379 protein-coding genes, 11 tRNA genes, 3 rRNA genes, 1 other RNA gene, 8 pseudogenes, 1 CRISPR repeat array and 1 riboswitch (2 of these 404 running past the window's edge) are annotated in these 461,373 nt (G+C 38.2%); of the genes and pseudogenes, 161 read left to right on the top strand and 241 right to left on the bottom strand.

What is annotated here, in order from left to right; genetic code table 11:
* From OVA16_RS13660 to OVA16_RS20135, 3 genes are all read left to right on the top strand, one after another.
* Positions 1 to 17: the 3' end of a penicillin-binding protein 1A gene (locus OVA16_RS13660; protein WP_267760290.1), read on the top strand. The gene continues 2,443 nt to the left of window position 1, outside the view; 17 of the gene's 2,460 nt are visible here — the last part of the coding sequence; its start codon lies off the left edge, out of view; its stop codon occupies positions 15 to 17.
* A 50-nt stretch (positions 18 to 67) separates the two neighbouring features.
* On the top strand, positions 68 to 2,632 hold the full coding sequence (locus tag OVA16_RS13655; RefSeq protein WP_324288402.1) for a basic secretory protein-like protein: 2,565 nt from the start codon (positions 68 to 70) through the stop codon (positions 2,630 to 2,632).
* Positions 2,633 to 2,733: 101 nt separating this feature from the next.
* Complete coding sequence (locus tag OVA16_RS20135; protein WP_324288401.1) at positions 2,734 to 3,234, top strand: BamA/TamA family outer membrane protein; 501 nt, start codon at positions 2,734 to 2,736, stop codon at positions 3,232 to 3,234.
* Positions 3,235 to 3,308: 74 nt separating this feature from the next.
* Here the strand turns inward: OVA16_RS20135 and OVA16_RS13650 are convergent, their stop codons facing one another.
* Complete coding sequence (locus OVA16_RS13650; protein WP_267760289.1) at positions 3,309 to 3,653, bottom strand: GIY-YIG nuclease family protein; 345 nt, start codon at positions 3,651 to 3,653, stop codon at positions 3,309 to 3,311.
* Between the two features lie 133 nt (positions 3,654 to 3,786).
* On the opposite strand from OVA16_RS13650, the gene OVA16_RS13645 reads away from it, so the two are divergent.
* Positions 3,787 to 4,563, top strand: coding sequence for an XRE family transcriptional regulator (locus OVA16_RS13645; RefSeq protein WP_267760287.1), 777 nt, complete (start codon positions 3,787 to 3,789; stop codon positions 4,561 to 4,563).
* Positions 4,564 to 4,837: 274 nt separating this feature from the next.
* Entirely contained in the window at positions 4,838 to 5,266 is a 429-nt protein-coding gene (locus tag OVA16_RS13640) for a hypothetical protein (RefSeq protein WP_267760285.1), read from the top strand.
* Between the two features lie 203 nt (positions 5,267 to 5,469).
* Here OVA16_RS13640 and OVA16_RS13635 read toward each other — a convergent pair whose 3' ends face one another.
* The 11 genes from OVA16_RS13635 to OVA16_RS13590 form a co-directional block, all read right to left on the bottom strand.
* Positions 5,470 to 6,153, bottom strand: coding sequence for a GDSL-type esterase/lipase family protein (locus OVA16_RS13635; RefSeq protein WP_267760282.1), 684 nt, complete (start codon positions 6,151 to 6,153; stop codon positions 5,470 to 5,472).
* 9 nt (positions 6,154 to 6,162) lie between these two features.
* Positions 6,163 to 7,524, bottom strand: coding sequence for a glycerol-3-phosphate transporter (gene glpT / locus OVA16_RS13630; RefSeq protein WP_267760280.1), 1,362 nt, complete (start codon positions 7,522 to 7,524; stop codon positions 6,163 to 6,165).
* A 166-nt stretch (positions 7,525 to 7,690) separates the two neighbouring features.
* The gene (locus tag OVA16_RS13625; RefSeq protein WP_267760278.1) at positions 7,691 to 8,593 is read right to left on the bottom strand and encodes a glycerophosphodiester phosphodiesterase family protein; all 903 of its coding nucleotides are present in this window, start codon (positions 8,591 to 8,593) and stop codon (positions 7,691 to 7,693) included.
* A gap of 107 nt (positions 8,594 to 8,700) precedes the next feature.
* Positions 8,701 to 10,116, bottom strand: coding sequence for a calcineurin-like phosphoesterase family protein (locus OVA16_RS13620; RefSeq protein WP_267760275.1), 1,416 nt, complete (start codon positions 10,114 to 10,116; stop codon positions 8,701 to 8,703).
* 84 nt (positions 10,117 to 10,200) lie between these two features.
* Complete coding sequence (locus tag OVA16_RS13615) at positions 10,201 to 11,775, bottom strand: hypothetical protein (RefSeq protein ID WP_267760273.1); 1,575 nt, start codon at positions 11,773 to 11,775, stop codon at positions 10,201 to 10,203.
* Between the two features lie 29 nt (positions 11,776 to 11,804).
* Entirely contained in the window at positions 11,805 to 12,608 is an 804-nt protein-coding gene (locus tag OVA16_RS13610) for a hypothetical protein (protein WP_267760270.1), read from the bottom strand.
* A 75-nt stretch (positions 12,609 to 12,683) separates the two neighbouring features.
* Positions 12,684 to 14,243 carry a DUF5689 domain-containing protein gene (locus tag OVA16_RS13605; RefSeq protein ID WP_267760268.1) on the bottom strand — a complete coding sequence of 520 codons (1,560 nt, stop codon included), beginning with the start codon at positions 14,241 to 14,243 and terminating at the stop codon, positions 12,684 to 12,686.
* A gap of 31 nt (positions 14,244 to 14,274) precedes the next feature.
* On the bottom strand, positions 14,275 to 14,463 hold the full coding sequence (locus OVA16_RS20130) for a hypothetical protein (protein ID WP_324288398.1): 189 nt from the start codon (positions 14,461 to 14,463) through the stop codon (positions 14,275 to 14,277).
* On the bottom strand, positions 14,460 to 15,911 hold the full coding sequence (locus OVA16_RS13600; RefSeq protein ID WP_420712323.1) for a SusD/RagB family nutrient-binding outer membrane lipoprotein: 1,452 nt from the start codon (positions 15,909 to 15,911) through the stop codon (positions 14,460 to 14,462). The genes OVA16_RS20130 and OVA16_RS13600 overlap by 4 nt, the downstream gene beginning before the upstream one ends.
* A gap of 10 nt (positions 15,912 to 15,921) precedes the next feature.
* A complete protein-coding gene (locus OVA16_RS13595; protein WP_267760265.1) occupies positions 15,922 to 19,251 on the bottom strand; it encodes a SusC/RagA family TonB-linked outer membrane protein in 3,330 nt (1,109 codons plus the stop codon).
* A 372-nt stretch (positions 19,252 to 19,623) separates the two neighbouring features.
* Positions 19,624 to 20,385 carry a DeoR/GlpR family DNA-binding transcription regulator gene (locus OVA16_RS13590; protein ID WP_267765401.1) on the bottom strand — a complete coding sequence of 254 codons (762 nt, stop codon included), beginning with the start codon at positions 20,383 to 20,385 and terminating at the stop codon, positions 19,624 to 19,626.
* Between the two features lie 151 nt (positions 20,386 to 20,536).
* Here OVA16_RS13590 and OVA16_RS13585 point away from each other — a divergent pair, with 151 nt between their 5' ends.
* From OVA16_RS13585 to OVA16_RS13575, 3 genes are all read left to right on the top strand, one after another.
* Entirely contained in the window at positions 20,537 to 22,129 is a 1,593-nt protein-coding gene (locus OVA16_RS13585) for a glycerol-3-phosphate dehydrogenase/oxidase (RefSeq protein WP_267760263.1), read from the top strand.
* Positions 22,130 to 22,152: 23 nt separating this feature from the next.
* Positions 22,153 to 23,640: a glycerol kinase GlpK gene (glpK, locus tag OVA16_RS13580; protein ID WP_267760261.1), complete on the top strand. Its 1,488-nt coding sequence runs from the start codon at positions 22,153 to 22,155 to the stop codon at positions 23,638 to 23,640.
* A 145-nt stretch (positions 23,641 to 23,785) separates the two neighbouring features.
* Entirely contained in the window at positions 23,786 to 24,517 is a 732-nt protein-coding gene (locus OVA16_RS13575; RefSeq protein WP_267760258.1) for an MIP/aquaporin family protein, read from the top strand.
* A gap of 23 nt (positions 24,518 to 24,540) precedes the next feature.
* On the opposite strand, the gene OVA16_RS13570 is transcribed toward OVA16_RS13575, so the two are convergent.
* The 3 genes from OVA16_RS13570 to OVA16_RS13560 are packed head-to-tail and all read right to left on the bottom strand — an operon-like array spanning position 24,541 to position 26,824.
* Positions 24,541 to 25,413 carry a CPBP family intramembrane glutamic endopeptidase gene (locus OVA16_RS13570; protein WP_267760255.1) on the bottom strand — a complete coding sequence of 291 codons (873 nt, stop codon included), beginning with the start codon at positions 25,411 to 25,413 and terminating at the stop codon, positions 24,541 to 24,543.
* Positions 25,410 to 25,850 carry an NUDIX domain-containing protein gene (locus OVA16_RS13565; RefSeq protein ID WP_267760252.1) on the bottom strand — a complete coding sequence of 147 codons (441 nt, stop codon included), beginning with the start codon at positions 25,848 to 25,850 and terminating at the stop codon, positions 25,410 to 25,412. The genes OVA16_RS13570 and OVA16_RS13565 overlap by 4 nt, the downstream gene beginning before the upstream one ends.
* A complete protein-coding gene (locus OVA16_RS13560; RefSeq protein ID WP_267760250.1) occupies positions 25,847 to 26,824 on the bottom strand; it encodes a cation diffusion facilitator family transporter in 978 nt (325 codons plus the stop codon). Before OVA16_RS13560 ends, OVA16_RS13565 begins: the two co-directional genes overlap by 4 nt.
* Before the next feature lie 430 nt (positions 26,825 to 27,254).
* On the opposite strand from OVA16_RS13560, the gene OVA16_RS13555 reads away from it, so the two are divergent.
* Positions 27,255 to 28,451: a pyridoxal phosphate-dependent aminotransferase gene (locus OVA16_RS13555; protein WP_267760247.1), complete on the top strand. Its 1,197-nt coding sequence runs from the start codon at positions 27,255 to 27,257 to the stop codon at positions 28,449 to 28,451.
* Between the two features lie 78 nt (positions 28,452 to 28,529).
* On the opposite strand, the gene OVA16_RS13550 is transcribed toward OVA16_RS13555, so the two are convergent.
* Positions 28,530 to 29,774: an ABC transporter permease gene (locus tag OVA16_RS13550; RefSeq protein ID WP_267765399.1), complete on the bottom strand. Its 1,245-nt coding sequence runs from the start codon at positions 29,772 to 29,774 to the stop codon at positions 28,530 to 28,532.
* 297 nt (positions 29,775 to 30,071) lie between these two features.
* Between OVA16_RS13550 and queA the strand changes: the two genes are divergently transcribed.
* Positions 30,072 to 31,121 (top strand): tRNA preQ1(34) S-adenosylmethionine ribosyltransferase-isomerase QueA, encoded by a 1,050-nt coding sequence (gene queA, locus OVA16_RS13545; RefSeq protein WP_267760243.1) that lies wholly within the window; start codon positions 30,072 to 30,074, stop codon positions 31,119 to 31,121.
* A 79-nt stretch (positions 31,122 to 31,200) separates the two neighbouring features.
* On the top strand, positions 31,201 to 31,890 hold the full coding sequence (locus OVA16_RS13540) for a 2-C-methyl-D-erythritol 4-phosphate cytidylyltransferase (RefSeq protein WP_267760240.1): 690 nt from the start codon (positions 31,201 to 31,203) through the stop codon (positions 31,888 to 31,890).
* On the opposite strand, the gene OVA16_RS13535 is transcribed toward OVA16_RS13540, so the two are convergent.
* The 3 genes from OVA16_RS13535 to gltB form a co-directional block, all read right to left on the bottom strand.
* Positions 31,887 to 33,134 carry an erythromycin esterase family protein gene (locus OVA16_RS13535; RefSeq protein ID WP_267760238.1) on the bottom strand — a complete coding sequence of 416 codons (1,248 nt, stop codon included), beginning with the start codon at positions 33,132 to 33,134 and terminating at the stop codon, positions 31,887 to 31,889. The two genes, OVA16_RS13540 and OVA16_RS13535, sit on opposite strands and share 4 nt — an antisense overlap.
* Before the next feature lie 630 nt (positions 33,135 to 33,764).
* Complete coding sequence (locus OVA16_RS13530) at positions 33,765 to 35,234, bottom strand: glutamate synthase subunit beta (RefSeq protein WP_267760235.1); 1,470 nt, start codon at positions 35,232 to 35,234, stop codon at positions 33,765 to 33,767.
* A gap of 1 nt (position 35,235) precedes the next feature.
* The gene (gene gltB, locus OVA16_RS13525) at positions 35,236 to 39,744 is read right to left on the bottom strand and encodes a glutamate synthase large subunit (RefSeq protein WP_267760233.1); all 4,509 of its coding nucleotides are present in this window, start codon (positions 39,742 to 39,744) and stop codon (positions 35,236 to 35,238) included.
* Between the two features lie 334 nt (positions 39,745 to 40,078).
* Here gltB and ffs point away from each other — a divergent pair.
* An RNA gene (gene ffs, locus OVA16_RS13520) (signal recognition particle sRNA small type) lies at positions 40,079 to 40,178 on the top strand.
* 101 nt (positions 40,179 to 40,279) lie between these two features.
* On the top strand, positions 40,280 to 40,939 hold the full coding sequence (gene fsa, locus OVA16_RS13515) for a fructose-6-phosphate aldolase (RefSeq protein ID WP_267760231.1): 660 nt from the start codon (positions 40,280 to 40,282) through the stop codon (positions 40,937 to 40,939).
* A 139-nt stretch (positions 40,940 to 41,078) separates the two neighbouring features.
* Here the strand turns inward: fsa and OVA16_RS13510 are convergent, their stop codons facing one another.
* The 9 genes from OVA16_RS13510 to OVA16_RS13470 all read right to left on the bottom strand — a co-directional run bounded on the left by OVA16_RS13510 (position 41,079) and on the right by OVA16_RS13470 (position 53,540).
* Positions 41,079 to 41,270: a cold-shock protein gene (locus OVA16_RS13510; protein WP_267760229.1), complete on the bottom strand. Its 192-nt coding sequence runs from the start codon at positions 41,268 to 41,270 to the stop codon at positions 41,079 to 41,081.
* Positions 41,271 to 41,617: 347 nt separating this feature from the next.
* Entirely contained in the window at positions 41,618 to 42,529 is a 912-nt protein-coding gene (locus tag OVA16_RS13505) for a ribonuclease Z (protein WP_267760227.1), read from the bottom strand.
* 9 nt (positions 42,530 to 42,538) lie between these two features.
* Positions 42,539 to 42,925 carry an STAS domain-containing protein gene (locus tag OVA16_RS13500; RefSeq protein ID WP_267760225.1) on the bottom strand — a complete coding sequence of 129 codons (387 nt, stop codon included), beginning with the start codon at positions 42,923 to 42,925 and terminating at the stop codon, positions 42,539 to 42,541.
* Between the two features lie 132 nt (positions 42,926 to 43,057).
* On the bottom strand, positions 43,058 to 44,008 hold the full coding sequence (locus tag OVA16_RS13495; RefSeq protein ID WP_267760223.1) for a phosphoribosylaminoimidazolesuccinocarboxamide synthase: 951 nt from the start codon (positions 44,006 to 44,008) through the stop codon (positions 43,058 to 43,060).
* Between the two features lie 471 nt (positions 44,009 to 44,479).
* Positions 44,480 to 46,357 (bottom strand): DUF1998 domain-containing protein, encoded by a 1,878-nt coding sequence (gene drmB, locus OVA16_RS13490; RefSeq protein ID WP_267760221.1) that lies wholly within the window; start codon positions 46,355 to 46,357, stop codon positions 44,480 to 44,482.
* Between the two features lie 5 nt (positions 46,358 to 46,362).
* Positions 46,363 to 49,983, bottom strand: a complete 3,621-nt coding sequence (locus OVA16_RS13485; protein WP_267760219.1) for a helicase-related protein — start codon at positions 49,981 to 49,983, stop codon at positions 46,363 to 46,365.
* The gene (locus OVA16_RS13480) at positions 49,980 to 51,455 is read right to left on the bottom strand and encodes a hypothetical protein (protein WP_267760217.1); all 1,476 of its coding nucleotides are present in this window, start codon (positions 51,453 to 51,455) and stop codon (positions 49,980 to 49,982) included. The genes OVA16_RS13485 and OVA16_RS13480 overlap by 4 nt, the downstream gene beginning before the upstream one ends.
* Positions 51,452 to 52,351: a hypothetical protein gene (locus OVA16_RS13475; protein WP_267760215.1), complete on the bottom strand. Its 900-nt coding sequence runs from the start codon at positions 52,349 to 52,351 to the stop codon at positions 51,452 to 51,454. The genes OVA16_RS13480 and OVA16_RS13475 overlap by 4 nt, the downstream gene beginning before the upstream one ends.
* A gap of 223 nt (positions 52,352 to 52,574) precedes the next feature.
* Positions 52,575 to 53,540 (bottom strand): PhoH family protein, encoded by a 966-nt coding sequence (locus OVA16_RS13470; protein WP_267760213.1) that lies wholly within the window; start codon positions 53,538 to 53,540, stop codon positions 52,575 to 52,577.
* 104 nt (positions 53,541 to 53,644) lie between these two features.
* Between OVA16_RS13470 and OVA16_RS13465 the strand changes: the two genes are divergently transcribed.
* From OVA16_RS13465 to OVA16_RS13455, 3 genes are all read left to right on the top strand, one after another.
* Positions 53,645 to 54,424 carry an SAM hydrolase/SAM-dependent halogenase family protein gene (locus tag OVA16_RS13465; RefSeq protein WP_267760211.1) on the top strand — a complete coding sequence of 260 codons (780 nt, stop codon included), beginning with the start codon at positions 53,645 to 53,647 and terminating at the stop codon, positions 54,422 to 54,424.
* A gap of 117 nt (positions 54,425 to 54,541) precedes the next feature.
* Positions 54,542 to 55,087 (top strand): hypothetical protein, encoded by a 546-nt coding sequence (locus OVA16_RS13460; RefSeq protein WP_267760209.1) that lies wholly within the window; start codon positions 54,542 to 54,544, stop codon positions 55,085 to 55,087.
* A 1-nt stretch (position 55,088) separates the two neighbouring features.
* The gene (locus OVA16_RS13455; RefSeq protein ID WP_267760207.1) at positions 55,089 to 55,235 is read left to right on the top strand and encodes a hypothetical protein; all 147 of its coding nucleotides are present in this window, start codon (positions 55,089 to 55,091) and stop codon (positions 55,233 to 55,235) included.
* Between the two features lie 107 nt (positions 55,236 to 55,342).
* Here the strand turns inward: OVA16_RS13455 and OVA16_RS13450 are convergent, their stop codons facing one another.
* The 4 genes from OVA16_RS13450 to OVA16_RS13435 form a co-directional block, all read right to left on the bottom strand.
* Complete coding sequence (locus OVA16_RS13450; protein WP_267760205.1) at positions 55,343 to 56,026, bottom strand: SIR2 family NAD-dependent protein deacylase; 684 nt, start codon at positions 56,024 to 56,026, stop codon at positions 55,343 to 55,345.
* A gap of 18 nt (positions 56,027 to 56,044) precedes the next feature.
* Positions 56,045 to 56,980, bottom strand: a complete 936-nt coding sequence (locus OVA16_RS13445; protein ID WP_267760203.1) for an ABC transporter substrate-binding protein — start codon at positions 56,978 to 56,980, stop codon at positions 56,045 to 56,047.
* An 84-nt stretch (positions 56,981 to 57,064) separates the two neighbouring features.
* Positions 57,065 to 57,658, bottom strand: a complete 594-nt coding sequence (locus OVA16_RS13440) for a DUF6580 family putative transport protein (protein ID WP_267760201.1) — start codon at positions 57,656 to 57,658, stop codon at positions 57,065 to 57,067.
* 109 nt (positions 57,659 to 57,767) lie between these two features.
* Positions 57,768 to 59,636, bottom strand: coding sequence for a TonB-dependent receptor plug domain-containing protein (locus tag OVA16_RS13435; RefSeq protein WP_267760199.1), 1,869 nt, complete (start codon positions 59,634 to 59,636; stop codon positions 57,768 to 57,770).
* 98 nt (positions 59,637 to 59,734) lie between these two features.
* Positions 59,735 to 59,926, bottom strand: a riboswitch (cobalamin riboswitch).
* Positions 59,927 to 60,194: 268 nt separating this feature from the next.
* On the opposite strand from OVA16_RS13435, the gene OVA16_RS13430 reads away from it, so the two are divergent.
* Positions 60,195 to 61,445 (top strand): serine hydrolase, encoded by a 1,251-nt coding sequence (locus tag OVA16_RS13430; protein WP_267760197.1) that lies wholly within the window; start codon positions 60,195 to 60,197, stop codon positions 61,443 to 61,445.
* Between the two features lie 125 nt (positions 61,446 to 61,570).
* Here the strand turns inward: OVA16_RS13430 and OVA16_RS13425 are convergent, their stop codons facing one another.
* On the bottom strand, positions 61,571 to 61,936 hold the full coding sequence (locus OVA16_RS13425) for a hypothetical protein (protein WP_267760195.1): 366 nt from the start codon (positions 61,934 to 61,936) through the stop codon (positions 61,571 to 61,573).
* 316 nt (positions 61,937 to 62,252) lie between these two features.
* On the opposite strand from OVA16_RS13425, the gene OVA16_RS13420 reads away from it, so the two are divergent.
* Positions 62,253 to 64,271 carry a sensor histidine kinase gene (locus OVA16_RS13420; protein ID WP_267760193.1) on the top strand — a complete coding sequence of 673 codons (2,019 nt, stop codon included), beginning with the start codon at positions 62,253 to 62,255 and terminating at the stop codon, positions 64,269 to 64,271.
* A gap of 92 nt (positions 64,272 to 64,363) precedes the next feature.
* On the opposite strand, the gene OVA16_RS13415 is transcribed toward OVA16_RS13420, so the two are convergent.
* From OVA16_RS13415 to OVA16_RS13255, 33 genes are all read right to left on the bottom strand, one after another.
* Positions 64,364 to 65,680, bottom strand: coding sequence for a sialate O-acetylesterase (locus tag OVA16_RS13415; RefSeq protein WP_267760191.1), 1,317 nt, complete (start codon positions 65,678 to 65,680; stop codon positions 64,364 to 64,366).
* A 94-nt stretch (positions 65,681 to 65,774) separates the two neighbouring features.
* On the bottom strand, positions 65,775 to 67,304 hold the full coding sequence (locus OVA16_RS13410) for a sodium:solute symporter family transporter (protein ID WP_267765397.1): 1,530 nt from the start codon (positions 67,302 to 67,304) through the stop codon (positions 65,775 to 65,777).
* Between the two features lie 261 nt (positions 67,305 to 67,565).
* Complete coding sequence (locus OVA16_RS13405; protein ID WP_267760189.1) at positions 67,566 to 69,746, bottom strand: FAD-dependent oxidoreductase; 2,181 nt, start codon at positions 69,744 to 69,746, stop codon at positions 67,566 to 67,568.
* Positions 69,747 to 69,877: 131 nt separating this feature from the next.
* Positions 69,878 to 70,795, bottom strand: a complete 918-nt coding sequence (locus tag OVA16_RS13400; RefSeq protein WP_420712322.1) for a LacI family DNA-binding transcriptional regulator — start codon at positions 70,793 to 70,795, stop codon at positions 69,878 to 69,880.
* Positions 70,770 to 70,916: a LacI family DNA-binding transcriptional regulator gene (locus tag OVA16_RS13395; protein ID WP_267760187.1), complete on the bottom strand. Its 147-nt coding sequence runs from the start codon at positions 70,914 to 70,916 to the stop codon at positions 70,770 to 70,772. Before OVA16_RS13395 ends, OVA16_RS13400 begins: the two co-directional genes overlap by 26 nt.
* A gap of 198 nt (positions 70,917 to 71,114) precedes the next feature.
* Positions 71,115 to 72,854: a RagB/SusD family nutrient uptake outer membrane protein gene (locus tag OVA16_RS13390; RefSeq protein ID WP_267760185.1), complete on the bottom strand. Its 1,740-nt coding sequence runs from the start codon at positions 72,852 to 72,854 to the stop codon at positions 71,115 to 71,117.
* 8 nt (positions 72,855 to 72,862) lie between these two features.
* Positions 72,863 to 75,478: a SusC/RagA family TonB-linked outer membrane protein gene (locus OVA16_RS13385; RefSeq protein WP_267760183.1), complete on the bottom strand. Its 2,616-nt coding sequence runs from the start codon at positions 75,476 to 75,478 to the stop codon at positions 72,863 to 72,865.
* The gene (locus OVA16_RS13380) at positions 75,475 to 75,978 is read right to left on the bottom strand and encodes a carboxypeptidase-like regulatory domain-containing protein (protein ID WP_267760181.1); all 504 of its coding nucleotides are present in this window, start codon (positions 75,976 to 75,978) and stop codon (positions 75,475 to 75,477) included. Before OVA16_RS13380 ends, OVA16_RS13385 begins: the two co-directional genes overlap by 4 nt.
* Positions 75,979 to 76,056: 78 nt before the next feature.
* Positions 76,057 to 76,221 (bottom strand): RagB/SusD family nutrient uptake outer membrane protein, encoded by a 165-nt coding sequence (locus OVA16_RS13375; RefSeq protein WP_267760179.1) that lies wholly within the window; start codon positions 76,219 to 76,221, stop codon positions 76,057 to 76,059.
* Between the two features lies 1 nt (position 76,222).
* Entirely contained in the window at positions 76,223 to 77,734 is a 1,512-nt protein-coding gene (locus OVA16_RS13370) for a RagB/SusD family nutrient uptake outer membrane protein (protein ID WP_267760177.1), read from the bottom strand.
* Positions 77,735 to 77,744: 10 nt separating this feature from the next.
* Positions 77,745 to 78,290: a hypothetical protein gene (locus OVA16_RS13365; RefSeq protein WP_267760175.1), complete on the bottom strand. Its 546-nt coding sequence runs from the start codon at positions 78,288 to 78,290 to the stop codon at positions 77,745 to 77,747.
* Between the two features lie 73 nt (positions 78,291 to 78,363).
* The gene (locus tag OVA16_RS13360) at positions 78,364 to 80,577 is read right to left on the bottom strand and encodes a SusC/RagA family TonB-linked outer membrane protein (protein WP_267760173.1); all 2,214 of its coding nucleotides are present in this window, start codon (positions 80,575 to 80,577) and stop codon (positions 78,364 to 78,366) included.
* Between the two features lie 485 nt (positions 80,578 to 81,062).
* Positions 81,063 to 82,625 (bottom strand): DUF4832 domain-containing protein, encoded by a 1,563-nt coding sequence (locus OVA16_RS13355; protein WP_267760171.1) that lies wholly within the window; start codon positions 82,623 to 82,625, stop codon positions 81,063 to 81,065.
* Positions 82,626 to 82,753: 128 nt separating this feature from the next.
* Positions 82,754 to 83,977 carry a SusE domain-containing protein gene (locus tag OVA16_RS13350; protein ID WP_267760170.1) on the bottom strand — a complete coding sequence of 408 codons (1,224 nt, stop codon included), beginning with the start codon at positions 83,975 to 83,977 and terminating at the stop codon, positions 82,754 to 82,756.
* A 66-nt stretch (positions 83,978 to 84,043) separates the two neighbouring features.
* Positions 84,044 to 85,690 (bottom strand): RagB/SusD family nutrient uptake outer membrane protein, encoded by a 1,647-nt coding sequence (locus OVA16_RS13345; RefSeq protein ID WP_267760167.1) that lies wholly within the window; start codon positions 85,688 to 85,690, stop codon positions 84,044 to 84,046.
* Positions 85,691 to 85,707: 17 nt separating this feature from the next.
* Positions 85,708 to 88,707: a SusC/RagA family TonB-linked outer membrane protein gene (locus OVA16_RS13340; RefSeq protein WP_267760165.1), complete on the bottom strand. Its 3,000-nt coding sequence runs from the start codon at positions 88,705 to 88,707 to the stop codon at positions 85,708 to 85,710.
* A 212-nt stretch (positions 88,708 to 88,919) separates the two neighbouring features.
* Complete coding sequence (locus OVA16_RS13335; protein WP_267760163.1) at positions 88,920 to 89,075, bottom strand: hypothetical protein; 156 nt, start codon at positions 89,073 to 89,075, stop codon at positions 88,920 to 88,922.
* Between the two features lie 157 nt (positions 89,076 to 89,232).
* Complete coding sequence (locus OVA16_RS13330; RefSeq protein ID WP_267760161.1) at positions 89,233 to 90,447, bottom strand: glycosyl hydrolase family 28 protein; 1,215 nt, start codon at positions 90,445 to 90,447, stop codon at positions 89,233 to 89,235.
* A 70-nt stretch (positions 90,448 to 90,517) separates the two neighbouring features.
* Positions 90,518 to 91,708, bottom strand: a complete 1,191-nt coding sequence (locus OVA16_RS13325) for a glycoside hydrolase family 88 protein (protein WP_267760159.1) — start codon at positions 91,706 to 91,708, stop codon at positions 90,518 to 90,520.
* Positions 91,709 to 92,388: 680 nt separating this feature from the next.
* Positions 92,389 to 95,481 carry a hybrid sensor histidine kinase/response regulator transcription factor gene (locus tag OVA16_RS13320; RefSeq protein ID WP_267760157.1) on the bottom strand — a complete coding sequence of 1,031 codons (3,093 nt, stop codon included), beginning with the start codon at positions 95,479 to 95,481 and terminating at the stop codon, positions 92,389 to 92,391.
* Positions 95,468 to 96,451 carry a two-component regulator propeller domain-containing protein gene (locus OVA16_RS13315; protein ID WP_267760155.1) on the bottom strand — a complete coding sequence of 328 codons (984 nt, stop codon included), beginning with the start codon at positions 96,449 to 96,451 and terminating at the stop codon, positions 95,468 to 95,470. The genes OVA16_RS13320 and OVA16_RS13315 overlap by 14 nt, the downstream gene beginning before the upstream one ends.
* 168 nt (positions 96,452 to 96,619) lie before the next feature.
* Positions 96,620 to 98,818: a glycoside hydrolase family 3 N-terminal domain-containing protein gene (locus OVA16_RS13310; RefSeq protein ID WP_267760153.1), complete on the bottom strand. Its 2,199-nt coding sequence runs from the start codon at positions 98,816 to 98,818 to the stop codon at positions 96,620 to 96,622.
* A gap of 2 nt (positions 98,819 to 98,820) precedes the next feature.
* Complete coding sequence (locus OVA16_RS13305) at positions 98,821 to 99,264, bottom strand: hypothetical protein (protein WP_267760151.1); 444 nt, start codon at positions 99,262 to 99,264, stop codon at positions 98,821 to 98,823.
* Positions 99,161 to 99,589: a hypothetical protein gene (locus OVA16_RS13300; protein ID WP_267760149.1), complete on the bottom strand. Its 429-nt coding sequence runs from the start codon at positions 99,587 to 99,589 to the stop codon at positions 99,161 to 99,163. The genes OVA16_RS13305 and OVA16_RS13300 overlap by 104 nt, the downstream gene beginning before the upstream one ends.
* Before the next feature lie 12 nt (positions 99,590 to 99,601).
* Complete coding sequence (locus OVA16_RS13295; RefSeq protein WP_267760147.1) at positions 99,602 to 100,222, bottom strand: hypothetical protein; 621 nt, start codon at positions 100,220 to 100,222, stop codon at positions 99,602 to 99,604.
* A gap of 2 nt (positions 100,223 to 100,224) precedes the next feature.
* The gene (locus tag OVA16_RS13290; RefSeq protein WP_267760145.1) at positions 100,225 to 102,330 is read right to left on the bottom strand and encodes a sugar-binding domain-containing protein; all 2,106 of its coding nucleotides are present in this window, start codon (positions 102,328 to 102,330) and stop codon (positions 100,225 to 100,227) included.
* Between the two features lie 139 nt (positions 102,331 to 102,469).
* On the bottom strand, positions 102,470 to 104,254 hold the full coding sequence (locus OVA16_RS13285; RefSeq protein WP_267760143.1) for a glycoside hydrolase family 2 protein: 1,785 nt from the start codon (positions 104,252 to 104,254) through the stop codon (positions 102,470 to 102,472).
* Positions 104,255 to 104,260: 6 nt separating this feature from the next.
* Positions 104,261 to 105,667: a glycoside hydrolase family 97 protein gene (locus OVA16_RS13280; RefSeq protein WP_267760141.1), complete on the bottom strand. Its 1,407-nt coding sequence runs from the start codon at positions 105,665 to 105,667 to the stop codon at positions 104,261 to 104,263.
* Positions 105,664 to 106,248: a glycoside hydrolase family 97 N-terminal domain-containing protein gene (locus OVA16_RS13275; protein ID WP_267760139.1), complete on the bottom strand. Its 585-nt coding sequence runs from the start codon at positions 106,246 to 106,248 to the stop codon at positions 105,664 to 105,666. The genes OVA16_RS13280 and OVA16_RS13275 overlap by 4 nt, the downstream gene beginning before the upstream one ends.
* Before the next feature lie 11 nt (positions 106,249 to 106,259).
* Positions 106,260 to 108,314, bottom strand: a complete 2,055-nt coding sequence (locus OVA16_RS13270) for an alpha-galactosidase (protein WP_267760138.1) — start codon at positions 108,312 to 108,314, stop codon at positions 106,260 to 106,262.
* Between the two features lie 12 nt (positions 108,315 to 108,326).
* Positions 108,327 to 109,433 carry a DUF4832 domain-containing protein gene (locus OVA16_RS13265; RefSeq protein ID WP_267760136.1) on the bottom strand — a complete coding sequence of 369 codons (1,107 nt, stop codon included), beginning with the start codon at positions 109,431 to 109,433 and terminating at the stop codon, positions 108,327 to 108,329.
* Complete coding sequence (locus OVA16_RS13260) at positions 109,315 to 109,878, bottom strand: hypothetical protein (protein ID WP_267760134.1); 564 nt, start codon at positions 109,876 to 109,878, stop codon at positions 109,315 to 109,317. Before OVA16_RS13260 ends, OVA16_RS13265 begins: the two co-directional genes overlap by 119 nt.
* Positions 109,879 to 110,237: 359 nt before the next feature.
* Positions 110,238 to 110,531 (bottom strand): NrtR DNA-binding winged helix domain-containing protein, encoded by a 294-nt coding sequence (locus OVA16_RS13255; RefSeq protein ID WP_267760132.1) that lies wholly within the window; start codon positions 110,529 to 110,531, stop codon positions 110,238 to 110,240.
* Positions 110,532 to 110,706: 175 nt separating this feature from the next.
* Here OVA16_RS13255 and OVA16_RS13250 point away from each other — a divergent pair, with 175 nt between their 5' ends.
* From OVA16_RS13250 to OVA16_RS13230, 6 genes are all read left to right on the top strand, one after another.
* Positions 110,707 to 111,750 (top strand): ligase-associated DNA damage response exonuclease, encoded by a 1,044-nt coding sequence (locus OVA16_RS13250; RefSeq protein WP_267760130.1) that lies wholly within the window; start codon positions 110,707 to 110,709, stop codon positions 111,748 to 111,750.
* The gene (locus tag OVA16_RS20120) at positions 111,747 to 112,136 is read left to right on the top strand and encodes a hypothetical protein (RefSeq protein WP_324288394.1); all 390 of its coding nucleotides are present in this window, start codon (positions 111,747 to 111,749) and stop codon (positions 112,134 to 112,136) included. Before OVA16_RS13250 ends, OVA16_RS20120 begins: the two co-directional genes overlap by 4 nt.
* Entirely contained in the window at positions 112,112 to 113,338 is a 1,227-nt protein-coding gene (locus tag OVA16_RS13245; RefSeq protein WP_324288610.1) for an ATP-dependent DNA ligase, read from the top strand. The genes OVA16_RS20120 and OVA16_RS13245 overlap by 25 nt, the downstream gene beginning before the upstream one ends.
* 101 nt (positions 113,339 to 113,439) lie before the next feature.
* Positions 113,440 to 115,890 carry a ligase-associated DNA damage response DEXH box helicase gene (locus tag OVA16_RS13240; RefSeq protein WP_267760128.1) on the top strand — a complete coding sequence of 817 codons (2,451 nt, stop codon included), beginning with the start codon at positions 113,440 to 113,442 and terminating at the stop codon, positions 115,888 to 115,890.
* Between the two features lie 204 nt (positions 115,891 to 116,094).
* Positions 116,095 to 116,538, top strand: coding sequence for a metallophosphoesterase (locus OVA16_RS13235; protein ID WP_267760126.1), 444 nt, complete (start codon positions 116,095 to 116,097; stop codon positions 116,536 to 116,538).
* A 231-nt stretch (positions 116,539 to 116,769) separates the two neighbouring features.
* Positions 116,770 to 117,399: a hypothetical protein gene (locus OVA16_RS13230; RefSeq protein ID WP_267760124.1), complete on the top strand. Its 630-nt coding sequence runs from the start codon at positions 116,770 to 116,772 to the stop codon at positions 117,397 to 117,399.
* Between the two features lie 220 nt (positions 117,400 to 117,619).
* Here OVA16_RS13230 and OVA16_RS13225 read toward each other — a convergent pair.
* Positions 117,620 to 117,692: transfer RNA gene (locus OVA16_RS13225), tRNA-Lys, on the bottom strand.
* A 952-nt stretch (positions 117,693 to 118,644) separates the two neighbouring features.
* On the opposite strand from OVA16_RS13225, the gene OVA16_RS13220 reads away from it, so the two are divergent.
* A protein-coding gene (locus OVA16_RS13220) for an IS3 family transposase (RefSeq protein WP_267759787.1) occupies positions 118,645 to 119,723 on the top strand; the annotation gives its coding sequence in 2 pieces (ribosomal slippage) (positions 118,645 to 118,906 and positions 118,906 to 119,723; 1,080 coding nt in all).
* Here OVA16_RS13220 and OVA16_RS13215 read toward each other — a convergent pair.
* Positions 119,660 to 120,052: a Na+/H+ antiporter NhaA gene (locus OVA16_RS13215; protein WP_267760122.1), complete on the bottom strand. Its 393-nt coding sequence runs from the start codon at positions 120,050 to 120,052 to the stop codon at positions 119,660 to 119,662. The genes OVA16_RS13220 and OVA16_RS13215 overlap by 64 nt on opposite strands.
* A gap of 71 nt (positions 120,053 to 120,123) precedes the next feature.
* Complete coding sequence (locus tag OVA16_RS13210) at positions 120,124 to 120,975, bottom strand: ion transporter (RefSeq protein WP_267760120.1); 852 nt, start codon at positions 120,973 to 120,975, stop codon at positions 120,124 to 120,126.
* 199 nt (positions 120,976 to 121,174) lie between these two features.
* On the opposite strand from OVA16_RS13210, the gene OVA16_RS13205 reads away from it, so the two are divergent.
* The 8 genes and pseudogenes from OVA16_RS13205 (at position 121,175) to OVA16_RS13175 (ending at position 131,727) form a co-directional block, all read left to right on the top strand.
* On the top strand, positions 121,175 to 122,521 hold the full coding sequence (locus OVA16_RS13205) for a sigma-54-dependent transcriptional regulator (protein ID WP_267760118.1): 1,347 nt from the start codon (positions 121,175 to 121,177) through the stop codon (positions 122,519 to 122,521).
* Positions 122,522 to 122,930: 409 nt separating this feature from the next.
* Positions 122,931 to 123,008: a potassium-transporting ATPase subunit F gene (locus OVA16_RS20285; RefSeq protein ID WP_420712349.1), complete on the top strand. Its 78-nt coding sequence runs from the start codon at positions 122,931 to 122,933 to the stop codon at positions 123,006 to 123,008.
* Positions 123,009 to 123,209: 201 nt separating this feature from the next.
* On the top strand, positions 123,210 to 124,910 hold the full coding sequence (gene kdpA / locus OVA16_RS13200) for a potassium-transporting ATPase subunit KdpA (RefSeq protein WP_267760116.1): 1,701 nt from the start codon (positions 123,210 to 123,212) through the stop codon (positions 124,908 to 124,910).
* A 12-nt stretch (positions 124,911 to 124,922) separates the two neighbouring features.
* A pseudogene (gene kdpB, locus OVA16_RS13195) lies at positions 124,923 to 126,949 on the top strand (potassium-transporting ATPase subunit KdpB).
* 75 nt (positions 126,950 to 127,024) lie between these two features.
* The gene (locus tag OVA16_RS13190; protein ID WP_267760114.1) at positions 127,025 to 127,585 is read left to right on the top strand and encodes a K(+)-transporting ATPase subunit C; all 561 of its coding nucleotides are present in this window, start codon (positions 127,025 to 127,027) and stop codon (positions 127,583 to 127,585) included.
* 85 nt (positions 127,586 to 127,670) lie between these two features.
* Positions 127,671 to 128,750, top strand: coding sequence for a porin (locus tag OVA16_RS13185; protein WP_267760112.1), 1,080 nt, complete (start codon positions 127,671 to 127,673; stop codon positions 128,748 to 128,750).
* Between the two features lie 131 nt (positions 128,751 to 128,881).
* Positions 128,882 to 130,006, top strand: a complete 1,125-nt coding sequence (locus tag OVA16_RS13180; RefSeq protein ID WP_267760109.1) for a sensor protein KdpD — start codon at positions 128,882 to 128,884, stop codon at positions 130,004 to 130,006.
* On the top strand, positions 130,006 to 131,727 hold the full coding sequence (locus OVA16_RS13175; protein WP_267760107.1) for an ATP-binding protein: 1,722 nt from the start codon (positions 130,006 to 130,008) through the stop codon (positions 131,725 to 131,727). The genes OVA16_RS13180 and OVA16_RS13175 overlap by 1 nt, the downstream gene beginning before the upstream one ends.
* Before the next feature lie 159 nt (positions 131,728 to 131,886).
* Here the strand turns inward: OVA16_RS13175 and istB are convergent, their stop codons facing one another.
* The 7 genes from istB to OVA16_RS13140 form a co-directional block, all read right to left on the bottom strand.
* The gene (istB, locus tag OVA16_RS13170; RefSeq protein WP_267760105.1) at positions 131,887 to 132,648 is read right to left on the bottom strand and encodes an IS21-like element helper ATPase IstB; all 762 of its coding nucleotides are present in this window, start codon (positions 132,646 to 132,648) and stop codon (positions 131,887 to 131,889) included.
* A 23-nt stretch (positions 132,649 to 132,671) separates the two neighbouring features.
* On the bottom strand, positions 132,672 to 133,595 hold the full coding sequence (locus OVA16_RS13165; RefSeq protein WP_267760103.1) for a Mu transposase domain-containing protein: 924 nt from the start codon (positions 133,593 to 133,595) through the stop codon (positions 132,672 to 132,674).
* Positions 133,543 to 134,250: a hypothetical protein gene (locus OVA16_RS13160; RefSeq protein WP_267760101.1), complete on the bottom strand. Its 708-nt coding sequence runs from the start codon at positions 134,248 to 134,250 to the stop codon at positions 133,543 to 133,545. Before OVA16_RS13160 ends, OVA16_RS13165 begins: the two co-directional genes overlap by 53 nt.
* A 505-nt stretch (positions 134,251 to 134,755) precedes the next feature.
* Positions 134,756 to 134,828, bottom strand: a tRNA-Lys gene (locus tag OVA16_RS13155).
* A gap of 231 nt (positions 134,829 to 135,059) precedes the next feature.
* The gene (gene pelA, locus OVA16_RS13150) at positions 135,060 to 136,091 is read right to left on the bottom strand and encodes a pectate lyase (protein WP_267760098.1); all 1,032 of its coding nucleotides are present in this window, start codon (positions 136,089 to 136,091) and stop codon (positions 135,060 to 135,062) included.
* Positions 136,092 to 136,214: 123 nt separating this feature from the next.
* The gene (locus OVA16_RS13145) at positions 136,215 to 138,149 is read right to left on the bottom strand and encodes a glycoside hydrolase family 88/105 protein (protein ID WP_267760096.1); all 1,935 of its coding nucleotides are present in this window, start codon (positions 138,147 to 138,149) and stop codon (positions 136,215 to 136,217) included.
* A 3-nt stretch (positions 138,150 to 138,152) separates the two neighbouring features.
* Positions 138,153 to 139,826, bottom strand: coding sequence for a glycoside hydrolase family 28 protein (locus tag OVA16_RS13140; protein WP_267760094.1), 1,674 nt, complete (start codon positions 139,824 to 139,826; stop codon positions 138,153 to 138,155).
* A gap of 363 nt (positions 139,827 to 140,189) precedes the next feature.
* On the opposite strand from OVA16_RS13140, the gene OVA16_RS13135 reads away from it, so the two are divergent.
* Entirely contained in the window at positions 140,190 to 141,317 is a 1,128-nt protein-coding gene (locus tag OVA16_RS13135; RefSeq protein ID WP_267760091.1) for a serine hydrolase domain-containing protein, read from the top strand.
* Here OVA16_RS13135 and OVA16_RS13130 read toward each other — a convergent pair.
* Entirely contained in the window at positions 141,314 to 141,988 is a 675-nt protein-coding gene (locus OVA16_RS13130; RefSeq protein WP_267760089.1) for a response regulator transcription factor, read from the bottom strand. The genes OVA16_RS13135 and OVA16_RS13130 overlap by 4 nt on opposite strands.
* Positions 141,989 to 142,219: 231 nt before the next feature.
* Between OVA16_RS13130 and OVA16_RS13125 the strand changes: the two genes are divergently transcribed.
* From OVA16_RS13125 to OVA16_RS13115, 3 genes are read left to right on the top strand one after another with little or no spacing between them, the layout of a single operon-like run.
* On the top strand, positions 142,220 to 142,645 hold the full coding sequence (locus OVA16_RS13125) for a tetratricopeptide repeat protein (RefSeq protein ID WP_267760087.1): 426 nt from the start codon (positions 142,220 to 142,222) through the stop codon (positions 142,643 to 142,645).
* Between the two features lie 35 nt (positions 142,646 to 142,680).
* Entirely contained in the window at positions 142,681 to 143,460 is a 780-nt protein-coding gene (locus OVA16_RS13120; protein ID WP_267760085.1) for a YaiO family outer membrane beta-barrel protein, read from the top strand.
* A gap of 3 nt (positions 143,461 to 143,463) precedes the next feature.
* Positions 143,464 to 144,633, top strand: coding sequence for a hypothetical protein (locus OVA16_RS13115; protein ID WP_267760083.1), 1,170 nt, complete (start codon positions 143,464 to 143,466; stop codon positions 144,631 to 144,633).
* A gap of 58 nt (positions 144,634 to 144,691) precedes the next feature.
* On the opposite strand, the gene OVA16_RS13110 is transcribed toward OVA16_RS13115, so the two are convergent.
* The 6 genes from OVA16_RS13110 to OVA16_RS13085 form a co-directional block, all read right to left on the bottom strand.
* Positions 144,692 to 145,402, bottom strand: coding sequence for a hypothetical protein (locus OVA16_RS13110; protein ID WP_267760081.1), 711 nt, complete (start codon positions 145,400 to 145,402; stop codon positions 144,692 to 144,694).
* On the bottom strand, positions 145,402 to 146,853 hold the full coding sequence (locus OVA16_RS13105; RefSeq protein ID WP_267760079.1) for a glycosyltransferase family 2 protein: 1,452 nt from the start codon (positions 146,851 to 146,853) through the stop codon (positions 145,402 to 145,404). Before OVA16_RS13105 ends, OVA16_RS13110 begins: the two co-directional genes overlap by 1 nt.
* A 2-nt stretch (positions 146,854 to 146,855) precedes the next feature.
* Positions 146,856 to 147,998: a HEAT repeat domain-containing protein gene (locus OVA16_RS13100; protein WP_267760077.1), complete on the bottom strand. Its 1,143-nt coding sequence runs from the start codon at positions 147,996 to 147,998 to the stop codon at positions 146,856 to 146,858.
* 14 nt (positions 147,999 to 148,012) lie between these two features.
* Positions 148,013 to 148,390, bottom strand: coding sequence for a response regulator transcription factor (locus tag OVA16_RS13095; RefSeq protein ID WP_267760075.1), 378 nt, complete (start codon positions 148,388 to 148,390; stop codon positions 148,013 to 148,015).
* A gap of 399 nt (positions 148,391 to 148,789) precedes the next feature.
* Positions 148,790 to 149,812, bottom strand: a complete 1,023-nt coding sequence (locus tag OVA16_RS13090; RefSeq protein WP_267760073.1) for a WD40/YVTN/BNR-like repeat-containing protein — start codon at positions 149,810 to 149,812, stop codon at positions 148,790 to 148,792.
* Complete coding sequence (locus tag OVA16_RS13085; protein WP_267760071.1) at positions 149,812 to 150,246, bottom strand: DUF2147 domain-containing protein; 435 nt, start codon at positions 150,244 to 150,246, stop codon at positions 149,812 to 149,814. Before OVA16_RS13085 ends, OVA16_RS13090 begins: the two co-directional genes overlap by 1 nt.
* A 363-nt stretch (positions 150,247 to 150,609) precedes the next feature.
* Between OVA16_RS13085 and OVA16_RS13080 the strand changes: the two genes are divergently transcribed.
* Positions 150,610 to 151,704 carry an FAD-binding domain-containing protein gene (locus OVA16_RS13080; RefSeq protein ID WP_267760068.1) on the top strand — a complete coding sequence of 365 codons (1,095 nt, stop codon included), beginning with the start codon at positions 150,610 to 150,612 and terminating at the stop codon, positions 151,702 to 151,704.
* Positions 151,705 to 152,028: 324 nt separating this feature from the next.
* On the opposite strand, the gene OVA16_RS13075 is transcribed toward OVA16_RS13080, so the two are convergent.
* From OVA16_RS13075 to OVA16_RS13020, 12 genes and pseudogenes are all read right to left on the bottom strand, one after another.
* Positions 152,029 to 152,490 carry a VOC family protein gene (locus OVA16_RS13075; RefSeq protein ID WP_267760066.1) on the bottom strand — a complete coding sequence of 154 codons (462 nt, stop codon included), beginning with the start codon at positions 152,488 to 152,490 and terminating at the stop codon, positions 152,029 to 152,031.
* Between the two features lie 150 nt (positions 152,491 to 152,640).
* Positions 152,641 to 153,171 carry a DUF3347 domain-containing protein gene (locus OVA16_RS13070; RefSeq protein ID WP_267760064.1) on the bottom strand — a complete coding sequence of 177 codons (531 nt, stop codon included), beginning with the start codon at positions 153,169 to 153,171 and terminating at the stop codon, positions 152,641 to 152,643.
* 115 nt (positions 153,172 to 153,286) lie between these two features.
* A complete protein-coding gene (locus OVA16_RS13065; protein ID WP_267760062.1) occupies positions 153,287 to 154,501 on the bottom strand; it encodes an efflux RND transporter periplasmic adaptor subunit in 1,215 nt (404 codons plus the stop codon).
* A 41-nt stretch (positions 154,502 to 154,542) separates the two neighbouring features.
* Positions 154,543 to 155,697, bottom strand: coding sequence for an efflux RND transporter periplasmic adaptor subunit (locus OVA16_RS13060; protein ID WP_267760060.1), 1,155 nt, complete (start codon positions 155,695 to 155,697; stop codon positions 154,543 to 154,545).
* 156 nt (positions 155,698 to 155,853) lie between these two features.
* Positions 155,854 to 156,627 (bottom strand): hypothetical protein, encoded by a 774-nt coding sequence (locus tag OVA16_RS13055; RefSeq protein WP_267760058.1) that lies wholly within the window; start codon positions 156,625 to 156,627, stop codon positions 155,854 to 155,856.
* A gap of 35 nt (positions 156,628 to 156,662) precedes the next feature.
* The gene (locus tag OVA16_RS13050) at positions 156,663 to 157,112 is read right to left on the bottom strand and encodes a TolC family protein (protein WP_267760056.1); all 450 of its coding nucleotides are present in this window, start codon (positions 157,110 to 157,112) and stop codon (positions 156,663 to 156,665) included.
* Positions 157,113 to 157,236: 124 nt separating this feature from the next.
* A pseudogene (locus OVA16_RS13045) lies at positions 157,237 to 159,175 on the bottom strand (efflux RND transporter permease subunit).
* Between the two features lie 156 nt (positions 159,176 to 159,331).
* Positions 159,332 to 160,621 carry an efflux RND transporter permease subunit gene (locus tag OVA16_RS13040; RefSeq protein ID WP_267760054.1) on the bottom strand — a complete coding sequence of 430 codons (1,290 nt, stop codon included), beginning with the start codon at positions 160,619 to 160,621 and terminating at the stop codon, positions 159,332 to 159,334.
* A 134-nt stretch (positions 160,622 to 160,755) separates the two neighbouring features.
* A complete protein-coding gene (locus tag OVA16_RS13035) occupies positions 160,756 to 161,106 on the bottom strand; it encodes a heavy-metal-associated domain-containing protein (protein WP_267760051.1) in 351 nt (116 codons plus the stop codon).
* Between the two features lie 234 nt (positions 161,107 to 161,340).
* The gene (locus OVA16_RS13030) at positions 161,341 to 161,739 is read right to left on the bottom strand and encodes an HYC_CC_PP family protein (RefSeq protein WP_267760050.1); all 399 of its coding nucleotides are present in this window, start codon (positions 161,737 to 161,739) and stop codon (positions 161,341 to 161,343) included.
* 204 nt (positions 161,740 to 161,943) lie between these two features.
* Positions 161,944 to 162,591, bottom strand: coding sequence for an NAD(P)-dependent oxidoreductase (locus OVA16_RS13025; RefSeq protein ID WP_267760048.1), 648 nt, complete (start codon positions 162,589 to 162,591; stop codon positions 161,944 to 161,946).
* 131 nt (positions 162,592 to 162,722) lie between these two features.
* The gene (locus OVA16_RS13020) at positions 162,723 to 163,130 is read right to left on the bottom strand and encodes an Rrf2 family transcriptional regulator (protein ID WP_267760046.1); all 408 of its coding nucleotides are present in this window, start codon (positions 163,128 to 163,130) and stop codon (positions 162,723 to 162,725) included.
* 147 nt (positions 163,131 to 163,277) lie between these two features.
* Between OVA16_RS13020 and OVA16_RS13015 the strand changes: the two genes are divergently transcribed.
* Positions 163,278 to 166,364, top strand: a complete 3,087-nt coding sequence (locus OVA16_RS13015) for an AsmA family protein (protein ID WP_267760043.1) — start codon at positions 163,278 to 163,280, stop codon at positions 166,362 to 166,364.
* 162 nt (positions 166,365 to 166,526) lie between these two features.
* Here the strand turns inward: OVA16_RS13015 and OVA16_RS13010 are convergent, their stop codons facing one another.
* Complete coding sequence (locus OVA16_RS13010; RefSeq protein WP_267760041.1) at positions 166,527 to 168,686, bottom strand: outer membrane beta-barrel family protein; 2,160 nt, start codon at positions 168,684 to 168,686, stop codon at positions 166,527 to 166,529.
* Between the two features lie 108 nt (positions 168,687 to 168,794).
* On the opposite strand from OVA16_RS13010, the gene OVA16_RS13005 reads away from it, so the two are divergent.
* The 6 genes from OVA16_RS13005 (at position 168,795) to OVA16_RS12980 (ending at position 176,177) form a co-directional block, all read left to right on the top strand.
* Entirely contained in the window at positions 168,795 to 170,099 is a 1,305-nt protein-coding gene (locus OVA16_RS13005; protein ID WP_267760039.1) for a sensor histidine kinase, read from the top strand.
* Positions 170,092 to 170,772 carry a response regulator transcription factor gene (locus tag OVA16_RS13000; RefSeq protein WP_267760037.1) on the top strand — a complete coding sequence of 227 codons (681 nt, stop codon included), beginning with the start codon at positions 170,092 to 170,094 and terminating at the stop codon, positions 170,770 to 170,772. The genes OVA16_RS13005 and OVA16_RS13000 overlap by 8 nt, the downstream gene beginning before the upstream one ends.
* Before the next feature lie 333 nt (positions 170,773 to 171,105).
* Positions 171,106 to 173,013: an ABC-F family ATP-binding cassette domain-containing protein gene (locus tag OVA16_RS12995; RefSeq protein ID WP_267760035.1), complete on the top strand. Its 1,908-nt coding sequence runs from the start codon at positions 171,106 to 171,108 to the stop codon at positions 173,011 to 173,013.
* 139 nt (positions 173,014 to 173,152) lie between these two features.
* Complete coding sequence (locus OVA16_RS12990; protein WP_267760033.1) at positions 173,153 to 174,127, top strand: Gfo/Idh/MocA family protein; 975 nt, start codon at positions 173,153 to 173,155, stop codon at positions 174,125 to 174,127.
* A 261-nt stretch (positions 174,128 to 174,388) separates the two neighbouring features.
* Positions 174,389 to 175,645, top strand: coding sequence for a DUF5103 domain-containing protein (locus tag OVA16_RS12985; protein WP_267760031.1), 1,257 nt, complete (start codon positions 174,389 to 174,391; stop codon positions 175,643 to 175,645).
* Between the two features lie 7 nt (positions 175,646 to 175,652).
* The gene (locus tag OVA16_RS12980; protein WP_267760029.1) at positions 175,653 to 176,177 is read left to right on the top strand and encodes a YfiT family bacillithiol transferase; all 525 of its coding nucleotides are present in this window, start codon (positions 175,653 to 175,655) and stop codon (positions 176,175 to 176,177) included.
* Here OVA16_RS12980 and OVA16_RS12975 read toward each other — a convergent pair.
* From OVA16_RS12975 to OVA16_RS12960, 4 genes are read right to left on the bottom strand one after another with little or no spacing between them, the layout of a single operon-like run.
* The gene (locus OVA16_RS12975; protein ID WP_267760027.1) at positions 176,174 to 177,016 is read right to left on the bottom strand and encodes a hypothetical protein; all 843 of its coding nucleotides are present in this window, start codon (positions 177,014 to 177,016) and stop codon (positions 176,174 to 176,176) included. The genes OVA16_RS12980 and OVA16_RS12975 overlap by 4 nt on opposite strands.
* Before the next feature lie 59 nt (positions 177,017 to 177,075).
* On the bottom strand, positions 177,076 to 177,855 hold the full coding sequence (locus tag OVA16_RS12970; RefSeq protein ID WP_267760025.1) for a hypothetical protein: 780 nt from the start codon (positions 177,853 to 177,855) through the stop codon (positions 177,076 to 177,078).
* Positions 177,856 to 177,857: 2 nt separating this feature from the next.
* Complete coding sequence (locus OVA16_RS12965; protein WP_267760023.1) at positions 177,858 to 178,838, bottom strand: phosphodiester glycosidase family protein; 981 nt, start codon at positions 178,836 to 178,838, stop codon at positions 177,858 to 177,860.
* Positions 178,839 to 178,840: 2 nt separating this feature from the next.
* Complete coding sequence (locus tag OVA16_RS12960; protein ID WP_267760021.1) at positions 178,841 to 179,383, bottom strand: hypothetical protein; 543 nt, start codon at positions 179,381 to 179,383, stop codon at positions 178,841 to 178,843.
* Between the two features lie 262 nt (positions 179,384 to 179,645).
* Here OVA16_RS12960 and OVA16_RS12955 point away from each other — a divergent pair, with 262 nt between their 5' ends.
* Together OVA16_RS12955 and OVA16_RS12950 are read left to right on the top strand one after the other, a co-directional pair.
* Positions 179,646 to 180,176: an acyl-CoA thioesterase gene (locus OVA16_RS12955; RefSeq protein WP_267765394.1), complete on the top strand. Its 531-nt coding sequence runs from the start codon at positions 179,646 to 179,648 to the stop codon at positions 180,174 to 180,176.
* Between the two features lie 11 nt (positions 180,177 to 180,187).
* Positions 180,188 to 181,381 (top strand): sodium:proton antiporter, encoded by a 1,194-nt coding sequence (locus OVA16_RS12950; protein WP_267760019.1) that lies wholly within the window; start codon positions 180,188 to 180,190, stop codon positions 181,379 to 181,381.
* On the opposite strand, the gene OVA16_RS12945 is transcribed toward OVA16_RS12950, so the two are convergent.
* The 19 genes and pseudogenes from OVA16_RS12945 to OVA16_RS12855 all read right to left on the bottom strand — a co-directional run bounded on the left by OVA16_RS12945 (position 181,378) and on the right by OVA16_RS12855 (position 204,438).
* Positions 181,378 to 181,902 carry a hypothetical protein gene (locus OVA16_RS12945; protein ID WP_267760018.1) on the bottom strand — a complete coding sequence of 175 codons (525 nt, stop codon included), beginning with the start codon at positions 181,900 to 181,902 and terminating at the stop codon, positions 181,378 to 181,380. The genes OVA16_RS12950 and OVA16_RS12945 overlap by 4 nt on opposite strands.
* A gap of 61 nt (positions 181,903 to 181,963) precedes the next feature.
* On the bottom strand, positions 181,964 to 182,368 hold the full coding sequence (locus OVA16_RS12940) for an EVE domain-containing protein (protein WP_267760016.1): 405 nt from the start codon (positions 182,366 to 182,368) through the stop codon (positions 181,964 to 181,966).
* Between the two features lie 303 nt (positions 182,369 to 182,671).
* Positions 182,672 to 184,063: a T9SS type A sorting domain-containing protein gene (locus OVA16_RS12935; protein ID WP_267760014.1), complete on the bottom strand. Its 1,392-nt coding sequence runs from the start codon at positions 184,061 to 184,063 to the stop codon at positions 182,672 to 182,674.
* 201 nt (positions 184,064 to 184,264) lie between these two features.
* The gene (locus OVA16_RS12930; RefSeq protein ID WP_267760011.1) at positions 184,265 to 185,182 is read right to left on the bottom strand and encodes a Gfo/Idh/MocA family protein; all 918 of its coding nucleotides are present in this window, start codon (positions 185,180 to 185,182) and stop codon (positions 184,265 to 184,267) included.
* Positions 185,183 to 185,186: 4 nt separating this feature from the next.
* On the bottom strand, positions 185,187 to 187,724 hold the full coding sequence (locus OVA16_RS12925) for a beta-N-acetylhexosaminidase (protein ID WP_267760009.1): 2,538 nt from the start codon (positions 187,722 to 187,724) through the stop codon (positions 185,187 to 185,189).
* A gap of 11 nt (positions 187,725 to 187,735) precedes the next feature.
* Positions 187,736 to 189,685: a hypothetical protein gene (locus OVA16_RS12920; RefSeq protein WP_267760007.1), complete on the bottom strand. Its 1,950-nt coding sequence runs from the start codon at positions 189,683 to 189,685 to the stop codon at positions 187,736 to 187,738.
* A 21-nt stretch (positions 189,686 to 189,706) separates the two neighbouring features.
* The gene (locus tag OVA16_RS12915; protein WP_267760005.1) at positions 189,707 to 190,750 is read right to left on the bottom strand and encodes a dihydrodipicolinate synthase family protein; all 1,044 of its coding nucleotides are present in this window, start codon (positions 190,748 to 190,750) and stop codon (positions 189,707 to 189,709) included.
* The gene (locus tag OVA16_RS12910) at positions 190,750 to 191,766 is read right to left on the bottom strand and encodes an NAD-dependent epimerase/dehydratase family protein (RefSeq protein ID WP_267760003.1); all 1,017 of its coding nucleotides are present in this window, start codon (positions 191,764 to 191,766) and stop codon (positions 190,750 to 190,752) included. Before OVA16_RS12910 ends, OVA16_RS12915 begins: the two co-directional genes overlap by 1 nt.
* 25 nt (positions 191,767 to 191,791) lie before the next feature.
* On the bottom strand, positions 191,792 to 192,568 hold the full coding sequence (locus OVA16_RS12905; RefSeq protein WP_267760001.1) for an NRAMP family divalent metal transporter: 777 nt from the start codon (positions 192,566 to 192,568) through the stop codon (positions 191,792 to 191,794).
* Positions 192,562 to 193,116, bottom strand: a complete 555-nt coding sequence (locus OVA16_RS20280) for a divalent metal cation transporter (protein ID WP_420712348.1) — start codon at positions 193,114 to 193,116, stop codon at positions 192,562 to 192,564. Before OVA16_RS20280 ends, OVA16_RS12905 begins: the two co-directional genes overlap by 7 nt.
* Positions 193,108 to 194,492, bottom strand: a pseudogene (locus OVA16_RS12895) (PQQ-dependent sugar dehydrogenase); the annotation flags it as partial. The pseudogene OVA16_RS12895 and the gene OVA16_RS20280, both read right to left, overlap by 9 nt.
* A gap of 2 nt (positions 194,493 to 194,494) precedes the next feature.
* Entirely contained in the window at positions 194,495 to 195,190 is a 696-nt protein-coding gene (locus tag OVA16_RS12890) for a BNR-4 repeat-containing protein (protein WP_267759998.1), read from the bottom strand.
* Complete coding sequence (locus OVA16_RS12885) at positions 195,159 to 195,956, bottom strand: hypothetical protein (RefSeq protein WP_267759996.1); 798 nt, start codon at positions 195,954 to 195,956, stop codon at positions 195,159 to 195,161. The genes OVA16_RS12890 and OVA16_RS12885 overlap by 32 nt, the downstream gene beginning before the upstream one ends.
* A gap of 97 nt (positions 195,957 to 196,053) precedes the next feature.
* A complete protein-coding gene (locus tag OVA16_RS12880; protein ID WP_267759994.1) occupies positions 196,054 to 197,523 on the bottom strand; it encodes a RagB/SusD family nutrient uptake outer membrane protein in 1,470 nt (489 codons plus the stop codon).
* A gap of 73 nt (positions 197,524 to 197,596) precedes the next feature.
* On the bottom strand, positions 197,597 to 200,161 hold the full coding sequence (locus tag OVA16_RS12875) for a SusC/RagA family TonB-linked outer membrane protein (protein ID WP_267759992.1): 2,565 nt from the start codon (positions 200,159 to 200,161) through the stop codon (positions 197,597 to 197,599).
* Positions 200,106 to 201,032 (bottom strand): STN domain-containing protein, encoded by a 927-nt coding sequence (locus OVA16_RS12870; RefSeq protein WP_267759990.1) that lies wholly within the window; start codon positions 201,030 to 201,032, stop codon positions 200,106 to 200,108. Before OVA16_RS12870 ends, OVA16_RS12875 begins: the two co-directional genes overlap by 56 nt.
* A 249-nt stretch (positions 201,033 to 201,281) precedes the next feature.
* Positions 201,282 to 202,445: a FecR family protein gene (locus OVA16_RS12865; protein ID WP_267759988.1), complete on the bottom strand. Its 1,164-nt coding sequence runs from the start codon at positions 202,443 to 202,445 to the stop codon at positions 201,282 to 201,284.
* A gap of 82 nt (positions 202,446 to 202,527) precedes the next feature.
* The gene (locus OVA16_RS12860; protein ID WP_267759985.1) at positions 202,528 to 203,109 is read right to left on the bottom strand and encodes an RNA polymerase sigma factor; all 582 of its coding nucleotides are present in this window, start codon (positions 203,107 to 203,109) and stop codon (positions 202,528 to 202,530) included.
* 81 nt (positions 203,110 to 203,190) lie between these two features.
* Entirely contained in the window at positions 203,191 to 204,438 is a 1,248-nt protein-coding gene (locus OVA16_RS12855; RefSeq protein WP_267759983.1) for a glycoside hydrolase family 88 protein, read from the bottom strand.
* A gap of 198 nt (positions 204,439 to 204,636) precedes the next feature.
* On the opposite strand from OVA16_RS12855, the gene OVA16_RS12850 reads away from it, so the two are divergent.
* Complete coding sequence (locus OVA16_RS12850; protein ID WP_267759981.1) at positions 204,637 to 205,515, top strand: EamA family transporter; 879 nt, start codon at positions 204,637 to 204,639, stop codon at positions 205,513 to 205,515.
* Positions 205,516 to 205,582: 67 nt separating this feature from the next.
* On the opposite strand, the gene OVA16_RS12845 is transcribed toward OVA16_RS12850, so the two are convergent.
* On the bottom strand, positions 205,583 to 205,933 hold the full coding sequence (locus OVA16_RS12845; protein ID WP_138730805.1) for a 4Fe-4S dicluster domain-containing protein: 351 nt from the start codon (positions 205,931 to 205,933) through the stop codon (positions 205,583 to 205,585).
* A 79-nt stretch (positions 205,934 to 206,012) separates the two neighbouring features.
* Here OVA16_RS12845 and OVA16_RS12840 point away from each other — a divergent pair, with 79 nt between their 5' ends.
* The 6 genes and pseudogenes from OVA16_RS12840 to OVA16_RS12815 all read left to right on the top strand — a co-directional run bounded on the left by OVA16_RS12840 (position 206,013) and on the right by OVA16_RS12815 (position 210,955).
* Entirely contained in the window at positions 206,013 to 207,035 is a 1,023-nt protein-coding gene (locus OVA16_RS12840; RefSeq protein WP_267759977.1) for an acyl-CoA reductase, read from the top strand.
* Between the two features lie 273 nt (positions 207,036 to 207,308).
* The gene (locus tag OVA16_RS12835; RefSeq protein WP_097131051.1) at positions 207,309 to 207,512 is read left to right on the top strand and encodes a fructose-6-phosphate aldolase; all 204 of its coding nucleotides are present in this window, start codon (positions 207,309 to 207,311) and stop codon (positions 207,510 to 207,512) included.
* A 1-nt stretch (position 207,513) separates the two neighbouring features.
* Positions 207,514 to 208,196: pseudogene (locus tag OVA16_RS12830) on the top strand (cell division ATP-binding protein FtsE).
* 172 nt (positions 208,197 to 208,368) lie between these two features.
* Positions 208,369 to 208,971 carry a nucleotide exchange factor GrpE gene (locus OVA16_RS12825; RefSeq protein ID WP_267759973.1) on the top strand — a complete coding sequence of 201 codons (603 nt, stop codon included), beginning with the start codon at positions 208,369 to 208,371 and terminating at the stop codon, positions 208,969 to 208,971.
* An 83-nt stretch (positions 208,972 to 209,054) separates the two neighbouring features.
* Positions 209,055 to 210,221, top strand: coding sequence for a molecular chaperone DnaJ (gene dnaJ / locus OVA16_RS12820; RefSeq protein WP_267759971.1), 1,167 nt, complete (start codon positions 209,055 to 209,057; stop codon positions 210,219 to 210,221).
* A 239-nt stretch (positions 210,222 to 210,460) separates the two neighbouring features.
* A complete protein-coding gene (locus OVA16_RS12815) occupies positions 210,461 to 210,955 on the top strand; it encodes a hypothetical protein (protein WP_267759969.1) in 495 nt (164 codons plus the stop codon).
* Here OVA16_RS12815 and OVA16_RS12810 read toward each other — a convergent pair.
* The gene (locus OVA16_RS12810) at positions 210,952 to 211,542 is read right to left on the bottom strand and encodes a DUF502 domain-containing protein (protein ID WP_267759967.1); all 591 of its coding nucleotides are present in this window, start codon (positions 211,540 to 211,542) and stop codon (positions 210,952 to 210,954) included. The two genes, OVA16_RS12815 and OVA16_RS12810, sit on opposite strands and share 4 nt — an antisense overlap.
* 97 nt (positions 211,543 to 211,639) lie before the next feature.
* Positions 211,640 to 214,114, bottom strand: a complete 2,475-nt coding sequence (locus OVA16_RS12805; RefSeq protein ID WP_267759964.1) for a bifunctional UDP-N-acetylmuramoyl-tripeptide:D-alanyl-D-alanine ligase/alanine racemase — start codon at positions 214,112 to 214,114, stop codon at positions 211,640 to 211,642.
* Between the two features lie 141 nt (positions 214,115 to 214,255).
* Between OVA16_RS12805 and OVA16_RS12800 the strand changes: the two genes are divergently transcribed.
* The 8 genes from OVA16_RS12800 (at position 214,256) to OVA16_RS12765 (ending at position 216,683) form a co-directional block, all read left to right on the top strand.
* Positions 214,256 to 214,735 carry a regulatory protein RecX gene (locus OVA16_RS12800; RefSeq protein WP_267759962.1) on the top strand — a complete coding sequence of 160 codons (480 nt, stop codon included), beginning with the start codon at positions 214,256 to 214,258 and terminating at the stop codon, positions 214,733 to 214,735.
* A 318-nt stretch (positions 214,736 to 215,053) separates the two neighbouring features.
* Positions 215,054 to 215,126 (top strand) — tRNA-Gly (locus OVA16_RS12795).
* A 51-nt stretch (positions 215,127 to 215,177) separates the two neighbouring features.
* Positions 215,178 to 215,262 (top strand) — tRNA-Leu (locus OVA16_RS12790).
* 108 nt (positions 215,263 to 215,370) lie between these two features.
* Positions 215,371 to 215,443, top strand: a tRNA-Gly gene (locus OVA16_RS12785).
* A gap of 128 nt (positions 215,444 to 215,571) precedes the next feature.
* A tRNA-Leu gene (locus OVA16_RS12780) sits at positions 215,572 to 215,656 on the top strand.
* A gap of 52 nt (positions 215,657 to 215,708) precedes the next feature.
* Entirely contained in the window at positions 215,709 to 215,939 is a 231-nt protein-coding gene (locus tag OVA16_RS12775; RefSeq protein WP_267759960.1) for a GIY-YIG nuclease family protein, read from the top strand.
* 132 nt (positions 215,940 to 216,071) lie between these two features.
* Positions 216,072 to 216,302 carry a GIY-YIG nuclease family protein gene (locus tag OVA16_RS12770; RefSeq protein WP_267759960.1) on the top strand — a complete coding sequence of 77 codons (231 nt, stop codon included), beginning with the start codon at positions 216,072 to 216,074 and terminating at the stop codon, positions 216,300 to 216,302.
* Between the two features lie 132 nt (positions 216,303 to 216,434).
* Positions 216,435 to 216,683 carry a GIY-YIG nuclease family protein gene (locus tag OVA16_RS12765; RefSeq protein WP_267759958.1) on the top strand — a complete coding sequence of 83 codons (249 nt, stop codon included), beginning with the start codon at positions 216,435 to 216,437 and terminating at the stop codon, positions 216,681 to 216,683.
* A 1,017-nt stretch (positions 216,684 to 217,700) separates the two neighbouring features.
* Here OVA16_RS12765 and OVA16_RS12760 read toward each other — a convergent pair.
* The 7 genes from OVA16_RS12760 to OVA16_RS12730 are packed head-to-tail and all read right to left on the bottom strand — an operon-like array spanning position 217,701 to position 225,840.
* On the bottom strand, positions 217,701 to 218,555 hold the full coding sequence (locus tag OVA16_RS12760; RefSeq protein ID WP_267759956.1) for a fumarylacetoacetate hydrolase family protein: 855 nt from the start codon (positions 218,553 to 218,555) through the stop codon (positions 217,701 to 217,703).
* A gap of 48 nt (positions 218,556 to 218,603) precedes the next feature.
* On the bottom strand, positions 218,604 to 219,575 hold the full coding sequence (locus OVA16_RS12755) for a Gfo/Idh/MocA family protein (protein WP_267759954.1): 972 nt from the start codon (positions 219,573 to 219,575) through the stop codon (positions 218,604 to 218,606).
* 2 nt (positions 219,576 to 219,577) lie between these two features.
* Positions 219,578 to 221,143 carry an SLC5 family protein gene (locus OVA16_RS12750; protein WP_267759952.1) on the bottom strand — a complete coding sequence of 522 codons (1,566 nt, stop codon included), beginning with the start codon at positions 221,141 to 221,143 and terminating at the stop codon, positions 219,578 to 219,580.
* 28 nt (positions 221,144 to 221,171) lie between these two features.
* Positions 221,172 to 222,539, bottom strand: a complete 1,368-nt coding sequence (locus OVA16_RS12745; RefSeq protein ID WP_267759950.1) for a hypothetical protein — start codon at positions 222,537 to 222,539, stop codon at positions 221,172 to 221,174.
* 15 nt (positions 222,540 to 222,554) lie between these two features.
* The gene (locus tag OVA16_RS12740; protein WP_267759947.1) at positions 222,555 to 223,322 is read right to left on the bottom strand and encodes an SDR family NAD(P)-dependent oxidoreductase; all 768 of its coding nucleotides are present in this window, start codon (positions 223,320 to 223,322) and stop codon (positions 222,555 to 222,557) included.
* 9 nt (positions 223,323 to 223,331) lie between these two features.
* Positions 223,332 to 224,510 (bottom strand): galactonate dehydratase, encoded by a 1,179-nt coding sequence (gene dgoD, locus OVA16_RS12735; protein ID WP_267759945.1) that lies wholly within the window; start codon positions 224,508 to 224,510, stop codon positions 223,332 to 223,334.
* A gap of 7 nt (positions 224,511 to 224,517) precedes the next feature.
* Positions 224,518 to 225,840, bottom strand: coding sequence for an aspartate aminotransferase family protein (locus tag OVA16_RS12730; protein WP_267759943.1), 1,323 nt, complete (start codon positions 225,838 to 225,840; stop codon positions 224,518 to 224,520).
* Positions 225,841 to 225,978: 138 nt separating this feature from the next.
* On the opposite strand from OVA16_RS12730, the gene OVA16_RS12725 reads away from it, so the two are divergent.
* On the top strand, positions 225,979 to 226,776 hold the full coding sequence (locus tag OVA16_RS12725; RefSeq protein WP_267759941.1) for an SMP-30/gluconolactonase/LRE family protein: 798 nt from the start codon (positions 225,979 to 225,981) through the stop codon (positions 226,774 to 226,776).
* A 17-nt stretch (positions 226,777 to 226,793) separates the two neighbouring features.
* On the opposite strand, the gene OVA16_RS12720 is transcribed toward OVA16_RS12725, so the two are convergent.
* The 9 genes from OVA16_RS12720 to OVA16_RS12680 form a co-directional block, all read right to left on the bottom strand.
* Positions 226,794 to 227,432, bottom strand: coding sequence for a GntR family transcriptional regulator (locus tag OVA16_RS12720; RefSeq protein WP_267759939.1), 639 nt, complete (start codon positions 227,430 to 227,432; stop codon positions 226,794 to 226,796).
* Positions 227,433 to 227,489: 57 nt separating this feature from the next.
* Positions 227,490 to 228,317, bottom strand: a complete 828-nt coding sequence (locus OVA16_RS12715; protein WP_267759937.1) for a hypothetical protein — start codon at positions 228,315 to 228,317, stop codon at positions 227,490 to 227,492.
* Complete coding sequence (locus OVA16_RS12710) at positions 228,314 to 230,233, bottom strand: hypothetical protein (protein ID WP_267759935.1); 1,920 nt, start codon at positions 230,231 to 230,233, stop codon at positions 228,314 to 228,316. The genes OVA16_RS12715 and OVA16_RS12710 overlap by 4 nt, the downstream gene beginning before the upstream one ends.
* 2 nt (positions 230,234 to 230,235) lie before the next feature.
* Positions 230,236 to 230,775: a DUF4466 family protein gene (locus tag OVA16_RS12705; RefSeq protein ID WP_267759933.1), complete on the bottom strand. Its 540-nt coding sequence runs from the start codon at positions 230,773 to 230,775 to the stop codon at positions 230,236 to 230,238.
* A complete protein-coding gene (locus tag OVA16_RS12700) occupies positions 230,768 to 231,232 on the bottom strand; it encodes a DUF4466 family protein (RefSeq protein ID WP_267759931.1) in 465 nt (154 codons plus the stop codon). The genes OVA16_RS12705 and OVA16_RS12700 overlap by 8 nt, the downstream gene beginning before the upstream one ends.
* Before the next feature lie 95 nt (positions 231,233 to 231,327).
* Positions 231,328 to 231,726: a hypothetical protein gene (locus tag OVA16_RS12695; RefSeq protein ID WP_267759929.1), complete on the bottom strand. Its 399-nt coding sequence runs from the start codon at positions 231,724 to 231,726 to the stop codon at positions 231,328 to 231,330.
* Positions 231,727 to 231,743: 17 nt separating this feature from the next.
* Positions 231,744 to 233,573, bottom strand: coding sequence for a RagB/SusD family nutrient uptake outer membrane protein (locus OVA16_RS12690; RefSeq protein ID WP_267759927.1), 1,830 nt, complete (start codon positions 233,571 to 233,573; stop codon positions 231,744 to 231,746).
* 11 nt (positions 233,574 to 233,584) lie between these two features.
* A complete protein-coding gene (locus OVA16_RS12685; RefSeq protein ID WP_267759925.1) occupies positions 233,585 to 233,773 on the bottom strand; it encodes a hypothetical protein in 189 nt (62 codons plus the stop codon).
* Positions 233,757 to 236,732: a SusC/RagA family TonB-linked outer membrane protein gene (locus tag OVA16_RS12680; protein ID WP_267759923.1), complete on the bottom strand. Its 2,976-nt coding sequence runs from the start codon at positions 236,730 to 236,732 to the stop codon at positions 233,757 to 233,759. The genes OVA16_RS12685 and OVA16_RS12680 overlap by 17 nt, the downstream gene beginning before the upstream one ends.
* Before the next feature lie 264 nt (positions 236,733 to 236,996).
* Here OVA16_RS12680 and OVA16_RS12675 point away from each other — a divergent pair, with 264 nt between their 5' ends.
* From OVA16_RS12675 to OVA16_RS12650, 6 genes are read left to right on the top strand one after another with little or no spacing between them, the layout of a single operon-like run.
* On the top strand, positions 236,997 to 238,238 hold the full coding sequence (locus OVA16_RS12675) for a PQQ-dependent sugar dehydrogenase (RefSeq protein WP_267759921.1): 1,242 nt from the start codon (positions 236,997 to 236,999) through the stop codon (positions 238,236 to 238,238).
* 19 nt (positions 238,239 to 238,257) lie between these two features.
* Entirely contained in the window at positions 238,258 to 238,500 is a 243-nt protein-coding gene (locus tag OVA16_RS12670; protein WP_267765391.1) for a c-type cytochrome, read from the top strand.
* Positions 238,501 to 238,503: 3 nt separating this feature from the next.
* Positions 238,504 to 239,742, top strand: coding sequence for an Nramp family divalent metal transporter (locus OVA16_RS12665; protein WP_267759919.1), 1,239 nt, complete (start codon positions 238,504 to 238,506; stop codon positions 239,740 to 239,742).
* Positions 239,739 to 240,758: an NAD-dependent epimerase/dehydratase family protein gene (locus OVA16_RS12660; RefSeq protein WP_267759917.1), complete on the top strand. Its 1,020-nt coding sequence runs from the start codon at positions 239,739 to 239,741 to the stop codon at positions 240,756 to 240,758. The genes OVA16_RS12665 and OVA16_RS12660 overlap by 4 nt, the downstream gene beginning before the upstream one ends.
* Positions 240,758 to 241,822, top strand: coding sequence for a dihydrodipicolinate synthase family protein (locus OVA16_RS12655; RefSeq protein WP_267759915.1), 1,065 nt, complete (start codon positions 240,758 to 240,760; stop codon positions 241,820 to 241,822). The genes OVA16_RS12660 and OVA16_RS12655 overlap by 1 nt, the downstream gene beginning before the upstream one ends.
* 42 nt (positions 241,823 to 241,864) lie before the next feature.
* Positions 241,865 to 243,253, top strand: a complete 1,389-nt coding sequence (locus OVA16_RS12650) for a Gfo/Idh/MocA family protein (protein WP_267759913.1) — start codon at positions 241,865 to 241,867, stop codon at positions 243,251 to 243,253.
* 90 nt (positions 243,254 to 243,343) lie between these two features.
* Here the strand turns inward: OVA16_RS12650 and OVA16_RS12645 are convergent, their stop codons facing one another.
* From OVA16_RS12645 to OVA16_RS12605, 8 genes and pseudogenes are all read right to left on the bottom strand, one after another.
* Positions 243,344 to 244,075: a DUF1266 domain-containing protein gene (locus tag OVA16_RS12645; protein ID WP_267759910.1), complete on the bottom strand. Its 732-nt coding sequence runs from the start codon at positions 244,073 to 244,075 to the stop codon at positions 243,344 to 243,346.
* Positions 244,076 to 244,155: 80 nt separating this feature from the next.
* Positions 244,156 to 245,220, bottom strand: a complete 1,065-nt coding sequence (locus OVA16_RS12640) for an ankyrin repeat domain-containing protein (RefSeq protein WP_267759908.1) — start codon at positions 245,218 to 245,220, stop codon at positions 244,156 to 244,158.
* Between the two features lie 69 nt (positions 245,221 to 245,289).
* A pseudogene (locus OVA16_RS20115) lies at positions 245,290 to 245,907 on the bottom strand (ankyrin repeat domain-containing protein); the annotation flags it as partial.
* Positions 245,908 to 245,922: 15 nt separating this feature from the next.
* A complete protein-coding gene (locus OVA16_RS12625; protein ID WP_267759906.1) occupies positions 245,923 to 246,261 on the bottom strand; it encodes an ankyrin repeat domain-containing protein in 339 nt (112 codons plus the stop codon).
* A 37-nt stretch (positions 246,262 to 246,298) separates the two neighbouring features.
* Positions 246,299 to 247,882 carry an ankyrin repeat domain-containing protein gene (locus OVA16_RS12620; protein ID WP_267759880.1) on the bottom strand — a complete coding sequence of 528 codons (1,584 nt, stop codon included), beginning with the start codon at positions 247,880 to 247,882 and terminating at the stop codon, positions 246,299 to 246,301.
* Between the two features lie 9 nt (positions 247,883 to 247,891).
* Complete coding sequence (locus OVA16_RS12615; protein WP_267759879.1) at positions 247,892 to 248,407, bottom strand: hypothetical protein; 516 nt, start codon at positions 248,405 to 248,407, stop codon at positions 247,892 to 247,894.
* Between the two features lie 15 nt (positions 248,408 to 248,422).
* Positions 248,423 to 249,214 (bottom strand): hypothetical protein, encoded by a 792-nt coding sequence (locus OVA16_RS12610; protein ID WP_267759877.1) that lies wholly within the window; start codon positions 249,212 to 249,214, stop codon positions 248,423 to 248,425.
* Positions 249,215 to 249,480: 266 nt separating this feature from the next.
* Entirely contained in the window at positions 249,481 to 250,461 is a 981-nt protein-coding gene (locus OVA16_RS12605; RefSeq protein ID WP_267759875.1) for an acyl-ACP desaturase, read from the bottom strand.
* Positions 250,462 to 250,718: 257 nt separating this feature from the next.
* On the opposite strand from OVA16_RS12605, the gene OVA16_RS12600 reads away from it, so the two are divergent.
* A protein-coding gene (locus OVA16_RS12600) for an IS3 family transposase (RefSeq protein ID WP_267759787.1) occupies positions 250,719 to 251,797 on the top strand; the annotation gives its coding sequence in 2 pieces (ribosomal slippage) (positions 250,719 to 250,980 and positions 250,980 to 251,797; 1,080 coding nt in all).
* A gap of 473 nt (positions 251,798 to 252,270) precedes the next feature.
* On the opposite strand, the gene rrf is transcribed toward OVA16_RS12600, so the two are convergent.
* From rrf to OVA16_RS12575, 5 genes are all read right to left on the bottom strand, one after another.
* Positions 252,271 to 252,382, bottom strand: a 5S ribosomal RNA gene (gene rrf, locus OVA16_RS12595).
* A gap of 80 nt (positions 252,383 to 252,462) precedes the next feature.
* Positions 252,463 to 255,334, bottom strand: a 23S ribosomal RNA gene (locus tag OVA16_RS12590).
* 231 nt (positions 255,335 to 255,565) lie between these two features.
* Positions 255,566 to 255,642: transfer RNA gene (locus OVA16_RS12585), tRNA-Ala, on the bottom strand.
* A gap of 14 nt (positions 255,643 to 255,656) precedes the next feature.
* Positions 255,657 to 255,731 (bottom strand) — tRNA-Ile (locus OVA16_RS12580).
* Between the two features lie 232 nt (positions 255,732 to 255,963).
* Positions 255,964 to 257,483: ribosomal RNA gene (locus OVA16_RS12575) — 16S ribosomal RNA — on the bottom strand.
* The 16S, 23S and 5S rRNA genes sit together here with 2 tRNA genes alongside, the layout of an rRNA operon.
* 1,714 nt (positions 257,484 to 259,197) lie before the next feature.
* Here OVA16_RS12575 and OVA16_RS12570 point away from each other — a divergent pair.
* Positions 259,198 to 259,758, top strand: a complete 561-nt coding sequence (locus tag OVA16_RS12570) for a hypothetical protein (RefSeq protein ID WP_267759873.1) — start codon at positions 259,198 to 259,200, stop codon at positions 259,756 to 259,758.
* Between the two features lie 757 nt (positions 259,759 to 260,515).
* Here OVA16_RS12570 and OVA16_RS12565 read toward each other — a convergent pair.
* The 5 genes from OVA16_RS12565 to OVA16_RS12545 form a co-directional block, all read right to left on the bottom strand.
* Positions 260,516 to 261,055, bottom strand: coding sequence for a sacsin N-terminal ATP-binding-like domain-containing protein (locus OVA16_RS12565; protein WP_267759871.1), 540 nt, complete (start codon positions 261,053 to 261,055; stop codon positions 260,516 to 260,518).
* A gap of 1,164 nt (positions 261,056 to 262,219) precedes the next feature.
* Positions 262,220 to 263,023 (bottom strand): carboxypeptidase-like regulatory domain-containing protein, encoded by an 804-nt coding sequence (locus tag OVA16_RS12560; protein ID WP_267759869.1) that lies wholly within the window; start codon positions 263,021 to 263,023, stop codon positions 262,220 to 262,222.
* Positions 263,024 to 263,556: 533 nt separating this feature from the next.
* The gene (locus OVA16_RS12555; protein ID WP_267759867.1) at positions 263,557 to 264,591 is read right to left on the bottom strand and encodes a PorP/SprF family type IX secretion system membrane protein; all 1,035 of its coding nucleotides are present in this window, start codon (positions 264,589 to 264,591) and stop codon (positions 263,557 to 263,559) included.
* Positions 264,591 to 271,466, bottom strand: coding sequence for a PKD domain-containing protein (locus OVA16_RS12550; protein WP_267759865.1), 6,876 nt, complete (start codon positions 271,464 to 271,466; stop codon positions 264,591 to 264,593). Before OVA16_RS12550 ends, OVA16_RS12555 begins: the two co-directional genes overlap by 1 nt.
* On the bottom strand, positions 271,430 to 272,968 hold the full coding sequence (locus tag OVA16_RS12545) for a PKD domain-containing protein (RefSeq protein WP_267759863.1): 1,539 nt from the start codon (positions 272,966 to 272,968) through the stop codon (positions 271,430 to 271,432). Before OVA16_RS12545 ends, OVA16_RS12550 begins: the two co-directional genes overlap by 37 nt.
* Positions 272,969 to 273,585: 617 nt before the next feature.
* Here OVA16_RS12545 and pyrR point away from each other — a divergent pair.
* The 9 genes from pyrR (at position 273,586) to OVA16_RS12500 (ending at position 284,189) form a co-directional block, all read left to right on the top strand.
* Positions 273,586 to 274,146, top strand: coding sequence for a bifunctional pyr operon transcriptional regulator/uracil phosphoribosyltransferase PyrR (gene pyrR, locus OVA16_RS12540; RefSeq protein WP_267759861.1), 561 nt, complete (start codon positions 273,586 to 273,588; stop codon positions 274,144 to 274,146).
* A gap of 79 nt (positions 274,147 to 274,225) precedes the next feature.
* Positions 274,226 to 275,158: an aspartate carbamoyltransferase catalytic subunit gene (locus OVA16_RS12535; protein ID WP_267759859.1), complete on the top strand. Its 933-nt coding sequence runs from the start codon at positions 274,226 to 274,228 to the stop codon at positions 275,156 to 275,158.
* A 5-nt stretch (positions 275,159 to 275,163) separates the two neighbouring features.
* Positions 275,164 to 275,475, top strand: coding sequence for a hypothetical protein (locus OVA16_RS12530; RefSeq protein ID WP_267759857.1), 312 nt, complete (start codon positions 275,164 to 275,166; stop codon positions 275,473 to 275,475).
* Positions 275,476 to 275,984: 509 nt separating this feature from the next.
* Positions 275,985 to 279,002, top strand: a complete 3,018-nt coding sequence (locus OVA16_RS12525; protein ID WP_267759855.1) for a tetratricopeptide repeat protein — start codon at positions 275,985 to 275,987, stop codon at positions 279,000 to 279,002.
* A gap of 10 nt (positions 279,003 to 279,012) precedes the next feature.
* On the top strand, positions 279,013 to 280,719 hold the full coding sequence (locus tag OVA16_RS12520) for a TonB-dependent receptor (protein WP_267759853.1): 1,707 nt from the start codon (positions 279,013 to 279,015) through the stop codon (positions 280,717 to 280,719).
* Between the two features lie 28 nt (positions 280,720 to 280,747).
* Positions 280,748 to 282,253 carry an SPOR domain-containing protein gene (locus OVA16_RS12515; protein WP_267759851.1) on the top strand — a complete coding sequence of 502 codons (1,506 nt, stop codon included), beginning with the start codon at positions 280,748 to 280,750 and terminating at the stop codon, positions 282,251 to 282,253.
* 6 nt (positions 282,254 to 282,259) lie between these two features.
* Entirely contained in the window at positions 282,260 to 282,970 is a 711-nt protein-coding gene (locus OVA16_RS12510) for a MotA/TolQ/ExbB proton channel family protein (RefSeq protein ID WP_267759849.1), read from the top strand.
* Entirely contained in the window at positions 282,970 to 283,371 is a 402-nt protein-coding gene (locus tag OVA16_RS12505; RefSeq protein WP_267759847.1) for an ExbD/TolR family protein, read from the top strand. The genes OVA16_RS12510 and OVA16_RS12505 overlap by 1 nt, the downstream gene beginning before the upstream one ends.
* A gap of 2 nt (positions 283,372 to 283,373) precedes the next feature.
* Positions 283,374 to 284,189, top strand: a complete 816-nt coding sequence (locus tag OVA16_RS12500; RefSeq protein WP_267759845.1) for an energy transducer TonB — start codon at positions 283,374 to 283,376, stop codon at positions 284,187 to 284,189.
* Positions 284,190 to 284,225: 36 nt separating this feature from the next.
* Here the strand turns inward: OVA16_RS12500 and OVA16_RS12495 are convergent, their stop codons facing one another.
* Positions 284,226 to 284,882 carry a DUF2927 domain-containing protein gene (locus OVA16_RS12495; protein WP_267759842.1) on the bottom strand — a complete coding sequence of 219 codons (657 nt, stop codon included), beginning with the start codon at positions 284,880 to 284,882 and terminating at the stop codon, positions 284,226 to 284,228.
* A gap of 301 nt (positions 284,883 to 285,183) precedes the next feature.
* Here OVA16_RS12495 and OVA16_RS12490 point away from each other — a divergent pair, with 301 nt between their 5' ends.
* The 3 genes and pseudogenes from OVA16_RS12490 (at position 285,184) to OVA16_RS12480 (ending at position 291,818) form a co-directional block, all read left to right on the top strand.
* Positions 285,184 to 286,470: a bifunctional folylpolyglutamate synthase/dihydrofolate synthase gene (locus tag OVA16_RS12490; protein WP_267759840.1), complete on the top strand. Its 1,287-nt coding sequence runs from the start codon at positions 285,184 to 285,186 to the stop codon at positions 286,468 to 286,470.
* A gap of 70 nt (positions 286,471 to 286,540) precedes the next feature.
* On the top strand, positions 286,541 to 288,205 hold the full coding sequence (gene pafA, locus OVA16_RS12485; RefSeq protein WP_267759838.1) for an alkaline phosphatase PafA: 1,665 nt from the start codon (positions 286,541 to 286,543) through the stop codon (positions 288,203 to 288,205).
* Positions 288,206 to 288,426: 221 nt separating this feature from the next.
* A pseudogene (locus OVA16_RS12480) lies at positions 288,427 to 291,818 on the top strand (methylmalonyl-CoA mutase family protein).
* 985 nt (positions 291,819 to 292,803) lie between these two features.
* Here OVA16_RS12480 and OVA16_RS12470 read toward each other — a convergent pair.
* The 10 genes from OVA16_RS12470 to OVA16_RS20275 all read right to left on the bottom strand — a co-directional run bounded on the left by OVA16_RS12470 (position 292,804) and on the right by OVA16_RS20275 (position 300,322).
* Entirely contained in the window at positions 292,804 to 293,382 is a 579-nt protein-coding gene (locus OVA16_RS12470) for a hypothetical protein (protein ID WP_267759833.1), read from the bottom strand.
* A 23-nt stretch (positions 293,383 to 293,405) separates the two neighbouring features.
* Positions 293,406 to 294,704 carry an OmpA family protein gene (locus OVA16_RS12465; RefSeq protein ID WP_324288386.1) on the bottom strand — a complete coding sequence of 433 codons (1,299 nt, stop codon included), beginning with the start codon at positions 294,702 to 294,704 and terminating at the stop codon, positions 293,406 to 293,408.
* Between the two features lie 176 nt (positions 294,705 to 294,880).
* Positions 294,881 to 295,711, bottom strand: coding sequence for a universal stress protein (locus tag OVA16_RS12460; RefSeq protein WP_267759829.1), 831 nt, complete (start codon positions 295,709 to 295,711; stop codon positions 294,881 to 294,883).
* Positions 295,712 to 295,845: 134 nt separating this feature from the next.
* Entirely contained in the window at positions 295,846 to 297,456 is a 1,611-nt protein-coding gene (locus tag OVA16_RS12455; protein ID WP_267759827.1) for a L,D-transpeptidase family protein, read from the bottom strand.
* Between the two features lie 11 nt (positions 297,457 to 297,467).
* Positions 297,468 to 297,929 (bottom strand): hypothetical protein, encoded by a 462-nt coding sequence (locus OVA16_RS12450; protein ID WP_267759825.1) that lies wholly within the window; start codon positions 297,927 to 297,929, stop codon positions 297,468 to 297,470.
* 60 nt (positions 297,930 to 297,989) lie between these two features.
* Positions 297,990 to 298,319 carry a chaperone modulator CbpM gene (locus OVA16_RS12445; RefSeq protein WP_267759823.1) on the bottom strand — a complete coding sequence of 110 codons (330 nt, stop codon included), beginning with the start codon at positions 298,317 to 298,319 and terminating at the stop codon, positions 297,990 to 297,992.
* Positions 298,309 to 299,196 carry a J domain-containing protein gene (locus tag OVA16_RS12440; protein WP_267759821.1) on the bottom strand — a complete coding sequence of 296 codons (888 nt, stop codon included), beginning with the start codon at positions 299,194 to 299,196 and terminating at the stop codon, positions 298,309 to 298,311. The genes OVA16_RS12445 and OVA16_RS12440 overlap by 11 nt, the downstream gene beginning before the upstream one ends.
* Before the next feature lie 22 nt (positions 299,197 to 299,218).
* On the bottom strand, positions 299,219 to 299,842 hold the full coding sequence (locus tag OVA16_RS12435) for an SDR family NAD(P)-dependent oxidoreductase (protein ID WP_267759819.1): 624 nt from the start codon (positions 299,840 to 299,842) through the stop codon (positions 299,219 to 299,221).
* The gene (locus OVA16_RS12430) at positions 299,787 to 299,960 is read right to left on the bottom strand and encodes an SDR family NAD(P)-dependent oxidoreductase (protein WP_267759816.1); all 174 of its coding nucleotides are present in this window, start codon (positions 299,958 to 299,960) and stop codon (positions 299,787 to 299,789) included. Before OVA16_RS12430 ends, OVA16_RS12435 begins: the two co-directional genes overlap by 56 nt.
* Before the next feature lie 101 nt (positions 299,961 to 300,061).
* Positions 300,062 to 300,322 carry a DUF1275 family protein gene (locus tag OVA16_RS20275; RefSeq protein ID WP_420712347.1) on the bottom strand — a complete coding sequence of 87 codons (261 nt, stop codon included), beginning with the start codon at positions 300,320 to 300,322 and terminating at the stop codon, positions 300,062 to 300,064.
* Between the two features lie 60 nt (positions 300,323 to 300,382).
* Here OVA16_RS20275 and OVA16_RS12425 point away from each other — a divergent pair.
* Positions 300,383 to 301,461 (top strand): IS3 family transposase gene (locus OVA16_RS12425; RefSeq protein ID WP_267759787.1). Its coding sequence is split into 2 segments (ribosomal slippage): positions 300,383 to 300,644 and positions 300,644 to 301,461, totalling 1,080 coding nucleotides; the frame shifts between segments, so codons are not numbered across the junction.
* Positions 301,462 to 301,516: 55 nt separating this feature from the next.
* Here OVA16_RS12425 and OVA16_RS12420 read toward each other — a convergent pair.
* From OVA16_RS12420 to OVA16_RS12365, 14 genes and pseudogenes are all read right to left on the bottom strand, one after another.
* Positions 301,517 to 301,951, bottom strand: a complete 435-nt coding sequence (locus OVA16_RS12420) for a YoaK family protein (protein WP_267759813.1) — start codon at positions 301,949 to 301,951, stop codon at positions 301,517 to 301,519.
* Positions 301,929 to 303,434: a L,D-transpeptidase family protein gene (locus tag OVA16_RS12415; RefSeq protein WP_267759810.1), complete on the bottom strand. Its 1,506-nt coding sequence runs from the start codon at positions 303,432 to 303,434 to the stop codon at positions 301,929 to 301,931. The genes OVA16_RS12420 and OVA16_RS12415 overlap by 23 nt, the downstream gene beginning before the upstream one ends.
* Before the next feature lie 172 nt (positions 303,435 to 303,606).
* Positions 303,607 to 304,434: a universal stress protein gene (locus tag OVA16_RS12410; RefSeq protein ID WP_267759808.1), complete on the bottom strand. Its 828-nt coding sequence runs from the start codon at positions 304,432 to 304,434 to the stop codon at positions 303,607 to 303,609.
* A 71-nt stretch (positions 304,435 to 304,505) separates the two neighbouring features.
* Complete coding sequence (locus OVA16_RS12405) at positions 304,506 to 306,737, bottom strand: cation-translocating P-type ATPase (RefSeq protein ID WP_267759806.1); 2,232 nt, start codon at positions 306,735 to 306,737, stop codon at positions 304,506 to 304,508.
* Positions 306,700 to 307,023: a cation-transporting P-type ATPase gene (locus tag OVA16_RS12400; RefSeq protein WP_267759804.1), complete on the bottom strand. Its 324-nt coding sequence runs from the start codon at positions 307,021 to 307,023 to the stop codon at positions 306,700 to 306,702. The genes OVA16_RS12405 and OVA16_RS12400 overlap by 38 nt, the downstream gene beginning before the upstream one ends.
* Before the next feature lie 8 nt (positions 307,024 to 307,031).
* A complete protein-coding gene (locus OVA16_RS12395) occupies positions 307,032 to 307,697 on the bottom strand; it encodes a BON domain-containing protein (protein WP_267759802.1) in 666 nt (221 codons plus the stop codon).
* A 201-nt stretch (positions 307,698 to 307,898) separates the two neighbouring features.
* Positions 307,899 to 308,168, bottom strand: a complete 270-nt coding sequence (locus OVA16_RS12390; RefSeq protein WP_267759800.1) for a hypothetical protein — start codon at positions 308,166 to 308,168, stop codon at positions 307,899 to 307,901.
* Positions 308,169 to 308,251: 83 nt separating this feature from the next.
* The gene (locus OVA16_RS12385; protein WP_267759798.1) at positions 308,252 to 308,941 is read right to left on the bottom strand and encodes a universal stress protein; all 690 of its coding nucleotides are present in this window, start codon (positions 308,939 to 308,941) and stop codon (positions 308,252 to 308,254) included.
* Positions 308,859 to 309,179, bottom strand: a complete 321-nt coding sequence (locus OVA16_RS20270) for a universal stress protein (RefSeq protein ID WP_420712321.1) — start codon at positions 309,177 to 309,179, stop codon at positions 308,859 to 308,861. The genes OVA16_RS12385 and OVA16_RS20270 overlap by 83 nt, the downstream gene beginning before the upstream one ends.
* A 90-nt stretch (positions 309,180 to 309,269) precedes the next feature.
* Positions 309,270 to 309,878: pseudogene (locus OVA16_RS12380) on the bottom strand (hypothetical protein).
* Positions 309,879 to 310,094: 216 nt separating this feature from the next.
* Entirely contained in the window at positions 310,095 to 310,238 is a 144-nt protein-coding gene (locus OVA16_RS20265; RefSeq protein WP_420712320.1) for a cation-transporting P-type ATPase, read from the bottom strand.
* Positions 310,239 to 310,258: 20 nt separating this feature from the next.
* The gene (locus OVA16_RS12375; protein WP_267759796.1) at positions 310,259 to 311,455 is read right to left on the bottom strand and encodes an acetate/propionate family kinase; all 1,197 of its coding nucleotides are present in this window, start codon (positions 311,453 to 311,455) and stop codon (positions 310,259 to 310,261) included.
* 230 nt (positions 311,456 to 311,685) lie between these two features.
* A complete protein-coding gene (locus tag OVA16_RS12370; RefSeq protein ID WP_267759794.1) occupies positions 311,686 to 312,522 on the bottom strand; it encodes an NAD(P)H-hydrate dehydratase in 837 nt (278 codons plus the stop codon).
* A gap of 50 nt (positions 312,523 to 312,572) precedes the next feature.
* Positions 312,573 to 313,061: a YceI family protein gene (locus OVA16_RS12365; RefSeq protein ID WP_267759792.1), complete on the bottom strand. Its 489-nt coding sequence runs from the start codon at positions 313,059 to 313,061 to the stop codon at positions 312,573 to 312,575.
* Between the two features lie 527 nt (positions 313,062 to 313,588).
* Between OVA16_RS12365 and OVA16_RS12360 the strand changes: the two genes are divergently transcribed.
* A complete protein-coding gene (locus OVA16_RS12360; RefSeq protein WP_267759790.1) occupies positions 313,589 to 314,173 on the top strand; it encodes a helix-turn-helix domain-containing protein in 585 nt (194 codons plus the stop codon).
* Positions 314,174 to 314,580: 407 nt separating this feature from the next.
* A protein-coding gene (locus OVA16_RS12355; protein ID WP_267759787.1) for an IS3 family transposase occupies positions 314,581 to 315,659 on the top strand; the annotation gives its coding sequence in 2 pieces (ribosomal slippage) (positions 314,581 to 314,842 and positions 314,842 to 315,659; 1,080 coding nt in all).
* A gap of 347 nt (positions 315,660 to 316,006) precedes the next feature.
* On the opposite strand, the gene OVA16_RS12350 is transcribed toward OVA16_RS12355, so the two are convergent.
* A complete protein-coding gene (locus tag OVA16_RS12350; protein WP_267759785.1) occupies positions 316,007 to 316,678 on the bottom strand; it encodes a BON domain-containing protein in 672 nt (223 codons plus the stop codon).
* A gap of 218 nt (positions 316,679 to 316,896) precedes the next feature.
* Here OVA16_RS12350 and OVA16_RS12345 point away from each other — a divergent pair, with 218 nt between their 5' ends.
* From OVA16_RS12345 to OVA16_RS12325, 6 genes are all read left to right on the top strand, one after another.
* Positions 316,897 to 317,250, top strand: coding sequence for a hypothetical protein (locus tag OVA16_RS12345; protein WP_267759783.1), 354 nt, complete (start codon positions 316,897 to 316,899; stop codon positions 317,248 to 317,250).
* A 280-nt stretch (positions 317,251 to 317,530) separates the two neighbouring features.
* Positions 317,531 to 319,978 (top strand): phosphoketolase, encoded by a 2,448-nt coding sequence (locus OVA16_RS12340; protein WP_267759781.1) that lies wholly within the window; start codon positions 317,531 to 317,533, stop codon positions 319,976 to 319,978.
* Positions 319,960 to 320,088, top strand: a complete 129-nt coding sequence (locus tag OVA16_RS12335) for a hypothetical protein (protein WP_267759779.1) — start codon at positions 319,960 to 319,962, stop codon at positions 320,086 to 320,088. The genes OVA16_RS12340 and OVA16_RS12335 overlap by 19 nt, the downstream gene beginning before the upstream one ends.
* 194 nt (positions 320,089 to 320,282) lie before the next feature.
* Positions 320,283 to 321,470 (top strand): PAS domain-containing sensor histidine kinase, encoded by a 1,188-nt coding sequence (locus tag OVA16_RS12330; RefSeq protein ID WP_267759777.1) that lies wholly within the window; start codon positions 320,283 to 320,285, stop codon positions 321,468 to 321,470.
* A complete protein-coding gene (locus OVA16_RS20110; RefSeq protein WP_324288385.1) occupies positions 321,467 to 321,883 on the top strand; it encodes a response regulator in 417 nt (138 codons plus the stop codon). Before OVA16_RS12330 ends, OVA16_RS20110 begins: the two co-directional genes overlap by 4 nt.
* Entirely contained in the window at positions 321,835 to 322,518 is a 684-nt protein-coding gene (locus OVA16_RS12325; protein ID WP_324288384.1) for a Crp/Fnr family transcriptional regulator, read from the top strand. Before OVA16_RS20110 ends, OVA16_RS12325 begins: the two co-directional genes overlap by 49 nt.
* A gap of 104 nt (positions 322,519 to 322,622) precedes the next feature.
* On the opposite strand, the gene OVA16_RS12320 is transcribed toward OVA16_RS12325, so the two are convergent.
* The 6 genes from OVA16_RS12320 to OVA16_RS12295 all read right to left on the bottom strand — a co-directional run bounded on the left by OVA16_RS12320 (position 322,623) and on the right by OVA16_RS12295 (position 327,895).
* Entirely contained in the window at positions 322,623 to 323,927 is a 1,305-nt protein-coding gene (locus OVA16_RS12320; RefSeq protein WP_267759775.1) for a site-specific integrase, read from the bottom strand.
* A 168-nt stretch (positions 323,928 to 324,095) separates the two neighbouring features.
* Positions 324,096 to 325,049: a transposase gene (locus OVA16_RS12315; RefSeq protein WP_267758925.1), complete on the bottom strand. Its 954-nt coding sequence runs from the start codon at positions 325,047 to 325,049 to the stop codon at positions 324,096 to 324,098.
* Between the two features lie 29 nt (positions 325,050 to 325,078).
* Complete coding sequence (locus OVA16_RS12310) at positions 325,079 to 325,420, bottom strand: hypothetical protein (RefSeq protein ID WP_267758921.1); 342 nt, start codon at positions 325,418 to 325,420, stop codon at positions 325,079 to 325,081.
* A 216-nt stretch (positions 325,421 to 325,636) separates the two neighbouring features.
* Positions 325,637 to 325,710 (bottom strand) — tRNA-Pro (locus tag OVA16_RS12305).
* A gap of 24 nt (positions 325,711 to 325,734) precedes the next feature.
* A tRNA-Ser gene (locus OVA16_RS12300) sits at positions 325,735 to 325,821 on the bottom strand.
* Positions 325,822 to 325,888: 67 nt separating this feature from the next.
* Positions 325,889 to 327,895 carry an HDIG domain-containing metalloprotein gene (locus tag OVA16_RS12295; protein WP_324288383.1) on the bottom strand — a complete coding sequence of 669 codons (2,007 nt, stop codon included), beginning with the start codon at positions 327,893 to 327,895 and terminating at the stop codon, positions 325,889 to 325,891.
* A gap of 209 nt (positions 327,896 to 328,104) precedes the next feature.
* Between OVA16_RS12295 and OVA16_RS12290 the strand changes: the two genes are divergently transcribed.
* From OVA16_RS12290 to OVA16_RS12270, 5 genes are all read left to right on the top strand, one after another.
* Complete coding sequence (locus OVA16_RS12290; RefSeq protein ID WP_267759773.1) at positions 328,105 to 328,962, top strand: SPFH domain-containing protein; 858 nt, start codon at positions 328,105 to 328,107, stop codon at positions 328,960 to 328,962.
* A gap of 41 nt (positions 328,963 to 329,003) precedes the next feature.
* A complete protein-coding gene (locus tag OVA16_RS12285) occupies positions 329,004 to 329,186 on the top strand; it encodes an Arc family DNA binding domain-containing protein (RefSeq protein WP_267759771.1) in 183 nt (60 codons plus the stop codon).
* 136 nt (positions 329,187 to 329,322) lie between these two features.
* Complete coding sequence (locus OVA16_RS12280) at positions 329,323 to 330,501, top strand: acetyl-CoA C-acyltransferase (protein WP_267759769.1); 1,179 nt, start codon at positions 329,323 to 329,325, stop codon at positions 330,499 to 330,501.
* A gap of 119 nt (positions 330,502 to 330,620) precedes the next feature.
* On the top strand, positions 330,621 to 331,442 hold the full coding sequence (locus tag OVA16_RS12275) for a hypothetical protein (protein ID WP_267759767.1): 822 nt from the start codon (positions 330,621 to 330,623) through the stop codon (positions 331,440 to 331,442).
* A gap of 81 nt (positions 331,443 to 331,523) precedes the next feature.
* Positions 331,524 to 333,740 carry an oligopeptide:H+ symporter gene (locus OVA16_RS12270; RefSeq protein ID WP_267759765.1) on the top strand — a complete coding sequence of 739 codons (2,217 nt, stop codon included), beginning with the start codon at positions 331,524 to 331,526 and terminating at the stop codon, positions 333,738 to 333,740.
* 166 nt (positions 333,741 to 333,906) lie between these two features.
* On the opposite strand, the gene fabF is transcribed toward OVA16_RS12270, so the two are convergent.
* The gene (fabF, locus tag OVA16_RS12265) at positions 333,907 to 335,148 is read right to left on the bottom strand and encodes a beta-ketoacyl-ACP synthase II (RefSeq protein ID WP_267759763.1); all 1,242 of its coding nucleotides are present in this window, start codon (positions 335,146 to 335,148) and stop codon (positions 333,907 to 333,909) included.
* 463 nt (positions 335,149 to 335,611) lie between these two features.
* On the opposite strand from fabF, the gene OVA16_RS12260 reads away from it, so the two are divergent.
* Entirely contained in the window at positions 335,612 to 339,154 is a 3,543-nt protein-coding gene (locus OVA16_RS12260; protein WP_267759760.1) for a gliding motility-associated C-terminal domain-containing protein, read from the top strand.
* On the opposite strand, the gene OVA16_RS12255 is transcribed toward OVA16_RS12260, so the two are convergent.
* Positions 339,151 to 340,164 carry a type IX secretion system membrane protein PorP/SprF gene (locus OVA16_RS12255; protein WP_267759758.1) on the bottom strand — a complete coding sequence of 338 codons (1,014 nt, stop codon included), beginning with the start codon at positions 340,162 to 340,164 and terminating at the stop codon, positions 339,151 to 339,153. The genes OVA16_RS12260 and OVA16_RS12255 overlap by 4 nt on opposite strands.
* A 371-nt stretch (positions 340,165 to 340,535) precedes the next feature.
* On the opposite strand from OVA16_RS12255, the gene mgtE reads away from it, so the two are divergent.
* Both mgtE and OVA16_RS12245 read left to right on the top strand, forming a co-directional pair.
* Positions 340,536 to 341,909, top strand: a complete 1,374-nt coding sequence (gene mgtE / locus OVA16_RS12250; RefSeq protein ID WP_267759756.1) for a magnesium transporter — start codon at positions 340,536 to 340,538, stop codon at positions 341,907 to 341,909.
* 137 nt (positions 341,910 to 342,046) lie between these two features.
* Positions 342,047 to 342,877, top strand: coding sequence for a S1 RNA-binding domain-containing protein (locus OVA16_RS12245; RefSeq protein ID WP_267759753.1), 831 nt, complete (start codon positions 342,047 to 342,049; stop codon positions 342,875 to 342,877).
* Between the two features lie 407 nt (positions 342,878 to 343,284).
* Here the strand turns inward: OVA16_RS12245 and OVA16_RS12240 are convergent, their stop codons facing one another.
* The 6 genes from OVA16_RS12240 to OVA16_RS12215 all read right to left on the bottom strand — a co-directional run bounded on the left by OVA16_RS12240 (position 343,285) and on the right by OVA16_RS12215 (position 347,170).
* Positions 343,285 to 344,451, bottom strand: a complete 1,167-nt coding sequence (locus OVA16_RS12240; protein ID WP_267759751.1) for a trans-sulfuration enzyme family protein — start codon at positions 344,449 to 344,451, stop codon at positions 343,285 to 343,287.
* A gap of 78 nt (positions 344,452 to 344,529) precedes the next feature.
* Positions 344,530 to 344,949 (bottom strand): OsmC family protein, encoded by a 420-nt coding sequence (locus OVA16_RS12235; RefSeq protein ID WP_267759749.1) that lies wholly within the window; start codon positions 344,947 to 344,949, stop codon positions 344,530 to 344,532.
* Between the two features lie 65 nt (positions 344,950 to 345,014).
* The gene (ispE, locus tag OVA16_RS12230; RefSeq protein ID WP_267759747.1) at positions 345,015 to 345,818 is read right to left on the bottom strand and encodes a 4-(cytidine 5'-diphospho)-2-C-methyl-D-erythritol kinase; all 804 of its coding nucleotides are present in this window, start codon (positions 345,816 to 345,818) and stop codon (positions 345,015 to 345,017) included.
* A 102-nt stretch (positions 345,819 to 345,920) separates the two neighbouring features.
* Entirely contained in the window at positions 345,921 to 346,259 is a 339-nt protein-coding gene (locus OVA16_RS12225) for a DUF86 domain-containing protein (RefSeq protein WP_267759745.1), read from the bottom strand.
* A complete protein-coding gene (locus OVA16_RS12220; protein ID WP_267759743.1) occupies positions 346,249 to 346,554 on the bottom strand; it encodes a nucleotidyltransferase family protein in 306 nt (101 codons plus the stop codon). The genes OVA16_RS12225 and OVA16_RS12220 overlap by 11 nt, the downstream gene beginning before the upstream one ends.
* A 25-nt stretch (positions 346,555 to 346,579) precedes the next feature.
* Positions 346,580 to 347,170: a DUF1287 domain-containing protein gene (locus OVA16_RS12215; protein ID WP_267759741.1), complete on the bottom strand. Its 591-nt coding sequence runs from the start codon at positions 347,168 to 347,170 to the stop codon at positions 346,580 to 346,582.
* Between the two features lie 158 nt (positions 347,171 to 347,328).
* On the opposite strand from OVA16_RS12215, the gene OVA16_RS12210 reads away from it, so the two are divergent.
* The 9 genes and pseudogenes from OVA16_RS12210 (at position 347,329) to OVA16_RS12175 (ending at position 355,838) form a co-directional block, all read left to right on the top strand.
* Positions 347,329 to 348,123, top strand: coding sequence for a thymidylate synthase (locus tag OVA16_RS12210; RefSeq protein ID WP_267759739.1), 795 nt, complete (start codon positions 347,329 to 347,331; stop codon positions 348,121 to 348,123).
* Between the two features lie 66 nt (positions 348,124 to 348,189).
* A complete protein-coding gene (locus OVA16_RS12205; RefSeq protein ID WP_267759737.1) occupies positions 348,190 to 348,453 on the top strand; it encodes a four helix bundle protein in 264 nt (87 codons plus the stop codon).
* Positions 348,454 to 348,605: 152 nt separating this feature from the next.
* Positions 348,606 to 349,094 carry a dihydrofolate reductase gene (locus OVA16_RS12200; protein ID WP_267759735.1) on the top strand — a complete coding sequence of 163 codons (489 nt, stop codon included), beginning with the start codon at positions 348,606 to 348,608 and terminating at the stop codon, positions 349,092 to 349,094.
* A gap of 119 nt (positions 349,095 to 349,213) precedes the next feature.
* Positions 349,214 to 349,579 (top strand): hypothetical protein, encoded by a 366-nt coding sequence (locus OVA16_RS12195; RefSeq protein WP_267759733.1) that lies wholly within the window; start codon positions 349,214 to 349,216, stop codon positions 349,577 to 349,579.
* Between the two features lie 183 nt (positions 349,580 to 349,762).
* Positions 349,763 to 352,318 (top strand): protein translocase subunit SecDF, encoded by a 2,556-nt coding sequence (gene secDF, locus OVA16_RS12190; protein WP_324288380.1) that lies wholly within the window; start codon positions 349,763 to 349,765, stop codon positions 352,316 to 352,318.
* Between the two features lie 8 nt (positions 352,319 to 352,326).
* Positions 352,327 to 352,701, top strand: a complete 375-nt coding sequence (locus OVA16_RS20105) for a hypothetical protein (RefSeq protein WP_324288379.1) — start codon at positions 352,327 to 352,329, stop codon at positions 352,699 to 352,701.
* A gap of 560 nt (positions 352,702 to 353,261) precedes the next feature.
* Positions 353,262 to 354,558: pseudogene (locus OVA16_RS12185) on the top strand (NAD(P)/FAD-dependent oxidoreductase).
* On the top strand, positions 354,539 to 354,988 hold the full coding sequence (locus tag OVA16_RS12180) for a methylglyoxal synthase (protein ID WP_267759731.1): 450 nt from the start codon (positions 354,539 to 354,541) through the stop codon (positions 354,986 to 354,988). Before OVA16_RS12185 ends, OVA16_RS12180 begins: the two are co-directional and overlap by 20 nt.
* Positions 354,960 to 355,838: a hydroxymethylglutaryl-CoA lyase gene (locus tag OVA16_RS12175; RefSeq protein WP_267759729.1), complete on the top strand. Its 879-nt coding sequence runs from the start codon at positions 354,960 to 354,962 to the stop codon at positions 355,836 to 355,838. Before OVA16_RS12180 ends, OVA16_RS12175 begins: the two co-directional genes overlap by 29 nt.
* 116 nt (positions 355,839 to 355,954) lie before the next feature.
* Here the strand turns inward: OVA16_RS12175 and OVA16_RS12170 are convergent, their stop codons facing one another.
* Positions 355,955 to 356,695, bottom strand: a complete 741-nt coding sequence (locus OVA16_RS12170; RefSeq protein ID WP_267759727.1) for a hypothetical protein — start codon at positions 356,693 to 356,695, stop codon at positions 355,955 to 355,957.
* Between the two features lie 368 nt (positions 356,696 to 357,063).
* Here OVA16_RS12170 and OVA16_RS12165 point away from each other — a divergent pair, with 368 nt between their 5' ends.
* The 9 genes from OVA16_RS12165 (at position 357,064) to OVA16_RS12125 (ending at position 365,601) form a co-directional block, all read left to right on the top strand.
* Positions 357,064 to 357,258, top strand: coding sequence for a hypothetical protein (locus OVA16_RS12165; RefSeq protein ID WP_267759725.1), 195 nt, complete (start codon positions 357,064 to 357,066; stop codon positions 357,256 to 357,258).
* 106 nt (positions 357,259 to 357,364) lie between these two features.
* Positions 357,365 to 359,026: a tetratricopeptide repeat-containing sensor histidine kinase gene (locus OVA16_RS12160; protein WP_267759723.1), complete on the top strand. Its 1,662-nt coding sequence runs from the start codon at positions 357,365 to 357,367 to the stop codon at positions 359,024 to 359,026.
* 11 nt (positions 359,027 to 359,037) lie between these two features.
* Positions 359,038 to 359,706, top strand: a complete 669-nt coding sequence (locus OVA16_RS12155) for a response regulator (protein ID WP_267759721.1) — start codon at positions 359,038 to 359,040, stop codon at positions 359,704 to 359,706.
* A 181-nt stretch (positions 359,707 to 359,887) separates the two neighbouring features.
* Positions 359,888 to 360,955 carry a type I restriction endonuclease gene (locus OVA16_RS12150; RefSeq protein ID WP_267759719.1) on the top strand — a complete coding sequence of 356 codons (1,068 nt, stop codon included), beginning with the start codon at positions 359,888 to 359,890 and terminating at the stop codon, positions 360,953 to 360,955.
* 210 nt (positions 360,956 to 361,165) lie between these two features.
* A complete protein-coding gene (locus OVA16_RS12145) occupies positions 361,166 to 361,483 on the top strand; it encodes a hypothetical protein (RefSeq protein ID WP_267759717.1) in 318 nt (105 codons plus the stop codon).
* A complete protein-coding gene (locus OVA16_RS12140; RefSeq protein ID WP_267759715.1) occupies positions 361,480 to 361,887 on the top strand; it encodes an OmpA family protein in 408 nt (135 codons plus the stop codon). Before OVA16_RS12145 ends, OVA16_RS12140 begins: the two co-directional genes overlap by 4 nt.
* Positions 361,887 to 363,416: a hypothetical protein gene (locus OVA16_RS12135; protein WP_267759713.1), complete on the top strand. Its 1,530-nt coding sequence runs from the start codon at positions 361,887 to 361,889 to the stop codon at positions 363,414 to 363,416. Before OVA16_RS12140 ends, OVA16_RS12135 begins: the two co-directional genes overlap by 1 nt.
* A gap of 93 nt (positions 363,417 to 363,509) precedes the next feature.
* The gene (locus tag OVA16_RS12130) at positions 363,510 to 364,844 is read left to right on the top strand and encodes an EH signature domain-containing protein (RefSeq protein ID WP_267759711.1); all 1,335 of its coding nucleotides are present in this window, start codon (positions 363,510 to 363,512) and stop codon (positions 364,842 to 364,844) included.
* Positions 364,837 to 365,601: a hypothetical protein gene (locus tag OVA16_RS12125; protein ID WP_267759709.1), complete on the top strand. Its 765-nt coding sequence runs from the start codon at positions 364,837 to 364,839 to the stop codon at positions 365,599 to 365,601. The genes OVA16_RS12130 and OVA16_RS12125 overlap by 8 nt, the downstream gene beginning before the upstream one ends.
* 59 nt (positions 365,602 to 365,660) lie before the next feature.
* On the opposite strand, the gene OVA16_RS12120 is transcribed toward OVA16_RS12125, so the two are convergent.
* Positions 365,661 to 368,711 (bottom strand): DEAD/DEAH box helicase, encoded by a 3,051-nt coding sequence (locus OVA16_RS12120; protein ID WP_267759707.1) that lies wholly within the window; start codon positions 368,709 to 368,711, stop codon positions 365,661 to 365,663.
* A 230-nt stretch (positions 368,712 to 368,941) separates the two neighbouring features.
* On the opposite strand from OVA16_RS12120, the gene OVA16_RS12115 reads away from it, so the two are divergent.
* On the top strand, positions 368,942 to 369,928 hold the full coding sequence (locus tag OVA16_RS12115) for a hypothetical protein (RefSeq protein WP_267759705.1): 987 nt from the start codon (positions 368,942 to 368,944) through the stop codon (positions 369,926 to 369,928).
* An 11-nt stretch (positions 369,929 to 369,939) separates the two neighbouring features.
* Here OVA16_RS12115 and OVA16_RS12110 read toward each other — a convergent pair whose 3' ends face one another.
* A complete protein-coding gene (locus tag OVA16_RS12110) occupies positions 369,940 to 370,245 on the bottom strand; it encodes a hypothetical protein (RefSeq protein WP_267759703.1) in 306 nt (101 codons plus the stop codon).
* A gap of 57 nt (positions 370,246 to 370,302) precedes the next feature.
* Positions 370,303 to 370,959, bottom strand: coding sequence for a hypothetical protein (locus OVA16_RS12105; RefSeq protein ID WP_267759701.1), 657 nt, complete (start codon positions 370,957 to 370,959; stop codon positions 370,303 to 370,305).
* A gap of 107 nt (positions 370,960 to 371,066) precedes the next feature.
* Here OVA16_RS12105 and OVA16_RS12100 point away from each other — a divergent pair, with 107 nt between their 5' ends.
* Positions 371,067 to 371,303 carry a helix-turn-helix domain-containing protein gene (locus OVA16_RS12100; protein WP_267759700.1) on the top strand — a complete coding sequence of 79 codons (237 nt, stop codon included), beginning with the start codon at positions 371,067 to 371,069 and terminating at the stop codon, positions 371,301 to 371,303.
* Positions 371,304 to 371,455: 152 nt separating this feature from the next.
* Here OVA16_RS12100 and OVA16_RS12095 read toward each other — a convergent pair whose 3' ends face one another.
* On the bottom strand, positions 371,456 to 372,373 hold the full coding sequence (locus OVA16_RS12095; RefSeq protein WP_267759698.1) for a phage/plasmid replication domain-containing protein: 918 nt from the start codon (positions 372,371 to 372,373) through the stop codon (positions 371,456 to 371,458).
* Between the two features lie 4 nt (positions 372,374 to 372,377).
* Positions 372,378 to 372,659 carry a helix-turn-helix transcriptional regulator gene (locus tag OVA16_RS12090; protein WP_267759696.1) on the bottom strand — a complete coding sequence of 94 codons (282 nt, stop codon included), beginning with the start codon at positions 372,657 to 372,659 and terminating at the stop codon, positions 372,378 to 372,380.
* 468 nt (positions 372,660 to 373,127) lie between these two features.
* Between OVA16_RS12090 and OVA16_RS12085 the strand changes: the two genes are divergently transcribed.
* Positions 373,128 to 374,861: a reverse transcriptase domain-containing protein gene (locus tag OVA16_RS12085; protein WP_267759694.1), complete on the top strand. Its 1,734-nt coding sequence runs from the start codon at positions 373,128 to 373,130 to the stop codon at positions 374,859 to 374,861.
* A 21-nt stretch (positions 374,862 to 374,882) separates the two neighbouring features.
* Here the strand turns inward: OVA16_RS12085 and OVA16_RS12080 are convergent, their stop codons facing one another.
* Genes OVA16_RS12080 through OVA16_RS12070 form a run of 3 tightly spaced genes read right to left on the bottom strand, consistent with a single transcriptional unit; the run spans position 374,883 to position 375,983 of the window.
* The gene (locus OVA16_RS12080; RefSeq protein ID WP_267765385.1) at positions 374,883 to 375,137 is read right to left on the bottom strand and encodes a tyrosine-type recombinase/integrase; all 255 of its coding nucleotides are present in this window, start codon (positions 375,135 to 375,137) and stop codon (positions 374,883 to 374,885) included.
* Positions 375,138 to 375,172: 35 nt separating this feature from the next.
* A complete protein-coding gene (locus OVA16_RS12075) occupies positions 375,173 to 375,709 on the bottom strand; it encodes a phage integrase SAM-like domain-containing protein (protein ID WP_267765383.1) in 537 nt (178 codons plus the stop codon).
* A 13-nt stretch (positions 375,710 to 375,722) separates the two neighbouring features.
* A complete protein-coding gene (locus OVA16_RS12070; protein ID WP_267759692.1) occupies positions 375,723 to 375,983 on the bottom strand; it encodes an Arm DNA-binding domain-containing protein in 261 nt (86 codons plus the stop codon).
* 813 nt (positions 375,984 to 376,796) lie between these two features.
* Here OVA16_RS12070 and OVA16_RS12065 point away from each other — a divergent pair.
* From OVA16_RS12065 to OVA16_RS12045, 5 genes are all read left to right on the top strand, one after another.
* Positions 376,797 to 378,779, top strand: a complete 1,983-nt coding sequence (locus OVA16_RS12065; RefSeq protein WP_267759690.1) for an SNF2-related protein — start codon at positions 376,797 to 376,799, stop codon at positions 378,777 to 378,779.
* 13 nt (positions 378,780 to 378,792) lie between these two features.
* Positions 378,793 to 379,068, top strand: coding sequence for a DUF6804 family protein (locus tag OVA16_RS12060; protein ID WP_324288608.1), 276 nt, complete (start codon positions 378,793 to 378,795; stop codon positions 379,066 to 379,068).
* 28 nt (positions 379,069 to 379,096) lie between these two features.
* Positions 379,097 to 380,101, top strand: coding sequence for a PDDEXK nuclease domain-containing protein (locus OVA16_RS12055; protein ID WP_267759686.1), 1,005 nt, complete (start codon positions 379,097 to 379,099; stop codon positions 380,099 to 380,101).
* A gap of 494 nt (positions 380,102 to 380,595) precedes the next feature.
* Entirely contained in the window at positions 380,596 to 380,796 is a 201-nt protein-coding gene (locus OVA16_RS12050; RefSeq protein ID WP_267759684.1) for a hypothetical protein, read from the top strand.
* A complete protein-coding gene (locus OVA16_RS12045) occupies positions 380,784 to 381,284 on the top strand; it encodes a thermonuclease family protein (protein WP_267759682.1) in 501 nt (166 codons plus the stop codon). The genes OVA16_RS12050 and OVA16_RS12045 overlap by 13 nt, the downstream gene beginning before the upstream one ends.
* A gap of 55 nt (positions 381,285 to 381,339) precedes the next feature.
* On the opposite strand, the gene OVA16_RS12040 is transcribed toward OVA16_RS12045, so the two are convergent.
* Positions 381,340 to 381,894: a Crp/Fnr family transcriptional regulator gene (locus OVA16_RS12040; protein ID WP_267759680.1), complete on the bottom strand. Its 555-nt coding sequence runs from the start codon at positions 381,892 to 381,894 to the stop codon at positions 381,340 to 381,342.
* A gap of 87 nt (positions 381,895 to 381,981) precedes the next feature.
* On the opposite strand from OVA16_RS12040, the gene OVA16_RS12035 reads away from it, so the two are divergent.
* From OVA16_RS12035 to OVA16_RS12025, 3 genes are all read left to right on the top strand, one after another.
* Positions 381,982 to 382,668, top strand: coding sequence for an HAD family hydrolase (locus tag OVA16_RS12035; RefSeq protein WP_267759678.1), 687 nt, complete (start codon positions 381,982 to 381,984; stop codon positions 382,666 to 382,668).
* A 262-nt stretch (positions 382,669 to 382,930) separates the two neighbouring features.
* Positions 382,931 to 383,554, top strand: coding sequence for a CatA-like O-acetyltransferase (locus OVA16_RS12030; RefSeq protein ID WP_267759676.1), 624 nt, complete (start codon positions 382,931 to 382,933; stop codon positions 383,552 to 383,554).
* 85 nt (positions 383,555 to 383,639) lie between these two features.
* The gene (locus OVA16_RS12025; RefSeq protein ID WP_267759674.1) at positions 383,640 to 384,560 is read left to right on the top strand and encodes an NAD(P)/FAD-dependent oxidoreductase; all 921 of its coding nucleotides are present in this window, start codon (positions 383,640 to 383,642) and stop codon (positions 384,558 to 384,560) included.
* Between the two features lie 170 nt (positions 384,561 to 384,730).
* Here OVA16_RS12025 and OVA16_RS12020 read toward each other — a convergent pair whose 3' ends face one another.
* Together OVA16_RS12020 and fbaA are read right to left on the bottom strand one after the other, a co-directional pair.
* Positions 384,731 to 385,213, bottom strand: a complete 483-nt coding sequence (locus OVA16_RS12020; RefSeq protein WP_267759672.1) for a low affinity iron permease family protein — start codon at positions 385,211 to 385,213, stop codon at positions 384,731 to 384,733.
* 213 nt (positions 385,214 to 385,426) lie between these two features.
* Positions 385,427 to 386,506, bottom strand: coding sequence for a class II fructose-bisphosphate aldolase (gene fbaA / locus OVA16_RS12015; protein WP_267759670.1), 1,080 nt, complete (start codon positions 386,504 to 386,506; stop codon positions 385,427 to 385,429).
* A 529-nt stretch (positions 386,507 to 387,035) separates the two neighbouring features.
* Here fbaA and accD point away from each other — a divergent pair.
* A complete protein-coding gene (gene accD / locus OVA16_RS12010; RefSeq protein ID WP_267759667.1) occupies positions 387,036 to 387,881 on the top strand; it encodes an acetyl-CoA carboxylase, carboxyltransferase subunit beta in 846 nt (281 codons plus the stop codon).
* A gap of 372 nt (positions 387,882 to 388,253) precedes the next feature.
* The gene (locus OVA16_RS12005) at positions 388,254 to 389,330 is read left to right on the top strand and encodes an acyltransferase (protein WP_267759666.1); all 1,077 of its coding nucleotides are present in this window, start codon (positions 388,254 to 388,256) and stop codon (positions 389,328 to 389,330) included.
* Positions 389,331 to 389,422: 92 nt separating this feature from the next.
* Here OVA16_RS12005 and OVA16_RS12000 read toward each other — a convergent pair whose 3' ends face one another.
* Together OVA16_RS12000 and holA are read right to left on the bottom strand one after the other, a co-directional pair.
* On the bottom strand, positions 389,423 to 391,981 hold the full coding sequence (locus OVA16_RS12000; protein WP_267759664.1) for a zinc-dependent metalloprotease: 2,559 nt from the start codon (positions 391,979 to 391,981) through the stop codon (positions 389,423 to 389,425).
* Positions 391,982 to 392,395: 414 nt separating this feature from the next.
* Positions 392,396 to 393,415 (bottom strand): DNA polymerase III subunit delta, encoded by a 1,020-nt coding sequence (holA, locus tag OVA16_RS11995; RefSeq protein ID WP_267759661.1) that lies wholly within the window; start codon positions 393,413 to 393,415, stop codon positions 392,396 to 392,398.
* Between the two features lie 117 nt (positions 393,416 to 393,532).
* Here holA and OVA16_RS11990 point away from each other — a divergent pair, with 117 nt between their 5' ends.
* On the top strand, positions 393,533 to 393,991 hold the full coding sequence (locus OVA16_RS11990) for a type I restriction enzyme HsdR N-terminal domain-containing protein (protein ID WP_267759659.1): 459 nt from the start codon (positions 393,533 to 393,535) through the stop codon (positions 393,989 to 393,991).
* 8 nt (positions 393,992 to 393,999) lie between these two features.
* Here the strand turns inward: OVA16_RS11990 and OVA16_RS11985 are convergent, their stop codons facing one another.
* Both OVA16_RS11985 and folK read right to left on the bottom strand, forming a co-directional pair.
* Complete coding sequence (locus OVA16_RS11985; RefSeq protein ID WP_267759657.1) at positions 394,000 to 394,377, bottom strand: Hpt domain-containing protein; 378 nt, start codon at positions 394,375 to 394,377, stop codon at positions 394,000 to 394,002.
* Positions 394,378 to 394,389: 12 nt separating this feature from the next.
* Positions 394,390 to 394,881 carry a 2-amino-4-hydroxy-6-hydroxymethyldihydropteridine diphosphokinase gene (folK, locus tag OVA16_RS11980; protein WP_267759655.1) on the bottom strand — a complete coding sequence of 164 codons (492 nt, stop codon included), beginning with the start codon at positions 394,879 to 394,881 and terminating at the stop codon, positions 394,390 to 394,392.
* Positions 394,882 to 394,989: 108 nt separating this feature from the next.
* On the opposite strand from folK, the gene sppA reads away from it, so the two are divergent.
* From sppA to OVA16_RS11965, 3 genes are all read left to right on the top strand, one after another.
* Positions 394,990 to 396,756, top strand: a complete 1,767-nt coding sequence (gene sppA, locus OVA16_RS11975) for a signal peptide peptidase SppA (RefSeq protein ID WP_267759653.1) — start codon at positions 394,990 to 394,992, stop codon at positions 396,754 to 396,756.
* A gap of 95 nt (positions 396,757 to 396,851) precedes the next feature.
* Positions 396,852 to 398,528: a DNA polymerase/3'-5' exonuclease PolX gene (locus tag OVA16_RS11970; RefSeq protein ID WP_267759651.1), complete on the top strand. Its 1,677-nt coding sequence runs from the start codon at positions 396,852 to 396,854 to the stop codon at positions 398,526 to 398,528.
* A gap of 3 nt (positions 398,529 to 398,531) precedes the next feature.
* Complete coding sequence (locus OVA16_RS11965; RefSeq protein WP_267759649.1) at positions 398,532 to 399,029, top strand: SixA phosphatase family protein; 498 nt, start codon at positions 398,532 to 398,534, stop codon at positions 399,027 to 399,029.
* 85 nt (positions 399,030 to 399,114) lie between these two features.
* On the opposite strand, the gene OVA16_RS11960 is transcribed toward OVA16_RS11965, so the two are convergent.
* From OVA16_RS11960 to OVA16_RS11920, 9 genes are all read right to left on the bottom strand, one after another.
* Positions 399,115 to 399,978, bottom strand: coding sequence for an AMP nucleosidase (locus tag OVA16_RS11960; RefSeq protein WP_267759647.1), 864 nt, complete (start codon positions 399,976 to 399,978; stop codon positions 399,115 to 399,117).
* Positions 399,979 to 400,113: 135 nt separating this feature from the next.
* A complete protein-coding gene (gene clpX, locus OVA16_RS11955) occupies positions 400,114 to 401,352 on the bottom strand; it encodes an ATP-dependent Clp protease ATP-binding subunit ClpX (RefSeq protein ID WP_267759646.1) in 1,239 nt (412 codons plus the stop codon).
* Between the two features lie 87 nt (positions 401,353 to 401,439).
* Positions 401,440 to 402,126 carry an ATP-dependent Clp endopeptidase proteolytic subunit ClpP gene (clpP, locus tag OVA16_RS11950; RefSeq protein WP_138731253.1) on the bottom strand — a complete coding sequence of 229 codons (687 nt, stop codon included), beginning with the start codon at positions 402,124 to 402,126 and terminating at the stop codon, positions 401,440 to 401,442.
* A gap of 63 nt (positions 402,127 to 402,189) precedes the next feature.
* On the bottom strand, positions 402,190 to 402,549 hold the full coding sequence (locus tag OVA16_RS11945) for a four helix bundle protein (protein WP_267759638.1): 360 nt from the start codon (positions 402,547 to 402,549) through the stop codon (positions 402,190 to 402,192).
* 85 nt (positions 402,550 to 402,634) lie between these two features.
* Positions 402,635 to 403,981 carry a trigger factor gene (gene tig, locus OVA16_RS11940; RefSeq protein ID WP_267759636.1) on the bottom strand — a complete coding sequence of 449 codons (1,347 nt, stop codon included), beginning with the start codon at positions 403,979 to 403,981 and terminating at the stop codon, positions 402,635 to 402,637.
* 160 nt (positions 403,982 to 404,141) lie between these two features.
* Positions 404,142 to 404,223, bottom strand: a tRNA-Leu gene (locus tag OVA16_RS11935).
* 124 nt (positions 404,224 to 404,347) lie between these two features.
* Positions 404,348 to 404,725, bottom strand: a complete 378-nt coding sequence (locus OVA16_RS11930) for a hypothetical protein (RefSeq protein ID WP_267759634.1) — start codon at positions 404,723 to 404,725, stop codon at positions 404,348 to 404,350.
* Positions 404,710 to 405,219 carry a hypothetical protein gene (locus OVA16_RS11925; RefSeq protein ID WP_267759632.1) on the bottom strand — a complete coding sequence of 170 codons (510 nt, stop codon included), beginning with the start codon at positions 405,217 to 405,219 and terminating at the stop codon, positions 404,710 to 404,712. Before OVA16_RS11925 ends, OVA16_RS11930 begins: the two co-directional genes overlap by 16 nt.
* A 91-nt stretch (positions 405,220 to 405,310) precedes the next feature.
* Positions 405,311 to 406,087 (bottom strand): helical backbone metal receptor, encoded by a 777-nt coding sequence (locus OVA16_RS11920; RefSeq protein ID WP_267759630.1) that lies wholly within the window; start codon positions 406,085 to 406,087, stop codon positions 405,311 to 405,313.
* Positions 406,088 to 406,272: 185 nt separating this feature from the next.
* Here OVA16_RS11920 and OVA16_RS20100 point away from each other — a divergent pair, with 185 nt between their 5' ends.
* Together OVA16_RS20100 and otsB are read left to right on the top strand one after the other, a co-directional pair.
* A complete protein-coding gene (locus tag OVA16_RS20100) occupies positions 406,273 to 407,580 on the top strand; it encodes an alpha,alpha-trehalose-phosphate synthase (UDP-forming) (RefSeq protein WP_324288376.1) in 1,308 nt (435 codons plus the stop codon).
* Positions 407,571 to 408,461 carry a trehalose-phosphatase gene (gene otsB / locus OVA16_RS20095; RefSeq protein ID WP_324288374.1) on the top strand — a complete coding sequence of 297 codons (891 nt, stop codon included), beginning with the start codon at positions 407,571 to 407,573 and terminating at the stop codon, positions 408,459 to 408,461. Before OVA16_RS20100 ends, otsB begins: the two co-directional genes overlap by 10 nt.
* A 160-nt stretch (positions 408,462 to 408,621) precedes the next feature.
* Here the strand turns inward: otsB and OVA16_RS11910 are convergent, their stop codons facing one another.
* Entirely contained in the window at positions 408,622 to 410,406 is a 1,785-nt protein-coding gene (locus OVA16_RS11910) for a glycoside hydrolase family 15 protein (protein ID WP_267759628.1), read from the bottom strand.
* Positions 410,407 to 410,631: 225 nt separating this feature from the next.
* Here OVA16_RS11910 and OVA16_RS11905 point away from each other — a divergent pair, with 225 nt between their 5' ends.
* A complete protein-coding gene (locus tag OVA16_RS11905) occupies positions 410,632 to 411,264 on the top strand; it encodes a hypothetical protein (RefSeq protein WP_267759626.1) in 633 nt (210 codons plus the stop codon).
* A gap of 297 nt (positions 411,265 to 411,561) precedes the next feature.
* On the opposite strand, the gene OVA16_RS11900 is transcribed toward OVA16_RS11905, so the two are convergent.
* From OVA16_RS11900 to guaB, 7 genes are all read right to left on the bottom strand, one after another.
* Positions 411,562 to 412,833, bottom strand: a complete 1,272-nt coding sequence (locus OVA16_RS11900) for a glucose-1-phosphate adenylyltransferase (RefSeq protein ID WP_267759624.1) — start codon at positions 412,831 to 412,833, stop codon at positions 411,562 to 411,564.
* Between the two features lie 15 nt (positions 412,834 to 412,848).
* Complete coding sequence (locus tag OVA16_RS11895; RefSeq protein ID WP_324288607.1) at positions 412,849 to 413,772, bottom strand: glycogen synthase; 924 nt, start codon at positions 413,770 to 413,772, stop codon at positions 412,849 to 412,851.
* Positions 413,765 to 414,253: a glycogen/starch synthase gene (locus OVA16_RS20090; protein WP_324288370.1), complete on the bottom strand. Its 489-nt coding sequence runs from the start codon at positions 414,251 to 414,253 to the stop codon at positions 413,765 to 413,767. The genes OVA16_RS11895 and OVA16_RS20090 overlap by 8 nt, the downstream gene beginning before the upstream one ends.
* A 407-nt stretch (positions 414,254 to 414,660) precedes the next feature.
* On the bottom strand, positions 414,661 to 415,458 hold the full coding sequence (gene cobA, locus OVA16_RS11890; protein WP_267759622.1) for a uroporphyrinogen-III C-methyltransferase: 798 nt from the start codon (positions 415,456 to 415,458) through the stop codon (positions 414,661 to 414,663).
* 516 nt (positions 415,459 to 415,974) lie between these two features.
* A complete protein-coding gene (locus tag OVA16_RS11885; protein WP_267759620.1) occupies positions 415,975 to 416,568 on the bottom strand; it encodes a TIGR00730 family Rossman fold protein in 594 nt (197 codons plus the stop codon).
* A gap of 447 nt (positions 416,569 to 417,015) precedes the next feature.
* On the bottom strand, positions 417,016 to 419,631 hold the full coding sequence (locus OVA16_RS11880) for a TonB-dependent receptor (protein ID WP_267759617.1): 2,616 nt from the start codon (positions 419,629 to 419,631) through the stop codon (positions 417,016 to 417,018).
* Between the two features lie 530 nt (positions 419,632 to 420,161).
* Positions 420,162 to 421,634 (bottom strand): IMP dehydrogenase, encoded by a 1,473-nt coding sequence (gene guaB / locus OVA16_RS11875; RefSeq protein ID WP_267759615.1) that lies wholly within the window; start codon positions 421,632 to 421,634, stop codon positions 420,162 to 420,164.
* Positions 421,635 to 421,988: 354 nt separating this feature from the next.
* Here guaB and OVA16_RS11870 point away from each other — a divergent pair, with 354 nt between their 5' ends.
* From OVA16_RS11870 to OVA16_RS11845, 6 genes are all read left to right on the top strand, one after another.
* Entirely contained in the window at positions 421,989 to 422,378 is a 390-nt protein-coding gene (locus tag OVA16_RS11870) for a hypothetical protein (RefSeq protein WP_267759613.1), read from the top strand.
* A 109-nt stretch (positions 422,379 to 422,487) separates the two neighbouring features.
* Complete coding sequence (locus tag OVA16_RS11865) at positions 422,488 to 424,317, top strand: PQQ-binding-like beta-propeller repeat protein (RefSeq protein WP_267759611.1); 1,830 nt, start codon at positions 422,488 to 422,490, stop codon at positions 424,315 to 424,317.
* Between the two features lie 752 nt (positions 424,318 to 425,069).
* Positions 425,070 to 426,194, top strand: coding sequence for a hypothetical protein (locus tag OVA16_RS11860; RefSeq protein ID WP_267759609.1), 1,125 nt, complete (start codon positions 425,070 to 425,072; stop codon positions 426,192 to 426,194).
* 3 nt (positions 426,195 to 426,197) lie between these two features.
* The gene (locus OVA16_RS11855) at positions 426,198 to 426,752 is read left to right on the top strand and encodes an outer membrane beta-barrel protein (protein WP_267759607.1); all 555 of its coding nucleotides are present in this window, start codon (positions 426,198 to 426,200) and stop codon (positions 426,750 to 426,752) included.
* Positions 426,671 to 427,300, top strand: coding sequence for a hypothetical protein (locus OVA16_RS11850; RefSeq protein ID WP_267759605.1), 630 nt, complete (start codon positions 426,671 to 426,673; stop codon positions 427,298 to 427,300). Before OVA16_RS11855 ends, OVA16_RS11850 begins: the two co-directional genes overlap by 82 nt.
* Positions 427,301 to 427,326: 26 nt before the next feature.
* The gene (locus OVA16_RS11845; protein ID WP_267759603.1) at positions 427,327 to 428,148 is read left to right on the top strand and encodes an OmpA family protein; all 822 of its coding nucleotides are present in this window, start codon (positions 427,327 to 427,329) and stop codon (positions 428,146 to 428,148) included.
* Between the two features lie 363 nt (positions 428,149 to 428,511).
* Here OVA16_RS11845 and OVA16_RS11840 read toward each other — a convergent pair whose 3' ends face one another.
* Positions 428,512 to 429,786, bottom strand: coding sequence for a M16 family metallopeptidase (locus OVA16_RS11840; protein ID WP_267759601.1), 1,275 nt, complete (start codon positions 429,784 to 429,786; stop codon positions 428,512 to 428,514).
* Positions 429,779 to 431,017, bottom strand: coding sequence for a M16 family metallopeptidase (locus OVA16_RS11835; RefSeq protein ID WP_267759599.1), 1,239 nt, complete (start codon positions 431,015 to 431,017; stop codon positions 429,779 to 429,781). Before OVA16_RS11835 ends, OVA16_RS11840 begins: the two co-directional genes overlap by 8 nt.
* A 473-nt stretch (positions 431,018 to 431,490) precedes the next feature.
* Here OVA16_RS11835 and mqnC point away from each other — a divergent pair, with 473 nt between their 5' ends.
* Together mqnC and OVA16_RS11825 are read left to right on the top strand one after the other, a co-directional pair.
* The gene (mqnC, locus tag OVA16_RS11830) at positions 431,491 to 432,615 is read left to right on the top strand and encodes a cyclic dehypoxanthinyl futalosine synthase (protein ID WP_267759598.1); all 1,125 of its coding nucleotides are present in this window, start codon (positions 431,491 to 431,493) and stop codon (positions 432,613 to 432,615) included.
* A 72-nt stretch (positions 432,616 to 432,687) separates the two neighbouring features.
* Positions 432,688 to 433,191: a hypothetical protein gene (locus OVA16_RS11825; RefSeq protein WP_267759597.1), complete on the top strand. Its 504-nt coding sequence runs from the start codon at positions 432,688 to 432,690 to the stop codon at positions 433,189 to 433,191.
* Between the two features lie 93 nt (positions 433,192 to 433,284).
* Here OVA16_RS11825 and OVA16_RS11820 read toward each other — a convergent pair whose 3' ends face one another.
* Both OVA16_RS11820 and OVA16_RS11815 read right to left on the bottom strand, forming a co-directional pair.
* Entirely contained in the window at positions 433,285 to 434,148 is an 864-nt protein-coding gene (locus OVA16_RS11820) for a ferritin-like domain-containing protein (protein ID WP_267759595.1), read from the bottom strand.
* A 19-nt stretch (positions 434,149 to 434,167) separates the two neighbouring features.
* Positions 434,168 to 434,887 (bottom strand): ferritin-like domain-containing protein, encoded by a 720-nt coding sequence (locus OVA16_RS11815; RefSeq protein WP_267759593.1) that lies wholly within the window; start codon positions 434,885 to 434,887, stop codon positions 434,168 to 434,170.
* Positions 434,888 to 435,020: 133 nt separating this feature from the next.
* Here OVA16_RS11815 and OVA16_RS11810 point away from each other — a divergent pair, with 133 nt between their 5' ends.
* The 4 genes from OVA16_RS11810 (at position 435,021) to OVA16_RS11795 (ending at position 440,552) form a co-directional block, all read left to right on the top strand.
* A complete protein-coding gene (locus OVA16_RS11810; protein WP_267759591.1) occupies positions 435,021 to 435,818 on the top strand; it encodes a LytR/AlgR family response regulator transcription factor in 798 nt (265 codons plus the stop codon).
* 23 nt (positions 435,819 to 435,841) lie between these two features.
* The gene (locus OVA16_RS11805; RefSeq protein WP_267759589.1) at positions 435,842 to 438,730 is read left to right on the top strand and encodes a sensor histidine kinase; all 2,889 of its coding nucleotides are present in this window, start codon (positions 435,842 to 435,844) and stop codon (positions 438,728 to 438,730) included.
* Between the two features lie 427 nt (positions 438,731 to 439,157).
* A complete protein-coding gene (locus tag OVA16_RS11800) occupies positions 439,158 to 439,352 on the top strand; it encodes a hypothetical protein (RefSeq protein WP_138730990.1) in 195 nt (64 codons plus the stop codon).
* Between the two features lie 81 nt (positions 439,353 to 439,433).
* Entirely contained in the window at positions 439,434 to 440,552 is a 1,119-nt protein-coding gene (locus tag OVA16_RS11795; RefSeq protein WP_267759587.1) for a GNAT family N-acetyltransferase, read from the top strand.
* A gap of 98 nt (positions 440,553 to 440,650) precedes the next feature.
* Here OVA16_RS11795 and OVA16_RS11790 read toward each other — a convergent pair whose 3' ends face one another.
* The 6 genes from OVA16_RS11790 to OVA16_RS11765 form a co-directional block, all read right to left on the bottom strand.
* The gene (locus tag OVA16_RS11790) at positions 440,651 to 441,004 is read right to left on the bottom strand and encodes a helix-turn-helix domain-containing protein (RefSeq protein WP_267759585.1); all 354 of its coding nucleotides are present in this window, start codon (positions 441,002 to 441,004) and stop codon (positions 440,651 to 440,653) included.
* A 1-nt stretch (position 441,005) separates the two neighbouring features.
* Positions 441,006 to 442,361 carry a UDP-N-acetylmuramate--L-alanine ligase gene (locus OVA16_RS11785; protein WP_267759583.1) on the bottom strand — a complete coding sequence of 452 codons (1,356 nt, stop codon included), beginning with the start codon at positions 442,359 to 442,361 and terminating at the stop codon, positions 441,006 to 441,008.
* 81 nt (positions 442,362 to 442,442) lie between these two features.
* Positions 442,443 to 443,276 (bottom strand): 50S ribosomal protein L11 methyltransferase, encoded by an 834-nt coding sequence (gene prmA, locus OVA16_RS11780; protein WP_267759581.1) that lies wholly within the window; start codon positions 443,274 to 443,276, stop codon positions 442,443 to 442,445.
* Between the two features lie 116 nt (positions 443,277 to 443,392).
* Positions 443,393 to 444,154, bottom strand: a complete 762-nt coding sequence (gene tpiA / locus OVA16_RS11775; protein WP_267759578.1) for a triose-phosphate isomerase — start codon at positions 444,152 to 444,154, stop codon at positions 443,393 to 443,395.
* Positions 444,155 to 444,237: 83 nt separating this feature from the next.
* A complete protein-coding gene (locus OVA16_RS11770; protein ID WP_267759576.1) occupies positions 444,238 to 445,407 on the bottom strand; it encodes a putative sugar nucleotidyl transferase in 1,170 nt (389 codons plus the stop codon).
* Positions 445,408 to 445,478: 71 nt separating this feature from the next.
* Complete coding sequence (locus tag OVA16_RS11765) at positions 445,479 to 445,727, bottom strand: type B 50S ribosomal protein L31 (protein ID WP_138721706.1); 249 nt, start codon at positions 445,725 to 445,727, stop codon at positions 445,479 to 445,481.
* Between the two features lie 378 nt (positions 445,728 to 446,105).
* On the opposite strand from OVA16_RS11765, the gene cas9 reads away from it, so the two are divergent.
* The 4 genes from cas9 (at position 446,106) to OVA16_RS11745 (ending at position 454,171) form a co-directional block, all read left to right on the top strand.
* Entirely contained in the window at positions 446,106 to 450,437 is a 4,332-nt protein-coding gene (gene cas9 / locus OVA16_RS11760; protein WP_267759571.1) for a type II CRISPR RNA-guided endonuclease Cas9, read from the top strand.
* Positions 450,438 to 450,440: 3 nt separating this feature from the next.
* Positions 450,441 to 451,454: a type II CRISPR-associated endonuclease Cas1 gene (gene cas1 / locus OVA16_RS11755; protein WP_267759569.1), complete on the top strand. Its 1,014-nt coding sequence runs from the start codon at positions 450,441 to 450,443 to the stop codon at positions 451,452 to 451,454.
* A gap of 21 nt (positions 451,455 to 451,475) precedes the next feature.
* Complete coding sequence (cas2, locus tag OVA16_RS11750; RefSeq protein ID WP_267759567.1) at positions 451,476 to 451,805, top strand: CRISPR-associated endonuclease Cas2; 330 nt, start codon at positions 451,476 to 451,478, stop codon at positions 451,803 to 451,805.
* 113 nt (positions 451,806 to 451,918) lie between these two features.
* A CRISPR array of direct repeats spans positions 451,919 to 452,724; the repeat unit is 46 nt; unit sequence GTTGTTGTAAATATCAGTAGTTCAAAGAATGAAAGCAAATCACAAC.
* 199 nt (positions 452,725 to 452,923) lie between these two features.
* Entirely contained in the window at positions 452,924 to 454,171 is a 1,248-nt protein-coding gene (locus OVA16_RS11745; RefSeq protein ID WP_267759565.1) for a cation:proton antiporter, read from the top strand.
* Between the two features lie 147 nt (positions 454,172 to 454,318).
* Here the strand turns inward: OVA16_RS11745 and OVA16_RS11740 are convergent, their stop codons facing one another.
* Positions 454,319 to 454,606 (bottom strand): hypothetical protein, encoded by a 288-nt coding sequence (locus OVA16_RS11740; protein WP_267759563.1) that lies wholly within the window; start codon positions 454,604 to 454,606, stop codon positions 454,319 to 454,321.
* Positions 454,603 to 455,004: a methylmalonyl-CoA epimerase gene (mce, locus tag OVA16_RS11735; RefSeq protein ID WP_267759561.1), complete on the bottom strand. Its 402-nt coding sequence runs from the start codon at positions 455,002 to 455,004 to the stop codon at positions 454,603 to 454,605. The genes OVA16_RS11740 and mce overlap by 4 nt, the downstream gene beginning before the upstream one ends.
* Positions 455,005 to 455,281: 277 nt before the next feature.
* Between mce and OVA16_RS11730 the strand changes: the two genes are divergently transcribed.
* The 7 genes from OVA16_RS11730 to OVA16_RS11700 all read left to right on the top strand — a co-directional run.
* The gene (locus OVA16_RS11730) at positions 455,282 to 456,493 is read left to right on the top strand and encodes an IscS subfamily cysteine desulfurase (protein WP_138730983.1); all 1,212 of its coding nucleotides are present in this window, start codon (positions 455,282 to 455,284) and stop codon (positions 456,491 to 456,493) included.
* Between the two features lie 123 nt (positions 456,494 to 456,616).
* Positions 456,617 to 457,030 (top strand): Fe-S cluster assembly scaffold IscU, encoded by a 414-nt coding sequence (gene iscU, locus OVA16_RS11725; protein WP_267759558.1) that lies wholly within the window; start codon positions 456,617 to 456,619, stop codon positions 457,028 to 457,030.
* 86 nt (positions 457,031 to 457,116) lie between these two features.
* Positions 457,117 to 457,443, top strand: coding sequence for a HesB/IscA family protein (locus OVA16_RS11720; protein ID WP_138730981.1), 327 nt, complete (start codon positions 457,117 to 457,119; stop codon positions 457,441 to 457,443).
* 199 nt (positions 457,444 to 457,642) lie between these two features.
* Positions 457,643 to 459,553, top strand: a complete 1,911-nt coding sequence (locus tag OVA16_RS11715) for an AMP-dependent synthetase/ligase (RefSeq protein ID WP_267759552.1) — start codon at positions 457,643 to 457,645, stop codon at positions 459,551 to 459,553.
* Between the two features lie 89 nt (positions 459,554 to 459,642).
* Positions 459,643 to 460,326 carry a YbjQ family protein gene (locus OVA16_RS11710; protein WP_267759550.1) on the top strand — a complete coding sequence of 228 codons (684 nt, stop codon included), beginning with the start codon at positions 459,643 to 459,645 and terminating at the stop codon, positions 460,324 to 460,326.
* 259 nt (positions 460,327 to 460,585) lie between these two features.
* Positions 460,586 to 460,753: a hypothetical protein gene (locus OVA16_RS11705; protein ID WP_267759548.1), complete on the top strand. Its 168-nt coding sequence runs from the start codon at positions 460,586 to 460,588 to the stop codon at positions 460,751 to 460,753.
* A gap of 242 nt (positions 460,754 to 460,995) precedes the next feature.
* Positions 460,996 to 461,373, top strand: partial view of a cryptochrome/photolyase family protein gene (locus tag OVA16_RS11700; RefSeq protein ID WP_267759546.1) — the 5' portion only. 1,101 nt of this gene lie beyond the right edge of the window; only the first 378 of its 1,479 coding nucleotides appear in the window; the start codon lies at positions 460,996 to 460,998; its stop codon lies beyond the right edge, outside the window.

The raw sequence follows: 461,373 nt of genomic DNA, 5'->3' as shown, positions 1-461,373 counted from the left end.
ACGAGAACAATAATTAGTTAAACCTAACCAACTCTCGATAAGATATAGCCTTCAAAATTATTCGTATATGAACAATTTTCTAAAAAAAGCCACTTTAGTTTTATCAATTGCACTGCTAGGTGTTACGGCATCAAAAGCGCAATATTTCGGACAAAACAAGGTTCGATATAAAAACGAAAAATTCAAAGTGATGGAAACCCCTCATTTTGACATTTATTACTATCTAAAAAACGATAAGGTAGTTAAGAAATTTGCGCAAGATGCCGAAACTTGGTACAAAATGCACCAAGAAATTTTTAGAGATACTTTCTTTAAAAAGAACCCAATTATTTTGTACAACAACCATCCAGATTTTCAGCAAACCACAGCTTTGCAGGGCGAAATTGGTGTAGGAACTGGCGGTGTTACCGAAGCTTTTAAAAACAGGGTTATTATGCCCGTAATGGAACTAGGTAGCCAAACCAGACACGTTTTAGGTCACGAGTTAGTGCATGCTTTCCAATATCATATTTTATTAGAGAAAGATTCTATCCCATTAGAAAGCATTGGACAAACCCCATTATGGATGATTGAAGGTATGGCCGAATACCTTTCTGTAGGCAAAAAAGACGCCTTTACCTCAATGTGGATGCGTGATGCTTTGTTAAACCGAGACATTCCATCTTTAAAAGATTTAACTAACTCTAACAAATATTTCCCTTACCGTTATGGCCAAGCTTTTTGGACTTTTGTAGGCTCGCTTTATGGAGATACCACCATAGTACCGCTATTTAAAGCCACCGCAAAGTTTGGATACGAAAACGGCATCAGATACACCTTGGGTTACGACGACCGAGCTTTATCTGGCTTATGGAAAAATGCCATTGAACAGCACTACAGACCTATGTTAAAAGCTGATAGTTCGCAAATTAAAATCTCTGGCACTAAAATTATCGACAATAAAAATGCTGGCAACATGAACGTTGCTCCAGCTATTAGCCCTGATGGCAAATATTTATCTTTCTTATCAGAAAAAGATTTATTTGGTATAGACCTCTTTTTGGCAGATGCTAAAACCGGCAAAATCATTAAAAAACTGAGTAGCCAAGTTTCCAGTAGCCACATCGATGATTTTAACTTCTTAGAATCGGCAGGTGCTTGGTCGCCAGATAGCAAAAAATTTGCCTTTAGTATTTTTAGCAAAGGCCGAAATAAACTACTGGTAATTGATATTGCCAACGGAAAAACCTTGCTAAACGCTAGCATGGATAAGGTAGAACAGTTTGGTAACCTAACCTGGTCGCCAAATGGTAAAGACATTGCTTTTTCAGGCATGGTAGAAGGCCAAAGTGATATTTTCTCTTACAACTTCGACACCAAACAGGTTACTCAAATTACCGATGATGAATATTCTGACTATGCACCAAGCTACTCTCCAGATGGCAAAAAAATTGTATTCTCTTCTGATAGAGCCGCCGTACAATCGGGAAATTTGGCAGCAGTAAATCCAATAAACCTAACCATTTACGATATAGAAACTAAACGTTTAAGCAATGTTCCTGTTTTTGCCGGAGCCAACAACCTTAATGCACAGTTTTCTGGAGACAGCAAACGTATCTTTTTCTTATCAAACAGAGATGGTTTCAGAAACCTTTACGAGTACAATTTAGAAAACAAAAACCTAAAGCAGCTTACAGATTATTTCACGGGTATCAGCGGTATTACAGAATTTTCTCCTGCCATTACCGTATCCAGAAATGACGATATCATTTACAGCTATTATCGTTACCAACGCTATACGCTTTACAACTCGCCTTACAGCAATTTCAAAGCGAAAGACGTTAATGCCAACGATGTTAATTTTGATGCAGCTATTTTACCTCCCAAAGAAAACATGGGCGTAAATGTGGTTAATTCTAATTTAGGCAACTTCAATAGATTTGAACGCACTCACTTAGACTCGTTGAGGAACATCCCATATCGCCCTAAATTCCGCTTAGATTATTTAGCCAACAGCGGCGGTGTTGGTGTAAGTACCAGCCGTTTTGGCACAGGTATGCAAGGTGGCGTAATGGGTATGTTTAGCGATATTGTTGGCCAAAACCAAATTGTAGCCAACTTAGCTATTAATGGCGAAATACAAGATTTCGGCGGTATGGCAGCCTACATTAACCAAGCCAGCCGTATCAATTGGGGAGGTGCGGTTTCTCACATCCCATATATCACAGGTTTTTTAAGTAGAGATATTGTTGATCAAGAGGGCACAGAATATCTTGTAGACAGAACCAATATCTTAAGAACTTTTGAAGATCAAGTGCAACTTTTTGCAGCCTATCCATTTAACAAAGCGCACCGTTTCGAATTGGGTGGTGCAGTTTCGAGATACAGCTATAGCGTAACGCGTTTCAACAACTATTATCAGCTTGATGCCAATGGCAACATACTTGGTTTTTCTGGATCAGACAGAGAAAGAGTAAAAGCAGAAGAAATTGAAAGCTCATTAGGCACACCACTTAGGCCGTTCAACATCTTCCAAACCAATGCCTATTTCGTTGGCGACAACTCAATTTTTGGCGTAACCGCACCGTTAGATGGCTTTAGATACCGTATAGGTACAGAGCGCTATTTCGGAGATTTTAATTTACCGCCGTAGCCATTGATGCCAGAAAATATTTCAGAATAAAACCGGTAACCATTGCGGTACGCTCATACAATTACCTACGTATAGGCAGAGATGGAGAAAATCTTTTCCCTTTGTTTGCTGGCTACAATTACTTAATAAGAGGATACGAGCCTAATTCATTCTATAACAATCAAAATGCTACCGAAGGAGCGTTCGACATCAACCAACTGTCAGGAAGCAAGTTAGCAGTGTTTAACTTTGAAGTGAGATTGCCGTTTACTGGACCTAAGAAATTAGCGCAAATACCTTCCAACTTTCTATTTACCGACTTAAACTTGTTTTTCGATGCTGGCGTAGCTTGGACAGAAGACACCAAGGTTGCATTTAAAGGTCAACCAAGCTATACTAATGTACCCTTATTAGATGCTAACGGGCAACCAACGTTTGCACAAGACGGCACTCCATTAACTTACAAGATCACAAATGAACGCGTACCTGCCCTAAGTGCTGGTATCTCTGTTAGGGTAAACTTGTTTGGAGCAATGATTTTAGAACCTTACTACGCATTCCCTTTTACTCGTAAAGATGTTAAAGGTGGTGTGTTTGGGCTTACATTTGCTCCGGGCTGGTAGTTAAAAAGTATAAAGCAAAAAGTAACAAAAGGAGCACTAAGCAATTTAGCGCTCCTTTTGTTTTATACACCAATTTACATAGCTGCAAATGGCAATAACGACTGATTGTTGATTTGATGGATATGCATATTTTCAAAATCCAACCCAATAGTTAGATCAATCCAATCTGGGTTACAAGCTCTAACCAATCTTTCTTTTTGCGCCCTAGTAAACCTACTTACTGTCTTAAACCTACTCAAAGCTTGCGCTTCTGTTCTAAATTCTTCGAAATAAACCAAACGGGTTAATTGCTGCGCACTATCAAAAAATAGATTTGGCATTTTCTTGTAGAAATCTAATGTCTTCATTAAGTCGGCACTCATGCCAACATGTAAAGCAGTGCGGTTTCTGTCGGTAACGATATAAACTATTTTTTTCATGGCTACAACATTTAAAAGTTAAAAACTAATTATATTAGATATTATTTGGCAGTACAAATTATAATTACTAATTTTATTGGCACAATAATACTAACAATTTTAGTAAAAACAAATTTATTTTAAATTATTTTGTATGTCTAACATTTCAAGCAACCTTAAATATTTAAGAAAGAAAAAAGGATTAACACAGCAACAATTTGCTGATAACATGGAAATTAAGCGATCTTTAATTGGCGCTTACGAAGAAGACAGAGCAGAACCCAAATACGATTTACTAAAAAAAATAGCAGAATATTTCGAATTAACGATTGATGAATTTATCAACGAAAAAATAAATGACGCTTGGAAACCTAAGCCCAAAAGCCAGGGATCTAATTTAAGGGTATTAAGTATTTCGGTTGATAAGGACGATAATGAAAATATAGAACTGGTTCCTGTTAAAGCTAGTGCAGGTTATTTAAACGGTTTTTCTGATCCACAGTACATTCAAGACCTACCAAAATTCCAGCTACCTATCCCCTCTTTAAAGCAAGGCACGTATAGAGCTTTCGAGATTAAAGGCGACTCGATGTTACCTATCCAATCTGGTAGTATTATTATAGGCGAATACCTAGATAACTGGAACGATGTTAAAGTTGGCGATACCTATGTAATTATTAGCAAAAACGAAGGTGTGGTTTACAAGCGTGCCGGCAATAAATTTAAAGAAGACAAAGAATTAAAATTAATCTCGGACAATAAAATTTACGATCCATACTCGGTGCCTGCAGATGATATTTTAGAAATATGGAAAGCGAAAGCATATCTTTCTACTGCTTTGCCAGAGCCAACACCAGAGCCAACCATAGAAACGCTATCTACCATGATGGCGCAAATGCAAAAATCAATTTCTCAGCTAAATAAGAATTAATTTTTTGGCCACAGACTTTCAGCCACAGATACACAGATTTAAAATGATAACTTATTATCTCAATTAAGTATTATCTGTGTATCTGTGGCTACTTAAAACTATTAACATTTTTTAACAGAGTTGATTTTAAACCTCTAAGAAATCGTTCGGTCTCAATAACAAATAACAATGAAACTTAAAACCATTGAGACATGAGCATATCATGATTTAAAAAATTTCAATATACCAGAAATCATGATAAACTCATTACCACTAAAAAACAAATGTTAAAAAGATGAGAAAATTATTATTTACAGTAGCTTTTGCCGTACTAGGTTTTACAGCAAGCTATGCACAAAAACCTGCGAGAACAGAAAGAGTTAAAATGAGCGCCGAAGAAAGAGCTGAAAAAGTAGCTACCGCAATGGAAGCTAAATTAAGCTTGACCGCAGACCAAAAGGCAAAAATTAAACAAATTGAGCTTGATAGAATAAAAGAGCACGATGGTTTGCGTCAGAAAGACGAAGCCAAAATGAAAGCTAAATTGGAAGAAAGAAAGGCGGCGATGAAAGCGCATCAAGATAAAATTGATGCTGTATTAACTGCAGAGCAAAAAACAAAATTGGCTGCTTCGAGAGAAGAAATGAAAGCTAAAATGAGAGAGAGGGTAAAAGACAGAAAAGGTAGACCTCATAAAGCTCCGAAAACCGAAGAAGGTAAATAACCAACATACATTTAAGTAAAGTCATTTCAACTGAAGCCCAGCTGAAGGAAGAAAGCTAATAAACAGCTTAAAATTACTGAATTCCTCCTAAAGTCTTTAGAAATGACTTAACTTTAAAAGAAAGACTTACGAAGTTTTTAAAACTTCGTAAGTCTAATTATAACAAACGGCTGAACAAAAAAGGCAAAGCTAGTTGAAACAAACTATTTCAAATACCCACCTTTTTCCAACACCTCTTTCCAAACCTCATATCCAGCAGGAATTAAATGCAAACCATCTTTGGTTAGTTCTGCTCTAAGTTTTTTGTCGCCATCTAAGAAATGAGGGTACAAATCTATAACCGTTACCTTCTTGGCTGTAAACTTTCTAATTTCATCGTTTAGATAAAGAATATGTTCGTCTTTACCGTAATGATTTTTAAACTTTTCGAACGAAGCGTTTACCGGCAACAAAGTATAGAAGTAAATTTGTGTTTTTTTAGAGCCCTTTCTAATTCGCTCTATCATGGTCTTGTAGTTTCTTAGAATTAAACTATCAGGAATATTTCTAGAGATATCATTGATACCGATTAAGATGAAAACTTTTGCCGGCTTTCTATCTATCACTTCTTGCAAACGCTCTAATACCCCAAAAGTGATATCGCCAGAAATCCCTCTGTTTTTAGCTTTAGGTAAATTAAGCAACTTGCCCCAATCTGTACCAGCGGTAATGCTGTTACCCAAGAAGATATAATCTTTTTTATTAATTGGCTCGGCATTAAACTTAGCCACCAATTCTTTATACTTACCCGGACGGTAAGTGCTATCATAAGGTTTAGTTTGTGCGTTTACCTGTATAAAACAAGCAAAAATCAATATCAATAACAGGCTATTTATTATTGTCTTCATATTTAATTTTTAGTGAGAAAGTGGTGTTAAATTACTCAAATTTTTCTTTTCTCTATTCCATGTAAATGAGGTAAAAAAGATAGCCAGCAAGCAAGATATAATAATTACAATAAAGCTTGCATCCCAGCCTTGCTTATCTACCAGCCTACCCAATGCAGCATTTGCTAAGAGATCGCCAATAAAATACCCAAACAGCCCAGTTAAGCCAGCGGCCGTTCCAGCGGCTTTTTTAGGTACTAAATCTATAGCCTGTACGCCAATTAGCATTACTGGGCCATAAATAAAGAAACCAATTGCCCAAAGCGCAACACTTTGCACAAAGGCATTTCCTCCCGGATTTTTCCAGTACAACAGCACCGAAATTAAAGTCATAGCCATATAGATAATGGTTACTGGTGCTCTGCGACCTTTAAAGAATTTATCGCTCATTAAACCACAAAGTAAAGTACCTGGTATAGCAGCCAATTCGTAACCACCAGAGGCAAATGCAGCTTGAGTTTTATCGAAACCACTTACCTCTTGTAGAAAAGTTGGTGCCCAGTTGATAATTCCGTTTCTTACGAGATATACGAACGCGTTAGCTATGGCGATATACCACAACAAGCGGTTATTTAATACATATTGCAAGAAAATTTCCTTTGCAGAAAATTCTTGTTCTTGAGTTTTAGCATCGTAGCTTTTAGGATAATCGTTATTGTAAACTTCTATAGGCGGCAAACCTACCGATTGGGGCGTATCTCTAACCAAAGCAAATGCCACTATAGCAAACAATATAGCCACCAACCCCGGAAAATACAACATAGCTTGGTAACCAGCAAACAACTCAAAACCTAAAACGGTTAATGGGCCGACTAAAAAACCGCCAATGTTATGTGCTAAATTCCAAATAGACATTGCTCTACCTCTTTCTCTAACCGAAAACCAATGGGCCACTACTCTGCCACACGGCGGCCAACCCATACCCTGAAACCATCCGTTGATAAACAACAAAGCAAACATCACGGCAATAGATGATGTTGCAAACGGAACAAAGCCCATAAAAATCATGGTAAATGCAGACAACACCAAACCTATAGAAAGAAAATATCTTGCATTGCTCCTATCAGAAATATTGCCCATTAAAAACTTGCTAAAACCATAAGCTATAGAAAGTGCCGAAGCAGCTAAGCCTAACTCGCCTTTGCTAAACCCTAATTTTTGCAATTCGGGAACGGCAAAAGAGAAATTTTTACGAACAAAGTAGTAAGCCGCGTAACCTACAAAAATGCCTATAAAAACTTTGATCCTTTCTTTACTATAGATAGATTTTACGGTGCTTTCGGGCAATAAAGGTTTGTGCGGTGCTGGTTTTGGAAATAGGTTAAATCCCATATTGGTTGGTTAGTTGTATTTTTTGGTTAATTGATTAACTGTTTAATTGGTTAATCGAGGTGTTACGAACTTTAATTAACAGTCCCTCTCCCTTCGGGCATCTCTCCCCAAAAGAGAGAAAAAACTTTTAGCAAAGTTGGCACTGAATAATTATAGTTGAATAGTTTTATAATAAATTTGTATAATCGGTAATGATACCATCTACACCCAAAGCTTTTAACGATGCAATTTCTTTGGCGGTGTTCACTGTCCACGGAATTACTTTTACGCCATCTGCGTGAGCCTTTTTGATAAAAACAGCATCTACCATTTTATAAGCAGGGCTGATGATAAACGGCTTATAACCCAAATCGGCTATGTTTTCTTCATAAGATTTCTTATTGCTTACTAAAAAAGAGGTTTTAATATGCGGATATTCTTTATTGATGATTTGAATTGTGCGTTTATCAAAAGATTGGATTACTACATATTGCTCTATCTTTTTATTCTTAATCACATCTATTAACAATTTCACAAACACATCTGGTGTAGGGTTGGTTACTCCATCGCCTTTGGCACTACATTTAGTTTCGATATTATAGAAATATTGCTTTTTACCGTTTGTTTTAATTTGGTTTTGTACGGTATCAATTAAATCTGCCAATAGTGGAATGTAGGTTTTTACTTTACGTTGCTGTGGAAAATCTTTGTTAGGTTTTGTGCCAATATCAAAAGTTTTTAACTGCTCATAGTCCATTTTGAACACATTGTATTTTTTGGCATCCGAAACGGGAATTTCTTCGCCAGTTGGCGTAAGCATAAACCCCGGACTAAGGTAATCATCGTGAGTAACTACCACTTTACCATCTTTTGTAATGTGCGTATCCATCTCCAAAGTAGTTACCGCTGGGTAAGACATGGCATCTTTCATGGCCAAAATGGTGTTCTCGGGCACTAATCCCCTACCGCCACGATGCGCTTCGGCACTAAATTTTGGAAATTCTACTTCATTTAATTTTGTATTTTTATTAACCGAGCAAGCGCTTATTCCAAAAAGCAAAATCCCTAACGGGTAAATTAATTTATTCATTATTGATAAATGAGAATACTTATAAAATTAGCCACAGATGCACAAATATTTTAAAGTTGATTAAACTTATTTTCAATTGCCATTTATGTATCTGTGGCTACTGTTCATTAAGAGAGTTTTTTCTCTGCTGTAAATTGCTCGCCAAAACGATCGGTAGCTACCACTTTTACCACCTTAACCGATGAACTGCAATGTACCATAAATAAATGTTCGGTACGGGTAGGCTCGGCAAATGCACGGGGCTGAGGTAGTTTATCGCCCTTGTACAAACGTACCGCTTCAGGATCAAAACCTTTCATTTTTTCCATTTCGGTTAACTTACCATCTAAAAAACATTCTACTTTCCACTTGGGGTCATAGTTCCAAACGTTGGCAATGATACGGTTATTCCCAGTAAGTTTTTCTATATCTAAACTCACTTGGTGCTTCCTGTCTAAGCCCGTACCTTTGTAATACCATTTTAATTGCGTCCCTGTTACTTCGTAAACGCCGTAACCACGAGGTGCGCCATCGCTACAAATTGGGCCAGTCCACCAAGCGCCACAAACTGCACCGTGGTTATGTTCGAACACGCCTTCCTTAATTACATTAACATTATAATGTGTATGGCCAGACATTACATGTACGTTAGTAAAACTTCGTAAAAGGTCGTAAAAGGCCGTATTATTTTTTACCCCATTATGAATAGGAATGTGTGCATTAATAATTACCAAATTATCTTTTGGCACATGTTGTAAATCTTTTTCCATCCACGCCAATTGCTCTTCGCTAATGTAACCATCGTACTTTCTGTCTTCGCCCAAATACCTTACATCATCTAGCACAATATAATGCGCTTTGCCACGGTTAAAAGAATAATAAGTTGGCCCGTAATATTTTTTAAAAGTTCGGTCTGATGTTTCGTCTCCACCCTGGCGATAATCCATATCGTGGTTACCCAAACATTGGAAAAACGGAATTCCCATCAGTTCTACGGCTTTGTTGTAGTCATCGAATAATGGCAGTGCATCCCAAACTAAATCGCCCACACCAATACCGTGTACCAAAGCTTTCGAACCTAAATCTTTCAATAAGCGTTTTACATCTGGTACCGATGTTTCCATCATTTGCGCTACATCTTGCTTATTCTTCACTTGTGGATCTGCCCAAATGATAAAGTGATGTTTATTGTCGTCCTGCTTTAACTTCTTTAAGGTAAAATCAATTTCATTACGTGCACCTAAAGTTTGATACTGTCTGTTTACGCTGCCAAAATCTGTTTTAAAATCGTAGCCAGATGGGGTACTTAAAAACAAAAACTCAGATTTTTCATTTAGCGTAATGGAGTAACGACCATTGGAATCTGTCTTTACTACAGCAAATCCATCAGAAAGCACAGCGTTGGCAATTGGATTTTTACCGTCGCTAACTTTTCCTGTAATTGCTCCTCCATTTGTTAAACTATTGAAGGCATTGGATTTTAGGCTAACTACCATTCCGGTAGCCAACAATCCAAATCTTTCTAAAAATATTCTACGGTTCATTTTTGTGTTTAGTGTGATTTTTTTTGATGTTTAATAAAAAAGCAAGAGGCTTCATCTTAACCTCTTGCTTTTAAATATGATATATTAAAACTTAATCGAAGCCGTTGCTCCCGCTTGCGAAACATTTAAAATATGTATCGAGTTACCTAAATTAGCCGGAATACTGATTTTATTTAAACCTGCAGTTACTGTTTGCTCTACGGTGGCTATTTTTGCACCCGAAATACTGTAAACATTGAACAAAGCCTTACCATTTGCCAAAGCATTATAGGTTACCGCCACTAATGTTCTATTAGCAGAAGCCGAAGCTGTTAAATTATCATTACTTAAACCGACTTTTGCGCTAACTACGCCAGACAACTCATACGTACCATCAAAATCCACTTGTTTTAGCTGGTAGTAGTTTACACCAGCAACTGGGCTTGCATCTACATAACTGTAGTTTTTAGTGGTTGATGAATTACCATTACCTTGAACCTGTCCAATTTTGGCAAAACTCTTACCATCAGCAGAACGCGTAACTTCAAAATGTGAGTTGTTTTGCTCTGATGCTGTAGACCAAGCTAGGCTAACCGTACCTTGTTTGTTCGCTTTAGCCGTAAAAGAGGCGAGTTTTACTGGAAGAGGACTAATTAATGTGGTAACTGGAATAGAAGTTCCGTTATAACCAGCAACATTTCCTTCAATCATTGCTAGTGTGGCGAAGCTAGTACGCTCTACAACGGTGCCAAAAGCTGAAGGAGGAACTAATTGAACGTAATTACCAACTCTAGGTGTTACCCAGGTTTTGTCATCAGTATTAAAAACGCCACCTAGCTTTAAGAAACTTCCAACATTTTCAACCGATTGACCAGAGTACACATATTGATTATTAGGATCGCCCATATAACCTGCAGTATAGCGGTCTGTATTTGGCATTCTATAACAATTATTTGGTGCATTCGCTGGAAAATACACGTTATCTCTATCATGTGTTAATGGATTAACGCCTGCTAAAACGTTGCTATTCGAATAGCCAACAAAAATAGCATCAACTGGCACCGAATTAACTGTAATAGCTACATTTGGCAATCCAGATACAAGATTACCTTCGAATACAGCGATACCAAAAGGGCGAGCAGAACTACCTTTAACGATATTTGGCATAAGCCCCGTTGTAGTCATACCGATACCGTCATCTCCAATTGGGCTGCTATTAGTGCCAACACTGTAGGCTATTGTTCTAATCCACTTAGAAGAAGTGATATCCAACACAGGATAATATGTAGTTCCGCCATCTACAAGAAATCCACCGGCAGCCTTTTCAGGACCACCAACATAAAAAAACTCGCCTTTATTTACTGTGCCTGATGTTAAATTAAATTTGAACGTTCTATCTACCCCCGTCTCTGCCCATCCGTTATTAGGCGCACCATTCGTGGTGCCTGAATTAGTACAACGTACCACACAGTGTGGCGTTTGAGAGAAATCTATATTCTCTGTCGCCATTAACTGTATATACTCATATCCGCCTTTATGCGTGTAATTACCTGCTACAACTCCAACCGCTGGTGCATCACCTCCCTGCGGATCAAACATTACGCCAGTAATAATAATTTTTTGTGCTTCAGCCGAAAAAAGTATCGCAGCCAAAGAGAGTGTAAGTAAAAGTTTTTTCATAATCGTTAACTTTAAAATCTTTCAATATATTATTGCAATTGAGTTCCGTTCTCGATATCGGCCAATTGCGACTTTTCTGTAAGCAACAACCAATTTTTAGTTCTAGCTTTTGTCCACTTTTTAGCAGCAACATCATAAGTTCCACCTAATTTGGTAAAATACGGACTAGTGTCTTCTTCTTCAGTATTTGCAATAGCTGCTTTATTTTTACCGTTTCCACGGAAATAAAGACTTTGCTTAGTGCTATAAAAATCGTTATCACAAATAAGGTAACCTTGGCCCTCGCTCCATAAATTACCCCCGCTAGTGCCTTGAAAAAAAATTACATCTACAGGCACAGTAGTTGCAGCAACATCCTTTGTGGCAAATACCGCAATGCCCACTGCCCTACCCGAATTAGGAAATAAACCTCCTGTAGCATTACCAAAGCCATCGCCATTTTCGTCAGAATAGTTTTTACTTACAATCCATTTAGCCGAAGAAATATCTGTAGATTTTGCGCCATTAATGTTCTTCTTTCCGCCTACATAAAAATAATCGCCTTTTTTAACCGAACCACTGGTCATATTAAATTTATAAGTTCTGTCTCCACCAGTTGCCCAGCCTTGAGGTGCAGGTTCGCCAGGATTAGGCGTTGTAGTTGTAGAATTCTTGCAAACTACTAATGCAAAGTTCTTTTGTGCAAAATCAATATCCTCTGTAGCAAGTAATTGAATATATTCTTGGTTCTTATCAGAGCCACTTGGATTGGCAATATAGCCAGAAATAACAATTTGCGATTGGGCATAGCTGGCGCTTAACGCAAGCAAAAATGCGAGTGCAGTTTTTTTCATGATTTAGATTTAGTGATTTAGATTGTTTAAGCCCCACCTACTAATTGTACGGTGGGGCTAGTTTATCATTGTTGACTAATTAATTAATTTGGTAACATCAGATTTGGTTGGATCTGGACCTCTACCCTCAATTTCTTCTAAAGCTTTAGGTGTAAGCACATATTTACCCGTACGCACAGAGCCGGTCCATCTTTTAGCTGAAGCATCATACGTACCACCTAAGTACACAAAACTAGTAGCATTTGGATTGCCTGCAACCGCTCTGGCTGTATTGGTGCCTTGCCTGTAAAATGGCTGGAAAGTTGTGCCGTTATAACGTTTATAAAAATCGTTGTCGCAAATAGAATAGCCAACGCCATTTCCAAAAATATCACCACCAGTACCTGCGTAAAAAACAACGTCTGAAGGAATTGACATTAAATTAATATCCGTTGTAGGAAAAACGGCAATACCGCCTGGATTTCCAGTATTAGCTAATAAATTTGAGGTTCTTGTTCCTATACCATCGTCGCCATCTACACTACTGTACAATTTACTTACCACCCAGTTGGCATTACTTATGTCTGTAGATCCCGATCCGTTAATTACTTTGTTACCCCCTACATAAAAGAATGTTCCTTTTGCAACTGTACCTCGCAAAATATTTATTTTATAGGTTCTTAAATCACCAGTATTCCATCCTTGCGTTGGAAAACCGGATGGGGTATTTGCTCCTGCATTATTAGTTGTAATTAAACAGAATGGTTTTTGCCTAAAATCTAGATCTTGCGTAGCCATCAACTGAACGTATTCATAATTGGCATCTGTACCTGTTGGATCTGCAAAAAAACCAGTAATAATAACAGGATTTGGACCGAGAGGGATGCTTGCATCAACCGTTAAGCTAGTTGGCATAAAATCAGCTTTGAGTCTTGGCCTAATCTGTTGTTCGCCATTAGCTGCCGGTATAACTATACCCTGAATATTTGCAGAATAAGGCAGCAATTCATTTTTAAAGGTAGCGCTACTGCTCACGTTCATATTCATCTCTCCAGAGCCTTCATTAAAAGTCTTAACGCCTTCAATGGTTTCTACGCCAATGTTTGGTTCGAAATTACAGTTATAGATGATAGAAAGTGTACTCTCATGTCTTTCTGCATTAGCCACTAAGTTAGTTTTTGAAACCCTAGTTACCCTTAAAGGTACGTTGGAAGCCTTTTTCTCTACATTGGCAGCTGTTAACCCAGTTATTTGTAAAATACCGTTCACTCGTGTTAATACTCCTCCATCAATTTTAATGTGTACCGAGTCGCCAGGCAAAAAACTTGCTGCTGCAGCACCAATATTTATGGCAATACCTCTAAGCGAATCGATACCACCACCCATATTTTTAGCATTTTGTACAAATAGTAATCCCTGCGGCAAATTACCTCCAGAATGATCCGAAATCACTTGCCCTTTGATGAACTCGGCTTGTCGTGTGGTTTGAATATTTAGTGAAACATCACTTCCACGATAAATCCTTCTCAAATCTAAATTTTCAATAAAGGCACTAGGTGTACCTCTCACAATATTTACCTTATCGTCTCTCTTGCATGCAGCTAAAGCTATACCAAGCATTACTGTAGCTACAATATATTTTTTAAGATTTTTCATAATATCTCTTTATTTTCTATACCAACAAAAACTAAGGCCTTTGCCACCAAACCAATGTATTAATATCATCTGCACCTTGCGCTGCAACCACATTTTTATAATTAGTTGGATTGGTTGATTGCGTAATGATAGGATAAAACAATCTTGCTGGCATCCTACCACCATTTACTAAACCTGCACCTTTAGGCAGTTGAGGGTGCCACGGTACGTCTATATTCAAACCATTGCTGAAAATCTGTTAGAAACAAAGCATAGTAACTTTTGCAAATGTATCTTCTCCATTTTACTATCACTACCATAAGTTTGATTATCCAAAGGCAAGGCATCATTCCATGCTAAATTATTAGAATTAATGTACGTTAAAAAACTTGCTTGATTAATGCCAGTCCAATAATTTGGTCTCCAGTAATTAACCGCATCCATAATACCTTTATGGTAAAAATCACCAGCATTACCGTTAATCCAACCTTTAGCTGCTGCTTCGGCTTTGATGAAGTTTAATTCTGCTACCGTCATGATAATACCTGTATAAGCATCTCTTTGTAGGTTATAAGATTTCTTTCTCGCTGCTGTACCGGTTCCGTCTACATCTTGATCAGAATTAAAATGCGCTAGAATTTCTGTAATTGCGCCCGGCGGGTAACCACTTGGTATACCTTCTACGCCATCTATGCTCCAACGAGAGGTATAGCTAGGTGCTCCCATATTAATTACGCAAGGATGCCCCCAATTCATCAATCTTCCCAAAAAGAAGTCAGCTATACCAATTAATCTAAAATCGTTTGGACGAACACTGGTCATAAAAGGAGAAGAGTAAAGAGCGCCTGCAGTATTGGCTCCTGTCCATAAAATCCTGCCATTATCGCCATTAGGATTTGTAGCACTGGCATCATTATTTTCCATAATCGGATAATTTGCCGGATTTACATCTATGATTTCCTTCATTTTAGCAATTACATTCGTAGCTACTTCCGTCTTACCAGCAATACGCAACAACAGTCTCAAATACAAAGAATTACCCAATTTACGCCATTTAGCGATGTCGCCCTTATACACTGGGTCACTATCTACTGCAATAGGTGTTCCAGCTTTAAGCAACTCGTTGGCTTCTTCAAGTTTTTTAAACAAATCTAAATAAATGTCTTTTTGCCTATCAAACGCTGGCTGAATGTACTTTTGACTATCTGCCGCGGGCAGTAAACTTAATCTCCCTTTGTTAGCCTCACTGTAAGGCACATCACCATACGTATCTGTTAATAATTGATAAATCCAAGCTTGCACAATAAGCGAAATTCCTTGGTAAGAAGTATTAAGATACTCTGGTGTACGTGCAGCGTTGTAAACATCTACAATATCGGTAAGATTTACATACCAGTTGTTCCAAGTATTATCTGCCTGCGTACGTCTTATATCATATCTAAAAACTCTTCCTTCAGAATCTCCAACATTAACGGTAACCTGCATTAGTTCATTACTAAAGTTTCGATTACGTAGCATATTTGTTGACATTAAATTCACTAAAGATGGAGCTAGCAAACGTTCTGGAGCTACTACAGTTTCGCCTAAGGGATCTTTATTTACTTCGGTAAAGTCTTTAGTACAAGAGAAAGTAGACAGCCCAAAAGCAGCTAAAAGTATATATGTTATATTTTTTATATTCTTTTTCATGGTTGTTAAATTAAATACCCACAACTAAACGTAAACCAAAATTTCTTGTAGACGGTAATTGTCCAACCTCAAAACCTTGCTGTATATCAGAACCTGCCAACGTACCAAACTCTGGATCAAACGCTGGCCATGGCGACCAAATATATAGGTTACGTCCATATGCACTAAGAGTCATTTTACTGAAACCTATTCTTTGTAAAAACTTCTTGTTGAATGTGTAAGTTATGTTTGCCTCTCTAAACTTCACATAATCTGTACTGTAGATACTGCCTTCTGCTTGGTTGTAACCAATTGTTTCGTAATAATTTTGTACGTTGGTTGCTATCACATCATTTTTGCGGTAGGTACCTAGGTAATTGCCGCTAGCGTCTCTATTCTCTACTACACCTTCTCCTAAAATACCATTATATCTGCCTGGCAAAGTTAATGTAGATTTACCAAAACGCACTAACTGAGCAATAGTCATAGAGTGCCCAACGGCTCCCAACTGCGCATCAAACAATACATTAGTACTAAATTGCTTGTACTTAAATCCAGTACCAAAGCTATACCTAAACAATGGTATAGTATTTCCTAGATACCTTACATTGTCATCAACTCTAGGAGCACCACTTACATCGTCAAAAACAATTTGACCATCTGGAGAGCGCAAGAAACCGTTCCCATATAAATCACCCATACTACCGCCTACAGTTGCCACCACCTGTCCTCCAGCTGCAAAACCTCCAGTACGCAATACCACAGCACTATCCGCTAACTCTTTAATTTTATTTCTGTTTGCTGAAAATGTACCATTTACGGTCCAAGTGAAATCCTTTGTTTTTACAGGCGTTCCATTTAAGGCAATTTCTATACCTTTATTATCTACCCTACCTACATTAAATACGGCTACGTTATAGCCAGAAGCACGATCTATAATACGATTAAGTATTTGATTCCGAGTATTTCCGGCGTAAACTGCAACATCAAAATTTAAGCGGCTTTTAAACATTTTTAAATCTAAACCTAACTCTACAGTTGTAGTAATTAGTGGTTTTAGGTTTGGATTTGGCAATACGGTTGGATTAGTCATTACATTACCAGGATAAATGTTATTACCTGCAATTTGGTAATAATAATCAGTACGGTAAGGTGTGGTACTACCACTTCCTACCTGAGCCCAAGAGGCCCTAAATTTAGCTAAGTTTACAGCTTTAGGAAGCTTCCAATAATCTGATGCTATAAATGATAAGCTTGCAGATGGATAGAAAAACCCAGCGTTATCGGTTCTGAAAACAGTAGCCAATGTACTGTTCCAATCTTGACGAGCAGTTAAATCTAAATATAGATAGTTTTTGTAAGCAAGCGACGTTGTTGCGTAAAAACTATTAATACGGTAACGAGACGTATCGGGAATATACACTAAAGGATTTAAGTTATTATCTAAGCGATAAACTGTAGGTGTTGTAACATCTGGTTCGCGTTTTAAACCATCAGCACGAACCTCTAACCTATTATACTCGTTACGCATTTGGCTACCACCAAAAGTGGCAGAAAGGTTAAAGTCTTTTGTTATTTTCTTCTCGTATTTAAGCATGAAATCTGCGTTGATTTCGTACGAACGAATGTTATTTACTCGATATGCACCTTGAGCCCAACCCGTACCATTTGCTCCATACGGTCGCATTGTTTCGCGATTATCTTTGTTCAAATCTCCAGAAGCTCGAACCATCAAACTAAATTCTTTGTTAAATTTATAAACGGCTTGAATATTCCCTAAAAATCCGTTACGGCGCTGAGCATTGATATATTGTTCTGAAATAGCATAAGGTCCTTCTGGGAAAGAAGTAGTCAGATCTGTAAATTCCAGATTTTCTCTTCCATTCCTCCAGTAATCTCTGTACCAATCTGTATTGATATTTGGCTGCGCAAAAGCAAACCAATACATAATTGATTGGTTACCAAATCCGGTGGTAGGAAGGTTATCTGCATGCCTGTTACTATATTGAGCCTTGATATTAATATTGAGTTTCTTAGTAATGTTTTTGTTCGCGTTAAATGTCACACTGGTACGCTCCAGCCCCGTATTAGGTACAATCCAATCGTTTTTACCATGACTAGCGGACAAACGCATACCTATACCTTTATAGGTTCCGTCTAAAGTTACTGCATTAGATTGCTCAAAACCTGTAGTAAAAAATGCGTCTATCGGATCTTCGTAAGCTACCCAAGGTGTTAATGTGGTACCCCTTGTTTTAGTTACGGGGTCGTACTGATAAAACTCTAAACCTACACCAAGTGGTGGACCGTAGGCGTGACTTACCGCACCAGTACCCCATTGATAAAAATTGGCACCATTAGCTCCCTGACCAAACTCAAATTGCCTGTCTGGCTTTCTGTTTACCTGCTCAAAAACAGTATTAGATGTTACTGTGATACCAATCGTTTTTCTATTTTTTGTGGCCGATTTGGTAGTGATAACTACAGCGCCGTTAGCACCACGCTGACCGTATAACGCCGAAGCAGCCGGCCCTTTAAGCACAGTAACACTTTCAATGTCTTCTGAATTTAAATCGGCTAAACCACTACCAAAGTCTACTGGCATAATATCTCCGCCAGTACCGTAAGCACCGCCATAGGTGGCAGCAGTCCTTCTAGAACTGCTTGATGCAACCACACCATCAATCACAATTAAGGCTTCGTTGTCACCCGTTAGGTTATTTTCGCCTCTTAAAATAATTTTATTAGATGCTGCTGGACCGCTATTTCGTACCAAATTTAAACCCGCAACCTTACCCGAAAGCGCATCCGTCCAGTTACTTGCAATTGCATTTGTAATCTGCGAACTGTCTACCGTGGTTGTAGCATACCCTAGCGCTCTCTCCTCTCTCTTAATACCTAAAGCAGTAACCACTACCGTGTTTAGCTCATTAGTAGAAGATTTCAATCTAACTGTAACGCCGGTTTGTGCGTTAGCAAAAGTCCTAGTAGCAGCGCTGTAGCCAATCATAGTAAAACTAACTGTTGTTCCTTTAGCAACGTTGATGCTAAAGTCGCCCTTACCATCTGTTAGCCCTAATACTCTTTTGGAGTTGTCAGTTATACTAACACCAGGAACACCGGTATTATCGCTTTCGTCAAGCACTGTACCTTTTACAGTAATGTTCTGAGAAGTTTGGGCCACAGCACCCTGTAAAAGTAAAAATTGAAAAAGCATAGCGAAAAACAGCTTCACGCCACCTAAATCCTTAAACGATAGCCTCTTCAAAATACCAAATACAGAAAGCTGCGACTTCGGGATGCTTTCGCACTCCGCGGCATGTAGGTGCATGCTAGCCTTTTGAGTAGTTGTTTTGTCCATAATTAATTTATATCGAGTTATTTACTAGTTTCTAATTATAATTTTTCCCGAATGCCACAAAACTAAGCCGAACGTGTTAACTCTATATTAACTCGATATTAACCTATCTGAAACAATTCGCAATTACAATTTATTTGTTTTAGCTTATTAAATATTTCACAATAATAATATAAAAACAATTTGAAACTAAATATAATTTTCAAATAATCAAAATAAATGAAAATATATTTCCACACATGCTTTAAAACTCATTTAAAGATACCCAACCAAATAACAGCAAAAAATTAAAAAACAACTAGAAACAATACGAAAACAAAAAACACAAAAAAAAGCGCAATCAAATTGCGCTTGTAAATTTTAAAGAAGAATTAATTACACTATAGTAACAGTTATGCCTAAACCTTCTAAATGATTAATCATTTGTTGCGAAATGCCTTTATCCGTAATAATATGATCAACATCTTCAAAACCACAAATCTTACCAAAGCCCCTCTTACCAAACTTGGTAGAGTCGGCAAGCACCACAACTTTTTGCGAAACTTTAATCATTTGTCTATTCAAATGCGCTTCCATTGCATTGGTGGTAGTAAACCCATGCTCTAAGTCTATCCCATCAACCCCTAAAAACAAAGTATTAAAATAGAAATCTTGCAAAATCTGCTCTGCATAAGCCCCCATTACAGATGACGAGCTTTTTCTCAGCAAACCTCCCAATTGTATCACTTCTACTTCCGGACTGCGCAAAAACTCTATAGATATATTAAGCGATGAAGTTACCACGGTTAAATTTAACCCGCTAGGAATGTTTTTTACAAAATAAAGCAAAGTGGTACCAGAAGCTACAACTATAGAATCATTCTCTTTCAACAACTTAGCACCAGCAGCACCAATCTTATTCTTTTCATTAGATTGCATCTTCTCTTTCTCGTTCACAGGCCTATCTACAGTATAGGGATTGTTAAGCGTAGCACCACCATGGGTCCTGAAAAGCAAGTTCTTATCTTCTAAAAGCTTTAAATCTTTACGAATGGTAACCGAAGAAACCTTGAGCTCTTTACAAAGCTCTACTACATTAATGTACTGGTCTTGATGTATACGATTAAGTATAAATTGATGCCTCTCGGCAAGGGTCATGCTCATAAGCGCTTATATTTAATCGCAAGTTAATAATTAATATAAATAGCACCTACATATTTACGTAAGAAAAATATTTTCGTCAAAGTATTTATTATTTCGATTTTGATTACTTATAATTGCTTATTGTTTCGTTTTATTACAATTTATTATGCAAAGAATACATAACCATCATTTAACTAACCAATCTGCCTGGGACGTTATCATTATTGGAGGAGGAGCAACTGGACTTGGAACAGCGCTAGACTCTGCCAGCAGAGGTCTAAAAACCTTATTGATTGAACAGGCAGACTTTGCAAAGGGAACATCGAGCAGAAGCACGAAGTTGGTGCACGGCGGCGTAAGATATTTGGCGCAAGGCGATATTGCACTAGTTAAACATGCGCTTAAAGAAAGAGGGTTGATGCAAAAAAACGCAGCCCACTTGGTACATAAAGAAGAATTCCTTATTCCTTGTTACGATTGGTTTTCTGTAGCAAAATATCTTATTGGTTTAAAACTATACGATTGGCTAGCGGGTCGTTTCAGTTTTGGAACTTCAAAATATTTTTCTAAAAGCGAAACCCTACGTTTAATGCCAGGCATCAAAGACAAAGGACTTAAAGGCTCAATAAGATATTTCGATGGCAGATTTGATGATGCTAGGTTAGCCATTAACATTGCGCAAACAGCAAAAGAACAAGGTGCTACTTTAATTAACTACATGAAAGTAACAGGTTTAATTAAAGATGCTGACCAAATTAAAGGTGTAGTAGCTACCGACGTAATTACAAACGAAACTTTCGAATTGAAAGCGAAAGTGGTAATTAACGCCACCGGAGTGTTTGTGGATGAAATTTTACAGATGAACGACTCGAAAGCTAGAAAAACAGTTAGGCCTAGTCAAGGGGTTCATATTGTTTTGAAAAAGGAATTTTTGAATAGCGATTCTGCGTTGATGATCCCTCAAACTTCAGACGGCAGGGTTCTTTTTGCCGTACAATGGCACAACCACTTGTTGGTTGGCACTACAGACACGCCTTTAGACGAGCACAGCTTAGAGCCTAGAGCGCTGAAACAAGAAACTGATTTCATTTTAAATACCGCTGCAAATTATTTCAAAACGAAACCTACTGAAAAAGACATCCTAAGCGTGTTCTCTGGTCTACGTCCTTTAGCTGCACCAACAGATAGCAACTCGAACAGCACAAAAGAAATCAGTAGAGACCACAAACTAATGGTTTCAGCAAAGGGCTTAATTACCATTACGGGCGGCAAATGGACAACCTATAGACGTATGGCAGAAGAAACTGTAAACTTAGCCATTAAAGAAGCAAAATTAAGCCCCATTGTTTGTAAAACAGAACAACTCGCGATCCATGGGTGCGTAAATGAGGCAGAGGAAAACCATTTAAGCATTTACGGTGCTGATAAAAAACATATCGAAACCTTAATTAAACAGCAACCAGAATTGGCACAAAGGCTACACAAAGATTTTCCTTATAGCTATGCCGAGGTAGTTTGGAGCACAAGAAACGAAATGGCCGAAACGGTTGAAGATATATTGAGCAGACGCCTAAGGATATTAATTATTGATGCCAAAGCGGCTATAGAAATGGCTCCTATTGTAGCATCTATTATGGCCAAAGAAATTGGAGCTAACAAACAATGGGAAGATGAGCAAACAAATTCTTTTATTAAATTAGCAGAAGGTTATACTTATCAAACTAAAAACAAAAGGGAAGAACCTGTTTTAGTAGGATAACTTTTTCAACCAAATATAATTTTATGAGCAAGTATATTTTATCTCTAGACCAAGGGACCACAAGTTCGCGGGCCATTATTTTTAACCACAATGGCGAGATCATTGCCATCGCTCAAAAAGAATTTACGCAGATTTATCCGCAAGCGGGATGGGTAGAGCACAATCCAAACGAGATTTGGTCTACCCAATTGGCCGTTGCCACCGAAGTAATTGCAAAAGCTGGCTTAAAAGCACAGGATATCAATGCAATTGGCATAACCAATCAGCGAGAAACCACCATTGTTTGGGATAAAAACACTGGAAAACCCATTTACAACGCCATTGTTTGGCAAGACAGGAGAACGTCTGGATATTGCAACAGCATCAAGCAAAAAGGCCACTCGAAGCTAATCCAAGAAAAAACTGGATTAATTATCGATTCGTATTTTTCAGCTACCAAAGTAAGATGGATATTAGAAAATGTTGAAGGTGCTAGACAAAAAGCCGAAAACGGAGACTTAGCCTTTGGCACAGTAGACAGCTGGTTAATCTGGAATTTAACAGGCGGGAAAGTACACGTTACCGATGTAAGCAACGCTTCCAGAACCATGATCTACAACATTCACTCTTTATCATGGGATAACGAACTACTTCAATTATTTGATATTCCAAAATCAATGTTGCCAGAGGTAAAATCTTCTAGCGAAGTTTATGGCACCACAGCAGGCAACATTTTGGCAGCACAACTACCTATCGCGGGCATTGCCGGAGATCAGCAATCGGCCTTGTTTGGCCAAATGTGTACACAGCCCGGAATGGTAAAAAACACTTACGGTACAGGCTGTTTTATGCTGATGAATATCGGCAAAACACCAAAAATATCGACCAATAATTTATTAACTACTGTAGCCTGGAAAATTAACGGAGAGGTTAATTATGCCTTGGAGGGAAGTATTTTTATTGCCGGAGCTATTGTGCAATGGCTACGCGATGAACTGGGGTTAATCCAGAAATCTGCCGATGTAGAACAACTGGCGCTACAGGTAAAAGATACGCAAGGTGTATATGTTGTTCCGGCTTTTGCTGGTCTTGGCGCACCCTATTGGAACCAAGAAGCCCGGGGCACCATTACGGGAATTACTAGAGGAACCAACAAATCGCACATTGCAAGGGCTGCGCTCGAAAGCATTGCCTACCAAACCATGGATGTGCTAAATGCCATGCAAGCTGATGCTGGCACTCCAATTAAAGAATTACGAGTAGACGGCGGAGTTACCGCAAATAATTTACTGATGCAGTTTCAAGCTGATTTATTGAACTGCAAAGTAATTAGACCCGAAGTTACCGAAGTTACTGCTATTGGCGCTGCTTATTTGGCAGGCTTGGCCACAGGCTTTTGGAAAGATATTGACGAAATAAAATCGCAATGGCAAATTGACAAAACCTTTACTGCGCAAAGCGATGTAGACAATACCGAAAGAATTAGAGGTTGGCAAAAAGCAATTAAAGCTGCTATAGCAAATACTGATTAGGTTTTTAGCGACTAGGTTTTAAGGATCAGACATCAGTGGTAAGCTTAAACGTTAAAAAGCCAAACAGCCAGCTACAAAAATAATCTTTAATAACTTCACATAACAATTAACCAAACAACAGTTTAAACGATTAACCTACTACCCTATGCATCCTTACATCGCAGAATTTATTGGCACCGCTATTTTAATCCTTTTAGGAAACGGTGTGGTAGCCAATGTGGTACTAAAAGACACTAAAGGAAACAGCAGTGGCTGGATAGTAATTACCACGGCTTGGGCTTTGGCAGTTTTTGTTGCGGTAATTGTGGCTGGCCCACATAGCGGCGCTCACTTGAATCCGGCGGTAACTTTAGCACTCGCCATTACTAAGACTTTTGATTGGGCAAAAGTACCCTACTATATGCTAGCACAAATTGGCGGTGCCATGTTAGGCTCTTTGCTGGTTTGGCTATTTTATAAAGATCATTTCGATGCTACTGATGACAAGGGACTAAAAGCTGCTCCTTTCGCCACAGGCCCAGCTATTGCGAATAAAAAATCTAATTTATTTTCTGAAGTAGTTGGCACTTTCGTGCTCATTTTTGTCATTTTTTACATTACTGGCGGAGAAATGGGAGCAGAAAAAACACCTATCGGATTGGGTTCGGTTGGTGCCTTACCAGTAGCATTTTTAGTTTGGGTAATAGGTTTAAGCTTGGGAGGAACCACAGGCTATGCCATTAATCCAGCAAGAGATTTAGGACCTAGAATTATTCACAGCATCATCCCCATGAAGGGCAAAGCAGACAGCAATTGGGGCTACGCTTGGGTACCAATTGTAGGGCCAATTATTGGTGCTTTGCTAGCTGCTTTACTACATTTATTTCTGAAAGGCTAAACCAACGTTTAAACAAAAACATCCTATTCTGTTTCATTATCTTCTTGGATACTTGGCCCCGAAAAACCGAAGCCTCTACTGTAAAACAACCAAGAAATACTGCCTATCAAAAACACCGTACAAACAACAGAGCCTTCTATCCCGAACTCGCCGCCAGAGAAATAATCTAGTCCTTTAGGTACTGCTTTTACAAAACCAGACATTTTGTTGCCACTTAGGTTATATCCCAAAACTACCGCCTGCGTAAAATTCCAAGCAAAATGAACACCTACTGCCCAAGCTATGTTACGCTTCTGCAAAGTATAAAGTGCAAACAACATACCAGCCAAGGTAATATTTAAAGCACCTAAAACTGTAATACCTGGATTTGCAAAATGCGCAAAGGCAAACAACAATCCATTTACTAAAATAGCAAACCAGAGGGGATAACGCTCTGCCAGCGCAAACAAAGGGTAACTTCTAAACAAGAACTCCTCAAAAACTGAGATCATTAAAAAGTAAAGGAAATACAGACAAACCATATCGCCAGAAATGTTGGCTTTCTCAAAAACTACATTTCCATTGACGTAAAGCAATAAAGCGCAAAGCAACATCAGCACCAAACCTAATGCAACACCCTTAAAAAACTCGGGCAAAGCACTTGCTCTTTTAATAAAAACCTGATAGAAGTCTAAATCTGGGAACACCTTAAACACCATTAGCAGCGCTCCCAAAACAATGGTTACTAAACTAAACTGCGCTATAATATCACTTACAATTGGTGTTGATATACTAGGCAAAAAATTAAACTGCAATACCAAACCAAACGGGATAGTACAGAGCAAAAGGAAAAACATAAATAGCCAAATCTTTAAAACAGGCACTAAATAATATCCTAATTTGCTATCCTCAATCATTTTTTAAACTCATCTTTTAACAACCTTACGGTAATTTTATCAGTTCTAAAAGTTACGTCGTCTTCTGTTAGTTCTGTAATCTTCTTCCATCTAAAACACTGGCTCGTTCCTTCATCAAAATCAAAAACCTTGCATTTAAAATTAAGCTGCAAAGGCTTAACTGGTTTAACCAAATAATAAATACTCAGCACCTGGCTGTCATTAAAAGAAGATTTTTCGTAAAAATCTGTGGTGTAAAAATGCCTAAGCACCTCAATCTCCGCATTACATTCTTCTATAAATTCTCTTTTTAATGCATCAATCAAACCTTCGCCAAACTCTACACCACCACCAGGAAATTTGGTAAAATATCTTTCTACAGCAAACTCATCGCTAAGTAAAACCTCGCTATCTTCATTTATCAACAAACCGTAAACTCTCACGTTAAAATAACTCATCTTTCAAAATGCTTCTGGTTTTTTGTCACGTTCTCCATGTTCCAATTAATTTCTCCCTTAAAAGCTTCGGTTCTAACAGCACAGTTCTCCATTTTACAGTAGTAGCAACAAGCTGGCAAACAAGGATCTGCATGAATAAACAGCTCTGTTTGTCGACTAACGGATTGGTTAATCAATTTATCAATACTCGAAATTTCATGATGAACTTTGTTTAAATCAAAATAATAAGGCAAGGTAACGTGGCAATCAATATGCAAGTCGGCACCGTACTGCTGCGCCCTTAGGTTGTGTATATCTATCCAACTTTGTTGTCGGTTTTGCTGTAAAATAGCAACCACTTCTTCAACCAGTTCTAAATTACTTTCATCCATTAAACCACCAACCGATGTACGCGTAAGCTTGTAACCGTTATAAAGGATGTACAATCCTAAAATAATCGAGATCAAACTATCTAGCCATAAAACTTGGGTGAGCTGAATGATGATAATTCCAATGACTAAGCCTGCACTGCTAATAGCATCAGTAAGCAAGTGCTTTCCATCGGCTTCTAAGGTTAAAGATTTATTTGCCTTACCAGTTCTAATCAAATACCAACCAACAATGAGATTAACAATGCCTGTTGCCCCAATAATTAAAGCACCATCATACAAATCTGAAACGGTATTACCATAAAAAAGGCTGTAAATAGATTTACCTAAAATAAAGACTCCAGCAACCCCAATAAGTACCCCCTCTACAAAGGCAGAAAAAAACTCTACTTTACCGTGCCCATACGGATGATTTTCGTCTTTTGGTAAGGTAGACAAATAAATGCTGTAGAACGCAAATCCGCTGGCTAGCACATTTACAATACTCTCTGCAGCATCGGTTAAAATAGCGTTAGAGTTGGTAATAAAATAGGCTACAAATTTAGCTAGCATCAATACAACACTGGTGCAAAGCGATAGCAATATGGCTCTTTTGTTAGATATCAAATCTTATGTTTTGATTGGCAAATTTACGCTTTTTAGTTTTGAAAAACTGATCGAGATTGGATAAATGCGAGAATCTCAGTACCATCAACATTCTAACTTTTCAACTTTATAACCTGAGTTCGATTATTAACCTATGGATTATTAACTTTCAAAACTGATGCTGAACTAAATTCAGCATGACGAACCGCCAATTTTCCGTCGCCCCTAACCACGCAGTAGCTGCGAAGCAAATTTATTTCAGGATCGGCGAACTCAATAAGTTTAAATAATACTGCAAAATAAACAAATAATAATCGAACTCAGGCCTGTAACTAACCATTATCAAAATACTAAAAAAAATAACGAAACCTTAAACAAATGCTATTAAAAAACATCTTTTATTAGGGCTTTATAAATAAGGTTTTTATATTTGCTACTTCACAGAAATATCATGAGCATTTTATCAGACAGAATAAATAACCTATCAGAATCAGCTACGCTAAAAATGACCAAATTAGGTCGCGAGTTAGCTGCAAAAGGCGTAAATGTAATTAGTTTAAGCGTTGGAGAACCAGATTTTAATACGCCAGTGCATGTTAAGGAAGCTGCAAAAAAAGCATTAGACGATAACTTTACCCGTTACTCGCCAGTACCTGGATATCCAGATTTGCGCCAAGCCATAGTGAACAAGCTTAAAACAGAAAACAACCTTGATTACGACATTTCGCAAATTGTGGTTTCTACAGGTGCAAAGCAGTCACTTTCTAATGTGATCCTTACTTTAATTAACCCAGGCGATGAAGTAATTATCCCTACTCCTTATTGGGTTTCATATTCTGAAATGGTAACGCTTGCCGAAGGTAAATCTGTTTTCATCGATGCATCTATAGAAAGCGATTTTAAAATTACCCCAGCGCAATTAGAAGCTGCAATTACTCCAAAAAGTAAATTGTTCATGTTCTCTTCGCCAAATAACCCAACGGGTACGGTTTATAGCAAAGATGAGTTGGCTGCTTTAGCTAAGGTATTCGAAAAACATCCTAACATTTTCATCCTTTCTGATGAGATTTACGAGCATATCAACTTTGTTGACCAACATGAATCTATTGCCCAGTTTGAAAGCATTAAAGACCGTGTAATCATCGTAAACGGCTTCTCAAAAGCATTTGCAATGACCGGATGGCGTTTAGGTTACATCGCTGCTAGTAAAGAAATTGCTGCTGCCAATGATAAATTGCAAGGCCAAACCACCTCAGGAACTTGTTCTATTGCGCAACGTGCAGGTATTGTGGCTTACGAGCAAGGTTTAGATACGGTTAACGAAATGAAAAAAGCTTTCGCTCGTCGCCGTCAATTGGTTTACGATTTATTGAAAGATATTCCAGGTGTTAAAACCAATCTTCCAGAAGGCGCATTTTATTTCTTCCCAGAAATCAGTTCGTTCTTCGGCAAAAAAGATGCTGATGGCAATGTAATTAAAGGTTCTGGCGACTTAGCACTTTACCTTTTAAATGTTGGCCATGTGGCCACTGTAGGTGGCGATAGTTTCGGTAACGATAACTACATCCGTTTGTCTTACGCAGCATCAGACGAAAGTTTGGTAGAAGCTTTAAGAAGAATTAAAGAAGCGTTAGGCAAATTGAGCTAGTAGTAACGTTAAGATAAATGGAAAGCGTCCGGACTTTACGTTAGGACGCTTTTTTTGTGCCTTTTTTTAACCAAAGTTTTAACTTCTAATCGCCTCTACCGGATCTAATTTTGAAGCTGAATACGCTGGCCAAAAACCAGAAACGATACCAATACCTACCGATACACCTATACCTAATACAATGTTAGAAAGGTACAAGGCCGCTTTAAAATCGGTAAAATTGGAGACAGCCAGCACGCCCAAATACACCAAGAAAAGGCCACACAAACCACCCATTAAACATAAAACAACCGCCTCAAAAATAAACTGCAACAAAACAAAATAGCTTTTAGCTCCTAATGATTTTTGAATACCTATGATGTTAGTACGCTCCCTTACCGAAACAAACATGATGTTGGCAATACCAAATCCACCAACCAGAATAGAGAAACCACCAATAATCCATCCGCCAATATTAATGGCCGAGAACATGGTATCTAACTGATTAGAAAGCATAGTAGTTTTATTTAAAGAAAAATCATCTTCTTGACCAGGTTTAACACGCCTAATGGCACGCATTTGTCCTTGCAACTCACTTTCTACTTCTTCAAAACTGATATTTTCTTTACCTCTAACTGTAATTTGAGGATTGTAGCGTTCACTATTGATATCAAAAATGCCCTTTGCTAAAGCCATAGGAATTAACACATTTTTATCTTGCGACATCCCCAACATATCCTCACCCTCTTTTTTAAACACTCCTACCACGGTTACCCTACGCCCCATTACTTTAATTTGCTTACCTATAGGATCATCTGTTCCAAAAAGCCCTTCGGCAATTTCGGCTCCCAAAATACAAACAGGAGCTCCAGATTTTCCTTCACTTTCCGTAAAATACCTACCATTTTCAAACTCAAGGTTCCAAGTTTGGTCGTACTCTTGGGTAGCTGCATTAATATTAGCACCTTCTACCGAGCTACTTCTATATTTAATGGTTCTATTGCCGCTAGAAACCTCAAAACATACCCCTTGTGCACTTTCCATACGCTCTTTTAAGCTAAGGTAATCTCTAAAAGAAGGTTCAGGGCGATTTACATACTTCCACCAAGGGTAATTATCTCCAAATAGCCACGGCCATTTCTGCACAAACAGCGTATTAGAGCCTAGTTTATCCACACTTGATTGGATTTGGTTACGCATGGTATCAACCGCAGTAAAAACAGCAATAATGATAAAAATACCAATGGTAATACCCAACAAGGATAAAGAAGTACGCAATTTATTTTGTCTAAGAGCATCCCAGGCAAACCTAAAACTCTCTCCTATAAGTCTAAAAACTAGCAGCATATTGTTTAGACCAAATGTAGTTAAAAAGGTTACAGCTATTTAAGTTAAATTAAAAAGAATAAAGTAAAAAGTTGGCTACAGCTGTTTATCGATGGTTAGTTACACCTCGGCGAGTAATAAAATCACGACACAGTAAAGCGAGTGATTTTTAATTGCAAAAAAGAAAAATATTAATTAGTAAATTTGCGCCCTAATTTAGGTATCGAAAGCAGCTTTACTTCAAAAGTTATCCCTGTAGGAAGACTTAAAAAATTGAATAAACTTGCCCAGAGCCATAACAATTAATAATTACACATGAAATTATCTCAATTCAAGTTCAATTTACCCGACTCACTTTTAGCTAACGACCCTGCCGAAGAGAGAGACGAAGCACGTTTAATGGTATTACACAAAGATACCGGTAAAATTGAGCATAAAATCTTTAAAGATGTTTTAGGCTATTTTGACGATAAAGATGTAATGATTCTTAACAACACTAAGGTTTTCCCTGCTCGTTTATACGGCAACAAAGAAAAAACTGGTGCTACTATAGAAGTATTTTTATTACGCGAATTGAATAAAGAATTACGTTTATGGGATGTTTTAGTAGACCCAGCTCGTAAAATACGCGTAGGAAATAAATTATATTTTGGAGACGATGATTTATTAGTAGCCGAAGTGGTAGACAACACTACTTCTCGTGGCCGTACCATCCGTTTCTTATTTGATGGAACTGATGAGGAGTTTAGGAGAAACGTTGAAATTTTAGGCGAAACCCCACTTCCTAAATACATAAAACGTAAAGCTACCGAGAAAGACAAAGAACGTTACCAAACTATTTTCGCTAAACACGAAGGCGCTGTTGCAGCTCCAACTGCTGGTTTGCACTTTAGCAGAGAGTTGATGAAACGTTTAGAATTGAAAGGTATCGACTTTGCAGAAGTTACTTTACACGTAGGTTTGGGTACTTTCCGTCAGGTTGAAGTTGAAGATTTAACTAAGCACAAAATGGACTCAGAACAGTTCATTATTGAGCAAAAAGATGCGGATATCGTTAACAAAGCTTTGGAAGAAAAGAGAAGAATTTGTGCCGTAGGCACTACATCTATGCGTGCTATCGAGTCTGCAGTTTCTGCCAACAAAACCTTAAAGGCAGCAAACGACTGGACTAGTAAGTTCATCTTCCCTCCTTACGATTTTAGCATTGCAAACTCAATGATTACCAATTTCCACACTTCAGAATCTACTTTATTGATGATGGTAAGTGCTTTTGGTGGTTACGAAAACGTAATGAATGCTTACGAAGTTGCTGTAAAAGAGAAATATCGTTTCTACAGCTACGGCGATGCGATGTTGATTATATAGGTACAGCGTAATGAGTATTGCGTATTGTGTTTAATTCCAAATCTCAATACGCAATACTAACTACACAATACTAACAAATATGAAATTCTACGCAATAATTGTAGCTGGTGGCGCTGGTAAAAGAATGCAAACAGCAGTAGCCAAACAGTTTTTATTGCTTAACGAAAAGCCTGTAATGATGCATACATTACAGGCTTTTTATGTTTCAGAAGTTAAGCCGGAAATTATTTTGGTCTTAGCTAAAGCAGATCACGATTACTGGAAAGAGCTTTGTGTGAAGTATAATTTTACTATTCCGCACACCTTAGTTGAAGGCGGTACCGAACGTTTCCACTCGGTTAGAAACGGGCTGATGACTATTAAGGAAGATGGCATTGTAGCTATTCACGATGCCGTTAGGCCAGTAGTTACCGCAAGCCTAATTACACAAACCTTTAAAACCGCATTAGAAATTGGGAATGCCATTCCCTGCGTTAAACCAAGCGATTCGGTTAGAGAGATACAAAGTGATGGTGGAAGCAAAATAATCAATAGAGATAAACTAGTACTCATACAAACGCCGCAAACCTTCGATTTGGGGCAGTTACGAATTGCCTATCAACAGTCTTTTTCTACTCAGTTTACCGATGATGCGTCTGTAGTAGAAGCTGCTGGTTTTCCAATTAATTTAGTAGAAGGCAACAGAAACAACATCAAAGTTACTTATCCAGAAGATTTGGAGTTGGCAAGTTTTTTATTGAAGAACAACATTCCTGGGGAGTTATTCTAATTCTTTATTTTTTCGCAAGGATACATATCTCGGATATAAAAAACACCATTAAACACATTATTCCATGAGGCAAAATTACTACTATGGGCAATCCCTTTCATATTAAAAGGTGTCGAAAAATTAGAATTTATTAAATTATAAGATTTAAAATCGACAAAACCATATTTCAAATCTTGCGCTAACCATGTTTCAAAAGCATTATTTGGCGGTTTCTGAACATTAAACTTTTTATTTAGGCTTAATCTACCGGCAGTTCCATCCCTAGAAACAAAACCTAAAACGTAAGTATTTTCCCGAGCAGCTAGATCTTTAGTAAAAAAACTCCCCATTGATTTTTTGACATTAGAATTTCCTCCTATCAACTCGCTGTTTTTTGCAATATGCGCACTATGTGCCCAAACAATTATCTTTCTATTAGGATATTTTTGATAAGCTAACCATTTTAAATTTTCGGACATTTGCTTATCTCTTATTTCCATAAAATCGCTCTTTTTAGTCAAAAAAAAGAGCCCACTCTTGAAATCTTCTTTAATACTTTTCAGTAATAGCAAATCATAGCTACTAACATTTTTTGCAGATAAATAGCCTATCACTGTATTCATTTGATCAATAAATGCGTGGTATTTCGTAGTATCCTTACTTATCTTCGAAGAATCCAAAAATTTTATAAACGATGCATATTCTTTAGTTTTAAAAAAAGGCATTTCCGATTTCATCATCAAAGTATCTACAAAGATTTTTAGATTCGTTTTACTGTACCTACCATGGTTCTGGCTATCAAATCCTGCAATATCTATTGGGGAATTAGTTTTTAAAGTCTTAGCGATGTAATTATAAAACAGCTCATCACATTGGGCGCAGCTTGTCCAGACCGAAAAAATATTTCTTTTCAAAAATTCTTCTACCTTATCTTTCCTTTTTTCTAGGTCATCCCAACCTTTTGTTAAAGCATAAAAATCACTTTCAAAAGCCAACACATCAAAGCCCTTTTTTTCATGAAGATATTTGATTAGCCGCGTTTTTGCTAAAAACGTAGGTCCATCTCCATGATCTTGCTCTCCAAGCATTACAATTCTAGAATCTCCGATTACATTGCCAATAACAGCCAAGTCAGTAAAGTCTAACGAATCTGGTTCAATATTTTTGATGCTTTTTATATTTTCTTGCACATATTTTTTAATCGCTTTTTGAGCAAAAGACTGCAGACTTAAACAAAAAAGTATTAAGAGGGATAATTTTTTCATAGCATTTATTTATAATCTTAAAGCTACGCAACCAAATCTTTATCCATCAAAACTTAACAGAATTTAACTTAGTCATTCATTTCATAGAAAGAAAATACATTTTAAGACTTACGAAGTTTAACTTTTATCCATTATTGTTTTTCAATGGTAAAGTTGAGGAGCTTCGCCGTTTAAAAACTTCGTAAGTCTATTAGCAACTGCCGTCATCTCGACCGTAGCGGAGAGATCTTTTAACTTTACATAATCAATTACCACATCCAAAGATTTCTCCTATCGTCGAAAGGACGGCAATGTAATTAACGTGAATTATGGTTTTTTTTAACTGTTTATCAATGAGTTAAATATTTATTCTGAAAATGTGATTTAAAAAAATAGACCTAAAAGCTGATGCTGAAATAAATTCAGCATGACGAACCGCCCATACCGTCACCCTGAATTTATTTCAGGGTCGGTTAGCAAAGATTAAGACCCATAACTCACGTTAATTATCATAATGGATAAAAAAACATGGATCATGACCTTTTTAAGATTCCAGAATAAATCTGGAATGAAGACAAGGTGCAGAACAAAAAAAGGCCCAAACGAAAAATCGTCTGGACCTTGGTTGTAAAAGTATAAAAACAAAAGTTCTTAAGCGTAAGCTACGGCATCTTTAGAAGGTAATTTACTGAAACCCATTAAATGCTCATCTACTTTACGAGCAGTTTCTCTGCCTTCTGAGATAGCCCAAACCACTAATGATTGACCTCTACGCATATCGCCAGCGGCAAAAATCTTAGGAATGTTAGTTTGATACTCGCCCTCTACGGCTTTAACGTTTCCTCTTTCATCTAACTCTACACCTAATTTTTCTATTAAGCCTTCTTTTTGAGGATGTAAAAAGCCCATTGCCAAAAGCACCAATTCACAAGGATATTCTTTTTCAGTACCTGGAACCTCTTTAAAACCAAGCGGTCTTCCTGTAGCTGCATCAATATCCCATTCTACATCAACCACTTTTAAGGCTTTTAGATTGCCATTTTCATCTTTAATAAACTCTTTGGTATTTACCGACCAAGCACGTTGCGCACCTTCTTCGTGAGAAGTAGTAATTTTCAATAGCATTGGATAACTTGGCCAAGGCATATTTTCGGTACGCATTTGTGGCGGCATTGGCATAATTTCGAACTGTGTAACAGATTTTGCACCATGACGATTAGATGTGCCAATACAATCTGAACCAGTATCGCCACCACCAATTACAATTACGTTTTTACCAGTAGCCAGAATCTCCTCAGCTTCTACCTTACGACCACCCACACGTTTGTTCTGTTGTTTCAAAAAATCCATTGCAAAATGCACCCCTTTTGCATCTCTTCCTGGCAAGTTTAAATCTCGAGGTATAGTTGAACCACCTGCTAACACAATCGCTTGGAAATCGCGTAATAATGTACTGATTTCTACATTCTCGCCAACATTAGCATTGTATTGGAAAGTAATGCCTTCTTCCTCCATTAACTTGATCCTTCTTTCTACCACATCTTTCTGCAGTTTAAAATCAGGAATACCGTAACGAAGTAATCCACCAGCTACGTCATCACGTTCGTAAACTACCACTTCGTGACCAGCTTTGTTCAATTGTGCAGCAGCTGCTAATCCCGCAGGACCAGAACCAACTACCGCAACTTTTTTGCCTGTTCTAATTAATGGTTCGTTTGCTTTGATGTAACCTTTTTCAAAAGCGATTTCGATAATATGTTTTTCAATTTCCTCAATAGAAACTGGAGATTTGTTGATTCCCAATACACAAGCACTTTCGCAAGGTGCCGGACAAATCCTACCTGTAAACTCAGGAAAATTGTTTGTACTTAATAAAATCTCGGCAGCTTGTAACCACTTGCCTTGATAAACTGCATCGTTAAATTCTGGGATCACGTTTCCTAACGGACAACCAGATTGGCAAAATGGTACACCGCAGTCCATGCAACGACCAGACTGTCTATTCAACTCATCAGATGGCAATAGCGATACAAACTCATTGTAGTGATTTAAACGCTCTTGCGGTGCTTGTTTTGAAGGCGAAACTCTTTCGTATTCAAAAAATCCTGTCACTTTTCCCATCTTAGTTAATTTTTACTTGTTGACGTTGTAATAAAACTGCTTTGTATTCTTTAGGGAAAACTTTCACGAAATGTCTAGCTTGATTTTCCCAGTCGCTAAGGATAAATTCTGCTACCTTACTGCTGGTTAACCTTAAGTGGTTTTTCAACAACGTAGTAATTCTTTCCTCGTCCTCTTGTTGCAGCGGGTCTAAATCCACCATCTCCAAGTTGCATTTGTTAGCGAAAGTTTTGCTCGTGTCGTAAATCCAAGCAATACCGCCGCTCATACCTGCGGCAAAGTTGCTTCCGGTGTCGCCTAAAATTAGCACCTCACCGCCTGTCATGTACTCACAACCGTGATCGCCCACACCTTCTACTACTGCTGTAGCGCCAGAGTTGCGAACTGCGAAACGTTCGCCCGCTTTACCACGAGCATACAACTCTCCAGAGGTTGCGCCGTAAAGTGCTACGTTACCAATAATGATGTTTTGCTCTGGTACGTAGTTGATATTTCCGAAAGGATAAACCACCACTTTAGCACCAGATAAGCCTTTACCTACGTAGTCGTTACCTTCGCCTTCTAAAGTAAGTGTTAAGCCTTTAGTAGCAAAAGCGCCAAAACTTTGACCAGCAGAGCCGAAGCATTTAAAGTTGATGGTATCGTGTGGTAAACCAGCACTTTTGTGAACTTTAGAAATTTCGTTCGATAACATGGTACCGATAGAACGATCTGTATTTTTCACATCAAAGTTGGCAAATACTGGCTCGTTGTTTAAAATAGCTGGCTGTGCCGCCGCAATTAACTGATGATCCAATACCTTATCTAAGCCATGATCTTGTTCCTCAGTATTGTACAAAGGTTGTCCATTTGCAGGTTCTTTGTACAATATTGGCGTTAAATCTACGTGTTTCAATTTCCAATCTGCTTCTGCAAATTCTCTTACTTTTAACAAATCAGATTGACCCACCATTTCGTTAACAGTTCTGAAACCTAATTCGGCCATTAATTCTCGAACTTCTTGTGCCAAGAATTGGAATAAGTTTACTACGTGATCTGCATCGCCAGTAAATAGTTTTCTCAAGTTAGGATCTTGCGTTGCTACACCAACTGGACAGGTATTTAAGTGACACTTACGCATCATGATACAACCTGCAGTTACCAGTGCAGCTGTTGCTACACCCCATTCTTCGGCACCTAATAAAGTAGCAATCACAATATCTCTACCGGTTTTCAACTGCCCGTCAGTTTGTAGCACTACCCTACTTCTCAAACGGTTTTTAACCAAAGTTTGGTGCGCCTCTGCTAAACCCAATTCCCAAGGTAAGCCAGCATGTTGCACCGAAGTTAAAGGAGAAGCTCCTGTGCCACCATCGTAACCAGAAACTAAAACCACATCAGCGTGAGCTTTAGCCACACCTGCAGCAATGGTACCTACCCCTGCTTTAGAAACCAACTTTACGTTAATTCTAGCGGCACGGTTGGCATTTTTCAAATCGTAGATCAGCTGTGCTAAATCTTCGATAGAATAAATATCATGGTGCGGAGGTGGAGAAATTAAACCTACACCTGGCGTAGCGTGACGAACTTTTGCAATCCAGTCATCCACTTTGTGACCAGGTAATTGACCACCCTCTCCAGGTTTTGCACCTTGAGCCATTTTAATCTGTAACTCATCGGCATTGGTTAAATAGTAACTGGTTACACCAAAACGAGCCGAAGCAATTTGCTTAATAGCCGAACGCATCGAGTCGCCATTTTCTAAATTTTGGTAACGAATTTCATCCTCTCCACCCTCGCCAGTATTACTTTTACCGCCAATTCTATTCATCGCGATAGCTAAAGTAGAGTGCGCCTCATGAGAAATTGAGCCGAAAGACATCGCTCCTGTAGCGAATCTTTTGAAGATATTCTCAATTGGCTCTACCTCATCAATGCTGATAGACGGACGAGTATAATTGAACTCGAACAAACCTCTAATGGTGTAAGCCTGTGTAGTTTGCTCGTTAATTAACTTCGAGTACTTTTTAAACGTAGCAAAATCGTTTCTACGAGTTGCATTTTGCAATAAGTGGATGGTTTCTGGATTGAACAAGTGTTTTTCGCCACGTCTTCTCCATTTGTACGTACCACCAGCAGTTAAAATATGCTCGGTTTGTGTATGCTTTCCAAAAATACGGTTGTGCTTAATCAAGGCTTCTTGCGCAATTTCATCTAAACCTAAACCTCCGATACGAGAAACCGCACCTGTGAAATAAGTTGAAACCACTTGTTGATTTAAACCTAAAATCTCGAAAATCTGCGCTCCGTGATAAGATTGTAAAGTAGAAATTCCCATTTTAGAGAAAATCTTTAGCAAGCCATCTTTTACAGATTTGATATAGTTATAATTTAACTGATCTTGCGTTAAACCGCTTTCTTTTTGGAAAGTATTGATGGTTTCTAAAGCCAAATACGGGTTTACCGCCGTAGCACCAAAACCAATTAGGGTAGCAAAATGATGTACTTCCCAAACGTCTCCAGCCTCTACCACAATACCTACCGCACCTCTGTAACCTTTTCTAATTAAGTGGTGATGAACCGCCGAAACCGCTAATAATGAAGGAATTGCAGCATGGGTAGAGTCCAATGCCCTATCGCTCAAAATAATCACTTGGAAACCATCTTCCACAGCATCCACTGCGTAACGGCACAAACGATCTAAAGCTTTTTGCAATGATCCCGCTTTTCCATCGGCCCTAAAATACATTTGTAGGGTTTTAGATTGGAACAAGCCTGTATCAATACTTCTTAATTTTTCTAATTCTTGGTTGGTTAATATTGGATGTTTGATACCCACACAGTGACACTGCATTTGGTTTTCTTCCAATAAGTTACCATTGTTACCCATAAAACCAGCCAAACTCATTACCACTCGCTCTCTAATTGGATCGATTGGTGGGTTGGTTACTTGGGCAAACAACTGTTTGAAATAAGAAGACAAGTGCTGAGGCTGTTTAGAAAGCACCGCTAAAGGTGTATCTGTACCCATCGAACCGATGGCCTCTTTCCCTTCCATCGCCATTGGTTTGATCAATAGATCGATATCTTCTCTGGTATAGCCAAATACCTGCTGGTAATTGAAAATAGATTCTTCTGAAAGATTGGTAAACATTACCCTTGGTTCAGGCAATTCTTCCAATTTAATTTGATATTGGTTAATCCAATCTGCATACGGACGACGGCCGCAAACTTGTTGCTTAATCTCATCATCGCTAATGATACGCCCCTGTTCCATGTCCACTACAAACATTTTTCCAGGAGTTAACCTACCTTTTTCGATTACAGTGCCTTGGTCAATCTCAACCGCTCCCGATTCAGATGCCATAATCACTCTATCATCACTGGTAAGTGCGTAACGCGAAGGACGCAAGCCATTTCTATCCAGGGTAGCGCCAATTAAGTTACCATCCGTAAAGGCGATAGCTGCTGGCCCATCCCAAGGCTCCATTAACGAAGCGTGGAATTGATAGAAAGCACTCTTGATCGGATCCATATCCTTGTTTCCGTCCCATGCTTCTGGTATTAACATCATTAAAACATGCGGCAACGAACGGCCAGCATGCAATAGTAATTCTACTACATTATCTAAACATCCCGAATCCGACTGTGTTTCGTCGATCACTGGCAAAATCATGTTCAACTCCTCCGGAGTAAAATATGGTGATGCAAATGATTTCACACTAGAACGAAACCAGTTCAAATTACCTTGTAAAGTGTTGATTTCTCCATTATGGGCAATATGCCTAAATGGTTGTGCCAAACGCCAAGACGGGAAAGTGTTGGTTGCAAAACGTGAGTGTACCAAACCGAAGGCCGAAACCATACGCTTATCGCTAAGCTCGGTATAATAGGTACGTACTTGTAAAGAAGTTAGCTGGCCTTTGTACACAATGGTTCGCGACGAGAACGACGCTATGTAAAAATCTTGCTTACTATCCTTTACAGAATTGTAAATAGTTTTGGTTACGTAAGTTTTAAGCACAAAAAGCTTACGTTCAAAATCGGCACCAGCGGCAATGTGGTACGGGCGAGAAACAAAAACCTGTTCAATTTCTGGCTCTACAGACAAGGCCATATTGCCAATATCGGTAGTATCCACCTGAACTTTTCTAAATCCAAGCACCTCGAAACCCAGCTTTTCTGCTGTGCGATAAATAATTTCACGACATTCTTCTCTAGCCCTAATTTCTTTAGGCATAAAAAGCATACCCACGCCATAGTCGCCATATTGCGGCAAGCTAAAACCTGTGCGTAAACATTCGTCAAATAAAAATTCGTGGGGAACCTGTATCATGATACCAGCACCATCTCCGGTATTAGGCTCAGCACCACATGCGCCACGGTGATCCAAATTCTCCAAAATGGTCAGCGCATCTGTAATGTTCTGATGTGATTTTCTCCCTTTCACGTGGGCAACAAAACCTATACCGCAAGCGTCATGCTCAAAACTGTTGCGATACAGCCCCTGTTGTTCATTTAAATTTTCCATTTATTAGTTGGTTGTAGTTAGTGTGTAGCGAACACTAAGATACAAAAAAATATTTGTAAATTATATATTTCATAAAAATTTTATCAAAAAACAATATTATATGTAAAAAAAAGGTTTCAAATTATCAATATAGCAAAAGATAACGATACCAATTAAAATATTATCAAAGTATAAAATCTTAAACATTAGGTTTAAATGATTTAAACAAAGATTTTAAATTAAAAGATAAACATCACAAAAAACATAAAATACTGATAGTAAACGCCTTAAAAAAACATTAAATTTTAATGTAAATTATGTTTTGTAAAATACCGGGTTTTACTACCTTTGTGCAGGGCAAGTCTTCTACGATCAGCTCCTTTTGAACTCCCCCAGGTTGGGAACAAAGCAAGGGTAGAAGGTTGTAGCGATGCGATAGAAGTTGCTTGCCCTTTTTTTACCCCTTATACCCCCTCCGATACTATCGGAGTAAACTCTGAAAGGGGAATATAAATCATCAGGGTTTTGTTCTAAAAACCTTATATTAAAAATAACCATGAAATTTTTTATCGACACTGCTAATCTGGATCAGATTAAAGAAGCACAAGATTTAGGCGTTTTAGACGGCGTAACCACCAACCCAAGCTTAATGGCTAAAGAAGGTATTACTGGCGACGAAAATGTAATTAATCATTATAAAGCAATTTGCGACATCGTAGATGACAATGTAAGTGCAGAAGTAATTGCTACAGATTACGAAGGAATTATAAAAGAAGGCGAGGCTTTAGCGGCGCTTAACCCTAAAATTGTGGTTAAGGTACCTATGATTAAGGAAGGTTTAAAAGCTATTAAATATTTTAGTAGCAAAGGAATTAGAACCAACTGTACATTGATTTTCTCTCCTGCTCAGGCATTATTGGCCGCAAAAGCTGGTGCTACTTACGTATCTCCGTTTTTAGGCAGGTTAGATGACATCTCTACTGACGGCTTAACTCTAATTGAAGACATCCGTTTAATTTTTGACAACTACGGCTACGAAACTCAAATTTTAGCAGCTTCTATTCGCGGGCCGTTACACATTGTGGCTTGTGCTAAAATTGGCGCTGACGTAATTACAGCTCCACTTTCGGCAATTACCGGCTTATTGAAACACCCACTAACAGATACTGGCTTAGCTACTTTCTTGGCAGACCATGCTAAAGCAGCAGGAAAATAAATTTCTAAAATAGAATTGAATTGCAAAAGCCCTTAATTTTAACAAATTAAGGGCTTTTCCTATAAATAATCAATTTATTAGCGCAAAAAAAACATCCGCCAATTGTTGACGGATGCTCTCAATTTATGAAGGAAATATCTTAGCTTACCTTAACATTAACTGCATTTAGGCCTTTTTTGCCTTGCTCTACATCATAGCTTACCGAATCATTCTCACGAATTTCATCAATTAAACCTGATACGTGTACAAAAATCTCAGCATCGCCATTAGATGGTACGATAAATCCGAAACCTTTTGTTACGTTGAAAAATTTTACTGTTCCTTGTTGCATTGTACTTAATTTTAATAAAGAACAAACATAAATATAAATTATTGAAAATCAGCTTATTTTAAAAAATAAATAAATTTAAACTGTAATAAGATAAATTTATTTTCTAAAAAACAAGGAGTTAAATTATGAAAAACTAAGCTTAAACCTGTTTAAACGCATAAAAGCAGAGTTAGAGCCTGTTTAAAATTTATCTAATAATTTTTTTATGCTTCTTTTTGGCTGCAACCTCGTTATGTTTTTTTGAGGTAGAAACCCAGCTATCTCTTCAAAAACAAGCCTTGTTTCGCTCAGAAATAAGCGATAAACATTTTCATGAAATAAATTTAAACAGGCTCTTAATAAACATACTATATTTCAAAGGTTTTTCCTTCTATAGCGAGTTGAGTGTTTTCGAAACCGTTTTTAGCTTCGTCTAATAAAGCCTCTAAAGTTTTATATCTGGAAGAAAAATGGCCAATCAATAATTTCTTAACGCCTACTTTTTTGGCAATTTCTGCTGCTTGCTGCGCAGTGGTATGATGCGTTTCGTTGGCCCTATCTAGCATTTCGTGCAAAAAGGTAGCTTCGTGATACAAAGTATCTGCTTTTTCAATTTGCCCAAAATAACTTTCGTCGTACATGGTATCAGAACAGTAGCAATACACCTTGGGCACAGCAGAGTCGGTAGTGTAATCTAAATAATTAATGTGTCTACCATCGGGCAAATCTATATCCAGACCGCGTTTAAGCATCGGATAATACGTTACAGGAACCGCATCTTGCTCTAATTTCTCTACAACGAGCTTCCTTAAGCGTTTCTTTTCAGTAAATTTAAAACCCGTACACGGAATGCGATGGTTCAATACAATGGTTTCCACAGAAACATCATTATTTTTAAATATAACTTCAGATTTAGTGGCATCAATTGGATGGAAATCAATTTCGTAACGCAAACGCGTATCCGAATGCAGAAATTGTAAATCTATAATTTCTTTAAGTGCAGGTGGTGCAAAAAGCTGTAAAGGTTTGGTGCGCCCGTTTAAATGTAAACTCGAAAGCAGGCCTACCAAGCCAAAAAAATGATCGCCATGCAAATGACTGATGAAAATGTAATCTATCTTAGCAGCCTTAAACCCGTACTTAATTAGTTGCTGCTGAGTACCCTCGCCACAATCAATTAAGTAATGGCGCTCGTTACAGTTAAGTAATTGCGCCGTTGGATTTCTGTTATAAACTGGTGTTGCAGATGCGCTACCGAGTATCGTTACTTCAAATTTCATTCAGTATAATTATCCTTTGTCTACTCCACCGCGAAGTTCTTTTTCAATCTCTTCCATAAAAATCAAATCTGTAGCTTCGTCTAGTTTATTAACAAACGTAACAGATTGATGAAGGTTTGACATTTGGATAATTTGGGCAATACTTTTATTAACGCAACATACTATAAAAATACCATCAGCGGCTTTACATAGCCTATCTCCAGCCAGTAACGCACTCAAATCTTGTGCATCATTACACTCTTTAACTGCCGATAAATCTAATACGATATTACGGTAACCTTCTGTATTTAAGAGTACAAACTCTGATTTTAGTGCTGGCGCATTATCATTAGTGAATTTCGGCTCTTCTAATTTCAACACTACATATTTCTCGTGCTTATCTACACTAAATTTCATATTTTTCTGTTTTTTGGTTAACTGATGTCTATTGTTGAATTGTTTTATTGTTAAATTGTTGCATTGAAAATTGCCTATTAAAGAGTTGCCAACATTCAACTGCCTACATCTAACTGAAAACTGTCAACTGTTTTACTGCAACAATTGCTCTACAGCAGCCTTGGTATTTTCCTCTATCCTACTTAAAATATTTTCTGAAGGATTTTTAATAAATTTCTCTCCAGTAATTTGCTCGTAAAGCTCAATATAACGATCTGAAATGGATTCTACAATTTCTTCGGTCATTATTGGCACTACTTGCCCGTCTTTACCTTGAAAACCATTCTCGATTAACCACTTACGTACAAACTCTTTAGACAACTGTTTTTGAGGTTCATTTGAAGCTTGTCTTTCTGCATAACCTTCTGCATAAAAATAGCGTGACGAATCTGGCGTATGAATTTCATCGATCAGATAAATATCATCTCCCACTTTACCAAATTCATATTTTGTATCTACTAAAATTAAACCTCGCTCTGCGGCTATTTCGGTTCCACGTTGGTACAAAGCACGAGTATAAGCCTCCAGTTTCTCATAATCGGCCAAAGACACTATACCTTTTGCTAAAATATCTTCTCTAGAAATATCCTCATCATGGCCTACTGCTGCTTTTGTAGTTGGCGTAATAATTGGCTCAGGTAATTTATCGTTTTCTTTTAATCCCTCTGGCAAGGCAACCCCACAAACTTGGCGTTTACCCAAAGCATATTCGCGAGCAGCGTGGCCAGCTAAATATCCTCTAATTACCATCTCTACTTTAAAAGGTTCGCAGATGCGACCAATGGTTACCATTTCATCGGGCGTAGCCAAAACCCAATTAGGTACAATATCTTTTGTTGCCGATAAAAACTTAGCTGCAATTTGGTTTAATACTTGTCCTTTGTACGGGATGGCCTCTGGTAACACCACATCAAATGCCGAAATTCTATCGGTTACTACCATTGCCATTAACTGGTTATCAATAGTATACACATCGCGTACTTTACCTTTATAAAAACTACTTTGTTTTGGGAAAGTAAATTGGGTTTCTTTTACTGCTTTCATGAGGGGATAAAAATAATAAAAAGATATGAGTATTGAGATATGAGATGTGAGACTTAGGTTAAGCCTTGAGCCAATTTTTTAGAACTGTGCAAAGGAAACTAGCTTAGAAAAAAATCCGAAGACATACAAATTATTTCTTCGGATTTTAAATTACTTAGGTCGGTAAGTTTATTACTAATACCTGACCACTAATACCTGACCACTGATACCGTTTTGCCGCTTGGCGCAGTGGCGGATTTCGGATCACGAAACTGTCAGCCCAGCACAAAATTTGATGCGAGGTAGAATGTTCAATTAACCACTGAACCCTCCATTGAGCCAAAGGGCTGTTAGCGATTCGCCCTTCTAGCCTGTATGTTGTTTGTCCGCTCATTTGGTCTGTCGTGATGCGTTGGCCAGTGGCTCTTTTGCATTTTTTGATTGGCTTTGCCAGTTGGCAAAAATGCAAATGTACCACCAATGCGTTGGCATTTATTCTATTAATGATTTGAAATAACCATAGTCATTACTTATAACCAATTTCCTGTCAAGATATAAATTTGAAAGCTCGCAAGTTATTTCTGGTGTCAATGTACAGGAATGGCAAGCGGCTAAATTGAGTTGTCCAACGCCTTGTCCCTCGGATTCAAAACAAATTGGGTCGGAAGAACAATCAGTTGCTCTGAAAATTGCACTATTGATAATGTTATTCAGGTTTTCTAAATCGTTGCACAAATTTGAAAGTCCTCCTAAATAACCGTCTGTTCCATCAAAAGCGGAAATTAAAAAACCGTGCATTGTTTCACTTACAAATAATCTTTCAGATAGGGAAGATGCAGGATAGCCGCATACGTATTCTAATTCACGCATAAGCAAATGTGAAAGCGTATGAAGTAAAACTTTTCTTGGTGTTAAGGATTTTGCAATAATTTGGTACGATTTCCAATCTGCATTTTCTGCATTTGATTTTATCTTTTCAGTTCGTTCAATTATTTCTTGTTGTTGCTCCCATTGTTTTAATTTCTGTTCATCTAAAACAAATAAAATTCCTTCGCCATAACTTTCTAATGCAGGTAAAGTTTTTGTGTCAAAATTGTTTTTAGAAACGGATTGCCTTTGAACTGTGTATTCATAATCAGTTGAATTTTGCAAAATTGAATCTACATCAATCGGTTCGTTTCGGGTAAACGAAGTTTGAACGGTTGTTCGTTTTAGTTTATCAATTTTAACTAATTTGGAAAAACCGTTTATTTGTTCGCTACAATCAACTATACGTAACTTAATTTGCTTGTTGTCGGGTTGCTCTTTTTCTAAAAAGTATTTGTATTCGGTTTCTCTATAAATATTATCAGGAATGTATTTGATGTCACCTGTTTCCAAATACTGTTCAATAAGATCCTTGTCAATTTTTTTCTGAATACTTACTAATTGAACAATTTGTTCGGTTGTGAATTGACTGCTTTCAACCATATTATCAATATCAATTCTGATTTCCGTAGAAAGCGGATTTTGCATTTCGGGAATGTACAAACTACCTAATGAATTGGCATAATAAACACTATTGCTTGTTTTGAGTTTTACGTTTGTTTTAGCATTACATATTTCTTCGTGAAACTTGCCGTTATCGGGTTTTAACCAATACTTTTTACCTAGACAAGTTTGTTCAAAATTGAAAATACCTTTCAAGTTTGCTTTTTTCTTGCAGTTTTTACATTCAACCCAAATACCCGAAAGTTCCGTGTTCTCACGGCTTATTTTGTAAATCAAGTCTTGACTTTCACAACATTTTTTTGAAAAGTCTAATTGAGGACCGCTTGATTTTTCATTTGTGTTTTCGTTTTCTTCATCGTTTTGTTGGCTTCTGTCTGTCGGCAAACGATTATTCCAAAACTCCCAAGGCAAATCGTGAATATGCCCGTTACTGCAAGTCATCACAAAACGAATTTGCTCCAAATTATTTTCTTTGCAATCTTTATTACTGCATTTTGGCGGATTGAAAAAATCGATCTTTTTTCCCGAAGCCGTCCAACGTCTTTTCCATTCACTATAATTTGCAAATCGGTTGCAACGTGTACAGTAGAACCATTTCGGAAAATAACTCGCTTTTGGTCTTACGTTATGTAAAAACGAATCCCTGTCAGTTGGAATTGCAACCAAATGTTTCAAATTCGGAAAACGATTTTTTAATCGCTGTAATAAACGGTCGTCTTTTATGATGTAATGAGCCAACTTTTCGTTTAAATCGCCATAACCCCATTCATCAAAGGTTTCTATGATTATAGAATTATCGGTTGTTTCAATCAATGAACCTACACCGCCATAATTTGAAATATGTTTGCTTCTTCCGTGTTTTATTTTGTCGTTTGGCATATGTTCTAATACTGTTTGATTAAAATTTCAGCACTTGGCTCTACGCTTCGCATTGATTGCATTGCAGTTAGTGTCTCATCATCATTTTTCTTTTCCTGCATCGGTACAATCAAGGATTCTTTTGGGTGGTCTTTCCAAAAGTATTTCAACTCTTTTTGTGCTTCAATTTTGTATTTCCAATCTCTCAAAATGTCGTCTAGCTTTTCAGTAATCAATTGAATGTCATTTTGAGCGAATTGATGGTTTTGAAAAAGGGTAATTAAATTATTTCGCAATTCGTTTTTGACATTATCGTCAATCAAAGCATTTGCAGTTTCATTTGCTGTATATTTTGTTGTGTGTCTGAAATATGCAAGCACAAGCGTAAACAACATTTTATCCAAAGCATTTTCCGCAAATGGAGTTACGCTTAACGGTTCAACTTGCTTGTAAAAAGTTTTGTGGAATTGAACAAAATCTTCGTAGTACGATAAATCACGGCTATTGAAAGGGTCGTAAAGTGTGATGACCAATCCTTCGTTTTTCCTTGCTACACGACTACTTGCTTGGATGTACTCAGCTGTGTTTGGTGGCATTCCGTTCATTACCATTACGGCCAATCTACCAACATCAAGACCAACGCTTATCATATTGGTTGCCAAAACTAAATCGTAAGCCTTATGTTCTTTGATGTTTCCGTCAAATTCTCTTTCTAACAAGTCCAAATTCTTTTTGATTTTCTCATTCGGAATACGGCTTGTCAATTCAATGTTTCGGTAAGAAAGTTTGTTGTAATTGTTTGCTGAAATAAAATCATCGTTCAAATATCGAACTTGTAATTGCTTGATTATTGGTTTTAATTCAGAGTTGATTTTATTTGAAAAACGTCCGATTTCTTTCAAACTTTTGAAGTAGGAAAGTATCGTCCAAAAACTATCAGCTTCTTTTTTGTCTGTTGCGTTTTTCCAAATTTCTAATCTTGCAAAAAGCAATGAAGCCAAAAGTTGCAAGTTGGTTACAACGGTTGTTTTTCCTGTCGGCAAAAGCCCGATGTATTTACGTTTGCTTTCTTCAATAACTTTTGAGAAAAAAGTATCGTCTGCATTGGTTGCGTATTGTGGAAATACTCTGGCTTCTCGTCCGTACAAACCTTGAATTTGTTTGTCCACATTTTTTACGGTTGCAGTTGAAGCAATGATTTTGGGATTGTCGCAAAGTTTCAATAATGCATTTTCAAACAAGCCAACTAAACTTCCCAAAGTTCCATTCAATAAGTGCAACTCGTCTTGAATAATCAATTCGGGTTTTCTGTTTGTTCCGTTATTGAAAAATGATGTTGCATTGCCATTCCACGCAAGCTGTGCAAATTTATCTACTGTTGCAAAAAGAATGGTTGGTGGTTTGTTGTAAATATCTTCATCAATCAGTACAACAGGTAAACCTCCTTTGGTTTCTGAAAAATAACAGGCTTCATTCAAACAATAACTTTGCAAAGTTGTTTTTCCAACTCTGTGTCCGATTTGTAAAACTTTGTCGTCTTGTTTTAGTTTGGAAATGATTTTTGTATTGCACCATTGGCAATTTGATAGCTGAAAAGGATTTACAACGAAGTTGTCGCCTTTGTTTAGTTTTTCTTGTGCCTTTTTTAGTTTCGTTTCTGCATCTCGTCCATTATCCTTTTTTAGTTTATTGGGGATAGTTTGACCTCCAACCCAAAAACCGATTGAAACGGGCTTATCTCCTAAATCTTTGTAATGGGTTCGGATAAATTCACAAGCCAAAATCATTTTTGATGCCCGTTCAAACTGTTGTGCAGAAAGCAAACGTAATGTGTAACGAATGATAATATTTACTCCGTCATAACTGTCGGAATAATGTATTCTTCGCCAAAAAATCAAGAAAGCCGAAACTGCTAAATATGCCTCTGTTTTACCACCACCTGTCGGGAAATACAGTAAATCAATCAATTCTTTTTCTGTGCAATTTTCATCTACAAACGAAGCCAAACATTGCAGAATAAAAGCCAACTGAAACGGTCGCCATTCGGGTATTCTGCTTGACGGAAAATCTAAATCTTTGTAATCAGCAAAGTTGTGTTGCAACGCTTCGTTTCGTTCCCATACTTCAAAACCTTCTTTTTTCTTACTAAAATGTTGTGCGGTTTGGAACATTTGCAAATAAATTGCTGTGTTCGCCAACTGAAATGCACGCAAAGCGTTTTCGCTTTCTGAAAGTAATTTTATTCCATTGCTAATTCGATTGTAAATCTGCTCACATTTTACAATATTTTTCAAACCTAAATCATTTCCGTTTGCCGATTTTCGTTCTTCTTCAATCCAATTTTTATACGCTTTGGCTACTTGATTTAAGTTTGAAATAATGCTTGTTTTATCGGAATTATAAACAGAAAGTTTTTTGATGTTCAGTATATCGCCTTTGATTTTATCGGTTTCTGAACTTTGACTTTTTACATCGTATTCAGGCAAAAATGTTGATTGTATCCATTGCGGTGTATTGGGCGATTGTGCATTTTCCCAAGTACAAGCTGTATTGTGTCCAATGCCAAAAGCCAATTTGTCACGATACAGATAATCCAACATTCTATCTTCATCGGTTTTGTAAAGATGTGATTTGTAGTCTCGGAACGGTAATAATTTTTCGCTTTCAATTCTAATTTCCGTTTGAAAACAAGCTAACTGATTTACCTTTTCTTTTGAAAGCGAAAATTTATCTTTTGCAATCAATGATTTGTTTTCAATAACCGCTTTGATGTAATATTTATCTGCATAATTGGTATAAAGTTTTAAATGAAAGACAAGATTTTCTTTTATCTCTTTACTCCAATTTTCAGTATTTACGTTTGCTTGTTCCGATAACTTTAATTCAATATGCTGATTTTCGGCAGAAAGAATATCTGCAATGTTTATTTCAAATTCAATTTCGTTGTCGTTGCGTTTGTATTTATCCTTGAAAAATAGCTTTGAAATAGTTTTGTATAAAGCGTGGTCATAAGAAGTTGCTTTGGCAAATGCTCTTAAACCGTCTTGAAACGCTTGATATTCTACTGTTGTTTTTCCGTCTTTGGTACGTTGTAATTTTTTGGTTTGTGAAAGTGTTTTCTTTTCTTCATCATAACTCACAACGCCATTCAAACCGTGTTCGCTCAATAAACTTATACCCTCTCCGCTATAAGGAACTTTAATTTCTTCGGGCTTTGCTTTGGTATAATTCCCGAAACGAACAATCGCTTTAAATTTTTTGCAAGTATTTTCAACTGCAAACGTAATTCCAAAATGAGAAGGAAAAAATGTGTTTGATGTATATTTGGGTTGCGTATCGGTTTTATCTGTTTCGTCCTCGTCTTCTTCAAAAACTTCTTTCGGTTTGTTTAATTCTTCAACAGCATCAGAATTTAAATCGGTTATATCGTCCGCATCTTCATCTTTCATTTGGTCTTCGCCATTATCACCTGCATTTGGTTGTAACTGTTTTGGAAACAAAATGCCCGAAAAATAGCGTTGCAAAGGTTTTCCCTCAATGATTTCATCGCTAAAATCTTCCTTGCATTGAAAAACATCAGAACCTGCACCGATAATTTCTTTTCTGACACGCTCAATAACTATATCTCTATTTTCTTTTACGCTCATAATTCAATTTGTTCTAAAATATTTTCTTCTAATGCTTCAACATTATCGCTAATAATTTCTTTACTGATAACGGTGTGTTTTGGCATATTTTCATTAACGAAAGATTGTAAAGTGATTGCTGTTAAGTTTCTTTTTTGAAGTATTTCGCCAACTTTTTGTTCTTTCAAAAACAAACGTAATTCTTGTTTCAAACCACGACCAAGTACAATCATTGTACTATTGTAAGTGGTTTTTGATTTGAGAATTGGTTTTAAAATGGTGTCAATTTCGCTATCTGATTTGTCTTGATAATACAATTTGAAAATCGCTCTCAAATCATTTTTGTACATCGGGAATTTTCGAAAACCTTTGCCATAAGATGCCAACGTATTTGGCAAAACTTTCAATCCCTTTTCTTTCAGTTTTTGGTAAAGTGCATCATCGCCTAATTTATTCCGCAATTCGTTTATGAGTTGTTTCCAAAAATTGGCGTGTTCTTCTACTTTTCCGAAAATATCGGGTTCAGTTTCAACGGCAACTTGATACAAGTTTTCCGCTAATTGTTCTTTTGGGTAAATTCTGATTTTATCGCCAATTTTTATTTTGTAAGACTTCATCAAATCGCCTTTGTAAGTAAAAACGGTGTCGCTACTTTCCAAAAACAATTCTGTAATGTCTGATTTTACTTTGTAAATTAGTTTATCTTCAATGTCATTCAGTAATAAATCACTTTCATTTTTGTAGCCGTCATAAGTTCTGTTGCTCATTTCGTCCAATCGGGAAACAATACCATTTATCGTAGAACTTATGTCTGTGACATTATCTCGCATTTCCTTGTATTCAATTCCACAAATAGCCAAACGGTCTTCTGATTTTATTTCCGCTTCAATTAGTTTTTTTCTCCGGTCGAGAAATTTATGATACAAGTTTTTTTCCTGCTTGTAAACAACCAATCTGACTTCATTATTTAGGTTGTAGAGATAATCAAAATCTTTTTGTCCGTTGAACGAATGAAAAACCAAAATTTGGTTTTGTATGTTCGCTTTTTTTAAGGCAGAAAAAGAGATGGTTTCTACTTTTCTATTTCTGATGTTTTTGGTTGCAAAGTCTAAATCATTGTTGTCAAAAACAGCAATAATTTTTTTGTCCGTTTCAATTTTCAAAAAATCAAATAAGGCTTTTTGTTTCGGTAAGTTTTCTTTGAGATAATTAAGAATTGTATGCAATTCAGCTTTGGGGTCATTATCGTTCAAATATTCAAGCGAATAGCCACCTGCATTTTCCAAAGCATTTTCCAATTCTCTATTTATGCCAACTCGTTCAATTAGGTTTTCTATCGTTTCTTGTTGAATTGCATTTAATGCAATTCTCAAAATGCTTCCGTAAGATTTTAACTCAATGCCAAATTTTGAATTTACATATACAACTTTCTCGTCAAGTTTATTGATGAGTTCGTCTATTTCATTGCTTGGTATGTTTCTGAAGTTAATCATAAGGCGTTTACGATCTCAATTTCTTCTTTAAACCAATTCCAACAAGGGATTGATTGGCTTTTTATGAGTTTAGATAATTCACTATTGGAAACGATTATAAGGTTAAAACCAAATCGGCTTTGGTCTGAAATCATTTGTTCAATTTTTTCAGCTTCGGTGTCAAAAACAACAATGGTTTTAACCTTTTCATTTCTAGAAAGAATGGTTGAATAACAAACTTCGTATTTGGGTGTAAAGTAAGCTAAGCAATCCTGCAACGCAGGAATTGAGCGTGTTTCAGTAGCGTTGTTTTCTTCTCGTGGATTTGGCAAATAAGCACAAGGAATTTTGTTTTTGTCAGGCAAGCCGTTCCAAAGTGGTTTCTTGGCAATAAAAACAGTTTTCTTTTCAAAATTCGTTGGTGTAAATTCTAGTTTCAAATCACCATTTAATTTTGCGAAAAAATCCGTGTATCCTTTTAATGTATTTTGCCTTGTACCTTGTTCTATCGGAATAAACTTTTTAACTAAGTCGTCATATTTCAAACTTAATTGAGCTTTGTTTTTGGTGTGTTCAAGTAAGAATGTATCGTTAATAATATTTTTTATTATGTAGTCATGTCTTTTGCCGTCTGCATATTTTCTTTTGTCTCTCAATTTATTTCCTTTTACCAATGTCGGTAAGTCATAATGATTTCGATAAATATCATTTGCGAATTCAAGAAATAGTATTTTGCCTACCTCAAAGACTGTTTGTTTGGAACTTTGAAAGTTGAAATGTATAGGTTTGTTTTGGCTGTAATGTTCTAAAATTAGTTTCGTTGTCAGACACGAAGCATTATCATTAAAAACACCAAGAGTATTGGTGCTTTCAAGATTCTCCCAAAGTTTTTGATAATACTCTTTATTTAAAATCATAGTTGGTTAGTAGTTGTGCGGTTGGAGCAAAAGCAAATGTGATACAAAGCATGGGCTTTGTGCGGTGGGTTGCAGCTCTTTTGATTTTGCCGAAGCGTTGGGTTGTTGTCTGTCATTTTGTTCTGTCGTTGAATGTTTGCACTGTCGTTTTGATAGGGGCGACCACTAACACCTGACCACTAACACCTGACCACTAATACCTGACCACTGATACCTAGCCCCTTTACTGAATATCTCCGTAAGCTTTTAAGATTTGTTTCACTAACTTATGACGCACTACGTCTTCGCCAGTTAGGTAAATGATATCGATACCTTTAATATCGCCCAAAATACGAAGTGCGTTATGCAAACCAGACTGTGCCTTTTTTGGCAAATCAATCTGGGTAACATCGCTGGTTACAATGAATTTTGCTGTTGGCCCCATGCGTGTCAAGAACATCTTCAATTGCAAATCGGTAGAGTTTTGTGCTTCATCTAAAATCACAAAACAATTATCTAAGGTACGGCCACGCATAAATGCCAATGGAGCCACTTCGATAGTTCTATTTTCTAGGTAAAGTTTTAACTTATCTGGTGGTATCATATCCTCCAAAGCATCATACAAAGGCCTTAAATAAGGATCCACTTTTTCTTTTAAATCTCCCGGCAAGAAACCTAAACTTTCTCCAGCTTCTACCGCTGGCCGGGTTAGTATGATACGCTTAATCTCTTTGTTCTTTAACGCCCTAACGGCCAATGCTACGGCGGTATAGGTTTTTCCGGTTCCAGCTGGCCCAATGGCAAACAATACATCGTTTTTATTGATGCTATCAACCATTTTACGTTGGTTAGCCGTTCGGGCTTTAATCATTAAGCCGTGGTTGCCGTACACAATTACTTCGCCACTACCCACAGGTGCACTTGCTTGGCTTTCTTCAGATGGGGCTGAACCTGTTTTTTTTGATCCCAAAATGGCATCAACATCATTATGGGTTAAGGTACCAAATTTATCCAAATGAGCCACCAATGTGTTTATTTTTTGTTCAAAGCTCTTTAGCTCAGCTTCGTCGCCTAAAGCCTTAACCTCGTTACCTCTCGCTACAATTTTAAGCTTCGGGAAAGCGGCCTTAATTTGCTCGTAGTGCTCGTTGTTAGCGCCCCAAAATTGAATTTGGTCGCTAGTCTCTATAATTAGTTTTATTTCGTTCAAAATATTGTTTTTTTAGTACTACGCCCTGTGTAATTCGATTTTAATTTGAATATTTGTAGGCTATTTGCCTATACGCAAGAATAAGCATAAATATTTAATTTTTAATGGCGATTATAACATTAACGACAGATTTGGGCTCGAAGGATTTCTATCAGGCTGCTTTAAAGGGCAGTATCCTGAGTATTCTACCAAATGTGAACATTGTTGATGTAACCCACGAAGTACCCGCCTTTAATATTTCTTATGCAGCCTTTGTATTAAAGAACGCTTATACGTACTTTCCAAAAAACACAGTACACCTTATAGGCATAGATTCAGTTTTTAACGAAAACACTAAATATGTAGCGTTACGCTATAAAGACCACTACTTTGTTGGGGCAGATAATGGCATTTTTTCACTACTTTTTGATGATAGTCCAGACGAATTAGTAGAACTGAACATTATGCAAGATTTAAAGTTCTTGCATTTCCCTTTGGTTGATATTTTGGTAAAAGCTGCCGTGCATTTGGCCAAGGGAGGTAAGCTGAAAGAAATTGGCATACCTGCCGACGATATTGAGCAAAGAATGCTGTTACACCCCGTTATAGAAAGAGATATTATTAGAGGTAGCGTAATTTTTATAGATACTTTTAGCAATGTGATTACCAATATCACTAAAGATTTGTTTACCAAAGTACAACGCAACAGAGATTTTAGCTTGTATTTTAGAAAGAGCGAAACCATTACGCAATTGAGTTGGCATTACAACGAAGTGCCAGAAGGCGAAAAACTTTGTTTGTTTGGCATTAGTAACCATTTAGAGATTGCCATTAATAAAGGCAAAGCAAGCGGTTTATTAGGCTTACATTTGAACGACATTGTGAGGGTAGAGTTTCATCCGTAAAGCCCCAGCCAACCCTCCCCAGAGGAAAGGGCTATCAAAATCTATAAAAAAAGTTTCACTCATTTGTGGCAACTTTACAGGCACAAAATTTGTTGTATCGTTATCAAACATATAACAATGATTAGAATAGCCATTTTATTTAGCCTCTTAACAGGAAGTTTAATTAACGCAACTTTTGCACAAGATACGGTAGCTTACAACCTACAACGCAATAAAATCAATAGCATGTTGGCCGAAAGAAGTGCTCGTTTTGGCCAATACGAAGAAAGTTTAAATGCCAGGACAGGTATTTTCGGTTTCCAAACTAAGCGTGACATTAAAAACTCGAATGAAATTTTAAGACAAGTGGTTTTGCATGACAACAATATCTTTACTGAGCTTAAAGTGCTATTGGACTATAAAGATTTGCAGTTTCAGCAAGTAAAATCTAATGTAGACCATAGCCAAATGCGCATAGATAGCTACAAGAAAACCATTAGAGATTTGCAGGTTAAAAACGATGAATTACTGAACTACAACCAGAAAACTGACAAAAGCGCAGATTACCTACAACTTTTCTTGGCCTTATTTGTTATCTCTACCGCAGTTTGCATTTTTATCATTTACCGAAAAAACAAGATAATTAAATCTAAGGAGCCACAAAGTGGGATAAAAGTTTTGTAGCATGAAGACAGCATTTTTTAAGGTACTCGTAAAATTAAACAAAATAGTGATGCCTTCTTTACATAAAAAAGATCCGATGCAATTGAGCAATTTTCAGAAAGCAATTCTGGGTTTTAGGTATTGGGCTTTAACTAATTCGATGAAGTAAATTAGAATTCTGTTTATAGCGCTGTTATTTGTTTTACGACTTGCGCCAGGCCGGCGTAAAATATTGTGTCTTCATCTGATTTTCTGAAAAATCATAACAAGGTTGGTTTAAACTAAGCTAGTAAACAATTCTTTCATTCCTTCGGTAGCACTTTTTTCTATTTTAACCACATTACTTAAACCAGCCACTGGTGGTATTTTAGGGTCGATGATATACTTTGGCGTAGCATGAGGAACATAATCAATTAATCCCGCAGCGGGATAAACAGCTAAAGAAGTTCCAATCAAAATGAAGCAATCTGCTTGTGCACAAATTACTGCAGCTTTCTCAATCATGGGTACAGCTTCGCCAAACCAAACTACGTGCGGCCGCAATTGAGAACCTAGTTCGCACAACTCTCCCATCTTAATTTCATCCCCCTTGATGGGGTAAACTAAAGCAGCACGTTTAGACGATTGCGCCAAAGTAATAACACCATGTAAGTGAATTACATTAGTAGAACCTGCTCGCTCATGCAAATCGTCTATGTTTTGGGTTACAATGGCTACATCAAATTGATTTTCTAATTGAGCTAAAGCGAAATGAGCCTCGTTAGGTTGTGCCGTTAACACCTGCTTACGGCGTTCGTTGTAAAAACGCTGCACCAACTCCGGATTTCGATGCCAAGCTTCGGGCGTGGCTACATCCATTACATTGTAACCTTCCCACAAACCATCGGCATCTCTAAAGGTTTTCAAGCCGCTCTCTGCACTAATACCTGCGCCAGTGAGTACCACTAGTTTCTTTTTCATAGCAAATAAATGTAGTAATTAAACCCCAACAAGCGATTGCTCAAAGAGGTTGAAAAACCGCTGTTGCAACGCTTGGTTAGGTTTAAAAATTTCTGGATGAAACATACACGACAAGGCTTGTATACCTTGCACCAAAGTACCTACACTAGGCTGAGTGAACATATCGAAATCTGCTACGAAAACCTGTTTATTTCTTACTGCCAACAACTGTTTCCATTCTGGCTTTTCGGTAAGTAGAAAAAGTTCTTCTAAGGTTCGTTCTTTACTGAAACCACAGGGGGCAATTACAAGTATCTCGGGATCGTATTTTACGATTTTCTGCCAATCGGTTACAATGCTATCTCCTGCCGGATTAGATAACATATCTACGCCACCGGCCTGTGCGATTTGGAAAGGTATCCAATGGCCACAATTGTAAATGGGTTCGATCCATTCCATCAGCATCACTCGTTTTAAAGGTGCGCCATGTACGCGTAGCTGTTGTAAAATATCATCTATAATTGCCTTTTGTGATGCCAGATAATTCAATGCTTTTGTCTCCTCGCCAAGTACTTTCCCAATCGTATAAGCTGCATCAAAAACATCGTTTAGGTTATTGGGAGATAGTGGTACCAATTGTGGTTGCTTACTCAGTTTGGCTACCGCAGCAGAGGTACATTCGGTATCTATGTTGCAAACTTCACAAATATCTTGGGTAAAAATAATATCTGCTTCAATTTGCTCTAAAAGTTCTTGTTCTACCCAATACAAACTCTTGCCTTGGCGTTTATACGACGAAAAAATTTGATCTATCTCTGCACTACTGTAATTTTTACCTTCGAAAATACAGCGTACAATTTTTGGTAATGAATGCGCTACCGTTGGACACTCGAAAGTGATGCCGTGCAAGTAACTTTCTAAACCCATTTCGTACATCATTTGTGTAGCAGCAGGCAAAAAAGAGACAACTTTCATTGGTTTTTATTTTTAAATTCAAAAAAAAAGGTCTGCATATTTTGCAAACCTATATGTATGTTAACCCATTTGCGAGCGTAAAAATTACGCAGACAACATTTCTTTACGTTGAAGCGCAGGATATTTCACTTTTAAAAGCTGAAAACTTCCAAACATTACCCCTCCATAAATTACCGTACCGGCTAAAAACCTCAATTCAAACGGGATAGCTAACACCAAACAGTTCCAATAACCGCCAATATCTTGCGTAAATGAAGGATTGCCGTACCATACGCCAATGTCGGAAACTAACCAATGTACCACTGTAACTGCAATGGCGGCAATAGTTCCGTTAGCTAAAGTGATGTTTTTTAGCAAGTACTTTCCTACTAATACCATTAAAATAATAGCTGCATAAGTCCAATACCAGCCATCGTACAAAAAGCCATCGCTGTAACTTTTATAAATAGTGTTGGCAAACAAAATATCTGTAATTAAAAGACTTAAAACTGGAAATGAAAATGCTTTTACATTACTAGAAAAATAGGCTCCTCCAAATAGCGCTACCGCACCTACCGATGAGAAATTAGCAAAGCTAAGTGCCTCCGTATTGAAAACAATTAACACACGCATCAGCATAATTGCCAAAATAACAACCATTAAAACTAAAGTGCGTGGATTAAATTTGATATGTGACATAATTATTTTTTTGGTAAATATAAGAAACACTTTAAAATTCTCTAAATTTATACAACCACCTAGACCAAACTCTTTAAAAAACAACGATCTAAGTGGTTGCAAAGCAATTTTAATATATGTTAAACCTTACACCAGCATTAACATTAAAACCTTGGCTATTGTAACCATAGATCTCGTTATATTTCTCGTTTAAAATATTTTGGGTATCTACAAATAGTTTTACCCTCGATTTAGCTAAGCTATATTCTGCATAGGCATTTAACAATTTGTACGAAGGCAAGTTAACTACCGCAGCCGGATAGCTGTTAAAATCGCCATCGGTACGGCTACCAACAAAGCGGTAATTTAAACTTACAAATAAATCTTTAGTAGCTTGTAAACCAGCTGTAGCACCATAAGTATGCTTAGGGCGACGGAAAAGATAATCTGCCACTGCGTTATCTACGAAATTATACTCATCACCTTCGGTATAGCTATAAAAACCATTTAAGCTAAAAGCACCCAACTTAACTGCTGGCTCAATTTCGAAACCTTTAGTTTTTTGACTGATTTGATTTTCATAGCCTTGTGGATAGTTGTAGATAATGGCACCAGTTAAATTACGTTTGTAAGCTGCACCGCGTAACTTGTATTTTCCATCTGCAAAGTTAAACTCTACTCCGGCTTCGTAATTTTCAGATTTCTCTGGCTTTAAATTTAAGTTAGCACCAAAAGTACCAAACAGCATAGTTAAGGTAGGAATTTTAAATCCGGTAGAGATATTTCCGAACAATTTTACTTGCTTTACCAAATTGATACTTGGCGTAATGGTGTAAGTCCAATTTTCTCCGTATTGCTCGTGTTTATTGTAACGGCCACCAACCTCTAAATTAAATATACTTAAATCATGTAAAAACAATGAACCGTAGCCTGCAAGAATATTGGTTTTTGGACTTCCTGCGGCGCTTGGCAACTTCATATCGCGATGGTCTACGCCTAACAAAAGATCAAGCTTTTTACCTAATTGTTGATTATAGTAAACATCCAAGAAATTTACTTGACCTTCTAACAATGCTGGATAAGCAGAATGTACATCGTTACTGGTTTTTTGATGACTGTAATTTAAAGTTACCTTGCCTTTACCCAGCAAATAAACAGCATTTGTACCTACAGCAATGTTTTTCAAAATAGAATAATTTGCGGCATCGGTAAAGGGACCATCATCGTAATTATAGGTTCCTGTATTGTACCTTACAAACGGATTGATTGAAAAATTATCGTTGAACTTAAAACCAAATTTTGCATTTACGCCATCTGTTTTCAAGCCATCTTTATCAAACGCAGTGGTGTTACCTACCGGATTTACAGCTTCAGAAATACCATCGCTTTTTACGTGCGTATAACTGATGTTGTAATCGAAATTACTCACATTCCCTTGTAAGCCAATGGTTCCTTTGTAAGTTTCGTAACTTCCGGCGCTAGCCACACCATAAACATTTAAGGGCTGCTTAGCACCTTTTTTAGTGATGATGTTGATGACGCCACCAACGGCATCAGAACCGTAAATGGTAGATTGCCCGCCACGTAAAATCTCGATACGCTCAATCTGGTCGATAGGCAGTAAACGCAAATCGAAAGCACCACCATTGCCCGAAGGATCGTTTTGCACAATGCCATCAATTAACACGATGGCATAAGCACTGCCAGCACCTCTAAAAAACACCGATTTGTTGGCTGCGTAATTACTGGTTGCGCCAGTTACGGTAATTCCCGCTTGTTCTGCAAGCAATTGTGGCAAAGTTTTGCCAAGGCTTTTGTCTAACACTTCTGGACCAAGAATAGTGGCTACCTTACCAGTTTGCGATTGTTTTTGATTGTTTTTTGTAGATGTAATGACCACATCTTTTAGCGTAGTTACGCTGTCTGTAGGCTTTGTTTGTGCCAAAACCACCGATTGTGCAAACCCTAGGCCTGCAAGCAATGCAATTTTTTTCTTCATGCTGTTTTTGTGACTTTTAGATCACAGCCAACAGTTTTACCAGGAAATGGTACGTAAATAAGTGTACATCATTCCAAGCTTCAATCCCCGAAAGCTATGAATATTATTATGCTAAAGGCAGGTCTTCTGACTTACTCCCCGTTTACCGCCTTCCCTCCTAAAATTTAGAAAGTGGCTTAGAATGGCAAACAGTTATAGAGCTTACAGCTGCGGGACAGTTACGGATTTACACCGTATTCCCTTTTAATTCCGAAGCGTTACCTACGGAAACCAAAAGCGGGGCAAAGATAGGTAATTTTGGTTAATTGTTTAACTGTTTTTTGGTTAATTGTTAACTCGTTCGTTTGTTCAATTGCTCATTGGTTCATTTGTTCAATTGCTCATTGGTTCATTTGTTAATGTATGGTGTCAATACTCAGGTATAAGTAGTTAGCTTAATCGTTCATTTGATTATTGGATATTGATTATTGGTCATTAATTATTGGTCATTGATTATTGGTATTTTGATTATTGATTATTGGACATTGATTATTCTTCATCGGTTCCTATCTTTACCCAATGCGAAAAGTTATTACCTGTTTTTTATTACTAATTAGTACCATTGCTATGGCTCAAGAAACCGACACTACATTTTTAAAAAAGCTGTTAGAAAGCAGGCCCGAATTATTTTCTGGCGTACTTAATCATCCCAATAAAAATGAAGTGCAAGTAATGTACACCCAAGTAAACCGAGATCAGAACAATAAACCGAGCTTCAAAACCTTTAGTTACCGCATTAACCCACAACGCTATTTCTATCCTGCAAGCACGGTAAAATTGGCTGCCGTAATTTTCGCTTTAGAGAAAGTTAACGAATTAAAAATCCCAGGCTTAACGGCCTACAGCACCATGATTACCGATACAGCCTTTAAAGGGCAAACTGCGGTAAATGAAGATAAAAGTGCAGCAAACGGCAAACCTACCTTAGCGCATTACATTAAAAAATGCTTACTCCTAACTAGCGATAATGATGCATACAATCGCTTGTTCGAGTTTGTGGGCAGAGCAGAGATGAACGCCAAACTGAAAAAATACGGCCTTACTGAAAGCAGGATCTTAAATCGTTTGGCCATAGGCGATGGCGGCGAAAGTGAAAAGAACACCAATCCTATCCGGTTTTATAACGGCAAAGAGCTGGTTTACAGCCAAGCTGCGCAATACGATCCGAAAAACTATCCCTTGCAATTAACCAACCTTATTGTTGGCATAGGTTATATAGATAGCAAGGAACAGTTAGTAAATAAACCTTATAGTTTTGAAAACAAAAATGTGTTTACCATTAAAGACCAACAATCTTTAATGAAACGTTTAATGATGCCCGAAGCTTATATTGCCAATGAACGCTTTAATCTTAAACCTAAGGATTATAAGCTCATTTACACTTACATGAGTAAGCTGCCTACAGAAAGCGATTATCCAAAATACGATGAAAAAGAGTTTTGGCCAACCTACGCCAAAATGCTTTTCTATGGAAGAGAGAAAAATGCAATTATAGACCCCAACATACGTATCTTTAACAAATATGGCGATAGCTATGGCTTCATTATCGATAACGCTTATATCGTAGATTTTAAGAATAAGGTAGAGTTTTTTCTAACTGCTGTAGTACAAAGTAATGAAGATGGCATTTATAACGATGGCAAATATGAGTACGAAACGGTTTGCTATCCTTTTATGAAGAATTTAGGCCAAATGATTTACGAATACGAGTTACAACGTAAAAAAATGCCCAAACCTAATTTGAACAGGTATATAATGAATTACCAATAAAGTTAAATTAATTAATTAACGAAGTCACAAATTCAATAAACAGCTAGCTTTTACCTTGAACAAATTGAACTATTGCTAAAAATTTATCGGCAACAAATCAAAAAAATAACTGCAAAACCATTGCTTTAAGGAGCAATGGTTTCAATTTTATCCCGCTCATCATCTCCCTCGTTATTTTCCGTACTTTTTTCGCTTGCTATATTTTCGTCATTGTCTGTTTCTTCTTGTTCATTTTTAGCTTGTGACATGTACTCTTCAGTTTCTGTTGATTTTACATTAACTTCTTCCATTTCATCTTTTGCTTCTTCGCTATCGCTCGCACTACCAACCTTTTCTTCGGCATTTTCATCAGCCACAGGAGCTTTTGGTAAAGATTGATGTGTATCAGGCGTAACGGTTTCTATGGTTAACTGTACCTCTTCCGTTGGTTCGGGATGCTTACTTTCAGACATTTTTGTGTCGTTATGGTAGTTTTGCTTATTTTCTTCCATGGTTATCGAATTTTAAGTATTTATACAATAGCATAAACACCAAAATTGTTTTCACAGGTTTAAAATTAGCTGATCTAAACGTTTTAACTTTAAGACAAGGAAATTTATGATCCTAAAAAAATTAATCGAATGAAAAACATCCCTCCTTACAACGACTAGAAAGAAATTAAAATCAAACTATTTTTAATTAATTACTTCTTATTAAAATTCATTTTAATCTACAAAAACCTAACAATTAGCTCAAAAATGGCAATTTACAGATCATTTTTATTAAATTTGGCAGGAAGCCAACTTGAGTGCTAATTGGCAGAATGTAATGAAACAAAGAACCAAATTTAACTTTCAGCATAGCCATACCATCTCATTTGTCATTACAATAAGCTTGTTTTTCTGTAGTTTCGTTAAAGCACAACATATCAATTCTTTCAGCCTCAACAACCTTGGTAATCAACTTATTTATTTAGAAGACAAAACTGCCAATTTAACCATAGAAAAGGTACAAAAATTGGATGATCAGGTTTTTGAAAAAGGTAAAAAGCAAATTCTGAATTTTGGGAACACTTCGTCGGCTTGGTGGGTAAAGATCAATTACGTTTCTAAACAGCAACAACCGTTAAATTTATTGATAGATGCGCCCAATATAGAGCAAATTACAGTTTACACTACAGATACCAACGGGAGACGTGTAGAAATACATACTGGAAGCCTTGCTAAACGCCATCCGGATGTAATTATCAGCAGTAGTTTCAATATCAAGCTACCTATTGCTAAGGCCAACGAACAGCGAACTATCTACCTAAGGCTAAAATCAAACAATATTTTATTAGCCCCTGTAAAATTGGCAACCAATGAAGATATATTGAATAGACCTTCTATACGAGGCGGACTAGAATACATTTACATTGGATTATTAATTGGACTGCTATTATTTAACCTTTTTCTATTTCTAAGCACCAAAGACATTACCTATCTCTATTATGTATTATATGTGTTTTTTCTTTCGGGATACATATTACTGTATTTGAGAGGCTACGCTTTTATGTTTGGCGATACCTTTAGGATCTTTTTAAATAGCTACCCTCACATGTTTATGGGGCTTTCACTTGTTTCGCTACTAACCTTTAGTTACAGGTTTTTACATTTAAAACAAAAGGCACCAAAATCTAAGAAGCTATTTTATTTTATGGGCAGTTTTGGCTTGCTCTTATTTTTTTCAAGCATTTTTGGGTTTAAGGCTATCTCGTCTACAATAACGCAACAATTATCGTTTATAACTGTGTTAATGGTTTGGTCTGCTGGCGTAGTTGCCTATCGTAGAGGACATAAACCTGCAAAATACTTTATTATAGCGTGGTCGCTCATTTTGTTGTCTACCATTATAGTTACTTTTAGTTTAGGAGGCATAATGGTACAAAATGATTTTACGATACAACTTGTGCCAGTAAGCGTAATTATCGAACTTTTGTTGCTGTCTTTTGCATTGGGAGATAGGTACAAAGTGATTATACAAGCCGAAAAAAAACTACGCGACGAGAATTTGCTACTTGTTAAAACACAAAACCAAAGGCTAGAAGAAAGTGTAAATGAGCGTACAATACAGCTTAGCAACACTATCATCGAACTAGAAGAATCTAATGCAGTAAGAAATAAGCTTTTCTCTATTATTGCCCACGACCTAAAAAGCCCGCTCAGTAGCCTAACAAATATACTATCCTTATACAACATGCAGGCATTAAGTACAGAAGAGTTAAGGATGCTGCTTGCTGAGAACAAAAAAACAATCGAATCAATCAACAATACGCTGAACAACCTTTTACACTGGGCAAAGGGACAAATGGATGGTACGGTAACAGAGCCTACCTACTTCAGCTTAACTAAAATGTTAGAAGAACAGCTTTTATTATATGCACCCTTAATTAAGAAGAAAAACATTGAGGTAATATTGGATATGATAGATCAAAGCGAGGTAATTGCAGATCAAAACCAAATTAACCTAGTTATTCGTAACCTTATTGATAATGCAATTAAGTTTACACCAATTGGCGGCAAAATCAAATTTGAAATTAAAGCGGCAAACGAGGGAACAAAATTTACCATAGAAAATGAACTTCAAGATGCCCACGCCGTAGTTATGGCTAATATGCAAGGCGGAAAAATTGCAAATTCTACATACGGTACCGCAAATGAGCGTGGTGTAGGGCTTGGATTATTATTATGCCACGAGTACATAAGCAATAACAATAGCGTACTAGAAACACATTTAGCAGGCAATAAAATAAGTTTTTCTTTTAAATTAAATGCTGCCAACTACAACATACAAACTCCTTTAGTTTAATTTGGTTTCAATGCTTTTCAATTCTCTACTAAGCGCTAAATCAAAACTTTTTATACATCACAAAAATTGTATTGCTCAGCCCAATTTTAACTTTATTTTCTTGTCCAATCATCAGTTCTAAAAGACGAAACAGGCAAGCCCTCTACACTATATAATTCGCCAATAGCCCAATCTTTAAAGGCATACCTTATGGCGATTGGATTTTGGACTTGATCGCTATGAACGTAAACCACATCATTAACTAATTTAGCAGTTGCTGGATAAAATTTCTGGTCTGCCGCAGCTACTTCAAATTGTGTAATTGGCTTGCCATAAGTAGTTAATCCTAGTGGAATATGATTAAAATAAACTTGAACTGTGTCATTTTTTACCACCATTTTTTTGTAAGTAGGGCTTGCCACTGGAAAACCCTTTTTATGGTAGGTATTGGCCAAAGCTAAATAAGCCAACCTTTTACTTGGCAGGGTTTTGTTTGCCGGATGAATATTGTGCTGCTCGCCTGCATCAATAATCACAGCCACGCCAGCATTGGCCAAAGTATCTGGCAGCTTTAACTGTGCCTCCATTAGTAAAGGAACTTTATAGGCCTCACGGGCTGCATATTTCATTGGAGCTAATTGCACCAAATAAAAAGGCCATTCTCCGATTTCCCATTTCGCCCTCCAAGAGCTTACCATAGCATGTTGCAGCGCTAGATAGTCGCTATAATTATGACGATTTTGCTCGCCTTGATACCAAATTACACCAGCCATGCTGTAGCCAATTAAAGGAGAAATCATCCCATTAAACAGACTTCCTGGTGTTTGATGAACCGCCTTAGAAATTGCAGTATTGCTAGACAAACGATCTTTTAATACATCGCCAACCAACTGCCGGTCCATCCACGCTTCAATTGGCGAACCACCCCAAGTAGACTGGATTATACCTACGGGTACGTCTAATTGTTTACGCAGATAACTTGCAAACTGATAACCCACCGCACTAAATGGCGCAACCGAACCGGCATCGGCAAGTTGCCAATTGCCCTTTACATTTGTCTCTGGTGTAGCGGCATATTTTCGCTCTACCTTAAATAAACGCAGCATCGGATCTGGCGAAGCCATCAAAATATCTAAGGAATTGGTAATGGGCAAATTATTGTAGCCTTTAACGGGCATATCCATGTTTGATTGACCCGAACAAAGCCAAACTTCTCCCAACAACACATCATTAAGTACGATTTTATTTAGTTGGCTTACGCTGATGGTAAACGGCCCACCTGCATTGGCTGTTTTAACTATTACAGTCCAATTTCCTTTATCGTCTGGCTTGACCGTATAAGTTTGCTTATCCCACGAAGTTTGAACCTTTACCACTTTTTTGCCAGTTGCAGTGCCCCATATCTTCGCATTGCTGTTTTGTTGTAGCACTAAGTGGTCTGAAAAAAAGCTGGCATTACCACCTGAGCACTTAGCATCTTGCAAAATCCGAAACAGGCAATACCTAAAGCTAATAATATTTTTTTCATGCTATCTTTCTTTTGATGGTAACCATACCGATAGCTGCAGCGGCAACAAAAATTAGTGCACCCACTGCGGCAATAATATTCGAAAAGCTAGGTGCTACTAAGCCTAAATAAACAATTCCGGCACCAACTACCGCCATAGATATAGCGATTACACGAATACCAAATACGTTTTGCTTTTCTGCTGCCTGCTGTTCTTCTGGGTCAAACACGTTAACTTCTTTGCTTAGTGCTAAAGCATTTTTCATTTCAATAGCCCTACTAGACACCAATCCTGTAGAGATGTATCGCAGTTCGAAAATCAACAAGATCAACATCGGTATTCCCATACCGAGAACGGTTTCCATGGTTCTGGTCAGCTTTAAGTCTATCAAATCTGGTGCAATAACTTTAAAAAACAAGTTAATGATTAAAGATGCAACTGTGGCGGTAACCACTGAAAATCCAGTTTGTCGTTTCGAAAAAAGTGTCAAGATGATTGGCGCAAAAAGTGCACCGCCAGCAATTGAAGCAGTACTTAAAACCACTTCTACAATTCCGCCCGCACTTGGGATCCACATGGCTACTAAAATGGTAAGTACGCCAAAAAGTAGCGTGAAAAATCGGGCCATCCAGATCACATTCTTTTCAGAAGCCTTGGGATTGAGTAAGTTCTTGTAAATATCCTGTGCAAAAACCGTAGCCGCCATATTAATGGTTGTATTCGCCTTACTTGAAGTTGCAGAAACCATTCCGGCCAATACCAAGCCAATCAATCCCCCTGGCATCACTTTTTGGATCAACATCATGTAAGCATCTTCCGTCTGTAGTCCTTCCAAATTGGGATTAATTACACGATAGATCATGGGCGGCAACATCCAAACAACCGGACTAACGAAATACAAAATGGTAAAGATACCTGCAACTTTTTTTGATTCCTTTGGCTTGGCCACACTGGTATAACGTTGTACGTACGACCAGTTTCCGCCAATATAAAAAGTTTGATAAACAATAAAGGCTAACATAAAACCAAGCGTATAATCTTCGTTAAATGGCTCAAAGAAATGCGTTGGTGCCTTTTGAACTAGGTTTTGAAAGCCGCCAATTTCTGCAAATGAAATTGGAATAACGATTAGTACCGCTGCAGATAGAATAACAAATTGAACCACATCGGTCACTAAAACCGCCCATAGTCCTCCTGCGGCTGTGTAAAGTACAATGATCATCCCGATGATTAAGATACAGGTGTTGACCGGTAAATCTGTGGCTACATGTACCATTTTACCCACCGGATAAAGTACGGCAGCAGTAGTAAATAAGCTTAGCAACAAAGTCATGTAGGTATAAAACTGCTGTTCTTTACCACCAAAACGCTTCCCAATATACTCGGCAGCGGTAGCTACGCCAGTTTTTTTCCATCTTGCAGCAATGAATAAAGTAACAATGAAACCGCTGATAGCCATTGTCAACTGTATCGTGTTGGAAACCAACCCAAACTTGTAGGCAATTGAACCCCAAACGACGAAGGTTCCGGCAGAGAAATAACTGATGAAGAGTGAAAGTCCGTTGATCCACCAAGGTGTTGCGCCACCTGCTTCAAAAAAGCCTGACCATTCTTGCTACCCACCCTGGTAAAAGTTAAGCCAATGGCAAATATTAAGAGGGCAAAAACGCCCATTACTATAAAATCTAACTGTACCATGGCTATAGCTTAATTTCGGAATAACAACGTACCGCAAATATAGCTGCTGGCACCAATTCAGAAGGATGTTCTACTTCAATAATTAGCTTTTTTGTGTAAATTGGTTCATCTAGGATGATACGCTGGTGGGTTTGAAAATTATCATCCTTCTCAAACACCATCTTACCCGATTGATTCTAATCACATATTTTCTGATACAAAAAGGCATTACGGTTTCTGGATGCCCCATGAGTACAGACTCCATCGGATGGTCGAAATCTGCATCAAACCACAAATCTATTTGTTTAATTGTCTTCGCTTCATCCCATTCGAAAGTTAAGGTTGGGGAAGCATCTGCCGGATCTGAAACCCAGGCATTCGGCTGAATAACGGGTCTATCAATTCCATTAATTAGGTTTGATTTATCGAAAACTGGTTGAGGTTTAGCCAAGGAAATCGCTAGATTTTGCCCCTGCGGTCTACGTTGTGGACACCAGAATTCGAACTCATCTACACCTGCATCTGCCGGAGGCGTTTGCTTCCCAAAATTGGAAACTGCTTTATTTATTGAGTTGAATACCGACAAAATTCCGGTAACACGTTTTTCTGTAAAACCGAGTTGGATAGCCTCATTTGCTTCAAAAACTACAAAAACATAACTTTTTTCTGGTAAATTCACGCTAAAATCAAGGTTGATATTTTGTTCACCCGCTTGAATTTCAATTTCCCTACTGGCTAAATTTAGATCTGGTGTAAAACCTTCTGCCCTTTCACTAATTCTTAACGATGCCTTAAAGGTAGTCGGTTTGATTGCATTTACTGCAACATTAAATACCGGCAACTCTCCTTTAAGCATGGGAAAAAGCTGTGCAGAAGCTGTTGTTAAGCTTTTCCACAGATCAATGCGATCAAAACCTTTGAAATTTAGGGTACTCGAAACGGAGATCTCGCTTTGCGGAATTAAATCTAAAACGTCATTGATCTTTACGCCTGGGATATATTGACCATTTAAGGAGAGTTTTTGCTGTAGCTGTTGGATATGTCCGTTAGCAAGCACTTCCCTTGGCTGCAAACTTTCGTTTTTACAAAGAACCGCAGCCATGCCTATCGATTGACCTATGTAAGCACAGGTTGCCATTACACGGGTGGCACCGAAAGCCACATGGCTCACACTGATGATACGGCCAGCGATGAATAAATTACTAATATTCTTGCTGTACAAAGTACGATATGGAATCTCGAAAATCCCTTTTCCATGCCATTGGTTGCAGCCAGGACGCTCACTATACACCCCATCTGCTGGGTGCAAATCTATCGACCAGCCACCAAAAGCAACCGCATCCTCGTGATGACGTTGTTCAACCAAATCTTTCTGCGTTAAGATATAATCGCCTTCAAAGCGCCTACTCTCTCGCTTGCCAGGGATTGTACCCACCCATTCTAATGTTAAATTTTCAGCTTCTGGAAATTCTCCAGAATTTTTGATATGGTTCCAAATGCCGTAAACCACTTTCCAAAGTTCCCATTTAATCTTCTCCGTATCATGAACGGTGTCTAATCTCCCACCGTATTCTACCCACCAAAGTTTACAACCAAATTCATTAGCGTTAAATTGCTTAAAGCGAGGTATTTCAGTAATATCACTTAAAGCAAAGTTCGGCTGTGTGAATTTTACTGGGCGACCAGTATCTTTACTGTAGAAATAAAGCGAGTGTCCTAACAATTCGCCATATTCGGCAGTTGGCGCCATGCCTTCATCAAACTCCTCTTTACTTTCGGCGCCCATTCTAAAAGCGGCACCAGCCAAAAAACCTACAATACCATCGCCTGTGGCATCGCAAAACAAGGGCGCTTCCAGCCGATACAAAGTGGAATTTTGGCTGCAAAAAGCAGTGATCGATTTGATTTGATCCGCTTCTTTATCCACCTCAAAAACAGCCGTGTTTAAAAGCAATTGAATATTTTTTTCTTGAGTTACTTTATCCAACAAGATCATATCCAAAATCAATGGATTTCCCTCCGGATTTTTGTAAGTATTTTCAACTAAAATTTCATCAATCACACCGCCTTCCCTTGCCCATCGATTGTTATTTCCCATGTGCGATGTCGCACCCAAGATCCACAGCCTCACCTCACTTGAGGAATTACCACCCAAAACGGGTCTATCTTGTACCAAAAATACTTTTATACCTTGTCTGGCAGCTGTAATTGCAGCACACACACCCGAAAGTCCGCCGCCTGCAACCACTAAATCTGCCGTTAAATTGATTTTATTTAAATCTCGTTTCGCCGAAGCCTGCTCTTTTTTCATTAAAGTTTATGGCAATAGTTATCAGCTCGAAGATATTTTTTATTATTTAGAGATAAGTGCTTGGGAAAACTGAAAAAACAATGGGAACGCTCCCGAAATTTGGGAACGTTCCCTATTAAAACAGGAAGAAATTATTCCTCCTGCGCTTGCTTTACCGTGGAATTACGAACAATCAACTCGGTATCAAGGGTGCGAATTAAGGGCTTCCACTCCGAGCTGTCTTTATCCATTAAGCCGAGCAATAGCTCCATGGCGGTTTTACCGATTTCTTTTACTGGCTGAGCCACAGTGGTTAAGCTCGGTTCTATAAAGTTCGAACCGTAATTATCGCTAAAACCCACTACTGCGATATCTTCGGGAATGCGTTTGCCAGCTTGCTTAATCACTTGGATGGCCTCAATTGCTGTGGGATCATTTACGGCGAATATCGCATCTGGCGGATTGGTCATTCCCAACAAATGCTTCATGTACATTTTAACCTTAGTCAGGTTCAAATCGTACTCTATAATTAGCTCTTCATCTATGGGGATGTTATTTTTGATGAGCGCATCGCGATAACCACTCATGCGCTTACGGCTTACCACCAGTTGGGCAGGGCCTGCTAAATGTGCAATTCTGCGTTTGCCGATGGAAATGAGGTGTTCAACGGCTTGGAAAGCGGCATCGTAATCATTTACCACTACTTTAGGCACCATCATTTCTTCGCATACCCGGTTAAAGAACACCACCGGGATTTTCCGTCTGATAAAGGCCTTCCAATGATCATAATTTAGTGTTTCCTTAGTTAAGGATACCATTACACCATCTACCCTATTGGCCAGCATTACCTTTGAATTGGCTACTTCAGTTTCATAACTTTCGTTGCATTGCGACACGATGACGCTATACCCCTGCCTAGCTGCTTCTTCTTGGGCACCAACCACCACCTGCGGAAAAAAAGAAGTGAAAAAATCTGGCAGCACAATGCCAATGGTTTTAGTTTTATTGGTAATTAAACTAATAGACAACATGTTACGCTGGTAATCAAGTTTTTCGGCAAGCTCTAGCATATACTTTTGCCCTAGTTTCGGGCTTTACATTGGGGTGGCCTGTAAGTGCCCTAGATACCGTAGATTTTGACATGTTCAGCTCATTGGCAATATCTACAATGGTTACTTGATTACTCTTCATACGTTTGGTTGGCGGTAAACCTACAAATAACGAAATTTGAGTGGAATTTGCAATGGAAATCGTTAAAATTAAAGCTTAGTTGAGGTATTTAATCGCAACTTATTTGCCCAATGACCAGATTTCTACAGCTCTACTTTTCAAAAAGCAAAAGGCAGCGCTTTTGCGCTGCCCTTGCACCTTTTATAACTAAACCAAATCTTAGTATTCTGGATTTTGCTCCATTAAAGGCATTTTTTGAATTTCCGACAAAGGAATAGGTAGCAAATACATCGCATCCCTAAAATTCAACGGGCGTGGTGCTCTAGAAATTGTGTGTACAAAACTATTGGTACCTGTGCGTGTAATGATGTCGATACTATTAAAACCTTTGAGTACTGTAGAGGCAATTTTCCATCTTCTGATATCATTGAAACGGTGGTCTTCGAAAGCCAATTCTATACGGCGCTCATTTTGAATAAGTGGGCGCAACTCATCAGTAGTAATATTTGCTTTAATGCCATACCTACCATCTGCACCTGGCAATATTCCGGCACGCTCCCTAAGTATTACCAATTTCTCTACAGCCTTTTCTGGTTGCCCAGTTTCATTAATCGCTTCCGCATAGTTCAATAAAATTTCGGCGTAACGAATTAACGGCCAAGCTCTTTCAGTAGTAGCTGCTAATGCATTTGAAATGTTCTCATCGCACATTTTTCTACTGAAATAACCTGTGAAATTATTACTTGGCGTATAAGCATCTGCAGTGGTATTGGCAATGGTAGAACCCGTATTGGTGTAAGTGTAAACAATGGTTTTTACCGCACTGTTATTGATGTAAGACAGTCCGTTATGAATAATAGAATAAGTGAAGCGAGGATCTCTGTTTACGTAAGGATCATTGGGGTTATAGGTAGCGCTTTCGGCAATCGTTTTTCCATCCCTCATGGGAAAAGCCTCTACCAAACTTTGAGTAGGTTTCATGATAGAGGCTCCAGTACGTGTAGGTGGCAGGTAGTAAGCTTCAAATTCTTTCTGAGCCGGGCGGTTATATTGGAAGATATATTCGCTGTTTATCCGTTTTAAAAACACCTCGTAAAAACCATTCCCAGGTCTTGTGGTGTTATCTACGTGCAAACTATAAAGCCCTAAACCAATCACTGCTTCTGCTGCATCGGCAGCTTGTTGCCATCTGCTTACGCTAAAAGTTGGATAGCCAACTACAGCGCTTTTGCTAATACCGCCACCGTTAAAAAGTGGACTAGCAGCATACAACAACACCCTAGATTTTAAGGCTAGGCAAGCGCCTCTGGTAGCCCTACCAAAGTCGATATCTTTGTAAGTAACATTTGCTAAATCAGCCGCTGCTGCATCTAATTCTGACACCATATAACTGACACACTCGGCATAAGTACCTCTTGGTATGTTAATGATATCGTTGATGCCAAAAACCTTATCGCCAATTAAGGGTACCCCGCCAAAGGCGATGACCATGTGGTGGTAATAAAACGCCCGTAAAAACCTAGCTTCGGCACGCATTCTTCTTTTGGTTGATTCGTGGAAAGGTGCGCCACCAATTTTCTCTAGCAAAAGGTTAACCCTACGGATGTTTTTGTAAGGCGTGTTCCAGAAATCTTTATCGGTAGCAAAACCGGTTAACACATTTGATGGGCCAATGGTTCCTTGTGCATAAGCATTGCCCCACACCGAAAGGTTGTTGTTTCCTTCGGCATTATCGGTTGCCAATTCGGTATTTCCAGAGCCTCCTGCAGAGTTAAAACGCGATGGGCCAAAAGTATAACCAGCATCTACATAAATTCTATTCAAGAAATTTGTTGTTTGAACGCTATCTGTAAATACCGCCTCTTCGGTTAATCCTGTAGTTTTATCTTCTAAACCTCCAGTTTTTTTGCAAGCAAAAAACACCAATGGAAGCAATGTTGTAATTAATATCTTTTTCATGGTACAGATTAAAAGGTAACGTTTAAACCCATGTTCATTATTCTTGTTGGTGGATAAGGCAAATCGCCAGCAGACTCCAATATCTCTGGATCTAAATTGTATAGCCTATCTAGTTTGGTAAAGGTTAGTAAATTGTAGCCATTGGTGTATAAACGCAAACCTTTTACACCTAGTTTAGATAACAGTTTAGGACCTGCGGTATAGCTTAGTTCTGCAGTTTTAAGGCGCACATAATCGCCAGGAATGGCCCAAAAATCTGAGTAAAAATCTCTTGGACTTTGACTTAAAGCGGTAGTGTACAACTGCGGATATTTTGCATTGTTGCCTAACTCTGGGGTCCAATGTTTTTGGTGTATAGGCAATTGATTACTAGCATTGTGGTGAATTACCGCACCTTGTGCACTAGCTACAAAATTTAAAGCCGCTTGGAATAAAACCGTTAGCCTAAAGTTTTTATAACCAGCCCCCAGCGTAACACCTGCTATTGTATTTGGCAAATTGGTATTACCGAAAAACGACCTATCGTTGGCGTCTATCGCACCGTCGCCATTCAAATCCATGTATTTAAGATCGCCTGGTCGGCCGCCAATAGTTGGTTTTGGAACTGCTGGATTAGCAATGTCTGCCGCAGTGTAAAATTCGCCTGTCCATTTGTACTTTAATACCGAGCCAATAGGCATTCCGGTTTCCCTTTGGTAAGGATATAACGTAACAGCCTCATCTCTAAAAGTAATTTTATTTTTAGCTAATGAATAGGTTCCTTGTATAGAGTAATTCCAATTTTTAGAGATATCGTCTCTAAAACTAATTTCTGCTTCGAAACCACGGTTGTTTGTTCTACCAATGTTTACCAGTGGCAAATTTTGTCCGAATACGGCAGAAATGGTTCCGCGATTGGTAATGATGTCGTATCTATTGTTATTGAAATAATCTAATTTAGCAGATAGCTTATTTTTAAAGAAAGCCATATCTAAACCTATATCTAACTTTTTATCTTTTTCCCAAGTTACCTCATCATTGGCTAAAGTGCCCTCGGTTACCGTTCCGAAACCATTATTGGTGGCCAAACCAAACAAACCACTTCCCGATCCTGTTGCCCAATTTTGAAGGTATGCGTATACGCCTCCTGTATTATCTGCTCCAACCAAGCCATAAGATCCTCTTAGTTTAAATTGGTCGATGAAATTCAGGTTATCCTTAACAAAGCTTTCTTCGGCAAGGTTCCAACCTACAGATACCGCTGGAAAAAAACCTAATTTTTTACCTTTTGCAAAACGATCTGAACCATTATATGCACCACTAAATTCTATTAAATACTTCTGCTTATAATCATAACCAAACCTAGCTGTAATACCGCTAAATATCTCTGGAATAAAGTTATACAAACCTCCATTACTCGAGTTTTGATACCTCTTGTCACTTGTATTATATAAAACCAAACCAGAAACATTGTGGCTTCCAAAACTTCTGTTATAATTTAACATGGCTTGCATGGTAAGCGCACTTGCTGTACTACCAGGACTGTAACTTAAGCCGGGCGTACTAATTCTAAAGATATTGTCACGCTGACCAAAGCTGTACGAATCAGTTACCGGGTCATATACGTAAGAAATAAAACCAGTTCCGGTTACTGGCCTAGAAAGAGAGCGACTGTAAAAATATAGATTACGGTAAGCCAATACACCTTTTAGCGAAAGTCCCGGAGTGATAAAATCTAGTTTTTGGTTAGCTGAGGTAGATAGGTTGATGTTATTATTGAAATATCGGTAATAACCATTGTACATTAAACGGCCAACAATGTTGTTGTTATTTCTTCCAGATGCGGTTCTTTGCCAAACGCTATACCCTAAAGTTCCGTTTGGATTATAAACCGGATAGTTAAACGGCGCTGTTTCGCCCAAACGACCCAAATCGCTAAAAATAGTATTATTGGCCGTAGCGTTATTGGAGTTTGTTTCATCCACATTTCCGAACAAATCAAATTTTACATCGAGTGTTTTAGTTACTTTCAAATCGATGTTAGAACGATAGTTGTATCTTTTATAGTAAAATCTGCTGTTTAAATCGGCACTAAAATCTTTAAGTTGGCCACCTTGGTCTAAGTAACCAATAGAAACAAAATACTTTGCTTTTTCTGTACCACCATTTACGTTAAAATTAGCTTTAGCCTGTGGTGCGAATTGTTTTAATAAGATATCAGACCAATCGTTATTTGGATGTCCGTAAGGGTCTTCGCCTGTTCTGTACAATTCTAAGTCGGCATCAGAAAAGGTACGTACAAAACTCGGGTTTGGGTTTAAGTTGTTGGTATTCACTTGCGCCTCGTTAATTAATGAAGCGGCTTCGTAAGAGCCCAAAGCTTTTGGGGTTCTGGTAAGCTGACTTAACCCATACTCAAACAATGCGGTAATTCGTGGCTTGCCAACTTTTCCACGAGTTGTAGTTACCAAAATCACCCCATTTGCGCCTTTAATACCATAAATAGAGGTTGTTGCGGCATCTTTCAAAATACTTACCGACTCTACCTCATTTGCACTCAATTGAGAGAACTGATCGTAAGTGAACTCAATATCGTCTACCAAAATTAAAGGGTTATTGCTCGAACCTGATACGTAAGAACTCACCCCCGAATGTAAAACCGAGCTCCATCGGCACCTGGCTGGCCACTAGTTTGTTGCGAAGCAAAACCAGTGATACGTCCGGCTAATGTATTCTGCAAACTAGGCGATGGACTTTGTCTAATTTCATCTCCACCAATGCTCGCTACAGCACCCGTTAACGTTTTTTTCTTCTGTGTGCCATAGCCTACTACCACTACATCATCTAAAGTTGTTTTATCTTCTTGTAGCGATACTGTGATATTTGTTTTTCCATCGATATTAATTTCTTTGCTAGTGTAGCCAATCAATCGTACCACAAGAACATTACTGTTCACATTGAGCGTAAATTTCCCTTCTTGATTAGTGGTGGTACCGTTAGATGGATTTCCTTTCTCGACCACTGTTGCCCCAGGCACCCCCCCCGATTGATCGCTTACCACACCACTAATCTGCCTTTTCTGTGCGTTGGCTTTTATGCTCAACAGTAGCATACAAATGCAGCATAGATATGTTATTTTTTTCATCATATAATCTTTATTGAACAGCCGCCTTTGCTAGGTCGGCCTTATCATCGATATTTTAATAAAATGCCTGATTTTTTTTTAGTAATAACCTTCGTTTTGAACCAACTTGTTATTTCTAATTATTTCTGAATAAGGAATGGGCATGTGATAATATTTAGGCTGAAATATCATCGTGTTCACATTCTTGAGTACATACAATGGATCATTTTGAGTAATGGTTAACCCTTGTAAGGTAGTTGCCAATTCAGCTCATTTTCCATCTGCGCAAATCCCAGAAACGATGCTCCTCGAAACTCAATTCAATACGTCTTTCATTTTTGATTAACTCTCTAAGGTCATCTTGAAGTATACCTACAGGAACGCCATATCTGTTACCAGCCCCTGCGGTAATACCTGCTCTGGCACGCACCAAATTCATTTGTCTTACGGCATCTTCTACCCTTCCAACCTCATTCAATGCTTCTGCATAGCTTAACAACACATCCGCAAAGCGGAAATATGGGAAGTTATGACTTTGGTTAGCATAGGTGGTGGAGTTAGAAAAATCGCCCATGAACTTTCTCAAATAATAAGAAGTTTTGGTTTGTGTTTTAAAAGCCTGATTGGGTTTATCCAAACCGCCTTCGTAAGTTTGCACTGCCCTGCCCAACCATTGCACGCCATTGTAAAAAAGAATGGCTTTTAACCTTGGATCGCGGCCTTCGTATTGCGAAGCAGCCGTTGTAGTACCTGTATAAGGTGTACCATTGGCATTGCTAAAGGCATTCACAAAATTTTGGGTTGGGCTGTTTCTGCCATTGCTGGTAGTTGGCGCGACATAACCCACGGGTGCGTTTGCATTCTCAATTACCGTAGAATTTGACGATTGCTTAGACCAAATGATATCGGTATTGATTTTAGTGGTAAACACAGCTGTGTAGGCGGCTGTTCCGGTTGCGGTTGGTAATTTATAGTAGCCTTTCGCAATTAATGCTTCGGCAGCGGTAATTACCCGTTGCCATCTGCTTGGATCATTGATAGGGTAACCTGTTAATGCTTTTAATTGTGCATTGGTTTCGAAACCGCCACCGTTAAACAACGGGCTGGCCGCATAAAGGTACAATCTACATTTTAAAGCCATTGCGGCTTCAGATGGTATTCTGCCAAATTCTGTAGCGGCAACAGCAGATCCGTTGGGCAAATCTGGCGTAACAGCATCGCATTCTGCAGCAATGTAATCTACACATTCTGCGAAAGTATTACGAGGCAAGTTCAAATCACTGTTTAAATCAAATACCTGATCGCCAACCAGTGGTATGCCTCCATAACGTTTCAACAACTCGAAGTAGGCAAAAGCACGTAGAAAACGAGCTTCGGCCACTTGTCTCTTTTTAGTTGCATCAGGAATAGGAACTACGCCAATATTCTTCAGAAAAACATTGCTTCTTCTGATGATGGTGTAACTGTTTGCCCAGTTGTTATCTGGATAGTTGGTAGCGTTAAGCTGTCCATTGGTAAACAACATGATATTGGAACGCTCTGAAGAAGGCACGGCATCATCTGTAGCCGCATCTAAAAAATCGCCTTCAATACGGTTAAATCCGCTGGGCAAGAATGAATAAATGCCCAGTAAATAAGCAGTAGATTGTACACCCATTTGATCTGTAGGATCAAACACATCTGTTTCTAGCACCCTTTCTTCTGGTTCGTTTTCGAACTTTCTGCAAGATTGGGCTAGCACCGATACGATGATTAAAAAATAAAGTACTCTTTTCATATCTGTAATGCTATAATTGAATATTTAAACCGAAAGAAAACACACGCTCAATGGGGTAAGTTCCATTGAAGTTTTCTGGATCGGCACCGTTAAAAGTTTTTGAACTTAAAGTCCACAGGTTTAATCCATTTGCGAATAGGCGAGTAGATTTTATACCAATTTTTTGAGTAAGCTTAGCTGGAAGCGTGTAGCCTAATTCTACATTTCTCAACTTTAGGAAATCGCCATTTCTTAACCAAAAAGATGAGCCTACAAAATTATTTGGCGCACCGTTTCTTGGCCCAGAGTTCGTGGTTAAGCGTGGATATTGAGCCGTGGCAGCTGTTGATGGTGTCCATCGGTCTAAATGGTTTTGATAAGCTTGCGCCGTACCACCTTGAAACTCCCAGTAGCTATTTCCCGATAGGTAAACTTCTTGATTAATTACGCCCTGCATTAAAGCGCTAACATCAAAGCCGCCAACATTAAAACCTAACCTGGCACCTAAAAATAAACTCGGCTTTTGCGAACCGATGGTGGTTTGGTCATATTGGTTAATGATGCCATCGCCGTTCAAATCCCTGTATTTAATATCTCCAGGTTGTGGCGTGTATCCTTCTATAGTAGGGTAACCTGTAATTTCCTGCTGGCTACGGAACAGTCCTTCCGCGATGTAACCGTAGCTTTGCCCTACTCGGATGGCCTGTACGCTGCATCCAGCTATACCTTTGATTGGCTTCTGCGCTATAAATGAGTTTACTGTTCTGTAAACTAGCGTTCAATCTTGCAAAATAGCCCCAGCCTTTCTTACGTTCGGTCCAACTTAACTGGGTTTCCCAGCCATAGTAGTCTTGCTTTCCGATGTTTTCGCTAGGGTAAGAAATGCCCAATAGCGAGCTATTCATCCCTCTTACGATACTCAAATCGGCGTAATTGTTTTTATAATATTCTACATTTAAACCTAGCCTATCGTTTAGGAAACTGGCATCAACACCTATATTCAACATCTTTGCATATTCCCAGGTAACAGCAGGGTTAGCCAAATACGACTCGCCAACGGTGGTTGCACCACCAGCGCTGCTCCCAAAAATGGCACCAGGCGAAGCATTGTACACTTGCTGATAAGTATAGTAAGCACCATTGTCTCTGCCAACTTTACCATAAGAAGCATATAGTTTTAACTCACTAAGCCAACTGTTTGCTTTTAAAAAATCTTCTTGATGGATGTTCCAACCTAAGCCTAAAGCTGGGAAAAAGCCATATTTAAAACCTCCATTATCGGGATATCGATTGGCACCACTTTGCGAAAACGATACCTCGGCTAGATATTTTTTATTGTAATTGTACGATACGTGACCAGAAATACCCTGGATGGTGTAAGGCAAATTAGATCCATTAATTAAATTATCTCTGTTGGCCAACACCACCGCATCAACACCATGTAAGCCAAAATCACGTTGGTAGCCAAAAGATATTTCCTGAAAATCGGATCTGTTTTGGAAAGCTATGTTATTGCCATTGGCCTGATCGGTATTGTTATTATATTGACGATAAACAGGTGCATCAGTACCAAATCCACCGATTTGCTCAAATACCGCAAAAGATTTATTCCTGATGTAGTTTTCTGCCAAATTACTGAAAAAAGATGCTCTAGCTTTTGCCCATAAGCCTTTGGTTAAATCGTCTAAATTATATTTTAAGTAAAAATCTGATAAAACGGTTCTGGTATTGGTTGATGAATACCCCGCACTAACGCTTTGGGCAACAATGTTATTTTGAAATTGCGATGAGCCGCCGTAAGTGCCGTTGGCATTAAAAATAGGATAAGCGCTATTTGGTGTTGCTTTTAGGGAGTTAAAAATACTCTCGGTTCCAGAGTTGCCCGGACTGTTATCGGTCAAAATCCGTCCCTGAACGTAAAGACCTGCACTCAATTTATCCGTTAAATTAACATCTACATTAGAGCGAATAAAATAGCCCAGAAAATTAGCATTGGTAGAATATTTTGTATTGATATCGTCTCTCGTTTTTAAGAGACCATCTTGCCTAAAATGTTCTAAATTGACAAAAAAGCGTACAAACTCGTTGCCTCCACTGGTATTTAAGTTGTATCTGGCTACCGCAGCCGATTTCCTTAATACTTCATCAGCCCAGTTTACATTAGGGTAACGCAAAGGATCGCTACCGGTTTGGTAAGCGTTGATGGCTGTTTGGCTAAAACCGTTATTGGCAACCGAAAGGCCATCGTTAGCTAATGCCTCATTATATAAAGTTGCATAATTAAAGGCATCTAGTGGTTTAGAAATTAAATTTTGGATAGGCTGCTGAATACCAAACTGACTAGTAAAGCTTATTTTTTGGCCACTTGAAATTCCTTTTTTTGTGACAATAGAGATTGCCCCGCTTGCTCCTCTTACACCCAGCATGGCTAAAGAAACTGCATCTTTTAGTACCGTAACCGATTCAATTTCCTCCATTCCAATTTCTGAAACAGAACGCGGAATACCATCTATAAAAATAAGCGGGCTTTGGCCACGCAACCTTAGTGAGTATCCTTCGTTAAAAGGTTGCCCGCTATTTTGACTGGTGGTTAAACCGGCTAATCTTCCGGCTAAGGCAATGGGGTAAGAGGCCACCAAGGTGCTGCTAAGTTCGTTACCATTGATAGTTGCCGAAGAACCCGTAGAGAGGCTATTGGGCGTATTGAAATAGATAAGTTTTTTAAATTTCTTATCTACAAGCTGCAAGGTATCTTGCTTTTTACTGGACGTATCTGAAACTCGCTGGGCGAATACCATTGGCGCTTGATAAAACAGCAATGTACAACACGCAAATACCCTCAGCGGTTTAATAAAAACTGACATGAAAAGTTTATTTAGGTTAAGAAAAATGGTTAATCATATCGGCAAAAGAGCGCTAGCTAGTTAATGCCGCAAAATGCTAATTAACTTAAAATCTAGGAATTGAATGAAGTGTAGATTTGTTGTTCATAATAATTTGGTTAGGGTAATAATTTTGTTCGATTACACTCAAATATATCTAGGTTTTAACACCTTACCTTTAGAAGTTCTATCTATTTTTCATGGAAACGTTCCCAAAAATTGGGAACGTTTCCATGAAATAAATAAAAAACATATTATCAATTAGTTATCAATTAGTCAACAACTAATTATGGCGAATATTTTGGCTAAAATCAGGTTAAAAAACACACTATTCCCAACAATTTTTTCTTTATAAAATAGAAAAAATAAATATTACTGCTAAAGCATCAAACTACTTAAAAGCGAAAAAAGCTTCTTGTATACCAAACGGCAACGAGAAGCTTTTAAGAGTACATTAATTTAATTACTTATTGCACTTGCAAATTCATCAACTTTAACCAGCCTTCGGTAGTAATGTCTCCATTTACAGATAGCCTAATGCCAGGTTTATTATCGTTGGTTGTATCTACTATTGCTACCGCCCAAGTGTAGGCTCCGGAAGGTACATCTACGTTAGTTTTTAACTCGTACTTTGTTGGACTGTTTTTAAGCCAATTAGAAGGTTCGCTAGCTTTATCTACTATCACTTTTTTTACAGCTCCATTGGCATCTAATAGTGCAAATGCCACTTTATACTTAAAATTCCATTGTGGTATGTTATTAGGGAAATAACCCCAGCCCATGTTTCTCCAGCGATGAGTAATCACTGTTTCGGTACCACTATTTACCTTTTCTGGCAAGTAAACCTGATCTGGATATAAACGATAACCACCTTCAGAAGTAAAACGCTGCACTAATGTAAAAGCTTTGGTAAACCAACTTTCGGTATCGCCAACACGAAAATCCATCATATTAACAGCAGCTTCCAATGAGGCATCAAATTCTCCTTTTCTCACATCTTCTGGATGGCCTTCTCTGTACTTACCGCTAGGATCTGTCCAGTAACGATGCGTACCGCTGGTAATCCAACCACCCTCCATTAAAATGGGGCGTTTAAAATTCCAAGTTTTTGCAAAAGCCTTTTCCCAACTTTGGTAATAATCTGTCATTCCAAAGGCATCTTGTCTTAAACTGTAGCCCTTATTAATTAGCATGGTCAACAACCTATCGGAGTTTGGATTTGCTGCGCCCCAACTTACTGGATCGCCCACTACCCTATGATAGTTGATGACCAAAGGGATTTTTGTGAAGTTTTGAACATAAACATCAGAAATCCAATCCATCACTTCTTCTTTCATCACTTCTGTGCTCTGCCCTGTTGGTGCCGCAGGATCCTGATAAATTACATTATGAGCCTCGCCCCATTTCCCTAAACCATAAGCATCAATAAAAGAAGTTTTATTAGGATCATTAAAATCTTTTGCTAACTCTTCGATAAATTTAGCATAGTATTGTCTAAAAATAGGATCTTGTGGAAGCGGGGTTCTACGATCTGGAAACCTAGGATCTTCGGTAATGTATTTCGCACCAGCATCAAACACAAACTGAGGGGTATTTAAACCTTGATCACGTCCATCAACTACAATTCTGAAGGCAATTGGCAAACCTCTATCTTGTACTCCCTTTATCATTTTATAAATTGCAGAGTTAGGATCTCTCCAAGCGTACACACCGTTAGATGGATTAAAATTAGCCCATTTGGTACGGATGTAACAGGCCGATGCATAATCTATTGCCTTTACTTTTTTGCCTAAATCTGGCACATAATACTCCGTATCCCAATAAGTAGGCGATGCTGTTCCAGAACCATACATTACCCAACCATTTAACGGATTACGGAATACCGTACTTCTATTGTAATTAGGCTTTACAAGCGTTCCCTGAGCTTGCATATCGCCATCGTTGGTGTTTTTTTTACAAGCAAAAACTAGTAAGCAAAACGCCATGGTTAGCGCTTTTAGTCCGTTGATTTTATAATTCATCTTTTTCATTTGATGTAATCTATATTTAGTGGTAATGAAGCCATCAGATTTATTTATCCCACTGTGTGGTTAAAAAATCATGATGGTTTCATTTGATGTCATCTTAAATTATTTGATACACTGATCTTATTTGCTGCTTAGCGCTTCTCAGCAAGAATGGTGTTGTTTCTTAAATCGAATATCAGCACGTTGGTTGTAGCAGGAATGGTATAGTAAGAATTACGCTGCGCACTTGTAGAACCTCCCGATAGTGTTGCCACAGTACCCAAAGTGAGTGCAAGTTCTTGAGCCGTTCCGGTTGCACTTAATGGAGCGCTAAAAGCATAAGCTAGGTTTTTACTGTTATCGCTACCACCGTAAACAATAAATTTAGCTTTGCCTACCCTGCCACCTGTGTAAACCAAAATCTGTGGATCGGCCAAACTTACTTGGCAGTTCATTTTTATTGGAGTGCCCCAGCTGTTAATAGCTCCGTGCATCCATAGTTCTGTTACGGTAGTGGTTTGTGGCACGGCGCCATCTCCGTTCCAGTTTACTACTTTTGGGCTTAGCGCCATAGCTGGCGAATAAATAGTAGCTGTAGCTTTTTGCATGTTTACCACTACGCGGTACTCGCCGGCAGTCTCAATTTTCCAAGCAAATACATTTTCCCTAATTTTAATGGCTACAGGAGTACCATCTTGCAAGGCTGTAGTCGCATCAGAAGAAACCACATAATTAGTAGCACCATTATATTCTATCGGGATTTCTAAATTACCAGGTTGCAAGTTTAATACGTAAGCATATTGGTTTAAATTCTCTAATGTTTTAGGCATTTCAATTCTGTTGATGCCCGTAATTGCCGAGCCACCCAAGAATACCTTATCGGCATCGAAAACTACGGTTTTGATAGGCGTTACATTTACCCTAATGGTTCGTACTTCTGGCGCTTCGAAAGTTGCACCACCTTCCCATTCGGCTACTACTCTAAACTCTAAAGTAAACGACTTATTGGCTGCAATACCCCATTTTTCGTTTGCCCAATTTTGTAATTGCTCTGATGTAAAACTTTTGCTGTATACGCCATCGTCTTCATAAGCCATAATGGCGGTAGATGAACCAAAGTTGTTGCCTACCACGTCTAGTCTAGTGGTATAGGTTACCATGTGATCATCAGACTGAGGCCTTGCAGGTGCCCAAGTAAAAGTTACAATATCTTTAGCAAGGTTATTCTCATCTAACACGATGTCGGCCGATGAAACTTTAAGTTCCATTTTTTCTTGAACCTTTGGAATGTCTTTAATTTCTTTTTTACAGGCCGAAAGGGCGAGCAAAAAGCAAAAAGACAATAAGGTTTTATATAAATATTTTGTTGTTTTCATGATGTCGTTATATCAAAATCATTATTCTATTTTTAAACTCTAGATCTTTGTCGAAATATTTTTCGCCTATTGATATCCCGGATTTTGAGGGAATGGAGCACCTGTATTGGCATCTCTAATAGCTTGTGGAATTGGCCACAACGCATGATTTTCTGTCACTTTGCCCGCAATTGCTGGGTTGTATTGTTTAACCCTATCCACATATTTTTTGGTACGCACCAACGTAAACCTTCTACTTTCTTCTCCTACCAATTCTCTAATGCGCTCATCTAAAAGGAAATCCATATTCATATCGGCTGCGCTCACATCGCCAGCACCAGCTCTTCTACGTACTTCATTTACGGCGTCGGCAGCTTTTCCAGGATTGTTTTGGCCCAAATAAGCCTCGGCCAGTAGCAAATAAGTTTCGGCCAAACGAAATTTCATACGGTCTTTGTAACTGCCAGTTAAACTCAAGTTCTCTGCACGGCCGTAAAAGAATTTGGTAATTGCCGGAAACAATGTTTTAGTAGTGAACCAAGTTTGTTCGGTAATTGGTGCTCTTTTGCCAAACAAAGCTGCATCTGCTGCATTGTTATAGTACCAATCTCTTTTAATGTTATAATTTGAGTTACGGATATCTGTACTGGTAAATATACCAGGTACATTGCCAGTGGCATTGGTACGGTTTGTACCTGTCCACCATTTCATTGGCACCAATTGTGCTAAACCTCTACCGCCTAAAGTATCTGCCAAAACAAAACCACTAATAGAAGAGTAATTAGGTATCCAAGCTCTACGTGTCCAATCGTCTGAATTGGTACCACCACCCACTACGTTAAACTGAAATTGCAATACCCAAATACTTTCTCTGTTGGCTGCTGTTCTGTTTTGGTTGTTTTCTAAAAATAAGTCGCTAAAAACATCGCCTGGTTTATCTTTATTTACGCCAAATCTGGTTTTCATCAGTTCGTAATAACCACTGTTAATTACTGCCAAAGCAGCTTGTTCTGCGGCAGGATAATCGCCTTGCAATAAATAAATTTCGCTAAGCAAATGACTGGCAGCCCATTTAGTAAGTTTACCTTGTTTAAAGCCCGACTGATCTGGGTTGGTTGGCAGGTGATCTACAGCAAACTTTAAATCATCCACCATGTGCCCTATTACTTCGGCTTTTGGTGTGCGTGTAAAGTCAAGTTGGAAATCGTACAAAATGGTTTCTGTGTAAGGCACATCGCCATATAAATACACCAATGTACGGTACGCATAAGCCCTGAAAAAACGAGCCTCAGCTTGAAAACGAACTTTATCCGTTGGCGAATCCCAGTTGGTATTCTGCTCTGAGTATACCAGCATTAAATTGGCCGAAGAGATTAAGCTATACGCCCAATTCCAATAGGTACCTACGAAACGCTCTGTTGGGGTAAGCGTAAGGTTGGCAAAAGCCATTAGAGAGGCATCGCTATTAATTACATCGGCAATATCTGTTGCTGCCTGCAATGCTTCGTAAGGAGCGGCTCCGTTGTGGATATAAGCACCGCCTTCTCCGTAAGTATTGTATTCTGAGCGAGTTAAAGCATAAAGACCAGCACTACCTACTTCGAAACCATAAATGCTGGTGTAGGTATTGGTGGGTGCTAATTCTGTTTTTAAATCTTCTTCTAAAAACTTTTTACAGCCGCCTAATGAGATGATTACGATAAGCGCTAAACTTGCATTAATAATATTTTTCATTTTCGTATTGTATTAAATTAGAAGTTTACATTTAGGCCAAACATATAAGAACGTGCGGTTGGATATGATGCCATCCAAGTGTTATCGTAGTTAAGTACTTGTCTGATATTGGAGAAAGTGTGGAGGTTGTTCACGCTTGCATTAACATCGATACCGCTTAGTCCTATTTTTTTAGCAATGCTTTGCGGAACACGATATCCAAAAGTTATATTTTTAACTTGTACGTAATTCACTTTTTTGTAATAACCATGTCCCTGAGTGTTCAGATAACCGGGAGATACGATGGTGGCATTAGGATTTTCTGGTGTCCAATAATTGGCGCCGTGTACATAATTGGTAATTCCGAAAGTCCAAGCACCCATGTTGGCCATGTGATCATCTCGCCATACGCCAAAAACGCCGGTTAACAAGGCTGATGCATAAAAGTTTTTATAACTTAATCTATTGGCAAAAGAAGCGGTATAGCGTGGATTTCTAGAACCGATAACTGTTCTATCAGCTGTGGTAATTACTCCATCGCCATTTACATCTTGCAATTTAGCTGCACCAGCGGCAGCACCAGGTTGCATACTGTAATTTTCGCCAGTTTGCCAAATACCAATCATGTTATAGTCGAAAACCACTCTCAAAGGCTTTCCGATATACCAGTTGTTACCAATATCATCTTTTCCATCCCCTCTTAGTTCTACAATTTTATCTCGGTTTAGTGAAAAAATAGCTGTTGAGTTCCATTTGAAATCTTTACTTTGAATATTAACTGTATTTAAAGTAAATTCTATCCCTTTGTTTCTGGTAGCACCAATGTTATCATAAACTCTGCTATAACCGTTCATGATGGGTACCGTGCGGATCATCAATAAATCTTTTGTATTGGCTATGTACGCATCTATGGTACCGCCTATCCTATTTTTAAAAAATTGGAAATCTATACCCAAATTGGCGGAGTACGTGGTTTCCCATTTAAGATTTGGGTTACCCACACCATCGCTAGCCAAATATGCTGTGTTTACGGGCTGTCCGTTATCGCCCCAAATGTACTTCACGTTAGAGTACAAACGATCTAACGATCGGTAAGGAGGTATTGCTTGGTTTCCATTAGCCCCGTAAGACACACGTAATTTCAAAAGATCTACCCAATTTGCGTTGTTCTTCAAGAAACTTTCTTCTCCAATATTCCAAGCAACAGCACCTCCAGGAAAAAATGCGTACTTATTATTTCTTGCAAAATTAGAAGCCCCATCAGTACGACCCGTTATGGTAAGTAAATACTTGCCTTTATAACTGTAATTTAAACGGCCCATATAAGAAAGCATCGCTGTTTCAGATAGTCCCGAATTATTTACCACATTTCTAGCTGCAGTATTCATCATAAAATATTCGGTATCATCAGTCACAAAACCTTCGCCACTTTGTGATGAAGTGATACTTTGAGTTTGTTGTATACTGAATAAGCCAGTGGCATCAATGCGATGATCGCCAAATGTCCTATCGTATTTTAAGAGGTTTTCCCATGTATAATCGTAATAATGCGAATTGCTAATAGCTGCCCTGCCTCCTGCTAGTCCAGCTTGTTCCCTTCCATCAAAAGTGTTACGGCCATAATAGGTACCATTAAAACCGCTTCTGTAGTTATATCCAAAATTTGATCTAGCAGACAAACCTTTAACTGGAAGCAGTACATCTGCATACGCGGAAAGGAAAAAGTTTCTATTTATCCTATCTTGTACGGCATTAACGTTACGCATAGGATTGGCAATCAACGAATACTCCATGGGTTCTGGCACATAATTGCCAGCGGCATCTTTATAGCTACCATAAGGACTTTGTTTAATGGCATGCTCTATATTTGGTGTAACGCCGCCATCACTTCGTTGCGTAAACTGCATACCCACACCAATAGTTAACCACTTGTTAAAAGTTTGATCTAGATTAGCGGTCATATTTAAACGAGACAAACGTGAATTATACACTACCCCGTCTTGATCTAAAGCCGCCAAAGAAGCCATATATTTGGTGCTTTCTGTACCTCCAGACACGCTCAATTGATGATCCATGGTAACTGCACGTCTAAAAATATAATCTTGCCAATCATGGGTAATGTTATTGGCATAGTTACCACGTTCCGTTACGCTGATGATATCTCCAGCAATTGGATCTAACAAAGAACCTGTATAGCCTTGTCTTAACCTGCCAATATCTTGCTGAAAACGGATATACTCGTTAGGCCCCATTACCTCTATCTGTTGCATTGGCTCTGCTAAACCAAGTTGGCCGCGGTAAGACACACTAGCTTTTCCCAATTGCCCTCGTTTTGTTTGTATCAAAATTACACCATTAGAACCTCTAGAACCGTAAATAGCTACCGCAGAAGCATCTTTCAATACAGTTAGGTTTTCTATATTATTTGGATCAAGATCTACTAATGAGCCACTGTAAGGAATTCCATCCAAAACAATCAAGGGATTATTTTGAGCAGACAGTGAGTTTTCTCCACGAATAAGTAATGATTGATCGGCCCCTGGTGCTGCGCTCCCAGAAGTAATGGTAAAACCCGCCACCTGGCCTACCAAACGATCCATTAAATTTGGTGTAGAAACCATACTTAATTGCTCTTTGCCAACTACGGCCAAACCTCCAGTTAAATCTTTCTTTTTTGCGGTACCGTAACCTATTACAACTACTTGGTTAAGCACTTTGTCGCCACTCATTTTTACGTTGATTACTCCCGATGGATTGACCTTGAATTCTTGCGGATCGAAACCAATGTAGGAGAATACGAGGGTTGCATTTCCAGGAACTTCTATCGTATAATTTCCTTCGGTATCGGTAGAAGTACCCTTGGGCGTTCCTTTAACAAGTACCGAAACGCCAACTAGCACCTCTCCTTTTTCATCGGTAACTTTTCCTTTAACTTTAACCGGATCTGTGCTTTGTGAATAGCCGTAATTTGTTGCTAGTAGCATGATGGCTAAAATCATCAACCAGCTTTTAAGCTTAATGTGTAATGCTCTTATCATTTATATTTATTTTGGTTAGGATTTAAAACTTTAACATTTGATTTCTTCACTTTATATGAAGAAATTTGGTTCACGTGATTTACCTTATAGGCCTTGTAATTGGTTCATTGAAATTTTTACTACTGCGAATATTTAGAACTGGTTGCAACTTTACAGCTCCTTTAACAGCTTATCGTATTTTGATCTTGAAAAACTGAAACTCTTGCAATACCCTACGCATAGTTTCTACCAAGCTCGTTAAATAGATGATTGGGTAAGTTGTAGGTTTTAATGAATAAGTAACTGGTGTTTGGATTTTTTTTGGCTATCGCCTTTGAGCAGCCCGTTTGGTTACAAATAGCAACAGCTATTAACTGATTAGTTTTCATACTCGGTTTGGTTGTTATAATGGTTAAGACAAAACTATCCGCATCAACTATTCAGAGGGTTCACTTTTGTACGAAAATGGTTTGGTTTTGTACAAACGGAAGGTTTTCTGCTATTTTTTGCTCAAACAACCATAAAAAAGCCTTTTTTACTTCCTATTTAGGGTTTAACATTTTTTACGTGATCTACCACTACACTCTCACTTTGCTCAATATCAATTGGAGCGCCTTGGCCAGTATAGAAAATATCTCTAAAACTAGCGTTCGCTATTCCTTTAACTTTTACCTGAAAATTACTTACCAAGTTTCTTACAAATAAACCGTTGATGTTTTGCGCATACTCCGCTTCTAAACCTTTTTTAGATAAGGGGCTGATGATCATGTTTTCGATAAAAACGTTGCTTATTCTTAGTTTACCTACGGGCATAATACGAATGGCACGATGCGAAAGAGAATAGAAATCTTGCCAATTTTGAAGATAGATGTTAGCGATATTATCCTTTTCGCCAGCATAAATGGAACCACTTACGACATTCACATTTTCCTTACCTGCTTCTACCCCTGTATCAGTTAAACCGATATTGATAAAATCATCGCCACTTTTACCTTTAATGTTAGCAATGATGATGTTTTTGCAGCCAAAACGTACGCCCATTCCATCTTGGTTAAGGATTTGTTTTTCTACTCCGGCAACATTAACCGCTTGTCGTACATCGAAAGTAATATCTTTAACCACACCATTGGTACTGCGCTCCATTACCAAACCATGGCCATGGTAATCTTTCAAAGTAATTCCACTAACCTGAAAGCCATCCACATAGGCGAAAATGATGGCATGGTTGCGCCAGCCACCTTTTTGGTTTTCGTTGGGTTTGCCGGCATCGGTACCAAAAGATTGGCCAAAACCATCTGGATTTAAAGACAAGGTTTTGTTATGATCTCCCGTAGAACGAGGATTATTGGCTCCTTCTAACAACACATTACCAATACCAATTACCTTAATGTTTTTTAGCGGAGCGATATTTTTAATTCCTAAACCTGCATTAGCAGAACGGATGAAATTATCCCTGCATTTATCTGATAGTTTGATTTTGCAGTTATTCAGTTCCAGTTCAAAATCTGCAGGCAGCAAAATTGCTTGATCGATTAACCAAACATTGGTTTTGGTAATGGCATCATATCTTGGGATGACTACTTTTCCTGTAGTTATCTTCGCATCGTTAATGGCTTTTTGTATACGTTCTGATTGCGTACCAGTTTTATAGTTATTTGGACTGAGGTAAGTTTCATTTGGTTTTTGGGCAACAACTGTTAATGCAGCTATAATTTGTAGAAATAAGCAAATGGTAAATAAAACTTTTCTAGGAATATACATTACTGTTTTTTTTGAGGATAATACTATTTTAAAGCAAGAATACTTGTTTTTACTATTATTTTTTATGTTTTTATAACCTTTTCTTTAATCTTGTTAAGGCTTCCAAATAATAATAATCGGCATAGGTTAAAGGCGCATCAATTTCTGATTTGAAAGGATAGGCACCTGTGCTATGTTTCAAGATGAAATCTCCATTTTCGCCACGTTTAGCGGTATATTCATCAGATGCTAAAGTTCTAATTTGAATATCAACTACTTGCATATATTTACGCTTTAATTTGGCATCTACAAAATCGCTTAATTCAATTAAAGCCGACGCCATTACCGTTGCCGCCGAAGCATCTCGAGTGGTATTTGGTATTTGTGGCGCATTGTAATCCCAGTAAGGAATAAAATCTTTTGGCATATTTGGGTGGTTGATTAAAAAATTGGCAATGTTCTTTGCTTGTTCCAGATAGCGTTCATCTTTAGTTTCGCGGTACAGATAGGTATAACCATACAAGCCCCAGGATTGTCCGCGGCTCCATGCAGAATCGTCAGCTGCACCTTGATGGGTCTGCTTTTTATGTGGCAAACCAGTTTTTTTATCGTAAGAGACTACGTGATAAGAACTAAAATCTGGTCTGAAATGATGGATCATCGATTTGTTGGCATGTGAAATTGCGATTTTTTTAAACCTCTCATCTTTAGAATATTTAGCAGCCCAAAGCAGCAATTCTAAATTCATGAGGTTATCTATAATTACCGGATATTGCCAAACTTTTGTATTATGATCCCACGAACGGATTAAACCTACGTTCGTATCAAAACGAGTAGCTAATGATTTTGCTCCAGTTAACAGCACTTCTTTGTAACGTTCTTCGCCTGTAATACGTAAGCCATTACCAAAACTGCAATATAACATAAAGCCTACATCATGGTTATCGGTGGTGTACTTTTCTCGCTCTACCCTATCGGTAAAAAGTTTGGCATATTTAAGCACTTCGGTATTTTTATTGTTTTGGTACAAGTACCAAAGTGAGCCTGGAAAAAAACCGCTGCACCACCATCGTGAATCCGATGAGGTATCTTTACCGTTTTCAAATGATTTTGGAAATCTTCCAGGTTGATCTTCATATTTTTTCGCCATTAAAAGGCTTTGCTGCTCGGCATTTTGAAACGCTTTATCAATTACTTGCTTTAAAGATTGTGCCTTAACTTGCCCCACAATAATTAATGTGATAAGTAATAGCAACGAAATTTGTGTTCCTTTTTTGTTCATTAGTTTAAGTTTGAATATTTGGTACCAATTGAGATTTGGCATCTTCAAAACTACCACAAACACTTACGATGAAGGGTTCAATTTTGTACAGAAATGGTTCTCTTTTGTACTTTAGGATGGAAATTTGAGCATCTTTGGGGCTTTTAGAAGTTTTTAGCACTACCAAGAACGTCATCCCAGATTTAGTCTGGGATCTTAACGCTGTAGAACCAATTTAAGATCTTAACAAAAAACCTTTTTGCGCTTTAAGATCCCCGCCTTCGCGGGGATGACGACGTGGGAATGACCGAGCGAATTTGACAATGCCATTGCCAAGAAATACTACTTCTTACCTGCTTTACATTTAAACTACCTATCATGGAATTTATAATTTCATTTATTTTTCGGACCTCAGATCCGACGATAGTGCTTCGGAATTGCAAATTCCGAAGAGCGAAAGTTCTTTGTACAGAAATGGTTCGCTTCTGTACTTTAGGATGTAAATTTAAGCATCTTTGGGGCCTTAAGAAATTTTTAGCACTACCAAGAACGTCATCCCAGATTTAGTCTGGGATCTTAACGCTGTAGAACCAATTTAAGATCTTCAAAAAAACTTTTTAGCGCTTTAAGATCCTCGCCTTCGCGGGGATGACGATGTAGGAATGACCAAGCGACTTTGACAATGCCATTGCCAAGAAATACTACTTCTTACCTGCTTTCTTTTTAAACTCAGAAGGACTTAATTCGAACTGTTTTTTAAAGCAAACACTAAAGTATTTAGCGTTATTAAAACCTGTTTCATAGGCCACTTCGGCAACCGTTAAATCAGATTTTTCTAACAAATAAGCACTTCTTTTTAAGCGGATATTCAAGATAAATTCCTTGATAGACATCCCCACAATGTCGTGAATTTTTTGATACAAGATGGTTCTGCCTACATTCATATCAGACACAAAATCTTCTACCGAGTAATTGGCATTGGCAATATTTTCTTCAATTACCTTCATCGCTTTCCTCAGTAGTTCTTCGTCCATAGAGGTAACCGTTACATTAGATGGGTCTACTTGTATGCGCTTGCTGTATTTCTCTTTCAGTTCTTGCTGATTTTTGAGAATGGTTTCCGCCTGCTGCATTAGGTAATCAACATCAAAAGGTTTATCTATAAATACACTGGCACCATACTCCAAAGCTTTAATTTTGTTTTGGTTATCATCGCCATTTCCAGAAATCATGATGATGGGAATATGACTAGTTTTAAAATTTTGCCTCAAGCTTTTGCATACATCCAAACCAGTTCGGTTAGGCATTACTAAATCGGTAATAATTAGTTGAGGATAAATTTTTTCTGCTTTTATCAACCCTTCGGCACCATCACTTGCGGTATACACATTATATTTTTCTGCCAGTCGCTGCTCTAAATAAGCACGTAGTTGCGGATCATCCTCCATCAACAACACGCTATCGGTCTTCTTAGCACTAGCATTATTATTTTCTGGTGCCTCCGTATCTTGCATCATGATATCGTCAATCTCAGAAATGGTATAATCGTACACATTAGATTGCATATCTCCAGAGCCAGCCTGTTTCATCAGCGGTAGCATAATGGTAAACGAGATTTTATCGGTTTTGTTTACCATCCAAATCTTACCATTTAACACTTCAACAAGCTCTTTAACAATTGCCAATCCCAAACCAGAGCTTTCTTCGAACGTGGGCCGTTGCGACGATAAACGATTAAACGAAGTGAAAAGCGTTGCAATCTGTTCTTCAGAAAATCCATCGCCACTATTTAAAACTTCTATAGAAACATACTCGGCTTCTTGCTCGTCTATTCTATCTGTTAATCTTTCCTTTTCTTGGTTGGTAGAACTGTAAATACGTACACCAACATAACCTTTGTTTGGGGTATATTTCAGTGCATTTGAAAACAAATTGGTTAGTATTTTTTCAATCACATCGTAATCAAAAGCAACGTATAAATTATCTTTATGAGCAGCAATATTGGTTTCTATTTGCTTTTTGTTGGCGTAAAGTTCAAATAGTCCAAAAAGATCTCTTACAAAGTTGATAAAATCTCCATTTTGAGGATTAAGTGTAATTTTTTGGCTTTCAATTTCTCTAAAACGCAGCAACTGGCTAATCATACGTTGTATTCTGGACACATTTTTCTCGATTAGGCCCATGTAGCCAATAGCACTATCATTAGCTACCAAAGTTTCTTTTAATTGTTTTAAAGGCTGTATGACCAAGGTTAAAGGTGTTTTTAAATCATGAGAAATATTGGTAAAGAAATCTGTACGGGCTTGGCTCAGCTCACGCATATTTTTCTCTTTGAGGGCTTGTAGGGCTAATCTTTCTTTAAAAACTTTCTTATTGGTGTAGTACCTAATGATAAAAAACAATAAAGCAAGCGATACCGCAAAATAAAAGCAATATGCCCACCACGACAGAAAAAATGGTGGATCTACATGAATATACAGTCTAGAAATTTCATCTCCCCACAAACCATCGTTGTTAGATGCCTTGATTTCGAAAGTGTAATCGCCGCTAGGGAGATTGAGAAACTGCACTGATTTTTGATTGGCATGGCTAATTTGCCACTTTTCGCCCAGTCCTTTCATACGGTAGGCAAACTGGTTTTTTTCTGCTGATAGATAGCTATTTGCAGAAAACCTAATTTCTACATTTGACTGGCTGTTAGCAAGCTGTATGCGATTTTCTTTTTGGTTAGAAACACTAGATATGTCTTTAGCTAAAAGCGATGGATTTGAATTAGCCGTTACTTGAATATTATTTACAAAAAAACCGGTAAAAAATACTTTAGGCTTTTGAGGATTTTTGTTGAGTTGGGCTGGATTAAAAAGCATGAATCCATTGGTGCCGCCAAATAGCATTTCGCCTTTGGCTGTTTTATAAGCAGAGCGGATATAGAAAGAGCCACAGCTGTTTTCTTGGTAAAACCTTGCTTTTTCGAACTTCTTGGTACGGCTATCGTAAAAATAAAGTCCGTCGCTGGTACTTAACCAAATGTTTTTAGATCCTTCATCTTCGAGTATGCCGAATACCATTTTTGCGGCAAAACCACTGGTGGCACTGTAGTTTACATAACTACCATCTTTTTTTAACACATTAATGCCCTTGCCCAAAGTGCCAAGCCATAAATCTCCGTTAGATGCGATAAGAAAACTACACAAATAATTTGCAGAATAAGATGGATCTTTAATAAGGTAGTGTTTAATTACCTTTAAAGTATTGGGCTGCACCACATAATAACCCTGGTGGGTAACCAAACACAAATTATTTTGGTTATCAAAATATAGGGCTTCTACCTCTAAGTTAATTGGCTTACCGTTGTTGCCTGTTACTCTTACCAGTTCAATAGCACTGTTGGCTTTTTTTCTGTAGAAAAATGTCTTATCAGGATCGCTCATCCACCAGGTGCCTTGCTGGTCTAGCACATAATCATACACGGTTAATGGTTGTTTACTTTCTGGCGATATAAAATCTAAGCTACGGAATGCACTTGCATTCATATCGTAATAAGCAACACCACCACTGTAAGCCGAAACCGATAAACGTTTGTTTCCTTGATCGAACTTTAACCGCTTAATCATGTTTGAGTTAGGCGAATTGTTTTTAGATTTCAGAAAATGCTTAAAAGTGTCGCTTTGCCGGTTCCAGTAGTTTAGGCCTCCACCTTCGGTACCAATCCATATATTGCCCAAATGGTCTTCTTGGAAACTACTGATAATTGGATGGTTTAACCCTCCAGGACTGGGATTAAAATAACGCACCTGCAGAATCGTAAAGTGAACAGTAAGCAATTTTACCACCATAAGTTCCTATCCACACACCTTGGTCTGGATCGGGAGAAATGGTCCAAATGGAATTGTTGGGAAGTGAAAAGGCGTCATTCAAATTCATGCGAAGAAAACTGCTAGTTTCCTTAACCGGATCGTAAAAGAATAAACCAGCCTGCGTAGCTACCCAAATAATGCCAGTTTGGTCTATGTAAATTTTCTTAGATAACATGGTTTGGTTGCCAGCTACCACCACCGGAATTCGTTTCATCAAATTTCCCGCGGCATCTGTAACATGTATACCACCCCTGTGTGTAAGAAAATAGTAAGCTCCACCGAACACCAAACCATCGTTAATGGCATTGGTTGTTGCGCCAAAATTAGCGAATGGTAGCAAACGGCGACTGTTCATTTGCACCTTAAAAAGAGCAGCCTCTTGGGTTACAAACACATTTCCGTTTAAGCTAACGATGTTATTGTAAGATTGATTTTTGGGCAACCTAAATCCTTCGACTTGCTGGGTTTTTGGGTCGTAACTTTTTAAGCTATCGCCAGAGAACATGTAAAGCTTACCATCATTATGCAAGCAAAGTGAACGGATGATGCCATCAACCACTACTTCGAACGAAAATTTTTGGTAATTAAATTTTAGCAGTCCATGGCCAGAGCTCAAAAACAAATTCCCTGTTTTATCTATAACAATAGAGCCATAGCCCCATTTTCCTTTAGGTTTAATAGCAAAAACAACATCATCTAGCTGATAAAAACTGTTGCCATCGTACATGAAAAGCGCATCTGGCCCAGTGTACCACATTCTTCCCAAACTGTCTTTTGCAATACTTTGTATGCCGCCGTAGTAGGAAGTTTCGGGCATAATATGAAAGCGATATTTCGAAATATCAATGGCATAAACACTTTGAAAAAGTAGTGTAATCAAACAAGCAACTAGAACGTATTTTTTCATCTATTCACAAAAGCTGTTCATCATTAAAAACTGTTTAAATTTCACTTACTAAAAGCGTCGGTGTCATGTTGAGCTTGTCGAAACATTCTTCAACAAGTTGTCTTCGGGAAGCTCAGACTGACAGGCAAAGTACAGGCAAAATTTAAACAAATTCTCATTCGTAGAGCGTTAATCTACGATTTCTATTTTAATTTTTTTGTTTTTAACGATGATGTTATACTCGCCGCTTTCCAAAAAACGCTTACCATTGCCATCCACAAAACTTAAATCTCGCTGTAAATCAACCTCAAACTTGTAAGTTTTGGTTTCGCCTTTTTTCAACAGTTGTTTTTCAAAATATTTAAGTTCTTTAATAGGACGAGAAATAGTAGATACTGGATCTTGAATAAACCAATGAACGGTTTCCACCCCGTCTCTATCGCCGGTATTTTTCACTGGAATTTCTAGCATCAATTTTTCGCCTCTTTTTAGTTGAGTGGAAGAAACTTTTAAATCGCCATATTCGAAAGTAGTATAGCTTAAACCGTGGGCAAACTCATATAAAGGTGTACTTTGGATATCCTGATATTTACCTTGGTGCGGACGAGCACTTTGGCGGTAGTTGTAATAAATAGGAATTTGTCCGGTAGAGTAAGGAAAAGTCATGGCTAATTTACCCGATGGATTTACGCGACCAGATAACACACCTGATAATGGTTTACCGCCTGGCGTTCCGGGTTGCCACATCGTTAAAATGGCATCGCTAATGGGTTCTAATCTGTTTAACTCTAAAGGGCGACCGCTAGACAATACCAAAATGATAGGCTTACCCAATTTCTTCAACTCGATAGCCAATTCTTCCTGTATTTGTGGTAAAGCGATGGTAGAACGCGATGCATTTTCGCCACTCCAGTTTTTCTTCTCCCCTAAACACAGTACAATCACATCAGATTTTGCTGCTAAAACCTTCGCTTCTTCAAAACCCTTTTTATCCTGACCATCAAAATCGGCACCTAGAGCGTAAGACACTTCGGCTTTGCCTTTATATTCCGCTTGTAAAGCATCGTGAATAGTAATGATATCATCTGCTTTACCTTGCGCCGACCAAGAACCCAATAAATTCCATTGACTTTTTGCCATTGGGCCAATTACTGCAATTTTTTTAGCTGAGGTTAAGGGCAATGCTTTATCCTTATTCTTCAACAGAACTATGGTTTCTTCGGCCAATTGTTCTGCAATTTTCATGCTTTCTGGGCGATAGAAACGCTGTTTTTCTGTAGTAGTTGGCGTGTAAGGTTTGTCAAACAACCCTAACTTAAATTTCACTCTCAACACACGTCTTACCGCATCATTCAATAATTCTTCAGAAACCTTACCTTCTTTAACCAGTTCGCCTAGGTGGCTATCATAGCTTCTGTTCATCATGTCCATTTCTACACCAGCCGTAAAAGCTTTTAAGGCCGCTTCTTTTTTGTTGGCAGCTACACCTTGCGGACGAAGTTGTTCAATTGAACCCCAATCTGAAACCACAAAGCCATCGTGTTTCCAACGATTTTTCAATACTTCTGTTAAGGTATAATGGTTTGCCGAGCCTGGCGTTCCGCTGATATCGTTGAATGAGCTCATCAAAGTTACCGCACCTGCCTTCACGCCTGCTTCATAAGGCGGCATGTAGGTATCCCAAAGGGTTTGGTTAGAAATTTCTGAGTACACATAATCACGGCCAGCTTCTGATGCACCGTAGCCGATGTAATGTTTCAAACAAGCAGCTACATTTTTGTCGCTCGAAAGGTCTGTTCCTTGGTAACCTTTAACTGAAGCTACCGTAAAAATGGCATTGGTGTAGGTATCTTCGCCATAACCTTCAGCCACGCGTCCCCAACGACCATCTCTTGCCACATCGATCATTGGCGAGAAAGTCCAGTCTACACCCGACATTCTCGCTTCCTGTGCTGCCACGCCACAAGCTTTTTCTACCAAAACAGGGTTCCAAGAGCAAGCTTGCCCCAAAGAAATTGGATAAATGGTACGGAAACCATGGATCACATCGTAACCGAAAATAATAGGAATGCCCAAACGGCTTTGTTCCATCGCTTTTTTCTGCACTTGATTTCTCAAATCAGCATCGCTACCAAAATAAATTAAAGAGCCAATTTCTGCCGGAATACCCTTTACCGGATCGGCCATGTTATTGGCATTGTCATTTCTACCCAGCGTATATTGGTTCAGTTGCATTACCTTTTCTTCCAAAGTCATGCGAGCCAGCAAATCGTCTATTCGCTTTTCGATAGGCTGTTTGGCATCCTTATAAACTGGTTTTTCTTCTTTATAACTTGAAAATAACGTGGCAGAAGTAAGTGCCAGCGCTAAAATTATCTTCTTTATCATTTCTATTTAAAAACAGGTGTTTGTGATAATTTCATTGTTTTTTGTTGGTTGTTTTTGAGTTCGAAAACTACAATCTCGTTGTCTCCCTGCATTAAATTTTCTGCTGGAATTAAAATAGAGCGTTGCTTTTCTTCCTCCCAATAAGACCCCACATACTTTTGATTGATCCATACTTCGCCCATACCCCATCCAGAGATATCTAGGTAAGTCTTTATCGCCTCATCAAGTTTAAAAGTCCCTTTGTAGAAACCTGGCGTTGCTGCTTCCGTACGATTTTCAAATTTCAGATCTTTGATGGAATATTTTTTGATATTCAAGGGGATCATTTTCCAATTCGAAATCTCATTTCCATCTAAAGTGACTTCGCCAAATAAACCTTTCGAGTTGTCTGTAATTTCTGGACCGTAAGTAATTCTGCCTATGTTTTCCACATAAATTTGTAGCAAGTACTTTACCAGGCGTTGTTTTAATAGCGATTTTTTTATTGCTATCGGTTACCCTCCCTTGAAATTTTTCATCTACATAAACCGCAGCATAATCGCGAACATTTTCCAACTCCAAATCTTCACTTTCCGCTTGCGTGGTAATTTCAGTCTGATAAAGCACATAACCAAAATCCACGTTTAAATCGTTCATTGGCAGCAGCCCATCAGCTTCTACAGCCTTTTGATACACTTGCGCTAAAGCTGCTTTTTGGTTGAATACGATTTCCTGCGCCATCAAAGTCTGACCGGCCAACATCGTTACTCCTAATGCAATTCTTCTCCACATCACTTTCCTTTCTTATTTATTTAAAAACGATTGGATAAAAGTCTCTTCCACTTGAACTTGCGGCGAGAATTTACCGCTCTTTACATAATTATCTATACTGTACAACAACTGCTGCGTAGCCGGACGTTTGTCTAGATCTGTCTTCGTATCTACCGCCAAGACCAATAATTTCCCGCCATTCACTTTAGCTTCAAAACCAATACCCAATTTTTGGTTATTATCATAGCTATCAATCACTTGAATAAATGGACGAAGTTTTTCTGGCGTGTTTTGCATTTCGATTACCTTGGCATTATTCAAGATATCCCACCATTGCCAATCGGTGTGATACGACGTTGTGAAATCTTTGAACATAGGCTGATCATTGTGAACCAAATTACCAATTGTCATCGGCGCCCAAGCAAACATAATTGGGTTCCAAAAATGATTATGGAACATTGATTTGCGCCCCTTTACATCTGCTGGCGCAGGATAAAGCACTACAGATTTACCTAGTGCCAACTGTTTTTTAGCGGCATCATCGTAAACATGGGTATAAAGCACTTCGGCAGTAGATTTCATTAGGTTTTCGTGTGCCAGATAAACCCAGATATCCCAGCTGTTTTTAATAGCATCGTCAACAGAAAAATGCACCGTCAGCTTTTGTGAAATGCTTTAATCCCTTTTAACGGTATCGAAAATTCGCCAACTGGCGATACATTGTCGTTAGCAATGGTTTGGCTTTTCAAATTTCCTTTTTGCAGCACTTTACCGCTTTCATCAGTGATCCACCATTTTAATTTGGCATTTTTAATGGCAGCATTGCTGAAATTGTATACTTCGGCTTTGCCAACAAAAGTTTCTGAATTGAAGAAGCTGCTCTTTTCGTAGCGTAACAAGGCAACTGTAGGCGCACAAAATTCTCTAAACTTCTCTGGGGTAACCAAGCCTTTGCTATCCCAGAATGGATCTAAAATACCCACAGGTGCGTAACCTTGCCCGGGAAAATCGTTGATTGACAATAATTGGAAACCAGCAGATTTAGATGAACGCAACAATGCTTCAATTACCGCTTTGTACTCTAAAACCGTTAAAGCTCCCGAAGCTTTGAAGAAATCATTGGCTTGATCTAACATGCCGTTTTTTTGTAGCATATCTCTGAAAACTTCAAAATTTCGAGCTTCTACTGGGCTATTGGCATATTTCTTAATTTCTTCAAAATTTGGGTACACACAACGTTGCCCCGATTCATGAGAAATTACTGGCACATCTACGTCAGACTCAGCATTTCTATCCCAATCGGTATTTGGTAAACCTTCATAAACTTTTACAGGCCCCTTGTTGGTTTGCTGCGAAACATAATATTGATCTGATTTTACACGAGTACGAGCGGTAGAACCACTAAATAAATGACGAGAGTCTAATTTGATAGCATCGGAAGTTAGTTCTTCAATAAAATCAAAATTTCCAGTGATTTCGTTTCCGTTGCAATACAAAACAAACGATGGATGATTGCCATATTCCTTCAAAATAGCTCTCATTTCCCTGCGGAAAAAGTTGTAGCGGTCTTCATCAGGTTCAGCATCTTTACCCCACATCGGCATTTCCACTTCGAAGTAAATCCCGTGTTTATCCGCCATGCGGAAAGCTGCTTTTGGCGGACACCAAGAATGGAAGCGCAAGTGGTTCATGCCATAATCTTTCATGAGCAACATAATTCGTTCCCAAGAAGCATCATCAACTGGTACATGTCCAGTTTTTGGAAAAACCGCATTCTCCACATTTCCACGTAGATGAATTGGGCGATTGTTCAACATCACGTGGTTTTTGCCCTGTTTTACTTCTCTTAAACCAAAGGTGGTCGCTTTTTCATGTTGATAGTTGGTTTTTCCATCAGAGGTATTTAGCTGTGCCGTAATTTGATAAACATTTGGATTAAACTCATCCCATAATTTGGCATTTTTACCCATTGGGATATTGGCTTCTACAAAAGTTACCGAGTCTTTGCTCACTACAGCAACTTCGTTTTTAAGGTTGTAATTTTTGCCGTTAATGGTGAAAGAAGCCTTGCCTGTAAATTGCTTTTTAGTTTCATTATTGACCTGCAAACGTACCTTTATAGCGTTATTAGCAATGTTTGGATAGACCTGAAGATCTTCCACATATACTGGATCAATCGCCATCAATTTCATTTCTCCCAAAATACCGTTCCAATTGATCTGGGTAAATTCGGTGTGAGCGTGGTTCCATTTATGGGTTTTATACTGAAATCTGTTATCGATACAAACCGTAATGCGATGTGTTTTACCCGGTTTCACGAAATTGGTTAAATCGTGATTGTGCGGCACACTGATGTAATCAATCGCACTCACTTCTTTGGTATCTACATAAATTGAACTTAGCCAGTGCGTACGCTCAAAATACATGAAAATCTTTTTGCCTTTCCAAGCTGGCGGAATTTCGATATCGCGTTGGTACCAAGCTGGCCCCATGTATTCGTATTTCCTAGTTAAACGATCGATGTATTGGTAAGGCACTTTGTAGCCAATTTTATAATCGTCGGTAATGCCCGGAAGCTGAATTTCTTCCTGTAATACGTGGTTATAACGAGGAGAAAGAGATCCCCTTCGAAAATCCATTACATCTGTTTGAAATTTCCATTTGCCAGATAAATCTACGGATACGGTCTGTGCCTTTAATGCATAAGCTTGCATCAAAAACAGCATCAAAAGTAGGCGTATTAGGTTTTTATATAGGTTCATTTTTGGGTTTTGTGTTAATTATTATATCATTTTATTCTCGTCATTGCGAGGAGGAACGACGAAGCAATCTTACAAGTGTCGCTAAACATTTAGTTTTAAGATTGCTTCGTTCCTCGCAATGACGAACTGCTTTATTTACTTATTTACTATCGTAATATTCCTTCATTAAATACCACGCTTTCTTTCTGTACCCTTGGTCAGAAACCAAACCTTTACGGTTCCAATCTTCTTGGTTGGTTGGATGAAAACGGAACGGCGAACGGAAATCGAACAGCACCCAAGGCGATGTGCCGCGTAGATTCGGGATATGCTTAAACATCTCTAGGTTCTCTTTGTACAAAGTCGCTTGGTAATCTTCGCTCCATGAACTCACTACATCGGCTTCGCCGGTTTTACCATAAAGTGCTTCGCCACCAAACTCAGAAACAATCAAAGGCTGGCCTTTAGCCACATCCCATATTGCTTTATCTGGCGTAACCGGCCAAGGATGATACCAGCCCATGTATTTATTGATTGCAACCACATCCAACTCTTTGATGAATGGATCATCCATTACAAAAACTTGTCTTTCTTTGTTAAAGCGAACTAAATCAAAGGCTGCTGTAATCAATCTGGTGGTATCTATAGATTTGGTAATATCAATTAGCGATTTGATGAAGGCATTACGAGGTGCTGATGGTTGCGTTTCGTTAGCTACGCCCCAGAAAGTTAAGGCCACACGATTTTTATCACGCATAATCATTTCACGCATCATTTTACCTGCTTTTTCTTTGGTGGCCTCGTTTTTAAAGTCGATACCTTGCCAAATTGGAATTTCTTCCCATAACAGGAAACCCATTTTTTCAGCCAGCCTAACGATGTATTCGTTCTGCGGATAATGCGCCAAACGGATCATGTTACAACCTAAAGCTTTGGCTTCTGATAACAGCATTACCGCATCTGCTTCAGAAAAAGCACGACCTTTACGTTGTGGAATTTCTTCGTGGAAGGAGATTGATTTTAAGAAAATAGGTTTATCATTCAGATAGATATCCTCTCCTTTTACCCAAACATTACGGAAACCAATTTGCTCTTCCACTCGGTCATTTTCGCTAGAAACCCTTACCTTGTATAAGGTTGGCGAAGTTGGCGACCAACGTTTGATTTTCTTCGAAGCAAATGAAGTTTTCGCTTCGCCATTGGCATCTGTTTTTAGCGTTTGCTTTAACTGTAATTCAGGAATTTCGATGGTTACCGATTGACTAACTTTTTCTGAAAGTTTAATGCTAGCATTGATTTGAGTTGCTTTGGTTTTGTCCAACTGGATGAAATAATCTTCAATGAACACTTTTGGCGTACTTACCAAAAATACATCACGGGTAATCCCACCGTAGTTCCACCAATCGAAAGCCATGGCTGGGATCGCATCCACCTGACGAGTATTATTCACTTCAACCGATAAAAAGTTATCCTTTTCTTTTACAGCATCGGTTACCTCAACCTGAAACGGGGTAAAACCACCTTCATGCTGTGCAATTTCTTTACCGTTTAGATAAATTCTGCAACGATAACTCACTGCTGCGAAATACAAAAATTTGCGCTTGCTATCATCTTTCGCTACATCAAAACCACGAGCATACCAAATGGTGCCTTCATAGTATTTCAACTCGGGCATTTGGCTATTCCAATCTGATGGAACATTTAAACGAAGTCCGTTATCGAAAGAATACTCGTAAAAATCGATTTTGGTTTCTGGTTTCTTATTCAGGAATATTTTGTTTTTTCTACCCTGATCGTACAAATCAATAATGGCATCCCATTTTCCATTTAACGATTGCACATTTCTGCCATACACATTGGTCATGGTTTGTTGTGCGATAGATTTAGAAAAAATCAGAATAAAAACCAGGGATAATGCTAAATAAAGGGTTCTAGGCTTCATCATTTTGTGTTATTTCTTATAGATTTTCATTGCCACACCACCGCCTTTAGCCATAGCAATGCTCATTTTACGGTCGGCAGGAATAGTGATGGTTTCTTTTTTATAATCTGAGGCGATGCGATTGGCATTGGCACCATCTCTGTACAGCTCTGCAACATAATTGCCTTCTCCCAGAAAAGATAAATCCAATTCTAATTGACGGGCATCCCAGTTGGTCATTGCGCCTACATACCAATGGTCTGCTTTTTTACGGGCAATGGCGATGTATTTGCCAATCTCGCCTTCTAAGGCGATAGTCTGATCCCAAACGGTTGGAATTGCCGAAATAAAATCGGTACATTCTTGTTCTTTTTCGTAATTGGTTGGGCTATCGCAAAGCATGTTCAGCGGCGACTCGAAAATAACATACTGCGCTAACTGACGACAACGTGTACCTTGGCTCATCGGTTCATCATTGATACCGCGATGGGTTCTTTTGGTGGCGTTGCGCATGGCACCCTGCGTATAATCAATCGGCCCAGCCACCATGCGGATGTAAGGAAAAGTTACATCGTAAGTGACCTGATCTAACTCTGGGCCAGTCCATTTCATTTGCTCTAAGCCATGTACAGCTTCGAAATTGATCACATTTGGATAAGTTCTGTTGATACCTGTTGGCTTGTAAGTACCGTGGAAATCCAACATCAATTTGTATTTAGCCGCTATTGCTGCCGCTCGGTAATGGAAATCTACCATTTGCTGGTCATCGCGATCCATGAAATCAATCTTGAAACCCTTTACGCCCATTTCCGAATAATGCTTACACACTTTCTCTAAATCTCTTTCGAAAGCATAGTAACCAGCCCATAAAATGATACCTACATTTTTAGCTTTGGCATGCGCAATCAGTTTCTTCAAATCAATTTCTGGTACTACTTGGAACAAATCTGCTTTTTTGTTTACTGCCCATCCTTCATCTAAAATCACGTATTCGATCTTGTTTTTAGATGCAAAATCGATGTAAGCTTGATAGGTTTCGGTATTGATACCCGCTTCAAAATCTACATTTGAAATGCCCCAGTGGTTCCACCATTCCCAAGCTACTTTGCCCGGTTTAACCCAAGAAGCATCGGCTATTCTTGATGGTGCGGCCAATTTGTAGACCATGTCATTATCTGCCAATTGCTTATCGTTAGTAGATACAATTACAATACGCCAAGGGAATTGAGCTTTGGCTTTACTTTTGGCTAAATAAGGCTGACGAGCAGTAACCAATTGTTGCAATTCGTTGTGACCACCTTGTTGAGTTGCCGTTGGGTAAGGCGCAAAATTAGATTGCAAAGAAGTAGAGCCATTGGTATTAGTCAGGTACATTCCTGGATAACTTTCCAAATCAGCTTCTGCTAAGCAAACCTTTTTACCATGATCTAAACTCACGACCAAAGGTAGAAAGCCAATTTATCGGCACTAATTTTACTCAATGGCGTATAAGTATATTCGTTCTCAAATGAATTGAAATACTGACTTTCGATATCCTTAAATTTTCCTTTTACATAAGGTACGTAAGCGTTGAAATCTTTCGTGAAATTGAAAACAGCTTCCTCATTTTTTATGGTAATTGCTTTATCGCTGGTAGATACAAATCGGTAAGCGATACCTTCGTTATAAGCTCTAAAAATGAGGTTGAAGCTCTCTTTGAAGCTCAAAACAAGCTCATTGTAATGGTCATCAATTTGGTTTCTTTTATAAAACAGCGCATTAATCTGTTGATGATGGGTGTTCGTTTTTGCGTTTTTCAATTGAGAGTTTTTGCCCCAAACAGTGCCATTATCTAGGCTCATGTTCAAGACAGAAGGTTTTAAAATCGTATCTCCCTGATGGGTAATTACATAATTAATCTTATCGCTCAAAGAAATAGCAGCTACCAATTTCCCATCGGGGGATTTTAACTGGTACTTTTTTTGTCCCCAAGAGCTGATGGTAAGGGCTAGTAAAAATGTGGTTAGGATAATTCTCATATTTTTTGGTCTCATTTGTTGATTTCGTAGCGATACATCACGAAGTCGTTTATTTTTGGAAGCGCAACTTCGATAGTTCCGTTTTTAGCAATGGTGGTATTGATCTTCTTTCCGTTTCCTAATACTGGTGTGCATTTCACTTTAGTTCCAGCAGGCAACCAAGTTTTCACAGCTCCAACTGCTTCGTTAGTATTCTCTCTGTAAAAAATGAAGTAACCTCGGTTTCCGTTCAGCGATTGAAAGCCAGTCCACGACCTACCAGAAGGTTCATCGCCAATAGGCAAAATGGTTCCCAAATGGAAATCGTGTTGTATTTTTCGGTAAGCTTTAATTAAATCTTTAACCTTTAATGCTTCGCCAGGCAACCCCGTGCCTTCAAACCAAGCTAAAGGCTGCGCAGCCATGGTAGTCGCAAATAAATACTCAAAAGAATGGTTGTTTGGCGCAAAAATGTCGTTACCGTATTTCTCTGCATTTCTCCATTTATTTAAGAACTCGATCTGTAATTTCTCGGCAGGAACGTATTTAGACAGCTGCCATAAGTTCCTCAACGTCCAATACGGGTAGTAATTCTGCCAATCGGTATATCGGTTCTCCAAGAAGATATTTCCATATTCATTGAAAGTGTAATAACCTGCTCTCCTACCCGCTGTAGCATCTAAATTGAAAACCACTTCGTTATTGGTTTGTTCCAAAACACCATCAAACAACTTACGTAAATTAATTTCCGATTGCTTGGTTGGAATGGCTAAACCATCGATTTTAAAAGTGCGGATGCCATATTCTTTGTATAAAGCAACCAAAGCATTCACATCTTTTTGCCAGTCGGCATAATCATTTTGTACACTCGGATTAAACCACAGACAAACTTCTACGCCTAAATCTTTCCCTCTTTTTACAATAGGATGCAAACCGTTTGGATACTTTGCCGGATCTGGTTTCCAGTAATCTGGATTATCCCAAATGTTTTTGAAAGATCCTTTAGCAACCGCCGAATTAGGGCTTTTGCCGATTTGCCAGCCATCATCTATCTGAAAGTGCGACACACCCAATTCTGCCGCTTTTTCCACTTCCAACAAACTGAATTTTTCGTTTACTTTGGCATCCTGACTTCTGTCGCCCCAGGTGTTCATCATTACCATTTCATCACGTTGTGGCAATAATTTGCGAACGTTTTTTTGATAGTTACGCAAGGCGGATAACTGCTCTAATTCGCCGCCGCTGTAAACACCAATTACGCTACTATAAGCTTTTGTCCATTCATTATTTTTGATGTCTTTAGCGGTTAATCCCAAGCCACTCATAGTAAAATGACCAAAATCGGTGGTAAAATCATATCCCTGATAAGCCAACTGAACGCTAGAAGTTGGTGCTTCCTTTAAAAAGAAAAAGCCTTTATTGTTCTCATTGTTATGCGCTACCAATAAGTTACCTCTGTAATTGGTTTTACGATAAGGAATGATATTTCTTTCTTGGACCAGGTTGTTGTTCCAATCCGTTACATCAAAAAACTCTACAATTTTAGTTTGCCAATGAAAACCATCTAACTTAATTTGATCTAGAATAGCCGACATTTGCTGAGACTTCATATCCTCTGCAAACTCGATATTTTTTCTATCCACAGCGTTAATCGCCTTACCATCTAAAGCTAAATCATTACTGCCTTTTAAATAGATATCGCAAGCAATTACAGGACTATCTTCATAAATTCTATAAACCTTCTTAACGGTTAATGTGCCCAACAAAACATTTACTTCTACAGCCAAATAATTGGGAGGAATAGCCGTTTCTTTAACTTCCTTCGAAGCATACGTTCCATTTGAAGCTGCATCTTTAGTTAGCTGAAAGTCGGGAGTTTTTAACCTGTTCAACCAAGTTTGCTGAGATGCTTTATCAGTTAAACTATAGGTAATCAGGTTACCGTTATTCCAAAGAAACTTCCTTTCTATCAACTTGTTGCCCACCACTAGAGTGTCTTTTTCCAATCGACTGTAATAGCCGTTTTGTGCATTTGCAGCATAAAATGACACCAAAAAAATAAGCAATAGCGAAAATCTCTTCATCATTCTATGTTCAAGTTATTGTATTTTCAATTCCGTTAGCTTTACCCATCCGCTTTGCGTTACTTCGCTTTCTACAGCTAGTTTTATAGCTGGTTGGTTTTCTTTGGTTGTATCTACAATGGCTACGGCCCAGGTATATTTTCCTTTTGGAAGTGCTACGGTAACTTCTAAATTATTGGCTATAGCATTACCTTTTAACCATTTGGAAGGTTCTGCTTGTTGATCTACAAAAACCTGTTTTACCTTATTTTGCTCATCTAGTAAGGCAAAAGCGACTTTGTATTTGTAATTCCATTGTGGAATGTTGTTTGGAAAATATCCCCAGCCCATGTTTTTCCAGGAGTGTTGGATGTTAACTGCACTTTTTGCCTGCAACTGCTTAGGAAGCTTGATTTCATCAGGATATAAACGATAGCCACCTTCTGCATTAAATCCCTGTACCAAAGCAAATTCCTTAAACCAAGATTCGGTATCTCCTACCCTAAAATCCATCATATTTACGTGTGCTTCTTTCGATGCTTCGTATTCCCCTTTTCTTACATCCTCTGGATGGCCCTTTCTGTATTTACCACTTGGATCAATCCAATAGCTGTGTGTTTTTGAGGTAATCCAGCCACCTTCCATAATAATAGGACGTTTGAAGTTCCATTTCTTGGCAAAATCTTTTTCCCAACCTTGGTAATAGCCGGTCATTCCAAAAGCATCGTGCCTTAAACTGTAACCTTTTGCTATGGCTTTTTCCAATAACCTTTCACTATTCGGATTTGCTGGTGCCCAACTTTCTGGATGCCCCACCAAACGATGATAATTGATAATTAAAGGAATTTTAGTGAACGTTCTTGCGTACAAATCGGTTACCCAATCCAGCACTTCTTCTTTCGTTTTTTCGATGTCTACTGTTTCTGTAGTTTTTGGATCTTGGTAAACCACATGATGTGCTTCGCCCCATTTACCCAAACCATAGGCATCAATAAAAGAAGTGCGTTTCGGATCATTAAATTCTTTAGCGAAAGCCTCGATAAATTTGGCGTAGTAAGCATTTTCTAAATATCGGATCTTGCGGATAAGGTGTTTGTCTATTGGGGTTCTCTGGATTTTCGAGATAAAATTTGGCTCCTGCATCAAAAACAAATTTGGGCGTGTTCTGTCCTTGGTCGCGGCCATCAACTACGATACGAAAAGCTAGTGGCAATCCTCTTTTTTCAGCACCTTTAATCAGCTTTGCAATTTTAGAGTTCGGATTATCCCAGGCATAAACACCATCTTGCGGATTTAACGAAGACCAACTGGTACGAATGTAACAAGCAGAAGCATAATCTATCGCTTTTACTTTACGGCCCAATGCTGGCACAAAAAATTCAGTATCCCAGTAAGTTTCATCTGCATTACGAGCAGCGTACATTACCCAGCCATTTAAAGGGTTGCGCAGAACTGTTGTGCTATCGTATTTTGGTTGAACAAGAGCAGTACCTCCCTTAATGTCATTAATTTTTTTATCTACAGAACTCGTTTGAGCGTAGGCAAATATTGGAAGACACATCAACAATAGTAGTGCAGATTTAATCATTTCTTATGGTATGCTAGCTTTTAGAAATATTTAATAAAAAATATGTATTGCAAGCAATTTGAGCTGGAAAAAGAAAGCGTAATAAAGCCATTGAGCTCAGAACAATTTTTATCATACAATTTATTTGGTTTAGGTTATAAACTATCTATTTAGTGCACCATTTATGATTTCAACTCAATCGGTAGAAACACTATGTTGCGAAAGTATATAAACAGCTGTTTTTGTATGGTACTAATTTGTTCAGAAATGGTTCACTTTTGTACAGAAAGTGTTTTACAAGGCATACAATACCATTTTGCGAAGAGCAACACAGTTTGTAAATAACATGAAGAGAAAAAAGTGAGATTGTAAATTTAGCTTCAGTTAGGAATTAAATTCAAGATCAAATGAAAATCTGATTGGTATTTTTTATGATTAAGCTTAAAATAAAATGCTCCTTTTTCGAAGCTCGATTTATCTTTCTCATCTAGCTTAATTAATAGGCCAGTTGAATTAATTTTCCGATTAAAATTACCTGTATCTATTTTCATATCGTTTACTTCTTCAAAAAGCAGTTGTAGCTGAGGAAGTGTAAATTTGTTAGGGAGTAACTTGAATAATATAGGATGCAATGCGGCCTTATAACGCAATCTCTGCCTAGCATCTGCCACCATGGTATTATGGTCAAAAATTAGCTGAGCCTTTTTGGCCTATTGTAAACCATTCGGTGTGGTAATAGGCATTAAGGTGGGTTTGATATTTATTGATATTTGTTGATATTTATTAAAGTAAAATACGTGGCGCCGTGGATTTTTAAAACTATAATTTACGAAAATCGTTATACAGGATATGGCATTAATACAGTTCACAAATAAAGGAATTTACTGTAAACCAGGCGATTTTTACATCGACCCATGGCATCCTGTTGATAAAGCAGTCATCACTCACGGACATGCCGACCACGCTAAATGGGGCAATAAAAGCTATTTATGCCATACGCTAACTAAGCCAATTTTAGAAGAAAGGTATGGCTTATATGAAAATGTAGCCACCCTAGCTTACAACGAAGCTATCAACATCAATGGAGTTAAGCTAAGTATGTTTCCTGCCGGACATGTGATAGGTTCAGCGCAAATTAGGTTAGCATACAAAGGAGAAATTGTGGTGGTTTCTGGCGATTATAAAACAGAATATGACGGCATTAGTACAGCTTTTGAGCCTGTTAAATGCCATACTTTCGTTTCTGAAAGCACTTTCGGGCTACCTATATACAAATGGCAGCCTCAGCAATTAATTTTCGACCACATGAATAGCTGGATCGCAGATAACCACAACAGAAACAAAACGAGCGTATTGGTAGCTTATAGTCTGGGGAAAGCGCAAAGGCTAATTCAGAACCTAAAAGCTGACTATCCTATTTACGTACACCGTACCATTGCGGCGTTAAATGAGGCATTTAGAAAGGCTGGTGTAGATTTACGAACAACCATACCAATCACTCCCGATATCAAGAAAGATGAGCTCCAAAAAGGGATTGTAATTGTGCCTCCTGCTTTGGCAGATAGCAGATGGATCAAAAGCTTGATTAATCCAGCAACTGGCATTTGTAGTGGATGGATGGCCGTTAGGGCTGGCAGAAGATGGCGTAGTGCCGATGCAGGTTTCGCTTTGAGCGACCACGCAGACTGGCCCGGACTTTTAGCTGCCATTAAAGCTACCCAAGCAGAAAAAGTAATGGTAACACATGGAAGCACATCAGTTTTTAGTCGTTACTTGAACGAAATTGGTATAGAGGCCGAAGAAGTGAAAACACAATACGGCGATGAAGAGGCCGAGCAAAAGGCAGAAGCAGGTGTTGGAGAAACGGTTAAAGAAAGCAACGATAACGAATGAGACGCTTTGCACAATTGATACAGGAATTAGAACTAAGTAATAAAACCAACGATAAAATTGAAGCCTTGGTTACTTATTTCAATGAGGCAAATGCGCTCGATAAACCTTATGTAATTGCAATGTTTACGGGCAAACGTCCAAAAAGGCCTATTACCACAACTCTAATTAAACAATGGGCAATAGAACTAAGCGGCACTCCTGAGTGGTTATTTACAGAAAGCTATCATAATGTTGGCGATTTAAGTGAAACCATCGCTTTAGTGCTGCCAGAAGCAGAAAAAAATATAGATAAGCCTTTACACCAATGGATTACCGAACTTGCTGCACTTCAAGGCAAAACCGATGAAGAAAAAAAGAATACATCGTTAATTCATGGAATAGTTTAGCCACGCAGGAGCGTTTTATCTTTAATAAATTGATTTCAGGAAACTTCCGTATCGGTGTTTCCAATAAGCTATTAGTGAATGCCATTGCCAAGCAAAGTGAACAAGATGCCAATAAAATCATGCACAGCATCATGGGAAAATGGCAGCCAAATGAAATTACTTACGAAGAATTAACCGCTGGCACTCACGTAAATACCGACAATTCTTGGCCCTATCCTTTTTGCTTGGCTTACGCCATAGATACCCAACCCGAAAATTTAGGAGATGTAAAAGATTGGCAAGCAGAATGGAAATGGGATGGCATTCGCGGACAGATTGTAAAACGCAATGGCGAATTGTTTATTTGGAGCCGTGGCGAAGAGTTAGTGACCGATCAATTTCCAGAACTTCATTTCCTTAAAGATGAATTACCTGATGGAACAGTGTTAGATGGAGAAATACTTGCCGTAAAAAATGGAAATGTACTTTCGTTTAGCACCCTACAACAAAGATTAAATAGAAAGACGATAAACAAAAGTCAGCTAGATAATGCACCAATAGGATTTTACACTTACGATATTTTAGAATACGAAACAAAAGATATTAGAACTACAGTGTTAGCTCAACGCCGAAAGTTACTAGAAACAGTGATCAGCAAATTAAAAACTAAAGAAATCGTAGTATTATCTCCAGTAATTAAATTCAATAACTGGCAAGAATTGGCTGCCGTTAGAGAAACTGCAAGAGCTATCAATAGTGAAGGAGTTATGTTGAAGCATATCAATTCTATTTTTCATGCAGGCAGAAAACGTGGCGACTGGTGGAAATGGAAAATTAATCCATATACGGTTGATACGGTAATGATTTATGCGCAGAAAGGTAGCGGAAGAAGGGCTAATTTCTACACAGATTATACTTTTGCAGTTCGAGATGGAGAAAAACTAATTACTATTGCAAAAGCCTACTCCGGATTAACAGATAAGGAAATTAAGGAAGTAAGCAGCTTTGTGAATAAGAACGCTATCGAAAAATTCGGGCCAGTGCGCACGGTAAAACCAGAGTTGGTTTTCGAAATTGCTTTTGAAGGCATTGCAGAAAGCAAACGCCACAAAGCTGGTTTAGCATTAAGGTTTCCACGTATCGCCCGTTGGCGAAAAGATAAAAAAGCAGAAGAAATTAATACACTTGATGATTTGAAGGCGTTGATACCAGCTGTAGAATAAAAAACAAATCATCATAGAGAGGCACAAAACAACCTTACAACAAAAGCCTCTGCAAATCAAAGATTTCTCTAGAAGCTCTAAATGACGTAAAGAAAAATAACATGCAAAAAACGAAAGGCTATAAACAAATCATTTCTTGGCTAAAGGCCGATAAGCGAAAGCCTTTTGATTTCCAAAAGGAAACTTGGCAGTATTACTTAGACGGTTATAGCGGTTTGGTAAATGCACCTACAGGCTTCGGAAAAACATTCTCAGTTTTTTTAGGCGTAGTCATCGAGGGGCTAAATCAACCCAAGCCAGTTAAAGGTTTACAAATGATATGGATTACGCCACTTCGCTCTTTGGCCAAAGATATTGCAAGGGCCATGCGTGAAGTAGTAGACGTTTTGGGTTTAGATTGGCATGTTGGGGTACGTAATGGCGATACATCGCAAGCCGAGAAGCTGCAGCAAAAGAAAACCATGCCCGAAATATTGCTCATCACGCCCGAAAGCCTTCATCTTTTATTGGCGCAAAAAGGTTCTTCCAACTTATTCAAAAACCTGCAATGTATAGTTGCCGACGAGTGGCACGAGCTATTGGGAAGCAAGCGAGGTGTAATGGTAGAACTGGCCGTCTCTAGAATTAAAGGCTTACAAAAAGCTAATGGAAAGCAAATTTTAAGAGTGTGGGGCATTTCGGCAACCATTGGCAATATCCAAGAAGCCTTAAATGTCATTGTTCCAGAAGAGGATGCCAAGAAAATTATTGTTAAAGCTCAACTAGAAAAGAAAATAGAGATTAACACCATCTTACCCGACACCATTGAAACCTTACCTTGGGCAGGTCATTTAGGCTTAAAATTGGCACAAAAACTACTTCCAATCATCAATCAAAGCAAAACCACCTTAATTTTCATCAACACCCGTGGCCAGTCGGAGATTTGGTACCAGCACCTGCTAGATATTGAACCAGATTTAGCGGGACGGATAGCCATACATCACGGTTCTATAGACTTCGAACTACGCAATTGGATTGAAGATAGTTTGCATAGTGGGCTTTTAAAAGCAGTTATCGCCACTTCATCGCTAGATTTGGGGGTTGACTTTAAACCTGTTGACACCGTTGTTCAAATAGGCTCTCCCAAAGGTGTAGCCCGATTTTTACAACGTGCCGGTCGCTCGGGGCATTCGCCACATGAGGTGTCTAAAATTTACTTCTTACCTACCCATGCTTTAGAAATTGTAGAAGCTGCAGCCATTAAAGAAGCCGCTAGAGAAAATAACATTGAAAGCAGAGAACCTTTCGTAATGGTGTTCGATACTTTATTACAATACTTGGTCACGCTTGCGGTTGGCAATGGTTTCGATGATAAGCTTATCTACCAAGAAATAACCCAAACCAATGCTTTTAAAGAATTACTGCCCGAAGAATGGGCTTGGGCTATGCAATTCATCACTTCTGGAGGCGATAGTTTAACGGCCTACAATGAATTTAAAAAAGTAGTTAAAGACGAAGACGGACTTTGGAAAGTAAAAAGTAGGCAAATTGCTATGCGGCACAGGTTACAAATTGGAACCATTGTAAGCGATGCCATGCTGAAAGTGAAATTTTTAAGTGGTGGCTACATTGGCATGGTAGAAGAATATTTCGTTTCTAAACTTAAAACTGGCGACAGCTTTATTTTGGCAGGGCGCATTTTAGAGTTCGTTCAAATTAAAGAAATGACAGTAATTGTTCGTAGCAGCAAGCAAAAAAAAGCCATGTCGCCAAGTTGGTTGGGAGGCAGATTACCGCTTTCGTCTAATTTAGGCATGGTTCTCCGTAAAAAATACAATGAAGTGTTAGACAAAACCCATCAAGACCAAGAGCTTGATGTGGTTTATCCCTTGTTTTTAACACAACAAGAGCGGTCGCACGTGCCTAAAAGCGATGAATTGTTGATTGAAATGATCAACAACCGCGAAGGGTTTCATCTGTTTGCCTATCCATTTGAAGGAAGATTGGTGCACGAAATTCTGGGTGCTTTGGTGGCTTATCGGTTAAGTAAATTGGTACCAATCACGTTTTCTATTGCTATGAACGATTATGGTTTTGAGTTACTGAGTGATACGGAAATCCCGATGGATGATAGCATTGCCTATGAAGTTTTCTCTCCAAAAAACTTGGCAGAAGATATTACCTTAAGTATCAATTCTACAGAAATGGCTAGAAGAAAATTTAGGGATATCGCCTGTATTTCTGGTTTGGTTTTTCAGGGCTATCCCGGAAAATACGTAAAAAATAAACACTTACAATCTAGTGCTGGCCTGTTCTTTAATGTATTTAACGATTTTGACAAGCACAATTTATTGCTAAGACAAGCCTACGAAGAAGTATTTTATCAGCAATTGGAAGAGCCTCGGCTAGCCGCCGCCTTGCATCGAATTCAACAAAGTAATATCATCATTACTTACCCAAAACGGTTTACGCCATTATCGTTTCCAATTAAAGTAGATAGTTTACGAGCTAATATGAGTTCAGAAGAATTGGAACAACGAATAGAACGTATGAAAAAAGAAGTTTTTAAATAATGCTAATGCCGAGTATTTCTTTTTTTATTATAGCCCGTTAAATTTATTTCATAAAAATGTTTATCGCTTATTTTGAGCGAAACACGGCTTGTTTTTGAAAAGATAGCTGGGCTTCTACCTCAAAAAAACATAACGAGGTTGCAGCCAAAAAGACGCATAAAAAAATTATTAGATAAATTTTAAACAGGCTCTTACATTTGCAATGTGAAAATCGAAATTAGAGGAGAAGAACTTATTTTAGATGAAGAACGTGCTCTTTACTTGCCGAATGAAAAATTATTAGCAATTAGCGATTTACATTTGGGTAAAGCTGCGCACTTTCGTAAAGCTGGTCTAGCCATCCCCAATACAGTTTCTAAAAGTGATTTGGATAGACTTGGCAATTTACTCAAGAAGTATCGACCTAAAACATTATTAATCAATGGAGATATGTTTCATAGCGAACATAACACCGAAATTGACGAATTTGCAAAATGGAAAGAGAATTTTAGCGAAGTTGGATTTCTTCTGGTAAAAGGAAATCACGACAGACAAAAAAAGAGGTCTATAAAGATTTGGGAATTGAAATTCATGAGCCGACTTATCGCACCGCTAATTTCTGTTTTATCCACGATGTTGCAACATCCAGCTCTCACTTATATCCAATAGGCGGGCATATCCATCCTGGCATTAGCATGGTAAATAAAGCCAAGCAAAGATTAAAATTTCCCTGCTTCTATTTTGGAGAGAACCATGCCATCCTTCCTGCTTTTAGCACATTTACCGGTCTACAGTTGCTCAGACCGAAAAAAAACGACCAAGTTTTTGCTATTGCTTCCTCCAAAGTCATCAAGGTTTAACTATGAAAAACTACTATATTAGAGTATGATAGTCCCATCAATGTCTTTAATAGAAATTCATAATGAATTAAAAAGTGATTACAGAAATGTGGTTACAAAAAAGGATTTGTTTTTTAAAGAGTTCAGGAGAATGGTTTTGAAAGCGAGTAATTTTCCTTTCACAAAGACTCGCGAATACACAACTCCAACTAAGAAAAATCTATTTATTATCACGTTTTCTGCTCCTAGCAGAGGATATGAAAATAAACCAGAGTTCTCTGCTTATGTTATTTATAACACAGCTAAAGGTAAATATCTGGCATCATTGATTTTTCAAAATGATATTATTACTATTTATGCACCACATTTTTTTAAACGTTACAGGGAAAGGATACTTAAAGATAACTCCATCAGCAACGATGAAATAATTAGAAATTACATTAAAAAAGACAGAGGATTTACAGGAGGATTTATTACTAAACAAGCAGAAGCTTGTTTCAAAAGTTTTGAGGAACAACATCAGGATGAACCCGTTAATTTCACTGCTGCAACTTTGGATGGTTATTGCTTTGGCTTTAAAGAAGGTAATAATATTATGATCAAGACAATAATTTCTCCAGAAATGGTAAAAGATGATCAAAGAGATTTTTTTGCGCTTATGAAAAAACAATTTGACGAGGAAAACTTGTGAGGAGTTCAATTCGCTCCCCTCTGGTTTAAGTGTTCCGAAAGGTTACTTAAACCTCTTTTAGAAACCAAGTTCTCCAGCCCGAAATAGCTTTCTATATTATTCCCAAAGAACGGGCACCTTTATAGTATTATGGGTTTGCTTCAGCTATATTTCCAGTAAAAATAAAACCCTGCTAATCGTGCGATTGCAGGGTTTTTATACGTTTTGATAGTGATCTTTGTGATCCCGCTGGGATTCGAACCCAGGACCACTACATTAAAAGTGTAATGCTCTACCAGCTGAGCTACGGAATCTTCCTTGTTTAAGGAGGTGCAAATATACGGATTAATTTCAACCACTCAAATTATTTATCCAAAAAAAATGAATTTAATTGCCCTATACGCTAAAATAAATTAGGTGTGTTCGGCTCAAACAACAAAAATATTTTGAAGATACAAATGCTACTAGAATTGCATTTTTTTATGGAAGAACTTTCAACATCCTCATCATCAATTGAAATTATATAAATGATGAGGTGTAGTTTTCAAATCAGGCTTCAACTTGCGATGCAATAATAGGATTTAAGACTTTGTTTGCGTTTCATTACTCAACCTTGTTATAAAGCATCTAGTTTTTTCCAATTGCCCTCAATTGTTAATCAAGTTTTCTTGATAACTGGTGCCCAAAATTACCGATTACATTTGGGCACCAGAAGGGGTACCAGTAGTAGTGGATTATTATGGGTAGAAATGACCTATTATTTTTTACGGATGCCGTTTAAACTGCCATTTAAACAGAAAAGGCGCAATCTCTTGCGCCTTTTGTGATCCCGCTGGGATTTGCACCTAGTGTAAATCCCAACGATTAAACAATATCTATACAGGTTTTGAGATTCGACTTACCGAATGACGCACCTTTTAATTAATTTTTCTGAGCTGCAAATGCTTATATGTAAAGATAGTAGTTATTTCATAATAACCGATTATATTAATTATATTTTCTAAAGCATCTACAACAAATTAATATTATTTGTCATTTTTGATTATAATTAGCTCCCGTGTCTGCAGCCTTTCCGAAAGCCATTTCCTTAATTTCACCGTGTCGGTCTTTGCCTTTGTGCCATAAAGGAAAAGAAAACTTAATTTTGCGCTGTCGGTTGCTGGATATTTCTCTACCTTCCCAAGATTGATGTCCCTAAGTTTGTATGCTTCCCCGAAATTGGTCCGATTAAAAATAGAAAAAAGACACTATTTTTAATTAACAATTATGAAAACAACACAATTTACAGAGGCACAGATTGTTTCAATATTGAGACAGCATGAAAAAGGCGTTAAGGTAACAGATATTGCCAGAGCAAACGGCATATCAGAGAAGACCTTCTATCGATGGCGAAGCAAATATGGCGGGATGGAAATTAACGATCTCAAACGCCTAAAGGAACTTGAGGCAGAAAACTCCAAGCTGAAACGGATGTATACCGATCTGGCACTTTTGAACGATGCGCTAAAGGATCTGATTGAAAAAAAGCTTTAGCGCCTTGCGATAAAAAAGAAGCTGTTACTTTTCTGCTTGTCGAACATCAGATCAGTAAGCGCAAGGCTTGTGATAGCATTAAAATCTCAAGAAGCAGCTTCAGTTACTTGGCCCGCATAAAGCAGGATGACAAGTACATTGAACTATTAAATGGTTTGACAGAAAAGCACGTAAGCATAGGTTTTTGGCAATGCTACCATCGGATAAGAAAGTCAGGGGAAATGATCAACCATAAAAAACTCTACAGGATTTACACCGCACTAAAACTGAACATAAGAAGAAGGGCTAAAAAAAGATTGCCAGCAAGGGTAAAACAGGCTTTGTTCCAGCCCGGCAAAATCAACGAGGTCTGGAGCATAGATTTTATGAGTGACAGCTTATGGGATGGCAGAAAAATAAGGTTATTGAACGTGATTGATGATTTTAACAGGGAAGTTTTAACGATAGAAACAGACACATCGCTGCCAACATTACGGGTGATAAGGAGTTTGGAAGAAATCGCCCAGCAAAGGGGTTATCCCAAAATGATAAGGGTTGACAACGGGCCAGAATTTATTAGTGCAAAACTGGATATTTGGAGCAAGGAAAATAAGATCCAACTTGTGTTCATTCAGCCTGGTGAGCCCACGCAAAATGCTTACATCGAAAGGTTAAACGGAACTTTCAGAAGGGATATATTAAATGCCTACGTATTTAAATCAATTCAGGAAGTAAGAACAATAAGTGAAGAATGGATGAATGACTATAACTATAGTAGGCCACATAGAGCACTCAAAAATAAAACACCAATAGAATACAAATTATGCCAATAAATTCTATTTTTGATTGGTACGAAATTTAGGGAAGCACACCCAACGATTTCCCGTTTCAGTTCCAGGCCAACTACAAAAAAGAAAACGGCCATCAGTCCATCGTTGATCCAATGATGCAGACTGAAATCGAAACAGGACTTACCGTTCCATTGGAAACCAAAGCTATTCTCCAAAAAGTGGTGATAGCTAGCCGACCAACCAGAGTTGGCCAGAATCAGGGCTAAAATCACACTGATACCAAGGACTATGCCACCAGATTTCTCCTGGGCGATGAAACTTTGGATAGGTTTAGAAATTTTTTCGATGGGAGTTTTTTTGATGGTCTGCATGTACTTTATAGTAAGTTCTCGGATTTGCTATTTAAAATAGCGAAAGTTCAAAAATAGGAAAATTAGAATGATTATGGGGCTTGTTTGTCTTGGCCAGTATACTCCGCAGGCTCTAGCGCTGTACCACATTTGGCGCAGAAACAATCGTCTAGGGTATGAATCGCGGCATTGCATCCCGGACATTTCCGTTTCGCTTCTTCGGTTGCCCGTGCCATCTCTACCGAGACGATACCAGTGGGAACGGCAATGATTCCGTAGCCCAAAATCATCAATACACTGGCCAAAAGTTGACCCAATGTACTTTGTGGTGATATATCTCCATAGCCTACAGTGGTTATCGTAACAATGGCCCAATAAATGGATACTGGAATACTGGTAAAGCCTGTATCATCTCCCTCTATGATGTACATCAATGTACCAATAATAGTTACCAAGGTTAGTACACAGGTCAAAAATACAATGATCTTATGAGAACTAGCTTTAAGTGCCCTGCCCAGTACATTGCCCTCGTTCATGAAACGGGTCAACTTCATGATCCGAAATACCCTTAGCAGACGAACCGCCCTAATGACCATGAGGTATTGACCGCCTGGGAAGAAAAGACTGAGGTAGCTGGGAAGAAAGGCAATCAGGTCGATGATGCCATAGAATGAAAAGATATAGGAAAACCGTTTGCCACTACAGTAGATACGGAGCAGGTACTCTAATGTAAACAATATGGTAAATGTCCATTCAGCAATTCTTATGATGTTGCCAAAACTTAACCTGATGTCAACAACACTTTCCAGAAAAACCAGGGTGATGCTGAGTACAATGAGCACCAATAGCACTATGTCGAATAGCTTTCCCGCTGGCGTATCCGATCTGAAGATGATGCTGCGCAGTTTTTCCTTTGATGTATCCTTGAAGTTAAGATCTTCCATAAGCATTCTTTTGTGCTGACTTACCTGCTGCCTTTTTTTGTAAAAATCATTCCGTTATAAGAAAAATAACAAATGGCAGTGAAAACGGTTTCTAAAGTAAACAGATCATTCCGGCTGTTCAAGGTCGGATATCAAACACCTGTTAAAGGAGCGCAAGATAGAAATTAATGTATATTTGCCGGTATATAAAAAGCGTAAAATGGCCAAGGTTCTAATCATAGACGACGAGGAAAAAATCCGGACACTGCTTTCCAAGATCATCAGCCTGGAAGGCTTCGAGGTCACCCAGGCGGCAGACATTGGTGAGGGAATGGCAAAACTTACCAATACCGATATCGATGTGGTGATCTGCGACGTCAAACTACCCGATGGCTCTGGAGTAGATGCGGCCAAGAAGATCAAGGAAAGTTACCCGGTATTGGAGGTAATCCTGCTGACTGCCTATGGCAATATTGCGGATGGTGTGCAGGCGATCAAGAATGGCGCTTTCGACTATATTACCAAGGGCGATGACAACAACAAGATCATCCCTTTGTTGCACAGAGCCGCCGATAAGGTAGCCCTGGCCAGACGTGTGGTACAATTGGAGCGTCAGCTGGGCACCAAATATTCCTTTGATGGGATCATTGGTAAGTCCATACAACTCCAAATGGCGATCGAAGCGGGCAGAAAAGTAGCTGTTTCTGACACTACGGTACTACTGACTGGGGAAACTGGTACAGGAAAAGAGGTATTTGCTCAGGCGATACATCAGGAAAGTCATCGAAAAAAATATAATTTCGTTGCTGTCAACTGCTCTGCCTTTAGCAAGGAACTGTTGGAGAACGAACTGTTCGGCCATAAGGCAGGTGCCTTTACCGGAGCAGCCAGGGATAGCAAGGGCATATTTGAGGAGGCCAACAAGGGTACCGTATTCCTTGACGAGATTGGCGAGATGCCATTGGACCTACAGGCCAAACTGCTCAGGGTACTGGAAACCGGTGAGTTCATGAAAGTTGGGGATAGCAGGCCGACCAAGGTAAACGTGCGCATTGTCGCGGCCACCAACAGGGACCTACAGCAGGAAATAGAAAAAGGCAACTTCCGGGAAGACCTGTATTACAGGATCGCAGTATTTACAATCAGCCTTCCGTCGCTCCGGGAACGTGTGGGGGATATCGATGCCCTTGCCAACCATTTCCTTAGCATATTCTCTGGAAAGACAAAAAAACTGATCAAACACATGACTGCAGATTATCTGTCCGAACTAAGGCAACACCCTTGGAAAGGAAACATCCGTGAGCTACGGAACGTGATCGAAAGAAGTGTCATCCTTTCAGATACCCAAGAACTTGATGCCGATAGCCTGCCGATCGAACTGAGAAAAAAGGCGAATAGTGAATCTATGAATAAAACACTTTCAGCATTTGATCTTGCCAGTGCCGAAAAAATACATATCCAAAAGGTATTGAACTATACCAGTGGAAACAAGACGAAGACCGCCGAACTGTTGAACATTGCCCTGACCACCCTCTATCGGAAAATGGCCCAATTTGGCCTCGAATAAATATTCATATCCCCAAAGCTTAGCTGAGCACCATCTCCAGCTTCAAGCTCCTCGACCCTTTCAAAACGACAGTATGCACCCTAGCGTTTTGAAAGGGTTTTTCTTTGTAAAACTTTTTGTTTTAAAATTAACTAACTGACCATCAGTTGTATGTGGTTTTATTTTCTTTTTGGAATACCTCTTGCCATTACTGTGGCATACAAAACAGGAAATCATGGACAGATCGAAAATCAGGTTATATAGAAAGCTCAAGTCATGGCACCTACTCGCTGCCGTGTATGGAGCTATCGTACTCTTTGGAATTATTTACAGATTAATAAACGGATAAAACAATGATCATTACACTCACGCTTCTGGGCATCGTGCTATTTGCCCTATTTTTTTTAACAATTAGCTATTTTGATAAGATATGACGCTACTATTTGTCATCGCCATCGCCGTATTTTTTTATATGTGCTATGTGCTGATCAGACCAGAAAAATTTTAAGACATCCATTACCTAACTCTCAAAATTCAAATAAACAATCCTAAAAATGAAGCCAGAAATCAAAAGAAAATTTAAGGAACGACTAGGCCTGGTACTTTGCCTACTTTTTTTCGGTTCGCTTTTCATGCTTTTCATTCTAAGGCTCTTGATATTGATAGAGGGATAACAGGGAGATCGTTTAACAAACATTAACAAATAATAATGAATACAGAAATACTAGGAATTGTACTGATGTACGCTACGGTGCTGCTACTCGCTATACCACTGGGCAGATACATCAGCAAGATTTTTACCAATCAAAAAACATGGCTGGATGCAATTTTTAACCCAATAGATAAAATATTCTATAAACTTGCTGGCCTCGACCCGAAAAGGGAAATGAACTGGAAGCAACACTTGGGAGCTTTGTTGACCATCAACCTGATCTGGTTCCTTTGGTCGATGTTTGTGCTGACTAATATGGCATGGCTACCGCTGAATCCTGATGGTAACCCATCAATGAGCGGAGACCTGGCATTTAATACGGCGGTAAGCTTTGTAACCAACACTAATTTGCAGCACTACTCTGGCGAAAGTGGCTTGTCTTATTTTGGGCAGTTGACCCTGATGTTATGGCAGTTCATTAGTGCCGGTTGCGGTATCGCGATTGCGGGTGTAGTATTCTTGGCTATGAAGGAGAAAACTACTGATAAACTTGGTAATTTTTACTTTCTGTTTGTGAGAAGCTGCACAAGGGTATTGTTCCCATTGGCACTGGTAGTGGCTAGCTTATTAGTATTTAACGGCACTCCGATGACACTTGAAGGAAAAGACACCATAGTGAATATGCAGGGCGATAGTGTACAGGTAAGTCGTGGTCCGGTAGCTGCCTTTGTGGCTATCAAGCAACTGGGCACAAATGGTGGTGGTTTCTATGGACCTAATTCTGCCCATCCGCTTGAAAATCCGAGCTATTTCACCAACATAGTAGAGACCGTATCTATCTTTTTGATTCCAATAGCAATGGTATTTGCCTTGGGATATGTGCTGAATAGAAAAAAGCTGGCCTGGACTATCTTTGGGGTGATGACCTTGGGCTTTATCCTGCTCTTGGTGCCGACAGTAATTAATGAAATGAACGGTAATCCGGCCATTTCCAAAATGGGAATTTCACAACCAATGGGTAGTATGGAAGGCAAAGAAGTACGTTTTGGTCCAGCTGCTTCCGCCTATTGGGCAATCAATACTACGGTAACCAGTAACGGTTCGGTAAATGCCATGCACGATAGTCTTACCCCACTTTCGGGGATGAATACGATGCTGGGGATGATGATTAACGCATTTTATGGGGGCGTAGGTGTAGGATTTCTTAATTTCTACATTTTCATCATTCTTGCCGTATTTATCAGTGGACTGATGGTTGGTAGAACGCCTGAGTTTTTAGGTAAGAAAATTGAAGCACGGGAGATGAAGATTGCTATGATCATTGCATTGTTACATCCCTTTTTAATCTTAACTGGAACGGCCATCGCCAGTCACTTATACGCCAGTGATCCAGCAACCTATGCGGGATGGTTGGCCAATCCAGGTTACCATGGTTTTAGCGAAATGCTTTATGAATTTACTTCATCAAGTGCCAATAATGGAAGTGGTTTTGAAGGTTTGGGTGATAACAACCCATTCTGGAACATTGCCTGCGGTATTGTGATGTTGATGGCCAGATACCTGCCGATTATCGGCCCTGTAGCCATCGCTGGAAGTTTGGCAGCGAAGAAATACATTCCTGAAAGTGCTGGAACACTGAAAACCGATACCGCAACTTTCGGACTGATGGTGTTCGCAGTCATCGCTATTGTAGCTGCGTTATCGTTCTTCCCTGCGCTTGCGCTAGGTCCAATCGCAGAATATTTCTCACTTTATTAAACGCATCCTGAAATGAAAGAAAATAAAAATAATAAACTGCTTCAGCCAGAACTGGTAAATGAAGCGATCAGACAATCCTTTATCAAATTAAGCCCCGCCAAAATGTTCCGTAATCCGGTAATGTTCATGGTTTGGGTAGGTACTTTGGTCATGGCAGGTGTCTGTGTATGGATTGCCTTGGGGGAACAAAATCAGGGAGGTCTAATTTACAACATTATCGTAACCGCAGTACTTTGGTGACTTTATTATTTGCCAACTTCGCAGAGGCCATAGCAGAAGCCAGAGGAAAGGCACAGGCGGATAGCTTGCGCAAAACTAGGGAAGAAACGCCCGCAAAAAAATTGGAAAGCGATGGTAGTTTCACCATTGTTGCTTCTTCCCAACTTAGTAAAGGTGATGTGTTCGTATGTGAAACCGGAGATATCATTCCTTCGGACGGGGAGATCATCGAGGGATTGGCAACCATTGATGAGAGTGCGATCACGGGAGAAAGTGCACCGGTGATCCGTGAAGCCGGAGGTGACAAAAGCAGCGTTACCGGAGGTACAAAAGTGCTTTCAGACCAAATTAAAGTTAAAACGACTACCGAGCCTGGCGAAAGCTTTTTAGATAAAATGATTGCCCTGGTTGAGGGAGCAAGCCGTCAGAAAACGCCTAACGAAATTGCTTTGACCATCTTATTGGCGGGGTTCACCTTGGTATTTATCATTGTAACTGTCACTTTAAAACCATTTGGTGATTATGCACAGACACCTATCACAATTGCATCGTTCATTTCCCTGTTCGTATGCTTGATCCCTACCACCATTGGCGGGCTGTTATCGGCCATTGGTATTGCCGGAATGGACAGGGCACTTAGGGCCAACGTAATTACCAAAAGTGGTAAAGCAGTGGAAACTGCTGGCGATATAGATGTTTTGTTATTAGATAAAACAGGTACCATTACCATCGGAAATCGTAAAGCCACGCATTTTCATGCAGCAGATGGCGTAGATAATAATAGGTTGATTAAAGCTGCTGTATTAAGTTCTATGGCCGACGAAACACCTGAAGGTAAATCAATAATAGAGCTGGCTGGTTTATCGCCTTCTAGTTTCAGAATAGAAAATCCAGTGTTTATCAAGTTTACGGCCGAAACCCGCAGTTCGGGTATAGACTATGAAAACATTCGTATCAGAAAGGGTGCAACAGATGCCATTAAAAACATGGTGCTGCGTGCGGGCAATACCTTCCCAAAAGAAGTGGATGAAAAGGTACGTGCAATTTCGCAAAATGGAGGTACTCCATTGGTTGTTGCCGAAAATGATTTTGCCCTTGGTGTGATAGAGTTACAAGATATTATCAAACCTGGAATACATGAACGTTTTGAACGTCTCCGTAAAATGGGCATCAAGACCGTAATGGTGACTGGCGATAATCCTCTAACGGCGAAATTTATTGCGGAAAAAGCAGGTGTAGATGATTTTATTGCCGAGGCTAAACCAGAAGATAAAATGAACTACATCAAAAAAGAACAAGTAGAAGGACGATTGGTGGCGATGATGGGCGATGGCACAAACGATGCACCTGCATTGGCACAGGCGGATGTTGGTGTAGCGATGAACAGTGGTACCCAAGCAGCTAAAGAAGCTGGCAACATGGTCGACCTAGATAACGATCCTACGAAACTGATCGAGGTTGTAGAAATTGGCAAGCAATTGTTGATGACTAGAGGTACGCTGACCACATTCAGTATCGCGAATGATGTGGCCAAATATTTCGCCATTGTTCCGGCACTGTTCATCGCTTCGATACCTGCGCTACAAGGTCTGAATATCATGGGGCTCCATTCTCCAGAAAGCGCTATACTTTCGGCAGTTATCTTTAATGCCATCATTATTCCGATGCTTATTCCACTTGCGCTAAAAGGAGTTGCCTATAAACCAATTGGTGCAAGCGCTCTGCTGAGAAGGAACCTGTTCATTTATGGTTTGGGTGGTATCGCTATTCCGTTTGTAGGAATAAAAGTTATCGATTTGTTGGTGTCAGTATTTATATAAAGAAACTTAGACAGTGAAAAGTAAAGCTTAAAAAATACTTTCACTGCCAATATCCAAATTTTAAATTTTTAAGAAATGAAAAGCAATTTTTTTCCCGCTATCAGGTTGACCGTTGTCTGCCTGTTGTTCTTCTCGGGTATCTATACTTTAATTGTTTTAGGCCTGGCCCAGTTGGCACCCAATAAGGGAAAAGGCGAAATCGTAACCCAAAAAGGCAAAGTACATTATGCCAATGTTGGGCAAACCTTTAGCAACGACAACTATTTCTGGTCTAGACCATCTGCTGTGGGTTATAATGCGGCAGGTGCAGGGGGCAGTAATAAGGGGCCTTCTAACCCAGATTACCTAGCAGAGGTACAGACAAGGATTGATACTTTTTTGGTACACCATCCAGGTATTAAAAAAACTGATATTCCATCAGACATTGTAACGGCCAGTGGTGCTGGATTGGATCCGAACATCTCTGTTGAGGCAGCCAATATACAGGTTGGGCGTGTCGCCAAAGTGAGGGGACTTACAGAAGGCGTAGTACAACAACTGGTGCTTGCTGCCACAGAAAAACCGCTACTGGGCCTGTTTGGAACAGAAAAGATCAACGTACTCAAATTAAACATCGCGTTAGACAACTTAAAATAAAACAGGGAGGCCTGGGATGTCTGCCCGGGAGATAAACACCAGACCACTTTGTAGCTAACAATTACAAAATTTATCAATTACAGAAATGAAGAAAATCTTTGTAGCAGCCCTAGCGTTGCTATCTATTAGAGCCGTTGCCCAAACAGAGCCGGAAAAATCTAAATTAACTATCAGTGGGTACGCTGAAGTTTATTACCAACAGGATTTCAATAATCCGCTATCCAATACCAGACCAGGCTTTGTTTATAGCCATAACAGAAATAATGAGGTAAGCCTTAATCTGGGGGTCGTAAAGGCCGCCTATGCTAATGACAAAGTCAGGGCCAACCTAGGATTGGGTGTTGGCTCTTATATGAATGCCAATTACGCTGCAGAAGAAGGGGTATTGAAGAATATATTTGAAGCTAACGTGGGTGTGAAGCTTTCCAGCAAAAGTGATTTATGGTTGGATGCCGGAATTTTGCCTTCTCACATTGGTTTTGAAAGTGCCATAGGGGCTGATTGTTTCACGCTCACCAGAAGTATGCTAGCAGATAATTCTCCTTATTTTGAGACAGGTGCCAAATTATCCTACAGTACACCAGACGGAAAATGGAGCATGGCCGCATTGATATTGAACAGTTGGCAGCGCATACAACGCGTTGAAGGAAATAGCACGCCTGCCTTTGGACACCAGCTCACCTTCCGTCCAAGCGGCAAGGTGTTGTTGAATAGCAGTTCGTTTATCGGCAATGATCTGCCCGATGTGGATCGCAGGACGAGATATTTCCATAACTTTTATGGCCAGTTTACCTTGAGCAGCAAGCTCGCCCTGATTGCAGGTTTTGATTTTGGCGCACAACAAAAAACAAAGGGAAGCGATAACTACGATACCTGGTACAGTCCCGTGTTAATCGCTAAATTCTCGGCTTCCGATAAAGTAAGTTTAGCCGCAAGGGGCGAATATTATAATGATAAGAATGGAGTAATCATTGCTACGGGAAGCCCCAATGGTTTTCAAACTTTTGCAGCATCCCTAAATCTGGATTACCAGATTCTCCCGAACTTGGTTTGGCGTACCGAGGTCAAAAACCTAAGTGGCAAAGATGCCATTTTCGTTAACAGGGATGAGGAATTAACAAAAGGAAATGTCATGGCAATAACTTCACTTGCCATCAAGTTTTAGTTTAGTGTTTGTTTTAGGCCCCTGCGATAATTCGTATGGGGCTTAATAGTTATATTTGTGGAAGCATTAAATTTGGTCAGGTCTGTTTGGTCAAACTTGTTTCCGGTCAAAAAGCCGATCAATAACCTTAAATGGAAGAAACGAGGAAATCTGCCGAGGAATTTTTAGATCTCATCAAAAAGTCGAGACGGGGAAAATTCAAGGTCTACATTGGTATGAGTGCCGGTGTGGGCAAAACCTATCGTATGTTGCAGGAATCGCATGCGCTGTTACGTAATGGTATCGATATCAAGATTGGATACATCGAAACGCACAATAGAGCCGAAACGCATGCGTTGTTAGATGGTCTGCCAATTATCCCACGCCGCAAATTGTTTTATAAAGGCAAGGAATTGGAAGAACTAGATGTTCAGGCGGTGATCAACTTACGTCCCGAAGTAGTAGTTGTTGACGAATTGGCGCATACCAATATAGAGGGAAGCAAAAACACCAAGCGCTGGCAGGATGTCCTTGAAATACTCGATACAGGTATCAATGTGATCAGTGCAGTCAATATACAGCATATCGAGAGCCTGAACGAGGAAGTGAAAAAGATAACTGGCGTTGAGGTAAAGGAAAGAATACCAGATAACGTGATTTCACAGGCGGATGAGGTCGTAAATATCGATCTTACTGCTGATGAACTGATTACCCGGTTAAAGGAGGGTAAAATATACGACCCTGCAAAAGTGGAAACGGCGCTGAAGAATTTCTTCCAGAGCGAACATATTTTGCAGCTCCGCGAACTGGCCCTGAAGGAAGTGGCCTCACACGTAGAGCATAAGGTGGAAAGTGAAGTTACCAAAGAACATGTGCTTAAGCACGAACGCTTTTTGGCCTGTATCAGCAGTAATGAAAAGACTGCAAAAACAGTCATCAGGAAAACAGCGAGGTTGGCGAATTATTACCATAGCAAATGGTATGTACTTTATGTGCAGACACCCGCCGAAAATGTTTCCAGAATTGCTCTAGATAAACAGCGTCACCTTATTAATAATTTTAAATTAGCAACCGAATTGGGTGCAGAGATTATCAAAGTAGAAAACAAAAATGTTTCGAGGGCTATCATGGAGCAATGTGGGGATAGAAAAATTACTACCGTATGCATCGGTAAGCCCCATTTAAGTCTGTGGAAGATCATTCTTGCCACCGATAAATTTAATGTGTTATTGAATAGATTATCCAGAGAAAATATCGATCTGGTCATATTATCATAATGAAGATAAAAACTAAACTTCTGTTGGGCGTTGGGCTGCTTTTTGCCATGATTGTCCTGCTTACTGCCCTGAGCGGTAAATATATCAACCAGCTTTCCGCTGATGCCAAGAATATATTGACCGACAACTATAAATCTGTCGATTATGCCAGACAGATGCTGGATGCCCTCAATGGAGGTATACAGCTATCCGAATACCAACGTATATTCCAGCTGAATCTAAGGAAACAGCAGGCGACCATCACAGAACCCGGTGAGCTGGAGTTGACGGCAAAGATCGCAAAGGATTTCCGCAGGATGCTAGGCAGACCCACTGACCAGGACCTCAAAAAAGTGGTGCATCAAGATGTTTCCGGACTGATGCTACTTAACATGAAAGCCATACAGCGAAAGAACAACAAGGCCTCCGATACTGCCGATGAGGCTATCCTCTGGATTGTATTTTCTGGTTCGTTCTGTTTTCTGGTGGCATTTGTACTGCTGGTCAACCTGCCGTCCAATATCGCAAATCCCATCAGGGAACTTACCCAGAGCATCCGGGAGGTGGCCGATATGAATTACACGCAGCGTGTCCATTTCGAAGGCCACAGCGAATTCGGCGAACTGGCCAGATCGTTCAATACCATGGCAAAGAAATTACAGGAATATAGTAATAGCAGCCTGGAAAAACTGATGATGGAAAAAAAACGGATAGAGACGCTGATCGACAATATGAGTGAGCCAGTAATCGGACTTGACCACTATAAAACCGTTCTTTTTGCAAATGACAAAGCCTTGCAGATTACCGGATTAAACCAAGCTGATATGGTAGGCAGACCCATTGAGGAAGTCATGCAGCAAAATGATCTGATAAGGACACTGTTTATGGATATAGATCCTAACAAGAGGAATTCACCTGTAAAGATCTACGCAGATAAAAAGGAAAGCTATTTTGAAAAGGAAATTATCCCTATAGGTATCGTTCCTACTGGAGAATCCAAAGAGAAGCTGATTGGTTTGGTCATCGTCCTAAAGAATGTAACCTCTTATAAAGAACTGGATTTTGCAAAAACCAATTTTATCGCCACAGTATCCCATGAATTGAAAACACCTATCGCTGCGATAAAGATGAGCCTGCAATTGTTAAGGAACAAGCAGGTCGGACAACTGAACAAGGAGCAGGAAAGTTTGGCTGATAGTATTGGAGAGGACACAGAAAGACTTTTGAAAATTACTGGTGAGCTGCTTAATATTACACAGGTGGAAAGTGGTTCCATCAACCTTAGCATGGCCAGTTTCGATATTACCGAAATTATGGACTATGCCGTCAATGCGACCAGAACGGCAGCGGAACAGAAGAACATCAGCGTAAAAGTTCTGGAACGGGGACCGATGCCCAAGATCTATGGGGACAGTGAAAAATCCGCATGGGTATTGACCAACCTGCTTTCCAATGCCATAAGGTATTCCTATGAGCATTCCAAAGTGGAGCTCGTTGTATCGCAGGATGCCGATGGCATCAAGCTGGCGGTCAAAGATGGTGGTCAGGGGATTTCAGAAGAATACATCGACAAGATATTTGATCGTTATTTCCGTATTCCCGGTTCCAAGAAAGATGGCACGGGCCTGGGATTAAGCATCAGTAAAGAATTTGTAGAGGCACAGGGTGGTACCATCAATGTGCAAAGTGAGCTCGGCAAGGGAAGCATCTTTACCATAAGTTTCAAACCGCACAGTCGATGAAATGTTCCAGCTTAGATTTCATTAAAAGGTGTTATGTGGATATACCAATGAAACTGTCCCCCCTTCACCACTGCAAACTGTCCCCTCAGAGTTGAGGTTTGAAAAGAACAAAAAGTTGTTGTGCAGATCGGTTCCTGAGACGGATATTTTTTGTCCGGGTTAACAACTATTATTTCTACAAAAATACATTTTCCGGATTAGTTTTTTTCTCCTTAGTGATTCTCCAAACAATTCGACCCTTACTGAGTGGTGTACAATGCGGTCAAGCACTGCGTCAGCCACGGTCTTTTCACCAGTGATGTCGTACCATTCCTTTACCGGGATCTGCGAAGTAATGACCGTAGAACGCTTCTGGTGCCTGTCCTCGATGATATCAAGCAGGGCAAGCCTGGACTGGGGATCGAATGGCTGGAGGCCGAAGTCATCCAATATGAGCATGTCCATGCGCTCTATACGCTTCAGTTCTGCCAGCATGGTCCCTTTGGCCTTAGCCAGCTTTAGCTGGCCCATCAGCTTAGCTGTATTCACATACATCACTTTGTAGCCGTTCTGGCAGGCATGGTAGCCCAGAGCGGTTGCCAGATAACTTTTGCCGGTTCCAGTGGAACCGGTAATGAACACATCCTTGTGCTCTTTTATAAACTCGAGTCCGGCAAGCCTGTGGACCTGATTCTTATCCAGACCACGCTCAAATGAGTAGTCGATCTGTTCCAAAGAAGCATTGTAGCGAAAACTTGCCCCACTGATCGCCCTTTGTACAGACCGGTTCCGCCGATCATCCCACTCGCTGGCCACCAGCAATGCAATGAATTGGTCTGCGGTAAGGGATTCTTTCACTGAAGTCTCCAGATTGGTTTTAAAAGCATCGTACATGCCATAAAGGCGAAGTTGACGCATCTTCTCTAATGTTTCGTTATTCATGTTTGTTATGGATTGTTAATGTATTACTGATAATATTCTTTGCCCCTGATGTTGTTATGGGCCGGAATGCTGGCCGGCTCATCCTCAGGGGTAAGCTGGTCCAGCCGTTTTCTCAGGATCTCCTCAATGATCGGATAGTTGTACTGGCCAAGATTATCGGCCCAGCGGCAGGCATTGGCCAGACGCTCCGGGCCGACACGCCTGGTGAAGCTCAGTATACCGGAACATGATTTGTAGGCCTGCTCGGGATAGGCTTTACGTTCCAGGACCTGAGAGATGTATCTGGCCACATCCTCATGGATCTGCTCGGCTTCCTGCATAAACTTTTCAGGTGTCCATTCGGTCAAAAAGCGGTGCTGTGAGGCCAGGTGCTCTTTACCGGTGGTGTAATGATATTTGGCCCGGGTGCGTTTATGGGCAGCAACCTGCGTGTAGTGGTAATAGATCTGGACCATGGTAGAGGTATAAAGCACTTTTACTTTCTTGCCGATATAGGTGTAGGGCACGCTATAATAGTGGATATCTTCGCCTAAACGCACATAACCGTTCTTCATCACCGTTACCATGACCTGTTTGTGCACTTCGTAACGGATCGGGTTGAGCGGTCCCAACGCTTCGCGTTCAACCTCTTCGAACTGTTCCCTGCGTGAATAGCTCCGCCCTGAAAAAGGTTTGTTGTTGTGGATCTCCAGTGCGGACCTTATGGCGGCGTTAAGTGATTCCAGGTCACTGAACTTGCGGCCTTCCAGACGTTGGTAGATGCTTCTGTAGATCAGTTTAACGGCCCCTTCCACTAAAGACTTGTCACGGGGCTTATAGACCCTGGCAGGAACCACGGTAACGGCATAATGCTCGGCAAATGCCGCAAACTCATCATTGAGCACGGCTTCGTACTTACTCCCCCTGGTTACCGCAGAACGCAGATTGTCGGGGACAATGGCCCCCAAGCACACCCCCAAAATAGTGCAACGCGTTCTCACAGGCCTTGATCAGGTCTTCTTTGCGCTGGCTTTCTACCGCCTCCACATACGTAAGCTGGCTGCAGCCCAAGATCGCTACAAATACCTCCGCATCACGCTCCGGACCTGAGGCTGGATGAAGTTGCAGTTTGCTTCCTGCAAAGTCGATATAGATCTTATCGCCGGCTTTATGGTCAATGTGCATGACTGGCCTGGAAAGCTGGAGATAGGTATGGATAGCATTGTTGAAACGGGACCGTCCGTAGCCCTGGGGGTGTTTAAGGATGTATTCCAGATGAAGAGACTCACGGGTTACACCTTTCTTTTTTAGCCTTTTACAGTGCTCTGGCAATAGAAGTTCCAATTCCTGCATACGGGGACTATTGATCGTTTTGGCAGTTTTTGTATTAAAAAGAACAGCAAGTTCATTATCGCTCCTGGAATTGAATTCTTCGTGGGTGATACCCAGTTCATGCCATATGCGCAAATACTTTTTGATGGTGGTACGTGAAGTGCCTACCATACCGTTGATGGTCTTTGTGCCGGTTCCCTGGCAGTAAAGACGGATAATCTGTCGTAGTTTATTCATTTTGATCGGTGTGTTGGACATCGTAATCGAGGGTTTTTGTTCGTAGAAAAACATAAACAAAAACCCCGTCTGACGAAACCGATCAATACTGGTGCTTTTTGGTCTTTTCAGGGGGTCAACTTGGCCTGGCGAAGGGGGATCACTTTCGTTTGGCGGAAGGGGATCACTTTGCTCTGGCAGAGGGGGCCATTTTCATATGGCGAACGGGGGTCACTTTGGTGTGTTTTATCCAAATAGGTGCCTTACCATCTTTCTTCCTAGTCCTGGTTTTTTTCAGCCAAAACAAAAGAAATAGTTTTTGATTACTTTTCATACCACACTCTTTTTTGTTAATAAATTTCTTTCGGATCTTACATCCGATTTTCTACTGAAATCCTAAATCAAATCAAAAGTCTAGAAATCTGGAACCCCAATTTATAAAATAATTAGGGGTCCTGAAAAGGGCACCATTATAGTTGAATTACCTTATATTATTTTAGATCACTTTTTTGTAAAAAGGCTGCAAAAACGATTATAAACAAAAAAAGCGTCCAATATTGGACGCTTTTTTCATCTTTTGTGATCCCGCTGGGATTCGAACCCAGGACCACTACATTAAAAGTGTAATGCTCTACCAGCTGAGCTACGGAATCTTCCTTTGTTTTAAGGAGGTGCAAATATAGAAATTTCATTCTATCATTCAAACTTTTTCTTATAAAAAGAAAGGTTTTATTTATAAAATTTACCTAAACACCTAATTTATATACACTTAAAAGGTTTACAAAAATAATTTCAGTGGCATAGGTTTCATGTAAAACTAAAGAAAAGGCATATTTTCAAACAACAAAACATTCTTACAAGCACGCTAATAACAATAAAATGCTTTATTTTCCATTTGCCTTTAGCCATTTTGGGTACTCTTTAGCCAATAGATTTTGGGCAAATGTACCGTACCAAGCATAACCATACCTGCGTTCTTGGCTTACGTCTTCTATCCTATCTTTTATAGAACCATCCCTATCGCCAAATATTGGCTTATTGGTTTTCAAATCATAGAAACGAGCCCAACTTATTGCGTCTGGAGCTGTAACTAAACCTTTATCCTTTTCTGCAATTTTATCGTATTTAAAGCCCACAATCTTTGTTCCCTCAAACCAAACTACGGCATTAGCAATGGCGGTTTTAACTTCTTCTGATGGATTTTTAAGCTTCATTAAAAACCTCACTACGCCAACCGATTCGCCAGTGCTTAACGAAGCCGGTTCAAAAGCCCTTGCTTTAGCTGGCACAAGCGTATTTTGATCGTATTGTGCCGCCCAAATAGTTGGCTTCCCATTTTGAGCTACCTGTGTCTTTAAAATACAATCTACGCCGCGTTTTACCGCATCTTCTGCTTTTGAAATATACTTGGCATCTACTGCATCAAAACCATTTGTTTGGTAAGCTATATTTAACATAATGGTTAATGCGTTAATCATTGCATTATCGTTATACGTAATTTCTGCTCTATAACTACTCTTATCTGGATAATACTGCGGCCAGCCCCCATTAGCATACTGGGCTTTCAATAAATAATCAATCCCTTTTTCTGCTGCTTTAAGATAAGATGGGTTGCCTGTATTTTTATAAGCCAAAACCAGCGCATTGATCTCTCTAGAAGTAGCGGCATTGTCGATAGTTGCATGCATATACGACGTTGCCTTTATTTTCTCACGCAGTTCGTCTGTTAATGGAAGCTCGTATTTCACCACGCTCTTATCATGTAGCTGCTTAGGCCAAGCCCCGTTGCTTAACTGATACACTAGCATTTTTTCTGAGATGCTATCAGTTTTTATTTCAGATTTAGCAACATTTTGAGCCGTAGCGCAACTACTTAAGCCAATACAAGCAATAAATATGATAATGAGATTTTTCATATTGAATTTGATTTTTGCCTCGACATTTAAACCGTCATTGCGAGGTACGAAGCAATCTTAAAGCGATTATATCCAACCAATTAGCAAGATTGCTTCGTACCCCGCAATGCCGACAATAGGATTTTATTTCTTAACTAACGTTTGTTTTGCCAACCAGTTCACGAGTTCTTGCCCGGCTTCGTAGTTTTTATAATTAGCTGGAAGCTTCCTGCCATCAACATATTCGTTGTACAACCAAGGATCTCCAATTACAAAAACGCTTCCTTTGCCAAATTTGGTTACCGACATCACATCATCTCCATCTTTATCTTTTAAGATAGGTTTTGCAGCACCAGACAGCTTTAAGCTGCTATACTCCTTAATGAATAAATCTTTTGGCTTAAAAATCTGGTTACCAGCAGGCACAAATACTTTTGCAGTTTCAAAGTTGGCAGCTACAGGAACTGTTCCTTTGCTATCGCCTTTAAAATGCACACCAAAAACATTGGCTAACTTATTGAAATTGCTTAGCTCGGCGTTTGGCGCATCATTAGCCATAAGTACCAACACACCTCCCGCCCTTACCCAAGTAGTTATTTGCTTTACATCTGCACTAGAAACAAATTTCGGATTAGGGTTTTCTTTCTCAAAATCTGGATCTACAATGATATAAACCGAAGCATTTTTCAGGTTGGCCACAGTTGGCGCCTGATATAAAGTGCTGGTTTTAAATCCCGAATTTTGGAACTGATCTCCCCAAAAAGAAAAACCACCGTTTGATCTTTCGTCCCATTTGTAGTGCCAAGATAAATCATTACCACTTTGATCTTTCTTCACTTCGTTGTTAAAGTAAGAATCTAACACCACAGTTTTACCTTTGCCTGGTTTGGGCATTGCTGCGATTTCCATTTCGTTTAACGCCAACAAAAACGCCCCTACACCTTTCGGATCGTTAGTAATTACCCTTTCGCTAATGTAATATTCGTAACTACCATCTCGGTAAGGTTTACCGCCCAAGCCAGACACGGCAACTGTGCCTTTTAAGCTAATTTTACCTGGGCCATCTTGTTGTACAAACTCCTTTTGCATACCCTTGTACGCTTTATCTGCTACTGCGAAATACGAATTTGGCAACCAGCCATTTCTAACGGCTTTAGCCAAAGTATACACAAACATGCTCGATGCCGAAGCTTCTAAATAATTGCCTTTGCCCGTTGGCTTATCTAATACATCGTACCATAACCCTGTTTTGGGATCTTGCACTTTTTGCACCGCAGCCGCAAAGCGATTTAAAATGGCCACAATTTCTTTTTTACGAGGATGATTTTCTGGAAAATTCTCCAATACATCTACCATGGCCATGCCGTACCAGCCCATTGCCCTACCCCAAAAATTTGGAGATTTACCGGTGGTTTTATCAGCCCAAGCTTCTGTTTTAGATTCGTCCCATCCGTGGTACAACAAACCCGTTTTGGCATCTCTCGAGTTTTTCTCCATCCAAACAAATTGGTTGGCAATATCATCAAAAGCTTTATTATCCTTAATTAAAGCGGCATATTCTGCATAAAATGGTTGTCCCATGTACAAGCCATCTAGCCACATTTGCCATGGATAAATTTTCTTGTGCCAAAAACCACCTTCTTTGGTTCGCGGATGTTCTTTTAGCTGATCCCATAAGATGGTTGCCGCTTTAAAATATTTTTTTTGGCCAGTTACTTTGTACAAAGTCAATAAAGAACGACCATTTTTTACATTATCGATATTGTAATCGCTTTGTTTATAGCGCTGGATATCTCCATCTTTGGTAACAAAGAAATCCATGCTTTTTTGCATATACTTGAAATATTCGCCATCGCCAGTGCGCTTCCACAAACCATCAATTCCTTCTAAAATCACACCCTGATCGTAAGCCCATTTTACACGCTTTGGATTAGCTGGATCTAGATTTAAAGAATCTTTCCAGATCTCCATTACTGTAGCGGCCATTTGCTTAGAAAGTGGCTGCTCTTGAGCCTTAGCATTAAACGATAATACGGCCGCAGAAAATGTTACGACACTATATTTAAAAATCTTGTTCATGTGCTATTTATTGATTTGTAATGATTTTTCTTGTGCTCCTGCTAAAAATTCTGCTTGCTTTTGTGCTTTTGAAACGTCTAAACCTGAGGTTTTGATATTACTATTTCTATCGCCACTAATTTTGAATAACAAATCTGCGCTGTTATAAGTGATATTTTTCAAGTTCACCTGATTACCATTTTGGATATTGATTAACGGATTGCCATGTTCGATAGTCAACTTCACGTTATTTAGGTTGATGTTTTTACCTTCCTGAATATCAATTCCTTTTTTAGATTTAATGTTGATGTTGGTTAAATTGATATTCGCGATGCTCATTTCTGGCAAACCACGAACAAAAATTGCTTTTTCTGCACCATCACAAACCACATTATCGATAAAGAAATCTTTAAACACTGGTGTTTCTTCAGTTACTGGCAACAACTCTACTTTAGGTGCATCGCGTTTATCGCCTACCAACGCAATTGGATCTACCGCAGCATAATACATATCAAACAAAATAGCTTCTCCCGGGATATCCATCATGCTGATATCTTTAATATGGATATTTTCTACTACACCACCCCTACCTCTAGTAGTTTTAAAACGCAAGCCAATATCGGTACCAATAAAAGTACAATCAGAAACGAAGATATTTTTAGCGCCGCCACTCATTTCGCTGCCTATTACAAAACCACCATGCGCATGGTAAACCGTACTATTTCTAATGATCACATTTTCTGTTGGCATAGCACGTTTACGGCCCCAAGCATCGCGACCAGATTTAATACAGATACCATCATCGCCTACATCAAAAGTGCTATTTTCTACCAATACATTTTTACAAGATTCGATATCTAAACCATCGCCATTTTGAGCGTACCAAGGGTTTTTTGCGTACACATTTCTAATGGTTACATCTTCACACATTAATGGATGAAGGTTCCAAGCTGCCGAATTTTGAAAAGTAACTCCTTCTAGCAACACTTTTTTACAAGAGGTAAACACCAACAAATTGGGGCGGAAAAAGTCTTTGATACCGTTGTAATAATCAGCAGTTTTATCTGCCCTTACCTCACCAGGATTTCCCTTAATTTTAGAACCCGCCAAGCTTGCTGCCGAAGGATACCAAGTTTTTTGATCATCGCTTAACACCCCGCCCGAAGCTACTAGGTTTTTCCACTGGCTTTCGGTTAGTTTGCTCTTTTTTACCATTCGCCAAGCATCGCCGCCACCATCTACAATGCCCAAACCTGTAATCGCAATATTGGTTTGGTTAACGGCCCATAACGGCGATTGGTTGCGCATTTGCGGCAAGCCTTCCCAATTGCTTTTTACTAATGGATATTGACTAAAATCTCTGGTAAACTGCAAAATAGCATTAGCCTGCAAATGCAAGTTCACGTTACTTTTTAGCTCAACAGGTCCGGTAATCCACAAGCCTTTTGGTACCAACACCACGCCACCGCCTTTTTTATTGCAGGCAACAATGGCATCGTTAATACTTTTGGTAATTAAGGTTATGCCATCGCTTTTAGCGCCGTAGTTTATAATATTAAAAGTATCCTTTTTAAAAGATGTTTGAGCTACTACTGGCAGGTTGCTAAAAGAATAAGCTTTTTTAGCCTCTTTTTGCGCCCTCGAAATCATTGGTAAAGCAATAGCGAGTGCTAGTATTGAAGCAATAATTTTCTTCATGTTCATGTGTGTATTTATAAATGGTTGTTTAAGCTGTAAGTTAACTGTGATGTATTACGAGCACTTTTAAAATTCCTTCGAACCCGCAACTCAAAACGCATAACCCGCAGCACTATCCTCTAACAAGTCTACAGAGTTTAAGGCAGTAAACGAACTAAACAGCCGAAAATAACTGTGCAATCGTTCCCAAATTAATGGTTGTAAACAATAAGTTACAGGAATAACGCCGAATATTTTAAAAACTTAAAGACCATGCATTCTATCATGGTTATCTGCTCTCTTCCTTTTTAGAGATGTTTCTTAAACTAAATAATAGTATCTTAGCTTAACCACATTTTTTACTCAACCCAAACGCATTATTTAATGAAAAAGCTAATACTTACATTAATTTTCCTATCTATTTTTATCAACTGTTTTGCCCAATTTGAAAAAACAGAAGCCCAAATTACCGACTTGATGAAAAAGATGGAAGTGGTGGGATTAGCCGTAGCGGTAGTAAAAAACAACCAATTGATTTACAACCATTCTTTTGGGCATAAGAGCATCGAAAACAATACGAAGTTAACAAATACTGATATTTTTAGGATTGCTTCTATCTCTAAATCTTTTGCAGCAACTTCGATAATGCAATTGGCAGAAGCAAAAAAACTGTCTTTAGATGATGATTTTAGCGACTTAGTAGGTTTTAAGATTAGAAACCCGAAATATCCCGAAACGGTTATTACGTTGAGAATGGTGTTGTCTCACACATCTAGCATTAATGATAGTCAAGGCTATTTTAATTTAGATGTAATTAATCCCGCTAAAAACGAAAATTGGGCTAAGTGCTATACAGACAAAGCGCCTGGCATCAGCTATTTATATTGCAACCTTAACTTTAATATGGTTGGTGCAGTAATAGAACGCATTACTGGAAAACGTTATGATAATTATGTTAAACAACACATTCTTTCGCCATTGAACCTTTACGGTGGTTATTGTGTTGATTCTTTAGACCATGAGCGCTTTGTACCATTGTACGAATACGAAAATAAAAGCTTCAAATTAGCGGAAGCAGCTTATGCCCCACGTCGTGAAGAGCTAAGCAAGTACCAATTAGGCCATAGCACTCCTATCTTATCGCCAACTGGCGGAATGAAAATATCAGCCGTAGATTTAGCCAAATACATGATGATGCACATGAACTATGGAAAATCGGGAAGTACAAAAATCATCTCCAAAAAAAGTGCTAAACAAATGCAAACCGCACTTAGCGACGAAGAAGGCTATGGATTAGCTTTGTTGAATACGAACAATATGATTGATGGCGTTCAGTTGGTAGGTCATACCGGCTCGGCTTACGGTTTGTACAGTGCTATGTTTTTTGATCCGAAAAAGAAATTTGGTTTTGTAATGATTACCAACGGGGCAAACGGAAAAATGGAAAAAGGTTTTAGAGCAATTACCAGAGAAACCTTAGGTATACTTTACGAAAACTTAATTAAAAACTAAACCAAATTAAAGGCCTGGGCAAATTTTACCGCATCATAATTGTTTTTAAGCGCTAGTTTTTGCCTAATATTTCGCCTATGGGTATCTACTGTTGATAGGGCAATAAAAAGTTGCTCGGCAATTTCGATAGAACTCAAACCTAAAGCCATAAGTTTTAAAATTTCTATTTCTCGGACAGATAATTTAGCAAACACCATCGCATTATTACGTAAAAACCGTATATCGTCCATTAACCTATTTATTTTAATGGTAATGTGGTGTTCTGGATCTAAAGGACTAGCGGTAGTAATCACATGGGTGGCATTTCCATCTTCGTCCGTTAAAAAAACCGAAGTATTGCTGGCGTACAAACGCCATTCGCCAGTTTTAGATTTTACTTGCTGAAAATAAGAAGACGGTTGCGAAGCGCTGTCAGTTACCCGATCATGAATTTTTGGGGAAGTTTCAGCATCATCTTCCGTATTAAAATAACGTGCCACATATTCTTTCGGATCTATGGTTTGCAACTCGGCTAGGTTTACCCCTAAAATATCTAATCCAATTTTATTCATGTAAACCACGCTAAAATCTGGCACATGGTGCACAATAATTGGAATTGGAAAATCATCAGCATAAGCACTAAGGGCTTTTAACTTTTCTTCTAATTTTAAATTTGCTAAAAACTCCATCATCAATTACTAAAACAACTAAACATAAGCTTATAAAAATATAAAATTTTGAAGTTCATAGACGCAAACTGTAGATTTTTTTCCCTGCAATTTACCCAGTTTCTTTTATTGAAGTTTTTACTTTATAAGCAGAGCTTTAAAGAATATAGCTATTCACTACAATTACAGCCATTTAAAAATAAATATTGCAATTATATTTGTTGGTATGCAAATTGACTAGCCTAACTTATGAAAATGATTAGATTGATCTCATTCAATTTTTGTTTACTACTACTATTCGCCAACTATATTTTTGCACAAGATAAAAGCAATTTAACAGCCGATGAGCTTTATAATAAAGCTAGAGAACTACCTAAAGACAAAAGCAATTACCCTAAAACAATTGAACTATTAAAGCTAGCCTTAGAAAAAGACCTAAATTACGCAGATGTACGCCTATTATTAGGCAGAGTTTATACTTGGAACGGAAATTTAGATAGCGCTAGGTTGCAATTTAATCAAGTAATTGCCAAAGGCAAACAAATTGAAGAAGCGTATTCGGCCATTTTTGATGTAGAATATTGGAACCAAAACTTTGGTAGAGCTTTAGACCATGCCAAACAAGGCTTGCTTTATACGCCTAACTCCGCAGAGTTATTGGTAAAAAAACAAAAGCACTAAGCGCCTTAAACGAGCAAAGGCAAGCATTGGCGTTGTTGAAAAACTACCTCAAAGCTAATCCGCAACAAGATTCCGTAAAAAACTATTACCGTCTTTTAAGAAAAGAATATACTACCAATATCGTCAGTTTAGGCTACGAATATGTTTATTTCGATAAGCGTTTTGATGACCCTTGGCATTACACCACCTTAGATTATACCAGAAAAACCAGTTTTGGACCTCTTACAGGGAGATTAATTTACAGCAATAGATTTAAAAAAGAGGGTTTACAGGGAGAAATTGAAGCCTACCCAATCATCTCAAAAAAAATAAATGCCTACGTGGGCTTCGGATATTCAAACGCTGCCATATTTCCGAAATTTAGAACAGGTGCATCTTTATATTATGTTTTTCCTAAAAATTTTGATGCAGAAACTGGCTTTAGATATTTGAACTTTGATTCGATACAGGTTACTTTGGCGGTAATAGGACTTGGCAAATATGTTAAAAATTGGCATTTTAACTTACAATCTTACATTTCGGTAAGCGCTAAGGTGCCGGCTAACTCGGTTACGTTAAGCGCTAGATACTATTTTTCCGATCGTTTTAATTTTGCCGGCGTTCAAATTGGAACTGGAATTTCTCCTGATGACCGCGTACGTAATATTAACCAAGCACTAAATTACAAATCTTACAAACTGGGTTTAAGTTACGCAAGAGATATTTTTACCAACACTTCTTTAGCTACAAATGTGCTTTGGTACTACGAACAATTTGCGTCGAATACTTGGGGCAACCAAATAGGTATAAACTTTACGCTAAACAAACGCTTTTAAGTAATGAAGAAGATACCTATTAGCAAATTGCTGTTTTATCTTATTATTGGCGCACCCATTTGGATGTTTCTTACTTGGCTAGTTTGGCCTAAAAAAAAGTTAACCATTGCCATTGTAGACAAAACGATATTGTTTACCAGCGGACAAGAGCATGCTTCGTTAAACTGGATTTTAAGAAATAACAAGTATGGCAAAACATCTACAGATCTGTATGAGCTTAAGAAAGATTATTTTGGTTTTTTCCCCAATAAAAACCGAAAATTTGATTTAAAAGGCTTGGAGAGATTTTCTGAAAAAGGCTTAGAAAGATTAAGCCAAAATGCAGAAATGGCCTACTTTACCGATACGTACGGGGTGTACTCTAAAGAATGGTACCTAGAGAAAAACATCATAGAAAGGCAAAGACTTTTGTATGGCGGCCTATCTGCTCAAGATATGCTTTTCCTTAAAAAAATGAAAGCAAAAAAGAAGCTTATAATTACCGAGTTTAACACTTTTGCTACGCCTACCCCCGAAAATGTAGCGAAAGATTTTGAGCAAACTTTTAAAATAAAATGGACCGGATGGGTTGGGAAATACTTCGATTCTTTTGACACCACGCAAAACAGAGAAATACCCAGGTGGCTAATTGATAAATATAAATTGCAAAACCATAACCAATGGCCATTTAAAAAATCGGGAATTGCATTGGTAAACAAAGAAGATAAAATTGTGATACTAGAATATGTAACGCACTTGGTTTCTGAAATTCCGCTAATTGTAACGGCCAAAAAAGAACGGCAAACCTATCAAATTCCAAAGCGTATTAAATATCCATTTTGGTTTGATGTGGTACAAACTTCTAGGACCAATAAAATAGTATCGTTTTACGACATCAAAACCAATAAAAAAGGGCTAGAAATATTAGCAAACAATAATATACCTCCTCAATTTCCAGCAATTATAGCGCACTACGAAAAAGATTATAAGTTTTTCTATTTCTGTGGCGATTATGCAGATAATCCCATTTCGCAGGGAGGCTCTTACTTTAAAGGCATCAGTTACTTTAGAAATCTTTTTTACAATGACGATGTTGCTGCCGAGAGGATCAGTTTTTTCTGGGAATTTTATAAACCTATGATTGAAAACATTTTAGAAAGGTATAGAGAAGAACTAAAGTCTCACAAACATTAAAAAAACCCAACATTTCACTTGATTTAATGCCAAACCAAACATAAAAATCAAAATACAATTAATCAATATAGTTCTCTTTGTAAATATCCACTTCGGGTTCTTCCTCAAAATAAAAGGCGTAAGTTTTTTCTAAGAGATAGGCAGATTTGGGAACTTTAATTCGAAATAAAACACTTTTCTCTTCTTCTGGTAGTGCAGAAACACCAAAAAACAACATCAACAACCCAGCTGCAAGCACCAAAAATGCTGATACTGTTTCTATAAAAATGAGCTTCCGTGCCGTTTTAAGTAAAAACCAAAACAGTACCAAAACCAAAATTACACCACTCAGCCAGTAATAATTTAACGAAAACCATTTTGTTATAGCAATATCCTCATTGATAGGCAGGATTTCGCCCATTAACTTTTTAATTTCGAAAAAATATTTAGCCAAGAGCAACTCTACTAAAAGGTAAAGCGCAAATAAGATGTAATTGAGAATTTTAAGCGCTAGGTTTCCAATATTTGAAAAGAAAATTACAACATAAGGGATTAACAAAATTGGTAAAGATTTTAAGAAATAAATGAAGCTAGAAAAAATACCATCGGCAATTAAGGAGGTTGAATTGCCATGCAGCTGCTGCGAAAAATAATAGTAGCCTATTTCTGCAATACGGATAAGCAACAGCATTAATAGCAATACAACGGCCTGCTTTACAAACAAAATGATGCAGGCTTTAAACTTGGCTAAAATAGGATATTCTGGTGCTTCAAATAAAGTATTCTCCATTAGGTTGTTCTGTTTGCTGTATGGTTTAAGGTTTCGGTATTTTTAAAGCCTTTTCGTGTCATTGCACCCCAATTATTCTTGCCTCTAAATTTGTGGATATTACCTTGTATGGCCCAAATTAAAGTAAGCGGATGATATAAAATAGGCTCTAAAAAGGCTGCTAATAAAAGTTTCACTAAATCTTTACCCTTGGTATATTGTTGGTAAGACATTTCTTCGAAGAAAATAGCCACGGTGCTTAACAACACAGAAAAACAATAAACCATAGCCAATAATATCAAAGAAAATTCCCAATTGATATTCTCCATTAGCGCCAGTAAAATAAAAACACAAATACCAAAAGCCTCTACAATAGGTGCCAACCATTCAAAAAACAGCCAATAAGGATAACTTAGCATTCCTAAAACGCCGTATCTGGGGTTAAAAAACAAATCTTTATGTGTCCAAAGGGTTTCTATAGTACCTCTAGTCCACCTGTTGCGTTGCCTACCTAAAATCTGCAAATCCGTAGGGGCTTCGGTCCAACACAAAGGGTCTGGAATGTACACCACCTTAAACCGTTGATCTTGTTCGTACATGTACTTTCTCATCCTTACCACCAGCTCCATATCTTCGCCAACGGTGGTATTGTCGTAGCCTCCAACTTTAATTACGATGTTCTTATCAAACAAGCCCATTGCACCAGAAATAATCAGCAAACCATTCAGTCGGCTCCAAGCCATACGCCCCATTAAAAAAGCCCGAATATACTCTAGCACCTGAAAACGAGGCCACAAATTACGAGGCATATTTACTTCTACCAGTTTGCCGTCTTCTACCTTACAAGAATTGGCTATACGCACCACCCCACCAGTTGCAATTACTTGATACTTTTCTTCCAAATAAGGCTTTGCCAGCTTCAAAATGGCATCTTCTTGTACAATACAATCTACATCTATGCACAACAGCAAATCTTTACCCGAAACGTTAATGCCAGCGTTTAAAGCATCAGATTTACCACCGTTAACTTTATCTACAATGGTTAATTTAGAGAATGATGGCAGCTTAGATTTATAAACGCCTTTAATTTCGTTACAGGTTATCTGATAATTCACCGCAAAATCTACCTTTTCTAACTGGTAATAATCAAACATACGCTGAAAGGTTTGGTCGGTGCTTCCATCATTAATAATAACAACCTCGTAATTACCATAATGTAGCGATAATAGCGACCTTATATTTTCTATAATGGTGGCTTCTTCGTTAAAGGCAGGTGCTAAAATAGATACCGACGGAGCTAGCGGCGACACCAGAATTTCGCGGTAGTTTACATAGCTATTCTTTTTCATGTAGCTATTCATCTCTATGGCTGATAAGAGAGTAAAAAGCACATAAGAACCCATAACCACTACAGCATAATAGAATATGGCATTGTTAAAAATAGTTTCGAAATCTGTTAAAAACTCTCTCATCTCTACCTAATTCGATGGTCTAGTACGTGCTTAATCAGCGCTTGGTTTTCTTGCCCGGTTTGTAGGTAAATTGCTCGCAATTTTTCTTCGCCGCGGTCGGGATCTATCTTTATGGCGTATAGGGCTTCTTTTTTAATCTTTACATCGGTAGAATAAATTCTAGACGAAAGAAACTCCGAGTAGTTTCCGGAGGCAATTTTACCTAAGGCGTTTAAAATTTCCAGTTTAATTTCATCATCATGATTAAAGTAGATTTCGAACATAAAACGCTCTGCATCTTCTAGCTCCAATTTGCCTATAATTTCTACCGCTTTTCTTACAATTTTTGGGTTTTGATGTTTAAGCAACGTAACTACTTCTTTTGCAGCATCAAACTGCATAAAATGATCTACCAGTTTCAGGCAAAGCATTACTACTGTATCGTTAGAAGAATGGAGCCACTTAGAAAAAGATGGAATAGTGAGTTTTTTATGTTTGGTAATGATTTCGAACAGCACCACCTGATGCCAGTCTAAAATGCGTTCTTGTGCCCTATCTAAAAAATGGAAAGGATCTGATTGAGAAAGCTTGATGTAGGCCGCCTGAGCTTCCATACGTAATAGCGCATTTTCATCATCCGTATACTCAACAATTAGATCAGCCATCTCTACCAAATCCATTTCATTAGCTTCTCTTATGCCCTCTATTTTAGTTTCCCAATTTCTATTTTTGATTTTCCTTTTAGTCTTTTTATCAAGGTTAAGCTTTAGATACAGAGACGACAGAACTTCTGCCGTTTTACCCGTAAAATTTTTATGGTATGTTAGAATTTTTTCAACCAATATACTGTTAACCAACCTACTGTGTAATGGCATTTTACTCAGTTTAGGATAAAAGTGCGCAACAATTTCATCTGGCTTGTCGGTTTCATCAAAAACAATCATATTAGCTAGTAACATGCTAATGTAATCGTCCCAATACTTCATACGCTTATTTTTTGCAGACATAACCGCTCTACTAAACATCATGTAGAAGTACAACTCTATGGTCGCAATAACACAGAAAAGGATAATCAACAACGACACCCTAATGTTCGCAGGAAAATAGGGTAATCGGTCTGTATAAATTTGGCCTACGTAATTAAATAAAGTATCGAAAATGCTCATGTTTCAGCATTAACTCAATGAAAAACATTCTGCTTGATATAACGCTTAATTCTTACCGATAGCTCATTCAAATTAAATGGTTTATAGATAAAATCATCAGCACCTAAGCTAAAACCCTCTAAAACAATATGCTCTAAACCTACCGCAGAAATCAACAATACAGGTGTATGTTTTTTAATCTGATCGCCTTTTATATAACTAAGAATTTCCATTCCTCCTACAAAGGGCATCATAATATCAGTAAGTACTAAATCGTATGTATTTGCCTTTGCTTTTTCCATTGCCTGCCTACCGTCAGAAGCTACGTCAACCTCATACCCTTCTTTTTTCAACTTAAATTCCAATGCTTTCAGCATTAATACTTCGTCTTCAGCTATCAATATTTTCGACATATCTATCCTTTCTACTCGATATCTTCGCAATAACCTTACCACTTAAACGAATACTCCAAATAAATCTTAATAGTAAAAAAATTTGATGACAATTTAATTAACTAGGAGGTGCTAAGTTACGCCAAAAAACGATAATTTGAGAGCTTAGGCAAAGCGATCAGCACAAACAAAGTTGACTAAAAACATAATAAACCACTTAAAAACAAAAACTTAGATGCGTAGTTTTACAATTTTATGCAATTACCAGAAATATCTAAAAAACTGCATATTTTAGATTGTGTTAAAAAAAATGGCCAAAATTTCTTGTTTTGAAATAAACAAAATACGTTTAACAAACAGCACAACTAAAACTTAACTTTAAAGATTAGCGCATTTTTTTCTACAAAATGAGGAAAATTTTTATGGCAAGATATTTGCTTTATAAACTTGTCCTTTGCCGCCAACCAGTATTGCACCATTACCTAAAGCTTTTACGGCATTAAAACTTAACGCAGAGATGTTTCTCCACGTTTTACCGCCATCTGTAGAAATATCTGTACCCGATGTGCCTGTAGCCAAACAAATATTCTTAGTAATGTAGGCAACCCCAGACCGATAACCCGAAACTGGAACACTTGGTTTACGCCAGCTTTTGCCACCATTTGTGGTATACAATACATTGTTGCTATTATCTTTGTCTTTTAGGTAATTGCCTCCTACGGCAACTCCTTTTTTTGTATCAAAAAAATCGATAGAAAACGTTCCTGTACTGGCTTCGCCTTGTATAATTGGACAAGCATAAACTTGCCAAGTATTACCATAATCATGGGATTGATAAATATTTGAAACTACGCCACCCGTAGCCACCCAAACTTTACCTTTACCATACGTTTTAATGGTAGTACCGCTGGCGGCGAAACCAGCTTCGCCTTTTTGCATTGGCAAGGTTAGCTGATGCGATATATTTTGCCAAGTAGAACCGCCATCTGTTGTACGTAAAAGCTGCATTTTACCGTTAATTGGGTCGCCGAAAATTATTCCATTTTGTGGATCCCAAAAATCCATTCCATCTAAAAAAATAGCGGTATCTGTATTTTTATAATTTTCTCGCCAGGTTTTACCGCCATCTAAAGTAGTTAACACATACGCTGGCGAACCAGCGTTTATAATAATTGCTTTATCAGCATCAAAAGCTTGTATATCTCTAAAATCTAAAGTTTCGTAACCTTTGGGCTGTAGCCACTCCCAAGTTTTACCGCCATTTACAGATTTACCTACATAGCCATTACTTCCACTTACCCAAATTACATCTTGGTTAACCACCGCGAGGCCACGCATACTGGTTTTGGCATCGGTAACTAAGGGTACAAAAACTAGCGTTTGCGCAATGCCCAAAAAAGGAAATAATGTTAAAAAAACAGCTAATTTAGCAAATAAACGCATTATTTTACCCGCTTAAACACTTCGGTTCTACCAATTAAAGACACACTAATAAATCCCCTAACGCTTAGCAGGTTATTGCTTTTTAAAGTTAATTTACAACTGTATGTTTTGCCCGATTTGGGATCGTAGATAGTTCCATCTATCCATTTACCATCGTCAAAAATGAAGTTCTTAAGAATTTCTAATCCCAAAACAGGTTTATTTCTAAGGCTCTCCGTAGGATTTTTTTCGTCTGTTTTAGGCTTACCATTTTGATCGTTAGGTTCTTTTATCCAAGCCAGCTTGCCAAAAAACTTATCGCCACGCTTATATATTTCTATCTGTCCTTCGCCCGTTGGGTTAAGCCACTTACCTAAAATGTCGTCTTTGCTTTGGGCAAAAGCCGAAAAAGAAATTGCAACTAATAAGATAAATAATGATGATTTTCTTAACATAATTAACGTTTTAATCTTTTAAAGTTAAGAATTTAAAGATAGAAAAATCTAAAATAAAAAACATCCACTACTTGCCTTCTCCAAAAGTTTAAAACAAAAAGCGGTTCAACAAATTAATTGATTTTAAAATCACAAGGTAAAACCAATACTTGACTAGAGCGGCTTAGGAAATATTTTTTCATTTTGTATTTTTAGCAAAATAATACTTATTACAACGCAGTGTTAAATTAAATGCATTTACGAATTCATACCATGAGAATTTGCATCAAGTGTGTAGAAAACTAAAATGGCTTAAGCTATAGATTTATCAGAAGCGTAAACTATTGAGCACTACACACAAAAAATGCTACTTAAAGTACAGCCATGTTCACTACCAATTATCAAGAAATTTTAACTTTAATAGACCAGATAGATCCTGTTGCCTACGGAAAAACGAGAAATTACACAGATGGTGCCGTTACGCGTTTATCTCCGTATATCTCTAGGGGTGTAATTTCTACGCGAATGATTGCCAGTACCATTTTAAAAAAGGGATATGATCCGTCTCAGATAGAGAGCTTTTTAAAAGAATTGGCTTGGAGAGATTATTTCCAGCAAGTTTGGATAGAAAAGGGCAACGAGATAGACCAAGATTTAAAACAACCGCAGCCCAAAGTTAGCAACTACCAAATGCCTTTGGCAATAACCACACATTCTACCACAATTGAAGCTGTAGACTATGCCATTAGCCAACTCTATAGCCACGGCTACATGCACAATCATATACGCATGTATACTGCTAGTATTTGTTGTAACCTACGCAATAGCCACTGGCTAAAGCCGGCAAAATGGATGTATTACCACCTGCTTGATGCCGATTGGGCAAGTAATGCGCTAAGTTGGCAATGGGTAGCAGGGAGTTTTAGCAACAAGAAATATTTTGCCAACCAAGAAAACATTAACAAATTTTGTAAAACCAACCAAACGCATACGTTCTTAGATGGGCCCTATGAGGCGTTTGAACATTTTAGCGAAGTAGCTGAACTAAATGAGCTAACTACACCTAGCTTAAAAACTAAGTTACCCGAAGTTGGCGCACTACAAATTAATGAAAACTTACCTACGTGCATTTACAATTTCTATAACCTCGACAACCTTTGGTTAAATGAGCTTGATGCCAACCGCATACTACTGTTAGCACCAAGTTTTTTTGAAAAATATCCTGTTAGTAACAAAACTATTGACTTTGTGATGCAACTTGCCACAAATATTAAAAACATACAGTATTATGTAGGCGAATTTGAAACGTTAGAAAAACTTATAGCTGCAAAACCGATACATTACAAAGAACATCCTACAAATGTGCAATACCGTGGCAACGAACACCAAAGAGACTGGATGTTTAAAGAAGTAAAGGGATATTTTCCATCGTTTTTTGCCTATTGGAAAACTTGTTCTAAATTATCTCTCGATGCATAAATTGCAAAAGATTTTAAACTAAAGCAAAATTTAAGCGGTAAAGCAAACACCACCAATAGTGCAAATAACATTGGCAAAAAACCTTACATAGCAATATGCTCAATTACCGCAGCAATTTACATAATGCCGCAACCAAAACAAGCGCAACTTTGCCGCATTGGCAAATAAAACCAACACTAAAATTAGATACTTAGCGAAATACGCATTTATTGAAACCTTTTTTGGGCCTGACCAATTTAAATTAACAACAACTTAGGCAAATAAATAAAGGACAACAAGCTGGCAAATATACTTTAGCTCTACCTTACACACTTATTAAGCCAATTATTTGTTGTTTTTTCCATCTTGTGCTTCGTTGTAGCTTACCATCCATTGTATTTGGTTTTTGTCTACAAGCATCCCGTAATAATCGCCCCAAAACTGATCTTGCATTGGCATTTGTACGGTACCTCCGTCGCTTAAAGCGGCGAAAATTCTATCAGCATCGGCACGGCTATCCACACTTAAACAAAGTGAAACATTTGTTCCAGCAGATGCAGGCGGCATATTAGAAGGCACATCTGTACCCATTAACATGGTGCTACCTATACCAAGTGCAATATGAGCAATGCCATTACCTTCATTTTCTGGAATTTCTTCGCCTGCACAACCTTCGCCATCTGTAGCGTCTTTTGGCATTTCGTTAAAGCGCATCACAAAAGGAAAATCGCCACCAAAAATCGATTTGTAGAAATTGAAAACCTCTTCGGTATTACCGTTAAAGTTTAAATAGGGATTAATTACCATAGTTTTATTCTTTTGATTTGATAAATTTTGAGATAAATGTAGTGTTAAATTTAAGCTTTTTAGATAGCCAAACAAATCAAATATGGGGCATTTTAGTACAGTATTTAAAAAATGTAGTTCATAGCCGGCGTAGACCAACCGCCAAGAAGCCTATTTCAAAGTTTCTTTAATCTCCCCACAATCAATCATGCTTTCTCCATAATATGGATTTCTAACTACCTTTTGATTACTTAGCCAAGAAGCTCCTTTGTCGTTCATGGCCATTGGGCAATATTCTACATAGACCTCTCCAGATTGCAAACCAATAGCTTTTACTTTGGCGATCATCTCATTACTCAGACTAGCGAATAATGTTCTTTGTACTTCGATATTAGAAGCTACAGTAATTTTTGAAGCCAAATTGGCAAGCTTTTCGCCTCCGTTTAACGTTTTTGCACCTAGCTCTAAAGCCATGCTTGCTTCTCTTGCAGTTGCCAAATCCGAATTAATCAAGGCATTGCTTAACAACAGATATTGCTGATAGGCCGCATTTAATTGATCGTTTTTTAATGATACTTCATTTACAGTTACTTCTACTGCCTTTTCTTTGACAGTTACTTCTTTTTTGTCTTCCGCTTTTTTGTTGTTGCAAGCAGCGAAGATGATGGTTACTGCTGTTAATAAGATTGTGTTTTTTTTCATTGTTTTAGTTTTATTTTTTAAAAAACTTACGTCATTCCCGCGAAGGCGGGAATCCTAATGCATTACGCTTTATCTCGCTTTAAGATCCCAGAATAAATCTAGGATGATGGCAGAGCTAACCCAACGGATGTTTTCCTCTCTTCAGTACATATTCACTGTAAAGCAAATAAGCGCCAGTTATAACCACTTCATCGCCAGAGGCAATACCCGATGTTATATTGATGCTATTTCCATTTGCTTTGCCAACACTTACCTTCATTGGTTCGAAGCTGTCTTTTCCAGTTTTTATCCACACATGCTGACCTTTACCATCACGAATTACCGCATCTACAGGCAAATTCATCCCTCCGCTTACTGCTTGCGACGCCAACATTACCTTTACCTGCAAACCTGGCTGCCATTGTCCATTATGGTTAGCAATGCTTCCTCTAATTTGTGTCAGTTGCGTACCGGCCTGTAAAGATGGATTAATGAAATCAACTTTCATAGTTTGCGCTTGGTCTTCCCATCCATTTACCAGCACCTTCAAAGCTTGACCTTGCTTGATCTGTTTCATTTCATTAGGATAAACATCTGCTTCTACCCATAATTTTCCGTAACCTTCCAATCGCATAATCGGGCTGCCTTCTGCCACGTATTGCCCTTGGGTAATGCTCAACTCGGCAACTGTTCCACTTTGTGTAGCAAACACCGTTACGTAAGGATTTTTCTGTTGCGTTTTGCTCAGCCTCTGCAATTGTGCTTCCGTTTGCCCGTACAACAATAATTTCTGTTTAGCTGATGACACTAATTGTTGCTCCAATTTATCGCCAGCAAATTGCTTTTGTTGTGCCAACGCCATCAGATATTCTTGTTGCAAGGTAGCCAATTGTTCGGAGTACAATTTATATAGCGGCTGCCCTTTGCTAATTGCCACACCCGTTTCTCTCACAAACAATTCTTCTACTCTACCCGCAATTTTTGCTGAGATGTAATTACTTTGCTGAGGATCAACTACCAATCTGCCATTCAGCACACTTTGGCTAGAAATACCTTCACTTCCTCCATCGCCAAAACGTATAGTTTTGATATTGGCCAACAATTGTCTTTGCGCATCTAGCTTGATACTTTTATCGTCGCTATTTTTCTCGAAAGGCACCAAATCCATCGCACAAATTGGACAAGTTCCCATCTCGTGCTTAATTACCTGCGGATGCATTGGGCAGGTAAAGGTTTGCTGTTTCGTTTCAGTTGATTTTTCTTCAGCTTTTCGCTTCCCACTACAGCCTACAATTCCAGCCATAAGACTGAGGATGAAATAGATAAAGAGTTTATGTTTAATTATTTTCATTTTTATTATCGTTAAACTTTGGTCGTCTGACTTTAAACTTTTTACTTTCCACTTTTAACTTTTAAAAAACTCTCACTATCTACTAAGTAAGCGGCATTTTTAGCGAACGCCACATTAGCAATATCCTCTTTTACCTGCACCATTCCGTTCATACGTAAGCCGGTATTTAGGTCCATACTAACAAACACGCCATTTTCTTTTTTGAAAGCCACACTTTGAGCACCAATACTAACTACTGCGGTTTCGGGCAACCAATAACTTTGAGGCACCAATACTGGGATTTTCGCCGTTAAGATCTCTCCTGCTTTAAACATTCCTTTGTTGAGGTAAACTCTCGCCACTGTAAAATTTTCTCCAGCCTTAATCATCGGTTGTATTAACCCAATGGTCGAGGTTTGGAAGCTTTCTTCTTTATCAGCGGTTTTATAAAATGCCAGCTTAGTTCCCTTTTTAACCAAAGTACCGAGGCTAGGTTTCAAAGCAAATTCTGCTAATAACTGATCGGCTTTATAAATGGTAAAAATGCTTTGCCCTGCGTTTACATATTGCCCTTCCCTAAGCATTACTGGCGAGTTAGTTATCTGTGGAGTTGGTGCTGCGCTCGAAGTAGCACTACCGCTACCGCCGCCGCTCATTCCCGACATACCGTCACCGCCGCTTTCGCTACTTGGCGCACTTACCGCATTAGCATTGCTATTCGCTAAAGTTTTCTCCAAAATATACCCATCTATTGGACTATAAACCGGAATACGGTAATTCACTTTTTTACTTTGCAACACCTGTTGGATGGTTTGATGGCTCATACCCAACAATAACAATCGTTGTTTAGCCTGTGCTAGCAAAACTTGATCGCCTGCACTTTGCGAAAGATAAATCAGTTCCTGTTGCGCAGCAGCCAAATCTGGCGCATAAATTCCAAACAACAACTGTCCTTTTTTTACAGGCTGATAATTGTATTTGATGTACAGTTTTTCCAAACGTCCGCCAACTCTACTTGCTACACTTGTTTCACTACGAGTATCATAATTTACTATACCTTGCACCTCTGCAGTAAAAATTTTAGTTTCATAGCTGGCTTTAATCACTTCAGCTTTTGCCACTACCTGCTCATTAGAAGGAGCGATTAAAGCTTTCAGCTTCGCATCCACTTCTACCTTACCAATATCATGGTGGTCTTTTTGGGTTTGGTTTGGCAAGATGCGAGGAATAGCATTGTTACTAGTATCAGTGTACTTTGCAGTACCTTTCCTAATTCGTCATTCCGAACTTGTTTCAGAATCGTAATGCGCAAAACTTTCTTTTCTCTCGCTTTACGATTCCCGGCTACGCGGGAATGACGGCAAATTTCAGTTCTACCTATACAATTCCTTTTCATAATCTGCGATCATTAAGTAAAGTTTCAATTTCTCATCTAGCACATTGTTTTGCATCATATTTAATGCTTCCCAAGAGGCAATTACTTCCGGCAATTGCAGTTTATTTTCGCGATAGCCCAGTACATTCACATCCAAAGTTTTTTGTAAAGTTGGAATGATTTTTTGCTCCATCGCAGCGATTTGCTGTTGCATGGTTTTAATCTGATACTGCATTCCATACAACATTCCTTGCGTTTCTTGCAACATAGCCGCTTTTTCCATCTGCATCGCTTCAATCTCATACTGCATTCCTTTCACTTCAGATTCATACATTTTCGAAGCCCAAGGTGCAATTGGAATACTCACCATTCCCATCACACTAAATGCTTTCGGCATACCACTACCTAAAGGCGACATGTGATCGAAACGAATTCTAAAATCTGGGCGACTTTGTCTTTTCATCGCACCGATATTCAAATTCATCGATTGGATATTGTAATCCATTTTAGCGATATCTTTTCGAACTACTGCCAAGCTAGCTGTATCCAAAGCTGTTGCCGTTACAAACTGAGGAACGTAACTGCTATCGATTTTAAAATCGGTATTACCTTGTTGGTTCATCATACTGTTTAACCACGCTCTTGCCCTACCAATCTCTCCCTCCTGCATGCGTTTCATATTTTCCGTTTCTTCCAACTTTGCCGAAGTTTGGTAAACGCTTCCCAGTTTCGATTGATTAAAAGGATACCTGATTTCCTCAATCTTCTTCATGGTTTGCATAATTTGGGTACTTTTCTCCAATACCTTCAATTTTGCTGCGCAACCAACCAAGCATAGTAAAGCTTCTTCGCCTGTGTTTTGAAGTCGTTCAACGTCACTTCTCTAGTTGCTCTTTCTACTTTCGCTTTCGACTCAATAAACTTCTTTTGCGCATTCAGCTTTCCATAGTTAGGGATGTCCTGTTCTACCTGAAACATCAACGAACCTTTGTCTCTGCCATCCATCACCATTTGACCAGGATAAGGTGTCATGAAAGTTCCCACACCAACCATTGGCGCCATCCATGCAGTAGCTGCTTTGGCATTGTACTGGTAACTTTCGGCTTTTAAACCGTAAGATTTAAGCTGTAAGTTGTTCTGGTCGATACGATTTAGAATGGTATCGAGCGAAAGGATTGGAGTTTGGGCTGTGGCTGTGAAAGAAAAAACAATCGTTAATACAACCAAAAGAGCAATTCTTCCGACTTGCAACGACACCCAATTACCCTTGCCGTCATCCCGAATTTGTTTCGGGATCTTAATGCTTGAGTAGATAAATCCATTCCCCGCATTCGCTTTATGATTCCCGCCTACGCGGGAATGACGACTTATAGAAGTTTTATTAATGTTGTACATCGTGCACCTCCAATTTTCCGTATTTTTTCAATTCGTATTCTTTAGACATTAAAAAGATGAGTGGTGTAACCAGTAAAATGTGAGTTGAAGAAGTCAACACACCACCAATCATAGGTAAAACGATAGGTTGCATTACATCAACCCCTACACCGGTAGCCCATAACACTGGCACCAAACCAAATAGCGACACACAAACCGTCATTAATTTTGGACGCAAGCGTTTTGCTGCACCATAAATCACGTATTCTCGCAAATCATCTCTGGTAATGGTTTCTCTTGAATTTCCTTTGAGTTTGATTAACTGTTGCATGGCATCGTTCAAGTAAATTACCATTACGATACCCGTTTCTACCGCAATACCAAACAAAGCAATGAACCCCACCGCCACACCTACCGAAAGGTTAACGCCCCAGAAATAAATCATGTAGGCACCACCAATCAGAGCAAACGGCACTGTAATTAAACTCAAGAAAGCTTCTCTGATAGAATGGAAAGCAAAGTAAAGGGAGAAGAAAATAATCACTAAAACCACTGGTGCAATCCACATCAGAGTTTGCTGACCTCTAATTAAATTTTCGTACTGACCGCTCCACTCCAAGAAATATCCTTCTGGCAAAATGCCATCTTCTTTGTTCAACTGTTCCATCGCCTCTTTTACCGTACTTCCCAAATCTCTGTCACGAACGTTGAACATTACCGCACCACGTAAAATCGCATTGTCAGAACTAATCATCGGCGGACCATCTTCAAACTTGACATCGGCCACTGCCGACAAAGGAATTCTGCCAAAACCCTGAGATTGCAACGGAATACGCTGGATTTGTTCCACGCTGTTACGGTACTCTTGCGCCAAGCGTACACTGATCGAGAAACGCTGTCTACCTTCAATCGTATTGCCAATGTTTGCCCCGCCTAAAGCACTTTCTACCACTTGGTTTACATCATCAATGTTTAAACCGTAGCGAGCCAGTTCTTCTCTTTTGATATCGATAGCTAAATATTTCCCGCCAGTAATCGGTTCTACGAACAGATCGCTCACGCCAGCAGTGCCTTCCAAAGCGGCTTTTACTTTCTCCGAAACTGCTGCGATGGTATCTAAATTCTGTCCGAACACTTTAATACCCACATCGGTACGGATACCCGTAGCCAACATATTGATGCGGTTGATGATGGGTTGTGTCCAACCGTTTACCACTCCCGGAATTTGCAATTTCGCATCCAGCTCAGTAATAATATCTTTCTTTGTAATTCCCTCACGCCACTCGCTTTTCGGTTTCAGCGTAATGATCGTTTCAATCATGCTAATCGGCGAGTTGTCAGTAGCTGTACTTGCTCTACCTGCTTTGCCCAGCACTTTATCTACCTCTGGTACCGATTTGATGATTTTATCCTGCACCTGCAAAATTCTTTTCGCCTCTGCGTTAGACACGTCTGGCAGGGTTACCGGCATAAACAAAATGCTTTGTTCATCCAATGGGGGGATAAACTCCGTACCCAAATTTTTCAGCAAGGGAATGGCGATTAACAAAGCCACCACATTAATAGCGATGGTTGTTTTACGCCATTTCAGCACTTTTCTAATGACAGGCTCATACACTCTCTCCAAAAATCTATTTACCGGATTGGCACTATCTGGCTTAAATTTCCCCTTCATAAAAAAGGAGATTAGCACAGGCGCCAAAGTGATTACCAATAAAGCATCTACAATCATGATGAACGTTTTGGTATATGCCAAGGGATGGAATAATTTTCCTTCCTGTCCGGTTAACATAAACACGGGCAAAAACGACGTGATGATAATTACCGTAGCAAAAAACACCCCTCTCGACACTTGTTTGCTCGACTTGGGCGATAATTGCCAATCGTTCTTCTTCGCTGATCCATTCTGGCTCTTTGCGAAATTTATTTCTTAACCAATTTTTCATCGGCTTTATAATTTTTAATTTTAATTAATTCCCCCCAGTACAGACGCAAAATCTTGCGTCTCCTTGCTGCTTCCCTACTTCACATCGCATAGACGCAAAATCTTGCGTCTCTATTACTGCTTCATTCACATCGCATAGACGCAAAATTTTGCGTCTCTACTGTGATTTTCCTTTTCCAACCACCTGTTCATATCTTTCTGACAAATGTTTATACGCATTTTCGCTCATGATAATTCCATTATCTACAATTACACCAATAGCCAATGCAATACCCGTTAACGACATGATATTGGAACTGATGCCAAACGCATTCAACAAAATAAAACTTGCGGCAATGGTAATTGGAATTTGGATAATGATACTTACCGCACTACGCCAGTGAAACAAGAAAATAATCACGATCAACGAAACCACAATCATCTCCTCAATTAAGGTGTGTTTAATAGAATCTACCGATTCTTTAATCAACTCGCCACGATCGTAAACAATATCGAACTTCACCCCTTTTGGCAAACCTTTAGATACCTCAGCCATTTTAGCCTTCACTTTATCAATCACATCAGCAGCATTTTCACCATATCGCATTACCACAATTCCGCCTACACGTTCGCCTTCACCATCTTGATCAAAAATCCCTAAACGAGTTTCGCCGGTCATTTGTACGGTAGCCACATCCGCAATACGAATAGGCGTACCATTCTGGTTTTTAATAGGAATACTAGCAATTTCGTCTATTGATTTTAGATAACCCGACGTTTTAATAATGTACCCAATATCGCTCATTTCGAATTTCCGTCCGCCAGCTTCATTGTTGTTACTTCTTACTGCCGAAATCACCTGTGGCACTGTCAGTTTGTAAAACAGCAGCTTATTAGGATCTATCGCAATTTGGTACTGCTTTTGAAAACCTCCAAACGAAGCAATTTCACTTACGCCTGGTACAGTCTGCAAAGCAAATTTCACATACCAATCTTGGATAGCACGTTGCTCGCCCAAGTCTGTATCTGGCGCATCTAAAGTGTACCACAATACGTGCCCTACGCCCGTTCCGTCTGGACCAAGCTGTGGTGTAGCGCCATCTGGCAATGTTTTCGAAATCGTACTAATTCGTTCCAGCACTCGCTCTCTAGCCCAATACACGTCTACATCATCCTCAAAAATGACATAGATAAAGCTCATACCGAACATGGAAGAACCACGCACATATTTAATTTTAGGAATACCTTGTAAATTGGTTACCAATGGATAAGTAATCTGATCCTCAATCAATTGAGGCGAACGCCCCATCCACTCTGTGAATACAATTACTTGGTTTTCGGACAAGTCTGGTATTGCATCTATCGGATTTTTCTTTACCGCAAAAATGCCCCAAACAAATATCCCAATGGCCAACACCAACACGATAAATCGGTTGCGCATAGACCAGTCAATAATTTGATGTACCATTTGAAAATTATTACCCTCTTTCTTTTCTTTCTTCTAGTCAAGCCGTCATTCCCGCCTACGCGGGAATCTTAAAGCAATAGCAATTATAAATGCATTAAGATTCCTAATCGAGTTGGGAATGACGACAGACGGTGCTAGTGTGCCTTTACCGTTTTACCAGTACGGTCGTATTTGCAGCAGCTTGGCAATTGAGCGTAAACCTCGTTTTTAGCTTTTGCTTTATCCGTATCGTGACCTAAACCAGCTATTTTTTGTTGAATTGCAGCGTTAGTGATTTTAGAACTGTCATAGCTTACCGTTAAAAACTTATTGTCTTTATCCCAAGCAGCACTAGTAATTGCAGCATCTTTCAAGCCAGTTTCGATACGTTTTTTACACATACCACAATTTCCTAATACTTTAATTTTGTCTGTTTTTGTTTGTGCAAAAGCTACAGTACCTAACATAGTGAATGCTACAACAGCGATCATTTTTAATGATTTCATAATTTCTAAATTTTGTTGACAGTAAAATATCAAGCAAAGCTGATTTCACTAGCAACGGGTTAATAAATAAGATTTGGATTGTTTTGGCTAAAAGCCGGTTGGATTTGTTCGAAACTTTGTTTTATCGTCATTCCCAACTCGATTGGGAATCGTAAAGCGTACGCATTAGAATTCCCGCCTATGCGGGAATGACGACATAATTAAAGGCATTACGTTTTCGAAAGAAAGAGGGTATTATATTCTGTAAGTACAGTTTTTGATAAAAATAGGGGTTCGTTGCCCTAATGGAGGCGCATTACTTCTGGCCTCTTGCGAAATAACTTTGGTAACTGTGAAAAGATAGCTTTCCAAAGGTTTTACCTGAGGAAGTACAAAAACCGATTGCTCGAACTTGTAAACCTGTGCACTTGCTTTTTGAGCCTGATCTACTTTTGCTTGATGTTGTACATCTTTACAGCAAGATTTTGCGGAAGATTCCTTTTTTTCCATGCCGCAGAAATCGCAAGCATGTTTTTCGCTATCGGTTAAACTCCAATCTACGAGTTTGCCCATGCAGTAATGAAGATTCACTCCAGCCCCACTGGCTACTGCCAGGTAGAAAAATGCAATAAGTGTTAAAAAGAATTTCTTCATTACGATACAAATATGAATAAAAAGTTAGATAGGTTTTTATATAATTTTCAAAATCTGTTATAGAATTGACAAAATATCGAAAGAATAATGAGTAAAAGCTAATCTTTGAATGCAAAGGGTTTTAGAACGCATCAAAGAAAACAGGGGCTGCACCAACACTTTGGCACCTCCCCTGTTTTTCGTAAAATTATAAACTAGGAAATATTAATATGCCGCAGTAAAACGTTGACGCGGGTGTCTGTTACTTTCCACTTCGTCGGCAATTACGATAGCCAAATCTTCTACAGAAAGTACACATTTGCCGACCTCATCGAAAACTGGGTTTTCTAAACCTAAACGGTATTTACCTGTACGACCAATGGTAATGCCAGGGTGCATTTCTATAGCTGGACTAAAGAAAGTCCAATTCAATTCCTTTTCCTCTTTCAACGTGTTTAGGTAATCTCTTGCCGCAGTTGCTCCAGGTTTAATTTCTGAAGGAAAGCCTGGTCCGTCTACCAATTGATGACCATCAATATACAAACTGCCCGCACCACCAATCACGATCAATCTGCTTACATCCGAAGCTTTTACACCCGCTTGAATTGCCTCTGCACCTTTAATGAAATCTTCAAAAATGTTAGGGTTAGTCCAACCCGGATTGAAAGCACTTACCACTACATCGTTACCATTAACCGCAGCCGCTAAAGCTGCTTGATCTACCACGTCTACGCTTACTGCCTTTACATTTTCTCTTGCCGCCACTTTATCCGTGTTTCTTGCAATGGCTAAAACTTCATGACCGCGGTTAGCCAATTCGTTTACTAAATTTTGTCCTACAAAGCCTGTGGCTCCAATTACTGCTACTTTCATATAATTTAATTAATTGTTAATTTTTATAACTATTACATCTAGTCTTAACTTCTTTGGTTATTGTAATTTGATTATTGATAATTAATTTAATTTGTAACTATTTTTATTACAGTTTTAGCTAAAAAAATATATTAAAATCTGGCGCTAAAATCTGCCAGTGTTTGCTTATCTAACTCACTTACTAAACGTCTTTCTGTTTCATCATATAAATCGCCTAAGTGCCTATTAATATCTCTCCCAACTTCACAAAGTGGATTTGGATCATTTTTATGGCTACCTAAAAGATAATTCCCTTTTACACTTTGGTAAATCGCCCCAAGTTTAATTTGATTTGCCGCTTTAGCCAAAGTTGCACCACCGTTCTTGCCTTCTTTGCTCATCACAAAACCATGTTCTCGTAGGTTAATTAATTCTTTTCTTACCAAAACAGGGTTGATGTTGATACTACCAGCCATATAATCAGAAGACAGCAGTTCTCCATTTGCTTTTTCTAGCAAAACTAAAATATGTAGAGAAATGGCAAATCTTCCGTTATTCATTCTGTAATTTTATTTATTACAGTACAAAGTAACACAATACTTATCGAGCTCACAAATTATTCTACCATTTTTTTGTTAAAATATGTTAGAAATAGTTTAATAATGGTTTTACAACATATCTTTGCAACGCCATTAACACTTACCATCTTGAAAAAGTTTTTTAAAATCTTGGGCATTAGCATTGCCTCATTAATAGCGCTCCTATTTATCGTTCCGTTGCTTATCCCTAAAACGATTAATCAGCAAATTACCAAAACGATTAATCAGAATATCAAAGGAGAAGTTAGCTTTAAAGGCACTGGACTTTCATTTTTCACGCATTTTCCTTCTTTAACGCTTAATTTAGATGAGTTTCTATTGAAAGGTTCTGAGCCTTTTAAAAATGACACTTTGATCTACGCAAAGCAAATGGCTCTGGGTATCAATTTGTTTTCTCTGTTCGGCGATCAAATCAAAGTAGATGAATTTTACTTGGACAATGCCAAAATCAATATCCTTTCTGATGAGCAAGGCCACGCAAATTATAATGTTTACGAAAGCAAAGCCGATGGAAAGAAAAGTACCGATACAGGTAGCACAGCAATCAAAATAGAGGGTATCTACATCAAAAACAGCGATTTGGTTTACAATGACAAATCGATACCGATGATGATTGTTGCCAGACAAGTTAATTACAGCGGCACTGGAGATTTAAGTAAGGCAATTTTCGATTTAAAGAGTAAGCTGTCTATCAAAGATGCTGATATTTATTACGCAGGAACTCCTTACCTATTACACAAAGAGTTAAATGCCAAATTGATTACCAAAATCAATACCAACTCTTTAGATTTATTGTTTGATGAAAACGACATCAAAATCAACTCCTTGCCTATTCGCTTTGTAGGCCGTTTTTCTTTCCTAAAAGATGGTTATGATATGGATTTCAAAACACAGGCGAAGGAAACCGATTTACAAAATATCTTTACTGCCTTACCTGCCGAGATTGCTGAGAAATTGGAAAAAACCAAGGTAAAAGGTTATGCCGAAATTGATGCATCCCTAATTGGAAAGTACATTGCGGAAAGCAACACGATGCCAAGCTTGGCTTTCAATATGAAAGTGCGTGATGGTGAAATCAAAAATCCGAATGCACCAGAGCCTATCAAAAACCTGTTCTTAAACCTACAAACCAAAATCCCGAGCTTAAATCCTGATAGTTTGGATTTGAATATGGACAGTCTGTTCTTTAATATTGGCAATGATTATTTGGCTTCGGTTACGAAAATCAAAGGATTGAAAGAACCACAAATCTATACCAAAACCCGTTCTAACATCGATTTAGAAAAATGGGCAAAAGTGGTGAACATGGATAGCCTAAACATTAAAGGTAGGCTAGTAATGAGTGTAAATGCAGATGGTAAATACAGCAAAAAAGTGGTTAAAAGTGGTTTGCGGCAAGTAGATACCGTTATTGCTACCGTACCAACTTTTGATGCTAAAATTAAACTGAGCAATGGTTATTTCAAATATGCTTCTTTGCCCTCTCCTATAGATAAAATTAACTTCGATTTTGTAGGCAACAACGTTAACGGCGATTACAAGAACACCAAGTTAGAAATTAGCAGTATCGATATCAATGCGATGTCGAATTACATTAAAGGCTATTTGAAACTGCAGACCATCAACAACATCACAGTAGATTTAGGTTTAAAAACAGCGATCAATTTTGCAGAAATTAAGAACTTCTACCCTATTAAAGATTTAGCTTTAGATGGACAGTTAGCGATTGATATAAACAGCAAAGGTTCTTATGATAAAATTAAGAAGCTTTTCCCTATTACCAAGGCTTCAATAAAGTTAGATAGAGGCTATATCAAAACCGCAAACTTTAACGAAGCTTTAGAAAAAATAGATATTGATGCAATTGTTACCAATAATGACGGGACATTAAAAGGCACATTGGTACACATTAAACCCATCTCGTTCGAAATGGCAAAACAGCCATTTTTGTTAAAAGCTAATGTAAGCAACTTCGAAAATGTATCTTACGATATTGCTTCTAGAGGAACTTTAGATATTGGAAAACTGTATAAGATCTTCGCAGTTCCAGGTTACCAAGTTCATGGCTTGATTTACACCAATGTAAATTTTAAAGGCTTGCAGAGCGATGCAATGGCCGGCAGATATGGTCGTTTACAGAACAAAGGTTTCATGAGCATTAAGGATTTGAATATTCTTACCGATATGTTCCCGAATGCGTTCATCATTAAAAACGGCAAGTTTTCATTTACTTCTTCGGCTTTAAAATTTGATGAGTTTAATGCTACTTACGGTGGTTCAGATTTTAAATTAAACGGAAATCTGAACAACTACGTGAACTTTGTTTTTGACGAAAGAGAGAAACTGAGCGGAAGTTTTGTGTTGCATAGCAAGAATATTATAGCAGATGAATTTATGGCTTTCTCTGGCGATACTACCGCAGCAGCAAGTGCCACTAAAGGCGTGATCCTTATCCCTGCCAATTTAAATGTAAGTTTTATAGCCAATGCTGATAATGTAGCATATAGCGGACTGAACCTTAAAAACGCCAAAGGCAAAATGGTAATTAACAATGGTAAACTGATGCTTTCTGAAACAGGCTTTGATCTCATCGGCGCAAAAGTGTTAATGGATGCGAGCTACCAAAGTACCAGTCCAAAATCTGCCAACTTTTATTTTAAACTGAACGCCAAAGAATTTGACATTGCCAGAGCTTACAAAGAAATCACGTTATTTAGAGAAATGGCTACTTCTGCTTCGAAAGTGAAGGGCATTGTTGGCTTAGATTACCAATTAACAGGCAGATTGAATGACGAAATGTACCCAGTATTGCCATCTATAAAAGGTAGTGGTACTTTAACTTTAAAGGATGTGAAATTAGCTGGTTTCAAAATGATGAATGCTGTAAGTAAAGAAACTAAGAGAGATAGTTTAACCAACCCTAATTTGAAAGATGTGGTCGTTAAAACTTCTATCAAAAATAACATCATGACTATTGAACGTACCAAAATGAAGATTGCTGGTTTTAGACCGAGATTTGAAGGCGAAGTAAGCTTAGATGGTCGTTTAAATTTGAAGGGCAGATTAGGTTTACCTCCTTTCGGATTAATTGGTATTCCGTTAAGCGTAACTGGCACGCAAGAAAAGCCAATTATTAAACTGAAACGTAATAAAGACGGTAAATTGGAAGAAACTGAAGACGAGGAGAGTAAGTAGTTTGTTTAAACCATAACTTTCATAGTTCGTCATTTCGAACGCAGAGAGAAATCTAGCCACAGGATAAACTATTAGCTAGATTTCTCCTCATTCTTCGTCGAAAATGACGACAAAGAAAAAGCATCGCTAAACTTTCGGCGCCACTCTCGCTTGTCCAAATTTTTACATCCTATTCTGCTCATCGGTTTTTGCCCTGGCCTTCGCATCTTTCACTTTCTGGTTTCCAAAGTTATATTTAAGGTTGATCATGAAATATTGCGTATCTCTATAATCTGTAAAATACTGGTTTTGATTAGCGTACTTAGCAGAAACGATGCTGTTATCCGTTTTAAAAATATCGTTGACTACGAAACCAACTTCAAATTTCTTGTCGAACATTTTCTTGTTGAGCACAATGTTGGTATTCTGCGATGAAGTGATATTAAACGAACCTTGTATCGATTTAGAATTGTAAACGTAAGACATGTTCAAATCCCAAGTTTTGGCTTTATCTAAAGTAATCTGGGTAGAGACATTTCCGTAGTAGAAGAAATTTTTGTTCTTATACAAAACCTTATCTACACCTATAAAATAATCGTCGTTGTACTCGCCCATGGCATATAAATTCACTTTCCATTTATCCGTTAGCGAAAAACTTTTAGAAACATTAGCTCCGAAGTTATTGCTCTTTTCGATGTTGGTATAGTTGTAAATAGTCTCAAAAGTTTCCGGATTTTGAACAGAAATCTCCATCGAAGGGTTAACTCTGTGGATATAGTAAAGTTCGAAATTCCAATCTTTCAAGGTGTAAGTTGTGCTCAAGTTATGGATCATAGTAGCTTTTAAGTTAGCATCGCCTTGAAAATAAGCGTAGAAGTTATAGTAAGATTTCGACGGGTTAAGAAAATCATAATTGGGCCTGTTGATCCTTTTGCCATAAGAAAACCCTAATTGCTGATCTTTAGCCACATTGTACATCATATAAACCGTAGGAAATAAGTTGGTTCTGGTATTCTTATTTTCTACGAAAGGATTATCGGAAACCGTTTTAATCAGGGTAGTTTCTGAACGCAAACCTGCCTTGGCTTCCCATTTATCCCATTGATAATTTGCAGAAGCATAAGCAGCAAAAATATTTTCCTTGTACTTAAATAAGTTACTTCTATTTGGATCTAGCACTAGATCTTGTTGGTTGCCATCGAAGAAACTTAAATCGTTTTGGTTACTTACATAGCTGTATTTTACGCCACTTTCGAAGGTTAGCTTTTTTTGGCTTAAACGATAATCCAGTTGCGAAGCGTACAAATCAATCAACTGTAAACTGTGGTTTGCAAAGCGATTGTAACGTTCTGGTTCGTTAACGAAACGAAAGAAAGTGGCTACTTCTTGGTTTTCGCGATGATAATTGTTACTGTAATTATTAGACCAAGTTAAGTTATTGGCCCCAAATTTTTTATCATAAGCTAAATAGGCATTGAAACTTCCATAACGCTGTTTTCGATCATTTAAAGTTTGATAACTCGACTGTAGAACATTGTTGGTGGTGTTGTAAATATTGGTGGGCACATTGTAATTCCCAATAGATGCCGGGTTGTAATTCCCATCGAAACCGAACTGGATATTTTGAAGCGTATCGATACTATATTGTGCAGCAAAATTGTAAGAATGTTGTTCATGTGCCTGTGTCTTTCTAACCATGTCGCTCTCCCATCGCGTTTGGTCATCAGCAAAAGTTACTACATCAATATTCTTACGCACATAATCTCCAGATACAAAATTATAGTCGCCACTTAAAGCCCATTTATTGGTATTGAAAGATTGCATCAAGCCTATTCTACCCTTGGCATAAATAGATTGGTGGTAACGTCCCGAAAGTTTGCCCTTGTAGCCAGCTAACTTATTTTGCTTCATTTTAATATTGATGACTGCACCGCCTTGAGCTTCATATTTTGCTGGCGGATTGGTAATCACTTCCACGGAACTGATGCTACTACCCTCCGTATTTTCTAAAAATTGTTTCAGCTGCTCTTGGCTCATCAAAGTTCGCTTGTCGTTGATCGTTACCAGAATTTGGGTGTTACCCTGCACAGAAAGTGCGTCGTTTTTCATTACCACGTTTGGTGTATTCTTCAAAATGTCCCATCCGTTTAAATTTTGCAAAGGCGTTTGATCTATATTGAACTCCAATCTATCCGCTTTGCGTTTTAGCATTGGTTTTTTATAGTTTATGTTTACGGCATTCAACACAATTGTTGTATCTTTTTTTAAGGATTTTTTGGTAGTATCTTCTTGTGCCCATACAAAAAGTGGTATGCACAAGAAAATAGTGAGGGATAACTTCATAGTCATTTATTTTCTGCAAAACTGTTGCGAAAATGGCAGAAGCTGAGTTAACGAAACGTTAATGGAAGGTTAACGTTGTGAAGAACTAATTTAGCTTCGTACTTTTGAATGATGAATAAAAAAATTGGCACAACTTTGCTTTTCGTCATCAGCTTTTTGGTGTTGATTGCCTTGCAAAGCTATTACCTGTACAACTCTTATCTTTTGGAGAAAAAAGATTTAAATAAAAAGGTACAGTTAATTGCTAGTGAGGTATTAACGCAGTTAGAAAAATACGAGAGCGAGTCTAGCGAAGATTCTTTAATCATGAGCTTAAAAAAGTTATCGTCAAACCAACAGTTCATGAACCAGAAAATCAGTGAAAAGAAACAATGGTATCATTTCAAGAACTTTTACGAATCGCAAGTAGATTCAATTCTAGCCAAGGAAACCATCAATACCGATTTTAAGATTGCTTTAAAAAGCGAAATCTATTCTGTGTTTGACGAAACCAAGAAAAAAGACCTTCTACCCAATAAAGCGCCACTAATATTATTTAAAACCAAAGCGCCAATTAGCGAAGGTTTTGTATTTAACGAAGGCAAGTGGAACTCTAATTTTTCTGAAAAGGATACAGAACTAAAAGTTGATGAACACTACCATTACATTATCCGGTCCAGAACTTCGGCAGAATTACTGAACGCAAATTACCTCATCTTTAAGAAAATATTGCCTTTATCGTTGGTCAGTTTATCAATTATTCTTTTGCTTACCTATCTTTTTTGGCGAACGTTAAAGAATTTAAAATTGCAACAGTTGAAAATTTCGCAGCTTTATACCTCTATAGATTCTATCGCTCATGAACTAAACACACCGCTAACTACAGTCAAATTCACTTTAGCCAGCACTCCAGATAGCGACATGAAGCAGCTATTAGACAGACAAATCCAGCGATTGGAAAAAGTAGTTTCTTCTATCCATAATTCTTCTTCCGATAGTGAACTGCTTTTAAAAACAGATGTTGATAGCTATGTTTCGAACATCAGTAAACGATTTGATCAAATTAAATTACAAACAGTTATAGAGTTTAACAACAATGAAACTTTGCTAAAAAGCGATTTTGAGCAGATTTTGAATAATCTTGTAGAAAACTCAGTGAAATATAAAGCAAGCGAAGTGAAGGTTAATTTGCAATTTGGAAAGCAGATTTACATAGAAATAGCTGATAATGGTATTGGTATACCTGAAGAAGCACAACCTTACATTTTTGATAAATATTACCGTGTAAGTAGACCAGAAAACCTACAAATTAACGGATTAGGTTTAGGTTTGTACATCATTAAACAAATCGTCGAAAAGTACAGCGGCAACATCAAAGTGTCCTCAAATGAATTAAATGGCGTAACCTTTAAAATTACTTTACCTAATGCTTAGCCATATTTTATTAGTTGAAGATGATCTTGATCTGGGATTGGTTTTAAAACAATACCTAGAATTTTCGGGTTTCGAGGTAACTTGGTTTTCAAATCCTCTTTTAGTTTTGGAAAAATTAGCTGCGTTGAATAACATTCAATTGGCCATTATAGATGTGATGATGCCAGAAATGAATGGCTTTGATTTATCGAAAATCATCAGTGAGCGCAGTAAAATTCCTTTTTTATTTCTAACAGCCAAAGCACAAAGTATTGACCGGATTTTAGGTTTGAAACTAGGCGCCGATGATTACATTGCAAAACCTTGCGAACCAGAAGAATTGCTGCTGAGGGTAAAAAACATCCTCAAACGTGAGCAGAAAAGTGAATTGGCACAAATCATTTCGATTGGCAATTACAGCTTTCTACCCTCTCAATATCAAATCGTATTTAAAGATAAAACTTATACCATTACCGAAAAGGAAACGGAATTGCTGATTTTGCTGAGCCAAAACAACCATAAAGTAGTAAACCGCAAAGAAATTTTAGAGAAGCTTTGGGGAGAAAATGATTATTTCTTGGGTAGAAGCCTGGATGTTTTCATGACGAGGTTGCGAAAATATTTTAAGGAAGATGAGCGCATCAAGTTTGATTCGGTACGTGGCATTGGCTTTAAGGTAGAATTTCCGGATTAGCAGCAAAAGTGTTAGAAAAATAAAAAACCAACCACAAAGACACCAAGAACAGAAAGTTTGGTACACAAATGTAAGTTTCCCAAACCCGATTGAAGTGCAAATACTTTTTGCAGGTGTCATCCTGAGCTTGTCGAAGAATGTTCATTGCTAACAGATGTTTCGATAAACTCAGCATGACAGTTATCGATGGAAAGTACCAGCGAAAAGATTAAAACGAAAGCGGGAGTGACACAAAACAGCACTACCGTCATTGCTTTTCCAAATATTACGGAATTTGTTCGAAATCGTAAATCGTAAATCTAAAACCGTAAATTTCCTTACCTTTGCCCCATAATGATTTCTATTAATAACCTTAGTTTTTTGATTGGCTCAAGGGCCTTATACGACGAAGCCGACTGGCATATAAAACCTGGAGACAGAGTTGGATTGATTGGTGCGAACGGAACTGGAAAGTCGACCTTGCTAAAAATAATTGTTGGCGAATATGCTCCTTCATCGGGCAGCGTCTCTATGGCCAAAGATTTACGCATTGGCTATTTAAACCAAGATTTACTTTCGTACGATAGCCACAACCCAATTTTAGCGGTTGCAATGGAAGCCTTTGACCGCCAAAACAAGCTGCATGACGAGATTGAAGAACTTTTAAAGGTTATAGAAACAGACTACAGCGAAGATGTTTTAAATAAATTGGCCCAAAAGCAGGAAGAATTTGATGCTTTGGATGGCTACAATATAGAGTATCGTGCCAACGAGATTTTGGCCGGTTTAGGTTTCAGTACCGAAGATCAGAAAAGACCGTTAAATACTTTTTCTGGAGGGTGGCGAATGAGGGTAATGTTGGCGAAAATCCTGCTGCAAGATCCTGATATTCTATTACTGGATGAGCCTACCAACCACATGGATTTACCTTCTATTAAGTGGTTGGAAACCTATTTAGCTGGTTTTGAAGGAGCCATTGTGATTGTGTCGCACGATAGGTATTTCTTAGATAAGATTATCAACAAAACGGTAGAAAGCCGTAAGGGGAAATTAACTAGCTACGCAGGCAACTACTCCTTTTATTTAGAAGAAAAAGAACTACGAGCAGAAATTCAACGCGGAGAGTTTAAGAATCAGCAGGCTAAAATTAAGCAAGAAGAGCGTTTAATTGAACGTTTTAAGGCTAAAGCTAGCAAGGCGAAAATGGCTCAATCTCGTATGAAAGCGTTGGATAGAATGGAGCGTGTGGATGACGTGGATGATGACAACCCAACGGTAAATTTTGCGTTTAAGTTCTCGAAACCTTCGGGCCGCCATGTGGTACGTTTAGAAAATATTTCGAAGAGCTACCCCAACATCGAAATTTTAAAAAATGCAGAAGCGGTAATTGAAAAAGGCGATAAAATTGCTTTGATTGGTGCCAACGGCAAGGGTAAATCTACTTTGTTGCGTATCATTGCCGGCACCGAAAAGTTTGAAGGAAAGTGTGAAATTGGTCATAATGTAACCACCACTTTCTTTGCGCAGCACCAATTAGAATCGCTTCACTTAGACAATGCCATTTTAGAGGAACTACAAGCCTTTGCACCAAAACATACCGATACCGAATTACGTGGCATTTTAGGCTGTTTCTTGTTTACAGGTGATGATGTTTTCAAGAAGATCAAGGTATTATCTGGGGGAGAGAAATCGAGGGTGGCCTTGGCAAAATCTTTAACTACCGATAGCAATTTCTTAATTCTGGATGAGCCTACCAACCACTTGGATATCCAATCGGTAAACATATTAATACAGGCGCTACAACAGTACGAAGGAACTTTTATCTCAGTGTCGCACGATAGGTATTTCTTGGACAATGTGGCGAACAAAATTTGGTTCATAGAAGAGGATAAAATTAAAGAGTACCCAGGCACTTATGCCGAGTTTGAGGAATGGGATGCGAAAAGAGTAAAACCCATGCCAAAGGCAATTCCGGTAAAACCAGAAGAAAAAAAGCCTGTGGTTAAAGAACCTGCTTCGCCAAGTACGCAGCAACAATTAAAAAAACTGAACGATAAACTGAAACGTACCGAAGAAGAAATTGCGGTGTTTGAGCAAAGCGTAAAAGATTGTGAAGCTGAATTAGCAAAAGAAGAAGTTTTTAGCCATCAGCAAAAGCTGGATGAAGCAAATAAAAAATATTTAGCTGAAAAAGCTTTGCTAGATGCGGCACAAAAGGCTTGGGAAGAACTGGCATCGGAGATTATGGAATTGGAGGGATAATAGTATTTCTCGTCATTGCGAACGTATGTGAGCAATCTAACTCTATATCAATTGCTAGATTTAACTTCGTTGATTTTCAATTCTCCTCCTACGGTCGTCGAAATGACGTCTAATTTCATAATTATAAAAACAACTTATCATGAACGAAATTAAATGGGGCATTATTGGCTGTGGCGATGTTACCGAGGTTAAAAGCGGACCTGCATTTAACAAAGTAGCTAACTCGCAATTGGTAGCCGTAATGCGTAGAGATGCTGCCAAAGCAGCAGACTATGCCAAACGACATGGCGTACCTAAATGGTACAGCAATGCTGCCGATTTAATTAACGACCCTGAAATAAATACAATTTACATTGCCACTCCGCCCCTACAACACGAAGAATATACTTTAGCAGCACTTGCGGCGGGCAAACCTGTGTACGTGGAAAAACCCATGGCGCTAAATAGTGCCGCAGCGCAGCGAATGGCTGATGCTTCGGAAAAACATGGCGTAAAATTGGTGGTAGCCCATTACCGCAGGGCACAGCCTTTGTTCTTAAAAATCAAATCGTTATTAGAAGAAAAAGCCATAGGCGAAGTTCGTTTTGCGGATTTGAAAATGCTTCAACCTGCGGCAAGCGATATCATTGCCAATTCAGAAGAAAACTGGCGCATTAATCCGGCAATTTCTGGTGGTGGTTTATTTCATGATTTGGCTCCGCACCAACTAGATTTGATGTTATACTATTTTGGAGATGCGTTAAACTTCCACGGTTTGGCTAGCAAAAATGATCCAAAAGCACCAGTTGCGGATTTAGTTACCGGTCATATCGAATTCGAAAACAACGTCGTTTTTAATGGCTTGTGGTGCTTCTCTGCTCCAAAAAGTGAACAATCAGACAGCTGTGATTTTTACGGGTCAAAAGGAAAAATCACTTTCTCTGTTTTTGGACAGTACATCAAAATAAATATTGAAGGCCAAGAAGAAATACTCAATTTCGAGCCGCTGCAACAAGTAGAACAGCCTATGATAGAACACGTAGTGGCTTATTTTAGAGGCGAAGGAGAAAACCCTTGCTCTGCCGAAGAAGCGCTAAAAACCATGAAAATTATGGATGCGTTTACTGTTCACTAGCCACAGATCCACAAATTTTATCATTAGTGACGGCGTAGAAATAAGTAATGCCATTAAGTTTATACACAAAAATAGCTTTAGTAGATATTTGGCTAAAGCCATTTTATCGTTACACAAAACATCGGGCTAAAGCCCGACGCAATGAATAACCGAGATCTCTAATACCTATCGCCAACATTTGCATCTCCGCCAACATTGTAATTACCATTTTAGAAAAACAAATCTGTGCATCTGTGGCAAAAGTTTTAATATATTTATACAATGAAATACAGATTAATCCTTTGCCTACTCTCTTTTCTACACCTATCTACAGCTAAAGCTCAGGGCGATTATCAAAATAAGACTTATAAAGATTACATTAAAACGGTGGAATGTTACAACACTAGCAAAGAACAGTCTATTCCCGTAATTAATCTAAAAAGTGCTGAAACATTAACTTTTGGTTTTGATGATTTACGAGGTGGACAAAAAAACTACACTTACGTTGTAGAACATTGCACTTGGGATTGGAAATCATCAAAAATTAACGTTTTAGACTATCTGGAAGGCGTACAGCAAGACATTATTTTCAACTACCGCTACTCGTTTAACACCTTGGTAAAGTTTACCCATTACCAAATGATTTTCCCTAACGACCAAATGCGGGTTAAAATTGGAGGCAATTACATTTTAAAGATCTATGAGGATAACGACCCAAACAAAGTAGTAATTACGCAGCGTTTTTATGTACTAAACAACACCATCAATATTGGTGCAGAGGTGGTACCAGCTACAGAAGTTGCTGATAGAAATTCGAAACAGAAAATCAACTTTAGTTTATTTCATCAAACACCAATTAACAACCCGTTTTTAGAGGTAAAAGCAGTGGTAATGCAAAATCTCATTCCGCAAACAGCCATTGTAAACACTAAACCTTCTTTTGTAAAAGCTGGCACCTTGGTTTACAATGATATCAATACCAATCATTTTTTTGGCGGCAACGAGTTTAGAAAATTTGACACCCGTAGTTTTAGATATAAAGCAGAACACGTTGCCGATATTTATCGCGACAGCACACAAAACGTGATTTTATCTATCGATTTACCCAACGGAAGTACCAGATATAGCAACCAATTTGATGAAAATGGCAATTTCTTCATCAGAAATACGGATGGTCGCGATAATGTGACAGATAGCGACTATGCTTACATGTTGTTTACCTTAGCCGCTCCCCCACCTACACCAAAAGGAAATGTGTATGTTTTTGGCAGGTTTAACAATTATGCCTTAACGGAAGATAACAAACTTACTTTCGAATCATCCAGACGTAGGTATTACGGCAACATTAAATTAAAGCAAGGCCTTTACGATTTTAAATATGTTTGGGTAGATGAAAACGGGAAATTTAACGATACCGTTTTTGAAGGTTCTTTTTTCGAAACAGAAAATAGCTATCAAATTTTTGCCTACTACCGCAGGCCTGGTGCCAGATATGATGATTTAGTTGGTTTTACGAATATCAACAGCGTAAAAAGATGATACGAAAATGAGTGATTTAGAAAGTTTAAGGTTCCCGATAGGAAAGTTTAAAGCTCCAGAAATGATTACTACCACACAGATCAAAATCTGGATTGAAGTAATTAAAGATTTTCCAAACCGAATAGCCACTGCAACTAATGAACTAAGCGAAGAACAATTAGAGAAACAATACAGACCAAACGGTTGGACCATTAGGCAAATTATACATCATTGTGCAGACAGCCACATGAATAGTTTAATTAGGTTTAAACTTGCATTAACAGAAGATAAGCCAACTATTAAGCCTTATGCCGAAAACCTATGGGCAGAACTTTCCGATTATCATACGCCAATAGAGAGCTCCATCAAAATATTAACTGGCATTCACGAAAGATGGGTTAAATTATTAGAAAACCTTACGGAAATAGAATTAGAAAAACAGTTCATCCATCCAGAAAACAACGAATTGATTTCCTTGAAACAGAATATTGGTATTTATGCGTGGCACTGTAACCATCATTTAGCACATATTTTGATAGCTAAAAGTAATTAATATCCAGCTCCGTAAATTTCTATTTTTTCGCCACCTTTAGCACGATCTTCTACGGTTGAGAAAATAGAAAAATAATTAGTGCTAGGGCATCTCATGTCGGTATAGCGTCCATCGTGAAATGGTGTTTCTACCAAAGTTCCGTTTACCACACGATAAAGAAAACTAGATTTCCAATCGGCACCATTAACCTTGGTTTTTGTAGGCTGCACGGGTTTCCCTTCGTTAGCAACTTGGTCTATGGCGTTTACACGCTTAAATTCGCCTTTACCTGTAAAAGTATAACCACCTGCTTCAAAATCTTTCTCAAATTTCTTTCCCGCTCCCTCAATGGTAAGTCTCAAAACTCCGTTAGCAATAATTTTAACAGACATCAACACTTCTTCTCCTGGATACCAATAATAACGAGCGTCTGCCGGTGCGTTTTCGTACAGCGCAGCCTGACCACTTCCAGCGTGGGCTGTTCTTCTTAAAAATGGCCTAAAAGCTCTCCTATCAGCGGTTACCGCACCGTTTTCGTCCCTAATTACCTCCCAAGTTAAGCCTATATCGGTTTCCTGGTTGCCCATATTACCGCCCATGTACACCGAAGGATTATCTAAAAACTGTGCAGGTTTAGCCGTATTAATCCTAGCTGGATCAAAAACAATGGTGGGCAAAACTACCCGCCCACCAATACCGCCCCAAGTATCTACACTCGAAACCAACTTGCGATAATACGCCCCTGCAAAGCAACTTTTAGTAGCCGCAGGTTTTACCTCGCCTACATAAAATGAATTTTGTGAACTTGGTAATACTGGCGTAGCGTTTGAATTGCTGTTTTTCTTTGAACAAGAAAACATCAAACTACAGGTTAAAAGCAAAATTGATTTACGAATGGTCATTAGTAGTTACTTGTTCTCTAATAGTAGAACTTGTAGGCACTTTTATCGTTAGCCGAACTTAACAAACCAATTAATAACTGCGGAGCTGCATTTAAGTTATATTGCAAAGCATTGTTTCCTTTTTGAAGAGATACATTTTTAGCATTTAATAAAATTTTTCCGTTGATATCGGCAATTGAGAAGTTGGCAACTTTGCTAACTGGCGAGTACACGTTAACTTTTATAGTTTGGTTGGCCGAGTTTGCTATAATGGTTACCTCTGTCTTACTCAAATCAAACTGTACTGCTACAACGATAGATGTGGTAAAAGTACCATCTCTATCTACACTTTTTAACTGATAGTAATTTGTTCCGTTTACAGGCTTTGTATCTCTAAACGAGTAATTTAATAACTCATTAGAATTCCCTTTAGCGCCAACGGTAGTAATACGTTCAAACTTCTTACCATCAGTAGAGCGAAGCACTTCGAAGTGTAAGGCATTTTTTTCCATGGTAGTTGACCAAGTTACATTTACCGCATCAGCATCTTTTTTAGCATTGAATTTATGCAACGTAATTGGTAATACTACATTTCTTAAAGCTTGAATAAAAGCCCTGTTATTTACGCCAAAACCATCGCCCCAACTTACTTTATCATAAGTAGTAATACTTACTGGCGTAGCATCATCGCTCATGGTAGTAGCTGCAACATTTGCACCGAAAACGTCTAAACGCAGCTTAATAGAGTCTACTTTTTGTGCTTGTACATTACAGAAATAGCATGATAATATGCCTAATATATATAATTTGATTTTCATGATTAGTTAGTTTTTGCTTTGATTAAAATTACGCCTGGCATTGTACGCTCGTTTCCACTATCAGAAGGACGTACCGTTAACTGATTATTGATGCGTAAGGTGGTAGAACCACCACCATCAAGATTTAGTGCAGCCACGCAGCCCATATCTTTCATTAAATTAGCTAACTCATTTAATGTTAAACCCAGTACATTTGGTGTGACTGTATTGTTGCCGCCCTCTACCGCTACCAAAATAATTTTACCATCAGCGGTGTAACCTATAGCTGTTCTACCTCGCAATGAAGTATTGTCTAAATTTGCCAACTCTTCATCGGCAGTTACGTTTACCTGTCCACCTTTTACTAAAACAGGAGAACCACCTATTGCACTTACTACATTCCATAGTGTACCACCTGTAGCTGTTGGTATTGGCTGTGGCTCGGTATTTTCGTTATTTGGAGATGGTGTGGCGTACGAATACACATTAGATGATACTTTGTAGGTCCAAGTAATGTCTGGCATCATCATAGAAGATAAGCCAAAAGTACCTCTAGTAGGATAATAAGTTTTACCAGACCTAACAAGCGAGGCAACATTGTTAGCAGAAGTGGTACCATTATACTGAATATGGCTTAATGCTGTGGTATAAAAAAAACCGGCATTTATACAGGCCAAAACTGTACCTGTTTCCGCATTCACAAAATTCTCAGGGGTTTTAAACGTAGCCGAGTAAGTCGGTTTAAACTCTACCAGTTTAGGATCAAAAACTACTGCATAAGCATTCATTTCTCTTGTCGAATAAAGAGAAGTAGTTCTAAAAACTTGTATTCCGGGAGGAAAATTAGTCATTAAATTTGGTTGCTTTTGCCAATATAACGGAAGCGAAACTAAGTTTGCATCAGCATCTAACGGCGTGTTATAAGTAGCCTGCGCAGGATTAGTTAAATGAACCAAACCAACAGTACCATTTGCTAAAGCAAAACTAGAATTATGTGTTTTCACACCTAGTATACCATTCCACACGGCTTTAGCATCAAATCACCATAAGCTAAAGTATGCACTGCTTTATTTGCACCATTTAAAGAAGCGGCATCATCTGTATCTGCTCTAATAGAAACCGCCTCATGAAAAGTTAAATTCCAAGTTCTCACAGGCGTTTCACTCATAAGAGTAAAATATACAGGATCATTAATAGCTACACTGATTTTGAAATCAGAGGCATCTATATCAGGTGTATAAGCTGCGAGTTCAGTATTACTTAATTTACGTATTACAATAGTGGTTCCAGAACGCAACCCCTTCCACAAATTTATATTATTGAAACGATATTTCGCACCAGTTTCATCTAATGTACTCCCTCCATTACCATAATCCTTAATTATGTATTTTCTAATATCGAGTTTGTCGGTATATACTACCAGTTCTACCACATCATTTACACCATCAGAAAGGCCACTATTATAGTAACGATTAACTAAAATACCTTGCGCCTTACCTTGGCTAAGCGCACAAATTGCCAAAAAAGTGAATAGTAAAAATCTCCTCATAAAGTTTATAGTTTTTGGTTAATATTAAAATTAAATATAAACTTATTAAAATAAATTAATAATAATAAATTTTAAAAAAATATTTTTAATATAAATTAGGTATTTATGATTTTTTATTAAAAATAATATATGTACCGTTAAACATCATCATACGGTTTTTTAAATAATTGCGGGCAAATAGCTAGCAACGTTGTAAAACACCGAGCATAGCTTTGCAAAAATTTATAGTGGTAAAACACTTAAATTGCCTATTTTAGCAAGCATGAGTTTAAATGCTAAACACCCTAGCCATTCGTTTACCGTTATGAATGAGCTAGTTTTACCAAATGACACCAATACGTTAAACAATTTAATGGGTGGCCGCCTACTGCATTGGATGGATATTGCTGCCGCTATATCTGCGCAAAAACATTGCAATAGTATTGTAGTTACTGCATCGGTAGATAATGTTTCATTTAAACAGCCCATCAAACTTGGCGATGTAGTAACTATCGAAGCCAAGGTTACCCGTTCTTTTAACACTTCGGTAGAGGTACGTTTAGACATTTGGGCCGAAAACATTCCATCGGGCACCCGGGTAAAATCTAATGAAGCCTACTATACTTTTGTGGCAGTAGACCAAACTGGCACCAGGCCTGTGCCCCTGCTAAAGCCAGAAACGGCAGCAGAAATTGAACTTTACGAAGGTGCTTTGCGCCGCAGACAGCTACGATTGGTGCTCGCAGGCAAAATGAACCCTGATGATGCCATTGAGCTAAAAGCACTCTTTGCTGAAAAACAAACCATTACCTAGAAAGGATAAACATGACAACCTATACTGTACTCATTATTTTAAGTGCGCTGGTAATATTTTCTTACCTATTTGATTTGGTAGCCAGCAAAACCAAACTACCTTCTGTTTTACTTTTGTTGGTATTGGGTATTGGCCTAAGGTTATTGGTAGATAAGCTACAGATCCACACTTTTAATTTTTTACAGATTTTACCTACTTTGGGTACGGTAGGCTTAATTTTAATTGTTTTTGAGGGTTCCTTAGAGCTTAAATACGCAAAAGACAAGAACAATGTAATTAAGGGAGCATTCTTATCTGCACTGGTTATTCTTATTTTCACGGTGGGTATAATTACCTTTATCATCCATCAAATTACGCAACAAGAGCTTTACATCTGTTTTGTTAACGCCATACCTTTTAGTGTAATTAGCTCCGCCATAGCCATTCCTTCGGTGGCAAGTATCAATAAACGTAGTAAAGAGTTTATTATCTACGAAAGTTCATTTTCTGACATATTGGGCATTATTGCGTTTAACTTTGCGGTATCAAACAGGAACATAACCGTAGGTTCTTTTGGGCAATTGGCTATCAATACGTTATTAATCTTGTTGCTTTCGGTAATTGCCTGTATTACGTTGCTCTACCTTATGGGGCGTTTAAAACATCACATCAAGTTCTTTCTAATTATCTCCATATTAATTATGGTGTACGCCATTGGACAGTCTTTCCATTTATCTGCGTTGGTACTTATTTTATCGTTTGGCCTTTTCCTAAACAATGCCGATACCATTAAGCATGTGTGGTTTAGAACTACATTTCTTTATAAGAACCTATCGAACGACTTAACGCAGCTTCATCAGCTATCGGCCGAAACCGCCTTTATTATTAGAACCTTTTTCTTCGTGATTTTTGGGTTTACCATGAACATTAACCAGCTCAACAATTTCAATATTATTGCCAACGGATTAATTGTTTTGGGCTGCATTTACCTCATTAGGTTTGCTTATCTGTATTTCTTTAGAAAAGAAAATTTATTACCAGAGGGATTTGTGGTGCCACGGGGTTTGATTAGCATATTGCTTTACTACAATCTACCGCAGCACCTAAAACTGGTTGAAATTGGTACGCCTTTTTTATTTATGGTGGTATTGGGTTCTAGCTTGGTAATGAGCATTGGTTTAATGCTAACCCGTAAAAAAGAAGAGCCCAAAATAGAAAGTATTTAGTAGCTCGCTACGTGCTGTGTAGCTTGGCTATGATTTATATATTTTTCTAGCTTTTTGTAGTTTTCTAGGAAATAGGATTGATTGCCGTTAACACGTAAAGCCATTCTTTTATTCGCTACTACTGCTACACCGCCCGCCGCTGTACCTACCAAAGCGCCCGCAACCGTAAGTGCGGCGGTAAGCTTTGCCATCTCTGTAGTATTTTCGCCCTGCTCATCTAAAGACCAAATTGCCGCACCAACACCCAAACCAGCCAAAGTACCACCACTAACAAATTGGCCAAATGCTAAGCCCCTACGTTTTACCTTTATCTTAATGATATCTTTAGTTCTAAAGATGTAATAGTTGCCTTTATAGTCTTCAATACCCACACCTTCTGGAGTAACTTTCTTTAAATGTCCCTTTGTGGTTTTATAGGTATAAGAAAATACTTTCACTTCGTAATCGCCCGTATTGCTTGCCTGCGAATTTGCAGAAAAGCAAATACACCAAAAGCAAATTAATAAGCCAACGACTTTCATAACAACGAAATTATACAAAAACTGAGGAAGTTTTTAGCATTATAATCACAAGATTTGGATTTTAGCTGCCCATTTCCAAGATCTTATCGAACTCGGTTGCTTTAAGCGGCATTACCGATAAACGGCCTTGGCGCACCAAAGAAATATCTTTCAAAGTCTCTTCTGCCTTAATCTGCTCTAAAGTTACTGGATTTTTCAAAGTTTCTACCGGAACTAAGTCTACCACCACCCAATTAGGGTCTGGTGTAGTCGGATCTTGGTAAAATTCTTTAACCACTTTGGCCACGCCCACAACGTGTTTACCCTCGTTACTGTGATAAAAAAGCACTAAATCTCCCTCTTTCATGGCTTTTAGGTTGTTACGTGCTTGGTAATTACGCACACCATCCCAAAAAGTGCGACCATCTTCATTAAATTTATCCCAGCTGTATTTAAAAGGTTCTGATTTGACTAACCAATGGTTCATGTTTTATCTTCGTTTAAAGGTGCTTTAGAACATATTTTATCCTCAAAATTGAGGTTGGCGACAGATGTGGCGACAAAATTCGGTGTTCTCGAAACAGTGCCTTATCTGTATTTAAGGGGATGATCTTTCACTTTTACAACCCAAAAGCCTTGAAATATCGCCCTATTATCCAATCCTCAAAACTAATAAAAGAAAGTGGAAAGCTGAAAGCTCTTATTACAGATACAAAAAAAACACCTCGCAATAAGCAAGGTGTTAACTTGTTCAAATGGTTTAACAAACATTTGAACAAGTAGGTGGTATTTATTTTTTTACCAATTTAGAGGTTAAAGTACCATTGGCACCGCTAAGCTTTACAAAGTACAGGCCTTTAGGAAATGAAGATAAATCTATCTCCACTTCAGTTTGTTGGGCTGCTAAGTTCTGTGTTTGAAGTATCCTACCGTTGATATCGCTAATAGAGGCCGTTAAATATTTACTAGCCATAAAAGTTACAATGGCCTTATTGGCAGTAGGATTAGGATAAAGTTTTACACTTTCGGTATTCAAATTAAAAGCGATAACCCTTACACCTAGTTCATTTACTTTTCCATCTGCATCTAACTGCACTAACTTATAATAATTATTGCCATTTAAAGGAGTTTTATCAGTATAACTATAGTTCTTTATATTGCTAGAATTTAAAACTACATCCATCCTTTTCAACTCTTTAAAATCTTTATCATCGCCACTGCGATAAATGATAAATTGCTTGTTGTTTTGCTCACTTTCGGTTCTCCACTTTAGCAATGTGTAATTATCCTCTACTTGGGCGGTATAACTAATTAGCGTTACAGGCAAAGTGGCAGGTGTAATTTTACGAATTTGGTTGGGCGAAAATTCTGAGATATAGATTTGATCGTTAGCATCAATAGCAATGCCGAAAGGTTCGGTAAAATAAGCGTCTGCTAAAGGTCCATCTACATGGTCGGCTATCCCTTCTGAGCCAGCGTAATTAGTTACCACGCCCGCAGGTGTTATTTTAGCTATTCTATGTCCATAAGTATCAGCTACAAACACATTGTCGCTGGCATCAACAGCTATTCCAGATGGGTAATTGAAACCGTTAAAAGAAGTGAGCAATGTTCCTGCAGCATTAAACTTGTGAACTTCGCTGTCATTTCCACCTATAACATAAACATTTCCGCTACCATCAACCGTTAAGGCAACCGGAAATTCTACTTGAGTGGTAAATACACTTGCTACACCGGCAGGAGTTATTTTACGCACTGTATTTACATTGAAATCAGCTACGTATAAGTTATTATCTCCGTCAACAGCCACGCCTACAGGTCCAGAAATAAGCCCAGGCTCCACCTCAGTTACCACATTTGCAGGTGTAACTTTAAAAACCGTATGCTGGTCGAAATGATTAGTAGAAACATAAATATTATTGTCGGCATCAACAGCTACCCCATTTGGTAGTTGATAGCCACCAACAGGGCTTGCAACTACCGTTTTCACGCCCAACGGCGTATATTTTAAAACTTGGTTGCCTTGTTCATCTGCAACGTAGATATTTCCAGCAGCATCTGTAGCTAAACCAGCAGGTTTATTTAAACCACTACTAACAAAGGTACTAACTGTTTGTGCTTGTATGGCAATTGGCATAAAGCCAACAAATAAAAGCGCTAAAAAAGATAAAAATTTTTTCATGTTTTGAAATGTTAATTTGAGTTATGATTTGAATTTTAGTTAATTATATACGAATTTTAACTACAGTCTTACAACTTTTTTGAGTAAAACCGAAAACTAAAATCTTGTTAATGCATTTAATTAAAACAAATTAATAGATTGGTTTGAGTTTAATTGTCTTTCCTCGCCTACGTTTACTTTCGTCTGCTGCTTCCATAAACGCTAAAATCGACAAGGTTTCCCTAGCACTTTCGCCGGTGCTATCTTAGTATTAAAAAACTTAATGATTTCTACTAGCAAAGGTTGATAACCTAAATAAGGCCCTAATTGAAAAGTTCCGCTTTCTGTAAAACAAGTGCCACCAAAATCGGCTTTACCCGTTCTTGTACCTCTAAACGTACCCACACGGCCATCTTTCCATTTACCTACCACCAAATCAGTACCATCGGTATACATTCGGCTAACCGATACACAATCTGGCCCCATTACGGCAAACAAGGTTTCTACTCCATGTATTCCATACCAAAACAAATCAGGATGTGTTGGCTCTATCGTGGCCGGACTAAAAGTATCTGCCCCTAAAACCTGCCCGTGTTTGCCCGAACGTACGGCCACTACATTTTCCATAAAACGAAGCGAAGAACCCGAAAAAACAGGAACATTGTGCTTTGTTGCTGCCTCAAATATCGCCTTTGCATCTTTTAAGGATGCGGCCAAAGGCTTATCGATAAACAGTGGCTTGCCAGCTTTAATTACTTCTAAAGCTTGCGATAAATGTAAGCGCCCGTCGTTTGTTTCTAACAATACTACATCTACTTCAGTTAATAATTGGGCTATACTGGCGGATATTTTAACGCCAAATTGCTGTATTTCTACAATTTGCTTAGGAATGCGTTCTTTGCTTAATGCTAAATCTTTGCTGCCATAAGGATAGGCGGCCACTACCCGATAGCCAGCTAGCAATGGGTCTGGGTTTTCGGCGTTTAATAGTTTGGTAAATGCTAAGCTATGGCTGGTATCTAAACCGATAATTCCTACACGTTTTTGTACAGGTTGTTGGCCAAAAGCAAACCTTGGCAATGCAATAGCTGCGCTTGCCAAGGTAATGGTATGTATAAAATTTCTCCGATTTAACTTCAAAGTATTATTGCCTTTTTATAGAAACTGTTTTGCTACCCAATTCTCCCACAAAAACTTTCAATTTTATTTCTAAAGGTTGTTGTACTGGCGCTGTGTAGGTTTTACTTCGCAAGGTAGGTTCGCTACCATTTGTGGTATATTTAACAATTAAACCTGGAAATTGCACGTTTGCACTCACTTTACCATCTTTTACAACAACTCCCGGAGGTGGTACACGAAATTTAAAACCATCAGCATAATAAAGAAGTCGTGGTAATTCTCTTTGCCCCAACAAATTAGCAAATTGATTCCAATCTTTTACATAGTACGACCACGATTTAACACTATCCGTTTCTGTAGACCATGCAGGTTCTGCTGTCCAAGCTCGCTCTGCATAGCCTAGCAATTTTGGCAGCAATATATATTCCATGGCAGCTGCTCCGACTACCTTTTCAGACCAAAGTTGGCTCTGTATGCCCACAATATGCTGTTTACCTTTTTCGGTTAATCTTTCTTTCCCATTAAAAACACCTTTAGTTAGTGCTTTTCCACTGGCATCTTCGGTGGCGGTTTTGTAATAATCAAATGGAGAGAAATAAAAGGCCTTGTCTGTATCTACATAGCCGCCCCAATAAAGGCCAGGCTCGTTTGCACTTTGGTTGTAAGCCAAATCGAAGTAATAATTAGTTACTGCCGATAATACAACGTTGTAACCTGCATTGGCCAAACGGTAAGAAAGATCATCGTTACCACCGCCCCAAACGTTGTTCCACACATAAACCTGGAAGTTTTCGTTCACAAAATCTGGATTAGCAATGTAGGTTGATTTGCCATCTGCCGTGTTCACTTTTCGCATGGCGATTTCTTCCCAACCTGCCATCTGCAAGTTTTTAGCTTTTAACAACTTGCTAGCCTTGCCGATGTAATAGTACCAAAGATCATCGTAAGTAGCAATCTTTTCTTGCTGCATCAATTTGGCAATAGCAGGCGATTTTTCCCAAACCCCCTTCGGTACTTCATCGCCCCCTAAATGCACAGTTTTTAACGTAGCACCAGCCAAACGGTACATTTCAGCCATTTCGTCTACTACTTTACTGATAAAATTATAAGTTGATGGTAAAGCGATATTCATTACATTATCGTTAAAACCCTGTACAGAGCGGTAAACCGATTGATCTAGCGTATCACGCAGTAAATATTGGCGAGCTGCATCGGGCTTACCTTGGCTCATTAAGCTACGGTATCTGTTATCCATTGCTTTAATGGCCGCTCTGGCATGTCCAGGAGTTTCCAATTCTGGAATTACCGTGATGTGGCGCTGCTTGGCATACTTCAAAATCTCGATAAAATCTTGCTGCGTATAATAACCGCTGCCAGGTGCTTTTGCCACATCTGGTCCAGAACCGTAGGCAGGTTTGAGGTTATCTGCATCGTTTAAGGTATGTCCTCTTCTTCCGCCTACTTGAGTAAGTTCTGGCAAATCTTTAATCTCTATTCTCCAACCTTCATCATCATTTAAATGAAAATGAAAGGTGTTGATTTTATAGAGCGCCAAAAGATCTAAGAGCTTTAAGATTTCAGCTTTGCTTTGAAAATTCCTAGCTACATCTAACATAAACGAGCGATAAGCAAACCTTGGTGCATCTTCAACTTCTGCTGTTTGGATACTAATTTGCTGCTGCTTTTTTGCCCAAGTTGTTGGCGGCATCAGCATTTTTAGCGACTGCAAGCCGTAGAAAATTCCCGAAGCAGAAGAAGCTGAAATCAGTACCCTATCTTTGCTTACCGAGAGCTGGTAATGTTCTGTGGCTAGGCCTCGCACTAACTTTAACTGGATATAATTACTTTGTGCTGAAGTAGCTTCGGTTACTGTTTTGCCCAGCAGCGCTTTTAACTCTTGGTTAAATAACGCTGCTTCTTGAGCAAAAACTGAATCAAAAACTAATTTTGTGACAGCAGATAAATTGAACGTACCTGCATTTTCTTTATAACTTACTGGTTTTGGTAATATTTTAACTACTTGGTTAGCTGGCAAAGCCGATACACTCGCATTTTTAGCAAAAGCCGATGCTGCTACTTGCTTCATTAACGTTTGCTCGTGCTTTTCGCCTAAATTGATTTTTAAATCTGTGATGTTAACGATAGTTTGCGCATTATTTTTCGCCACCCAATATAAGCCACTTGGCGCATCGGTAAGGTTCATAGATTTACCTTTGGCCACATAACTTACCGTTAAACTTTTACCCGCAGCAAGTGTTGCTTTACCGTTAATGAAATTCAATTGCCTAAACTCACCACCATGTGCTTTGGCATTTGCATTTGCCGTAGTAATCGACATAATTTCTCTTGGGTACGAAAAGAATAATTCCCAATCTTGCAAATTTACAGTGCCATTACTGTTGTTTTTAAAAACGAACGCGGCCGTAAATTGCCCTTTTTGTGGGTAATCGTTTTGCTGTAGCTGCCATTCGACGCTAATTTTTTGTAGTAATTGCGTTTGCTGAGCATTTGCAAAACACGATGCTGTAACGGTTATCAACAGCATTAAAAATAATCTTTTCATATCAATCTAAATTACGGCGTATAAGACCATAGTTCCGTACCACGTTTAAAATAGATTTTTCCACTTGGATCCATCACCATCAAACCTGCGTTTTCCGCTAAAAATACAACTTTTTTAGTAGAAGGGTTTATTTTAAAAAGTTTTCCATTATCCGTTCCATAAATATCTCCAGAGGGATGAATAGCCAGAAAAGCACTGCGCCAAATGTGGCTACCAAACGGAGGATAATCGTACAATTTTTGTACAGACAGTACTTTTTGTTGTGCCACATCTAAAATGAATAAATGTCCATCGGCAATACCCCAAATATTTCCATCGGGACCGTTGATCAGGCAAGTGATGGCAGCCGCACCGCTTACTGGCACCAATTTAGTTATGGATTGGTTGGTCTTTAGATCCCAAAACATCAGCTCTGCTTCTTTAAGTGTTGGCTTTACACCCAAACCACCAGAAATAGATCCACCCAATATCAACACATCGCCTTTACTGGCCAAACTTACCACCGATTGCTTTGCCAACACCTCTCCAAAAGAAGTGTGTTTTTTGTTAGCCTCATCGTACATGGCTAACACACCGCCCAATTTGCCATATTCTGGTACGGTACCAAAATAAACCTTCTGCAACTCTGGCAAAGGATGTACTGCAAACGAACGGCTTTGGTCTTTTTCTTCAAAAATAAGTTCGGGATTGTTTTTAGCAATGTTCCAAGGTTGCGATACCTCATAAGTATAAAATTTACCTTTGGGATAAATGCCATAATAGATTTTATTACCCATAAAAGCCATTCCTTCGGTTTGGTCTAAGCCTGCATATTTGGTGTTTTTATTAGTTGCAGGGTCAAATGTAGCATGTCCACCTGCTAAGTAGCCACCAGTCCATACTTTTTTATCAGGGCCGTACATAATGGCATTAATTGGTATCGGCTGCGCCGGAATTTTTAACGCCGTACTTTGTATTTTTTTATTTGATGTTTGATAATGCAGCAAATTGCCTTTCACGTTTAACACGTAAATATTACCTGCGTTATCGTTATAAAATGCCGTTGCCGCAGCAAGATTTGTGGCTAAAGTAGTTGCTGTATTGAAATTTTTGCTTGCATCAACACGTTTTAAATTACCTTTTGAGGTATAGTATAGCAACGATTTCTTCACATCTGTGCCTACTGCCTTCATGTCCATATCGACAACTTCTTGCTCTACTTTTTGTGTTGCAAGGTTGTACACCAAAGTAGTTTGACCCGCAGTAAGCAGCGCCAATAACCTGTCTTGGCCATCGGTGCCTTTTACAATTTCTAAACCGTAAACAAATTCCCTGTCTTGATATTTAGCTGGCAATATCTCCTTTTTCTCTTTAGTAGTTAAATTAATAGCGATGAGATGCGCATGAGAACCTACGCCAGCATAAAGTACATTACGTTTGGCATCGAAAGCAAGACTACGCACATAATTTTCGCCAGCAACCAAAGGGCCATTGGCCAAATCGGTAAACCCATCTTTTGGATGATACCTGAACACCCTACAACCAGGGTAAGTAGCACCGAAAACTTCGCCATTTTTACCAGCCGTTAAATTCCACAAATAGGTTTCGTTAGGCAAAGCATTACCCAAATCGGTAATGGTTTTTGTGCCTGGCTTATGGCTAAATAGTTTCCCGCCAGCACCCGGAACGTACAACATTCCATCGGTAGACTGTGCCAGATCCCAAGCACCATCAGATTTTGGCAAAGGAACATCAAGCACCAAAGCTTTGGTTTTTACATTGAAAGCCAGTAAATGAGCAGGTTCGCCACGCACTACGGTATAAAGTAATAAATTCCCTTTGGCATCTTTTGCAAAAATACTGCCCTGTATCATGGTAGCCGTTAACTGCGGACCATGGTTTACAAATTTATCTTGCTGCGCTGTAGCCTTGTTTACAAAAGCAAAAGCGAATAGCAAGAAAAACAATTTCAATAGCTTCATCTTAAAGTCCTCCTTGTTTGGCTAAAAAATGCCCACAAATTCATCATCATTTAGGTGTGGATAATCTTGATGCACACGTTCAATTTCTTCTAATTGACCAACAGAAAGCTGCTCGTTAGGGTTTAAGCACCAAATGCCTTTTAACAAACCTTGCTTGCGTAACATTTCGTGAATGCCCGGAATACAACCATGGAAATGATTTGCAGGATCGAACAACGCGGCATTTACATCGGTAATTTCTACACCACGGCTCATCAAATCATTAAATTGGGTAGCCGTTGGCTTGTTGCGGTAAGCTTTTATCTCTTCCATTAAAGTTACTGCTTTTTGTGTCCAAACTGCCCAATGACCCAACAAACCACCTACAAAACCCTTTTCTACCTGCTTTCCATTTACGGTAAAACGATAAGGAGTTAACAGATCGGCCACAATATTATCATCATTACCAGTGTAAAGTGCAATTTCATCACGTCTGCTGCTGTTGCAAACTGCTCTTACTACATCTAAAGTTTGGTAGCGATTAAACGATGCACATTTGATGGCCAATACGTTTTCAATCTCCGCAAATTGCAGCCAAAAATCGTAGCTAAAAATACGGCCACCTACCGATGGCTGTAAATAAAACCCAAATACTGGAATAACCTGCGCCACTTCCCTAACCCTATCTAAAATTTGTGCTTCGCTCCAGCCTTGCAAACCGCCCATACTTAGCAAACCCATATCATAGCCTAAACCCGATGCAATTTTAGCTTCCTTAAGCGCTTGTTCAGTAGGACCACAAATACCAGCCACCTTTAAAAACGGACGTTGTAAATTCGCTTTGCTTACTTCTTCGGCAGCCCATTGCAATACGGTTTCAAACAAATTTACTTCTGGATCACGGATTTCGAATTGCGTAGAATGTACCGCAACCGCCATACCGCCAGCGCCACTTTCTATGTAGTACCTGGTCAACTGGCGCTGCATTTGTTCATCTATCTTTCTTTCTGAGGTTAATGCCAAAGGATGCGCTGGAATTACCGTTCCCTGTTGTAAATGCTGATATAATTCGTTACTTAATTTCATTAGAATTTCCCTCCTCTTTCTTGAAAATGTGTTGCTTTACCAAATTCATCGCCACCATTGCTTAGCCACGTAGCGGTAATGTCTATAATTTCTCTGATGGTAACTTTTGGATAACCAAAAATGCGATGACACTCTGAAGCATTATTTAACAATGCCGTACCTACAGGTTCGTTTACAAATTTTGGCTCGATATTAAAAATGTCGGCAAACTGCTGTGCAATCCAACGGATGGAAAGAATTTCGGGACCGGTTACGTTTAAGATTTTAGCCGGAGCCGTACAATGTAACAACGAACGGATGGCAATTTCGTTGGCATCGCCCTGCCAAATTACATTTACGTTTTCGGTACTTAAATCAATTTCCTTACCAGCTAAAATAGATTTAGCTATTTCCATCACTACACCATATCTAAAATCTACCGCGTAATTTAACCTGTAAATTAAGGTTGGGGTTTGATTTTTATGAGCAAAATACTCGAAAATACGTTCTCTGCCCAAACAAGATTGTGCATACTCGCCAATTGGCTCTGGTGTAGTTTCTTCTGATACGCCACCCGAAGTTACTGGCACAAAAGGCAACACGTTACCCGAAGAGAACACCACAATATTAGAATTTTTGTACTTCTCTGCAACCCTGCCCGGTAAATAAGCATTCATTGCCCAAGTAAAGTTTTCTTTGCCAGTAGTACCGAATTTGTTGCCCGCCAAATAAATCACGTTTGGCGCATCTGGCAAAGCAAAAAGTTCTTCATCATTTAATAAATCGCAGGCAATTACTTCTATGCCTACTGCCAGAAGTTCTTCTTTGGCTTGTTGGTTAGAGAAGCGAGATACACCAATTACACGATTAGGCATTCCTGCTTCACGCAAAGCATCTACCAATAACTTGCCCATACTTGGCCCCATTTTACCACCAATACCAAGCAATACAATATCGCCCTTAATTTTCTTTACGTCTGCTATAAGAGCTTCCGAAGGACGTGTATATCTTTCTTCAAGCGCTTTTAAATCTTCCATATTTATGTGTTGTATTTGATCGTTTTTATTGAATAAACATATTGTAGAAGTTCCATGCAGCCAATGCTACTAACAACACCAAGCCAATGGCTCCTACTATTTTTACATAAGGGCTGTTTTTTCGAGCGCCCATAACTTTCTCGTCGTTAGCTATTTGATACATGGCATAGCCGATAAAAGGCACCAAGAATATGGTTACGCTTTGAGCGAAAATGATGAGTTCTAAAGGCAATTTCCCGAATAACAAAGCGATGGTAGCACCGCAAACCATTACCAAGGCAATAAATAACCTTACCATTTTAGCACTCAACTGACTGCCATAGCCAAAGGCATCGCCCAATAAGCTACCGCCAACCGTTGCATTACCTACTAATGAGGAAAACGAAGCCCCAAAAAGCCCAACTAGAAACAAATCAGCCGCATATTCGCCAAACAAAGGCTGTAACGCTTTTGACATTTCTGAAGCACTGTTTACCTTAATGCCTTGCGGATGCAATACCGCAGCAGCACAAATAATGACCACTGCGCTCATAAAACCCAAAATCAGGATACCTGTTGTGCTTTTGTTGGTCACTTGGGCACCTAATTTTTTACGCTCTTGCATTAAATACGATTGATAAAAAGCCCCCACAATGGAAAAGCATGAGGCTACAAAAGCAATTAATAACACCGAAGCGCTTGGATTATAACTGGGCACAAAACCTTGTGCAATACCCGAAACAGATGGTTTAGCTAAAAAAAGTGTAGTTACAAAAGCAATGAGCATTACTGCTACCAAAGCAATCATTAACCTTTCTAGCACTTTGTAAAAACTCCTAAAAAAAGCAAGGCAATGCCAACTATGTTGAACAACACTACCCAAAGCCAAACTGGTGTACCGCTGGCCTCGGCTATGGCAATGCCCACACCTATAGAGTTACCTGCTTGAAAAGATGTAGTTACTAAAAACACACCCAAGCCTATAGCTACGGCAGCACCTTTGCCCCATTTTAGGCGAATTTGCATGAGCAAACTTTCGTTACTGCTTAGACCAATGCGAGCGCCCATATTGGTAAAAGCCAGCATAAAAAAGATGGCTACAACCACAATCCACAACATGGAGTAACCAAAATCGGCGCCTAAGCGTGACGTAATGGTCATTTTACTTGGACCAAAAACCAAGGCGGCCGTAATGATACCTGGCCCTAAACCTTTTAATAAGGATATCAGTTTATTTGAATTTGCCATTTGATCTACTGTTTTTTTGATTTGTGAAGGTGTAATGGCGCTGGCCTTGTTTCCCCAGTTTTGACGAATGTAGGTAAGCACGGCAGCAGCTTCTTCGTTGCTTAAAAAGTTAAATGCAGGCATGGCCGCTCCTGCTTGTTCGCTGCTAATGCCATTTAACAAAATAGGAATTAGCGTTTCTGGATTAGCCTTTACCTTTGCCGAACCTGCCAAAGCAGGAAATGTACCTAACACGCCTTTTCCATCTTCTTTATGGCAAGAAGCGCAGTATTGTTGGTAGATAGTTTTACCAGAAACGAGATTTTCAATTGCTGGTTCTTTTGCTTTAAGTACCTTATGCGTTGCTTGATCAGCTTTGCTAATTTTTAAAATTTTATCGTCTCCAGGCAACGGAAAACCCGGCGAAGGGTTCCAATCTTGATTACTGGTGGCTAGGTAAACCGCACCGTCTTTATCAGTACAAACATCACGTAATCGGCCATAATATTTTTCAAATAAAATCTCTTCTCCTTTGGTACTTCTACCATCATCACTTAATTTAATTACCCTTAAACTTTTTCCCTTTAAAGTAGTAAGCAACAAACTGTTTGCCCACTCGGGGATACCTTTACCATTGTGATAAGTAATACCCGCTGGAGCAATTAAGGTGTCCATGATTTGATGGGCGGCGTGGTACGATGTTGTAACGCAAATGCCTTCTCTGCTGGCAAATCTTCTTTACCCTCAATGGCTGGCCAACCATAGTTTCTCCCTTTTTCAATGAGATTGATTTCATCTTCAATAGCATCGCCATGTTCGGAAGTGTAGAGCAAACCTTTATCAGAGAAAGTAAGCCCTTGCATATTTCTAAAGCCCGATGCCCAAACGTAACTGTTCTTTGTTGGGTTATCTGCTGGTATGCTGCCATCGGTATTCATCCGAAGAATTTTACCATTTAAGCTTTTCGGGTCTTGTGCTTTTTCGCCAAAGTAGGCATCGCCTGTGGCCCAATATAATTTTTGATCTGGACCGATCGCTAAACGAGACCCATTGTGTGCGGTATAGCCATCTACCTCTAATAATACTTTTGGATTTTTTAAAGTATCAGCGGTAATTTCGTAGCGCACCAAACGGTTAATGATGAGCAAACTATCTTTTTGAACTGTATAATTTACAAACAGGTAAGGATTTTTTTGCACCTGCGGATGCACCACTAAACCCAGCAAGCCTGCGGTACGTTTGCGCCAAACTTCTGCTATTTTAACCAACTGCTTTTTTTTACCAGTCACTAAGTCTAGCTTAGAAACGGCTCCGCCTTGCTCGGCAATAAAAAGCGAATGATCATCGGCATAGCAAATATCCCAAGGCACATCCAAGTCTTTAGCTAATACTTCTACCTTTAACAGATTTTTTTCCAGCTGCACATTATCAATAGTTTGCAAATGGAGTTGATCTTGATTACAGGCGTAGCAAAATACTACGACAAGACCTACAATAATCAGCTTTGCGTATCTAAACATCATTATTTAGCCGACTTTTTTAGTTTAACGGGTTTCATCATATCGGCAGTCATTTGGTCTGGCAACTGATAAACGTTTCCTTTTTTATCCGAGAAATATAAATGAGATATAGATCGTTTTCTGCCATGTCCATCGGCCCAAAAGGCGAAGAAACCATCATGTACGTTTACAGGTTTCCTTGCATACGAATGGTTGTAGATACTGTTTGATGTAAGTGTTTTCGACTTCCAGCTCTTACCTTGGTTATTGCTGGTCCACATGACCATTTCGCCCCCAGTGTTAAAAGCTTGCGGCCCGGTGTTGGTTGGGCCAACAATGGTCCAATTACCTTTTTGATCTACCATTAAAGAACCCATATCGTAATTATTATCTGAAGTAGTTACAGGCAATATTTCCCAATCTGAGCCCGTAAACCTAGCGGTATGCCAAGTGTATGGCGCATTTTCTGGCCCAGCTTGGTAACCTTTACTGGTAATAAATAAAATGATAGGATGACCTTGCTTATCATAAGCCACATCGTTAATGTAAACGTTTAAACCTAGCGAATGATAATCTTTCACTAATGCTTCGTTTTGAATTTGAGTTAGCGGTAGCTGCACTTTTTTACCGTTTACATTCTCCCAAGTTTTGCCAAAATCTTTGGTTTGGATGTAATATAAATTGGTTCTATAGTTCAGTCCGTTTTCGCCTTCTTTCACTTGGGTGGAAATTAAATGAAGTACCTACTGTGTTTCCAAAACTACCACTGGTTTGGTAATGTCCTTCTTCAATGGTGGCTAAATCTTTCCAATCGCTGTAATTGATGCCATCGGCACTGGTCATGTAGCTAATCGTTCTACGTGGTTTGCTAGGTTGGTTGGGTATTACTTTTCTATCGTAATGCGTAAATAAATTGATAAAGCCATTTCCTGGTTGATACCAACTTTGGAGGTACGAAAAATTATTCATCGGTACTACTTTGCCATTCTCTATTTTGGTAGCCTGAATTTGTTCGAACTTAGTAATGTCGTAAGGTTTTACACTTTTGTGCACGTAAGATGGACTATTAGTACCATGAGCCGTAGAAAACAACCAAATGTACCCTTCGGCATCAATGTTCATTACCGGGTTATCGTGTGCGTTATCTGTCTTTTTATCTAAAACAATAGTCGGTTTAGGTACCATGCCGGTTTTATGGTCGAAATAAGAAACCATGTGCAATAATGCCTTGCCTGCTTGGTCCGATCCACCGTAGCAAAAAAATGTCTTGTTCTCTTTAGCTACATAAACAGAAAATGGATAGTGATTGGCTGGGTAAGTTCCCAAACCGCCACTGTATTTGTAGACATATTCGTCATTAGAAGGCTGGTTGCTGTACCATATCCCTCTATATCCAGTATCTTTTTGGTTAAGCGTTTGTACTTGCGCCAATGAAAACTGAAAGCAAGCCATAGCCATTAAGCAAGACAGAAATAATCTTCTCATTTATTTAAAGGATTTAAAAACTAGGTAGAATATGAATATTTATAAATCATTCTGCCCTAACTTATAGCTAATGACAGAATGATTTTAATGTATCCTTTTAGTTAGGATAATTTGGGTTTTGCTTAATTAAAGCAGGGTTAATATCAATCTGTGTTTGGGGAATTGGAAAAACCACATGGTGCGACTGCATACCCTTTGAAGCCATTACAGTAAGTGCTCTGTTGGTACGTACCAAATCAAACCAACGATGCCCTTCAAAAGCTAATTCTACTCTACGCTCTTGCTCTATGGCCAAACGGAAAGCCGCTTGGTCTGCTACACGCAATGTTAAATCAGCGTTATTACTGGTTTTAGGCAATAAGCCTGCCCTATTTCTAATTTGATTTAAGTAGGTAAACGCTGGTCCATCTGCTACGTAACCCTGCTCATTTAAGGCTTCGGCATACATCAACAACACATCAGCATATCTTAATACAATCCAGTTGTTATCGCTATCTAAATAGGCTGCTGGAACACCTGCATATTTGATAATGTAATTGTGTTGTACGGTGTTGGCTCCTAAAGTATAGCTGTTCCTCATCGATGCGGCTTTTCTCAAATCGCCAGCCTCATAGGCATTATTCATATCTGCCGTTGGGATGTTTTGCCCTAATGGATTACCTACACTTACTACCGCAGTACCTGAACCTATTGGCGCAAATTGGTTAGTAAACGGGCTGCCTTCGCCAGTTGAGCCTTTCCTAAACTGCACTTCAAAGATAGATTCTCTGTTGTTCTCGTTAGCGATACCAAAAACACCTGCATAAGTCGGCATTAATTGATATTTGTTTAATGACACATTGTCTATTACCTTTTTCAACTGAGGAGCAGCCAAATCCCATCTTCTCTGGGTAAGATATACTTTACCTAACAAAGCTGCCGCGGCGCCTTTTGTAGCTCTACCAATATCTGCTCCAGTAAATTCGTGTGGCAAAACGGTCTCAGCTTCTGTTAAATCAGTGATGATTTGGTTGTAAACATCGGCACTTGGGGTTCTGCCATAAGTATAACCTTCTTGCGGATTGTTGATCATTTTTACTACCAATGGCACATCGCCAAAAATGCGTACCAAGTTAAAATACATTAGCGCTCGTAAAAATTTAGCCTCGGCAGCATACCTTGCTTTTAAGCCTTCATCCATATTTACAGCCCCTATTTTATCTAACACAATATTAGCCGACTGAATAGCTTGGTAATGACCTGCCCACGTAGTGCTACTGATAGAGGTTGTAGGTAAATTTTCGAACCTATCTATGGCCAATAAGTCGGCACCTGCATTTGGATCTGTGATTTCGGTATTATCCGATCTCATTTCGCCAATCACATGCATAGATGAGTAGTACATACCACCCGTTTGCAAGCCACTATATACAGAAGCGAGTGCAGCTTTCATATCGTCGGCAGTTTTATAAAAGTTGTTCCCATTCATTTGAGAAATAGGAGCACGATCTAAAAAGTCTTTCTTACAACCACTAGCCGAAAGTAACACTATGGTACCTACAGCAAAAATTGTTTTTATATTTTTCATCTTTCTAAGATTTGTCTTTAATGGTAATGAAGCCATCCCTATAAATGAGGGAGAGTTTCATTGCTAATGTTTCTTAAAATCCAAAATTTAAACCGAACATAAATGTGCGGGCCAACGGATAAGCACCAGAATCAACACCTGGCATTAATGGGTTTGCCCCTTCTACGCTTACTTCTGGGTTGTAACCTTCGTAGTTGGTAAATGTGAAAGCATTTTGTACCGTAAAGCTAAATCTAGCATTGGCCACCTTTAGCTTTTGCGCTACCGAAGCTGGTAGGTTGTAACCCAAGGTAATGTTTCTAACTCTTAGATAAGAACCGTCTTCTACAAATGCAGAGGTAGCATTATTTATTACCGAAGCTACACCTAAAGAAGCAAAATTTCTATCTATTTGTGGAACCATACCATTACCTGGTTCAGCCTCAGATTTCCAACCATTAGCCGCACTGCGTAAAGAGTTGTTTAAGCCCGCGTAGCTTCCATAAAATCTTCTGGCTGCATTAAATGCTTCGAAACCTTGTACACCTTGTAGCGTAAACGAAAAATCAAAGTTTTTGTAAGAGAAACTATTGGTCATACCGTAGGTAAAATCAGGAAACGGACTTCCAATATTGGTTCTATCATCGGCAGTAATTACACCATCGCCATTAACATCAGCAAATTTCAACTGGCCTGGTCTAGATGCCGTAGTACCATTTGCATTTTTGATTACAGGCTGTGTATCTACTTCATTTTGATTTTGATAAACACCAATTACTTTGTAGCCAAAAAATGCGCCTGGCGTACCACCAACTTCGGTAACGTGCGTATTTCCTGCAGCGAAAGTGGTTTGTCTTGATAAGATACGTGAACCATCAGGTCCTAAAGCCAATACTTTGATATTGTTAGTAGAAAGGTTAAAATCTGTAGTCCATTTAAACTCTTTTACCAAGTTTCTGCTGGTAACTGTAAATTCTAAACCTTTGTTCTGGATTTCGCCAATGTTTTGTAACGCATTGGTATATCCTGTTAAGGTTGGTACCGGAACACTCAATAATAAGTCTGAAGTTCTTTTGTTGTAGTAATCTACCGACATGAACACTCTGTTTTGCAACACGCCAAACTCTAAACCTAAGTCTAACTGCTTATTCTTTTCCCAGCCTAATAAGCTGTTACCAATATTATTTAGCCTAATACCATTGTTAACTGTACCTCCACTTGCACCAAAAATGTAGTTATCGGCTGTAGTAAGTGCAATGGCACCGTAGTTACTGATAAAGTTATTTCCAGTAATACCGTAGCTGGCTTTAACTTTTAAATCAGACAGCCAGTTCACATTCTTCATGAAGTTTTCTTCAGAAACCCTCCATCCTAATGATACTGAAGGGAAAGCGCCCCAACGGTTATCGAAACCGAAACGAGACGAACCATCAGTTCTAAAAGTAGCGGTTAGCAAATACTTATTATCAAAACTGTAGTTGATACGAGCTAAGTAAGACAGCAAAGCCCACTCTTCTACCGGTGCTGGCGCACTGGTAATGGTACCCGCTGCATTGGTAGTTTTTACAAGATCGTTTGGAAAGTTGGTAGCGGCGATAGAAGCAGATTCTATATTTTCTTTTTGTATCGTATAACCAACTAAAGCATCAAAAGCATGTTTGTTAATTTTCTTGTTGTAGTTTAACGTAAACTCTGCCAACCAATTTCTCGACTGGATAGTATTGTTGTTGGCTGTAGCCAATTTAGTGTCGTTTACACTGTTTGGGTTAATAATAGATGGGTTAAAGATATGCTCTCTAAAGTTTCGGATATCTGCACCTACCAAAGATTTAAAATTTAACCCATTGATGATGCTTACCTCAGCGAAAGCAGTTCCTAATAACCTCATGTTACCCTGCTGATGAAAATATTCTCTAGCAATTTTAACTGCATTATCTACCTCACTTAAACCTATACCCTGACCTGTTATTTTAGTATAACTACCATCTGCGTTGTATGGAGATAAAAGCGGATTTGAAGCTAATGCCGATTGGATAATTCCACCACCTTGCCAGTTACCCTCGGCCAAAGTTTGGTTAGAAAAATTGTAGGTTGGGGTTAAGTTTGCTCCAACTTTTACCGCCTTATTTACTTGCGACTCTACGTTCACTCGGAAAGAGTAACGTTTCAAATCTGTACCTAACAATATACCATCTTGCGTTAAATAACCGCCAGACACAAAATATTTAGTTTTTTCGTTACCGCCAGAAAAATTGATCTGGTAATTGCTCATCGGTGCAGTTCTGAAAATTTCATCTTGCCAATTGGTACCTTCGCCCAAAGCATCGGGATTAGAAAATGCATCTGGAAGCACGTAAAATACTCTATTTGCAGCAGGTGTAGAAAGTAAACGAACCGAGTTAGGATCTGACGCCGATCTACCAGGAGCAGAATTAACCCATGCATTATTTCTAGCTTCATTCATATAAATAGCGTACTCTCTAGCATTTAACATATCTAGGGTTTTTTCTACCTGTTGCACGCCAGTGTTTAAGCTAAAATCTATTTTAGAAGCTCCAGATTTTCCAGATTTTGTGGTAATAAGCACCACACCATTAGAACCTCTAGAACCATAAATTGCTGTTGCCGAAGCATCTTTTAGTAGCTTGTATATTGTCAATATCTGCTGGGTTAATGGTGGCTAATGGATTGTTTCTTTGGTTGTAATCGTTAGTAATTGGGAAACCATCTACTACGTACAATGGCTCATTACCTGCACTTAGCGAGCCTGCACCTCTAATTCTAACAGTAGAACCACCGCCTGGCGCACCAGTAGCTTGCGAAACTTGTACGCCAGCCATTTGTCCGGCCATGGCATTATCTAAGCTTACCACCACTTGGTCTTTTATCTTTTTAGAATCGATAGAACTGATAGAACCCGTAACGTCTTTACGTTCTTGCTTGCCATAACCCACTACTACCAAAGTGTTTAGGTTAGCTGCTTCTTCTACCAAGTTAACGGTAATGCTAGATCTGTTGCCTACTGGTACTTCTTGTGTTACGTAACCTACATAACTAACAATTAGCACTGCATTTTCTGGCAAATTAGCTAAGCTAAAGTTACCGTTAGCATCTGTAGTAGCAGTTTGGTTACCATTTTTCACACGAATACCAGCACCTGGCAAAGGAGTAGCATTTTCTCCCAACACCTTTCCTTTAATATCGATAAAAACAGCGGCGCTTTTGGCTGGCGTTGTTTTTACCTTGGTAACCACAATTGTTTTTTGTTCGATAGAAAAAGTAAAAGGTTGATCTTTTAAAATTTCTTTTAGTGCTGTAGCAAGCGCTACATTTTTTAAATTAAAAGTAACGGGTGCTGCATCCTTTACCTCGTTATGTTTATAAAAAAGGTAATGGCCACTTTGCTCGCTAATAAGCGTTAAGGCCTTGGCCAGCGAAACGTTTTTTCCTGATGCGCTAACACTTTGCGAATAGCTCTTCGCACTAATATGGAAGCAGCTAACAATAATAATCAACACCGTAAGTTTCATTACTAGAAACATTTTGGACAGGCAAAACCCAAATGGAGATTGGATTCTACCATAAAAATTTAATTGCATACTTTTGTAAGGTTTGGTTTTTGAATTAAAGGTTCTTTAACACAGCTTTTAGGTTTAAGCCAAACATGCTTTAACAGCGATTAACCGGTTGTGTTCCCGCACTTCCGGTTTTTTTGGCCTCCCTCTATTAGTCTACTGATTACGTTTTCATACGAGGTTGGGTTTAAATTTGGTTAGTAATTAGTTAGTTATAACAATTGTTCTTCCTTTTACAGAAGTATTTATTTTACTCAGTTCTAATATCCTTAGTACACCTGCAATATCTTCGGTACGTTTAATTTTGCCTACAAATAGGTCTGCACTGATCTCTCCTTGGTATTTAACATCTACATTATACCATCTCGATATTTGACGCATTACAGTTTGTATATCTGCCTTGTCAAATTTAAAATAGCCATTTTTCCATGAAACCGCTGCTTCCAAATCGGCAGGGTTAATGTTTATTACTTTATCGGTACTTGTTAAAGAAGCCTCTTGCCCTGGGCTTAAAATTTTAGCAACACTAGCTTGGACCGCTCCATTTCTTAATTTAGCCACTTTTACACTCCCTTCTAAAAGCGTGGTGGTTTCTTTTGCCTCGTCTGTATAGCTATTTACGTTAAAATGCGTGCCTAAAACTTCTATTTGCTGATTTTGTGTACGTACGATAAAAGGCATTTTTTTATTTTTCGCAACTTCAAAGTACACTTCCCCGGTAATGTCAACCATTCTTTGGGAGCCAGCAAAATGGGTAGGAAATTTTATGGATGATGCTGCATTTAACCAAACCTTGGTTCCGTCTTCCAATACCAATTGGTACTGGCCACCACGTGGTGTAGCAATGGTGTTGATAGATGGTGCAGCTTCCCTATCCGATTCGTACTTTACCAGCCCATCAGCATTTCTTTTGGTAACTTTTAAACCAGCAGCTTGTACAATTACGCCCTGTTCTTTATCATTTAAGCCAATAGTAGAACCATCGGCCAAAGTAAGTACCGCTTGGTTGTGGCCTGGTTTAATTACTACCGCCGCTGTTTGGCTCTTATTTGGATTTGGCTTGGTCTTTTCATTATTAAATAACAAAATACCTACCGAGCAAACCAAAACTAGCATTGCCGCTGCAGCTAGCCATTTTCTGTTTAACGAAAAAGTAGCCTTTTTAACAGGCGTTAAATACATTTGTGCCGCAATACCTGTCGCAATTTGTTGCTTTGCGTTATCCTTTTGGCTTGCCGTCATCTGCTCTAGCACATTCTCTTCTGCATCAAACAAGTCGTAATAAGCGTGTAGCATCTCAATTTCTTGCTCGCTAGCCTTACCATGGTTGTACTTATTAAGAATTTCTAGAAATATTTTTTTATCCATTTTTTATTTGCCGCAACAGTTTTTACACAGCCTTTATATACAAGAGCCGCTAACCTTAAAAACTCCCACAAGAAAATAAAAATTAATTTCCGAGATGCAATAATGCAACAATGTAAAGCAAATCTAAAGCATCGCGAAGCTGCCCTACGCTTTTGCCTAATTGGTTTTGTACAGTTTTTCTACTAATGTTGAGCTTTTCTGCAATTTCTTTGGTACTCAAATCTTCGTGAAAACGAAGTTTAAAAATAGTCTGTTGTGCTGCCGGCAAGCTGTTTACCATAGCCTCATATTTAGCCATGAACTCTTTTCTTAGCAATTCTACATCCGCCCTATCGCTGCGTTGTTCTAAACAAGAGAGCAAATCCGGAATTGTGGTAAACCGCTGCTCCTTTTCCATCCATTTAAAAACATTGTTTCTAACAGACATGTAAAGATAAGAAGGTACAAAGGCAATATTTAGCTCTTTTCTTCTAGACCACAGTTGCAAAAATATATCTTGGGTAATATCTTTCGCATAATCGGCATCTTTTAAACGCTTGTATGCAGCATTGTAAACTTGCTCCCAATACCTATCGTACAGCAAATGAAAGGCAGATTCGTCATCGCCTTTCATTTGTGTTAGTAAATATTGATCGTCTACGTTATGGTCTATTGATTTTATCATACTTGTTGAAGTACGGAAATCAAAGCTATCTAATATTTTCGATTAAACAAAAATACCCGAAACTAACGAGAAAAAAACGAATTAAAACTTGGTTATTTTTTGATAACGTAATAAAGCTTCCAAAAAGTAATAATCTGCATAAATCAATGGTACATCTATTTCTCTGCCCGAAGGTAAATTACCTGTACTATGTTTCAATAAAAAGTACGGATTTTGCTGGTCTGTATTTAGGTATTTATCTGTACTAAGTGATTTTAACATCGCCACAGCAGCATTAAAATACTTCTGTTTTTCTTTATCTTTTAGAAAAGTGCTTAGCTCTAGCAAACCTGCGCTAGCAATGGCTGCGGCAGATGCATCTCTCGGGGTTTCTTTAAATTTTGCAGGCTGATAATCCCAATCTGGTTTAAAACCTGGTTGCCCCACGTTAAAATCCCAATAAGGAATTTTGTCTGCTGGCAGATTTGGATTATCGATAAAATAATCGGCCATTTTCATTGCCGTATGTAAAAAGCGTTTATCTTTTGTTTCGCGATAAACGGTAGTAAAACCGTGTATCCCCCAAGCTTGCCCTCTAGCCCAAGTAGACCCATCAGAAAAACCTTGCAGTGTTTGTTTATGTAGAACTTTTCCGGTTTTAGGATCATAATTTACCACATGATAAGAACTAAAATCTTTTCTTAAATGGTTTTTCATGGTTTGCTCTGCATGTTTTATGGCTACATCTCTGTAAGTTTTATCGCCACTAATTTTGCTTGCATAAAACAACAGTTCTAAATTCATCATGTTGTCCATAATTACCGGATATTCCCAAGTATTGATATCGCCTTTTGATTTTCTTTTATTCCAAGATTGGATGCTACCCACCACTGGAGAATATCTTTGGCACAATGATTTTGCCGACTGAAGTAGAATTTTCGGATATTTTTCATCTTTCACGAAACGAAACGCATTACCATAACTGCAATACATCATAAAGCCAATATCATGATGTGCCGTATTGTATTGGTTACTTTCTAAAGAATGTGTCCAAGCCAAAGCTGCATCTTTCCATTTTTTGTCTTTTGTAAACTCGTACATGTACCACAAGGCACCAGGCCAAAAACCTCCTGTCCATTCATCAATCTGCAAATATTTGATTTCGCCGTTTTCGTATAGCGAGTGCGGATAATCGGTAAAATTGCCTTTGGTTTTAGCCAATAAATTATCATACAATGGAGCTGCTGCTTTAAAACTTTTGGTTACAAAATTTGTTTTTTGGCCAAAGGCGATACTCCATGAAGCCAATAACAGTGTACAAAAGAGAATACGCTTTCTTATTCTAGTCATCGTTTTATATTTTAGTTATAATATATAGAGCTAGATAAATGCTAAAATCCCATTGGTTAGCAAAAATAGTTGACATACAAAAACGTTGCGACAAAATATTCAGCTCGTTTTTATCTCTATCAAAAAGCTTTAAAAAAAAGGCTATAAATTAGCTTAGCAGGTTTTGGCTAAGTATAAAAAGACTATTTTTGCACAGAAATGAAACTCAAAAACATACCGCCCATTCCTGCTGTTTTGTTAGCCATCATTAGCGTTCAAGGTGGGGCGGCCATTGCCAAAGGCATATTTCCATTTTTAGGTGCTACAGGTACGGCAACGATACGCATTGTATTATCAGCAATTATTTTGGGGCTAGCTTACCGCCCTAATTTAAAAACCATAACTGCCACCCAGTGGAAACTTGTAATCCCTTACGGTGTGGTTTTGGGAGCTATGAATTTGAGTTTCTATCTTTCTTTAGCCAAAATACCATTGGGCTTAGCGGTTACTTTGGAGTTCATTGGCCCACTTGCTTTAGCCGTATCAACTTCTAGGAAAGCCTTAGATTTTTTATGGGCTATCATGGCATCGGCAGGGATTTTTCTAATAGCTCCGTGGGGCGAAAATAGCAACATAGACTTAATTGGTGCTAGTTTGGCTCTTTTAGCTGGGGCATTTTGGGCAGCCTATATCATTATTGGTGGCAAGGTTTCTAAAACAATGGAAAGTGGAGATGCCGTAAGTATTGGTATGGCAGTAGCCAGCTGTGTTGTTTTACCATTTGCTTTTGCCGATGGAGGCTTAGCACAAGTAAACGCCAAGTTACTAACTTTAGGATTGGCCATCGCCTTGCTTTCTAGCGCTATACCTTATACTCTAGAAATGAGTGCCCTAAAGCATATACCAGCAAAAACATTCAGTATTTTAATGAGCTTAGAACCTGCAGTAGCAGCCATTTGCGGTATTTTATTTTTAAGCGAACATCTTTCTATAGTCGAATGGCTTGCTATAGCTTTGGTAGTAGTTGCGAGTTTAGGTGCATCTTTGGTAAAAAAACAAACCAAAAACGAAGTTGCCGATCCTAACATCGAAATATAAACCCACAAAAAAGGAGATACAAATTTTGCATCTCCTATATTTTATTATCCTAACGGATACTTTTAACTTAGTTCTCTTGGTGCAACCAAGCTTTTTTAGCCAATAATTCTTCTTCCGTTTCACGAATATCTTCATCGTCTACACAACAATCTACTGGACAAACAGCAGCACATTGAGGCTCGTCGTGAAAACCTTTACACTCGGTACATTTATCAGAAACAATATAATATACCTCATCAGAAACTGCATCTTGAGCAGCGCCCGCATCAATTTGAGAGCCACCAAAATCAATGATGCCATCTAAATTAGTACCGTCAGAAAATCTCCAAGCCGTACCTGCATCATAAATTGCATTATTAGGGCATTCTGGCTCACATGCCCCACAGTTTATACATTCGTCTGTTATTTTAATTGCCATGTTTTCGTCTAAATCTAAATGCGAAGTTTACCTTTGCGTCGCAAATATAATACATAATCCATTTATAATAGTTCTAAATATGTCTTCAATTCGTAAAGAACATTTAATTTTTGCCTTTAAACAGCTTGGCAATTTTCTCAGCCAGCCCAACGAAGCGCTTAGCTTGGCAATTTTTTCGGCCAAAAATGCCAATGCCTGGTTTACCGAAGAAGAGGTAGGCAAAGCTGTAAACGCATTGGCAGAGATGCTAAATGAGACAGATTTAGAACAATGGTTCGAGCATATTGAAGTAACAGCAGCGCCTAAAAAAGTAGGTTTAATCTTAGCGGGCAATATCCCATTGGTTGGTTTTCACGATGTGATGTGTGTACTGGCTACTGGCAACATTGCCCTGATCAAATTATCTTCATCTGATAATAAATTGCTGCCTTTTGTACTAAATCAGCTTTGCGAATTTTTACCAGAATTGATAAATCATATCATTTATGCCGAGCAGCTGAAAGATTTTGATGCGGTAATTGCTACTGGAAGCAATAATACTTCAAGATATTTTGAGTATTATTTTGGGAAAGTGCCTAACATTATTAGAAGAAACCGAAATAGTGTAGCGGTGCTAACTGGCAATGAAACCACAGCAGAAATAGCCGCACTAGGCCACGATATTCTAGATTACTTTGGTATGGGATGCCGTAGTATTTCAAAAATTTTTATCCCTAAAGGTTACGAAATCAAAAACTTTTTTGAACCAATAGAGCAATTTAAAGACATCATTAACCATTTTAAATACAACAACAACTACGATTACAACAAGTCTATCTACTTAGTAAATCAGCAAAAGCACTATGACAATGGCTTTCTACTCCTAAAAGAAGATGAAGGCTTTTCATCGCCTTTGGCAGTACTCTATTATGAAACTTACGAAAATGTAAACGAAGTAATGGAAAAGCTGAAACAACAGCAAGAGCAAATTCAATGTGTAGTGAGCAAAATAGCTGATGAAGATTTACAAACGCTTGCATTTGGGCAAAGCCAACACCCTAAACTTTGGGATTATGCAGATAATGTGGATACGATTGCGTTTTTATTAGGGATTAGGGATTAGGGATTAGGGATTAGGGATTAGGGATTAGGGATTAGGGATTAGGGATTAGGGATTAGGGATTAGGGAAAATTGTCCAATTGATAGATTGTTTTTATTGTTGAAAGATTGCAAGGTTGAAATGTTATAAAGTTGAAATGTTGCAAAGTTATAGCTAACTTGCCTGCCCAATTTGGAAGGACTTCGGACTTCGGACTTCGGACTTCGGACTTCGGACTTCGGACTTCGGACTTCGGACTTCGGACTTCGGACTTCGGACTTTTAACTTTTGAAACAATGTATATTATCAAAGTCAAAGGCATAGCAAAAATACCAGATTACGTACAACTAAGAGACGAAAAGTTTACTTTGCTGGCTTATTTTAGAGTAGACAGACCTGATAAATCTTTAGAGAAATTGGGTTTTGGAGACAAACAGGAAAAAATAATGAGTTTTATTAACGAGTTGCCTTTTGGACAGGTAACTAAACTAGATATTTAACATGGCAGAAAACGTAATAACCTTAAACAATGTTGATGTTTTTCAGCAGAAACATTTAAATACTCTCTAATGTAAAACTTGATGTTGCTAAAGGCGAATTTGTATTTTTAATTGGCGCAACTGGTTCAGGAAAAAGTAGTTTACTAAAAATCATTTACGGCGACTTACATATTGGCAATGGCGAAGGAAGCGTAGCTAATTTTGACTTAAAAAACCTTAAAGAAAAAGAAGTACCCTTTTTGAGAAGAAAATTAGGAATTGTTTTTCAAGATTTCCAGCTATTGAGCGATAGAACAATTGAGCAAAACCTTGAGTTTGTGTTAAAAGCTACTCTATTGGAAAGACAAAAACCTAATTACAGAACGAATTAAGGATGTATTAGAGAAAGTTGGCTTACGTTCTAAAATCAAAAAAATGCCTCACGAAATGTCTGGTGGCGAGCAACAACGTATTGTAATTGCCAGAGCTTTACTAAACAATCCAGAAATTATTTTGGCCGATGAACCAACAGGCAACTTAGACCCAGAAACTTCTGAAGAAATTGTGCTTTTATTGAAACAGATTAGCCAAAATGGAACTGCTGTTTTAATGGCCACCCACGATTATCATATCATCCGTACCTTCCCTTCGCGTATCATTAAGTGCGAAAATGGATTGGTACACGAAGACGTTCAAATAGCTTAAATGAGCTAAAGTTAACAAACAACAGACACCTATTCTGACAAAATTTTAGTTTACAGCCATTCTGTTAGTTCTACGCTAAATAAAACTGACAGCATGGCTGTTTTTTTTAGGCTGGCAAAACTTTTGTTAAGCCATACCAGAGAAATCCCTTAGTAAAAAAACACGAGTACACATGTTTAATAAGAAGAAGAAAGAAGAAGAACCAGTGGTTGAAAATAATACAGCTGAAGCAGCAGAAAGCATGAATGAAAACGTCAACGAAAGCGTGGAAAATACAGCAGCAGCGCAAAATGAAACAGTAGCTAGCGAGCCCGTAGTTGAATTATCTGTAGAAGAAAAATTACAACAACAAGTTGCAGAGCTAAACGACAAATACCTACGTCTTTTTGCCGAGTTCGACAACTTTAAACGCCGTACACAAAAAGAACGTGTAGAACTTTTGCAAACAGCTGGTAAAGATATCGTTGTTTCTCTTTTGCCTGTATTAGACGATTTTGAACGTGCCATTAAAGCAACAGAAAAATCTACAGAAGTAGCGCCAGTTCGCGAAGGTATTGAGTTGGTACAAACTAAACTGAAAAGCATTTTAAGCCAAAAAGGATTAAAAGAAATCGAAAGTTTAAACACACCTTTTGATACCGATTTACATGAGGCAATAACTCAAATTCCTTCGCCAACAGAAGAGCAAAAAGGAAAGGTAATTGATCAGTTAGAAAAAGGTTATACGCTTAACGACAAAGTAGTGCGTTTCGCAAAAGTGGTAGTGGGAGCATAAAAAATTTTGAATGATTAAATTTTAAATGATTGAATAATACATTTGGTCATTTTCTCATTTAATCATTTAATCATTAATAAAAAATGAGCAAAAGAGATTATTACGATGTACTTGGAGTTGCTAAGGGCGCATCGGCAGAAGAAATTAAGAAGGCTTACCGTAAACTGGCAATTAAATATCATCCAGATAAAAACCCTGATGACAAATCTGCAGAAGATAAGTTTAAGGAAGCTGCCGAGGCTTATGAAATACTAAGTAGCCCAGAGAAAAAACAACGTTACGACCAGTTTGGACACGCTGGAGTTGGCGGTGCAGCCGGTGGTGGTGGTTACGGCGGTGGCGGCATGAACATGGAAGATATCTTTAGCCAGTTTGGAGATATTTTTGGTGGCGGCGGTGGTAGCCCTTTTGATAGTTTCTTTGGCGGTGGCGGGCAACAGAGAGGTGGTCGCAGAGTGGCCAAGGGATCTAATTTACGTATCAAAGTAAAACTAACTCTAGAAGAAATTGCCAACGGTGCCGAGAAAAAAATCAAGGTTAACAAGCAAGTAAGCTGTAAAACTTGTGATGGCACTGGAGCAAAAGATAAAGGTTCTGTAAGTACGTGTAGCACTTGTGGTGGTGCAGGTTCGGTACGTAGAGTAACCAATACCATTTTAGGACAGATGCAAACTACAGCAACCTGCCCTACTTGTCATGGTAGCGGACAAAAAATTACAGCAAAATGTGGTGCTTGCCATGGCGATGGAACTGTTCGTGGCGAAGAAACCATTACCATCAATATCCCGGCAGGTGTGAGCGAAGGCATGCAATTAAGTATGGCTGGCAAAGGTAATGCAGCACCAAATGGTGGCGTACCCGGAGATTTAATTATCTTAGTTGAAGAAACTCCGCACGAAACCCTTAAAAGAGAAGGAAATAACGTAGTTTACGATTTGCACGTGAGCATTCCAGATGCTGCTTTAGGCGCCAGCGTAGAAGTACCAACCATTGATGGCAAGGCAAAAATTAAGATTGAGCCAGGTACGCAAAGCGGAAAACTGCTTCGCTTAAAAGGAAAAGGTATTCCAGAGGTAAATTCTTACCACAGAGGCGATCAAATTATACACGTAAACATTTGGACGCCAAAAGCTTTAAATAGCGAAGAAAGGGCATTGCTCGAAAAATTAAGAGAATCTCCAAACTTTAAACCGCAACCTGGTAAAAACGACAAAAGTTTCTTCGACAAAATGAAAGAATACTTCGAATAACAGGATGCTAAATATCATACAGCCCTCAATAAGTGAAAACTTTAGAGGGCTTTTTTTATGATGTTCCATTTTTTATTAAATGATTTTAGTCTTCTAATAATTCATTGATCAATCAAATTCATTCTTTACAAACAAATAAAAGCCCACTACGTTCTGTAATATTAAAGTAAACTAAGGTTAGCTTCTAGCTTTAATTGTAACGAACAGAACTTCAATTTATCTAATAGAAAAACAGCAAAATGGACAAAGTGATTACGTGGACAAAGGGAGTATTTGATAGCTCATATCAGATATTTAGCGATGGACAAATTTGCGGAAACTTAATTTTCGAAACTTGGAACAACCATGCTTTCGGCATCATGTCGCAAAAAAACTACCATTTTAGAACTAAAGGATTTTCAAATATTACCACTACAATTTATGGCGACAATAATGAAGAGTTGGGCATTATTACTTTTCATTTATGGCAATTTAGAGCAATTATTGCCCTAAAAAACCAAACACCTTTTACCTGGAATTATAGTAATAGCTGGTTAAGTAGTTGGAATTTAAGCAACCATCAAAATACGCAGATGCACTTCAGAGCATCTTCTGGTTCGGGCACAGTTACAGGCATAAACCTCAACAATGAACTGGCCTTAATAGCTGGTCTTTACATTAAAGAATTCTTTTCTCGTATACTTGTTGCATTTATTGCATTTGTTGCCATAATGGTAGCTGTAAGAGGTATTTAAAGCTGGGTAACACCACCACTAACAACCAGTTTCATGGCATCTGCGGCACTCATGTTAAGCGGCTTAATTTTATCTTTCTTTACAATATAAATTTGTCCTGCAAAAGAGTAAGAAAATGGGAAGTAAACAATTGCTTCGTCCATCATATCCAGCTTGCTCAAGTCGTTTTGCGTTAAAAAACCTATGCGTTTCATATCGCCTTCTGTTTCTACCAAAACAGGATGATTGAATTTCTTTTCGTCGCCAACAAATGCTTCGGTAAGATCTTTAATAGAAGTATAAATAAAATTAAAAAGCGGTAATTTATTTAACCAGCGTCTAAACCAGCTGTACATAGGCTCGGTTACAAAATAGGTTACAAAAATGCCCGCCGCAAGAATAATGGCCAAAACTAATACCAAACCTAAACCCGGAATGTTACGGCTTTCGCCCGTATTTGGATCTACACCTAAAATGTTATTGATATTTAACCAACTATCTACCGTACTAACTGCCCAAATTACTATAAAAATACTAAGGGCAATTGGCATCACAATTAATAGTCCTTTAATTAGGTAGTTTAACAGTGCTTTTCCAATCTTATTCATGCCGCAAAATTATTGATTAAACCACAAAGTACACCAAGATCATTAAGCTTTTTATATTTCGGCTAAAAGTCTTCCCTCTGGAAAGATTTGGATGTACTTATTCGTAATAATAAACCCGCTTTACCCTTTGCGATACATTGGTTAAAATCTCGTAAGGAATGGTATTGATTTCTTTGGCCAAAGCAACAATGCTGTGCTCTTCATTAAAAACAATTACCTCATCTCCTACTTCCACATTTAAACCGGTAATATCTATCATACACATATCCATACAAATAGCGCCAACGGTTGGCGCCAATTTCCCATCTACCAACATTTTACCAACACCATTACCAAAAGCACGGCTATAACCATCGGCATAGCCAATTTTTACAGTAGCAATTTGCCCGCCATTGGGTAAACTGCCTCTTCTGCCATAGCCTACCGTTTCGTTCGCATAAATGTGTTTAACTTGTGTGATGGTAGTTTTCAAAGTGGCCACAGTTCTTAAACCATCTGCTCTCCCCCTATCTTTTTGAGCTTCAAGCGCAGCATCAAAACCATACAAACCTATCCCTAACCTTACCATATCAAAATGATACTGTGCCCAGCGGCTAATGCCCGAAGTATTTAGCACGTGCCTAATAGGCTTGTAAGTAAGGTAATTGGCCAATACCTCGTACATTTGCTCGTACCAAATTACCTGTAATTGGGTAAACTCATCGTGTTGCTTGTCATCTGTAGCTACCAAATGTGTAAATATAGATACCACTTCAAGCTGTTGCGTGTTTTTAAGCAAGGCAGCTAACTCGGCCATGTGGTAATGCTCAAATCCCAATCGGTGCATTCCAGTATCTAGTTTAATATGAATTGGAAAATCTACTACATCTCTTGGTAAGAAAGATAGAAAGCTCTGCAGCACCTCCAAACTATAAATTTCTGGTTCTAATTGATACCTTAACATGGCATCAAATGCAGATGGCTCTGGACTCATGACCATAATTGGCAAACTAATGCCAGCTTTACGCAGAGCGATACCCTCATCTACATAAGCTACGGCCAAATAATCCACTTTGTGGTACTGTAATAAATTGGCGATTTCGAAACTACCACTACCATAAGAAAATGCCTTTACCATGGCCATAGTTTTTACACCTGGAGATAATTTAGACCTATAAAATTGCAAATTAGCTAACAGCGCATTCAAATTAACTTCCAATACGGTATCGTGTACTTTTTGTGTCAAACGCTTAACCACCTGTTCAAAACCAAACTTACGGGCACCTTTTACCAAAATAGTTTCATTATGAAAATTCTGCTCGCTAATGTTGGCCAAAAAGTGTTCAGTATCTTTATAAAAACTACTTTCTATTTTAAACAGATGTTGATGAGCGCCAATCTGTTCGCCTATACCAATTAACCGATTTATCTTCTTTTGGTTAAGCAAAAGTGATATTTCTTGATAAAGTTCATCGGCAGATTTACCCGTTTCGTGCAAATCAGATAAGATTAAAGTTCGTTTTGGATGTTGATTTTGCTGATTTAAAAAATCCAAAGCAATGCTAAGCGAAGAAATATCAGCACTGTAACTATCGTCAATTAAAGAACAATTGTCTATCCCATTAATCAACTGTAGGCGCATTCCTACCTTAACCAGTTTTGACAACCTGTTCGCTGCATTTTGTGCAGTATATCCCATTGCAAGCAACGTTGCCCAACAAATTACTGCATTTTCAATTGACGCCGCGTCTGTAAATGGTATCGTAACTTCAAATTGTTCTTCTGCATATTTCGCTTTTAAAATAGTATTTGTTCCTTGGTTTAAAACATCCACTATTTGTAGATCTGCGGCTTGGTTAAAACTCCATGCAAACTTTTTCTTACCTGGCAAGGCAATATCTGCCACTATATGTTCTGGCGAATAAATAAAGGTTTCTACCCCTTCAAAAAGTTGTAGTTTTTCTTTTAGCTTTTCTGCTTTATTGGCAAAACCTTCATCATGTGCCTCGCGAATATTGGTTAGTATGCCTATGCTCGGCTTAATAATGGCAGCCAGTCGCTCCATTTCTCCAACCGTAGAAATACCTGCTTCGAAAATCCCTAAATTGTGGCTATTATTGATTTGCCATACCGAAAGGGGAACGCCTATTTGCGAATTATAGCTTTTGGGACTGCGTACAATGTTAAAATCTGCAGCTAATAATTGATACAACCACTCTTTTACAACCGTTTTGCCGTTGCTACCGGTAATTCCTAGCACTTTTAAATGGTGTTTAGCACGATGATGTATCGCCAACTGTTGTAGCGCCAAAAGTGCATCTCCTACCTTAATCCAATTAGCTTCCGGATATTGGTCTTGCGCTATATCGCTAGAAACAACAAAATTACGGATACCATTTTGATAAGCGTTGCCAATAAATTGATGGCCATCTCTTTGCGCCTTAATGGAAAAAAACAGCGCTTGCGGCGCATTACTTAGTGTACGGCTATCAATTACCAAACTTGTAATACATGCGTCTTTATTTACGAATAAGCCTTTGCCCTTAATTATTTCAGCAATTTGTTCAATGGTATAAATATCCGCTTTAGACATGGTATTGATAAGTTATGAGAATTTTTTACGAATTTCAACAAATATTTATGAACCGTGTATGATTAAATGAGAATTGTTTAGAAAATGTATGATGATTTAATGATGAAGAACATCTAACAAATAAAACATAAATATAAACAGATGAATAGTGCACAAGAAAGAAAATACAATTACGACATTAAAACCGCTTTACAGAAAGCTGCAAACTGGTGCGCCTACCAAGAAAGATCGCAGCAAGAAGTAAGAGATAAGCTGTACGAATGGCAAATGAAACCTTTTGAAGTGGAAGAAATTATCTCGGCGCTTATTTCTGAGAACTTTTTAAACGAGGAAAGATTTGCATTTGCTTACGTTTCTGGCAAGTTCAAAATTAAAAAATGGGGTAAAATAAAAATAAAGCAAGGGCTTAAACTAAAACGCGTACCCGAGCCTCTCATTAAAAAAGCCCTAAATAGCATTGATGGCGATGAATATTTCGAAACCCTACAACAATTGCTAGAGAAAAAGCAACAGACCGAGAAAGAGAAAAATACCATTAAGCGACAATTTAAACTCTTAAATTATCTTCATAGCAAAGGTTATGAGAAAGATCTAATCTTTACTCTATTAAAAACCACCTAATTTCATGTACTAGCATACTATCAAAAAGTAAGATTTTGAGGATAGGTTCTCAAACAAAAAATGTATAAATGCGAACTGTTCATGATAAAATAACCATTAAACACGGCAATGGCGTAATTATTTTATCATGCTAAAGAACCTTTAGCCACCAAAAAGAAAATTATAGTTTAATGAACAACAACAAGTTAGAACAAAACGTTAATTTTTTATTAAATATTTCTTGGCAAAAATATAAATCTGCGTATATTTGCAACACCAAAACGAAAACGACCTCTTAAAGAAGTCAAAAGTTTTGAAATATCGGATGATATTAACAATGCGAAAGTAGCTCAGTTGGTAGAGCACGACCTTGCCAAGGTCGGGGTCGCGAGTTCGAATCTCGTCTTTCGCTCTAAATGCCCTCCTATCAGGGGGCATTTAATTTTGAAAAGCTTTAAGCTTTGCTGAAGTGGTGGAACTGGTAGACACGCAGGACTTAAAATCCTGTGCCCTCAACAGGCGTGCGGGTTCGATTCCCGCCTTCAGTACAAACCTTCTTTATTCATCTAAAGAAGGTTTTTTTTCAAGATTTCATGATGATGATGCCTTGAAAATAAAATTTAAAAATATATAAAATATCGGATGATATTAACAATGCGAAAGTAGCTCAGTTGGTAGAGCACGACCTTGCCAAGGTCGGGGTCGCGAGTTCGAATCTCGTCTTTCGCTCTAAATGCCTTCCTACCAGGAGGCATTTAATTTTAGAAAGCATTATGCTTTTGCTGAAGTGGTGGAACTGGTAGACACGTCCCGATGAAAATCGGGATGCCGTCAATAAGCAAGCGCCATGTTTAAAGGCTCAGATGGTGGAACTGGTAGACACGCAGGACTTAAAATCCTGTGCCCTCAACAGGCGTGCGGGTTCGATTCCCGCTCTGAGTACATAAAAATCTAAGGAAAGCTATCAGAAATGATGGCTTTTATTTTTTGGTCTATGTTTTTTACCTATGTACTTCAATCTGAAAAGAGCGGAAGGTTCTATATTGGACACACCGAAGATCTGACAGCTAGGTTGGATAGGCATAATAATGGCTTCGTGATTTCTACCAGAAATAAGGGACCTTGGAAGATAGCCTACTCTGAAAAATTCCAGACCAAAGCTGAAGCTAACATACGTGAGATGGAAATCAAATCAAAAAAAGCAGAAAATATATTGAAGCACTGATTGCAAACAATGGCTGACACGTCCCGATCTTAATCGGGATGCCCTCAACAGGCGTGCGGGTTCGATTCCCGCTCTGAGTACATAAAAATCTAAGGAAAGCTATCAGAAATGATGGCTTTTATTTTTTGGTCTATGTTTTTTACCTATGTACTTCAATCTGAAAAGAGCGGAAGGTTCTATATTGGACACACCGAAGATCTGACAGCTAGGTTGGATAGGCATAATAATGGCTTCGTGATTTCTACCAGAAATAAGGGACCTTGGAAGATAGCCTACTCTGAAAAATTCCAGACCAAAGCTGAAGCTAACATACGTGAGATGGAAATCAAATCAAAAAAAGCAGAAAATATATTGAAGCACTGATTGCAAACAATGGCTGACACGTCCCGATCTTAATCGGGATGCCCTCAACAGGCGTGCGGGTTCGATTCCCGCTCTGAGTACATAAAAATCTAAGGAAAGCTATCAGAAATGATGGCTTTTATTTTTTGGTCTATGTTTTTTACCTATGTACTTCAATCTGAAAAGAGCGGAAGGTTCTATATTGGACACACCGAAGATCTGACAGCTAGGTTGGATAGGCATAATAATGGCTTCGTGATTTCTACCAGAAATAAGGGACCTTGGAAAATAGCCTACTCTGAAAAATTCCAGACCAAAGCGGAAGCTAACATACGTGAGATGGAAATCAAATCCAAAAAAAGCAGAAAATATATTGAAGCACTGATTGCAAACAATGGCTGACACGTCCCGATCTTAATCGGGATGCCCTCAACAGGCGTGCGGGTTCGATTCCCGCTCTGAGTACTCAACGGAAGGCACGTTCCAAAAGACGTGACTTCCCGTTTTTGCTTCCTCCCAATTATTTGGTAATCAATTATATAATTCAGCTTCTTTCGTTCAATCTAGTGGTTCGATAATTTGTTCCATCAAATCGTATGTTTTCACGAAATATCCAACCGAAAATTTGCCTTTTCTTTAGCAAATCACAACTCAAATATAGCGTCCTGAGATGGGAAAGCGCATTTACGGCCTGTGTAATCATGCGATCAATGTTTGAAATATTCGAGTTTTGTCTCTTTGCCTCTGATAGTTCATATTTTAATTTTTTGATCTTTTCTGGGGGATATTCCAAAAGTGACCACCTTTTTTTATACAAAGTGGCCACATATTACGCACTAGAGTATCCACCTAATTTCGCTTAAAAGTGATCATTCGTCTGACTTAATAAATGATTTTAAAAATTAAAATCATTGTTCTGTATTGACGTATCCACTATAATTTAAATGCTTCATATCTTCTTAAACTTGCGTAAAATTGAAAGATTTTTGTCCGTTCTAATGCAGTTGGATTTTCGTTCAGAATTTTGCTGATAAACGGAGAAGATGTAGCCTTTTGCGTAGCAAAAGAGGCTTAGAAAGAGTAAATACTTGAAATTCCCTGGACCCCATATTATGAAAATCGAATTATCAAGGGCATAGTGGGTCTGGTGGCCAGTTTGGAACGGAAGGCGGTGGTCACTTTTGACGAAATCTACACATTGTAAACTGATTGGTGATAGATGTGCCGTTTTTCGAAAAACAAGCTATTGGAACCGTAAACCAGCAAAATCACAGTGTACGAAATATAGAGAGATATCCCAACTACCAAGATGATGTGATCGCATTAAATATTGCATTAAGCAATTTTGTAAAAAGTCCTTAGCAAAGGCGCTAAGAACTTTTTACTTTAACAAGCCACTAAAAATGGATAAAATTACGTTTATAGATTAAATGCTACGACGGTTTGCTTAGCCACACCTAATCCATCTGCACCCAATTCTACTACATCTCCTTCCTTTAAATAAATTGGAGGTTTAAAACCTAAGCCAACACCAGCTGGTGTACCTGTAGAAATTACATCTCCAGGCAACAAAGTCATAAATTTTGAAACATAAGCAATAAGCTCTGGTACAGAGAAAATTAAGTTTTTGGTATTTCCGTTTTGGTACATTTCTCCATTTACAGATAACCACAAACCTACATTCGAAATATCTGGCATCTCATCTCTCGTTAGCAAATATGGTCCCATTGGCGCAAAAGTATCACAACCTTTTCCCTTATCCCAAGTACCGCCTCGTTCCAACTGAAATTCACGCTCTGAAACGTCGTTAATTAATACATAACCGGCGACGTATTCTGTTGCGTTAGCTTCATCTACATATCTTGCTGTTTTGCCAATTACTACACCAAACTCTACTTCCCAATCTGTTTTTTCAGAATCTTTTGGCAACATGATATTATCAAATGGCCCCACAATAGAAGTAGTAGACTTAAAGAAAATAATAGGCTCTTTCGGAATAGCCGCTCCTGTTTCATTGGCATGATCTAGATAATTTAAGCCAATACAAACAATCTTTGATGGACGAGCGATAGGCGCTCCAATCCTACTAGCTGTTGGAATTTCCTTTAGTGTATTTCTATTTTGTTCAACAAACGTCTTTAAACGTTCTATTCCATTATTAGCAAAAAACTGCTCATTATAATCTTCTCCAAAAGAAGATAAATCGTAATTTTTAGCATCAATTTGAACGCCAATTTTTTCTTGTCCTAAATTTCCGTAACGTATTAATTTCATTTCTAATTAATATAAAGGCCAGCGCTTAACACCGACCAATTGATAAAATTATTTATTATTTAAAATCACTTTAGTACCCCCCTCTAACCTACTTTGATGAGCAGCGTCTATAAATTTACAAACTGCTAAAGTCTCTAGCCTTTGCACAGGTTCTTTGCCCGTTTCAAAAAAGGAAATAATCTGTTTTAACAAGGGATTATACCCCTGAAAAGCCCCTAATTGCACTATCTTATCTTGGATAAACACCACCCCTCCAAAACCATCTGCACCTTTTCTAATTCCTCTTAAAGTACCTATCCTACCGCCATCCCATTCGCCAATATAGCTATCAAAATCTGTGGTATGCTGTGTTTGAACACTTACACAGTTTTGGCCCAGCAGGGTAAACAACATCTCTACGCCATGTATGCCATACCAGTACAAATCTTTGTGCGAAGGCTCTGTATAGGCAGGAGAATAAATATCAGCTCCTAAAACCGTTTTCTTGTCTATTTCTTCTATACCGGTTATGTAACGTAGCGAACTGGTTGAGAATACTGGGGTTTTGTATTTATCCGCCAGTTCAAATATTTTTGAGGCATCTTCATAACTATTGGCGATAGGCTTATCAATAAAAAGGGGCTTTCTCGCTTTAAGGATAATTTCTGCTTGTTGTAAGTGTACATTTCCATCGTTAGTTTCTAAGAGCACTACGTCTACTTTTCTAAGCAAAGCGTCCAAACTGGCTACTACTTCTACACCGAGTTTCTTAATCTCTTCGGTAAACTTAGGTATCCGTTCTGCATTTAAAGGGATACTAGGACTTCCCATTGAATAGGCCGCCACTACCTGATAGCCTTTATAACTCTCGTTGGTAGTGTTAGCATTAAGTTCTTTGGTAAAAGCAATGGCATGAGAAGAATCTAAACCTACCACGCCAACACGCTTTTTTAACGATGGAAACGAGAAGGCGCTAGCTCCATAAACAGCAGAGCCTAAGCCTAACGTAGCAGCAGCAAAAGTAAATTTCCTTCTATTCATACCTAAAAATACCTCACATAAAAATACAATACTGCAGCGGTAATAATTGCCCACCACAAAGTGGGATTTTTTATGTCTTTATAGATCTGCTCTGATTTTGGTATTCCACCACCTTTTCCGTATTCGATAACTAAACCGTTTAACTCTAATTCAGATTTTGGTTTGAAAAGTAAGCTTACTACAGCACAAACAATCATACAGGTCCAAAATACAATTCCGGTGCGGTTAAAAAATGGCATTTCTGGGAAAGTAAATTCCATGATCAAAGAAAGTGGAATAGTTAATAATCCTGCTGCTAAAGCACCTTGCGATTTTGTCTTTTTCCAAAAAACGCCCATTAAAAACATGGTAGCGATACCAGGAGTAAATAAACCGTAAAGGTTCATTAAATATAGGAATATTGGCTTGTCAGAATAGCTGAGTAACAAAACTGCGCTACAAATCCCGAAGAATATGATGGCTACGCCCGACCTTTTTCCGAAACGGATAGCTTGTTCATCTGTAGCATTTTTATTGATGTATTCGCTGTAAACATCTACCGTTAAAATAGTAGTACAAGAATTAATTGCTCCAGAAATATGCGACATAATTGCCGAAATCAAGCCCGCCATTACCAAACCGATTAAGCCATTTGGTAATAAGGTTTTAACTAGCGTTGAAAATAGTAAATCTGGTTGTTCTAGTGCTGGTAAAAATGCAGGAGCTACCAAAGCTGGGATGGTAATGATCAATGGTACAAAAAACTTTAGGTAATCGCCAAAGATAACGCCCATACGGCCATGCCATTCATTTTTTGCAGCCAGCACTCGCTGCACAATAAACTGATTAGTGGCGCAGTAAAATACGCTGATACAAAGCAAACCACCTAAATACATGGTCCAAGGAAAATCTGGATCATTGGCTGGATAGAACATTTTCCAATCTTTAGATGATTCTACAATGGCACCGAAACCACCAGCTTTATCGATAGTAGCAAAAGTAAGTACCAATCCGCCCAAGACTAAAATTACCAATTGCACCATCTCAGTCCATATTACTGCTTTTAACCCACCTAAAATAGTATATAAGCCTGTTAAAAGTGCCATACCAATAATGCTGTAGAAAATTGGAACATCAAAAAGTGCATGCAGTGTTAAGCCGCCCAAATACAACACCGCACCTATCTCTACAAAAATATAAGTAAACAAAATTAAGATAGCGTAAAGCACCCTTGCAGAAGTTCCGAAACGTTTTTCTAGGTATTCGGGAACGGTGTAAAATCCGTTTCTGATATAAAAAGGAAGAAAAATCCACAAAAGTGCATTGAAACCAATCAATATAGCTCCCCATTCTAAGGTAATGGCCACAAAACCTCTATCATAAGCCGCACCCATTGCACCTACTAAATGATGGCTACTGATATTAGCGGCGATGATACTTCCGCCAATCATCCACCAAGGTAATTTATCTCCCGCTAGGAAATAATCTCTCTTCGATTTGGAACTTTGCTTGGAAGCGTAAAGTCCTAACGCAACGATACCAATAATATAAATGGTAAAAATTGCGATATCAATTAATTCAAGTTTCATTTTAGGTTGTTTGGTTAGTTTGGTTGTTTTATGAGGTTGTTGTTAACTGCTCTATTTTCGAAATTATTTCAGCAATTAAAAGCTCTAATCCGCCCTTTTCAAAAGGTGTTTGCCATACGGCATAAATATCCTTTCCGTACAAATCTTGTGGTGGTAAATAACCTAAATAACCATTGGCGATGTTGATAAAAACTATATGCCTATCTTTAAAATGTACTCTAATCTGTTCCTGCCCAACAGCATAAACTTCGTTAGCTTGTGCCACTACGAAAGCATCCCCAAATTGCCAAATCCATACGGGCAATACGGCATAAGTTTGCTCTCCAATAGATTTACGGGTGTTTAACTTCCGCCATAAGCGATCTTTCATTACCCTATCTTCGCAAGCGTTAAAATCTTGTTCTATTTTTTCGATAGAATCTAATTGCTTGTAAGGAATTTTAACTTCAAATTTCAGCTGTTTAAAAGTTTGGTTGGCAATAGTCTCTTTCTCCGCATAAATAGCTAAAGGCGCACCAGACTGCAAAGCGTAGTCAAAAGTCCATTTTTTGCCAACGGGCGATGTATTTTCTAAAGTCGATAAAATGGCATAACCCAATTTTCTACCATTGGCATCTACTATTTCGGGATCTTCAACGTATTGTTTTTTAGGTGCCAAATCTCCAGATGCGCCTTGCAAAAAGACAGTAGGCACATTTAATTTTTCAGCAATTAGTTCACGCATTGCACCAACGTAATCTGGCGAAATGAGTATATTTTCATGAGCAAACGTAGTGGGATGACAAGCATAATTGCAAATTACCGCTTTCAGTTCTCCGTCAGCATTGCTTAATTTTCCCACCAAAAGTGTTTGGTCTGCATTTGCAGATGGGTCATAACCAATTAGGTATCCACCATTCACATTCAAATCTCTCTTTGTTGCTAAATCGCAACATCCGTACTCCCAAGACAGAAAACCATCAGTCAAATTTTCTTTAGCATTGTTTATGCTTTCAATGGCTGTTTTCTTCAAAAACTCCAAATATGGAATAATAAGTTTCCCTCCATTTTGGTCCTTATCGTTAGTGCAAATACTTGGCCCGGCATGGGTGTGTGATAGGCAAAATAGTAGCTGTTGCTCCTGTAAACCACAGGCTGTAAGAATTGCCGTTCTTAAACTTCGTTCATCATCATTATTCTTCCACCAACCTAAATCTGCTGCAATGACTACTCCTAAAATACCATCATCACTCTGTGTAACTAAACACGATAGAAATAATGGTTTGTGTACACCAGAAGCCACATCAAACTTTGCGGCACCCCAATTTCTCGAATAAATTCCTTTGGGAGGCGTAATATCAGTCTCTACAATTTGAAATTTTAATGAAGTAACTGAGTTTGAAGATACAGTAGCCATATTAAATTCGATAGATTAAGGTCTAAGTAGCGAAAGTCCGCCATCCATTAAAAAAGTAGAACCCGTTACGTGTTGGCATTGGCTAGAATTTAGCCATAACACTTGTGCAGCTACTTCATCAGCTTCCATAATTTTACCTAGTGGAACTTTATTTTGCGAGATTGATTTTTGCTCTGGTAACTCGCTCCACACCGTTTTACTTAAACCTGCATTAACGTAACCTGGTGCAATTTCATTCACTCGGATACCATTTGTAGCATATTCTAGCGCCATGGTTTGATTAATCATCCGTACAGCAGCTTTAGAAACACTATAAGCTGGCAAATTTTGATGAACCGCATGTGCAGCCCAACTGCCCAAGAAAAGGATACTTCCCTTAACTTGTTGCTGTACCATGTTTTTAGCGGCAAAATTGGCAAAATAGAAGGCTCCATCTACGTTAACACGCATTTCTGTAGACCACTCTTCTGGACTTAAAGTTTTAAAATCTTTGATAGTTACCCTCGCTGCATTAGCAATACAATGATCTATTCTACCGTATTTTTCTACAACGTAGTTGATAAAAACTTCCACATCGTTATAATCAGCAACGTTTAAAGATTTGTATTCGAAATTACCGTTGTAGTCTTTTAACAAAAGTAATTTTTCTTCTGCTTTATCTAAAGGCACGATATCGCTTAGCACCACAATAGATTGCGCTTTTAAATAAGCGGTTGCAATGGCCAATCCGATATCGCCCAATGCGCCGCTAATTACAACTACCTTATCTTTCAATTCCTGCATATTTTGTGATTACCAGTCGCCTACGCTACCATCTTTATAAAATGTTCTCTGCAAAACTTCTTGCTGAAAAGGGTGCTTTTTAACTTCCTCTTCGTTAATCTCGATACCCAAACCTGGGCGACCATTAGGCAATACAAGCCTGCCTTCTTTTTGAACCGTAAATCCTTCCGAAACTACATCTTCTCTCCATTCTACATCTTTATGAACGCTTTCGCAAATGATATAAGACGGTGTAGCAAAGCCTAACTCGATAGAAGCTGCTGTACTCACTGGTCCTTGTGGATTGTGCGGTGCCATCGAAACTCGGTAAGCTTCGGCCAAAGCACCAATTTTACGGGCTTCACTTAAACCTCCACAATGCGTAATATCTGGCTGAATTACACTTACAGCACGTTTTTCTAACAATTCTCTAAACGCATGTACACCTACCAAACGCTCACCAGAAGCAATTGGTGTTTGCACCGCTCTTTGAATTAAAGCAATATCTTCCATGGTTTCTGGCCAGCAAGGTTCTTCAAAAAAGTAAAGGCCATAGGGCTCCAGAGCTTTGGCAAACAACATTCCCATTCTAGGGCTAGGACGGGCGTGGCAATCTACCATGATGTCGATATCATCGCCAACAGCATCTCTCATTGCCGCCACACAAGCTTCTGCATATTTAACCGGCCGCAAACCCTCCAAAGGCATAGTTTCTGGAACTGCCATAGATTTGAAGGCCGTAAAACCTTCTTCTACCGCGGCTTGAGCCAACTCGCCAAAACGTTTTGCATCGCCAGGAGCAGTTTCGTAAAAATCTTCCATTTTGCCCCCACCTAAATGGCAGTACAAACGAATATGATCTCTTACTCTGCCGCCCCACAGTTCGTGACAAGGTACGTTATGTATTTTTCCTACAATATCCCAAAGGGCAATATCGATACCGCTGATGGCTGTACCACGCACAATGCCGTTTCCATGCCAAAAATGTTGGCGGTACATCATTTGCCATAAGTATTCTACTCTTCGAGGATCTTCGCCTACCAATAATTGAGAAATATCTTCGATAGCACCAACTACACTTTTGGTATGCCATTCTAAAGTAGCTTCGCCCCAACCCCATAAACCAGGCTGATCGGTCACTACTTTAACAAAAATCCAATTCCTCATACGTGCGTTGCACACGTAGGTCTCAATTGCAGTAATCTTCATTTCTCAATTATATTTGTTTTAAAACCTGTGCAGCAACCTCTAAAGTTTGCTCAATATCTTCCATGCTATGTGCAAAAGAAATACTTCCCTGCTTAATTGGCGCCGGAAAATTATATACACCGCCCTTAATTAATTCTTTACGGTAGCGAGCATCAAAATCAAAATCGTGATTTAGTAAAACATCATGGAAATTAATTGGCTCGTGATCCATAAAATATACGCAAAATGCCGAGCCTTGCCTGGCTACATACACTGGTCTGTCTAATTTAGAAAATATTTCTTGATAACCTTTCTCTAAAGCAGCACCAAGCTTTTCTATGTGTTCATATACCTTATGCACAGGCGATTTTAATTTCTCTAAAGTTGCAATTGCCGCAGCGGTTGTTAATGGAAATGCATTATAAGTCCCAGCAATTAAAACTCTGTTTTCCTTATCAGGATGAACGAAATAATCCATATATTTTTTCTTGCCAGCAATTACGCCAAGCGGGTAGCCATTTGCAACTGCTTTACCGAAGGTAGACAAATCTGGAGTAACGCCACAAATAGACTGATAACCACCTAGCGCATGTCTGAAACCAGTTTTTACCTCGTCAAAAATCAGTAAACAACCATTTTTATCCGAAAGCTCACGTAAACCTTCTAAATAACCAACTTGCGGTTTAACGATTCCGATATTTTGTAAAAGCGGCTCCAGTAAAATACAGGCCACATCATATTTTTCTAAAACATAGCTGATGCTGTCTAAATCGTTATAATTTACTACATGCACTAAATCGCTATGCGATTTTGGCACCCCAGCACTTAGCGAGTCGAAAGGATATTCTCCTGGACTAACATATTCGCCCACATCTGCTAACCTGCTGATTACGTTACAAGCCACATCGTTGTGCCAACCGTTGTAACCACCTTGCATTACAATAATATGGTCGCGTTTGGTTACTGCCCTAGCAATTCTGATGGCATGGTACGTGGCTTCCGAACCCGTAGTAGTAATTTGTATACTTTCTGCACTGGGTACACTTTCGCAAAACATTTTCGCAAACTCGCCTTCTAACAAGGTTGGGCCAGCCCCCATCAATACTTGATTTTCTGAAAGTGTGCGCCTTACAGCCGAGTTAATATCCTCATCGTTATGACCAAAAAAAGAAGCAGCAAAACCTGCCTGATAGTCGATATATTCCTTACCGTCAGCATCTACCACCCTACTGCCTTGCCCTTTCACAAAACAAATATTAGGATCTGTTTTCCTATTTAATGAAACTACCCCTCCAGGTATCCACTGTTCATTGTTCTGCAAAATGGCTGCAGATTTTAAATTCTCTTGCATAAAACGTTATTCGTTGTTATAATTTTGTAAACTATTAGGCAGATACAACTTAAAATTATGTATCCCATAACTAATTATTATTGTATACTAAATTACAATTTTTATGTATACATTTAAATAATATTTTATTTTTTTTCTATGGCTATCATTTTAGATCATCTAAATTTCCCTGAAGGGCCTTGCTTCGATAGCAAAGGCAATATTTGGCTAGTTGAAAAAGATGCTGGCAATTTGGTATTAGTTAGCGACAACAGCCATCATAAGTATCAAGTAGACGGAGCGCCCAACGGAATTGCCATTGATGATAACGACCTAGTTTGGTTTTGCGACTCGAAGCAAAATAACATCAGAACATTTGATCCTGCACTAGAAAAGACAACAACAATAATTGATAATTTTGAAGGCGAAGCTCTTAAAATGCCCAACGACTTAACTTTTGACCAACATGGCAACTTACTATTTACCTGCCCAGGCGATAGTTTAGACGACAATACCGGATATATTTGCTGCTTAACACCAAGCCGCAAACTCTTTAAAATTTTTGAAGGGATGTTTTACCCAAATGGATTGGCGCTTAACAAAAACCAATCTCATTTATTTGTTGCTGAAACTGGAACACAACAAGTTTGGAAATTTGAATGGGACAATGAAAGTAAACAACTAAAAAACAGAATTTTATTTACAGAAACGGGAGGCGAAATTGGCCCAGATGGCATTGCTTTTGACCAAGATGGTAATTTATACGTTGCGGTTTACGGCTCTGGAACAGTAAAGGTTTGGGATGAAAACAGTGTATTAATAAAAGAAATAGATGCACAGGGCTACAAGCCAACCAACTGCGCTTTAGATCCATCTGGTAAAAAAGGTCTAATTATTACCGAAGCAGAAAAAGGCCTATTGGTCCAATACCAAACAAAAAAAAGAGGGATTATTTAGTAATCCCTTTTTAAAATTTAAACGAGTTCTAAAGCTTCTTGTTCTCCGCGATAAAGATGTCTGACCAAGGACGAATAAGACAATTCCCAATTACCAGTAGCCAAACCTTTCACTATTTCTCTGTGCTCCCTATCTGTATCTTGGTAATCTTCCATCTGATCCATTACAGCACCTAACCTCATGTGAAACAGAGGGATATTGCTATTTTTATACATCAATATCAATCGAGCATTACCAGAACTTTCAATCATTTTTTCATGAAATTTCACATCCGCTTCGCAAGCTCCACCATAATAGCCTTTCTCTACCATCTCAGAAAAATCGTTGCAAATTAGCTCAAGTTCTTTCACTACTTCTTTATCTTTCTTCGCGAAAAGTATTTTTAATGCGCCAACTTCTAATATTTCCCGTATCTCACGGATTTCTTTCACATCCTCAATCGTCATGCTTTTAACAAAGCAGCCGCCTTTGCCTCCAAACTCCACCAAACTTTCTCCGGCCAGTCTCATAAAAGCCTCTCTTACCGCAACCCTACTTACCGACATTTTTTCGGCCCAGAAATTCTCTACTAAACGAGATCCTCCTGCCAATTGACTAGAAAGTATTTTTTTTCTAACCTCTAAATAAACTTTAAAAGCTAACGAATCTTCTTTCATTTCGCATACATTTTTAACCAAAAATAAGAATACAATTTAATTTTCAAAATTGAGCTATCAATTTACTCTTGAAGGACGTACCCTATAAGTTCCAGCCTCAGCATTCCAAGAGAGCGCATTCTGATCTTTTAGTATATTCTTATTGGTTACTTTTTTATTATTTAAATTTTCAATGTTCCAAAAACCTGTTTGTAATCCTAAACATATCACTTCATAAGTTTTATCATTTGGCACATCAATTTCGATTTCCTCTTTTAGATAAACATTTGGCTTTGCCAAGACAATTATTTTATCGGCCAGCTTAAATGTAAAGTAGTGATTTTTTTCAGAAACTTCAACAGGTAGTTTGGCCGCCCCGTTTTCTGTCATTTGAAATATCGTAGCAAATTCCGACAGTTTTTCATCCTGCTTAGGACTAACCATTACCCTAGTTCCCTTGGCTTCTGGCCAAACCGATTTAACAGTATAAAGGTCTTCAAATACTTTCGTACTCGAATCGCCAGACAACATATTTACGTCCCTATCTGCAAGCTTTGGTTTAAACATATCTACATAAGTAATCGCCTTTTTAGCTTCCAACTCATTTGCAAGAACAAATGTACCATCGGCCAACGAAGGCTTCTCCAAAGAATTTATTTGCCAATATTTTTTCATTCCAGCCTCTTTAGAAACCACATGATCTAAAAGTATTAACACCGCTGGCACGTCATTTCTTTTTAAATTAAGAAACAACATGCTTTTAGTATAAGCTTCTACTTTTTCTGAATAGGCATTAGTGATATCGATGTTAAAATAACTAAATGAAGGTTTTAGATGATCTGAACCTATAGCCGATGACCTCACGAAACCGGTTTGAAACCAAGAATCGTTTAAAACCTCCTTCACATTTCTAGGAAACCGCTGACTAAACCTAGTACCGCCGTCGTTGGTTTTTGTTCTAAAAGCAAAGGCTCTTTTGGATCACGAACTAACATCATACTATGAGATACAGATCTTTTGTTAAAGTTAAAATCGTAAGGAGAGCCGTAAGAAAGATACAATCCTAAATCTCCAACCTGGATGCCTCTATGATAAATTTGGAGCGCACCCGCATCTGCATGTTGATGATTTCCAAAATGAAAGCCACCACCTTTTAATTCCACTACCACATTGCCACTACTTCTTTTCTCTTCCCAGCCTGTTCTTGCTACCATACTGTTTAGCACTGGTCCAAAATCTTTAGTGAGCGGTAGCTGGTTGAGGTCGAAATCTGGCTTTAATTTGGGGTCGTCTAATAACAAAAAAAGCACTGGATTATCTTTTAGACCACCCTGCTTTATAAATTCGCCTTTAATAATCCTGTTACCAGAGTAGGCATAGCAAAGCAACATGGTTTGCGGATTTTTCCAGTAGAAATTTTCGCTTTTACCATATTTTACGTTAAACATATCGCCATCGCGAAGCATTTTACCATCTGGGGTACGCATGTAAACCCAATACTCGGCCATATTTTTAATATTATCATCAAAAACAGGATGGCCCAACATTCTGTAATAGAGCCAGGCCGCATGCATTTCCCAGCCAAACCTGTAACCTCCATAATCTACACCTTGATTATGCCTCGGCGACTGATACTCGAACTTACGTAAAGGAACCAACTGATCTAATATCCAATAAGAGGTATATTTATAAGGAAGTGGGTCTTCGTCATAAATTGCAATGCTCATTGAGAGGTAATCGCGGCAAATCTGTGCTTCGTTACCGTGTCCATTCACTACGCTTTCTATGCCAAAAAATGGTGGCCAACCCATTTCCATATCGGTAGCTAAACGCATTAAATCTTTCCTTAACTGCGCCCTGCTGTCTGTATTCATGAGTGGAAAACACCAATCGTAAACCAAAGATGCGGTGTACATTGCACGGCCTACTTCTCTGGTAATATCTCCATAAGTAACATTGCCAAATTCCAAAACCGACAGGTAATCTAACGCCAGCTGAACTGCCTCAGCACCCACTTTCCTATCCTCGGTTATCAGGTAATAAAAAGCCTTTGCTTCGATAATGCTTTCAAGCTTTTCATCGTGAAACATCTCTTTGTTACTGTCAAAAGCGAATTTGAATGATAATGCTGCCTTTGCCTCAACTGTAGACCAAGCAGTTTGATGGGCCGTATCTAAAGTTCGTTGTCTAATGATGGGCAATGTTTCTTGATTAACCCACAGCCTCGGGTGCCCGCTTGGAGGAACAATTTTCGGTATATAATTTTCTGCATCTGCCGGAGGTGCGGGAGCTACGTAGGGTTTTATTGACAATCGTTTGAGTACCAGATTAGCAGGCAGCCAAACTTTTAGCTTTTGGCTTTTCGATTTAAACTCAAACTTACCCAGCTCTTGCAAACCACCCTTATATACATCATAAACGATGCGGAAAGTTGGTCTGTCGTTTCCATTTTGGAGTTTGGCCTTCAAAGTTAGTTTCCCTGTCAGGTCTTCTTTTTTTAGCCTTTCAAGATCAACAGGTTGTGTTTCTACCTCTAAAACGTACCAACCAGATTTGGGGACTTGAACAATCCATTCCAAATCTGGCCGAACATCAGTTTCCAAGTCCCTGTTAATTCCATCAATATAAAAGGCCATTTGCCCATTGAATGATGTTTTAACAACTTGGTTATTTACTTTAGCCCTTTTATTTTCGAGCTGTTGTGCTTTTAACTCAATATGGTGTTGTTGTGCAAAAACAACCTGAAACGCAAATAAACTGCAAAGGAAAGCCATTAAAAACTTTCCTTGATTTGCAGTTTTAGCCAAATATATTCTAAACATAGTTACTTAACAGTCAGCCTTTTCATACTCAACCTCATTTCTTTTACTGTAGCGGTGTTAGTAACCGCGTTTACGTAAATATAAGCATTGTACTTACCATCTGCCGTTTGCACCCAAACGCCACCTTCAGCTTTCATGTTGATAGCAAAATCTGGCGCATCAGTAAAATCTTTAGACCTTAAATCTATATCATCTACAAAAACACCATATTGTATTCTAGATAATTGTTGATCACGCACAGTAAAGGCTTTAACTATTTTTGTTTTATTTTTTAATACTGGAGGCATGGTAAACGTTGGCAAATAAATCGGATCTGCTGTTGGCGCCACCAAAGAATGCAAATACGTTACGTTTGTTGGCGTTCTGTACAGGTAAACCAAGTCTATTTTATCTGGATTTGCAGCTGCAAAAGTTGCATTGTAAAGCTTCATATCTGCAATAGACAAGTAAAAATCTGTACCATCTTTAGCTACCAAATCTAAAGCCATATCCATATTTCTTATTTCATGCGGACCAGACTGGTAAGATATGGTTTTACCCATTGCTAGATTTTGCAGTAAAAGTAAAACTAACGGTTTTTCCGCGAGCTTCTTCCGGAATTTTATAGAAGTAACGCAAAGTTGCTGCAGAAAAATCGCCAGTGTAAGTTACCTGCGTAGTTTTTCCTGTGGTTACAGACGGATCACCAACGGCTGTACCTACATCGGTTCCAGAATTGTTGGTATTGTAAAACCTATGGTCTAAATATGTTCCTGTAGCGCCTGCTATGCTAGCTTCAACCGTCATAGAGGTTAACTTGCCTTTTTCTGGCAAAATTGCTGCCGCATAGGCAAATTCAATAGTTCCGCCTACAATATTTGGCCCCAACGACCTCTTTATTAAATCGTTCTGCAACTTATCTGATGTAGTTGGAATGGCGTACTCTTTGTCTTTACATGCGCCAAAGCATAAAGCAAGCAGCATTAAAGACATCAATATTTTAAAATTTATCTGTTTCATCTATTTAAATTTTATTTTCAGCTGTGATAAAGCTGTCATGATTTGATTGTGATATTTTTTCATTGGCAAATCATGATGGCTTTATTTCGCTTAGCTTATTGTTTTACAGTTAAATAAACTTTGTAAGTTTTTCTCACCTTTCGGTTCCCAGATACCATCGTCCATTCCTTTGGCTTAGAGAGATCCGAAAAATCTACCTTACCCACAATTTTTGGATCTAGCACCGCATCAATTACCAAACTGAATTGAGGGTAAAGGTTTTTTAGATCTGTACCGTACAGCACCTCTACATTAATAGTTTGTGCCGTGGTATCTATAGTTGCTGCTTTGGTTCTTACCGTCTGAAAATCGGCGCCCAACAACTCAAATGCACTTACATAACAATCTGACCTATTTGTGATCAATAGCCCGTCATCATCCATTGGATAATCTTTTTTACAAGCAGCCACTACAAACAGCAACAGTATTAATTGAAATATGAATATTTTTTTCATGTCTTATTTTTTATAGATTATCTCCAAGGTTTGTTTTGGGTAAGATTGCTGTTTCTTACTCTTTCTGCTTCAGGTATCTGATAAATATAGCAACGTTGGTAAACTAACTCATCCGCATTAAAGAAAAAGCGCTCCCAATTGTTGCCCCAACTATCTTGAAACCATTTACCAGCACCATAAGGCGCTCCAAAAACGGTCTCTAGTTTTCTCCATCTTCTCAAATCAAAAGCCCTTTGACCCTCGCCAAATAACTCTACAATTCTTTCTTGCTCTATAGCGTCAAAAAAAGCTGTTGCATTGGCAGTTTTACTTGCCGCCAAAGCTGGTAATTTACCTCTTGCTCTTACTCTGTTTACTAAAGCAATAGCCGCTGGCTGTGGCCCGTTTACCTCGTTGGTGGCTTCGGCATACATCAAGAAAACATCAGCCAAACGCATTAATGGCCAATTGTAATCGCCAGAACTTCTGTTTTGACCACCGTAGTTACGTACAAACTTTCTTGATTGCAAACCCGAAAGGTTGGTTGTATTATCATTAAAAGCAGGATAGGTTACGCCATCTATAGTGATGTTACCGCTCCAAGTTTTATAGCGAAATGCTACGAAACCAGTAGTTTCTGTAGTGCCAATACCCATAATTTTTTCATTATCCCACAATAAAGTAGCTTTCATTCTATAATCTCTATCCTTGTAAGAATCTGGATTAACCGAAGAGTTAGGGGTTGTTCTTGCTGCCGGATTAGTTGATGGGTTTAGCTGGGTCATTTTAGGCAAAAAATCACCTGTAATGGTAGACTGATACCTATCTGCCAATTCCCATCTAGGTATAGCCTGATTTTGAGACAGCCCCACAGAAACCCCAGTCCAAACCCTCATATATTCTTCACTTTGTCCAGTCGCATTACCTCCGTGAGTAAGCACCATTAACATTTCGCCATCGGCATTTGGATTACCCGTAGAAGGGATAAACATATAGTAGTAATTTGGCAATACATCGGCCTTGCCCATTTCGCCCCATTCGCCTGGCGCACCACCTCTAAACAGGTTTAGGCCAAACTCTGTGATTACACGGTTAAAATCAGCAGCGGCACCTTCAAATGCGGTTCTAGCTTCGGCAGCAGATTGCTGAAAGCCTTCCAATTCTGGCCAGCCATGCTTTTTCCACGAACCCCAAAACAATTGCAACTTACCTCTAAAAGCTAAAGCAGCAGGTTTAGCAGCTCTTCCAATAGCAGCTGCCCTGTTTGGCAACTTTTCTGCCGCATAGGTAAAATCTGCATAAATAGAATCCTTAACTTTTGTGATTGATGACCTAGAAATGGTATCAACCTCAATTGGCGCATTAACGATCTTATAGATATAAGGCACATCTCCCCACAAAGAAATTAAGCGGAAATAAGCTATACCTCTCAATAAACGAGCTTCGCCAATAATTGCTTCCAAATTTTGCCTTGATGCTGTTGTTACCGCATTAGGCAACAATTTGGCCCTAATATTTTCTATTACATAATTAGAAGTGTTGATAGAACCATACAACTCTCTGTACAGTGTTGCAGCTCCATTGCCATAAGCGCTTGGGCTGTTTACCGTCATACTGATTGGCGCCGCCCCAGTGTTATACATCTTGAGAAAATCTCCATGTCCATCGAAATGATAATCTCTATCAAAACATGGCCTAAACTCGTTGTAATTACCCATCAAGCCAGTTACGGCATCTGCCTCTGTAAGCCAAAAAGTATTGCTATTGGGAGAAACCGTGGCATTTTGATTTAATAAATCTTTCCGACAGCTACTCATAAAAGCAACCGATAAAATGGAAAGAGCTATATATATAAATTTCTTATTCATGCGATTATTCATTAAAAGTCAAAGTTTAAACCAAACACAAACGTTTTTGTAATCGGATACGAATCATTGGCATAAGTGCTCTTTTCTGGATCTAGGCCTTTAAAGCCGGTAAATGTTAACAAGTTATCAGCCGAAACGAAACCTCTTATTTTCTTTACACCAATTTTTTGAATGAGGTTATTTTTAAACGTATAACCCAACTGCACGTTTTTTAACCTTAGGTATGATAAATCTTGCAACCAAAAAAATACTTACATAATTATTGGTACTTGTGGAGCCCAATCCGCTAGGCAACAGCCTAGGATACTCGGCACCTCTATTATCTAAGTTCCAGGTTTGATTCAACTGTTCATCGGTAACCGCTTGTGCAGATGTACCTAGGAACGAACTGTTTACCCTATTCATCCAAAACTCTTTTCTACCATAAGATCCTTGCAATAAAATGGCCATATCAAAACCTTTCCAAGAAGCTGAACCCCTTAAAGCATAGTTAGAGGTAGGGCGACCTAACTGATAGTTAGGATAAGCTTTTCTATCATTGGCATCAATTCTACCATCGCCATTTAAATCCTTAATTAAGATATCTCCAGGCGCTGCACCTTGTGGCGTTGCTTTATAAACATCTTCCCAAGTTTGTGCAATCCCCATCGATTCGAAAGCATAAACGAAATTATAAGGCATGTTTACAAACAAGGAACCTCTTTGTAAAGTCTCACTCCAAGACAATAAAGTATTTCTGTTGGTAGAATAGTTTAAGTTAACCATGTACCTGAAATCGCCTTTTTTATCATTCCATGTTAAATTGGCTTCGAAACCTTGGTTAAGCATATCCCCAATATTTCTTCTGGGAGCGATATAAACGCCCAGTAGGTGTGTAGATAAATCAGATGACCTGTTCATGCCTATCGTTTTTCTATCATAATAATCTAACTCTACCAAGAGCTTATTATTTAGCATAGACACATCAAAACCTACGTTAAAGATGTTTGTTTTTTCCCAAGTAAGAGCGTAATTGATAAATTTCTTATTGGTTAAACCAACCACCGCCGCACCATCTATAAAATAATGACCAGCTGTAAGTAATTCTTGTTGCTCATATCTTCCAACTCCAGAGTTGTTACCCAAGCTACCATAAGAAACCCTAAATTTGGCCGAGTTAATTTTAATTTTTTCAAAGAATGGTTTAATAAATTCTTCTTCTGATAAACGCCATCCAAACGCTCCAGCTGGGAAGTAGCCATACTGGTCTCCGGGTAAAAATTTAGAAGAACCATCAGCCCTGAACGTACCTTCCAAAATGTACCTGTCTTTAAAAGTGTAACCCAAACGTCCAATGTATGACCTCAAGCCTTCCATTTCTGAACTACCTCCGGTGGTTTGAACATCATTTAAGGCCCCATCTATTTCAAAAATATTTGGATTTAAACGCGTACCCCTACTAGCGGCAAGATATCTATCCTTCCAAAACTCTTCACTGTAAATTACTTTTGCCGAAAACACATGTGATTTACCGAAAGTTTTATCATAACCCAAACTGGCATTAAGCTGCGTTTTAAAATTTTCGCGGTCTGTATTGTAGATAGGTTCGTTATTACCTACGTAAATTCTAGGCCCCCAGGCATCTGTTTGAAAATTATAGGCCTGTGTAGGCATATCAGCCCTCCAATCGAACCTGTTGTTATAGCTCAGTGCATAGTTCACGTTTGCGGTTAGCCCAGAAACTGGCTTCCACTCTAAATATCCGTTTAAATTAGCCTGCTTTTGGTCCATATTGTTTCTGTTTCTAACCATATAATCTGCATACATGTTCGAAGCTTGAGAACTTTCATTGTAGGCCATTGCGCCTCCATAATAGCCCGTAACTGGATCATAAGGCAAGATACCTGCGGGTGCAGAAAAAAGATCTAGACCACTAGCACCATTTGCTGTCATGCCCTCGGTGTAGTTATACTTAAAAGCAGACCAGTTGCCAGCAAACCTAATACCCGAAGTTAGTTTTTCAACAATCTTGGTATCCATATTGAACGCCAAATTGTAACGCTTAAAGTTATTTTCTATTTGTATGCCTCGCTCATCTAAAGCACCTACCGATAAATAGTAATTGCTATTCTCGCTACCACCATTAACGGAAATATTATAATTCTGTGCTAAACCATCTCTCAAAACTACATCCCACCAATTGGTACTTGGATATCTTTTAGGATCAATCATACTCAAAGCCAACCATTGATCTATGGTTCCATTTTTAAAATTAAATGCGTTAGGCAAAGTATTAGCCGATTGCGCAACCTGTGTGGCCGTTAGTGCTTTTGCGTAATTATTTACAAAATTTACATTAGCCGTTGGACTAACTAACGATAAGCTGTTATTAAAGCTAATACTTGGCTTTGTGTTACGTTTACCAGATTTTGTAGTGATCAATATCACACCATTTGCCGCTCTAGATCCATAAACTGCGGCGGCAGAAGCATCTTTAAGTACCGAAACACTTTCAATATCGTTTACGTTTACCCTATTCATATTTACATCGGGCATACCATCTACTATCACTAAGGGCCCGGCGTTGTTTACCGTTCCCAACCCCCTAATTAAAAGCTCTGCTGCATTATTACCTACCATACCCGAACTTTGGGTAACCGCTAAACCTGGCAGCAAGCCTTGCAAAGCCGAAGATGCATTGGAAAGCCCTCTACTACTTATGGTTTCGTCAAATTTGGCCGAAGCAACTGCACCAACAATATTTGCCTTTTTCTGCGCACCATAACCTACCACCACCACTTCGTTAAGCTTACTCAGCTCAGCTTTCATTACCACCGAAGCAGCTTCTTTGGGGCTTAGCGTTATCGCAGAAAATCCAATCAGCCTAAACTGAATTTGATCAGTTTCAGCTGCTTTAATCTGGAATTTACCATCGCCGTCCGTGACTGCTACAATCGAGGTGTTCAAATTACGCACCTCAACTCCTGGCAAAGGCAGTCCTTGTTCGTCTTTCACAAAACCGACGACAGTTTTTTGCAACAAGACTTTTGGAGCTACATACGTAATATCAGTAAACAAAACATGTTCACTTTCGTAAGAATAAGTCCGACCAATATCGCTGGCATAATTAAAACCAGGATAACTAGCACAAAGCAACAAGAAATACCGAGACTTCAGCATTTTCCCCGCCCTTAGAAATTTACACCTCATAGTACTTTAGGTTAATATAGTTTGTTAGGTTGTTTCTTAGTATAAATTGTATACATTATAGAGCAACAATTGAATACTTTTAGATGAAATTAGAAATGATTTTTTAAAAAACAAAATTTTATAGAAAAAAAATAATCCAAACTAAACTTAAATTGTATACAATTTTAATCTTTTTTTGTATATATTATTATTTGTAACTAACTTTAATTCGCAGAACAATTAGGCGACAAAACAATGAAACAACTGTTTATAATATATATTATGCTTGCTATCTTCTCGTGCAAACGAAAAGAAGAACATACTTTAAATACTGTAGCGCTAGCAAATTCAAAGCTTGCACTTTCGTTATTAGCAGATAGCTTAGAGGTACCTTGGGATCTTCAGTACGATAAAACCAACAATTACATTATTTTTTCAGAAATTAAAGGAAGTATAAAAAAAATAGACCTGAGCAATAACAGTGTTCAGTTAATCAAAACCATTCCTAATGTTTTTCAACAGCGCACTACTGGTTTGCTTGGAATGGCAATTTACCAACCACGGGAGGACGAACAATATTTATTTGTTTCTTACACCACCAAAACCGATGATAAAATCTATTCTAATTTATACAGATATAAATACAAGAATGGCTCGATAGAAAACCCGAAGCTGCTCTTACAGATACCAGGAAACACCGGACATAATGGTGCTAGAATAATTATTGGCAACGATGGCAAAATTTACTGGGCAACAGGCGATGCAGCAATAGACGCAAATGCACAAGATGTAACTAGGTTAAATGGCAAAATTCTTCGTATCAATATAGACGGAAGTATCCCAAAAGACAATCCTATGCCTAATAGTTATGTGTATGCCTGGGGCTTTAGAAATATGCAAGGTTTAACGCTTGGCGCAAACGGATTGATCTACACTTCGGAGCATGGCGATGCCGTGGAAGACGAAGTTAACCTAATACAACCATTGCATAACTATGGCTGGCCATTAATAGAAGGCAAAAATGCTCCAAAAAAGGAAACGGACAGTATGAAAGCTGTGTCATTTACTGCACCAATTCAATCTTGGACACCAGTAATTGCGCCAGCCGGCATTGCTTATTATGGCAACACCAAAATACCAGAATGGAGAAACAGCCTGATTTTAACTACACTAAAAAGCCAATCATTGCGTATTCTAAAACTTTCTGAAGATGGACAAAAAGTAATTGAAGAATATACTTTGTTCAAAAACTTATTGGGCAGATTACGTTCTGTACTGGTTTTGCCAAATGGCGACGTTTACTTTTGTTCTAGCAATAGAGACTGGAATCCTCAAAAAGGCTTTCCAAAAAAAGACGACGATAAAATCTTTAGACTAAGCTTAACCGATAAAGCCGCAGGTACTATTTTGCAAGCAGTTAAAACTGAGACAGCAGTAGCTACAGCCGAAGTTTCGGGAAAAATACTTTACGAGATCTTATTGCGCTTCTTGCCATAAAGCAGATGGAAAAGGAGTTATTGGCACTTTCCCTCCTCTAGAAAAATCGGCCACAGTAAATGGCGATATAAAAACTTTAGTCCAAATCATTTCTAAGGGATTAAAAAACAAAAGCATTGCTGGCGTAAAGTACGATGCACCAATGCCAGCTTTTTCATTTTTAAAAGACGAAGAGGCTACTGCCATTATCAACTATGTTAGAACCAATTTTAAGAACCAAGCTTCTACCATAACCATAAACCAATTTAAACAAACTAAATAAACCATGGAAACCACTAGCAAAAGCAATAGCTTTTTAAGAAAAACCCTCTCCATTCTTGGGCCGGGCATTATTACGGCAGCACTAATTTTTGGTCCGAGTAAAATGACCATTACCTCAAAAATGGGTGCAGATTACGGCTTTAGCTTACTCTGGATCATTGTGGTGGCTATATTTTTTATGTCAATTTATGCCAATATGTCTTCGAGAATTGGCATGGCCGCAGACGAGAGCTTGTTAACCTTAATTAGAAAAAAGTATGGCAAAACCTCTTCTTTGTTTATTGGCGTTGGCATTTTTCTGGTTGCTACCTCGTTTCAAGCTGGTAATGCAACTGGTGTATCTCTATCTATTTCGGAAGCGACTGGCACAGATCCAAAAATTTGGATTATAGTTTTCAATTTAATAGGCATTTCGCTGCTTTTTTTTCGTTCGTTCTATCTCATTTTCGAGAAACTGATGCTAGCACTAATTATCTTGATGCTATTTGCATTTCTCACTACGGTGGTCATGTCTCCCCCATCTATTAGCAATTTGGGTCAAGGTATAATACCCAGTTTTCCAGAAGGATCTTTAGGTTTGATTATAGCATTTACAGCCTCTTGTTTCTCTATTGTTGGCGCATTTTATCAGAGTTATTTGGTACAAACCAGAAAAAAATTATCAACCAACCATACGTCAAAAGAAACACTCATGGGAAGCCAAGTTGGCATCATTATATTAGGAATAATGAGTGCTGCCGTTCTTATTTGTGCGGCCAACACGCTTTATCCCCAACATATCAAAGTAAATTCGGCTTCAGAAATGGGTAAAGCATTAGAGCCTCTGCTAGGTTCAAGCTCAAAGGCATTGTTTTTCATAGGCCTTTTTGGAGCTTCTTTTTCTTCTTTAATTGGTAATGCAGTTTTAGGCGGCTCTTTACTTGGCGATACTTTTCAATACGGCAACAACCTTAACCATAAAATGGTTAAAATGTTCATTTCGTTAGTAATGATATTCGGAGGGCTTATTGCCTTAATATTTGGAAAACTGCCCCTGGAGCTCATTGTATTTGCCCAAAGCATTACCATTTTTCTAGTACCCTTTATTGGCGTAGCCATATTCATGATTGCTAACGATAGAAAGATCATGAAAGAACACGTAAACAAACCTATAACCAAAGTTTGGGGTGCATTAGGCCTACTCCTACTAATTGGATTAGCCATCAGCAACCTTATCACCCCTACTAAAATAATCAACACATGAAACTGAATTTAAAAGAATTTGAAACGCAACTCTTAGCGCCCTCAGCTGCATTAATTGAAGACATCAAAAAAATAGATGGCGATATAATGTTTTTGGGCATCGGCGGAAAAATGGGACCTAGTATGGCTATTTTAACCATTAGAGCTTTAAAAGCTGCCGGAATTGAGAAAAATGTAATTGGTGTATCTAGGTTTTCTTCTGGAGCATTAAAGGAGGAGCTAGAAAACGAAGGCATCCAAACCATTTCCTGCGATTTACTGAACGAAGAAGATTTGAAGAAACTTCCGCAAGTGCCTAATATCATTTACCTAGCGGGACATAAATTTGGAACTAAAGGTAACGAAGATTTCACCTGGGCAATGAATGCTTATCTTCCTGGCCTAGTTTCATCGCATTTCAAAAATTCTAAAATTGTTGCTTTCTCTTCTGGAAATGTATTGCCATTTGTAAGCCTCAAAGAAGGCGGTGTATCTGAGGAGCAATCTCCAGAACCCATTGGCGAATATGCGCAATCTTGTGTGGGTAGGGAAAGGATTTTCGAATACTTTTCTAAAAAGAACAATACCCCGATGTTAATTTACAGGCTAAATTATGCTGTTGATTTTAGATATGGCGTATTGATAGAGATTGCCAAAGCTGTAAATACCGGAAAGCCTGTAGACCTTACCACACAAAACGTTAACGTAATTTGGCAGGGCGATGCCAACGAAATCGCCATAAGGTCTTTACTACACTGTAGTAGTCCTGCTAAAATTTTAAATGTTACCGGGCCAGAAATTTTATCTACCAAATGGATAGCAGAACAGTTTGGTTTGCTGTTGAATAAAACACCGCAGTTTACTGGATCAGGTGCCGATACCGCTTTGTTAAACAACGCATCAGAATGTCATCGATTATTTGGCTACCCTAGAACTACCATTAGAGAAGCTATTGAACATACCGCCAACTGGATTTTAAACGGCGGCGAACTTTGGAATAAAGACACTCATTTCCAAGAGAGAGGAGGAAAATTTTAATGAACAAATTATCAAAAGAGCTAAAAGCACACCTAATGCAGGGTACGGTAATACCCGCACATCCTTTAGCCCTAAACGAAGACAGAACCTTAGACGAAGCTCATCAACGTTTATTGACACAATATTACATGAGCTCGGGTGCTGGTGGCATTGCTATAGCCGTGCACTCTACTCAGTTTGAAATTAGAAATCCTGAGGTAAATTTATTTGAAAAAGTAATTGAATTAGCCAGTGAGGAAATTGCGAAAGCGAAATTAGACAGGCCTTTCCTTAAAGTTTGCGGCATTTGCGGACCAACAACACAAGCGGTTAACGAAGCTAAATTAGCGGTTAAACATGGTTACCACATGGGCTTGCTAAGTATGGGCGGACTACAAGCTTGGACAGAAGAAGACATTTTAGAACGTGTGCGCCAAGTAGCTCAGATTATCCCAGTTTTTGGTTTTTATTTACAACCATCTGTAGGTGGCAGAATTTTTTCTTATGATTTTTGGGCGAATTTTGTAGAAATTGAGAATGTGGAAGCAATCAAATGTGCTTCTTTCAACAGATACCAAACCTTAGATGTAATGCGTGCTTTAGCTAACTCTAGCAGAAGAGATGAAGTAGCCATGTACACAGGCAATGATGACAACATTGTGAACGATTTGCTAACCACCTACCGCTTCCCTACCCCACAAGGGCAGACAGAAATCAATTTCAGAGGTGGGCTTTTAGGCCATTGGGCAGTATGGACACAGAAAGCAGTAGAACTGTTAGAGAAAATTAAACAGCACAAACTTAATCCCACTGCAGCAGTAGCTGATGAATTATTGAGCCACAACATTGCAGTAACCGATAGTAATGCCGCTTTATTTGATCCTTCGCATGATTTTCATGGTTGCATTTCTGGCATTCACGAGGTATTACGCCGACAAGGATTGATGAAAGGAATTTGGTGCATCAGTGATAAAGAAACACTTTCGCCAGGACAAAGCGAAGAGATAGACCGTATCTATAGAGATTACCCACAACTAAATGACGATGAGTTTGTAAAAACGTTCTTGAAAGAAAAGTCTAACTAAAACCTAATTTGCTAGCAAACACACCACCTAAACACTAACAAAATGAACAGAAGAAATCTTTTAAAAACTTTAACGCTAAGCTTAGGAGCTACTGTGATCACTTCAGACCTTTTAGCAAAGGTTGATAAGAACACCTATCGCTATAAAATTAAGGACAACCCACTGCACAAGCCTATTAAAAAAGCAGTTACCGCAATTACCTTGGGTGCCGGAAACAGAGGGATGGTGTATGGTACTTATGCAGAGAATTTCCCTAATGATATGAAAATAGTTGGCGTGGCCGAACCAATTGCTTTCAGAAACGACAGGTATGCCAAAATCCATTCTATCCCACAAGAAAACAGGTTTAACACTTGGGAAGATGTTTTCAAACGTCCCAAATTTGCCGATGCCATAGTAATTTCTACGCCAGATAACCTGCACTACGAACCCTGCATGAAAGCATTAGAGCTTGGTTACGATATCCTTTTAGAAAAACCTATTGCGCCTACAGAAAAAGAATGCAGGGATATATTGGCTTTAGCTAAAAAGAAAAATAGAATTGTAGCGGTTTGCCACGTATTAAGATATGCTCCATATTTCATCAAAATGAAAGAATTGATAGAAAAAGGCGCTATTGGAGAAGTGGTAAGTGTACAGCATTTCGAACCAATTGAGCATATCCACATGTCGCACTCATACGTTCGTGGAAATTGGCACAATTCTAAAGAAACTACGCCTATCATCCTGGCTAAATCTTGCCACGATTTAGACATCATTAAATGGGTAATTAACAAGCCAAGCAAAAAAATAGTTGCCATGGGCGATTTAAAATGGTTTCGTAAAGAAAATGCACCTGCAAACAGTAGCGACAGATGCGTAACTTGTAACGTAGAACGCGATTGTGCTTATTCTGCTGTTAAAGAATATGCAGATAGACAAACCCACTTCTTATCTGTTTTAGATGTACCAGATAACATTCCAAACCGCAGAGAATACATCCTCGAAAAACTAAAAACCAGCAATTATGGACGTTGCGTTTACCGTATGGATAACGATCAGCCAGATCATTATGTAACAAGTATACAGTTTGGAGATAGTGTAACGGCAAGTTTCTCTATGGAAGCCTTTACCTCTTATCATGGCAGACGTACCAGAATTATGGGCTCTATGGGAGATTTGGTTGGCGATATGAAAGAATTGGTACACAACGATTTTAGAACCAGAAAAGAAACCAAGTTTATACCAGAAGCACAAGATGTAAAAGGCTACGAAGATCATGGTCATGGTGGCGGAGATTGGCTACTTACCAGAGATTTTGTAAATGCGGTAAGCCAACAAGATCCTAAACTTTTAACTTCTACTATAGATGATTCTATTGAAAGCCACCTAATGGGCTTTATGGCCGAAAAGAGCCGTAAAAAAGGCAAAATAATGGACATAAAGGTTTAATACATTTAATGCAAAAGAAAAGAGGATGATTGTTACAGTCATCCTCTTTTCTTTTGCATAGCTTAACGCTAGCTAATTACATTTTAATCCTTATTTAAAAGAATACCTTTTGTAAACATCAATGTCTTCTGTTTTGCCAAAGGTTGGATTTTGACTATGTAAAACCATTTTCGCTTCTACAGCTACATCGTCCAAATCGAAGCCTTGGATAGTTCTTCCCAACAGGAATGAAACGGTATAATCAGTCCAATCTCTACCTTGCTGGCCGGCAATTGAAGCTGCTTTTTCTATATAATCCCATACTTCGGCTTCTGTTAAATACCCACACCAAAAGCACCACTTAGCTAAAGAAACAGCACGGCAAATATCCCAACCGTAAGCAGAGGTAGTTTGCTCTACAACAGCAAGTTCAACACCTAACTCTTTGGCAATTTTCTTTTGAATTTTAACGATATCTGAAGACGGTTGGTTTAAAAGTGGCTGAAACTCCGTACTTCGTCTAAGTGCCAACAAATTATCTAAAGTTTCTCTAGCATCTTGCGAGCTAGAAATTTCCCATTGGTTTTTTAACCCATAGGTATACTGATCAATGCCTTGCTCTGGTACAAATCCTAAAATCTTTTCCATACGATGATAGAATAAGATCGCTCCAAAAGTTAACAAACGTTTTTGTTGCTCTTTTAACGGATTTCCAGAATGATTACGATTAAAATCTTCCAATTGTTTTTGCTTCCTTTTCTTCATCATGTTCTGCAAAACAACCGTGTAAATGATAAATAAGACGGCTACCCCTCCAATAATGAAATAGATGTTTGAGTTCATATTCTTTTAGTTTTTATAAATAGGTGTAAAAATTTATTAAAATAACTTTATATAGATGAAAATGTAGTTAGATATTCAAATTATCGGTTATAATTAGGTTTTTCTAATAATACTGGGTTTGGATTAGCAAGCACCCATTTTGTAGCCAATTCGCACAAAAAATTTAGCTCATCAACTTCGCCATCTCCATTTTTGCGGATATACTTCACTATTTCTTCTGCATTAGCCAACTCATCAGCACTTAGCGCATTACCAGATGAATAATATACTAAAAGTGAATCTAACATCTTTTTAAAATTGGCATCCCAATTACCACCACCATTTCTATAAATTTCATCTCTAACTTTTCCGGCAATACGCACCGCTTCACCTTGAACCGTTTTGGCGCTGCCTTTAGATGGCACAAGCAATTCCCATAACTGTTCATACTGTTCTTGCCAAATTTTACCGCTAACCAAAATAGGCGAAACTCCATCATGCATAATTCGCCTTTTCACTGGCACCACATCAAAAATTTCATACAGATGGTTTAAAGCTTCGTCTGTTTCTTTCAAATAATCTTTGTTAAAATTCTCCCGATGAAACTCAAAATCTTCGCCCTTTCGAGTAACGGTATCTTTCATTTTTTGCGTTATCGTACCATCTACTTCTAGCAACAGCTTCAAAACTCCTACTAAATTTGGCAAGTCTATATTACTAGCACGACTTAAAGCTCTTTCTAGTGGTGTTTGTTTAGAGTTATCTAAAGCTTTAACATCAGCGCCATGCTCCATCAACAATTTTATTGCTGTTAAATTAAAACCGCTACCTGCTGCGAAATGTAATGGTGTATCGCCGTAAGTATCTAAAGCATGTACGTTTGCGCCAAGCTCTAAAAACACACTGATATCTCCACCTCTTATACTACAATGCTGGTGCAATGCCGTACGATTATAAGTATCTACCGCTTCCAAATCTGCACCTTGCGCTACCAACCAACGTACCAATTCATTCGGAATGCGATAAAAACTTAACGCTGTTGTTTTTCCGTAACCACCTCTAGCATCTAGTTCGCAGGTATCAAACACGCTTTTCAAAGCTGCTATATCTTTGAGATCTATAAGGTCTCCAAAATCTTTTGGAAGTGTTTTCTTTTTCTTTGCCATTTTTATTGGCTTATCGGAGATTATCTGTTTTTTCTATCATAGCTTAACATCAAATACAATCACATTAATCTAAGAATCAGCTCCTGCCATAATTAACTGTTGTACAATTTCATTATAGCCTTTTTCAGCAGCATAATGTAAGGCCGAATTTCTATCGTTATCTTTTACATTTACATCAGCTCCGCTTTCGATTAACAACTCGGTTACTTCATTAAACCCACAAATCGCTGCAACAATAAGTGAGGTTTCGCCTTCGCTATTTTTACTATTCACATCCATTCCCTTAGTTACCAAAAGACTTACCATTTCTTTGTTACCAGCGCCGGCACTATAATGCAAAACTGTGTTGCCATCCAAACGTTTAAGCGAAAAATCAGCTCCTGCTTGTAGTAATAATTCTACTACTCGTAAATTATTTTGCATACAAGCCAATACTAAAGCACTATCGCCCTCATCGTTCAGTACATTCATATTTGCAGTATTCAGTTTTAGCAATTCGGCAACTACTTCTGCCTGGTTATTCCACACCGCTTGGTGCAAAGGTGTATTGCCTGTACTATTTTTATCATCGCCCCCATCAACCAATAAAGCAACCGTATCTCTTACCCCCCTGCTGGTTGCATAATCTAATGCACTGTAGCCACTATTATCTTTAATAGTTTTATCAGCTCCGTTGGTTAAAAGAAACTTAGTAAATTCGGTTCATCCTTCGGCTAAAGAATAAATTAACACCGTTTTACCTTCTTTATCCGTTGCATTAATATCGGCGCCACTTGCTAGTAAAACAGTAGCAATCTCTTTATTTCCGCTTTGCGAAACCATGTGTAAAGGTGTAATACTTTGATTGTTGGCAAGGTTTACATCGGCACCGCCATCTATTAAAATTTTGGCAATATCTCGGGCTCCTTTTTGACACGAGTAATATAGTGCCGTATTGCCCATTGCATCACGTTTATCTAAATTAATTCCGCCTTTTTTAAGCAAAGTTTGTACAATTGCTTTTTGATTGTTTTTACAGGCATTTAAAAAAATTGCATCCATTTTTATAGGTATAGGTTATTTACGAATTAAATATCAGTTACATCCGCTCTACTAGCCAAGCCACAAGCGCTTCGTTATTTTTTTCTACAGCGTAATCTAATGCTGTTTTTTCTTCATTATCCTTGGCGTTTAACATCACATTTCCAAACTCGGCCAGCAGTTCGCAATAGGTTTTAGCCACCGTGTGTTTTGAATTATTAGCAGCATACATCAATGCCGTTTTTCCATTTTTATCGATTAACTCTGTAGAAGCGCCCTGCTCTAAAAGGGTAATTAAATTGCGTTCTCCTCTATCTCCATCTGTTAAACACAGGTACATTAAAGCAGATACACCATCTCTATTGGTTTGGTTAACATTGGCATTAGAGTAAATTGCTTCATCTATCAATGTTTTAGCCACAGAATCGTTATTGCACAACATTAAACCATCTGCATGTTTAGCAGAAAGAGTTAAAAGCGTATTTTCTTGGTCATCTAAAATGTTATCGATACTAAAGCCAGCATCGAAGTAGGCCTTAAGTATGCGTTGAAAGGTTTTGTCTTTAAACTGCTCAAAATTGGTATTGATATTAGAAATTGGGATATACAAATACCTAAAAGGATGCCAGCCCTTGCTATCTAACAAAGAAGCATCTGCGCCATTTTTAAGTAGCAAATCTGTAGTTTCCGCCGAGTGTTGCACCATAGCAATGGCTAAAGGTGTCATCTGGTCAAACCTATCTTCATTTTTATCGTAAGCAGCATCTAAATCAGCACCAATTTGGATAAGTGCTTGTAAAGCCTCTAAATCCTTAGTTATGCAGGCTTGATAAACATTCATTCCACCAGCTTTGAAATAAAGTTTTACTACTTCTTCATCCGGCGAATCGAGGCCATTTAAAATTGCGCCAATAATTTTAGATTTATAATAGATGGCAACATCTACCGCAGTTTCTTTTTGGTTGTTTTTCTGTAATGGATCTATACCCATTTCTAGGGCCATAAAAGCAAAACTTATAAATTGATCAAACCGCTCTTTGGCTACATTAAATTGCCATTGCAATGCTGCTTGCTCTTGGGCCATACGCTCATTATCAGGCGCAAAATCTGGACGACTTTGGTAGTTTATTAACCTTTCTTTGGTACTTTCTAAGGTAGAAGAAGCGTGTGAGGAGTATTGCGCAATAATATGTAACAGGTTATTTCCATCTCTATCTGTAAAATCTATTTTTGAGCCAGCCTCACTGTAAGCTTGCAACATACCTACGTAACCTTGTTTAGCCCCCAACATTAGCGCCGTTTCTTGGTAGCTATTTTTTCTAAGTATACTTACCTTTGCCGATAGCAATAACTTGGTGCACTCGTACATATTCTGTTCGGTTACAAAATAATTATAGGTGTGCTTTGGTTCTGCTAAAAAATGTAATGGTGTATTGCCAGATCTATCTTCAACTGTAGCAGCACGCCAACCTTGCTCTATTAAATAGCCTATCATTGCTGCATTGGCAAAAGTGCAAACCTGTTGCCAAATTTCTATTTGTTGTGCTTCGGTAGCCTCGGCAATTATAGGTTTGTATAACTCATTTATTGCAGAGAGTTCATTTCCTTGCAGATACGCCTTTTCAATTTCGTATAAATTCATGTATATTTTCTAGGTAGTTGTTTTAGACTTAATAAGAATTAATGCTTCCTGCACATTTTTACATTTGTCCATATCTGGCAAGGCCGATAAGCGAACAGCTTCTTCCCAATTTTCGAGTACGATATGGAGATCTAACAATAATCTTTGTATGCGCAGCTTAATTATATTGGCATTTAAGGCTACCGCTGCTTCGCTAAGTGCAAGACGATAATGTTCGCTATGGTATTCATCCGTTAATAAATGTATTGACGGCACCTTATTTTGATGAGATAAAACAGCTGTTGATTTGAGCTGCATTTTAGCCGTATTTAATAGCGCAATGGCTTCTGCATATTCTTGCGCAGCCTGATGACAAAGCGCCATGTTATAAAGCAAAGCTATTGACCTTTCTTTGTTGCTTTTACACAAATAAGCAAAGGTAGAATACGCTAAAAGCCATTGCTCATTGTTGATGTAAATCACACCATCAGCAAATAATGTACTTTCATTGATAACCAATGATGAATTAGTTTTTTCTATGAACATGAGAGATAAATAAAGCTAATTACCAAATAATTTGCTCCAAAATCCCTTATTCTTTTTTGGAACCACTGGCTCAGTGTTAGATACTTCGTATGATGCGTTCTTTGAAATTGTTCTACTCTCCAATCCTTCCTTTTCTTCAAGTGCTGCAAGTTGCTCCATTGCAGTCTGCCGATATAATTGTGCACCTTCAGGATCGCAATTAAATAAATTAGAATAACAGGCAGACTGGTTTAAATCTATTGGATTGGGTTCTACCACTTCCGTAGCCTCTAACAAGCCTAATCCATTTGCTTTAGCATAGGCTAGTGCTTTTAAAAATACAGTAATTCGGTTGTGCGAAAAAAGCTCATCTAAAGTATCTTTTACAGTTGCATCACTTTGGTAGTCATCAAATAATTGAACTACTTTTTCTTTAGGGATATAAATACCAGAACAATAGTTGGTGGTAATTTGATTCTGTATTTTTTGGTTAACGAAGCCTTCTGGAATGATTTCTTGCCAAGGCTTAAAATAATGCTTTAGCACATCATTCTCTAGAAATGAGAGCGCACCACCACGTATATAAAAATACTTATTTAAAAAACCTTGAATAACCGCAATGTAATAACCATGTGTGGTATCAAAAAGAACTTCAGGAGCTGTACCTAAAGCTACTTTAATCGTATCTGCATATTTTTGCTTATAAAAAGGTTCAATGCCATACTTATCGGCCAATACTTGTAGGTGTGTTTGGTCTAATAGTACGTCAAAATACCATTCTTTTATTTGTTCTTCTGCTATTGGATGATAACTGATATCCCAACCCATAATAAAATCGCTTATAGTTTAAATTTCATTTCCTAACTTAAAAATAAGTATTCAAATTTCTTTTCCTATTTCTCACACACAATAAGCGCCATAAAAAGCACTTCAAAAAAGAGTATCAATTTTAAAAAAGAATAGCGCCCATTCACTTTACCTACTAAATATAATCTACCATTTACGGTAATAATAAGTTTTTGAGCTAACTTAGCAGATAAACATCCATTAAACAAAAGAGGCTGTCTCTATCGAAACAGCCTCTTTTTAAACTTTTAAGCTAAAATCCATTTGAATTTGTAATCAATCCCTGGATCTTTCATTCGCTCTGCCACTCTAAGCAATCTATTTGGCAATGCCATTAAATAATCTCTAGCTTTCTCTCCAGCCTCGTTTAATTCCTTTACGCTTTCTATGTTCCACTCTACAAGTAATTGTTTCAATATATCAACATAATCTACAGCTGTATAAACACCTAAACGTTGCGCTGCATCCGTAAAATGACCAAAAACTTGCCCAATTGGTAAACCCACTTCTCTTAAAAAATGAGCAGGCATTACAATCTTCTTACGCATCATATCTTCAAAAGCCAACATAGCTTCATTAGCATCTACATTAAAAATTTGCTTGATAAAATCTTTATAGGCTTTAGCATGTCTAGCTTCATCAGAAGCAATTACCCCACACATTTTAGATAAGAGCGTATCTCCATCTTTCTTAGCTAAAGAAGCCACTCTTCTATGAGATACATTTGTGGCCATTTCTTGGAAAGAAGTATAAATAAAATTCCGATATGGATCATGTCCAGTTCCAATATCAAAACCATCAGCAATTAAATATTGGGTCGACATTTCCATCTGACGCATATCTACACGGCCAGATAAGTACAGATATTTGTTTAACAAATCTCCATGTCTATTTTCTTCCGAAGTCCATTGTCTGTTCCACTTTACCCACCCTCCTTCTTCGTCTCTACTCACGCCATCTACCATAGCCAACCACGATCTGTAAGTTGGCAAAGCTTCTTCAGTTATGGTATCTCCAATTAAAACAGCTACTAAATCATAAGAAAGCTCACTTGCACTTTCTTGCAAATCTTTTATTCGTTGAAAAAAATCATCTTTACTAGCATCTGGCAAAAAATCTGAAGGTTGCCAAATTTCATCTATAGGTTTCAAATATTCAGGTAGCATTTGCAGCATATATTTCTCTATATGTTGCATTACTTCCTTTCTTTTTTCGACAAAAAAACTCATTTATATGTATGTGATTATAAAAGACAAAGATAACCAAATTATATGGCTTATAGCAATTAATTGATTTAATACAAGAAAAATCTCAATAAAAATGACATTAATCACTTGTCAAATATGGTGCTAAATATCTTACTTGTTAGTATTTAAATCTATAGCTTAGCAAGTTGCCAAAAGACAATAGGTAACTGATTTTGTATGCTTCCCCGAAATTGGTCCGATTAAAAATAGAAAAAAGACACTATTTTTAATTAACAATTATGAAAACAACACAATTTACAGAGGCACAGATTGTTTCAATATTGAGACAGCATGAAAAAGGCGTTAAGGTAACAGATATTGCCAGAGCAAACGGCATATCAGAGAAGACCTTCTATCGATGGCGAAGCAAATATGGCGGGATGGAAATTAACGATCTCAAACGCCTAAAGGAACTTGAGGCAGAAAACTCCAAGCTGAAACGGATGTATACCGATCTGGCACTTTTGAACGATGCGCTAAAGGATCTGATTGAAAAAAAGCTTTAGCGCCTTGCGATAAAAAAGAAGCTGTTACTTTTCTGCTTGTCGAACATCAGATCAGTAAGCGCAAGGCTTGTGATAGCATTAAAATCTCAAGAAGCAGCTTCAGTTACTTGGCCCGCATAAAGCAGGATGACAAGTACATTGAACTATTAAATGGTTTGACAGAAAAGCACGTAAGCATAGGTTTTTGGCAATGCTACCATCGGATAAGAAAGTCAGGGGAAATGATCAACCATAAAAAACTCTACAGGATTTACACCGCACTAAAACTGAACATAAGAAGAAGGGCTAAAAAAAGATTGCCAGCAAGGGTAAAACAGGCTTTGTTCCAGCCCGGCAAAATCAACGAGGTCTGGAGCATAGATTTTATGAGTGACAGCTTATGGGATGGCAGAAAAATAAGGTTATTGAACGTGATTGATGATTTTAACAGGGAAGTTTTAACGATAGAAACAGACACATCGCTGCCAACATTACGGGTAATAAGGAGTTTGGAAGAAATCGCCCAGCAAAGGGGTTATCCCAAAATGATAAGGGTTGACAACGGGCCAGAATTTATTAGTGCAAAACTGGATATTTGGAGCAAGGAAAATAAGATCCAACTTGTGTTCATTCAGCCTGGTGAGCCCACGCAAAATGCTTATATCGAAAGGTTAAACGGAACTTTCAGAAGGGATATATTAAATGCCTACGTATTTAAATCAATTCAGGAAGTAAGAACAATAAGTGAAGAATGGATGAATGACTATAACTATAGTAGGCCACATAGAGCACTCAAAAATAAAACACCAATAGAATACAAATTATGCCAATAAATTCTATTTTTGATTGGTACGAAATTTAGGGAAGCACACAATTTTATTTCATAAAATAAAAAAGCAAATCATAGTAATCATCAATCATTTAGGATTAAGGAAATTACAATACTAATTAAATGTTTATGGGTCTATATCTCTAAAAAGATATTCAACATCAATTTTTAAAAAAGTGTGAATTTCCCGCTTTGCAAGTGTGGGTTCTGCCCAGCGGCGGATGTTCGTACACCTACAAGGAAGAAACTATTTCAGAATTATAATTCGTAACTAAGACTAACCACTGACACTGCTAGACAAGTTTTAAGTATTTACACAGAAAAGTAAGGAGATTTATAAGAAGTTGTTTCCTTCGAAGGTTTTTTCTGACTCTTCCATAAATCATGGTCGCATAAAACGCCAGAAGTGCCGAGTACCGCAGGAATTTTATATTACACAAAAAAGCCCCTTGACATTTCTGCAAGGGGCCGTTTAAGTTTAGGCACCGACCTACTCTCCCACGTGTTACCGCAGTACCATCGGCTCGGGCGGGCTTAACTTCTCTGTTCGGAATGGGAAGAGGTGGACACCGCCGATATAGGCACCTGAATATCTTTGTTATTATTCAGTGATAATAAATGACATATTATTGAAAGAAGTTAAGTTTCGAAGAGCAAACAACGTCTGCTTTGATGAAAGCCTCGGGCTATTAGTAATACTCGACTGTGGTGTCGCCACCTTTACATCTGTATCCTATCAACGTAGTAGTCTGCTACGGCCCTATATGGAATCCTCATCTCGTGGCTAGTTTCGCACTTAGATGCTTTCAGCGCTTATCTATTCCCAGCGTAGCTACCCTGCAATGCCCCTGGCGGAACAACAGGTTCACTAGAGGCTGGTCCAACCCGGTCCTCTCGTACTAAGGTCAGCCCCACTCAAGATTCCAACGCCCACAACAGATAGGGACCGAACTGTCTCGCGACGTTCTGAACCCAGCTCGCGTGCCACTTTAATCGGCGAACAGCCGAACCCTTGGGACCTTCTCCAGCCCCAGGATGTGACGAGCCGACATCGAGGTGCCAAACCTCCCCGTCGATATGAGCTCTTGGGGGAGATCAGCCTGTTATCCCCAGCGTACCTTTTATCCTTTGAGCGATGGCCCTTCCATGCAGAACCACCGGATCACTATATCCGTCTTTCGACCCTGATCGGCCTGTATGCCTCACAGTCAAGCAAGCTTATGCTATTGCACTCCCCGTACGGTTACCAAGCGTACTGAGCTTACCTTTGAAAGCCTCCGTTACCTTTTTGGAGGCGACCACCCCAGTCAAACTACCCATCAAACAATGTCCCCCGCTCAGCGGGGTTAGACACCGAATACAGAAAGGGTGGTATTTCAACGTTGGCTCCACGACGCCTGGCGACGCCGCTTCAAAGCCTCCCACCTATCCTACACATCCTGTACCCAATGTCAATGTTAAACTGTAGTGAAGGTGCATGGGGTCTTTCCGTCCCGTTGCGGGTACCCGGCGTCACCGGGACCACAATTTCACCGAGCTCATGGCTGAGACAGCGCCCAGATCGTTACACCATTCGTGCAGGTCGGAACTTACCCGACAAGGAATTTCGCTACCTTAGGACCGTTATAGTTACGGCCGCCGTTTACTGGGGCTTCGATTCAATGCTTCGCCTTGCGGCTGACATCCCCTCTTAACCTTCCAGCACCGGGCAGGTGTCAGGCCTTATACCTCATCTTTCGATTTTGCAAAGCCATGTGTTTTTGTTAAACAGTCGCCTGGGCCTTTTCACTGCGGCTGACATTGCTGCCAGCGCCCCTTCTCCCGAAGTTACAGGGCCATTTTGCCGAGTTCCTTAGCCATGATTCACTCGAGCACCTTAGAATCCTCTTCCCGGATACCTGTGTCGGTTTGCGGTACGGGCTTTTATAGACTGGAGCTTAGCGGTTTTTCTTGGAAGTCTGATTACCTGCGCTATCCACTTGCCCGAAGGCTCGCGGTACTATCAGCGTTCAGCAGGACCGGCGGATTTGCCTACCAGTCCTATACCTACAGCCTTCAACGATCTATTCCGTCAGATCGCGGCAGTTCCACTACTCCGTCCCCACATCGCATCTATAAAAGGTACGGTAATATTAAACCGTTGTCCATCGACTACCCCCTTCGGGTTCGCCTTAGGCCCCGACTAACCCTGATCCGATTAGCGTTGATCAGGAAACCTTATCCTTTCGGTGGGCGGGTTTCTCTCCCGCCTTATCGTTACTTATGCCTACATTTGCTTTTCTGGAAGCTCCACCACAGCTCACGCTGCAACTTCACTGCCGCCAGAATGCTCCCCTACCGATATATTTCAATCCCATAGCTTCGGTATATAGTTTGATGCCCGTTTATTATCCATGCACGGCCGCTCGACTAGTGAGCTGTTACGCACTCTTTAAATGAATGGCTGCTTCCAAGCCAACATCCTAGCTGTCTATGCAACCGCACCTCGTTAGTTCAACTTAACTATAATTTAGGGACCTTAGCTGATGGTCTGGGTTCTTTCCCTCTCGGCCCAGGACCTTAGCACCCTGAGCCTCACTGCCGGTTATATTATATAGCATTCGGAGTTTGTCTGGATTTGGTAGGATTTGACTCCCCGCACCCAATCAGTAGCTCTACCTCTATATAACTCAACACCGACGCTGTTCCTAAAAACATTTCGGGGAGTACGAGCTATTTCCCAGTTTGATTAGCCTTTCACCCCTACCCTCAGGTCATCCGGAAACTTTTCAACGTTTATCGGTTCGGTCCTCCAGTACGTGTTACCGCACCTTCAACCTGCCCAAGGGTAGATCACAAGGTTTCGCGTCTACCTCCACTGACTATGCGCCCTGTTCAGACTCGCTTTCGCTTCGGATCCGTGCCTAAAGCACTTAACCTTGCCAGTGAAGAGTAACTCGTAGGCTCATTATGCAAAAGGCACGCCGTCACACCACGAAGGTGCTCCGACCGCTTGTAAGTACACGGTTTCAGGTTCTATTTCACTCCCCTGTTCGGGGTTCTTTCACCTTTCCCTCACGGTACTGGTTCACTATCGGTCTCTCGGGAGTATTTAGCCTTACCGGATGGTGCCGGCAGATTCCCACAAGGCGTCTCCGACCTCGCGGTACTCAGGATACTGTTAGGCTAATGGTGCTTACGTGTACGCGGCTCTCACGCTATATTGCCGGGCTTCCCATCCCGTTCCACTTCGCTGCATTATAACCACATCACAGTCCTACAACCCCAACATTGCCGTAACAATATTGGTTTGGGCTCTTTCCCTTTCGCTCGCCACTACTTAGGAAATCATTGTTATTTTCTATTCCTCTGCTTACTTAGATGTTTCAGTTCGGCAGGTTCGCTCTTATTGTGACATGTCTTCAACATGCCGGGTTGCCCCATTCGGAAATCACCGGATCAATTCTCATTTGCAGATCCCCGATGCTTATCGCAGCTTATCACGTCCTTCATCGCCTCCGAGAGCCAAGGCATCCCCCGTGTACTCTTTATTACTTTCTTCTACTCATGCGCCTTTTGCGCCGCATGGTATGCTTTTTTGCTCTTGTCATGATGTCTCATCCCCGATTTGCATCGGGAGAGCACAAACACAACAGTCGCCTATTGTTGTTTGCTCTTCTTTTTTAACTTCTTCCAATATGTCAAAGAACTTTCTCAAGGTGGAGCAAGGATTAATGAGCAAGGAATAAAGACCATGTCTTTTATCTTTGTTCTTTCATCTTTGTTCACCGAGTGGTGGAGAATAACGGAGTCGAACCGTTGACCTCCTGCGTGCAAGGCAGGCGCTCTAGCCAGCTGAGCTAATCCCCCAAAAAAACTATCCGTAGTCCCGTCCAGATTTGAACTGGAGACCCCTACATTATCAGTGTAGTGCTCTAACCAGGCTGAGCTACGGGACTATTTGATCTTAGATTCTAGATTGACGATTTTAGATTTGTTCCGTTTCCTTCTTAAATCGTAACTCGTAATTCGTAAATCGTAATTAACAATCAATCTCGCCGCTAGCTAAGCTAGAATGGCTTCATCTTCTTGGTGTTTCTTTTTTCCTGTTTAGAGATATATCATCATTTACATCCTATACTATATCATATAGTATCATTTGGGCGCAGCGAGTGGACAGTTCCACTCCAGAAAGGAGGTATTCCAGCCGCACCTTCCGGTACGGCTACCTTGTTACGACTTAGCCCCAGTTATCGGTTTTACCCTAGGACGCTCCTTGCGGTTACGTACTTTAGGTACCCCCAACTTCCATGGCTTGACGGGCGGTGTGTACAAGGCCCGGGAACGTATTCACCGCGTCATTGCTGATACGCGATTACTAGCGAATCCAACTTCATGGGGTCGAGTTGCAGACCCCAATCCGAACTGTGAACGGCTTTTTGAGATCTGCACGACATTGCTGCCTAGCTGCCCTCTGTACCGTCCATTGTAGCACGTGTGTAGCCCCGGACGTAAGGGCCATGATGACTTGACGTCGTCCCCTCCTTCCTCTCTGTTTGCACAGGCAGTCTGTCTAGAGTCCCCACCATGACGTGCTGGCAACTAAACATAGGGGTTGCGCTCGTTGCGGGACTTAACCCAACACCTCACGGCACGAGCTGACGACAGCCATGCAGCACCTAGTTTCGTGTCCCGAAGGACCCATCCATCTCTGGATAGTTCACTAACTTTCAAGCCCGGGTAAGGTTCCTCGCGTATCATCGAATTAAACCACATGCTCCTCCGCTTGTGCGGGCCCCCGTCAATTCCTTTGAGTTTCACCCTTGCGGGCGTACTCCCCAGGTGGAATACTTAACGCTTTCGCTTAGCCGCTGACTGTGTATCGCCAACAGCGAGTATTCATCGTTTAGGGCGTGGACTACCAGGGTATCTAATCCTGTTTGATCCCCACGCTTTCGTGCCTCAGCGTCAATAGGACCATAGTAAGCTGCCTTCGCAATCGGTGTTCTGAGACATATCTATGCATTTCACCGCTACTTGTCTCATTCCGCCTACCTCTAGTCCATTCAAGCCCATCAGTATCAAGGGCACTGCGATAGTTGAGCTACCGTCTTTCACCCCTGACTTAACAGGCCGCCTACGCACCCTTTAAACCCAATAAATCCGGATAACGCTTGGATCCTCCGTATTACCGCGGCTGCTGGCACGGAGTTAGCCGATCCTTATTCCTTCGGTACATTCAGCTACTTACACGTAAGTAGGTTTATTCCCGAATAAAAGCAGTTTACAACCCAGAGGGCCGTCTTCCTGCACGCGGCATGGCTGGTTCAGAGTTGCCTCCATTGACCAATATTCCTTACTGCTGCCTCCCGTAGGAGTCTGGTCCGTGTCTCAGTACCAGTGTGGGGGGCCATCCTCTCAGATCCCCTAGCCATCGTCGCCTTGGTGGGCCGTTACCCCGCCAACTAGCTAATGGCACGCATGCCCATCCTTCTCCCATAAATGTTTGACCCCGTCACGATGCCGTGTCGTGGTCTTATGCGGTATTAATCCGAATTTCTTCGGGCTATCCCCCAGAAAAGGGTAGGTTGCATACGCGTTACGCACCCGTGCGCCGGTCTCAAGCAAGCAAGCTTGCTCTACCCCTCGACTTGCATGTATTAGGCCTGCCGCTAGCGTTCATCCTGAGCCAGGATCAAACTCTCCATTGTAAAATGTGAATTCGAACTCTGACTATCTATTAACTAAAATTGATTGTCTGTTCTTGATTTGTATTGTCTGTAAGAACCGACCTAAAGAAAACAGTTCGGCTGTATGTACTTTACAGTAAACATTTTCGCCTCGCTGCGCTTTTGTAAATGATATCTCTTTAATGAACTTATCGACCTTACCTCGCGGTGGTCTATATATCCTGCAATTCCCTACTTGTGTTTCAGCGGTCTTAATGTTCCGCATCTGTTTGGTAGCTCATTGTTTCAATCTTGTTTTGTTTAGCTGCGAACTCCGTTCGTCAGCTCCCGTTTCGTTTGGGACTGCAAAGGTAGGAAACTTTTTCTTCTTTCCAAATAAAAAATGAAATATTTTTTATTTGCTCTTCTTCATCTTACCAACCCCTCTCTTCTCCCTCTTTCAAAACCTCAACCTCTTCCTCCGAAGCGGAGTGCAAAGGTAGAAAAACTTTTCCATTTTCCAAGAAAAAAATAAAACTTTTTTCTTTCCCGTTTGTTAGTGCTTTTCATCCAGTCCCCTCTTCCTCCGAAGCGGAGTGCAAAGGTAGAAAAAAATTATCCCTGCGCAATACAAACAGCGCTTTTTATTCCAAATAGCTATATAAGCTGCTGACAGACAAGAAGAAAAAATGTAAACGGGAATTTAGATGCGCTATACCTATATATAAGTAGTATAAGGGATGGCTTTACCACCGACATTTGCGATGTACCAAGCTTGGCTTGTTGCAGGACGTTCAATTGGTTCATTAGTTATTAGTTTATTTGGTTATGGAGCTTTGAGTGTAAAACAATGATGTGCCATTCATGTGCGATTCATGTGTCATCCTTGTGCCGACCCTGTGTGTAGGCTGTGTGGAGCTGGCTTTGGGTTGGATTTTGAGTTGTGGGTTGCGGGTTGTGGGTTGCGAGCCGCGAGTTGTTGAATTGGTTCATTGGTTATTCTTTATTAAACATTCACCACCTTAGGTACCTAAGTTTATTTAAGTTCCCTAGCACTCTCTTCTCCTACTCCGTCATCCCGACTATAATGGAGGGATCTTTGAACTATAGTTTTTTGGTTATTTTAAGGATCAGGGATCAGGTTAATTGCAAAACTATCTTTATTGGTTATTTAAGTGGTCAGGAATTAGTAGTCAGGGATCAGGTTAATTGCAAAACTATATAGCAATATGCTACCCTACTTAGTCAATTTACCATTTAAAAAGGTCATTTCACCACTTTAGACGGGAAAATGTTTGTCATTTATTTTAAGCAATACTAACTTACCGAATAAACGATTTCATGCTTTTAAGCAAACCAGAATAATTAACAAAAGGTAATTTTTCACATCGGCATTTCTTAAGAAAAACTAACGCCCTATTGCCTCCTGTTAATCTAAATTCGTACTCTCAATAAAGACGGATTTATGAAAACAAAAGGTTATGTACTGCAGAATTTACCATTAGGATAAATCTACGTTGCACCCAATGTGTTTAAATGTCAACTTTTACACATCAAAAAAGTTAACCTAATGTTCATTGTGCGTGCGGGTGCAAGCGTTTAATTTTGATTAAGCAAAAGATAGCAGATGCCCGTCTATTGATTTTTTATGAGTTAGTACATTAAAATGTATGGGTTAGTACAATTTGGCTGAAAATCTTAGTGCTTTTTAGTCTAATATTTGGAAATTGGGAAGTACTATTTAAACAAAACACCTATGAATGAAGCGCTCCATCTTAAACTCAAACTTCAACTACAGCAAAATGGTGCGGTAAGTCCCAGGGCATGGGCTGCAATTTGTGCTGAAATGAAATTTAAAAAGGTTAGGTATAACGAAGGCTTTCTATACCAATCTAAAGGTATTGCCTACGTGGCCGATGGGCTGCTGAAAGAATATAACAGCCAGTACCGCGACCGGCCTTCCATTGTCAACTTCTTTAACACCAACCAATTTCTGTTCATGGACGAAAGGCCTGCGCAGCAATTCTTCCGGGCCTGCGTACCTACCCTCATTTATTATTGGAATTGGGAGGCGCTCCAACAGCTATGGCTGCAATTCCCCGAACTGATCCGTATCTATAGGAATTTAAATGTACAATATATCAACCAATGCCAGTTGAGGCCATTTCTGCTCGAAGAGAAAAGCGCCGAAGTCAAAATACAGCGCTTTTATACGGAATATAGGGCTATTGTGCCTCTGCTTGCCAAAAAGAATATCGCCAATTACCTAGCTATCAATTACAATTATTTTGTGCGCCATTACCAAAAATTCCTTTAAAACGCTATTTCAGCTTCCTTCCCAAAAACACGTTTCTTAGCTACTCCCATGGCCTTAAAGCTCGGTTTGGCTATGAAAAAAACTGTACAAACTACAGTATTTTTTACACCGTTGTAGCAGTTATCACCCGTACAAAAGCGCTCTAAATTGGCAGTATGCAAAAACGGTAAAAGCAAAGCAAGCGCCAAAGTCCATTTTTTTGAGTTTTCATTACAAAAAAAAAAACACAAATTTTAGGCCTCGCCTCCAGGAGGCAAGGTTTAAAGGTAGGCCCACCAAAACGGCAATGTACCATTTCTGGCCTTCCGCAGCGCTCTGGGCAAGCCTCAGCAATTAAGCACCAGTAGCGGGGAAGGAATTTAACCCCCTTTTTCGGCTGTTTTTTCAAATGCAATAAAGCAGTCAAAATTTAGGGGTAAAGCCTTGGCAACATAATTAACCAAAAACCAGCCGAAGGCTTTACCCATAGTAAACATTAAAATTAATAGTTATGAAAAAAGTAAATTAGTTTTTGGCCTAGCAGCGCTATGTTTAGCGTTCGGCCTGGTATTTAGTATGAGTGCTTTTAAAGCGAAATCTGCTAAAAATGTGACCATGTACTATCAGTATAATTTGGACCAGGAAACGGGTATTGATGATCCCGGTAATTGGACGCCGATTGATGTACAGGATGTGCCTACCGCTTCCTGTGATGGAGAAGCACTTAGTTGCGTGATCAGTTTCGACACCGAAGACTTCGACGATCTATCCGAGTTGCTTACGGCCTACCCAAGCACGGATGATCTACGAAACAACCAACACGTTGTTGCTGAGAAAAACCCAATTGCTCCTTAATTTTACACGAAGCAAAAAAAAGAGGCTGTCTCAAAAGTAAAATAATACCGTCATTTCGACGATCAAAGGAGTTATCGAACACAACTTTAAAGTCATTACTGATGATCGTAATTTGATCTGCCCAATTTATTATTGAACGAAATCCTAACCCTTTATTACCTATATACCCCGACGAAACTTTAGAAGAAAGACCAGGATAAAATATAGAGTCGTACCCTTTTAATGAAAACGGTTTAGGACCATCATTGCTAATTGTCAGTGAGCATGTTTCTGTATCAAGAGAAATTTCCACAATTGAGGCCCCCTCATCTTCACAATTTTGAAAAAGCTCTAACAACTGCCTGCCATTGTAACCTTGATTGGTTTGTTTTTCAATACTATAGAGACTAATTAACTCCTTTGGGTCTTTTAAAGAAGTCCAACGTTTTTCAATAATGTCTTCAACTTGTAGTTTTGTTATCATTTAGATGGAATATTATTTATAATCCTGCATTACTTTTTATCTACCTTGATAAACGTATGGGGAATTCATTTTATCTGCGATGTTAAACGACTATAACCCCGCTAGAATGTGCATAGGATTTTTTTACGAATTCTTTATAGTGATTTAGATAGGGATGTTCTTCGAGTTCGTTACCGGGCACATTTGAGATGAGCATTTAGATTTAATTGAGCTAGCTAATGTAAGATTATATCAGCAATATAAAAAATCAATGCTCGAAATAAGAGCATTGATTTCAAGGCAACTACATCAGCTTGTGTGGCAACTCTCTGAACAGTGTACACATCCATTAATTTTCTTGTAAGGATGCTTTCTTTTAGCTTCGTCCACCGCAGGTTTACAAATACTGAACGAACCTAAGGAATCATAATTTTGTGAAGGATAATATCTGCAATCATCCTTATGCACTTCATAATCGCCATTTGCCTGTTGGTTTAGGTTTAATCGATAATAAGCCATAAAATTTTATTTAAGTAAAACATCCCTAAAATTCCCTAAAGCCAATTACAATTCCTTACGGTTTCCCGTAAGGTTTAAATTTTAAATGAGACAATGATTGAATTGGCCGCAACCATCACCTAAAAAACACCATTTGTTCGTACGTTCTTCGTATAGTGTTCGTATCAGCTTTGCTAAAGGGGCTGTTTTAGCAAAGAAGTTATGGGCCAAACCCTACGCCATCTACTAGCGTATAAAAGCAAAAGACTCGCCCTGGGACGCTGTTCTGACGGGTAGCGTGGCGAGTACTGTTACATGCAAAGATAGCATTTAATACCATCAAAACTAGCTTACCGAGGTACTAAGGTACTAACACAAGCAACCGAAACGGGAACGCGTTGCTATAATCGCGGTAAATTGTATTGTAATCTCTAAATAGGTGATGTTATTTATATTCAAGACTTTGCCAAATCCCCCTGCGCCGGTTTTGGCCAAAACTCACTGTATTTGGCTGGTTTTGTCTACCCTTGTTCGAGTGTTGTTCGGGTTTTGTTCGAGAAACCTTCGAAAAACAGCCTTTTTACCGAACAATCCCCGAAGGAGGCACGAAGAATTACCTAGAAAATGTAAAGTTTATTGATCATTAAATTAAATGTTTACCTAACTGTTTTTGCAAGGAAACGCCATCTATTTAAACCACCCGCCTACATGATCCAACATGCGCTTGAAGAAGGATGGTCTTTTTAGCTCCTCTGTTTTAACGGCAATGATACCACCAGTGATGACATGTCGGATCTCAACTACGGGTGCAGTGACCGATACTTTTCCTAGAATGATACTGTCGGAAGCTAAACTTATCGTTAGATCTTCGGGTTCTTGTGTTAGCTTCACTTTAACTTGTTGGCTCGAATGTCCCAAATAAGTAATTAATAAAGTTACCTCTTGTTGTGCTAAGCCCTTTACAAAAAGTTTAAATATGCCGTCACTATTGGTAATGGTAGCTTGGTTTAAACCGATTACCTTAATGTTTGCTCCTTCAAGCGCAAGACCATCTTCCAATGATTTCACTGTGCCTTTTAGGAGAAAGCTGCCCTCAGTTGCGATGTCCTTAACTTGAGTATTGATTTTAGCTATAGTACTGCTCAAATGAGTAGTAGTTTGAGCTTTCGCTGCCATTTGCTGGGCATTTGCTTTGGTGCTTACCAACAAGGCCATTACCGATGCCATCGCTATTTTAAAGCTAAATCCAATTTGAGGAGTGTGCAACGCTGGTGGATGGTTTAACCAATGCAGTTGAAAGGTATCGATGCGTCCACAGATAGGCTGTGTGGTATTTTTAAAATAAAGCTGCAGCTGGGCGGTAGTCATTTGCGTAAAATCTATTACTTCGGTGCTGCAATGGCTACAGAATTTACCATTGGCGGTTTGGGCCATTTGTTCCCAAGATTGCCCACAAGGTTTTGGAATATCTACGGGAAAGCTATTCTTCATTTCGTCTCTTTTTTATCAAGATGCTAAGCGTTGCAGTTTTCCATAAAGTTGAAGAAAAATTCGAGTTTCGTTGTTCGTTCGTCGTTGTTCGTTGATTTGTTGATGCGTGGATTTGGCTATTCGGTAATTCGAGTTTCGTTGTTCGTTGTTCGTTGTTTAGTGATTTGATTGCGAGTTATGAGTTAAGTGTTGTGAGTTGGTGGCTTAGTCAATAGGTCGATTGCTTAGCCTAAGCCCTACAGGTGATTTGGTTATTCGTGGATTTGGAGATTTGATTATTGGATATTCGTGGATTTGGGGATTTGATAGCGTGGTGTAAAATTACTCATAGCCCTTGGGTTTTAACCAAGGGCTTATTTGATGCGAACCTCTCCCTACCGAAGCAAATTCGGCACAGGCCTAGCTAACCCTACCGAAATGTCGGGATAGATAATCCTTAAAAATGAGAGGGACAATTTTATTTTATTGATTGAAAGCATTTGAGGCTAATCTGAGCTAGCAATTAAAGCTTCTTTTGTTTCTCCTTTGAACAATTAATAAAACTTATAACAACGATTAAAATTATTACTACGATCTCGAAGATATCTAGCCTCTGCCCTTCCCGGTATTTCAGTTTCAAAAACCAAGGCGCCCTCAGTTGTTCCGCCAGTGCTGGTATAATTCAATTTTGATGTAGTAGCATCATGGCTAACACCTAACCTAAATTTACTGGTCTTATCTCCTTTTTTAAATAGATCTAAGATTACAGAAAGTACGATAGCATCATGCTGCTTACCATCTCCCCTGTACCAAAACCCTAAATTGATGGCATTGGTTTTATATTGAAACCCAGCGCTAACGGAATTGATCTTATCCTGCCTGTAAACCACTAAAGAGGGTATGATAGCTGGCAGATCTTCTCCGTAGCGATCTAAACTAATTAAATAGCTGGTATGGAAACCATATCTCATGGGTAATTTAGCGACCTGTCCGGTAAACGATTCATTAGGTTGATTGATGTGCTGTGCAGATGTACCTAGCATAAAATTACCTGCCACAAGATTAATACCAGCGCCACCATCAAAAAAACTGCGGTTATTATTGGTAAAAATGGAAGCTGAGGAGGCTCCACCTGTGATGATCCCCCTATCGTCTATTTGATCTGCGAAGAGCAATTTATTTTCATCAATACGACGATTGATGATACCTGCCTGTAACCCGAAAGAAAGTCTGCTATAATCGTTAAGTTCTACATTATAAGACAGTATAGCGGCCAAATTTAGCTTGGCAAGATAAGCTGTACCCTCTGTTGATTTATTGGCGATCAGGCCAATACCGCCACCAAAAACAGGTAATTGATAATCTACAGAAAAGGTATAACTTTCTAGCGCACCCTGTATTTTGGTCCACTGCGAACGATAAATCATATTGAAACGGATATCGCCTTCAAACTCGCCACTTAACGCTGGATTTAGGTAACCTGGCGCATTATAAAATTGCGAATAAATAATATCCTGCGACTTTACAGTGATGATTTGCACACTTAAAAATATGCTTATGATTAAATATTTTAGATAGCCCCTACTCATTACCTGATCAAATGAATTACCCCTGTTTTACTTTCGGCCTTATTCCCAAACTTCATCCCTTTCCATACCCCTCCGTTAATGTAAGTAGCCTCAGCTTGCCAATAATAGGCTCCTAATGGCAATAGCTTACCGCTACTCATGCCATCCCAATGTTCTGTTGGTGCACCGTCCTGATCTAACTTATTGGTTTGCCAAATCAATTGCCCCCACTTGTTAAAAATTTTAAGATGATAGGTAGCCAAACCACCTGCTTTTACTTTAAACACCTTTAAATCGTTATTTAAATTTTCTGGTTCAAAAGCATTGGGTATATATAGATAGCCCGGAAAATCTATGATGGTAACTTCATCTTCTATTGTATTTACACAATTAGCCCTGTTGATGATATGAAGCTTCACTTTATAAGTGCCAAATCTATCATACTTATGCGCAATGTCTTTCCTATCGGAAGTAGAACCATCGCCAAACTCCCACCTGTAGCTAATGATATCATCAGTACTAGTTGCTTTAAACGTGAAAGTGTAATCGGGCACTTTAATGATTTTGTTTGGTGTAATTTCAATGTTCGCTTGCGGTGGAGGAAATACGTTGATGGCTTGTGTAGAGATCGTTTCGTCTGTACAGCCGAAAGCATTACTTGCTATCAGTTTTACCGTATACGCAGTACTGGCAAAAACATACTGATGTTCGGGATTTTCCTCTCTAGAGAAATTACCATCTCCAAAATCCCAATAATAACTGGTTGCATTTACTGATGTATTTCTAAATCTAACTCTTAATTGATTACAACCATTGCTTACATCGGTTAAAAATGCGGCTCTTGGTGCATTCGCTACCTTTACTTCTTTAGTATAGATAGCTGAGCAGAAACCATTACTAGCCGTTAATTTCAGTTGGTAAATACCTGGTATACCGTAACTATGCACAGGATTATTTCCTATATAAACTGGTGTTCCATCGCCGTAATCCCAAGTGTAGGTAGTTGCGCCAATACTATTGTTTGTGATCTGCACATCTAAAATCCCATTACAGCTTACATCATTCGCTAAACTAAATTCTGCCTTTAAATACGGATGTGTGGCTACTTCTAAAACTTGTTCGTTCTGGGTACAACCATACCTATTTTTAACGATCAGCTTAAGCATATATCGTCTGTCAAAATCTGTTAAAATAATGTTTTCTGGATTTCTTTCTTCAGACACCAAGTTTCCATCTACGTACCATTCGAAAGTATCTGAATAGGCAGATTGATTATTGATATTCAATTTGAAAGGAACACATTCTTTAACCTGTGCTACGCTGAAAATTGCTTTAGGGAATGGATTAAACTGCAACACCTTTTCTTCGCTAGTGCTACAGCCAACCAGGTTACTAGCTTCTAATTTTATCCTAAATTGATACGGTAGTGATGCGCCATTAGGTACTACAAAGTTATGGGTTAAATCTCGCTGATTGGATACGAGCACTCCATTTACCAACCATTTATAAGTTACTACATCAGTGCCACCATAAGTAGTTTGATTGCTAAAACTAGCATTACCTGAAGTGCCGCATATTTCGGTAACAGAAGGATTAAAAGCTGCTATTGGACTTTCGCTTATTCTAACCACTTGCGAGCTTGTACTGGCACAACCCTGTGCGTTGTAAGCTTTCGCAGTAATGGTATAATCGCCTGCCCGAACATAGGTATGATTAACGTTTTTTCCAGTAGCACTATTACCATCTCCGAAATCCCATTCTACATTAACTACATTACTTCCAGTTGCAGTAGCTTGTAAGGCAAAGGGGCCACAATTTAGTGTACCTGCATTGGTGGTAAAAGTAGCGTTAGGTGCAGCAAGTACATTAACTGTCTTGCTAATGATAGCTGTACAAGAGCCACCATTTGGATAAACTTGCGTAGCTCTTAAAGTAATGGTTTTTGTACCTGGTGTAGCGTAGCGATGTTTAGGATTAACCTCCGTGCTGGTAGTGCCATCTCCAAAATCCCACGAAGAGGTAAATTGAGCACCAGATAAATTACTGAAAGTAAATTCGCTACCTACGCAATCTTGCGGTTTATCTATACTAAAATTAGCCACAACCTGTGGGTAAACCGTTATTTCTTCGCTAGTGCTTACAGTTGAACAGCCATTAGTGGCGGTTAACGTTACCGTGTAAGTGCCCGCAGTGCTGTAGGTGTGACTTAAATTTTCATTTACCGCCCTTGTTTGACGGGTAGGCGAACCATCACCAAAATCCCAAGTATAGAGATTAGCTCCTGTAGATTGGTTAGCAGCAGTAAAATTAACAACGAATGGTGCACAACCAAAAGTTTGCGTTGCATCTAAAACTAATTTTGAGAATACGGTTTGCGGCTGTACCTTAATTTCATAAGGCCTCGAAATTGACTCACCACACTCGTTACGTGTAGTAATGGTAATATAAAATATTTTCGGCTGGTTAGTGTCGTTTTGATAAGTATGTCTAATATCTCTTGTATCATTATAGGTCTCTATCGTGGAACCATCTCCAAAATCGACAGTATAAGTACTAACTAAAGCCCTTGAATTTAAATTTGAAATAACCAAATTGAAAGGTGCACAGCCATTGGTAGCAGATAAACCAAAATTGGCTGTAGTTTGCGGATTAACCTTAACTACTAAAGGAATTTTATTTCCAGTAGTACATCCGTTAATGCTCATTTCGTATTCATAAAGCACGTCAATTGGGTTTACCCTAGTGTTGATGAGTGTCTCGCTAATACTTCCTGCTGCATCTACACCTGTACCACTTGCCGCTGCATTACTGATACCCGTAATTGCAGCTCTAGTCCATTTAAAGGTTACCCCTGTAGTAGAACTGGTAGGTGTGTATACGAAAGTTTTACCACTACAGATTTCTGTAGCCGCCGCATTGCTGGTAAATATTGGCGATGGATAAACTTCGATTTCGTAAGTGGACGCTGGGCCTTCGCAACCGTAGGCAAGAGGTTTAACAATATAAGTAATCTTTTGTACCTGTGTGCTAGTATTTATTAAAGTTTGAACTGGAATATTACCATTCCCACTGGCAGTAAATCCAGTTAGCTCGCTCGAAGTGGCAGTGGCCGTCCAACTAAAGGTAGCATTGGCTACATTACTTTGCCATACCACGGCTGTATTTCTTCCGCCAGAACATACACTTTGAGCTAAATTGGTATTGGTTAATCGTGCAACAGGATTAACGGTTACTCGATATGTGGCAATATTACCTGCACAGGCATTGGCATCATCAGTTTTAGCTACAGCAGTGTAAATAATGGTTAAAGGCACGTTGGCATTATTCAACAAGGTTTCAGTTGGAATAGTGGTAGTACCTGATAAGGTATTTACTCCTGTAATTCCAACAGGCACATTTGCCGTCCATGTGATTTGCGCATTAGGTGTACTGCTGCTTAACGTCACAGCTGGACTTGTTTGCCCAGCACATACACTAAGGTCACCACCGGAAAAATTAACTACAGGTGAAGGATTTACTGTGATTTCAATTGTTAATGCATCGCCATTACAAGCTACCAGCGCATTTTCAAAGGTTGGCACTACGGTATAAGCTATTGTTTGTGGAATCGTCGACGTATTAATCAGGTTTTGATTAATACTAGCACCATTGCCACTGTTTGCACCAGTTATGTTTGGATTGGCACTGAAAGACCATGCGTACCTTGTACCTACTACATTGCTACTTAAGCTGATGTTGGTGCTTTGGTTGCTACAAATCGTTTTACTGGTTTCGCTAGCAGTAAGTGTAGGTATTGGATTTACAGTAATACAATATTCGGTTTCAACACCTTCGCAACTAGCAGCCCCCAGTGTGGTAGCTTTAGCTTTGTAAACTATTGTAATTGGAGCATTAGTGGTGTTCACTAAGGTTTGTGCAGGGATCTGGTTGCTACCATTGGTTGCAAGTCCAACTATACCCGCTACAGATTGAGCTGTCCAAGTAAAATCTACGTCGGAAGTAGTATTTGTCAAATTTACCACTGCACTAATCGTGTTACTACAGATAGTTTGGTTAGGTAGTGAAAAATCTACCCTAGCAGCTGGATTTACGGTAATTCGATAACTTTTGGGCGTGCCCTCGCAAGTTCTACCTGCATAAGTATATAATGGCACTACTGTCATTTCTGAGGTAATAGGATTGCTACTGTTGTTTATTGTAGTAAAGGAGGGTATCGCTGTCCCCTCTCCATTAGTTAGACCAATAGCCACATCTGATGACCAGCGATACTTTACCGTAGCGCCAACAACAGGAGCTGCATCTGAAGTTAAGGCTACCGCTGGGGCAGTTTGACCTGTACACAAAGTTTGGTCATTTAAAGTGGAGGTAACACTAATTGTTGGTAATATGGTAAAGGTAAATGCTTTAGGAGTTGCCTCGCAAGTTAAAGGAGCTTCCGTATAAATAGCTTTGTAAGAAATGTTAGCCACCAAAGGTGCCTTTGTAGCATTATTTGCTGTAAAGGAAGGTAGTGAGCCTGTTCCACTAGCACTTAAGCCAATCGCTGGATTATCATTTTCCCATGCGAAACTAACGTTAGCACTGCTTAAATCTGTGGTAAACGCTATACTATTTTGCGTTGCCTGATTACACAATACCGCGTTCTGCACTTGCGCTAAATTAAATTGAGGAATAACCCTAATAGTTACAACATTAGAGATTGCATTGCAAGAACCACTATTTACCCTACGTCTAAAAAAAGTGGTTTGCGTAAGCGTGCCCGGTTGGTAATCTGCTGCTATAGCACCAACAATATTACTGAAACCGCTTGTCGCCGAAACGGTAGAAGCTTCCCATTGGTAGGTAAAGCTCCCACTCCCTCCTGTAGGTACTTGCCCAATTAATTGAGTAGGAGCTGAATTATAACAGATGGTTTGGTTAGCATCGATATCGGTATTTGTCAAAGTACCTTGCACCGTAATGGTAATGTGATTAGAAGTCGATTGACAACTACCGCTACTTACTACACGACGGTAGTAGGTAGTTGCGGCTAATGCACTTGGTTGGTAGTTTCTACTAGTAGCACCAATAATGGGGTCGAAATTAAGGTTATCTGTAGAAGATTCCCATTGGTAGCTATACGTTCCAGAACCACCAGTAGGGAGTAGCCCTGTTAATTGGCTTGGTATGCCATTTAAGCAAATGGTCTGACTTGCACTAACTATATTGTTGTTAATAGTTGGGTTAATTCTTACCGAAATGGCAGTATAGTTACTTTCACATCCATTAACACTTTGAGTAACGTAATAAGTTAAAGTTGTAGCCGATGAGGTAGCAGGTGTTGGTGCGCCTGCCAATAGATTTGCGCTATTCAATGGTAATGCCGAGTACCATTTTAAGTCCGTACCTGTTGCCGTTAATATGGGGGCAACATCATTTAAACAGTAGGTATAATTTGTAGTAGCTAAAGGTTCAGCCGGCTTAGCCGATATTTCAATTTTAGTAGGCGAAGAATAGCGCATAATACAGCTACCACTTTTTACGACTGCCCTATAATGGGTAGTAGCTGTTAAATTGTTGTAGTTTAAAGTTGGTGTTTGATTAAGTGGGCTAACGGTAGACCAAGTACTGCCATTTGTAGATTGTTCCCAACGTAAAATAGTACCTACATGGCCAGTTAAGGTAACCGTACCAGCGGTAGAAGTACCGCAATAAGTTGTTGCTCCACTAGTTGTGCCAGCTACGGTTTCAGGGGCTACCGTAATGGTCATGGTGTCCTCAGAATTACCGCAGGGAGCAAAACCTTGCACCGTCCATTTCAACACATAAGTACCACCATTCACTAAGCCGCTCACGGTGGCGTCGGCTCTTGTAGCATCATCAAAAGTAAGCGTTGTAATGCCGCTTACTACAGACCATACGCCGCCAGTAGGTGCGGGAGTTGCACTTAAGCGAGTACTCGTGACATTACATTCTGTTAGATTAGCTCCCGCATTTGCAGCCGCCACAGCTGGGTTAACGGTAATGGTAAAAGTTTTGGCTTCGCCTGTACAACTGGCAGCCCCAGTAGATCTAGGTGTAACCGTGATGGTAGCGGTAATAGGCGTTGTGCCTGTATTTCGTGCCGTAAAAGTGGGTAAATTACCACTACCTGATGCCGCATTTAAACCAATGGTAGTGTTACTGTTTGTCCAAGCGTAAGAGGCTGTGCTACTTGTACTGGTACTAAAGGCTGTTGCCGGAACCGAAGTACCGCTACATACCACAATATCTGTGATTGTATTTAGAACTGGTTTTTCATTGATGGTAATATTTCTGGTGTAGACAGTTGACGAACCACATTCGTTACTTACTTTAAGTCTAATCTGATAATTTCCCTTTGTTGGATAAACAATGTTTGTTGGGCTTGGTAAAGTGGAACTCGCTGTACTAGCTCCCGGAAACTCCCATTCGTAACTAACAGGATCGGCACCCCAGCAATTCTTAACCGTTGCTGTAGGATTTATACTTGCACCTTCACAAATAGCTGTAGGTATAGTGGTACTAATTGCAGCAGTAGGCGGAGCTTTAATGGTGATAGTTTGAGGAAGCGAAGTTACCGAGCAACCTGTACCACTGGCATTACTCGTGGTTAAGGTTAAGCTATATACCCCAGGTTGTGTTAAATTAAATGCTGGGCTTTCTAAGGCGGAAGTTTGCGTCGTAAAAGAGCCAAAATTATCACAATCTGAAATGCTACTACCTGCTCTTGTTAGTCGCCAAGTATACGTATTGCTACCACAATTTGGCAAAGGCGAATTAGATATGTTGGCAGGTCGCAATACGTAAGGTGCACATGTTGCAGTTGTAGGCAAAGTAAAACTGGCTATTGGTTTTGGGTTTACGCAGATTTCTTCCTCGTAGAATCTTCTCCACAACCTACAATATTTGCTTCGCCTCTTATTCTAATCTTAACTTTATACTTCCCAGCCTTGTTAAATTTTATCGATAGTGGTGATGTGCCTGTAATCCAAGAATTAGCAGAAACAACTTCTCCAGTGCTACCACTCAAAATTGTGTAGTCAGAGGTATTTGCACTCTCTATGCTCCATACAAATTTACCCGACGTACAACCAGTTGGTTTTGCTGTTTTAGCAGTACCGGTATTAGTGAATGTGATGGTTTCTTCCTCACAAATGATACTACTCTTGTTTTTGCTAAAGCCAGCTTTGGGCTTATCATTAACGAAAATATTTCCAATTGCGCCAGTAGATGAATTACAAGGATTTTCGGCAATAAAAGTAGCACCGAATGAGTTGTTGATGTTCTGCCCACCAATATTAAAATTGAAGCCACATGAACTTTCGTCAAATGTTTTATCAAAAGTTCTTTGACTGTCAGTAAGGGGTTCTACCAACTTAATTTCAGGTGTATTATCGTTAAACTTTATCCTGTAAATTGTTCCCGGTGGATTTTTCTTTGTTTCTTCGCTTAATTTAAAAGTTAAGCGACCACCGCTACAGATGTCCGTATATTGATCCCTATCTAAATTACCCGCAGGGCGCTGCCCTACAAATACCGTAAAATCCTCTTGATTTACACAACCATTTTGACCCGTTGTGATTATTCTCATTGTTTTAATACCAACGGGATAGGTATGCTTTATTGAAGTGAAAGTATTAGAAACATAGTGCGGCGTTCCATCTCCCCATATTATTCTATAAGAAGCATTAGTAGTTTTGGTAGTAGAAACGTTATCTATTTCAAATTCGGAGTCAGTATCAGAACATATATATATTGTATTCTTACCATCAAAGACCGTTGACTGAAAATTCCCGGAGATTGAAATATCAGGCAACTGCTTAACACTAATGGTTTGCTCATTAGACGTTACCCTTTGGCAAGCATTATTTGTTACCGTAAGCTTAACTTTAAATTCTTGGGTAATATTGCCAAAATCGGCCTTAAAAGTATGCGTTGGATTTTGCTCCGTACTGGTTTGTCCATCGCCAAATTCCCACAAATAGCTCTCGCCATTAGTAGAAGTATTGGCAAAAGTAACCATCTCTGTACCGCAAGCATTATTTGTAGCGTTATGAGTAAAACTAGCAGTTGGTACATTAAAATCTAGTGTAATCTCGTTGCTTATTCCACCGTCTTTTACAATTCTATAAGTTCCAGATACAGTTGGTGTAAAGGTATCAGCACTTACCCCTGTATTAATTCCATCTTTTTGCCATTCGTAAGAACCTGCTTCTGAAGTGTAAAGTTCTACAACATTGCCCGTTAGACACCTTTTAGCAATTACTAAAGCTCTAGTATTCCTTATCGATTTTGTGACAACGGCCAACTTACTGTCAACCCGTAATTTTTCCGCAAAAGCAACTCCCACTAAAAGCAGAAAAATTGCTAGCAAAAGAGAGAGACGTTTATTATTCATTTTTGTTTGGTCAACAAATATACGATCTTTCGAAGAAATAAGCTTTTGGGTTTATGCAAACAACATCTCTATTGATAACAAAATAGCTCATTCATAAATTTCAATGAAACATCTCCCAAAATTCCTTAACATCAATGACAATTCACTACGGTTTCCCGTAAATTCAAAATATGAGCACGTTTTAGCAATCTCAGAACTGGTGTAAAGCTAAATACAGAAATTAAACTTAACGTAGAAACAACGGTAAGCCTAGATGCCCAAAATGACAAATGCGGCAAAAAACAACAAAAGCAGAACCATAGTCACAAATAGGCCACGGCAGTGCTTAAACAACACCTATCTTCTAATATCTAACTTCAAAAAAGCACACAGCAAGCGCTTAAACCAACCGCTCTTAGCCCAAACAATATAGTTGCTAATGGCTTCCATAAATTAGCAAGCAGTTATTGCATTTGAGCAGAACCATAGCGCTAGCCTATACTTTTTTATAAAAATGAACAGGATAGTTAATTGATTTCCAAATCCATAACCAAACTTCTACACAAACCTTACTAATTTTACTGACCTTAGCGTACTAAGGTCCAACTTTTTCTCTATATTTGTGCAATCCAAGTGCAATGCAAAAGAGAACTCTACTCAGCGGCCAAAAACTCCAAATCACAATTAAGCGACTTTGTCATCAGCTAATTGAGAACCATACTGATTTTAACAATACAGTTTTAATTGGCATACAGCCAAGGGGAACTTTCTTTGCCGATCGGGTTCATCAAGAGCTATCGGAAATTTTAAAAACCGATACCATTAAAAAAGGTCATTTAGACATTACTTTTTTTAGAGATGATTTTAGACGTAAAGACGGTTTGGTTACGGCAAGCAGCAATACCATTGATTTTATTATTGAAGGCAAGCAAGTTATTTTAATTGATGACGTGCTTTGGACTGGCCGTACCATACGTGCAGCTATGGATGCACTTTTAGCCTATGGCAGACCAGAAAGCGTAGAGTTGATGACTTTAATTGACCGTAGATTTTCGAGACATTTACCTATTGAAGCTAACTACATTGGCCTACAGGTGAACTCGGTAGATTCGCAGAAAGTTAAGGTAAGCTGGAAAGAAAACGAAGGCGAAGACAAAGTAATTTTATTATCAGAACCTTCCTCGCCAAAGAAACAATAATCAAATAAATGATTTTTGTGCAAGGTTAAGCGCTATCTGAAAATTGAAAACTATATAAAAAACAGATCATAACAGTAAAATGGCAGCAGACAAATTATCAACCCGACATCTTTTAGGCATTAAAGACATTACCCTGAATGATATTGAATTGATTTTCGAAACTGCTGATAATTTTAAGGAAGTAATTAACCGCCCTATTAAAAAGGTACCTTCTTTAAGAGATATTACCATCGCGAACATCTTCTTCGAAAACTCTACTCGTACCAAACTATCATTTGAGCTAGCAGAGAAAAGGCTTTCGGCAGATGTTGTTAATTTTGCAGCTTCCTCCTCATCGGTAAGTAAAGGCGAAACTTTAATTGATACCGTGAACAACATTTTAGCGATGAAAGTTGACATGGTAGTAATGCGCCACCCTTATGCAGGTGCAGGCCAGTTTTTAAGTAGGCACATTAATGCACAAATTGTAAACGCTGGCGATGGCGCACACGAACACCCCACACAGGCGCTGTTAGATGCTTTCTCTATCCGTGAGAAACTGGGCGATGTAGCTGGTAAAAAAGTAGTAATTGTGGGCGATATTTTGCACTCTCGTGTAGCCATATCTAACATCCTTTGCTTACAAAAACTAGGTGCAGAGGTAATGGTTTGTGGTCCTACCACGCTAATTCCAAAACACATTGCTGCGCTTGGTGTAAAAGTAGAACATAATTTAATTAAAGCACTGAACTGGTGTGATGTAGCTAACATGCTGCGTATCCAGCTAGAGCGCATGGATATCAAATACTTCCCTACCGGAAGAGAATACTCGATGATGTATGGATTGGATAAGCAAATTCTTGATAATTTAGATAAAGAAATTGTGGTAATGCACCCAGGCCCAATTAACCGTGGGGTAGAGATTACCAGCGATGTAGCCGACAATAAACAATCTATCATCTTAAACCAGGTAGAGAATGGAGTAGCGGTTAGGATGGCGGTGCTTTATCTTTTGGCCAGCCAGAACGATTAGTAACCATGACCAATAGGCAACAGCAGTTTGTAGATTTCTGGTCAGAAAAACGAAAAACCTGGAGCTGGAAAAAACACACTTACCAAACTTTTTTGTACGTGGCACTACCTATAGCTATTTTAATAGACTTAGTGAACTATTTTATTATTGGAGATACCACTTACCTCTTTTTCAGTTTTGCGCATTTATTTAACTTCTTATTAAACCTCTTTATGTTTGCAGTAGTGCTAGTATTAGCTACGGGTATTATAAATTGGAACTATAACGAAGGCAAGTATTGGCGCATTCTTAGAAAGCAAAACAATAACCTACGCTAACAATTATTTATGGCGCTTGCCGAATTTGGATAAGCGAGAAAGATCGTCCTTAGCCTAATTTAAGGTAATCTAACTCAAGTTAGTAATCTGGGTTCGATAATTAAAATGTAATGGGGTGGCAAACGATTTTTAACCATCCCGCCTTTCAGACACCCCTCCAAAGGAGGAGAATATAGGTTACAATTCCGCTCTTTCAGAGTGGTTGTCGAAGCCTCGGTTGTTGTAGGGAGAAAAATACACCTCGCCCGCAGGTTAGTAAAAACCCAGCTCACTTTAAGCAACGTTACCATATTTGCACCCTTTGCGCAAAACTTTTATCAACCTTATACCAAGCTCATATCCATTTCGTTAAATGTCTGTTATCAACAGATGTTAATTTTTTATGTTGATAGCTAATTACATAAATTCTATTTTAGTACCAACCCAACTTAAACCCAATACAAAGCATTGTGTTAACGAGTAGGATTTTAATAAAAAGTTGCAAAAGCTAATAAAAGCGCATACACAAAATGAAGAAAAGATATTTATTGGTTCCCCTATTTATCGCCAGCGGATACGGATTTGGCTACGCACAAATTAGTCCATTGGTAAAGCTGAACCAAAACTACCAAAGTGGCCTAGAGCTACTTCAGAATGAAAAATACGTTGCGGCTGCACAACAATTTAAAATAGTGGAGCAGTTTAGAAACAAGCCTAGCACACAACCACAAAGCAATGCAGAACTCACTACCATTAAAGAAAATGCTAAGTTTTATGCTGCCGTTTGTGCCATAGAGCTGGGCAATGATGATGCCGAAACCCTTTTCCAAGAATTTATTAGGGAATATCCTTTAAACCCAAATACCAAGTTGGCCTATTTTTACATGGGCAAGGCTTATTTTGGGCAAAAAAACTACGAAAAAGCGCTAGAATGGTTTAACCAGGCCGATCCTAATTCGCTTTCGGGCAAACAACGCTTAGAATACCAGTTTAAACAAGGCTACGCTTACTTTGAAACCGGTAATATAGAAAAAGCCGAGCCGCTGTTTGAAGCCGTAAAAAAGGAAGAATCACAATTTAAAGAAAGTGCTACCTACTACTTTGCCTATATCAATTACCTAAATAAGGAATACAAAACTGCCTTAGCTAATTTCGAGAAATTAAAAGGCTCTGCTACTTACGAAGCCAGTTATCCGTATTACATTACTTCTATGTATTACTTAGATGAGCGTTACGATGATGTAATTGACTATGCCATTCCGGTAATGGAAAAAACCAAACAAAAGTACGAAGCAGAAATGTTGAGTTTGGTAGCCGCCTCTTATTTTGCCAAATCGGAATTTAAAAATGCAGAAAAATACTTTGCGGCTTATTATGCAAAAGACAATAACCAAGTTAAAAACAACCTTTTTGTTTACCAATATGGTTATGCTTTATTTCAAAATGGCAAATACAAAGAGTCTGTTAATGTACTCGAAAAACTAAATACCGACGACATTTACCTGCAAAATGGTATGTTTACTTTAGGTAAATCTGCATTAAAGCTAAATGCAAAAGAAAAAGCTAGAAACGCTTTTTTCAGAGCTTCACGACTAGAGTTCGATAAGAACATGCAGGAAGAAGCCTGGATCAATTACGCTAAATTAAGCTACGAGCTAGAGTTTAACCAACAAGCTTTAGAAGCTACACAGAACTTCCTTAAAACTTTCCCCAACTCTAAAAAAATTAACGAGGCGAAAACTTTGTTAGGCGAAATCTTGTTGACCAGCAAAAACTATCAAGCGGCTATTGATATTTTAGAGCCTATCCCCAACAAAACGCCAGAAGCTAAAGCGGCCTATCAAAAAGTAACTTATTTCCGCGGATTAGAATTTTACAACGAAAGGGCTTTCCCGAATGCGCTATCTATGTTTTTAAGATCTGCTAATTTTGCAGAAGACAGCGAAATTCTTGCCTTGAGCGTTTATTGGAGAGCCGAAACCGCTTACGAACTACGCAAATATGGCGAGGCGGTAAGTACCTTCGAAAAGTTTTTGGCAATGGAAGAAGCCAAGAAAACAGAGGTATTTAATTTTGCCAACTATGCACTGGGTTATGCCGCTTTCGAAGACGAAAAATACGCCAAAGCAGCCAACTATTTCGAACGCTTTTTAAGAGGAGCTGATAAAGATGCAAAAACTGTAACCGATGCTACTTTACGCTTGGCAGACTCTTACTTTGTAAACAAAAACTACGGGGAGGCATTAACTTATTATAACCGAATTATTGCAGGCAAGCAAACCGGCGAAGACTATGCACTTTTCCAACGCGGTATGATCCAAGGTTTACAAAAACAAGAGGATGCCAAAATTGCTACCATGCAAAGTTTGCTTACACAATTCCCTAATTCTAATTACTCTGACGATGCTGGTTTTGAAATGGCCTACACCTATTTTAATAAAGGAGAGTTAGAAAAATCGAAAATAGATTTGGTAGGCTTGGTAGAGAAATATCCAAGAAGCAGCTACATACCTAAAGCTTTATTAACCATTGGCCTGGTACAATACAACCAAGACCAAGACGATATGGCTTTAGAGTCTTTCAAGAAAGTAATTAGAGATTACCCGAGCGCACCAGATGCGAAACAGGCACTAGAATCTATTAAGAATATTTACGTAGACCGTGGCGATGCTACTGGTTTTATTGCTTATGCAGCAACTACGCCGCTGGGCAATTACTCTATGAGCGAGCAAGACAACATCATGTTCCAGTCGGCCAATAACATTTACCTACGTGGCGATGCTAAAGGCGCTTACGAAGCCATTAATGCCTATTTAGATAAATTTCCAAAACCAATTCACGATAAGGAAGCTAAATTTATTAGAGCAGAATCCTTGGTAAAATTAGGTCGCTCGGCAGAAGCCATTGCAGATTATGACTACATTTTAAACGACTGGACCAGCGATTATACAGAGCGTTCGTTAATGAGCGTATCTAAAGTATTAATGCAGGAGAAAAAATACAATGAAGCCATTGTTTATTTAAAAAGGTTAGAAACTACTGCAGATTACAAAGCACACCACAGTTATGCCATCAATAATTTAATTAAGGCATACAATGAGTTGAACATGCCAGATGATATGCTGAAGTATGCCGAAATCATCAAAACATCAGACAAGGCATCAGAAGAAGAGAAAAACAGCTCTGATTTGTATGCGGGCAAAGCTTTCTTATTAAAAGCAGATACCACATCGGCGGTTAAAGCTTTTAACAATGTGGTTGCAAAAACAAAAACATTGGCCGCAGCAGAAGCTAAATACAACTTGGCCTTTTTACAATATGCCAAAGGCGATTATAAAACATCGCAAAAAACTTGCTTTGATTTAATTAACAATATGCCATCTTACGATTATTGGGTAGCCAAATCTTTCATCCTTTTAGCCGATAACTACTTGGCTTTAAAAGATAAGATGCAAGCAAAAAGCACCTTGTTAAGTATCATCGATAACTACGAAGGTAAAGATGATATTGTACCTACGGCAAAAGAAAAATTGGCAAAAATCAACTAGAAAACACAAAATGAACTTTAATAAAACAACATATTTAACGCTTGCCTTAATTTTCGGCGCAACTGGTTTGCATGCGCAAGATGTAAAACCTCCAGAAAAGACTGAAAAAACGGTTAGCGAAGAAATCGAAATTATAAGACCTTACAAACCTGTATTGGCCGAAGCGGTAAAGTTGAGAAGAAGTCCGGATTTGGATAACATTAAAACTTACAAAGCTAAATTCAACTATCAATTAACAGATAGAAAACTAGCGTTGAATACCGATATCCAAAAGCTACAAGCACAAAAAGTAGCTGATGAGCGTGAAGCCGAACTATTAAACAACTATGCTAAAGGTGGTTTTGGGAACTTGGGTACCTTTCTTGCCGAAGCATACGTAGGTATGGGCAAAGACCCTGCACTGCAAACAGGTGTGTTCTTTAGGCATTTTGGCCAATCTGGCAAGCTGAACAAACAAGACGAAAACCGCCAACAGTTAAGTGCCTTTGTACGCAGCATTGGAGAAAGTGCCACCCTAAACGGCAAGCTAAATTACCAACGCCATGGCCTATATTTTTACGGAATAAACGATGCTGATCCAAGTTTAAATCCAAATCCAGAAAAACAAGCTTTCAATTTCTTTGAACTAGAAGGCGAAGCAATTAGTAAGTTTACCGCTGACCCAGACGCATTAAGTTATGCGGCAAAAGTTAACGCCTATATGTTTAATGATAGGTTTAGCGCCAAAGAAAGTTCATTTACTTTAAATGGCTACTTAAATAAACGCATCAGTAGTTTCAATTTAGGTTTGGCGGCATCGGCAGAGTTTGGCAAAACCAAAGACTTAAACACTGATGTTTCTAATAATTTGTTACGTGTTAATCCGTACATCAAATTGCAAGCAGGTGGTGTAAAAATAGTTGCAGGTGCTAACATTACACAAGAATTTGGCACTAAATCTGCCACTAGGATTTTCCCTGCCATTACTGCAGATTTTACCTTGATCCCAGATTTCTTACAGTTATTTGGAGAGGTTAAGGGAGATGTAAACCGTAACACTTTTAAAGACTTAACTGACGAAAATCCTTTCTTGAACCAAAACATCCTGATTAAAAATAGCATAGAAAAACTAAGTTTTAGTGCTGGTATTAAGGGCACTGGCGGGCCAGGTTTTGGCTACAAAGCAAAGGTTTACAGTAGAGAAATTACCGATATGCCGCTGTTCGTAAATAATTTCGATTCGTTTAATAAATTTGATGTAATCTATGATTTCGGCAAGACAAAAATATTGGGCCTAGAAGGAGAACTATCGGTACAAGTTAGCGACAACCTAAAATGGACCGGTAAACTAAATATGGAAGATTACAAAGCAGGTACCGAGAAAGAAAGCTACTTTAAACCGCAATTACGTTTATCATCAAACTTTACATTTGTGTACAATAAGAAACTCACATTTGATGCTGCCGTTATGATGCAAGACGATAGCAGAGCCAAAGTTTTTACAGCAAACCCTTTAAATCCTGATGGCACTTATCCTCCAGTACCAGATTTTAATAACGAAAGCATCGTAACCGTTAAAGGCTTTGTAGATTTAGGTTTGGGTGCCAACTATAAAATCAACAACAAATTTTCGGCTTTTGTTAAAACAAACAACTTGCTAAACAATAACTACAGCAGATTTTTATACTATCGTTTAAATGGAATCAATATCTTTGGCGGCTTAACCTATTCGTTTTAAAAGGTTAAACTTATACTTATTTTACTAAATGGATATATTACAATACCTTATAGCACTTTTAAAAACCCGTAAACAAATAGGAATTGAAGGCTTAGGTACTTTATATAAAAAGAAAACACCAGGAAGGTACGATGCAGAAACCCATTCGTTTTTGCCACCTAGCTATGCTTTAGAGTTTACTACGGCACAGTTAGAAAACACAGCACTTTCCGAATATATCCAAAATAAAAGAGGTATCTCAGCAGATTCTGCTCAATATTTCATTAACCAGTTTGTTGCAGAAGTACAGCAATCTTTAGCAAATGGAGCTTATGAACTGGCCAATCTAGGAACGCTGCAAAAAGCTGATGGCCACCTGACTTTTACGCCGAGCCAAGACATTAATACAGGTTTCGATTTTTTTGCTTTACCCCCAGTAACTGCTGCAATAAGCCCTGCAAGCAATGAGGAACCAGAAGAATTTTCGAAACCTGAGACCGTAGCTGAGCAACCTCAGATAGAGCAAGTGCAGGTTCCAGAATTTGAGCAAGAAATAAATAAACTTGAATTTACAGACAAAACAAGTACTAGCAAAGAAAGCGAGAACGTAGATATTGTAGAAGAACAGACTGTAACAGAACAACTTGAAAGCCTCAACGCAGCAAACCAAGATACCGCTAGCCTAGCTGAAACCGAACAAGAGCCTACAGCACCCGAAACTTTTGAAGAAGTTAGGTCGGTTGACACCAACAATGAAGTAGAGCAAGAAGACGATCAAGATACTTGGGATTTTGAAAAAGATAATGTAATTTCTGAAGAAGACCTTAATACAGAAGAAACATTTGTTGAAAATGAGGCTGGTGCAGCTATTACTTTTACAAAAGAAGAAAAACCAGAAGATTTCAAATTAAATTCTACTACACAAGAATGGAATTTCGATACCATTGAGCGTAAAGCCAAACAGGAAGAAAATGTGCTTATTGAAGATTTTGATAGCGAAGAGCTTGAAGAACAAGCAGTAGCAGAAAAAACCAAAATGCCTTTTTATCAAAAGCTATTACTAGGTTTACTTATGGTGGCTGTAGCTTTGGTTATTCTTTATTTTGTGAGGCCAGCTATTTTTGAAAACTTTAAAAGAGACAACACCAACCCGAACGAAAAAATAGCCGTACCTATTGAAAGAAGCAATTTAAAAAGCCAAACAGATTCTCTTTCTTTTGCAGATAGCATTATGAAAAGTGCTGAAAAAGTAGGGCTAGAGGTAGAAAAAGCAAAAGATACGCTAAAGGTTACCACCACAAAAACAGCAGCGCCCACTACCTATACCTACGATGTGATTATTGCTTCTTTTGCTACAGAAAAAAAAGCAAGCGACTATGTTTCGCGTATGCGTAAAAAAGGGTTCGATGCGAAAATATCTACCATGCATGGCAAACGCAAAAATATAAGCATTGCAACCTACAACCATATAGATTCGGCACAAAAATACGTTATCAAATTTCGTAAGCAATTTAATAACAAAGATATCTATGCTCAACCCATTAAAAACAAATAACACACAATGATACTATTACAGGCTAATTTACAAGACACAGTGCAAAATTTAGCAGATACAGCACAAACTGTAACTACTGCTGCCGTTAAAACACAAGAGCAAATTCACTTTATAGACCTACTTTTTAGAGGTGGCTGGGTAATGATTCCGCTGGCATTATTAGCGTTTTTAGCCTTGGTTATTTTTATCGAAAGGTATTTAACTGTGCGTAAAGCTTCTAAAGACGATACCAATCTCTTGTTTCAAATTAGACAGAACATTAAAGATGGCCGATTGGAAAATGCCATCGCTTTGTGTAAAAACACACCTTCTCCTTTGGCTCGTATGTTAGAGAAGGGCTTAAAACGTATTGGCCGCCCTATTAAAGATATTGAAGGTGCTATAGAAAACACCGGAAAACTGGAAGTAGCCAAATTAGAAAAGAACATTGGCATTTTGGGCATCATTGCGGGTATTGCGCCCATGTTGGGTTTCGTAGGTACCATCATTGGTGTAATTACCATTTTTCAGCGTGTAGCTGCCGAAGGTGCTATTGAAATTGGCACCATTTCTGACGGTCTTTATACCAAAATGATTACTTCTGCAACAGGGTTGATTATTGGGATTATGGCCTACGTACTTTACCACATCTTAAACATGATGGTAGAGAAAATCATCCTTAAAATGGAAACCGAAGCAATTGAGTTTATCGATCTTTTAGAAGAACCAGGCAAATAATGAATTTAAAGAACAGAAAAAAAGGTCATGTAGAGGTGCACACAGCTGCCTTAAACGACATCATGTTTTTCTTGATGCTGTTTTTTCTATTGGCCTCAGCTGTGGTAAACCCACAGGTGGTAAAGTTGTTGTTGCCCCGCTCCTCTTCTGGTCAGCAGGCCAACAACCAAAAATCTATTACGGTAAGTATTGATGAAAACCTAAATTATTTCGTTGATAAGAAACCTGTTTCGCTAGAAGCGATGGAATCACAAATACAAAGTCAGATACAACAAGACACCGACTTAACCATTGTATTGTATGTGGCCAGAGGGGTATCTATAGAAAATACCATGAAAGTATTTGATGTGGCTAACAAATTGAAATTGAAAGTTGTTCTTGCAGTAGAACAGAAAAAGTAAACATGGCACATAACCATAAAGAAGAAAATAATTATCCAAAAGCTTTGGCCATTTCTACAGGGCTAATGGGGGCTTTTATTGCCCTTAGCTTTTTATGGATAATTGGCAAATTCGAACCTAACGAAGAGTTGGGCATGGGCGGCATGGTGGTAAACTACGGCACATCGGTAGAAGGAATGGGCACAGATTACACCAGTATGGAAGAACCATCAATGGATCCTAGTGCTAATGGCAAAAAGCCAGACCAAATTACGCCAGACCCTACCACGAAAAGCACCCAATCGCAACTGAGTGATCAAAACTTGACCACACAGGATAACGAAGAGGCAGTAAGTGTAAACACCAAAGCGGTTAAAAGTAATGCCAATCCTAGTGCTACGCAAGATAATAAAGTAGAACAGCCTGCAATTAATCCCAATGCACTTTACAAAGGCAAAAAGAACAATGCCACTGGTGGCGGCGATGGTACTGGCTCAACACCTGGCAACCAAGGCGATGTTGATGGCGATCCGCTAACTCCTTTTTACGGTGATGGTGGTTCTGGTTTTGGCAACAAACCATTGCCCTTGAGTAATTTCAAAAATTTGGTAATACCAGAAGACGATGGACAAGAGCGTGGAACCATTATGGTTAAAATTGAAGTGAATAAATCTGGTAGAATTGTGAGAGCAACTGCTGGAGCTAGAGGAAGCACCTTTAAAAACAATGCGCTAGAAGATAAATGCGAAAGAGCGATGCTCAACGCATCTTTAAATGCTATCAGTAAAGGACCAGATATTCGTATTTTCTATGTTCCTTTTAAATTTATAGTAAAATAAGCTTAAAAAGTCACTCATGAAAAGAGGAAGTTGAACCTATTGTAAAAGCGGGTCAACTTCCTCTTTTGTCATTCCGGGCTTGATGTTTTCGTGATAAAAAGCTTTAATGATTGCTGCATCAAAATCGTCAATTTTAAGCTTACCATTGTTTGCGCTATAAAACATACTCTTAGGGGCGGTTTCGCTTTTCTTAAAAAAACCAAAGCCCGTAACCATACCTTTTTTAACCACGTAACGCACATCGGCCTTGCTGGGATACTTAGCAATCACAAACAAGCGTTCTAGCCTATAAATCTCACTTTTCTTATTGGCCTTAAAGGCAAAACCGCCAAAACTATTGACATATTTCTTCACATTGTCAGACAACTGCGCAAGCACATCCGCATCTGCACTCAATGCAATAATAAAATTTACCTCGTCATCGTCATCAGATTTTTTGATATCTAAATTGGTTAGTTTTGCCAACTGTCTAAAAGTGGTATCTATTTCATCTAAGATATATTTGCTGTCATTTCCAATAACCTTGTACCGTATAGGCACTACCCACTTGTGTATTTTCTCGTACTCGCCAACCCTAAAACGATGGTAAGCAATTTCATCGAAAGCAATTTTTTCTTTCTCAGTTAATTTTTGCGCAAATGCGGCAACAGCCGAGATAAGAAATAATAAAATTGAGCAGTATATTTTCTTCATTAATGCGTATTTAGATATTTTACTAAATTAAAATAAAGATCGTATTCAACGATAGCTATTTACCTAAGTTCGATTAATATTTATCTTTCTACAACACCCCGGTCTTAGGCCACCTCTCTGAAAGAGGGGAATTTCGACCTACATTCCCCTCCTTTGGAGGGGTGCCTAAAAGGCGGGGCAGTTAAGACTGTTTTTAATCAACTTGCAATAACACTTTAATTACCTAATTATAAACTTATTATGTAAATCTTATTTTTCACATTGCGCTAAGAAATACAATCTCCTATCTTTGACTTCAGTTATGAATTACAGCCAAACGGTAGATTATCTTTACAGTCGCTTGCCTATGTTTACAAGAGTTGGCGCAGCGGCATTTAAAAAAGATTTAGACAATACAATAACACTTTGTAATGCCCTAGATAATCCGCAGAACAAATATAAAACCATACATATTGGGGGCACCAACGGTAAAGGTTCTACCTCGCACATGTTGGCTGCCATTTTACAAAAAGCAGGTTATAAAACAGGCTTGTACACTTCGCCACATCTTAAAGATTTTAGAGAACGTATTCGTGTAAACGGCAAAATGGTATCCAAAGGCTTTGTAACCAACTTTGTAAAAACGCAAAAATTGCTCATTGAGCAAATAGAGCCCTCTTTTTTTGAAGTTACCGTTGGCATGGCTTTCTCCTATTTTGAGCAAGAAAAAGTAGACGTTGCTGTAATTGAGGTTGGTTTGGGCGGCAGATTAGATTCTACCAATATCATTAGTCCAGATCTTTCGGTTATTACCAACATCAGCTTAGATCACACCAATATGCTAGGCAATACTTTTGGAGAAATTGCTTTCGAGAAAGCAGGAATTATCAAACCGAACATACTTGCAGTAATTGGCGAACGCCATCCCGAAACCGATCCAGTCTTTATCAAAAAAGCGAAAGAACAAAATGCACCCTTAATTTTTGCAGAAGATACTTTGAAAGTAACCAACATCTCAAAGCAATCAACTACGCTAAAATTAGACGTTGTTCAACAAAATCAAGCCTTATTAAAGGCACTACACCTAGATTTAACCGGAACTTATCAGCTTAAGAATATAGTTACCGTAATAGAGGCTGTACAGGAGTTACGTAAAATAGGCTATCACATTGCAGACGAAGCCATTTACCAGGCATTAAAAAACGTAAAAAAACTGACTGGTTTACAAGGCAGATGGCAAACATTGGCTAAAAATCCGTTGGTAATTTGCGATACGGGACACAATAAAGCCGGTATTAGCGAAGTGGTTCAAAACATCGACCAAACTCCACACGAAAACTTACACTTGGTAATTGGCATGGTAAAAGACAAAGACATTAGTGCGGTTTTGGCATTGCTTCCAAAAAATGCTACCTACTATTTTTGCCAGCCACAGTTAGAACGAGCTTTGCCAGTAAACGAATTAGCAGAACAAGCCACTAATTATCAACTTAAAGGGAAAAAATTTAATACCGTAGCCGAGGCATTAGCGGCAGCAAAAACTAATGCCAATGCTAAAGATCTCATTTTTGTGGGTGGTAGTACCTTTGTAGTGGCCGAAATTATATAGAAACTTTACAATATCTCCTCGTTATCTTAGCTTCCATTTGATACCTTTACAAAAAACACATAACACCATAATGAATATTAAACTTTTATGCCTCTCTCTGTTAGTTTTACTTACGTTTAATGTAAATGCCCAAAAAGCAAAAAAGAATACAGTTACTGCAACAACCTATCCGCAAACTGTTGCCCGCCCAAAATTGGTAGTGGGTATGGTGGTAGATCAAATGCGTTGGGATTACCTGTATCGCTTTTATAGCCGCTACGGACAAGGAGGTTTCAAACGTTTACTGCACGAAGGTTTTTCTGCCGAAAATACATTAATTCCGTACACACCTACCCTAACTGCTTGTGGCCACTCTTCAATTTATACGGGTTCGGTGCCGGCCATTAATGGCATTATTGGTAACAATTGGTTCGATCCGCAATTGGGCAGAGATGTTTACTGCGTAGAAGATAAGAGCGTAAAGACTGTTGGTAGCACTAGCAAAGCTGGCTTAATGTCGCCTAAAAATTTACTAGTTACCACCGTAACCGATGAGCTACGCATGGCCACCAACTTTAGAAGTAAGGTAATTAGTGTTTCGCTTAAAGATAGGGGTGCAATTTTGCCCGGCGGCCATACCTCCAATGGTTCGTATTGGTACGATGGCGCTACTGGAAACTTTATTACCAGTACACATTATATGGAGCAATTACCTACTTGGGTAAATGATTTTAATGCTAAAAAACTACCCAACAAATATTTTGCGGAAGATTGGAATACTTTATACCCAATAGCCACTTATACAGAAAGCACAGCTGATGATAAACCTTACGAACGTTTATTTAAAGACGAAAAAGCAGCAACTTTTCCGCATTTGTTTAAGCAATACGCAAATAAAAACTATTCGTTAATGACCAGCATGCCTCAAGGTAATACTTTTACCCTAGAGTTTGCTAAAACTGCACTTAATGCCGAAAAGCTAGGCCAAACGGGTAATACAGATTTCTTAGCTGTTAGTTTATCGTCTACAGATTATGTGGGGCACCAATTTGGGCCAAATTCTATAGAACTAGAAGATACTTATTTGCGTTTAGATAAAGATTTAGAAGACTTCTTCAATTACCTTGATAAAACCATAGGCAAAGGCAATTACCTGTTTTTCTTAACTGCCGATCATGGCGTTACCCACGTACCAGGCTTTTCTAAAGAGCATAAATTACCGGCTGGTGGTTTAGCGCCTAAAAAATATAAAACAGAACTAGACAGCTTAATTTTAAAAGAATTTAAAGTAAAAGATGCCATTTTTACCTTAATAAACAATCAACTGATTTTTGATACTGATGCCATTAAAGCTGCAAATGCAGATTACAGCAAAATCAAAGAGTTTAGTATCGAATATTTAGTAAAACAGGAAGGTGTATTAAATGCAGTAGATGTAAAAAACCTAGGCAATGTAAGTTTACCACAAGATTTAAAAATGAAAATCATGAATGGTTACAACGCTCGCCGTAGCGGAGAGGTGTATATCATTTTAGATGCCGGTTGGTATCCAACTTTAAGTCCGGGAACTGGCCACGCAGCATGGAACCCTTATGATAGCCATATCCCTAACGTATTTATGGGCTGGGGCGTTAAACCGGGCAAAACCAATAAAGAATATTACATGACTGATATTGCCCCTACCGTATCGGCACTTTTACACATCCAACAACCAAGTGGCGCCATAGGCAAGGTAATTACCGAACTAATGAAGTAAGCATCAGTTTAAAACTCATAATACCATCCTCAATTTGAACCAACGAATTGAGGATTTTTCATTTAAAAGCTCTTTAAAATATCAATTTATTAAAAACACCACGCTATTTTTACTGTTGAATTTTGCCTTTTGAGTTTGCAAAACATTACCTTTGAATAGTAATTTTCTAACCAAAATTTATAACCTTATCACTATTCATTTCCAAATGGAAATTTGCTATCATGGATAAAATCGAGATCTATAAACCCAATCATAAAATACGTTTTGTAACTGCAGCCGCCTTATTTGATGGCCACGATGCCACCATTAATATCATGCGTAGAATTTTGCAATCTAGCGGCGCCGAGGTAATACATTTAGGCCACAACCGTTCTGTAGATGAAGTGGTTAACTGTGCCATACAAGAAGATGTGCAGGGCATTGCTATGACTTCTTACCAAGGCGGACATATCGAATATTTCAAATATATGTACGATTTGTTGCAAGAACGTGGTGCAAGCCACATCAAAATTTTTGCAGGTGGCGGTGGGGTAATTTTACCAAATGAAATTGAAGAGTTAGAGGCTTATGGCATAGCCAAAATCTATTCGCCAGATGATGGCCGCAAGATGGGTTTACAAGGTATGATTAACGATATGCTGCAAAAAACAGATTTCGTTACCAAAGCTACCCTTACAGATGAACTAGAAAAAATACCTTCCAAAGACATCAAAGCTATAGCCACTGCAATATCTATTGCCGAAAACAATTTAGAAACTTTTCATAAGGCGTTTGCTAACATCTCCTCTCCTTTCGCGAAGCAAAGAGAAACCGTTATTTTAGGGATTACTGGAACAGGCGGCGCCGGAAAATCATCTTTGGTAGATGAACTAGTACGTAGATTTTTAATGGAGGTGCCAGATAAAAATATCGCTATTATTTCGGTAGACCCATCTAAAAGGAAAACTGGTGGTGCTCTGCTTGGCGATAGAATTAGAATGAACGCCATTAACAATCCAAGGGTTTATATGCGCTCTTTAGCTACCCGACAGGCAAATCTGGCATTATCTAAAAATGTGCAAGAAAGCATTGACATTTGTAAAGTAGCAGGTTTTGAACTCATTATTGTAGAAACTTCGGGTATAGGTCAATCAGACACAGAGATTACCGAACATTGCGATGTTTCGCTTTATGTGATGACACCAGAATTTGGTGCGGCCACACAGCTAGAGAAAATAGATATGCTAGATTTTGCAGATCTGGTAGCAATCAATAAATTCGACAAGCGAGGCGCTTTAGATGCTTTACGAGATGTACGTAAACAATACAAGCGCAACCACAATATCTTTGATGCCAAAGACGAAGAAATTCCGGTTTATGGCACCATGGCCTCGCAGTTTAACGACCCTGGTATGAATAATTTGTTTGTTGCACTGATGAACAAAATACAGGAAAAAACTGGTGTAGATTTCAAGGCAAAAATGGGAATGACCACCAGCCAATCCGAAAAAATTTACATTATACCGCCAGAAAGAACAAGATATCTCTCAGAAATTGCCGAAGCTAGCGAGCAATACAACGAATGGGTAGAAAAACAGGTGGCTATTGCCCGTAAAATGTACCATCTTGAGGGTGTAATTCAGTTATTTAAGGAAAATACAGGCAAAGTACTTCCCTCTGGGGAGGATTTAGGTGGGGCTTTAGAATTGGCTTTATCACATTACGAGGAGCAACTAGATGGCGAATGTAAACGATTGCTTCGCGAATGGCCCAATACCAAATATCAATACCAACAAGAAAACTTTATTTATAAGGTTAGAGATAAGGAAATTAGGCAACCGCTCTTTTATGAATCACTTTCTAAATTAAAAATTCCTAAGGTTGCTTTACCTCGTTATCAAGACTGGGGCGATATATTGAAATGGTTGCTTACCGAAAATTTGCCCGGAGAATTTCCTTATGCGGCTGGTGTTTTTCCGCTAAAGCGAGATGGCGAAGACCCTACCCGTATGTTTGCAGGCGAAGGCGGACCTGAACGCACTAACAAAAGGTTTCACTACGTTTCTTTAGGTCAACCAGCGCACAGGCTTTCTACCGCTTTCGATTCGGTAACGCTATATGGCGAAGATCCGCACGAGCGACCAGATATTTATGGCAAAATAGGCAACTCTGGCGTAAGCATTGCCACTTTAGACGATGCAAAGAAATTGTATTCTGGTTTTGATCTTTGCGCTGCCAGCACTTCGGTTTCTATGACCATTAATGGCCCTGCACCAATGTTGCTGGGGTTCTTCATGAATGCGGCCATAGATCAGCAATGCGAAAAATACATTATTGAAAATGGCCTGCAAGAAGAAGTAGCAACGAAAATTAAGCAGCTATATGAAGCCAAAGGCATAGAAAGACCAACTTACCATGGCCAACTTCCAGAGGGTAATAATGGTTTGGGGTTAATGCTTTTGGGTGTAACCGGAGATCAAGTGCTACCCGCAGCAATTTATCAGCGAATTAAAGCTCAAGCAATTAGTTCGGTTAGAGGCACGGTACAAGCAGATATTTTGAAAGAAGACCAAGCCCAAAACACCTGTATTTTTTCTACAGAATTTGCCTTGAGGATGATGGGCGATATCCAACAATATTTCATCAGCGAAAAAGTAAGGAATTTTACTCGGTTTCTATTTCGGGCTATCACATTGCCGAAGCGGGTGCCAACCCTATCTCACAACTGGCATTTACCTTAAGCAACGGCTTTACTTTTGTAGAGTATTATTTGAGCAGAGGCATGCACATAGATGATTTTGCGCCAAATTTATCTTTCTTCTTTAGTAATGGAATTGACCCAGAATATGCTGTAATTGGTCGTGTAGCTCGAAGAATTTGGGCAAAAGCCATCAAAAACAAATATAAAGGCAACGATCGTTCACAGAAACTGAAATACCATATCCAAACCTCTGGCAGGTCGTTACATGCACAGGAAATTGATTTTAACGACATTAGAACTACCTTGCAGGCCCTTTACGCTATCTACGACAATTGCAACTCACTACATACCAATGCCTACGACGAAGCCATTACCACACCTACAGAAGAGTCTGTTCGCAGAGCGATGGCCATACAACTGATCATCAATAGAGAATTAGGATTGGCCAAAAATGAGAACCCGCTGCAAGGTGCATTTATTATTGAAGAACTTACTGATTTGGTAGAAGAAGCCGTACTAGCCGAGTTTAAACGAATTAACGATAGAGGTGGTGTGCTAGGTGCTATGGAAACCATGTACCAACGTGGTAAAATACAGGAAGAGAGTTTATATTATGAAACGCTAAAGCATACCGGAGAATTTCCAATAGTTGGTGTAAATACCTTCCTCAACAAAAATGGATCGCCTACGGTTATCCCTGGAGAAGTGATACGTGCTACCGAAGAAGAGAAAAAGTACCAAATTAGTACTTTAGAGGCTTTTCAGCAACGAAACGCCGAACTGGCGAATGGTTTACTTAAAGGATTACAAAAAGCTGCTGTAGCCGGAGAAAATATCTTTGAAAAACTAATGGAAGTTTGTAAAGTTTGTTCGCTAGGGCAAATTAGCAAAGCCTTGTATGAAGTAGGCGGGCAGTACCGAAGGAATATGTAAGGGAATAAAAATTGATGGCATGATTGTTTACAAATACCAGCCTCCGGGTTAAATCTTCAGCAGCCAGAAAAAGAACGACACAGAAAATGTTTTCTGTGTCTTGACACCTGTTCTTCTGTGCCCATTTATGCCCTATCTTGGGGCATTTTCAAATGTGATATCAAAAAACATCAAACGGGGTCAATTAATAATTAAACAATTGATAAACATATTTTTACATCAAAACAGATACAATAATACAAGATTAAAATAGGGTGTAGAATAGGGCATAAATTATATGCTATTTTATGCCTCCAATTGATCTGACCAAAAATAAAAAACCCCCTAAATACTAATATTTAGAGGGTTTTTGCTAGAACTTGATATCTAATAAGTCGGGGTGGCAGCAAAGCACACCCAAATTTTAAACATCTATTTTTCAACAACTTACCTTTAAACCAAATACTAGGTAGTAGAATAGGGCATAAATTCAAAGAGGTCAAAACATCACAACCTATCTCGAACAATTTTATCTATTGATTGACGATTTAAAATAATATCCATTTATTTCAGAGTAAATTTAATAAAAAATGAAGTCAATTGCAATAATACGTAATCATATGGAGTACAATTACACATCTTTTCAATTTCATTTTTTACGGGATTTAACTAGGTCTTGAAGTCCCAACATTTGCCTGGAAAGCGCTTTGATAGCTAGTGCTTTGCGCCATTGTTGCTATCGGAATAAGCAAAACCAATGGGACTGAAAATTTTAGTAGTTTCCAGCTAGGCTGAGTGCTTTGATTTGTTTTCATTTTTCTATTTTTATTGATGGCCAAAAGTAGCCGAAGTGCTGCCTTGGATAGATGATAGCACAACTCAAAAGGATTGACCTTCATCAACAAAACACCGCCTATTGATCATCCTTTTTGGCAAGTGGCACAACCATCCAGACAAAAAAATGCTTTCACCAAACAGATAACAGCTTTTTTTACGGCATATAAAACTACTTCACATCATTTTTCACTTTGTTAGCAGCCTGTTGTCCTGGAAGATGGATCTGAAATCCAAAAGAAAGGTTCAGATTATTTTGCGTGGTAGCACTTCCAAAGCCAAGAAGGCCATTGTACTTCAACAAGGTTTCTAGGCCAATGTTAGGGGTAATAAAATAAACGAAGCCTGGGCCAACGCTTAAATTAAGTCCATTAGTATTTCCTCCACCATTGCTCACATTAACTCCACCAATCCCCACGGTAGCTTCAGCAAAAAAACGACCATGCGTAAGCACTTCCACATCTTTGCCAGTATAATATCGTCCAAGTGAACCAAGACCATAACTTGTAGTGGTGCTAGAGTTTTTTGCGGTCTGTAAACCAAAGTTCAAATATCCACCAAGCGCTATGTTGTCTTGAATAAACCAGGCAGCTTTAGGCGTAATATCTACACTGAATATCTTTGGATCATCAAGACCAAGGTTAATATTAGTAAGGTTTCCACCAACCATAATGTTACCTTTTTGTATCTGTGCATTAGCAGCACATACTGTTGTTGCAGTTATAATAATTGTTGCTAATAATTTTTTCATGATGATTATTTTTAAAGTTGAAATTAAAACAAGGTGAATTCTACACGACGATTTTCTTGACGGCCTGCAGCAGTTTTATTGCTGGCAACGGGTTGGTCGGGTCCATACCCCGTAGCTTCGATGCGGGATGCATTAGCACCTTGTGCAACCAAATATGTTTTCACGGCTTCGGCTCTATCTTTCGATAGTCTCAAATTCAGTTCCCGAGATCCAGTAATATCTGTGTGACCGGCTAATTTCAAGCTGAAATCTTTTTCAACCAGTAAAGAGGCTACTTTATTCAAGCTGAGATATGATTTTTCTTTAATGGTCGATTTCCCAAGATCGAACTCTAAGTTTTTTATTGCTTCTCCAACAAGTCTGCGGTCGGCCTCAGTTACGATCACTTTGGTTTCTCTAATGATCTGAGGTTTTGGAACAACTAACGGGCATCCAGATCCATCAACAACGGTTCCAGAAACGGTGCCAGCACATTTGTCGAACTTGTTCGCTACGCCATCACCATCATCATCACCCATTTCCTTCGCATATTGTTCCCTATCTCTCTGTACATTCTGTTCCGCTGTAGAAAGTGCTCTTCTCAATTCTTCGCTTTCATCTTTAGATTGCATACGTACTACTGCAAGTGAACTATAGCTCTGTAGTTGTGGCTGGTCTTTACTGCCCAATGCAAATTCCAGTCCAGCATGCGCATAGGCGAATTTATCATTTGTGGATCTGTTCAGCCCATCAAATATCGAAGACTTCACAAAATTTACATCATATCCCATATCCAGATTAATTCCTTTTGCTAGTCCAACCTTGAAACCGATACCAGTTGGAATGAACCATTTTTCGTCGTAACCCTGATTGTTGTTCAAGGCCCCCACATAGAAATCTGCAGCAGAGGACATATAACCCGCACCAGCCTTAACATAAGGTATCAATATCGCATCCCGATCATTGATATTAATGTTGGCCACATTGTAAACTGCTGTTAGTGCCCCAGACCACTGGATTTTAGTCTGGAAGCCAGAACCAGCCACATAGGTAGGATTATTGGATGCATCTACACCTCCCTGAGCCCTTAAGCCCTCCACCTTACCTGCCAGAAATTCTGCCTGAATACCTAAAGAAGGTAGGATTTGTTTTTTGAGATAACCTCCGTAACCCAGATTTTCCTTTACCGTCTGGAAATCCCTAAACTTTCCATCGAATAGCGTTCTCGGTGTAGTTACTCCGCTATGTATGCCTATAGACCAGGTACGAAATGTTTGAGCTGAAAAACGCGACGTACCAGTAAGCGGCGTTTCTTGCGCCATTGCCGATCCACAAATACCCAAAAAGGCGATCATGAATGATTTTGTAATTTTATAATTCATTTTATCTATCTTTTATTGATGTTCAAAAGTACCTTTACCATAGCTAGTGGTAAATGATGGCGAGCAGTGGATGCGTTGACCTGCATCAACAAAACCGAAACCTTAGTCACGTTTCGCTTAGATTACGCACATAGCGCTCAAAGGCTTTCCTGGAGCACCATAATAGGCACCGACGCATTATCTGCCAATTGCTTGCTAACACTCCTATGGAACAGCCCACTTAAAAAGTTATAGTTTTTATGTACTAGGCACAATAGATCTACCTTTCCCATTTCGATAGTTTCCAGTAAGGCGGTTTTAACATTAGTTGATCGGATGGAGTGAAAAGCCACCGATGGAAGATTTGGATCTAGGTTTAAGTTTACCTCATTATACAGGTCTTCTTCAGAAGGTTTTTCTGGAAAACCGAGCTTAGAAATATGGTTAACAAGCACATCTGCACCAAATGGAGCAGAGAAAGCAACTACGTATCGCAGCGCTTTTTTATAGCCTATGGAAAGATCCACGGCAAAAATGGTTTGATGGATATCTTTAACAATAAACTGTTTGGGAATAACCAATAACGGACAACCAATGTTTTCCAAGATATCCTGCATCTGTGTCTTGAACATTACTTTTTCCCATTCTCCAGATTGATGAGATCCGATGATCACTAAATACACTTCTCCATCATTTGTTTTTTCGGCCAAAAGATCAATTACGCTCCCATTGTACATTAGACAATAGATTTTTATTAATGAACCTGTTTTTTTGACTGCTATATCAACCTCATACGCAATTGCATCTAATCCCTCCCTTTCATTCAGGTTTTCGACACCAAATTCCTGTTGGGCTTCTTCTGTGCTATTTTTTTTGGCAGCATGCGCCAAAGTGATATTAGCCTCTATCTTCAACGCAACATTCATGGCAGAAAGAGCCAAGTGATGGGAATTGATAGAATTATCTATCAATACAAGTATATTTTTCATTGGGATATAATTTTCTAAGTTCTGAGAACCTGTCAGAACGATGTATGTGTTATTTGCAAGTCCTAATCGGATCGGCCTCATCTCTTCAGTTTATCAAAGGCCCCATTATCCCGTGGTATTTTAATCCATTCGCTTTAGTAAATCCCTGCTCCGGAAATGATCATAGCAGCCAGGCGTTCATCGAGACCATAGATGTCCCTTCTAAAATTCAACTTGCCATTCCTGTCTATAAAAGCTGTGAAATAGGCAATAAATACCGGAGTATTGTTTACGGTTAAAACAGGTCTCTCTTTCCTAGCATACATGGCCGACCTTATCGTTTCTGCATTCCATTTCTCATCATCATTTAGCAAAAAAGCGGCTAGTTTTGCGGGTTCCGCTATACGGATGCAGCCATGGCTAAATGCCCTATCTGTTTCTTTGAATAAAGATTTACTTGGCGTATCGTGCAGGTAGATGCTATAACTGTTCGGAAACATGAATTTTACCCGCCCAAGTGAATTAGCCGCACCAGGTCTTTGCCTTACAATGGGCAGCCCGTTTCTTTGCCCGATGATCTCCATTTGGTGATCGGCAAGGAAGTTTGCTGACTTCCGCATCCCTTGGACAAGCTCTGTAGCTACAATCGATTCGGGCACGTTCCAATAGGGACTGAAAACTACCTGATCGATCTCTCCGTAGAATAATGTGGTGGGATGGACAGCCTGACCGACAACTGCCTCACAGTACCACAATAAATTTTCGTCATGGTAAACGTGCAATTTGAATTCTGGAATATTTACGACCAAGTAATTACCCTTTGAGGCAACAGGAAGCCACCTACTGCGCTCCATATTAACCAGAATTTGCTTGACCCTAGTCTTCAATGGAATATTTAATGCAGCTAAGGTTTCTCTATTGATTAAGCCAGTTAACTTCAGTCCATGCCTTTCCTGAAAGCTGATCAGTGCCAAACGCAGTCTATCATCAAATAAAGTATCTGATAAACTGCCATCATAATCTTCAAGCTGGAATAGGCGTTTTTTGACCTGGCTAATCATTGCCGTGTCTTTAAGGCTTATTACTTTTGAGTTTGCCTTGATTACTGACCAATCGGACAAATCATCAAGCAACCTATACTTTCTCAAATAGGTTTTCAAAAGCTCATATTGTCGATATACAGGTTCTTTTGCAAGAATTCCCTGATGTGGTGAATTCAAAAGACTGTCCAGATACAGATCATAGCTAATTTTTTTCCTTGGCAACATCCAGTTATTGGAAGTGCTCACAAAAGGGTTCATCCCCTCCCAAGCAAGACCTGCGAACACAAAATATTCGCCCGTAAGCAACAGTTCAATCTTGATGTCAGGTTTTATTAGACCCGATTTTCCTTTTCCCTGATAAACAAGAGAGTCAAGTTCCTTAGCATACAATAGCTTTGTGAAAACGCCGTCATCTTCTAGGTTACGTAGCCTATTGGTCAAATCTCCTGCCTGTTCGACCAGACCGATTTTATCAAACCAGACATAAGCAAATTGTCTTTTTCTGTAAAAGCTCCATAGTTCTGTTTTATATCTTTTTAGTTTCGGATGATCTTCTAAGAAGGACTGTAGCTGTAGGCTATCAAATCTCAACTGGGCTGGTTTTGAATTTTCCTTTATAGCAGGCAGCTTCCCAACATACTTTCCTGTTTGCCCAATTCCTATAAGCGGAAGAAAAAGATTAAGCAGTAAAACAAATAATAGTTTGATATAGCCAATATCCATTTTTAAAGAATTTACAAAATAGGATATCTTTTTACCTTCAAAAAAGCTGGAAGCGCAATCGGCCTCTCTTTAGCTTTCAACTCTTCAATGAGTGCAAAAAGTTCATTTTTAACCAGTTTATCAGTAGCTAAAAGCGATTTGATTTCCGCAACAATTGCACTATCTTCTTCGATGAGTTCAAGTCCAATATGCTTCATTGTTCCTTCTAATAATTGTTCAAGGTTCTTTTTACGAGCGTTAAGGGTAGCTTTTAAATGTTTTCTTCTCACCAAAATACCATTCAAGCTTGTGATGATCACTTCCACCTGTTGATTGTGATTTTTTTTCACTCTTTTGGAAATCAAGGTATCGAACAGGTTTTGGAAGAAACGCATCTCGTCTTCCAGAAAAAGAATATCTGATAACCATTCCTTGTTCTCAAGGTAAAGTTCTTGGAGCTCGGCAGATAGCTGAGGATCTAAAGGCATTTTCATAGTACTTATTGTTTATACTTCAAAAGTGCACAATAAGCAGTCAATAGTACATGATGGCAGTCAGCAGTTTAGTTGATTGTTATCATCGGAGGATAGGTTTGGCGCAAAGGTCTCTAAGCGATTTTTACTGGCCGCTAGCTCATATTGTAAGGTTTCAATCTGCTGCAATAAAGTATTGATCACATCAATACCCTCGAAGTTAATGCCGAGTTCATGGTGCAACCTAACTATTTTTTCAGCTTTGTTCAACTCATCAATATGGAGAAAATGTTCTTCATTCAGTTCTACAATTCTTATCAATCCAAATTCGTGCAAGGACACCATAAATGATGGCGCTAAGCGGTGGTGCAGACAGAACTGTGCCATGAGTACCAGGTTATCATTTCTCATTTTTCATTCTCTTTAACGTTGTAAACAGTTCGATTTCTTTTCCGGTAAGATTGGTCGGCAATTTGACCTGATAGGTGATAAAAAGATCACCGAATTCATTTTCCTTTTTATAGACTGGAAATCCCTTTCCCTTCAGCTTTACTTTTGTGCCTGACTGGGTTTCTCGAGGCACTTTAAGCTTAACCTTTCCGTCAAACGTATTGACCGTCACTTCTCCACCCAACAATGCCGTATACAGGTCTAGATCAACATTTGCATATAGATTTTTACCATCCCTTTTGAATTTGGTATGGTTGTTAATGGAAAAGGTAATAAATAGATCGCCATTGGGGCCACCGTTGACACCTGGCGAACCGTGCCCAGTAACTTTGATGACCTGTCGATTTTCAATCCCTGCCGGAAAACTTAAGCGAATATTTTTTCCGTTTACCGTAAGGGTCTGTTTCTGGCTTTTATAAACATCTGCCAACTCAAGGTGTAGTTCGGCTTTTAGGTCCTGTCCCCTAAAAACGGATTGGCGGGCCTGTCCCTGCGAGCCGCCGAACATCGAACCAAAAAAATCTGAAAAATCTTCGCCTGCAAAAGACTGCGAAGTTTTTCTTTTTTGTTGATTTTGGCTTTGCTGTTGTCTGGCTTTCTCAAACTCTTCGGCATGTTGCCAATTATTTCCATGCTCATCATATTTCTTTCTTTTTTCAGGGTCACTCAACACGGCATTGGCCTCATTGATTTCCTTGAATTTTTTCTCCGCTTCTTTATTGTTTGGGTTAAGGTCTGGATGGTATTTCCTGGCGAGCTTACGGTAGGCTTTTTTGATATCCCCTGTACTCGCCGATCTGTCTATCTCCAATAATTTATAAAAATCGATATGGTCCATCTGAAATTGAGGCTGTAAATGATTATTGTGCTAAATAGCCACCATCAATCGGATAGTAGCTGCCGCTTACAAATGAAGACTTACCACTGGCCAGCCAAAAAATAAGCTCTGCCACTTCTTCACTCTTCCCTAAACGACCGATGGGATGCAGTGTAACCAACTGGCTCTTCATTTTCTGGTCAAGTGCATTGAGCAGAGGCGTATCAATAAAACCTGGGCCAACTGCATTGACCCTAATATTTTGGGCAGCATATTCTAGCGCTGCTGTTTGGGTAAGACCAATGATACCGTGCTTTGCCGCACTATATCCTGCAGAACCCGCAAAACCTACCGCTCCCAAAATGGAAGAAATATTGACGATACTACCGCCTCCGGTTTTAAGCATCGCCGAAATCTGGTACTTCATACCGTAAAAAAGACTGTTGAGGTTTACCGAAATGACCTTCTCCCAGCCTTCGATACTCATATCAGCAATGTGGTTCTGTTCCCCACCAATACCTGCGTTGTTTACGGCGATGTCAATTTTTCCATAGTTCTTAACCGCAAAAGCAACCAAAGCTTCCATTTCAGAGGCTATAGACACATCTGTTTTAAAGAATGATGCCCTGCCCCCTGCTATGCAAATTTCTTCGGCCAATTTTTTCACCTTCCAAGGTATGTATATCCGACACTACCACATTGGCTCCTGCCGATGCAAATAATAATACCGCAGCTTTTCCAATTCCTGATGCAGCGCCGGTAATGATGACTGTTTTATCTTTCATGCCCCAAAGCTAGCTTAGCAAAAGTAGACCAGTGTTGACAGGGGTCATCGCAAATGGTGATTTGCCGCACTAATGATTATTTTTAACCAAGCGCATGATAGTTAAATAATACCTTTGAACATTAAGTCTAAAAATGTCGTAAAACGAGGCGAACAAGGCAATAAGACAGGCACTAAAAAAGAAATAAAATTCAAGGTTCCAAAAAGATAGGCACCTAGTAGTGCGCCCAACATAAAAAAGAAAATAATAGCAAGTCTCAATCTTATCCGCAAAAAAAGCTGTTGCTGATCTTGCACATCAGTCTTTATTTGGGCCAGGTCGATCCCAAGATCTGTAAAGGTGCCGGTTAAATGGGTTTGTATGCTTCCCCGAAATTGGTCCGATTAAAAATAGAAAAAAGACACTATTTTTAATTAACAATTATGAAAACAACACAATTTACAGAGGCACAGATTGTTTCAATATTGAGACAGCATGAAAAAGGCGTTAAGGTAACAGATATTGCCAGAGCAAACGGCATATCAGAGAAGACCTTCTATCGATGGCGAAGCAAATATGGCGGGATGGAAATTAACGATCTCAAACGCCTAAAGGAACTTGAGGCAGAAAACTCCAAGCTGAAACGGATGTATACCGATCTGGCACTTTTGAACGATGCGCTAAAGGATCTGATTGAAAAAAAGCTTTAGCGCCTTGCGATAAAAAAGAAGCTGTTACTTTTCTGCTTGTCGAACATCAGATCAGTAAGCGCAAGGCTTGTGATAGCATTAAAATCTCAAGAAGCAGCTTCAGTTACTTGGCCCGCATAAAGCAGGATGACAAGTACATTGAACTATTAAATGGTTTGACAGAAAAGCACGTAAGCATAGGTTTTTGGCAATGCTACCATCGGATAAGAAAGTCAGGGGAAATGATCAACCATAAAAAACTCTACAGGATTTACACCGCACTAAAACTGAACATAAGAAGAAGGGCTAAAAAAAGATTGCCAGCAAGGGTAAAACAGGCTTTGTTCCAGCCCGGCAAAATCAACGAGGTCTGGAGCATAGATTTTATGAGTGACAGCTTATGGGATGGCAGAAAAATAAGGTTATTGAACGTGATTGATGATTTTAACAGGGAAGTTTTAACGATAGAAACAGACACATCGCTGCCAACATTACGGGTGATAAGGAGTTTGGAAGAAATCGCCCAGCAAAGGGGTTATCCCAAAATGATAAGGGTTGACAACGGGCCAGAATTTATTAGTGCAAAACTGGATATTTGGAGCAAGGAAAATAAGATCCAACTTGTGTTCATTCAGCCTGGTGAGCCCACGCAAAATGCTTATATCGAAAGGTTAAACGGAACTTTCAGAAGGGATATATTAAATGCCTACGTATTTAAATCAATTCAGGAAGTAAGAACAATAAGTGAAGAATGGATGAATGACTATAACTATAGTAGGCCACATAGAGCACTCAAAAATAAAACACCAATAGAATACAAATTATGCCAATAAATTCTATTTTTGATTGGTACGAAATTTAGGGAAGCACACAGGTTGTCCTTACCACCTACCCAGAAATGACCGAGACGAGTGCGTTCTGAAGGCCCATCGCAAAAAGTAAACTTCCTGCAAAAACTTTATCTGGATATAGGAAATGGCCGTCAAAACCTTTCATTGAGCACACCAGCAAAACAATGATTTCCATTAGTATGGGAATCACATATGAAAACCGCTGGTTGTTGCCCATTTTGCCAATGATCAGGCTTGAACAGAATGCACCAGCAAGAAAGAGCAACATCAAAATGGTAATTACCCCAGCATCTCTCCAATCACGAAGGGCAATATGCTCCGCCAAGAGTGCGGCGTGGCCGGTAACGTTTGTAGTGAGTGCAGAAAACCCCAAAAAACCTGCCGCATTTACAAATCCCGCAGTTAAACATAACAGGATAGCTAGCCTCAGGTTGTGTGAAGCTGTACGCCTATCGCCGAAATATCTTAACATTGTTTTTCTTGATTGATCTTTGATTGGTTCTACGATCGGCCAACCTGATAGCCTGTTCGCCGAAAAGTTTGCTTTCAAGTTCGGCATCCTTTTGATAAATATCCTTGTAGATAATCAATCTGCTATCAATCATTTCACAGGTAAGGTAGGTAACGGCAATAGGAACAGGATTTTTAAGATAGAAATTTTTATATTGATAATCCTTCAGCGCACGTTCCAAAACTTTGATCTTTCCCTCAGATCCATCAGCAACTAATAACAGTTTAGCCAATCGTTCGGGATTTTCAATTTGCAGGCAACCTTTGCTGGATGCCCTTTCTTTAGTATTGAATATATTTTTTCCGCTATGGTCATAAAGGGTGCCGCTTGGCTGGTCATCAATCCTGAAACGGATACTTCCCAGCGTATTTTCATCAATGGGCGATTGTCTGGCCATATAAACAGCAGGATTCTGGCTGATCTTCTTCAATCTTCTGCGATTGATCTTAATATGCTTAAGCTGGTTATCGTAAATGGAATAGCGGTTTTTCTTAAGATAACTAATATCCTTTAATGCATTAGGCAAAATCTCGGCAACAAAAATCTCAGCAGGCACCTTCCAATCTGGTGCTGCTGTAAACCTGGTTAATGTACTTTCAAAAGTTTGCGTGGGATTTTCTGGATTTCCAACAATAACCTTGAAATTATTTACCGTATCACCGGTGGTCAGCTTTAATTGATATGAGGGAATATTAACCTGTATGCGATTTCCTTTTGCAGAGGAAAGCCACCTTAGGCGCTCCATGTTAATAGCCATCTTGCGCACATTTGCCTGAGGATATTCATAACTATCTAAAATATATTGGCCCAAAACGAGCTGCATATTCTTTTGAAGATTAACATATTCAAGAATGGCGGGTTGTACTTTGACCAGCTCAGTGTAGAAATCTTTGGCATCTATAATCATGAACAGCTTGAAATCTGCATTAAAATGTGGAAGGTTTCCATTATCAATTTCACTCGCTGAATAGAATGGATTGAATTTACCATAATGTAGATGGTTTATCATCGTGATTACCGCATCTGTTAAAAACTCATCAAAAGCCCTGCGCCCTACCTCGCTTAGGGAATCAGGATACTGCTCAAGCAGTGCCAACCTGCTGTATAAAAGTTCATTTGGATGATAGTCCTGTGGATCCAATCCAAACTGCCTAACACAGTCCAGCAACATCATGGCAATTGCTGTCTTTGCATTCCAATGCCCCTTCTCTACCCACGAAAGCCTGAAAGCCTTAGCCTGATAATATCGTTCTACTGTTTTAGGAAAATTGAGCAGTGCGGTGTCTGTAGCAAACACATGCTTTTTTCCTTGTCCAATAGCAGAATCTGCTGCCCCTTGGGCATATACAGCTATGCTGATGCATGCCAAAATTAAAGTGACCCAACCGATAAGGATAAACTTGGTAAGCCTGGATGCAGGAACTGAGGTGAATGAAGTTTTCATAACTGAGATTTTCACTACAAATCTGCAATAAAATGAGGGCCATAGTAATGATAGCGGTCACCATAAATGCTGATGTTACCCACCTAAGTCAAAACCTAGTATGTTAAAACAGCTGCCGTAATGTTAAATCTACCTACACACAAGCCATTTTAGGCCATAAATAAGTTATCGCTCAATAGGGAAAGATAAGCATAGGTACAGGCTTGTACAATTCGCATTTGTCCTTGAAATACTGCTTAGTAAAAGTATTGAAATGAAAATGCTGGTTTACGAAAACCAAAAGGTCGGCATGAAAATCACTTACCATTAATTTGACAACATCTGGAATCTTGCCCTTATCAAGCATATCCATCGATATATTGCTATAATCAATAAGGTTCCGCACTTCATTCCTGAAAATATCATTTGCATCTTCTTCTTCAATTTCCGGCAATCCACTGGCAGCAGAGTGCGCAATCAACACCTTAGCATTCCACTCACGGGCCAGATCGGTAATAAAAGTCGCCGTGTTGATCCCACAGAAACGAAGGTCTGTAAGATACACCAGATCCCTGAATTCGTTAAAGTCCCAAGATGATGGGACAACGAGCAAAGGGCATTTTATTTTACTGAGCAACATAGTGATCGATAAATTAATGCTGATCAGTGCAGAAGAAAGAAACTCGTCCATTCCGCGAATGACCAAATAGATATCCCGTTTACCTGTCAACTGGAGCAATTCATCACCGGTAAAGTCGGCAAGTTCAATTTCCTGAATAACTGGTCTGAAATCTGCGTAACTTTCCTTATGGGCAAAAAGGGTCTTCATCAGTGCTGAACGTAGTAGCGGTAGCGTTCCCGTTTCACTCAATTTGAGATCCTCGTGATAAATCTGATCGTCTGAAGCAGTGATGCTCGCAACAATGATATTTGCCCTTATTTTCTGGGCAAGGTTTAGGGCAAATATGGCCGCATGCGATGCGGTGGTGCTATTGTCGTTAAGAACAAGTATAGTCTTCATCTAGGTAAGGGGTTTAAACTTAGTAATGAAGCAAATATCGACACATCATTGTCTATCCTAAATGATGTAGATCATGGCCGCACTTGTTTGAGGTCAACCCAAGATTTTATTTGTTTAACCCCTTCTATCCATATTACCGAAAGAAAACCAATGGCTATACAACTCGCCAATTGTTTATAATCTAGGCTATGCAACTGAAAAAGCTTGGTAATTGTAGGAAAGTATAGCATCATTCCGGTTAGAAAAATAGTTATCGTCACAATGATCCCGACCAGCTTATTTTTGTATTTAAACGTCTCAAAAATAGAAGCATCGAACGACCGGTTTGCGAGTGTTAGGAAGATATTTGCAACAATGAGTATTGTAAAAACTAATGTCCTGACAGTTGACTCTGGCAGTTCCATTTTTACGGAAAAATAATACGTAAGTAGTGCACCGATAGTAATCACAAGTCCCTGTACTATACTAATTAGCAGCTCGCTAAACTTAAAAAACGTATCGGATAATTTACGTGGTTTACAGCTCATGGCATTTTTTTCCATAGGCTCATTTTCATAGATGATAGAGCAAGTTGGACCCATAATGAGTTCTAAGAAAATGATATGTATCGGCGAAAAAATAGTTGGATAATGCCAGCCTAGCATCAAAGGTAAGCATACGATTAAAATGATGGGAATATGGATGGAGATGATATATTGAATTGCTTTTTTGAGATTTTTATAGATTTTTCTCCCCACGGCAACGGCATCTACCATTTTCGAGAGATCATCGTCCAATAAAATCAATGAAGCGGCCTGTTTGGCAATCTCCGTTCCTTTTTTACCCATTGCAATTCCAATGTGAGCGGCCTTTAAAGCAGGGCCGTCATTAACTCCATCTCCTGTCATCGCTACAATTTCTCCATTGGCCTTTAACGCATTAATGATTTTTAGTTTGGCCTCGGGAAACATCCTTGTAAAAACCTGTTTCTCAGCCACCACTGATTTTAATGCCTTAGGAGCCATCAACATTAGTTCCTCGCCACTAATGGCACTGTCATAGCCTTCAAAACCTATCTTTTTGGCAATAGCCATCGTGGTTTCGGCGTTATCGCCGGTAATGATTTTCACTTTAATTCCAGCTTGGTAAAAAGCTTTCAATACAGCTTGGATATTCTTTTTTGGGGGATCATTAAAAGCAATTAGTCCTAGAAACTTCATTTTAAATTCATGCTGCTTTACTGGAAATTGATCTCCTTCAAAAGTCGTAGTTCCAACTCCAAGCACCCTATACCCTTCTTTCGCCAAGCGTTCTACCGCAGCGGCAACCTTATGTTTTTCAGCCGTATTTAATCCACTTACTGACATCAGCGCCTCTGGAGCACCCTTTGCAGCTACAATCCTCTTTCCACTCTTGTTCTCGAATATGTGGGTCATCATGGGCGGCTTTCCATCCAAGGGATATTCATGACACATAAAAAATTTGGGTCTTTCGTCGATCTTGGCAAAAATACTGTAAGAATTATGTATGGCCTTTTCCATTGGATCGAATGGGATGGGCTCGCTCGCCCACATCGCAGTCTCTGTTAGTTTTTCTAGTTCGGGCTTCAAGATTCCTTCATAAGACAGGAAGGTGTTTGTAGCAAAAAGATAAGCTTTTTCTAAGCTCATTTTATTTTGGGTAAGCGTACCTGTTTTATCTGTACAGATCACCGTTGAACTTCCCAAGGTCTCAACAGTCTTCATTTGTTTCACCACAATACCATCCTTCATCATCCGCCAGGCACCTAAAGCCATAAAAGTGGTAAAAGCTACCGGGATTTCTTCGGGAATAATACTCATCGCCAAAGTGAGCGATTTCAGTACACTGTCTAATACATTATAACTGTGCAGATAATTAAGTAGCCAAACCAAAAGAAACACAACACCGCCAACCATGGCCATCTTCTTCACAAAATTATTGATTTGAAGCTCCAAAGGTGTTTCTTCTTCTTTAATCTGTTGCAAACTATTACCAATCTGGCCCAATTTTGTGTGATGACCAATTGCGGTGACTTTGGCAATGGCAAGTCCAGTAGCAACATTTGTTCCACTATAAACCTGATTATCTTTACTTTCACTATCTTTAAAAACAGCTAAAGACTCGCCAGTAAGGATCGATTCATCTACAGAGAAATCATTACTACTGATAATCGCGGCATCTGCAGGTATAGCTGTACCTTCTTCTACCCTAATGTAATCGCCTACTACCAGATCCTGTGTTTTGATATTTTCCAGTTTTCTAGCTCTAATCGCCTTGCAGCTCGGCTGAGAGAATGATTTCAACTTTTCGAGTGCATTCCTGCTCCTCGAGATCCTGATAAAGTGAAATGGCTGAGATAGCGAACACTGCCAAAGCCAGAAAAATTCCGTTCGTAAAATCTCCACTGGCTAGATAAATAGCAATTGCAACTAAGAGCAAAATCGCCATTGGTTCTTTAAAAATCCCTATAAAAATCTTTAAAAAGCTATTTTCTTTTTTATATGATAATAGGTTTTCGCCATGTTGCTTTCTGGAAACTAGAACCTGAGTGCTGGTTAGACCCTTTATTTTTGCAATGTCGACCGGCATCTTTCTTCTTATGAACTTATTTTGTAATCTACAAAAAGATCGTTATGTACGTTCCACACGCCAGGCGCATTCCATGCTATGCGTTCGGCCTCATCTTTTTGGTAGATGGAATGAACTATACCTGAAAGGGTTACGGTATTACCGAAAACGGCAACTTTAATATCCTCTTTGTGAACGGTCGAGTTCCTTATTAATGCTTCTTCTATTCCCAGCTTTTCTACCACATCTTCTGTTTCAGATTTAACAAAAATCAAATTGTCAACCGCCCTAATACCAGCAATATTTTCGATGCAAGTCAAAGCGGCAATTTTTTCAGCTTGCCACTTTACGGTGCCCTCCAACGATACCCAACCATTTTCTACCTGTACCAGAATCTGATCTTTGGGAACTTTGGGGTTTTGCTTTAGTGCATCTAATATCTCTTTGATTAGCGTAGTATCAGACTTTTTTCCATTAACGGTAAAAACCACTTCAATTTTTTCGATTACCGCTTCCACTCCTTTTACAGTTTTGGAAGCATGCTCTGCCACCCTTTTTTTAGCGTAACTATCTACGGTACCCATCAGCGTAACTACTCCGTCTCTGGAAATTACTGCTATTTCGGCTCCAACCAATAATGGCTCCCTTTTGAGCGCCTGTTCTACATCGTACTGAAGTTTTTGATCATTATCCATTATTTTGATTTTATAAATGTGTTTCCTTAACTGTTCTTTTATACTACTTGTCGTCTGAATCGCCCCGAAGAAGATTGCTGTCCCTTTTAAACTCTTCTGCAGTGATTTTTCCAGTAGCAAACCTTTTCCTGAGTATCTCCAAGGGAGAATCCCTTCGCTTCCGTCGTCCGGAAATATCTAAAGGATCTACCAATATCCAGATCAGGATGACCAAAAAGATAGCCCACCAAGCCAGATCCATTCCCAAAAAAGCACTTGCACATAACATGATATAATTATTAAATTGATGATTTTTTTATCCAGTGCGCTTTTCGCCAAGAGCAGGCCCATCTGTTCATCCAACCACTCTGAAAGATGATTTTCATTGAACCCGCTCAGTAAAATAGTTCCGTGAAATGCCTTTTTTTCGCTAAGCGAAGCACTTACTTGCCCAAACACAAAATTTTTCTTCGTTTTCTTCCATCTGGCCATTGTAATTATCTTCACTCGCAAGCTCATTATCTTCAAATAAATAGTGTTGTGTTGCCATGGCTTATCGTTCAGGGTAATCTCATTTACACATTTGACAAATCAAAAGACCTTTCCATCCCAATCTCTCCGAACCGCTCTTCCATAGGTGACTTTTCCAGCTGCTTAAGTACTAAAAGCGGAAAATCAATAGCAGATGCCATGCGCTTGGTCAGGCTTCCCAGCAAAAGATTGCTCAAGAGACACGCCTTTCGATGCACCATCGCCAAAACATCCATTTGCCCTTCAAACACCAATTTTTCCAGCCCATCCTTTGTCCTAAAATTTTCTACTGATCGATAACTGATCCTTGGGGATTTGAATTCGCAGGATAGATGGAACATAAAAGCGTTGACCTTCTCATCAAACCCTTCACTTTGATTTTTTCCGGAATGGACATGGATAATGAATATCTCAGCACCAAGTGATCTGGCCAATGGTACCAAAAGGGAGACGAATTCCTTATTGAGTTGGGTAAAGCGAAAATCTGTTGCGAAGGCGATTTTTCTTATCGGCTTAATCTTAGCCGCCAATGGAACCAATAGCAGTGGGGCGCCAAAATTATCAATCATATACCTGCTCTGGGTGCCCAGAATAAACTCGCTAAATCCCCCAGCACCGTGTGCACCCATTACCGTAAGGCTCATGAACTGGTCAAACAGTACATTTTCGGCTACGTCCTTCAAAGAGCCGGATTGATTGGTCGCCCCTGATCTGTGGCTTGCTAGGCTGTTCATAGTCCAGCCTATCCAGTCTTTTCCTGAGTTTTTCCAGTTGACGGTCACTTTCCTCAATCAATGCTCCAGACTTCTCCATCGGCCAGGAAACAAAACTGGCTAATGGCGTTTCAGCGGGAATAGTAATCGCATTACATAGGGTTAGATTTGCTTTAGTGGACACCGCAAGGTAATAGGCGTAATGGACCGCATGTGATGCTGCTTGCGAAAAATCGGTAAGTACCAATATGTCTTTCATTACAGGGAGATTTATAAGACAAACATAGTTATTGCCAAAGATCTAGGCCTTGACCGCAGTCGCCCAGCCCGATGATTGACATCGCCTGACTTAGTTTACCCCACCTAGGGTTTCCACTGCCGAAAGTTTTTTTACAATAGCATTCTTTTTGGCCATCAAAAGCATACCATAAGCTAAGGCAACGGTAGCCACAATCGGTAATCCTTCTGAGAAAGCAGCTACAGCAAGGGCTATTGAAGTTTCGAGCACCAATAGCCAAGAACGTCCTTGTAATAAACTTGAAAGTGCAAAAATACCTGTCATACCAAGCGTAATCCAGATCAATTTCCGGGTAAGGTTACTAATCTTTTTATCCAACGGTGCGGCTGTACTTTTTGAGGTATTTGCCAATTTGCTGATCTTCCCTAGTTCCGTTTCCGTACCGATGCCGGTAACCAGCCAACGCCCATTTCCGCTCATCGCCTATGTTCCCTTAAACGCCATACTGAAGCTATCTCCGAGTGTTACCTGTCCGTTAAGTACGTCAGTGTTTTTCATAATATGGAAAGAATCTCGGGCAAGGGATGATCCATCACAAGCTAGCTGGTTGCACTCCAATAATCGCCCATCAGCAGCGATCAGGTCGCCAGCCTCCATTAACACAATATCTCCTAGAACCAGATTTTCTGAAGAAATCTCTGTAACCTTTCCATCACGCATCACTTTCAAAAAAGAAATATCCATATTTCTGAGTGCACGCTTCGAGCTTCTGCCCTGTAGTTCCATAAAAAACCGATCAGGGCATTTATAAGGATTGCGATTGCCTCTAGGGTATCCTCAAAATACAGCGATACCCCTGCAGCCACAAATAGCAGGTAAACAATTGGACTTTTGAACTGGAAGGATCATTATCTAAATATTCTTCTTTTTTTGCGCCTAATGGGTATTTGCCCCGAACTGGGCTTGACGAATAGTTGCCTCTACCTTTGAAATACCCTCAGAAGGATTGGTTCGCATAGTTTTAAAAATTTCTTCAACGCTCAGACTATAAGCGTGGGAAATAGGGTATTTGATTTTCAAAATAGATAGTTTAAATAGGTTTATAGGGACAACAATTGTTGGGCATGGAAGGCAATCATCAGTTCTTCATCAGTTTTCATCAGCCTAACAGTTACTTTACTATTGGACACAGAAATTATAGGATCAGCTTTTACATTAGCTCTTAGATCTAGCGTAATACCAATAAATCCCATATCAATGCAAATTTTTTCCCTCACTAATGCTGCATTTTCTCCAATGCCACCACAAAACACCAATAAATTAATTCCACCAAGTGCAGCGGCATAAGCACCAATCTGCTTTTTAGCTTGGTAACAAAATATTTCCAACGCTTCAGCAGCCTTTGGGTATCTCTTTCTTTTGGCGATAATTTCTCTCATATCACTACTACCTGCAATGGCTTTCAGTCCAGATTCCTTACTTAATAATTCATCTAGATCATCAGTCGAAAGTTGATCCTGTTTGAATAGAAATAAAATAGCTCCTGGATCGAGGTCTCCAGATCGGGTTGCCATCGCCAATCCGCCCATAGGGCTGATGCCCATTGTAGTGTCTTTGCCAAAACCACCGCCAATAGCTACCATGCTCGAACCACTACCCAAATGGGCAATGATGATTTTTTGATTTTTAATATCTACATCCTCTTCGAGCAGTTGCTGAAAAATGGATTCATAGGATAGCCCATGGAAACCGTAACGCATCAATCCTATTTCCTTATATTTGTCGGGTAACGGATAAAATTTAGCATGAATGGGCATATCCTTATGGAAATAGGTATCAAAACAAGCGAAATGGGGTATGCCAATAAATGAATTTCTAAATGTCCGTATCAATTTAATTTCATCGGGCAAATGGTTTGGTGCCAGATAAACATAGCTTTCGAGATCCTTTAACAGCTTTTCGCTAATGCGTTCAGGATGTGTATGTTTTGGTCCTCCCTGCACTACCCTATAGCCAATGGCCACAATTTCGGTACTGTCTATCTCCCCATGCATCCACTCGATAATAGATTGCATGCAGCCCTTTAGATCAACTGAGGCAAGTATCTTCTTGAAGTGATACTTATTTTCATCTGCATGAATGACCATTACCACTTCTCTAGAGTCTAGTCCTATAACTTCCCCTTTGTATTTCCTTTCAAGAGAAATCTGGTGGATAATACTGAATTTTAGGCTGGAAGAACCAAGGTTCAGCACCAGAATAAGACCGTTTGAGGTTTTTGATTTTAAGATATCCATAGTTGGAAGGAAAGCCAAAATGCATAAGTATAGGCTTGTTCAAAATTAGTCATACTGTAGCGTTTGACGAATGATGAATAGACGAGCAATTGGTGACGCTTATCATTTGTGGCCCCCAGAGTAGAATAGATTGCTCCATAACAATGAAATGATATTTTAATGCTGCTATCAACATCTACTGGCTTTGGTATTATGCTATATTTTTACTCAAATCACTATTATCCCATAACCTAAGCCATTGTTTGCTTAAAGGCTTCACCAAGGCATGCAATTACGTCATCAATCAACATACTTTCCATACTTTGTTCGACAAGGGCAATATCAGCGGCCAAGCCGTGTAGGTAAACTCCAATCTTTGCTGCCACAAAGGACTCGTAACCCTGAGCAAGCAGCGCAGTGATTATTCCTGTAAGTGCATCGCCAGAGCCACCTTTTGCAAGCCCAGCATTTCCTGCCGTACTGAGAAATGAACAGCCTGCTGTAGTGACTAGCGTTTGATGACCTTTCAATACAATAACCAGCTCTAGCTTTATTGCCAAATCGATGGCAGCATTTCTTCGTTCTTCTTCGCTAGCGTGTGAACCAAATAGACTATCGAATTCTTTGGGATGGGGCGTAATTACTGTGACCTTAGGTAGCTTCTTAAAAAGTTTGTGGTTAGCAGCCAGTAAATTCAGCGCATCCGCATCTAATAAAACAGCCCCATTAAAGTGTTTGAGCAGATTTTTCAAGGTTTTTCCGGTGCCCTTCCCCAAACCGATGCCTGGACCAATACCCACTGCCGATATATTGCTAAAATCGGTATTATCTTCGCGAAAACTGATCATGGCCTCAGGAATAGCCGTCTGCAAGATTGATCTTTCTGATTTTGGTACACAAACAGTTAGCAGTCCAGTACCAGACCTGAGACACGCCCTAGCTGCGATTACCGCAGCCCCCATTTTACCCATACCACCAGCGATAAGCAGGCTATGCCCATAGTCGCCTTTATTAGCCGAAAAATCACGTGGTTTAAGCAATGTCTTTATATTTGACGTTGTTAATAATTGTGTTTTATAATTATCCATGATATTTAGTTAATTATTTACCAATGGTAAACTAGATATTCGATGTTACCTTAATCTGGTTGCTTACCCCACTTATCAATGGATCGCTCCCTACACCAAAATCCAGTCTGTTCAAGGTGCCACCCAATCGTAAATCCTACAGTAGGCTGTTTTATGGCCGTTATGGCGGTTCCATTATAGATTACGCTAAAGACAACCTGTTTGCTTACCCCATGGATGATGATGTTTCCGATCAGTACATAGCTATTTCCCTGTATTCTTTTAAAGGCAATGCTCTTGAAGCTTAATTCTGGATATTTTACTGCATCGAAATAGGCCGCACTCTTTAAGTCGTTGTCTCTAAACTCCACATCGGTGTTGATAGAGGCTACCTGTGCAGTGAACGAAATCACTGCATCGGTAAAATCGTTCCTTTTTGAAACTAGCGAAGCATCTACCATTTTAAAACTGCCCTCCACATGAGATATTCCAAAGTGAGTAGCACTAAAGCCCACCCGGGTATGGTATCTATCTACGGTGTAAGTTTGCGCAAAAACCAATTGGCAAAGCAGAAATAGACCAATTGCCGATAAAAATATCCTTTTCTTTTTTTAAGTTTAAGTGAAGTGCAATATAGCACAACACGGTGTACCGTACAATGCGCAAGATCAGGCCCGACGATGATGCTGGTCAATAGCAACTTTTGCCAAGCGTCTTTTAAACGTAATAAAACCTTTAAAACGGGCAGCCAAAAATAACTGTACCAATGCCTATGCTTTTTCGTGATTGGTGCTCAGTCCACCCAGGCAGATGATGTTCATATCGTCATACTAAACTCACTGATGGGCTGAAAAAGACTCGGTAATGAAACATGCCCTTACTCCTGTTTTATATTGGCCGCAATGAAGGCGCCAACTCCGTTGCCAAAAATGGCTACACTTCTAAAGTTGCTTCTTGGTAACTGCCGCGTTCCGCTCAAACTCATCAAATTGATGATGAGAATCTAGGGATCAAGTGATGGCAATCATTCTAAAACAATAGGTAAATAATGACTTTTGTTAAATTCAGAATCCTAAATAATTCGAATATGAAATTATACATCAGGAATATGGTCAGCACATCCTGTAAGATGATCGTAAAAAACGAGCTGGAGAAAATCGGTATTCCCTACGAACGTATCTATTTAGGAGAGGTAAATATACCCGATGCACCCAACAAAGACCAGTATAGACAACTGAAAATAGTTTTATCAGCCTATGGACTTGAGCTCATGGTCAACAAAAAAGATATCCTCGTCGAACGCATCAAAAATACAGTAATTGATATGGTGCGCTATGTTGAAGAGCACCCAAAGATAAAGAACTCTAATTACCTTAGTGAAAAAATAGCGCTCGATTATACCTATATGGCCAATATATTCTCCAAAGAGACCGGAACTACCATTGAGCATTATATCATCTACCAAAAGATCGAAAGGGCTAAAGAACTGATTCTATACCGCGAACTCAACCTTACCGAGATTTCGTACTTATTGAACTATAGCAGTGTTGCCCACCTTTCTAGGCAGTTTAAACAAATTACTGGCTCGACGGCCTCATTTTTTAAACAAACTTCCTGCGAAAGTAGGATAGCACTAGAAAATGTATTAAGCATGCTCCAAAAAAACCATTAGCACACCATGAGGGTCACAGTGATGGGAAATACCTAGCGGCCTTCATCCTAAGACACCTAAAAATCGCCAGTCCCAAATCTATCCAAGTGCTGGCTTTGCCCTAATTTGGGTAGCCAACGCCAACATAAGACTTTTCTGGCTGGTCCGTAAGTATATATCTCCAAAGAAAAAACGGAGATCAATGCAATGACAAAAAGTTGGATGCGCAAACGCCGCCAAGTTAACTTGCTCTTGGGTAGCGATCGGCGAGTTATGTTTTATACTTCGGGTGTGAATAATGCAATTTTTGGCAATAATTGAGTAGGTTTGGAAATAGCATTCGCTCCATCTTTGTAAAGATTGTGTATGCTTCCCCGAAATTGGTCCGATTAAAAATAGAAAAAAGACACTATTTTTAATTAACAATTATGAAAACAACACAATTTACAGAGGCACAGATTGTTTCAATATTGAGACAGCATGAAAAAGGCGTTAAGGTAACAGATATTGCCAGAGCAAACGGCATATCAGAGAAGACCTTCTATCGATGGCGAAGCAAATATGGCGGGATGGAAATTAACGATCTCAAACGCCTAAAGGAACTTGAGGCAGAAAACTCCAAGCTGAAACGGATGTATACCGATCTGGCACTTTTGAACGATGCGCTAAAGGATCTGATTGAAAAAAAGCTTTAGCGCCTTGCGATAAAAAAGAAGCTGTTACTTTTCTGCTTGTCGAACATCAGATCAGTAAGCGCAAGGCTTGTGATAGCATTAAAATCTCAAGAAGCAGCTTCAGTTACTTGGCCCGCATAAAGCAGGATGACAAGTACATTGAACTATTAAATGGTTTGACAGAAAAGCACGTAAGCATAGGTTTTTGGCAATGCTACCATCGGATAAGAAAGTCAGGGGAAATGATCAACCATAAAAAACTCTACAGGATTTACACCGCACTAAAACTGAACATAAGAAGAAGGGCTAAAAAAAGATTGCCAGCAAGGGTAAAACAGGCTTTGTTCCAGCCCGGCAAAATCAACGAGGTCTGGAGCATAGATTTTATGAGTGACAGCTTATGGGATGGCAGAAAAATAAGGTTATTGAACGTGATTGATGATTTTAACAGGGAAGTTTTAACGATAGAAACAGACACATCGCTGCCAACATTACGGGTAATAAGGAGTTTGGAAGAAATCGCCCAGCAAAGGGGTTATCCCAAAATGATAAGGGTTGACAACGGGCCAGAATTTATTAGTGCAAAACTGGATATTTGGAGCAAGGAAAATAAGATCCAACTTGTGTTCATTCAGCCTGGTGAGCCCACGCAAAATGCTTATATCGAAAGGTTAAACGGAACTTTCAGAAGGGATATATTAAATGCCTACGTATTTAAATCAATTCAGGAAGTAAGAACAATAAGTGAAGAATGGATGAATGACTATAACTATAGTAGGCCACATAGAGCACTCAAAAATAAAACACCAATAGAATACAAATTATGCCAATAAATTCTATTTTTGATTGGTACGAAATTTAGGGAAGCACACAATTGGATGCCCGGGTGTTGACACTTAAGATTATGGTATTTATGAAAATAGCTACTGGGAAATGAATTTCATCTGGTGGTGTATATAATTTAGTGCTATTGTTCTGTATCCTTGCACTGCCCTTCGATATTCCTGACCAGCGGTACAAAAAATATTCATCTGCCTTATCAATCTCCTTTTTTGAAGATTGGTTGCAACTCGCGGCAAATAATGTCAGGGCTACAATAATGATACTACGTTTTATGGTTATTTTGATTAAATATTAAAATGAAAAAAAGGGCAGTTAAAAACTGCCCCTAACAGCAATTTTAATCTACCAACATGTAGTCGTATTCAATTTCCAGATTGTTATCTACAAACCATACACCAGGAGCATTCCACGCAATACGAGTAGCTTCATCTTTTTGAAAAATAGAACCAACCGTACCAGTCAAGGTTACCCTGTTGCCAGAAACCTTTACCTGAATATCCTGATCATTGATAGACCAATTGCGGGCAATAGCTCTTTCGATAGCTCCTTTTTCTACTGCGTCTTTTACATCAGAAGAAACCTTGATGTTGTTGATCACGCCATTCACTCCCAAAAGGTTTTTTATGGCTGTCTTGGCCGCATCTTTCTGGTAGTTCCAATTTACTTTACCATCTAAGTTTACCCACCCTTTTTCTACCTTTATGGTAATTTTATCATTGGGCACCTGCCAGTTCCATTTAAACGCGTTAAGTACCTCTTTAGCAATATCGTTATCATTTTTAACACCAAAATCTCCGTACTTTACCACGATATTTTCTACAATGGCCTTTACCCCAGCCACTCTTTTGGCTGCATCTTCTGCTTCGGTTTTTTTGATATAACTATCAACCGTTCCCGTTAAGGTAACAATACCATCCTTAACCGTCACGCCTATTTCGGCAGCCTCCAAAAGTGGTTCCCATTTAATGGCATCCTGAACTTCTTTCTGTAAACTCTCGTTGCTTTTCATCTTTTTCTCATTTTATTGTGAACTATTTCACTGTCCAAAGATCCACGGTACAGCCCCGCCATTCGTTATACCTTTCCCAATAGTCTTTGCACAATTCACACTTAAGACACTAAAAATCAATTAAAAAAATAAAAAAGTGTGAATCGTATAACTTTTCTATGGAGTTGTGCAACGCTAAAAAAAGCGGTCTTCCCATCTTTACGGGGCATGCTAAAGCCATGCCAGCGACTGCGGTTATGGAAAGACAAAAACATATTACCACACTTTTCCTCGATATTGGAGGGGTACTACTAAGCGATGGTTGGGATAGAAATTCCAGAAAAGACGCTTCGGAACACTTCCATATCGATCATTTGGCAATGGAAGAAAGGCACCACATCAACTTTTCGACCTATGAATTGGGTAAGCTGAGCCTTAACGACTATCTGGCGAGCGTGATATTCTATGAACGCAGGGATTTTAGCATCACCGCATTTAAAAAATTCATGTTCAGCCAATCTAAACCGCTACCAAACATGCTCAAGCTGGTCAGAATGCTCAAAAAAAATATCAACTTAAGGTTATCGCACTAAGCAACGAGGGACGCGAACTTAACCTGTATAGAATACATAAATTTAGGTTGGACGACATCATAGATACGTTTATTTCCTCCTGTTTCGTGCACTTGAGCAAGCCAGACCTAGACCTATTTAGATTAGCAATAGATACCGTTCAAAGTCCAGTATCAAAGATACTCTACATCGAGAACCAGCCCATTTTTGTAGCCAATGCCAAGACTTTGGGCATTAGCACCATTTTGCACAAGGACTAAGAAAGCACCGTTACCCAATTGGGTGTATTTGGCTTCAAGCCTTGAGTAAACAACAGATAACAAGAAGCAACCTCAAAATTATCTTACCTAAAAAGCCAGAAAAAATGGAAATACTACCTGCTACCTCCAAAGTTGAAATGATTACACAAGAGCTACTCAAAAAAATGGATGCCTATTTGCGGGCCGCGAATTATCTATCTGTAGGACAGATCTACCTTTACGACAATGCGCTACTGAGAGAACCCTTACTGCTTTCCCATATAAAACCGATTGTAGTTGGCCATTGGGGAACAACACCTGGACAGAACTTTATCTATGTACACCTCAATCGTATCATCAAACAATATGACCTGAATATGTTCTATGTGTCAGGGCCGGGGCATGGCGGACCAGCATTGGTAGCTCATACCTATCTGGAAGGCAGCTATAGCGAAATATATCCCAACATCAGCGAGGATGAGGCAGGCATGAAAAAACTGTTTACCCAATTCTCTTTTCCTGGTGGCATTTCCAGTCATGTAGCCCCCTCCACACCAGGCTCTATCCACGAAGGAGGTGAGCTGGGATATTCGCTCAGCCATGCCTTTGGTGCTGTATTTGATAATCCAGAGCTGATTGTTGCCTGTATTGTTGGCGATGGCGAAGCCGAAACTGGCCCATTGGCTACCGCATGGCATTCCAATAAATTCCTTGATCCAATTACCGATGGCGTAGTATTGCCCATCCTCCACCTCAATGGTTATAAAATTAGCAATCCAACCCTTTTATCCAGAATTGAACATGAGGAATTGGAACAGTTTTTTAAAGGCTGTGGATGGAAACCCTATTTTGTGGAAGGCGATGATCCTGAGACTATGCATCAACTGATGGCCAATGCACTGGATCAAGCTATTCAAGACATCAGGACAGCTCAAGCAAATGCCAGAAGTGAGGCTGATCTTACCCGCCCACGATGGCCGATGATTGTGCTACGTTCACCTAAAGGTTGGACAGGCCCTAAAATAATAGATGGCCTACAGGTCGAAGGCACATTCAGGTCGCACCAGGTCCCTGTTTTAGTTGACGAGAAGCATCCTAAAAACGTAAAAATACTCGAAAAATGGATGAAAAGCTACCATGCAGAAGAATTGTTCGACCAGGATGGCAAACTGATTGCCGAACTCAAAGCATTGGCACCAACAGGTAAAAAAAGAATGGGAGCCAACCCGCATACCAATGGTGGATTACTGTTACAGGACTTACTGATGCCTAATTTTAGAGATTTTGGCATCAAAGTATCGTCGCCTGGAGCAGTAATGGGGCAAAATACCATGGTGTTGGGCAAATTTCTAAAAGAAGTCATCAAACTTAACGTTACTAACTTCCGCCTTTTCGGTCCAGACGAAACACTATCCAACCTTTTAGGCGCTGTTTTTGAAGAAAGTAACCGACAATGGGATGCTGCGATGCTGCCGAACGACGAATTTCTCGCCCCTACCGGACGCATACTGGATGCACAACTGAGCGAACACCAGTGCGAAGGCTGGCTGGAAGGCTATCTGCTTACCGGAAGGCATGGCATTTTTAACAGCTACGAGGCTTTTATCCGAATTATCGATTCAATGTTTAGCCAACATGCCAAATGGCTAAAGGTGACACGTGAACTACCTTGGCGCAGACCAATTGCTTCATTGAACTATCTACTGGCCTCTCATGTATGGCAACAAGACCATAACGGATTTACCCATCAAGATCCCGGATTTTTAGATCATGTGATCAGTAAAAAAGCAGATGTGGTACGCGTTTATCTACCGCCCGATGCCAATTGCCTGCTCTCGGTAATGGACCATTGCCTTCGCAGCAGGCATTATGTAAACGTAGTAGTGGCAGGAAAACATGCGTTACCACAATGGCTAAGCATGGAGGCCGCCGATAAACATTGTACCGAAGGTATCGGTATCTGGCAATGGGCAAGCAATGATCAGAACGCAGAACCCGATATCGTGATGGCCAGTTGTGGCGACACTGTAACTTTAGAACTATTAGCGGCGGTTTCGATATTGAGGCACCATCTCCCAGAGCTTAAAATAAGAGTGGTAAATGTGGTAGACCTCATGAAGCTCCAATCTTCGTCAGAACATCCACACGGACTTAGCGAGGTAGATTATGATTCGATATTTACCAAGGATAAACACATCATCTTCAACTTTCATGGCTACCCATGGCTAGTACACCGCATTAGCTACCGCCGAACCAATAGAAATCTACATGTGCGAGGCTACAAAGAAGAGGGAACCATTACCACGCCTTTCGACCTCCGTGTGCAGAACGAAATAGACCGTTTCCATTTAGTGATCGATGTGATAGACCGTGTATCAGGTTTGGGCAGTAAAGGTGATTATTTGAAACAACAGTTAAAAGATAAACTCATCGAGCATAAGCATTATGTGAACCGCTATGGCAAAGATATGCCTGAAATATTGAATTGGAAATGGAACATCAAACCATGAACACCATACAATTAAGCCAAACCGTTATTGCCTTGCTAGCAGAGCAAAAAGGCTTATTAGCCATAGACGAGAACATCTCTACTTGTAATGAGAGATTTACAAAAATTTAATTATCAATGATTTGCCAACAGTAAATCGATGATATTCGTCACGGCCTAGACTGTTTACTACCTCGATATTTGAACGCTATACTTTAGAGTACGCTAATGTTATGAGATCGAATCCCATCAATATAATTGAAACAAATCTAGGGGAAAATTGTCTTAATGGTAAGAATATTTATTATTCTGTAAATCAATATTTTATGGAAAACGCAGTGCTACTAAAAACGATTATCGATAATGCGATAGACGGCCTGATTACCATAGATGACCGAGGCAAGATTGAATCCATTAATCCATCAGCCTGTAAACTTTTTGATTATAGCGAAGAAGAGGTACTTGGGAATAACATTTCTATGCTAATGCCGAAAAGCCATGCTACGAAACATGATGATTATTTATCCAAATATAAGCAAACTGGCCATGCCAGCATCATCGGCATTGGCAGGGAACTGATCGGCCTGAAGAAAAATAAAAAACAATTTCCTTTCAGACTGGGGGTAAGCGAAGTAAAATACTCGGGCAGGATTGTATATGCTGGATTTATCCATGATTTAACTAGGGAAAAACAATCCGAGGCAATGCTAAAGGACTATGCTAACCAACTCGAAGAACAGGTACGGGAACGCACTGTGTCGCTACAGGAAACCATAAAGATACTACAACAGACCAAGGAGGAACTGAGCTTATCCCTAGCTAAGGAAAAGGAGCTCGGAAAACTTAAAAGCAGGTTTGTATCCATAGCCTCCCATGAGTTCCGTACACCATTGAGCCTGATGCAGCTTTCCCGTTCATTGATTGAACACCATTCCGCTCAGTACCAAAATCCTAATATCACTAAACATCTGGATAAGATAAATGATGCAGTGTTAAACATTACGGCAATACTAAATGATTTTCTGTCGCTCGAAAAACTCGAAACCGGAAAGGTACTTGCAGAAGCCAGCAGCTTCAGCCTCATGGAACTTGCCCAAGAGATTACGGAAGAAATGCAGGTTGTACTTAAAGATGGACAAGAGATCATCTTCAAACATCGCGGCAAGGATCAAATGATTAGCCTTGACCATAACCTTTTAAAGAACTGTATCATTATATTGATAGATAATGCCATTAAATATTCTGGAAACTCAAGCTCTATCCAGTTCCATACCAAAATTAATAAAAACTGCTGTACAGTACGTATTTGCGACAACGGAATTGGTATACCTTACGACGATCAAAAAAACCTTTTCGAAGCATTTTTCCGTGCCCATAATACAGGTAAAATTCCCGGAAATGGCCTGGGGCTAAGTATCCTTTCCAGATATACTATCCTTATGAACGGCAAGGTCAAATTTAGGAGCAGGATCAACAGGGGCACTTTATTTACACTCACATTCCCAAAATCATGAGCAAAAAAATACTGATCATTGAAGATCACGACGAGATTAGGGCCAACGTAGTGGAGATACTGGAAATGGCGCTGTATACTGTTATTGAGGCGGAGAATGGCATGGCAGGTACAGAAATGGCCATCAAACACCTGCCCGATCTCATTTTATGCGATATCATGATGCCCGAACTTGATGGCTATGGCGTACTGTATATGCTAAACAAGCATACTGAAACAGCTGATATTCCTTTTATTTTTCTTACAGCAAAAGCAGAACATGCCGATCTTAGGAAAGGAATGGAGTTGGGAGCAGATGACTATCTGATCAAGCCTTTTAACGGGATGGAACTGCTCAACGCAATTGATATCCGATTGAGAAAAAAATGGCCAAACAGGCGCATCAACAGGCCATCAAAGAAGAATTTCATGTGATGGTTGCAAAAACTGACGGACTTGCGGCATTTAAGACGATTGTAAATGGGCACAAAACTAGGGATTTTAAGAAAGACAGGGTCATTTATTATGAAGGAGACCAGGGCAAGGGGCTCTATCTGATCACTTCTGGCAAAATCAAGACCATTAAGCTATCTCAGGACGGGCGAGAACTGATGACCGGAATGTATAGCGACGGTGATTATATAGGGATAAGCGCAATCCTTACCGGTAGCCCATACACCGACACGGCAACGGCAATAGTGGATAGCCAGCTATGCCTTATCCCAATGGATGAACTGGAGACTATGCTAAATCTTTATCCAGAAGTCGCACGAAAATTCATCCATCTGCTTTCCCAAGACAACAAAGAAAAAGAGGAACAGTTACTGCAGTTGGCCTATTATTCGGTGAGAAAGAAGATGGCAGGTACGCTCATCAAACTGCATCAACAAGTGAGCAATAAACTGAACGGATTTAACATTACACGTGAAGATCTGGCTGCAATGGCTTGCATGGCTACCGAAACAGTAAGCCGTACCCTTACCGATTTTAGGGATGAAAAGCTTATTGAACGTTTGGGCACCAATATTACGGTATTGAACTTCGATGGGCTTTCGAAAATGAAAAATTAAATCAAATGGATTTCAACGTTGAACATTAATGAATGCAAAAGACAAAGTTTTTGTTGCCAAATTGCTGCCCGATAAGCAACCCGGCAAAATTGGCGTATGGTTTCTTACCATTTATGGCGTGGAATTGCAATTACGATCTCGGAAATATGGACATAGTCGGCATGGACTGCCACACGGACCATAAGAAAAATAGTTTCGTATTTCATATCATTCAATACCTTTTTCTTTTTGATTTTCGAATAGATCTGCGTGGTTCTTATGCTAGCGTGTCCGAGCATGTGGGATACACTTTCAATCGGAACACCATTTTCTAGCGTGACAGTTGTAGCAAAGGTATGTCTAGCCAGATGAAAAGTAACCGGTTTATTGATTTCAGCTTCCTCGGCGATAACCTTTAGATAGCGATTAAGTATCTGGTTGGTGTAGAAAGGGAACACAGTACCATTTTCAATCGCAGCGGCATTTCTACGGTATTTCTTGATGATCTCCAACGCTTCGGGCAGCAACAACACATTGAATTTCCTCTCTGTAAATCGTTTGGTTTTCTGTCTGTACATTTCAATCCAATATTCGCCATTAACATCCCTTGTAATATGATCTTTATTGAATCTAGTAATATCACAAGGTGAAAGACCTGTCAGACAAGCAAACAGGAACATATCCCTAACTGTACTAACCCCAACCTTTCTCAGTTCCAAATTCCTCAATTTGTCAAGTTCGTATGTATCTAAACAATCCCTATCTTTAGTTATGATCTTTTTCTTAAAATGCTGGAAGGGGTTTTCTGTCATCCATTTATTCTGCAAGGCCAATCCGACCAATTTTTTAAGACGTTCCATGTGTTTCATTACGGAGTTATTTGAACATGGTCGTTGTCCCTTATCAGGTGTTCTGGTTAAAAGGAATAGCCCAAATTTTGTAACGAACAGATTATCTAATTGTTTAAGTAAAATATCTTTTCTTTTCCACTTAACAATCAGGAATTCTGTCAGATACCTCTTCGTTGTACGATAATTTTTCATCGTTCCCTCTTCTAAAAACTGTTTAAGCTCTTCGTTATGGTAATCGATCAGGAACATCAATGTGTACGGAGCTATTTCGGTCCCCTCCACTTTGGCTTTTACCGTCTCGGCTGTTAGCTCCGCCCCATCTCTCCTTAGCTCCTCATAAGCAGAATTGATCTCAATTCCCAACAACCTGATCTTGTCTCTCGTCAGGTTGTCTTCTGCGGTTTTTCCAGACATACTTTGGGATTTTTGGTCCCATTTCTCAACCAACATTTTACGCTTTGTTGCTAAATCAGCATGTGTACCGTTTACCGTAATACGCGCATACAACGGTGCAATCCCTTCTTTTCCCTTATCTTTTCTAAGGAAAAATGAAACCGAAAACGTGTTCTGTGTTTTCATACTTTTTTTCTGTGCCCTTTTCATGACCTTTTTTGGTACGTTTTCAACGCAACATCAAAAGTCATCAAATGATGTCAATTAATAATTAAACAATTGATAAACAGATTTTTATATCAAACCAGAGACAATGGGATCAAGCAAATAATCTGGGGGGGGGGGCTAGAAAGATTACGCATATATTTTGGCTAATCTGTACATAAAGAATTCAACATTTCTGACTCCTCTGAATTGAGTTCTTAGTGCTTTGATTTTAGCATTGAACGATTCTGCAGAAGCATTTGTATGCCTGTTGTCAAAGTAGTTCAGGATGGTGTGGTAGTGGTTCTGTATGGTTCTTGCCACGGTTGAAAATGCTTTTATGGCTGATTTTTCAACCTCATCATACCATTTGGCGAGCCTGGTAAAACCGATGCCCTTCTCCTTTGTGTTTGAAAAGATATGAGACAGTTTCCTGCTCAGCCGATAGGCTTTCTCTAATAAGGGATACCTGGCAAACAGCAGCTCTGACCTGTGCTGTTGGGAAGCTGTCCAGTTTGTTTCATCTTTAAATAACAGGTGCCTGCTACGGGCCAGTAATTGCTTTAAACTATCTCCGTTTTCTAATATATCAGGCACATGGGGATGGTTTAGCTGTTTTGCCAGCTCCATTTCACTGTTTTCCTGATCGATAGCTTCCCATCGGTATTGAATGCGGATTTGTTGAACAGCATCTGCTGCAAGCTGCTGCACGTGAAAGCGGTCAGATACCAGTCTTGCCTTGGGGAAGGCACGCCTGGCAATACGCTCCATCGTTGGAGCCAGATCCAAAGTAACCTCCTTTACTTCTTTACGAAGACGATAGGGAATGCGTTCAAGTATAGCAATCACCTGATCGCTGATGGTTCCTTTTACCATAGCCAGTAAAGCACCCTTTTTCCCCTTTGCATCCTTATTGGTGAGTACCGTATAGAGTTCTCCCCGGGACAGGCATACTTCATCCAGGCTTAGGTATTCTCCAATATTTTGTTCGAATAGAACCCAGTGGCCTGCATGAGAACGTTGGTCCCAGTCCATGAAATCACTTAGGTAACGAATATATTGTTCCTGCAACCGCCTGCCATCAAGCCCATACAGCTGACCCAATAGTTTGCAGCTGATAGGATGGTTATCGATCAAATTCTTTTAAAAAAGCAGCGAACTCTGCGGTTAAACGCGTGCCCTCTGCCACCGTATTCCATGAACTGTAAACGGATTCTGCCGGTATCATGGTCATGCCATTTGCGACGGCGAAGATGAAGGAAACAGGCTTTGCCACGCAAGGGAAAATCACGGATAATTGCCTGATCTAAAAATCCTTTGGATTCCAACTTGTGGCTGGCAAATTCCGCAGGTGGAATATTATGCTGGTCAAGAAATAAATGATAACCATCTTCCATCGGTTCGATGCGGATAAGGTCAAAATGTTCGATAAGTTCTGTCGGTAGAAGTAGTTTGAGTAGTTCCTGCTGTTCCAAAAAAATAAATCAAGAGTGAACAACAAAAATAAAAATCTAAATGAATCCCCCCAGATTATTTGCTTGATCCAGACAATGATACAAGATTAAAATAGGTAGTAGAATAGGTCATAAATTATATGCTATTTTATGCCCTCAACTGATCTGACCAAAAATGAAAAACCCCCTAAATACTAATATTTAGAGGGTTTTTGCTAGAATTTGATATCTAATAAGTCGGGGTGGCAGGATTCGAACCTACGACCTCCACATCCCAAATGTGGCGCGATACCGGGCTACGCTACACCCCGATGGTGGTATCACCTTTGTTACTGCGGAGAGGGCGGGATTCGAACCCGCGGTACCGTTACCAGTACGACAGTTTAGCAAACTGTTCCTTTCGGCCACTCAGGCACCTCTCCTTTCGATGAGCATTACTGCGTTTCGAGGTTGCAAATATAGCAATTCGTTGATACTTGCAAAAAAAAATTACACGGTTTTTGGATAATCTACCCGAACATGATAGATACTCATCAGCATTGTCTTGAATATCAATTTGATAGTTTCTAAATCTTTTAAAGTTAAATCGCAATTATCTAATTGATTTTGTTCCAGTTTATAGTCAATGATCCGTTCTACGAGATTATTGATGCTATCTGCATCCGGATTTTTCAGACTTCTTGACGCAGCTTCTACTGAATCTGCCAACATTAAAACACCCGTTTCCTTAGAAAAAGGAATAGGCCCCGGGTAACGAAAAATATTCTCATCAATAAATTTCTCTGGAGAATTTTTTAAGAACGATTGATAAAAATAATCGACACGGGTATTGCCGTGATGCGTACGTATAAAATCAATTACAGACTCTGGCAACTTATACTTCCTTGTAATTTCTATTCCTTTGTGCACATGCCTAATGATAATTTGTGCACTTTGCTCGTAAGGCAACTTATCATGCGGACTGGTACCTGTTTGGTTTTCGATGAAGTATTGAGGATTTTCCATCTTACCTACATCATGATATAATGCTCCTGCTCTTACCAATAAGGCATTTCCTCCTATTTTAAAAATAGCTGCTTCGGCCAAGTTCGCCACTTGCAACGAGTGCTGGAATGTACCAGGCGCTTTAAAAGCAAGCTCCCGCAGCAATTTATTATTGGTATTGGTCAATTCTATCAGCGCAACATCCGAAGTAATACCAAAAACCCTTTCGAAAGCGTAAATTAACGGATAGGCCAATAGTGAAAGTAAAACACTAAATACAAACGGCAAAAAGTTTATCCACTCTATGTGACCAAAAGAACCTTCTCTTAACAACGCTATACCTACAAAAGAGATAAAGTAAGCGCTTAAGATAAACGATGCTGAAATTAACAACTGCTCACGCTTCACTAAATTTTTGATACTGTAAATGGCAACCATGCCTGCTGTAGTTTGATAAAAAACAAACTCGAAACTATTTGGCACAAAAAAGCCAGCAATTAAAATTACCAACAAATGCAGGTTTAAAGCCAGCCGAGTATCAAACAATATCCTAATGATAATTGGAACTATACAAAACGGAATGAGATAAAGATTAGAAAGATTAAACTTAATGGCCCAAGTAAGCACCAACAACATTGATGTAATAACTAACAGCAGTAGAGACAACTGCCTATTATCTGCATAAATATCTTTCCTAAACAAGTAAAGAAATACCATTAACAAGGTAACAATAAAGCCTACCAACAAAACCTGTCCTAAAAACACCAGTTTATCGTCGCCTACACTCTTGGTTTGCATATCGTAAGTCTCACGAAATGAAACCAGCTTTTGGTAAACTTCTTCGTCTATTACCGTTTCATTAGCTACAATCAGCTCGCCCTTTTGCACCATCCCTTTAGTAGTAGAGATGCTTTTTAACTCGTTAGCTTGTATCTTTGCTGTTAAGGCTTCATCAAAAATCAAATTAGGTTTTACATGACTTTCAGATAAATCTATAATGGTTTTTCTAATGGCCTCATCGTTAGTTTTGAGGTTATCCCTTAAAAAAGCCAAGGCTGTTTCTACAGTAAATACATCTTGCGAATTGCTTTTGGTAGAAACGTTGTTCTTTAATAAAGAAAAATTATAATACTTATTACCTTTTTGATGCTTTGGGTTTACATCTATAATACCTCTATTGTAAACTGTTTTTAAAAGCTGGTGCGAACGTTCTCTATTGATCTCCTTATCAGCTTCGTTTAAAGTATTTGACTTCCATTTCACATCAAATTCATTCAAATAGGCTTCACTCTGATCTTTAAAAACCTCATCCTGATATTGGTAAATTGGCAATATGTTCTCTACTACAGCTTTTTTATCAGCTTCTATTTGCTGAGGTGTTTTTAAAATAGCGAAACTAAAAGGCGAAACCAAATCTTTATTTAACCAGGTTTTACCTTTTTCGAACTCGTACCTAAAACGGGGCTGTTTAGGCAGGTAGAGTGTAATTACCAATACGCACACTACCATCATCACGTATTTGAAGTTAGAAGAGTACTTTACGGTAAAGTAGTTTATGAGAATTTTTTTTAATCTTGGCCAAAATGTAATCCTTTTTTAATCAAAATTAAGATTTATTTCTTCATTAGGCTATAAACTAGCCAACTGTTTAAAATTACTTGGCAAAACAATTTCAAACTCTCGATTTTTCTATTTATAATTGATATCAAAATAATATCATTATGCAAACAGAAAAAATTATTAACCCGCCTTCTGGTTATCTTACCCTTGTTGTTTTCCTAATCATGTTAATTGGGAGCATTTATTTATTTGCCATTAAACAATTCGGATGGGCTTCGGCCATTTTAATTGTCGACCTTTTTTTGGTACTACCCGGTTTAATCATCGTAAACCCCAACGAATCGAAAGTATTAATTCTATTTGGAAAATATGTGGGCACAGTAAAAGCAGACGGTTTTTTTTGGGTAAACCCGCTTGCATCAAAGAAAAAACTATCGCTACGAGCTAGAAACCTAAACGGACAACAATTAAAGGTTAACGATAAAATGGGAAACCCGATTGAAATTGCTGCTGTAATTGTATGGCAGGTAAAAGAAACGGCAAAGGCAAGTTTTACTGTAGAAGATTACCTGCAATATGTAAATATACAAAGCGAAGCCGCCGTAAGGCATTTGGCCAACAGCTTTGCCTACGATGATTTTGAGGACGAAAACGCACAAATCACATTAAAAGATGGTGCTGACAAAGTAAATTCATTATTGGAACAAGAATTGAACGACCGCCTTTCTAGAGCTGGCATAGAAGTTATTGAGGCTAGGATATCGCATTTGGCCTATGCACAAGAAATTGCCAGCGCCATGTTGCAACGCCAGCAAGCTACAGCGGTAATTGCCGCCAGAAAACTTATTGTTGAGGGTGCGGTGGGCATGGTAGAAATGGCTTTAGACAGATTATCTGAAAAAGATATAGTTACCTTAGACGAAGAGCGCAAAGCCGCTATGGTAAGCAATTTATTGGTGGTACTATGTGGCGACAGAAATGCCCAACCTGTGGTAAACGCCGGAACCTTGTACAATTAACACGCTTTGCAACTAAAGCAAAACAAGGAAGGAATCCTTAAATGCCAGATAAAGAAAAAAAAGCATTTGCACTAAGAATAAGCCCAGCGCTACTTAAAGAAATAGAGCACTGGGCTAGCAACGAATTTAGAAGCACCAATGGCCAGATAGAATACATCCTTAATGAAGCCGTGAAGGCTCGCAATAAAAAAATGAAGAAAGATAATGGTACTGCCTCTCAATAGCCACAGCTGTACAGATTGTTAAATGTCATCGCTAGCTCTAAATGAATTTTATTTGTCAATTTAAAGAGATATAATCTGCGCATCTGTAGCAAAATGCCTAAATTGCCGCCAACCAAATATATTTTACACATTACAAATGAAAGAAGTAGTTATCGTATCAGCGGTTAGAACTCCAATTGGTAGTTTTGGAGGCTCACTATCAGGATTTACAGCCACTCAATTAGGAGGCTTTGCCATTAAGGGCGCAATTGAGAAAGCAGGTATAAACCCTAGCCAAGTACAAGAAGTGTACATGGGCAATGTATTGTCTGCCAATTTAGGACAGGCTCCGGCCACACAAGCGGCTAAATTTGCGGGTTTATCAGATTTACCCACAACTACCATCAACAAGGTATGTGCTTCGGGCACTAAGGCCATTATGTTGGCGGCACAAAGTATTGCTTTGGGAGAAAACGATGTAGTTGTAGCTGGCGGAATGGAAAGCATGAGTAATGTACCTTATTACTTAGATAAAGCCAGAAATGGTTACCGCTTAGGCCACGGACAAATTACCGACGGCTTAGTTAAAGATGGCTTGTGGGATGTTTATAACGATTACCACATGGGTTCGGCGGCAGAATTATGTGCAGAAACTTGCAACATCAGCCGCGAAGACCAAGATAACTTTGCCATTGAATCTTACAAAAGAGCGCAAAATGCACAAGCCAACGGAAAGTTTAAAGAAGAAATTGTAGCCGTTGAAATTAAAGATAGAAAAGGCGAAATCACTTTGTTTGCCGAAGATGAGGAACCAGCCTCCGTTAAATTTGATAAAATACCAGGATTAAAGCCTGTATTTAAAAAAGACGGAACAGTTACCGCTGCCAATGCTTCTACCTTAAATGATGGTGCGGCAGCCTTGGTTTTGATGAGTGCAGATAAAGCAAAAGAATTAGGCTTAACGCCTTTAGCTAAAGTTTTGGCTTATGCCGATGCCCAACAAGCCCCAGAATGGTTTACTACAGCACCTTCTAAAGCTATACCTTTGGCTTTGCAAAGAGCCAACTTAAGTAAAGAAGAAGTAGATTATTTTGAAATAAACGAAGCTTTTTCGGTGGTATCTTTAGCAAACAACCAAGAATTAGGCTTAAATGCCGATAAAGTAAATGTAAATGGTGGCGCTGTTGCCATTGGCCATCCGCTGGGCGCTTCTGGAGCCAGAATTGTGGTTACGCTTTTATCGGTATTACAACAAAACAAAGGTAAAATTGGCGTAGCCGGAATTTGTAACGGCGGCGGCGGTGCCAGTGCAATAGTTGTAGAAAATCTTCGTTAAAAAAATTAAATGCGGAAGGATTTTTAAAAGCACTTTTTTTAATCTCATTATCATGGATGATGTTTGGGCAATCAAAAGCCCAAACATTACTTAGCGATGCGAATTTAACCCAGCTTCGTATGGCTCAAGACAGCTTATCAGCCTATAGCGACTCTACAGTTAGTGTAAAAGACGATGTAGAACGCATTGCTTACAACACCATGTTTGTTAAAAAATTAATCAGTGCGCTTAAAACACCACATTCTTTTCAATTTAATTTCGATTCGCTGGCAAACAATGTCTCTTTTTTAAAATCTCCCAACCAAGCTTTTAGGGTCATTACATGGTCGCTACCTTTTGCCGATGGCAGCTATAAGTTTTACGGAACCATTCAAATGGCAACTAAAAACGGTTCACTAAAGCTAATTCCGTTGAATGACAACACCCAAAACTTTACCGACGATAATGCCATTACCAACCAAAAAAACTGGTTTGGAGCCCGTTATTACGAAATCATCCCTGTCACTTATCCGGGCAAAAATCCTTATTACGTTTTACTTGGATGGAAAGGCAACAACAACAAGACCACAAAAAAAGTAATTGAGGTATTATCATTCGAAAAAGATCAGGCCATTTTTGGGAAGAGCATTTTCGAGATTAAAAAGAAAGCAACCAATAGAAACAGAATGGTTTTCGAGTATAATAAAATGAACTCGATGACACTTACTTTCGACAAACAGGTAAACATGATTGTTTTTGACCATTTGGCACCTTACGAGAACAATATGGAAGGCAATATGGAGTATTACGTATCTGATTCTAGCTTTGATGGTTATTCGATTAGCTACCCTAGGCTTTACTTTAAAGAGAACGTAGAATTGAGAAACGACGCTTCTAGTTTAGACGAATTGTACAGCCCGCCACGCAAAGCAACTACCTTATTGCAAAAAGGCAAACATTAATTTATTAATGAAATATAAATGTATTAGCCTATATTGCAACCAATTTTTATAAAAAACTAAGACTAACTTATTTAATAATTTATGCAAACAACTACTGCAGAAAATCAAAACGATTTTTTCAAGAGTAAAGTATTAGGACACCCATCGGGCTTATTTGTGCTTTTCTTTACCGAAATGTGGGAGCGTTTTTCGTACTACGGTATGAGGGCACTATTGGTATTATTTTTCACTGCTTCTGTACTAGACAGCGGATGGGGCTGGCCTAAAGAACATGCCCTAGCTATTTTCGGGACCTATACCGCATTAGTATACCTATCTACCATGTTAGGTGGTTATTTTGCCGATAAGGTAATTGGTATCCGCTGGGCGGTAGTGGTTGGCGCCCTACTAATGACACTGGGCCATGCTTTTATGGCATTAGAAACCTCGTTTTTCATTTACGCAGGTTTACTTTTCTTGGTATTTGGCAGTGGTTTCTTTAAGCCTAACATGACTTCCATTGTATCAGAAATGTACAAAGACTTTCCGGAGAAGAAAGATGGCGCTTACACCATTTTCTATATGGGTGTAAATGCAGGTGCATTTTTTGGCATTATGCTTTGTGGTTATTTAGGCGAAAAAATTGGATGGAGCTGGGGCTTTGGCGTAGCTGGTATTTTCATGCTATTTGGCTTATTACAGTTTTGGTTTGCTCAAGACATCTTTGGAAATATTGGACTTAAACCGGTAAAACCAACTGCCGAAGAAAAAGCAGCGGCGGTCAATATAGTGCAAGAAGGCGGTAAACTAAATCCGTTTACAGGCTTTCACATGACATTAATTGTAGCTTGTATCGTTTTAGGTTTAGCGTGGATTTTAAACGATCCTGTGAATAAAATATCTGAAGGAACAACAAACCTTTTCAGTTTCAATTTATTTGGAATTGACGGCAGTAACCTTATCATTTTAACAGCACTTGTTTTATTCTTAATCCTATTGGTTTCAAGAATTTCTAGATATGACAAAATCCTTAAAGATAGAATGATTGCCATTGTTTTCTTTGCAATTATTACCATGATCTTTTGGTCTATCTTTGAACAGGCTCCTGGATCTTTAACCTTATTTGCAAAAGATTATACACAGAGAATTTTAGAAGGAACTTCTGGAACAATCTTCAAATTCGTAAACTCTTTGATCACGCTTGGTCCTTTGGCAATCATTACCTGGGTGCTTTTCAAACTCTTCGGACAAACATTCAGCAAGTACAAATTATCAAACATTATTTTAGGCTTGAGTTTCCTAATTATTTGGGGAATTGCAATTTGGATGGTGGTAAACGAATATAAATCTACTTCCTACAATGTACAATATCAAAATGCTAATGGTGTTGTTAACACTGGAAAAGTAGTATCATCTGAAGCTTACAACGACAAAGATCAAGTTGCTATTATTGATGTAGAAAGCACTTCTTTTTATGCAGGTAGCGCAGATGCAACTGTAGAAAACAACGCCTTAATTGATAAAAACAAGAACTATATTGGCGATGTTTTTAATGGCAAGATCATCAACATTACAGATAAAGAAAAACCTGGGGCTTTTGGAACTTTGGTTAGCTATGCAGAGGTTGAGTTTACCACTACAGCTGGCGCAACCATTAAGAGAGAAATTAGATTAGCCAAAGGCGAAAAAGAAGGCTTAAAAGTTGGCGATGCAAAAGATATCTTAGTTACCCACAATATCAAATACGACAACAACCAAACTTCTGCTACTAAAGCTACCATAGTTTCTAAAGTAGCGGCAACAGAAATCAACGCTAGTTGGTTTAACATTCTAAATTCATTATTCATCATTACCTTAGCGCCTTTATTCTCTAAATGGTGGAGCAGTAAATATAATCCTTCTGCAAACAACAAATATGCTATCGGAATGCTGTTTTTAGGTATAGGTATGGCTTTTGTTGCTATCGGTGCAGCTTCTATACCTGCTGGTGCTAAATCTGCCTCAGTAAGTATGATGTGGTTGGTATTTGTTTACTTATTCCATACCATGGGCGAACTCTGCGTTTCGCCAGTTGCGCTATCTTACGTTAGTAAACTGGTACCAGGACGAATGATCGCGATCATGTTTGGTGTGTGGTACTTAGCGGTAGCAATTGGTAATAAATTAGCAGGTATCTTCGGAGAAGTTTCAGAAAGTGTAGCAGATGAAAAAGGCTACAGCTATTTTTTCTGGATACTAACCGCAGTATCTCTTGGCGCTTCGCTTTTTGCATTTGTTTTAGGCCCTATTGTTAAGAAATTAATGCATGGTGTGAAATAATCTTCACAACGTTTACCATAACAAAAGAAGCCCCGAATTAAACAATTCGGGGCTTCTTTGTTTTATTGAATTAGCTTAGACTTACGAAGTTTAACTTTAGTCATTATTGTTTTTCAACGGTAAAGTTGAGGGCTTCGCCGTTTAAAAACTTCGTAAGTCTTCAAAACTAAACTAACTCTCTAAACACTACAGTATTGTTGTGTCCACCGAAACCGAAAGCATTACTCATCGCGGTTTTCACTTCTTTATGCACGGCTTTGTTAAATACCAATTGCATACCTGCAGGAATTTCTGGATCTGGTTCTACTACGTTAATGGTTGGAGGCACAATATTATCATTGATGCTCTTGATGGCGATGATCGCTTCAATTGCAGCCGCAGCACCTAACAAGTGGCCAGTCATAGATTTGGTAGAACTGATGTGCAAATTCTGCGAAGCACCAAAAACCAAATGCGCTGCATTAAGTTCGGCTAAATCGCCAACTGGTGTAGAGGTAGCATGAAGGTTCAAATAATCTAACTCTTCTGGTTTTACACCAGCTTCTTCCAAAGCCAAATTCATGGCCTTTGCGGCACCAATGCCCTCTGGATGTGGCGACGTAATATGGTAAGCATCGGCAGTCATGGCTGCACCTACTACCTCAGCGTAAATTTTTGCACCTCTAGCTTTCGCATGCTCATATTCTTCCAAGATCAAAGCACCAGCCCCCTCGCCCATCACAAAACCATCTCTATCTTTATCAAAAGGTCGGCTAGCTGTTTGTGGGTCATCATTTCTATGCGACATCGCTTTTAGCGCAGCAAAACCACCAAAAGATGCAGGAGTAATACCAGCTTCAGAACCACCTGTTACAAACATCTTCGCTTTACCCATTCTAATATAGTTAAAAGCATCCATGATGGCATTGTTACCTGTAGCGCAAGCAGAAACCGGCGTATAGTTAATTCCTTGTAAACCAAACTTCATCGAAATTAAACCCGAAGCCATGTTTACCAATAACTTAGGAATAAAGAACGGATTGAAACGTGGATTATAATCACCCTTTACATAATTCTCTACTTCCGTTTCGAAGGTTTGCATACCGCCTTGCCCACTACCCCAAATTACACCAAAATCAAATGGATCGATGGTAGTTAAATCTATCGCACAATCTTCCATAGCCTGTGCCGCAGCGTATAAAGCATATTGCGTAAATAAATCTGTACGCTTAATTTCGTTTCTGTCTAGGTGTTCGGCAGCGTTAAAGCCTTGTACTTCGCAGGCCATTTGCGAACGGAAACGCGAAGCATCAAATCTCGTCACCGTTTCGCAGGCACTTTTGCCATTAACAATATTTGTCCAAAAATCGGCAATGTTATGGCCTAGCGGATTAATAGTTCCTAAACCCGTAACGACAACTCTTTTCATATTTGTATAATTTATCAATGCTTTGTTTATGTTTTTTATTTGTAATTAATGAACTCGTAAACTCGGTTTGTTTTTAAAGCTCACATGGAATACTCATCTGTGTTGTATTTTGGATACATGAGTATTTTATATCCTTAATTATTGTTTAAGGGCGCAAAGTTCGCATTTGATGTGGAATTAAATGTCTTTATTTTCTAATTATTTACCGTCGGTTAAAACCGACGGCAATGAGCAGCTTAAAATTAGCAACAATGAGCTTGCTTAAATCCAACGGCAATAAGCAGCCAAAAAACCGATGGCAATAGTTAAAAAAAATCAACAACTTAACGAGGATGCTAAAAGGATATGCTAGCTGCAAATTCAGTGCTGCATTTTGAAATCAATCAATGCCTCCATTTTACATCAAAATTTTACACTTTGAAATGGTGTTTTAAAATGATATTTTAGTTGCGAAATCTTCAGCATGCGCATCTTTAAATTTACCTTCTTCATATTTGTACTGATTTTATGCAGTAGCACGATATCTAAAGCCCAAACTTATACTGTAACCAGCATTGCTGATAGTGGCCCTGGCACCTTACGGGAAGCATTAACCAATGCAGGAATGCCAAATAGAACCGCTGTATTTACCATTAACTTTCAGTTACCTGGCGATGGCAACGATTACGCCAACCGAACCATTAGGCTAAGAACTACATTACCAAACATTACTTCTAATACAGTAATTGATGGTAGTTCGCAAACTTCGTGGGCACCATTGGGAGTTTCGGGGGCTAAAATTATTATAGAGCCAGAATATACCACTCCAACATTTACCCCTCTAACCATTGGCAGAAATATTGGGGTTGATAACTCTACCACCGGCGTTGGTATTTACGGATTGTGTATCAGAAATTTTGCCACCATCAGCAACCTGCAAAATGTAAATATGGCTCAAGGTTCGGCCATTTCCATTGATTACCGTGCAAGCGATATTACCATTGGTGCACCAGGAAAAGGCAATGTGCTGATTGGAAATATCAATGGTATTTTAATCCAGAACAACTATTTTTATACGGTTGCACCGCCCTTATCCAATATTAAAATTCAATCTAATTTAATTGGAGTTTTATACGATGGTGTAACACCAGCCTCCAATGTAATAGGCGTAGCCGCTAGTCTTTACGACTGCTCTTTGAACGTAGGTGGAGATAATGCAGGCGAAGGTAACACCATTGCAGCCAACAGAATTAACCTCGATATTAAACGCTACAATTATACCACTACTCGATTTGATATTAACATCATCAATAATAAGGTTGGTGTAGACCATAGCGGAGAGAAAGATTTTCATGAGCTGCCTTTATTTCTCTCTTCTTCTTCTTTAGAAATTGCTGGGATAAAGGTAGATGCTACAAATACGGCATTATACATCCGCAACAATATAGTTGGTGGTAATAGAACGGTTGGTATTTCAATTACCAATTCGGATTTTATTTTAACTGGAAATTTTATTGGTACAGATGCTGCTACTGGCAATGTGAACTTGGGTAATGGCATTGGTATAAAAATAGAAAATAATGGTGTTGGAACTATTGGTGGAGCAACTACTGCGGAGCGCAATACCATTGCCAACAATAATTATGGCATAGAAACGGTTTCTGCCAAGCCAGTAAAAATTACCAGAAACAGTATGTATTGCAACCGAACGTTTGGCATAGGAAAAACGTTGACAATCTTACAGCCAACCATCCAAATACTGAAACAAAATGGCTCGCATGTATCTGGCAAGGCCACCCCAAATTCTGAGGTAGAGCTCTTTTATACCCACAACTGTAACGATTTATGCGAAGGCAAAACTTACATTGCTACGGTGCAGGCCGGTAGTGACGGACGTTGGGAATATAATGCTACATTAAGCCAAAAAGTAACTGCTACGGCAAGTTTATTGGTGGCTACTACCTCCCCTTTTGCCACTGCGCAATTACTGCCCAACGAAGCTATCATTAGCCATGTTACCTGCGCTGCCAATGGTTCAATTACTATTCCAGAAGAAAGAGAAGGCTTTACTTTTAGCTGGGTAAAAATAGAGAGCAATGGTACACGTATCCCATTGGGAAATACACAAAGCGTAAATAATTTAGATGTTGGCACTTACGAAGTAACAATAGATGATGGCTGCAAGGCTTTTGCTCATATTTTCTCTGTTAGAGACCAAAAATTAACTAAACCCACGGTAACCGTACCAGCGCCAAACTGCGGACAAACAAGTTTTACTTTTACCGCCGAAGTATTAAGAGGTAGTGGTGCCATACGCTTCGAATGGATTAACGCAGCTGGAACCGTAGTAAGCTTAAATAACCCTGCTAATTTACCCGAAGGAACTTATAGGGTTAAAGCTACAGACCAATCGGGCTGTTCGCTAGAATCGGATCCTGTGGTGATAACCAGAAGACCAAGTCCAATTATCAATAATACGGGCATTTTAATCACACCTGCCTCATGCGGAATAGCAAACGGATCGGTTAAGGGTATTACCATTGGCGATGCCACAGGAAACATTACTTATAAATGGTACAGACACGATCCAGCTACGGGTATAGTAGTTAATGTAGTGGTTGGAAACGATGCAGATTTGATTGATGTAGAAGGAGGAATTTATACACTTACTGTTTCTGACGAAGGAAATTGTCCTGCGGTAAGCAGAACCTTTAGCATAGGTATAAACAATATCATTGTAATTAGCAGCGGCACCATTACCCCTGGAACTTGTGGTTTAAACAATGGCGTAATAGACAACGTAAGCATATCCAACGCCGACAGATATGAATGGATCAAAGCATCAACTGGCGAAACCATAGCACTTGGCGCATACGCAACGGGTGTATCGGTTAGGATAGCCGACCTTGCTCCTGGCGTATACACCTTAAAGGCAAGTAATAGTACATCTGTTTGTTTTTATACCCGCACCTTTACGGTACCGTTGCAAGTTCCTCAAGTTTTTGCACCTTCTTCTACAGTTATTAATACCACTTGCGAGTTAAACAATGGAAGTATTTCCTTAAACTTCAACCCCTTTACATTTAACTACCCAGCACCTATACGTTACCAATGGAAAGATGAAATGGGAAATGACTTTGTTGGAATGCTAAGGGAAATTAAAGATTTGCCCGTAGGTTCGTACAATTTATTTCTTTACGACACCAACAACTGCCAAACTGTTTTGGGGCCATTTACCATTAACGCTACACCTAAATTAGTGATACAGCCGGGTAGCGCTACCGTGGCCGATGACGGTTGTGGATTACAACGTGGCTCAGTTAGGGGCATGCAAATTACTGGTGGTTTGGGCGACTACACTTATAGATGGTTAAATGATGCCGGACAGGTAGTACAAACCACTAGAGATTTAACCAACGTAGGTGGCGGCACTTATCGATTGGAAGTAAAAGACAGATCGGCCTGTGGTATTGCCATTAGCGAAGCCTATACCGTTGGAGATATTTATTTTCCATTATCAACCCCAGTAGCCAAAGATATTCGTGTGTGTTATGTATCTGACATTACCTTACCTATTGTTGGCCCAGAAGAAGGTACCTATCAGTTATTTGCTAGTTTGGAAGATGCATATCCTATTTTAGAAAGCACCAACGGGATATTTAATTTTAAAGTAAGCAAAACGGGCGAATATTTCATTAGACGTAAACTAGGCGTATGTATTAGCGATTTCGTTAGAGTACATATTGAGGTAACACATGACAACTTAGAAATTGGCAACGTAATTACGCCAAATGGCGATGGACTTAACGACACTTGGATGCTCAAAGGCCTTCCAGATTTTAAAGGCAACAACATCAAAATTTATTCTAGAAGTGGCCAGTTAATTTACGAAGCTACAGGCAATTACACCAAGCCTTTTGATGGTACTTTTAGAGGAAAAGAACTTCCGGCAGGTGCTTATTTTTATGTGATAGATTTACGAGCAGAATGTAAACCAATAAGCGGTAGCATTACTCTATTACGTTAAAACTGTCTGGTAGAGCAGCGTACATCGTAAGTATTGTTAAGCAAAAAGCCAATACCAATCTCGTGGGTACCTTTATTTACTCGCCTCAATGCCGATGTATTTACATCGTAAGAATAACTTACGTTAATTAAAGAGCCAAAGTTATAGCCTGCTAAAAAAGAAAAAGCATCGTTGTTTCTATAGCTACCCGCCAACCAAAACTTATCTTGATAGGCTAGCTTTAAGTTTACATCAATTGCTGGCGGAGCATTTTTCCAATAACTGGCCAGTATAGAAGGAATCATTGCAATCTCTTCATCCAAGAATATCTTGTAACCAGTAGTGGCATAAATTGATGGGCTTTGATAGGGATAAACTACCGCCGAATTATTTTCTATTACAGTTCTGTTCCCAATAATCTGTTTGGCAGAAGCACCCACAAAAAACCGAGGTCCGTACAACCATAAACCAAAACCCAAATCGGGCCTTAACCTGTTGTTGTAATCTGCACCAAACAATGGATCTTGTTCATGCTCTGCAGAAATATCATCAACCTTTAAACCCAACGAGTGAAAACCCGCAGCCACACCCACCGAAAGATTTACATTGCTGCTTAAACCCAAGTGATAGGCATACGTTGCGCTCACGCTATTTTGTCTTAGCAAACCTGCCTTGTCGTTCATGGCTATTAGTCCAAAACCATGATGAGGTGCTGCTGCCGTGTAAGAGTTAACTAAACTTCTGCTTAATGGATTGTAACCGTTACTAGAAAAAGAATTGATAGAACTTCTGATATAGTCATCGCCAATGGGCGTATTAATTGAAATGTACTGTGTAGTTGGCGCACCTTCTACACCACTCCATTGTTGCCTATACCCTATCTTTAAATCTATGTAGCTATCTATACCAGACAATGCCGGGTTAAGTAAAAAATTGTTGAAGATATATTGAGAACTTCGGGGTGTTTCTTGCGCACAAATTATTCCGTTAAAAAAGAAGCAACTAAATAAAATTAGAAATATAAATCTCATTAATAGCAAAGAGGTTAAGTTTAGGACAGTAGTTTAGTAGCTACTTTGATTAATTGGCATTTCTAATAAATATTTAAAAGACAGTCAAAAATAACTTTTTGCAGTTAATATTTTATAACCCAAGGCAGAAAAAATATCTATCTAAATAATTTGACCAATTTTATGATAATGCTAACAAATTTAAAACGCAGCAATGTCTATCAAAACAGTGGCCCACTTAACTATAAAACACCTTTTAAACCAATAATTACTAAATAACAAGTTTTTATTTGGAACTAGCTTTGATATTAGCTAAGAAAACATGAAGCACATAAGCCCATTTTAAAAATAAAACCGCAACTTTGCAGTGCATACAATAAAACTGAGCGCTTATGGAAGAACTGCAAGTAGAAGAAGTAATCAATTTGTTAGAAAATGAAAGCGATAGACAGCTAAAAACCTATCTCAACGAACTCAACATCTCTGATGTAGAGGAACTTATAGATGAACTTCCACAGCATGCAGTTAAATTTATAGAAACGCTATCTAGCAAGCGAGCAGTAAATGTATTTCGTATCCTCGATTTCCCTACGCAAGAGCGGATCATTAAAAAACTACAGGCCAATAAACTAACAGAAATTATTAGGCAATTACCACCCGACGATAGAACGGCACTTTTTGGCGAATTGAAGGGCGACGCCGTTAAAAAACTTTTGGTGCTATTGCCAGATCACGACCGAAAAGAAGCGTTAAACCTGTTGGGTTACGCCGAAGACAGTGTAGGCCGCTTAATGACCCCAGACTTTATTGCCGTAAAAACAGATTGGACGGTACAACGTGTGCTTTCACATATCCGTAGGTACGGGAAAAACTCCGAAACGATAGATGTGGTATACGTTATCGATAAAGATGGTATTTTGTTGGATGATATCCGAATTCGTGAAATTCTCTTATCAGATCCCGAAGCTAAAATTGGAGATTTAACAGATAACCGCCTCATTTCTTTAAACGTAAACGATCCGCAAGAAGAGGCGATCAATGTGTTTAAGATGAATAATCGTGTGGCACTACCGGTGGTAGACGACCAAGATGTGCTTTTGGGTATTGTTACCGTAGATGATATTTTATGGATAGCACACGAAGAATATACCGAAGACATGCACAAAATGGGGGGTACACAGGCGCTTGACGAACCTTATTTGGACGTACCTGTATTTCAACTCTATAAAAAACGTGTGGTTTGGTTAATTGTGCTGTTTTTTGGCGAATTACTTACAATTGCGGCCATGTCGGGTTTCGAAGATCAAATAGCCAAAGTAGTAATTCTGGCTACTTTTATACCTTTAATTATTTCTAGCGGCGGCAACAGCGGTTCACAAGCGGCAACATTAATTATACAGGCCATGGCGCTAGGCGAAGTAACCATTAAAGATTGGTGGAACGTAATGCGCAGAGAAATTTTCTCGGGAATTTTTCTAGGCTCTACACTTTGTTTATTGAGTTTTTCTGTAATTGGCGCATGGCATATTGTTATGCCTGGCTTTAGCGAACATTACATCCGTATTGGCTTGGTAGTAGGTTGTTCATTAGTTGGGGTAGTATTGTGGGGTACCTTAATGGGTTCTATGCTGCCTTTGCTTCTTAAAAAATTGGGTGCAGATCCAGCTGCCTCTTCTACCCCGTTTGTAGCTACCTTGGTAGATGTAACCGGCTTAATCATCTATTTTTCTTTTGCGCTGCTATTCTTAAAAGGCGTGCTGCTGTAGTTTTTGAAAAATTACGATTGCTAACATTTACATCAACACGATAGGATATTTTATGGGGACTGCGGACTAAACCGTTCCATTAGGTTTATTACCGAAAGTGAATACCAAAAGCTACCTTTGTAAATCAATAACAAGAAATGATAACAATAGGCAAATACAACAAACTAAGGGTAGCGGCAAAAAACAGTCAGGGTTTAAGTTTAACAGATGGTAACAGCGAGGTACTTTTACCTTTTGCCGAAGTGCCTAAAAACATTGAGTTAGGCGATGATGTAGATGCTTTTATTTACCTTAATAAAGATGGCAATACGGTAGCCACCTTAAAAGAAGTTTTGGCAACTGCCGATGAGTTTGCTTTGCTCACTGTAGTTAGTGTAAATGATGATGGTGCATTTGTGGATATAGGCGTTGATAAAGACGTGTTCGTCCCAAAAAGAGAGCAAAAAAAACCAATGGAACTTGGCGAAAGCTATGTAGTGTATGTTTTTGTAGATGATCAATCTAACAGGTTACTGGCCTCTTCTAAAGTAGATGAATTTTTAGCCCATGACGGCTATGATTTTGACGAGGGCGACAGCGTAGATTTGTTAATTGTAGACAAATCTGACTTGGGTTACAATGCCATTATTAACGATGAATTTATTGGCCTACTGTACCATAACGAAGTTTTTTCTATGGTAGAACCAGGACAAAGAACCACAGGATGGATCAAAACTATTAGAGTAGATGGCAAAATTGACCTTACCTTACAACCATCAGGCTTTAGCCATATCTTAGACACTAAAGATTATATTTTAGAAGAGCTTAAAGTAGTTGGAGAAATTAATTTAGGCGATAAAAGCTCTCCAGAAGAAATTTACAATAGGTTTCAGGTAAGTAAGAGTGCTTTTAAAAAAGCCATTGGTGGTTTGTACAAAGAACGTTTGATTACCCTCTCAGATCATCAAATTAAGTTGGTAAAGGAGTAAAAATCATTCATTATACGGCATTGCTTCGTGCCTCGCAAATGACGAAATGTATAAGAACACAAAAGGAGCAAATGATTTTGCTCCTTTTGTGTTTATGATTTATAGACTTACGAAGTTTTGAAACTTCGTAACCTGAGTTCAATTTTTAACCTATTGATAATTAAACTTTAAAACTGATGCTGAACTAAATTCAGCATGACGAACCGCCGATCTTTCGTCACCCTGAATTTATTTCAGGGTCAGCTAACCCGATAGTTTTATATAGTACCGTAAAATAAGCAAATAATAATCGAGCTCAGGTTCGTAAGTCTGGTTAAACTTGCCGAGTTAAAACTGTGAACTGTGCCGTAGGCATCCCTTTGGGAAAAACTGCCAATTGAAAACTGTTAACTGAAAACTGCCAACTGCTAACCGCCCAGCGCCTGCTCAATATCTTTCAAAATATCATCTATATGCTCTAAACCGATAGATAAACGGATAGAACCTTGCTCAATACCCACAATATTTCGTTCTTCTTCTGTTAATTTGCTGTGGGTACTCGTAGCTGGATGCGTAGCAATAGAACGCGTATCTGCTAAATTTGCGGAGATCGAGAACATCTTTAAACCATCCATAAATTTGCGAGCACCTTCTACACCACCATCAACCACAATGGTAACAATACCGCCGCCCTGTTTCATCTGTTTTTTAGCAATTTCATGCTGAGGGTGGGAAGCTAAAAATGGGTATTTAACTGATTTGATTTTTGGATGTTTTTCCAAATATTCGGCCACTTTCAAAGCGTTTTCGCAATGGCGATCCATACGAACTGCCAAAGTTTCTAAACTCTTAGACAAAACCCATGCGTTAAACGGAGATAAAGATGGACCACTGTGACGGGCAAAATTCATGACCTCCGTAATTAAGGCTTTGCTACCCAAAATCACACCACCCAAAACTCGGCCTTGCCCATCAATATATTTAGTTGCCGAGTGGATAGAAATATGCGCACCTAACTTAATAGGCTGTTGCAAATACGGTGTGGCAAAACAATTATCAACCACTAATAAAGTATTGTGTTTTTTGGCTAAACCAGCTAGAAACTCTAAATCAATAATATCGATACCGGGATTAGAAGGCGTTTCTACGAAAATAATTTTTGTATTTGGCTTAATTAAAGCTTCCCAATCTTGCGGCTTATCTAAATCAGCATAATCGAAAGTTACGCCCCACTTAGAAAACACATTGGTTAACAATTGGTGTGTAGAACCAAATACCGAGCGACTAGAAACAATATGATCGCCATTTTTTAAAAAGGCACCAAAAGTAGTAAAAATAGATGCCATACCCGTTGCCGTAGCAAATCCGTCTTCGGCTCCTTCTAACAAACACATTTTCTCAATAAACTCAGAAGTGTTAGGATTTGAATAACGACTATAAACATTCCCCTCCTTTTCGTTAGCAAACAAAGCACGCATTTCTTCGGCATCGTCAAACTTATAGCTCGATGTTAAGTAAATAGGTGCAGAATGTTCTTTGTGCAAACTTCTTTCAGTTTGAGTGCGTATAGCGATGGTTTCGAAATTATTAGACATTTTTTAGTATTGAGATATGAGTATTGAGATATGAGATAAGCTGCAAGACCATTAGCCTTACACCCTAAACCTTTAACCTCATCCCTTATTAATAGTATATGTAAAATTTATAGTTGCCGATCTGCCCAAAATGTTGGAAACAGAGCAATATTTATCAAAAGTCATTTGTAGGGCACGTTCCACTTTTTGAATGCTCAATTCGCCGAACAAGTTAAATTGAATATCAATTACATCAAAAATTGCAGGCGTTTCCTCTTCTTTTCTAGTTGCCTTGATATTGATTTTGATATCCGTTAATTCTTCTTTTTGTTTGGTCAAGATATTTACCATATCAATGCCACTGCAGCCGCCCAAACCAATCAATAACATCTCCATAGGCCTAAAACCTTTGCCTTCTCCTCCTATGGATGGTTTTGCATCTAACTCTACGGTAAAACCGCTTTCATTTTGCGCTTCAAAATTAAATTTTCCGCTTTTGCGGATAAGGTTGATTTCCATATTAGTATTGAGATTTGAGTATTGAGATTTGAGACCTTACGCCTTCAAGCTTATACCCGATACCTTTATATATCGTAAAAAACTAAATTATCTTTTTCCAATCCTGGCAATTGTACTTCTTTTTCGAATACCGCAAATACCGAAGAACCACTGCCACTCATTAGCGCAAATGTAGCTCCCGCTTGGTAGAGTGCTGTTTTAATTTCGTCAATTTGAGGATATTTTGCAAAAACAGAAGGCTCAAAATCATTGAAAACATGAGCTTGCCAATCTTGTAACGGCAAATGTATCAAATCTTTTAAAGAACTGGAAGGCTGTTTTACTTTTACATTACTGTAAGCTTGTGCGGTTGAAACATGTACCGACGGTTTAACTAACACCAAGTAATACGCCGATAAATCTATTTCTACTTCCTCAAATTCATCGCCTTTGGCAAAAGCGTAGGTAGGTTTGTTCTTGATAAAGAAGGCGCAATCGGCACCAAGTGGCCTAACGTAATCTTCCATTTGGCCGTCGGCTAAACCTAAGTTGAATTTCTGATTGACTAATTTCACTAAAAAAGCAGCATCAGAACTTCCGCCACCTAAACCAGCCCCTACTGGTATATTTTTTAACAACACTATCTTTTGATGCGACAAATTAAAATCTTTTTGTAGTGTTTTAAATGCTTTCATGCAAATATTATCAGTAGCATCGCCGGGAATATCAATTCCTTTAATTAGCATCGAGGTTTCTTCGGCATCTACCAATTCTACTACATCATTTATTTTGATTGGATAAAAAACAGTCTGTAGGTTATGGTAACCATCTGTACGTTTGTCGGTAAGAAATAAGCCTAAATTTATTTTTGCGTTGGCAAATGTTAACATCTTTTTAATTTACGATTTACGAAGTACGATTTTAGATTGAGAAAGGAGAAATGAACAAAGATAAAAGAGCAAAGACTTAACGTATTACTTAAAACGCAAAACTTAACTATCTAGCAAATATTTTTCAACCTCAATTTTCAATTTAGGAAGTTCCCTAACCACAATTGTCCAAATAATTTCATCAGAAATATTATCATAGCTATGAATAATACGATTTCTTGTTCCTATGATATTTCTTGCATTTTCAATTTGAAATTGAGGCTTTTCTTTTAATATTCTATTGATAGCCTCTCCTATTATTTCTAAATTACGCTCTACTGCTTTTTTGGTTTTAAGGTCTTCCTTATAGTTTAAAAAGTTATGATTATCGCCAATAAACAGAAAAATTTCATCTATACATTGCAGAATATCTAGCAAATATGTTTGGACTTTAAGCTCCATAGATTTTAACTTTGGTTATATCCAACTGTTTTTTGAAAAGGGTATTTTTTATTGCTCTCTCTTCCAACAAATCTACTTGCCGCTTTAACAGATTTTCTAATTTAGTTTTTAAATTAAAATAAAGATCAGCATAACTAAAGGGATCATTCTCATAAAAATCCACTAATAAATCTACGTCAGATTTTTCATTAAAATCTGCTCTCGTAATAGAACCAAAAGCAAATAAAGACTTTACCTTATTCTTTTTACAAAGCTCTTTTATTTCTTCTGTTTGGAGTGCTTCTAAATTAGTCATAAACAAATATACTAAATTCTCTTATCTAGATTTTATAAGTATAATGCCCGATAATTTTCCAAGCGAACAAAACATCCTCAGCAACCTGTCCTCCGCCAATATTATGCACAAGAAGATAACGCTTGCCATCACTAGATTTTTTGTTGACTACCAAACCAATGTGCAATTGTCTGCCGTTTAAATCCCAACATACAATATCTCCAGGATGATAATCTGCTGCGTTTTTTGTCATCGGTTTTACCTTGCCTTTGCGCTTAAAAAACACCATTAAGTTAGGCACACGCCTGTGGTCAATATTTTTATCTGGAGTTTTACGGCCCCAGTTTTTAGGATAAAGGCCAAAATTAGCTTTCATGTCTTCGTGCACTTCTTTCTGTAAATCGATACCTAATTTACGGTAAGCACGTATCACTACATCTGTACAAACGCCAGTATTTGCAGGCACATCTCCACCTGGATATTTCAACTTCACATAAGCAGGATCGTAAACGATAGTTGGATTTACGATAGACAGCCCAGCACCAGAAAGTTTTTGAGCAGTTATAGCTTGTGCAAAGCTTGTAACAGCAAAACATCCGCTTATAAAAATCGAAAAGATTATTTTTCTAAACATCATCGTTTAGCAAAACTAATGTATTTAATATATAAAATATCGTTTTATAGCATAGAAATCTAACAATCATCAACACTGTTGAAAAACAGAAATACAGCCTTGGCTTTTAATGGTTAGCTTTGTATTTCACTTTTTAAAAGCCCCTTTAGGGGTTTGGGGTTATGAAACAATATTTAGATTTAATGCAGCATGTGCTTGATAATGGCACACAAAAACACGATAGAACGGGAACGGGTACCATCAGCGTATTTGGCTACCAAATGCGTTTCAATTTGCAAGAAGGCTTCCCGATGGTTACCACTAAAAAACTGCATTTAAAATCTATCATACACGAGTTGATTTGGTTTTTGCAGGGCGATACCAACATTAAATACCTTAAAGATAACGGCGTACGCATTTGGGACGAATGGGCAGACGAAGATGGAAATTTAGGGCCGGTTTATGGTTCGCAATGGCGCAGTTGGCCCACACCAAATGGTGGCCAAATTGACCAGATTACGCAAATCATCAACACCATTAAGAACAATCCCGACAGTAGACGTATCATTGTTTCTGCTTGGAATGTGGCCGAAATTGAAAACATGGCTTTGCCTCCTTGCCATGCTTTTTTCCAGTTTTACGTAGCCGATGGAAAGTTAAGCTGTCAGTTGTACCAACGCAGTGCGGATATTTTCTTAGGCGTACCATTTAACATTGCTTCTTACGCTTTGTTAACCATGATGGTGGCACAAGTTTGTGGTTTAGAGGCTGGAGATTTTATCCATACTTTTGGCGATGCCCACATTTACAATAACCATTTAGAGCAAGTGAAATTACAGTTGAGCAGAGATCCAAAGCCTTTGCCAACCATGAAAATCAACCCTGAGGTTAAAGATATTTTCGATTTTAAATTTGAAGATTTTGAATTGGTAAACTACGAAGCACATCCGCATATTAAAGGGATAGTGGCGGTTTAATGGTTCATTTGCTCATTGGTTCATTTGTTGATTTTATATAGCTTAGTAGAATCAACTACCTAAACTATGAGCTACAATAAGATTGAAGAACTAGATGTTTACAATCTCGCTGAAGAAATATCGGATGAAATATGGAACATTGTTTTAACTTGGGATTTCTTTGCTAAAGATACCGTTGGCAAACAAATTTGCAGAGCTGCCGATTCCATTAGTGCAAATATTGCAGAAGGATATGGAAGATTTCACTTTAAAGAAAATAAGAATTCTTGTTACTACAGTAGAGGTTCTATCTTAGAAGTAAAATCTTTTTTGAGAAAATCAAAAACATAGAAATTTAATCACAGAGAACCAACACAGCACCTTACTTAAAAAGTTAGAAATAGTACATATCAAATTAAATAGTTATATCAAATTCATTGGAAAACAGGAAGTAAGCGCTATGCAGTCCAAATGAGCCAATGAACTAATGAACCAATGAACTAATGAACCAAACCACCATAGTAGTAGCCATATCATCAAACAATGCCATTGGCAAAGACAACCAATTACTTTGGCACTTACCTGCCGACTTAAAACATTTTAAGAACATCACTTCTGGCCATACCATTATCATGGGACGTAAAACTTACGATTCTATTGGAAAGCCTTTGCCAAATAGAAGAAATATTGTAATTACTCGCCAAACAGGCTTGCAGTTAGCAGGAATAGAAGTGGTAAATTCATTAGATGAAGCATTAGCATTTTGTAAAGAAGAAACACAGGTTTTTGTAATTGGCGGGGCCGAAATTTACCGGCAAGCACTTCCTTTAGCACATAAAATTGAATTGACCCGAGTTCATCAGGAATTTGATGCCGATGCTTTTTTCCCAGAATTGGATAACAAAACTTGGAAAGAAGTTTGGAAAGAAGATCATTTGCCCGATGAGAAGAACAAATTCGCTTATACTTTTTCAACTTTAGAGCGCCGTTAACTACTAAATTCTTAATAATGCTCCGTTTTCAATCTAAAAAACCTTTTTCTTACTTTTTTCTACTAAGCCTCTTAATAGTAACCATAATTTTATTTTCAGTCTTCGCAATTATCAAAAGATTGGATATTTTAAGCTCATTCATCTGTATTATTGGTATAAACCTATTAGCCTTTTATCTCATTGGACGATATTTGTGTGTTTTAAGTCTTTTCGATAACAAAATAACTGTCGAATTCATTTATCCTTTCAGAATAAAAAAAGAATACGAGTTTAACGGTATCTCAGAAATTGATGCTCGGGGTGACAACAGTTCGGCAGAAGCGATGCTTGACATAGAGCTTAATTTAAATAGAGGCTTTTATAGATTGTATTTAACAGACGCAAATGGAAAGTTATTAAACATTAAATATAACATCTCAGAAAAAGACAATAAAGAGTTTATTTCTCTTTTAAAAATAAAGCTAACAGAACTTAGTACAGGTTAATATTTCAAAATTTATTAAAATCATTTGTGCATCTGTGGCTTAATATATTTCTTATCCCAATAAAATTACATTTAGCAGTTCTATTATATAAAAAAATAATTAGATTTGCCGACTTGTTAAAAAACAGCTTATTATAATAATAGATTTAAACAAACAATGCAAGGTAAAGGTTTTATAAAATTTATGGCGATCCTTTTGGGTATCGTCTGTCTGTATTCACTTTCTTTCAACATCATTACTTACAACGTAGAGAAAAAGGCTAAGGAATTTGCAAAAGGCGATGAAGCAAAAGAGAAAGCATATTTAGACTCAATGGCTACCGAAAAGGTATATCCATTATTGGGCCTTACCTATCAGCAAGTAAAAAGCAAAGAAATTAACTTAGGTCTTGACCTTAAAGGTGGTATGAACGTTACCATGGAAATTTCTTTGGCAGAGTTGACCAAATCATTAGCTGGCAACACTTCTGATGAGAACTTCAACAAAGCGTTGAGCAATGCGCAAACCCAAATGAACGCTGGTGGAAAAGATTTCATTGCTTTGTTTGTAAGCGAATACGAGAAACTGGTTCCTAACGGGAAGTTAGCCGATTTCTTTGCTAACCAAGATAACGTACAACAATTAAAAGCTACGGCGAGCAATTCTGAAGTTAAATCTTACTTAAGCAAAGAAGCTAACAGCGCTATCGATCGTTCATTCATCATCTTACGTAGCCGTATTGATGGTTTTGGTGTAGTTAGTCCTAACATGCAGAAACAAGAAGGTTCTAACAGAATCTTTATTGAAATGCCAGGTATCCAAGACAAAGAACGTGTTCGTAAATTATTGCAAGGTTCTGCCGAGTTACAATTCTGGCAAGTATATCAATCTCAAGAGGTTTATCCAGTTTTAGAAAACATCAACAAAACCTTAGCACTAACAGTAAAAGATACAGTAGCCACAAAAGCAACAGCAGACACTACTGCTGCCAAAGGTGGTAAGTTAGCTGGTTTAACTAAAGGCGCAAGCTCAACAGCTGCAACTAAAGATACTAGCGCAACTGCCCTAGCTGCCGAAGCTCAAAAAACAAACCCTTTATTTGCAGTTTTAGTACCTCCAGTTTATCAAGGCGAAAACGGCCAACCTCAATTAATGCCTGGTGCAGTAGTGGGTTCGGCTTTGCAAAAAGATACAGCAAAAGTTAACGCCATGTTAGCTCGTCCAGAAATTAAGTCTTTAGTTCCAACTACCATGAAATTCATGTGGGGACTAAAACCAAGAACTGGCACAAAAGCATTTGAGCTTTATGCAATTAAATCAACTTCGTTAGATGGCCGCCCTGATTTAAGTGGCGATGCGGTTGCTAACGCCCGCGATGGTTACGACCAGAACAACAACCCTGATGTAACCATGTTCATGACCAGCGAAGGTGCATCTAAGTGGAAAAAAATGACTGCAGAAGCTGCTGCTGATCCTAACAACAAAAAAGCAATTGCTATTGTATTAGACAACACAGTTTACTCTGCTCCTACAGTACAAAACGAAATTCCTAACGGTGTTTCTTCTATCACTGGAAGTTTCACTAAAGAAGATACTAAAGATTTAGCTAACGTATTAAAAGCTGGTAAGTTACCTGCTCCTGCTAAAATCGTTTCAGATTTCGTTGTTGGTCCGTCATTGGGTCAACAAGCTATCGATAGCGGTTTATTATCTTTCGTATTGGCTTTCGTAGTAATTCTTGCTTTCATGGCATTTTACTACAACAAAGCAGGTTGGGTAGCCAACATTGCATTGTTAATCAACGTATTCTTTATTATGGGCGTTTTAGCTGCATTTGGTGCAGTATTAACGCTGCCTGGTATCGCAGGTATTGTGTTAACCATTGGTTTATCGGTAGATGCTAACATCCTTATTTTCGAACGTGTTCGTGAAGAATTGGCCTTAGGTAAATCTACCAATTTAGCTATTAGAGAAGGTTTTAAACACGCCATGTCGTCAATCTTAGACTCTAACATTACTGTATTCATTTTAGGTGTAATCTTATTTGTTTTCGGTTCTGGTCCAGTACAAGGTTTTGCAACCACTTTATGTGTGGGTATCGTTACTTCATTATTCGCAGCAGTATTGATTTCTCGTTTGATTTTCGAATCAATGATGGACAAAAAAGCTAACATCACTTTCGATAACAACATAACCAGAGGAGCATTCAAAAACTTAGCATTCAACTTCGTTGGACGTAGAAAACTTTACTATATCATCTCTGCAGTAATCATTGTAGCGGGTACTGCCATGTACTTCAAAAACGATGGCTTACACTTAGGTGTTGATTTTAAAGGTGGTAGAACTTACATGGTAAAGTTCGACAAGCAATTGAACACCGAAGAAGTTGCTAAAACTTTATCTGAAAATTTCGAAGGCGAAGAAGCTTTAGTTAAAACTATCGGAACTGATAATTCGTTAAAAATTACTACACCTTACCACATTACAGACCAAGCGCCAGATGCAGATAAAGTTGTGGAGACAGCTTTGCGTAAAGGTTTAGATGGTTTAGGTGCTAAATACACCATCGAGAGTTCACAAAAAGTAACGCCAACCATTGCTAGCGATATCATCACTAGTGCGGTTTATGCAGTGTTGTTCTCTTGTTTAGTGATGTTTATCTACATCTTGGTACGTTTCAAAAAATGGCAATATGGTTTAGGTGCGGTAATTGCGTTGTTCCATGACGTATTATTAGCATTTCATTCTACACTATTTTAGATGGCGTGTTGCCTTTCCCACTAGAGATTGGTCAAGATTTCATCGCAGCAATTTTAACGGTAATGGGTTACACCATGACAGAAACGGTAATCGTATTCGACCGTATCCGCGAGCGTTTAGCAGAAGCTGGTAAAGACGATATGTATGGCGAAGAGCGTAACAAGCTAATCAACTTCGCGTTAAACAGTACATTAAGTCGTACCATCTTAACTTCATTATCGGTATTCTTCGTATTAATCGTAATCTTCATTTTCGGTGGCGATAGCATCCGTGGTTTTATCTTTGCACTATTAATTGGTCGTATCATCGGTACTTATTCATCATTATGTATCTCTACGCCAATCGTAATCGATTTATCGAAAGACGAAAAAGCAGTAAAATAGATTTTCAAAACCAAATCATAAATCTTAAGTCCCGATGCAAATCGGGACTTTTTTTTTGAGAGAAATAATGTAGAAAGTGATTAGAAAAGCAAATCACTGCAATAAACAATGTCACTCCCGCTATTCGCTTTACTTCGGGCAAACACACAGGTTTGCCGCTACGTGTTCGCTACTATCGGGTTTAAAATGCAAATGTTGTGCACAGGTGTAAGTTATCTAAACCTGATAGCAGCGGAAATACTTTTTGGTGCACTATCTATAAATAAACCTGATAGGCTTTCGAAACCTACCAGGTTGGGCACCCCTATCTTAAACAAAAAGATTGCAGCAAAAAGCAGGACTATCGTAACCGATAAGCACTACTGAAGCTTTCCAAATCAAACCTTCTGTCAAACTAATTCCACATTCTAGCAATAAAACCAAACAGCCAACAAACTACAAACCAAACCACCATTAAATCTCTATATTTACCAAACTAAATAGCAGTTTACCTGTTGCTTAATTGAAGTTAATGGTAGGCTATTCTTACTTTTAACTTTAGACTTTTAACTTCATCTGGTATGGAAAACAGAAAGAAAATTGTAATTGTTGGCGGTGGTTTTGGTGGTATTGAATTGGCTAAAAAGCTAAAAAATAAAAATGTAGATGTGCTTATTTTAGACAAGCACAACTACCATACTTTTCAGCCTTTACTTTATCAAGTAGCTACTGGAGGCTTAGAAGCAGATTCTATCGCCTTCCCTATCCGTAAGATTTTTAAAGGACAGAAAAATTTAAAATTTCGCGTTACAGAAGTAAAAAAAGTAATTCCGGAACAAAACAGATTAGAAACTACCATTGGTGATATTGATTACGACTACCTTGTAATCGCCACTGGATCTACCAGTAACTATTTTGGGCAAACAGAAATTTCGCAGCATGCTATGCCCATGAAATCCATCCCCGAAGCACTAAATCTGCGTAGCTTAATACTGCAAAACTTGGAAGCGGCAATTATAGCTAAAGATCCTCTTAAAGAAAGTGAGCTACTTAATTTTGTTGTGGTTGGTGGCGGGCCAACAGGTGTAGAAACCGCCGGCGCCATTGGCGAACTTAAAAAAGCACGTACTAAAAAACGATTACCCAGAGCTAGATTTAGATAAAGTTAATATTTACTTAATTGAAGGCTCTCCCGAACTGTTGGGCGCCATGTCTGTACCCGCACAACAAAAAGCTAAACAATTTTTAGAAGAACTCGGCGTAACTGTTTACACCGAGGCCCGTGTGCAAAATTACGACGGACAAACACTTTCACTTGTTGATGGCCGAAAAATTGGTGCTGCCACGGTAGTTTGGAGCGCAGGTGTAAAAGGCGTAGTGCTAGAAGGCTTAAATACCGAAGTTGTAGTGAGGGGAAATCGTTTAAAAGTGAACGAAATTAATTTGGTAGATAGTTATCAAAACATTTTTGCAGTTGGCGATGTAGCGGCAATGATTACCGAAGATACCCCAAACGGACACCCGGGCGTAGCACCAGTAGCCATACAACAGGGAAAACTACTAGCCAAAAATTTAGTAAACTTAATAGAAAACAAACCTACAGAAGCTTTCAAGTATTTCGATAAAGGTGCAATGGCCACGGTTGGAAGAAATAGAGCGGTGGTAGATATCAATAAGATAAGATTTCAAGGAATATTTGCTTGGTTTACTTGGATGTTCGTACATTTAATGACCTTAGTAGGCTTTAGGAACAAATTGGTAGTTTTCGTAAATTGGGTTTGGAGTTACTTTAGCTACGACAGAGGTACTAGATTAATCATCAGACCATTTAAACCTTATAAAGAATACAAACAAACACATGACGCAGAAGCAACTTAATGCCAACAAAACCATAGCCTTAGTAGCCCACGACCACCGCAAAGACGACCTGATTAAATGGGCTATAGCAAATAAAGATGCGCTTAGTCAACACAGCTTATTGGCCACTGGCACAACTGGTAGGTTATTAGAAGAAAGTTTAGGTTTACCAGTAAAAAAACTATTGAGTGGCCCATTAGGCGGCGACCAACAGATTGGAGCCCTAATTGCACAATCGGAAATTGATGTACTAATTTTCTTCTGGGACCCCATGGAGGCGCAACCACACGACCCAGATGTGAAAGCTTTGCTACGTGTAGGCATTGTTTGGAATATTCCGATGGCTTGCGATGTAGCTACTGCAGATTTCTTAATTTCATCGCCTTACATGAAAGGCACTTATACCGCAGCATTAACTGATTATGATGCCTATAAAAACAGAAAACTTTAACAATCCAATTAAATTGGTAGAGTGCCCTCGTGATGCCATGCAGGGTTTACATGATTTTGTACCTACAGATCTCAAAATAGAATACTTAAACCTCTTGCTTAAAGTTGGTTTTGACACTTTAGATTTTGGTAGTTTTGTTTCGCCAAAAGCCATTCCGCAAATGCGAGATACCGAAGAAGTTTTGGCTGGTTTAGATTTGTCTGGCACTACCAAATTACTGGCTATTGTCGCTAATTTGAAAGGTGTTGAAAATGCAGTGAAACATCCGGAAATTACTTATTTAGGTTTCCCCTTTTCTATTTCGGAGACTTTTCAGCAGCGTAATACCAATGCTAGCATTGCGCAATCTTTACACACCGTAGAAGAAATACTGAACCTTTGCGAAAAGCATAATAAGCAAGTGGTAGTTTATCTTTCTATGGGTTTTGGTAATCCTTATGGCGATGAGTGGAATACAGCTATTGTTTCGCACTGGGCAAATGAATTGGTAAAAAAAGGCGTGAAAATCATTTCTGTAGCTGATACCGTTGGCGTTTCTACTCCAGATAAAATAATGGAGATCTTTCCTCCCCTAGTACAGGCTTTTCCAGATATCGAGTTCGGGTTGCATTTACACAGTACACCGCAGCAACGCCTAGAAAAAATTGAAGCTGCCCTTGCCGCAGGTTGCACCCGTATGGATAGCGCTTTAAAAGGTTTTGGCGGTTGCCCAATGGCTGCAGATGATTTAACAGGCAATATCTCTACAGAAAATGTAATTAGTTACTTAAATTCAAAAGGTGTTCAGCTGAATTTGGATATGGAAAAATGGAACGAAGCAATGATGTTTTCGGGAAGGGTTTTTCATTAATAAGCATTCTAATCGCTATTCTTTACACTTGTTTGTTGGCGAGGATGCCAGCGAAAGCCTATCCAAGGTTGGCGCCCTCGCCGACGTTACCTGTTAATTTTTCAAAAATATTTATTCTACCCCCCAACAACTGTTGTATCTTTTTTCTTCAAAATATACTTATCAATAATGTATTTTGTAATAGGCTTTAATTGTTTCTCCTCATCCACTGGATGCATTCCACTATCTGTAAAAAAATCTGGTACTGTATCTATCTTCATATACCAAACTCTACCAATATCCTTATAGTTGATGGTATCTGGTCTGGTTATTCTCTTAAAGCGCTTCAATTTGCTGTCGTCTAAGCGAACAGCCTTTAACTCTTCCTCAGCAGCCTGGTTACAATCTTTTTGCTGATAAGCTGATCCATCCCAATACATACATTTAGGCCTTGGCCAAACCACATATATGGCAATTAATAATAACAAAACAGCAACAATTTGGAAATACTTCTGCTTATAAATTGGCGTCTTTATAGGATTAGTAATTGGCTGTATTTCTGCGTCGTAAAATTTTAACAACCAAGCTAGCAACTCAACAGTTTGGATATTGGGATTTTCGATTTCTTCTAATATAAATTTCCTTAACGGTCTAAACTTATCGGGGTCAATATTTCTAATATCAGCTGCAATAGAAATCTCCACGCCAAATCCTTTTAAGATACTTCTTATTCTTTCATCAGGACATTTCGAAAAAACAATGACACATTCGTTTCGCAAATTGGCCGTAGTTGGATGTAATAAGTTAGCTGATAATTTTCCTGATTTTTTTAATCGCTGGTAGGTGGTTGTTACTTTTTCTTTCCGTTGTTCGAGCATTCCTAAAAGATTTAAGCGAAAATAAACGGAATTTTTGGAATACTACAATACTAATTGGAATCTCATTGGAATCATTGGAATTCCTTCTTTAAAGCTATTTCAAGCCCACATCTTTGCTTTCGAAATCAGTCACAAAAAACAAACACGAAATCTGGTTTTAAAAAAATGAGTGGATATCGCGGTAGCGAAATATTGGACTGGGAAGCTTTATAAGTTCCCACGGTTGAAACTCGAAACACTTCCCAAAAATTTCAGAAGGCCTTCTGAATAAATCACAGTAAACCGAGCGAACGGTTCGCTCAGAACTGCAATTATTCAACTTTTAAATTTTTGACAAAATGTTTATTCCAATTTTTATTGCAATCCTTATGGGATTAATTTCTCCTTCAAGTCAATCTTCAAATTGCAATACCGGAGGTACCATTTATGTAAGCCAAAGCAATGGCGAAGATGGCGACCCAAATACAGATCCTAATGGTGACGGCGGCGACACCAGCGTTGATGGCCCAGGTCCGGCTAATCCAGGTGGTGGTTCTGGACAAAACCCACCACCAAAACCATAATTTAACCTCAAGCAAGGTGCTAGGCACCTTGCTTCTTAGATTCTAAAATATAGTTACTCTATTTTTGTTTACATTGTTTTTTGTAGTTTTGGGTAAATTCAAAGCTGTGACACGCCTCTACCTACTTTTTATTAGTCTTTTTTTACTTTCGTGCTCTGCAAACCAGCAGAACAATAAGAGAGATAAAGACGCAAATCCTTTTCACGACCAAGCTTATACCTACAGAGATACTCAAAAACCAGACAGTGCATTTATCTTCTTTGAAAAAGCAAAAGAAATTTTTCTTCAACGCAGAGATAGTATCGGCGTAGCCAACTGTTTGGTAAACTCGGCAATCATCTCTACTAACATAGGAGATTACTTTGGCGGACAAGAACTCTCTCTCGAAGCACTATCCTATCTAAATGAAGAGAAAAAAGAAGATTATCCCTACCTCCACTCCAACTACAACAATCTGGCTATTGCCAATGAACGTCTCAGAAATTATGATAACGCTATTAAATTTTATGATCTAGCAATTAAATTCGCTACAGATTCCAGCTCAATTTTACTTTACCTAAACAACAAAGCAAATGCCTATCAAGGATCAAAACAATATAAAAACGCCTTAGCTATTTATAACAGATTATTACAAAAAAGTAAAAGAGATAAGATAACTTATGCAATGATATTATCTAATGTAGCGGTCACAAAATGGCACCTAAATCTAGGTTACAATCCATTGCCCGAACTAAAAATAGCCTTAAGCATACGTCAAAAAGAACAAGACTTATGGGGCTTAAATTCTAGCTATCATTACATTGCCGATTACTATGCCAAATATCAACCCGATTCTGCGCTGTACTACGCTAAGAAAATGTTAGCCAATGCACAGCAATTAAATAGTGCCGATGACCAGCTATTCGCCCTGCAAAAGCTCATCAAATTTAGCCCTAAACCAAATAGAGATGCTTACTTTGATCGTTACCTTAAACTAGACGACAGTTTACAAACAGCTAGAAACCTTGCTAAAAACCGTTTTGCACTCATTAAGTTTGAAACCGAAAAACATAAAGCAGATAATTTAGTCTTACAGAAAAAGAATACCGAAAAAACTTACCAGATCATCATTATTACTATCATTGCTATTTTAATTTTAGCTACAGGATTATTTTGGTATAAAAAACGCCAACAGCACATTAAGCTAATTGCAGAAAAAGCAATTAAAGAAAATCAACTTAAAACTTCTAAAAAAGTACATGATGTGGTTGCCAATGGTCTTTATAGGGTAATGATCGAAATCGAAAATCAAGATGAAATAGATAAAGAAGCAATATTGGATAAAATAGAAGATATGTATGAGAAATCTAGGGATATTTCATACGATCAGACACCAACGATATTGATCGATTTCCATAAAAAAGTAAAAAACTTGATTAATTCCTTCTCATCACCAGTTGTTACCGCAAAAATTAATGGCAATACCAAACAATTGTGGGAGAAAACAACTGCAAAAGTACAATTTGAAATAGAACATATTTTGCAAGAATTAATGGTAAACATGGCGAAACATAGTGGCGCAACCCAAGTGTCAGTTTCATTTGAGCACAATAACCAAGAAATTAAGATATACTATAAAGATAACGGTGTTGGTATTCCTAAAAGCGCTCAATTTAAAAATGGATTGACAAATACGGGAAACCGTATTAAAAATATTTCGGGGTCAATTACTTTTGAAACATTAACTGAAACTGGGTTGGAGATTAAAATTTCTTTCCCTATTTCCTAAAAAACTACCTTATGTTTAAAAAAGTATTAATTGCAGAAGATCACGAAACCATCAATTACTCTATACAAAGAACATTGGAAGAGCTCAAAATACCTCACGATAGCAGAAATTATGTTTATTACTGCGACGATGCAATTAAACGTATAGAAAAAGCCATTAACGATGGCGAACCTTACGAACTGCTCATTACCGATCTGTCTTTTGAAGAAGATATGCCAGGCCAACAAATTACCACGGGGCAGGCCTTAATTGCTGCAGCAAGAAAAATACAGCCCAATTTAAAAGTCTTGATATTTTCTATCGAAAACAGAGCCTCTGTAGCGCAGTCTCTTTTTGATGAATTAAATATAGATGCATTTGTGCCGAAAGCTCGCCGAGATGCACAAGACCTTAGAGATGCCATTCAACATACTTACCACGGTAAAAAACATTTTTCGGCAAACCTCAAAAAAGACTTCGAAGAAAAGCATCATCAATTTAATGAATTTGATACCGAATTGGTTTTCTTACTCTCGCAGGGCGTACCCCAAAAAAATATTCCGCATTACCTGCAACAAAAAAATATTAAACCCTCTGGTTTAAGCAGTGTCGAAAAACGTTTAAGCACCATCAAAACCAAACTTAATATCTTTAGTAATGAGCAGCTAATTGCCTACTGTAAGGATAAGAAAATTATTTAACGGCGTTGATTTGATAATTAGATGATGGAATGATAAAAGCCCAACTGACCACTAATACCTAACAACTGATACCTGATACCTCATCCCTAAATCAATAAAAACTTTTTTTAGCCCTTTACGGTTTCCCGTAAAATGATGCAAAATCGGCTTAGTACTTTTGGGAGTACCAACCGATAAACACATGGATTTAAAATTAAAGCTAGAGCAGCTTCATCAAAGGGTAGTTCATTTGAAAGAACAGATTAACACCGAGGAAGCCACAAAAAATGCCTTCGTAATGCCTTTTATTCAAATTTTAGGCTACGATATTTTTAATCCAACAGAGGTTATACCCGAACATATTTGTGATATTGGCACCAAAAAGGGCGAAAAAGTAGATTACATCATTAAAAGAGATAACGAACCCATCCTCATCATCGAATGTAAGCATTGGAAAGAAAATGCAGACGCCCACAACTCTCAATTACATCGTTATTTCCATGTATCTAAAGCCCGTTTTGGTGTGCTCACAAATGGTGTGATTTATAATTTCTACACCGATTTAGAGCAACCTAATATTATGGACGAGAAGCCGTTCTTGACCATTAATATAGAAGATTTGAAAGACAATGCCATTAAAGTTTTAGAAAGCTTTACCAAACAAGGTTACCATCTGGAGACCATTTTAGATTCTGCCGAAGCGTTAAAGTACATCAAGGCCATTAGAAAAGAGTTCGAAAAAGAAATTGAACAGCCTTCTGATGAATTGGTTAAGTTATTGGTGAGCCGTTTTTTCGATAAACCTTTAATTGCCAGCAGAATGGTTGCTTTTAAAGAATATGCTAAAAAAGCACTGGCCATCTCTATTAACGAGTCTATTAGCCATCGTTTAAAATCGGCCCTACACATCAATGAAAACATTGAAAGTAAAACTGAAGAACAGACAGTTAATTCTATAGATGATAACAACGATACGCCAAAAGTAATTACCACCGACGAAGAATTAGAAGCTTTCCAAATTGTAAAGGCGATTTTGCGTGAGAAACTTACATCAGATCGCATTGCGGCTAGAGATACGCAATCTTATTTCGGAGTGTTGCTAGACGATAATAACCGTAAACCGCTTTGCCGCTTGCATTTTAATAGTGCTAATAAATACATCGAACTTTTTCATAAGGGCAAAGATGCCGGAGAAAAAGTTTTGCTAAATAGCTTGGATGAGATTTATGGGTTTAGGGAGCAGTTGCACGGGGCGGTGGAGAGGTATTGAGCTTAAATCAATATTTTTGAGATTCTACTTAAAATTAGATCATTTTTTCACAGATAACTGAAATCATATTGTATTTTTCATTGCATTGCATATTTAAATCTATTGAAATAAACGCTTACTTAATAATCCATGAACTACAATTACAAGTTCTCATCGTTGTTTCCATTTATAACTATTCCACATAATTTGATAAAATACTCCGTTGCATAAATGTCAGGAACAAAAAAAGAAAGTCATTGGATTCCTCTAGCAGACCTTATGACGGTCTTAATGGTAATTTTTCTATTTATGTCAATTTCCTATATGGCACTAGTAGAAAAAAGGCAGAAAGAACAGAATCAAATATTTAAAGACTATGAAGAGTCAAAAGTCTCCCTATACAATGAACTTAACAAAGCTTTTAAAAATGACTTCGCCAAATGGAATTTGAAGCTTGACAATGACTTATCAATAAAATTTACAAATCCACAAGTGCTTTTTTTAGCGAAGGCAGCGCCGATATCACTACCCACTTTCGAACTATCTTGAGCGACTTTCTTCCAAAATACCTTCATGTTGTGTTGCAAAAAAAATATCACGATAAAATTGCTGAAATTCGAATTGAGGGACACACAGACAGTAAACCTATTAAACTGTCTGGAGACCCTTATATTGATAACATGAAGCTGTCGCAAGACAGGGCAAGAAATGTTTTGGGTTTTTTACGTTCTCAAAACTATTTTATCAACTTGCAGCCGGCCGAAAAAGAAAGACTGCAATATTGGCTTACAGCCAATGGACTTTCTTATGGTCGTACCGTTGATAAAGATTATAAAATTTCCTTCGACAGTAAACAACCAATTGATAATGGTAAATCAAGAAGAGTTGAATTTAGAATAGTAACCACAAGTGAAGCAATCATAAACGAAGCACTTAAAAACATAAACGAATAATGAGTTTTGAAATAATATTTGGAATTGGAATAATCCTCATAGTTGCTATTTGGGCAGCTTTCTATATTAATAAGCGCACAAAGGAAAATACCAATGAACATTTGTTTGATTTTATACCTCACTTATTCCCTACTCTTGGAATATTATTTACGTTTTTAGGTATCGCAATTGGTTTGTGGAATTTTGACAGCAACAATATTGAAAAAAGTATTCCAGAATTGATGAATGGGTTGAAGACCGCTTTCCTTGTATCAATTTTTGGAGTTGCTTTATTGGTCGGTTTTTCTTTTTGGACAAACATCAAAAAGAAAAAACTGGAAGAAGGTGTTTTAAGCGAAGAGACACTAGCAATCAATAATTTAATTGAAGCAATTAAAGAACTAAGAAACGATTTTACTTCGACTGATGAAAACGGAAACACAATTAAACCCGGCAATGTGTTTCGAGATATTTATAAGGAATCTCAAAAGCAATCAACATCCTTACAAACATTTTCCTCCGATTTAGCTTTAACAATTTCAGCAGGTTTTGAAGAAGTTTTCAATAATCCAACAGGTGCTGTTGTAGAAGAATTAAAATTAGTTAAAGCCGAAATTGAGAGTTTAGGTAACAAGCTGAAAGACCCTGCAACCGATATGACTCAAAATATTGTGAAGGAATTACAGGAATCAATGGGTAAAATGATTGCAGAATTTAAAACTTCAATGAGTGGCGATACTAAAAATGAAATGGAAAGATTAGCAGGTTTACTTGGTCAAGCAGGTGGTTCATTAACGGACTTCCCTTTGAAATTGCAAAATATGACCGATAATCTAAATGAAAATTTCAGAGGTTTACAAGAAGTGGTTCAGCAAATTTCAAAACAAACACTTTCTCAATCGGAAGAATCAACCAACCAAATGAGAAAACAGGTTGAGGATATGAGCGAAATTCTACGAAGTAAAGTCGGAGATTTACAATCAGGACAACAAACTTTACTTAATGAACAATCGAAAAACCTACAAGTTTCCGAAAATCTTTTGAGTGCTTTTAATACAAGCATTGAAAAAATGAACGGACTTTCAACCGAAGTGAATGGTAGCATTTCAAAACTCAATCAAGCTCAAACAGAATTGGAAAAAGTTATTTCTGTTTTTAGAAACGTATCGCAGGAAATCAATACATCATCAAGCAGATTTGGAGAATCGCAAAATGAATTTTCAAAACATTCGAATCAGTTCTTACAAAACAATTCAAATACAATCACTGAAATTCAAAAATCATTAGAAACTGCAAAAAGCGTTTCTGCCGATTATGCACAGAAATTTGAAATCATTGAAAAAGGATTGTCAAAAGTATTTGCCGACCTTGAAACAGGACTAAAAGGTTATCAAACAACTGTAAGAGAGAGTCTTGAAACTTATTTAGGCAAATACACCGATGCTTTAACCAAAACAGCGGAATCACTTGCAGGAGCTTCATCAAAACAAGAAGACATTTTGGAAGAACTAACTGAACAACTTAGTAAATTAAACGGACGAAGAAACTAATATGCCGACAACCCAGGACATATTACAATTTCATTTTTACCGACTGCATTTCAGCAGTCGGCACAAAAGATTATTCCAATTAAGCTTACATCATTGAATGAACATAGAATTGACAAACTTCAAAAAATAACAGAGGATGTTGGGGCAAATTCTTTTTCGTTTTCAGGAAACAATCTTATTCCACAAGTTTTTAGAAAATTTAAAAAATCTATCAATACTATTGACACAAGTTTTGAACGGAGAGAATTAAGAACGCTTACCTATTCCTTAAATTATTCAGAACAAAATTTAAGTTCCATTTTTAGCAATGAAAATGAGTTGAAATATGCTTTGACTTTATTAGAATCAAACTGGCGTGATTCATTTTTAGTTGGGTTGATAGATTGCTTTTTGAAGAATTGGGAAACAAAATATCCGAAATCATTAGAGCAATTAGAGCATTTTACCAGCCAAAAATTAGACAATTATTCAGGCAATCGAAGCACATTAATTTCTTTCAAAAACAATAAGCGATATTTCAACACCAAAAATGGGGATTTAATTTTGGGCGACACTATCGCAAAACTTAACAAACCAATTCAAGAAGCTACTAAAATATTAGGTGTTCCTGAATCGTGGTTTGATTATGCCTACTTCTCTAAAGTTATTGTAACCTATTACGAAAGGAACAAGAATAAAATATCAACAGAAATCGACAATCTGAATGAAGTCTTATTAAAACATAATAGTTCAATCACAAGCAAAAGATTAATCAGCAAAATAATTATTCAAGCCAATAAACCCGAATTTTCGAGCCTACAAGACAGTGTAAAAAAGACTGCCTTTACTCAAATAGGCGACCCAAGCAATGTTTCCAATTGGACGGCGTTTGACAATGCAACAGAAGTGGAACGCAGAGAAATTATTGAAGCGAGAAATATTCTCGATGAATGGATTGCAAAACAATTCATTGATACTTTCTTTAGAGTATGTCTGAATGATGAGAGGAGGAAAAAATTCTGGCTTAAAATTGCTTCAAAAAATAGAGTTTCCTTTAAGGTTTATGGTCAAAATAGAACTAAACGGATTCTTCAACAAAATGATAGAATAACTGAATATTTAGATGCAAGATTTAATACCGTTTACAGTACAAAAGATGTTTCCGCTTTCATTCTTTATATAGGAGAATATATGCTAATTGAGTTTAGCGATGCTGGTTATGCTTTTTATGCGTATAAGATAAACGGCACATCTAAACCAAACTTAGATTATAAATTAAATAGTGTAGATGAATTAAGAGATGGTAATATGCCAATGCTTGTTTACCGTTCAGGATATAGTATTAACAACACCAACAGAGAAGGTCGCTTAACCCATAATGATGGAGATTTAAGTTGGGAACAAGTGTTTGAATATTGGTTTAAAAATATTGCAGGAATAAATGTTTAGATATACACATAACAATAAAAAGTTCTCATTCTATTTCCTTGATAGTTATGGAAAAAAAATATCTGTATCAAATTGGGCAGAATTGCAATCAGAATTTTTATCACAACTTGCAATTTTAAGCGAATTACGCGATAATGGATTAGCAGGCTATACAGAAAACTCTTGCGAAGTTGAAAACATTGATATTTTAAAACTAAGCGACATTGATAAGCAAATATTAGAATTGCCAAACAGTTATCAGTATGAAATTTTAGTTGAATCAGATGGAACGTTAAAACATAATTCCTTTAAGTTCAAGTATGGATTTTATGATTTTGCACCCAATGGAACAAGGCTTAAAGTAAGTCGAAACGGTGCAATAATTAAAATTGAAGAAACTGAATACTTACTATCAGAAAACCAATATTTGCTTTGTGAAGCAATAGAAGAATTTAACAGTTTGCCGGAAATTGAAAAAGGAAATGTAACCAATCTAAAAAAATTATCCGAGTTAAAAACGCTATCCAAAGAAAGCGGATTGACTTTGGAACAATTCCTAAGCAATCAGGAATTATTTATTCCTGAAAAGATAAAAATAGATATTGATTTTAAGGATGGAATTCTAGAAGTATTTCCTCAAATTCCTATATCTAATCCACATTCATTTATAAATAATTTTGATTTAGTTAAGAATAAAGTAAAAGAATTTTATGCTGTAAGCGAAGAGCAAGGAAAAACTACAAGAGTTTTTATATATTCCGATACAGAAAGTAAATAATTAATGATTATCAAATAGTTAACATCAATAAGTAACAAAAAAGAAACAAAATCAACATTTTAAACACTTGAATACACTATTAAAGGTATGTTATAAGTCTCTTTTAAATATAATTCAGTAGATCCTAACAAAGTTAATATTTCCGTGCTAACTGCATTTTTCGATAGACCTGGCTGAACGATAAAACATTTAAAATCTAGCCGCATCTTTTTCGCATTCTTTTTCAAATTATTCAAAATGGATATATCTCCCTTTTCGATTCGTCCTACACTATGTTTACTTAAACGATCTGCGTGCCTTTTTAACAGGTGTTTAAAAAATTTTTCTGGATTAATTTTCCAATTTATGCTTTTTTGTGTTTGCCCACATACTGCATAAAAGTCATCAACTCGACTTCCTGCACTATCTGTCTTTGAGAATTTACAATGATAAAGCTCTATATTAACTGTCGCATCTATTATATCCTTTATAATTACAATATCTGCTATTTCTCCAGAATCATCATCATCAAAAACAACTAAATTATTCTCCTTCACAAGATTATCAATCATTTTTTTCTGAATTGAATCAATCCGTTTTTCTACTTTTTGAGATTCTTTAGTTATATCTGTTCCTGTCCAGTCTATTACTTCTATAAACTTAATATCAAATGGCGATGGTTTATGGTTTGATGCATCTATAAAAACGTTCCCTGCAAGTAATGAGCTATTAATATATCTTATTTGCGGAGGTTCGTTTTGGAAAAACTCTTCTAACGGCACTAATTGACCTTTTTTATAACTAAAAAGTTTAACAGTATCTTTTTGAGTAATTTTAAAACCATTTTTATCTACAGTTAATTCAAATTCAACACTGAATTTATCATCATTCACAATTTTAAAAGAAATTGAATTTTTGGACTGAACTTCAGATAGCTCAATACTCAAGTAATCTATACTGTAATCTACATTATTGTAACTAACGGTATTTAAGAAATTTGGCGACTCATAATATAGTTCTGGCCAATCCACAGTTAATACATCCTCACTTGGTAATTTGCTAATAATCTCTCTCTTTAAAGAGGTTTGTAAAGCTACATTTGGATCAATATTCGTATCAAGTATTTTTTTGCTCACATTTTTACACCATGTGATATAATCGCCTATAGATACTGCCTGTCTTGACCAAACCCTACCTTTATAAGAGCATCCAACACTTACCTTCTCACCATTTTCAAATCCAACTCCAAAAATGTTGGATTTTACGCTTTCATCTTTAGTTATTTGAGAAATACCATTTCCTGCATCAAAACCTGCATACATCGTATATTTTTTGTGTCCAGCATACAAATTGTTTAAGCCTATATTAAATAACATAAGACGATTCAAATTATAAAATGCTCTAAACATAGGTTCTCCAGACACTAAGGCTGGCGTTTTAACAACGGATTCTGCCAACTCTTTAAAAAGGCTACTATTATTTGAACCATGTATGTAAAGCAATTTACTTTTGACATCAAAATGTACAATGTATAAATCATAACTTACATTCTCGATATCTTTAATTGCACCCCAATCTATCTTATTTATATTCTTTTCTACTATTAGTAAAACCTTATCTTCATTATTAACAATAGACGCTACGTCCGCATCTTTTTTAAAACCTTTTCTAAATTTACTTGGTGTCCATTTATCCGCCTTTGTTTTATAAATTACCGTACTTGTTTTTGGCCGAACGTTACTTAAGGACAAATTAATCTCACCTTTATCGAAATTCTTAAAAAATTCATTTGAATCAATCTCATCATTTATTTGCCCCGAGCTTTTTATTCTTAATAATTTATTCCAATCTGAATCTTCCGCATACAATTCTTCCAAACTATTAGATATAAAAGAGTTGCCGATATTAGCAACTATAGTAGCATCACCTATATCTTTATGACCGCTTCTAGTAAACCTACCTGTAAATTGTATTAATACACTTAGACTTTGATGTTTTTTATGAAGTGCGGCGATTTTTAGTTGTGGCAAGTCAAAACCTTCCCCAAACATGTCTACGCATATCACGATTCTAGATTTTCTACTTTTTAACTGTTCAATTCGTTCATTTATTAATGACGTATTTAACTGACTGTGTACTACAACGGGCTCATAAATTTTGTATTTAGAGTAAACATGTATCAATCTCTCGGCTTCATTAATGCTATCGGTTCTAGCCATTAATAAATGATCAAATTTATTATCTAAATCAGTTTTGAGTTGTTCAACAGCTACCCTAGCAATCTCTTCATCAGCTTTAGAATCATCAAATTCATTTATAGCGATGAAGTTTATTTCTTTAAAATATCCATCTTTTTGAGCCTTAGATAGAGGATAATTGTAAATTATATCTTCTGTAACCTTTTTCTTGTCATTCCTAAACGGAGTAGCCGTAAACTGTGTAACCAACGCATCAGTAGCTAAAAAGCTTCTTATTCTACTCCACGTATCGGCAGCTATATGGTGGGCTTCATCGATAAATACATGTGAAACATTATTTGAAATAACAGCTAAACACTCTTCATCTAAGGTATTTAGTCCAGCCATAGTAGCCACAACCACATTGGACACCTCAAATATTTTCTTTATGCCATCTTTCGATTTTGGAAATGACTTTACTAAAGATACAGTCGGAGTAAAAGCTGCTTCTTTAACAATACCAAACTCCTTTAAAACTCCTAAAGTCTTAAACTTATCAGTTAACTGCTTTCTAAGGGAATCTGAAGGAACGATAACCAAAAGTGTATTTATTCGAGAATGAACAAGTACAGATAACATAGTTTCTGTTTTACCTGTTCCCGTTGGCAATACTATTGTAGAAGGTTTGGAATTAACAGTCCAATAAGAAAGCAAAGAGTATATTGCACCTATCTGAGGGGGCCTAAGACCTTTTTTTGTAACGTTACCTGACGAATCCTGTACCTCTTCTACAAATTCGAAGTTGTTTTTCCAAGATTCCAACACTGTTTCTTTAATCTCAGTTAAAGACCGAATATCTATGGCACTGTCTTTTTCTACTACATTAGAATCGTAGTAAATAATTACATTCTGTTTTTCGTTGTGTATTTTTTTGAATGAGAAATTTTTGAGCATTACTTTTTAGATTAATTAATAATGCAAGATAATAAGTCCACACAAATAAACACCTCATATTTAATATTTTATTATCAACAAAAATCTTAAAAAAGCATAAAATACAACCTAAGAAAAATGTTGACTGATTGACAATTTAAAGAAAACGAATATATTTATACAATCATTTTCAACTGCTTCGTCGTAAAAATAAGTCTTTAAAAACAATTAAACCAACTTTATAAATCACCATGATAAAAGTTATTGAGGATGCAAAACAAATTCAAAAATTACACAATCTATTTCACGAAAAATTAGATAGCTACTGTTCTGATAAAGTTGATTGTTGGGTTGGGTTTCCTGGAGGTAATTTTGAAAATACGGTCAGATACTCATATGACTTGAACATATGGGTATCTATATTACAACTTGAAAATAGATTCTGGAACGGCTTTGGTATTGGAAAGCCAGTAGAAGGTGCAAATAACTCCTTAGTAGGAGAAATAAATTTTCCGCTTGAAGGCATAAATAGAAGAATCGCTGGTGCATTTGCAAAAGATAGTAATGGAAATATTTTAGTTCTACACCGTGGTAAAATAGGAGGAGGAAAAAAAGGTGTTGGAAAAACTCTCTTCATGAATGAATTCGGAGGTGATTTTATCAAAGCTATCGATGGCGAAATAGAAACAGAATTTTGTCTAATCGGAGATTTAAACTCCCAATTTTTCTTAAACCAAGTATCTTTTTTCATACAAGAAGTTTATCGTATAAAAAATCAATTAGACGACAGCACACAACCTAGCTTTAGTTATCTCACGAAATTTAACTACACAGATGAACATTCAGGTGTAACAATCACAGAGAGAAACGAACCTACCTTAATTGAACGAACGCATGGCTTGGTTGTCAATGCTTTAGATAAAAAATTAAAATCAAAAGGATTTAAAACTGCAAATGATAAAAACAGAGATTTATTTATTCATAAAGGGAAACAAATCAAAATTCTGTTTGAAATTAAAACAAGTTCAGCTACGCAATGCCTTTATTCTGCAATTGGACAATTACTTATCTACAGTATCCCCATAAAAAATAGTGTAAAATTAGTAGCTGTACTTCCTACAAAGTTAAACAAATTAGTCGCCAAAAGATTTTCTGACATTGGTATAGAAATATTATACTACAAATGGAATAATGAAAAAGTTGAGTTTATCGATCTCGACAGAATACTATCCATCTGACCCTTTAATAATTACTTAAAATTATTTGTACAGCTATCCATCTGCATGTTAAACTCCAATAATTCTTGTGGCTTTTCTTTATACTTCAAAGCCTTTTCAGTTCCAAGTGCCATACATTTTAGTGCCGACTTATCGTCTGGATTATCTCTAGCAGCAATCACGCTTTTTTGGATACAATCACAAACTTCTTTAGCGTCAGACTTAGGATTGCTACAAGCTACTACAGACAACGTAAGAGATAGCAAGACTGTTAATTGTTTTTTCATTACACTACTTAATTGGGTAAGTCTTACAGCTTCTAAATCAGTTTTGAGCACTGTTTACTTTTTAAAGACTTTTATATTTTTTAAATGTTACAAAACCGACAGCGATAATTAATCAACCATATAACTATATGTTATAGCGTTGTATTCTCCTTGTTTTTTAATTACAATTTCAACATCTAAATCATTATCTAAGTCGATATAGTAACTATTAGCCGCCATTTTTTCTGCGCCAAATTTACTTACGTAATAAGATATGATTTGTTCTTTAGTATACTTCGTTAAATATCGTTTGCTTTTACTGCTTGCACCTTTAGATGGATGGGGAAGAACAATTTCTGCTTTTTCATTTTGAGTTTCAACGGTACTCACTTGCTCATCTTCTGTTTTTTTCGCTTCGGCATTGTTAAAATTTACAATATACCTCGCCATTATCTCTGCGTTAGTAGCAGTCATTCCAATATTCATCAAGTGCAAACCGAGTATACTTACATCATTTGCTACGTTGCTCCAAGCTCGATACGTTGCCTGTCTAAATTTGATATTCTTATCAATCGACTCCATACCCTTCATTATCGCTAAATCACTATAGTAACCTTGTCTTTGCAAAGATGTTATCATCACATGCTTAAAGCCATCACTTCCCCACCTAAAGCTTTCATAAACAGCAAATGAATAATCTCTAGCAGCCCTCTGTAAAGCTGTGCTTGTTTGAGCATAGCTTTTAGTAGACAATAGTAATGTTAAGAGTAGTAATATTTTTTTCATTAGCGTGATTTAGTTTTGGTTAATTTATTTTTCAAATCTATAAACATAAATCAAATTTAGGCACATATGCCTAAATAATTTTTAACAATTCACTCGACTTTTGATTTATGCCGTTAAGCGAAATCGAAAAAGAGCTTCTTGAAAAATTTGGCAATAATATTCGCAAGATAAGATTAGCAAAAAAATGGTCAATGGAACATTTAGCGAATAAAGCTGAAATAGAACTTTCGCAAGTCTATCGAATTGAAAAAGGCAAAATCAATACAAAACTTACAACAATAGTTCTTCTGTCGAAAGCTTTAGAAGTCGATTTAGCTGACTTACTAAAAAACGACATCGTCTGAAAACAACTCGTATCAGCTGACCTTAACTGTAAATGATTAATCCATTATAAATTAATAAATAAACTGTCTAGCACTTTCTTTTTGCGCTTATTTTATCTAAAAAGAGTAAGAATATGGCTTATCAAAACAGTAAGCCATATTCTTTAAAAATTTTAGCTAGTCTTCAAGTGCTGTAAATAAGCTTGATGAACTTTAAAGTCAAGCTCTTCTTTCAATTCAGGACGTAAGTAATCTGTTTCCTTCAACTCTTTTAAATATTGTCGTAACGAATACTTAACAGTTTTACCAACCTTAGATTTACTCACTTTATTAAGTATTACCTCTACGCCACCTAAACTGGATATGGCTTTTTTAACCAAAGAGTTCGTAAAATCTTTTCTTGAAGTCAAAACCACATCTGATAAAGGTAGTTTAGTTAGTTTTGGCACTTGACTATAAGTGTTATACCAAGCTGTTACTAACTTAGCATATTTATCAACATCATAAAGACTGATTAAGAGCTTATCGCCTATAATATTTACGATATCTGTCTTCAATTTAATTTCGTACCGCAAGAGGTTCTGATCTTTAACTAAAAGCTGACTGTTGTTTTTTTTGACTTCTTTAACTTTATCGTAAAACACAAGTTCTTTTGCTTTGTCGTTTTTTTTGAAGTAGTAAGTTTCATTTTTAACGCTCATGGGCTTATAACCAATTGGGCAGGTAAGCAAATCGAAATAAAGATGCACTTGACTTTGCATAACTAAATTTGCAGCTAAGTCCACTTGCATCAATTTAGCATCACTTAAATCGAAATCGAGCAATGTGTATAAAGAATCTATAGCTAATTTTACTTCACTATAGTTAAACGGCTTTAAATTGTCGCCATGATAAAGTTTATGCAAACTACCTGACGCTGTAAGTGATTTTTTTGAAAGCCAGAACTGCCAATTTTTGTATTTAAAAACGTGAGATTCGCCGTATTTGTAAGTAGTCTTTCTCTCGAATTGACACTTTTCTTCTAACTTTTCGAATAGATAACCATAATCAAAACTATAGCCATCAATTTTAAACTTTAACGTATCTATCATCTTCCTATCTCGTTTCGGTTAAAGTTTCTTTTACTTTTTTAGCCTTATTATAGAAGGCTTGCTGTCCAAACTGAATTTCAGCTTCAATAGAAGTTTCAATCTCACTAGCCGAAGCGATTCGATGCGAGTTGATATACTCGTCTACTTCTTCAATTTTGAATAAGATTTTTTTACCGCCTGCACAATATTTCGGCAGCGTGTTCGAATGACTTAATTTATATACCGTTGATTTCGAAAGCCCAAGGTAATCACAAAGCTCGTCTACAGTTAAATATTTTTTAACCATGTGTTCAAAAGAATTAACTTTTTAAAATTCCGATCTGTTTTTGCGATTTTTTGGCTTTTAGAGCCACAGCTTAATGCTGTTTTACGTTTTTTTGCCGTAGAAGGCTGCGATTTAGTTTATTGCCGTGTACTTTAGCTCAACTTTTATAAAGATAGTGAAAATTTTGCTAAGTTAAAAATCGAAGTAAGATAATAATGACTTATTCGATTTAAATCAATTTGAATATTTACAATTGTTCATTTAATTTAAAATTTCTACCTTGGTTTTAAGATGCCCATTAAAAAAATTGACTTTTTGTTGTGTTCCTGCGACAATTATAGGAATGCTAGTATTTAAAATATACTAATTAGCCCCTATATAACTATGAATAGAAAACTGTAATACGGATGATTGAATACGATAATTCTCTCTTCGTTAGAAAATGATATATTGATAAGTTGAATTAAATGGGCATCTTACTCCTCTCACATGAACGATATACCAAGTAAAGAACGTATTGCTGCGTTTCTAAATTTAAAATCCACCAAAGAATTAGCTCAATTTCTTAACATAGAACCAAACGTTCTTACCTATTACTTTTATCATGTACCTGACGAAACTAAATATCACACTTTTTCTATAAAAAGGAAAAATGGTAAAAAACGTGTCATTACGGCTCCAAATAATTCACTGAGGAAAATCCAAAGAAAACTACAGCCTATTTTACAACAACTTTACTTACCGAAAGCTTGTGTTCACGGATTTATTAGAGATAAAAGTATTATTACTAATGCAAAATATCATCTAAAAAAGAAAATACTCGTTAACATAGATTTAAGTAACTTTTTCCAATCAATAAACTTTGGTAGAGTAAGAGGTATATTTTTAAATCACCCCTTTAATTTTAACGAAGAAGTTTCTACGATACTCGCTCAACTTTGCTGCTTTAAAGGCTCTTTACCACAAGGAGCTCCGACCTCACCAATAATATCAAACTTTATATGTAGAAAGCTTGATAACGACTTCATTCGACTTTGTAAAGAAAACAAATTGCACTACACGAGATACGCTGATGATATTACTTTTTCTACCAATCTTAAAAAATTACCAAAAACGATTGGTTTAATTGAAAGCAATAAGCTAACACTAGCTCCAAACGTCACATCTATAATTGATTCAAACAATTTTGAAGTTAATCAGGAAAAAATACGGTATGCTTATCGAGAAAACAGACAAGAAGTTACAGGTTTAGTAGTAAATTCTATTGTTAATGTCAAAAGAGATTATATACGGCAAATCAGAGCCATGTTAAGATCTTGGGAAAAACATGGACTATACAATTCTGCCGTTCATCATTATACACTTCATAAAGCAGAATTAAAACAATCCTACAATATAGAGACTGCATTTCTTAAAAAACTAGTTGGAAAAATCAACTTTGTTGGTCATGTAAAAGGAAAAGGTAATTCTGTTTATGTTAATTTATTCAAAAGAATAAAGGCATTAGAACCTACAGTAAAACTATCAATCATTGAACGTGAAATTGACACCGTAGACCTCCCAATATTATTAACAGAGGGAAAATCAGATGGCAAACATATAGCCGCCGCTTTATCATATTTTAAATCTTTAGGGCAGTTTACAGATTTAAACTTAAACATACACGAATATAAAGACGAGTCGAAAATGTCTAATGGAGAATTGTTAAAGATGTGCGAAGCTCTATCAAAGTTGAATAACAAATACCCGATAATATGCTTATTCGATAGAGATGTGCCTAGTTTTTTAGCAAATGTTACCGTAACAGACGAATTCTATAAGGATTGGGGAAATAAAGTTTTTTCGATGGCATTACCGATACCTTCTCATAGAGCAAAGATGCATGATATATGTATTGAACACTACTATACCGACAAAGAAATTATTACTGCTGATAAAAATGGAAGGAGAATATTTTTTAGTAGTGAGTTTGACAAAAACTCTGGTAGGCATAAAAATCTACCTTTCACGTTAAAAAATCTTAACTCCCTAAAGTCTAATAGAGAATTTATTATAGATAGCGGAGTGCTTAACGAGCATAACAATAGCGTTGCGCTATCTAAAAACAGATTTGCCGAATGTATATTCAACAAAGAGGAGGAGTTTAAGAGTATTAATTTCAATGGTTTTCACGACTTATTTTTGAACTTTGAACACCTATTAGCCAAAGAAAAAAACCTTTAAATGAATTAGTCTATTGAGAGCTTATTCATCAAAAACTTTAGCAGCTTCGATTTTTTTACTATCGATTACTTTGCCATAAATCATTGTTGTTTTGATGTGCTTATGACCTAGCATTTTACTAACTGTATAAAAATCTACACCTTTGGTTATCATAAATGTAGCATAGCTATGTCTTGCAGAGTGGAAGGTTATATGCTTGTGCAGAATACCTGCCTGCATAATCCATTGTGATAACTTTAAATTATTTGGCGCACTATATTTTAAACCTTTAAATATCTTTTCATCTCCATCTTGTTCTTCGCCTAAATATTTTAAAGCTGTTTTTGATATTGGTAAAGTTTCGAAAGTTTACTTGTCTTTTGCTGTTGATAAGTAATCGAATAGTTGCCTTCTGAATATTTAATATCTTTCCACTTCAACTTAATAATATCAGAAAATCTCAATCCTGTATATACACTGAATAAGAAAGCATTTTTGATAATTGGATATTTACATTCAGTTTCTACCAATTTTTTAATTTCTTCTGCAACTAAAAACTCACGAGTAGTATCTGCTGGGCTTATAGATTTTACTTTCTTTACAATATTGTTTTTAATGATATTTTCATCATGAGCTTGATTTAAAGTAATTCTAACCTTATTAAAATACGATGAAGAAGCATTTTGAGATAATGTAGTGTTAGACTTTGTACGATATCCTCCTTTAATAAATTCTCGAATACCAATTAAGTCCTTGTCTGTTAAATCAGCAATTCTAACATCTTTATTATCAAAATAAGCACAAAGCACTTTATATGCACTATCCCAATTACCATAATTACCAAAGCTTGATCGTTTTGTTTCCTTAATAGACTTGAAATGCTTACTCTAAAAACATTACGTTAGATTTTTTCATGCTAGCTAGAGAATAGTCATTGTCTATCATCTCCATCTCTACTTTAGCCTTGATTCTTTCAGCTTTTATTCTTTTCTCTTTGTTCTGTGCTTTTTTTAAAGGCGTGTTGGCATTAGCATCTAGAAAAATCTTTAACGATTTAACTTCTCGGCTACCATTAGCATAAATGTCCAGCATTAAGCTAATTCTGCCATCTTTCAATTTACGTTCACGAATTTTAACACTCATATTTTTGTTACTTTTTGTTACCCGAAAAATAAAATTAACAAAAAAGTAACAAAAACTATGAAAACAAAAGAAAATAAATGATAAAATTTACAACTTAAATAATTGATAAACAGACTATAAGAAAACATTGGAAAGCATAGGAAACAATAATTACTTTCCGAAAAGGAAATTGAAAAACTAAAAATACAGAAAGAAAAAGGGGAGATTACAGAAGCAGAATTTGTAGAAGGATTAGATGATTTAACTAAGAGAAAAGTTCAATTTGAAAAAATAAAAGAACTCAGAAAAATTACTGACCCAAATAAGATCAAAGAAGTTTCACAAAATATAGAACAATATTTTGATGATAACCTAATTGACTTTGAAGGCGCAGATAAAAAAAGTTTTCTAGAGTATTTTAGTGAACGAGTTATAGAAATTGGGGTTTATAGCCCGAAGTTCTACCCTTTTGCAAGTCCATACAAATCACAATGGATTCCGGGGATAGTAATAAAAGATAAAGTTCACGGAGAAAAGAAAATTTATTTCAAAACGTCTGAAAAACTCAATGACTTTATAGAACAAAAAGAAAAAGCAGTTAAAGAAAAAAGGCTAACCGTTGAATGGGAAAACGCTGATATTCCAATTGAAGATGCTGAAAAATTTATTAGAACTGCAAAAAAGCAATTTGAAAATCCAAACAAACCTATAAAGCAAGAGAAGAAAACAGACCACGAAGTTCTGATTATCAAAGAAAATGCAGAACTAACCGAGTTTTCCAACGGAAGTGAATTGCCCGAAAATTTGAAACATAGCTTCTATGAAATACGAAATTTGAATAATGGCATTAGCTTAAAAGAACATCAAAAAGAAGGGATTTCTTGGCTACAATCCTTGTTCAAAGAAAACTTTGCAGGTGGATTGCTTGCTGATGATATGGGTTTAGGTAAAACATTACAACTTTTGTATTTCATAGAATGGCATAGCCAAACTTGTGATGATAACAAACCTTATTTAATTGTTGCACCTGTAAGTTTGCTCGAAAATTGGGAAAACGAATATGAGAAGTTTTTCAGTCCACAGAATTTACCATTGTGTAAGTTATATGGCGGTGTTTCATTAACAAAAGAAAATAACCCTATTCAAAATCAGCAAGATGCAAAACGGCTACAATTCAAACAAATTATTCTAACAAACTATGAAACACTACGTTCATATCAAATTAGTTTAGGTTTGGTTGATTTTGCCATAATTGCATTAGACGAAGCTCAAAAAATAAAAACACCTGGAACACTAATAACTAATGCAAGTAAAGCTCTCAAATCTGATTTTAAAATTGCAATGACGGGAACACCAGTAGAAAATACACTCGTTGATATTTGGTGTTTAATGGATTTTGCAGTTCCCGGACTTTTGGGAAATGCCAAAGATTTTGCAAAAGAATATCAAAAACCTTTAAGCGATGAAAATACAGATGTAAAGGCATTAACGGAACAACTTCGCAACAACATTGGAGTATTTATCAAAAGAAGATTAAAAAGTGATGTCGCAAAAGATTTGCCCAAAAAAAACGATAATCAAAATTCAAGAATCAAAAAAGTGATGCCGTCAATTCAATTAGACCGATACAAACAGGAAATTGAAATGGCAAATGACCCAAACTTAGTTGGTGTTGATGGAAGCAATCAAAAATTGAAATCACTTTGGGCAGTTAGAGATATTTCAGACCATCCGTATTTATTAGAAAGTCAAATTTTAAAATTTACCAGCGATGAACTTATTAATAGCTCATCCAAATTACAAACTACTGTTGGAATTTTAGCAGACATAAAATCCAAAAATGAAAAAGTAATTTTATTTACAGACAGGCGAGAAACTCAAAAAATGTTGCAGAAAGTTGTTTACGATACGTTTGGAATTTTCACGAGCATTATAAACGGAGATACACCTACAACAAAACAACTTGAAGGAAAATCCAAACTAAGCCGACAACAAACCATTGACCGTTTTCAAGAAGAAGATGGATTCAATGTAATCATAATGTCGCCTATTGCGGCAGGCGTTGGACTAAACGTTACTAAAGCAAATCACATCATTCATTACACTCGACATTGGAATCCTGCAAAAGAGGAACAGGCAACAGACAGAGCATATAGAATTGGGCAACAAAAAGATGTTTATGTTTACTATCCAATGGCAATTTTTCCTGATGATATGAAAGATGAAGAAGGTAACAGAATGAAATCTTTTGATGAAATTCTTGACACCTTATTGAATAACAAAAAATCTTTGGCAAGTAATACATTGTTTCCGACAGAACAGGCTGAAATCACACCCGATGAACTCTTTGGAAATATTTTCGGAACAAAAACCGAAAGTAAACCAAAGGTTCAAACAATTACAGACATAGACCGCTTGAATCCAAACTTGTTTGAAGCAACAATTGGAGCATTATATAACAAACAAGGTTTTGAAGTATATCTAACACCCTATTCCAATGACAAAGGAGTTGATGTTGTAGTTTTAAAGAACGGAGAAAATTATCTTATACAAGTTAAACAGACAAAATCCTTAGTTGGTAATGAAGCGATACAAGAAATTTGTACAGCAAAAAAATATTACGAGGACAGATTTAAAGAACAATTCAAACTGCTGACAATAACCAATAATGATTATAGTTCATCAGCAACAATTTTAGCAAAGTCTAATGACATAACATTGCTAAACCGTGGACATCTTGAAAATTTAGTAACTGAAAATAGCATAACAATACTAGACATTAACAAAATCGAATCACAACGTATGCGCAGAATATAAAAGACTCAAAAAAATCTTAGAACTATTTAGTTGCCTGCTACCCATGCCCTACGGCTATTTCCAATTAGTACGTTTTATAGCCTTTGTTGGTTTCATCTACTTAGCTTTTGATGCAAAACAACGTAATGAACAAAATATCTTCATTATTTTTGTAGTATTGGCTTTACTATTCCAACCCTTTTTTAAAGTGGCATTGGGAAGAACATTATGGAATATAGTAGATGTAGTAGTTGGCATTTGTTTAATAATTTCAGCTTTTAAGAAGCCAGAAAAAGTAAATGAACTTTAAGTTTTAGTAACGTTTAAAACATGATAAAATGAGCAAAGAAATTGACAAAACGTTATTCAACGACCTTGCCTTAATTATACAACATGGCAAGAACGAAATTAAAAAGCAAATTAACAGCACCTTAACTTTGGTTTACTGGCAAGTGGGCTATAAAATAAACTTGCACATACTCGAAAATAAGCGGGCACCATACGCCAAAGAAATTATCTCAAATATTTCTATCCAGTTAAAGGAGCATTTCGGCAAAAGTTTCGATGAGAAAAATGTAAGGCGAATGATGCAATTTGCCAATGTTTTCCCCGATTATAAAATTGTCGTGCCAGTGGCACGACAATTAAGTTGGTCGCATATCTTAAAAATACTACCCCTAAAAACAGAGGCAGAAAGATTGTATTACGCTTACAAAGCAGCCGAAGAATTATGGAGCAAGAGAATGTTACAGCACCAAATAGAAAGGAAAGCTTTTGAAAGGAAAGAAATAGCCAACTTACAGGTACCGGATGATAGCTATTCCTTGGAAAACACCTTTAAAGACCCTTATTTTTTAGACTTTCTAGGTTTAAAAGATGGCTATTTAGAAACCGACATTGAAAGTGCTATCTTAAAGGAGCTAGAGTTTTTTATTTTAGAACTTGGCAAGGGTTTCGCCTTTGTAGAGCGCCAAAAACGCATGATAATAGATGGAGAAGACTTTCACTTAGACTTATTGTTCTTTCACAGAAAATTGCAAAGACTCGTAGCCATAGAACTTAAATTAGGCAAGTTTAAAGCCAGCTATAAAGGACAAATGGAACTTTATTTGAAGTGGTTAGATAAATATGAACGTCAAGAAAATGAAAATGCACCAATTGGCTTAATACTTTGCGCCGAAAAAAGCAACGAACAAGTAGAACTGCTAGAAATGCACAAAGATGGAATTTTAGTTGCAGAATATTGGACAGAATTACCTCCAAAGAAAGAATTGGAAGAGAAATTACATTCGTTGATGATAGAAGTAAAAGCTAGACTAGAAGAAAAAAAGGAATTAGGTTGATGAAACTATCATTCGATTCAAATCTAGTAACGTGAGTTCGGGATAAGAGAAATAGGCTATTCGCCAACGATAGCCTCTCAAATCTCCGTTCCGCTAATTTTCGGTCTCCTATTTTTCGGGTCGCAACGATAAGCCAAAGCAATTCCTTTGGAAGAAAAATAGGCAATCGAGAGTTTTTGCTACTTTTTGCGGTCAAACCTAAGCGTAGCGAAAGCTTGAATACCGGTAAAAACAAAATGATAAATATGAAAAAAGTAGGAGCCCAGCGGCGTCGAGCTAAGAAAACAGGTCAAATACGAATTAGACAAAGTTAGAGGGTTAACGCTTAACCCGAACTCACGTTAGTAGAATCAATAAAAAATCACTAAATCAACAACAGATTTATGTTTTTCTTAAAACAAAAAATAAAGGTACACCAATAGTTAGCATTTTAAAACTTTGTAGTAGCGAAAAGATAAAATACATTAATAAACAAAACCACTCAAAACAACCCCATGAAACCTCTCCTCCTACCCCTACTTCTCCTTTCCCTCCAAACCGATAAAACCGTATACATTTGCGACAGTGGAAAAGCGCCAAAGTACCACTACGATGCTAAATGTAGAGGTTTAAGTAACTGCAACTATAAAACCGTAAAAACTACCTTAACCAAAGCAAAAAAAGAAGGCAAAACCTTGTGTAAATGGGAAGACTAGTCACATTACTGCTCTTGCTGCCAACATGGGTTTGCGCTCAAAACATCAAGGCTAAACAATTACAACATCGAACATTTACCGCCAAAGTAATTCGGATAATAGATGGCGATACCATGGAAATTCTTTACCAAAAAACGCCCATTAAAATACGTTTGGCGCATATCGATTGCCCGGAGAAAAGAAGTAAACAGCCTTTTGGTACACATGCAAAAACTGCACTATCTAATTTATGCTTTGGCCAGCAGGTTACAATAAATAGCCAAAACTCAGATCGCTACGGCCGATTGGTTGCCATCATTACCAACGCTAAAAAGCAAATCGTTAATCAAGAAATGATTAAACTGGGCATGGCTTGGCATTTTACTAAATACTCTACAGATAAAAACTACGCAAAACTAGAACAAGAAGCACGTAAAAAGAGAATAGGTTTATGGCGAGAAAATAACCCAACGCCACCCTGGAACTGGAGAAAACCTAAATCAGCTTAATGCACCTCAAAAATAAAAATCTTGGTGTTCATGGTGTCTTGGTAGTTGTGTAAGGTTATAATCCTTTCAAAGCTCTATTCAAACTCCTTAAGGTAATACCCAAATAAGCGGCCATGTCATCTTTAGAAATAGTTACGCCTTGCTTTTCCTGCAAATCAAGCAGCTTAGCTAAGGCATGTTCTATAGTGTAAAGCTGCTGAAACGAAGCTCTTGAACTGGTGTTGATAATGCGCTCGGCAAGTTCCGCTAATAAAATTCCATTTAGGGTTAAGTCGTTCGCCAAAAGTTGTTTAAAGACGGAAGCAGGAATAACATAAACTTGCAAAGTGGTTAGCGCAGCAACATTACACAAACAGTTAATCTGACGGATCATTTCTATTTCTCCCAAAACTTGTCCCTTGCTCATAAATTCTAAGATATAATCTTTGCCATTTTCTTCTAAGAAAAAACATTTGGCTATTCCTTCTTTAATTACAAAAACACGATGGTTCTGCTCTCCTTGGCAAAGCAATAAACTATCTTTCTCAAAACTTTGCAAGCTAATTTCAAATTGCTGGCTTTCGTAAAGTGTTTCGATATAGGATAAAAATTCGGTATTGGTTCTCAACATAACATGTGCTGCATAAATCACTCGGGACAAATGTCCTTTTTTAGTGCAGGTTTTTATTACACCTTTGCAACATTAACAAAGATAACGATGAAGAACCAAATCAAAACCATTGCGTTTGATGCCGACGACACTTTATGGGAAAATGAGCCTTATTTCCGCGAGGCAGAATTAGAATTTGCTCGGTTGTTTCCCAATTTACCGCAAGATGATGTAGTTAAAAATTTGTTCGATATCGAAATGAAAAACCTAAAAATGTACGGTTACGGCATTAAAGGTTTTATGCTTTGCATGGTAGAAACCGCAGCAAATTTGAGTGGCGATAATGTAGCTAGCAATTTAATCAATCAAATATTTGAAATAGGCCATAAACTATTGCAAAAACCTGTTATCCTTTTAGATGGCATAGAAGAAACCCTGCAACATCTGCACGGTAAATACAGGTTAGTAATGGCCACCAAAGGCGATTTATTAGACCAAGAACGTAAACTTGAAAAATCTGGTTTGGCCAAATATTTCCATCATATTGAAGTAATGAGCGATAAACAGCCACGCCATTACCAAAAGCTCATCAATCATTTAGATTGCAAACCCGAACATTTTTTGATGGTAGGGAACTCACGCAAATCGGATATTTTACCTGTATTGGCACTAAATGCTTTTGCCATAGAAGTACCTTTCCATACTACTTGGATCCACGAAATACATGAAGCACCTATCGAACATCCGAATTTTGTTTCGGTAAGCAGTATTGATCAAATTATCCCATTGTTATGACATTTGCCACAGATACACAGATTTAACGACTAAAATTCATTTAAAATAATTCATATGTGCATCTTTGGCTAAACCTAGATTATTCCTTTGTTGTAGATCTGCTCCTAGTGCGTCATCCCAGATTTAGTCTGGGATCTTAAAGCTGCAAGTATAGATTTCGCATTACGATTCCCGCCTACGCGGGAATGACGCAAAGATTTGACGAATACACTAATTCATTTAAAATAATTCATCTGTGCATCTGTGGCTAAACCTAAGAAACATGAAAAAAATCAACATAAACACTTGGAAACGCAAAGACCACTTTAAACTCTTCAGCAAATTTGAAGAACCTTTTTTTGGTGTTGTAGTTCACATCAATTGCACCAAAGCCCACGCAAATGCCAAAGCAGCAAATAAATCATTCTTTTTGCACTACTTATTTAGAGCTCTAAAAGCAGCAAATGCTATCGAAGAATTTCGTTATCGCATTTTGGATAACGAGGTAATTCTTCACGAACAAGCAAGTGTTTCTACTACCATTAACCGCCCGAACGGTACTTTTGGCTTTGCTTACTTCAATTACCATACTGATGAAAACATCTTCATCGCCGATGCGCAAAAAGCGATAAAACTGGTGCAAACTACCGAAGGCTTAACACCATCGCAACCAGGTGGTAGCGAAATACACTTTTCAGCTATTCCTTGGGTAGATTTTACTTCTCTATCTCATGCCCATAGTTTCACGTTTCCAGATAGCTGTCCAAAAATATCTTTCGGTAAATTAACTGATAAAGATGGTGTTAAAACAATGCCTATTTCGGTTCACATCCATCATGGCTTGGCCGACGGCTACCATGTAGGACAATTTGTAGAACAATTCCAAAAACTGATGAACGAAGTGTAATTGTCATTCTTCCGAAAGAATAAACGCAACAATATTGCAATTAAAAAAATATGCCGTACTTTAGCACAACACGATTGAACAGAATATGGCAAATCAACAAGAGTACGATGTAATCATTATTGGTGGCAGCTACACAGGCTTATCTGCAGCAATGGCTTTAGGTAGAGCACTAAAAAAAGTTTTAGTAATTGACGGTGTTAACCCTTGCAATAAGCAAACACCGCATTCGCATAACTTCTTAACGCAGGATGGTAAAACACCTAAAGAAATTTCGGAGCTAGCTAAAGCACAGGTTGCTAATTATAAAACTGTTAGTTTCTTAAATGATATTGCCATTAAAGGAGAAAAAAGTGCCAAGGGTTTCGAAATTACCACACAAAATGGATTGATTTTTAAGGGCAGAAAACTGATTTTTGGCACTGGAATTAAAGACCAAATGCCCAATATAGAAGGGTTTGCGGAATGTTGGGGTATCAGTGCAATCCACTGTCCGTACTGCCACGGATACGAAGTTCGCCACCTAAAAACAGGCTTATTTGCCAATGGCGATATGGCCTACGAATTTGGCAAACTGCTTTGGAACTGGACCAAAGACCTTACGATTTATACCAACGGAAAATCAACCTTAAACGCAGAGCAAACCAATATATTAGCGAGTAGAAATATCCACGTGGTAGAAAAAGAAATTGTTAAAATTGCTCACAACAATGGACAAATCCAAGAGTTGGTGTTTACTGATGGTAGTTCTCAAAACTTAGATGCACTATACGCTAAAATACCATTCGTTCAACATAGTGATATTCCGCAAAGTTTAGGCTGCGAACTCACAGAAATGGGAATGCTTAAAGTAGATATGATGCAAAAAACTACTTTAGATGGCGTATTTGCCGCTGGGGATAACACGAGCCCAATGCGCTCGGTAGCCAATGCTGTTTATGGCGGTAACATGGCTGGCGCTGCAGTTAGTAAGGAGTTGATAGCAGAGGATTTTGGAGTAATTAATTGAATATTGTTAATTAACCATTCATCTATGCGTCATACCCAACTCGATTGGGTAGCCTAATGCGAAAAACATAATTATTATCGCTTTAAGATTCCCGCCTATGCGGGAATGACGGTAGATAAACAGATTTACACTTACTTAATGGATTTGGCGGAATTAACAATAACCAAAACTCATTCTTTCGGCTCATCATTTACCACTTCTTTTATCATTTTAATCATCTTTTGGCGATGCAGTTTCTTAGCTACATCAATAGAGTGCGATTGATGAATATCAGCCTCTTCATCGGCTAGCTTGGCCAAAGTAGCATAAAACTTATGGAACTGATCTAATTCTTCCTCTGTTAAATCCTCAATATCTACCATTCTATTACTTGCCTTTTCGTGCGAAGCAATCAGCTCATTCAACTTCAACTGAATGGCTTTCCCATCTTTATTTTGCGCCTTTTGAATTAAAAAAACCATTAAAAAGGTAATAATAGTGGTGCCCGTATTGATAACCAACTGCCAAGTTTCAGAATAATTAAATACAGGGCCAGTAATTGCCCAAATTACCACAATCGCTACCGCTGCAATAAAAGCTGGCGAACTTCCTGTAAATTTTGTAGCTGCGTTAGCAAAACGTTCGAATAACCCCACTTTACTTTTTGTGCTCATGATGTAAGTTTTAGAAGAGAAATTTACGGAATTATCGGGAATGTTTAGTTCTTATCGTCATTGCGAGGTACGAAGCAATCTAGAACACTTAATAATTTAACTTACTTTAAGATTGCTTCGTACCTCGCAATGACGAAAATAGAGTGCATAAAAAAGCTGAGCAAATATTGCTCAGCTTTTTTATGCACTATGACTAGTCAAAGATTTTAAATCTTACAGTTTATCATTTGCGTTAACACAGTTCAAATCTTCGAAAGCTACTTTTAAACGAGCCACAAACGCTTCTTCCGATTTACGTAACCAAACACGTGGATCGTAGAATTTCTTGTTCGGTTTATCTTCGCCATCAGGGTTACCAATTTGCCCTTGCAAATAAGCTTCGTTCTTTTTGTAGAAACCTAAAATACCATCCCAAAATGCCCATTGCAAATCTGTATCAATGTTCATTTTAATAGCGCCGTAAGAAATTGCTTCTCTAATTTCTTCTTGCGAAGAACCAGAACCACCGTGGAAAACGAAATTGATTGGTTTTTCAGCAGTTAAGCCATATTTCTCTTTGATAAAATCTTGAGAGTTTTTCAAAATAATTGGTTGCAATTTCACGTTACCCGGTTTATAAACACCATGTACATTACCAAAAGCAGCAGCAACCGTAAACTGATCGCTCACTTTGCTTAATTCTTCGTAAGCGTAAGCTACTTCACTTGGTTGTGTGTATAATTTCGAACTATCCACATCACTGTTATCTACACCATCTTCTTCGCCACCAGTAACACCTAACTCAATCTCTATCGTCATACCTAGTTTTTTCATACGCTCTAGGTACTTTGCAGAAATTTCGATGTTTTCTTCGATCGGCTCTTCAGAAAGATCCAACATGTGCGACGAGAACAAAGGTTTACCCGTTTCGGCAAAGAACTTTTCGCCGTGGTCTAACAAACCATCAATCCAAGGTAATAACTTTTTAGCAGCATGGTCTGTATGCAAAATTACTGCTACACCATAGTGCTCTGCCAATAAATGTACGTGCTTAGCAGCCGAAACAGCTCCTAAAACGCAAGCTTGTAGGTTATCGTTATTTAAGGTTTTACCAGCATAAAACTGTGCACCACCATTAGATAATTGAATAATTACTGGCGAATTTACCGCCTTTGCCGTTTCCATTACCGCATTAATCGTATTGGTTCCTGTTACGTTTACTGCTGGAAGTGCAAATTGATGTTTTTTGGCCTGCTCAAACAGTTCTTGTACTGCAGCACCATGAATTACGCCTTTGTAGCCTTTTAAACTCATTTTATATTTAGTTTTATTATTGTTTCGAAGTTAGGAAAATTAATCTAACAACTTGTGTTCTCTTACAAATGTAATCAAATTTTACTTATTGTCAATTATACACTAAGCATTAGCTTTGGTTCATTTGGTTAATTGGTTATTGGTTATTGGTTATTGAGATTTGATTATTGATAATTGATAATTGGTTACTGATAACTGATAGTTGGTTATTTCCTTAGAAAGCACTTTCAGTTTTCCAAACGTTCCGCTAGTCCCGCTTTTCGTTTCTCCCGATGAAAATCGGGATACACTGCAATCGGGTTTAATAAACACCAACCTCTGCTACTAACAACTTTGACCAACCTCTATCCCATTTGCTAAAGGTTGGTTAAAGCTAATACCGCATCGGGAACTTAAACCTGTGCACAGCACTTGCATTTTAAACCCTACCACTAATACCTAATCCCTGACCACTAATACCTAGTACCTAAAAACACTTTGCGTTAATTTTTTTTTCGTTTCTTTGTAGTCGCATTTTTAAAAAATACACATGTCTTGGTTTAAAAGAGAGAAAAAAGGAATTAGCACTAGTACCGACGAAAAGAAAGAGGCTCCAGATGGCTTATGGAACAAGTGTCCGAGCTGTAAAAAAGCCCTTCACAGTGCCGACCTTCAAGAAAGCAAGTGGGTTTGCCAATACTGCAACTACCACCTACGCGTAGGTTCAAAAGAATATTTCCACGTACTTTTTGATAACAACGAGTTTACAGAGCTTGATGAAAATTTAACTTCTGGCGACCCGTTACACTTTATAGATAGCAAACCTTATACCGATAGGATTATCGAAACCACTAAAAAAACAGGTTTAAAAGATGCTATCCGTTCTGCTTATGGTAAAATAGATGGCGAAGATATTGTAATTGCCTGTATGGATTTCAATTTTATTGGTGGTTCTATGGGCTCGGTAGTGGGCGAAAAAATCGCTAGATCTATCGATTACAGCTTGAAAAAGAAAATCCCTTTCTTAATGATTTCTAAATCTGGTGGTGCACGTATGATGGAAGCTGCATTTTCTTTAATGCAAATGGCTAAAACATCGGCAAAACTAGCTTTGTTAAACCAGGCGAAAATCCCTTATATCTCTTTATTAACCGACCCAACTACGGGTGGCGTAACAGCTTCGTATGCTATGCTGGGCGATATTAATATTGCTGAACCTGGAGCACTGATTGGCTTCGCTGGTCCTCGTGTAATTAAAGAAACCATTAAAAAAGATTTGCCTAAAGGCTTTCAAACTTCGGAGTTTGTATTGGAACACGGTTTCTTAGATTTTATTGTAGACCGCAGAGAAATGAAAGCTAAGTTGGCTACTTTCTTGAAAATGATGAAGAATTAAGGGTTAATTGTTAAACTGTTTAATTGTTAAATTGAACTGTCAACTGATAACTACCAACTGATAATTAAAAAGCAGGGCTGTAACATCTAAACAATGTAAGCCCTGCTTTTTTTCGCTCTGTACTCTTCAACACCTTATATCCTTAGGGCTTATTTAAACACAAACTGCGTTACAAGACTTTACGTTCTTAGCGATACTTAAAAAACTTTGCGGTAAAGCCAACTACAAACAAGAACTTAAATTTCGAAAAGATTTACTTGTCGCTTTTCAAATACACAAACTACGTTACAACACTTCGCGTTCTTAGCGATACTTAAAAAACTTTGCGGTAAAATCAACTTCAAAGAAAAACATAAATTTTGAAAGGGCTTAATGCCGCTTTTCAAATATTGGCAGGCAAATTATCCTTACTTTTGCCACAAAGTAAAATCGTTGAAAAACTACATCAGCAACTTAAGAAACATAGCTACCTTTGCAGTAATTGTATTGCACGTTACCGCTCCATTTGTGCTCAAATTTAATAAAATCAGCTTTGCTTCTTGGCAGTTGGCTAACTTGCTAGATTCTATGCTAAGGTTTGGTGTTCCTGTTTTCGTGATGATTTCTGGCGCTGTATTGTTAGATCGCAACGAACCATTAAACATCTTTCTACGCAAGCGACTGAAACGAATTTTTCTGCCTTTTTTGTTTTGGAGTATGGTGTACTTCGTTTTTATCTACGCAGGTAACTTCCAAAAATTTTCGATTGCACAACTTACCCAAATATTAGCAGACAAATTATTGAAAGGTACCTATTACCACCTTTGGTACATCTACATGATATTAGGCGTTTATCTATTCGTACCTATCATTAGAAAATGGGTACAAAATAGCACTAAACAAGAGCTCCACTATTTTCTATTATTGTGGGCAATAACGCTTTTCATCAATACAGATATGGCTAAGTATATTCCTAGTATCGAGGTACTGTATTTCAGCAAATATATTGGCTACTTGGTATTAGGCCATTACCTTGATAAATATGTAGAAGCTAAACCTAGTAGAAACAACGCCTACTTTATGTTATTTATTTTAGGCGTAGCTTTAACATTTTTATCTACCAGCTACCTAAGCGTTACCGCCAATCAGCTTAATATTACGTATTATAACTACCTATCGCCCAATGTATGTTTAATGGCTATTGGTATTTTCCTTTTAGGCAAAAACTGGCTACAAAAGACGAATACAGCTTTAATAAATCTGGATAGACATAGCTTCGGAATTTACTTGGCACATGTGCTGGTATTGCATTACGTATATCGGTTTACCGCACAGCTTAAAATCAATACCAATTCTACTGCATTTCTTTGCCTATATATTATTGGTTTAGCTTTAGTTACTTATCTGGTTTCCTATTTGCTAATTAGAATATTGTCTGCATTTAAACCCCTAAAATCGCTCGTTACTTAGCTCTAATAACAGTCTTTCAAAGTTGTTCAATAAAAAAAATCCCCCGATAAAACTACCGGAGGATTTCAAAAAATTTAAACCTAAGCTATTGCTTACTTTTTGCTATCTAAAGCGCTCTCAATACGATCAGATAAATCTTCTAAATGGTATTTAGTTAAGCTATCTGAAGTTGAATTGGCTTTGATTGCTTTATCTAACTCACGCAGCTGACCTTTAACTACAGAAACAGCATCGGTTTGGCTAGCAGATAAACCACTTGGCGCACCACCTCTACCACCAAAAGCAGCGGCTAAACCAGATGGAGCGGCTGGAGGAGCAATAACCGAAATCAACCTGTCTACGTAAGCTTTCTGCAAGTTTCTACGATAAACATCAATAGCTGCACCACCTTTTAATTCGGTAAAAATCGAAGCATTCAAATCTTTGAATAAATCAGAAATTTTGTAAGCCGTTGCACCATCAGCAGCCTCAGCAGCAATTAAGTTGCCTAATACTCTTGTAGATACCACACGGCCTAAAGCAGCATTTTGCAATTTAGAAACTACTACCAATGGGCTTTCGTTAATGTTATCTAAAATAGATTGGTCTAACAACCATTTAGGCGTAGTAAACACTTGGGCATTTAACCAGTTCATGGCTTCTTTTTGTGTTGCCGCTGGTGTACGCTCATAAATTAAGCCTGCTTGATCTACAGTTTTTGGATTTTCGTAGATACCGCCTACGTTTTTACTAACGTGACCAATATAACGACCTAATTGAGTAGTTAATTGACCGTACATGTTACCTAGCTCATCATAGTTTTCGCCTGGTTGTTTAGTCCAAGTTTTAAGATTAGCTAAAATTACTTTTAAGTTCTTGATACCATAATCACTAGCTTTCATGGCATTGTCGCTCAAATCTTCACTTTGCGAGTGCGGATCATCTGGATTGGTTTCCGTACCGAACCATAAACGTCTGTTTTTAGCAGCTTCTACCGTCATTTTATCTAATATTTTCATATCAGAAGTTACGTTTTTACTATCTGGAAAGTATCTGTATCCCCACTCAATAGCCCATTTATCGTAATCACCAATGCGTGGGTATAAACCTGCTTTAGAGATGTTATCTTCTGGTTGCGCCACATAGTTGAAACGAGCATAATCCATGATAGATGGCGTGTGACCATGTTCTTCAACCCATTTTTTGTTACGTAAATTCTCTGTAGGCACAGTAGAACTAGAACCGTGGTTGTGGCGCAAACCTAAAGTATGGCCAACTTCGTGTGATGATACAAAACGGATCAAATCGCCCATTAACTCATCGCTAAAGTTTACGGTACGAGCTCTCTTATCTACTGCTGCAGTTTGAATGAAATACCAATCGCGTACCAACTTCATTACGTTGTGGTACCAGTTAATGTGACTTTCCATGATCTCGCCAGTACGTGGATCTGAAATGCTTGGTCCACTAGCGTTAGGAATTTCTGATGGTTTGTAAACAATGGCCGAGTTACGGGCATCGTCTAAGCTCCAAGTAGAATCTTGTGCTTTAGTTGGCGCCATTTTACCAATAACTGCATTTTTGAAACCTGCTTTTTCAAAAGCTTTTTGCCAATCGTTAACACCAGCAATTAAATATGGCACCCATTTTTTAGGTGTAGCCGGGTCAATATAGAAAACAATTGGTTTTGCAGGCTCTACCAATTCGCCACGTTTGTATTTAGCCATATCTTGTGGTTTAGGCTCTAATCTCCAACGTTTAACCAACTCTAAATCTTTAACTCCTTGTGGGTTGGCATCGAAATCTGTATAACCAACCGCAAAATAACCTACACGAGGATCAAAATATCTTGCTCTCATTGGCACTTTAGGCAAAGCTACCAACGATGTATTAAGTTCTAAAGTGATAGAACCGCCAGATGCGCCACCGCCCATCATACCACCGCCAGCACCACCAGTTGTAGGCGCAGCGCTCATGCTGTAAGTTTTGGTAACGTTAATCTCGGTATTAGTTGGAAAAGTTTTGATCGTGTTGATAAAACTTCTATCAGCCTGCTGAGCGCCTAAACGAAATCTGGTTTTAGCCGCTGGAGAAGAAAAATAAAACACATCGTTATCACTGTTGATGAAATCTGTAGCATCAACAACAACCCCCTTATTATCTTTAGCATAAGCCGCTACGTTAAATGACGCAGCTATATTTTGTACGGTAGAATTTTGTACGTTCTTGTACATCGAAGAGGTAGAATCTGGGCTGTACGCTCTAAAACTAATTTTACGGATAAACAATTTGTTGTTTGGTCCTTTCTCAAAGCGAATAACCGAAGAACCAATTTGATCGCCAGCATAAACTTGGTTATCTCTAAGCGTAGCTGATGATTTTGATACTCTGCTAACTACCAAAATATCTCTGTTCAGCACAGAATCGGCAATTTCAAAGAAATACTTATCTTCAATTTTGTGAGAGATTACCAAACCCAATCTAGTTTGAGCTTTATTGGTAATTACTTGATCATAAGGCTTAGGTTTTGCAGCCGCTGCAGCGCCTCCCATAGCACCAGGTGCTCTACGGGTACTGTCAGACGGAACCGCACCACCTTGTGTTGGGCGTTGAGCGTGGGCAAATGTTACCGCTCCAGCAACCATCAGTAGTGTAAATAAATTTTTCTTCATCAATTTGTTGTATAAGTTAATTGTGAAGTAAAAGTAAGTTTCTAGCTACGAATATTTCAGAATTAGATATAACTTCTTAGTTACAAGACGAAGAAATATATTACCCTCAGCATTGTCCCTAAAAATCCTATCGTGTGGACACATCTTTTGCTCTTTCTTATGAATCACGCGTCATTCCCGTGAAAACGGGAATCTTAATGCAATGGACATAACCTTTAATCGCTTTAAGATTCCCGCCTACGCGGGAATGACGACAAACCCTCGGACTTGTGTCCACACGATAGGAAAAATCGGGATGCACAAATTTGGCAGGCAATATTTTAGAAAATTTGAGCAGTAGATGAATAAATTATTGCTACACTGCAGAATTTACTAAAAGAAGCAAATAATCTGTGCATCAGTAGCTAAAAAAACTTAATGTAAAATCTTAAACACCAGTTCTTTCAACAAATCGCCATCAGCTATGTTACCCGTACTATCCAAGCCTTTGCTTTTCAAATCGTATTCCCTCAGCAAACTAATAATATCAAAGGTTTTACCTGCACTAAATGTACGTGCAGCTGTTTCATAATCTTTAACAAAATACGGACTTACTCCTAACTCTCTAGCGGCATCGTTTTTATTAGGCAAATAATGATACTTTAATATCTTAGAGAAATAAGAATTAAGGTTGGCCATTACCATAATCATTGGGTTGGCTTTGGGGTTACCAGCAAAATAGTTGATAATCTGATTGCTCTTCAACACATTTCGGGTAGCCAAAGCTTTCTGCAATTCGAAGACATTGTACTCTTTACTAATACCAATATTACGTTGGATATGATCAGTCTGTATCGTAGTGCTTTTATCAATATTTAAACACAATTTTTCTACTTCGTTGGCAATTTTAGAAAGATCTGTTCCTAAATACTCTGCCATTAATGCAGCAGCTTGCGGATCTATTTTATAGCCCTTGCTTTTGATATGCTCCTCTATCCACGGCATCAACTTATAATCTCTTACCGGATCACTCTGAAAAACCAGCCCATTGCTATTGATGGCTTTGTAAATCTTCTTCCGCTTATCGAAATTGGCATATTTATAAGCTAAAACCAAAATAGTGCTGGGCAAAGGCTTTTCAAAGTAAGCTAAAGTAAAATCGGCTTCTTTACTCGCTCCCTCGTTTCCCAATTTTAAATCTTGGGCTTCCTTAACAATAATCAGCTGATATTCAGACATCATTGGATAACGCTTTGCCGCATTCATGATGGTAGCCATATCCGTATCCTTACCATAAAGAACGGTTTGATTGAAACCTTTTTCCCCATCAGACAATACATGCTTTTCCATGTAATCTACAATCTGATCAATGTAATAAGGCTCTTCGCCCTGCAACAGGTAAACTGGTTTAAATTTTCTAGCTTTTAAATCCTTGATGATATCCTCGGCACTCATACTTCAAAATTACGATTTTAGATTTACGATTTTAGATTTGTCTGCTGTAGTAGCTAATTTTTGCTTTCTCTCTATATACTTTTAACTTTCTACTTTAACTTTTAACTTTACCCCTCCATGTTTAACCCTACTCCGCTTAACCTACCCTTTTATCCATTTAAAATTACCCAAAGGGATGGGCTTTATTACATATTTGACGAAGCCAGAAAAAAGCACTTGGTTCTTACACCCGAAGAATGGGTGCGCCAACATTTTATCAAATATTTGATTAGCGAAAAACAGTTTCCACCAACTTTAATGCAAATTGAAGGAGGTTTAAGTTTAAACCAAACCAAAAAACGTAGTGATATTTTAGTTTACACCCAAAGCGGAGAAAAGCTAATGGTTATAGAATGTAAAGCGCCATCAGTAAATATCACGCAAGCAACTTTTGACCAAGCTGCAAGATACAATGCTGTATATAAAGCAAAATGGTTAGCAATTACCAATGGCTTAAACCACTATTATGCAGAAATAGACCATCATAACAAGGCATTTAAGCTAGTAGAAGAGCTGCCAACATATAGCCAATTATAAGCACTGCTTTAAAGCTGCCGCTCTAATTCAGTTCTAGATTTTGCCACTTGTGTTAAAATAACCGTTAATTCGGCTTTAATTTCGGCAAGTGCAGACGGAATAATTGCCAAACCTACACCTTCTTTTGCATTACGCTCAATCACCTGTACATAATCTCTCACATCTTCTCTACCTACGTAATAAAAAGTTGGCTTTACTTTATGTGCAAATTCAGAAACAGCTTTCCAATCTTGGGCATCTACAGCTTTTTGCAAATCCTCCATATATAAAGGTATCTGTTCTACCAAGGTGTCCAACATTTCAATCATAAATTCGGCGCTATCGCCAGACATTTCTCTTAAATAGGATAAATCTAAATCTTCTTTACTCTTAGTTAAGTTGATCATACTTGCACTTTGTTATATTTTTTCGACAGTTAATTTATCGGTCAAGTTAAATAAAATGCTCGAAACTTTTTCTTTTAACACCGGATGAATGAAATCTTTTGCAATTTCATTTAGCGGCTCTAACACAAATCTGCGCCTATGCATTTCAGGATGAGGCACATGCAAATCATTGTTCGAAAAAATCAAATCGGCATAAAAAATAATATCTATATCAATTAAACGCTCGCCCCAGCGTTCTAACCTTACTCTTCCCATTTGCTGCTCAATGCCCAACAAAGTGCTAAGCAAAGTAAGCGGCTGCAAATGTGTTTGTACACCAATGGCCTGGTTTAAAAAATTAGGCTGATCTGTCTTGCCCCAAGCAGCTGTTTCATATACACCAGAGGCAGCAAAAACATCCCCTACCTCATTGCTTATCAGCGCAATGGCATTTCTTAAGTTATCAGCCCTATCGCCTAAATTAGTACCCAGTAACAAATAAGCATTTTGATGCTCTAATTCCATATACTTTTTGTTTAGCTAAAAGCATTGTATTTATTGCGCTTGTTTAGCTTAATTGCCGTATATCACAATGCATTTTTTATATTTACAAATTAAACGTTATTAAAACTTATGAAAGAATTTTTCAAATATGTTTTCGCTACCGTATTCGGTATTGTCATTTCGGCAGTTATTTTGGGCATCCTGTTTTTTGTAGTATTTGTGGGGATGATTTCGTCTATTGGAAGCGAAAGTGAAACGGTAGTTAAGAAAAACTCCGTGTTATTTCTTAACCTAGACCAAGCCATTATAGAACGTACACCAGAGGGGTCGTTTGGTAGTTTATTTGGCGGTGCCAGCGATAAAAGTATAGGTTTTAACGATGTAATTAGAGCCCTTAAAAAAGCACAAACCGACGAGAACATACAAGCCGTTTATATTAATGTAAGCGCTCCAAACGCAGGCATGGCAACTATGCTTGAAGTTAGAAATGCGATCATTGATTTCAAGAAAAGCAAAAAACCAGTAATTGCTTACAGCGAAGTTTACTCTCAAGGCGCTTATTATTTGGCTTCGGCAGCTAACAAAGTTTATTTAAACCCAGAGGGAGAACTAGAATTTAAAGGTTTTAGCTCTAATTTGATGTTTTTTAAGGGTGCCTTAGAAAAATTAGGAATTGAAGCGCAGATTATACGTGTAGGAAATTACAAAAGTGCTGTAGAACCGTTGATTAACACTAAAATGAGCGATTATAACCGCCAACAGGTAACCGCTTATGTGAACGGCTTATACGATACTTTTTTAACTGGTATTTCGCAAACCCGTAAAATAGAAAAAGACAGCTTGTGGCAAATTGCCGATCAATATAAAATCCAATTACCTAAAGATGCTTTGGCTTACAAAATGGTAGATGGCTTAAAATATAAGGATGAAATTTTAGACGAGCTAAGAAACATTACCGGAACAGACAAGAAGAAAGACATTAACTCGTTAAGCATCAACGATTATATCAAAAGTTTAAGTACCGAAGGCGAATCTAGTTCTAAAAACAAAGTAGCTGTAATTTATGCCAACGGCGATATTGTTGGTGGCGAAGGCTCTGATGAACAAATTGGTTCTGAGCGCATTTCTCGTGCCATTAGAAAAGCCCGTTTAGATGATGATGTTAAAGCCATTGTACTTCGCGTAAATTCTGGAGGCGGTAGCGCTTTAGCTTCTGATGTAATTTGGAGAGAAATGGTACTGAGCAAAAAAGCAAAACCCGTAATTGCTTCTTTTGGAGATGTAGCCGCATCTGGCGGATATTATATTGGTTGCGCTGCTGATAGCATTTTTGTACAACCTAATACCATTACTGGTTCTATTGGTGTTTTTGGGGTAATCCTCAATTTCCAAGAGTTGTTTAATAATAAATTGGGATTAACTTTTGATGGTGTAAAAACTGGCCAATATGCTGATATTATGAGCAGCAACCGCCCATTAACACCTGCCGAAAGAGCAATGATACAAAAAGGCGTAAACAATATCTACAACACTTTTATTACTAAAGTGGCAGATGGTAGAAAGAAAACCAAAACGCAAGTAGACAGCTTGGGTGGCGGCCGAGTTTGGATTGGTACCGATGCCGTTAAAAATGGGCTGGCAGATAGATTAGGAAGTTTCAAAGACGCAGTAGCTTCTGCCGCTAAAAAAGCAAAACTAAAGGATTACAAAGTAGTGGAATATCCAGAAAAAATTGATCCATTGAAAGAATTTTTAGGTGCTGCCAAAGATAATGTGAGCGCTTATTATGCTAAAAAAGAGTTTGGCGAAAACTATGTATTGTACAAGCAAATGCAAAAAGCAATAAGCAATACGGGTATACAAGCTAGAATGGATTATGAAATTAGAATTAAATAATTTGTAACAGTTTAATTGCGCTATTGTTAAATTGTTTTAGAGCTGGCAGTTTAAAATAGCAATATAACAGTACAACAATTCAGCAATAAATCCACATGGAAAACAAACCCATAGCACGCACACTCAGATTACTATCTCAGTTAATGGAACTTCATAACGAAAATCCGTTTAAGATAAAATCTGTAGCTAACGCGGCATTTAAAATAGATAAATTACCTTTCGCTATTTCGAGTAAACCCATTAGCGAAATTGACAAAATAGATGGCGTTGGCAAAAGCATTGCCGCTAAAGTTGTTGAGCTGTTAGAAACTGGAACTATTGTAGAGCTAGAAACTTTATTGAGCCAAACGCCTCCAGGCATTGTAGAAATGTTAGCGATTAAAGGTATCGGACCTAAAAAAATCGGTATCATTTGGAACGACCTGCACATTGAGAGTATTGGCGAACTCTATTATGCTTGTAACGAAAACCGCTTAATCGAAGCGAAAGGCTTTGGTTTAAAAACTCAAGAAGAAATTAAAAAAGTAATTGAGTTTAAAATGGCTGCTAGTGGCAAATTTTTATACGCCCAAGCAGAGCCAATTGTTAACGACCTACACGAAAAGCTATCCGTTTGGTTAACGCAAATAGACCACGAATGCTTATTTGCAGTTGCGGGCGAGTACCGTAGATTATGTGAAATAATTGAAGAAGTTGTTTTGGTAGTAGGACCTGAAACTCCAGACATTATTGCAACAGAACTGATTAATTTAGAACTTGGATTTGTAGAAGCAAGTCCAAATATTTTTAGCACCCAACTAGAAAATGGTTTAAATATCAAACTGTTTATTGTTCCAAAAATTAATTTCTACTTAGATTATTTTAGATTAACTGGTAGCGAAACACATGTTGATCAAGTTCTTGCTTTGGCAGGAGATCATCCTTTCAAAAACGAAGAAGAAATTTATGCTAAAGCAGGTTTAGATTTCATTGCTCCCGAATTACGTGAAGGCTTAAATGAAGTACAGCTGGCAAAAGAACATCAATTACCGATACTTATTACGGATAGTGATTTAAAGGGAAGTTTGCACAATCACTCTGATTGGAGCGATGGCGTACATACTTTAGAAGAAATGGCCTTATACTGCCGTGATGTGTTGAAATTAGATTATTTAGGTATGTGCGATCACTCTAAATCTGCGTTTTATGCCAATGGCCTAAATGAACAAAGAGTGTATGCCCAACATCAACAAATTAACGAGTTGAACCAAAAACTAGCACCTTTCAAAATTTTTAAAGGCATAGAAAGCGACATTTTGTACGACGGATCTCTCGATTACAGTGACGACATTTTAAAAACTTTCGATTTTGTGGTAGCTTCTGTTCACACTCAGCTAAAAATGACGGAAGAAAAAGCCACCGAACGTCTACTGAAAGCCATCGAAAACCCTTATACTACCATTTTAGGCCACCCAACGGGAAGGTTGTTGTTAAGCAGAAAAGGTTACGAGATTGATTACAAAAAAGTGATTGATGCCTGTGCGGCTAATGGCGTAGTCATCGAAATCAATGCTAATCCATTGCGTTTAGATTTAGATTGGCGCTGGCATCGCTATGCGTTAGAAAAAGGCGTGCTACTTGCCATTAATCCAGATGCGCACCGTAAAGAAGGCTTTTTAGATATGCGTTATGGGGTTATGGTTGCACGAAAAGGTGGTTTAACTGCCGAAAAGTGTTTAAATGCATTTTCTTTAACAGAAATAACTGATTTTTTTGCCAGCAAGAAACCGTAGTTAATGAAACAACTTTTCGTAATTAGACATGCCAAATCTGATTGGGGAGATTTTAGCCTCAAAGATTTTGATAGACCTTTGAACAAAAGAGGCCATCACAACGCACCAGAAATGGTAGCACGCTTTGTAGCTAAAGGCCTTAAACCAGATGTGATGGTAAGTAGCCCTGCTTTACGAGCCTTAACTACTGCAAAATATTTTGCTACTGGCTGGCAGCTAAAAGCCGAACAATTAAGCACCAACCCTTCTATATATGAAGCAGATACTAAAACGCTATTACAAGTCATCAACAGATTTAATGATGATTTCAATAGCATTGCCTTATTTGGCCACAACCCTGGCTTAACTAACCTGGTAAATTACTTAACCGACGGACAGATAGCCAACATGCCAACTTGTAGCGCAGTAGTAATCGAATTTCCTTTTGATGAATGGAAATTGATTAGCAGCAACACAGGAAATTTAGTGTTATTTGATTACCCAAAAAGTGGGATGGATTGAACCCCTCTCTGTCCTTTGGACATCTCTCCCCTAAAGGGGCGAGAGTCTAACTAGGAACATGTGTTGCAAAATGCAAATGGGCCGATTAAAACTGAAGGTGTTTAACGGTTAAACCTCCGTTGATCAATTGTTTCAACGAATCAATACCTATTCTTAGGTGTGTTTCTACATAGTTAGCTGTTACCGAGCTATCACTTTCGGTTGTTTTTACTCCTTCGGGTATCATTGGCTGGTCTGAAACTAACAACAAAGCTCCAGTAGGAATTTTGTTAGCAAAGCCAGTGGTAAAAACCGTAGCTGTTTCCATGTCTACTGCCATGGCACGCAAGCTTTTTAGATACTTTTTAAATTCTTTATCGTGCTCCCAAACCCTACGGTTGGTGGTATAACAAGTACCAGTCCAGTAATCTCTAGAGTGATCTCTAATAGTTGTAGAAATAGCTTTTTGTAAAGCAAAGGCAGGTAAAGCTGGTACTTCGGCAGGTAAGTAATCATTAGACGTTCCTTCTCCCCTAATTGCGGCAATAGGAAGGATCAAGTCGCCAATTTGGTTTTTCTTCTTTAAACCACCACATTTTCCCAAAAACAATACCGCTTTAGGCTGAATAGCAGTTAGCAAATCCATCATGGTAGCTGCAAGCGGGCTACCCATACCAAAATTGATAATGGTAATACCGTTGGCGGTTACACTCTGCATTGGTTTGTCTAAGCCGTAAATAGGTGCATTGTCATTCCATTCAGAAAACAGCGATACGTACTTACTGAAATTGGTTAGCAAAATATACTGACCGAATTCATCCAATGGCCTACCTGTGTAACGGGGCAGCCAGTTTTTCACAATATCTTCTTTGGTTTTTAAACCCTTTCTTACTGGTGTTTCAACCTCTTTAACTCTTTTCGCTTTCTTTACGATTTCTTCATCTTTTTTTACATCTTTTTCTTCATTCATACATTTTCTCCTTTTTTTAAATTTATAAATTTTTGTTCATAGTTCATAGTTAATGGTCAATGACTATAAACTATGTGCCATCAACTACAAAACCAACAGGTTAAAAAAATCCCGAACAAGTCGGGATTTTATATTTTAAGCTGCTTTAAGTTTTTTGAAATCAGATTTCTCAAACTTTTCTTTAGCATAAGCTAGTGTAATCTCCAACTCTTTTACATCTGTTTCAGATGGGGTGTCATACATGGCATCCAGCATTATCGATTCGCAAATAGATCTTAATCCCCTTGCCCCAAGTTTAAATTCCATCGCTTTATCTACAATAAATTCCAATACTTCGTCATCAAACTTGAGCTTTACATTTTCATAATTGAAAAGCTTCACATATTGCTTTGTTAACGAATTTTTAGGTTCTGTTAAGATATTACGCAATGCGGCTTTATCTAAAGGCACCAAATGCGTTAGTACCGGAATACGTCCAATTAGTTCTGGAATTAGACCAAAAGATTTTAGATCTTGCGGCGTAATGTACTTATACAAGTTCTTAAAATCGATATCGGCTTCCTCTTTCTTCACTTTGTAACCTACGGCCTGGGTACGCAATCTGTTAGCAATTTTTCTTTCTATACCATCAAAAGCGCCACCGCATATAAAAAGAATGTTATTGGTGTTTACCGCAATCATTTTCTGGTCTGGATGTTTCCTACCGCCCTGAGGTGGTACGTTAACAATGGTTCCTTCCAAAATTTTTAATAAAGCTTGCTGCACACCTTCGCCACTTACGTCCCTGGTTATCGATGGATTGTCGCTTTTACGAGCAACTTTATCTACTTCATCAATATAAACAATGCCACGCTCTGCCGAAGCCACATCATAATCAGCAGCTTGTAACAAGCGGGTTAAAATACTTTCTACATCCTCGCCTACGTAACCAGCTTCAGTTAAAACTGTAGCATCAACAATACAAAATGGTACGTGAAGTATTTTAGCAATGGTTTTAGCCAAAAGTGTTTTACCAGTACCTGTTTCGCCAACCAACATAATGTTAGATTTTTCAATCTCTACTTCATCTTTGTCTATCTTCTGGCTTAAACGTTTGTAATGGTTATACACCGCTACAGAAAGCACTTTTTTAGCATCATATTGTCCAATTACATACTGATCCAAATGCGCTTTAATTTCGGCAGGCTTAAGCAGTTTAAACGATTCGTCAAACGCTTTACCTTTTTTACTTCCTAGTTCTTGCGCTAGCAACACATTGGCTTGGGTAACGCATTTATCACAGATGTACGCATCCAAACCCTCAATTAACATTAAGGTTTCGCTTTTAGGAGTGCCACAAAACGAACAGTGTGAATCTTTACTTTGTCTAGCCATTTTTATTTTTGTTATGAGCTACGGGTTACGTGTTATGAGTTGTGCCGGCCTAGACCTACAACTTTTAACTCGTAACCCGCAACTATTTTATTTTGTTCCGCCTAATACTTCATCAATCATTCCAAATTCTTTCGCTTCGGTAGAGGTCATCCAATAATCACGATCAGATGCTTTTTCTACCCACTCGTAAGATTGTCCAGAGTGTGATGAAATAATGTCATATAATTCTTTTTTCAATTTAAGCATCTCTCTCAAATTGATTTCCATATCTGACGCTACACCTTGTGCCCCGCCCGAAGGTTGGTGGATCATTACTCTAGAGTGTTTTAACGCTGCACGTTTGCCTTTAGCACCGGCTACCAATAAAACCGCCCCCATTGATGCCGCCATACCTGTACAAATGGTGGCCACATCTGGTGTGATGTACTGCATGGTATCGTAAATACCTAAACCTGCATAAACCGAACCACCGGGAGAGTTGATATAGATTTGGATATCCCTATCTGCATCTACCGATTGCAAGAACAACAACTGTGCTTGAATGATGTTTGCATTTTGATCATAAACTGCATCACCTAAAAAGATGATACGATCCATCATTAAACGAGAAAACACGTCCATTTGTGCTACGTTTAATTGGCGCTCTTCAATAATGTAAGGCGTCATGCCTTTCGGAGAATTATTAGTTGCACCAATAAATCTATCTACGTTTAATCCGTTAATTCTATGGTGTTTAACGGCATATTTTCTAAATTCGTCTTTGTCTATTTTCATGATACGTTTTTCGATTAGCGTTTGGCGTTTGGCGTTTCATTATGCCTAGGCCAGACGATATTGTTATTTGAGCAAATATTTTCTAAGGTTTGTTAATTTTCGTGCCAATTTATCTAATTCCTCTAGATAATAAATTAATTCGTTGTCAGAAATTATCTTTCTACGTTCCAATACTACTAAAATATTTGCATTCTCGAATACCGATCGATGTGCAATATTCAAATAATGAGCGAATTCCTTGTTTGAAATAGACCCTGAATCTTCGGCTATATTATTAGATATGCTAAGAGCAGCCCCATTGAGCTGCTCTGCAAATCTGTATTTCTTATCTTCTGACAAACGGTCAGCTATGTCTAACAATTTGTCTGTAATTGCGATGGCTAATTGCCAAACTTCCAAAGCTTGAAATTTAAATTGGCTCATATCAATAGGTAAATGATTAGCCAATTTACAAACATTTGGCGAGTTACACGGCATCGCTAAACGCCAATCGCCAAACTCTTATCTTTTACTTCAACTCCGTAAACTTATTGTAAGCAATTTCTTTTTCGTTTAAAGTAGCTACCGATTTGATATAATCGAAAACTTTCAATGCTTTTACCTCTTCGAAAATACGGTTAGCATTTTCTCTTTCTTGCAAGAAGTTAGCCGCATATTGTGCCAATTGATCTTCTGGAAGTGGAGTTGGGCTGTACATTCTAAATTGCGCATCTAAACGTTGCTTAGCAGCTTCTAAAACGTCAGTATATTCAATTTTGATGTCGTTGTCTTTAATGATTTTATTTTCGATCAAAGTCCATTTTAAGTTTTTAGCGAAATCATCATAACCTTGAGCTAACTCTTCGTCAGTTAGTTTTTCGTTAGTAGCTTTTAACCATTTACGTAAAAACTCATCTGGCAATTGCATTTTAGTTTGCTCAGTTAACTGCGCATAAATATCGTTTTGTAATTTACGATCAGCATCTTGCTTAAACATTGCCTCAATCTCTTCTGTAATTTTAGCAGTGAAACCAGCTTCGTCTTTTACAGCATCAGCACCAAAGATTTTATCAAAAAACTCTTGGTTTAAATCAGCCTCTTCTAAACGGTTAACGTTTTTAACAGTTACCGAGAATTTAGATTTCAACTCAACAGCATCCTCTTCGCTAATGTTTAACAATTTAGCAATTGCAGCAGCATCGCCGCCAAAAGCTTTGTTTACATCAAGCTCAAAAGTATCGTCTTTTTTAACACCAACTAAGGTTTTTAAGATTTTCTTGTCGGTTATTAAATCTAAACGGATAGAGCCAGTAGCAACAATACCGCCTTCAAACTCAGAACCGTCGTTAGCTAATTGCTTCAATTCGGCGTAAAGCACATCACCCTCAGCAGCAACCTCAGGGTTTGTCATTTTACCATAGCTCTTACGGATATTTTTGATACGCTCATTTAACGTTTCTTCATCGGCTTTAACGTTATAGTGCGTAAATTTATCTTTAGAAGAAACTTCGATATCAACAGCTGGAGCTAAACCTAACTCGTAAGAAAAGTTGAAAGTATCGTTGTAATCCCAGTTATAGGCACCATCCTCTTCTTGCACAGGCAAAGGTTGACCTAAAATCTCAACGTTGTTATCTGTAAGATATTTTGAGATGTTTTCGTTCAACATATTGTTGATTTCTTCTACCAAAATGCTTTTACCGTACATTCTTTTGATGTGTGCAGCTGGCACCATTCCTTTACGGAAACCTGGTAAATTAGCTTTTTTAGCCTGCTCCTTAATCGCTTTCTCTACGTTTGGAGTGTAATCTTCAGGGGCTAAAGTAATTTTTACTAAAGCATTTAAATCGTCAACTTTTTCCTGTGTAATATTCATTTAGATATAGTTTTGTGCCAAAGGCATCCCTTTGGGAAGATATGAGATTTGAGACAAAAAGCTAGTCCAAAAGCACACATCGATTTCTGTTTATTTCTTTATCAATGTCTTTTTAAAATAAAACCGTCCCGATGTGTATCGGAACGGCCTTTATCTTTAGTGCGGAAGAAGGGACTCGAACCCCCACGCCGTGAAGCGCCAGATCCTAAGTCTGGTGCGGCTACCAATTACGCCACTTCCGCAGTTAGGATGTATTTAGGACTGCAAAGATAGAAATTACATTGGTTATTTCGCAACATTTGCAGAAAAATTTTCATTTTATTTCTTATAAAAACCTAACCCATTCATATTCAGTAGAAATAATTTCTAACGATAAGATACACCGCTTATAGACAATACCTCTGCTCCTTTTGCTATTTGATTTGAATTTGCCCTTACGTCAAAATGAACAGCAGCAGGACACATCATTTCTGTATATCTAGTTTTTTTAAATGGTACGGTTACGATTTCATTTTTAATTAACCTAAACAGGCTAGTTTCTTTCCACTCGGCATTTAACACCTTAGTTTTAGTAGCTTGCACCGGCTTCCCCTCATTGGCTACTTGGTCTATTGCGTTTACACGTTTAAATTCTCCAACAGCATTTAACAAATAACCATCACAAGTAAAATCTCGTTCAAATTTCTTGCCTGCGCCTTCTACCACAAAGCGCACTTTTTTATCTGCAATCAACAGCAAAGACATTTTAACTTCTTCCCCGGATACCAGTAATATTCTTTTTGAGCAGGCGCATTCTCAAACACTGATTTTTGTCCACTCTCATGTTCCGTTCGGCGTAAAAAAGGTCTAAATGCTTTTCTGGATTTAGATATTTGACCATTTTCTTCTTTAACTACTTCCCAGGTTAAGCCGATATCTGTTTCTTGGTTACCCATACTGCCACCTAAATAAATCGAAGGATTATCTAAATACTGTCCTGTTTTTTTTGGATGTTTTCTATCCTCATCAAAAACAATAGTAGGCAAAACAACTGTTCCTTCTATGCCTCGCCAGTAATCATGACTAGAAACTAATTTGCGATAATAAGCACCAGCAAAACATGGCTTTTGTTTCTCTGGCAATACCTCATTAAGTATAACGATGTCTTTATTGCTGGTTAATGATTGAGTTTTGTTAACTCCGCATGCAGCTAAATTACTTAATCCAACTACGGCAAAGCCAAATATTAATCGACGCATATTTTCAAAATTTTAAAAACTAAATTATAATTTTTAAATTATTTTAAAAATAAAAGAGTGTATTTATTTTTCAATTAGTTGATTTTGAAACTCAAAAAAGTATTGAACAGCTTTCACCAAACGGCTGCCGTACCAAGAAAACATTTCGCCATCTACCAAAATCACCCTTAGTACTCGGCAAAACTGATTGAATTTCTTCGATGTGCTTCTCTTTGAAAGGATAAGGTTCTGAGGACAGGAATAAGAGTTGCGGGTTAAGTGTTACGAGTTGCAAGAGCTGACTTTCGGGATATCTAGTTTCAGTAATGACATTTGTTAATCCAATCTTTCTTAAAACATCATCAATAAAGGTATTTCTTCCAGCAGCCATATATGGGTCTTTCCAAATTAAGTAAGCTACGGTTTGATCAATCTTTTTCTCTACTGCCAAAGTTTGCAAATCTCTAAAACCAGCATTAATTAAATGGTTTAAGTAGGTGGCTTCTGGTTGTCGATCTACCAAAGCACCTATATCGGTAATCGTCTGCATGGCATCTTCCAGGTTGTAGATATCACTCATCCAAACCGGAAACTCCTGTTGCAATAGCTCAATATAAGCTTTGCTATTTTCTTCTTTATTGCCAATAATAAGGTCTGGCTTTAAATCTCTAATTTTTTCGATTTGCAGTTTTTTAGTTCCACCAACTTTAGCTTTCGATGCAAATTTCTCTATCGGATGTATGCAGAATTTGGTAATGCCCACCACTTCTTCATCTAAACCTAAATCAAAAAGCAGCTCGGTTTGCGAGGGTACAATAGATATTATCCTTTTAGGAGGATAATTAATTGTAATTGCATTGCCGAGATGATCTGTAAAAGACTTTTGCATTAGACAAAGATAGCTTTATTAAAAAATTAAATTGCTTTAGCATATTAGCGTACGGGCGAAAAATATTTCGCCCTAGCTACTTCGGCTGCTCCAACCACCACCCTAAATGGGCGAAAAATATTTCGCCCCAACAAACAAAAAGACTTTAAAAACCTTTTTATATATAGGATACTTAAGATAAAAGCATGAGCAGAACAATTATTATTTCGAATAGACTACCCGTAAAAATCAGTAAAAACAAGGGAAAATACGTTTTAAAGAAGAGCGAGGGCGGATTAGCTACTGGACTTGGCGACGTTTACAAAAGCGGCAGTATGCTTTGGGTGGGTTGGCCCGGCATAGATATTCCCGAAAAAGACCAACCAGAAATTGCAAAGCAATTAGCAACACTAAATTTAATACCAGTATTTTTAACGCAAGAAGAAATTAATCTTTTCTACGAAGGTTTCTCTAACGAAGTGTTGTGGCCAGTTTTTCATTACTTGGTTACCTACGCCCGCTTTGAACAAGCCTATTGGGACAGTTATGTTACTGTAAATGAAAAATTTGCAGCGGCAACACAAAATGCTTTTAACGAAGGCGATAAAATATGGATACAAGATTACCAACTTTTGTGCCTACCGTCGTTATTAAGAGAGCGCCTAACAGATACTACTATCGGATTTTTTCAACATATTCCCTTTCCATCTTTCGAGATTTTCAGACTAATTCCGTGGCGAGATAAATTAATTGAAGGAATGTTGGGTGCAGATTTAATTGGTTTTCATACTTATGATGATGTTCGCCATTTTTTAAGTGCTGCCTCTAGGCTTACCCCGGTTACTTTCTCGTCAAATGTAATTTCTAAAAATAACCGTCAAATTATTGTAGAACCTTTCCCCATGGGTATAGATTACGATAAATTTGAGAAGCTACCGTTACAACGACAGGTATTGGCAGAAATAGACAACTTTAATAGCGAAAAAAGTGGTAGAATTGCACTATCTATCGATAGACTGGATTACAGTAAAGGTATTTTAGAACGTATTAGGGCTTTCGAATTACTGCTACAGTTGAACCCAAAATTTATCGGAGAAATCAGTTTATTCATGATTGTGGTGCCATCTAGAGATACTGTGCCACAATACAAGGAACTCAAAGAGAAAATCGACCAGTTGGTGGGTAATATCAACGCAAAATATAGAACCTTAGACTGGGTGCCGATTAATTATTTCTACCGCTCTTTTCCTATAGAAACACTTTCGGCGATGTATAGCGTAGCTGATATTTGCTTGGTAACACCAATGAGAGATGGCATGAACTTGGTAAGTAAGGAATACGTGGCCAGCAGAAGAGACGACACAGGTGTATTGATTTTAAGCGAAATGGCCGGTGCTTCTAAAGAGCTTAACGATGCCATTATTGTGAACCCTAACAACATTGGCGATATTATGAACGCGATTGTAGAAGCTTTGACCATGCCTGTAGAAGAACAAAAAGAAGAATGCAACTGATGCGGGCCTTGGTAAGTAAATTTAACGTAAAACGATGGGTAAGCAACTTTTTAAGCCGTATGGACGACACCAAATTGCTGCAGCATTCGCTAAAGACCAAACATGCCGTAAACAAAGTAAGGCAAGGCATCATTAACAGATACACCTCTACCCGAAACCGTATTATTTTTCTAGATTACGATGGTACTTTGGTGGGTTTTAAAGGTAATATAGATGATGCCAGTCCTGATGAAGAATTAATAACACTATTGAAAGAGCTGAATAAAGATCCTCACAACAAAGTAGTAATTATAAGTGGCAGAAAACACGAAACCCTACAAAGCTGGTTTGGAGACTTAAACCTTGGTATTATTGCTGAACACGGCGCTTGGCAAAAAAAACCTAACGATGAATGGCATTCGCTACCGATGTTAAACGACCATTGGAAAAACGAGATTACCAGTATTTTGAACACTTATACAGACCGCACCCCGGGATCATTTATCGAAGAAAAAAGTTTTTCTTTGGTTTGGCATTACCGCAAATCTGAAAGTGGTTTAGGCGAGCTTAGAGCTAATGAGATCATCAACAACTTACGCGTTTTAGCCGCCGATAAAGGCTTGCAGATTATGCCTGGCAATAAGGTTATAGAGTTTAGAAACATGGAAGTAAATAAGGGTAAAGCCGCTTTAAATTGGATGCACGAAACGGAGTATGATTTTATTTTAGCCATGGGCGATGACCATACCGATGAAGACATTTTTAAGGCTATGCCAAATAGCGGAATTACGATCAAGGTAGGCAGCGAGGTATCAGAAGCGAAGTTCTACTTGAACGACCATAAGGAAGTGAGGGAGTTGTTGAGATCGATATTGGCAGAGAGCAAACAACTCTCATTATAATTTACCCGTAAATTTTACAGCTATCATCTGTATCTTCTAAAAATCAAATGTAGACTTACGAAGTTTTTAAACGCCGAAGCCCTCAACTTTTCCATAAGAGAAATAAAATAGGCTAAAGTTGAACTTCGTAAGTCTTTAAAAAATTTTGAGTTTAATCTTACTATAAAAACACAGGCTTATCTAATTTCTTTGCAATCCGATAGGCTGCATTCATTAAACCCACATGGCTATAAGCCTGCGGAAAATTACCCCACTGACTGCCCGTTTTAGCATCTACATCTTCGCTAAACAATAACAAATGGTTGCAATATTTAATGATATTTTCAAAAGCTTCAACCGCTTCATCTAATCTGCCCACACAAGCCAAGGCTTCTACGTACCAAAAAGCACAAATTAAGAAGGTAGTTTTTGGCTTTCCAAAATCATCTGCATGTACATAGCGATAAAACAACCCATCCTCGGTTTTCAATTCTTTTTCTAAACCAATTAGATGGTCTTTGGCTCGCTGCGACGAAGGATCTAAATAATTCATCATGATGAGTTGCAGTGTACTGGCATCTAAATGCTTGCTTCCAACAGCATTGGTATAAACTTTCCGTTCTTCATCGTAGCAAGCTTCTATGTGCGCTGCAGCTTTAGCTATCAATACTTTAGCTCGCTCTTCTAACGAACTGTTACCAATGGTTTTAGCCATTTTTAAAGCTGCATTAGCACCTGCCCACTGAAACAAATTACTATAACAATGCGTATTGGCAATGTTTCTAAACTCCCAAATACCAGCATCTTTTTCATCAATAGTCATTTCAATTTTAGTTAAAACGCCATCTATCCATCTTACAGAATCTCCTCTTTCCGAAAAAACAAAGCGGTGGTCTGTGTAGAGTGGCAACATTGAAATGAGCACTTGTCCGTTAATGTCATTTTGAATATGCTCGTAAGCCTGGTTTCCAATTCTAATTGGTTTTTCTCCTAAATAACCCGTCAAATGATCTAAAGTTTCTTCTACAATATCGCGTTTCCCAGTAATGCCATACAAAGGCTGGTAACGCTTATCCGTATCAAAAGTAATATCCGAGATGTAATTGAAATACTTCTCCATTTCCTCAAAATGCCCAATATGGTTAAGGGAAGTAAGCACATAGAAAGAGTCTCGCAACCAGCAATATCTATAATCCCAGTTACGTGTACTGCCTGGCGATTCGGGCAAGCTTGTAGTACTGGCCGCTATGATAGATCCAGTATCTTCATATTGATGAATTTTTAAAACCAGCGCAGAGCGGATAACCAAAGGCTGATGAAAACCCGCGATAGAAGAATGCTTGATCCACATTCGCCAATAAGCAACGGTTTCTCTTAAAAAGTCCTCAGCGGTAGCTACTATTGGAGCTTCTAAATTATAGCCGTAGGTAAAAATCAAATATTTTGGATCATTTAGCACAAAATCTTGCTCATCTAAAATATAGTTTAACGACACGTTGGTGGTTAAGCGCATATCTTCTTCGCAACCAAAATAATCGATATGGTTGCTACCTAAGGCAGACCTCATTTTACCTTTACCATAATCGCAAACGGGTTCGCAGGCCACTTTAATTCGCGGAGTTCCTTCTAAAGGTTCTATTTTTCTAACCAACATTAAAGGCTTAAAATAGCGCTCATGCAAGTGAAACCGAGGGGCAAAATCGGTAATTCGGTATTTGCCATCAGCAGCGGTAATTTCTGTTCTTAATACATTGGTGTTCTCAATGTAATATTGTTGCGAGCTGTATTCGGTAGTTGGCAAAATGGTACATCTTCCACCTTTTTGCTCGTCGAGCATGGCGCCGAAAACAAAAGAACTATCGAACCTTGGCCAGCAAAGCCAGCTGATGTTTGTGTTTTTATGGATGTGAGCGATGTAAGAGCAGTTTCCAATAATTCCTGTTTGATATAAATGTGTAGCTGTCATAAAAAATATAGGATGTGTAAATATTAAGAACAGCAAAACTTCGGTAAGGTTTAGAAAAGCCTGAAATTACTGGCACGAATTGAGCTGGCTTGGTTCAATTTCTTCACAATCTTTTTAGTTTATTTTTTAACTTTATGGTGAAAGCAGTTGCGCAAAGCCTAACATGTTCTTTTGGGACAAGTGTGTTGCGCAAAATACGTTAGTTTGCAGAATTTTGCAGAAAATATGGATAAACAAAAACTGAATAAGGATGTAACTGAAGACAACTTAAATCATACTTTTAAGAATATTCTTCTTCTGGAAAAATTATTCATTCTCGAGATTAAGAAAATTTATGAGATTGAAGATGGAATAAGTGAAATTAATCACTACATAATGTCTATTGCAAATAGAGCGATTTCTTTAAATAGAGGTTTTGTAACGTTAGCTGAAAGTAATAATTATCAGTCAGCTATCTCATTGATGAGACTTCAAATAGATAACTGTTTAAGACTTTATGCTTTAAGCCTATACGGCAACCCTAGCGAATTTTATGAAAAAATAATTAAGGGTGAACATATCAGAAACCTTAAAGATAGAGACGGTAATAAAATGACAGATAACTATTTAGTTAATAAAATTGACAAAATATTCCCCCAATTCGATTCACTATATAAAACATTAAGCGGACATATACATTTTTCATCTGAACACTTCTCTTTTAACAATAAAGTCGAAAATGGAACTGTCTCAATATCTGTAGGAAATATTGAAAACTTGGACATTTCTAAAAAATTAGATTATTCATTTAATATGTTTTTAGTTGGCAAAGATCTTTTATCGATAATTGCCGAATATAGAATTGAAATTACAAAGTAAAAAACTATCCCAATGGTTTAATTGCTCGCTTGCGGTCACTTAAATCTAAACATTAAACCCAAGACTACATCTGGCAATACAACACCAATTAAGCTATAAAAATCTAGTCAAGCTATTACAGTTTGGAGACTTTGGCTTTCAAAATTGATTTATTGGTCTTTCAGAAAACTTGAACCAGAACGGGATGAATTGGAGATATTTGGATATTTTAAGAGTACGGGCGAAAAATTTTTCGCCCCGACAAAAAAGCCTTTCAGACACAACTGAAAGGCTTTAATTTTATTAGAGGCATAGGAGCTAGATTACCGTACCGCTAGGCAGCACCGCACCTTTTTTAACGACCACAATACCATCTTTCACTACGTACAAACCATAATCGCCTTCCGCTAAATGTGGCCCGCCATTAATACGTACATCATTACCAATTTTCGAATTTTTATCAATAATAGCGTTGTTAATGTAACACCTATCGCCAATACCTAGCAAAGGCACGCCAGCTTTGTTGGCTTCGTTTATTTCATCTAAGTTTTGATAACGATCGCTACCCATTACATAACAATTGGCGATAGTGGTACCTCTGCCAATACGTGCTCTAATCCCTAAAACAGAGCGTTCTACCCTACTGGCTTGTATAATGCAACCTTCGGCAATAATTGCTTTTTCTAAAGTAGTGCCCGATACTTTGGATGGCGGCAACATCCTTGCTCTTGTGAAAATGGTATGTGCGGTATCGAACATATTAAATTGAGGCAGCTCATCTGTCAATCCTAAATTGGCATCAAAGAAAGAAGAAATATTACCAATATCGGTCCAGTAACCTTCGTACTGGTAACTTAAAACCTTATTTGCTTCTAGTGCTCTTGGGATAATTTCTTTACCAAAATCTTTCTCTTCGGGGCTTTCGTTTAACATTTTGATGAGCACATCTCTGTTAAATACATAAATACCCATCGATGCTAAGAAATGTTTACCCTCACGCATCATTTCCTCGCCAGTATCAGAAGTCCAGTCTGGCAACAACTCATCTTTCGGTTTTTCGATAAAAGAAGTGATCACGTTGTTTTCATCCGTCTTCATGATACCAAAATCATTGGCATCTTTAGCAGTTACTGGGATAGTAGCGATAGATATTTCTGCTTCGGCATCAATGTGTGCTTTCAGCATATCCTTAAAATCCATTTGATACAACTGGTCTCCCGATAAAATCAAAATATAGTCAAACTCGTGGCTTACAATATGGTGCATACACTGGCGAACGGCATCGGCAGTTCCCTGAAACCATGCCGGGTTATCTGGCGTTTGCTCTGCTGCCAGAATATCTACAAAAGCCTTAGAAAAATGGCTAAAATGATAAGTATTTTTAATGTGTTTATTTAACGATGCCGAATTGAACTGAGTAAGTACAAACATACGGTGTATGCCCGAGTTTAAACAGTTAGAAATTGGGATGTCTACCAAGCGGTATTTACCTGCGATAGGCACTGCTGGTTTAGATCTTGTTAATGTTAATGGTGCTAACCTAGAACCTTGGCCACCGCCAAGAATTACTCCTAATACTTTGTCCGTCATCGTTTTATTTATGTTTTACATTTGGTATATCTCTATGTATCGTTGTGCCGAGCTGTCCCATGAGTGATCTATCGACATCATATATTTTCTTATTTCTTTTACTCTGTTCTGGTCGCCGTAAAGTTCATAAGCCCTACCTATGGCGTGGCCTACATCCCATACACTGGTTTGATCGTGGCAGATACCAAAACCGCCATCGCCAATATCAATTACGGTATCTTTTAATCCACCAATGCGCCTTACTATTGGTATTGTTCCATATCGTAATGCGTACATTTGGTTTAAACCGCAAGGCTCTACCCTCGATGGCATTAAAAGAAAATCTGCCCCCGCGTAAATTTGATGCGACAAAGCTTCGTTATAGCCAATAAAGGCATTGTACTTGCCAGGATACCTGTGTGTAATATCATTTAACCTGTCCTCAACGTGTGTATCTCCAGACCCCAAAACTAAAATATTGATTTCGCCATCACTTTGTGCCAAGGCATTGTAAAAAATATCAGGTAATAAATCAGCTCCTTTTTCTCCTACCAACCTGCCGATAAATGTATAAAGTGGCTTAGTTGGATCGAGATTAAAAACACGGCAAAGCTCTGCTTTGTTTGCTTTTTTTCCACTTTCTACGGTTCTGGCATTAAAGCCCTTGGTAATCATTTTATCTTGTTGCGGATTCCAAACTTCGGTATCTATACCGTTAAGCACGCCGAAAGATTTGCCTCGCTCTTGCGCTAGTAAACTTTCTAAACCATTTGCTGTGTGACTAATTTCATCTAAGTAACTAGGAGACACCGTAGTTACCCTCCAAGCGCATTTAATAGCCGCAGCCAAAGGGTTAATTGCATTGGCCCAATCTAGTTTACTGGTATTAATTAAATCAAATGCTGGAAGATAATGTAATTTATCCCAACCAAACTGACCCTGATATTGTGCATTATGGATACTCAGCTGTTGGTACTTGGTTTAAGTGCGCATATTGGTAGCAATTACTTACCATAAACGGAACTAAACCGGCATGATGATCGTGAACATGAATTACATCTGGGCGGTGTTGCCACTGCGCAATCCAATCTAACGCAGCAATTTGAAAAGCCAAAAAGCGTTCTGTATCATCACTATGGCCATATACACCCTCTCTATCAAACAAGCCGGCAATGTGTACTAAAAAAATATCGAAGCCGAGTTTATTTGTTTTTTCCCTTAAAATTCTAGCCTGATAATTTGTTGAAGCTACCTTAACCCAGCCATCGTAAACGGTTTCAAAATCATTTTCATATAAAAATTTACAATTGTAGGCGGGCATAACCACTTTAGCCACATGGCCAAGTTTATTTTGATATTTAGGCAAAGCACCTACAACATCACCCAAGCCACCTACTTTAGCAACCGGATAGCACTCTGCACTTAAATGTATGATCTCCATAAAATATACTCAGAAAGAAATTGTTTTAAATTACCTAAATCATCGAGTATTGCAAACTTTTACTCAAATTATTTTAGTAAACTGGGGAATATCAGTTTTTGTCTCCTGTTTCGTCATTGCGAGGTACGAAGCAATCTTACAACTATAGCTGGCAATAAAAACTATCGCATTAAGATTGCTTCGTACCTCGCAATGACGATTTACATAAAATTTTACTGAAATTATTTTTAGCAAAATAAAGAATATCAAGGTTTAGCCACAGATGCACAGATAAATATTTTTACAGCACACATCAATTAAAAAATCTGTGCACCTGTGGCTAACAACACCCTTAAAAACGAAAAAGCTGGACCCGAAGACCCAGCTAATCACAACCAAACAAAAATATTACATCAAGTAATAAATCTTTAATATTCTTCTTGTGCCATTATCGCATAAAATTGATGGATGGAGTTAAATTGCGGATGTAATGAAACCACATTTCCAAACACCAATAAAGCTGGCGAACTTAATTTCTTTTCTTCAATTAATTCTTCAATCGTATCTACTATACCTACCACCACGTTTTCTTCTTTCGACGAACCGTTTTCTATTACCGCCACAGGTAAATTTGCTTTTCCTTCTGCTTTAAAGATGGAAGCAATTTCTTTAATTTTTTCGATACCCATTAACACCACAATGGTAGCGTTAGATTTTGCAGCCACATACAAATCTGGAGAAATTTGTCCTTGAGCATTGGTTCCCGTTACCACCCAAAAACTTTCGCTCATATTGCCATAAACCATCGGGATTTTTTGCAGTCCTGGTACGCCTAGCGCACTAGAAACGCCCGGTACAATTTCGGTTGGAATGTTGTAAGATTCTGCAACATTAACTTCTTCGTAACCGCGAGCAAACACGAACGGATCTCCACTTTTCAATCTCACTACATGACCGTAGTTTAAAGCATAATCGATCATTAACTTGTTGACTAATTTTTGAGAGAATGACTCATCATCAGAACGTTTGCCCACATAAACTTTGATGGCATTTTCTGGTGCATGGTTTAGCAATGCTTCGTTTACCAAAGCATCATACAAAACTACATTGGCAGTTGCTAACGCTTTAACCCCTTTTAAGGTTAATAAATCCGGATCTCCAGGACCCGCACCCACTAAAGTTATTTTAGGCTCAACTACGTTTCTGTCTACTTTTTCTAAAATCATTGCTCTGCATTTTTAATCAACAGCACAAATGTATATAATTTCTACCTATTTAGTAGAATATATTTTAAATAAAACATAATAAATTGATAATGAGATAAATAATTTTAAAATTTCAGTGACTTAAACAAATTATTTGGAGCGCAATTTCCAGTATTTCATCGGTACCTAAAGTCCTGCACTTCGTTACAAGTCCTCCCCAAGCCAAGCTTTGGATGCGGGCTTTCCACTTCGTTCAGGGCTATTTTGCTGCGACAAGTGCTACTGTTTTCGGAAATAGATATTGTTTAAATTCGAGATTAGTTCTAGAACTAACATTCAACTTCTAAAGAAACCGTAAAACTGATGCTGAAATAAATTCAGCATGACGAAGCCTTAATTTACCGTCACCCTGAATTTATTTCAGGGTCAGTAAAACAAGTAAACTAGTGCAGTGGCGGTATCATAATGCATAAACAATAGCTATCGCTTTAAGATCCCGTTTTCACGGGGATGACGAACGATGAACAATCCAACTTCTTAAGTCAAATTTCTGTCTCTAAACCAAACTTCATCTGGAATGGCCGAAAAACTATCCATTTTTTCTATTAAAACACTGGCATCACTTTCGTTAAAGACCAAATCGCGATTAGCTGGCTTTAAAAACCGATGGTGCACCATCATATCCATTTGCGCAAAAAGAGGATCGTAAAAACCGCCAACATTTAACACACCGATTGGCTTGGCGTGTAAGCCCAGCTGCAACCAAGTCAACACTTCAAAAAATTCTTCGAGCGTGCCAAAACCACCAGGCAAAATCACAAAACCGTCAGATAAATCGGCCATTTTTTGCTTGCGTTGGTGCATGTTCTCGGTAATAATCATTTGAGTAATTCCTTTGTGACCAACTTCTTTATCCATTAAAAACTGCGGAATTACACCAGTTACCGTTCCTCCTAAAGCCATTACTTCATCCGCAATTACGCCCATAACTCCAACGCTGCCGCCACCATAAACTAAGGTAATATCTTGTGCCACCATTGTTTCAGCTAATGCTATAATAGCTTGTTTAAGTATCGGATCTCCGTTAAAATTCGAACCGCAGTAAACACAAAGTGATTTTAATTTATTCATGCTTCGAAGATAAAACTCTTTTTCCAAAAAAATAGTCGGCATGTACCGACCATTTAATTATTGTAATGACTATATAGATTGCTTCGTCGTACCTCCTCGCAAAGACGCTACTATTATCGTCTTTAAGTTAAGGAAAAAGTCTTCGACAAGCTCAGACTGACACAGAGTTCCTTAACTTAATGACATTGGACGCTATTATTATCGTCATCGTTGTCCACCTTTGCAATTGCGAAGAATGAGCATAGAGACTTACCAAGTTTAACTTTAGCCTATTTTATTTCTCTTACTGAAAAGTTGAAGACTTCGCCGTTTAAAAACTTCTTAAGTCTTTTAAGCAAAAAACTTTGACAAACTAAAAGCTACATGCTTATCAGTTTGTCAAAGTTAGTCTGCAAACGTTTACACGTAAACGCCCAACCTAATAAATTAATGATACTATTGAACTATTTAGAAACTAAATCTTAAAGTAGCACCATAAGTTCGTGGATCTCCCAATACGCCAGCATACAAACCAGCATTGCCTGCTGCAGCCTGCAATTGTTCGAAATAATTAGTTCCACCGAGGTTTCTGCTCCAAGCAAAAATCGAGAATTTTTCTGATCTAAAACCAAGTCTGGCGTTTAACAAAGTATAGCCATTTATCACTAAAACTCTTGACGGCGTTGGATTTGAAGAGTACTCCGAGCGATAACTTATATCGCTAGCAATAAAATACCTACCTTCTCTTTCGGCTAGCTTACCTGCTGTGCTTAACTCTGCTCCACCAGAAATATTCCATTTAGAAATACCAGGCAATCTACCTCCAGAAACATCTTTAAATGCAACCTGTGTAGCTACACCATTGATTACTTCGGTTCTCCCGGTTTCTTCTAGTGGCAGTGGCGCATTTGTAAATTTAACATATTTGCCTTCCAGATAAGCTACTGCAGCATTTAAGGTTAAAAACCGCTGCAATTGATAACTACCATCAACCTCTAAACCTTTGACGCGTACTTTTTCTGCATTTGCTAAATACCCTCTATTTACCCCCAATTGTGGCGATTGCACATTAGTTTGGTAATCTTTAATGTCGGTATTAAATGCAGTAATGTTCAAAATTGCACCCGCAGTTGGCTTTGTTTTTAAACCCAGTTCATAATGTTGTACATACTCTGGTTTTACTATAGCTACAGATAAATCGGCTGCACCAGTTGATGTAGTTGGTAAACCGCCTACATTAACACCAACTGGCTTATAGGCGGTAGAATAAGTAGCAAATGCGTTCAGTTTATCGCTTGGGCGGTAAGAAACAGTTAAGTTTCCAGACAGGTTATTGTTATTAGTACTGGTATTAAATTGCTGGTTCGAGTAAACTGCATTTTTAAGTCTTAATAAAGCAGCATCCGAAGTTTGTAAGCCGCCGTAAGTTCTTCTATCGTAATCTACTTCTTTTTTATCGTAAGTAAACCTGATGCCAGGCAATACGTGTAATTTATCAAGCACCTCCCAGTCTACCTGCGCAAAAACAGCCGCACTTAACGACTTAATGGTAGAATTTGTAGTAATACCGTAACCTGTTAATAAATCCCGATTGGCACTATATAAAGCTTGCTCGCCCGTAGCACTAGTTTGCACAAAACGCCATTGGTCTCTTCCTACTTCTTCGGTTTGCCCTAAGCCTTGTAAATTCTGCCCAAGAAAGAAAACACCCACCACGCCACTTAATTTATCGGTGAGATCTCCTGCGTACCTAAACTCTTGCGAATATTGGTCGTGACGAGTATTGCCCTGCGACTTAGTCAATGCAGCAAACTCGGTAAAATCCCGATCATTGGTTGGATCCCAGTTCCAAAATCTCCAAGCGGTGGTTGAAGTAAGTTTACCGCTACCAATTTTATAGTCGGCATTTAAGGATATCCCTCCAATAGATTGGTTGTGTCTCCAAGGTGTATTGGTATAAATTTCTCTAGCAAAAGGGTCAACTATTGGCTGTGTGTACCCTAAATCTTCAACTATTTTAGCATACTGACGGAAAGCGCTTCTTTCTGTGGTAGTAACGCCAGCAACCACCAACGGATAGCCTGCTGGATGCTGAATACTAACATCGCCGCTTAATAACAGTTCCAATTTTTCGTTTGGCGTAAACAACAATTGCCCTTTAGCACCTAAGTTATTTTGCCCGCTATATTTTCGTTCTTCACGTACGTTCCAGATGGTGCCATCACGCTGCGTACCAGAAATGGAGATTTTTGCTGCCAGATTTTTTGCCACACTACCTGTAGCCGTAGTTTTAGCCTGAATGAAATTATAGTTACCAAAACTTAGTTCAACTTTTGCACTTGCAACATGACTCGGTTTTCTGGTAGTAATGTTAAATGCGCCTGCGGTGGTATTTTTACCAAACAAAGTGCCTTGTGGTCCGCGAATTACCTCAATTTGATCGATATCTATGAAATCTGTTGAAGTTGCTGCTGGACGAGCATGGTACACACCATCTACATAAAAACCAACGCCAGGATCGATACCATCGTTAGTTAAACCAAAAGTAGAGCCTAAACCACGTATATTTAATGTAGTATTTCTTGCATTGGAAGCATACAATTGGACCGAGGGCACCAATTCTTTTAAGCGATTAACGTTGAAAGCACCTGCATTTTCAGCGGCCTGTCCGCCGATAACTGTAATTGGAATAGGAACTTCTTGTAAAACTTCCGAACGGCGACGCGAGGTCACCACAATCTGATCTAGCTGAGAAGCTTCTAGCAAAACCAGTTCTATTGGTGTGGACGTGATGGTTAAAATTTGAAAATCTTGCGGTTTAAAACCTACGGAACTTACTTGAATGTAAAATGGGACCTCTGGAACCGAGGTTAAGCGAAATTCGCCTTTTTCGTTTGCACTGGTAGAAATATTTGTGCCTCTTATTTTAACAGTAGCGTGAGGAACTGGAGAACCATCCCCTTTTTTGACTACTCCACTAAAAGGAGTTTGAGCATGAGCAGATGCAGCAGAAAGGATTAGTGATAAAATGGTTAAGATAGTGAGGTAAAAGTTTTTTCTAAGTGGGTATAGTTTAATTTTCATTGTTGTAATTGGCTATTAAAGTGCTTGCTGTATGGGTATTTTGAGAACATTAAGAGAATTATTCGACATACAGCAACACATGGGATTTAGGATCTTTTTCATCTTTTGGATTTGTTTTAAATGATGACCAAACCACCCCTATGCATCAGGACGGTTTCAACATCAAAAGTTTAAATTATATTAAATCTATAGAACTAGTAGACAAATATATTAAAGTTTTTACAATCCGAAATTTTATTTTGAGAAATTTGTGGTCTTGGTAATGGAGAAGGTTGATTTTAGCAGGGATTTTTGTGTTTTAAACCAGATTGAAGTGGAAATACTTTTTGGTGTGTCATCCTGAGCTTGTCGAAGGATTGTTTGTTAATCGCAGATGCTTCGATAAACTCAGCATGACAATGATTAGCGGTAACGGATCACAAAAAGGTTGTAACGAAAAGCGGGGCTATCATAACCGACGCCCCGCTGTATTTGCTTTACCCCTAAATCCCCTAAAGGGACTTTGTATTCCCCTTTAGGGGTTGGGGTTATTATTTACTTGTATAATTTGGTGCTTCCTTAGTAATCGTAATATCATGTGGATGACTTTCACGCATACCCGCAGCGGTAATTTGTACAAATTGTGCTTCCTGTAATTTCTCGATAGTAGCGGCGCCACAGTAACCCATACTGGCACGTAAACCACCAATGTATTGGTACATTACCTCTGCCAAAGTACCTTTGTATGGCACACGCCCTACAATGCCTTCTGGCACTAACTTTTTAATATCATCTTCTACATCTTGGAAATAACGGTCTTTAGAACCTTGCTCCATTGCTTCGATAGAGCCCATACCACGATAAGATTTAAACTTACGGCCTTCGTAAATGATGGTTTCGCCTGGCCCCTCTTCTACCCCTGCAAATAACGAACCTGCCATCACCGTACTTGCACCAGCAGCAATTGCTTTGGCAATATCGCCAGTGTGTTTAATACCACCATCGGCAATAACCGGTACACCGGTACCTTTTAAAGCTTTAGCACACTCAAAAACAGCATATAACTGAGGCACCCCCACACCCGCAATAATACGAGTGGTGCAAATAGAACCTGGCCCAATACCTACTTTAACAGCATCTGCACCAGCATCAGCTAAAAACTTTGCTGCATCGCCTGTAGCAATGTTACCTACAATTACCTGTAATTCTGGATATTTCGCTTTTACTTCCTTCAACTTATCTACCACACCTTTCGAGTGCCCGTGAGCGGTATCAATGGTAATTACGTCTACTCCAGCATTTACTAAAGCATCTACACGTTGCAAAGTATCTGGAGTAACGCCAACCGCAGCACCAACACGTAAACGACCACGCTCATCTTTACAAGCATAAGGGTAATGTTTTACTTTTTGGATATCCTTAAAAGTGATTAAGCCACTTAAAAAACCTTCTGTATTAACTACAGGTAGCTTTTCAATTTTGTGATCTTGCAAAATTTCTTCTGCCTGCTTTAACGTTGTACCTTCTGGCGCAGTAATCAAATTTTCTTTAGTCATTACTTGCGCAATAGGCTTGCTCATATCCTTTTGGAAGCGCAAATCGCGGTTGGTAATGATGCCTACCAATTTATTATCGGCACTTACCACAGGGATACCACCAATTTTATGCTCTTTCATGATTTTAAAAGCATCTGCAACTACCGAAGTTTCTAACAAAGTTACCGGATCTTGGATCATGCCACTTTCCGAACGTTTTACTTTGCGAACTTCTTCTGCCTGCCTTTCGATACTCATGTTTTTGTGCAACATCCCGATGCCACCATTTTGTGCAATGGCAATAGCCAATTCTGCCTCGGTAACCGTGTCCATAGCTGCAGAAACCAGAGGTACATTCAATTGAATTTTCTTGGTTAAATGGGTGCTGGTGTTAACGTCGCGAGGTAAAATTTCCGAATATGCAGGTACTAACAATACGTCATCGTATGTTAAACCTAAAGCAATAAATTTTTGGGGATCGAGTTGCATAGCAAATAAATTAGTTTTCTTATTTGCGGGGCAAAGATACAATATTTCTTCCGATAATGAAATGAGAATTGTTATATTTAAGTAAAGCTAATGTGGTGTTTCATAGGTTTTGCTAGTCCTGCTTTCCGCTTCAATCTTTTTGTATGCTGTCCTCCGTCATTTCGAACGTAGAGAGAAATCTTGTTGACAGCAGCATTTAATTTGAAGATTTCTCCTCATACTTCGTCGAAATTGACGCTCCAAAAAGTATTTACGCTTCAATACAGGTTTATTTTACAAAAAACATTGCTCCTATTTTCGTCACCTTGTAGCGTTTAACAACGAGCCTGCGTATGGGCTACAAAACCTAAATCAATGAAAAAACTAAATTCACTTGTATATGCTGTAATTTTTTGCACAGCAATTTTTATAAGTAGCTGCGACAAAGAAAAAACACAAAATGAAGACCAACAGGAATTGGCTCAACTCTTAACAAAAATCAGGGCCTTGGCAGAGTCTAGCCGTTGTGGAGACGACATAAACATTCAAACTCTTCCATTTGGAAACAAGGCATGTGGTGGCCCCTCTTCTTACGTGGCATACACCAACACCATCAATGTACAAGAATTAGAAAAACTAGCAGCAAATTATACCGACCTCGAGATACGCTATAATAAAAAATGGTCGGTTATTTCTGACTGTGCACTTGTTGGCGGGCCAAAATCAGTAAATTGTAACAACGGAGAGCTTCAAATAATTTACTAAAATCAAACAATATGGAAAACCTCATCTTATACGTCAAAATTTCGTTGGAATTCTTCTACCAAAAATATTTAGCCTAATTTCCCTCTCCCATAATAAAGAGGAACACACAATGAAGAATTTCTGTATTGCAATCTTTTTATTGATTGCAAATTTCGGCTACGCACAAAACTTTAAATATGCCTTTGTAACCGATACGCATGTAGGCACCGCAACAGGCGAAGAAGATTTGAGAAGAACCGTAGCCGACATTAACTCGCAAAAAGATATCGATTTTGTAGTGGTAACTGGCGATATTACCGAAATGGGCACTAACGATGAGCTAAAACTTGCCAAAGAAATTCTCTCAGGCTTAAATAAAAAATTCTACGTTATACCTGGCAACCATGATACAGGTTGGTCCGAATCTGGCGGTGTTTCTTTCATCAAAGAGTTTGGCTACGATAAATTCACTTTCGATTACAATGGCTTCCGTTTTATTGCTTGTGCTTCGGGGCCTTATGTACGCATGAGCGATGGCCACATCCCTCGTGATGCCACCGTTTGGTTAGATAGCGTGCTCAACAAAACGCCGAAGACCATGCCCATTGTTTATATCAATCATTACCCTTTAGATAACAGTTTAGACAATTGGTACGAAACCGTAGACCGATTAAAAACCAAAAACATCCAATACGCGATTTGTGGGCACGGCCATCAAAACAAAGCCTACAATTTTGAAGGCATAGCAGGTACCATGGGTAGATCTAACCTGAGAGCAAAAGATAGCATTGGTGGCTACAACATTGTAGATATGACCAAAGATTCTGTGTTTTTCACTACCAGAAAACCTAACGGAGAAACTTTAGCAACCTGGCGTAAAATTGCCTTAAAAACTTTTGTTAACGATGGCAAAGCTTACGAACGACCAGATTTTTCTATCAATAAAAAATATACAAATGTAAAACCAGTTTGGACTTATCATTCTAATGCCAATGTGGTAAATACACCTGCCTACAACAATAATTTAGTGATCTTTGGCAATAGCTTAGGTTTAGTAGAAGCCCTAAACAGAAAAACAGGTAAACCTGCCTGGACGTACCAAACCAAAGGAGCAATCTATTCATCTCCAATAATTAATAATGATCTAGTGATTTTTGGCTCGGGCGATGGAAATATTTACGCATTACATTTAAAAAACGGTAAACTCGCTTGGAAAACGGCCGCTCAAAAATCGGTACTAGGTTCGCCAGTTATCCAAGCTGATGTTCTTTTTATAGGAGCTAGCGACAATACCTTTAGTGCTTTGGATGTAAAAACTGGCAAACTAAAATGGCAATTTAAGGAAGTTGAAGGCACTATTGTAGGCAAACCACTCATTTACCAAGGCAAAATCATCTTTGGTTCTTGGGGACGTCATTTATATGCTTTAGACATTAATACTGGTGCGTTGCTGTGGAAATGGAACAACGGACACGCCAATAGGATGTTTTCGCCAGCAATGGTTACACCAGTTGCCACAAACAATACCATTTACATTGCCGCACCCGATAGAGTGTTAACCGCTATAGACGCTACTACTGGCCAAACTTTATGGAGAAACAGCGAGGCAAAAGTTCGCGAGTCTATCGGGTTGTCTGCCGACAGCGCTTTAATTTACGGTAAAACCATGCAAGACGAAATCGTAGCCTATAAAACTACTCGTACAGACGAAGGTGTAGCTTGGAAATACAATGCTGGCTACGGTTACGAACACACGCCATCAGACTTAATAGAGAAAAATGGCAAGCTTTTCTTCGGCACCAAAAACGGAACGGTTTACTGCATTGATCCTTTAGCTAAGAAAACCTTATGGGCACATAAAATAGACAACGCTATGGTAAATACTTTTAAAGTAATAGACGATAAAACTTTAGTAGTAAGCACAATGGATGGAAAAATAGTCCTACTTAAAGAAAACTGATTTAAAACAAACGCTATCGAGTGCTGAATTTCTATATTTAATCGAGTTGATGTGCGATGTCACTTGTGCTACGGCCAAAAACAACCCAAGCCCCAACTGGCACAATCAACAATCTGTACCAGCTTAGATAGATATCATACTCACATTGCCTTTGATAGCAGCTCATCATAGATTTACAAGCTAAAAACACCCAGTAAACAGCTACGATTTCTGGCGTAATCGGAAATTAAAAATCAGCAAAGCTAAACTTTAAAGATTACCTAAAATTAGCTTCTCAAAGACTGAGCTGCCCTTGTTATTTTTGCAGCTTAATCCCGCAAAGGCATATCTTTTACGAGTGAGCTATTAGGCTGCAACCTCTCGTTACCTCAAGAATAATGATCTTTTGAAAACCCTCAAATTAAGGATTTAGACACTTAGTTGCCTTGAGCTTGTACAAGAAGTTAATTGGAGCATGTTATGGTACAAACATCCAGAGCTAACTAAGCAGCCTATCAAACCTTTTAGATTATTAATCTATAGCTTATAAGCCATCCGATTTTACCACGATAAATAATGGGTTAAAAAAACTAAAAGCCAGAAGTTTAGTAACAATGTCAACTATTCGACGTACCCATAAACACTCCAAAAAGTTGTAAAACAATGCTTTAAGTGCTTTTTTCATTATTTTTGCATCACATCTACATACCAACGTAACTCTATCAAACGATTAAAAAGTTTAGACTTTACCTGCCAAAGAAAAACATATGAAAATGCTAAAAAAAACTATTTTATTTTTTTTAATACTTTTTTGCGTAGCTTTTGCTAATGCACAAGTACAAACGCTGGAATTAAATAAAAAATATCAGCAGTTTAATAATGGAGCTAAACTACCTGCCGAAAGTAATTTTATGGTAAACAGTCCCTTAGCAAGCCACATAGGCTTGGTAAGTATGCGAATCAACAACAAAGACTTTAAAAAAGGAGACTTTTTATACGAAGCCGTTTGGAAAAGAAGCACTGCTAACGAAACCGTAGCGAGTTTAATGAGTAATTTTAAATTGAGACAAAATGCTGTATACAGTTTCAAATTTACCTATTACCGCACACTTTCTACTCAAGAACGTGAGGAAATTAAACGATCGCTTTTGCAAACCTGTGAAGCTTTTCTACAGGCAAACATCAACAAAATTGGCACACGTTATGCGCTAGAACATAGCCCAAAATCAATTTGGACAAACCTAAATGCTGCTGTTGCGCAAAGTATGTCCTTTTACAGGCAACCTAAACAATTTGCTGGCAACAACCAACTTTCAGAATTGATTTACCTACAGTTGGTACAAACAGCCAAGCGTAAAACAGAAGTTGGCTTAGACACCGTAAACAACTTAAACAGTTTAAAAATGCAAATTGCCAATGAACTAAACAACATTGTAAATAAGTACGAATACGTAATTGATGATGAACTAGAAATTATTGATTATAGTACGGAAAAAATTAGTGGGGCACTAGCATTAAACCTAGGTTATGGTGGTATTTATGATAGCGGAAACATTGATAACTTAAATTATTTTGATGCCCCTTACGCCGGATTGAGCTTTGCGCTTGGCAAAAAAGCCTTTAACAGTCAGTTTTGGAGTAATACCTCAATAAGTGCCGGTGTGTTTTTAAAAAACTTTAAGTCAAATACCGACGCAAAAATTTCTGGCCCTGTAGTAGGGCTGCCACTTTACGCTGCATTTGGACACAAGTTTTTCAATTATTTTAAGGTAAATGCTGGTGCTACTATACTTGAAGAACAAAACTTAAGTACGCAAAACAACAGTATTTATGTAAGGCCCTTTATTGGCTTAAGTGTTGAGTTGTATTTGTGGTTGGGCTTTCAAAGAAAAAATTAAGCTATGAAAATATCTATATTACGACTAGTATTTTTTATGCTGGGGCTTTCGGGCACGCTACAAACATTAGCACAAGAAAAATATCGCAATCAAATTTTTGCTGAATATGGCGTATTGCAATATAATGCAGCAGATTATCATTTCCTCAATAAAGACCACCGTTTTTTAAGCGGAAGTTTGGGCTACAACTTTGGCCTTAGCGAGTATTTCAGCATCGGCATTAAAACTAAGTATTACCGGCTAGCCCAAGCCATTAGTCCGAGCAATAGCTTATTAGCCGCCAATACCTTGCAAGCCGATTTTGGCCTACAGTTGCCTCTGCTTAACCAAGCTTACCAGCTTAGAACATTTAGCCCTTACATAGTTTTGGGTATAGGCTATGCCGCGGTGCATCAAAACAATCAGCTAGATCAAATCGACGAAAAATATGCATTTATTCCAATTACTACCGGAATAGACTACAACTTATCGAGCAAATGGGCCTTGGGTGTAAGCGCCGAATATCGCTTAGCAAAAAAAAACACAATAGCTGGACTAACCAATACCATCACTACCTGAATGTTTTCAACTCAGCTTCGGTAAGACTAACCTATCGTTTTGGTTTCAAAAATGCCCAACGTATACAGGTTCAACAAATTTATAGCAGAGCAGCATATCCACAAGCGTTGAAGCAGAACCAAGAAACCAAGGTTTTAACTGAGGCTAATAATGCTAACACTACGGCAGTGGCTAAATATAATAACCATACCGAACTGCGTAGTAACCACATTACAGATACACTTGATGCCGCTGACAACAAAACGGTACTTAATCATATCCGCAGAGACACCACCACGCAAAAGCAACAAACTAGCCAAAGCATTGGTAGCGACAGCCTTTTGAGGCTTACCAATACTTCAACCGTTTCAGATTCGCTAATTGTGGCAAATAAATTTGGCGAGAATAACTTAGGCCAACTCCATAAAAACTCACCAATTACCAATACGCTAGTTAAGACTAACACAACAGACAGCCTTCTTAATTTAAAGACATCGAGCAAAAAATTAGCAGCAATAAGCGATACTTTACTGGTTGCCACGAAAGCTTTGAACAGCATCCAGTATTAGCGCCAAAAACCGCTGTTGCTGGCAACTTGGAAAACAACAGAAAAGATGATTTAAGTGCTGAAAATACCGCACTTAAAAACAGGTTAGCTTTGCTGGAAACAGAAAGATCTACCAATGCTAGCTCAGTAAGTAATGGTTACACCGCCACTAGGTATCCAGAAAACTATAATTATAAACAACAAGAAGCAAAAACAGTAATTGTACCAGTACCTATGGGTAATTTTAATGCTACACCAACAAGCCAACTTACCGATACTATGGCTAAAGACAGTGTGTACCTTGCAAAATCTAGCAGTGCTATAGATTCTATACAGCAAAAGCTCAGTACTATGCAGGCTCAACTCAACAAATTAATCCTGCAAGCGCAAATTGCAAAAGAAAACACCAAGTTAAATAACCAAGAAAGTGCCACTCAAATGCTTTCTCAGCAACAGTATTTACAAAAGCAGATTGAACAACTACAACAAAAAAACAAATTGCTTAGTGATAGCTTGTCCAAACAAACCACCAACGTGGCAAAGAAAGATCAACAACGGTTAGCTATCTATTTTAAAATCAACGATACCAACATTGACCACCAAGCTGCACAGCAATTAAAAAACTACGCTACAATAATAAAAGGCCAGCAACCCAAATGGATTTTGCTAGAAGGATTTACAGATAAAAGTGGAAACCCAGATTACAATCTTAAACTATCCCAACAAAGAGTGGCCTCGGTAAAAGCATTTTTAACCAAGCTAGGCGTAGCTTCGAGCCAACTCTTAGAAAAAAACTTTGGAAGCAAATTTGCCACCGAAAAACAGAGTGATAGCGAACGTAAGGTTACTTTAAGCTTGTGGTACGAATAGACTGCTTAGTAATACTGCTATATTGGGCACAATACATTTTTTGCTTTGCTTTAAGGTAAAAGCAACGATTGCAAATGAGAATTAGTAAGTACTTCCGAAGATTTTTGGAAGTACAAAGCTAATGTATCATCAATATACACAAAGCTTACCACGCCCACAATATCGTTATTCCCTTTCCAATTAGAACACTTGATTTTGGCATTAAAGGAGGAGCTGCGTTAAGCGAAATGTATCCATTTAAAGAAAACACAGATAAGTAAATCCGAAATGGCGTTTAAAACGGTTCTGAACTATGCGTATTGTACATAAAAAAAGCAGACGAAAAAATCCGTCTGCTTAGCTTCGGCTTTACATCGCCGTTTTTTATTTCTTACCAACTACCACCCTTGTCATGGCGTTCCAATCTAAATATTGGTTAGCTATCACTTTTAATTGTTCGGCAGTTACGTTTTTTACCGTAGTAATATAATTATCATAATAGCTATAATCTAAGCTGGCAAAGTAAATGTTCTTAAACTTATCAGCATGAGAAAAGGCATTCTCCAAACTGCCTAATAAAGAACCTAACATGTAATTACGAACCAAGTCAAGCTCTTCGTCGCCAATTAAATCTGTTCTTAGCAAGTTAATTTCCTTCTCAATTTCTGATAAAGCATTGGCACAAACATCGGCACCAACTTCGGTTGCTAAAAAGAAATATCCAGCATGTTTTAAAGAAGCTATACCAGAGCCAATGCCGTAGGTATATCCTTTATCTTCTCTAATGTTAGCCATTAAACGCGAACCAAAATAGCCGCCAAAAACGCAATTTAAAATTTGCAATAACGGAAAGTCTGCATGAGCACGATTAATGCTCAAATTACCCATTCTAATGGCCGATTGTAAAGCTTCTGGTTTTTCGATGTAAATTTCTTTTGCTTCTTGCGCTGCAAAAACAAACTCATTTTTGGTAAACGAAGCTTTATTTTGCCATGAGCTGCCAAAAACTGTATCTAATACTTTAAAATCTTGTTCTAGAAATTTACCAGCAACAACAATGGTGCAATTTTTAGGCTGAAAAGCCGCCTTGTAATAAGCTAATAAATCCTGTTGCTGCAAAAGATCATAATCGGCTAAATTAATATCTGAACCATAAGCTGTATTTCCAAAAATCGCATGAGCAAAATTCTTTCTCGCCAAGTAATCGTTTTTTTGCAAGCTAACTTGCAACTTTTGCTTCTGGTTTTGCTTATAAATATCCAGTTCCTGTTGCGGAAAAATACTTTCGTTTAAAATAGACCAAACAATTGGTAAAACCGATGCCAAGTGTTTAGTTAAAGAATAAAGTGTAATGGTGGTATGGTCTGCACTATAATCTGTCTGCAAAAAAGCGCCATAATAATCTACCTTTTCGGCAATTTCTTTGGCGGTTAAGTGTTGGGTTCCGTTATTAATTAGGCTATTTACAGCCACAGCCTGCAACGGTTTGCTAGCATCCCAATTTACGTTTGTAAAAATAAATTCTACACGCACCAACTCTGTTTCGCCAGCATTAATCGTATAAACAGGTATTCCGTTAGCCAAATTATTTGCTGTTGGCTTAATAAAATTAATCTCATTTACCTGCCTAAAAGCAGGCGCTATAGTTCTGTTAAGCATTGGCTAAATAGTATAAGGTTGATGATTTTTCTTTCTTAAAAGTTTCTTGCGCTACGCTTCTAATTTGCTCGGCAGTGATAGACAAATATTTATTAATTTCTACGTTTAACAAATCAGCATCGCCTAACAATTCGTAAAATGCCAAATTCATTGCTTTGTCTAGTAAACTCATTTCAGAAAACACCATAATAGATTCCGATTTGTTCTTTACCTTCGTCAACTCATTTTCGCTTACCAATTCCGAAGCTATTTTGTTAAGCTCTGCCCAAATTGCATTTTCCGCTTGTTCCATGGTTACGCCTTCTATCAATTTGCCTTCTACAATAAACAAACCTTCGTCTAAGCTACTGGTAATATAGGCGTTGATATCACTAAACAATTGCTGTTCTTTAAGCAAGCTGTTAAACAGGCGAGACGATTGGCCTTGAGATAGGATATCAGACAATAGATCGAAAACTTGATAGTTCGCATCTAACCTTGCTGGCATCTTAAATGCCATATATATCGCATTTAAAGGCACATCGGCATTTACCGTTAAGCTTCTGGCTACGGTTTGCTCTGGCTCTTTAGGCAAATTCCTTACATATTTTTCTCCTGCCGAAATCGGTTCAAACCATTTTTCTGCTAACGCTTTCACTTCATCAGTATCCACATTTCCACCTACTACCAAAATCGCGTTCTGCGGATTGTAATGCTTTTTAAAAAATGCTTTTACATCTTCCATTTTAGCATTTTCTATTTGTGCTAAATCTTGCCCAATAGTGGCCCAACGGTATGGGTGTGTTTGGTAAGCTAAAGGACGCAATTTAAGCCAAACATCGCCATAAGGCTGGTTTAAATAACGCTGTTTAAACTCTTCGCAAACTACATTGCGCTGCGTTTCTAAGCTTTTTTCAGAAAAGGCTAAACTTAACATCCTGTCACTTTCTAGCCAAAACGCAGTCTCAATATTCGCCGCCGGCAACGTAATGTAATAATTGGTAATATCGTTACTGGTAAAGGCATTATTTTCGCCACCTACACGCTGCAACGGCTCATCGTAACTTGGTATGTTCACAGAACCGCCAAACATTAAATGCTCAAACAAATGCGCAAACCCCGTACGTCCTTCCTCTTCGTCCCTAGCGCCAACATCATAAAGTATATTTAAAACTGCCATTGGCGTAGTTTTGTCTTCGTGTACCAAAACCTTTAAACCATTGGCAAGTGTAAAACGATTAAATTTTATCATAGGATGCAAAGATAGACTAATTGTTGGATTGCTAAATTGCTGAATTGTTGAGCGAGTGTAAATATGGAACCACGCACTGTTTAGCTATTGTTCTTTTTGAAAATGTTTGTCAGTTTTTCATTGCGGATGCAGCCCCACTATCCGCTATAGTCCCGAGTTCGCAAACGCTCTCTCGGGCGCTGCCGCTACTATTGGGTTTATTTAACTTGGGATTGTACACAACACTTACAAACAAAGCACAGTACCATTGGGTGCGTTTACAGCATTGTTTTTTGTTGTTTAAACCCGACATAAGCGAGCACGTAGCGGCAAACCTATGGGCTTGCCCGAAGTAAAGCGTTTGGCGGGGCTATCCTAAAATAGTAGCAACGCCACTGCTTTTCAAATAAATCAAATATAATTTAGAAGTTAAAATTAGTTAATCTGTGTAATCGCTTAATCGGTGTAATCCTTTAAATACTTACCTTTACAGCATGAATACCGCAGCATTACTACAAAGAGCCTTAAACTTCGATTCTTTAACCAAAGAAGAAGGTATTTTTTTATATCACAACGCTAGTACGGCCGAACTGGCTTACGTGGCTAACGAACTGAGAAAAATACAGGTACCTAGTGGCAAGGTAACTTGGCAGATTGACCGCAACGTAAACACCACCAACGTTTGTATTGCCAACTGCAAATTCTGTAATTTCTTCCGTCGCCCTGGGCACGAGGAAAGTTACATTACCGATATTGAAACCTACAAGGTAAAAATTGAAGAAACTTTCCGTTTGGGAGGCGACCAACTATTGTTACAAGGTGGGCACCACCCAGATTTAGGTTTGGAGTTTTACACCAACCTTTTTAAACAACTGAAAGAACTTTATCCAGATTTAAAATTGCACGCTTTAGGTCCACCAGAAATTGCTCACGTAGCTAAATTAGAAGGGTTATCGCATACCGAAGTTTTAAAAGCATTGAAAGAAGCGGGCATGGATTCGCTTCCTGGTGCTGGTGCCGAAATTTTGAACGACCGTGTAAGAAGATTGATTTCTAAAGGCAAATGTGGCGGACAAGAATGGTTGGATGTAATGCGTGCTTGCCACCAATTAGACATTACCACCTCTGCTACCATGATGTTTGGCCACGTGGAAACTATTGAAGAACGTTTTGAGCATTTGGTTTGGATAAGAGAAGTGCAAAGCGAAAAACCTGCTGAGGCGAATGGTTTCTTGGCATTTATTCCTTGGCCTTTTCAGGATGACGGTACTTTGTTGAAACGTTTACGTGGCATTAGCAATAACGTTACTGGCGATGAGTACATCCGTATGATTGCATTGAGCCGAATTATGTTGCCAAACATCAAAAATATACAAGCGAGTTGGTTAACAGTTGGTAAGGCCGTGGCGCAATTGTGTTTACACGCAGGTGCTAACGATTTTGGTTCTATCATGATTGAAGAAAACGTAGTTTCTGCTGCTGGTGCTCCACATCGTTTTACGGCAAAAGGCATACAAACTGCCATTAAAGAGGCTGGTTTTGAGCCTCAATTGCGTGGGCAAAAATACAATTATCGTGAGTTGCCTGCCGAATTGGAAGAACAGGTAATTACCTATTAAGTTTAAAGTAAAAAGGCAAAAGTAAAAATTGCAGGCCCTCAAACATAAAAGCGAATTAAATCACACTTCACAATGAAAAAATTCACGTTAATTTGCCTGTTGATGTTAGCTTACGTTAGTAGTTTTGCACAAAGGGACTGGTTTAAGCAAAAAATTACTAATCGCTTAACGGTTTCTTTTCCTAAAGAACCAGCAAAAACGGCAGGCACCACATTTGCACTAAAAGATACTACAAACACCATCTTTACTGCCACTTATAGCTTTATTGCCCAAAATTTAAAAATAGATGAAAAAGCATTTAGCAAATTGGCAACCACAGAAGAATTTGCAAGCGAGTTTTTAAGTGGCCTGCAAACCACCTTACCGGGCTATAACTTATCGGCGTTAAAGATAAAGCAAAACAAAAACTACGTTAGCTATTTTACCGATGGCAAAAATGAGGATGAGCACAAATCAATTTCTATGCACATCCTATTTATAGATGGCATTTATTACAGTCTTTCTTGCATTGTTCCAGATGGCGCAAGTGTTAAAAACCAAAGCATTTTTTTAAACAGCTTTGAGATTACCAAATAGTTTTGGTATAAAAAAACCCCTATCATTTTGATCAAAGCAGCTGTCACTTCTTTCAAAACAATAAGGGGAATAGCAGGTTTGGCAGTAAAATTTTTACAGCTTAAAGCCTGGTTTTAAGAATAAATTCGCAATAGTAACCACTTCGGCTTTAGATAAAAACTCATCAAACGACTCTGCCGCTGCCGCTGCTGTAATTTTAGTAGTTGCAGTAGCATTAAGTTGGGTAATTTCTACGCCAGCCTGCAAGGTAGTATTTTCGCGAGCGTAAACTGGATCTACGGCTGCAATACCGGTATCGTTAGATACGCCACCAGCGCCTAAACTAATCCACGGTTTCAATCCTGTTGCACCGTTGGCAGCCAACATTTGACGGATGTGCGAAGCATGTCTTGCTTCTACCGAATGAATTTGCAACGCTGTAGTTAAAACGGCATTGCCTTTCAACGCAGGTGCCTGTCCTTTATAAGCTCGTACACCAGTATCTTCAAAAGCAGCAGCCACCTTTAAAAAGGTTACATAATCAGAATATACGGTACCAAAAGCACCTCCGGCAGTAAAGTCAAAATTATCATACACTAACTCCGTTCTAGCGGCTGCGCCTAAAGCTCCTTTTAATAAATCAACGTGTGCTTTTTCGTGATCTCTAATGGTAGTAATGGCCGCGGTTGGTGCTCCAGCCGGAATTAAACCAGGCGCTGCAACCACGGCATGGTTATAAAAATGATATTCTAAATACTCTAAGGTAAGCGCAAAATTTAGCACTTCGTTTACTGCAGTTGGGGTTGCTTGTCCGTAAGCTTTATTAAATAACGAACCTAAGGCCAATGGCATAGCTGCCAACGAGATTTTCTTTCCAATCTGGAAAAAATCTTTCATTGCCTTTCTCCTCGGATTTATTCTTTCATAAATCTCCCCATCAACTTTCTCAATTTCGTCTAATATGTTTAAAATGTTCATAATTTCTAGGTTTTAAAGATTAAAGGTTAATCACGTTAATTCTTGTTTTAATGTATTTACTTGCCGCACCCAGCACTTTATCTGGTGTTAAAGCAGCATCTAAACCGCCGGTTACATTGGCTCCTAAAGCAGTTAGGCTAGATAAATCTGCAAAACTTCCGTTACTAATTTGATCACGCACCCAAGCAGCATGCCTAGCTTCTACAGACACAATTTGCCCGGCTACTACTAAATTCGCATCATCTTTTAATCTAACACCTGCACCATTATACGCAGCTACACCTAAATCTTCGAATGTTTTTGCTGCTGCCAATACACTGGTTGCGCTAGTGAAATCTATGGAAGAAAAATCAACATCTAAACTACCAATTGCTGCTGTACTTAATTTTTTCTTGAAAAACTCTCTGTGTGCAATTTCATGAAACTGTACGTCTTGAAAATAATTCTTTTGCGCCTGTGTAAAAGCAGCAGGCGGAGCAGCAGCTACTTGGATGTAAAAAGCAGCTTCCAATTGCTCTAGTGCATAAGCATAATTGAGTACACCAACATCATCTTTAAAATCTAGTGTTACACCAAACGACATGTCAGGATTTCGGTCTTTTTTACAGCCCGCAGCTACCAATGCCATTGCCGCTACTCCGGCGCCAGCATATTGCAAAAAAGCTCTTCGCTGAAGCTTTGCATCTAAAATATCTTTTTCTTTAGGCGATGTTTCTTGGTTCTCTTTTAAAGTTTCCATAATATGAGTTTTAAGGGTTTTGATTAAAAGGTTATTTGATGGCACTTACGAGAACTAGGAAACTTTGGTTTTATGAAAAGTAAAAATATTTTACATTGGTACTATTTTTTGATAAATTGAGCCAAACTAAAACATGGCGGCACTAGATACAATTATTGTTGATGATGAAGAATTTGCACGTTCTTCGTTATATTTTTTGCTACAAGAGAACTGTCCGAATGTTAACATTTGTGGCATTGCAAAATCGATAAGCGAGGCTAGAAATTTGTTGCAAAGCCATGATGTTGATTTAATTTTCTTGGATATTGCCATGCCAGGCGAAAACGGGTTTTCGTTGATACCGCAAGCACAAGAAGCAAACGCAACGGTAATTTTTACTACAGCTTACGATCAGTATGCACTAAAGGCGATTAAGGCAAATGCGTTAGACTATCTTTTAAAACCCATTGATATCGAAGAATTGGTTACGGCTGTAGAAAAAGCAGCGAAACACCAACTACTTAATAATGCGTTAAGCAGAAATAACAGCTTAAAAAACCTTGAAACAGATTTAAAAGAAAATAAAGGCATAAATAGATTAACCCTACCCAGCGGACAGGGCTACCGCTTGGTAGATATAGATGAGATTATACATATTGAAGCAGACAGCAACTATTCTATTTTTCATTTGCTAACAGCTGAGAAAATTACAGTTTCTAAAGTTTTAAAAGACTACGAAGAAATTTTGCCCGAAGAACGCTTCATGAGGATACACAAATCGAGCATAGTAAATTTAAAGTATGTAAAAGAATACAACAATAAAAATGGTTTGGTGTTAACTTTAACCAACGGCGAAAACATTGTAGTTTCTAGGCGAAGAGCAAGCGATTTTTTCGAGAAAATAAAAAAATACGGACTACTACAAGGTGAAAAAATAAGCTCCTCAAAATAACTCTAATTTGTTTACTGGTTGTATTGTGCCCAAAGCAAATTTATGCCCAAACCGTTTATTTGCCGCAATACACTACTAAAGATGGCCTACCAAGCAACAACTGTTTTTTTACGTTGCAAGATCAAAAAGGCTTTATCTGGATTGCTACCGATGCTGGCATAAGTAGGTTTAACGGCTCAATTTTCGAAAATTTCTCGGTAGATGATGGCCTGCCCGACAACCAGATTTTACAGCTTAGGGAAGATAGCAAGGGAAGAATTTGGTTTATGGCCTTAAACGGTCAATTAAGTTACTTTTTGAACGGAAAAATACACAATGAGCAAACCGATAAAAATTTAAAAAACTTAAGCTTTAATGGCGTGGTGGTGTCTTTTTTGGAAGATAGTAAAGGAAATTTGTGGTTTGGCACAAATAATAATGTAATAGGCGTTTGGGATGGCCATAAAACCTCGAAATTTATTTCTACAAATGTAAAACATAAGTATCAAAACGCATTTCTTTTTGAAGATGAGCATCAAAATATAAGAGCAATTACCAGTACCTCCAATTACATATTTAACAAGGGAAGTTTTATCCCATCAACAACCGAGATTTACCCTATCTCCTATAAAACCATACTCCAAAAAAACGGAAGTATATTTTTTTTAAATAAAGCCGCACTTAACGAAGCAAAAAACGGCATAATTACACAAACTACCCAGTTAAACCCACAACTGCTTAACAGCGATTTGGGCTATATGCTACTCGGAGAAAAGAAAATATGGGTTTGTACCCGCAATGGTGTAAAGGGCATCAGCCTTGATGGAAGTGAAGAAAAAACCTTCTTAAAAGGCATCAGTGTAAATCAAGCGATTAGGGATGAGCAAGGAAACTTATGGTTTACCACCAGCAATGGTATTTATAAACTACCTAAGCCAAAAGACCAACTGCACACCTTTGGCAAAGCAGATGGTTTAAATAACCCCATTATTAAAAGTATCATCAAAGATCAAAACAACAGGCTTTGGCTAGGCAGCAGCAACGGCATCATCAATATCCTAGATTTAAAAACAAAAAAGAAAAAGCAAATTAAATTAGCTGATACCTCTAAATACAACAGCATTAAGCAACTGGTTTTAGACAAAAAAAACAATCGTATTTTTTTCGCTTCTGATTATGGTTTAGGTGCTGTAAGCAGCGATTACCCAACTAACTCAAACTTCAAATTTCTTAAAGAAGTTAACAATTTAATGTTTGTAGTTAAAAATTTTACTATAGACAGTACCACCAAGCTTACCTTGTCGATGTCTTCGGGCGTGGTAATTATCAACGACCGTAACGACCTCCAATTCTCATCATTTAATTACAAAGAAGACCAAGATTTTTTCAAAGACAGGTCTTATCGTGTTTTTTATGACAAGCAACAAAATCTTTGGTTCTCTAACATTAACGGCTTATCAGAATTTAATTACAATAAGCTTAACAAACATTACGAGAAATATCCGCTTTTAGCAAAAAGAATAAACGATATGCGCCAACTGGCTGATGGCAGCATTGCTATGGCAACTGACGGTTATGGCATCATTATTTTTAAAAATGGAAAAATTAGCCACATTATTAACCGCCAAAAAGGAATAGCCAACAATATTGTTAATAAACTATTTGTAAGAAATAACTACCTATGGGCTGTTAGCACTACCGGAATTAATAGAATTTCTATTCAAAACAACAAAGTAAACATTAGCGCTTTCGACGATGTTAATGGCCTACTATCTGATGACCTAAATGATTTATATATAGATAACGATACTGCATATTTTGCAACAAACAACGGATTAATCTACTTTGCCTACAACCATTCGTTACAAAATACGGAACCTCCAAAAATCTATATTACATCAATACTTAACAACAAAAAACTATTGGATTTAACCCGTAACAGTTTTATCTTAAAACCTAACGAGCAAAACCTAATTATTAATTTTAGTGCAGTAGATTTTAAAAACAGGAACGTTACTTACCGATATAGGCTTAAAGAAAATACATCGTGGATAGAAACTAAAAACCGAAGACTAGAACTTTCTTCGTTAGAACCTGGTACTTACACCTTCGAAATTAGCGCTAAAAGCCAAAATAGCAACTGGAGTGAGGCCACAAAAGTTAAGTTTACGCTAGAAAGAAAATTCTATCAAAGCTGGTGGTTTATCTGCGCAATTGCAATTTTAGGTGGCTATCTTATTTATGTGATAGGCGTTCGCATAACCAAACAACAAAAAAACAAAGAACAAGAACAACTGCTGCTAAAAAACAAGATTTTAATGTTAGAGCAGCAAGCTTTGCAGGCCATGATGAACCCACATTTTGTATTTAATGTGATGAATTCTATCCAACATTACATCAACACCAAAAATACTGCTTCGGCCAACAAAGTGCTTACAGGCTTTGCCCGGTTAATAAGGAAAAACCTGGAAATTTGTACGCAAAGCTATATCTCTTTAGAAGAAGAAGTAAATTACCTTAACCTGTATCTAAGTTTAGAGAAGAACAGGTTTGGCGAGAAATTACAATATGAGATTAATGTAGACCAAGACCTAGACAAAGAGGATACCTTTATACCATCCATGTTATTGCAGCCTTATATAGAAAATGCAATTTGGCATGGCATTATGCCAAAAGAAGATGGTGGTAAAGTAACCATAACCATAAAAGAAGTTAATAACGACACTTTATTAATTAGCATTGCTGATGACGGTATTGGAATTGATAATTCTTTGGCAACTAAAAAAGATGGGCACCAGAGCAAAGGGATGGCCTTAACCAACGAGAGAATTAACCTGTTAAACAAAATTGAAGCAAAAGCCATACAAGTGCATATAAAACAGAACGGAAAAACAGGTACCATTGTCTCTATTTCTGTACCATTGAGAGGCTAAAATACCGTTTACTCAAATATTACTACCACTCACTAAATAACCATGCTTCTTAGCATTTTTTGTATTAAACTTGCTATAAGAAATTAAGCAAACATTAATTGTTTGTTCTGAGAACGTTCATATAGGATTGACAAAAGATATTTTTTAACCTAACCTAAAATTATATCTCAATTCAGGTTTCATTTGTGTGTTAAAAGCGTCCCGATTTTTCATAATTAGGACGCTTTTTTGTTTAACAGCAAAACCTATTTCCTTGACTTTCAGTACCGCTAAAAAAAGTATAAAAAATTTCCCTAAAAGTTGTTTTTATTCTATTTTTGACCTTGTAAAAAGACAAAACAAAAGCTGCTATCTTCTATTTTAGAAAAGATTTTTGTAACTTTAATTAGAGCATTTAACTTTCGAACTATTAACTATTTTTTGTGTAATGAAAACGCCAAAAAAACCCATTCAGAACAAGCCAGCCGGCAAGCCAAATTCTAAGAAAGAAGAATCTGATGAAGAATTAGATGACATCCAAGATGAGAAAATTGTTGATGAGGATGAAGATGATTTAGACATGCCTCTTGACGACTTAGATACTTTCGATAGTTTTGATGACGATGATGATGATGACTACTAAACAGTAAACCTTAGATATTACAACAACAAAAAGCTCCATATTTTGGGGCTTTTTGTTATTTTAGCCCCTTACAAGTAGCGCATGAGAGCAATAGTAGTTAGTAATAGCAAAACACAACAACAGTTTCTTAACCTGGTAGACCAACTTTACAGCAATGATAAAGTATATATTAGACCGTTAGACCAAGACGTTGAGAAGGTATTTGATCGTAACCAAAATCCTTTTTTTAAACATGGAGACTGCATTAGATGGGTTTTGGTTGATAACCAAGATAAAGTTATTGGCAGAATTGCCGCTTTTGTAAATGAAAAAAAAGCTTTTGGCTACGAAGTTCCTACTGGCGGCGTTGGCTTTTTTGAATGTATAAATGACCAAACCGCAGCTAACTTCTTATTTGATACTGCCAAAAATTGGCTGTTAGATAAAGAAATGAAAGCAATGGAGGGTCCAATTAACTTTGGCGAAAACGACAGCTTTTGGGGATTGTTGGTAGAAGGCTTTATCCCGGCTTCTTACGGCATGAACTACCATTTACCTTATTACCACCAGCTATTTACCAATTATGGTTTCGAAACTGCTTACGAGCAATTAACCAACATTATAGATTTAACCATTCCATTTCCAGCCCGTTTTACAAAAATTGCCAATTGGGTTGCAGCTAAACCAGGTTACACCTTTGAGTATTTCCAAAAAAAGAAGGCAGATAAATACATCAACGACTTGATGGAAATTTACAATGATGGCTGGCAAGACTTCGAAAATTTTGTTCCCATCAAAAAGGAAACTTTGCAAGAGAGTTTCAAACAAATGGAAGTAATTATGGATGAGAAACTGATTTGGTTTGCTTACGTAAACGGAGAACCAGCGTCATTCATTGTGCTTATTCCAGATGCCAACCAAATGATTAAAGATTTTAATGGTAAACTTGGTTTATTACAAAAACTGAAATTTGCCTATAGACGTTGGGCTGGCGTAAAACGCATGAGGGCAATTGTAATGGGCACCAAACAAGCTTTCCAGAAACACGGCTTAGAATCTGCATTATTCATTAAACTTGGGGAACACGTTTTACCTAAAAACCAATATACTGAATTGGAACTTTCTTGGGTAGGCGATTTTAATGAAAAAATGTTGGCCATACACGAAGCAACAGGTGCTAAATTTGGCAAGAAACATTTGACTTTAAGAAAGAGTTTTTAAAAAGCTTTACCATTGTTACACTGAACCTGTCGAAGTGCTATTACTACTCAAAAAGGCTTCGACAAGCTCAGCCTGACAAATAGCATTATTAAGCGATGCTACAAACCCAACTTGTCGTACAAGTCAATTACCTTCTTTTGGAGTTTCATTACCTCTGCATCTTTATCTAGCAACTGCTGTTTTAATTCGGTTATTTCTTCTATAACACTCCGAGAAACTGAAGTAGTTACTTCATTGGAAATGATAGAAGAAACGGACACTTCGAAATACTTAGCAATTTGAGCCAATCTAGAAAGATTGATATCGGTTTGTCCGTTTTCTATTTTAGATAACGCAGCGACAGAAATTTCTAAGGCCTTTGCTACCTCGGTTTGACCTTTAGCTTGAGCCAAACGCAACTGCTTAATGTTAGCCCCTATTTCCGATATCAACCTGTGGTTAGCCAAAGCCAAATCATTTTGTTTTTAACTCGCTAGCCAATTTTGGCAAATCTAAACCAGCATAAGTACCCGAGCTCATCATCAATAAATTAGTGCTTTGATAGTTCAAGCTTTTTAAATAGGCTTCCAACTTTTCGGCATTATCAAAATACAATAAGCTATCGTCTTCAAAAGCTTGTTTAATATCCCGTTCGGTTAAGGGCTGCATTTTCTTTTGCTCGAAGGTTTTGGCATCGATATAAACAATAGCTAAATCAGCATCACTCATAGCGCCTTTATATTCCTTTAAAAACTCCTTATTTAAGCTACTAAATGTATGCAACTCCATAAAAGCCACTAACTTTCTATCCGTAAATTGAGATTTTACGGCATGAATAGTCGCCTTTAGTTTAGATGGCGAGTGTGCAAAATCTTTATAAACATTGGTTTGATTTATAGCACTAATTAACTCCAAACGCTTTGCTGCACCAGCGAAAGAACTAATTGCGTTATTAAAACCTTCTTCATCAATTCCTAATTGAGCACAAACTTGTTTGGCCGCGTTCAAATTCATTAGGTTATGATCTCCAAAAACATTTAATTCGGTATGCTGAGGCAACAAATAGGTAATTCCATTTTTTACTTCATGAGCTGGAATGGCATAAGGAATTTTTACCACATCAGCTGTAGATTGCTCTACGGTTTTCTTCAGTTCCTCATCCAACTCACAATAAATCAGCTTTCCGTTTGGCGTAATGGTAGCTATAAATTTCGCAAACTGCTCCACATAATCGGCAAAAGTTGGAAACACGTTGATATGGTCCCAAGCGATACCGCTAATTACAGCAATATTGGCATGATACAAATGAAATTTTGGTCTTCTATCAATTGGCGATGCGAGATACTCATCTCCCTCTATTACCATGATAGGAGCAGAATCTGTAATCTTTACCATTGTATCAAAACCTGCCAATTGCGCACCAACTAAATAGTCGAACTCTTTTTGGTGGTAATTCAACACGTGTAAAATCATCGAGGTAATGGTAGTTTTACCATGACTACCGCCAATTACCACTCTAATTTTTTCCTTCGATTGTTCGTAGATATAGGCCGGGTACGAATAAATTTTCAAACCTAGCTCTTGCGCTTTTAGCAATTCAGGGTTATCTACACGGGCATGCATCCCTAAAATAATAGCATCAATATCTGGGGTAATCCGATTTTCGTCCCAACCCATCTCGGCAGGTAATAAACCGTATTTATCCAGTCTGCTTTTCGAAGGTTCGTAAACTACATCATCAGAACCTGTAACTTCAAAACCTTTTTTGTGCAAAGCGATGGCCAAATTGTGCATTGCCGCACCACCGATGGCTATTAAATGAATACGCATACTTTAAATTATTAAATGAGTAAGTTTTAAATGATAGAATTTGCATCACGCCATTCAAAACTTACTCATTTTATCATTCAATCATTTTATAAATTTGGCCGAAACCCAGTTATCTATTTTCTTATGATCCTGATAAGTTAAACCAAACTGCTCGCAATGTAATTTGATGATATCCAAATCTGGAGTTTCGTAAAAACCGCTAAAGAAAATCAAGCCACCTTTTTTAAGTACCGAAACATAAGTTTCAATTTGATCTAAAAGGATATTTCTATTGATATTCGCTAAAATGATATCAAAATCTTGTTGTGGAATAGCTTCTTTACTGCCATGTAATGAAACCAAATTATCAATATCGTTTAGTTTTGCATTTTCAATGGCACTTTCGTAGCAAACTTCATCGTAATCAATAGCCACCACATCTTTCGCCCCTCTTTTGGCTGCTAAAATTCCTAAAATGGCAGTACCCGCACCCATATCTAAAACTGATTTCCCTGTGAAATCAGTTTCTAAAATATACTGCATCATCATAGTTGTAGTTTGATGATGCCCCGTACCAAATGACATTTTTGGATCAATTACAATTTCGTATTGATATTGCGGTTGCGCTTCGTGAAAAGTAGCTCTAACGTAACAATCATTGGTAATAATTAACGGACTGAAATTGCTTTCCCACTCCTCATTCCAATTTTCGGAAACCACTTCTTCTATTTCGTAGTTCGCATTTAGCGATTGATGCTCGGCTAAAACTGTTTGAAGTTTAACCTCGCTAAACAAACTCTTTTGCACAAAAGCATCGAAGCCGGTTGTGGTATCTTCAAAAGTTTCAAAATCGATATCAGCCAAATCTGCAATGAACAAATCTTTCTGATATTCTTCAATTTCGCCAAAGGCAAAACTTACTTTTAGGTAGTCCATATAAGTTCTATATTTCTTATCAGTCTGAGCTTGTCGAAGACTTCAAAATGTTTCGACAACTTTTCTGATGCTTCGACAAGCTCAGCATGACAACGTTGCATTAAAACTCCTTCGAATTAAGAATTTAATGCTTTAACAATATCAGTAAAATCACGAGATTTCAAAGATGCACCACCAATTAAACCACCATCAATGTCTTTTTGAGAAAACAAATCAGGTGCGTTTTTAGCGTTACAGCTTCCACCATATAAAATTGTGGTATCATCAGCTACGTTAACACCATATTTTGCTTCAACTTTAGAGCGAATGAAGGCGTGAATATCTTGTGCTTGCTCTGGAGTAGCCGTTAAACCTGTACCGATAGCCCAAACCGGCTCGTAAGCCAACACTATTTTACCGAAATCTTCTACGCTTAAACCGAATACGCCTTCTTCCAATTGAGTTTCAATTACGTTGAAGTAACTTCCGTTGTTTCTTTCATCTAAAGTTTCGCCAATGCAGAAAATTGGCGTTAAGTTATTTGCCAATGCAGTAACTGTTTTCTCGGCCAATAATTGGTTGCTTTCGGCAAAATATTGTCTACGCTCAGAGTGACCGATGATCACGTATTCTGCACCTGTAGATTTGATCATTTTTGCAGAAGTTTCGCCAGTATAAGCACCACTTTCATTTTGGTGGCAATTTTGTGCGCCAATTTTAACTATACCTGACGACAACTGAGCTAAGCTGTTTAAATGAATAGCAGGAGCGCAGATTACAGCAATTTGATCGCCTTTTTTCTCGTCTCTAACCATGTTTACAATTTCAGAAAACAATGAAACACCTTCATTGTAATCATTATTCATTTTCCAGTTTCCTGCAACAATTTGTTTTCTCATTTCTATATTGGGTTTTAAGTTGTACGTTATAGGTATTAAGTTTTGCTAACCTAAATCGTAAGTCGTAAATCTAAAATCGTAATTTAAACGTGTCTATATTCTTTTGTTAATTCAAAAATGTGAGCTATAATTTGTTTTTCAGTTTCGTCTAAAGTTAAATCTCTACGTTCGTAAACCAGCGCAGCAGTTTCCAACATCTTATCTAAGGCGTAAATATCAAACCCGTGTGCGCCGCCCCAAGCAAAATCTGGAATAAAATTTCGTGGAAAACCAGCGCCAAAAATATTGGCACTTACTCCGGCTACCGTTCCTGTATTAAACATGGTATTGATGGCACATTTGGCATGATCTGCCATGATCAATCCGCAGAACTGCAAGCCAGTTTTTCTAAAGTTCTCTTTCTCATAATCCCATAAACGCACTTCGCCGTAGTTATTTTTAAGGTTAGAGTTGTTGCTATCAGCACCAATGTTACACCACTGCCCCATTACCGAATTGCCTAAATAACCTTCATGGCCTTTAGATGAGTAGCCCCATATTACTGCATTATTAATCTCCCCACCTACCCTACTAAAAGGGCCAATGGTAGTTTTGCCGTATATTTTCGCACCCATCTTCACTTGCGAATCATTACATAGTGCAAATGAACCTCTGATATGACAACCTTCCCAAACCGAGCTATTTTTACCTAAGTAAATAGGGCCTTGCAAAGTGTTGAAGGTTGAACATTCTGCCGTTACGCCTTCTTCTACAAAGATATGATCGCCAAGAATGGTATTTGTAGCACTTAACCTAGCTGATGTTTTACCTTTAGTTAGCAGTACAAAATCTTTTTGTAGTTCTATGTCGTTAAAGCCAAAAATTTGTTCTGGATAATCTATTTTCACAAAACTTGAAAGATAGGCTACACGTTCTAAACTACTTAAAGCTTCATGGCAGTTAGTTAACAAATTACCACAATAGGCAATTACAATATCTGCCGCATGCAGCACTTGGCCATTTTTTAGCTTTTCAATGGCTTCTAGCAATTCCTCGTCTGGACAAACAGAACCGTTTATAAAAAGATTTGAGTTAGCTAACTTGAATTTTCCACTAAGATAAGGCTGTGTTTGATACCCGAAATCGGCATTAAGATGTTTTCCCCATTTTTCAGCAATGGTTAAAATACCTATTCTTAAATCTGCAACAGGTCTTGTAAAAGTTAAAGGCCTAAGCGAAAACCAAGATTTATCATCAAAAAGATTGATTACCATAAGCTACAAAAATAAAAAAAGCCCACGATTAAAATCGTGGGCTTTGAAAAAAATATGTCTTTAAGCTAAAATTATTTTTTAGCGTAACGGTTTTTAAATTTATCGATACGACCAGCGGTATCTACCAATTTCATTTTACCAGTATAAAAAGGGTGTGAAGTATGAGAAATCTCCAATTTGTAAAGAGGATACTCGTTACCATCTTCCCATTTAATTGTTTCTTTAGTTTCTACACAAGATTTAGTTAAGAAAGCATAGTCGTTAGACATATCTTTAAATACAACAAATCTGTAGCTTGATGGATGCAAATCTTTTTTCATTTTCTTTATTTTATGTTTGAAGCCCCAACCCCATTTTTGCAATTTGCTGGCAACAACGCTGATGGATGCTTCTATATCGTTAACTCTATAATTTTAGAGGTGCAAATATCATGATTATTTTTGATAGTAGCAAGAGAGAAGTGATATTATTTTAAAAACCTTGTGAACTTAGTTTGCTACAAATGCAGCGGCACAAAAAAGCCTCCTGATTTGTGGACAAGAGGCAACCCAAATGTTTTCACAACGGAATAATCCTTATTGTGATTTGCTTTCGATATCAAATATAGAATTTATTTTGAAACTGCAATTACGGGAAACCGTAAACTGCTAAAATATTTTATTTCTATCTTTAACCAAAGGCATCTAAAATTAATCGCAATGGCAAAAAATATACTTGGTTTGGATTTGGGAACTAACTCAATTGGTTGGGCATTAATTAAACAAGATTTTGAGAACAAACATGGTGAGATTTTAGGAATGGGAAGTAGGATTATTCCGATGTCGCAAGATATTCTGGGAGATTTCGGAAAGGGAAATTCTGTTTCGCAAACGGCAGATCGCACAAAATACAGAAGTGTAAGAAGATTACGTGAACGATTTTTATTAAGGAGAGAAAGATTACACAGAGTTTTAAGTGTATTGAATTTCCTTCCGGAACATTATGCCTCGCAAATAGATTTTGAAAAAAGGTTTGGAAAGTTTAAAGTGGAAACTGAACCAAAATTAGCTTGGAAAAAAATTGAAGGACAGTTTTCATTTCTTTTCCAAAACTCTTTCAATGAAATGCTTGAAGGTTTTAAAGCAGCTGGACAAGATTTAAAAATCCCTTACGATTGGACAATTTATTACCTCCGCAAAAAAGCCCTTTATCAAAAAATTGAAAAAGAAGAATTGGCGTGGATTCTTTTAAACTTTAATCAGAAACGAGGATACTATCAATTGCGTGGTGAGGAAGAAGAAGAAAATCCGAATAAGTTGGTTGAATTTTATTCCTTAAAAATTATAGATGTTTTGGCAGATGAACCTCAAAAAAGAAAATCGGATATTTGGTATTCATTGATTTTGGAAAATGGTTGGGTTTACAGACGAGCAAGTAAAATACCTCTATTTGATTGGAAAGACAAAACAAGAGATTTTATCGTGACAACTGATTTGAATGATGACGGAAGCATTAAAAAAGATAAAGACGGAAACGAAAAAAGAAGTTTCAGAGCACCGAGTGAAAACGATTGGACGTTGGTAAAAAAGAAAACTGAACAAGAAATCGACCAATCTTATAAAACCGTTGGAACTTATATCTATGAAACGCTTCTTCAAAATCCGAAACAAAAAATTAAAGGAAAATTGGTTCGTACCATTGAAAGAAAATTCTATAAAGACGAAATCAGACAGATTTTAGAAAAGCAAAAGGAATTTCATCAGGAACTTAAAAATGATGATTTGTACAACGATTGCGTTCGTGCGTTGTATCGAAACAACGAAGCGCATCAACTGACTTTGAGCAAAAAAGATTTTGTGCATCTTTTGATGGATGATCTTATTTTCTACCAAAGACCTTTGAGAAGCCAGAAATCCTCTATTTCAAACTGTACGTTGGAGTTTAGAAAATACAAAGATGAAAATGGAGCAGAACATACGCAATATTTAAAAGCCATTCCAAAATCCAATCCGTATTATCAGGAATTTCGTCTTTGGCAATGGATTTATAATCTGAATATTTATAGAAAAGACAATGAAGCAAATGTTACCAAAGAATTTTTAAACACAACAGAAGATTTTGAAAATCTGTTTGAATTTTTAAATGCCAGAAAAGAAGTTGACCAAAAAGCTTTACTAAAGCACTTTAAATTAAATGAAAAAACACATCGCTGGAATTTTGTAGAAGATAAAAAATATCCGTGCAACGAAACCAAAACGATGATTTCTTCTCGATTGGATAAAGTCGAAAATATTTCCGATGATTTCCTAACAAGGGAAATTGAGCAGAAAATTTGGCACATCATCTATTCGGTCAATGATAAAATAGAGTATGAAAAAGCCTTGAAATCTTTTGCCAATAAAAACAGTTTGGATGAAAATTCTTTCTTCGAAGCTTTTAAGAAATTCCCGCCTTTTAAAAGTGAATATGGCTCTTTTTCTGAAAAAGCAATCAAGAAGTTATTGCCTTTGATGCGACTGGGAAAATATTGGAATTATGAAAACATTGATGCGTATTCAAAAGACAGAATTCAGAAAATAATTACCGGAGAATTTGATGAAAACATTAAAAATAAAGTAAGAGAAAAAGCCATTCATCTTACCCAAGAAAATGATTTTCAAGGATTACAATTGTGGTTGGCACAATACATTGTTTATGGAAGACATTCCGAAGCTTCGATGATTGGGAAATGGAATTCTGCTGATGATTTAGAAGAGTTTTTAAAGGACTTTAAACAGCATTCGCTCCGAAATCCGATTGTTGAGCAAGTGATTACAGAAACGCTTCGGGTAGTCAAAGATATTTGGTTAAAATACGGAAACGGAGCAAAAGATTTTTTCAATGAAATACATATTGAGTTGGGAAGAGAAATGAAACTTCCTGCCGATGATCGAAAAAAACTAACCAACCAAATTACTGAAAACGAAAATACCAACTTTCGCATCAAAGCACTTTTGGCAGAAATGATGAATGACAGTTCAGTTGAAAATGTGCGTCCGTTTTCGCCGATGCAGCAAGAGATTTTAAAAATCTATGAAGATGGAGTTTTGAATTCTGATATTGAAATTGAAGACGATATTTTGAAAATCAGTAAAACCGCTCAACCATCTCTGTCAGATTTAAAACGATATAAACTTTGGCTGGAACAGAAATACAAATCGCCTTACACAGGACAAATTATTCCTTTGAATAAATTATTTACGCCAGAATACGAAATTGAACACATTATTCCGCAAAGCCGATATTTTGATGATAGTTTTAGCAATAAAGTGATTTGTGAATCGGCGGTCAATAAACTGAAAGATAATTACATCGGTTTTGAATTTATTAAAAAATTAGGCGGAACTGTTGTAGAATGTGGAAAAGGAAAATCGGTAACGGTTTTAAAAGAAGATGAATACGAAGATTTTGTAAAGAAGAATTACGCCAACAATCGAGGCAAAAGAAACAAACTTTTGATGGAAGACATTCCAGAAAAAATGATTGAAAGGCAAATGAACGACACTCGTTATATCAGTAAATATATTTCGGAAGTTTTATCTAATATTGTTCGTGTAGATGACGGTTCAGATGAAGGCGTTAATTCTAAAAATATTGTGCCAGGCAATGGAAAAATAACCAATACCTTAAAACAAGATTGGGGATTAAATGATGTTTGGAATGATTTGATTTTGCCACGTTTTGAAAGAATGAACCAACTCACCAATTCAGCAGATTTTACTGCTTGGAATGAAAATCATCAAAAGTTTTTGCCAACCGTTCCGATTGAATATTCCAAAGGGTTTTCAAAGAAAAGAATCGACCATCGTCATCACGCTTTAGATGCTTTGATTATCGCTTGTGCTACAAAAGACCACGTAAATCTATTAAATAATCAATCGGCAAAATCAGATACCAAACGCTACGATTTGAAAAAGAAATTGATGAAGTTTGAAAAAGTAGTTTACAATGATGCTAAGACAGGAGAAAGAATAGAAAGAGAAGTACCGAAACAATTTTTAAAACCTTGGATCAATTTCACTGCCGAAGCCAAAAATTCTTTAGAAAAAATTGTTGTGAGCTTTAAACAAAACCTTCGAGTAATTAATAAAGCGACTAATTATTACGAAAAGTATATTGAGAGAGACGGCGTAAAAACAAAAGAAAGAGCAGAACAGAAAGGAACAAACTGGGCGATAAGAAAATCATTACACGAAGAAACAGTTTCGGGAAAAATACATCTACCTTGGGTTGAAACAGGCAAAGGAGAATTTATTACTGCTACAAGAAAATCTTTGGATACAAGTTTTAATCTTGATAAAATTAAGAAAGTAACAGATACAGGAATTCAAAAAATTCTTAAAAACTATCTTGAAGCTAAAGACAATAATCCTGAATTAGCTTTCTCACCAGAAGGAATTGAAGATTTGAATAAAAATGTTGAAAAATACAATGAGGGAAAACCTCACCAACCCATTATCAAAGTCCGTGTTTACGAAAAAGGAAAAGGAAGATTTGCTCTAGGACAAACAGGAAATAAAATTGATAAATATGTTCAAGGTTCTCCAAACTTGTTTTTTGCAATATATAAAGATGAGGACAGGAAGAAAAGTTTTGATAGTATTCGTTTGGATATTGTAATTGAAAGAATGAAACAAATGTTAAGCCCTGTTCCAGAAATCAACAATAATGGAGATAGATTATGTGAAACGCTTTCCCCACTTGACGTGGTTTATATACCAACAGAAGAAGAATCAGAGAATATAGATATTATTGATTTTAACACTATTAATAAATCCAAATTAGAAAGGATTTATAATGTCAATGATTTTTCCGGATACACGATATATTTTAGTCAAAATTCCTTTGCAAAGAATATTTTTCCAAAAGAAATGGATTTGAGTTGGAATGTAAAAAAGGGAAAAGCATCTGGTTCATTTGATTCAAAAACAGCCTCATTTAATGGTAAATCAATAAAAGATAATTTTGTCAAATTAAACATTGACCGTTTGGGCAGCATCACAAAAGCATAATTTATGATCAGAAAAACGCTCCATTTTGGTAATCCAGCTTATTTGAATGTTAAAAATAGCCAGCTGGTGGTTAATTATCCCGATAAAATCATTGCAGAGAAGCAAGTACCCTTAGAAGACATAGGTATTATAGTATTAGAACATCAGCAAATTACCATTACGCAAGGTTGTATCGCTGCCCTACTAGACAATAATGCCGCTATTATTACTTGTAATGCCAGTCATTTACCTATCGGTTTAATGTTACCGCTAGATGGCAACCACATCCAAAGCGAGCGTTTTAAATATCAAATTGAGGCATCCCAACCGTTAAAGAAAAACTTGTGGCAACAAACGGTGCAAGCTAAAATATTAAATCAGGCGGCCGTATTGTACCAACGCAATGTAGATTGCGCCAATATGTTGCGTTGGGCTGATGAGGTACGCTCTGGCGACCCAGATAATTACGAAGGCCGAGCCGCAGCTTACTACTGGCAAAATGTATTTCCAAAGAACATCACCTTTTTTAGGGGTAGAAATGGAGAACCGCCAAACAATTTACTCAACTATGGTTATGCCATTTTACGTGCTATAGTTGCCCGTGGTTTGGTAAGTTCGGGCTTATTGCCAACGCTGGGCATCTTTCATCGTAACAAATACAACGCCTATTGCCTGGCAGATGATATCATGGAGCCCTATCGCCCTTATGTAGATCAATTGGTGCTACAAATTATAGATGAAGGTACGGCTTACGAAGAACTCACTACCACCATCAAATCAAAATTACTCACTATTGCTACTGTAGATGTCAAATTTGAGAAAGGCGTTAGCCCTTTAATGGTAGGCCTCCAGCAAACTACGGCATCGCTAACTAAATGTTACGAAGGTGTGATAAGGAAGTTGGTTTATCCGCAAATCATGAGTTTCGAAAAACCCAATCGCTACTATCAGTTTAATGATAACCACTTTTTAAGTGTGGCAGACGATAAAGAAATTGATTTAAATATCGACGCGGAAGATGAAGAACTACCATTTTGACATTTCTTATGGTTAGATTTTATGCGTTTAAATAGCTATCGCGTTTTGTGGATCCTAGTTTTTTATGATTTACCGACAGAGACCAAAAAAGATCGGAGCATTGCTAGCAAATTTAGAAAGGATATGTTGCAAGACGGCTTTAGTATGTTTCAATTTTCGATTTATTTGCGCCATTGCAGCAGCAGGGAAAATGCTGATGTACATATTAAACGCATCAAGCGGATATTACCGCCAAAAGGCCATGTAGGCATGATGACCATTACCGATAAACAGTTTGGCATGATGGAACTTTTTTACGGAAAAAAAGAAAAAGAACTACCAGATACCCCCCAACAACTCGAATTATTTTAAATAGAAATAAAAAACGGTGTTAGAATTATGTCCGATGAGCAAAATCTCATCGGATTTTTTAATTCTAATTTTCTTTGTAACTTTTTGATAGTAAGAACTTTGAACCAAGGTATGTTGTTGTAAATATCAGTAGTTCAAAGAATGAAAGCAAATCACAACTGCGTATTTTCTTCCCTCTTCAACTCTGCCGTTGTTGTAAATATCAGTAGTTCAAAGAATGAAAGCAAATCACAACATCTTGCATTACATGATAGTCACCATTTCAGTTGTTGTAAATATCAGTAGTTCAAAGAATGAAAGCAAATCACAACTATTCCGTATTTATGTAACGGTATCTTAAAGTTGTTGTAAATATCAGTAGTTCAAAGAATGAAAGCAAATCACAACAAGATTAAACCTAAGTTGTACACCTCTGAAGTTGTTGTAAATATCAGTAGTTCAAAGAATGAAAGCAAATCACAACAGGCAAATCGATTGTCATTAAAACACCGTCGTTGTTGTAAATATCAGTAGTTCAAAGAATGAAAGCAAATCACAACTGGACACTTACGTTATCCATTTAACAACGTGTTGTTGTAAATATCAGTAGTTCAAAGAATGAAAGCAAATCACAACTAACTACAACCCTAATATCGTCAATCTTTCGTTGTTGTAAATATCAGTAGTTCAAAGAATGAAAGCAAATCACAACTACTTTATCAAAGACGAAGATAACACAGTCGTTGTTGTAAATATCAGTAGTTCAAAGAATGAAAGCAAATCACAACAAGTAGCTAAACAAGGTTTACCAGTTATTGGTTGTTGTAAATATCAGTAGTTCAAAGAATGAAAGCAAATCACAACACCTGGTGTCGCTTAAAATGTAGCGGCACAGTTGTTGTAAATATCAGTAGTTCAAAGAATGAAAGCAAATTTTCGCTTCGCGAAAATTTGCTTTCATTCTTATTTTGCTTCTACCATAGTTGGGAAAAAAAGACACAAGCACTCCCCAAAAAAACTATATCAAAACAAACCTGTCACAAAATAGAGACTGACAATGAGCCTTCAAAAATTGGCTAAAACGCTCTTAATTCCTATCTTGCAAACTTACCTATTTCGAAAACCCTTAAAATTTATCCATGGAGTTATACTATTCTTTTTCCGTTCTTATCGTTCTTGCCTCTTTCTTTTCGTACTTAAATTTACGCTATTTAAAGCTCCCTTCTACCATTGGCATCATGATTATTGCCATGCTTTCTTCGATTATTCTGGTAGTAACTGGCCGATTTTTCCCTGATACTTTTAGTCATTTTTCTAATTTATTGAAAGATGTAGATTTTACCGAAGTTTTAATGGGTGCGATGCTAAACTTCTTGCTTTTTGCTGGCGCAATCCACATCAATTTAAAAGATTTAAAAGAACAACGTGGCCCAATTGTGATATTTTCTACCGTAAGCGTAGTGATATCTACTTTTGTAGTTGGAGGCTTGGTATTTTATATAGCTCCATTGTTGGGTTTACAAATGCCATTTTTATACTGCCTATTGTTTGGGGCTTTAATTTCCCCTACAGACCCCATAGCCGTTATGGGTGTATTGAAAGAAGCTAAAGTAAAGAAATCGTTAGAAACCAAAGTAGCGGGCGAATCGCTTTTTAATGATGGTGTGGCGGTTGTAGTTTTCGCAGTTATTTTGCAGCTTACGCAAAGTAGCGATATAGATATTTCTTTCGGAAACATCTCTTGGTTATTAATTAAGGAAGCCGCTGGCGGTTTCATTGTTGGCGCTTTACTAGGCTTAGGAGCTTCTAATGCTATGCGTAAAATAGATGATTACAAAGTATCAGTATTAATTACCTTATCGGTAGTAATGGGTGGTTATTTAATAGCTAGAGGAATGCACATTTCTGGCCCGTTAACCATGGTTGCCGCAGGTATTGTAATCGGTAATTATGGCAAGAGAACCGCCATGTCGGCCACTACAAAAGATTATTTGAACAAGTTTTGGGAGCTGATTGATGAAATTCTAAATGCAATTTTGTTCTTATTTATAGGATTTGAATTATTGATTATCCCTAACATTACCAATTACTGGGTTATGGGCGCCATCAGTATTATAATTGTGCTTTTCGCCAGATTTATCTCGATTTACATTCCAGTTAAAGTAATTCCTTTTAAAAATAAATTTAGCAAGGGAACTATTAAGGTTTTAGTTTGGGGAGGATTACGAGGCGGTGTGTCTATTGCATTAGCATTGTCTATTGATGAAGGCCCGCATAAGTCGGTAATTTTAGCTACCACTTATTTCATTGTGGTTTTCTCTATCATTGTGCAGGGCTTGAGTGTTGGAAAAGTAGCTACTAGGGCACTTTCTCAAGAGGAAGAGTAGTTTTTTTTTAAAAGCCACAGATGCACAGATATCATTTAGGATTTAAAAATTAGATTAAATCTTTTTTCTATATCTTTCATTCATCGGGCTAAAGACCGATTCTATACAGCAAACATCCAAATAACATCTGTGCATCTGTGGCTACTTTTATGATTTCGAATATTTATTCCAAATCTCCAGTTTTGCTTTTTGCCTAGCAATGTAAGCATCTGCAATTACCTCTCCAGAACTTGAATTTTCGGCACTTTCTAACAACTGCTTCAATTTATCTTGGTCTACATCGGCACGGTAAAGAATTTGAACCAGCTTAGAAAAGTCATCTTCTACCAAATATTCAAAAGCTTTGATCAAAGCTTCTCGCAACTGATTTTCTGAGATATCTTCTGGTAGTTCAAAATCTTTACCTACCATTTTCGCTAATGACATTCTACTCATCTAATTTCCTGGCAAAGTTCAATCAACACACCATTTGTAGTCTTTGGATGTACAAAACAAATCAACTTGTTATCCGCCCCTTTTTTCGGTTCTTCGTTCAACAATACAAAACCTTCCTTTTTCAACCTTTCCATTTCCATATAAATATCATCCACATCAAAAGCAATGTGATGTATGCCCTCCCCTTTTTTTGCAATAAACTTGGCAATAGCGCTATCATCAGCTGTGCTTGCTAATAATTCTATTTTATTTTCGCCAGTTTTAAAAAATGCAGTATCAACGTTTTCACTTTCCACTCGCTCGGTTTTATAGCAACTAGTGCCTAACAATTGCTCATACAAAGTGGATGCTTTTTCCAAATCAGCTACCGCTATACCAATATGTTCTATCTTGTTCATTTCATTACAATGTTACGTGTTACCTGTTATGAGTTAAGGGCTTTTAAACGCGTAACACACAACTCAAAACCTCCAACTCCGCTTTCTCGTTATCAGAATGTAAAAATGCAGGTTTTATCTATAGCTTCATAGCCATTATTTATAATTGTTCGCAAAGTTTTTTCGTATCTTTGTACTATTAAAGCCGAAAGTGTAAAGCTTAGGGCTTAAAGCTAGACAAATGCTTTAAGCTTTCAACCTTGAGCTTTCTGCTCATTTATAAAAAAAACAAGATTAGATGGAACTTCCTATTTATTTAGATAATAACGCTACAACACCTCTAGATCCAAGAGTATTAGAAGCGATGTTGCCTTACTTTACCAACAAATTTGGTAATGCAGCTAGCCGTAACCACGCTTTTGGATGGGTTGCTGAAGAAGGTGTAGACTATGCCCGCGAACAAGTTGCGAAATTGATTGGCTGTACAGAAAAAGAAATCATCTTTACTTCTGGTGCTACCGAAGCAGATAACTTGGCCATCAAAGGTGTTTTCGAAATGTATGCAGATAAAGGTAATCATATCATTACCGCTACTACAGAGCACAAAGCTGTTTTAGATACTTGCAAACACTTAGAAAAACAAGGTGCTAGAGTTACTTATTTAAACGTTAAAGAGGATGGCTTAATTGATCTTGCAGAATTAGAAGCTGCAATGACCCCAGAAACCATTTTAGTTACCATTATGTATGGAAATAACGAAATTGGTGTAATTCAGCCTATCAAAGAAATTTCTGCTATTGCACACAAGCATGGTGCTTTATTTTTTACTGATGCTACACAAGCAGTAGGTAAAATCCCTGTTGATGTAAATGCTGATGGCATTGACTTAATGGCTTTTAGTGCACACAAAATGTACGGTCCAAAAGGTGTTGGTGCTTTATATGTACGCAGAAAAAACCCGAGAGTTAAGGTTACTTCGCAAATGGATGGCGGTGGTCATGAACGTGGTATGCGTTCTGGAACATTAAACGTACCAGGTATTGTTGGTTTAGGTAAAGCTTGCGAGCTTTGTCGTTTAGAGATGGATGAAGAAGCTAAACGTTTATCTGCTTTGCGTGATAAATTAGAAAGTGCTTTAACGCAGTTAGAAGAAAGTTATGTAAATGGTAACGTGCAACATCGTTTACCTCATGTAGCTAACATCTCTTTCAAATATGTTGAAGGCGAAGGCTTAATGATGGCGATGAAAGATTTAGCAGTTTCTTCGGGCTCTGCTTGTACTTCTGCTTCGTTAGAACCATCTTACGTGTTAAAATCTTTAGGTCTTTCTGATGATTTGGCACACTCTTCGATACGTTTTGGTTTAGGTAGATTTACCACAGAAGAAGAAGTTGATTACGCAATAGAAAATACCAAAAAAGCAGTAAACCATTTGAGAGATCTTTCTCCACTGTGGGAAATGTTTAAAGAAGGTATAGACTTGAGCAAAATTGAGTGGGCAGAACACTAAGACGAGTTACGATTGTAGATTTACGAATTACGATTTGAAATAGACAATCATTAAAATAAATAAGAATATAAATATTTACGATGGCAGGCAATCTAAAATCGTAAATCTAAAATCTAAAATATCATGGCATATTCAGAAAAAGTAATTGATCACTATACCAACCCTAGAAACGTTGGTACTTTGAATAAAGACAATAAAAATGTGGGCACTGGTTTAGTAGGTGCTCCAGAGTGTGGCGACGTAATGCGTTTGCAAATTGAAGTTGATGATAACAACGTAATCACAGATGCTAAATTCAAAACTTTTGGATGCGGTTCTGCTATTGCTTCTTCATCTTTAGCTACAGAATGGTTAAAAGGCAAGTCTATCGACGAGGCTTTAGCTATCGACAATATGGATTTAGTAGAAGAATTGGCTTTACCTCCAGTGAAAATCCACTGTTCGGTACTAGCTGAAGATGCTATCAAATCTGCAATTAACGATTATCGCGTTAAAAACGGAATGGAAGCATTGGAGTTACCTAAATCGCACCACTAGGAAGTGTTACGAGTTATAAGTTTTGAGTTATGGGCTTAAGCGCCTAAACTCGTAACCTTTAACACACAACTCATAACTAAAATATCATGATTACTATAACAGATAAAGCAAAAAGCAAAATAGACGACCTAATGCACGATTCGCAATTAGGTGCTGATTACTTTTTACGTGTTTCCGTAAAAGGTGGTGGTTGTTCTGGTTTATCGTACAACCTAGATTTTGATAACGAAGAAAAAACTGGCGATCAGTTTTTCGAAGATAGAGGAATTAGGATTGCCTTGGATATGAAATCGTTCCTTTATCTTGCTGGTACTGAATTAGACTTTACCGATGGCTTAAACGGTAAAGGTTTTAACTTTATTAACCCTAACGCTAGTCGTACTTGCGGTTGTGGCGAAAGTTTTTCTGTATAAAAGCCAAAATATTGGAGTAAACTCTCCCTACCTTCCCTAACAGAAGGAATAGCAAAATGAATTTACAAAGCCTCGATTTTACATCGGGGCTTTTCTGTGTTCATCTTATTTTTTACCAACAATTTGTAATTCGCTTTGTATTATTACTTGCAATACTTTATCATTGTTGGTTCAAAACATCACCAAACATAAATGTAACATGGTATCATTCAACGAATTTTCTACCGTACCTACGCTATTACGCAACGTTGTAAAAAATATCCACCAACCAGACGAAACTTTTTTAATTCACAAAAAGGGAGCCAACTGGGAAGAAATATCTTTTGCAGCAACTTTAGCTAAGGCTGATGCTGTTTCGGCCTTCTTTTTAGAAAAGGGCATTGTAAAAGGCGACAGGCTGGGTTTAATGATGGAAAATTCGCCAGAATACGTGTATTATGACCAAGGTATTCAGCAAATTGGCGTAATCAATGTATCTATATATCCTACTCTATCAGAACAAGAAGTTGCTTACATTATTAACGATTCTGGCATCAAAGCTATCTTGGTAGGCAATCCATTTCTTTTCAGAAAGATTTTAAAGGTGGCAGCTAACTGTCAAGAACTAAAGTACATTATTCCAGCATTTGCTGATTTTGGAAAGATAGCCATACCAGAGGGTTTGAGCATTGAAGTGATTGATTACGAAAACATATTAAATAGACCTGTATCTGCTGAAGAAGTATCAGAAATAGACAGAAGAAGAGCTGAAGTTCATCCAAACGATGTTTCTTCACTGATTTACACTTCTGGTACTACGGGTACACCAAAAGGAGTAATGCTTACCCACTATAACTTTGTGAAAAACGTAGAAGTTTGCTTGCAGCAAATCCCTGTGATTGATGAAACTGAGACCTTTTTATCGTTCTTACCCTTATCTCACGTATTTGAACGTACAGCCACCTACCACGTTTGCTGTGCACAAGGCTGTAAAATTGCTTTTGCACAAAGTTTAGAGCTTCTAGCTAAAAACATGGGCGAAGTTAGGCCAACGGTAATGTCTTGCGTGCCTCGTTTGTTAGAGCGTATTCACGATAAAGCTATTAAATCTGGAACGGCAGCAGGTGGCATGAAAGCGAAAATCTTTACTTGGGCTTTAGAGATTGGAAACAGCTACAGAGTTGCTAGAGAAGCAGGTAAAAACCCGGGATTAATTTTAGGAGCTAAAAAAGCTATTGCCGAAAAATTGGTTTTCAGTAAAATTAAGGAGAAAACCGGTGGTCGCTTAAAATTTATGATTTCTGGTGGGGCTGCCCTACCTAAAAATGTGGGCGAGTTTTTTGGCGACCTAGGAATAAAAATACTGGAAGGTTTTGGTTTAACCGAAACCTCGCCTGTGATGTCGGTTACCGAATATCATAGACAGGTTTACGGCACGGTTGGCCGTGTAATTCCTGGTATTGAAATTGGCATTCAAAACGTAGATACCAAGCAAATCGTCAACATACAAACCCACGATACGTTTAAGGAGAATTTTGAGTGCGAAGAGGGCGAAATTATTGTTCGTGGGCACTGCGTAATGAAAGGCTACTTTAACAAACCAGCTGAAACTGCCGAGGCAATTGATAAGGATAAGTGGTTCCACACGGGAGATATTGGTCGGTTTTACAAAGGCAATTTGCAAATTACCGACAGGCTCAAAAACATGATTGTGAATGCGTATGGCAAGAATGTTTACCCAACGCCAGTAGAAAATATTTATTTGAAAAGCCCTAAAATTGAGCAGTTGTTTTTAATTGGCGATAAGAAGGAATACATTACAGCTATCATCATCCCTAATAAAGAGACTTTGCAAGAAACGTTTAATTTAAAAGAAGAGTTTTTTCAACGTGAGGGCGATTTTATTGAAGAAAAAGAGATCAACGATTGGATTGGGCAAGACATCAAAAAAATCAGTAACGAGTTGGCTAAATTTGAACGCATCAAACACTTTATTGTAAAACGTAATCCGTTTAGCATTGATGAGGGAGAGATTACGCCTACCATGAAAGTAAAGCGTAGGATTGTAGAGAAAAAATATGCACCAGCTATTGCGGAGATGTATGCGAAGGATAATGCTGAGGTGGAATAGTTAACCAGTAAGCTGGTTGGTAAGAACAACAATCAGAGGAAAAAAATAATAAAGGAAAATAATCTACTCTTACATATTAAAAAACTATTATGAATGACAAATGCCCAAATTGTGATAAAAAATATAAAGGATTAATTTCTCAAAATCGCAAGCTTAAAAAAGAGTATGTTGACAAAATAAATACGATCTCTCTTAAACCAAAAGAAGGGTTTTGTTCTAATAGTGATTGTATTATTAGCGTGGCTGACGATATAACAATAAGATTAAATGGAGCAGCAGCAACATTAAGGACTAAAATTCAACCTCTTTTTGCGAGTATGCCAATTGTAACAGCTCAACAACCATTGAGATGGAACTACAAAACATTATCTATTGTTTCTGGTCAGTCGGTCACGGGAACAGGTGTTTTTTCGGAAATAGGTTCGTCATTTGTTGATTTTTTTGGAGGGCAATCAAACCAATTTGCTAAGAAGCTTAAAGATGGAGAAGATATATGCAAAAATCAATTGAGAGCAAATGCGGCAAAATTAGGGGCAAATGCAATTATTGCTACAGACATAGATTATTCGGAGGTTGGCGGGGCGAAAGGTATGTTGATGGTTTGTATGAGCGGTACCGCTGTTAATGTAAGTAACTTAGCAGAAGTCTATCCTGAAATTGAAAAAAATCTTGATGAGTTTTTAAAACTTTCCAAAGAGCTAGAAAAAATAGCAGAAGATTTAGATTTTCTTACAAAGATAAAATCACTAAGTGATAAGTATCTGGAAGCATAGGATCAAAATCCTTCTGCTCGGACTTGTAACCCACTGTTCGACATTTGTAATTTCGAACTACCTATCGAGTAATTTTTAATTCCATTTCTTCAACACAGAAAAATAGTTTAGATTAAAAATTCTATTATAGGACTTCGGAGTTACAAACTCCGAATAGCACGATTTAAAAGAAGAGTTTTTTCAACGTGAGGGCGATTTTATTGAAGAAAAAGAGATTAACGATTGGATTGGGTAAGACATTAAGAAAATCAGTAACGAGTTGGCTAAATTTGAACGCATCAAACACTTTATTGTAAAACGTAATCCGTTTAGCATTGATGAGGGAGAGATTACGCCTACCATGAAAGTAAAGCGTAGGATTGTAGAGAAAAAATATGCACCTGCTATTGCGGAGATGTATGCGAAGGATAATGCTGAGGTGGAATAGTTAACCAGTAAGCTGGTTGGTAAGAACAACAATCAGAGGAAAAATTGGATTTCAACTTTTTCATACTCACGTACTGAAAGCGTTAAACTCAGCAATGATGTAGAATTAGGAGCCGCAAAACTTTTAATCTCTGCCAAATAAAAAGAGGGGTAAATTACAAAACAACGAAAATTAAAAAATCTCGAACAATTCATCCCTGCGTGACGTTAACTTGGCAACATTACACCTAATCATTAGAAACGATGAAAAGTGCAGGTATTATTTTTCCAAATCAGCTTTTTAGAACCCTTAGCTTCGCAAAAACAGATGAAATATATCTCGTAGAAGAATGGCTTTTTTTTAGCCAATATCCCTTCCACAAGCAGAAGATAGCTTTGCACAGGGCTACTATGAAATTTTACGAGAATTACCTCAAACAAAAAGGCTTAAAAGTAAACTATATAGAAGCCAATGAAAAACAAGCCGACATCAGGAATCTTTTGTCGAAACTAAAGAAAGGTGGCTTTGAGCATATCACTGTTTATCAGTCTGTAGATAATTGGCTTGAAAAGCGTCTGCGCAAATATGAATCAATTTTTCAATTCCATTGGTTAGAAAACCCACTTTTCATCAATACCAAG

Origin of the sequence: Pedobacter sp. SL55, from assembly GCF_026625705.1 — a bacterium.
Taxonomy (GTDB): Bacteria; Bacteroidota; Bacteroidia; order Sphingobacteriales; family Sphingobacteriaceae; genus Pedobacter.
Note: the sequence above shows the minus strand (reverse complement) of the source record. Positions and strands in the feature narration are given on the sequence as shown.

Bases quoted from the DNA above. Each gene is read 5' to 3' on its own strand.
- clpX (WP_267759646.1), bottom strand. From the start codon at position 401,352: ATGGCTAGACAAAGTAAAGATTCACACTGTTCGTTTTGTGGCACTCCT.
- OVA16_RS12390 (WP_267759800.1), bottom strand. From the start codon at position 308,168: ATGGCCAGATGGAAGAAAACGAAGAAAAATTTTGTGTTTGGGCAAGTA.
- OVA16_RS11820 (WP_267759595.1), bottom strand. From the start codon at position 434,148: ATGAACATTTTAAACATATTAGACGAAATTGAGAAAGTTGATGGGGAG.
- OVA16_RS13105 (WP_267760079.1), bottom strand. From the start codon at position 146,853: ATGAGAGAGTTTTTAACAGATTTCGAAACTATTTTTAACAATGCCATA.
- pelA (WP_267760098.1), bottom strand. From the start codon at position 136,091: ATGAAAAATCTCATTATCATATTTATTGCTTGTATTGGCTTAAGTAGT.
- mce (WP_267759561.1), bottom strand. From the start codon at position 455,004: ATGAACAAGATAGAACATATTGGTATAGCGGTAGCTGATTTGGAAAAA.
- OVA16_RS12825 (WP_267759973.1), top strand. From the start codon at position 208,369: ATGTTTAATAAGAAGAAGAAAGAAGAAGAACCAGTGGTTGAAAATAAT.
- sppA (WP_267759653.1), top strand. From the start codon at position 394,990: ATGAAAGAATTTTTCAAATATGTTTTCGCTACCGTATTCGGTATTGTC.
- OVA16_RS13310 (WP_267760153.1), bottom strand. From the start codon at position 98,818: ATGATAAAGAAGATAATTTTAGCGCTGGCACTTACTTCTGCCACGTTA.
- OVA16_RS11730 (WP_138730983.1), top strand. From the start codon at position 455,282: ATGGAACTTCCTATTTATTTAGATAATAACGCTACAACACCTCTAGAT.
- OVA16_RS12995 (WP_267760035.1), top strand. From the start codon at position 171,106: ATGATTTCTATTAATAACCTTAGTTTTTTGATTGGCTCAAGGGCCTTA.
- OVA16_RS11925 (WP_267759632.1), bottom strand. From the start codon at position 405,219: ATGCGTCGATTAATATTTGGCTTTGCCGTAGTTGGATTAAGTAATTTA.
- OVA16_RS12150 (WP_267759719.1), top strand. From the start codon at position 359,888: ATGGATTTAAAATTAAAGCTAGAGCAGCTTCATCAAAGGGTAGTTCAT.
- OVA16_RS11945 (WP_267759638.1), bottom strand. From the start codon at position 402,549: ATGAGCCAATTTAAATTTCAAGCTTTGGAAGTTTGGCAATTAGCCATC.
- OVA16_RS12005 (WP_267759666.1), top strand. From the start codon at position 388,254: ATGCCGCTTTTCAAATATTGGCAGGCAAATTATCCTTACTTTTGCCAC.
- OVA16_RS12920 (WP_267760007.1), bottom strand. From the start codon at position 189,685: ATGAAGCTATTGAAATTGTTTTTCTTGCTATTCGCTTTTGCTTTTGTA.
- OVA16_RS12255 (WP_267759758.1), bottom strand. From the start codon at position 340,164: ATGAGATTTATATTTCTAATTTTATTTAGTTGCTTCTTTTTTAACGGA.
- OVA16_RS12645 (WP_267759910.1), bottom strand. From the start codon at position 244,075: ATGAACTCAAACATCTATTTCATTATTGGAGGGGTAGCCGTCTTATTT.
- OVA16_RS12415 (WP_267759810.1), bottom strand. From the start codon at position 303,434: ATGAAAACTTCATTCACCTCAGTTCCTGCATCCAGGCTTACCAAGTTT.
- OVA16_RS12760 (WP_267759956.1), bottom strand. From the start codon at position 218,555: ATGAAATTAATACGTTACGGAAATTTAGGACAAGAAAAAATTGGCGTT.
- OVA16_RS12750 (WP_267759952.1), bottom strand. From the start codon at position 221,143: ATGAAACTTGAATTAATTGATATCGCAATTTTTACCATTTATATTATT.
- OVA16_RS12125 (WP_267759709.1), top strand. From the start codon at position 364,837: ATGTTTAGATATACACATAACAATAAAAAGTTCTCATTCTATTTCCTT.
- OVA16_RS13020 (WP_267760046.1), bottom strand. From the start codon at position 163,130: ATGAATAACGGAAGATTTGCCATTTCTCTACATATTTTAGTTTTGCTA.
- OVA16_RS12605 (WP_267759875.1), bottom strand. From the start codon at position 250,461: ATGAGTTTTTTTGTCGAAAAAAGAAAGGAAGTAATGCAACATATAGAG.
- OVA16_RS12640 (WP_267759908.1), bottom strand. From the start codon at position 245,220: ATGGCAAAGAAAAAGAAAACACTTCCAAAAGATTTTGGAGACCTTATA.
- OVA16_RS13010 (WP_267760041.1), bottom strand. From the start codon at position 168,686: ATGAAGTTATCCCTCACTATTTTCTTGTGCATACCACTTTTTGTATGG.
- OVA16_RS12720 (WP_267759939.1), bottom strand. From the start codon at position 227,432: ATGAAAGAAGATTCGTTAGCTTTTAAAGTTTATTTAGAGGTTAGAAAA.
- OVA16_RS12990 (WP_267760033.1), top strand. From the start codon at position 173,153: ATGAACGAAATTAAATGGGGCATTATTGGCTGTGGCGATGTTACCGAG.
- OVA16_RS12345 (WP_267759783.1), top strand. From the start codon at position 316,897: ATGCCAGCGACTGCGGTTATGGAAAGACAAAAACATATTACCACACTT.
- OVA16_RS13030 (WP_267760050.1), bottom strand. From the start codon at position 161,739: ATGAAGAAATTCTTTTTAACACTTATTGCATTTTTCTACCTGGCAGTA.
- OVA16_RS20270 (WP_420712321.1), bottom strand. From the start codon at position 309,179: ATGAAAGACATATTGGTACTTACCGATTTTTCGCAAGCAGCATCACAT.
- OVA16_RS13140 (WP_267760094.1), bottom strand. From the start codon at position 139,826: ATGAAGAAAATTATTGCTTCAATACTAGCACTCGCTATTGCTTTACCA.
- OVA16_RS11835 (WP_267759599.1), bottom strand. From the start codon at position 431,017: ATGATAAAATTTAATCGTTTTACACTTGCCAATGGTTTAAAGGTTTTG.
- OVA16_RS12805 (WP_267759964.1), bottom strand. From the start codon at position 214,114: ATGTCTAAAGCGGATATTTATACCATTGAACAAATTGCTGAAATAATT.
- OVA16_RS12885 (WP_267759996.1), bottom strand. From the start codon at position 195,956: ATGAGAAGATTATTTCTGTCTTGCTTAATGGCTATGGCTTGCTTTCAG.
- OVA16_RS12245 (WP_267759753.1), top strand. From the start codon at position 342,047: ATGATAACAATAGGCAAATACAACAAACTAAGGGTAGCGGCAAAAAAC.
- OVA16_RS13175 (WP_267760107.1), top strand. From the start codon at position 130,006: ATGAAGATAAAAACTAAACTTCTGTTGGGCGTTGGGCTGCTTTTTGCC.
- OVA16_RS12445 (WP_267759823.1), bottom strand. From the start codon at position 298,319: ATGAGAAATGATAACCTGGTACTCATGGCACAGTTCTGTCTGCACCAC.
- OVA16_RS13465 (WP_267760211.1), top strand. From the start codon at position 53,645: ATGGCGATTATAACATTAACGACAGATTTGGGCTCGAAGGATTTCTAT.
- drmB (WP_267760221.1), bottom strand. From the start codon at position 46,357: ATGCCAAACGACAAAATAAAACACGGAAGAAGCAAACATATTTCAAAT.
- OVA16_RS11885 (WP_267759620.1), bottom strand. From the start codon at position 416,568: ATGAATAAATTAAAATCACTTTGTGTTTACTGCGGTTCGAATTTTAAC.
- OVA16_RS12225 (WP_267759745.1), bottom strand. From the start codon at position 346,259: ATGGAGCTTAAAGTCCAAACATATTTGCTAGATATTCTGCAATGTATA.
- OVA16_RS13035 (WP_267760051.1), bottom strand. From the start codon at position 161,106: ATGAAATCATTAAAAATGATCGCTGTTGTAGCATTCACTATGTTAGGT.
- OVA16_RS11930 (WP_267759634.1), bottom strand. From the start codon at position 404,725: ATGTCTTTGCTGTTGATTGCAGATAAAAAAGTGCGCTTTGTGGTAGAA.
- OVA16_RS13315 (WP_267760155.1), bottom strand. From the start codon at position 96,451: ATGAAAAAATACGTTCTAGTTGCTTGTTTGATTACACTACTTTTTCAA.
- OVA16_RS12655 (WP_267759915.1), top strand. From the start codon at position 240,758: ATGAACAAATTATCAAAAGAGCTAAAAGCACACCTAATGCAGGGTACG.
- cas9 (WP_267759571.1), top strand. From the start codon at position 446,106: ATGGCAAAAAATATACTTGGTTTGGATTTGGGAACTAACTCAATTGGT.
- OVA16_RS13535 (WP_267760238.1), bottom strand. From the start codon at position 33,134: ATGAAAAAATTATCCCTCTTAATACTTTTTTGTTTAAGTCTGCAGTCT.
- OVA16_RS13405 (WP_267760189.1), bottom strand. From the start codon at position 69,746: ATGAAAAAAGAGCAGGCTTCGGCGAAACGAGATTTAAATAAAATCAAT.
- OVA16_RS12915 (WP_267760005.1), bottom strand. From the start codon at position 190,750: ATGAAATTAAGTAACGAATTATATCAGCATTTACAACAGGGAACGGTA.
- OVA16_RS12205 (WP_267759737.1), top strand. From the start codon at position 348,190: ATGAGCTACAATAAGATTGAAGAACTAGATGTTTACAATCTCGCTGAA.
- OVA16_RS11970 (WP_267759651.1), top strand. From the start codon at position 396,852: ATGGAAAACAAACCCATAGCACGCACACTCAGATTACTATCTCAGTTA.
- OVA16_RS11855 (WP_267759607.1), top strand. From the start codon at position 426,198: ATGAAAATATCTATATTACGACTAGTATTTTTTATGCTGGGGCTTTCG.
- OVA16_RS13125 (WP_267760087.1), top strand. From the start codon at position 142,220: ATGATTAGATTGATCTCATTCAATTTTTGTTTACTACTACTATTCGCC.
- OVA16_RS12455 (WP_267759827.1), bottom strand. From the start codon at position 297,456: ATGGATATTGGCTATATCAAACTATTATTTGTTTTACTGCTTAATCTT.
- OVA16_RS12500 (WP_267759845.1), top strand. From the start codon at position 283,374: ATGGCACATAACCATAAAGAAGAAAATAATTATCCAAAAGCTTTGGCC.
- OVA16_RS11990 (WP_267759659.1), top strand. From the start codon at position 393,533: ATGTTTAACCCTACTCCGCTTAACCTACCCTTTTATCCATTTAAAATT.
- OVA16_RS13335 (WP_267760163.1), bottom strand. From the start codon at position 89,075: ATGAAAACTAATCAGTTAATAGCTGTTGCTATTTGTAACCAAACGGGC.
- OVA16_RS12070 (WP_267759692.1), bottom strand. From the start codon at position 375,983: ATGAGTGTTAAAATTCGTGAACGTAAATTGAAAGATGGCAGAATTAGC.
- OVA16_RS13055 (WP_267760058.1), bottom strand. From the start codon at position 156,627: ATGAAGAAGATTGAGGAAATCAGGTATCCTTTTAATCAATCGAAACTG.
- iscU (WP_267759558.1), top strand. From the start codon at position 456,617: ATGGCATATTCAGAAAAAGTAATTGATCACTATACCAACCCTAGAAAC.
- otsB (WP_324288374.1), top strand. From the start codon at position 407,571: ATGCAACTGATGCGGGCCTTGGTAAGTAAATTTAACGTAAAACGATGG.
- OVA16_RS13275 (WP_267760139.1), bottom strand. From the start codon at position 106,248: ATGAGAATTATCCTAACCACATTTTTACTAGCCCTTACCATCAGCTCT.
- OVA16_RS13620 (WP_267760275.1), bottom strand. From the start codon at position 10,116: ATGAACCGTAGAATATTTTTAGAAAGATTTGGATTGTTGGCTACCGGA.
- OVA16_RS12910 (WP_267760003.1), bottom strand. From the start codon at position 191,766: ATGGAAGATTTAAAAGCGCTTGAAGAAAGATATACACGTCCTTCGGAA.
- OVA16_RS12515 (WP_267759851.1), top strand. From the start codon at position 280,748: ATGGATATATTACAATACCTTATAGCACTTTTAAAAACCCGTAAACAA.
- OVA16_RS12495 (WP_267759842.1), bottom strand. From the start codon at position 284,882: ATGAAGAAAATATACTGCTCAATTTTATTATTTCTTATCTCGGCTGTT.
- OVA16_RS13350 (WP_267760170.1), bottom strand. From the start codon at position 83,977: ATGAAAACAACAAAATATTTATATAAAACCTTATTGTCTTTTTGCTTT.
- OVA16_RS12330 (WP_267759777.1), top strand. From the start codon at position 320,283: ATGGAAAACGCAGTGCTACTAAAAACGATTATCGATAATGCGATAGAC.
- OVA16_RS12440 (WP_267759821.1), bottom strand. From the start codon at position 299,196: ATGGACCATATCGATTTTTATAAATTATTGGAGATAGACAGATCGGCG.
- OVA16_RS12850 (WP_267759981.1), top strand. From the start codon at position 204,637: ATGAAACTCAAAAACATACCGCCCATTCCTGCTGTTTTGTTAGCCATC.
- kdpA (WP_267760116.1), top strand. From the start codon at position 123,210: ATGAATACAGAAATACTAGGAATTGTACTGATGTACGCTACGGTGCTG.
- OVA16_RS13090 (WP_267760073.1), bottom strand. From the start codon at position 149,812: ATGCGTTTATTTGCTAAATTAGCTGTTTTTTTAACATTATTTCCTTTT.
- OVA16_RS12960 (WP_267760021.1), bottom strand. From the start codon at position 179,383: ATGAGGAGATTTTTACTATTCACTTTTTTGGCAATTTGTGCGCTTAGC.
- OVA16_RS12490 (WP_267759840.1), top strand. From the start codon at position 285,184: ATGAATTACAGCCAAACGGTAGATTATCTTTACAGTCGCTTGCCTATG.
- glpK (WP_267760261.1), top strand. From the start codon at position 22,153: ATGAGCAAGTATATTTTATCTCTAGACCAAGGGACCACAAGTTCGCGG.
- OVA16_RS13640 (WP_267760285.1), top strand. From the start codon at position 4,838: ATGAGAAAATTATTATTTACAGTAGCTTTTGCCGTACTAGGTTTTACA.
- OVA16_RS12525 (WP_267759855.1), top strand. From the start codon at position 275,985: ATGAAGAAAAGATATTTATTGGTTCCCCTATTTATCGCCAGCGGATAC.
- OVA16_RS13555 (WP_267760247.1), top strand. From the start codon at position 27,255: ATGAGCATTTTATCAGACAGAATAAATAACCTATCAGAATCAGCTACG.
- OVA16_RS13495 (WP_267760223.1), bottom strand. From the start codon at position 44,008: ATGAAAGCAGTAAAAGAAACCCAATTTACTTTCCCAAAACAAAGTAGT.
- OVA16_RS13655 (WP_324288402.1), top strand. From the start codon at position 68: ATGAACAATTTTCTAAAAAAAGCCACTTTAGTTTTATCAATTGCACTG.
- OVA16_RS12290 (WP_267759773.1), top strand. From the start codon at position 328,105: ATGCAAACAGAAAAAATTATTAACCCGCCTTCTGGTTATCTTACCCTT.
- OVA16_RS12945 (WP_267760018.1), bottom strand. From the start codon at position 181,902: ATGAAAGTCGTTGGCTTATTAATTTGCTTTTGGTGTATTTGCTTTTCT.
- holA (WP_267759661.1), bottom strand. From the start codon at position 393,415: ATGAGTGCCGAGGATATCATCAAGGATTTAAAAGCTAGAAAATTTAAA.
- OVA16_RS12450 (WP_267759825.1), bottom strand. From the start codon at position 297,929: ATGAAAATGCCTTTAGATCCTCAGCTATCTGCCGAGCTCCAAGAACTT.
- accD (WP_267759667.1), top strand. From the start codon at position 387,036: ATGTCTTGGTTTAAAAGAGAGAAAAAAGGAATTAGCACTAGTACCGAC.
- OVA16_RS12115 (WP_267759705.1), top strand. From the start codon at position 368,942: ATGATAAAAGTTATTGAGGATGCAAAACAAATTCAAAAATTACACAAT.
- OVA16_RS13325 (WP_267760159.1), bottom strand. From the start codon at position 91,708: ATGAACAAAAAAGGAACACAAATTTCGTTGCTATTACTTATCACATTA.
- OVA16_RS13300 (WP_267760149.1), bottom strand. From the start codon at position 99,589: ATGTGGAGAAGAATTGCATTAGGAGTAACGATGTTGGCCGGTCAGACT.
- ispE (WP_267759747.1), bottom strand. From the start codon at position 345,818: ATGTTAACATTTGCCAACGCAAAAATAAATTTAGGCTTATTTCTTACC.
- OVA16_RS13270 (WP_267760138.1), bottom strand. From the start codon at position 108,314: ATGATGAAGAGATTTTCGCTATTGCTTATTTTTTTGGTGTCATTTTAT.
- OVA16_RS11865 (WP_267759611.1), top strand. From the start codon at position 422,488: ATGAAGAATTTCTGTATTGCAATCTTTTTATTGATTGCAAATTTCGGC.
- OVA16_RS13065 (WP_267760062.1), bottom strand. From the start codon at position 154,501: ATGAAAATAATTAAACATAAACTCTTTATCTATTTCATCCTCAGTCTT.
- OVA16_RS13380 (WP_267760181.1), bottom strand. From the start codon at position 75,978: ATGAAAAAAATAACATATCTATGCTGCATTTGTATGCTACTGTTGAGC.
- dnaJ (WP_267759971.1), top strand. From the start codon at position 209,055: ATGAGCAAAAGAGATTATTACGATGTACTTGGAGTTGCTAAGGGCGCA.
- OVA16_RS12120 (WP_267759707.1), bottom strand. From the start codon at position 368,711: ATGCTCAAAAATTTCTCATTCAAAAAAATACACAACGAAAAACAGAAT.
- OVA16_RS12625 (WP_267759906.1), bottom strand. From the start codon at position 246,261: ATGGATGCAATTTTTTTAAATGCCTGTAAAAACAATCAAAAAGCAATT.
- OVA16_RS12710 (WP_267759935.1), bottom strand. From the start codon at position 230,233: ATGTTTAGAATATATTTGGCTAAAACTGCAAATCAAGGAAAGTTTTTA.
- gltB (WP_267760233.1), bottom strand. From the start codon at position 39,744: ATGGAAAATTTAAATGAACAACAGGGGCTGTATCGCAACAGTTTTGAG.
- OVA16_RS13255 (WP_267760132.1), bottom strand. From the start codon at position 110,531: ATGGTGGCAGATGCTAGGCAGAGATTGCGTTATAAGGCCGCATTGCAT.
- OVA16_RS13570 (WP_267760255.1), bottom strand. From the start codon at position 25,413: ATGATTGAGGATAGCAAATTAGGATATTATTTAGTGCCTGTTTTAAAG.
- OVA16_RS13395 (WP_267760187.1), bottom strand. From the start codon at position 70,916: ATGAAGAGTAATCAAGTAACCATTGTAGATATTGCCAATGAGCTGAAC.
- OVA16_RS13110 (WP_267760081.1), bottom strand. From the start codon at position 145,402: ATGGAGAATACTTTATTTGAAGCACCAGAATATCCTATTTTAGCCAAG.
- OVA16_RS13240 (WP_267760128.1), top strand. From the start codon at position 113,440: ATGCAAAAAACGAAAGGCTATAAACAAATCATTTCTTGGCTAAAGGCC.
- OVA16_RS13510 (WP_267760229.1), bottom strand. From the start codon at position 41,270: ATGCAACAAGGAACAGTAAAATTTTTCAACGTAACAAAAGGTTTCGGA.
- tig (WP_267759636.1), bottom strand. From the start codon at position 403,981: ATGAATATTACACAGGAAAAAGTTGACGATTTAAATGCTTTAGTAAAA.
- OVA16_RS12730 (WP_267759943.1), bottom strand. From the start codon at position 225,840: ATGCAAGAGAATTTAAAATCTGCAGCCATTTTGCAGAACAATGAACAG.
- OVA16_RS11960 (WP_267759647.1), bottom strand. From the start codon at position 399,978: ATGAATGAAGAAAAAGATGTAAAAAAAGATGAAGAAATCGTAAAGAAA.
- OVA16_RS13210 (WP_267760120.1), bottom strand. From the start codon at position 120,975: ATGGAAGATCTTAACTTCAAGGATACATCAAAGGAAAAACTGCGCAGC.
- OVA16_RS11880 (WP_267759617.1), bottom strand. From the start codon at position 419,631: ATGAAAATTAAACTATACCCACTTAGAAAAAACTTTTACCTCACTATC.
- OVA16_RS12570 (WP_267759873.1), top strand. From the start codon at position 259,198: ATGAATGAAGCGCTCCATCTTAAACTCAAACTTCAACTACAGCAAAAT.
- OVA16_RS13475 (WP_267760215.1), bottom strand. From the start codon at position 52,351: ATGATTTTAAATAAAGAGTATTATCAAAAACTTTGGGAGAATCTTGAA.
- OVA16_RS12295 (WP_324288383.1), bottom strand. From the start codon at position 327,895: ATGATGGTAGTGTGCGTATTGGTAATTACACTCTACCTGCCTAAACAG.
- OVA16_RS13265 (WP_267760136.1), bottom strand. From the start codon at position 109,433: ATGCAGGAGCCAAATTTTATCTCGAAAATCCAGAGAACCCCAATAGAC.
- OVA16_RS12955 (WP_267765394.1), top strand. From the start codon at position 179,646: ATGAGTTTAAATGCTAAACACCCTAGCCATTCGTTTACCGTTATGAAT.
- OVA16_RS11770 (WP_267759576.1), bottom strand. From the start codon at position 445,407: ATGGTAATCAATCTTTTTGATGATAAATCTTGGTTTTCGCTTAGGCCT.
- OVA16_RS13430 (WP_267760197.1), top strand. From the start codon at position 60,195: ATGCGAAAAGTTATTACCTGTTTTTTATTACTAATTAGTACCATTGCT.
- OVA16_RS12400 (WP_267759804.1), bottom strand. From the start codon at position 307,023: ATGCCGGTCGACATTGCAAAAATAAAGGGTCTAACCAGCACTCAGGTT.
- OVA16_RS13450 (WP_267760205.1), bottom strand. From the start codon at position 56,026: ATGAAAAAGAAACTAGTGGTACTCACTGGCGCAGGTATTAGTGCAGAG.
- OVA16_RS12980 (WP_267760029.1), top strand. From the start codon at position 175,653: ATGAGTGATTTAGAAAGTTTAAGGTTCCCGATAGGAAAGTTTAAAGCT.
- OVA16_RS12770 (WP_267759960.1), top strand. From the start codon at position 216,072: ATGTTTTTTACCTATGTACTTCAATCTGAAAAGAGCGGAAGGTTCTAT.
- mgtE (WP_267759756.1), top strand. From the start codon at position 340,536: ATGGAAGAACTGCAAGTAGAAGAAGTAATCAATTTGTTAGAAAATGAA.
- OVA16_RS12565 (WP_267759871.1), bottom strand. From the start codon at position 261,055: ATGATAACAAAACTACAAGTTGAAGACATTATTGAAAAACGTTGGACT.
- OVA16_RS12035 (WP_267759678.1), top strand. From the start codon at position 381,982: ATGAAGAACCAAATCAAAACCATTGCGTTTGATGCCGACGACACTTTA.
- fsa (WP_267760231.1), top strand. From the start codon at position 40,280: ATGAAATTTTTTATCGACACTGCTAATCTGGATCAGATTAAAGAAGCA.
- OVA16_RS12970 (WP_267760025.1), bottom strand. From the start codon at position 177,855: ATGAAAATCAAATTATATATATTAGGCATATTATCATGCTATTTCTGT.
- OVA16_RS12665 (WP_267759919.1), top strand. From the start codon at position 238,504: ATGGAAACCACTAGCAAAAGCAATAGCTTTTTAAGAAAAACCCTCTCC.
- OVA16_RS12880 (WP_267759994.1), bottom strand. From the start codon at position 197,523: ATGAAAAATATAAAAACAATTTTTGCTGTAGGTACCATAGTGTTACTT.
- OVA16_RS13370 (WP_267760177.1), bottom strand. From the start codon at position 77,734: ATGAAAAGAGTACTTTATTTTTTAATCATCGTATCGGTGCTAGCCCAA.
- OVA16_RS12000 (WP_267759664.1), bottom strand. From the start codon at position 391,981: ATGAAGAAAAATTTATTTACACTACTGATGGTTGCTGGAGCGGTAACA.
- pafA (WP_267759838.1), top strand. From the start codon at position 286,541: ATGAATATTAAACTTTTATGCCTCTCTCTGTTAGTTTTACTTACGTTT.
- OVA16_RS13040 (WP_267760054.1), bottom strand. From the start codon at position 160,621: ATGGTACATCAAATTATTGACTGGTCTATGCGCAACCGATTTATCGTG.
- OVA16_RS20090 (WP_324288370.1), bottom strand. From the start codon at position 414,253: ATGGAGATCATACATTTAAGTGCAGAGTGCTATCCGGTTGCTAAAGTA.
- OVA16_RS13250 (WP_267760130.1), top strand. From the start codon at position 110,707: ATGGCATTAATACAGTTCACAAATAAAGGAATTTACTGTAAACCAGGC.
- OVA16_RS12375 (WP_267759796.1), bottom strand. From the start codon at position 311,455: ATGGATATCTTAAAATCAAAAACCTCAAACGGTCTTATTCTGGTGCTG.
- OVA16_RS12675 (WP_267759921.1), top strand. From the start codon at position 236,997: ATGAAACAACTGTTTATAATATATATTATGCTTGCTATCTTCTCGTGC.
- OVA16_RS12975 (WP_267760027.1), bottom strand. From the start codon at position 177,016: ATGTTTTCTTGTTCAAAGAAAAACAGCAATTCAAACGCTACGCCAGTA.
- OVA16_RS12660 (WP_267759917.1), top strand. From the start codon at position 239,739: ATGAAACTGAATTTAAAAGAATTTGAAACGCAACTCTTAGCGCCCTCA.
- OVA16_RS13355 (WP_267760171.1), bottom strand. From the start codon at position 82,625: ATGAAAAAGATGAATTATAAAATCAACGGACTAAAAGCGCTAACCATG.
- OVA16_RS12690 (WP_267759927.1), bottom strand. From the start codon at position 233,573: ATGAATAAGAAATTTATATATATAGCTCTTTCCATTTTATCGGTTGCT.
- OVA16_RS12765 (WP_267759958.1), top strand. From the start codon at position 216,435: ATGTTTTTTACCTATGTACTTCAATCTGAAAAGAGCGGAAGGTTCTAT.
- OVA16_RS12165 (WP_267759725.1), top strand. From the start codon at position 357,064: ATGGGATTAATTTCTCCTTCAAGTCAATCTTCAAATTGCAATACCGGA.
- OVA16_RS13360 (WP_267760173.1), bottom strand. From the start codon at position 80,577: ATGTCAGTTTTTATTAAACCGCTGAGGGTATTTGCGTGTTGTACATTG.
- OVA16_RS13455 (WP_267760207.1), top strand. From the start codon at position 55,089: ATGAAGACAGCATTTTTTAAGGTACTCGTAAAATTAAACAAAATAGTG.
- OVA16_RS13025 (WP_267760048.1), bottom strand. From the start codon at position 162,591: ATGAAAGTAGCAGTAATTGGAGCCACAGGCTTTGTAGGACAAAATTTA.
- folK (WP_267759655.1), bottom strand. From the start codon at position 394,881: ATGGAATTAGAGCATCAAAATGCTTATTTGTTACTGGGTACTAATTTA.
- OVA16_RS12985 (WP_267760031.1), top strand. From the start codon at position 174,389: ATGAAATACAGATTAATCCTTTGCCTACTCTCTTTTCTACACCTATCT.
- OVA16_RS13435 (WP_267760199.1), bottom strand. From the start codon at position 59,636: ATGAAGAAAAAAATTGCATTGCTTGCAGGCCTAGGGTTTGCACAATCG.
- OVA16_RS13575 (WP_267760258.1), top strand. From the start codon at position 23,786: ATGCATCCTTACATCGCAGAATTTATTGGCACCGCTATTTTAATCCTT.
- cobA (WP_267759622.1), bottom strand. From the start codon at position 415,458: ATGATTTTAGAAAAAGTAGACAGAAACGTAGTTGAGCCTAAAATAACT.
- OVA16_RS13500 (WP_267760225.1), bottom strand. From the start codon at position 42,925: ATGAAATTTAGTGTAGATAAGCACGAGAAATATGTAGTGTTGAAATTA.
- OVA16_RS12320 (WP_267759775.1), bottom strand. From the start codon at position 323,927: ATGAAAACACAGAACACGTTTTCGGTTTCATTTTTCCTTAGAAAAGAT.
- OVA16_RS12050 (WP_267759684.1), top strand. From the start codon at position 380,596: ATGAAACCTCTCCTCCTACCCCTACTTCTCCTTTCCCTCCAAACCGAT.
- OVA16_RS12210 (WP_267759739.1), top strand. From the start codon at position 347,329: ATGAAACAATATTTAGATTTAATGCAGCATGTGCTTGATAATGGCACA.
- OVA16_RS12090 (WP_267759696.1), bottom strand. From the start codon at position 372,659: ATGGTTAAAAAATATTTAACTGTAGACGAGCTTTGTGATTACCTTGGG.
- OVA16_RS13000 (WP_267760037.1), top strand. From the start codon at position 170,092: ATGCTTAGCCATATTTTATTAGTTGAAGATGATCTTGATCTGGGATTG.
- OVA16_RS13100 (WP_267760077.1), bottom strand. From the start codon at position 147,998: ATGAGCATTTTCGATACTTTATTTAATTACGTAGGCCAAATTTATACA.
- OVA16_RS11920 (WP_267759630.1), bottom strand. From the start codon at position 406,087: ATGCAAAAGTCTTTTACAGATCATCTCGGCAATGCAATTACAATTAAT.
- OVA16_RS13115 (WP_267760083.1), top strand. From the start codon at position 143,464: ATGAAGAAGATACCTATTAGCAAATTGCTGTTTTATCTTATTATTGGC.
- OVA16_RS13505 (WP_267760227.1), bottom strand. From the start codon at position 42,529: ATGAAATTTGAAGTAACGATACTCGGTAGCGCATCTGCAACACCAGTT.
- OVA16_RS12215 (WP_267759741.1), bottom strand. From the start codon at position 347,170: ATGATGTTTAGAAAAATAATCTTTTCGATTTTTATAAGCGGATGTTTT.
- OVA16_RS13565 (WP_267760252.1), bottom strand. From the start codon at position 25,850: ATGAGTTATTTTAACGTGAGAGTTTACGGTTTGTTGATAAATGAAGAT.
- OVA16_RS12430 (WP_267759816.1), bottom strand. From the start codon at position 299,960: ATGAAAGATAAAACAGTCATCATTACCGGCGCTGCATCAGGAATTGGA.
- OVA16_RS13425 (WP_267760195.1), bottom strand. From the start codon at position 61,936: ATGGAAGAAAATAAGCAAAACTACCATAACGACACAAAAATGTCTGAA.
- OVA16_RS12535 (WP_267759859.1), top strand. From the start codon at position 274,226: ATGGCAGCAGACAAATTATCAACCCGACATCTTTTAGGCATTAAAGAC.
- OVA16_RS12530 (WP_267759857.1), top strand. From the start codon at position 275,164: ATGACCAATAGGCAACAGCAGTTTGTAGATTTCTGGTCAGAAAAACGA.
- OVA16_RS12560 (WP_267759869.1), bottom strand. From the start codon at position 263,023: ATGAAGAATAGCTTTCCCGTAGATATTCCAAAACCTTGTGGGCAATCT.
- OVA16_RS12940 (WP_267760016.1), bottom strand. From the start codon at position 182,368: ATGAACCATTGGTTAGTCAAATCAGAACCTTTTAAATACAGCTGGGAT.
- OVA16_RS12865 (WP_267759988.1), bottom strand. From the start codon at position 202,445: ATGGATAAAAAAATATTTCTAGAAATTCTTAATAAGTACAACCATGGT.
- tpiA (WP_267759578.1), bottom strand. From the start codon at position 444,154: ATGAGAAAACAAATTGTTGCAGGAAACTGGAAAATGAATAATGATTAC.
- OVA16_RS13650 (WP_267760289.1), bottom strand. From the start codon at position 3,653: ATGAAAAAAATAGTTTATATCGTTACCGACAGAAACCGCACTGCTTTA.
- OVA16_RS11850 (WP_267759605.1), top strand. From the start codon at position 426,671: ATGGGCCTTGGGTGTAAGCGCCGAATATCGCTTAGCAAAAAAAAACAC.
- OVA16_RS11720 (WP_138730981.1), top strand. From the start codon at position 457,117: ATGATTACTATAACAGATAAAGCAAAAAGCAAAATAGACGACCTAATG.
- OVA16_RS11810 (WP_267759591.1), top strand. From the start codon at position 435,021: ATGGCGGCACTAGATACAATTATTGTTGATGATGAAGAATTTGCACGT.
- OVA16_RS12240 (WP_267759751.1), bottom strand. From the start codon at position 344,451: ATGTCTAATAATTTCGAAACCATCGCTATACGCACTCAAACTGAAAGA.
- OVA16_RS13005 (WP_267760039.1), top strand. From the start codon at position 168,795: ATGATGAATAAAAAAATTGGCACAACTTTGCTTTTCGTCATCAGCTTT.
- OVA16_RS12030 (WP_267759676.1), top strand. From the start codon at position 382,931: ATGAAAAAAATCAACATAAACACTTGGAAACGCAAAGACCACTTTAAA.
- OVA16_RS13610 (WP_267760270.1), bottom strand. From the start codon at position 12,608: ATGAAAAAAACTGCACTCGCATTTTTGCTTGCGTTAAGCGCCAGCTAT.
- OVA16_RS12145 (WP_267759717.1), top strand. From the start codon at position 361,166: ATGTCAGGAACAAAAAAAGAAAGTCATTGGATTCCTCTAGCAGACCTT.
- OVA16_RS12555 (WP_267759867.1), bottom strand. From the start codon at position 264,591: ATGAGTAGGGGCTATCTAAAATATTTAATCATAAGCATATTTTTAAGT.
- OVA16_RS12520 (WP_267759853.1), top strand. From the start codon at position 279,013: ATGAACTTTAATAAAACAACATATTTAACGCTTGCCTTAATTTTCGGC.
- OVA16_RS12815 (WP_267759969.1), top strand. From the start codon at position 210,461: ATGGACAAAGTGATTACGTGGACAAAGGGAGTATTTGATAGCTCATAT.
- OVA16_RS12280 (WP_267759769.1), top strand. From the start codon at position 329,323: ATGAAAGAAGTAGTTATCGTATCAGCGGTTAGAACTCCAATTGGTAGT.
- OVA16_RS13215 (WP_267760122.1), bottom strand. From the start codon at position 120,052: ATGCAGACCATCAAAAAAACTCCCATCGAAAAAATTTCTAAACCTATC.
- OVA16_RS13290 (WP_267760145.1), bottom strand. From the start codon at position 102,330: ATGAACCTATATAAAAACCTAATACGCCTACTTTTGATGCTGTTTTTG.
- OVA16_RS13600 (WP_420712323.1), bottom strand. From the start codon at position 15,911: ATGAAAAAGAATATAAAAAATATAACATATATACTTTTAGCTGCTTTT.
- OVA16_RS12835 (WP_097131051.1), top strand. From the start codon at position 207,309: ATGTATATTATCAAAGTCAAAGGCATAGCAAAAATACCAGATTACGTA.
- OVA16_RS13340 (WP_267760165.1), bottom strand. From the start codon at position 88,707: ATGATAAGAGCATTACACATTAAGCTTAAAAGCTGGTTGATGATTTTA.
- OVA16_RS20100 (WP_324288376.1), top strand. From the start codon at position 406,273: ATGAGCAGAACAATTATTATTTCGAATAGACTACCCGTAAAAATCAGT.
- OVA16_RS13440 (WP_267760201.1), bottom strand. From the start codon at position 57,658: ATGTCACATATCAAATTTAATCCACGCACTTTAGTTTTAATGGTTGTT.
- OVA16_RS11860 (WP_267759609.1), top strand. From the start codon at position 425,070: ATGCTAAAAAAAACTATTTTATTTTTTTTAATACTTTTTTGCGTAGCT.
- OVA16_RS12505 (WP_267759847.1), top strand. From the start codon at position 282,970: ATGAATTTAAAGAACAGAAAAAAAGGTCATGTAGAGGTGCACACAGCT.
- OVA16_RS12810 (WP_267759967.1), bottom strand. From the start codon at position 211,542: ATGAATAAGATTGGAAAAGCACTGTTAAACTACCTAATTAAAGGACTA.
- OVA16_RS12510 (WP_267759849.1), top strand. From the start codon at position 282,260: ATGATACTATTACAGGCTAATTTACAAGACACAGTGCAAAATTTAGCA.
- OVA16_RS11800 (WP_138730990.1), top strand. From the start codon at position 439,158: ATGAAAACGCCAAAAAAACCCATTCAGAACAAGCCAGCCGGCAAGCCA.
- OVA16_RS12395 (WP_267759802.1), bottom strand. From the start codon at position 307,697: ATGGATAATGATCAAAAACTTCAGTACGATGTAGAACAGGCGCTCAAA.
- OVA16_RS13625 (WP_267760278.1), bottom strand. From the start codon at position 8,593: ATGAATAAATTAATTTACCCGTTAGGGATTTTGCTTTTTGGAATAAGC.
- OVA16_RS13645 (WP_267760287.1), top strand. From the start codon at position 3,787: ATGTCTAACATTTCAAGCAACCTTAAATATTTAAGAAAGAAAAAAGGA.
- OVA16_RS13075 (WP_267760066.1), bottom strand. From the start codon at position 152,490: ATGGTAATTAATCCCTATTTAAACTTTAACGGTAATACCGAAGAGGTT.
- istB (WP_267760105.1), bottom strand. From the start codon at position 132,648: ATGAATAACGAAACATTAGAGAAGATGCGTCAACTTCGCCTTTATGGC.
- OVA16_RS12155 (WP_267759721.1), top strand. From the start codon at position 359,038: ATGTTTAAAAAAGTATTAATTGCAGAAGATCACGAAACCATCAATTAC.
- OVA16_RS12680 (WP_267759923.1), bottom strand. From the start codon at position 236,732: ATGCTGAAGTCTCGGTATTTCTTGTTGCTTTGTGCTAGTTATCCTGGT.
- OVA16_RS13635 (WP_267760282.1), bottom strand. From the start codon at position 6,153: ATGAAGACAATAATAAATAGCCTGTTATTGATATTGATTTTTGCTTGT.
- OVA16_RS13285 (WP_267760143.1), bottom strand. From the start codon at position 104,254: ATGATGAAGCCTAGAACCCTTTATTTAGCATTATCCCTGGTTTTTATT.
- OVA16_RS12180 (WP_267759731.1), top strand. From the start codon at position 354,539: ATGACGCAGAAGCAACTTAATGCCAACAAAACCATAGCCTTAGTAGCC.
- fbaA (WP_267759670.1), bottom strand. From the start codon at position 386,506: ATGAGTTTAAAAGGCTACAAAGGCGTAATTCATGGTGCTGCAGTACAA.
- OVA16_RS12695 (WP_267759929.1), bottom strand. From the start codon at position 231,726: ATGAAAAAAATATTCATATTTCAATTAATACTGTTGCTGTTTGTAGTG.
- OVA16_RS13145 (WP_267760096.1), bottom strand. From the start codon at position 138,149: ATGAACAAGATTTTTAAATATAGTGTCGTAACATTTTCTGCGGCCGTA.
- OVA16_RS11745 (WP_267759565.1), top strand. From the start codon at position 452,924: ATGGAGTTATACTATTCTTTTTCCGTTCTTATCGTTCTTGCCTCTTTC.
- OVA16_RS12200 (WP_267759735.1), top strand. From the start codon at position 348,606: ATGAACCAAACCACCATAGTAGTAGCCATATCATCAAACAATGCCATT.
- OVA16_RS12840 (WP_267759977.1), top strand. From the start codon at position 206,013: ATGTCTTCAATTCGTAAAGAACATTTAATTTTTGCCTTTAAACAGCTT.
- OVA16_RS13460 (WP_267760209.1), top strand. From the start codon at position 54,542: ATGATTAGAATAGCCATTTTATTTAGCCTCTTAACAGGAAGTTTAATT.
- OVA16_RS12845 (WP_138730805.1), bottom strand. From the start codon at position 205,933: ATGGCAATTAAAATAACAGACGAATGTATAAACTGTGGGGCATGTGAG.
- OVA16_RS20280 (WP_420712348.1), bottom strand. From the start codon at position 193,116: ATGCCTGCATTTAACTTTTTAAGCAACGAAGAAGCTGCTGCCGTGCTT.
- fabF (WP_267759763.1), bottom strand. From the start codon at position 335,148: ATGAAAAGAGTTGTCGTTACGGGTTTAGGAACTATTAATCCGCTAGGC.
- pyrR (WP_267759861.1), top strand. From the start codon at position 273,586: ATGCAAAAGAGAACTCTACTCAGCGGCCAAAAACTCCAAATCACAATT.
- cas1 (WP_267759569.1), top strand. From the start codon at position 450,441: ATGATCAGAAAAACGCTCCATTTTGGTAATCCAGCTTATTTGAATGTT.
- OVA16_RS13615 (WP_267760273.1), bottom strand. From the start codon at position 11,775: ATGAAAAAACTTTTACTTACACTCTCTTTGGCTGCGATACTTTTTTCG.
- OVA16_RS20285 (WP_420712349.1), top strand. From the start codon at position 122,931: ATGACGCTACTATTTGTCATCGCCATCGCCGTATTTTTTTATATGTGC.
- OVA16_RS12745 (WP_267759950.1), bottom strand. From the start codon at position 222,539: ATGGCTACTGTATCTTCAAACTCAGTTACTTCATTAAAATTTCAAATT.
- OVA16_RS11965 (WP_267759649.1), top strand. From the start codon at position 398,532: ATGAAACAACTTTTCGTAATTAGACATGCCAAATCTGATTGGGGAGAT.
- OVA16_RS12470 (WP_267759833.1), bottom strand. From the start codon at position 293,382: ATGAAAAAATTATTAGCAACAATTATTATAACTGCAACAACAGTATGT.
- OVA16_RS11815 (WP_267759593.1), bottom strand. From the start codon at position 434,887: ATGGAAACTTTAAAAGAGAACCAAGAAACATCGCCTAAAGAAAAAGAT.
- OVA16_RS12420 (WP_267759813.1), bottom strand. From the start codon at position 301,951: ATGTTAAGATATTTCGGCGATAGGCGTACAGCTTCACACAACCTGAGG.
- OVA16_RS12620 (WP_267759880.1), bottom strand. From the start codon at position 247,882: ATGAATTTATACGAAATTGAAAAGGCGTATCTGCAAGGAAATGAACTC.
- OVA16_RS12545 (WP_267759863.1), bottom strand. From the start codon at position 272,968: ATGAATAATAAACGTCTCTCTCTTTTGCTAGCAATTTTTCTGCTTTTA.
- OVA16_RS11840 (WP_267759601.1), bottom strand. From the start codon at position 429,786: ATGCTTAACAGAACTATAGCGCCTGCTTTTAGGCAGGTAAATGAGATT.
- OVA16_RS12285 (WP_267759771.1), top strand. From the start codon at position 329,004: ATGCCAGATAAAGAAAAAAAAGCATTTGCACTAAGAATAAGCCCAGCG.
- OVA16_RS12800 (WP_267759962.1), top strand. From the start codon at position 214,256: ATGAATAGTGCACAAGAAAGAAAATACAATTACGACATTAAAACCGCT.
- OVA16_RS13190 (WP_267760114.1), top strand. From the start codon at position 127,025: ATGAAAAGCAATTTTTTTCCCGCTATCAGGTTGACCGTTGTCTGCCTG.
- secDF (WP_324288380.1), top strand. From the start codon at position 349,763: ATGGCGATCCTTTTGGGTATCGTCTGTCTGTATTCACTTTCTTTCAAC.
- OVA16_RS11905 (WP_267759626.1), top strand. From the start codon at position 410,632: ATGGATAAACAAAAACTGAATAAGGATGTAACTGAAGACAACTTAAAT.
- OVA16_RS12055 (WP_267759686.1), top strand. From the start codon at position 379,097: ATGAGCAAAGAAATTGACAAAACGTTATTCAACGACCTTGCCTTAATT.
- OVA16_RS11715 (WP_267759552.1), top strand. From the start codon at position 457,643: ATGGTATCATTCAACGAATTTTCTACCGTACCTACGCTATTACGCAAC.
- OVA16_RS20110 (WP_324288385.1), top strand. From the start codon at position 321,467: ATGAGCAAAAAAATACTGATCATTGAAGATCACGACGAGATTAGGGCC.
- OVA16_RS13330 (WP_267760161.1), bottom strand. From the start codon at position 90,447: ATGTATATTCCTAGAAAAGTTTTATTTACCATTTGCTTATTTCTACAA.
- OVA16_RS11985 (WP_267759657.1), bottom strand. From the start codon at position 394,377: ATGATCAACTTAACTAAGAGTAAAGAAGATTTAGATTTATCCTATTTA.
- OVA16_RS13095 (WP_267760075.1), bottom strand. From the start codon at position 148,390: ATGTCGAAAATATTGATAGCTGAAGACGAAGTATTAATGCTGAAAGCA.
- OVA16_RS13390 (WP_267760185.1), bottom strand. From the start codon at position 72,854: ATGAAAAAGATATTAATTACAACATTGCTTCCATTGGTGTTTTTTGCT.
- OVA16_RS12105 (WP_267759701.1), bottom strand. From the start codon at position 370,959: ATGAAAAAAATATTACTACTCTTAACATTACTATTGTCTACTAAAAGC.
- OVA16_RS12705 (WP_267759933.1), bottom strand. From the start codon at position 230,775: ATGGGTAAAACCATATCTTACCAGTCTGGTCCGCATGAAATAAGAAAT.
- OVA16_RS12360 (WP_267759790.1), top strand. From the start codon at position 313,589: ATGAAATTATACATCAGGAATATGGTCAGCACATCCTGTAAGATGATC.
- OVA16_RS13590 (WP_267765401.1), bottom strand. From the start codon at position 20,385: ATGACCCTTGCCGAGAGGCATCAATTTATACTTAATCGTATACATCAA.
- OVA16_RS12220 (WP_267759743.1), bottom strand. From the start codon at position 346,554: ATGACTAATTTAGAAGCACTCCAAACAGAAGAAATAAAAGAGCTTTGT.
- OVA16_RS12775 (WP_267759960.1), top strand. From the start codon at position 215,709: ATGTTTTTTACCTATGTACTTCAATCTGAAAAGAGCGGAAGGTTCTAT.
- OVA16_RS12135 (WP_267759713.1), top strand. From the start codon at position 361,887: ATGAGTTTTGAAATAATATTTGGAATTGGAATAATCCTCATAGTTGCT.
- OVA16_RS12095 (WP_267759698.1), bottom strand. From the start codon at position 372,373: ATGATAGATACGTTAAAGTTTAAAATTGATGGCTATAGTTTTGATTAT.
- OVA16_RS13595 (WP_267760265.1), bottom strand. From the start codon at position 19,251: ATGGACAAAACAACTACTCAAAAGGCTAGCATGCACCTACATGCCGCG.
- OVA16_RS11870 (WP_267759613.1), top strand. From the start codon at position 421,989: ATGAAAAAACTAAATTCACTTGTATATGCTGTAATTTTTTGCACAGCA.
- cas2 (WP_267759567.1), top strand. From the start codon at position 451,476: ATGCGTTTAAATAGCTATCGCGTTTTGTGGATCCTAGTTTTTTATGAT.
- prmA (WP_267759581.1), bottom strand. From the start codon at position 443,276: ATGGACTACCTAAAAGTAAGTTTTGCCTTTGGCGAAATTGAAGAATAT.
- OVA16_RS12615 (WP_267759879.1), bottom strand. From the start codon at position 248,407: ATGTTCATAGAAAAAACTAATTCATCATTGGTTATCAATGAAAGTACA.
- OVA16_RS12755 (WP_267759954.1), bottom strand. From the start codon at position 219,575: ATGAATAGAAGGAAATTTACTTTTGCTGCTGCTACGTTAGGCTTAGGC.
- guaB (WP_267759615.1), bottom strand. From the start codon at position 421,634: ATGCAACTCGATCCCCAAAAATTTATTGCTTTAGGTTTAACATACGAT.
- OVA16_RS12650 (WP_267759913.1), top strand. From the start codon at position 241,865: ATGAACAGAAGAAATCTTTTAAAAACTTTAACGCTAAGCTTAGGAGCT.
- OVA16_RS13480 (WP_267760217.1), bottom strand. From the start codon at position 51,455: ATGATTAACTTCAGAAACATACCAAGCAATGAAATAGACGAACTCATC.
- OVA16_RS13400 (WP_420712322.1), bottom strand. From the start codon at position 70,795: ATGCTAGAGCTTGCCGAAAAACTTGATTACCAGCGTAACATGTTGTCT.
- OVA16_RS12025 (WP_267759674.1), top strand. From the start codon at position 383,640: ATGGCAAATCAACAAGAGTACGATGTAATCATTATTGGTGGCAGCTAC.
- OVA16_RS11825 (WP_267759597.1), top strand. From the start codon at position 432,688: ATGAAAAAATTCACGTTAATTTGCCTGTTGATGTTAGCTTACGTTAGT.
- OVA16_RS12235 (WP_267759749.1), bottom strand. From the start codon at position 344,949: ATGGAAATCAACCTTATCCGCAAAAGCGGAAAATTTAATTTTGAAGCG.
- OVA16_RS13205 (WP_267760118.1), top strand. From the start codon at position 121,175: ATGGCCAAGGTTCTAATCATAGACGACGAGGAAAAAATCCGGACACTG.
- OVA16_RS12950 (WP_267760019.1), top strand. From the start codon at position 180,188: ATGACAACCTATACTGTACTCATTATTTTAAGTGCGCTGGTAATATTT.
- OVA16_RS13130 (WP_267760089.1), bottom strand. From the start codon at position 141,988: ATGATGGAGTTTTTAGCAAATTTAAAATTAGAAGAAAAGTTAAAAGCC.
- OVA16_RS11795 (WP_267759587.1), top strand. From the start codon at position 439,434: ATGAGAGCAATAGTAGTTAGTAATAGCAAAACACAACAACAGTTTCTT.
- OVA16_RS12175 (WP_267759729.1), top strand. From the start codon at position 354,960: ATGATGCCTATAAAAACAGAAAACTTTAACAATCCAATTAAATTGGTA.
- OVA16_RS13135 (WP_267760091.1), top strand. From the start codon at position 140,190: ATGAAAAAGCTAATACTTACATTAATTTTCCTATCTATTTTTATCAAC.
- OVA16_RS12045 (WP_267759682.1), top strand. From the start codon at position 380,784: ATGGGAAGACTAGTCACATTACTGCTCTTGCTGCCAACATGGGTTTGC.
- OVA16_RS12925 (WP_267760009.1), bottom strand. From the start codon at position 187,724: ATGAAAAGATTATTTTTAATGCTGTTGATAACCGTTACAGCATCGTGT.
- OVA16_RS13070 (WP_267760064.1), bottom strand. From the start codon at position 153,171: ATGAAAAAAAACACAATCTTATTAACAGCAGTAACCATCATCTTCGCT.
- OVA16_RS12860 (WP_267759985.1), bottom strand. From the start codon at position 203,109: ATGATAAAATCAATAGACCATAACGTAGACGATCAATATTTACTAACA.
- OVA16_RS12700 (WP_267759931.1), bottom strand. From the start codon at position 231,232: ATGAAACAGATAAATTTTAAAATATTGATGTCTTTAATGCTGCTTGCT.
- OVA16_RS13160 (WP_267760101.1), bottom strand. From the start codon at position 134,250: ATGTTTTTCTACGAACAAAAACCCTCGATTACGATGTCCAACACACCG.
- OVA16_RS12370 (WP_267759794.1), bottom strand. From the start codon at position 312,522: ATGGATAATTATAAAACACAATTATTAACAACGTCAAATATAAAGACA.
- OVA16_RS13085 (WP_267760071.1), bottom strand. From the start codon at position 150,246: ATGTTAAGAAAATCATCATTATTTATCTTATTAGTTGCAATTTCTTTT.
- OVA16_RS11785 (WP_267759583.1), bottom strand. From the start codon at position 442,361: ATGCGTATTCATTTAATAGCCATCGGTGGTGCGGCAATGCACAATTTG.
- OVA16_RS13260 (WP_267760134.1), bottom strand. From the start codon at position 109,878: ATGATTAAATCTGCACTACTATTGTTGATGTGTCTTCCAATATTTGCC.
- OVA16_RS12385 (WP_267759798.1), bottom strand. From the start codon at position 308,941: ATGAACAGCCTAGCAAGCCACAGATCAGGGGCGACCAATCAATCCGGC.
- glpT (WP_267760280.1), bottom strand. From the start codon at position 7,524: ATGGGATTTAACCTATTTCCAAAACCAGCACCGCACAAACCTTTATTG.
- OVA16_RS12085 (WP_267759694.1), top strand. From the start codon at position 373,128: ATGAACGATATACCAAGTAAAGAACGTATTGCTGCGTTTCTAAATTTA.
- OVA16_RS20120 (WP_324288394.1), top strand. From the start codon at position 111,747: ATGAGACGCTTTGCACAATTGATACAGGAATTAGAACTAAGTAATAAA.
- OVA16_RS12325 (WP_324288384.1), top strand. From the start codon at position 321,835: ATGGCCAAACAGGCGCATCAACAGGCCATCAAAGAAGAATTTCATGTG.
- OVA16_RS13185 (WP_267760112.1), top strand. From the start codon at position 127,671: ATGAAGAAAATCTTTGTAGCAGCCCTAGCGTTGCTATCTATTAGAGCC.
- OVA16_RS12740 (WP_267759947.1), bottom strand. From the start codon at position 223,322: ATGCAGGAATTGAAAGATAAGGTAGTTGTAATTAGCGGCGCATTGGGC.
- OVA16_RS11910 (WP_267759628.1), bottom strand. From the start codon at position 410,406: ATGACAGCTACACATTTATATCAAACAGGAATTATTGGAAACTGCTCT.
- OVA16_RS13445 (WP_267760203.1), bottom strand. From the start codon at position 56,980: ATGAAAGTTGTCTCTTTTTTGCCTGCTGCTACACAAATGATGTACGAA.
- OVA16_RS13485 (WP_267760219.1), bottom strand. From the start codon at position 49,983: ATGAGCGTAAAAGAAAATAGAGATATAGTTATTGAGCGTGTCAGAAAA.
- clpP (WP_138731253.1), bottom strand. From the start codon at position 402,126: ATGAAAATAGACAAAGACGAATTTAGAAAATATGCCGTTAAACACCAT.
- OVA16_RS12870 (WP_267759990.1), bottom strand. From the start codon at position 201,032: ATGAAACTTACGGTGTTGATTATTATTGTTAGCTGCTTCCATATTAGT.
- OVA16_RS13420 (WP_267760193.1), top strand. From the start codon at position 62,253: ATGAAACAAAGAACCAAATTTAACTTTCAGCATAGCCATACCATCTCA.
- OVA16_RS12460 (WP_267759829.1), bottom strand. From the start codon at position 295,711: ATGAAAAATATACTTGTATTGATAGATAATTCTATCAATTCCCATCAC.
- OVA16_RS12260 (WP_267759760.1), top strand. From the start codon at position 335,612: ATGCGCATCTTTAAATTTACCTTCTTCATATTTGTACTGATTTTATGC.
- OVA16_RS12170 (WP_267759727.1), bottom strand. From the start codon at position 356,695: ATGCTCGAACAACGGAAAGAAAAAGTAACAACCACCTACCAGCGATTA.
- OVA16_RS13080 (WP_267760068.1), top strand. From the start codon at position 150,610: ATGTTCACTACCAATTATCAAGAAATTTTAACTTTAATAGACCAGATA.
- OVA16_RS13530 (WP_267760235.1), bottom strand. From the start codon at position 35,234: ATGGGAAAAGTGACAGGATTTTTTGAATACGAAAGAGTTTCGCCTTCA.
- OVA16_RS12725 (WP_267759941.1), top strand. From the start codon at position 225,979: ATGGCTATCATTTTAGATCATCTAAATTTCCCTGAAGGGCCTTGCTTC.
- OVA16_RS13540 (WP_267760240.1), top strand. From the start codon at position 31,201: ATGAAATTCTACGCAATAATTGTAGCTGGTGGCGCTGGTAAAAGAATG.
- OVA16_RS12855 (WP_267759983.1), bottom strand. From the start codon at position 204,438: ATGACTAGAATAAGAAAGCGTATTCTCTTTTGTACACTGTTATTGGCT.
- OVA16_RS12275 (WP_267759767.1), top strand. From the start codon at position 330,621: ATGGCTCAAGACAGCTTATCAGCCTATAGCGACTCTACAGTTAGTGTA.
- OVA16_RS12335 (WP_267759779.1), top strand. From the start codon at position 319,960: ATGGAACATCAAACCATGAACACCATACAATTAAGCCAAACCGTTATT.
- OVA16_RS12270 (WP_267759765.1), top strand. From the start codon at position 331,524: ATGCAAACAACTACTGCAGAAAATCAAAACGATTTTTTCAAGAGTAAA.
- OVA16_RS12040 (WP_267759680.1), bottom strand. From the start codon at position 381,894: ATGTTGAGAACCAATACCGAATTTTTATCCTATATCGAAACACTTTAC.
- queA (WP_267760243.1), top strand. From the start codon at position 30,072: ATGAAATTATCTCAATTCAAGTTCAATTTACCCGACTCACTTTTAGCT.
- OVA16_RS12350 (WP_267759785.1), bottom strand. From the start codon at position 316,678: ATGAAAAGCAACGAGAGTTTACAGAAAGAAGTTCAGGATGCCATTAAA.
- mqnC (WP_267759598.1), top strand. From the start codon at position 431,491: ATGAATACCGCAGCATTACTACAAAGAGCCTTAAACTTCGATTCTTTA.
- OVA16_RS11710 (WP_267759550.1), top strand. From the start codon at position 459,643: ATGAATGACAAATGCCCAAATTGTGATAAAAAATATAAAGGATTAATT.
- dgoD (WP_267759945.1), bottom strand. From the start codon at position 224,510: ATGAAGATTACTGCAATTGAGACCTACGTGTGCAACGCACGTATGAGG.
- OVA16_RS13605 (WP_267760268.1), bottom strand. From the start codon at position 14,243: ATGAAAAATCTTAAAAAATATATTGTAGCTACAGTAATGCTTGGTATA.
- OVA16_RS11740 (WP_267759563.1), bottom strand. From the start codon at position 454,606: ATGAGTAGAATGTCATTAGCGAAAATGGTAGGTAAAGATTTTGAACTA.
- OVA16_RS11765 (WP_138721706.1), bottom strand. From the start codon at position 445,727: ATGAAAAAAGATTTGCATCCATCAAGCTACAGATTTGTTGTATTTAAA.
- OVA16_RS13230 (WP_267760124.1), top strand. From the start codon at position 116,770: ATGTCTTTAATAGAAATTCATAATGAATTAAAAAGTGATTACAGAAAT.
- OVA16_RS12100 (WP_267759700.1), top strand. From the start codon at position 371,067: ATGCCGTTAAGCGAAATCGAAAAAGAGCTTCTTGAAAAATTTGGCAAT.
- OVA16_RS12410 (WP_267759808.1), bottom strand. From the start codon at position 304,434: ATGAAGACTATACTTGTTCTTAACGACAATAGCACCACCGCATCGCAT.
- OVA16_RS13585 (WP_267760263.1), top strand. From the start codon at position 20,537: ATGCAAAGAATACATAACCATCATTTAACTAACCAATCTGCCTGGGAC.
- OVA16_RS11900 (WP_267759624.1), bottom strand. From the start codon at position 412,833: ATGACGGACAAAGTATTAGGAGTAATTCTTGGCGGTGGCCAAGGTTCT.
- OVA16_RS12020 (WP_267759672.1), bottom strand. From the start codon at position 385,213: ATGAGCACAAAAAGTAAAGTGGGGTTATTCGAACGTTTTGCTAACGCA.
- OVA16_RS12935 (WP_267760014.1), bottom strand. From the start codon at position 184,063: ATGAAAAAATTTTTATCTTTTTTAGCGCTTTTATTTGTTGGCTTTATG.
- OVA16_RS13180 (WP_267760109.1), top strand. From the start codon at position 128,882: ATGGAAGAAACGAGGAAATCTGCCGAGGAATTTTTAGATCTCATCAAA.
- OVA16_RS12610 (WP_267759877.1), bottom strand. From the start codon at position 249,214: ATGGGTTGGGATATCAGTTATCATCCAATAGCAGAAGAACAAATAAAA.
- OVA16_RS13345 (WP_267760167.1), bottom strand. From the start codon at position 85,690: ATGAAAAATATTATTAATGCAAGTTTAGCGCTTATCGTAATCATCTCA.